The 458,936-nt window shown below is 69.6% G+C and carries 406 protein-coding genes, 2 tRNA genes, 3 rRNA genes, 3 pseudogenes and 1 riboswitch (2 of these 415 running past the window's edge); of the genes and pseudogenes, 160 read left to right on the forward strand and 254 right to left on the reverse strand.

The window, feature by feature from the left end; translation table 11 throughout:
* The 3 genes from OG226_RS22050 to OG226_RS22060 all read left to right on the forward strand — a co-directional run.
* Positions 1–1,075: the 3' portion of a peptide MFS transporter gene (locus tag OG226_RS22050; protein WP_328680203.1), read on the forward strand. Its footprint begins 431 nt before the window's first position; the window shows 1,075 of its 1,506 coding nt (coding positions 432–1,506); its start codon lies off the left edge, out of view; it ends in the stop codon at positions 1,073–1,075.
* 16 nt (positions 1,076–1,091) lie between these two features.
* Positions 1,092–3,116, forward strand: coding sequence for a CocE/NonD family hydrolase (locus tag OG226_RS22055; protein ID WP_329349804.1), 2,025 nt, complete (start codon positions 1,092–1,094; stop codon positions 3,114–3,116).
* Between the two features lie 263 nt (positions 3,117–3,379).
* Positions 3,380–3,551, forward strand: a riboswitch (cyclic di-AMP (ydaO/yuaA leader).
* A gap of 3 nt (positions 3,552–3,554) precedes the next feature.
* Positions 3,555–4,034: a transglycosylase SLT domain-containing protein gene (locus tag OG226_RS22060; RefSeq protein WP_328680205.1), complete on the forward strand. Its 480-nt coding sequence runs from the start codon at positions 3,555–3,557 to the stop codon at positions 4,032–4,034.
* Positions 4,035–4,153: 119 nt separating this feature from the next.
* Here the strand turns inward: OG226_RS22060 and OG226_RS22065 are convergent, their stop codons facing one another.
* The 5 genes from OG226_RS22065 to OG226_RS22085 form a co-directional block, all read right to left on the reverse strand.
* Complete coding sequence (locus OG226_RS22065) at positions 4,154–4,960, reverse strand: HAD family hydrolase (protein WP_328680206.1); 807 nt, start codon at positions 4,958–4,960, stop codon at positions 4,154–4,156.
* Positions 4,961–5,066: 106 nt separating this feature from the next.
* Complete coding sequence (locus tag OG226_RS22070) at positions 5,067–6,095, reverse strand: LacI family DNA-binding transcriptional regulator (protein ID WP_328680207.1); 1,029 nt, start codon at positions 6,093–6,095, stop codon at positions 5,067–5,069.
* A gap of 175 nt (positions 6,096–6,270) precedes the next feature.
* Positions 6,271–7,152 carry a carbohydrate ABC transporter permease gene (locus OG226_RS22075; protein ID WP_328680208.1) on the reverse strand — a complete coding sequence of 294 codons (882 nt, stop codon included), beginning with the start codon at positions 7,150–7,152 and terminating at the stop codon, positions 6,271–6,273.
* On the reverse strand, positions 7,149–8,138 hold the full coding sequence (locus OG226_RS22080; RefSeq protein WP_328680209.1) for a carbohydrate ABC transporter permease: 990 nt from the start codon (positions 8,136–8,138) through the stop codon (positions 7,149–7,151). The genes OG226_RS22075 and OG226_RS22080 overlap by 4 nt, the downstream gene beginning before the upstream one ends.
* Positions 8,135–9,469 carry an ABC transporter substrate-binding protein gene (locus OG226_RS22085; protein WP_328680210.1) on the reverse strand — a complete coding sequence of 445 codons (1,335 nt, stop codon included), beginning with the start codon at positions 9,467–9,469 and terminating at the stop codon, positions 8,135–8,137. The genes OG226_RS22080 and OG226_RS22085 overlap by 4 nt, the downstream gene beginning before the upstream one ends.
* 222 nt (positions 9,470–9,691) lie before the next feature.
* Here OG226_RS22085 and OG226_RS22090 point away from each other — a divergent pair, with 222 nt between their 5' ends.
* The 4 genes from OG226_RS22090 to OG226_RS22105 all read left to right on the forward strand — a co-directional run bounded on the left by OG226_RS22090 (position 9,692) and on the right by OG226_RS22105 (position 14,562).
* Positions 9,692–11,698 (forward strand): beta-galactosidase, encoded by a 2,007-nt coding sequence (locus tag OG226_RS22090; protein WP_329349805.1) that lies wholly within the window; start codon positions 9,692–9,694, stop codon positions 11,696–11,698.
* Positions 11,699–11,771: 73 nt separating this feature from the next.
* Positions 11,772–12,929 carry a glycoside hydrolase family 53 protein gene (locus OG226_RS22095; protein WP_329349806.1) on the forward strand — a complete coding sequence of 386 codons (1,158 nt, stop codon included), beginning with the start codon at positions 11,772–11,774 and terminating at the stop codon, positions 12,927–12,929.
* Between the two features lie 202 nt (positions 12,930–13,131).
* On the forward strand, positions 13,132–13,872 hold the full coding sequence (locus tag OG226_RS22100; protein WP_329349807.1) for a hypothetical protein: 741 nt from the start codon (positions 13,132–13,134) through the stop codon (positions 13,870–13,872).
* Positions 13,873–13,881: 9 nt separating this feature from the next.
* A complete protein-coding gene (locus OG226_RS22105) occupies positions 13,882–14,562 on the forward strand; it encodes a formylglycine-generating enzyme family protein (protein ID WP_329349808.1) in 681 nt (226 codons plus the stop codon).
* A gap of 28 nt (positions 14,563–14,590) precedes the next feature.
* Here the strand turns inward: OG226_RS22105 and OG226_RS22110 are convergent, their stop codons facing one another.
* Positions 14,591–15,811: an NAD(P)-binding domain-containing protein gene (locus OG226_RS22110; protein ID WP_329349809.1), complete on the reverse strand. Its 1,221-nt coding sequence runs from the start codon at positions 15,809–15,811 to the stop codon at positions 14,591–14,593.
* Between the two features lie 92 nt (positions 15,812–15,903).
* A complete protein-coding gene (locus OG226_RS22115; protein ID WP_329349810.1) occupies positions 15,904–17,175 on the reverse strand; it encodes a carboxylate--amine ligase in 1,272 nt (423 codons plus the stop codon).
* Between the two features lie 196 nt (positions 17,176–17,371).
* Between OG226_RS22115 and fahA the strand changes: the two genes are divergently transcribed.
* Both fahA and OG226_RS22125 read left to right on the forward strand, forming a co-directional pair.
* Positions 17,372–18,586 (forward strand): fumarylacetoacetase, encoded by a 1,215-nt coding sequence (gene fahA, locus OG226_RS22120; protein WP_328680217.1) that lies wholly within the window; start codon positions 17,372–17,374, stop codon positions 18,584–18,586.
* A 216-nt stretch (positions 18,587–18,802) separates the two neighbouring features.
* Positions 18,803–19,741, forward strand: coding sequence for a M56 family metallopeptidase (locus tag OG226_RS22125; protein ID WP_329349811.1), 939 nt, complete (start codon positions 18,803–18,805; stop codon positions 19,739–19,741).
* Between the two features lie 443 nt (positions 19,742–20,184).
* Here OG226_RS22125 and recQ read toward each other — a convergent pair whose 3' ends face one another.
* Complete coding sequence (recQ, locus tag OG226_RS22130) at positions 20,185–22,290, reverse strand: DNA helicase RecQ (RefSeq protein ID WP_329349812.1); 2,106 nt, start codon at positions 22,288–22,290, stop codon at positions 20,185–20,187.
* A 255-nt stretch (positions 22,291–22,545) separates the two neighbouring features.
* On the opposite strand from recQ, the gene OG226_RS22135 reads away from it, so the two are divergent.
* Positions 22,546–23,085 (forward strand): hypothetical protein, encoded by a 540-nt coding sequence (locus OG226_RS22135; protein WP_329349813.1) that lies wholly within the window; start codon positions 22,546–22,548, stop codon positions 23,083–23,085.
* Positions 23,086–23,157: 72 nt separating this feature from the next.
* On the opposite strand, the gene nuoN is transcribed toward OG226_RS22135, so the two are convergent.
* Genes nuoN through OG226_RS22205 form a run of 14 tightly spaced genes read right to left on the reverse strand, consistent with a single transcriptional unit; the run spans position 23,158 to position 39,079 of the window.
* Positions 23,158–24,816, reverse strand: coding sequence for an NADH-quinone oxidoreductase subunit NuoN (gene nuoN, locus OG226_RS22140; protein ID WP_328680221.1), 1,659 nt, complete (start codon positions 24,814–24,816; stop codon positions 23,158–23,160).
* Entirely contained in the window at positions 24,813–26,384 is a 1,572-nt protein-coding gene (locus OG226_RS22145) for an NADH-quinone oxidoreductase subunit M (protein ID WP_328680222.1), read from the reverse strand. Before OG226_RS22145 ends, nuoN begins: the two co-directional genes overlap by 4 nt.
* A 5-nt stretch (positions 26,385–26,389) precedes the next feature.
* On the reverse strand, positions 26,390–28,285 hold the full coding sequence (nuoL, locus tag OG226_RS22150; RefSeq protein WP_019061205.1) for an NADH-quinone oxidoreductase subunit L: 1,896 nt from the start codon (positions 28,283–28,285) through the stop codon (positions 26,390–26,392).
* Positions 28,286–28,299: 14 nt separating this feature from the next.
* A complete protein-coding gene (gene nuoK / locus OG226_RS22155; RefSeq protein ID WP_016437642.1) occupies positions 28,300–28,599 on the reverse strand; it encodes an NADH-quinone oxidoreductase subunit NuoK in 300 nt (99 codons plus the stop codon).
* The gene (locus tag OG226_RS22160; protein ID WP_328680229.1) at positions 28,596–29,441 is read right to left on the reverse strand and encodes an NADH-quinone oxidoreductase subunit J; all 846 of its coding nucleotides are present in this window, start codon (positions 29,439–29,441) and stop codon (positions 28,596–28,598) included. Before OG226_RS22160 ends, nuoK begins: the two co-directional genes overlap by 4 nt.
* Positions 29,438–30,040, reverse strand: a complete 603-nt coding sequence (gene nuoI / locus OG226_RS22165; RefSeq protein ID WP_328680231.1) for an NADH-quinone oxidoreductase subunit NuoI — start codon at positions 30,038–30,040, stop codon at positions 29,438–29,440. The genes OG226_RS22160 and nuoI overlap by 4 nt, the downstream gene beginning before the upstream one ends.
* The gene (gene nuoH, locus OG226_RS22170) at positions 30,033–31,403 is read right to left on the reverse strand and encodes an NADH-quinone oxidoreductase subunit NuoH (RefSeq protein ID WP_328680233.1); all 1,371 of its coding nucleotides are present in this window, start codon (positions 31,401–31,403) and stop codon (positions 30,033–30,035) included. The genes nuoI and nuoH overlap by 8 nt, the downstream gene beginning before the upstream one ends.
* Complete coding sequence (locus OG226_RS22175) at positions 31,400–33,904, reverse strand: NADH-quinone oxidoreductase subunit G (RefSeq protein WP_329349814.1); 2,505 nt, start codon at positions 33,902–33,904, stop codon at positions 31,400–31,402. The genes nuoH and OG226_RS22175 overlap by 4 nt, the downstream gene beginning before the upstream one ends.
* The gene (gene nuoF / locus OG226_RS22180; protein WP_443066903.1) at positions 33,901–35,247 is read right to left on the reverse strand and encodes an NADH-quinone oxidoreductase subunit NuoF; all 1,347 of its coding nucleotides are present in this window, start codon (positions 35,245–35,247) and stop codon (positions 33,901–33,903) included. The genes OG226_RS22175 and nuoF overlap by 4 nt, the downstream gene beginning before the upstream one ends.
* Positions 35,247–36,098 (reverse strand): NADH-quinone oxidoreductase subunit NuoE, encoded by an 852-nt coding sequence (gene nuoE, locus OG226_RS22185; protein WP_328680237.1) that lies wholly within the window; start codon positions 36,096–36,098, stop codon positions 35,247–35,249. The genes nuoF and nuoE overlap by 1 nt, the downstream gene beginning before the upstream one ends.
* The gene (locus tag OG226_RS22190; RefSeq protein ID WP_019061212.1) at positions 36,095–37,417 is read right to left on the reverse strand and encodes an NADH-quinone oxidoreductase subunit D; all 1,323 of its coding nucleotides are present in this window, start codon (positions 37,415–37,417) and stop codon (positions 36,095–36,097) included. Before OG226_RS22190 ends, nuoE begins: the two co-directional genes overlap by 4 nt.
* Positions 37,414–38,154 carry an NADH-quinone oxidoreductase subunit C gene (locus OG226_RS22195; protein WP_328680238.1) on the reverse strand — a complete coding sequence of 247 codons (741 nt, stop codon included), beginning with the start codon at positions 38,152–38,154 and terminating at the stop codon, positions 37,414–37,416. The genes OG226_RS22190 and OG226_RS22195 overlap by 4 nt, the downstream gene beginning before the upstream one ends.
* Positions 38,151–38,705: a NuoB/complex I 20 kDa subunit family protein gene (locus OG226_RS22200; RefSeq protein WP_023547484.1), complete on the reverse strand. Its 555-nt coding sequence runs from the start codon at positions 38,703–38,705 to the stop codon at positions 38,151–38,153. The genes OG226_RS22195 and OG226_RS22200 overlap by 4 nt, the downstream gene beginning before the upstream one ends.
* Positions 38,706–38,719: 14 nt before the next feature.
* A complete protein-coding gene (locus OG226_RS22205; RefSeq protein WP_007383963.1) occupies positions 38,720–39,079 on the reverse strand; it encodes an NADH-quinone oxidoreductase subunit A in 360 nt (119 codons plus the stop codon).
* Between the two features lie 744 nt (positions 39,080–39,823).
* Between OG226_RS22205 and OG226_RS22210 the strand changes: the two genes are divergently transcribed.
* Positions 39,824–40,633 carry a C40 family peptidase gene (locus OG226_RS22210; protein ID WP_328680273.1) on the forward strand — a complete coding sequence of 270 codons (810 nt, stop codon included), beginning with the start codon at positions 39,824–39,826 and terminating at the stop codon, positions 40,631–40,633.
* A 196-nt stretch (positions 40,634–40,829) separates the two neighbouring features.
* Positions 40,830–41,456 (forward strand): peptide deformylase, encoded by a 627-nt coding sequence (gene def, locus OG226_RS22215; protein ID WP_329349816.1) that lies wholly within the window; start codon positions 40,830–40,832, stop codon positions 41,454–41,456.
* Positions 41,457–41,468: 12 nt separating this feature from the next.
* On the opposite strand, the gene OG226_RS22220 is transcribed toward def, so the two are convergent.
* Positions 41,469–42,752, reverse strand: coding sequence for a geranylgeranyl reductase family protein (locus tag OG226_RS22220; RefSeq protein ID WP_019061216.1), 1,284 nt, complete (start codon positions 42,750–42,752; stop codon positions 41,469–41,471).
* Positions 42,753–42,849: 97 nt separating this feature from the next.
* Between OG226_RS22220 and OG226_RS22225 the strand changes: the two genes are divergently transcribed.
* Entirely contained in the window at positions 42,850–43,356 is a 507-nt protein-coding gene (locus tag OG226_RS22225; RefSeq protein WP_328680275.1) for a GNAT family N-acetyltransferase, read from the forward strand.
* Positions 43,357–43,476: 120 nt separating this feature from the next.
* Positions 43,477–43,791: a PASTA domain-containing protein gene (locus OG226_RS22230; protein ID WP_328680276.1), complete on the forward strand. Its 315-nt coding sequence runs from the start codon at positions 43,477–43,479 to the stop codon at positions 43,789–43,791.
* Positions 43,792–43,949: 158 nt separating this feature from the next.
* On the opposite strand, the gene OG226_RS22235 is transcribed toward OG226_RS22230, so the two are convergent.
* The 4 genes from OG226_RS22235 to OG226_RS22250 form a co-directional block, all read right to left on the reverse strand.
* A complete protein-coding gene (locus OG226_RS22235) occupies positions 43,950–44,645 on the reverse strand; it encodes a demethylmenaquinone methyltransferase (RefSeq protein WP_328680277.1) in 696 nt (231 codons plus the stop codon).
* A gap of 73 nt (positions 44,646–44,718) precedes the next feature.
* Positions 44,719–46,071: an acyltransferase family protein gene (locus OG226_RS22240; protein WP_329349817.1), complete on the reverse strand. Its 1,353-nt coding sequence runs from the start codon at positions 46,069–46,071 to the stop codon at positions 44,719–44,721.
* The gene (locus tag OG226_RS22245; protein WP_328680282.1) at positions 46,071–48,470 is read right to left on the reverse strand and encodes a bifunctional polysaccharide deacetylase/glycosyltransferase family 2 protein; all 2,400 of its coding nucleotides are present in this window, start codon (positions 48,468–48,470) and stop codon (positions 46,071–46,073) included. The genes OG226_RS22240 and OG226_RS22245 overlap by 1 nt, the downstream gene beginning before the upstream one ends.
* Before the next feature lie 19 nt (positions 48,471–48,489).
* Complete coding sequence (locus OG226_RS22250; RefSeq protein ID WP_328680284.1) at positions 48,490–48,798, reverse strand: hypothetical protein; 309 nt, start codon at positions 48,796–48,798, stop codon at positions 48,490–48,492.
* A gap of 402 nt (positions 48,799–49,200) precedes the next feature.
* Here OG226_RS22250 and OG226_RS22255 point away from each other — a divergent pair, with 402 nt between their 5' ends.
* Positions 49,201–50,250 carry a chitinase gene (locus OG226_RS22255; protein ID WP_329349818.1) on the forward strand — a complete coding sequence of 350 codons (1,050 nt, stop codon included), beginning with the start codon at positions 49,201–49,203 and terminating at the stop codon, positions 50,248–50,250.
* A gap of 149 nt (positions 50,251–50,399) precedes the next feature.
* Here the strand turns inward: OG226_RS22255 and OG226_RS22260 are convergent, their stop codons facing one another.
* From OG226_RS22260 to OG226_RS22280, 5 genes are all read right to left on the reverse strand, one after another.
* A complete protein-coding gene (locus OG226_RS22260) occupies positions 50,400–50,813 on the reverse strand; it encodes an imidazolonepropionase-like domain-containing protein (protein WP_329349819.1) in 414 nt (137 codons plus the stop codon).
* Positions 50,814–50,820: 7 nt separating this feature from the next.
* On the reverse strand, positions 50,821–52,020 hold the full coding sequence (gene mqnC, locus OG226_RS22265; protein ID WP_328680290.1) for a cyclic dehypoxanthinyl futalosine synthase: 1,200 nt from the start codon (positions 52,018–52,020) through the stop codon (positions 50,821–50,823).
* Between the two features lie 111 nt (positions 52,021–52,131).
* On the reverse strand, positions 52,132–52,731 hold the full coding sequence (locus tag OG226_RS22270; protein WP_329349820.1) for a hypothetical protein: 600 nt from the start codon (positions 52,729–52,731) through the stop codon (positions 52,132–52,134).
* 17 nt (positions 52,732–52,748) lie between these two features.
* Entirely contained in the window at positions 52,749–54,437 is a 1,689-nt protein-coding gene (locus OG226_RS22275; protein WP_329349821.1) for a serine/threonine-protein kinase, read from the reverse strand.
* A 111-nt stretch (positions 54,438–54,548) separates the two neighbouring features.
* The gene (locus OG226_RS22280; protein WP_328680297.1) at positions 54,549–55,397 is read right to left on the reverse strand and encodes a menaquinone biosynthetic enzyme MqnA/MqnD family protein; all 849 of its coding nucleotides are present in this window, start codon (positions 55,395–55,397) and stop codon (positions 54,549–54,551) included.
* Between the two features lie 286 nt (positions 55,398–55,683).
* Here OG226_RS22280 and OG226_RS22285 point away from each other — a divergent pair, with 286 nt between their 5' ends.
* Complete coding sequence (locus tag OG226_RS22285) at positions 55,684–55,887, forward strand: cold-shock protein (RefSeq protein WP_003992177.1); 204 nt, start codon at positions 55,684–55,686, stop codon at positions 55,885–55,887.
* Positions 55,888–56,947: 1,060 nt separating this feature from the next.
* Complete coding sequence (locus tag OG226_RS22290) at positions 56,948–57,634, forward strand: methyltransferase domain-containing protein (protein ID WP_443044760.1); 687 nt, start codon at positions 56,948–56,950, stop codon at positions 57,632–57,634.
* Here OG226_RS22290 and OG226_RS22295 read toward each other — a convergent pair.
* The 6 genes from OG226_RS22295 to OG226_RS22320 form a co-directional block, all read right to left on the reverse strand.
* Positions 57,587–58,153, reverse strand: coding sequence for a hypothetical protein (locus OG226_RS22295; protein ID WP_329349822.1), 567 nt, complete (start codon positions 58,151–58,153; stop codon positions 57,587–57,589). The genes OG226_RS22290 and OG226_RS22295 overlap by 48 nt on opposite strands.
* Entirely contained in the window at positions 58,131–59,426 is a 1,296-nt protein-coding gene (locus OG226_RS22300; RefSeq protein WP_328680300.1) for a WXG100 family type VII secretion target, read from the reverse strand. The genes OG226_RS22295 and OG226_RS22300 overlap by 23 nt, the downstream gene beginning before the upstream one ends.
* Positions 59,426–59,728: a DUF6317 family protein gene (locus OG226_RS22305; RefSeq protein WP_328680303.1), complete on the reverse strand. Its 303-nt coding sequence runs from the start codon at positions 59,726–59,728 to the stop codon at positions 59,426–59,428. The genes OG226_RS22300 and OG226_RS22305 overlap by 1 nt, the downstream gene beginning before the upstream one ends.
* Positions 59,728–60,213: an SAV_915 family protein gene (locus tag OG226_RS22310; RefSeq protein WP_329349823.1), complete on the reverse strand. Its 486-nt coding sequence runs from the start codon at positions 60,211–60,213 to the stop codon at positions 59,728–59,730. Before OG226_RS22310 ends, OG226_RS22305 begins: the two co-directional genes overlap by 1 nt.
* 211 nt (positions 60,214–60,424) lie before the next feature.
* Positions 60,425–62,200: a 3-oxosteroid 1-dehydrogenase gene (gene kstD, locus OG226_RS22315; protein ID WP_329349824.1), complete on the reverse strand. Its 1,776-nt coding sequence runs from the start codon at positions 62,198–62,200 to the stop codon at positions 60,425–60,427.
* A 96-nt stretch (positions 62,201–62,296) separates the two neighbouring features.
* Positions 62,297–64,210, reverse strand: coding sequence for an AMP-dependent synthetase/ligase (locus OG226_RS22320; RefSeq protein ID WP_328680309.1), 1,914 nt, complete (start codon positions 64,208–64,210; stop codon positions 62,297–62,299).
* A gap of 352 nt (positions 64,211–64,562) precedes the next feature.
* Between OG226_RS22320 and OG226_RS22325 the strand changes: the two genes are divergently transcribed.
* A complete protein-coding gene (locus OG226_RS22325; RefSeq protein WP_329349825.1) occupies positions 64,563–65,429 on the forward strand; it encodes a MaoC family dehydratase in 867 nt (288 codons plus the stop codon).
* Positions 65,430–65,482: 53 nt separating this feature from the next.
* On the opposite strand, the gene OG226_RS22330 is transcribed toward OG226_RS22325, so the two are convergent.
* The 6 genes from OG226_RS22330 to OG226_RS22355 all read right to left on the reverse strand — a co-directional run bounded on the left by OG226_RS22330 (position 65,483) and on the right by OG226_RS22355 (position 69,516).
* On the reverse strand, positions 65,483–66,118 hold the full coding sequence (locus OG226_RS22330; protein ID WP_328680312.1) for a TetR/AcrR family transcriptional regulator: 636 nt from the start codon (positions 66,116–66,118) through the stop codon (positions 65,483–65,485).
* Positions 66,119–66,145: 27 nt separating this feature from the next.
* Positions 66,146–66,445, reverse strand: a complete 300-nt coding sequence (locus OG226_RS22335) for a DUF4229 domain-containing protein (protein WP_328680313.1) — start codon at positions 66,443–66,445, stop codon at positions 66,146–66,148.
* A 93-nt stretch (positions 66,446–66,538) separates the two neighbouring features.
* Complete coding sequence (locus OG226_RS22340) at positions 66,539–67,063, reverse strand: GNAT family N-acetyltransferase (protein WP_328680314.1); 525 nt, start codon at positions 67,061–67,063, stop codon at positions 66,539–66,541.
* A gap of 45 nt (positions 67,064–67,108) precedes the next feature.
* Positions 67,109–68,272 carry an aminofutalosine synthase MqnE gene (gene mqnE / locus OG226_RS22345; RefSeq protein WP_327407132.1) on the reverse strand — a complete coding sequence of 388 codons (1,164 nt, stop codon included), beginning with the start codon at positions 68,270–68,272 and terminating at the stop codon, positions 67,109–67,111.
* 49 nt (positions 68,273–68,321) lie between these two features.
* On the reverse strand, positions 68,322–68,777 hold the full coding sequence (locus OG226_RS22350; protein WP_019061245.1) for an Lrp/AsnC family transcriptional regulator: 456 nt from the start codon (positions 68,775–68,777) through the stop codon (positions 68,322–68,324).
* Positions 68,778–68,865: 88 nt separating this feature from the next.
* Positions 68,866–69,516 carry a UbiX family flavin prenyltransferase gene (locus OG226_RS22355; protein ID WP_328680318.1) on the reverse strand — a complete coding sequence of 217 codons (651 nt, stop codon included), beginning with the start codon at positions 69,514–69,516 and terminating at the stop codon, positions 68,866–68,868.
* Positions 69,517–69,658: 142 nt separating this feature from the next.
* Here OG226_RS22355 and OG226_RS22360 point away from each other — a divergent pair, with 142 nt between their 5' ends.
* Positions 69,659–70,264: a rhomboid family intramembrane serine protease gene (locus OG226_RS22360; RefSeq protein WP_329349826.1), complete on the forward strand. Its 606-nt coding sequence runs from the start codon at positions 69,659–69,661 to the stop codon at positions 70,262–70,264.
* A 9-nt stretch (positions 70,265–70,273) separates the two neighbouring features.
* Here OG226_RS22360 and mqnP read toward each other — a convergent pair whose 3' ends face one another.
* On the reverse strand, positions 70,274–71,176 hold the full coding sequence (gene mqnP / locus OG226_RS22365) for a menaquinone biosynthesis prenyltransferase MqnP (protein ID WP_328680322.1): 903 nt from the start codon (positions 71,174–71,176) through the stop codon (positions 70,274–70,276).
* Positions 71,173–72,627 (reverse strand): menaquinone biosynthesis decarboxylase, encoded by a 1,455-nt coding sequence (locus tag OG226_RS22370; RefSeq protein WP_329349827.1) that lies wholly within the window; start codon positions 72,625–72,627, stop codon positions 71,173–71,175. Before OG226_RS22370 ends, mqnP begins: the two co-directional genes overlap by 4 nt.
* Positions 72,628–72,703: 76 nt before the next feature.
* Between OG226_RS22370 and OG226_RS22375 the strand changes: the two genes are divergently transcribed.
* Positions 72,704–73,003, forward strand: coding sequence for a PLD nuclease N-terminal domain-containing protein (locus OG226_RS22375; protein ID WP_328680326.1), 300 nt, complete (start codon positions 72,704–72,706; stop codon positions 73,001–73,003).
* A gap of 97 nt (positions 73,004–73,100) precedes the next feature.
* On the forward strand, positions 73,101–74,558 hold the full coding sequence (locus OG226_RS22380) for a purine-cytosine permease family protein (RefSeq protein ID WP_329349828.1): 1,458 nt from the start codon (positions 73,101–73,103) through the stop codon (positions 74,556–74,558).
* Here OG226_RS22380 and OG226_RS22385 read toward each other — a convergent pair.
* The 3 genes from OG226_RS22385 to OG226_RS22395 all read right to left on the reverse strand — a co-directional run bounded on the left by OG226_RS22385 (position 74,543) and on the right by OG226_RS22395 (position 77,430).
* On the reverse strand, positions 74,543–75,034 hold the full coding sequence (locus tag OG226_RS22385; RefSeq protein ID WP_328680330.1) for a DUF2505 family protein: 492 nt from the start codon (positions 75,032–75,034) through the stop codon (positions 74,543–74,545). The genes OG226_RS22380 and OG226_RS22385 overlap by 16 nt on opposite strands.
* Positions 75,035–75,645: 611 nt before the next feature.
* The gene (locus OG226_RS22390) at positions 75,646–76,341 is read right to left on the reverse strand and encodes an SDR family NAD(P)-dependent oxidoreductase (RefSeq protein WP_329349829.1); all 696 of its coding nucleotides are present in this window, start codon (positions 76,339–76,341) and stop codon (positions 75,646–75,648) included.
* Between the two features lie 261 nt (positions 76,342–76,602).
* On the reverse strand, positions 76,603–77,430 hold the full coding sequence (locus tag OG226_RS22395; RefSeq protein WP_329349830.1) for a helix-turn-helix domain-containing protein: 828 nt from the start codon (positions 77,428–77,430) through the stop codon (positions 76,603–76,605).
* Positions 77,431–77,879: 449 nt separating this feature from the next.
* Here OG226_RS22395 and OG226_RS22400 point away from each other — a divergent pair, with 449 nt between their 5' ends.
* The gene (locus OG226_RS22400) at positions 77,880–78,635 is read left to right on the forward strand and encodes a phosphotransferase family protein (protein WP_329349831.1); all 756 of its coding nucleotides are present in this window, start codon (positions 77,880–77,882) and stop codon (positions 78,633–78,635) included.
* 561 nt (positions 78,636–79,196) lie between these two features.
* On the opposite strand, the gene OG226_RS22405 is transcribed toward OG226_RS22400, so the two are convergent.
* Positions 79,197–79,937, reverse strand: coding sequence for a VOC family protein (locus OG226_RS22405; protein ID WP_328686391.1), 741 nt, complete (start codon positions 79,935–79,937; stop codon positions 79,197–79,199).
* Positions 79,938–80,110: 173 nt separating this feature from the next.
* On the opposite strand from OG226_RS22405, the gene OG226_RS22410 reads away from it, so the two are divergent.
* Both OG226_RS22410 and OG226_RS22415 read left to right on the forward strand, forming a co-directional pair.
* Complete coding sequence (locus OG226_RS22410) at positions 80,111–80,719, forward strand: TetR/AcrR family transcriptional regulator (RefSeq protein WP_329349832.1); 609 nt, start codon at positions 80,111–80,113, stop codon at positions 80,717–80,719.
* Positions 80,720–80,788: 69 nt separating this feature from the next.
* Positions 80,789–81,724, forward strand: coding sequence for a transglutaminase-like domain-containing protein (locus OG226_RS22415; protein ID WP_328680340.1), 936 nt, complete (start codon positions 80,789–80,791; stop codon positions 81,722–81,724).
* A gap of 3 nt (positions 81,725–81,727) precedes the next feature.
* Here the strand turns inward: OG226_RS22415 and OG226_RS22420 are convergent, their stop codons facing one another.
* On the reverse strand, positions 81,728–82,987 hold the full coding sequence (locus tag OG226_RS22420; RefSeq protein WP_328680341.1) for a PucR family transcriptional regulator: 1,260 nt from the start codon (positions 82,985–82,987) through the stop codon (positions 81,728–81,730).
* 101 nt (positions 82,988–83,088) lie between these two features.
* Between OG226_RS22420 and OG226_RS22425 the strand changes: the two genes are divergently transcribed.
* The 4 genes from OG226_RS22425 to OG226_RS22440 all read left to right on the forward strand — a co-directional run bounded on the left by OG226_RS22425 (position 83,089) and on the right by OG226_RS22440 (position 88,371).
* Positions 83,089–83,547: a nucleoside deaminase gene (locus tag OG226_RS22425; RefSeq protein ID WP_329349833.1), complete on the forward strand. Its 459-nt coding sequence runs from the start codon at positions 83,089–83,091 to the stop codon at positions 83,545–83,547.
* A complete protein-coding gene (locus OG226_RS22430) occupies positions 83,540–84,535 on the forward strand; it encodes an isopenicillin N synthase family dioxygenase (RefSeq protein WP_329349834.1) in 996 nt (331 codons plus the stop codon). The genes OG226_RS22425 and OG226_RS22430 overlap by 8 nt, the downstream gene beginning before the upstream one ends.
* Positions 84,536–84,688: 153 nt before the next feature.
* Positions 84,689–86,833 carry a hypothetical protein gene (locus tag OG226_RS22435; RefSeq protein WP_328680344.1) on the forward strand — a complete coding sequence of 715 codons (2,145 nt, stop codon included), beginning with the start codon at positions 84,689–84,691 and terminating at the stop codon, positions 86,831–86,833.
* Positions 86,830–88,371, forward strand: coding sequence for a hypothetical protein (locus OG226_RS22440; RefSeq protein WP_329349835.1), 1,542 nt, complete (start codon positions 86,830–86,832; stop codon positions 88,369–88,371). The genes OG226_RS22435 and OG226_RS22440 overlap by 4 nt, the downstream gene beginning before the upstream one ends.
* A gap of 13 nt (positions 88,372–88,384) precedes the next feature.
* Here OG226_RS22440 and OG226_RS22445 read toward each other — a convergent pair whose 3' ends face one another.
* The 9 genes and pseudogenes from OG226_RS22445 to hemL form a co-directional block, all read right to left on the reverse strand.
* Positions 88,385–89,368 carry a CU044_5270 family protein gene (locus OG226_RS22445; RefSeq protein ID WP_329349836.1) on the reverse strand — a complete coding sequence of 328 codons (984 nt, stop codon included), beginning with the start codon at positions 89,366–89,368 and terminating at the stop codon, positions 88,385–88,387.
* Complete coding sequence (locus OG226_RS22450) at positions 89,365–89,967, reverse strand: RNA polymerase sigma factor (protein WP_328686392.1); 603 nt, start codon at positions 89,965–89,967, stop codon at positions 89,365–89,367. The genes OG226_RS22445 and OG226_RS22450 overlap by 4 nt, the downstream gene beginning before the upstream one ends.
* A 103-nt stretch (positions 89,968–90,070) precedes the next feature.
* Positions 90,071–91,189, reverse strand: coding sequence for a c-type cytochrome biogenesis protein CcsB (gene ccsB, locus OG226_RS22455; RefSeq protein WP_328680347.1), 1,119 nt, complete (start codon positions 91,187–91,189; stop codon positions 90,071–90,073).
* Positions 91,190–91,803: 614 nt separating this feature from the next.
* A pseudogene (resB, locus tag OG226_RS22460) lies at positions 91,804–93,648 on the reverse strand (cytochrome c biogenesis protein ResB); the annotation flags it as partial.
* Between the two features lie 3 nt (positions 93,649–93,651).
* Positions 93,652–94,413, reverse strand: a complete 762-nt coding sequence (locus OG226_RS22465; protein WP_329353472.1) for a cytochrome c biogenesis CcdA family protein — start codon at positions 94,411–94,413, stop codon at positions 93,652–93,654.
* A gap of 9 nt (positions 94,414–94,422) precedes the next feature.
* Entirely contained in the window at positions 94,423–95,025 is a 603-nt protein-coding gene (locus tag OG226_RS22470; protein ID WP_328680350.1) for a TlpA family protein disulfide reductase, read from the reverse strand.
* A gap of 126 nt (positions 95,026–95,151) precedes the next feature.
* Positions 95,152–96,450 (reverse strand): hypothetical protein, encoded by a 1,299-nt coding sequence (locus tag OG226_RS22475; protein ID WP_329349837.1) that lies wholly within the window; start codon positions 96,448–96,450, stop codon positions 95,152–95,154.
* Between the two features lie 147 nt (positions 96,451–96,597).
* Positions 96,598–97,284: a histidine phosphatase family protein gene (locus tag OG226_RS22480; protein WP_327402124.1), complete on the reverse strand. Its 687-nt coding sequence runs from the start codon at positions 97,282–97,284 to the stop codon at positions 96,598–96,600.
* On the reverse strand, positions 97,281–98,645 hold the full coding sequence (gene hemL / locus OG226_RS22485; RefSeq protein ID WP_329349838.1) for a glutamate-1-semialdehyde 2,1-aminomutase: 1,365 nt from the start codon (positions 98,643–98,645) through the stop codon (positions 97,281–97,283). The genes OG226_RS22480 and hemL overlap by 4 nt, the downstream gene beginning before the upstream one ends.
* 546 nt (positions 98,646–99,191) lie before the next feature.
* On the opposite strand from hemL, the gene OG226_RS22490 reads away from it, so the two are divergent.
* Positions 99,192–99,629 carry a hypothetical protein gene (locus tag OG226_RS22490; protein WP_019061278.1) on the forward strand — a complete coding sequence of 146 codons (438 nt, stop codon included), beginning with the start codon at positions 99,192–99,194 and terminating at the stop codon, positions 99,627–99,629.
* An 82-nt stretch (positions 99,630–99,711) separates the two neighbouring features.
* Here OG226_RS22490 and OG226_RS22495 read toward each other — a convergent pair whose 3' ends face one another.
* The 4 genes from OG226_RS22495 to OG226_RS22510 all read right to left on the reverse strand — a co-directional run bounded on the left by OG226_RS22495 (position 99,712) and on the right by OG226_RS22510 (position 104,068).
* A complete protein-coding gene (locus OG226_RS22495; RefSeq protein ID WP_329349839.1) occupies positions 99,712–100,779 on the reverse strand; it encodes an aldose 1-epimerase in 1,068 nt (355 codons plus the stop codon).
* A gap of 122 nt (positions 100,780–100,901) precedes the next feature.
* Positions 100,902–101,702 carry an ATP-binding cassette domain-containing protein gene (locus tag OG226_RS22500; RefSeq protein ID WP_329349840.1) on the reverse strand — a complete coding sequence of 267 codons (801 nt, stop codon included), beginning with the start codon at positions 101,700–101,702 and terminating at the stop codon, positions 100,902–100,904.
* Positions 101,699–102,733, reverse strand: a complete 1,035-nt coding sequence (locus OG226_RS22505) for an ABC transporter permease (RefSeq protein ID WP_328680355.1) — start codon at positions 102,731–102,733, stop codon at positions 101,699–101,701. Before OG226_RS22505 ends, OG226_RS22500 begins: the two co-directional genes overlap by 4 nt.
* Before the next feature lie 216 nt (positions 102,734–102,949).
* Positions 102,950–104,068, reverse strand: coding sequence for a substrate-binding domain-containing protein (locus OG226_RS22510; RefSeq protein WP_329349841.1), 1,119 nt, complete (start codon positions 104,066–104,068; stop codon positions 102,950–102,952).
* A gap of 148 nt (positions 104,069–104,216) precedes the next feature.
* On the opposite strand from OG226_RS22510, the gene OG226_RS22515 reads away from it, so the two are divergent.
* On the forward strand, positions 104,217–105,275 hold the full coding sequence (locus tag OG226_RS22515) for a LacI family DNA-binding transcriptional regulator (protein WP_329349842.1): 1,059 nt from the start codon (positions 104,217–104,219) through the stop codon (positions 105,273–105,275).
* Between the two features lie 130 nt (positions 105,276–105,405).
* Here OG226_RS22515 and OG226_RS22520 read toward each other — a convergent pair whose 3' ends face one another.
* Complete coding sequence (locus OG226_RS22520; RefSeq protein ID WP_329349843.1) at positions 105,406–105,666, reverse strand: hypothetical protein; 261 nt, start codon at positions 105,664–105,666, stop codon at positions 105,406–105,408.
* A 14-nt stretch (positions 105,667–105,680) separates the two neighbouring features.
* Here OG226_RS22520 and OG226_RS22525 point away from each other — a divergent pair, with 14 nt between their 5' ends.
* From OG226_RS22525 to OG226_RS22535, 3 genes are all read left to right on the forward strand, one after another.
* Entirely contained in the window at positions 105,681–105,896 is a 216-nt protein-coding gene (locus OG226_RS22525; RefSeq protein ID WP_329349844.1) for a hypothetical protein, read from the forward strand.
* Between the two features lie 812 nt (positions 105,897–106,708).
* Positions 106,709–106,885, forward strand: a complete 177-nt coding sequence (locus tag OG226_RS22530; protein ID WP_329349845.1) for a hypothetical protein — start codon at positions 106,709–106,711, stop codon at positions 106,883–106,885.
* A 132-nt stretch (positions 106,886–107,017) separates the two neighbouring features.
* Complete coding sequence (locus tag OG226_RS22535) at positions 107,018–107,839, forward strand: SAM-dependent methyltransferase (protein WP_328680359.1); 822 nt, start codon at positions 107,018–107,020, stop codon at positions 107,837–107,839.
* Between the two features lie 17 nt (positions 107,840–107,856).
* On the opposite strand, the gene OG226_RS22540 is transcribed toward OG226_RS22535, so the two are convergent.
* Entirely contained in the window at positions 107,857–108,591 is a 735-nt protein-coding gene (locus tag OG226_RS22540; RefSeq protein ID WP_329349846.1) for a GPP34 family phosphoprotein, read from the reverse strand.
* Positions 108,592–108,994: 403 nt separating this feature from the next.
* On the opposite strand from OG226_RS22540, the gene OG226_RS22545 reads away from it, so the two are divergent.
* On the forward strand, positions 108,995–109,147 hold the full coding sequence (locus OG226_RS22545; RefSeq protein ID WP_328680361.1) for a hypothetical protein: 153 nt from the start codon (positions 108,995–108,997) through the stop codon (positions 109,145–109,147).
* A gap of 9 nt (positions 109,148–109,156) precedes the next feature.
* Here OG226_RS22545 and OG226_RS22550 read toward each other — a convergent pair whose 3' ends face one another.
* The gene (locus tag OG226_RS22550) at positions 109,157–109,591 is read right to left on the reverse strand and encodes a hypothetical protein (RefSeq protein WP_329349847.1); all 435 of its coding nucleotides are present in this window, start codon (positions 109,589–109,591) and stop codon (positions 109,157–109,159) included.
* Positions 109,592–109,769: 178 nt separating this feature from the next.
* Here OG226_RS22550 and OG226_RS22555 point away from each other — a divergent pair, with 178 nt between their 5' ends.
* The gene (locus tag OG226_RS22555) at positions 109,770–111,146 is read left to right on the forward strand and encodes a histidine-type phosphatase (protein ID WP_329349848.1); all 1,377 of its coding nucleotides are present in this window, start codon (positions 109,770–109,772) and stop codon (positions 111,144–111,146) included.
* Positions 111,147–111,264: 118 nt separating this feature from the next.
* Here OG226_RS22555 and OG226_RS22560 read toward each other — a convergent pair whose 3' ends face one another.
* From OG226_RS22560 to OG226_RS22575, 4 genes are all read right to left on the reverse strand, one after another.
* Positions 111,265–112,713 (reverse strand): sensor histidine kinase, encoded by a 1,449-nt coding sequence (locus tag OG226_RS22560; RefSeq protein ID WP_328680364.1) that lies wholly within the window; start codon positions 112,711–112,713, stop codon positions 111,265–111,267.
* Positions 112,714–113,484: a response regulator transcription factor gene (locus OG226_RS22565; RefSeq protein WP_328680365.1), complete on the reverse strand. Its 771-nt coding sequence runs from the start codon at positions 113,482–113,484 to the stop codon at positions 112,714–112,716. It abuts the gene before it with no gap.
* A 192-nt stretch (positions 113,485–113,676) separates the two neighbouring features.
* Positions 113,677–114,273, reverse strand: coding sequence for an FMN reductase (locus OG226_RS22570; RefSeq protein ID WP_329349849.1), 597 nt, complete (start codon positions 114,271–114,273; stop codon positions 113,677–113,679).
* On the reverse strand, positions 114,270–115,373 hold the full coding sequence (locus tag OG226_RS22575; RefSeq protein ID WP_328680367.1) for an LLM class flavin-dependent oxidoreductase: 1,104 nt from the start codon (positions 115,371–115,373) through the stop codon (positions 114,270–114,272). Before OG226_RS22575 ends, OG226_RS22570 begins: the two co-directional genes overlap by 4 nt.
* A 127-nt stretch (positions 115,374–115,500) precedes the next feature.
* On the opposite strand from OG226_RS22575, the gene OG226_RS22580 reads away from it, so the two are divergent.
* The 4 genes from OG226_RS22580 (at position 115,501) to OG226_RS22595 (ending at position 119,879) form a co-directional block, all read left to right on the forward strand.
* Positions 115,501–116,322 carry a helix-turn-helix domain-containing protein gene (locus OG226_RS22580; protein WP_329349850.1) on the forward strand — a complete coding sequence of 274 codons (822 nt, stop codon included), beginning with the start codon at positions 115,501–115,503 and terminating at the stop codon, positions 116,320–116,322.
* A 212-nt stretch (positions 116,323–116,534) separates the two neighbouring features.
* Positions 116,535–117,908 (forward strand): MFS transporter, encoded by a 1,374-nt coding sequence (locus tag OG226_RS22585; RefSeq protein ID WP_329349851.1) that lies wholly within the window; start codon positions 116,535–116,537, stop codon positions 117,906–117,908.
* 124 nt (positions 117,909–118,032) lie between these two features.
* The gene (locus OG226_RS22590) at positions 118,033–119,190 is read left to right on the forward strand and encodes a sensor histidine kinase (protein WP_328680370.1); all 1,158 of its coding nucleotides are present in this window, start codon (positions 118,033–118,035) and stop codon (positions 119,188–119,190) included.
* Complete coding sequence (locus OG226_RS22595; protein ID WP_329349852.1) at positions 119,187–119,879, forward strand: response regulator transcription factor; 693 nt, start codon at positions 119,187–119,189, stop codon at positions 119,877–119,879. Before OG226_RS22590 ends, OG226_RS22595 begins: the two co-directional genes overlap by 4 nt.
* Here the strand turns inward: OG226_RS22595 and OG226_RS22600 are convergent.
* The 4 genes from OG226_RS22600 to OG226_RS22615 form a co-directional block, all read right to left on the reverse strand.
* Complete coding sequence (locus OG226_RS22600; RefSeq protein ID WP_328680372.1) at positions 119,848–120,402, reverse strand: hypothetical protein; 555 nt, start codon at positions 120,400–120,402, stop codon at positions 119,848–119,850. The two genes, OG226_RS22595 and OG226_RS22600, sit on opposite strands and share 32 nt — an antisense overlap.
* A 203-nt stretch (positions 120,403–120,605) precedes the next feature.
* Positions 120,606–121,133, reverse strand: a complete 528-nt coding sequence (locus OG226_RS22605; protein ID WP_328680373.1) for a DUF1062 domain-containing protein — start codon at positions 121,131–121,133, stop codon at positions 120,606–120,608.
* Positions 121,134–121,346: 213 nt separating this feature from the next.
* On the reverse strand, positions 121,347–121,820 hold the full coding sequence (locus tag OG226_RS22610; protein WP_033282572.1) for a MarR family winged helix-turn-helix transcriptional regulator: 474 nt from the start codon (positions 121,818–121,820) through the stop codon (positions 121,347–121,349).
* A gap of 110 nt (positions 121,821–121,930) precedes the next feature.
* Positions 121,931–122,416 carry a hypothetical protein gene (locus OG226_RS22615; protein ID WP_328680374.1) on the reverse strand — a complete coding sequence of 162 codons (486 nt, stop codon included), beginning with the start codon at positions 122,414–122,416 and terminating at the stop codon, positions 121,931–121,933.
* A gap of 131 nt (positions 122,417–122,547) precedes the next feature.
* Between OG226_RS22615 and OG226_RS22620 the strand changes: the two genes are divergently transcribed.
* The 4 genes from OG226_RS22620 to OG226_RS22635 all read left to right on the forward strand — a co-directional run bounded on the left by OG226_RS22620 (position 122,548) and on the right by OG226_RS22635 (position 124,243).
* On the forward strand, positions 122,548–122,883 hold the full coding sequence (locus tag OG226_RS22620; protein WP_026151077.1) for a YnfA family protein: 336 nt from the start codon (positions 122,548–122,550) through the stop codon (positions 122,881–122,883).
* A 99-nt stretch (positions 122,884–122,982) separates the two neighbouring features.
* A complete protein-coding gene (locus OG226_RS22625; RefSeq protein ID WP_329349853.1) occupies positions 122,983–123,759 on the forward strand; it encodes an SDR family NAD(P)-dependent oxidoreductase in 777 nt (258 codons plus the stop codon).
* The gene (locus tag OG226_RS22630) at positions 123,759–123,944 is read left to right on the forward strand and encodes a hypothetical protein (protein ID WP_329349854.1); all 186 of its coding nucleotides are present in this window, start codon (positions 123,759–123,761) and stop codon (positions 123,942–123,944) included. Before OG226_RS22625 ends, OG226_RS22630 begins: the two co-directional genes overlap by 1 nt.
* A gap of 158 nt (positions 123,945–124,102) precedes the next feature.
* A complete protein-coding gene (locus OG226_RS22635; protein WP_329349855.1) occupies positions 124,103–124,243 on the forward strand; it encodes a hypothetical protein in 141 nt (46 codons plus the stop codon).
* A 255-nt stretch (positions 124,244–124,498) separates the two neighbouring features.
* On the opposite strand, the gene OG226_RS22640 is transcribed toward OG226_RS22635, so the two are convergent.
* Together OG226_RS22640 and OG226_RS22645 are read right to left on the reverse strand one after the other, a co-directional pair.
* Complete coding sequence (locus tag OG226_RS22640; RefSeq protein ID WP_329349856.1) at positions 124,499–124,732, reverse strand: hypothetical protein; 234 nt, start codon at positions 124,730–124,732, stop codon at positions 124,499–124,501.
* 123 nt (positions 124,733–124,855) lie between these two features.
* Entirely contained in the window at positions 124,856–126,049 is a 1,194-nt protein-coding gene (locus OG226_RS22645) for an RtcB family protein (RefSeq protein ID WP_328680380.1), read from the reverse strand.
* A 269-nt stretch (positions 126,050–126,318) separates the two neighbouring features.
* On the opposite strand from OG226_RS22645, the gene OG226_RS22650 reads away from it, so the two are divergent.
* The 3 genes from OG226_RS22650 (at position 126,319) to OG226_RS22660 (ending at position 129,779) form a co-directional block, all read left to right on the forward strand.
* Entirely contained in the window at positions 126,319–127,158 is an 840-nt protein-coding gene (locus OG226_RS22650; protein WP_329349857.1) for a DUF3558 domain-containing protein, read from the forward strand.
* Between the two features lie 118 nt (positions 127,159–127,276).
* Positions 127,277–128,242 (forward strand): DUF3558 family protein, encoded by a 966-nt coding sequence (locus OG226_RS22655; protein ID WP_329349858.1) that lies wholly within the window; start codon positions 127,277–127,279, stop codon positions 128,240–128,242.
* A gap of 199 nt (positions 128,243–128,441) precedes the next feature.
* Positions 128,442–129,779 (forward strand): DUF2637 domain-containing protein, encoded by a 1,338-nt coding sequence (locus OG226_RS22660; RefSeq protein ID WP_329353474.1) that lies wholly within the window; start codon positions 128,442–128,444, stop codon positions 129,777–129,779.
* Positions 129,780–129,834: 55 nt separating this feature from the next.
* Here the strand turns inward: OG226_RS22660 and lysS are convergent, their stop codons facing one another.
* Positions 129,835–131,583 carry a lysine--tRNA ligase gene (gene lysS / locus OG226_RS22665; protein ID WP_328680383.1) on the reverse strand — a complete coding sequence of 583 codons (1,749 nt, stop codon included), beginning with the start codon at positions 131,581–131,583 and terminating at the stop codon, positions 129,835–129,837.
* A gap of 413 nt (positions 131,584–131,996) precedes the next feature.
* On the opposite strand from lysS, the gene argS reads away from it, so the two are divergent.
* Positions 131,997–133,766 carry an arginine--tRNA ligase gene (argS, locus tag OG226_RS22670; protein WP_329349859.1) on the forward strand — a complete coding sequence of 590 codons (1,770 nt, stop codon included), beginning with the start codon at positions 131,997–131,999 and terminating at the stop codon, positions 133,764–133,766.
* A 218-nt stretch (positions 133,767–133,984) separates the two neighbouring features.
* Here the strand turns inward: argS and OG226_RS22675 are convergent, their stop codons facing one another.
* On the reverse strand, positions 133,985–134,422 hold the full coding sequence (locus OG226_RS22675; RefSeq protein ID WP_327402159.1) for a peptidoglycan-binding domain-containing protein: 438 nt from the start codon (positions 134,420–134,422) through the stop codon (positions 133,985–133,987).
* A gap of 296 nt (positions 134,423–134,718) precedes the next feature.
* Here OG226_RS22675 and OG226_RS22680 point away from each other — a divergent pair, with 296 nt between their 5' ends.
* Both OG226_RS22680 and OG226_RS22685 read left to right on the forward strand, forming a co-directional pair.
* On the forward strand, positions 134,719–135,480 hold the full coding sequence (locus tag OG226_RS22680) for a peptidoglycan-binding protein (protein WP_329349860.1): 762 nt from the start codon (positions 134,719–134,721) through the stop codon (positions 135,478–135,480).
* A complete protein-coding gene (locus tag OG226_RS22685) occupies positions 135,477–136,307 on the forward strand; it encodes a helix-turn-helix domain-containing protein (protein ID WP_328680387.1) in 831 nt (276 codons plus the stop codon). Before OG226_RS22680 ends, OG226_RS22685 begins: the two co-directional genes overlap by 4 nt.
* Before the next feature lie 171 nt (positions 136,308–136,478).
* On the opposite strand, the gene OG226_RS22690 is transcribed toward OG226_RS22685, so the two are convergent.
* Complete coding sequence (locus OG226_RS22690) at positions 136,479–136,898, reverse strand: ATP-binding protein (RefSeq protein WP_328680388.1); 420 nt, start codon at positions 136,896–136,898, stop codon at positions 136,479–136,481.
* A 122-nt stretch (positions 136,899–137,020) separates the two neighbouring features.
* Between OG226_RS22690 and OG226_RS22695 the strand changes: the two genes are divergently transcribed.
* From OG226_RS22695 to OG226_RS22705, 3 genes are all read left to right on the forward strand, one after another.
* Positions 137,021–137,833 carry a helix-turn-helix domain-containing protein gene (locus OG226_RS22695; RefSeq protein ID WP_328680389.1) on the forward strand — a complete coding sequence of 271 codons (813 nt, stop codon included), beginning with the start codon at positions 137,021–137,023 and terminating at the stop codon, positions 137,831–137,833.
* Positions 137,830–138,009 (forward strand): DUF397 domain-containing protein, encoded by a 180-nt coding sequence (locus OG226_RS22700; protein WP_328680390.1) that lies wholly within the window; start codon positions 137,830–137,832, stop codon positions 138,007–138,009. Before OG226_RS22695 ends, OG226_RS22700 begins: the two co-directional genes overlap by 4 nt.
* A 126-nt stretch (positions 138,010–138,135) precedes the next feature.
* Positions 138,136–139,023, forward strand: a complete 888-nt coding sequence (locus tag OG226_RS22705) for a DUF4253 domain-containing protein (protein ID WP_329349861.1) — start codon at positions 138,136–138,138, stop codon at positions 139,021–139,023.
* A gap of 7 nt (positions 139,024–139,030) precedes the next feature.
* Here the strand turns inward: OG226_RS22705 and OG226_RS22710 are convergent, their stop codons facing one another.
* From OG226_RS22710 to OG226_RS22725, 4 genes are all read right to left on the reverse strand, one after another.
* Positions 139,031–139,855, reverse strand: coding sequence for an arylamine N-acetyltransferase family protein (locus OG226_RS22710; RefSeq protein WP_329349862.1), 825 nt, complete (start codon positions 139,853–139,855; stop codon positions 139,031–139,033).
* 36 nt (positions 139,856–139,891) lie between these two features.
* A complete protein-coding gene (locus tag OG226_RS22715) occupies positions 139,892–141,790 on the reverse strand; it encodes an FHA domain-containing protein (RefSeq protein WP_329349863.1) in 1,899 nt (632 codons plus the stop codon).
* A gap of 80 nt (positions 141,791–141,870) precedes the next feature.
* Positions 141,871–143,097 (reverse strand): aminotransferase-like domain-containing protein, encoded by a 1,227-nt coding sequence (locus OG226_RS22720; RefSeq protein WP_329349864.1) that lies wholly within the window; start codon positions 143,095–143,097, stop codon positions 141,871–141,873.
* Positions 143,098–143,178: 81 nt separating this feature from the next.
* A complete protein-coding gene (locus tag OG226_RS22725; protein ID WP_328686394.1) occupies positions 143,179–144,081 on the reverse strand; it encodes an SAM-dependent methyltransferase in 903 nt (300 codons plus the stop codon).
* 321 nt (positions 144,082–144,402) lie between these two features.
* Here OG226_RS22725 and OG226_RS22730 point away from each other — a divergent pair, with 321 nt between their 5' ends.
* Positions 144,403–144,576 (forward strand): hypothetical protein, encoded by a 174-nt coding sequence (locus tag OG226_RS22730; RefSeq protein WP_329349865.1) that lies wholly within the window; start codon positions 144,403–144,405, stop codon positions 144,574–144,576.
* 21 nt (positions 144,577–144,597) lie between these two features.
* On the opposite strand, the gene OG226_RS22735 is transcribed toward OG226_RS22730, so the two are convergent.
* The 7 genes from OG226_RS22735 to OG226_RS22765 form a co-directional block, all read right to left on the reverse strand.
* Complete coding sequence (locus OG226_RS22735; RefSeq protein WP_328680396.1) at positions 144,598–144,963, reverse strand: DUF805 domain-containing protein; 366 nt, start codon at positions 144,961–144,963, stop codon at positions 144,598–144,600.
* A 255-nt stretch (positions 144,964–145,218) separates the two neighbouring features.
* Complete coding sequence (hemB, locus tag OG226_RS22740; RefSeq protein ID WP_328680397.1) at positions 145,219–146,211, reverse strand: porphobilinogen synthase; 993 nt, start codon at positions 146,209–146,211, stop codon at positions 145,219–145,221.
* 328 nt (positions 146,212–146,539) lie between these two features.
* The gene (locus tag OG226_RS22745) at positions 146,540–148,246 is read right to left on the reverse strand and encodes a bifunctional uroporphyrinogen-III C-methyltransferase/uroporphyrinogen-III synthase (RefSeq protein WP_266860516.1); all 1,707 of its coding nucleotides are present in this window, start codon (positions 148,244–148,246) and stop codon (positions 146,540–146,542) included.
* Positions 148,243–149,202, reverse strand: a complete 960-nt coding sequence (gene hemC, locus OG226_RS22750) for a hydroxymethylbilane synthase (RefSeq protein ID WP_328680399.1) — start codon at positions 149,200–149,202, stop codon at positions 148,243–148,245. The genes OG226_RS22745 and hemC overlap by 4 nt, the downstream gene beginning before the upstream one ends.
* Positions 149,199–150,905: a glutamyl-tRNA reductase gene (locus OG226_RS22755; protein WP_329349866.1), complete on the reverse strand. Its 1,707-nt coding sequence runs from the start codon at positions 150,903–150,905 to the stop codon at positions 149,199–149,201. Before OG226_RS22755 ends, hemC begins: the two co-directional genes overlap by 4 nt.
* A complete protein-coding gene (locus OG226_RS22760; protein WP_328680403.1) occupies positions 150,902–151,663 on the reverse strand; it encodes a redox-sensing transcriptional repressor Rex in 762 nt (253 codons plus the stop codon). The genes OG226_RS22755 and OG226_RS22760 overlap by 4 nt, the downstream gene beginning before the upstream one ends.
* Before the next feature lie 247 nt (positions 151,664–151,910).
* Entirely contained in the window at positions 151,911–152,159 is a 249-nt protein-coding gene (locus OG226_RS22765; protein WP_328680405.1) for a glutaredoxin family protein, read from the reverse strand.
* Between the two features lie 105 nt (positions 152,160–152,264).
* Here OG226_RS22765 and OG226_RS22770 point away from each other — a divergent pair, with 105 nt between their 5' ends.
* From OG226_RS22770 to OG226_RS22780, 3 genes are all read left to right on the forward strand, one after another.
* Complete coding sequence (locus tag OG226_RS22770) at positions 152,265–153,209, forward strand: HAD family hydrolase (protein ID WP_328680407.1); 945 nt, start codon at positions 152,265–152,267, stop codon at positions 153,207–153,209.
* 315 nt (positions 153,210–153,524) lie between these two features.
* A complete protein-coding gene (locus tag OG226_RS22775) occupies positions 153,525–154,298 on the forward strand; it encodes an ECF subfamily RNA polymerase sigma factor, BldN family (protein ID WP_026151088.1) in 774 nt (257 codons plus the stop codon).
* 235 nt (positions 154,299–154,533) lie between these two features.
* On the forward strand, positions 154,534–155,748 hold the full coding sequence (locus tag OG226_RS22780; RefSeq protein ID WP_328680411.1) for a DUF5667 domain-containing protein: 1,215 nt from the start codon (positions 154,534–154,536) through the stop codon (positions 155,746–155,748).
* 125 nt (positions 155,749–155,873) lie between these two features.
* Here the strand turns inward: OG226_RS22780 and OG226_RS22785 are convergent, their stop codons facing one another.
* From OG226_RS22785 to OG226_RS22840, 12 genes are all read right to left on the reverse strand, one after another.
* Complete coding sequence (locus tag OG226_RS22785) at positions 155,874–156,944, reverse strand: lysophospholipid acyltransferase family protein (RefSeq protein ID WP_328680412.1); 1,071 nt, start codon at positions 156,942–156,944, stop codon at positions 155,874–155,876.
* 14 nt (positions 156,945–156,958) lie between these two features.
* On the reverse strand, positions 156,959–158,020 hold the full coding sequence (locus OG226_RS22790; RefSeq protein ID WP_328680414.1) for an NAD-dependent epimerase/dehydratase family protein: 1,062 nt from the start codon (positions 158,018–158,020) through the stop codon (positions 156,959–156,961).
* A gap of 168 nt (positions 158,021–158,188) precedes the next feature.
* The gene (locus tag OG226_RS22795) at positions 158,189–158,287 is read right to left on the reverse strand and encodes a 30S ribosomal protein bS22 (protein ID WP_003948845.1); all 99 of its coding nucleotides are present in this window, start codon (positions 158,285–158,287) and stop codon (positions 158,189–158,191) included.
* A gap of 111 nt (positions 158,288–158,398) precedes the next feature.
* Positions 158,399–158,611, reverse strand: a complete 213-nt coding sequence (locus OG226_RS22800) for a helix-turn-helix domain-containing protein (protein WP_004984898.1) — start codon at positions 158,609–158,611, stop codon at positions 158,399–158,401.
* A 129-nt stretch (positions 158,612–158,740) separates the two neighbouring features.
* Positions 158,741–159,556: a phosphatase gene (locus OG226_RS22805; protein WP_329349867.1), complete on the reverse strand. Its 816-nt coding sequence runs from the start codon at positions 159,554–159,556 to the stop codon at positions 158,741–158,743.
* 793 nt (positions 159,557–160,349) lie between these two features.
* On the reverse strand, positions 160,350–161,522 hold the full coding sequence (locus OG226_RS22810; protein WP_329353476.1) for an acetoin utilization protein AcuC: 1,173 nt from the start codon (positions 161,520–161,522) through the stop codon (positions 160,350–160,352).
* Entirely contained in the window at positions 161,473–162,684 is a 1,212-nt protein-coding gene (locus OG226_RS22815; protein ID WP_329349868.1) for an MFS transporter, read from the reverse strand. The genes OG226_RS22810 and OG226_RS22815 overlap by 50 nt, the downstream gene beginning before the upstream one ends.
* A gap of 67 nt (positions 162,685–162,751) precedes the next feature.
* The gene (locus OG226_RS22820; protein WP_329349869.1) at positions 162,752–163,447 is read right to left on the reverse strand and encodes a VC0807 family protein; all 696 of its coding nucleotides are present in this window, start codon (positions 163,445–163,447) and stop codon (positions 162,752–162,754) included.
* A gap of 93 nt (positions 163,448–163,540) precedes the next feature.
* Positions 163,541–164,185: an HAD family hydrolase gene (locus tag OG226_RS22825; RefSeq protein ID WP_328680421.1), complete on the reverse strand. Its 645-nt coding sequence runs from the start codon at positions 164,183–164,185 to the stop codon at positions 163,541–163,543.
* 66 nt (positions 164,186–164,251) lie between these two features.
* Positions 164,252–164,368: ribosomal RNA gene (gene rrf, locus OG226_RS22830) — 5S ribosomal RNA — on the reverse strand.
* 92 nt (positions 164,369–164,460) lie between these two features.
* Positions 164,461–167,583, reverse strand: a 23S ribosomal RNA gene (locus OG226_RS22835).
* Positions 167,584–167,896: 313 nt separating this feature from the next.
* A 16S ribosomal RNA gene (locus tag OG226_RS22840) occupies positions 167,897–169,424 on the reverse strand.
* The 16S, 23S and 5S rRNA genes sit together here, the layout of an rRNA operon.
* An 831-nt stretch (positions 169,425–170,255) precedes the next feature.
* On the opposite strand from OG226_RS22840, the gene trpS reads away from it, so the two are divergent.
* Entirely contained in the window at positions 170,256–171,251 is a 996-nt protein-coding gene (gene trpS / locus OG226_RS22845; RefSeq protein WP_328680422.1) for a tryptophan--tRNA ligase, read from the forward strand.
* A gap of 46 nt (positions 171,252–171,297) precedes the next feature.
* Here trpS and proC read toward each other — a convergent pair whose 3' ends face one another.
* The 6 genes from proC to OG226_RS22875 all read right to left on the reverse strand — a co-directional run bounded on the left by proC (position 171,298) and on the right by OG226_RS22875 (position 177,359).
* Positions 171,298–172,107, reverse strand: a complete 810-nt coding sequence (gene proC, locus OG226_RS22850; RefSeq protein ID WP_033287344.1) for a pyrroline-5-carboxylate reductase — start codon at positions 172,105–172,107, stop codon at positions 171,298–171,300.
* Between the two features lie 80 nt (positions 172,108–172,187).
* Complete coding sequence (locus OG226_RS22855; RefSeq protein WP_329349870.1) at positions 172,188–172,991, reverse strand: ABC transporter permease; 804 nt, start codon at positions 172,989–172,991, stop codon at positions 172,188–172,190.
* The gene (locus OG226_RS22860) at positions 172,988–173,809 is read right to left on the reverse strand and encodes an ABC transporter ATP-binding protein (protein ID WP_443066904.1); all 822 of its coding nucleotides are present in this window, start codon (positions 173,807–173,809) and stop codon (positions 172,988–172,990) included. Before OG226_RS22860 ends, OG226_RS22855 begins: the two co-directional genes overlap by 4 nt.
* A gap of 736 nt (positions 173,810–174,545) precedes the next feature.
* A complete protein-coding gene (locus tag OG226_RS22865; protein ID WP_329349871.1) occupies positions 174,546–175,328 on the reverse strand; it encodes a class I SAM-dependent methyltransferase in 783 nt (260 codons plus the stop codon).
* 983 nt (positions 175,329–176,311) lie between these two features.
* Positions 176,312–176,836 (reverse strand): EamA/RhaT family transporter, encoded by a 525-nt coding sequence (locus OG226_RS22870; protein WP_329349872.1) that lies wholly within the window; start codon positions 176,834–176,836, stop codon positions 176,312–176,314.
* 199 nt (positions 176,837–177,035) lie between these two features.
* Entirely contained in the window at positions 177,036–177,359 is a 324-nt protein-coding gene (locus OG226_RS22875) for an SH3 domain-containing protein (protein ID WP_328680433.1), read from the reverse strand.
* Between the two features lie 182 nt (positions 177,360–177,541).
* Here OG226_RS22875 and OG226_RS22880 point away from each other — a divergent pair, with 182 nt between their 5' ends.
* Complete coding sequence (locus tag OG226_RS22880) at positions 177,542–179,647, forward strand: serine/threonine-protein kinase (protein ID WP_329349873.1); 2,106 nt, start codon at positions 177,542–177,544, stop codon at positions 179,645–179,647.
* 90 nt (positions 179,648–179,737) lie between these two features.
* On the opposite strand, the gene ilvD is transcribed toward OG226_RS22880, so the two are convergent.
* From ilvD to OG226_RS22900, 4 genes are all read right to left on the reverse strand, one after another.
* Complete coding sequence (gene ilvD / locus OG226_RS22885; protein WP_328680438.1) at positions 179,738–181,591, reverse strand: dihydroxy-acid dehydratase; 1,854 nt, start codon at positions 181,589–181,591, stop codon at positions 179,738–179,740.
* A 111-nt stretch (positions 181,592–181,702) separates the two neighbouring features.
* Positions 181,703–182,308, reverse strand: a complete 606-nt coding sequence (locus OG226_RS22890; RefSeq protein ID WP_328680440.1) for a TetR/AcrR family transcriptional regulator — start codon at positions 182,306–182,308, stop codon at positions 181,703–181,705.
* Positions 182,305–183,129 carry a sugar phosphate isomerase/epimerase family protein gene (locus OG226_RS22895; protein WP_328680442.1) on the reverse strand — a complete coding sequence of 275 codons (825 nt, stop codon included), beginning with the start codon at positions 183,127–183,129 and terminating at the stop codon, positions 182,305–182,307. The genes OG226_RS22890 and OG226_RS22895 overlap by 4 nt, the downstream gene beginning before the upstream one ends.
* 581 nt (positions 183,130–183,710) lie before the next feature.
* Positions 183,711–184,643 carry a Ppx/GppA phosphatase family protein gene (locus tag OG226_RS22900; RefSeq protein ID WP_328680444.1) on the reverse strand — a complete coding sequence of 311 codons (933 nt, stop codon included), beginning with the start codon at positions 184,641–184,643 and terminating at the stop codon, positions 183,711–183,713.
* An 83-nt stretch (positions 184,644–184,726) separates the two neighbouring features.
* On the opposite strand from OG226_RS22900, the gene OG226_RS22905 reads away from it, so the two are divergent.
* Complete coding sequence (locus OG226_RS22905; RefSeq protein WP_329349874.1) at positions 184,727–185,584, forward strand: hypothetical protein; 858 nt, start codon at positions 184,727–184,729, stop codon at positions 185,582–185,584.
* A gap of 10 nt (positions 185,585–185,594) precedes the next feature.
* On the opposite strand, the gene OG226_RS22910 is transcribed toward OG226_RS22905, so the two are convergent.
* Entirely contained in the window at positions 185,595–187,304 is a 1,710-nt protein-coding gene (locus OG226_RS22910) for a BACON domain-containing protein (protein WP_329349875.1), read from the reverse strand.
* 198 nt (positions 187,305–187,502) lie between these two features.
* Between OG226_RS22910 and radA the strand changes: the two genes are divergently transcribed.
* Positions 187,503–188,912: a DNA repair protein RadA gene (radA, locus tag OG226_RS22915; RefSeq protein WP_328680450.1), complete on the forward strand. Its 1,410-nt coding sequence runs from the start codon at positions 187,503–187,505 to the stop codon at positions 188,910–188,912.
* A 136-nt stretch (positions 188,913–189,048) separates the two neighbouring features.
* Entirely contained in the window at positions 189,049–190,107 is a 1,059-nt protein-coding gene (gene disA / locus OG226_RS22920; RefSeq protein ID WP_328686396.1) for a DNA integrity scanning diadenylate cyclase DisA, read from the forward strand.
* Positions 190,108–190,132: 25 nt separating this feature from the next.
* On the opposite strand, the gene OG226_RS22925 is transcribed toward disA, so the two are convergent.
* Entirely contained in the window at positions 190,133–190,945 is an 813-nt protein-coding gene (locus OG226_RS22925; protein ID WP_329349876.1) for a hypothetical protein, read from the reverse strand.
* Positions 190,946–191,148: 203 nt separating this feature from the next.
* Between OG226_RS22925 and OG226_RS22930 the strand changes: the two genes are divergently transcribed.
* From OG226_RS22930 to cseC, 5 genes are all read left to right on the forward strand, one after another.
* On the forward strand, positions 191,149–192,093 hold the full coding sequence (locus tag OG226_RS22930) for an A/G-specific adenine glycosylase (RefSeq protein ID WP_329349877.1): 945 nt from the start codon (positions 191,149–191,151) through the stop codon (positions 192,091–192,093).
* A 341-nt stretch (positions 192,094–192,434) separates the two neighbouring features.
* A complete protein-coding gene (locus tag OG226_RS22935; protein WP_019064956.1) occupies positions 192,435–192,974 on the forward strand; it encodes a SigE family RNA polymerase sigma factor in 540 nt (179 codons plus the stop codon).
* The gene (locus OG226_RS22940) at positions 192,962–193,678 is read left to right on the forward strand and encodes a hypothetical protein (protein ID WP_443044774.1); all 717 of its coding nucleotides are present in this window, start codon (positions 192,962–192,964) and stop codon (positions 193,676–193,678) included. Before OG226_RS22935 ends, OG226_RS22940 begins: the two co-directional genes overlap by 13 nt.
* Before the next feature lie 124 nt (positions 193,679–193,802).
* Complete coding sequence (cseB, locus tag OG226_RS22945; RefSeq protein ID WP_328680456.1) at positions 193,803–194,510, forward strand: two-component system response regulator CseB; 708 nt, start codon at positions 193,803–193,805, stop codon at positions 194,508–194,510.
* An 8-nt stretch (positions 194,511–194,518) separates the two neighbouring features.
* Positions 194,519–195,862 carry a two-component system sensor histidine kinase CseC gene (gene cseC / locus OG226_RS22950; protein ID WP_328680458.1) on the forward strand — a complete coding sequence of 448 codons (1,344 nt, stop codon included), beginning with the start codon at positions 194,519–194,521 and terminating at the stop codon, positions 195,860–195,862.
* A 41-nt stretch (positions 195,863–195,903) separates the two neighbouring features.
* Here the strand turns inward: cseC and OG226_RS22955 are convergent, their stop codons facing one another.
* The 4 genes from OG226_RS22955 to OG226_RS22970 form a co-directional block, all read right to left on the reverse strand.
* On the reverse strand, positions 195,904–196,764 hold the full coding sequence (locus OG226_RS22955) for a class I SAM-dependent methyltransferase (protein WP_329349878.1): 861 nt from the start codon (positions 196,762–196,764) through the stop codon (positions 195,904–195,906).
* The gene (locus OG226_RS22960; protein ID WP_329349879.1) at positions 196,761–197,195 is read right to left on the reverse strand and encodes a VOC family protein; all 435 of its coding nucleotides are present in this window, start codon (positions 197,193–197,195) and stop codon (positions 196,761–196,763) included. Before OG226_RS22960 ends, OG226_RS22955 begins: the two co-directional genes overlap by 4 nt.
* A complete protein-coding gene (locus OG226_RS22965; protein ID WP_329353480.1) occupies positions 197,192–197,671 on the reverse strand; it encodes a helix-turn-helix transcriptional regulator in 480 nt (159 codons plus the stop codon). Before OG226_RS22965 ends, OG226_RS22960 begins: the two co-directional genes overlap by 4 nt.
* A gap of 1,084 nt (positions 197,672–198,755) precedes the next feature.
* Entirely contained in the window at positions 198,756–200,366 is a 1,611-nt protein-coding gene (locus OG226_RS22970) for an MDR family MFS transporter (RefSeq protein WP_329349880.1), read from the reverse strand.
* Between the two features lie 128 nt (positions 200,367–200,494).
* Between OG226_RS22970 and OG226_RS22975 the strand changes: the two genes are divergently transcribed.
* Positions 200,495–201,103, forward strand: a complete 609-nt coding sequence (locus tag OG226_RS22975) for a TetR/AcrR family transcriptional regulator (RefSeq protein ID WP_328680466.1) — start codon at positions 200,495–200,497, stop codon at positions 201,101–201,103.
* Here OG226_RS22975 and OG226_RS22980 read toward each other — a convergent pair.
* Positions 201,100–201,681, reverse strand: coding sequence for a M23 family metallopeptidase (locus OG226_RS22980; protein ID WP_328680468.1), 582 nt, complete (start codon positions 201,679–201,681; stop codon positions 201,100–201,102). The two genes, OG226_RS22975 and OG226_RS22980, sit on opposite strands and share 4 nt — an antisense overlap.
* 458 nt (positions 201,682–202,139) lie before the next feature.
* Between OG226_RS22980 and OG226_RS22985 the strand changes: the two genes are divergently transcribed.
* Complete coding sequence (locus OG226_RS22985; RefSeq protein WP_328680470.1) at positions 202,140–202,754, forward strand: HAD family acid phosphatase; 615 nt, start codon at positions 202,140–202,142, stop codon at positions 202,752–202,754.
* Positions 202,755–202,801: 47 nt separating this feature from the next.
* Positions 202,802–205,852 (forward strand): NACHT domain-containing protein, encoded by a 3,051-nt coding sequence (locus OG226_RS22990; protein WP_329349881.1) that lies wholly within the window; start codon positions 202,802–202,804, stop codon positions 205,850–205,852.
* A gap of 71 nt (positions 205,853–205,923) precedes the next feature.
* Here the strand turns inward: OG226_RS22990 and OG226_RS22995 are convergent, their stop codons facing one another.
* On the reverse strand, positions 205,924–208,452 hold the full coding sequence (locus tag OG226_RS22995) for an ATP-dependent Clp protease ATP-binding subunit (protein WP_019064247.1): 2,529 nt from the start codon (positions 208,450–208,452) through the stop codon (positions 205,924–205,926).
* Between the two features lie 442 nt (positions 208,453–208,894).
* Between OG226_RS22995 and OG226_RS23000 the strand changes: the two genes are divergently transcribed.
* The gene (locus tag OG226_RS23000; RefSeq protein ID WP_329349882.1) at positions 208,895–209,542 is read left to right on the forward strand and encodes an SCO3374 family protein; all 648 of its coding nucleotides are present in this window, start codon (positions 208,895–208,897) and stop codon (positions 209,540–209,542) included.
* Here OG226_RS23000 and OG226_RS23005 read toward each other — a convergent pair.
* From OG226_RS23005 to OG226_RS23050, 10 genes are all read right to left on the reverse strand, one after another.
* Positions 209,521–209,856, reverse strand: coding sequence for a histone-like nucleoid-structuring protein Lsr2 (locus OG226_RS23005; RefSeq protein WP_033286117.1), 336 nt, complete (start codon positions 209,854–209,856; stop codon positions 209,521–209,523). The genes OG226_RS23000 and OG226_RS23005 overlap by 22 nt on opposite strands.
* A gap of 224 nt (positions 209,857–210,080) precedes the next feature.
* Positions 210,081–210,614, reverse strand: a complete 534-nt coding sequence (locus OG226_RS23010) for an amino-acid N-acetyltransferase (RefSeq protein WP_019064250.1) — start codon at positions 210,612–210,614, stop codon at positions 210,081–210,083.
* A gap of 9 nt (positions 210,615–210,623) precedes the next feature.
* On the reverse strand, positions 210,624–211,013 hold the full coding sequence (locus OG226_RS23015) for a BlaI/MecI/CopY family transcriptional regulator (protein WP_393751662.1): 390 nt from the start codon (positions 211,011–211,013) through the stop codon (positions 210,624–210,626).
* Between the two features lie 144 nt (positions 211,014–211,157).
* The gene (locus OG226_RS23020; RefSeq protein ID WP_033286119.1) at positions 211,158–211,337 is read right to left on the reverse strand and encodes a hypothetical protein; all 180 of its coding nucleotides are present in this window, start codon (positions 211,335–211,337) and stop codon (positions 211,158–211,160) included.
* Positions 211,338–211,385: 48 nt separating this feature from the next.
* Entirely contained in the window at positions 211,386–212,003 is a 618-nt protein-coding gene (locus OG226_RS23025) for a hypothetical protein (protein WP_329353483.1), read from the reverse strand.
* Between the two features lie 735 nt (positions 212,004–212,738).
* The gene (locus OG226_RS23030; RefSeq protein WP_200680630.1) at positions 212,739–213,536 is read right to left on the reverse strand and encodes a type III pantothenate kinase; all 798 of its coding nucleotides are present in this window, start codon (positions 213,534–213,536) and stop codon (positions 212,739–212,741) included.
* 2 nt (positions 213,537–213,538) lie between these two features.
* Entirely contained in the window at positions 213,539–214,525 is a 987-nt protein-coding gene (gene nadC, locus OG226_RS23035) for a carboxylating nicotinate-nucleotide diphosphorylase (protein ID WP_328680483.1), read from the reverse strand.
* Between the two features lie 5 nt (positions 214,526–214,530).
* Positions 214,531–216,249, reverse strand: coding sequence for an L-aspartate oxidase (locus tag OG226_RS23040; RefSeq protein ID WP_329349883.1), 1,719 nt, complete (start codon positions 216,247–216,249; stop codon positions 214,531–214,533).
* Entirely contained in the window at positions 216,246–217,253 is a 1,008-nt protein-coding gene (gene panC / locus OG226_RS23045) for a pantoate--beta-alanine ligase (RefSeq protein WP_329349884.1), read from the reverse strand. The genes OG226_RS23040 and panC overlap by 4 nt, the downstream gene beginning before the upstream one ends.
* Complete coding sequence (locus OG226_RS23050) at positions 217,250–218,170, reverse strand: Rossmann-like and DUF2520 domain-containing protein (protein ID WP_328680489.1); 921 nt, start codon at positions 218,168–218,170, stop codon at positions 217,250–217,252. The genes panC and OG226_RS23050 overlap by 4 nt, the downstream gene beginning before the upstream one ends.
* Positions 218,171–218,355: 185 nt before the next feature.
* On the opposite strand from OG226_RS23050, the gene OG226_RS23055 reads away from it, so the two are divergent.
* Complete coding sequence (locus OG226_RS23055; protein WP_329349885.1) at positions 218,356–219,573, forward strand: threonine aldolase family protein; 1,218 nt, start codon at positions 218,356–218,358, stop codon at positions 219,571–219,573.
* Here the strand turns inward: OG226_RS23055 and OG226_RS23060 are convergent.
* Both OG226_RS23060 and OG226_RS23065 read right to left on the reverse strand, forming a co-directional pair.
* Positions 219,570–219,695, reverse strand: coding sequence for a hypothetical protein (locus OG226_RS23060; RefSeq protein WP_329349886.1), 126 nt, complete (start codon positions 219,693–219,695; stop codon positions 219,570–219,572). The two genes, OG226_RS23055 and OG226_RS23060, sit on opposite strands and share 4 nt — an antisense overlap.
* 355 nt (positions 219,696–220,050) lie before the next feature.
* A complete protein-coding gene (locus OG226_RS23065; RefSeq protein WP_328680496.1) occupies positions 220,051–220,266 on the reverse strand; it encodes a hypothetical protein in 216 nt (71 codons plus the stop codon).
* A 98-nt stretch (positions 220,267–220,364) separates the two neighbouring features.
* On the opposite strand from OG226_RS23065, the gene OG226_RS23070 reads away from it, so the two are divergent.
* The gene (locus OG226_RS23070; protein WP_329349887.1) at positions 220,365–221,477 is read left to right on the forward strand and encodes a DUF5937 family protein; all 1,113 of its coding nucleotides are present in this window, start codon (positions 220,365–220,367) and stop codon (positions 221,475–221,477) included.
* A 60-nt stretch (positions 221,478–221,537) separates the two neighbouring features.
* On the opposite strand, the gene OG226_RS23075 is transcribed toward OG226_RS23070, so the two are convergent.
* Together OG226_RS23075 and OG226_RS23080 are read right to left on the reverse strand one after the other, a co-directional pair.
* Positions 221,538–222,209: a response regulator transcription factor gene (locus OG226_RS23075; protein ID WP_327402229.1), complete on the reverse strand. Its 672-nt coding sequence runs from the start codon at positions 222,207–222,209 to the stop codon at positions 221,538–221,540.
* Between the two features lie 98 nt (positions 222,210–222,307).
* Positions 222,308–223,513 carry a sensor histidine kinase gene (locus tag OG226_RS23080; protein ID WP_328680501.1) on the reverse strand — a complete coding sequence of 402 codons (1,206 nt, stop codon included), beginning with the start codon at positions 223,511–223,513 and terminating at the stop codon, positions 222,308–222,310.
* 118 nt (positions 223,514–223,631) lie between these two features.
* Between OG226_RS23080 and OG226_RS23085 the strand changes: the two genes are divergently transcribed.
* Complete coding sequence (locus tag OG226_RS23085; protein WP_329349888.1) at positions 223,632–224,663, forward strand: SAM-dependent methyltransferase; 1,032 nt, start codon at positions 223,632–223,634, stop codon at positions 224,661–224,663.
* Between the two features lie 26 nt (positions 224,664–224,689).
* On the opposite strand, the gene OG226_RS23090 is transcribed toward OG226_RS23085, so the two are convergent.
* Positions 224,690–225,841 (reverse strand): NADH-quinone oxidoreductase subunit D, encoded by a 1,152-nt coding sequence (locus OG226_RS23090; protein ID WP_329349889.1) that lies wholly within the window; start codon positions 225,839–225,841, stop codon positions 224,690–224,692.
* 31 nt (positions 225,842–225,872) lie between these two features.
* On the opposite strand from OG226_RS23090, the gene OG226_RS23095 reads away from it, so the two are divergent.
* Complete coding sequence (locus OG226_RS23095) at positions 225,873–226,373, forward strand: PH domain-containing protein (protein ID WP_328680509.1); 501 nt, start codon at positions 225,873–225,875, stop codon at positions 226,371–226,373.
* Positions 226,370–227,725 carry a PH domain-containing protein gene (locus OG226_RS23100; protein ID WP_329349890.1) on the forward strand — a complete coding sequence of 452 codons (1,356 nt, stop codon included), beginning with the start codon at positions 226,370–226,372 and terminating at the stop codon, positions 227,723–227,725. Before OG226_RS23095 ends, OG226_RS23100 begins: the two co-directional genes overlap by 4 nt.
* A gap of 7 nt (positions 227,726–227,732) precedes the next feature.
* Here OG226_RS23100 and OG226_RS23105 read toward each other — a convergent pair whose 3' ends face one another.
* The gene (locus OG226_RS23105; RefSeq protein ID WP_329349891.1) at positions 227,733–229,103 is read right to left on the reverse strand and encodes a hypothetical protein; all 1,371 of its coding nucleotides are present in this window, start codon (positions 229,101–229,103) and stop codon (positions 227,733–227,735) included.
* A gap of 88 nt (positions 229,104–229,191) precedes the next feature.
* The gene (locus tag OG226_RS23110) at positions 229,192–230,328 is read right to left on the reverse strand and encodes an alpha/beta hydrolase (RefSeq protein WP_328680513.1); all 1,137 of its coding nucleotides are present in this window, start codon (positions 230,326–230,328) and stop codon (positions 229,192–229,194) included.
* Positions 230,329–230,551: 223 nt separating this feature from the next.
* Here OG226_RS23110 and OG226_RS23115 point away from each other — a divergent pair, with 223 nt between their 5' ends.
* The 6 genes from OG226_RS23115 (at position 230,552) to OG226_RS23140 (ending at position 236,173) form a co-directional block, all read left to right on the forward strand.
* Positions 230,552–232,363: a phosphatidylglycerol lysyltransferase domain-containing protein gene (locus OG226_RS23115; protein WP_328680515.1), complete on the forward strand. Its 1,812-nt coding sequence runs from the start codon at positions 230,552–230,554 to the stop codon at positions 232,361–232,363.
* A 583-nt stretch (positions 232,364–232,946) separates the two neighbouring features.
* Positions 232,947–233,855 carry a dihydropteroate synthase gene (folP, locus tag OG226_RS23120; protein WP_329349892.1) on the forward strand — a complete coding sequence of 303 codons (909 nt, stop codon included), beginning with the start codon at positions 232,947–232,949 and terminating at the stop codon, positions 233,853–233,855.
* The gene (locus tag OG226_RS23125; protein ID WP_266860398.1) at positions 233,852–234,355 is read left to right on the forward strand and encodes a nuclear transport factor 2 family protein; all 504 of its coding nucleotides are present in this window, start codon (positions 233,852–233,854) and stop codon (positions 234,353–234,355) included. Before folP ends, OG226_RS23125 begins: the two co-directional genes overlap by 4 nt.
* Positions 234,356–234,657: 302 nt before the next feature.
* Positions 234,658–235,017, forward strand: a complete 360-nt coding sequence (gene folB, locus OG226_RS23130) for a dihydroneopterin aldolase (RefSeq protein ID WP_266769819.1) — start codon at positions 234,658–234,660, stop codon at positions 235,015–235,017.
* Positions 235,014–235,625 (forward strand): 2-amino-4-hydroxy-6-hydroxymethyldihydropteridine diphosphokinase, encoded by a 612-nt coding sequence (gene folK / locus OG226_RS23135; RefSeq protein ID WP_329349893.1) that lies wholly within the window; start codon positions 235,014–235,016, stop codon positions 235,623–235,625. The genes folB and folK overlap by 4 nt, the downstream gene beginning before the upstream one ends.
* 59 nt (positions 235,626–235,684) lie before the next feature.
* A complete protein-coding gene (locus OG226_RS23140; RefSeq protein WP_328680526.1) occupies positions 235,685–236,173 on the forward strand; it encodes a DUF3180 domain-containing protein in 489 nt (162 codons plus the stop codon).
* Between the two features lie 95 nt (positions 236,174–236,268).
* Here the strand turns inward: OG226_RS23140 and folE are convergent, their stop codons facing one another.
* The 6 genes from folE to dacB all read right to left on the reverse strand — a co-directional run bounded on the left by folE (position 236,269) and on the right by dacB (position 243,945).
* A complete protein-coding gene (folE, locus tag OG226_RS23145; RefSeq protein ID WP_318017968.1) occupies positions 236,269–236,874 on the reverse strand; it encodes a GTP cyclohydrolase I FolE in 606 nt (201 codons plus the stop codon).
* A gap of 133 nt (positions 236,875–237,007) precedes the next feature.
* On the reverse strand, positions 237,008–239,041 hold the full coding sequence (ftsH, locus tag OG226_RS23150; protein ID WP_329349894.1) for an ATP-dependent zinc metalloprotease FtsH: 2,034 nt from the start codon (positions 239,039–239,041) through the stop codon (positions 237,008–237,010).
* A 186-nt stretch (positions 239,042–239,227) separates the two neighbouring features.
* Entirely contained in the window at positions 239,228–239,788 is a 561-nt protein-coding gene (gene hpt / locus OG226_RS23155; RefSeq protein WP_019064278.1) for a hypoxanthine phosphoribosyltransferase, read from the reverse strand.
* Positions 239,789–239,853: 65 nt separating this feature from the next.
* Entirely contained in the window at positions 239,854–240,894 is a 1,041-nt protein-coding gene (gene tilS / locus OG226_RS23160; protein WP_329349895.1) for a tRNA lysidine(34) synthetase TilS, read from the reverse strand.
* Between the two features lie 193 nt (positions 240,895–241,087).
* The gene (locus tag OG226_RS23165) at positions 241,088–242,212 is read right to left on the reverse strand and encodes a zinc-dependent metalloprotease (protein WP_328680535.1); all 1,125 of its coding nucleotides are present in this window, start codon (positions 242,210–242,212) and stop codon (positions 241,088–241,090) included.
* An 80-nt stretch (positions 242,213–242,292) separates the two neighbouring features.
* Complete coding sequence (gene dacB, locus OG226_RS23170; protein ID WP_329353484.1) at positions 242,293–243,945, reverse strand: D-alanyl-D-alanine carboxypeptidase/D-alanyl-D-alanine endopeptidase; 1,653 nt, start codon at positions 243,943–243,945, stop codon at positions 242,293–242,295.
* Positions 243,946–244,069: 124 nt separating this feature from the next.
* On the opposite strand from dacB, the gene OG226_RS23175 reads away from it, so the two are divergent.
* Positions 244,070–244,561: an inorganic diphosphatase gene (locus OG226_RS23175; protein WP_026151575.1), complete on the forward strand. Its 492-nt coding sequence runs from the start codon at positions 244,070–244,072 to the stop codon at positions 244,559–244,561.
* Between the two features lie 104 nt (positions 244,562–244,665).
* Positions 244,666–246,321 carry a threonine/serine ThrE exporter family protein gene (locus OG226_RS23180; RefSeq protein ID WP_328680541.1) on the forward strand — a complete coding sequence of 552 codons (1,656 nt, stop codon included), beginning with the start codon at positions 244,666–244,668 and terminating at the stop codon, positions 246,319–246,321.
* A gap of 95 nt (positions 246,322–246,416) precedes the next feature.
* On the opposite strand, the gene OG226_RS23185 is transcribed toward OG226_RS23180, so the two are convergent.
* The gene (locus tag OG226_RS23185; RefSeq protein WP_329349896.1) at positions 246,417–247,361 is read right to left on the reverse strand and encodes a DedA family protein; all 945 of its coding nucleotides are present in this window, start codon (positions 247,359–247,361) and stop codon (positions 246,417–246,419) included.
* Between the two features lie 141 nt (positions 247,362–247,502).
* On the opposite strand from OG226_RS23185, the gene OG226_RS23190 reads away from it, so the two are divergent.
* Complete coding sequence (locus OG226_RS23190) at positions 247,503–247,868, forward strand: YbjQ family protein (protein ID WP_033286147.1); 366 nt, start codon at positions 247,503–247,505, stop codon at positions 247,866–247,868.
* A gap of 21 nt (positions 247,869–247,889) precedes the next feature.
* Here the strand turns inward: OG226_RS23190 and OG226_RS23195 are convergent, their stop codons facing one another.
* Positions 247,890–248,654: a MerR family transcriptional regulator gene (locus OG226_RS23195; RefSeq protein ID WP_329349897.1), complete on the reverse strand. Its 765-nt coding sequence runs from the start codon at positions 248,652–248,654 to the stop codon at positions 247,890–247,892.
* Between the two features lie 138 nt (positions 248,655–248,792).
* Between OG226_RS23195 and OG226_RS23200 the strand changes: the two genes are divergently transcribed.
* Both OG226_RS23200 and OG226_RS23205 read left to right on the forward strand, forming a co-directional pair.
* Positions 248,793–250,076 carry an ion channel protein gene (locus OG226_RS23200; RefSeq protein ID WP_329349898.1) on the forward strand — a complete coding sequence of 428 codons (1,284 nt, stop codon included), beginning with the start codon at positions 248,793–248,795 and terminating at the stop codon, positions 250,074–250,076.
* Positions 250,077–250,114: 38 nt separating this feature from the next.
* Positions 250,115–251,521, forward strand: coding sequence for a glutamate decarboxylase (locus OG226_RS23205; RefSeq protein WP_329349899.1), 1,407 nt, complete (start codon positions 250,115–250,117; stop codon positions 251,519–251,521).
* Between the two features lie 298 nt (positions 251,522–251,819).
* Here the strand turns inward: OG226_RS23205 and OG226_RS23210 are convergent, their stop codons facing one another.
* From OG226_RS23210 to OG226_RS23235, 6 genes are all read right to left on the reverse strand, one after another.
* Positions 251,820–252,581 (reverse strand): ABC transporter permease, encoded by a 762-nt coding sequence (locus OG226_RS23210; RefSeq protein ID WP_328680551.1) that lies wholly within the window; start codon positions 252,579–252,581, stop codon positions 251,820–251,822.
* Complete coding sequence (locus OG226_RS23215) at positions 252,578–253,627, reverse strand: ATP-binding cassette domain-containing protein (RefSeq protein ID WP_329349900.1); 1,050 nt, start codon at positions 253,625–253,627, stop codon at positions 252,578–252,580. The genes OG226_RS23210 and OG226_RS23215 overlap by 4 nt, the downstream gene beginning before the upstream one ends.
* A 74-nt stretch (positions 253,628–253,701) precedes the next feature.
* Positions 253,702–254,343, reverse strand: a complete 642-nt coding sequence (locus OG226_RS23220; RefSeq protein WP_328680555.1) for a PadR family transcriptional regulator — start codon at positions 254,341–254,343, stop codon at positions 253,702–253,704.
* A gap of 24 nt (positions 254,344–254,367) precedes the next feature.
* A complete protein-coding gene (locus tag OG226_RS23225; RefSeq protein WP_328680557.1) occupies positions 254,368–254,916 on the reverse strand; it encodes a DinB family protein in 549 nt (182 codons plus the stop codon).
* 114 nt (positions 254,917–255,030) lie between these two features.
* On the reverse strand, positions 255,031–256,491 hold the full coding sequence (locus tag OG226_RS23230) for an aldehyde dehydrogenase family protein (RefSeq protein ID WP_329349901.1): 1,461 nt from the start codon (positions 256,489–256,491) through the stop codon (positions 255,031–255,033).
* Positions 256,492–256,610: 119 nt separating this feature from the next.
* Positions 256,611–257,435 carry a helix-turn-helix domain-containing protein gene (locus OG226_RS23235; RefSeq protein WP_328686402.1) on the reverse strand — a complete coding sequence of 275 codons (825 nt, stop codon included), beginning with the start codon at positions 257,433–257,435 and terminating at the stop codon, positions 256,611–256,613.
* 354 nt (positions 257,436–257,789) lie between these two features.
* On the opposite strand from OG226_RS23235, the gene OG226_RS23240 reads away from it, so the two are divergent.
* Positions 257,790–258,302, forward strand: coding sequence for an ATP-binding protein (locus tag OG226_RS23240; RefSeq protein WP_328680561.1), 513 nt, complete (start codon positions 257,790–257,792; stop codon positions 258,300–258,302).
* A 75-nt stretch (positions 258,303–258,377) separates the two neighbouring features.
* On the opposite strand, the gene OG226_RS23245 is transcribed toward OG226_RS23240, so the two are convergent.
* The 5 genes from OG226_RS23245 to rpmG all read right to left on the reverse strand — a co-directional run bounded on the left by OG226_RS23245 (position 258,378) and on the right by rpmG (position 260,956).
* Complete coding sequence (locus OG226_RS23245) at positions 258,378–258,596, reverse strand: DUF397 domain-containing protein (protein ID WP_051105974.1); 219 nt, start codon at positions 258,594–258,596, stop codon at positions 258,378–258,380.
* A 290-nt stretch (positions 258,597–258,886) separates the two neighbouring features.
* Positions 258,887–259,132 (reverse strand): 30S ribosomal protein S18, encoded by a 246-nt coding sequence (rpsR, locus tag OG226_RS23250; RefSeq protein ID WP_328680562.1) that lies wholly within the window; start codon positions 259,130–259,132, stop codon positions 258,887–258,889.
* Positions 259,133–259,134: 2 nt separating this feature from the next.
* Complete coding sequence (locus OG226_RS23255; RefSeq protein WP_329349902.1) at positions 259,135–260,535, reverse strand: GTP-binding protein; 1,401 nt, start codon at positions 260,533–260,535, stop codon at positions 259,135–259,137.
* Positions 260,536–260,537: 2 nt separating this feature from the next.
* Positions 260,538–260,786 carry a type B 50S ribosomal protein L31 gene (locus OG226_RS23260; protein WP_328680564.1) on the reverse strand — a complete coding sequence of 83 codons (249 nt, stop codon included), beginning with the start codon at positions 260,784–260,786 and terminating at the stop codon, positions 260,538–260,540.
* A gap of 5 nt (positions 260,787–260,791) precedes the next feature.
* Positions 260,792–260,956, reverse strand: coding sequence for a 50S ribosomal protein L33 (gene rpmG / locus OG226_RS23265; protein ID WP_328680566.1), 165 nt, complete (start codon positions 260,954–260,956; stop codon positions 260,792–260,794).
* Between the two features lie 75 nt (positions 260,957–261,031).
* Between rpmG and rpmB the strand changes: the two genes are divergently transcribed.
* The 4 genes from rpmB to OG226_RS23285 all read left to right on the forward strand — a co-directional run bounded on the left by rpmB (position 261,032) and on the right by OG226_RS23285 (position 262,902).
* Entirely contained in the window at positions 261,032–261,268 is a 237-nt protein-coding gene (rpmB, locus tag OG226_RS23270; protein ID WP_328680568.1) for a 50S ribosomal protein L28, read from the forward strand.
* Entirely contained in the window at positions 261,268–261,573 is a 306-nt protein-coding gene (gene rpsN / locus OG226_RS23275) for a 30S ribosomal protein S14 (protein ID WP_329349903.1), read from the forward strand. Before rpmB ends, rpsN begins: the two co-directional genes overlap by 1 nt.
* Positions 261,574–261,693: 120 nt before the next feature.
* The gene (locus tag OG226_RS23280) at positions 261,694–262,230 is read left to right on the forward strand and encodes a hypothetical protein (protein WP_328680572.1); all 537 of its coding nucleotides are present in this window, start codon (positions 261,694–261,696) and stop codon (positions 262,228–262,230) included.
* Positions 262,231–262,380: 150 nt separating this feature from the next.
* A complete protein-coding gene (locus tag OG226_RS23285) occupies positions 262,381–262,902 on the forward strand; it encodes a DUF4232 domain-containing protein (RefSeq protein ID WP_328680574.1) in 522 nt (173 codons plus the stop codon).
* A 6-nt stretch (positions 262,903–262,908) separates the two neighbouring features.
* Here the strand turns inward: OG226_RS23285 and OG226_RS23290 are convergent, their stop codons facing one another.
* Positions 262,909–264,024 (reverse strand): DUF2786 domain-containing protein, encoded by a 1,116-nt coding sequence (locus OG226_RS23290; protein ID WP_329349904.1) that lies wholly within the window; start codon positions 264,022–264,024, stop codon positions 262,909–262,911.
* A gap of 596 nt (positions 264,025–264,620) precedes the next feature.
* On the reverse strand, positions 264,621–265,268 hold the full coding sequence (locus tag OG226_RS23295) for a hypothetical protein (protein ID WP_329349905.1): 648 nt from the start codon (positions 265,266–265,268) through the stop codon (positions 264,621–264,623).
* A gap of 290 nt (positions 265,269–265,558) precedes the next feature.
* On the opposite strand from OG226_RS23295, the gene OG226_RS23300 reads away from it, so the two are divergent.
* Positions 265,559–266,275 carry a Clp protease N-terminal domain-containing protein gene (locus OG226_RS23300; RefSeq protein ID WP_328680580.1) on the forward strand — a complete coding sequence of 239 codons (717 nt, stop codon included), beginning with the start codon at positions 265,559–265,561 and terminating at the stop codon, positions 266,273–266,275.
* Here OG226_RS23300 and OG226_RS23305 read toward each other — a convergent pair.
* Positions 266,256–266,843, reverse strand: coding sequence for a Uma2 family endonuclease (locus tag OG226_RS23305; RefSeq protein ID WP_329349906.1), 588 nt, complete (start codon positions 266,841–266,843; stop codon positions 266,256–266,258). The genes OG226_RS23300 and OG226_RS23305 overlap by 20 nt on opposite strands.
* Positions 266,844–267,113: 270 nt before the next feature.
* On the opposite strand from OG226_RS23305, the gene OG226_RS23310 reads away from it, so the two are divergent.
* Positions 267,114–268,802 carry a bifunctional 3'-5' exonuclease/DNA polymerase gene (locus OG226_RS23310; protein WP_329349907.1) on the forward strand — a complete coding sequence of 563 codons (1,689 nt, stop codon included), beginning with the start codon at positions 267,114–267,116 and terminating at the stop codon, positions 268,800–268,802.
* A 22-nt stretch (positions 268,803–268,824) separates the two neighbouring features.
* Here the strand turns inward: OG226_RS23310 and OG226_RS51580 are convergent, their stop codons facing one another.
* The 3 genes from OG226_RS51580 to OG226_RS23325 form a co-directional block, all read right to left on the reverse strand.
* A complete protein-coding gene (locus tag OG226_RS51580; protein ID WP_443066905.1) occupies positions 268,825–269,184 on the reverse strand; it encodes a hypothetical protein in 360 nt (119 codons plus the stop codon).
* A complete protein-coding gene (locus tag OG226_RS23320) occupies positions 269,145–270,038 on the reverse strand; it encodes a glycosyltransferase family 2 protein (protein WP_328686403.1) in 894 nt (297 codons plus the stop codon). Before OG226_RS23320 ends, OG226_RS51580 begins: the two co-directional genes overlap by 40 nt.
* 280 nt (positions 270,039–270,318) lie before the next feature.
* Complete coding sequence (locus tag OG226_RS23325; protein WP_329349908.1) at positions 270,319–270,777, reverse strand: DUF5707 domain-containing protein; 459 nt, start codon at positions 270,775–270,777, stop codon at positions 270,319–270,321.
* Between the two features lie 213 nt (positions 270,778–270,990).
* Between OG226_RS23325 and OG226_RS23330 the strand changes: the two genes are divergently transcribed.
* The 4 genes from OG226_RS23330 to OG226_RS23345 all read left to right on the forward strand — a co-directional run bounded on the left by OG226_RS23330 (position 270,991) and on the right by OG226_RS23345 (position 274,907).
* Positions 270,991–273,354, forward strand: coding sequence for a sensor histidine kinase (locus tag OG226_RS23330; RefSeq protein WP_329349909.1), 2,364 nt, complete (start codon positions 270,991–270,993; stop codon positions 273,352–273,354).
* Positions 273,351–274,043, forward strand: a complete 693-nt coding sequence (locus OG226_RS23335; RefSeq protein ID WP_329349910.1) for a response regulator transcription factor — start codon at positions 273,351–273,353, stop codon at positions 274,041–274,043. The genes OG226_RS23330 and OG226_RS23335 overlap by 4 nt, the downstream gene beginning before the upstream one ends.
* 63 nt (positions 274,044–274,106) lie before the next feature.
* Entirely contained in the window at positions 274,107–274,439 is a 333-nt protein-coding gene (locus OG226_RS23340) for an SCO4225 family membrane protein (protein WP_328680591.1), read from the forward strand.
* A gap of 81 nt (positions 274,440–274,520) precedes the next feature.
* A complete protein-coding gene (locus tag OG226_RS23345; RefSeq protein ID WP_329349911.1) occupies positions 274,521–274,907 on the forward strand; it encodes an ANTAR domain-containing protein in 387 nt (128 codons plus the stop codon).
* Between the two features lie 151 nt (positions 274,908–275,058).
* On the opposite strand, the gene OG226_RS23350 is transcribed toward OG226_RS23345, so the two are convergent.
* A complete protein-coding gene (locus OG226_RS23350) occupies positions 275,059–275,733 on the reverse strand; it encodes a hypothetical protein (protein WP_328680594.1) in 675 nt (224 codons plus the stop codon).
* Positions 275,734–275,992: 259 nt separating this feature from the next.
* On the opposite strand from OG226_RS23350, the gene OG226_RS23355 reads away from it, so the two are divergent.
* Positions 275,993–276,817, forward strand: coding sequence for a SigB/SigF/SigG family RNA polymerase sigma factor (locus OG226_RS23355; RefSeq protein ID WP_329349912.1), 825 nt, complete (start codon positions 275,993–275,995; stop codon positions 276,815–276,817).
* Positions 276,818–276,833: 16 nt separating this feature from the next.
* On the opposite strand, the pseudogene OG226_RS23360 reads toward OG226_RS23355, so the two are convergent.
* Together OG226_RS23360 and OG226_RS23365 are read right to left on the reverse strand one after the other, a co-directional pair.
* Positions 276,834–277,274 (reverse strand): annotated as a pseudogene (locus OG226_RS23360) (DUF5994 family protein); the annotation flags it as partial.
* Positions 277,275–277,433: 159 nt separating this feature from the next.
* On the reverse strand, positions 277,434–277,826 hold the full coding sequence (locus OG226_RS23365) for a hypothetical protein (RefSeq protein WP_329349913.1): 393 nt from the start codon (positions 277,824–277,826) through the stop codon (positions 277,434–277,436).
* A gap of 219 nt (positions 277,827–278,045) precedes the next feature.
* Between OG226_RS23365 and OG226_RS23370 the strand changes: the two genes are divergently transcribed.
* Positions 278,046–278,384, forward strand: a complete 339-nt coding sequence (locus OG226_RS23370; protein ID WP_329349914.1) for a DUF4333 domain-containing protein — start codon at positions 278,046–278,048, stop codon at positions 278,382–278,384.
* 85 nt (positions 278,385–278,469) lie between these two features.
* Here the strand turns inward: OG226_RS23370 and OG226_RS23375 are convergent, their stop codons facing one another.
* Both OG226_RS23375 and OG226_RS23380 read right to left on the reverse strand, forming a co-directional pair.
* Positions 278,470–279,183 carry a response regulator transcription factor gene (locus OG226_RS23375; protein ID WP_329349915.1) on the reverse strand — a complete coding sequence of 238 codons (714 nt, stop codon included), beginning with the start codon at positions 279,181–279,183 and terminating at the stop codon, positions 278,470–278,472.
* Positions 279,180–280,469 (reverse strand): sensor histidine kinase, encoded by a 1,290-nt coding sequence (locus tag OG226_RS23380; protein ID WP_329349916.1) that lies wholly within the window; start codon positions 280,467–280,469, stop codon positions 279,180–279,182. The genes OG226_RS23375 and OG226_RS23380 overlap by 4 nt, the downstream gene beginning before the upstream one ends.
* A 118-nt stretch (positions 280,470–280,587) precedes the next feature.
* Between OG226_RS23380 and OG226_RS23385 the strand changes: the two genes are divergently transcribed.
* A complete protein-coding gene (locus OG226_RS23385) occupies positions 280,588–281,319 on the forward strand; it encodes an ABC transporter ATP-binding protein (RefSeq protein WP_329349917.1) in 732 nt (243 codons plus the stop codon).
* Complete coding sequence (locus OG226_RS23390) at positions 281,316–283,460, forward strand: FtsX-like permease family protein (protein WP_329349918.1); 2,145 nt, start codon at positions 281,316–281,318, stop codon at positions 283,458–283,460. Before OG226_RS23385 ends, OG226_RS23390 begins: the two co-directional genes overlap by 4 nt.
* Before the next feature lie 368 nt (positions 283,461–283,828).
* Here OG226_RS23390 and OG226_RS23395 read toward each other — a convergent pair whose 3' ends face one another.
* Entirely contained in the window at positions 283,829–285,502 is a 1,674-nt protein-coding gene (locus OG226_RS23395; protein WP_329349919.1) for a hypothetical protein, read from the reverse strand.
* A gap of 183 nt (positions 285,503–285,685) precedes the next feature.
* Positions 285,686–289,594 (reverse strand): LamG domain-containing protein, encoded by a 3,909-nt coding sequence (locus OG226_RS23400; protein WP_329349920.1) that lies wholly within the window; start codon positions 289,592–289,594, stop codon positions 285,686–285,688.
* Between the two features lie 483 nt (positions 289,595–290,077).
* On the opposite strand from OG226_RS23400, the gene OG226_RS23405 reads away from it, so the two are divergent.
* Positions 290,078–298,534 carry a ricin-type beta-trefoil lectin domain protein gene (locus tag OG226_RS23405; RefSeq protein WP_329349921.1) on the forward strand — a complete coding sequence of 2,819 codons (8,457 nt, stop codon included), beginning with the start codon at positions 290,078–290,080 and terminating at the stop codon, positions 298,532–298,534.
* The gene (locus OG226_RS51585; RefSeq protein ID WP_443066906.1) at positions 298,531–299,082 is read left to right on the forward strand and encodes an SMI1/KNR4 family protein; all 552 of its coding nucleotides are present in this window, start codon (positions 298,531–298,533) and stop codon (positions 299,080–299,082) included. The genes OG226_RS23405 and OG226_RS51585 overlap by 4 nt, the downstream gene beginning before the upstream one ends.
* A gap of 796 nt (positions 299,083–299,878) precedes the next feature.
* Here the strand turns inward: OG226_RS51585 and OG226_RS23410 are convergent.
* The 12 genes from OG226_RS23410 to bldG all read right to left on the reverse strand — a co-directional run bounded on the left by OG226_RS23410 (position 299,879) and on the right by bldG (position 319,404).
* Positions 299,879–299,952: transfer RNA gene (locus OG226_RS23410), tRNA-Thr, on the reverse strand.
* 117 nt (positions 299,953–300,069) lie between these two features.
* Positions 300,070–301,731: an alpha/beta hydrolase gene (locus OG226_RS23415; protein ID WP_329349922.1), complete on the reverse strand. Its 1,662-nt coding sequence runs from the start codon at positions 301,729–301,731 to the stop codon at positions 300,070–300,072.
* A gap of 150 nt (positions 301,732–301,881) precedes the next feature.
* Positions 301,882–303,087, reverse strand: a complete 1,206-nt coding sequence (locus tag OG226_RS23420; protein ID WP_329349923.1) for a DNA polymerase III subunit delta' — start codon at positions 303,085–303,087, stop codon at positions 301,882–301,884.
* Positions 303,088–303,208: 121 nt separating this feature from the next.
* Entirely contained in the window at positions 303,209–306,544 is a 3,336-nt protein-coding gene (tmk, locus tag OG226_RS23425) for a dTMP kinase (RefSeq protein ID WP_328680640.1), read from the reverse strand.
* 122 nt (positions 306,545–306,666) lie between these two features.
* The gene (gene topA / locus OG226_RS23430; protein ID WP_328680642.1) at positions 306,667–309,507 is read right to left on the reverse strand and encodes a type I DNA topoisomerase; all 2,841 of its coding nucleotides are present in this window, start codon (positions 309,505–309,507) and stop codon (positions 306,667–306,669) included.
* A gap of 408 nt (positions 309,508–309,915) precedes the next feature.
* Positions 309,916–310,113, reverse strand: coding sequence for a hypothetical protein (locus tag OG226_RS23435; RefSeq protein ID WP_328680644.1), 198 nt, complete (start codon positions 310,111–310,113; stop codon positions 309,916–309,918).
* A 95-nt stretch (positions 310,114–310,208) separates the two neighbouring features.
* On the reverse strand, positions 310,209–312,710 hold the full coding sequence (locus tag OG226_RS23440; protein WP_329349924.1) for a serine/threonine-protein kinase: 2,502 nt from the start codon (positions 312,708–312,710) through the stop codon (positions 310,209–310,211).
* 626 nt (positions 312,711–313,336) lie between these two features.
* A complete protein-coding gene (locus OG226_RS23445) occupies positions 313,337–314,857 on the reverse strand; it encodes a DUF7059 domain-containing protein (RefSeq protein WP_328680648.1) in 1,521 nt (506 codons plus the stop codon).
* 137 nt (positions 314,858–314,994) lie between these two features.
* Entirely contained in the window at positions 314,995–315,591 is a 597-nt protein-coding gene (locus OG226_RS23450) for a small secreted protein (RefSeq protein ID WP_328680649.1), read from the reverse strand.
* Between the two features lie 195 nt (positions 315,592–315,786).
* Positions 315,787–318,195 (reverse strand): sodium-translocating pyrophosphatase, encoded by a 2,409-nt coding sequence (locus tag OG226_RS23455; protein ID WP_328680651.1) that lies wholly within the window; start codon positions 318,193–318,195, stop codon positions 315,787–315,789.
* 311 nt (positions 318,196–318,506) lie between these two features.
* A complete protein-coding gene (locus OG226_RS23460; RefSeq protein ID WP_328680653.1) occupies positions 318,507–318,944 on the reverse strand; it encodes an ATP-binding protein in 438 nt (145 codons plus the stop codon).
* A gap of 118 nt (positions 318,945–319,062) precedes the next feature.
* Positions 319,063–319,404, reverse strand: coding sequence for an anti-sigma factor antagonist BldG (bldG, locus tag OG226_RS23465; protein ID WP_003975386.1), 342 nt, complete (start codon positions 319,402–319,404; stop codon positions 319,063–319,065).
* Positions 319,405–319,484: 80 nt separating this feature from the next.
* Between bldG and OG226_RS23470 the strand changes: the two genes are divergently transcribed.
* Positions 319,485–321,983, forward strand: coding sequence for a DEAD/DEAH box helicase (locus OG226_RS23470; RefSeq protein ID WP_329349925.1), 2,499 nt, complete (start codon positions 319,485–319,487; stop codon positions 321,981–321,983).
* On the opposite strand, the gene OG226_RS23475 is transcribed toward OG226_RS23470, so the two are convergent.
* The 7 genes from OG226_RS23475 to ssd all read right to left on the reverse strand — a co-directional run bounded on the left by OG226_RS23475 (position 321,904) and on the right by ssd (position 328,207).
* The gene (locus OG226_RS23475; protein ID WP_329349926.1) at positions 321,904–322,293 is read right to left on the reverse strand and encodes an Rv3654c family TadE-like protein; all 390 of its coding nucleotides are present in this window, start codon (positions 322,291–322,293) and stop codon (positions 321,904–321,906) included. The two genes, OG226_RS23470 and OG226_RS23475, sit on opposite strands and share 80 nt — an antisense overlap.
* A gap of 50 nt (positions 322,294–322,343) precedes the next feature.
* Positions 322,344–322,721, reverse strand: coding sequence for a TadE family type IV pilus minor pilin (locus tag OG226_RS23480; RefSeq protein WP_329349927.1), 378 nt, complete (start codon positions 322,719–322,721; stop codon positions 322,344–322,346).
* Entirely contained in the window at positions 322,708–322,947 is a 240-nt protein-coding gene (locus OG226_RS23485; protein WP_328680660.1) for a DUF4244 domain-containing protein, read from the reverse strand. The genes OG226_RS23480 and OG226_RS23485 overlap by 14 nt, the downstream gene beginning before the upstream one ends.
* A gap of 83 nt (positions 322,948–323,030) precedes the next feature.
* Positions 323,031–323,843 (reverse strand): type II secretion system F family protein, encoded by an 813-nt coding sequence (locus OG226_RS23490; protein ID WP_329349928.1) that lies wholly within the window; start codon positions 323,841–323,843, stop codon positions 323,031–323,033.
* 363 nt (positions 323,844–324,206) lie between these two features.
* A complete protein-coding gene (locus OG226_RS23495) occupies positions 324,207–325,067 on the reverse strand; it encodes a type II secretion system F family protein (protein ID WP_329349929.1) in 861 nt (286 codons plus the stop codon).
* Between the two features lie 384 nt (positions 325,068–325,451).
* A complete protein-coding gene (locus OG226_RS23500; RefSeq protein WP_329349930.1) occupies positions 325,452–326,639 on the reverse strand; it encodes a TadA family conjugal transfer-associated ATPase in 1,188 nt (395 codons plus the stop codon).
* A 464-nt stretch (positions 326,640–327,103) separates the two neighbouring features.
* Entirely contained in the window at positions 327,104–328,207 is a 1,104-nt protein-coding gene (gene ssd / locus OG226_RS23505; RefSeq protein WP_329349931.1) for a septum site-determining protein Ssd, read from the reverse strand.
* A 584-nt stretch (positions 328,208–328,791) separates the two neighbouring features.
* Here ssd and OG226_RS23510 point away from each other — a divergent pair.
* Together OG226_RS23510 and OG226_RS23515 are read left to right on the forward strand one after the other, a co-directional pair.
* Positions 328,792–329,625: an HAD family hydrolase gene (locus tag OG226_RS23510; protein ID WP_328680671.1), complete on the forward strand. Its 834-nt coding sequence runs from the start codon at positions 328,792–328,794 to the stop codon at positions 329,623–329,625.
* Positions 329,626–329,778: 153 nt separating this feature from the next.
* Complete coding sequence (locus OG226_RS23515; RefSeq protein ID WP_328680673.1) at positions 329,779–329,943, forward strand: hypothetical protein; 165 nt, start codon at positions 329,779–329,781, stop codon at positions 329,941–329,943.
* Between the two features lie 41 nt (positions 329,944–329,984).
* On the opposite strand, the gene OG226_RS23520 is transcribed toward OG226_RS23515, so the two are convergent.
* Positions 329,985–330,809, reverse strand: a complete 825-nt coding sequence (locus OG226_RS23520; protein ID WP_329349932.1) for an oxidoreductase — start codon at positions 330,807–330,809, stop codon at positions 329,985–329,987.
* 101 nt (positions 330,810–330,910) lie between these two features.
* Here OG226_RS23520 and OG226_RS23525 point away from each other — a divergent pair, with 101 nt between their 5' ends.
* On the forward strand, positions 330,911–331,891 hold the full coding sequence (locus OG226_RS23525; protein ID WP_328680677.1) for an ATP-binding protein: 981 nt from the start codon (positions 330,911–330,913) through the stop codon (positions 331,889–331,891).
* A gap of 57 nt (positions 331,892–331,948) precedes the next feature.
* On the opposite strand, the gene OG226_RS23530 is transcribed toward OG226_RS23525, so the two are convergent.
* The gene (locus OG226_RS23530; RefSeq protein WP_329349933.1) at positions 331,949–333,220 is read right to left on the reverse strand and encodes a hypothetical protein; all 1,272 of its coding nucleotides are present in this window, start codon (positions 333,218–333,220) and stop codon (positions 331,949–331,951) included.
* Positions 333,221–333,556: 336 nt separating this feature from the next.
* Here OG226_RS23530 and OG226_RS23535 point away from each other — a divergent pair, with 336 nt between their 5' ends.
* From OG226_RS23535 to OG226_RS23560, 6 genes are all read left to right on the forward strand, one after another.
* Positions 333,557–336,103: a bifunctional SulP family inorganic anion transporter/carbonic anhydrase gene (locus tag OG226_RS23535; RefSeq protein WP_329349934.1), complete on the forward strand. Its 2,547-nt coding sequence runs from the start codon at positions 333,557–333,559 to the stop codon at positions 336,101–336,103.
* A 167-nt stretch (positions 336,104–336,270) separates the two neighbouring features.
* Complete coding sequence (gene acs, locus OG226_RS23540) at positions 336,271–338,232, forward strand: acetate--CoA ligase (protein WP_329349935.1); 1,962 nt, start codon at positions 336,271–336,273, stop codon at positions 338,230–338,232.
* 219 nt (positions 338,233–338,451) lie between these two features.
* Entirely contained in the window at positions 338,452–339,888 is a 1,437-nt protein-coding gene (nhaA, locus tag OG226_RS23545; protein WP_328680685.1) for a Na+/H+ antiporter NhaA, read from the forward strand.
* A gap of 43 nt (positions 339,889–339,931) precedes the next feature.
* On the forward strand, positions 339,932–340,417 hold the full coding sequence (locus tag OG226_RS23550) for a phage holin family protein (protein WP_328680688.1): 486 nt from the start codon (positions 339,932–339,934) through the stop codon (positions 340,415–340,417).
* Positions 340,414–341,364 (forward strand): alpha/beta fold hydrolase, encoded by a 951-nt coding sequence (locus OG226_RS23555; protein WP_328680690.1) that lies wholly within the window; start codon positions 340,414–340,416, stop codon positions 341,362–341,364. The genes OG226_RS23550 and OG226_RS23555 overlap by 4 nt, the downstream gene beginning before the upstream one ends.
* A gap of 182 nt (positions 341,365–341,546) precedes the next feature.
* Positions 341,547–341,726, forward strand: a complete 180-nt coding sequence (locus OG226_RS23560; protein WP_078623198.1) for a hypothetical protein — start codon at positions 341,547–341,549, stop codon at positions 341,724–341,726.
* A gap of 12 nt (positions 341,727–341,738) precedes the next feature.
* Here OG226_RS23560 and OG226_RS23565 read toward each other — a convergent pair whose 3' ends face one another.
* The 3 genes from OG226_RS23565 to nth form a co-directional block, all read right to left on the reverse strand.
* Complete coding sequence (locus OG226_RS23565; protein ID WP_328680697.1) at positions 341,739–342,938, reverse strand: MarP family serine protease; 1,200 nt, start codon at positions 342,936–342,938, stop codon at positions 341,739–341,741.
* A gap of 13 nt (positions 342,939–342,951) precedes the next feature.
* A complete protein-coding gene (locus OG226_RS23570; protein ID WP_328680699.1) occupies positions 342,952–343,641 on the reverse strand; it encodes an NUDIX hydrolase in 690 nt (229 codons plus the stop codon).
* Between the two features lie 84 nt (positions 343,642–343,725).
* Positions 343,726–344,649 carry an endonuclease III gene (gene nth / locus OG226_RS23575; RefSeq protein WP_443044780.1) on the reverse strand — a complete coding sequence of 308 codons (924 nt, stop codon included), beginning with the start codon at positions 344,647–344,649 and terminating at the stop codon, positions 343,726–343,728.
* A gap of 207 nt (positions 344,650–344,856) precedes the next feature.
* Here nth and OG226_RS23580 point away from each other — a divergent pair, with 207 nt between their 5' ends.
* The 3 genes from OG226_RS23580 to OG226_RS23590 all read left to right on the forward strand — a co-directional run bounded on the left by OG226_RS23580 (position 344,857) and on the right by OG226_RS23590 (position 347,532).
* Positions 344,857–345,531: a Crp/Fnr family transcriptional regulator gene (locus OG226_RS23580; protein ID WP_019063754.1), complete on the forward strand. Its 675-nt coding sequence runs from the start codon at positions 344,857–344,859 to the stop codon at positions 345,529–345,531.
* Between the two features lie 73 nt (positions 345,532–345,604).
* Positions 345,605–346,648, forward strand: a complete 1,044-nt coding sequence (locus OG226_RS23585) for an outer membrane protein assembly factor BamB family protein (protein ID WP_329349936.1) — start codon at positions 345,605–345,607, stop codon at positions 346,646–346,648.
* A gap of 59 nt (positions 346,649–346,707) precedes the next feature.
* Entirely contained in the window at positions 346,708–347,532 is an 825-nt protein-coding gene (locus OG226_RS23590) for a nucleotidyltransferase domain-containing protein (protein WP_328680707.1), read from the forward strand.
* Here the strand turns inward: OG226_RS23590 and OG226_RS23595 are convergent.
* The 4 genes from OG226_RS23595 to OG226_RS23610 form a co-directional block, all read right to left on the reverse strand.
* Complete coding sequence (locus tag OG226_RS23595; protein WP_328680709.1) at positions 347,529–348,359, reverse strand: MBL fold metallo-hydrolase; 831 nt, start codon at positions 348,357–348,359, stop codon at positions 347,529–347,531. The two genes, OG226_RS23590 and OG226_RS23595, sit on opposite strands and share 4 nt — an antisense overlap.
* Positions 348,360–348,702: 343 nt before the next feature.
* Positions 348,703–349,578: an NUDIX hydrolase gene (locus tag OG226_RS23600; RefSeq protein ID WP_329349937.1), complete on the reverse strand. Its 876-nt coding sequence runs from the start codon at positions 349,576–349,578 to the stop codon at positions 348,703–348,705.
* A gap of 185 nt (positions 349,579–349,763) precedes the next feature.
* Entirely contained in the window at positions 349,764–350,231 is a 468-nt protein-coding gene (locus OG226_RS23605; protein ID WP_328680713.1) for a RidA family protein, read from the reverse strand.
* Positions 350,228–350,386 carry a DUF4177 domain-containing protein gene (locus tag OG226_RS23610; protein WP_019063748.1) on the reverse strand — a complete coding sequence of 53 codons (159 nt, stop codon included), beginning with the start codon at positions 350,384–350,386 and terminating at the stop codon, positions 350,228–350,230. Before OG226_RS23610 ends, OG226_RS23605 begins: the two co-directional genes overlap by 4 nt.
* 95 nt (positions 350,387–350,481) lie before the next feature.
* Here OG226_RS23610 and OG226_RS23615 point away from each other — a divergent pair, with 95 nt between their 5' ends.
* Positions 350,482–351,459: an ArsA family ATPase gene (locus OG226_RS23615; RefSeq protein WP_329349938.1), complete on the forward strand. Its 978-nt coding sequence runs from the start codon at positions 350,482–350,484 to the stop codon at positions 351,457–351,459.
* On the forward strand, positions 351,456–352,907 hold the full coding sequence (locus OG226_RS23620; protein ID WP_329349939.1) for an ArsA family ATPase: 1,452 nt from the start codon (positions 351,456–351,458) through the stop codon (positions 352,905–352,907). Before OG226_RS23615 ends, OG226_RS23620 begins: the two co-directional genes overlap by 4 nt.
* A 50-nt stretch (positions 352,908–352,957) precedes the next feature.
* On the opposite strand, the gene wblA is transcribed toward OG226_RS23620, so the two are convergent.
* On the reverse strand, positions 352,958–353,296 hold the full coding sequence (wblA, locus tag OG226_RS23625; RefSeq protein WP_019063745.1) for a transcriptional regulator WblA: 339 nt from the start codon (positions 353,294–353,296) through the stop codon (positions 352,958–352,960).
* A 407-nt stretch (positions 353,297–353,703) separates the two neighbouring features.
* Here wblA and OG226_RS23630 point away from each other — a divergent pair, with 407 nt between their 5' ends.
* On the forward strand, positions 353,704–355,980 hold the full coding sequence (locus tag OG226_RS23630) for a transglycosylase domain-containing protein (protein ID WP_328680724.1): 2,277 nt from the start codon (positions 353,704–353,706) through the stop codon (positions 355,978–355,980).
* 127 nt (positions 355,981–356,107) lie between these two features.
* On the opposite strand, the gene OG226_RS23635 is transcribed toward OG226_RS23630, so the two are convergent.
* Positions 356,108–356,575, reverse strand: coding sequence for a GatB/YqeY domain-containing protein (locus OG226_RS23635; protein ID WP_329349940.1), 468 nt, complete (start codon positions 356,573–356,575; stop codon positions 356,108–356,110).
* Positions 356,576–356,717: 142 nt separating this feature from the next.
* On the opposite strand from OG226_RS23635, the gene OG226_RS23640 reads away from it, so the two are divergent.
* From OG226_RS23640 to OG226_RS23665, 6 genes are all read left to right on the forward strand, one after another.
* Entirely contained in the window at positions 356,718–357,644 is a 927-nt protein-coding gene (locus OG226_RS23640) for a metallophosphoesterase (protein WP_329349941.1), read from the forward strand.
* A gap of 110 nt (positions 357,645–357,754) precedes the next feature.
* Positions 357,755–358,540, forward strand: coding sequence for a Pr6Pr family membrane protein (locus tag OG226_RS23645; protein ID WP_329349942.1), 786 nt, complete (start codon positions 357,755–357,757; stop codon positions 358,538–358,540).
* 54 nt (positions 358,541–358,594) lie between these two features.
* A tRNA-Pro gene (locus tag OG226_RS23650) sits at positions 358,595–358,668 on the forward strand.
* Between the two features lie 243 nt (positions 358,669–358,911).
* Positions 358,912–359,601 (forward strand): DUF488 family protein, N3 subclade, encoded by a 690-nt coding sequence (locus OG226_RS23655; RefSeq protein ID WP_329349943.1) that lies wholly within the window; start codon positions 358,912–358,914, stop codon positions 359,599–359,601.
* A gap of 88 nt (positions 359,602–359,689) precedes the next feature.
* Complete coding sequence (locus tag OG226_RS23660; RefSeq protein ID WP_329349944.1) at positions 359,690–360,505, forward strand: hypothetical protein; 816 nt, start codon at positions 359,690–359,692, stop codon at positions 360,503–360,505.
* Between the two features lie 199 nt (positions 360,506–360,704).
* A complete protein-coding gene (locus OG226_RS23665; RefSeq protein WP_329349945.1) occupies positions 360,705–361,475 on the forward strand; it encodes a hypothetical protein in 771 nt (256 codons plus the stop codon).
* A 252-nt stretch (positions 361,476–361,727) separates the two neighbouring features.
* Here the strand turns inward: OG226_RS23665 and OG226_RS23670 are convergent, their stop codons facing one another.
* A complete protein-coding gene (locus OG226_RS23670; RefSeq protein ID WP_329349946.1) occupies positions 361,728–362,870 on the reverse strand; it encodes a hypothetical protein in 1,143 nt (380 codons plus the stop codon).
* A gap of 42 nt (positions 362,871–362,912) precedes the next feature.
* Between OG226_RS23670 and OG226_RS23675 the strand changes: the two are divergent.
* Positions 362,913–363,170 (forward strand): annotated as a pseudogene (locus tag OG226_RS23675) (hypothetical protein); the annotation flags it as partial.
* A gap of 262 nt (positions 363,171–363,432) precedes the next feature.
* On the opposite strand, the gene fxlM reads toward OG226_RS23675, so the two are convergent.
* The 4 genes from fxlM to OG226_RS23695 all read right to left on the reverse strand — a co-directional run bounded on the left by fxlM (position 363,433) and on the right by OG226_RS23695 (position 369,253).
* Positions 363,433–364,656, reverse strand: a complete 1,224-nt coding sequence (gene fxlM / locus OG226_RS23680) for a methyltransferase, FxLD system (RefSeq protein ID WP_329349947.1) — start codon at positions 364,654–364,656, stop codon at positions 363,433–363,435.
* Positions 364,657–364,743: 87 nt separating this feature from the next.
* Positions 364,744–365,919: a lanthionine synthetase C family protein gene (locus OG226_RS23685; protein WP_329349948.1), complete on the reverse strand. Its 1,176-nt coding sequence runs from the start codon at positions 365,917–365,919 to the stop codon at positions 364,744–364,746.
* Positions 365,916–368,969 carry a lantibiotic dehydratase gene (locus tag OG226_RS23690; protein ID WP_329349949.1) on the reverse strand — a complete coding sequence of 1,018 codons (3,054 nt, stop codon included), beginning with the start codon at positions 368,967–368,969 and terminating at the stop codon, positions 365,916–365,918. Before OG226_RS23690 ends, OG226_RS23685 begins: the two co-directional genes overlap by 4 nt.
* Positions 368,970–369,049: 80 nt before the next feature.
* Positions 369,050–369,253, reverse strand: a complete 204-nt coding sequence (locus OG226_RS23695; protein ID WP_329349950.1) for an FxLD family lanthipeptide — start codon at positions 369,251–369,253, stop codon at positions 369,050–369,052.
* 429 nt (positions 369,254–369,682) lie between these two features.
* Between OG226_RS23695 and OG226_RS23700 the strand changes: the two genes are divergently transcribed.
* Positions 369,683–370,243: an ATP-binding protein gene (locus OG226_RS23700; RefSeq protein ID WP_329349951.1), complete on the forward strand. Its 561-nt coding sequence runs from the start codon at positions 369,683–369,685 to the stop codon at positions 370,241–370,243.
* Here the strand turns inward: OG226_RS23700 and OG226_RS23705 are convergent.
* Positions 370,124–370,828, reverse strand: a complete 705-nt coding sequence (locus tag OG226_RS23705) for a 2'-5' RNA ligase family protein (RefSeq protein ID WP_329349952.1) — start codon at positions 370,826–370,828, stop codon at positions 370,124–370,126. The two genes, OG226_RS23700 and OG226_RS23705, sit on opposite strands and share 120 nt — an antisense overlap.
* 55 nt (positions 370,829–370,883) lie before the next feature.
* Positions 370,884–372,224, reverse strand: coding sequence for a tetratricopeptide repeat protein (locus tag OG226_RS23710; protein ID WP_329349953.1), 1,341 nt, complete (start codon positions 372,222–372,224; stop codon positions 370,884–370,886).
* Between the two features lie 224 nt (positions 372,225–372,448).
* Between OG226_RS23710 and OG226_RS23715 the strand changes: the two genes are divergently transcribed.
* From OG226_RS23715 to OG226_RS23725, 3 genes are all read left to right on the forward strand, one after another.
* Positions 372,449–373,330 carry a helix-turn-helix domain-containing protein gene (locus OG226_RS23715; RefSeq protein ID WP_329349954.1) on the forward strand — a complete coding sequence of 294 codons (882 nt, stop codon included), beginning with the start codon at positions 372,449–372,451 and terminating at the stop codon, positions 373,328–373,330.
* On the forward strand, positions 373,327–373,584 hold the full coding sequence (locus OG226_RS23720) for a DUF397 domain-containing protein (protein ID WP_443066907.1): 258 nt from the start codon (positions 373,327–373,329) through the stop codon (positions 373,582–373,584). The genes OG226_RS23715 and OG226_RS23720 overlap by 4 nt, the downstream gene beginning before the upstream one ends.
* 61 nt (positions 373,585–373,645) lie before the next feature.
* Positions 373,646–374,197 carry a hypothetical protein gene (locus OG226_RS23725; protein WP_329349955.1) on the forward strand — a complete coding sequence of 184 codons (552 nt, stop codon included), beginning with the start codon at positions 373,646–373,648 and terminating at the stop codon, positions 374,195–374,197.
* Between the two features lie 38 nt (positions 374,198–374,235).
* Here the strand turns inward: OG226_RS23725 and OG226_RS23730 are convergent, their stop codons facing one another.
* A complete protein-coding gene (locus tag OG226_RS23730; protein WP_329349956.1) occupies positions 374,236–374,907 on the reverse strand; it encodes a hypothetical protein in 672 nt (223 codons plus the stop codon).
* Between the two features lie 446 nt (positions 374,908–375,353).
* On the opposite strand from OG226_RS23730, the gene OG226_RS23735 reads away from it, so the two are divergent.
* Both OG226_RS23735 and OG226_RS23740 read left to right on the forward strand, forming a co-directional pair.
* The gene (locus OG226_RS23735; RefSeq protein ID WP_329349957.1) at positions 375,354–376,826 is read left to right on the forward strand and encodes a hypothetical protein; all 1,473 of its coding nucleotides are present in this window, start codon (positions 375,354–375,356) and stop codon (positions 376,824–376,826) included.
* Positions 376,819–379,491: a hypothetical protein gene (locus tag OG226_RS23740; protein ID WP_329349958.1), complete on the forward strand. Its 2,673-nt coding sequence runs from the start codon at positions 376,819–376,821 to the stop codon at positions 379,489–379,491. Before OG226_RS23735 ends, OG226_RS23740 begins: the two co-directional genes overlap by 8 nt.
* A gap of 150 nt (positions 379,492–379,641) precedes the next feature.
* Here OG226_RS23740 and OG226_RS23745 read toward each other — a convergent pair whose 3' ends face one another.
* Both OG226_RS23745 and OG226_RS23750 read right to left on the reverse strand, forming a co-directional pair.
* On the reverse strand, positions 379,642–383,403 hold the full coding sequence (locus OG226_RS23745) for a CHAT domain-containing protein (protein WP_329349959.1): 3,762 nt from the start codon (positions 383,401–383,403) through the stop codon (positions 379,642–379,644).
* Positions 383,404–383,536: 133 nt separating this feature from the next.
* On the reverse strand, positions 383,537–383,872 hold the full coding sequence (locus OG226_RS23750; RefSeq protein ID WP_329349960.1) for a hypothetical protein: 336 nt from the start codon (positions 383,870–383,872) through the stop codon (positions 383,537–383,539).
* Positions 383,873–384,322: 450 nt separating this feature from the next.
* Here OG226_RS23750 and OG226_RS23755 point away from each other — a divergent pair, with 450 nt between their 5' ends.
* Positions 384,323–384,550 (forward strand): hypothetical protein, encoded by a 228-nt coding sequence (locus OG226_RS23755; RefSeq protein WP_329349961.1) that lies wholly within the window; start codon positions 384,323–384,325, stop codon positions 384,548–384,550.
* 843 nt (positions 384,551–385,393) lie between these two features.
* Here the strand turns inward: OG226_RS23755 and OG226_RS23760 are convergent.
* Positions 385,394–386,203 carry a DUF4232 domain-containing protein gene (locus OG226_RS23760; RefSeq protein ID WP_329349962.1) on the reverse strand — a complete coding sequence of 270 codons (810 nt, stop codon included), beginning with the start codon at positions 386,201–386,203 and terminating at the stop codon, positions 385,394–385,396.
* 200 nt (positions 386,204–386,403) lie between these two features.
* Between OG226_RS23760 and OG226_RS23765 the strand changes: the two genes are divergently transcribed.
* From OG226_RS23765 to OG226_RS23780, 4 genes are all read left to right on the forward strand, one after another.
* Positions 386,404–387,792, forward strand: coding sequence for a helix-turn-helix domain-containing protein (locus OG226_RS23765; protein ID WP_328680776.1), 1,389 nt, complete (start codon positions 386,404–386,406; stop codon positions 387,790–387,792).
* Positions 387,793–388,045: 253 nt separating this feature from the next.
* Complete coding sequence (locus OG226_RS23770) at positions 388,046–388,378, forward strand: STAS domain-containing protein (protein ID WP_328680777.1); 333 nt, start codon at positions 388,046–388,048, stop codon at positions 388,376–388,378.
* A gap of 64 nt (positions 388,379–388,442) precedes the next feature.
* A complete protein-coding gene (locus OG226_RS23775) occupies positions 388,443–389,189 on the forward strand; it encodes an ANTAR domain-containing protein (RefSeq protein WP_328680779.1) in 747 nt (248 codons plus the stop codon).
* Positions 389,186–389,935: a GAF and ANTAR domain-containing protein gene (locus tag OG226_RS23780; protein WP_329349963.1), complete on the forward strand. Its 750-nt coding sequence runs from the start codon at positions 389,186–389,188 to the stop codon at positions 389,933–389,935. Before OG226_RS23775 ends, OG226_RS23780 begins: the two co-directional genes overlap by 4 nt.
* A gap of 11 nt (positions 389,936–389,946) precedes the next feature.
* Here the strand turns inward: OG226_RS23780 and OG226_RS23785 are convergent, their stop codons facing one another.
* Positions 389,947–390,951, reverse strand: coding sequence for an acyl-CoA desaturase (locus OG226_RS23785; RefSeq protein ID WP_328680783.1), 1,005 nt, complete (start codon positions 390,949–390,951; stop codon positions 389,947–389,949).
* Between the two features lie 281 nt (positions 390,952–391,232).
* Here OG226_RS23785 and OG226_RS23790 point away from each other — a divergent pair, with 281 nt between their 5' ends.
* Complete coding sequence (locus OG226_RS23790; RefSeq protein ID WP_328680785.1) at positions 391,233–391,592, forward strand: hypothetical protein; 360 nt, start codon at positions 391,233–391,235, stop codon at positions 391,590–391,592.
* A gap of 31 nt (positions 391,593–391,623) precedes the next feature.
* Here OG226_RS23790 and OG226_RS23795 read toward each other — a convergent pair whose 3' ends face one another.
* The 3 genes from OG226_RS23795 to OG226_RS23805 all read right to left on the reverse strand — a co-directional run bounded on the left by OG226_RS23795 (position 391,624) and on the right by OG226_RS23805 (position 399,604).
* Positions 391,624–396,435 carry a DNA repair ATPase gene (locus OG226_RS23795; protein WP_329349964.1) on the reverse strand — a complete coding sequence of 1,604 codons (4,812 nt, stop codon included), beginning with the start codon at positions 396,433–396,435 and terminating at the stop codon, positions 391,624–391,626.
* Positions 396,436–396,511: 76 nt separating this feature from the next.
* Entirely contained in the window at positions 396,512–398,857 is a 2,346-nt protein-coding gene (locus tag OG226_RS23800) for a flotillin family protein (RefSeq protein ID WP_329349965.1), read from the reverse strand.
* Between the two features lie 105 nt (positions 398,858–398,962).
* On the reverse strand, positions 398,963–399,604 hold the full coding sequence (locus OG226_RS23805) for a hypothetical protein (protein WP_329349966.1): 642 nt from the start codon (positions 399,602–399,604) through the stop codon (positions 398,963–398,965).
* Positions 399,605–399,858: 254 nt separating this feature from the next.
* Here OG226_RS23805 and OG226_RS23810 point away from each other — a divergent pair, with 254 nt between their 5' ends.
* Positions 399,859–400,917 (forward strand): PucR family transcriptional regulator, encoded by a 1,059-nt coding sequence (locus OG226_RS23810; RefSeq protein WP_329349967.1) that lies wholly within the window; start codon positions 399,859–399,861, stop codon positions 400,915–400,917.
* A gap of 88 nt (positions 400,918–401,005) precedes the next feature.
* Here OG226_RS23810 and OG226_RS23815 read toward each other — a convergent pair whose 3' ends face one another.
* From OG226_RS23815 to OG226_RS23830, 4 genes are all read right to left on the reverse strand, one after another.
* Entirely contained in the window at positions 401,006–401,344 is a 339-nt protein-coding gene (locus tag OG226_RS23815; protein WP_328680793.1) for an SCO5918 family protein, read from the reverse strand.
* A 168-nt stretch (positions 401,345–401,512) separates the two neighbouring features.
* The gene (locus OG226_RS23820) at positions 401,513–401,716 is read right to left on the reverse strand and encodes a cold-shock protein (RefSeq protein WP_019063123.1); all 204 of its coding nucleotides are present in this window, start codon (positions 401,714–401,716) and stop codon (positions 401,513–401,515) included.
* Between the two features lie 212 nt (positions 401,717–401,928).
* The gene (locus tag OG226_RS23825) at positions 401,929–402,255 is read right to left on the reverse strand and encodes a MerR family transcriptional regulator (RefSeq protein WP_328680799.1); all 327 of its coding nucleotides are present in this window, start codon (positions 402,253–402,255) and stop codon (positions 401,929–401,931) included.
* 135 nt (positions 402,256–402,390) lie between these two features.
* Positions 402,391–403,176, reverse strand: coding sequence for a hypothetical protein (locus OG226_RS23830; RefSeq protein WP_329349968.1), 786 nt, complete (start codon positions 403,174–403,176; stop codon positions 402,391–402,393).
* A gap of 288 nt (positions 403,177–403,464) precedes the next feature.
* On the opposite strand from OG226_RS23830, the gene OG226_RS23835 reads away from it, so the two are divergent.
* Positions 403,465–403,908: a DUF5994 family protein gene (locus OG226_RS23835; protein ID WP_329349969.1), complete on the forward strand. Its 444-nt coding sequence runs from the start codon at positions 403,465–403,467 to the stop codon at positions 403,906–403,908.
* Between the two features lie 11 nt (positions 403,909–403,919).
* Here the strand turns inward: OG226_RS23835 and OG226_RS23840 are convergent, their stop codons facing one another.
* Both OG226_RS23840 and OG226_RS23845 read right to left on the reverse strand, forming a co-directional pair.
* Complete coding sequence (locus OG226_RS23840; RefSeq protein WP_329349970.1) at positions 403,920–404,702, reverse strand: TIGR03943 family putative permease subunit; 783 nt, start codon at positions 404,700–404,702, stop codon at positions 403,920–403,922.
* Entirely contained in the window at positions 404,699–405,790 is a 1,092-nt protein-coding gene (locus OG226_RS23845; protein ID WP_329349971.1) for a permease, read from the reverse strand. The genes OG226_RS23840 and OG226_RS23845 overlap by 4 nt, the downstream gene beginning before the upstream one ends.
* Positions 405,791–405,970: 180 nt before the next feature.
* On the opposite strand from OG226_RS23845, the gene OG226_RS23850 reads away from it, so the two are divergent.
* Complete coding sequence (locus OG226_RS23850; protein ID WP_328686404.1) at positions 405,971–407,881, forward strand: potassium channel family protein; 1,911 nt, start codon at positions 405,971–405,973, stop codon at positions 407,879–407,881.
* Between the two features lie 69 nt (positions 407,882–407,950).
* Here OG226_RS23850 and OG226_RS23855 read toward each other — a convergent pair whose 3' ends face one another.
* Positions 407,951–409,750 carry a S9 family peptidase gene (locus OG226_RS23855; RefSeq protein WP_329349972.1) on the reverse strand — a complete coding sequence of 600 codons (1,800 nt, stop codon included), beginning with the start codon at positions 409,748–409,750 and terminating at the stop codon, positions 407,951–407,953.
* Between the two features lie 159 nt (positions 409,751–409,909).
* Between OG226_RS23855 and OG226_RS23860 the strand changes: the two genes are divergently transcribed.
* A complete protein-coding gene (locus OG226_RS23860) occupies positions 409,910–410,698 on the forward strand; it encodes an SURF1 family protein (protein WP_329349973.1) in 789 nt (262 codons plus the stop codon).
* A 67-nt stretch (positions 410,699–410,765) separates the two neighbouring features.
* Here OG226_RS23860 and OG226_RS23865 read toward each other — a convergent pair whose 3' ends face one another.
* The 4 genes from OG226_RS23865 to OG226_RS23880 form a co-directional block, all read right to left on the reverse strand.
* Entirely contained in the window at positions 410,766–412,121 is a 1,356-nt protein-coding gene (locus tag OG226_RS23865; RefSeq protein WP_329349974.1) for a hypothetical protein, read from the reverse strand.
* Complete coding sequence (locus OG226_RS23870) at positions 412,118–412,693, reverse strand: SigE family RNA polymerase sigma factor (RefSeq protein WP_328680815.1); 576 nt, start codon at positions 412,691–412,693, stop codon at positions 412,118–412,120. Before OG226_RS23870 ends, OG226_RS23865 begins: the two co-directional genes overlap by 4 nt.
* Positions 412,694–413,217: 524 nt before the next feature.
* Positions 413,218–414,285, reverse strand: coding sequence for an aspartate-semialdehyde dehydrogenase (locus OG226_RS23875; RefSeq protein ID WP_328680816.1), 1,068 nt, complete (start codon positions 414,283–414,285; stop codon positions 413,218–413,220).
* Positions 414,285–415,556, reverse strand: a complete 1,272-nt coding sequence (locus OG226_RS23880) for an aspartate kinase (protein WP_328680818.1) — start codon at positions 415,554–415,556, stop codon at positions 414,285–414,287. The genes OG226_RS23875 and OG226_RS23880 overlap by 1 nt, the downstream gene beginning before the upstream one ends.
* A gap of 195 nt (positions 415,557–415,751) precedes the next feature.
* On the opposite strand from OG226_RS23880, the gene OG226_RS23885 reads away from it, so the two are divergent.
* The gene (locus OG226_RS23885; RefSeq protein WP_328680820.1) at positions 415,752–416,453 is read left to right on the forward strand and encodes a response regulator transcription factor; all 702 of its coding nucleotides are present in this window, start codon (positions 415,752–415,754) and stop codon (positions 416,451–416,453) included.
* Positions 416,450–417,739, forward strand: a complete 1,290-nt coding sequence (locus OG226_RS23890) for a HAMP domain-containing sensor histidine kinase (protein WP_329349975.1) — start codon at positions 416,450–416,452, stop codon at positions 417,737–417,739. Before OG226_RS23885 ends, OG226_RS23890 begins: the two co-directional genes overlap by 4 nt.
* On the opposite strand, the gene OG226_RS23895 is transcribed toward OG226_RS23890, so the two are convergent.
* From OG226_RS23895 to OG226_RS23935, 9 genes are all read right to left on the reverse strand, one after another.
* Positions 417,705–418,205, reverse strand: coding sequence for an SgcJ/EcaC family oxidoreductase (locus OG226_RS23895; RefSeq protein ID WP_328680824.1), 501 nt, complete (start codon positions 418,203–418,205; stop codon positions 417,705–417,707). The two genes, OG226_RS23890 and OG226_RS23895, sit on opposite strands and share 35 nt — an antisense overlap.
* Before the next feature lie 105 nt (positions 418,206–418,310).
* Positions 418,311–418,502, reverse strand: coding sequence for a hypothetical protein (locus OG226_RS23900; protein WP_328680825.1), 192 nt, complete (start codon positions 418,500–418,502; stop codon positions 418,311–418,313).
* 69 nt (positions 418,503–418,571) lie between these two features.
* Entirely contained in the window at positions 418,572–419,096 is a 525-nt protein-coding gene (locus OG226_RS23905; RefSeq protein WP_329349976.1) for a Uma2 family endonuclease, read from the reverse strand.
* A complete protein-coding gene (locus OG226_RS23910; protein ID WP_328680829.1) occupies positions 419,093–420,145 on the reverse strand; it encodes a hypothetical protein in 1,053 nt (350 codons plus the stop codon). The genes OG226_RS23905 and OG226_RS23910 overlap by 4 nt, the downstream gene beginning before the upstream one ends.
* 284 nt (positions 420,146–420,429) lie before the next feature.
* Positions 420,430–420,630 (reverse strand): DUF397 domain-containing protein, encoded by a 201-nt coding sequence (locus OG226_RS23915; RefSeq protein WP_328680831.1) that lies wholly within the window; start codon positions 420,628–420,630, stop codon positions 420,430–420,432.
* Positions 420,627–420,797, reverse strand: coding sequence for a Scr1 family TA system antitoxin-like transcriptional regulator (locus OG226_RS23920; RefSeq protein ID WP_328680834.1), 171 nt, complete (start codon positions 420,795–420,797; stop codon positions 420,627–420,629). The genes OG226_RS23915 and OG226_RS23920 overlap by 4 nt, the downstream gene beginning before the upstream one ends.
* A 55-nt stretch (positions 420,798–420,852) precedes the next feature.
* A complete protein-coding gene (locus tag OG226_RS23925; protein ID WP_328680835.1) occupies positions 420,853–421,512 on the reverse strand; it encodes a DUF5063 domain-containing protein in 660 nt (219 codons plus the stop codon).
* On the reverse strand, positions 421,505–422,104 hold the full coding sequence (recR, locus tag OG226_RS23930) for a recombination mediator RecR (protein ID WP_317772726.1): 600 nt from the start codon (positions 422,102–422,104) through the stop codon (positions 421,505–421,507). Before recR ends, OG226_RS23925 begins: the two co-directional genes overlap by 8 nt.
* A gap of 69 nt (positions 422,105–422,173) precedes the next feature.
* Entirely contained in the window at positions 422,174–422,518 is a 345-nt protein-coding gene (locus OG226_RS23935) for a YbaB/EbfC family nucleoid-associated protein (RefSeq protein ID WP_266860004.1), read from the reverse strand.
* A 284-nt stretch (positions 422,519–422,802) separates the two neighbouring features.
* On the opposite strand from OG226_RS23935, the gene OG226_RS23940 reads away from it, so the two are divergent.
* The gene (locus tag OG226_RS23940) at positions 422,803–423,522 is read left to right on the forward strand and encodes an SLATT domain-containing protein (protein WP_328680844.1); all 720 of its coding nucleotides are present in this window, start codon (positions 422,803–422,805) and stop codon (positions 423,520–423,522) included.
* A gap of 352 nt (positions 423,523–423,874) precedes the next feature.
* Here OG226_RS23940 and OG226_RS23945 read toward each other — a convergent pair whose 3' ends face one another.
* Positions 423,875–425,962: a serine/threonine-protein kinase gene (locus tag OG226_RS23945; protein WP_329353489.1), complete on the reverse strand. Its 2,088-nt coding sequence runs from the start codon at positions 425,960–425,962 to the stop codon at positions 423,875–423,877.
* Between the two features lie 244 nt (positions 425,963–426,206).
* On the opposite strand from OG226_RS23945, the gene OG226_RS23950 reads away from it, so the two are divergent.
* The 4 genes from OG226_RS23950 to OG226_RS23965 all read left to right on the forward strand — a co-directional run bounded on the left by OG226_RS23950 (position 426,207) and on the right by OG226_RS23965 (position 431,610).
* Positions 426,207–427,562: an aspartate aminotransferase family protein gene (locus OG226_RS23950; protein WP_329349977.1), complete on the forward strand. Its 1,356-nt coding sequence runs from the start codon at positions 426,207–426,209 to the stop codon at positions 427,560–427,562.
* Positions 427,563–427,717: 155 nt separating this feature from the next.
* On the forward strand, positions 427,718–428,422 hold the full coding sequence (locus OG226_RS23955) for a GntR family transcriptional regulator (RefSeq protein WP_329353491.1): 705 nt from the start codon (positions 427,718–427,720) through the stop codon (positions 428,420–428,422).
* Between the two features lie 41 nt (positions 428,423–428,463).
* Positions 428,464–430,869 (forward strand): dolichyl-phosphate beta-glucosyltransferase, encoded by a 2,406-nt coding sequence (locus OG226_RS23960; RefSeq protein WP_328680849.1) that lies wholly within the window; start codon positions 428,464–428,466, stop codon positions 430,867–430,869.
* 90 nt (positions 430,870–430,959) lie between these two features.
* Positions 430,960–431,610 carry a hypothetical protein gene (locus tag OG226_RS23965; protein ID WP_328680852.1) on the forward strand — a complete coding sequence of 217 codons (651 nt, stop codon included), beginning with the start codon at positions 430,960–430,962 and terminating at the stop codon, positions 431,608–431,610.
* On the opposite strand, the gene OG226_RS23970 is transcribed toward OG226_RS23965, so the two are convergent.
* A complete protein-coding gene (locus OG226_RS23970; protein WP_328680854.1) occupies positions 431,611–432,345 on the reverse strand; it encodes an SDR family NAD(P)-dependent oxidoreductase in 735 nt (244 codons plus the stop codon).
* 112 nt (positions 432,346–432,457) lie between these two features.
* Here OG226_RS23970 and OG226_RS23975 point away from each other — a divergent pair, with 112 nt between their 5' ends.
* Positions 432,458–433,084, forward strand: coding sequence for a TetR/AcrR family transcriptional regulator (locus OG226_RS23975; protein ID WP_328680856.1), 627 nt, complete (start codon positions 432,458–432,460; stop codon positions 433,082–433,084).
* A 16-nt stretch (positions 433,085–433,100) separates the two neighbouring features.
* Here OG226_RS23975 and OG226_RS23980 read toward each other — a convergent pair whose 3' ends face one another.
* Together OG226_RS23980 and OG226_RS23985 are read right to left on the reverse strand one after the other, a co-directional pair.
* Entirely contained in the window at positions 433,101–433,391 is a 291-nt protein-coding gene (locus OG226_RS23980; RefSeq protein WP_328680859.1) for a hypothetical protein, read from the reverse strand.
* Between the two features lie 70 nt (positions 433,392–433,461).
* Entirely contained in the window at positions 433,462–433,902 is a 441-nt protein-coding gene (locus OG226_RS23985; RefSeq protein ID WP_329349978.1) for a hypothetical protein, read from the reverse strand.
* Positions 433,903–434,027: 125 nt separating this feature from the next.
* On the opposite strand from OG226_RS23985, the gene OG226_RS23990 reads away from it, so the two are divergent.
* The 3 genes from OG226_RS23990 (at position 434,028) to OG226_RS24000 (ending at position 435,791) form a co-directional block, all read left to right on the forward strand.
* Positions 434,028–434,867, forward strand: a complete 840-nt coding sequence (locus OG226_RS23990; protein ID WP_329353493.1) for a helix-turn-helix domain-containing protein — start codon at positions 434,028–434,030, stop codon at positions 434,865–434,867.
* A complete protein-coding gene (locus OG226_RS23995) occupies positions 434,864–435,109 on the forward strand; it encodes a DUF397 domain-containing protein (protein WP_329349979.1) in 246 nt (81 codons plus the stop codon). Before OG226_RS23990 ends, OG226_RS23995 begins: the two co-directional genes overlap by 4 nt.
* 70 nt (positions 435,110–435,179) lie before the next feature.
* A complete protein-coding gene (locus tag OG226_RS24000; RefSeq protein WP_328680866.1) occupies positions 435,180–435,791 on the forward strand; it encodes a hypothetical protein in 612 nt (203 codons plus the stop codon).
* Here the strand turns inward: OG226_RS24000 and OG226_RS24005 are convergent.
* From OG226_RS24005 to OG226_RS24015, 3 genes are all read right to left on the reverse strand, one after another.
* Positions 435,788–436,063, reverse strand: a complete 276-nt coding sequence (locus OG226_RS24005) for a hypothetical protein (RefSeq protein ID WP_328680868.1) — start codon at positions 436,061–436,063, stop codon at positions 435,788–435,790. The two genes, OG226_RS24000 and OG226_RS24005, sit on opposite strands and share 4 nt — an antisense overlap.
* A 73-nt stretch (positions 436,064–436,136) precedes the next feature.
* The gene (locus OG226_RS24010; protein WP_328680870.1) at positions 436,137–437,954 is read right to left on the reverse strand and encodes a bifunctional metallophosphatase/5'-nucleotidase; all 1,818 of its coding nucleotides are present in this window, start codon (positions 437,952–437,954) and stop codon (positions 436,137–436,139) included.
* A 176-nt stretch (positions 437,955–438,130) separates the two neighbouring features.
* Positions 438,131–439,414, reverse strand: a complete 1,284-nt coding sequence (locus OG226_RS24015; protein WP_328680872.1) for an adenylosuccinate synthase — start codon at positions 439,412–439,414, stop codon at positions 438,131–438,133.
* Positions 439,415–439,600: 186 nt separating this feature from the next.
* Here OG226_RS24015 and OG226_RS24020 point away from each other — a divergent pair, with 186 nt between their 5' ends.
* Positions 439,601–440,506, forward strand: a complete 906-nt coding sequence (locus tag OG226_RS24020) for a diacylglycerol kinase (protein ID WP_329349980.1) — start codon at positions 439,601–439,603, stop codon at positions 440,504–440,506.
* Here OG226_RS24020 and OG226_RS24025 read toward each other — a convergent pair.
* From OG226_RS24025 to OG226_RS24035, 3 genes are read right to left on the reverse strand one after another with little or no spacing between them, the layout of a single operon-like run.
* Positions 440,487–441,095, reverse strand: coding sequence for a Uma2 family endonuclease (locus OG226_RS24025; RefSeq protein ID WP_329349981.1), 609 nt, complete (start codon positions 441,093–441,095; stop codon positions 440,487–440,489). The two genes, OG226_RS24020 and OG226_RS24025, sit on opposite strands and share 20 nt — an antisense overlap.
* Positions 441,092–441,898 carry an ethanolamine ammonia-lyase subunit EutC gene (eutC, locus tag OG226_RS24030; RefSeq protein WP_329349982.1) on the reverse strand — a complete coding sequence of 269 codons (807 nt, stop codon included), beginning with the start codon at positions 441,896–441,898 and terminating at the stop codon, positions 441,092–441,094. Before eutC ends, OG226_RS24025 begins: the two co-directional genes overlap by 4 nt.
* On the reverse strand, positions 441,895–443,283 hold the full coding sequence (locus OG226_RS24035) for an ethanolamine ammonia-lyase subunit EutB (protein ID WP_329349983.1): 1,389 nt from the start codon (positions 443,281–443,283) through the stop codon (positions 441,895–441,897). Before OG226_RS24035 ends, eutC begins: the two co-directional genes overlap by 4 nt.
* A gap of 160 nt (positions 443,284–443,443) precedes the next feature.
* Between OG226_RS24035 and OG226_RS24040 the strand changes: the two genes are divergently transcribed.
* Positions 443,444–444,955 (forward strand): APC family permease, encoded by a 1,512-nt coding sequence (locus OG226_RS24040; protein WP_329349984.1) that lies wholly within the window; start codon positions 443,444–443,446, stop codon positions 444,953–444,955.
* 50 nt (positions 444,956–445,005) lie between these two features.
* Here OG226_RS24040 and OG226_RS24045 read toward each other — a convergent pair whose 3' ends face one another.
* The gene (locus OG226_RS24045; protein ID WP_329349985.1) at positions 445,006–445,521 is read right to left on the reverse strand and encodes a GbsR/MarR family transcriptional regulator; all 516 of its coding nucleotides are present in this window, start codon (positions 445,519–445,521) and stop codon (positions 445,006–445,008) included.
* Positions 445,522–445,594: 73 nt separating this feature from the next.
* Here OG226_RS24045 and OG226_RS24050 point away from each other — a divergent pair, with 73 nt between their 5' ends.
* The 4 genes from OG226_RS24050 to OG226_RS24065 all read left to right on the forward strand — a co-directional run bounded on the left by OG226_RS24050 (position 445,595) and on the right by OG226_RS24065 (position 449,528).
* The gene (locus tag OG226_RS24050; protein WP_329349986.1) at positions 445,595–446,482 is read left to right on the forward strand and encodes an ABC transporter ATP-binding protein; all 888 of its coding nucleotides are present in this window, start codon (positions 445,595–445,597) and stop codon (positions 446,480–446,482) included.
* Entirely contained in the window at positions 446,479–448,101 is a 1,623-nt protein-coding gene (locus OG226_RS24055; RefSeq protein WP_329349987.1) for an ABC transporter permease, read from the forward strand. Before OG226_RS24050 ends, OG226_RS24055 begins: the two co-directional genes overlap by 4 nt.
* Before the next feature lie 141 nt (positions 448,102–448,242).
* The gene (locus OG226_RS24060; RefSeq protein WP_329349988.1) at positions 448,243–449,046 is read left to right on the forward strand and encodes a hypothetical protein; all 804 of its coding nucleotides are present in this window, start codon (positions 448,243–448,245) and stop codon (positions 449,044–449,046) included.
* A complete protein-coding gene (locus tag OG226_RS24065) occupies positions 449,043–449,528 on the forward strand; it encodes a hypothetical protein (protein WP_329349989.1) in 486 nt (161 codons plus the stop codon). The genes OG226_RS24060 and OG226_RS24065 overlap by 4 nt, the downstream gene beginning before the upstream one ends.
* A gap of 61 nt (positions 449,529–449,589) precedes the next feature.
* Here OG226_RS24065 and OG226_RS24070 read toward each other — a convergent pair whose 3' ends face one another.
* Both OG226_RS24070 and OG226_RS24075 read right to left on the reverse strand, forming a co-directional pair.
* Positions 449,590–450,018, reverse strand: a complete 429-nt coding sequence (locus OG226_RS24070) for a hypothetical protein (RefSeq protein WP_329349990.1) — start codon at positions 450,016–450,018, stop codon at positions 449,590–449,592.
* A 69-nt stretch (positions 450,019–450,087) separates the two neighbouring features.
* A complete protein-coding gene (locus OG226_RS24075; protein WP_329349991.1) occupies positions 450,088–451,551 on the reverse strand; it encodes an MFS transporter in 1,464 nt (487 codons plus the stop codon).
* Positions 451,552–451,648: 97 nt separating this feature from the next.
* Between OG226_RS24075 and OG226_RS24080 the strand changes: the two genes are divergently transcribed.
* A complete protein-coding gene (locus tag OG226_RS24080; protein WP_329349992.1) occupies positions 451,649–452,251 on the forward strand; it encodes a MarR family winged helix-turn-helix transcriptional regulator in 603 nt (200 codons plus the stop codon).
* 48 nt (positions 452,252–452,299) lie between these two features.
* Here OG226_RS24080 and OG226_RS24085 read toward each other — a convergent pair whose 3' ends face one another.
* From OG226_RS24085 to OG226_RS24110, 6 genes are all read right to left on the reverse strand, one after another.
* Positions 452,300–453,523: a cytochrome P450 gene (locus tag OG226_RS24085; protein WP_329349993.1), complete on the reverse strand. Its 1,224-nt coding sequence runs from the start codon at positions 453,521–453,523 to the stop codon at positions 452,300–452,302.
* Positions 453,524–453,654: 131 nt separating this feature from the next.
* Positions 453,655–454,323 (reverse strand): response regulator transcription factor, encoded by a 669-nt coding sequence (locus OG226_RS24090; RefSeq protein WP_328680899.1) that lies wholly within the window; start codon positions 454,321–454,323, stop codon positions 453,655–453,657.
* Complete coding sequence (locus OG226_RS24095; RefSeq protein WP_329349994.1) at positions 454,320–455,690, reverse strand: sensor histidine kinase; 1,371 nt, start codon at positions 455,688–455,690, stop codon at positions 454,320–454,322. Before OG226_RS24095 ends, OG226_RS24090 begins: the two co-directional genes overlap by 4 nt.
* 146 nt (positions 455,691–455,836) lie before the next feature.
* The gene (locus tag OG226_RS24100) at positions 455,837–456,514 is read right to left on the reverse strand and encodes a response regulator transcription factor (protein WP_328680904.1); all 678 of its coding nucleotides are present in this window, start codon (positions 456,512–456,514) and stop codon (positions 455,837–455,839) included.
* Positions 456,511–457,881: a sensor histidine kinase gene (locus OG226_RS24105; protein WP_329349995.1), complete on the reverse strand. Its 1,371-nt coding sequence runs from the start codon at positions 457,879–457,881 to the stop codon at positions 456,511–456,513. Before OG226_RS24105 ends, OG226_RS24100 begins: the two co-directional genes overlap by 4 nt.
* A 10-nt stretch (positions 457,882–457,891) precedes the next feature.
* Positions 457,892–458,936 carry the 3' portion of an acyltransferase family protein gene (locus tag OG226_RS24110; protein ID WP_329349996.1) on the reverse strand. Its footprint extends 176 nt past the window's final position, so the window shows 1,045 of its 1,221 coding nt (coding positions 177–1,221); its start codon lies beyond the right edge, outside the window; its stop codon occupies positions 457,892–457,894.

Consider the following 458,936-nt stretch of genomic DNA (forward strand, 5'->3'; position numbering starts at 1 on the left):
CACCATGGTCGGCAAGCTGTACCGCACCGACGACGAGCGCCGTGACGCCGGTTTCGCGCTCTACTACATGGCGATCAACATCGGCGCCTTCGCGGGCCCCCTGATCACCGGCTGGCTCGGCGACCACGAGGGCTGGCACTGGGGCTTCTCGGCCGCCGCGGTCGGCATGACGTTCGGGCTCATCCAGTACGTCGCCGGCCGCCGTCACCTGGCCGGTCGCAGGAACACCGCGGAGTTCGCGCTCGCGCCGGACGCGCTGCGCCGCGCGGTGAGGCTGATCGTCCTGGGCATCCTGGTGGCCGCCGTGCTCGCGACCGGGCTGGCCACCGCCGGCTGGCTGACGATGGGCCGCTTCGTCGACCTCCTCACGGTGATATCCGTGATCGCGCCGGTCGTGTACTTCGCGGTGATGTTCATGAGCCCGCGCGTGAGCCCCGAGGAACGCGGTCGGCTGCGCCCGTACATCGTGCTGTTCCTGGCCTCCACGGTCTTCAACTTCATCCTCTTCCAGGCCTATTCGACGATGATGCTGCTGGCCGCGTCGAACGCCGAGACGACCATCCTGGGCTTCGACTTCCCCGCGAGCTGGTACGCAAGCGCGCTCGGCGCCTTCGAGGTGGGTCTCGCGCCCGTGGTCGCCGCGCTCTGGGTCCGCATGGGCCGCCGCCAGCCGCACGCCTCCAACAAGATCGCGATCGGTGTCGTACTCGGCGGACTCTCCTTCCTGCTGATGGTCCTGCCGACCAGCGGGCACAGCGGCGACGCCTACCGGATGTCCGCCTGGTGGATCGTCGGCTCGTACTTCCTGCTCGGGCTCGGCGACATCCTCCTGGAGACCTCCGGCATGTCGGCCACCACGAAGCTCGCCCCGGCCGCCTTCTCCAGCCAGACCATGTCCCTCTGGTTCCTGTCCCTCGCCCTCGCGAACGGCATCCAGGCCCAGACGGTGAAGCTCTACGACGACGTCTCCAAGCCGGCCTACTTCGGCGTCAACGGCGCGATCGCGGTGGCCGCGGGCCTCGCGGTGATGGCCGCCGCGCCGTGGCTGCGCCGGACCATGCATCCGGTCCACTGAACCCAGGGGTCCCCTCATGCGCATCCGTACGTCCTTCCCCCACGAGACGACCCACGAGGACATCCGCATCCCGCTCGCTGGGGGCACCTCCCACGCTTGCGGCAGTGAGGGAGGAACACACCTCTACGCGCGCGTGTGGCGCCCGGTGACGGACGAACCCGTCCCCGCGCTCCTCGAATACCTCCCGTACCGATTGACCGACTGGACCGCGCCCCGGGACGCCCAGCGCCACCCCTGGTACGCGGGCCACGGCTACGCCTCCGTCCGGGTCGACGTGCGCGGGCACGGCAACAGTGAGGGTGCCCCCGGCGACGAGTACGACGCCCAGGAGCTCGCCGACGGCGTGGAAGTGGTCAACTGGCTTGCCGCGCAACCCTGGTGCACCGGCAGGGTCGGCATGTTCGGCATCTCCTGGGGCGGCTTCAACTCCCTCCAGATCGCGGCCCTCGCACCCGAGCCGCTCAAGGCGATCGTCACGGTCTGCTCGACGGACGACCGCTATGACAACGACGTGCACTACATGGGAGGTTCCGCCCTCGCCGTCGACCTGCACGCCTGGGCGGCCACCATGCTCGCCTTCGTCGCCCGCCCGCCGGACCCCGAGTACGCGGGCCTGGTCTGGCGCGACATGTGGCTCAAGCGCCTCGAACGGATCGACCCGTTCATCCACACCTGGCTCGCCCACCAGATCCGCGACGACTACTGGAGGCACGGCAGCGTCTGCGAGGACTACTCCGCGATCGGCGCGGCCGTCCTCGCGGTGGGCGGCTGGCACGACCCGTACCGCGACTCGGTCCTACGGCTCGTCGAACACCTCCCGCCGGACCGCGTGCGCGGCCTCATCGGCCCGTGGTCGCACCAGTACCCGGACCGCGGCCTGCCGCCCGGCCCCGCGATCGGCTTCCTCCAGGAGACCCTCCGCTGGTGGGACCACTGGCTCAAGGACAAGGACACCGGCGTCACGTCCGACCCGCTCCTACGGGCCTACGTCAGCGACTCCCACCCCCCTGCCACGGTCTACGACACCCTCCCGGGCCGTTGGGTCGGCGAGCCCGCGTGGCCCTCACCGCACGTGAAGACGACGACGTACGGCCTCCGGGGTGCGCCCGCGATCGTCCGCTCCCCCATGCACACCGGTGTGGACGCGGGCCGTTTCTTCCCCTTCGGGAACGACGCCGATCTGCCGCCGGACCAGCGGGACGAGGACGCGCGGTCGGCCTGCTTCGAGTTCGAGGTGCCGGCCGAGACATGGGTGCTGGGGCGGCCGAGGGTACGGCTGCGACTGACCTGCGAGGTGCCGCGCGGGCAGGTGATCGCCCGGCTGTGCGACGTGGCCCCCGACGGTGCCTCGACCCTGGTCACCCGGGGTGTGCTGAACCTGTCGGCGCGGCACGGGCGGGACCGGGCGGTGCCGTGGACGCCGGGCACCACCGAGGACGTGACCTTCGAGCTGAACGGCATCGGGCACGCGTTCCCGCCCGGGCACCGCATCCGGCTCGCGGTGTCGTCGGCGTACTGGCCGTGGATCTGGCCGCAGCCGGAGTCGGCGGCGGGGTTCACGCTGGACCCGGAGGGAAGCGCGCTCGAACTTCCCGTGCGGGAGCGGGAGTTGACGGAGGGCATCCGTTTCGAGGAACCCGAGGAGGCCGAGCCGCTCGGGGTCAACCACCCGGCCACGCTGGACGAACCACGCCCCGAGCGGCTGGTGGTACGGGATGTCGCGAAGGGGGAGTGGCGGCTGGAGGTGGATCCCCGGTACGGCGGCACGCGCGTGTACCCGGACGGTCTCGAATTCACCGAGGACGCGTTGGAGACGTACACGATCGACGAGTCCGACCCGCTGTCGGCGCGCACCCGGTCGGACTGGTCGATCCGGCTGCACCGGCCGGAGCTGGGATGGGACACGACCGTACGGACGCGGTCGGAGATTACTTGCGACGAAACGGAATTTATTACCTCGAACGAGGTCATCTGCACCGAGGGCGAAGAAGTGATCTTCCATCGCACATGGGAGAAAAGGATTCCGAGAACTGCCAGTTGAGGATGAATGCCCGATTTGCCGTTCTTAATCCTCCCGTGACTTGGGTCACGCGTTTCTGTGCGTGACCTGTGTCCTGGTCTGCCCGCGTTTTCCCTTACGGCATTTGACAATTGACCCTTGGCTCGCGCAAAGGATCAAGTGCCCCATACGCCTCAGACCAAGGTCAATAGGGGTTAGGTGTGATTCCGCCACTTGTTCCGGACATGTGCTCTCGCATAGTTTCCCGGCCTGTCGAGCGGAACGCCGAATCCTGCCGCCGCCCGGCATCCCAGTCACGAACTTCTCGCACGGCAGGAGCGGGGGAACCAGGTAGGTCGCCGGGCCGGTCGTCACGACCGGAACGGCTTGGGGTTAAGTCACGTCCGCAAGGGCGCGGCCGGGCACCTCCCAGCCCGAACCCGACAGCTCACCTCGCAGGCGACGGAGAGGAACCTCGTCATGCCTGCAACCGCTCAGTCCCGCCGTGCCCGCCTCGTCCGCCGTGTCGTCGTCGCCGGTACCGGTGTCGCGATCCTCGCGCTGCCCGTCGTGGGTGCGACCACCGCGTCCGCGGCCACCACGTCGACCACCACCGCCTCGACCACGCTCGCCGGGTACCCCAACACCCTTGACGGGTGGATCCGGGAGTCGCTCGCGATCATGGCGCAGAAGGGGATTCCGGGTACGTACAACGGGATCTACCGGAACGTGATCCGTGAGTCTTCCGGGAACCAGTACGCGATCAACAACTGGGACTCCAACGCGGTGGCCGGTACGCCGTCGAAGGGGTTGCTTCAGGTGATCGACCCGACGTTCAACGCGTATCACGTTGCCGGGACTTCGTTCGATCCGTATGACCCGGTTGCGAACATCACCGCCGCCTGCAATTACGCCGCGGCCGTGTACGGGTCCATCGACAACGTGTACGGCGCTTACTAGAAAATGTTGGATCAGCCACGACGGGTTGTCTGTTCGGCTCTCGCGCTGTCGTGGCTGGTCGCGCCCGCGCGGCGGAGCCGCACATTGATACAGCCCCGCGCCCCTAAAAACAGGGCGTTCTAGCTGAAGAGTCTTTCCAGGACCAGCGCGATTCCGTCGTCCTCGTTCGACGTCGTCACCTCGTCCGCCACCGCCTTGAGTTCGGGGTGGGCGTTGGCCATGGCCACTCCGTGGGCCGCCCAGTCGAACATCGGGATGTCGTTCGGCATGTCGCCGAAGGCGATGGTGTCGGACGGCGTCAGGCCCAAGTGGCGGGCGGCGAGGGCCAGTCCCGTCGCCTTGGTGATGCCGAGTGGCTGGAGTTCGACGGTGCCGGGGCCCGACATGGTGACCGAGGCCAGGGAACCGACCACCGAGCGGGCCGTGGAGGCCAACTCGTCGTCCTCCAGGGCGGGGTGACGGAGCAGCACCTTGCTGATGGGTTCGCACCAGAGGTCGTCGCGCCTGCCTACCCGCACGGCGGGGAGCGTGGGGTGCGGCATCAAGTAGCCGGGCTCGATCAGCGTCAGGCCGTCCACGCCGTCCTGGTCGACCGCCGCGTACACCTGGCCGACCTCCGCCTCGATCTTGCCGAGCGCGGTCTCCGCCAACTCCCGGTCCAGGGTGACCGACCAGAGCAGACGGTCCGCGCCGGCGTCGTACAACTGCGCGCCCTGTCCGCACACCGCGAGCCCTCTGGAGCCGAGGTCGTCGAGGAGGGGCCGCACCCTCGGGGCGGGCCGACCGGTGACGACGAGGTGCCGGGCACCGGCCTCCGCCACCCGCCGCAGTACGGCGCGGGACCGGTCGGAGAGCGTGTCGTCGCCGCGCAGCAGCGTTCCGTCCAGGTCGGTGGCGATCAGTGCATATGCGAGGGGTGCGGCCATGATCAGAGAATACGGATGGAACGCCCCACCGACTCGACACGAACCGGACGGCTGCTGCCTTCACATGCGTGTACCCGTGTTCCGGTTGGTTTGACAATTACGACCGTTATGCCGACTCCCGTACCACCAGTTCCGTAGGCAGAATCACGCCCGCCGTGTCCTCGCCGGCGATCTGGGCGAGGAGCATCCTCACCATTTCGGCGCTGATGCGGTCGTAGGGCTGGCGCATGGTCGTGAGGGCCGGGGTGATGGAGGTGGCCGCCGCCGAGTCGTCGAAGCCTCCGACAGCGATGTCATCCGGGACCGAACGGCCGGACTGCTGGAGGGTGTTGACGACTCCCAGGGCCATGAGGTCGGAGGCCACGAAGACCGCGTCTATGTCGGGGGCCTGGGCGAGGAGTCTGCGGGCCGCTTCCTCTCCGCCCGTGCGACGGTAGTCGCCCTCGACCACGAGGGTCGGGTCGTGGGGCAAGCCCGCCTCCGTGAGGACGTCCCTGTAGCCCGCCAGGCGGTCGGGGCCTCCCGGTGCGTCGAGTGGGCCGGTGACCATGGCGATGCGGCGACGGCCCGTGGCGATGAGGTGGCGGACCATCTCCTGGGCACCGTCGCGGTCGGCCGCGGCGACGTAGCTGTACTTGGAGGCGGTGCCCAGCGGTTTGCCGCAGGCCACCAACGGGATGCCCGCGTCCCGGAGTTCGGCCGCCACCGGGTCGCCGCTGTGGTTGGAGACGAGGAGGACGCCGTCCACGTGGCCCGAGGTGATGTACCGGGTCAGGCGGCGGCGTTCGTCCTTCGACGAGGCCAGCATCAGCAGGAGCGGGATGTCGTGGCGGGCCAGGTGTTCGGTGCAACCCCGCAGCAGGACATTGAAGTTGGGGTCCTCGAAGAACTTCTCCTGCGGCTCGGTGAGGAGGAACGCCACCGAGTCCGACCGTCCGGTGCTCAGGGAACGGGCGTGCCGGTTGACGACGTACCCCGTCTTCCTGATCGCCGTCTCCACCGCGGTGCGAGCGGCCGGCGAGACGTAGTGACCGCCGTTCAGGAACCGGGAGACCGTGCCCCGCGACACGCCCGCCTCGCGGGCAACGTCGTGGATAGTGGGCGGCTTGCGGCGGCCGTTCGAGCTGGTGGTCATGTTCCTCGTTCGGGGTGGGGGGCGGTCGGCTGTGGGGAGCCGCCCGGTTCCTGGGCAGGTCGTGCGACGTCAGCAGTGGTCAGGCCGCGCCCCAAGGGTCGCGGGGAACGGCGCGACCAGCCACGACGGCGCCGCGGACGAGCAACGGCCCATCACGGCGTTTCCAGCGGAGCGCTCACGCCTTGACCGATCCGCTCAGCAGGTCCAGGGACCAGAACCGCTGGATCACCAGGAACAGCGCGATCAGCGGCAGGATCGCGAGGAAGCAGCCCATGATGACCAGGGTGTAGAGCGCGGGCTGTGAGGCGCCCTGGTTGAGCAGGGTGTAGAGGCCGAGCGTGAGCGGGAACTTGGTGTCGTCCGCGAGCATCACGTACGGCAGCAGGAAGTTGTTCCAGATGCCGACGAACTGGAACAGGAACACCGTGATGAGCCCCGGCATCATCATCGGCACCGCGATCCGCGAGAAGATCCGCCACTCGCTCGCGCCGTCCATGCGGGCGGCTTCGAGGAGTTCGGCGGGCACGGACGCGGCCGCGTAGATCCGGACGAGGTAGACGCCGTAGGGGGAGAGGATCGACGGCAGGAGCATCGACCAGTACGAGTCGGCCAGGCCCAGCTTCGAGAGGAGGAAGTACTGGGGGACGGTCAGCACGATGCTCGGGACGAGGACGCCGGCCAGCATCAGCTTGAAGATGAACTCCCGTCCCCTGAAGGCGAATCGGCCCAGCGCGTAGCCGCCGGCGGCCGAGACCGCGGCGGAGAGCAGGGCGCCGCCGCCCGCGTAGAAGAGGGAGTTGACCATCCACTGCCAGTAGATGCCGTCGCGGTACGCGGTCAGGTCCTTGATGTTGTCGAGGAAGCCGGAGCCGGGGGCGAAGGTGAACGTGGAGAACAGTTCGCCGCGGCCCTTGCTGGCCGCGATGACCACCCAGACCACGGGGATCAGGCAGTACAGCGAGCCGATGACCAGCACCAGGGTGGGCACCCACGCGGTGCGCCTCGGCTTCGCGGGGCCCGGGCGGGCGTCGGTGGCGGTGAGGGTGAGGGGGGTCATGCCCGGTCCTCCCGGGTGTAGCGGTCGGAGACGCGCAGCAGGGTGAAGGAGAGCGCGAAGGTCGCCAGGGCCAGCACCACGGCGGTGGCGGAGGCGCCGTAGATGTCCGACCTGAGGAAGGCGGCGTCGTAGATGGCCATCAGCGGACTCCAGGAACTGGAGAGGCCGTTAGTCAGCGGCTTGAGTGCCATGGGCTCGGTGAAGACCTGGAGCGTGGCGATGACCGAGAAGAAGAACGTGAGCACGAGGGACGGCATCACGATCGGGATCTTGATCCGCAGGGCGATCTTCAGGTCGGAGGCGCCGTCGATGCGGGCGGCCTCGTAGATCTCCTGCGGGATGGAGCGCAGGGCGGTGTAGATGACGATCATGTTGAAGCCCGTGCCGCCCCACACCGCGATGTTCGCGAACGACAGGTACAGGTTGCCGCCGTCGAACAGGTCCGGCTGCGGGAGGTTGAACTCGCGCAGGAGGTAGTAGAACGGGCTGACCGTCGGCAGGTAGAGGAAGCCCCACATCAGGGCGGCGATGATGCCGGGGACGGCGTACGGCAGGAAGATCGCGAGGCGCGCGAACTTGGCGCTGCGGGCCTGCGGGGTGTCCAGCATCAGCGCGAAGACCAGGGCCAGACCGAGCATCGTGGGGATGACGATCAGGCCGTAGCCGAAGGCGCGCAGGACGCTGTGGCCGAACTCGGAGTCGTGCAGGACGTCGGTGTAGTTCCCGATGCCGTTCCAGACCTGCTGGCGGGCGCCCTTGCCGAGGCCGATGCCCTTGACCTGGACCTTGTGGAGACTGAGCCACACCGCGTACCCGATCGGTACGACGGTGAAGGCGGCGAACAGGAGCACGGCCGGTACGAGGAACCAGTACGGCGCGCTGCGGCCACGGCGACGGAGGCGGCGGGGGCGGACGGAGGTGGCGGTGCCGTCCGCCAAGGGCCCGACCGTCGACCGGTCGGCGCCCTTGAGCGGAGTGCTCGTCATGCCTCGGTCACCTTGAAGCCCTGCTTCTTCATGTCGGTGAAGGTCGACGACTGCATGGTGGCGAGCGCGGTGTCGAACTGCGCCGCCTTCTTCGCCTTGGTGGCCTTGCCGAACGCGTCACTGAAGGTGTCGTAGGCGACCTGGACGTTCGGGCCCCAGGCGGACGCGGCCGTGGTGGCGGCGATCTTGGCGGCCGTGTCGTAGAAGTCGGTCTGGTTCGGGAAGAACTCGGGCGTGGTGAGGACCGAGCCGGACTGGCCCTTGGTGGCCGCCGGGTAGATGCCGGCCTCCTTGACCAGGGCGGCGAGCGCCTCCGGGTCGGTGTTCAGCCAGTTCGCGAACTTGGTCGCGGCCTCGGCGTGCTTGGAGTCGGTGGAGACGCCGGTGGAGGAACCGCCCCAGCTGCCGGTGACGTCCTCGCCCGCGCTCCACTGCGGCAGCGGCGCCATGCGCCACTTGCCCTTGGTGTCGGGGGCCGAGCTGACCAGCACACCGGGCGCCCACACGGCGGAGACCCAGCCGAGGTGGGTGCCCTTGTTCAGCGCGTTGTTCCAAGCCGGCGTGTACATCGGCTGGTTGTCGATCGCGCCCTCCTGGACGAGCCCGCCCCAGAAGTCGGTGACCTTCTTCGTGGCCGCGTCGTCGATGCCGACGGTCCACTTGCCGCCGCTCTCCACGGTCCACCACTTGGCACCGGCCTGCTGCGCCAACCCGGCAAACAGACCGGGGTCGTTGGAGGAGAACGTCGTCAAGTAGGCGTCCGGGACAGCCTTCTTGGCGGCGCGGGCGGTCTTGGCGAAGTCGTCCCAGGTCGCCGGGACCGTCAGGTTGTGCTTCTTGAACAGGTCCTCGCGGTAGAAGAACATCAGCGGTCCGGAGTCCTGCGGTATCGCGTACACCGCGTCGGTGCCGAGCGTCACCATGCTCCAAAGACCCTCGGCGAACTCGGACTTGGCGGACTTCGCGTACTTCGAGATGTCCGCGAGCACGTCGTTCGAGACCAGCGTCGGCAGCGACTGGTACTCGACCTGGATCAGGTCGGGGGCGTTGCCCGCCTTCTTCGCGGTGATCAGCTTGGAGACGATGTCCTTGCCGGCCGCCTGCTTGGACACGGTGACCGTGATGTCCGGGTTCTTCTTGTTCCAGATCGCGGCGACCTTGTCCATGTTCGGCGCCCAGGACCAGTAGGTCAGCTTGACGGGCCCGCTGCTCTTGCCGGAGTCGTCGTCGGAACCGCCACAGGCGGCGAGGGTGCCCGTGAGGCCGACAGCTGCTGCCCCGGCAAGGATGCTGCGCCTGCTGAACTGGTGGCGGTGGATCGACATCTTCATCTCCCCTGACTGAGTGCGAGCCGGTCCCCGATGTCCCCATCGGATGTCCCACATGCTCCGCACGGCTCTGTGACCGTGCACAGTAGAGAATTGTTTCGGACCCTTGTCAATGGATGAACCGTGGGGTTACCTACTTGTTGCTGAGGGATGGACGCTGCAACCATCCATGTGCACGATCACAGAAACAGCCGACTTTCTCCTCCGATGCCCGGGAGTGAACCCATGCCGTCCCCCGCCCCGCACGACCGTCTGCCGCTCGCCTTCGGAGGTGACTACAACCCCGAGCAGTGGCCGCAGGAGGTCTGGGAGGAGGACGTACGGCTGATGCGGGAGGCCGGGGTCACGGCGGTCTCGCTCGGGGTCTTCTCGTGGGCCCGGATGGAGCCGCGTGCGGGTGAGTACGACTGGGAGTGGCTGGACACGGTGATGGGCCTGCTGCACGCGGCGGGCATCGCGGTGAACCTCGGCACGCCCACGGTGGTGCCGCCGGCGTGGTTCTATCGAGCGCACCCTTCCGCGCTGCCGGTGACGCGCGAGGGCGTCCGCCTCGCCTTCGGCTCGCGGGGCGCGATCTGCCACTCGAACCCGGCCTACCGTTCGGCGGCGGCCACGATCACGACGGCGCTCGCCGAGCGCTACGGCAGCCACCCGGCCGTGGTCCTGTGGCACGTCCACAACGAATACGGCGCCCCCGTGCTCGCCTGCTACTGCGATGTCTGCGCGGCAGCCTTCCGGGGGTGGCTGCGTGAGCGCTACGACACCCTCGATGCCCTCAACCACGCCTGGGGAACGGCGTTCTGGGGCCAGCAGTACGGCGACTGGGAGGAGATCACTCCGCCCCGGGCGACCCCGTCCGTATGCAATCCCACCCAGCAACTCGACTACCACCGCTTCGCCGACGCCCAGGCCCGCGCCAACTTCGTCGCCGAGCGGGACATCCTGCACCGCCTCTCCCCCGGCGTCCCCGTCACCACCAACTTCATGGTCGCGCCGAGCCAGGGCCGGACCGTCGACTACTGGGCCTGGGCGAAGGAGGTCGACCTCGTCACCAACGACCATTACCTGATGACCGACGGCCGCCGTACGCACGTGAACCTGGCGCTGGCGGCGGACTTGACCCGCTCGGTGGCGGGCGGTGGCCCGTGGCTGCTCCTGGAACACGCCACGTCCGGGGTCAACTGGCAGCCGTACAACCCGGCGAAGCGCCCCGGCGAGATGGCGCGGAACTCGCTCGGGCATGTGGCCCGGGGTTCCGAGGGCGCGATGTTCTTCCAGTGGCGGCAGTCGCAGTCGGGGGCGGAGAAGTTCCACACGGCGATGCTGGCGAACTCCGGTACGGACAACCGGGGTTGGCGCGAGGTGACGGAACTCGGCCGCCGGGTGGGTGAGTTGAGCCGGGCCGGTCTGCGGGGTACACGGACCCGGGGTGACGTGGCGATGGTGTGGTCGTGGGACTCCTGGTGGGCGCAGAGCCTGGAGTGGCGGCCGAGCCAGGACCTGGACGCGCGGGAACGGTTGGATTCGTTCTACGAGGCCCTGTACGACCGGCACTTGACGGTGGACTTCGTGCCGCCGACGGGACTGTCCGACCTGGACCCGGAACGGTATCCGCTGCTGGTGGTACCGCAGTTGTACGCGGCGCCGGTGGGGGTGGGGGCGGATCTGGAGCGGTACGTCTCGCGGGGCGGGACCGTGCTCGTCTCCTTCTTCTCCGGAATCGTCGACGAGAACGACACGCTGCATCCGGGCGCGTATCCGGGCGCGTTGCGGGACGTACTCGGGCTGACGGTCGAGGAGTTCGACCCGTTGCTGCCCGGGGAGACGGTGTCGGTGCGGGGTGCGGACGGTTCGTCGTACGAGGCGGATCTGTGGTCGGAGGTGGTGGTGCCGGGTGCGGGGTGCGAGACGGTCGCCGTGTTTGCCGATGGGCGTACGGCGGGTGGGGCGGCGCTGACTCGGCACGCCGTGGGGTCGGGGGCGGCGTGGTACTTGGCGACGCGGCTGACGGGGGCTGACCTGGCCGCCGTCGTCGACCTCGCCCTCGCGGACGCCGGGATCACGCCGGTCGATCTGCCCCGCGATGTCGAACTCGTCGTACGGGAGGGCGAGTCGGGGACGTTTCGCTTCGCGGTGAACCACACCGGGGGCGAGGTGAAGGTGGTGCTGCCGGACGGGAGCCGGGCGGCGGTACCGGCGGGCGGGGTCGAGGTCTTCCGGGACCCGCGCTGACCTCCAATCGGCTCAACTCGGCTCGGCTCAACTTGCTTGTTTCTCTGGTCACTTACTGAAGGGAAGCTTCGTGATGCGCAGACGCAGTGTTCTTACGGCGGCGGGGGCGGCGGCACTCGCGGTGCCGGTGTTGGCGGCGGCCCCCGCTGTGGCGGGTACGGGGGGCGGGTCGGACCGGCGCCGGTTGGAGATCCGGGGGATGGACATCTCGTCGCTGCCCAAGGACGAGGCGTTCGGTGCCGTGTACCGCCTGGCGGACGGTCGCCGGGACGATCCGATCCGCATCCTCGCGGACGCGGGTGTCACCCACGCCCGCCTCAAGGTCTGGGTGAACCCGGCCGACGGTTACAACAACAAGCGGCACATCCTGCCGTTGGCGAAGCGGTTGCGCCGGGCGGGGATCGGCATCTGGGTCGACTTCCACTACTCCGACACGTGGGCCGACCCGTCCCACCAGACCAAGCCGGCGGCCTGGGCGGACCTGGACGTGGCGGGCCTGACGCGCGCGGTCTACGACCACACGGCGGACGTCCTGGGCGCGTTGCGCCGCCAGGGCACCCCGGCGGACCTGGTCCAGATCGGCAACGAGATCAACGGCGGGCTGCTCTGGCCCACGGGCAAGAACTGGGGTGACGACGGCGGGGGTTGGGGCAACCTGACGACGTTCCTCAAGGCGGGCCTGAACGCGGCGCGCGACACGACCCCGCGCATCCGCACGATGCTCCACATCGCCTCCGGCGGCGACAACGGTACGTCGCGTTGGTGGTACGACAACGTGGTCGCCGACGGCGTCGACTTCGACATCATCGCCCAGTCGTACTACCCGTTCTGGCACGGCACCCCGGACGCCGCGGCGGCCAACTTGGCCGATCTGGCGGCCCGTTACGACAAGCCGGTGCTGATCGCGGAGACGGCGTATCCCTTCACGCTGAAGAGCGAGGACGCGACGAACGACATCATGTACGACCCCTCGCAGCTCACGGCGGGCTACCCGGCAACCCCGGCCGGCCAGTCGGCGTGGCTCCGCACGGTGGCCGACCTGATGGCGAACGTGCCCGGCGACAAGGGCCTGGGCTACTGCTATTGGGAGGGCGTGTGGACGTACCGGGCCGGCGACGGCTGGGACCCGACCGACCCGACGTCCGGCAACGCGTGGGAGAACCTCGCCCTGTTCGACTTCGACGACAAGGCGCTGCCGGGGTTGAGGACGCTGGGCCGCTACCGGTCGTAGAGCCAGCTGCTCGTGGCACGGGCGAGGTCGGGGATCGCCTCGGCATGCCGCCGTGCCCCGCGCCGGCGATGACGACCGTGTGCCCTGTGGTCTGAGCTGCTCGGGCCACAGGGCATCAGAGGGGGAGGTGACCGCTGCCGCCGGCAACCGTTCTCCCTCCTGCCGGTCAGCACTCCAACCCCTCGGAGTGCATCATCGAGACATGTTCACTCCCGAACAACGCGACCGCGTCCGCGCCCGACTCCTCGCCCACGCCGAGGCCGACGACTCGATCACCGGCCTCGCCCACACCGGCTCGCTCGCCATCGGCACCGGCGACCGCTGGTCGGACACGGACGTCGTGATGGGTGTCCGCGGCGAGGCCGGGGTCGCCGACACCGTGAACCGATGGACGGCCTGGATCCACGACGAGTTCGGCACCCGGCACCACTGGGACCTGCCGGTGCCGGGTCCGAGCGTCGTCCGGCTGTTCCTGCTGCCCGGCTGGGTGGAACTGGACATCACCTTCACGCCGGAGGCCGGGTTCGGCCCCCGGGGCCCACAGTGGCGAACCGTGTTCGGCCGGGATCAGCCGGTCGAGGCGTTCACGCCGCCCGGCGCCGACACGCTCGCCGGACTCGTCTGGCACCACGCGCTGCACGCCCGTAACTGCCTGGTACGCGGCCGGACTTGGCAGGCCGAGCACTGGATCAGCGCCCTGCGCGACCATGTGATCACCCTGGCCTGTCTGCGTCTGGGCCTGCCCACGGCCGACACGAAGGGCGCCCATCTGCTGCCCGAGGAGATCACGGCCCCACTGGAATCCACCCTGGTCCGCTCCCTCACGGAACCGGAACTCCGCCGCGCGCTGACCGCGACGATCACGGTCGCGACAACGGAACTCGACCACTCCGACCCCGAACTCGCGGCCCGGCTGCGGCCGATGTTCACGGAACTCACGTAAGGCATGGCCATGGGCGCGACCGCACACATCGACCTCACCCCCGTCCCATCCGGCCAGGTCACCCTCAACGACCGTCGCACGCGACGCAGTTGGACGGTCGACCTCGCCCCCTTCCGCCTCGGCACCCTCCCCGTCACGCAGGAGCAGTACGCCCAGGTCACCGGGGAACGGCCGAGCACCGCACGGGGCAGCGACCACCTCCCCGTGGAGACCGTGTCGTGGCAGGACGCGGTCCTCTTCTGCAACTCCCTCTCCCAGCAAGAGGAGTTGAAGCCCGCGTACGTCTTCGACGCCCACGGCGAGGTGGCCATACCGCCGGACCCCTCCGCCGACGGGTACCGCCTCCCCACCGAAGCCGAGTGGGAGTACGCGTGCCGGGCGGGGACGAGCGGCCCGCGCTACGGCCCCCTCGACGACATCGCCTGGCACCGCGGCAACTCCGCCGAGCGCCCCCACGAACCGGGCGCCCGACTCCCCAACCCGTGGGGCCTGCACGACATGCTGGGCAACGTATGGGAGTGGTGCTGGGACCTCTACGACCCCGAGGTCTACGGCGCGTACCGCGTCCTGCGCGGCGGCGGCTGGTTCGACGAGCACTGGAGCTGCCGCGCTTCCGTACGCCGCCGAAGCCACCCGACGTTCCGCGTGGACGACGTGGGCTTCCGCGTCGCCCGGTCCGTCACGAGCTGAGCCCCCGTCGCGACCACCCGGTCGCCAACTACCCGTGCGCTGACGCCAGATGCTTCGCCAGCCTCGGCGAAGCGAACTCCGTCCCGCACACGAACCGCATCACCGGCCCGTACGACGACGCCGACGGCAGCCCCGTGAAGTACACGCCCGGCACGGACGACACATACCCGGCGCCGAGTTTCGGCGTACCCCGGCTCACCGCAAGCTGGGTGCGCAGCTCGTGCCCCAGGAAGTCCATCGCCGCGATGTCCACCCGGTACCCCGTCGCGGATATGACGTGATCGGCGGTGAGTTGCTGTGTATCCCCGCCGGGCGTCGCGACGGTGAGTACCGGGCCGCCGTTCGCCGCGCCCGCGCCGCCGTCCGCCTCCGCCCGTACGATCCGCTCGACCTCGCTGACCTGTACCTTCCCCTCGAACCGCTCCCGCAGCCACCACGCCCCGAGCGGTCCGAGCACCCGGCGGACCAGGTAGTGCCGGGTCTGCTCGGGGAGGTGGCGGTACGGCTGGGGGTAGTAACTCAGCGCCCACAGCGACCACGCCCGCCCGAACGGCGACTCGGGACGCAGCTTCGGCTGCTTCCACGGAGGCGCGCCGAAGGCGACCCGGCCGTGCCCGCGCGAGACGATCCGCACGTTCGCGCCCGCCTCCGCCGCCAACACCGCTGTCTCCAGGGCGGATTGACCGGCGCCGACGACGATCAGCTCCTTGCCCTTGAACGCGCTCAGGTCGTGGTGCTGGGAACTGTGCGAGACGGGACCGGTGGGCGCGGGCCCGTCGACCGCCGCCTCGGCCAGCTCCGGCGGGAGGTGGGCGAGGCCGTACAGGCCGGTCGCGACCACGACCGCCCTCGCCGTGAACAACTCCCCCGAGTCCAGCTTGAGTTCGAAGCCGCCGCCCGTCTTCCGGTCCACGGAGACGACCCGCACCCGCTCCAGCTCGGGCACCAGCTTCTGCTGGAACCACTCGCCGTAGGAGATGAAGGTCTCCACCGGGATGATGTCCTCGTCGGTGACCAGGCGGGGGATGCCGGCCGCGTCGCAGTAGTCGACGAGGTTGTGGCCGGGCTGCGGGGCGTCGAGGCTGGAGGCGGCGGGGGTCGACTTCAGGAGCATCCCGGCGGGCATGTGGTCACGCCAACTGACCATGGGCTCGCCGAAGACACGGACCGGAATGCCGCGCGCCCGCAGATGCGCGGCGGTGGACAGGCCGAACGGCCCGGCGCCGATGACTGCTACCGGTTGAATCACGAAGTCCCTCCCCAGGACGTCAATTCGTCACTTCGTGCCGGGGCCGCTGCCTGAACTCGCGTGCCCCTTGCGCTATTTGCTCGCTGCTGGAGTTACTGCTTGCCGCTACTGGTGCTGCTGCCGCGCCGGTTGGTGCGCCACAGTTGATACAGATGCTTCGCGCCCGGCCGCACGAAGCGGGCCAGCATCGTGAAGAACGGCCGCAGGTCGTCACCCGCGAGCCAGGCCAGCTCCGTCCCGCTCGCCCGCGCCGGTGCGTGCGGCGTCGTATAGCCGCTGCGGCGGTAGGCGAGGAGGGCGGGCAGGTCGATGTTCTCCACGATGTACCGGTGGCCGGCGCGCTGCTCCCCCTCCGGGACGGGGCGGCCGGTCAGGTCGAGGTGCATGGCGCGGACCACGTCCACCCCCGACTCGTTCTCGAAGAGCCGGAACTGGGCGCCCATGCGGGGGTTGAAGTCGAGCAGTTTGTACTGACCGTCGCGCCGGTCGAAGCGCAGGTCGAGGTCGATGACGCCGGTGAAGTCGATCTGTTTGATGAACCGTGCGGCGAGGTCCGCGAGTTCCGGATTGTCCACGACATACGCATGTGCCGTCATGCCCGCGTGCGGCGGCCAGGAGCGCACCTTCACACCGGTGAACATGGCGAGCGGGGTCGAGTCCTGGTCGAAGTACGCGTGCACGATCCAGTCCTCGGCGTCCTCCCTCGGCAGGTACTCCTGGAGGATCACCCCGGGGTGCGCGCCCCAGTCCCGGGCCAGCGTGAGCAGCCCCTCGCGGGTGGCGATCTTCGTCGTACCGTTCACAGCCGGCTGGGAGCGCCGTACGAACGCCTCCCTGTTCTTGGCCACGATCGGGAAGCACGCCTTCTCGGCGAAGTCGACGATGTCGTCGTACGACTGCGGGAAGGCCGCCGCGGGGCTGGGGATGCCGTGTTCCACACAGAGCTCGTGCAGGCCCTGCTTGCTCGCGAGGTGACGCGGCAACTTCGGTTCCACCCGCGGGAAGAGGAAGCGGGAGCCGAGCACGTCCTGGTGCTCGGCGATCAGGACGGCCGCCTCCTCGTCGGTGGGGATGAGGACCGTGGGCCGGCCGATACGGCGCCCGATGCGCAGCAGGCCCTCCACCAGTCGCCCGGGTTCCTCCGTGCCGGTCGTCGGCCACACGAACGCGCGCTCCAGGTAACGGGACGCGGCCGCCGGCGTGTAACGGTCCTCCGTGATCGCATACATCGGCACGCCGAGGCGGCCCAGACTCCGGATCGCGCCCACCCCACCGTGATGCAGCGGATAGTCGCCGAACTTCACGATCAGGCCCGGCACTTCGCGGTCGGCCTCGAAAGGCACACCGCTGGTGCGCTTGGCCACGGGTCCCCCCACGTGTCCCCCCTACGGACCGGACCCACCCCGTCCATGTCCCCCAAAGGACGCTAAGCCGGAATTGCCTCTTCCGACAAGACCTATTCGGACATTGCGAACTCTTTAGACACTGCCGGTTCCCGCAACTCACCCGTAACGTGTGGCGCGGCCACATGCGAGTACGCACGAGAGTGAGGCAGCACCCATGCCCCCCTTCGATCTTCCCGAGGGCGACCCCTTCGGCCCGCACAACCTTCCCTACGGCGTCTTCTCGCCGGTCGGTTCGGACGAACGGAGGGTCGGTGTCCGGCTCGGCGACCACGTGCTCGACGCGGGCGCGGCAGCGGAGGCCCTCGGCTCGCCGTACGTCTCCCTCCTGGCGCACCCGACCCTCACCCCGCTGCTCGCGGCGGGCCACACGGCCTGGTCCGACGTCCGGCGCGCGCTGACCGCGTGGGTGACGGTCCCGTCCCACCAGGACACGATCGCCCCGTACTTCCACCCGCTCTCGTCGGTGACCCCGCACCTCCCCTTCGAGGTCGCGGACTACGTCGACTTCTACGCCTCGGAGAACCACGCCCGGAACGTCGGCCACATCTTCCGCCCCGACGCCCCCGACTCCCTGACCCCCAACTGGAAGCACCTGCCGATCGGTTACCACGGCCGCGCCGGCACGGTCGTCGTCTCGGGCACGGAGGTCGTACGACCCTCCGGCCAGCGCAAGTCCCCGGCCGACCCCGCGCCGGTCTTCGGCCCGTCGGTCCGCCTGGACATCGAGGCGGAGGTCGGCTTCGTGGTCGGCGCGCCGTCGACGATGGGCAGCCCGGTGCCGCTCGCCGACTTCCGCGAACACGTCTTCGGCCTGTGCCTCCTCAACGACTGGTCGGCCCGCGACATCCAGGCCTGGGAGTACGTCCCCCTCGGCCCGTTCCTCGGCAAGTCCTTCGCCACGTCGGTGTCGGCGTGGATCACCCCGCTGGACGCCCTGGAGGAGTCGCGGGTAGCCCCGCCGGAGCGCACCCACGACCTCCTCCCCTACCTGGACGACGCGGCCGAGGAACCCGGCGGCTACGACCTCCGCATCACCGTCGCGATCAACGGCCACACGGTCTCCGAGCCGCCGTTCTCCACGATGTACTGGACCGCCGCCCAGCAACTCGCCCAGATGACGGCCAACGGCGCCTCCCTCCGCACCGGCGACCTCTACGGCTCCGGCACGGTCAGCGGCCCGACGGAACGCGAGCGGGGTTCCCTGCTGGAACTGACCTGGAACGGCCGCGACCCCCTCGAACTCCCGGACGGCAAGCGGACGTTCCTGGAGGACGGGGATGTGGTCACCCTGTCGGCGTGGGCCCCGGGCGCGGACGGCACGCGGGTGGGCCTGGGCGAGGTCACGGGGCGGATCGTGGCGCGGGACTGAGGCGACGGGGTTGGCGGGCGGGGCTGGGGCGCGAGGGCCGGCGGGTGTGATGAGTCCGGTGGTCTCTGTACACCTGACTCCAGCCGCCCGTGCAGTCATACTGACGGCGGGCGACACAAACGTCATGTGCCGGCCCTCGGGTACAGCCGCACCCGCGCTTTCAGGTCCCCCCAATTGTTCCGTTCGTTCCGCTGACCAGGATCCGGAGCCCATGGCATGACTGTCTGCCTGCTCCTGCTGAGCGTCGTCGCCCTCTCGGCCGCCGTGCCGGCTCCGCGCGCGCTGACCCGGGCGCTGTGGCCCGAACGGGAACCCGTGATCGGCCTGTGGGTGTGGCAGTGTCTGGTCGCCACGGTCCTGCTGTGCTGCCTGGCCGCCCTGGTCCTGGGCGCCGCCGCCGTCTTCCACACCGTTCGCGATCATGTCTTCGCCCCCGCTCCCCCGGCCGTCACCGCGGCCTACGACCTCTCCGCCGCCCCCGTCTGGGCGGTCGCCCTCACGCTGTCCCTGGCCTGCGGCGCCGCCTGGACCACCGCGATGCTGGCCCGCGAACTCGCCGAGGCCCGCCGCCGCAGAGGCCAGGCCCGCGCCCGCCTCCGCGAACGCGCCCCCGACCTACCGGCCGGCCTGCCCCCGGCGCGCGGCCCCCTCCTGGTCCTGGAGGACGAGTACCCGGACGCCTGGTGGATGCCCGGCCACCCAGCCCAACTCGTGGTCACCACAGGCGCGTTGCACCGCCTCACCGGCCACCAGCTGGACGCGGTCCTCACCCACGAACGCGGCCACGCCCGCGCCCACCACGACTGGCTCCTGCACCTCTCGACCGCCCTGGCCTCGGGCTTCCCGCACGTCCCCCTGTTCGCCCACTTCTGCGACCAGACCCACCGCCTGGTCGAACTGGCCGCCGACGACACGGCCTCCCGCCAATGCGGCCACCTGACAACGGCGTTGGCCCTGATCGAGCTCAACAACCACCGAGGCGTCCTCTCCTGCGCCTCCAGCCACCGCCTCCTCGGCGAACGCGTCAACCGCCTCCTGGACCCCCGCCCAAGACTCGGCCGCCGCCACCGGGCCCTGACGACGACGGTGGCGACCCTGGTCCCGCTGCTGCCCCTGCTGATCGTGTTCGCACCGGGGCTCACGGCCTTGGGCTGAGGGCCCTGACTCTCACCCCGGGCCCGAGAACCTGAGCTCACGCTCCTGCGCCGGCGCACCCGGGCCGGCGGCACTGGGTAGGTGGCCCCGGGTCAACGACCGCGTGGCTGACCGCAGTCGGCCGACGGCACCAGCCGGCACCGCTTACCTGACGACAACGGCCCGACCTCAGTGCCTGACGGCAACGGCAGCCAGCCCCGGCCTCACGGCAGCAGGCTGGCGCTCCCGCCCGACGCACTGCCCCAACGGGACGGCCAAACAGCGCCCACCCGAACGCACTTGAGCTACGGCCCCGGCGCTGCGGGGCCTGGCCTGAGGAGCCCGGCCCGAGGAGCCTGGGCTCACGGCCCCGCGCTGACGCCCCCGGCCTGGCCCCTGGGCTGAGGACCGTACCGGGGACTACCCACGCCCCTGTCCGGGCCCCGACACCCCAATCCCGCCCCCTACATCCAGTCCTCGGGCTCCGGCTCCTCATCCATCTCCGGCCAGTAGTCCGCACCGGGGTCAACTTCCTTCGCAGCCCGGCCTGGCGCGGGTGCCGACGCCTGTGCCCGCGCCGGTGCCCGCGCTGGTGCCGGTGCTGGTGCTGGTGCTGGTGCTGGTGCCGGTGCTTCCACCGCAGCCGGAGTCGGAGTGGGAGCCACGGCCGGAGCCTCGCCCAGCCCCGCCAGTACCCCGATCACGCCCTCCCCGTACGTCGCCAGCTTCTTCTCGCCGACGCCGCTGATCTCGCCGAGCTGCGCCACCGAGGTCGGCCAGATCGTCGTGATCTCCCGGAGCGTGGCGTCGTGGAAGATGACGTACGCCGGAACCCCTTGCTCGCGAGCCTGTTCCGCGCGCCAGGCTCGCAGGGCCTCGAAGGCGGGTTGCAGCGATTCGGGCAGCTCCACCGCCGCGGCCTTGGCCTTGCGTTCGCCTCGGCCCGAGGAGGACGACCCGGACCGCGAGGAGCCCGCGGGCTTCTTCGGTTCCTTGCGGAGCGGCACTTCCCGCTCGCGCCGCAGCACCGTGCCGCTCGCCTCGGTGAGTACCAGCGTGCCGTACTCCCCCTCGACCGCGAGCAGCCCCTGTGCCAGCAACTGCCGTACGACGCCCCGCCATTCGCCCTCGGCCAGGTCCTGGCCGATGCCGAACACGGACAGCTGGTCGTGGTCGAACTGGATCACCTTGGCCGACCGGCGCCCCAAGAGGATGTCGACGATCTGCAGGGCGCCGAACTTCTGGCCCCGCTCCCGCTGGAGCCGCACCACCGTCGAGAGGACCTTCTGCGCGGCGACCGTGCCGTCCCAGGTCTCGGGCGGGGTGAGGCAGGTGTCGCAGTTGCCGCAGCCCGCCGCGTCCGGGTCCTGGCCGAAGTAGGCGAGCAGTTGGCCGCGTCGGCATTGCGCGGTCTCGCACAGCGCGAGCATCGCCTCCAGGTGGGAGGCGGCCCGGCGGCGGAACGCCTCGTCGCCCTCGCTGGACTGGATCATCTTGCGCTGTTGTATGACGTCGTTCAGGCCGTACGCCATCCACGCCGTGGAGGGCGATCCGTCACGCCCCGCACGACCCGTCTCCTGGTAGTACCCCTCCACCGACTTGGGCAGGTCGAGGTGGGCGACGAACCGTACGTCCGGCTTGTCGATGCCCATGCCGAAGGCGATGGTCGCCACGACGATCAGCCCGTCCTCGCGCAGGAACCGGGACTGGTGTGCCGCGCGCGTGCCCGAGTCCAGGCCCGCGTGGTACGGCACCGCCTCGATGCCGTTGCGCGACAGGAACTCGGCGGTCGTGTCCACGGACTTGCGCGACAGGCAGTACACGATGCCCGCGTCGCCCGCGTGCTCCTCGCGCAGGAAGCTCAGCAACTGCTTCTTGGGGTCGGCCTTCGGCACGATCCGGTACTGGATGTTGGGCCGGTCGAAGCTCGCCACGAAGTGCCGGGCGGTCGGCATGTTCAGGCGCTGGGTGATCTCCTTGTGCGTCGCGTCCGTGGCCGTCGCCGTGAGCGCGATCCGGGGAACGTCCGGCCAGCGCTCACCGAGCACCGAGAGGGACAGATAGTCCGGGCGGAAGTCGTGACCCCACGACGACACACAGTGCGCCTCGTCGATCGCGAAGACCGAGATCTTGCCGCGCGACAGCAGGTCCAGCGTGTTGTCGAGCCGCAGCCGCTCCGGCGCGAGATAGATCAGGTCCAGCTCGCCCGCCAGGAACTCCGCCTCGACCACGCGCCGCTCGTCGAAGTCCTGCGTCGAGTTCATGAACCCGGCGCGCACCCCGAGCGCCCGCAGCGCGTCCACCTGGTCCTGCATCAGGGCGATCAGCGGCGAGACGACAACTCCCGTACCGGGTCTGACCAGGGACGGGATCTGGTAGCACAACGACTTGCCGCCGCCGGTCGGCATGAGGACGACGGCGTCGCCGCCCGCCACCACATGCTCGATGACCTCTTCCTGCTCGCCGCGGAAGCTGTCGTAGCCGAAGACGCGGTGGAGCGTGGCCAGCGCCTCGCTCTCGCCCTGTGCCGCCGGCGTCCGTACTTCGGTCGTCACAACCGTCCCGCCCATCCCGTGCATCGCTCGTCCCCCGTACGTCGTCCCTCGACCACTGCGTCCACGATAGGCGTCCGCGCTGACAGCGTCGGAGTTATCCACAGGCTGGTGGCGGTGACCGAATGTGGTCATTCGATTGGCTCCCGTCACATGGCGCGACGGATACGGCCGGAACATGCTGCTCGGGCGGGACCGCGGAGGCCCGCCACGCCCCGAACGGACGGCGCGCCGTGCGTGCGGACGCCTCCCGAAAGTCCAAGGAGCCCCACCATGTCCCCTCGGTCCTCGCGGTCCCCTCGGCCCCTGCGGAGCGCCGTCAAGACCACCCTCGCGGCGGCGACGGCCGCGGCCTTCGCGCTGACCGCCGCCCCGGCCCAGGCCGCGCCCGACCCCGACCCGTCCGTGTGGAACCAACTGAGCAGGACGACTCAGGCCACCGCCAAGTACGGGTACGAGGGGTTCGCGGCGGCCGGCGGATACGCGCGCACCGACACCTGCGTCGCCGACCCGGCCGAGGGCGGCATGGGCTACCACTACGTCAACCCGGCGAACGTCGGCTCGGTCGATCCGCAGAAGCCGGCGGCCCTCGTGTACGCGGACGGGTCCGACCTCGCCGACGGACGCAAGCTGGTCGCGGTGGAGTGGGTCGTGAAGGACACGGGCCGGGCGAACGCGCCGGCGCTGTTCGGGCAGACCTTCCAGAAGGACCAGCTCCCCGGCTACTTCACCCTGCACGCCTGGCTCTACAAGCCCAACTCGGCGGGCCTGTTCGCCGCGTGGAACCCCGAGGTCGTCTGCCCGACGGCCTGACCGCGCATGCGCGAAGGCCCCGGCTCGCTCGAAGCGAACCGGGGCCTTGCGCATGGGCTCAGCGGCCTGTGCTCAGCGCACGAACACCCCGGCCTGGTTGGCCAGGTGCAGGAAGTACTGCGGGGCCACGCCGAGGACGAGTGTGGCCGCCACGGCCACCCCGATCGTCGCCATGGTCAGCGGGGACGGGACCGCGACGGTGGGACCGTCGGGCCTCGGCTCGCTGAAGAACATGAGCACGATCACGCGGATGTAGAAGAACGCCGCGATGGCGGAGGAGAGCACACCGACCACGACCAGCGGGGCCGCGCCGCCGGCCGCCGCCGCCTTGAACACGGCGAACTTCCCGGCGAAGCCGGCCGTCAGCGGAATGCCCGCGAAGGACAGCAGGAACACCGCGAACACGGCCGCGACCAACGGCGACCTCCGCCCGAGCCCCGCCCACTTCGACAGGTGCGTCGCCTCGCCGCCGGCGTCCCGTACGAGGGTGACGACCGCGAACGCGCCGATCGTCACGAACGAGTAGGCGCCCAGGTAGAAGAGCACGGACGAGACGCCGTCCCGGGTGGTCGCGATGACACCCGCGAGGATGAATCCCGCGTGCGCGATCGACGAGTACGCCAGCAGCCGCTTGATGTCGGTCTGGGTGATCGCGACGATCGCGCCGCCCAGCATCGTGATGATCGCCACGCCCCACATGACGGGCCGCCAGTCCCAGCGCAGGCCCGGCAGCACGACGTAGAGCAGGCGGAGCAGCGCCCCGAAGGCGGCGACCTTGGTCGCGGCGGCCATGAAGCCGGTGACCGGGGTCGGTGCGCCCTGGTAGACGTCGGGCGTCCACATGTGGAACGGGACCGCGCCCACCTTGAAGAGGAGCCCCATGACGATCATCGCGCCGCCGATGAGCAGCAGCGCGTCGTTGCCCATGGTGTCGGCGAGGGCCGGGTTGATGTTGGTGATGGAGCCGTCGACGACCTGCGCGATCGTGGAGTACGACATCGAGCCCGCGTAGCCGTAGAGCAGCGCGATGCCGAACAGGGTGAACGCGGAGGCGAAGGCGCCGAGGAGGAAGTACTTGACCGCGGCCTCCTGCGACAGGAGCCGCTTGCGGCGGGCCAGGGCGCAGAGGAGGTAGAGCGGCAGCGAGAAGACTTCCAGGGCGACGAACAGGGTCAACAGGTCGTTGGCGGACGGGAAGACGAGCATTCCGGCGACCGCGAAGAGCAGGAGCGGGAACACCTCCGTGGTGGTGAACCCGGCCTTGATCGCCGCCTTCTCGCTGTCGCTGCCGGGCACGGACGCGCCCTGTGCGGCGAACGAGTCGACCCGGTTGCCGTGCGCCTCGGGGTCGAGTCGGCGTTCCGCGAAGGTGAAGAGGCCGACCAGTCCGGACAGCAGGATCACGCCCTGCAGGAACAGGGCCGGTCCGTCGACCGCGATCGCGCCCATCGCCGCGATGTGCGCCTTGGTGGTGCCGTACCCGTCCGCCGCGAGCGCCACGACCGCCGCGAAAGCGGCGCAGAGCGCTACGGCGGACACGAACACCTGGGCGTAGTAACGGGACTTGCGCGGGACGAACGCCTCGACCAGCACCCCGATGAGGGCCGCGCCGAGGATGATCAAGGTGGGCGACAATTGCCCGTACTCGATCTTCGGCGCGTCGATCTTGGAGATCGGGTCGGCCGCGGTTGCCGCCGTTGTCCACAGGCTGTGGACGGCTGTTGCGCTCACTTGGCCGCCTCCACCGAGGGCTTGGGATCCTTCTTGTGCACGTCGGACAAGGTCTGCTTGACCGACGGGTTCACGATGTCCGTGACGGGCTTCGGGTAGACGCCCAGGAAGATCAACAGCACGATCAGCGGGGCGACGACCAGGAGTTCACGCGGGCGCAGGTCCGGCATCGAGGCGACCTCGGGCTTCACCGGGCCGGTCATCGTCCTTTGGTAGAGGACCAGGGTGTACAGCGCGGCGAGGACGATGCCGAAGGTCGCGATGATCCCGATCGCCGGGTAGCGCGAGAACGTGCCGACCAGGACCAGGAACTCGCTCACGAAGGGCGCGAGTCCCGGCAGCGACAGCGTGGCCAGACCGCCGATCAGGAAGGTGCCCGCGAGCACCGGGGCGACTTTCTGCACCCCTCCGTAGTCGGCGATCAGACGCGAGCCGCGCCGCGAGATCAGGAATCCGGCGACGAGCATCAACGCGGCCGTGGAAATGCCGTGGTTGACCATGTAGAGCGTCGCGCCGGACTGGCCCTGGCTGGTCATCGCGAAGATGCCCAGCACGATGAACCCGAAGTGCGAGATCGACGCGTACGCCACCAGCCGTTTGATGTCCCGCTGTCCGACCGCGAGCAGCGCGCCGTAGATGATGCTGATCACGGCGAGGACGAGGATGACGGGCGTCGCCCACTTGCTGGCGTTCGGGAACAGCTGGAGGCAGAAGCGGAGCATCGCGAAGGTGCCGACCTTGTCGACAACTGCCGTGATCAGTACGGCGACCGGCGCGGTGGCCTCGCCCATCGCGTTGGGCAGCCAGGTGTGCAGCGGCCACAGGGGCGCCTTCACCGCGAAGGCGAAGAAGAAGCCCAGGAACAGCCAGCGTTCGGTGTTGGTCGCCATGTGCAGCGTGCCGTTGGCCCGCGCCTGCGCGATCTCCGCGAGCGAGAAGTTCCCGGCGACTACGTAGAGGCCGATCACGGCCGCCAGCATGATGAGCCCGCCGACCAGGTTGTAGAGCAGGAACTTGACGGCCGCGTACGACCGTTGGGTGGCCGCCGCCTCGTCGCCGTGCTCGTGGGCGCTGTCCCCGAAGCCACCGATGAGGAAGTACATCGGGATCAGCATGGCTTCGAAGAAGATGTAGAAGAGGAAGACGTCGGTGGCCTCGAAGGAGATGATCACCATCGCCTCCACCGCAAGGATGAGGGCGAAGAAGCCCTGGGTGGGCCGCCAGCGCTTGTTGCCGGTCTCCAGGGGGTCGGCGTCGTGCCAGCCGGCCAGGATCACGAACGGGATCAGCAGGGCGGTGAGCGCGATGAGCGCGACCGCGATGCCGTCCACACCCAGCTCGTAGCGGACCCCGAAGTCGGCGATCCAGGCGTGGGACTCGGTGAGTTGGTAGCGGTCGCCGCCCGGGTCGAAGCGCACCAGGATGACGATGCCCAGCGCGAGCGTCGCCAGCGAGACGAGCAGCGCCAGCCATTTCGCGGCGGTGCGCCGGGCGGCCGGGACGGCGGCCGTGGCCACCGCCCCGAGGGCCGGGAGCACCGCCGTCGCTGTCAGGAGGGGAAAGGACATCGGTATCAGACCGCCCTCATCAGCAGGGTCGCGGCGACGAGGATGGCCGCACCGCCGAACATCGAGACCGCGTACGACCGCGCGTAGCCGTTCTGCAGCTTGCGCAGCCTTCCGGAGAGGCCGCCCATGGAGGCCGCCGTGCCGTTGACGACGCCGTCGACCAGGGTGTGGTCGACGTAGACCAGGGAGCGGGTGAGGTGCTCGCCGCCGCGCACCAGGACGACGTGGTTGAAGTCGTCCTGGAGGAGGTCGCGGCGGGCGGCCCGGGTGAGCAGTGAGCCGCGCGGGGCGACGGCCGGAACCGGCTTGCGCCCGTACTGCGCCCAGGCGATCCCGACGCCGATGACCAGGACCACCATGGTGGCCAGGGTGACCGTCAGGGCGCTCACCGGGGAGTTGCCCTCCTCGTGGCCGGTGATGGGCTCCAGCCAGTGCAGGAAGCGGTCACCGATGCCGAAGATGCCGCCGGCGAAGACCGATCCGAAGGCCAGCACGATCATCGGGATCGTCATCGTCTTCGGGGACTCGTGCGGGTGCGGCTCGTTGCCGTTCTCGTCGGGCTGCCAGCGCTTCTCGCCGAAGAACGTCATCAGCATCACGCGCGTCATGTAGAACGCCGTGATGGCCGCGCCCAGCAGGGCCGCGCCGCCGAGGATCCAGCCCTCGGTGCCGCCCTTCGCGAAGGCCGCCTCGATGATCTTGTCCTTGGAGAAGAAGCCGGACAGGCCCGGGAAACCGATGATGGCGAGGTAGCCGAGGCCGAAGGTGATGAAGGTGACCGGCATGTACTTCCTGAGGCCGCCGTACTTCCTCATGTCGACCTCGTCGTTCATGCCGTGCATGACCGAACCGGCGCCGAGGAACAGCCCGGCCTTGAAGAAGCCGTGCGTCACCAGGTGCATGATCGCGAAGACGTAGCCGATGGGGCCGAGGCCCGCGGCGAGGACCATGTAGCCGATCTGCGACATGGTCGAGCCGGCGAGGGCCTTCTTGATGTCGTCCTTCGCGCAACCGACGATCGCACCGAACAGGAGCGTGACGGCACCGACGACGGTGACCACCAACTGTGCGTCGGGGGCGGCGTTGAAGATCGCTCCGGAGCGGACGATCAGGTACACGCCCGCGGTCACCATGGTCGCCGCGTGGATGAGGGCCGAGACCGGGGTCGGGCCCTCCATCGCGTCGCCGAGCCAGGACTGCAGCGGCACCTGGGCGGACTTGCCGCAGGCGGCGAGCAGCAGCATCAGGGCGATGCCCGTGAGCTTGCCCTCGGAGGCGTCACCGACGTGGCTGAGGACCGGGCCGAAGGCAAAGGTCCCGAACGTCGTGAACATCAGCATGATGGCGATCGACAGGCCCATGTCGCCGACCCGGTTGACCAGGAAGGCCTTCTTGGCGGCGGTGGCCGCGCTGGGCTTGTGCTGCCAGAAGCCGATCAGCAGGTAGGAGGCGAGACCGACGCCTTCCCAACCGACATACAGGAGCAGGTAGTTGTCGGCGAGGACGAGGATCAGCATCGCCGCGAGGAATAGGTTCAGATAGCCGAAGAAGCGGCGCCGGCGCTCGTCGTGCTCCATGTACCCGACCGAGTACAGGTGGATGAGCGAGCCGACACCGGTGATCAGCAGGACGAAGGTCATCGACAGCTGGTCGAGGCGGAAGGTGACGTCCGCCTGGAAGCCCTCGACGGGGACCCAGGTCCACAGGTGCTGCATGAGCGTCCGGTGCTCGGCGTTCTTCCCCAGCAGGTCGGTGAAGAGGACGACACCGATCACGAAGGAGGCGGACGACAGGATCGTGCCGATCCAGTGGCCGACGGCATCGAGCCGCCGGCCGCCGCACAGCAGGACGACCGCTCCGAGCAGAGGCGCCGCTACCAGCAGCGCAATCAGGTTCTCCACGATTCAGCGACCCCTCAGAGCTTCATCAGGCTGGCGTCGTCGACCGAGGCCGAGTGGCGGGAACGGAACAGCGACACGATGATCGCGAGCCCGACCACGACCTCCGCGGCGGCGACGACCATCGTGAAGAAGGCGATGACCTGACCGTCGAGGTTGCCGTGCATCCGGGAGAAGGTGACGAACGCGAGGTTGCAGGCGTTGAGCATCAGCTCGATGCACATGAACACGACGATCGCGTTCCGTCTGATCAGCACGCCGGTGGCGCCGATCGTGAACAACAGGGCGGAGAGATAGAGGTAGTTGACGGGGTTCACTTCGACGCCTCCTCGGTCCGCTTGAGGTTCGCCGGTGCGATCTCGGTGCGCTCCAGGCGCTCCTCGGATCGCTGCTCCAGGGCCCGCAGGTCGCCCAGCGCCTCGCTGGACACATCGCGGATCTGGCCGCGGTCACGGAGCGTCTTGCTGACCGTGAGCTCGGACGGGGTGCCGTCGGGCAGCAGGCCCTGGACGTCCACCGCGTTGTGCCGGGCGTAGACGCCGGGGGCGGGCAGCGGCGGGAGGTGCTTGCCCTCGCGGACGCGTTGCTCGGACAGCTCGCGCTGGGTCTTGGGCCGCTCGGTGCGCTCGCGGTGCGTGAGCACCATGGCGCCGACGGCGGCCGTGATCAGCAGGGCGCCGGTGATCTCGAAGGCGAACACGTACTTCGTGAAGATGAGGGCGGCCAGGCCCTCCACGTTGCCGTTCGCGTTGGCCGTGCTCAGGCCGTCGAACTGCGTGAGCGAGGCGTTGCCGATGCCCGCGAAGAGCAGGATGCCGAAGCCGAGCCCACAGAGAAGGGCCAGCCAGCGCTGGCCCTTGATGGTCTCCGTCAGGGAGTCCGCGGCCGTGACGCCGACCAGCATCACCACGAAGAGGAACAGCATCATGATCGCGCCCGTGTAGACGACGATCTGCACGATGCCCAGGAAGTAGGCGCCGTTGGCGAGGTAGAACACCGCCAGGATGATCATGGTCCCGGCGAGCGAGAGCGCGCTGTGCACCGCCCTCCTCATGAGGACGGTGGACAGGGCGCCGATCACCGCGACCGTGCCGAGGACCCAGAACTGGAAGGCCTCGCCGGTGGAGGTGGAGTAGGCGGCGGCGAACTGCGCGCTCATGCCTCCACCCCCTCTTCTTCGGGCTTCTCGCCCTTGGAGACGGCGACTTGAGGCACCGTGCCGGGTGCGGCCTCCGTCACCAGGCCCCGGTAGTAGTCCTGTTCGTCCATCCCCGGGTAGATGGCGTGCGGGCTGTCGACCATGGTGTCGTCGAGGCCGGCCAGCAGCTGTTCCTTGGTGTAGATGAGGTTCGCGCGGCTGGTGTCGGCCAGCTCGAACTCGTTGGTCATCGTCAACGCGCGCGTGGGGCACGCCTCGATGCACAGGCCGCACAGGATGCAGCGGGCGTAGTTGATCTGGTAGACGCGGCCGTACCGCTCGCCCGGCGAGTAGCGCTCCTCGTCGGTGTTGTCGGCGCCCTCCACATAGATGGCGTCGGCGGGGCAGGCCCAGGCGCACAGCTCGCAGCCGACGCACTTCTCCAGGCCGTCCGGATGGCGGTTGAGCTGGTGCCGTCCGTGGAACCGGGGGGCTGTGGTCTTCTCCTGCTCCGGGTACTGCTCGGTCAGCCGCTTCTTGAACATGGCCTTGAAGGTCACGCCGAAGCCGGCCACGGGGTTCTGGAAACCGGGTTTGGTCTCCTTGGGCTCCTCAGCCATCGGACGCCTCCTTTCCATCCAGAGATCCGTCACTGCCAGTATCCGAGCCACCACTGACAATCAGCTCCCGCTCGCGTCGCGAGGGGCGCCGAGGCACCGGTGGCAACTCCTGTCCCGGCAGCGGCGGTACGGGGAATCCGCCCGCCATCGCGTCGAACCCGGCGGGTTCCTCGGCCAGTTGCGCGTCGTCCCTGGCCTTCTGGCGGAACATGTCCGCGATGAAGGACAGCAACAGCAGGACGAGCACACCGCCGCCGATGTAGAGGGCGATGTCGGCGAAGTCGTAGTTCTCGTTCTTCAGGGTCCGTACGGTCGCGACGAGCATCAGCCAGACCACGGAGACCGGGATGAGGACCTTCCAGCCGAGCTTCATCAACTGGTCGTAGCGCACGCGCGGGAGCGTCCCGCGGAGCCAGATGAAGAAGAACAGCAGCAGCTGGACCTTGATAACGAACCAGAGCATCGGCCACCAGCCGTGGTTCGCGCCCTCCCAGAAGGAGCTGATCGGCCACGGGGCCCGCCAGCCGCCCAGGAAGAGCGTGGTCGACACCGCGGAGACCGTCACCATGTTCACGTACTCGGCGAGCATGAAGAGCGCGAACTTGATGGACGAGTACTCGGTGTTGAAACCGCCGACCAGGTCGCCCTCGGACTCCGGCATGTCGAAGGGGGCGCGGTTGGTCTCGCCGACCATCGTGATGATGTAGATGATGAAGGAGACCGGCAGCAGGATGATGTACCAGCGGTCGTGCTGTTGTTCAACGATCGTCGAGGTCGACATCGACCCGGAGTAGAGGAACACCGAGGCGAACGCCGCGCCCATCGCGATCTCGTAGGAGATCATCTGGGCGCAGGAGCGCAGGCCGCCGAGCAGCGGGTAGGTGGAGCCGGAGCTCCAGCCGGCGAGGACGATGCCGTAGATGCCGACCGAGGCGACCGCGAGGATGTAGAGCATCGCGATCGGCAGGTCGGTGAGCTGCATCGTGGTGCGATGGCCGAAGATCGAGACCTCGTTGTCGGCGGGCCCGAAGGGGATCACCGCGATCGCCATGAAGGCCGGGATGGCCGCGATGATCGGCGCGAGGACGTAGATCACCTTGTCCGCGCGCTTGACGATCAGGTCTTCCTTGAGCATCAGCTTCACGCCGTCGGCGAGCGACTGGAGCATGCCCCAGGGGCCGTGCCGGTTGGGGCCGATGCGCAGCTGCATCCAGGCGACGACCTTGCGCTCCCAGACGATCGAGAACAGCACGGTGATCATCAGGAACGCGAAGCAGAACACCGCTTTGACGACGACCAGCCACCACGGGTCGCGGCCGAACATCGAGAGGTCTTCGGCAGCGAGGTACGGGTACGGGCTCATGCCTCCACCTCCTTGGGGGCCTCGCCCGCGAGCGTGGCCGGGCCGATGCGGACGAGTGCGCCGGGCAGCGCCCCGGTGTCGGAGGCGACTCCCCCGCCGATGGAGTTCAGCGGGAGCCAGACCACCCGGTCGGGCATCTCCGTGATCCGCAGCGGGAGTTCGACCGTTCCGGAGCCGCCGGTCACGGCGAGCGCGTCGCCGTCCTTGACGCCCGCCTCGGCGGCCGTGGCGGCCGACACGCGCGCGTGGGCGGCGTGCCGGGTGCCGGCGAGTGCTTCGTCGCCCTCCTGGAGCGCGCCCTGGTCGAGCAGCAGCCGGTGCCCGGCGAGCACCGCCTCCCCGGCGGCCGGCCGGGGCAGCACGCCCGCGGTCTCCAGCGGATCGCTGGCCCGCGGCCCGTCCCAGGGCCCGAGCCGGTCCAACTCCGCGCGCGTGGTGCGCAGATCGGGCAGACCCAGGTGTACGTCCATGGCATCGGCCAGCATGTGCAGCACGCGCGCGTCCGTGGGAGCGAGGGTGCGGGTCATCTGGTCGGGCTTGAGCGCGGCGTCGAAGAAGCGGACCCGGCCCTCCCAGTTGAGGAAGGCGCCCGCCTTCTCGGCGACCGCCGCGACCGGGAGAACCACGTCCGCGTGTTCGGTGACCTCGCTGGGCCGCAGTTCGAGCGACACCAGGAAGCCGACTTCGTGCAGTGCCGCACGCGCGCGTGCCGGGTCGGACAGGTCGCCCGGCTCCACACCGGCGACGAGCAGCGCCCGGAGTTCACCACCGGCGGCGGCCTCCACGATCTGGCCGGCGTCGCGGCCGTAGCGGTGCGGGAGTTCGGCGACGCCCCAGGCGACGGCGACCTCGTCACGCGCGCGTGGGTCGGTGGCCGGACGTCCGCCCGGCAGCAGCGACGGCAGCGCGCCCGCCTCGATCGCCCCGCGTTCCCCGGCCCGGCGCGGAATCCACACCAGCCGGGCACCGGTCGCGAACGCGGCCCGTACGGCGGCGGTGAGACCACCGGCGACGGCGGCCAGCCGCTCGCCGACGACGATCACGGCGCCCTCGGTGCGCAGCGCCTCGGAGGCGCGGGCGCCGTCGTCCTCCAGACCGAACCCGCTGGCGAGCGCGTCCAGCCACTCGGTCTCGGTGCCGGGAGCGGCCGGCAGCAGGATGCCGCCCGCCTTGTCCAGTCCGCGCGTGGCATGGGTGGCGAGCGAGAACACCCGCTGCCCGTGCGTGCGCGAGGCCTTGCGCAGCCGCAGGAAGACGCCGGGCGCCTCCTCCTCGGACTCGAACCCGACCAGCAGGACGGCGGGCGCCTTCTCCAGGGAGGTGTACGTGACGCCGTTGCCGTCGAGGTCCCGGCCGCGGCCGGCGACCCGGGCGGCCAGGAAGTCGGCCTCCTCGCTGCTGTGCACGCGCGCGCGGAAGTCGATGTCGTTCGTGTCGAGCGCCACGCGCGCGAACTTGCTGTACGCGTAGGCGTCCTCGATGGTGAGCCGGCCGCCGGTCAGGACACCGGTGCGGCCCCGCGCGGCCGACAGTCCCTGGGCGGCGGCCTCCAGGGCCTCCGGCCAGGACGCGGGCTCCAGGACGCCGTCCGCGTTGCGCACCAGGGGCGTCTGCAGCCGGTCGCGCTGCTGCGCGTACCGGAAGCCGAAGCGCCCCTTGTCGCAGATCCACTCCTCGTTGACCTCGGGGTCCACGGCGGCCAGCCGCCGCATGACCTTGCCGCGCCGGTGGTCGGTGCGGGTCGCGCAGCCCGCGGAGCAGTGCTCGCACACGGAGGGTGTGGAGACCAGGTCGAAGGGGCGGGAGCGGAATCGGTACGCCGCCGAGGTGAGCGCGCCCACCGGGCAGATCTGGATGGTGTTCCCGGAGAAGTACGACTCGAAGGGGTCTCCCTCACCGGTGCCGACCTGCTGGAGCGAGCCGCGCTCCAGGAGCTCGATCATCGGGTCGCCCGCGATCTGGTTGGAGAACCGGGTGCAGCGGGCGCACAGCACGCACCGCTCGCGGTCCAGCAGCACCTGGGTGGAGATCGGGACGGGCTTCTCGTAGGTCCGCTTCCTGCCCTCGAAGCGGGATTCGGCGTTGCCGTGGGACATCGCCTGGTTCTGCAGGGGGCACTCGCCGCCCTTGTCGCAGACCGGGCAGTCCAGCGGGTGGTTGATGAGGAGCAGCTCCATCACACCGTGCTGGGACTTCTCCGCGACGGGCGAGGTGAGCTGGGTCTTGACGACCATGCCGTCCGTGCACGTGATCGTGCAGGACGCCATCGGTTTGCGCTGGCCCTCGACCTCGACGATGCACTGGCGGCAGGCGCCGACCGGGTCGAGGAGGGGATGGTCGCAGAACCTGGGGATCTCGATGCCGAGTTGCTCGGCGGCGCGGATGACCAGAGTGCCCTTGGGCACGCTGATCTCGGCGCCGTCGATCGTCAGCAAGACGAGATCCTCGGGCGGGACCGCCGCTTCGCCCCCTCCTGAGGGGGCGTTCGTGGTCACCGTCATGCGTTCACCTCCGTGCGGTCGGCCCAGGCCGTGGACTTGGCCGGGTCGAAGGGGCAGCCCCGGCCCGTGATGTGCTGCTCGTACTCCTCGCGGAAGTACTTGAGCGAGGAGAAGATCGGCGAGGCGGCGCCGTCGCCGAGGGCGCAGAAGGACTTGCCGTTGATGTTGTCGGCGATGTCGTTCAGCTTGTCGAGGTCGGACATGGCGCCCTTGCCGGCCTCGATGTCGCGCAGCAACTGCACGAGCCAGTACGTCCCTTCACGGCACGGTGTGCACTTGCCGCAGGACTCGTGGGCGTAGAACTCGGTCCAGCGGGTGACGGCACGCACGACGCAGGTCGTCTCGTCGAAACATTGCAGAGCCTTGGTGCCGAGCATGGAACCCGCGGCACCCACTCCTTCGTAATCAAGAGGGACGTCGAGGTGCTCGTCGGTGAACATCGGCGTGGAAGACCCGCCAGGCGTCCAGAACTTGAGGCGATGCCCGGCCCGGATCCCGCCGCTCATGTCGAGCAGTTGGCGAAGTGTGATGCCGAGCGGCGCCTCGTACTGACCGGGACTGGTGACATGGCCGCTGAGCGAGTAGAGCGTGAAGCCCGGAGACTTCTCGCTTCCCATCGACCTGAACCATTCCTTGCCTTTTTGCAGAATGGCGGGAACTGACGCGATCGACTCGACGTTATTCACCACAGTCGGGCACGCATAGAGGCCCGCGACGGCGGGGAAAGGGGGGCGGAGCCGCGGTTGACCACGGCGACCTTCGAGCGAGTCGAGCAGTGCGGTCTCCTCACCGCAGATGTACGCGCCCGCACCCGCGTGCACGGTGAGCTGGAGGTCGAGCCCGCTGCCCAGGATGTTCTCGCCGAGGTAGCCCGCGTCGTACGCCTCGCGTACGGCCTCGTGCAACCGCCGCAATACGGGGACGACTTCACCACGCAGATAAATGAAGGCATGCGACGACCTGATGGCATAACACGCGATGACAATGCCCTCGACGAGGCTATGCGGGTTGGCGAACAGGAGCGGGATGTCCTTACAGGTCCCGGGCTCCGACTCGTCGGCGTTGACAACTAGATAGTGTGGTTTTCCATCCCCTTGGGGAATGAATTGCCATTTCATTCCGGTGGGGAAGCCGGCGCCACCACGACCGCGCAGACCGGAGTCCTTCACATACGCGATGAGGTCGTCCGGAGACATGGCGAGCGCCTTGCGAAGCCCCTCGTATCCCTCGTGCCTCCGGTACGTGTCCAGAGTCCAGGACTCGTCCTCGTCCCAGAAGGCCGACAGCACGGGTGCGAGCAGCTTCTCGGGGCTGTGGTCTTTCAGTTCGGGTGCCAAGGTCATCACTCCCCCTCCTCGGCGACAGGCCCCGCCGGGTGGGCGGGATCCGAGGCCGACGTGTCCTGCGGCGCATCGTGCGAACTGAGGTGCTCGGTCGTCGGCGACTGGTCCTGCGGCGCTGAGGAGCCCCGCGGATGGACCACGCGCGCGGGTGCGGTCTCTCCCCTGGCCAGGCGGAGGCCCACCAGCGACGCGGGTCCCGCACCGCCGCTCGCCTCGACGGCCCCGGGCCGCTCGTCGGGGAAGCCGGCGAGGATCCGCGCGGTCTCCTTGAAGGTGCACATCGGCGCCCCGCGCGTGGGCTCCACCGGAGCCCCCGTGCGCAGGTCGTCGACGAGGCGCCGGGCACTGGCCGGGGTCTGGTTGTCGAAGAACTCCCAGTTGACCATCACCACCGGCGCGAAGTCGCAGGCCGCGTTGCACTCGATGTGCTCCAGGGTGACCTTGCCGTCGTCGGTGGTCTCACCGTTGCCGACGCCCAGGTGCTCCTGGAGGGACTCGAAGATCGCGTCGCCGCCCATCACCGCGCACAGGGTGTTGGTGCAGACCCCGACCTGGTAGTCACCGCTCGGCCGGCGCCGGTACATGGAGTAGAAGGTCGCCACCGCGGCGACCTCGGCCGTCGTCAGGTCCAGCAGGGTCGCGCAGAACTGCTGCCCGGTGCGCGTGACATGCCCCTCCTCCGCCTGCACGAGGTGCAGCAACGGCAGGAGGGCCGAGCGGGAGTCCGGGTAGCGGGCGATGATCTCCCGCCCGTCGGCCTCCAGTCGGGCCCGGACGTCGTCCGGGTAGGCGGGCGCGGGCAGTTGGGGCATGCCCAGACTGACGCCCTGCTCCGAAGAACTGGTGGTCACCGGTCGACGCCTCCCATCACGGGGTCGATGGACGCGACGGCGACGATGACGTCGGCGACCTGGCCGCCCTCGCACATCGCCGCCATGGCCTGAAGGTTGGTGAAGGACGGGTCCCTGAAGTGGACCCGGTAGGGGCGGGTGCCTCCGTCGGACACGGCGTGCACCCCGAGTTCGCCCTTGGGCGACTCGACCGCCGCGTACGCCTGTCCCGGCGGCACGCGGAAGCCTTCGGTCACCAGCTTGAAGTGGTGGATCAGGGCCTCCATGGAGGTGCCCATGATCTGCTTGATGTGGTCGAGCGAGTTGCCCAACCCGTCCGGCCCGAGCGCGAGTTGGGCGGGCCAGGCGATCTTCTTGTCGGCGACCATGACCGGGCCGGGCTGCAGCCGGTCCAGGCACTGCTCGACGATCCTCAGCGACTGGCGCATCTCCTCCAGGCGGATGAGGAAGCGGCCGTAGGAGTCACAGGTGTCGGCGGTCGGGATGTCGAAGTCGTACGTCTCGTAGTCGCAGTACGGCTGCGCCTTGCGCAGGTCGTGCGGGAGGCCGGTGGAGCGCAGGATCGGCCCGGTGGCGCCGAGCGCCATGCAGCCGGCCAGGTCGAGGTAACCGACGTCCTGCATACGGGCCTTGAAGATGGGGTTCCCGGTGGCGAGCTTGTCGTACTCGGGGAGGTTCTTCTTCATCTTCTTCACGAACTCGCGGATGTGGTCCACCGCGCCGGGCGGCAGGTCCTGGGCGAGTCCGCCGGGGCGGATGTACGCGTGGTTCATCCGCAGGCCCGTGATGAGCTCGTAGATGTCGAGAATCATTTCACGATCGCGGAATCCGTAGATCATGATCGTGGTGGCGCCGAGTTCCATGCCGCCGGTGGCGATGCACACCAGGTGGGAGGACAACCGGTTCAGCTCCATCAGGAGCACCCGGATGATCTTCGCCCGCTCGGTGATCTGGTCCTCGACGCCGAGGAGCTTCTCGACGGCGAGACAGTAGGCGGTCTCGTTGAAGAAGGACGTCAGGTAGTCCATGCGCGTCACGAACGTGGTGCCCTGCGTCCACGTGCGGTATTCGAGGTTCTTCTCGATACCGGTGTGGAGGTAGCCGATGCCGCAGCGGGCCTCGGTGACCGTCTCGCCGTCGATCTCCAGGATCAGACGGAGCACACCGTGCGTGGAGGGGTGCTGGGGCCCCATGTTGACGACGATGCGCTCGTCGTCGGCCTTGGCCGCGGACTGGACCACCTCGTCCCAGTCGCCACCGGTGACCGTATATACGGTGCCCTCGGTGGTCTCCCGGGCGGATGCTGACTGCGTGCTCACGAGTACGACCTCCGCTGGTCCGGAGCCGGGATCTGGGCGCCCTTGTACTCGACGGCGATGCCGCCGAGGGGGTAGTCCTTGCGCTGCGGGTGGCCCGGCCAGTCGTCCGGCATCATGATCCGCGTCAGCGCCGGGTGACCGTCGAAGACGATGCCGAAGAAGTCGTAGGTCTCGCGCTCGTGCCAGTCGTTGGTCGGATAGACCGGGACCAGGGACGGGATGTGCGGATCGCTGTCCGGGGCGCTGACTTCGAGGCGGATCAGCCGGTTGTGGGTGATCGAGCGCAGGTGGTAGACGGCGTGCAGCTCGCGGCCCTTGTCGTGCAGGTAGTGGACCGCGCTGACGCCGGTGCAGAGTTCGAAGCGCAGGGCCGGGTCGTCGCGCAGGGTCTGGGCGACGCGGACCAGATGCTCGCGTTCGATGTGGAAGGTGAGTTCACCGCGGTCGACGATCGTCTTCTCGATCGCGTTGCCGGGCAGCAGGCCCTGTTCCTCCAGGGCGCCCTCCAGCTCGTCGGCGACCTCGTCGAACCAGCCGCCGTAGGGCCGGCTCGTCTCGCCCGGCAGGCGGACCGAGCGGACCAGGCCGCCGTAACCGGAGGTGTCGCCGCCGTTGTTGGCGCCGAACATGCCGCGCTGGACGCGGATCTCCTCGCCCTCGCCGCGCTGGCCGGGGAGGTTGGAGTCACCCGGGTCCTGCTCCGGGTCGGCTCCGTTGGTGCCGTTCGCGTCACTCACCGCAGCAGGCCCTTCATCTCGATGGTGGGCAGTGCCTTGAGCGCCGCTTCCTCCGCCTCACGGGCAGCCTCCTCGGCGTTCACACCGAGCTTGGAGGTCTGGATCTTGTGGTGGAGCTTGAGGATCGCGTCCATCAGCATCTCGGGCCGTGGCGGGCAGCCCGGGAGGTAGATGTCGACCGGGACGATGTGGTCGACGCCCTGCACGATCGCGTAGTTGTTGAACATGCCGCCCGACGACGCGCAAACGCCCATGGAGATGACCCACTTGGGGTTCGGCATCTGGTCATAGACCTGCCGCAGCACCGGCGCCATCTTCTGGCTGACCCGGCCCGCGACGATCATCAGGTCCGCCTGGCGGGGAGATCCGCGGAAGACCTCCATGCCGAAGCGCGCCAGGTCGTAGCGTCCGGCGCCGGTCGTCATCATCTCGATGGCGCAGCAGGCGAGTCCGAACGTGGCCGGGAAGACGGACGCCTTGCGCACCCAGCCCGCGGCCTGCTCGACGGTGGTCAGCAGGAAACCGCTCGGCAGCTTTTCTTCGAGTCCCATGAGTTAAAGGCCCCTCAGTCCCATTCCAGGCCGCCGCGCCGCCATACGTACGCGTACGCGACGAAGACGGTGAGCACGAAGAGCAGCATCTCCACGAGCCCGAAAACACCCAGGGCGTCGAAGGTGACGGCCCAGGGGTAGAGGAAGACGATCTCGATGTCGAAGACGATGAAGAGCATCGCCGTCAGGTAGTACTTGATGGGGAAGCGCCCGCCGCCGGCCGGCGTGGGGGTCGGCTCGATGCCGCACTCGTACGCTTCGAGCTTGGCCCGGTTGTACCGCTTCGGACCGATCAGCGTGGCCATGACCACGGAGAAGATCGCAAAGCCTGCCCCGAGGGCTCCCAGTACGAGGATGGGCGCATACGCGTTCACCGCTCCTCGCTCCTCTCAGTCGGCACTGACTGCTGGCGATGGCATCGGGTCCGTGTCCGGCTCACGCGCCGCCCAACCCCCGTTCGTCCAACGAAGATCGAGAACATGTGAAGCAGGTCACAAGCCCAACTGCCTCGCATCTTATGCCCGGCGCTCTGTGATCTGCGACACGGGGTATTACACAAGCTTTGTGATCTCCACCACCTGACGGTGGATCATCAAGTCGGGCGAGCGGTGATCTTCGCACGCGAAGCGTCCGACTGATCACGAGAGGTGACATTTCCGCTCGTCATCGCAGGCCGAGGGCGGCATCTCAATATCAAGAGGCTTCCCTTGCATGCAAATTGGAGTTGGACGTGGCGGCTTGATAGTGGAAGCCCGTTCACACATCAGAGGGAGGCGCGCGGCACGGTGTGGACGCGTGCACACGTTCACGAAGTCACCCGCTCGCGGTACCCACGCAGGACGCACGCATTCCGGTAACCGTTCCGTGACCTCCGCCACACTCATGAGAGGCGCATGAGAACGGGGCTTGGCCACCTGTCCCAACAGGTGGTAGGTGACGGGCAATTCGGGCGTACCGACGAAAGACCGTGATCACGGGCCTGATCGCCCAGGTCCGCAATGTCCGTTACGGCGTCAATAAGGAACGACACACCCGGGGTTGATGGCACCCGTTGAACAATTGTGGCGCAGCACACGTTTCTTGAAGGTATGGAGGAGCCCCTGATACCGGTTGGTCTCATGTCCCACACCGCTCACATACGCAGCCATCGGAAACCCCGCCGCAGCGCGACGACGAACATCGCCGTGCGTGCCGGAGTTGCCGGTGGCGTTCTCAGCATGGCGGCGGCTGGTGCAGCCTCGGCCAACGCTGCCGAGACGACGCAGACCCTGCAACTACCCACCCTGACGGCCGATCTGTCCACGCAGGTCGCCCAGTCCGCCGAGGCCACGCAGCAGGCCGCGGCGAACTACCAGCTGCAGGCCGAGCGCGACACGGCAGCCGCAAACGCCGCGAAGCAGGCCAAGGCGGACCTCGCGGTCGCCAAGAAGAAGGCGGAGGCCAAGAAGAAGGCCCAGGAGGCCGCTCGCAAGGACGCTGCGGCGCAGGCAGCCTCACGCAGCTCGCAGAGGACCACCCTGGCCTCTACGGCGACCACGAGCGCCTCCACGAGCACCAGCTCGTCGACGGCGACCGGTTCGGCCGCGACCATCGTGGCCTTCGTGAAGGCGCAGATCGGCAAGTCCTACGTCCTGGGCGCCACCGGCCCCAGCGCCTACGACTGCTCCGGACTCGTCGGAGCCGCCTTCAAGCAGGTCGGCATCAGCCTGCCGCGTGTCTCCCAGGACCAGTCGACCGCGGGTACTCAGGTGTCCCTGAGCAACCTTCAGGCCGGCGACATCCTGTACTGGGGCAGCGCGGGCAGTGCCTACCACGTGGCCGTGTACGTGGGCGACGGCATGTTCGTCGGCGCGCAGAACCCCTCCACCGGCATCGTGGAGAGGCCGCTGTCGTACGACATGCCGACCGGCGCGGTGCGGGTGCTCTGAACCCGCGCACGACGCCGTGAGCATGGGGCCGCTGCCGCTCGGGGGCAGCGGTCCCCTCGGTGTACCCTCCGCCACCCCCGGACCCACGGGGCGTTCCCACTACCGGAGTTCGCGGCTCTCCTGAAAGGCTCTCTTCTCAAGGTTCTCAAGTTCGGCTAACCAGACGGCCGGACGCCAAACATGAGAAGAGCGAGCCATGCCACGTGTCTTCGTCCAGGGCAGCCCCGTCGACTCCTATCCCCGGCCCGCACCCGAGGCCCGGCGCGGGTCCGTGCGACGCGTCACCGAGGTAGGCGAAGAGGTCCTGCACCGGCCGAGCCGGGACGTCACCGAGTTCGGGCCCGACCTCGCCGCGCTCATCGACGACATGTTCCTCACCATGTACGTCGCCGAGGGAGCCGGCCTCGCGGCCAACCAAGTGGGCGTCGATCTGCGCCTGTTCGTGTACGACTGCCCCGACGACGACGGCGTCCGGCATGTCGGACACATCGTCAATCCGGTCCTCGACCCGCTCACCCCGGCCGGGCGCCGACTGATCGACGAGGGCGAGGGCTGCCTGTCGGTACCGGGCGCCGTGATGGACGTACCGCGTCCGGACCGGGCCGTGGTGCGCGGGCTCGACAAGGACGGCAACGCGCTGGTGATCGAGGGCACGGGGTACTTCGCGCGCTGCCTCGCCCACGAGACCGACCACGTCAACGGTCAGGTGTACCTGGACCGCCTCTCCAAGCGGGACCGCAAGGAGGCGCTGCGGCAGGTGACGGACCGGCGTGACGAGGTGTTCGCCCGCCGGGCCGCCAAGACAGCCGCGCTCAGCGGCTGATCGCACCCACGCTCACGCCTTCGGCGCCACCTTGCTCAGCCCGTTGATGATGCGGTCCATCGCGTCGCCGCCCGTGGGGTCGGTGAGGTTGGCCAGCATCTTCAGGGTGAACTTCATCAGCAGGGGGTGCGTCAGGCCGCGCTGGGCCGCGATCTTCATGACCTTCGGGTTGCCGATGAGCTTCACGAAGGCGCGGCCCAGCGTGTAGTAGCCGCCGTAGGTGTCCTTGAGGACCTGCGGGTAGCGCTGCAGGGCGAGTTCGCGGCTCGCGGGGGTCGGGCGGGCGTGGGCCTGGACGATGACGTCGGCGGCGATCTGGCCGGACTCCATGGCGTAGGCGATGCCCTCGCCGTTGAAGGGGTTCACCAGGCCGCCGGCGTCGCCGACCAACAACAACCCCTTCGTGTAATGGGGTTGCCGGTTGAAGGCCATCGGGAGGGCCGCGCCACGGATCGGGCCGGTCATGTTCTCGGGGGTGTACCCCCAGTCCTCGGGCATGGACGCGCACCAGGCCTTCAGCACCTCGCGCCAGTCCAACTCCTTGAAGGAATCAGAGGTGTTGAGGACACCGAGGCCGACGTTCGAGGTGCCGTCGCCCATGCCGAAGATCCAGCCGTAGCCGGGCAGCAGGCGGTCCTCCGCGCCGCGGCGGTCCCACAGTTCCAGCCAGGACTCCAGGTAGTCGTCCTCGTGGCGGGGCGAGGTGAAGTACGTCCGGACCGCCACGCCCATCGGGCGGTCCTCGCGGCGGTGCAGGCCCATCGCGAGGGAGAGGCGGGTGGAGTTGCCGTCGGCGGCGACCACCAGGGGCGCGTGGAAGGTGACTTCGCGTTTCTCCTCGCCGAGCTTGGCGTTGACGCCGGTGATCCGGCCGGTGCGCTCGTCGACGATCGGGGCGCCGACGTTGCAGCGCTCGTAGAGGCGGGCGCCCGCCTTCTGGGCGTTGTGGGCGAGCTGTTCGTCGAAGTCGTCGCGCTTGCGGACGAGGCCGTAGTCCGGGAAGGAGGCGAGTTCCGGCCAGTCCAGCTGGAGGCGGACCCCGCCGCCGATGATGCGCAGGCCCTTGTTGCGCAGCCAGCCGGCCTCCTCGGAGATGTCGATGCCCATGGCCACGAGCTGCTTGGTGGCGCGCGGGGTGAGTCCGTCGCCGCACACCTTCTCGCGCGGGAACTCGGTCTTCTCCAGCAGGAGTACGTCGAGTCCGGACTTGGCGAGGTGATAAGCGGTGGCGGAGCCGGCTGGCCCCGCGCCGACGACGATCACATCGGCGGTGTTTTCGGAGAGGGGCTCGGTCACGGCGGGATCTCCCCAAGTTCGAAATCTGCGTGCCGACCGGCACTGGACATGGGCAGTCTATTCAGCGCCACTGATCACCAGGCTGAAGGGCTGCCCCGTGAACCGAGCTCTCCCCGCAGTACGACTGCGTGTCCCGACCGACGAGGACGCCGTGGCCTGGCACCGGGCCTTCGCCCACCCGGACGTCATGGAGTTCCACGGCGGGAAGGCCGCCGAGCTGTCCGTCTACGAGGAGCTCACCGCCCGCCAGCGCCGGCACGACGCGGAGCGCGGTTTCTGCCTGTGGACGATGCTCGACGAGTCGGACCGCGTCATCGGCTTCACCGGCGCCCAGCCCTGGCCGCAGGACTGGGGACCGAAGGGTGAGATCGAGATCGGCTGGCGGCTGGGGCGGGAGTTCTGGGGCCAGGGGTACGCCACGGCAGCCGCCGAGACGACCCTGGAGCGGGTGCGGGCGGCCGGGGTGCCGAGCGTGGTGGCGATGGTGCTGGCCCGCAACACCCGGTCCATCGCGGTGACCCAGCGGCTGGGTATGCACCTCGCCGAGGTCTTCACCACGCCCTCGCGCGAGGAGGAGGGCCACTGCTACCGACTCGAACTGTGACGCAGAGTAACTATCCGCTACAGAACGACACTTGACGCTTCCGGTCGGGGCCGGACCGGGGTTACCCTTCCGGTACCGCTGGGGGTGACATCTGTGCGTATAACGCCCAAAACACCTGAAGTGCGCGTGCCACGGCTCGTCGGCCTGATGGCCGTGGACGCGCGCGAGACGGCCCAGTCGCGCGGGCTGTTCATCAACTCGCCGGACCGGCCCGACCTCCATCTCGCCGTCGTCGACTACGTCGTACGGCAGTACCCGCAGCCCGACGCCGAGGTGCCGCGGGACTCCGTGATCTACGTCTGGTTCGACTTCGGCGAGGGGGACGGCGGGGGCGGTATGCGCGAGCCGCGCATCCCCCGGCCGCCGAGCGGCGGGATGCAGCGCGAGCTGGACGAGCCGCCGGGCGGCGACGCGTTCTTCGAGGCGATCAGGTAAGAGGGGCCGGGCAGCGGGCCAAGAGCGGCCGGGCGGGCGCGCTCGGGCACTTCGGCGCCGCCCACCCCCGAAGCACTACTCAGGGCTCCGCACCCGAAGCACTGCTCAGGACCCCGCGCTCGCAGCCCTGCTCGGGACCCCGCTCCCCGCAGCCGCAATCAGACCTGCTTGAAACCCCGGTGCAGGGCCACGATCCCGCCGCTCAGGTTGCGATACGCGACCTTCGACCAGCCGGCCTTACGGAGCCGCTCGGCCAGTGCGGGCTGGTCGGGCCAGGCGCGGATGGACTCGGCGAGGTAGACGTACGCGTCCGGGTTCGAGGAGACGGTCCGGGCGACCGGCGGCAGCGCGCGCATCAGGTACTCGGTGTAGACCGTGCGGAACGGCGCCCACGTGGGGTGCGAGAACTCGCAGATCACCACCCGGCCGCCGGGCTTGGTCACCCGGTACAGCTCGCGCAGCGCGGTGTCCGTGTCCTGCACGTTGCGCAGCCCGAAGGAGATGGTCACGGCGTCGAACGTGTCGTCCTTGAACGGCAACCTGGTCGCGTCGCCGGCCGTGAGCGGCAGCCAGGGGTGGCGCTTCTTGCCGACCTGGAGCATGCCGAGGGAGAAGTCGCAGGGCACGACATAGGCGCCGCTGCGGGCGAAGGGGAGGGACGAGGTCGCCGTACCGGCGGCGAGGTCCAGGATTTTCTGCGCGGGGCGGGCGTCGACCGCCTTCGTGACCTCCTTGCGCCATCGGCGGTCCTGGCCGAGCGACAGCACGTCGTTGGTCAGGTCGTACCGTTCCGCCACGTCGTCGAACATCGAGGCGACTTCGTGCGGCTGCTTGTCCAGGGATGCGCGGGTCACGGGCCCATTGTGGCAGTACGGACCGGGCACACCGAAGGCGCCCGGCCCGTACCGCCCGTACCGAAAAGGAATCTCACGACGGCAGGAGTCTCGGTTTCTTCTTCGCCGCCACGTCCTCCACCCAGCCGCACAGCACGATGAAGACGGCGATGAGAATCCAGCCGATGCCGAACATGAACCACTGACTGCCCAGCGGCAGCCACTTCTCGAAGGCGGGCACCTTCCAGAACTGGTCGGTCAGCGGCACCGCGAGCACCAGCGCGATCTCGTGCCAGAGATAGATCGTCACGGCCCGCGAGTTGAAGATCGTGACGATCCGGTCCAGCTTCTTGAACCGGGTCAGCCAGGCGAAGTCGATGTCGAAGTAGGCCTTGGCCCACATCAGCAGCATGACGTAGCCGGCCGACCAGTACGTCTGGGCGAGCGGGTTCTCGTCCAGGTCGTACGTCCCGGCCTCGGCCTGGTGCGTGAAGGCGTACCAGCCGCCGAAGACGATCGCGGCGACGGACAACGTGACCACCAGGAAGGGCTTCAGCTTCTGGAGCACCCCGTCGCGGTGCGCGAAGCCCAGGATCCAGCAGAAGAGGTACGTCGACAGGTCCCACAGCGCGTTGCCGAAGCGGTTGTCCGGCCCCGCCCACACGTACTTGAGGACGACGATCGGCACAAGTGTCAGCAGCAGCACCGGAATCGGCGCCTTGCGGAAGATCCACAGCAGCACCGGCGACAGCATCACGAACCACAGATACGTCCGCAGGTACCAGAGGATCTCCCAGGCCTGCGTGCCCCAGGCGTTGCCCGGCGGATCCCCGACCGGCACGATCCAGAAGACGATCTGCCAGCCCGGCATCCAGTCGTGGATCATCATCGCCACGAGCACGAAGAAACCCCAGAACCAGAACGGCGGCAGCAGCCTCCGCATCCGGCTCTTGACCACCTTGAACGCGGGCCGCTCCAGCGACTTGGCCATCAGCGTCCCGGCCAGCCCGAACATGATCCCCATCGAGGGGAACACCATCCCGCACCAGGCCCACCCGAAGGTGTGGTAGGTCACGACCCGGACCAGCGCGACGGCCCGCAAGGTGTCGAAGTACCGGTCCCGGCCCACCTTTTGAGGCACGGGCGCCGGCACTTCGGCAACCTCTTCGACCACCGGCTCCGGCTCGGGCGCCGACTCCGGTTCCGGTTCCGGTTCCACGACGGGCAGAGGCGCCGTCGCGTACTGCTGCGGCTGCCCGTGGTCGACGAACTGCTGCTGCTCGTAGGGATGTTGTACGTAGGGCTGCGGCTGGCCGTACGGCTGAGGCCGGCCGTATCCGTCGTATCCGTCGTATCCGTCGTAGCCGTACGGCTGTTGGGGCTGCTGGGGTTGTTGCGGTTGCCCGTAGCCACCCCCGTACCCCTGCTGTTGCTGTTCCCAGCTCATCAGCTCGCCCCCGCCGGTGTGCCGACCTCGCCGGTGCGCTTGAGTTTCTGCCAGCGCAGCCGGCCGCCGGTCAGGGCGGTGATGCTGGAGTGGATGAGGACGAGGTACATCATCTGGCGGTAGGCGAGTTGCTGGAGCGGCATCATCAGCAGATAGCGGTACTTCTCCCGGTCCAGCCTGAACGCGTAGGCCGCGCACAGGAGTTGGATACCGAGCACCGCGAACCACATCGCGAGAGACGCCCAGAAGTCGACGAAGATCATCGAGTAGACGGTGAAGACGTCGATCAGCGGGGCGAAGACCGGCGTGATGATCTGGAAGATCACCACCAGAGGCATGCCGACCCGGCCGAATCGGCCCGAAGGACCCTTGTCCGTAAGGGACTTGCGGTGCTTCCACAGCGCCTGCATGGTGCCGTAGGACCAGCGGTAGCGCTGCGACCAGAGCTGCTTGAGGGAGGCCGGGGCCTCGGTCCAGGCCTTGGCGTGTTCCTGGTAGACGACCCGCCAGCCCTCGCGGTGCAGGGCGATGGTGATGTCGGTGTCCTCGGCGAGGGTGTCCTCGCTCATGCCGCCGACGGCGAGCACGGCCTCCCGGCGGAACGCGCCGATCGCGCCCGGGATGGTGGGCATGCAGCGCAGCAGGTCGTACATGCGGCGGTCGAGGTTGAAGCCCATCACGTACTCGATGTGCTGCCAGGCGCCGATGATCGTGTTGCGGTTGCCGACCTTGGCGTTGCCCGCGACCGCGCCGACCTCGGGGTCGGCGAAGGGCTGCACGAGGTGCCGTACGGTGTCGGGCTCGAAGACGGTGTCACCGTCCATCATCACGACGATGTCGTAACTCGCGCTGCGCACACCGTTGTTGAGGGCGGCGGGCTTGCCCGCGTTCTCCTGGCGGATGACCCGGACGTTCGTCATGCCGAAGGAGCGGGCCGCCTCGCGGGCGATCTCGGAGGTGCCGTCCGAGGAGCCGTCGTCGACGACGATGACCTCGATCGGGTGGGTGCTCTTCGCCAGCGACTCAAGGGTGTTGGCGATGCACTCCTTCTCGTTGTACGCCGGGACGATCACCGTCACCGGGCGGGTGACCGTCGGTCCCCAGCTGAACCTGCGTTTGTTGCGCTGTCTGTAATGGCGCCGGGCGAGGATCAGCATCATCCCGAAGCGGCTCATGACGGCGACGCCGACGACGGTGAGGCCGGCCGCGAGTCCCGGCACCACCCACTCCGCGACGGCGACGGCGTAGATGAGCGCCTTGCCCTCGTAGAGGGTCATGCCGGTGGCCTCGCGGTGGGCGCCCTGAAGGACCGAGGTCTGCCGGGTGCCGTTGCGGTTGTTGCCCGTTCCGGTGCCGCCGACGGCCGAGTCGACCGGGGTCCGGCCGGTGCCGCCGGGTGCGGCGGACGGTGCCGCGGACGGCTGGGCGCCGGCCTCGACCGTGCCGGTGCTCGTCCCGGCGGCCGTGCCCGCGCCCGCTCCGGCACCCGCGCCGGTCCCGCTCGCCCGCTCGGTGGCGGCGTTCTTGGCGATGGCGCCGCTCACCGTGGTGAACGTGTAGCCCTTCGCCTTCATCTTCGCGATGTACGTGGGCAGCGCCTTCATGGTCTGCGAACGCACACCACCGGCGTCGTGGAACAGCACCGAGGAACCCGAAGTCCCGGACGGCGTGGCCCACTTGATGATCTTCGCGACGCCGGGCTGCTTCCAGTCGTCGCTGTCGGTGTCGACGAAGACGCTGGTGTAGCCGGACGCGCCGAGCTTCTTGTAGACGGGGTAGCTGTAGTTGTCGATGGCGTCCGTCTCCGAGGAGTACGGCGCGCGGAAGAGCGTGGTGGTGATGCCGGCCGCGCCGGCGAGCGCGAGCTGGGTCTGCTCCATCTCGCGCTTGATACGGGCGTCGCTCTGGTAGGAGAGGTCGACGTGGGTGAACGTGTGGATGCCCACCTCGTTGCCCTGCGCGACCATCTGCTTCACGATGTCCGGGTAGCGCGAGACCATCGAGCCCACCAGGAAGAACGTGGCGGGGACGTCGTACTTCTTGAGGATCTTCAGGACCGTGGGCGTGTAGGTGGGGTTCGGGCCGTCGTCGAAGGTGAGGACGATGGTCTTCTTCGGGATGGTCTGGGTGACCGGCTTGCCGTTCCGGAAGGTCAGGATCGGGCCGCCGTTGAGCACCTTGTCGGGGACCTTGCTGGCGCTCGCGCCGTCCCGGACGCGTTCGTCGCCGCCGACTTCCGCGCGCAGGTAGCCGTCGAGCAGCATCACGCAGGTGAGGCCGAGGAGAAGCAGCAGGGCGAGAATCACCCGGGGTCGCTGGAGCGCGGAGGCCTTGCCGGCCGCGCGTTCCATCCGGGTCGGGGCGCGTCGGCGCCCGCGCGAGGGAGTCGTCGTAGTCATGGCTGCGGGGGCGCTCCGGTCAGTGTGCGGTGGCTGAGGACGACGGGGCCGCACCCGTGGGGGTGCCCGAGGGGATGTCGGTCGGGGCGCCGGTCGGAACACCGGAGGGCGCTACGCCGCCTCTGCCGCCGTTGGGGCCGTAGCCACCGCCGGGAGCCGAACCGGCCTGGCCGCCGCCGAAGGGCAGCAGCGAGGAGGGGTTGAGCGAGATGCCCCAGCCCATGAACGCCATGCCGAGTACGAACGCGTACCCGAGGCAGACGGTGCCCATGAGGAGGCCGATCCGGCGCAGCACCTTTGACCGGCGGCCGGAGTTGTCAACGAACACGGGACCGTCTACGGACCCGTTGCCGCCTTTGCGGCGGCGACTCCGCGCAGAGGCGCGGTTTTCGATGGCGGACTCGGATTGCATTCCCCAGACATTAGGCCGCCTTTATGTGACCAAAACTCTGATTCTCTTGTGAGCCCGCCCAGAGAAAAGCCGCAACCTGTGCCTTCCCTTAGAGAACCCAGGAAAAGCCTTATGAGCGGCCGGTGTCAGTAGTGTCCCCAATTTTCCGCTTCGCCGCCCGGCTTGACCGTTTCGCGCAACGATACTCGTGGGTTTCCTATGTTTTTTCTGTCTTCGTGAGACACAGCCCCATGTGCTTCATTTAGCCTTCGGAAACCGACTCTGTTTCCATCCTGAGACAGAAATCACCGTCCCGAGACGGAAAGGGTGCATGCTCATATGAGGAGTTTCCTGAAACCGGCGGCCGGGCTCACCTGCTTGTTTGCCCTCGCGGTCACCGGATGCTCCTCCAGCTCCGGTGACTCGTCGGACTCGTCCTCCGGAGGCACGGAGAGCGCTCCGTCCACACCGTCGTCGACGCCGTCGTCGTCCGCCTCGGCGGGCTCGTCGTCGACCACGGCCTACGCCCCGTACGTCAGCGCCACGACGGCCGCGGACATGGACGGCAAGGGGTCGCCGTCGACGTACAACCTGTCCTTCGCCATCGCGAGCGGGAGCACGTGCACACCGACGTGGAACGGTACGACCGCGATCGGCGACTCGGCCGTCAAGTCCAGGATTTCGGCGCTGAAGACCTCCGGGGCCACGGTTCGGGTCTCCTTCGGCGGGGCGTCCGGCAAGGAGCTGGCGGAGACCTGCAGCAGCGCGACCGCCCTCGCGAAGGCGTACGGCGAGGCGCTGGACGCGGCGGGTTCGTCCCAGGCCGACTTCGACATCGAGGGCGACGCGCTGACCGATTCCACGTCGGTCGCCCTGCGCTCCAAGGCGATAGCCCTGCTCCAGAAGGAGCGCACCGGCCTCAAGGTCTCCTTCACCCTGCCCGTGATGCCGTCCGGCCTCGACTCCGACAGCCTGGCGCTGCTGGAGTCCGCCAACGACAACGCGGTCGAGGTCTCCACGGTGAACATCATGACGATGAACTACGGCGAGTCGTACACCGGTGACATGGGCGACTACGCGATCACGTCCGCCACGGCCACGCACACCCAGCTGAAGAAGGTGTTCGGGTTGTCGGACGCGGGGGCCTGGCAGGGGATGGCGCTCACGTCGATGATCGGGGTGAACGATGTCTCCGGGGAGACGTTCTCGCTCTCGGACGCGGCGCAGGTGCGGACGTTCGCCGAGTCGAAGAAGGTCGCGTGGGTGTCGATGTGGTCGACGTTCCGGGATCAGCAGTGTGAGAGCGGTGGTTCGGACGACGACGCGGCTACGGACTGCAGTGGGGTGACGCAGTCTGCGGGGGCGTTCGGGGAAGCGTTCGCCGGGTGACGGTGCGTTGTTGGCTGACGGTGCGTCGTGGCTGGTCGCGCAGTTCCCCGCGCCCCTGAAGGATGGGGGGTCGGGGTGAGCGCCGCTGGTCGCGGCCTCGCGGCGAAGCCGCACGACGGCACAGCCCCGCGCCCCTAAGGGCGTTGCCCCTAGCGGCGTCGGTGAACCAACCGGCCCGCACACACCGTTGCGATGCAGGTGCCGGTCTCGTCGAATACGGCCAGGTCGGCTCGGCCAAGGTCCGAAAGGGCCGTAGGGCGCGGGGCGGCCAGGATCACGACATCGTTCCGCTGCGCCGCCGTCCGGAGTTCGGGTGAGTCGACGTGTTCCGCCAGGACGGCGGTCGCGCCTGTCTTCAGTACGGCGTGGATGCGTTCGCGGGGGCTCGGGGCGTCCGGGAGGGGGCCCTCGTGGACGCGGGCCGGGCCCAGCGCGCCGGGCCAACTGCGCACCCGGGCGCCGGGAAAGCGGTCCCGGATCTCCGCCAGGGTCCCGGCACCCACGATCCGGGCGCCCTCGACGGCGACGGCCCCGCCCTCGTCGGCCGTGTGAATCGTCAGCACAGCAGGCCTAGTTGGCGGACAGCAGCTTCAACTCCGGGTGAGCCGTGCCGCCTTCGATCGCCGTGGACGAGATGTGGGACATCACGCGCTCGTCGACCGGGTCGTTGGCCGGGTCGTCGTGGACGACGATGTGCTCGTACGTCGTGGCCCGCTGGGCGGGGACGCGGCCCGCCTTGCGGATGAGGTCGATGATCTCCATGCGGTTGGAGCGGTGCTTGGCGCCGGCCGAGGAGACGACGTTCTCCTCCAGCATGATCGAGCCGAGGTCGTCCGCGCCGTAGTGCAGGGAGAGTTGGCCGACCTCCTTGCCCGTCGTCAGCCAACTGCCCTGGATGTGGGCGATGTTGTCCATGAAGAGGCGGGCGATGGCGATCATCCGCAGGTACTCGAACAGCGTGGCCTGCGTGCGGCCCTTCAGGTGGTTGTTCTCGGGCTGGTAGGTGTACGGGATGAAGGCCCGGAAGCCACCGGTGCGGTCCTGCACGTCACGGATCATCCGCAGGTGCTCGATGCGCTCGGCGTTGGTCTCGCCGGTGCCCATGAGCATCGTCGACGTGGACTCGACGCCCAGGTTGTGCGCCGCCTCCATGATCTCCAGCCAGCGCTCGCCGGACTCCTTGAGGGGCGCGATGGCCTTGCGGGGGCGGGCGGGGAGCAGTTCGGCACCGGCGCCCGCGAAGGAGTCGAGACCGGCCGCGTGGATGCGGGTGATGGCCTCTTCGACGGTGACCTTCGAGATCCGGGCCATGTGCTCGACCTCGGACGCGCCGAGGGAGTGGATGACCAGCTGGGGGTACGCGCCCTTGATCGCGGCGAAGTGCTCCTCGTAGTACTCGACGCCGAAGTCCGGGTGGTGTCCGCCCTGGAACATGATCTGCGTACCGCCGAGTTCGACGGTCTCCGCACACCGGCGCAGGATGTCGTCGAGGTCCCGCGTCCAGCCCTTCGCGGTGTCCTTGGGGGCCGCGTAGAACGCGCAGAACTTGCACGCCGTGACGCACACGTTCGTGTAGTTGATGTTCCGCTCGATGATGTACGTCGCGATGTGCTCCGTACCCGCGTACCGACGTTTGCGTACGGCGTCGGCGGCGGCGCCGAGCGCGTGCAGCGGGGCGTCGCGGTAGAGGTCGAGCGCCTCTTCGGGGGTGATGCGCCCGCCCTCGGCGGCACGGTCGAGGACGGACTGAAGCTCGGCCTTCTCGGTCACCGGGAGGTCCCTTTCGTCAAGGGTTGCGGACAGGCAACGGTTGCTGACGGACCTGGCCAGCCTACGCCAGCCGTTTCTGTCGCCGGACGTCAGGCGGATACCGCCCGCACCTCAGGCCGTGTACGCGCCGACCAGCAGTCCGAGGAACGCACCGGCGAGCAGAAACGGCCCAAAGGGGACGACGATCCCCCGGCCGTCCCGCCGTCGCCAGGCCGCGAACCCGCCGTAGACCGCCCGCAGCAGGAACCCCGCGAACGCGCCCAGCATCACCGTCGGCCACCCGTACCACCCGAGCACGACCCCCGCCCCGACCGCGAGCCTCACCTCGTCGATGCCCAGACCGCCACCGCTGCCGGAGTCGATACGGCTCAGCGCGAAGTACCCGCCGCCGAGCACGAGGGCGCCGAGCAGCGCGGTCGTCCAGTGCCCGGCGTGCTCGGGCAGGAGGGCGACGAGACCGAGGAGGGCGAGGGCGGCACCGGCGAGGGGAAGCGCCGGGCCGACGGTGCCGGCGGACAGGACGGCGACGGGCGCGAGCAGCAGCCAGACCGCCAGCTCGGGCCTGATCCCGGTGGCGGCGGCGAGGGCGACACACATCAGCACGACGAGGAGAGCGGTACCGGCACCGCGCCGGCCGACCCGCGCCACCACCGCTCCCGCACCCGCGCCCCACACCCCCGCGAGGGCGATCAGCAGCTGGTCGTAGTCCACCCGGCGGCCCCGACGCCCTACTTGACCTTGGACAACCGCGCGCTCGGGGAGCCCTCGGCCGAACTGTCCGACGCGTACTTGAGGTCGTCGCCGACGGGGGTGAGGGTGACCGTGTGGGCGGCCTGGTTGCAGACGTCACGGTTCGACGTCGCGCCCGCGGCCGAGGCGACGAGCCGGGTCTTCGTCACCTGCTTCAGGGTCAGTACGTCGTCACAGACGCCGCCGAGCTGGTCGGTCTGGCGGAGGATGCCCAGCCGCTGCCCCACGCCCACCTTGGCGATCGTGATCCGGAAGGTCCCGTCGGGGAGCGTGCCGTCGAGGGCGGTGCCGTCGCCCTGCCAGGTGCCGAGGTAGGAGTCGGGGATGGACGGGAGCGAGGAGCCGTCGCCCGTGCCCGGCGCCCCGCTCGCCGTGGCGGAAGTCGTGGACGAAGTGGTCGGGATCGCGCCCGCCGAGGAGTCCTTGCCCTTGTCGTCCGGCCGCATCCAGTACAACAACGCCGGCACCAGCGTCACCACCGCCAGCGCCCCGGCGACGGACAGCGCCACCGCGCAACCGACCCTGCGGCCACGCCCGTTGGGCCCGGGGGCCGCCGTCGCCGCGACGGAGACGGACACCTTTCCGGGCCGCTGACCGGAGGCCGGGGGGACGGTGTCGTACGGGGCCGCGTCACGGGGTTCGGGGACGAACCCGGTTGGCCCCGCAGGTGACTTGGGCATCACCGGCGCCGGTCCGAAGGCCCCGGCCCCCGCCCCCACCGACGGACTGCTGAACCCCACCGGCCCCGAGGGCACCCCTTCGGCGACCCCCGCGGCCTCAAGATTCAGCAGCTGTACGGCACTTCGGCTGACCTGTTCCACCAACGCCCCCGGCAGCCACCCCCCGGCCACCAGCCGGGCCGCTCCGTCCGGAGCGAGCCACCGACCCACCTCACCCGGCGTCGGCCGCGCGGCGGGATCCTTCGCCAGACAGGCACTCGCGAGCTGCCTCAAGTCCCCGTCCATCTCGCCGAGTTGGGGCTCTTCGTGGACGACCTTGTAGAGGAGCGCGGCGGAGGAGTCACCGGGAAAGGGGGATGTGCCCGTGGCCGCGTAAGCCAACACAGCCCCCAGCGAGAAGACATCAGACGCACCCGTCGCGCCCTTGCCGAGGATCTGCTCGGGGGCCATGTAACCGGGCGAGCCGATGGAGACACCGGTGGAGGTGAGGGAGGCGGTGCCCTCCGTGGCGCGGGCGATCCCGAAGTCGATCAACAGGGGCCCGTCGAGGGTGAGAAGCACGTTGGACGGCTTCACGTCCCGGTGCACGAGTCCCAACTCGTGCACCGCCGTGAGCGCTTCGGCGAGCCCCGCGCCGAGCGCCCGTACGGTGGCCGTGGGCAGCGGCCCGCCGTCCGCGACGGCGGCGGACAGGGAGGGCCCGGCGGCGTAGGCCGTAGCGACCCACGGCACGGAAGCCTCGGGATCGGCGTCCAGCACAGGGGCAGTCCACGCACCCCCCACCCGCCGCGCGGCGTCGACCTCGCGGCGGAAGCGGGCGCGGAACTCCTCGTCGAGCGCGAAGTGCGGATGCACGATCTTGACCGCGACCGTACGACCGCCCGCGCTGCGCCCGAGATAGACCCGGCCCATCCCACCGGACCCGAGCCGCCCGAGCAGCCGGTAGGGCCCCACGACCGTGGGTTCGTCGTCTCCGAGCGGCTGCATGCCGTCCACCCCTCCCCCGCACGACTTCCAGCAGGGTAGTGCGCCACACCCCACCGGCGATGACGGCTGGAGCGGATCCGCGTTCTACGGCCTCTGCCTTCTATACGGCTATTACGGCTGGAGCAGTTCCACGTTCACGTCGGCCGGGAATCCGGTCGTGGGACCGACGCGGCGGGCGAACTCGGCGACGGCGGCGAGCTGGGGCGCACCGAAACGGAAGTCGAGGGTGGTGAAGTACCGCTCCAGAACCTCCTCGTCGAAGTCCTCCCAGCGGGAGGCCTGTTCGGCGACCTTGCCGACCTCCTCCAGGGAGAGGTTGCGGGAGTCGAGGAAGGCCTCGTGGACCTTGCGGGTGATGACCGGTTCGCGCTCCAGGTAGTCGCGGCGGGCGGCCCACACGGCGAAGACGAACGGCAGCCCGGTCCACTCCTTCCAGAGCGAGCCGAGGTCGTGCACCTCCAGGCCGAAGCGGGGCCCGTCGAGCAGGTTGGCGCGCAGGGCGGCGTCGCCGATGAGGACGGCGGCGTCGGCCTCCTGCATCATCAGGCTCAGGTCGGGCGGGCAGGTGTAGTAGTCGGGCTGGACGCCGTAGCGCTCGGCGAGGAGGAGTTGGGCGAGGCGTACGGAGGTCCGCGAGGTCGAGCCGAGGGCGACCCGGCGGCCGTCCAGCTGGTCCAGCGGGACCTGCGAGACGATCACGCAGGACATCACCGGGCCGTCGCAGCCGACGGCGATGTCGGGGAAGGCGACCAGGTCGTCCGCGTTGCGGAGGAACTCGACGAGCGTGATGGGCCCGATGTCGAGGTCCCCCTGCACCAGCTGCTCGCTGAGCTTCTCCGGGGTGTCCTTGGTCAGCTCGAAGTCGAGAAGCGTGCCTGTTCTCGCGAGCCCCCAGTAAAGGGGCAGGCAGTTCAGGAACTGGATGTGGCCGACGCGCGGCCGGGTGCGAGAATTGTCCACAACGTGAGGCTAGACCTCATGCGGTACGCTCCATACTTCGGCCCCACAGTCAAGCCTTTGGCGATCTTCAAACGTCCGGGTGATGTGATCTTGGCCTCTATTGCTTCCGGCTGCCCGCGTGCTAGGCTCGCCGCAAGTTGCAGTTTGGTTTCCCTTGCAGTACAGAGCCTGCGGAGCATGTAACCGCAGGCTCTAGTCGTTTTCAGACGTATGCAGTAGTGCGGGACTTGTTTTCACACTTGCAGGGTTCTGGAGCAGGGCAACCCTTTGGGCCCAAGGAGGGCTTATGGCTACCGGAACCGTGAAGTGGTTCAACGCCGAAAAGGGCTTTGGCTTCATCGCCCAAGAAGGCGGAGGCCCCGACGTCTTCGTTCACTACTCCGCGATCAACGCGAGCGGCTTCCGCTCGCTGGAGGAGAACCAGCAGGTCTCCTTCGACGTGACCCAGGGCCCGAAGGGCCCGCAGGCGGAGAACGTCACCCCCGTCTGAGTCACCTGATCGCAGTCCTTCGGTCTCGGAGCCTGGTGCTTTGATCCGGAACAGATAGCAATACCCAAGGAGCCCCGCGCCGTCAGGCAGCGGGGCTCCTGCCTTTGCCTCCGGCGGTTGGGCGGGCTTTGTCGTCGCCGGGTGGGTGTTGTCGGGCGCACTCGGCTCGGCGGGTCGTCGTCGGGCGAGAGGGGTTGGTTCGGCGGGTTGTCGTCGAGCCGGTGTCGCGTGCACGGCTCCGTGTCGCCGGTGGGGGTGGTTGGCCCGAGCGGTTGTCGCCAGGCAGGTGTCGTCGGGCGGGTGTTGGAGCCCTGCCGATTGGCCGCTGGGCGGGTGCAGTGGGCCTGGCTCGTTGCCGGCAGGCGGGTGTCCTACGTCCGGCCGAGTGTCGACAGACGGGGGCGGTCGGCGCGGCAGGTTGTCATCGGGCGGGGGCAGGTGTCGGGTGCCCGGGCTCGTTACCGACAGGCGGGTGTCCTACGTCCGGCCGAGTGTCGACAGACGGGGGCGGTCGGCTCGGCGGGCTGTCATCGGGCGGGGGCAGTTGGGCGGGTGTCGGGTGCCCGGGCTCGTTGTCGACGAGCGGGTGTCGTAGGTCCGGCGGGTGTCGTCGGGCGCGTGTTGGAAGCCCGGCTGGTTGCCGGCGGAGGCGGGTGCCCTGGGCCTGGCGGTTTGTCGTCGGGGGAGTTGAGGGTCCGGCGGCTTGTCGTCGGGCGGGTCTCGGAAGCGCGGCCGGTTGCCGGCGGGGCGGCTGCCATGGGCAAGACTCGTTTTCGTCGGGGGAGTTGAGTGTCCGGCCAGTTGTCGTCAGGCAGGCCTCGGAAGCGCGGCCGGTTGCCGGCGGGGCGGCTGCCATGGGCAAGACTCGTTTTCGTCGGGGGAGTTGAGGGTCCGGCCAGTTGTCGTCAGGCAGGTCTCGGAAGCGCGGCCGGTTGCCGGCGGGGCGGGTGCCCTGGGCCTGGCGCGTTGTCGTCGGGGGAGTCGAGGGTCGGCCAGTTGTCGTCGGGCGGGGCTCGGAAGGGCGGGGTGTTGTCAGTGGGGGTCGGTAGGGTCCCCGGCCATGACATCGATGCCCGCCAACTCCACCTCTGCCGAAGCCGACTTCGTGGCCAGTACCCGGATCTTCTACGACGCCGTCGCCGAGGACTACGCGGAGATGTTCGCCGGGGAGCGCACCACGCCGCGGGACGGGGCGGTGCTGGTCGGCTTCGCCGGGTTGGTGAGTCGGGGCGGGGGCGGGCAGGTGGCCGACCTCGGCTGCGGGCCGGGCCGGACGACCGCGCACCTCTCCTCCCTCGGCCTGGACGTGTTCGGGCTCGACCTGTCCGAGTCGATGCTCGCGATCGCGCGCCGAGAGAACCCGGGGTTGCGCTTCCGGCAGGGTTCGATGCTGGAGCTGGACATTCCCGACGGGGCGCTGGCGGCGGCCATCTCCTGGTACTCGTCCATTCACACGCCTGTGGACCAACTCCCCTTCCTCTTCGCCGAGTTCCACCGCGTACTGGTACCGGGCGGGTATCTGCTCCTCGCCTTCCAGGCCGGGGAACAACCCCTCACCCTCGACCAGCCCTTCGGCCACCCGGTGACCCTCGACTTCGAACGCCGGCGACCGGAGTTGATGGCCGAGCTGCTGGAGGCGGCGGGGTTCGAGCTGCGGTCGCGGACCGTGCGGGAGGCGGAAGAGGAACTCGGGGAGTCCTCAGCGCAGGCGTTTCTGATCGCCCGGAAGCCGGCGGAGGCCGACTGAGGCTTCCAGGGCTCGGCGGGCGCCGACCTCGCTCGGGTACTCGCGGACCGTGAGCATGGCGGCGCCCCAGCCCACGGCCCACGCGGCGAGCGCCGGCATGACGGGAGCCGCGATCAGTACGGCCGCGCGGCCGGCGAGCGCCAACCCCGTGGAACGGCGGGCCTCGTCACGTTTGCGGCCGCGGAACTCGTCGGGAGCGGGCGGGTCGAGGAGGTCCTTGTGGTGGCGTCGGCGCTGCACCATCCAGCCCCAGACGGGCGCCCCGCACGAAGCGACCACCTGCGCCCAGTCCCACACCGTGCGTGCGGTCGGCGGCAGCACCGTCCGGAAACCCCGGTAGAGGCTGATCGCGGCGAAGCACACGAAGGCCATGACGATCAGGAGGACCACAGCGGTACGCACCCGCCGCAGCCAGTAGCGCGTCCCGCGCTCGTACCAGGTCGTGCCGAGACCCGGCAGGACCGGAATCCTGGCGGGGGTTGGGGAAGCGGAGGCTTCAGAAGAGGCTCGTGACCCCATGCCACACGTCCTTTCCCAGTCGTTCGAAGTCCTGCCCTGTGTCCGACAGGACGTTTCCCGTCCCGTGCAGCACACCGCCGACCACACCGTGGTCATGGATGTCCTCGCTCCAGTGCTCGTGGAACGAGTGGTCGATCACCCCGGTCGCCCCGATCACCACCAGGCCACCGACCCCGGCCACCACGGCCACCGGGAGCTCCACGGGCAGGGCGGCCACACCCACCGCGGTGAGACCCACGCCGACCGCCAGACCGGCGATATTGGCACCCCCGTCCACCGCCACGGAATGCTGCCAGGACCACCCCTTGTCATGGTCCTCGGAAGCCTCCAGCAACCCGCAGGCACCGGCCGCGGCGACGTCCAGGACAGGGACCTCCTTGAGGAAGTCCGGCAGCTTGTCCAGGCTCTCGCCCACGCGCAACGCGTCCGCGGCGTCGGCCAGTTTGACGTTCAGGGCACGGTCGTAGGGCAGCTTGGTGCTGCCGTAGTCGGCGCGGGCGATGTCCTCTTCCAGCGACTGGACCCTGGCGACGGCATCGGCGTAGGCACCCTTGGCGGGAAAGTCCTTGGGGAGTGAGCGGCCGGCCTTCTGGAACGCCTTGCGTTCGGAGCGGAGTTCCTTCTTGGCCGCCTGCGCCTCGGACTTGGCGTCGTCGATCTTCATGCGGGCCTTGGCACCGTCGACCCGCGCGTCCTCGGCGTCGTAGGCGTACAGACCGCGCAGGTAGTCGACGACGGTGATCTTGTCGCCGGAGGTCACCTCCGCCTTGCCGGTCACCTCCGCGTACAGCGCCTGCAACTGGTCCGCCGCGGCCAGCCGCGCCTTTTGCGCCGTGTGCAGGACCTCCTTGCGCACGGTGTCGTACTCGCTCATCGCGGAGATCGTCTTCTGTTCGTCCGCGCCGGGCGGATTCGAGGTGACCAGCGGGAGCGGGACCCCCTTGTCCCCCGTCGAGACGCCCTTCCTCGTCGCCACGTGCTCGGCGTTCTGCAGGGCCGTCTCGCACGTGGAGAGCGCGTCGGCGAGCGTGTCCAGGATGTCGCCCGCCTCGTGGACGAGGGCGGCGAAGGCACCGGCGGTCACGGCGTCCTCGGTGTACGTGGCACGGAAGGACTCCGCCGACTCGCCCTTCCAGCCCGCGTCGTCGACCAGGGCGTCCACGGCACGCGTGAGCGGAGTGATGACGTCGTCGAGCTTGTCCTTGGCGTTCTTGTACGTCGTGGCCATCGTGCGGAGCCCGCCGATGTCGCCGCCCACCCAGCTGTCGCCCATCAGCCCTCACCCACCATCAGGTCGCCGAACACGCCGTGGACGTCGATGTCGTGCCGGTGGAAGGAGTCGCGGGCGTACGCGACCTTGTCGCCCCGGTCGTCCAGCCGGTCGGCGAAACCGATATGGAGGGCGACGATGAGATCGGCGACCTCCTTGATGGCATGGTCGAGTGCGGAGTCCCCGCCGCTCACCACCGGCGGGGCCACCTGGTCGTGCAGCTTCCGGTAGTCGGTGGCCTGGTCGTGGAACGTCGTGGCCATCGACGTGAGGTCGCTCAGCACCGCCTTGAAGTCGGCCGACATCAGCGCACCTCCCGTGCGTAGGCGGCCAGGTCGGCGGGCCGCCAATTCGGCTGGCCCTGGGCGACGTTCGGGTCGAGGACGACGGTGCCGCCCCGCTCGCCCATCGCCTCGGCGAGCGGCCCGATCGAGGTCCCGACCCACGGCTGGGCCTCCCCGAACGCGGCCACCAGCTTCTCCACCGTGCTGAACGCGTAGGCCGCGGTGCGGTGCGCCGGATGCTCGAACAGCTCGTAGACGACGAACGGCACCCGGACCGCCCGCCCGTCCTCGTCCACCCCGTCGACATACCGCGGATGCGCGGGCACGAACACCGGCGTCTCGTACGGCGGGACACCGGGCCGGGGTCCGGGCCGCCCGTCGGCTGTCGGAGCGGTCCGGGGCGCGGCCTCGGCGTAGTCGAGCAGACTCGACCGGCGCGTCTCGGGCACCCCCGCCGTCGGCCCCTGTGTGTAGTCAAGAAGGCGTGAACGGTTCGGCTCCCCCACCGCCGTCTCCTCTTCCCCGTAAGTGGTCGTCAGTCGTCATGGTCGCTGTGGACGCATTCGCGCCATCACAGTAGCCACCGACCCAGGGCCCAAATCCGGCTATGTCAGCCCTCCGAACCCGTTGCATGCGCAATGCATACGGCCGCTTGGTCCCGGCCTGGTCATCCCTTGACCGACTGATGACCAGGCCGAACCGGCCGCCCTACGACCGCTACAGCGCTCCCGCCAGATCCATCGCCGCCACGTACCCGAACGTCATCGCGGGCCCGATCGTCGAACCCGCGCCCGCGTAGCTGTGCCCCATCACCGCCGCGCTCGCGTTCCCGGCCGCGTACAGGCCGGGGATCACCGAACCGTCCGCCCGCAGCACCCGGGCCCGCGCGTCCGTGCGCATGCCGCCCTTCGTGCCGAGGTCGCCGGGGACGATGCGGAAGGCGTAGTACGGGGGCAGCCAGAGGGGGGCGAGGCAGGAGTTGGGGAGGACGGACGGGTCCGTGTAGTAGTGGTCGTAGGCACTGTTGCCGCGCCCGAAGTCCGTGTCCTTGCCGTTCGCCGCGAGGGAGTTGAAGCGGCTCACCGTGGAGCGGAGGGCTGCCGCCGGGACCCCGATCGACGTGGCCAGGGCGTCCAGGCTCCACGCCTTGTACGCCGCCCCCGAGCTGTACCAGTCGTCCGGGAACGTGAACGTCGGCAGAACGTCCTTGAAGAGGTACCGGTTGCGGTAGTTCTGGTCGACGATCAGCCAGGCCGGGATGTCGGGGGCGGCGGCGTCGCGGTCGTACATGATGTGGACGACGTCGCTGTACGGCGCGGCCTCGTTGACGAAGCGGGAACCGGCCTGGTTGACCAACAGGCCGCCGGGGAGGGTGCGTTCGGCGAGGCAGAAGTACGGGTCGCCGGGGATGGGGATGGTGGGGCCCCACCAGGCGTCGTCCATCAACGCCAGGGACGCGCCCGCCCGTTGGCCCGCCTGGATGCCGTCGCCGGTGTTCTCCTTCGCGCCGACGGTCCAGTCCGTGCCGATGGGTTGGCGCTGGTACTGGGCGCGCATCGCCGCGTTGTGCTCGAAGCCGCCGGAGCCGACCACGACCCCGCGCCGGGCGCGTACCAGCCCGGCGGTTCCGGCCCGCGTGACGACCGCCCCGGTGACGGCACCGCTCTCCAAGTACAGGTCGGTGAGCGGGGTGTTGAGCCACACCGGCACCTGCGCCGACTGGAGTCCGGCGCGCAGTCCGGCGGCGAGGGACTGGCCCATGGTGAGCGGCTTCTGGCCGAGCAGTGCCGCCTTGGTCCCCCGGGCCAGGCACTCGGTCGCGACCGCCGCGCCCTTCACGCTCACCGCCGCCAGGTCGAGCCACTTGTAGTCGGCGCTGAAGACGACCATGCCCGAAGGGACGGCCAGGTAGGGCGGGTTGAGGTGGGCGAGTTCGGTGCCGAGGATGTTGCCGTCGAGCTGATCGGGTTCTATGGAACGGCCGTTGGGGAGCCCACCCGGCAACTCCGGGTAGTAGTCGCTGTATCCCTCCATCCAGCGGAAGCGCAGCGGGCTGTTCGCCATCACGAAGGAGATCATGGCGGGGCCGTGGGCGAGGAACGACTGCCGGCGGTCGGCGGGGACGTCGGTGCCGACGACCGCGGAGAGGTAGGTGGCGGCTTTGGCGGGGGTGTCGGGGACTCCGGCCGCCAGGATCACCGGGTTGTTGGGGATCCAGATCCCCGCCCCGGAACGCGCCGCCGATCCCCCGAACGTCGGCGCCTTCTCCACCACCACACAGCTCAGCCCCTGCTGGGCGGCGGTCAGCGCGGCCGTCATCCCGGCCGCTCCCGCACCGATCACGACGACGTCGTAGGTGCCGAGGAGGGGAAGGTCGGCGGCGCGGGCCGAATGCTGCACCCCGGCGGCCACACCGAGCGCCGCAACCGCACCACCCGCCAACACACGTCTTCTACCGGGGAGTTGTACCTGTCCGTCCGTGCTCGGGGTCATGGCCGCTCCAGCCCGACGGGGAATGGGCTGGGAATGTCGCGCGGGGGTCTTGGGAAGTCAATGACCAGGTCCGCACCAAATTGCCCCGAACGGCGGCTAGTTCGCGTACAGCGCCTCGATGTCCCGCGCGAACTCCTGCATGACGAACTCCCGTCGCAGCTTCATCGACGGCGTCAGATGGCCGGCCGCCTCCGTGAAGTCCACCGGCAGGATGCTGAAGCGGCGGATGGACTCGGGGCGGGAGACCAGCTTGTTGGCGTCGTCGACCGCGCGCTGCAGGACCCCGATCAACTCCTCGTCGTTGATGAGGAGTTCGGCGGGGACCGGGTGTTTGCCGTTCATCTGGCGCCAGTGGGTGATGCCGTCGAGGTCGAGGGTGATGAGGGCGGCGACGTAGGGGCGGCGGTCGCCGACGACCATGCACTGGGCGATCAACGGGTGGGAGCGGAGCCAGTTCTCCAGGGGGGCCGGGGCCACGTTCTTGCCGCCCGCGGTGATCAGGATCTCCTTCTTGCGGCCGGTGATGGTGAGATAGCCCTCGTCGTCGAGGCGGCCGATGTCACCGGTCGCGAACCAGCCGTCCTGGGACGCGGGGATCACCCCGTCGCCGTGCGGGTCCCAGTAGCCGCGGAAGACCTGGCCGCCGGAGAGCAGGATCTCGCCGTCCGACGCGATACGGACCTTGGTGCCCGGCATCGGCCAACCCACCGTCCCCAGCCGGGGTTTGAGCGGCGGGGTGCAGGTGGCCGCCGCCGTCGTCTCGGTCAGGCCGTAGCCCTCGAAGATCTCGATGCCCGCGCCGGCGTAGAACGCGGCGAGCCGGCGGCCCAGCGGGGAGCCGCCGCAGATGACGTAACGGAGCTTGCCGCCGAGGGCGTTGCGGATCTTGCGGTAGACGAGCGGGTCGTAGAAGGCGCGGGCCGTCCTCAACGGGCGGGTCGGACCCGGCCCCTTGCCTGACTGGCGCGCCTCCAACGCCTCGCCGTAGCGGCGGGCGATGTTCGTGGCGCGGTCGAAGACCTTGCCCCGGCCGCCCTTCTCGGCCTTCGCCCGGGCGTTGTTGAAGACCTTCTCCAGCATGTACGGGATGGCCAGCAGGAAGGTCGGCTGGAAACTCGCCAGGTCGGCCAGCAGGTCCTCGGACTTGAGGCTCGCCGCGTGGCCCAGGCGGACCCGGGCGCGGATGCAGGCGATCGCGACCATGCGGCCGAAGACGTGGGAGTAGGGGAGGAAGAGGAGCGTGGAGGGTTCTCCGTCGGCCTTGTTGTTGAAGACGCCGTAGAGGAGTTCGATGGCGTTGTCGATCTCCGCGAGGAAGTTGCCGTGGGTGATCGCGCAGCCCTTGGGGCGACCCGTAGTACCCGAGGTGTAGATGACCGTGGCGAGCGTGTCGGGCAGCAACACCCCACGCCGTACGGAGACTTCCTGGTCCGGGACGGTCCGGCCGAGCTCCGCCAGCCGGTCCAGGTGCCCCTTCTCGAAGACCCACATGTGGCGCAGGTCGGGCAGCCGGGGCGTCTCCGGACCGAGCGCCGCCGCCTGCGCGACCGTCTCGGCGGCCATCGCCACCGCGCCGGAGTCCTGGAGGATCCAGCGGATCTGGAAGAGGGAGGACGTCGGGTACACCGGGACGGTGACCAGACCGGCCGCCCACGCGGCGAAGTCGAGGAGCGTCCACTCGTACGACGTCCGCGCCATGACCGCGATCCGGTCGCCCGGCGCGAGCCCCTCCGCGATCATCCCCTTGGCGACGGCCTTCACCTGCTCGGCGAACTCCGTCGCCGTCACATCACGCCAACTCCCGTCCTCGTCCTGCCTGCTGAGGACCACGTGCTCCGGCGCCGCCGCCGCGTTCTCGAACGGCAGGTCGGCGAGCGAGCCGTGCGTCGCCGGCGGCACCAACGCCGGTACGGACACCTCCCGCACCACGCCGTCCAGCCGCCGGATCTCGGGCTCGACGAGCACGGGCGCGCCGTCGTAGTCGTAGCCGGACGGATAGACGAGGGACATGGCAGCTCCTGTGGCGTGCAGCTTGTACCGCTCTGCTGCATTAGGTACGCATGGTGCGTACCGAGGTGTTCATCCCGGCCCGCGGCAGGGGTGTTACCTCGGGTTAGATCGGAGATCGTACGGCGCCCCCGTGGGGACTTCGTGCTGGTTCGGGGGTGGTACGGAGCCGGGCCTGTGCAACCTCGGCGGGTTCGCACGGCTTTGTCGGCCGTACGTCAACCCTGCGTCGCCTCTGCGCCGGCCATGCGCCGGCCATGGACCGCCCGGCTCGCCCCACTTGGCCTTACCTGCGGTAACCTTACTGCGAAGTAAGCCGAAAAGAACCGCCCAGGAAGCCACCCGGGAGTGGGACATGGCCAACCCCTATCCGCCCCTCACCGACACCCCCGCGCTCACCCCGCTCCTCCTCCGCGGCGCCCTCCTCTCCCCCTTCAAACGGCCCCGCCCCGACGCCGATTTCCCCCGCACCCGCCTGGTCCTGCCCGGCGTCCGCGTCGACCTGGCCAAGCTCGCCGCCTACGAACGCGTCTGCGGCTTCGCCACCGGCGACGACGCCCTCCCGATCACCTATCCCCACGTCCTCGGCTTCCCCCTCGCCATGCGCCTGATGAGCTGCCGGGCCTTCCCGCTCCCCCTCCTCGGCCTGGTCCACACGTCGGTGGAGATCACCCGGCATACGGCGGTACCGGCCACCGGGGGCTACGAACTCACCGTCTACGTCGACGAGTTGACCCCGCATCGACGGGGCACGGAGGCGACGGTCACGACGGAGCTGCGGGCCGGCGGCGAGTCCGGGGGCGCGGGCAAGGTCGTATGGGAGTCGCGGAGCACGTATCTCGCCCGGCACCACCGTGCCGACGCACCCGCACGCGAAGTCCCGCACGCACAGCCGCCGTTGCCCACCCTCGCCGAGTGGCGCCTCGCCGAGGACGTCGGCCGGCGTTACGGTGCCGCGTCCGGTGACCGCAACCCGATCCACCTCTCCCCCCTCACCGCCCGCCTCTTCGGCTTCCCCCGCGCGATCGCCCACGGCATGTGGACGGCGGCCCGGTGCCTCGCGGCGCACGGGACGCCCGAATCGGCTTACGCACGGGCCGAGTTCAGGGCCCCGGTGCTGTTGCCGGGAGTGGTGGAGTACGCGGCGGAAGGCGGCCGTTTCCAGCTGCGGAGCGGCGAGCGGACACACGTGGACGGGTTCGTCCGACCGCTCCCTCTATGAGCCGACGGACGCTCACCAGCTCACCAGCTCACCAGCTCAAGATCCCGTGAGCGCTACGGCGCCCAGGGCCGCCCCTCCATCAACTGACCCAGCCCCGCCCACGCGAAGTTCATCAGCGTCGCCGCCGCCTGCTTGGCGGTGACACCCGGGGTCACGTTCGACCAGGCCGCGAGGGACTCGGCGGCGCCGACCAGCGCCTCGGCCAGACCGGCGACCTCGTGCTCGGGGAGGTCCGGGTCGCGGTGCGCCTCGCGGGCGGCGACCGCGATCAACTCGGTGACGAACGCGACGAGTTCGGCGCGCATCGCGGCCACCTCGGCCGCGAAGGGTTCACCGTGGGTGCGGGCCTGGAGGTGCAACACGGCCCAGCCGTCCGGGTGTTGCGCGGTGTGGGTGAAGAACGCCCGCAGCCCGTCCCAGAGTTGGCGGTCGGCGGGCGACCCCGTGTCCACACCGGCCCGTACCGACTCGGTGAGCGCCTGGCCCTCGCGCCGGATGCACGCGGTGAACAGGTCTTCCTTCGAGTTCAGGTAGAGATACACCAACGGCTTGGACACGCCCGCGAGTTCGGCTATCTCGTCCATCGACGCGGCCATGTAACCGCGCTGCCCGAAGGTCCGCACGGCGGCGTCGAGCATCTGCTGCTCACGGACCGCGCGCGGCATCCGTTTGGTCTTCACGGCACCCATGGGGGCAAGGGTAGTTGGGCCCAGGTGTCAGGAAGTCCGGCCCTGCGGACCGGCGGCGTCCACCGTCTCGTCCTCCTGGCTGCGGTTGGCGTCCAGGTTGGCCTTCATCCGGTCGACCCGCTCGACGATCTGCACCGAGGCCCGGTCCCGCACCCCGCGCAGCACCACGAAGCTGATCGGCGCCGAGATCACCAGCGCCAGCAGCACGATCCACATGCCGTTGGACTCGCCGAAGCCGCGCGGGAAGACGCCGAGGTAGACGAGGCCCCAGACGACGCCGAGGCAGCCCGCGAAGACTCCGAGGCGCCACAGTGTGTAGCGGAACATCCCAATCCACTCTTCCGTAACGAACAGACTCAACCGAACAGTCCTACTCAGTGAAGCACGCGCCCCCACCGATCTTCGGGCGGGGTCGGCGGCTCACAGCAGGGGCAGCAGCATGAAGATGTCGTCCCGGTCGTCCCCGGGGGCGACGCGGATCGCGCCGGGCACCCGCCCGACCTCCTTGTAGCCGCAGGAGCCGTAGAACCGCTCCAGACCATGGCCACCCCGGCAGGTGAGGCGGATCGCCTCGATGCCGTCGATGCCGCGGGCGGCCTCCTCGGCGGCGGCGAGGAGGTCGCGGCCGTAGCCCCTGCCCTGGTGGCGGGGGTGGACCATCACCGTGTAGAGCCACAGCCAGTGCAGCATCAGGCGGTGGGTGTTGAACGCGAGGAACACGGTCGCCGCGACCGTGCCCGTCTCGTCCCGGCCGACCAGCAGCCGGGTGCGGCCCTCCGCCATGGCGACGAAGTGCCGGACCAGTTCGGGCCGTATCTCGTCCACCGCCACCGGTGCGACGAAGCCGACCGAGCCCCCCGCGTTGGAGACGTCCGCCCAGAGGGTGAGGATCTCCTCGCGCAGGGCAGGGGTTATCGCGGGGTCCAGTTCAAAGGTCAGTGACATGGTGCCGTGTTCGTCTCACAAGGTGGTCGTCACAGGAGGTCGTCGTCACACCCGCATCGGCTGCGGGGACTCGCGCCGCGCCGGGTCCGGGCCGTCGTACTCGCGGATGATCTCGTAGCGCGTGTTCCGCTCGACCGGCTGGAAACCGGCGTCGCGGATCAGGTCGAGGAGGTCGTCGCGGGTCAACTTGTTCGGGGTGCCGTAGTTGTCGGCGTCGTGCGTGATCTTGTACTCGACGACCGAGCCGTCCATGTCGTCCGCGCCGTGCTGGAGGGCGAGCTGCGCGGTCTGGACGCCGTGCATGACCCAGAAGACCTTGACGTGCGGAACGTTGTCGAAGAGCAGCCGGGAGACCGCGAAGGTCTTCAACGCCTCGGCGCCGGTGGCCATTTGGGTCCGCGCCTGAAGACGGTTGCGGACCTTCCCGTCCTTCATGTCCACGAAGTCGTGCTGGTAGCGCAGCGGGATGAAGACCTGGAAACCGCCGGTCTCGTCCTGGAGCTCCCGCAGCCGCAGCACGTGGTCCACGCGGTGACGCGGCTCCTCGATGTGGCCGTAGAGCATGGTGCACGGGGTCTTGAGACCCTTCTCGTGCGCCAGGCGGTGGATCCGGGACCAGTCCTCCCAGTGCGTGCGGTGGTCCACGATGTGCTGGCGGACCTCCCAGTCGAAGATCTCCGCGCCGCCGCCGGTGAGGGATTCGAGGCCGGCGTCGATGAGCTCGTCGAGGATCTCGCTCGCGCTCAGCCCCGAGATGGTCTCGAAGTGGTGGATCTCGGTGGCCGTGAAGGCCTTCAGCGAGACCTCCGGGAGGGCCTTCTTCAGCTCGCTCAGCGACCGGGGGTAGTAGCGCCAGGGGAGGTTCGGGTGCAGGCCGTTGACGATGTGCAGCTCGGTGAGGTTCTCGCCCTGCATCGCCTTCGCGAGCCGGACGGCCTCCTCGATGCGCATCGTGTACGCGTCCTTCTCGCCCGGCTTGCGCTGGAACGAGCAGTAGGCGCAGGACGCGGTGCACACGTTGGTCATGTTCAGGTGGCGGTTGACGTTGAAGTGGACGACATCGCCGTTCTTCCGCGTCCGCACCTCGTGCGCGAGTCCGCCCAGCCAGGCCAGGTCGTCCGACTCGTACAGCGCGATGCCGTCCTCACGGGACAGCCGCTCACCGGAGCGGACCTTCTGCTCCAGCTCGCGCTTGAGCCCGACATCCATGCCCATACCTCTTCCTAAGACAGTCTCGACAAACCGTACGCCTACGTCGTCACGCCTCTTCGGGCAGCTCTCCGACCCGGTTCTCCCACTTCGTGGAGAGCACGATCGTCGTACGGGTGCGGGAGACGCCCTTGGTCCCGCTGAGCCGCCGGATGGTCTTCTCCAGGCCGTCCACGTCCGGTGCCCGCACCTTCAGCATGAACGAGTCCTCGCCCGCGATGAACCAGCAGTCCTCGATCTCGCCGAGGTCCTTCATGCGGCGCGCCACGTCCTCGTGGTCGGCGGCGTCGGAGAGCGAGATGCCGATCAGGGCGATGACGCCGAGGCCGAGGGAGGCCGAGTCGACGGTCGCGCGGTAGCCGGTGATGACACCGGCCGCCTCCAGCCGGTTGATGCGGTCGGTGACACTGGGTCCCGACAGGCCGACGAGGCGCCCCAGCTCCGCGTAGGAGGCCCGGCCGTTCTCTCTCAGGGCCTGGATGAGCTGCCTGTCCACCGCGTCCATGCGATCGATTGCCTTCCGGTGATGACGATGAAGGTGATGCCGAGAATGTGCTGCCGATGAAGATGGATGAAGAAGCGGGTGCCGTACGTCAGTTGGTGGTGTCGGCGGTGCGGAAACCGGCGCCGAGGTCGCCCTTCCACCGCCGGTACAGGTCGTGCTCGACGCCCGCCGAGTCCAGGACCCGCCCGGCGACGAAGTCCACCAGGTCCTGGATGTGGGTGGCCCCGGCGTAGAACCCGGGCGAGGCGGGCACCACGGCCGCGCCCAGGTCGTCCAGGGTCACGAGGTGCCGCAGCGTCTGCCCGTTCAACGGCGTCTCGCGTACGGCGACCACCAGCTCGCGCCGCTCCTTGAGGGTGACGCTCGCCGCCCGCTGCAACAGGTCCTTGCTCAGCCCGAGGGCGATCCCGGCGACGCAGGCGGTCGACGCGGGCACGACGATCATCCCCTTCGCGGGGTACGACCCCGAGGACGGCCCCGCGGCGAGGTCGCCCGCGCTCCAGTGCCGTACGGCATCGGTGTCGATGGCGGGCTGGAAGGTGCCGGGCTTGCCGTCGGCGCCGCGGGCCAGCCATTCCCGCAGGTCGTCCTGCCAGTGCGCGTCCCGGAAGGCGATCCCCGTCTCGTCGAGGAGCGTGAGCCGGGACGCGCGGGACACCACGAGGTCGACGCTCTCGCCGGCGTCGAGGAGCGCGCGCAGCACGGCAGCCGCGTATGGGGTGCCGGAAGCGCCGGACACCCCTACGATCCAAGGCGTACGCCGCGTCTCTCCTGGCTTGACTGGGTTCACGACACCGAGCCTAGCTGGCGTCGCGGGACGGGAACCGGCCAAGGGTGCCGGGGCGTTCTTCTGTGGGGACGAGTGGACTCTGGGGGGTGCCATGTCCGGTACGGAGTTGGAGTGGTCGCAGAGCGACCGCGCGAAGGCCGCGGCCAAGCTGATGGTGGGCTGGGTCGCGCTGTTGTGGCTGCTCGAAGTGGTGGACGTGGTGGCCGGCCACGCCCTCGACAGCCTCGGGATCATCCCGCGCGAGCCGTCCGAGCTGATCGACATCGTCCCGGCCGCGTTCGTCCACTTCGGCTTCGCGCATGTCGCCGCGAACAGCGTCCCGCTGCTGGTGTTCGGCTTCCTGGCGGCACTGGGCGGCATCCGCCGTTTCCTTCTGATGTCCGCGCTGATCATCGTCGCGGACGGCCTCGGGGTGTGGCTGATATCCCCGGCCCACACGAACACGGCGGGTGCGTCGGGCCTGATATTCGGCCTCTTCGGCTTCCTGCTGACCAGCGGCTTCACCGAGCGCCGCCCGCTGGGCATCGCCGTCGGCCTGCTCATCGGCGCGGTCTGGGGCACCTCGATCCTGTTCGGCCTGGCACCGACCCAGTCGGGGGTCAGCTGGCAGGCCCACCTGATCGGGCTGGCGGCGGGGGTGGGAGCGGCGTTCGTGTTCCGCCGCAGGCCCACCCCGAGCACCGCGCTGACATCGTGAGCCCGCCGCTCAGACGGTGAGCCCACGCACCAGCAGATCCAGCAGCGCACACACGAACAACGCGATCCCGATGAACCCGTTGACGCTGAAGAACGCCCGGTTCAACCGCGAGAGATCATGCGGCCGGACGATCGAGTGCTCGTACACGAACGCGCCCGCGACGATCAGCAGACCGAACCAGAAGAAGGCGCCGGCGCCGGTCGCCGCGCCGTACCAGGCGAGGAGGGCCGTCGTGATCGCGTGGCAGACGCGGGCGCCCCAGATCGACGCCGGGATGCCGAAGCGGGCCGGGACCGACATGACGCCGATCTCGCGGTCGGTCTCGATGTCCTGGCAGGCGTAGATCAGGTCGAAGCCACCGATCCAGATGCCGACGGCGAGACCGAGGATCACCGCGTCCCAGGACCACTCGCCGGTGATCGCGAGCCAGCCGCCGACCGGGCCCATCGCCTGGGCGAGACCGAGGATGGCCTGCGGGAAGTTCGTGAACCGCTTGCCGTACGGATAGACCACCATCGGGATCACCGCGATGGGGGCCAGCGCCAGACACAGGGGGTTGAGGAGAGCCGCCGAGCCGAGGAACACGACCAGGGCGACGAGCGCGCCCGTCCACGCGTGCTTCACCGACATCGCGCCGGTGACCAGCTCGCGGTGCGCGGTGCGCGGGTTACGGGCGTCGATCTCGCGGTCGATGATCCGGTTCACCGCCATCGCGAACGTCCGCAGCCCCACCATGCAGATGGTGACCAGCAGCAGCCGCGCCCAGTGGATGTTCTTGTCCAGCTCGAACATCGCGGTCAGCGCCGCGATGTAGGCGAAGGGCAGGGCGAAGACGGAGTGCTCGATCATGACGAGGCGTAGGAACGCCTTGGTGCGCCCCGGCTGCGGGATCGCGGCTGATGCGCTGCTCACGAAAGTCCGTACTCCTTCCACCGGCGGTCGACCTTCGCCGCCGTCTCCGGGTCGGACAGCACCATCTCGGGCCAGCCGCCGTCCCGCGTGTACCCCTCTTCGGGCCACTTCCTCGTCGCGTCGATCCCCGCCTTACCGCCCCAGAACTGCTGGTAGGAGGCATGGTCGAGATGATCGACGGGTCCTTCCACGACCGAGAGATCACGCGCGTAGTCCGTGTTGCCGAGGGCCCGCCACGCGACCTCGTGCAGATCGTGGACGTCGCAGTCCGAGTCGACGACCACGATCAGCTTGGTCAGGGACATCATGTGCGCACCCCAGACCGCGTGCATCACCTTCTGCGCGTGCTTCGGGTACTTCTTGTCGATGGAGACGATCGCGCAGTTGTGGAATCCGCCCGCTTCGGGCAGGTGGTAGTCCACGATGTCCGGCACGATGATCTTCAGCAGCGGCAGGAAGAACCGCTCCGTGGCACGCCCCAGCGGTCCGTCCTCCGTCGGAGGCCTTCCTACGACGATCGACTGGAGCAACGGCCGCTTCCGCATCGTCACGCAGTCGATGGTCAGCGCGGGGAAGGGTTCCTGCGGTGTGTAGAACCCCGTGTGGTCCCCGAACGGCCCCTCCGGCAGCATCTCCCCGGGCTCCAGCCACCCCTCGATGACGACCTCGGCCTGCGCCGGCACCTGCAACGGCACGGTCTTGCAGTCGACCATCTCGATCCGCCTGCCCGCGATGAACCCGGCGAAGAGGTACTCGTCGATGTCACCGGGAAGCGGCGCGGTGGAGGCGTACGTCACGGCGGGCGGACACCCGAAGGCGATGGCGACCGGCAGCCGCTCGCCGCGCCGCGCCGCGACCTGGTAGTGGTTCCGGCTGTCCTTGTGGATCTGCCAGTGCATGCCGATGGTGCGCTTGTCGTGCCGCTGGAGCCGGTACAGCCCGAGATTGCGGATCCCGCTCTCCGGGTCCTTCGTGTGCGTGAGCCCGAGGTTGAAGAACGATCCGCCGTCCTGCGGCCAGGTGAAGAGGGCGGGCAGCATGTCCAGATCGACGTCGTCCCCTTCGAGGACGACCTCCTGCACCGGCGCTTCCTTGACCTTCTTCGGCGGTACGTGGGTCATCGCGCCGAGCTTCCCGAAGGCGTCCCGCACCCCCACGAACCCCTGCGGCAGCTCGGGCCGCAGCAGCCCGCCGATCTTCTCGGAGATGTCGCCGTACGACTTCAGCCCGAGCGCCTTCAGCAGCCGCCGGTCGGTTCCGAAGACGTTCATGGCGAGGGGCATCGAGGACCCCTTCACCTTCTCGAAGAGGAGCGCGGGTCCGCCGGCCTTCTGCACCCGGTCGACGATCTCCCCGACCTCCAGATACGGGTCCACCTCGGCCTTGATGCGCTTGAGGTCTCCCTCGCGCTCCAGTGCCCTGAGCAGGGAGCGAAGATCGTCGTAAGCCATGTGTCCAAGTATCGGGCACCCGCTAACCTGACCCCGTCACCGGGGCCGTCCCACCACTCAGGAGAATCTCGCCGCCATGCTCAGGTATCTGCCCTTCCTGCTGGTCCTGGCTCTGTGGATCTACGCCTTCGTGGACTGCCTGAACACGCCCGAGGAGGACGTGCGGGGCATGCCGAAGCTGGCGTGGGTGTTCGTGATCCTGCTCTTCGGCGAGGTGCTGGTCGGTCCGATCGCGTGGCTGATCGCGGGCCGGGCGCGGCGCACGGCGGACGGGGCGGCGGACGCGCCGGGCCGGTGGATCGCGCCGGACGACAACCCCGAGTTCCTGAAGTCCCTGAACAAGGACGACCTGAAGGACGACCCCAAGCCCGAGTGACGTCACGCGATACGTGCAGGTTGTACGCCGGTGAGCGGCCCGGTACGGACAATGCGCCTCTGGGCCCGGACCGGCGGGAACCGGACACTTACCTCGCATGACGACTGCTCCCGCCGACGCGACCGGCACCCTCGCCCCCGAATACGGTGACAAGGTCATCGCCGTGGAGACGGCCGGTGCCGAGCCCATCCCCGACGCCGAACGCCACGGCAGCCCGCTCCAGCTGCTCTGGACCTGGGCCTCCCCGAACATCGAGTTCGCGACCGTCTACATCGGCGTGATCTCGGTCCTCTTCTTCGGCCTGAGCTTCTGGCAGGCGACCGCGGCGATCGTCCTGGGCACGGGCCTCGGCGCGATCACGCAGGGCTTCCTCTCCCTGGACGGCCCGCGCTTCGGCGTCCCGCAGATGGTGATCGGCCGCTTCTCCTTCGGCTTCCGCGGCAACATCATCCCGTCGGCGGCCAACGGCCTTGTGGCGGGCGTCGGTTGGTTCGCGGTGAACAGCGTGAGCGCGGCGTTCGCGCTGAACACGCTCACCGGTCTACGGCCGCTCCCGTCCCTGCTGCTGGTGGTCGTGGCGGAGATCCTGATCGGCTTCATCGGCCACAACTTCGTGCACACCTTCGAGAAGTACGCGTTCCCCGCGCTCGCGGTGATCTTCGTGCTGGCCGGTGTCTGGACGTTCAAGGACGCGCACCTCGGCGGGGGCGGCACGGGCGGCGGCGTCGGCGGCTTCCTGCTCGCCCTCAGCGCGGCCTGGGGTTACGCGGCGGGCTGGAACCCGTACGCCACGGACTACGCGCGCTATCTCCCGCGTACGGCGAACAAGTTCAGGACGGTCCTGTACCCGGCGCTGGGTCTGTTCGTGTCGGTGACGTTCGTGGCGGTGATGGGAGCGGCCTCGGCAACACTGCTGGCCCCCAAGGACGCCACCCCGACGGCGGCCTTCACGGGCCATCTCCCGTCCTGGCTCGGCAACTTGGTCCTCCTCGCGATCATCCTCGGCGCGATCTCGGCGAACGCCCTGAACGTCTACTCCGGCGCGATCTCCCTCACGGCGCTGGGCCTGAAGCTCCCCGCGTGGCTGAACCGCAGCGTCCTGGTCGTGGTGTCCGGGGTGGCCGGTACGGCGGCGGCGTGGGCGTCGCTGTCCGACGCGGGTTCGGCGTACGAGGCGTTCCTGTTGGTGATCGCGTACTGGGTGGCGCCGTGGCTGGGCGTGGTGCTGGTGGAACGCTGGTTCCAGTCCCGGGCCACGATCACGACCGAGGAGCTGGCCCCCCGGCTGACCGACCCCACCTTCACCAACTGGCCCGGTCTGGCAGCCCTGTTGATCGGCATCGGGGTGTCGGTCCCGCTCTTCTCCAACCAGGAGGACTACGTCGGCTACGTCCCGAAGCACTGGCCGTCCTTCGGCGACAGCACGCCGATCGTGGGCTTCGTGCTGAGCGCTGTGCTGTACGTGGTGTTCAACCGCGTAGCGGGACGCACCTCGACGACCGCGTCGGCATCGGCGTCCGCGTCCACGTCCACGTCCGCTCAGGCCGAGGCCTGACGGTTGTAGAACGGGACGGTCCGGTCCCACTCCTCGCGCAGGGTCTTCTCCATGAAGCTCTCCAGCAGGCCGCCGACGCCGAAGATCTTCGCCTCGTAGGTGAAGTCCAGGCGGAGGCGGCTGCGGACGGCGTCGACGTCCTCGACCCTCAGATGACCTTCGTGGCGGATCTTGTCCGCCTGACTGCTCGGCGTGACCTTCCAGGTCCACAGACGGTCGGCCTTCTCGAAGGTCCCGTCCTCGACCTCGCTGAAGTCCGCGCCGAGCAACTTGGCGACCGGAGCGGGCAGTTGCATCCCCCGCTGGAACACGGTCCGCCGGACAACCCGCTCGTCGCTCTCGCGCCGCCCCGACATCGCGTAACTCCTGTACTTCAACTCGCCCTTGTACAGGTCCTCTTCACGCGCCGAATCAAGAAACCAGACGAAGAACCCGTCGGGAGCACCGGCCACGTCATAGGTAAGGGTGAACTTCATACACGCAAAGTATCAGCCTGAGCACTCGCTGTAATCACCCTTCAACGTACGCCAGAGCGCGCGAAGTTGACGACGTCGAGGTCCTCCCTTGTTGGTAGGTGGACGTTGGGCCACTCGCTTCTTGGTCAGTGTCGGGCTTCCGCGGCCCGAGTAAAGGGCGCTCCCTGCGGTCGCGTCGGCTACGCCGATTCCGCTGCGCTCCACCCTTGACTAGGGCCACTCCAGCCCGTTCCAGAAGCGAGCGAGCGGCCCGGAAGGACGGGTGGCCAAGGTGGGCGGGCCCCTGTCTGTACTACGTCGCGGGCCGGTGTAGAGGGGACGCGTCCGCGCCTCGCCAGCACGCCGGGTCGGCTCAGCGGCCAACCCTGCGTGGGTGGGTGCTGGAAGCTGGGGGTGAAACTAACCACCGTCGCGGTCTTTGACCGGTTAGATGAAGGCCCCGGTTTCCGGAGAAGGCGGGGGCGCGGGGGCGCACCGCCCTCTCGCCAGCACGCCGGGCCGGCTCAGCGGCCAACCCCCGGTGGGTGGGTGCTGGAAGCTGGGGGTAAATCTAACCACCGTCTCGACCTTTGACCGGTTAGAAATGAACCCAGCTTCTAGGGAGGGCAGGGTCACCACGGGAGGTTTCCGGAGTGGTCGATGAACTGGCCCGTCGGGCCGTTGGGGTCGATCGTCGCGAGGGTGACGATGGGGGCTGCGCCTTCGGTGACGCTGTGGCCGAGGCCGCCGGTGAAGTCGGTTGCGGTCTGGCCGGGGTCTGCGGCGTTGACCTTTATGCCCTTCAGTTCCTTGGCGTACTGAGTCGTGAGCATCGTGACCGCGGCCTTCGAGGCGGAGTAGAGGGGCAGGGCGTACTGCGACTCGATCCGCGCCGGGTCCTGGGTCATGCCGAAGGAGCCCATCCCGCTGGACACGTTGACGATGACGGGGTTCGGCGACGTGCGCAGCAGCGGGAGGAAGGCATGCGTGACGCGCACGATCCCGACGACGTTCACATCGAGTACGGCGGTCATGTCGGCCGCGGTGTAGTCCTCGACGGGGCCGACCTTGCCGAGGACGCCTGCGTTGTTGACCAGGACGTCGATCGTTCCCTCGTGCGCGGCGACATCCTCGGCCGCGGCCCGGACCGAGTCGTCGTCGGTCACGTCGATCTGGACGAACCGGGCGCCGAGCGAGTCCGCCGCTGCCTGACCGCGCTCCCGGTCCCGGGCACCGAGGAGGACGGTGTGCCCCGCCTCGACGAGCCGACGGGCGGTTTCGAGACCGAGGGACTTGTTGGCCCCGGTGATGAAGGTGGTGGTGGTCATGCCTGCTCCTCATGGCTCCGAACAACACGGTCGTGCGCTGTTCACGCACTTCATGCTGGGTCCCCAGAAGGGGTGGCGGGAGCTACGGGACTTCCTGGTACAGCGCGTACCACCCGGCGGCCTGGTCGGCCCATCGGAGGAGGCTGCCGGGTACGCGGGCACTCATTCCTTGTGGAGCCATTCCCTGGACCCTTGTGGAGCCATTCTCTGGAGCCCTGTGGAGCCATTTCCTGGAGCCCTGTGGAGCCATTCTCTGGAGCCCTACGGCCGCAGGCTCTGGACCCCGATGGCCGCGAGGAGTTCGAGTTTGCTGCGGGCGTCGGTGTCCGGCTGCGGCGTGTACACCACGAGGCGGAGGTTCGTGTCCTGGGTGGTGAGGATGTCGGAGTTCAGGACGACGTCTCCGACCTCCGGGTGCCGGACGAGTTTGTGCGCGCTCTGGTGACCGCCCACCGCCCGGCGGCTCCACAACTCGCGGAACCGTGGGCTGGGGTTCAGCCTCGACACCAGCGCCGCGAGGTCGGGATCGTCGGGGTACCGGCTCGTCGTCGCGCGCAGGTCGGCGACGAGGGACTCCTCGAACGCCGCCCGCTCGGCCGCCGTCTGCCGGACCCGGGGGAGTTCACCCAGGAACTGCCAGACCAGGACGTTGCGGTCTCCGACACCGTGGACCGTGGGATCGCCGAACGTGGCCGCGAACAGCGGATTCCAGTGCAGCAACTGCCAGGTGGCGTCGTAGATCGCCAACGGGTTGCCGGCGAGCTGGTCCACGATCCGGTACAAGCTCCCCGGGATCAGGCGCGGGACACGGGCCGGATCCGCCGCGTGACCGGCCATCCGCAAAAGATGAGCGTGCTCGTCGTCGGACAGGTGCAGGGCACGAGCCAGGGCCGAGCAGACCTGCGCCGAGGGCGTCGCCACCCGTCCCTGCTCCAACCGGACCACGTACTCGACCGAGATACCGGCCAGCGTCGCCAACTCAGCGCGCCGCAGACCGGGGACCCGCCGGGGCGAGCCGTACGCGAAACCCACCGTCCCGGGATCCAGCCGGTCCCGCCACGCCCGCAACGCGGCACCGAGTTGATCCATGCCCACCATCCTCCCGCACACCCCGCCCCACCGGGTGATACGCGCTGTACCAGGAAGTCCCGCAACTCCCGCCACCGCTCCCCCGAACCCAGTGCCGAGTCGTGAACGGCCGACGCCCGACCACACAACCGCGCCGCGGGAACCCCGGGCCAAACCAGACTCCAAACTCCAGACTCCAGGGTCAACCAGCCACGTTCGTCATCGTCCAACGCTGGGAGACCCGCGAGGCCCTCGAAAACCACCTGCCCGCACCCCGGCTCATCGAGGTGGGCTTGAGACCTGATCGCGGTCGATGTCGTACACGAGGCGGCCGAGCAGCGAGACACGAACGACAGCGCACGCAACCACACCCGACCACACTCGACCACACCCGGCCGCAGGCAGCCGCACGCAGCCGCACGCGAAAAACCCGGCGACGCAGACGACCACCCCCGGGATACTGGGCGCCCATGGATGAGGTCGAAGTCGTCGTCGCCCATTCCGAGCGCGCGACCCTGCGCGTCGGCGACATGTTCTTGAAGGTGGACGGCGATCAGGCGCGCATCGACGCCGAGGTCGAGGCGATGGCCCTGGCGCCGGTCCCGACCCCGAAGATCCTGTGGCACAAGCCGCACGTGCTCGCGATCGCCGCACTCCCGGGAGCGACACTCGGCCGCCTCGGCGGACCGTCGACCGGATCACCGACGGCATGGGCCGCAGCCGGGGCCGCCATCCGAAAGCTGCACGACGCACCCCTCCCTCCCCGCCCCGGCCAGGCCGGCCGGAACATCGTCGCGCTGACGGCAGAACTCGACGCCGAGTGCGAGCAGTTGGTGACGAGCAACGTCCTGCCCGCCAACCTGGTCACCCGCAACCGCCAGGTCGCCGAGGCCGCACTCCGTCCATGGCCCCCGGCATTCACCCACGGCGACCTACAGATCGCCCACATCTTCGTCGACGACAACGACGAGGTCACCGGCATCATCGACTGGTCCGAGGCAGGCCAGGGCGACGCCCTGCACGACCTAGCCACCTTCACCCTCGGACACGAGCAACATCTCACCGACGTCATCACCGGCTACGGCACCGACGTCGACGTCGACCTCGACGTAATCCACGCCTGGTGGTCACTACGAAGCCTGCTGGTAATCCGCTGGCTAAGCGAGCACGGCTTCGACCCCTTCGCCCCGGGCTGCGAGGTCGACGTACTGAAATCCCGCATGTGAGCCCGCTCTCCGACCTTGCCACCTCTGAAGGCTGGGACCTTTTCTAACCGGTCAAAGGACACAAAGATGGTTAGATTCACCCCCAGCTTTCGGCAACTACCCACCGGGGGTTGGCCGCTGAGCCGACCCGGCGTGCTGGCGAGAGGGCAGCGCGCCCCCTCACTCCCCGCCTTCTCCGGAAACCGGAGTCTTCATCTAACCGGTCAAAGACCGCGACGGTGGTTAGTTTCACCCCCAGCTTCCAGCACCCACCCACGCAGGGTTGGCCGCTGAGCCGACCCGGCGTGCTGGCGAGGCGCGGACGCGTCCCCTCCACACCGGCCCGGAACGCAGTACAGACAGGGGCCCGCCCACCTTGGCCACCCGTCCTTCCGGGCCGCTCGCTCGCTTCTGAAACGGGCTGGAGCGGCCCTAGTCAAGGGTGGAGCGCAGCGGAATCGGCGCAGCCGACGCGACCGCAGGGAGCGCCCTTTACTCGGGCCGCGGAAGCCCGACACTGACCAAGAAGCGAGTGGCCCAACGCCCACCTACCAACTCGCCAGGCATCAGCAGACCCCCGCCTCAGGACACACCAAGAACGCAGAACTCGTGCCCCTCCGGATCCATCAGACACGTCCACGAGACATCACCCTGACCGAGATCGAGATCACTCGCCCCAAGCCCCTTCAACCGCCCCACCTCCGCCGCCTCGTCGTCACCGGGATACGGCATCAGATCAAGATGGATGCGGTCCGGCACGGCCTTAGCACCAGCCGTGCGGAGGAACTCCAGATACGGCCCGACACCCCCGGCGGAGCGCAACGACGCCTGATCGTCGGAGACTTCAAGCACAGCCCAGTCCATAGCCTCGCCCCAGAACCCCGCCATGGCACGCGGATCCACACAGTCGACAACCACCGCGGCGATCGGCCCGGTGTCCCGATAGATCTCCCGAGGCTCCAGCACACAGAACTCGTTGCCCTCCGGATCGGCGAGAACGGTCCACGGAACGTCGCCCTGGCCCACGTCGACGGGCGTCGCGCCGAGAGACCGTAGACGCGCGACCAACTCCGCCTGGTGGGCCGTAGAGGTGGTCGCGAGATCGAGGTGCAGACGGTTCTTCGTCGGCGTCTTGGATTCCGGGACGGGGATGATGTCGATGCCGAGCCCGACCGGTTCGGGCCAGACGAGGCCGCCGCCCGGGCCGACGTACGTGGTCACGCCGGGGCTGAAGACACTCCAGCCGAGCGCCTCCGCCCAGAACCGGCCGACCGCCAAACCGTCAACGGCCTTGATGTTCACCTGAACAGGTCGCAGCGCCATGCCCGTGATCCTATGCACCACCGGACCCACGGCCATCCGTATCCCCCGAAACGGACGGACGCGGGCCCGGCCACCACCAAGTCTGGACCGCCGGATAGCCAGACCGGAAGGGTATTCCAGAAATATGCTCTAGAAATTCACTCTAGAAATGAGTTCCCCATACGCTGTCCCGCATGAGCCCCAAGCAACACCGCGGCGAGGTCACCGCAGACCTGCTCCTGGACGCCGCGCTGCACCTGTTCGCGGAGCAGGGCGAACAGGGCCTCACCGTCAACGCCGTGACCAAGGCCAGCGGCGTCAGCCTCGGCAGCCTGTACCACCACTTCGGCAGCCTGGACGGCCTGTTCGACGCGCTGACGGAGCGCTGGCTGAGCCGACTGCTGGGTGAGTTGATCACCGCGCTCCAGGCGACCCGCACCGCCCGCACGGGCATCCGCGCGATCGTCCGGACGCATCTCGCCTTCGTCCGCGAACACCGGGACGCCGCCCTGCTGTTGCACTCCGCCAGAACCGACCAGCGGAACATGATCCAGGCCAGAGAACTCCGCGACTCCCAGGAGGCCAGACTCTCGGTGTTCGCCACCTGGGTCCAATCCCACGTGGATTCGGGCGAGTTGGCCCCGCTGCCGCTCCCCCTGCTCGAATCCCTCGTCCTGGGCCCACTGGTCGGCGTCGTCCGCCGCTGGCTCTCCGGCGTCGACGACATCGAACTCGACCTCGACCAGGCCGCCCGCGTCCTCCCGGACCGCATCTGGCGCTCGGTCGCCGCGGACCCGAAGTGACGTAACCAGTCGAGCAGTTGGTGAAGTGACCCTGGACAATCCGGGGCGAATTTTGACACGGTCGGCGTCATGCCCCTCAGCGCAGACCTCGACTTCTACGCCGCCCAGAGCGCGTACTCCGACCCCGGCGCCCTCGCCCACCTCTACGCCGGACTCCCCCGCGACCCGGCCCAACTCGCCCGCATCACCCGCGACTTGCTCATCCACCGCCTCGAAGGCGGCTTCTACGACCACACCCACCCCACCGACCGCCTCCACAACGACGCCGAGACCCGCTACATCGACGACATCCTGCGGATCCTCGTCGACCGCGACCCCGCCCCACTCACCGTGCGGCGCGAACCCGGCGACCGGTTCGTCGGAGTGTGCCGGGACTTCTCGCTCCTGCACTGCTCGTTCCTGCGGCAGCTGGGCGTCCCGGCCCGCATCCGTTCCGGTTTCGCCGACTACTTCACCTCGCCCGACACCGACGTCTCCAGGCCCTTCCACGGCGACCACGTCGTCACCGAGTACTGGCACGACGACCGCGGCTGGCTCCTCGCCGACTCCCAGCTCACCGACCCGACCGTCACCCCCCACTGGAACGTCGACTTCGACCCGATGGACGTACCCCGCGACCGTTTCCTCGTCGCGGGCGAGGCCTGGCAGGCCATCCGCACGGGCGGCGCCGACCCGACGACCTTCGGCCTGCACCCACCGGAGGAGGGCCCGTTCTGGGGCGAACGGTTCGTCGCCGGCAACATCCGCCTCGACCTCGCCGCCCTGAACAAGGTGGAGACCCTGTTGTGGGATGTGTGGAGCGAGGACGAGGGCAAGCCCGGGGAGCCGCTGCCGGAGTCCTCGCGCGAGTTCTACGACCGTGTCGCCCCCGCCGTCAGCGGCGAGGTCTCCTTCGACGCCGTACGGAAACTCTTCACCGAGGACGACACCCTGCGCACCCCACCGACCGTGACCTGCTACGCCCCCTTCAACGGCCCCAGCGAAGTCACCCTCCGCCGAAGCTGAATCTCACGCCACCGTCCGCAGCCCCCGCACCTGAGCCGCCCCCATCCCCCGCACCACCCGATGCGCGCACACCGCCGCCAGCAACTCGCCCAGCAGATCCGGGTCGTCGATCTCCAGGCCGAGCAACGACTCGATGCGTTCGAGGCGTTGGTAGAGGGACTGGCGGCCGATGTGCAGGAGGGCCGCCGTGCGGGTCGGGGAGCAGCCGTGGCGCAGGTGCACCTCCAACGTTCGTACCAGGTCGCTCGGGTGGGCCGCCTCCCACGCCAGGAGCGGGCCCAGGGCGTGTTGGACCAGCCGCGCCAGGCGGTCCCGGTTCGCGTCGACGCCGCCGCGTGTCAGCTCGCGCTCCAGGGCCAGGGCTCGCGCCGAGGTCACCAACGGGCCCTCGGGGAGGGCGGGTTCGGCCGCCGGGACCGTCAGGGCCAACTCCAGGGTCGTACGGGCCGCCCGCAACGTGTCGCTCCAGCGCAGCCAGCCGCTACCGGCCTCCACCGCGTGCCCTACCGCGACCGTCAGCCCGGGGTCCGCAGCCGTACGGAAGGCCTCCTGGACCGCCCGGATGGGGTCGCCCATGACAGACCCCGGAAGCGCTAGCAGGGCCAGGACGTCGCCCGGGAACGCCGCCCGGAGCACGCTCGCGCCACCCAGGAGTCGTACCGCCCGGTCCACCGCCGTCACCTCGCGTGCGCCGTGGACGGAGACCCCGATCAGACGGGCGCCCGGGCCGGGGTGGAAGCCGGCCAGGGCGGACCTCGCCTCGACCTCGGGCTGGTTCAGCGCGGCGCGATCCGCCAGGTCGGCCAGGAGGGCGGCCGTGTGGTCGTCGCCCCACGGTCGTACGACGGAACGGCCGGACAGGCCGCGGGCGACGATCGCCCGGTTGGCGGCCTCGGTGATCCGCACGAAGGGGACGACCCGGTGGAGGGCGAGCAGGGGAAGGCCCAGGCGGCGGGCCTCGTCCGTGACCTCCTCCGGCATCGTGGGGAGGGAGCGGCCGATCTCGACCGCCAGGCCGGCGGCACCCCGGGCCGCGAGTTCGCGGACGTAGCGGCGGCGGATCTCGGCGTCCGTGTCGGTGAGGCCGAAGCCGTTGGTGAGCAGGAGTTCGCCGCCGTCGAGGAAGTTCGCGCCCTCGTAGACCTCGCTGGAGTGCACCCAGCGCACGGGGCGGTCGAGCGCGGCCTCGCCGGCCAGGAGTTCGGGCTCGGTGGCACGCACCGGGTCGAGAGCCAGGACCTCACGGAGGGTGAGTGCGGGCACGGGCACCTCCAGGGGCGCTGACAGTTCGTCCGGGTACGGGTTGCGGGGAGAGTACTTTCCGCACGTTGCCCTCGTGTTTCGGCCACAGGAGAGTGGGAGCCATGAACCGCATCGATCAGGCACAGGCACGGACCTGGCTCGGCACCGCCGTCGCGGAGGCCCGCACCGGGCTCGCCGAGGGCGGCATCCCGATCGGCGCCGCGCTCTACGGCGCCGACGGCACCCTGCTGGGTCGCGGCCACAACCGGCGCGTCCAGGACGACGACCCCTCGATGCACGCGGAGACGGCCGCGTTCCGGGCGGCGGGACGGCAGCGGACGTACCGGGGGACGACCATGGTCACGACCCTCTCGCCCTGCTGGTACTGCTCCGGGCTGGTGCGGCAGTTCGGGATCTCGCGGGTCGTCGTCGGCGAGGCGGCGACCTTCCACGGCGGGCACGACTGGCTCGCCGAGCACGGTGTGGAGATCGTCCTCCTCGACGATCCCGAGTGCACCTCGCTGATGCGCGACTTCGTCAAGAACAACCCGGAACTCTGGAACGAGGACATCGGTGACTGAGCCCCAGACCCAGCCCCAGCCCGAGACCGAGCCCCGCATCCCCACCATCGACCTGGAGCCCTGGATCTCGGGGGACGAGCGGACGCGGAAAGACATCGCCCGTACCGTCGACGACGCCCTCCAGACCGCCGGTTTCCTGCTCGTCACCGGGCATGGGGTCGACCCGGGTCTCCGGTCCCGGATCCGGGAGGCCTCCCGTGCCTTCTTCGCCCTCCCTGTCGATGTGAAGGAGGCCTACTCCGCCAAGGTCGGCGGGCGCGGCTGGCTCGGGCCCGGGGCCGAGGCCAACGGGTACTCGGAGGGGACCGAGACCCCGCCCGATCTGAAGGAGTCGCTGACCTTCGCCACGCACCGGCCCTTCGAGGACCCGGTGATCAACGCCGAGTGGTACGCGCCCAATGTGTGGCCGGCCGAGGTGCCCGAGCTGCAGGCGCTCTGCGAGGAGTACCTCGACCGGATGGGCGAGTTGGAGAAGCGGTTGCTGTCGCTGCTCGGGGTCGCGCTCGGGCTCGAACCCGACTTCTTCTCCCGGCACATGGACCATCCGACGTACGGGTTCAACATCAACTGGTACCCGGGGGTGGAGGTCGTCGGGGAGCCGGAGCCGGGGCAGTTCCGGATCGGGCCGCACACCGACTTCGGGACGGTGACGATCCTCGACCGGCAGGCCGGGAAGGGGGGACTCCAGGTCTTCACCGATGAGGGCGGGTGGGAGGACGCCCCGTTCGATCCGGAGGCGTTCACCATCAACATCGGTGATCTGATGGCCCGTTGGACCGGCGACCGGTGGCGGTCCGGGCGGCATCGCGTGCTGCCGCCGCCCGCCGACGCGCCCGCCGAGGAGCTGATGTCGCTCGTGTACTTCGGCGAGTGCACCCCGGGCACGCTCGTGGAGTCCGTGCCCGCGCCGGTCGGGCGGGTGGCGTACGAGGCCGTCGACTCTCACGTCTATCTGCGGGAGAAGCTGGACTCGATCACCGTCGACTGAGACCGCCGCCTTCTCCTGTCGGTCATGTCCACTGTTCCGACATTTTCGTAACACAACGGACACCATGCGATCTGGTCCGAAACAACTCCCCCTATTTACCCTGGTGTTGATAGACAGGTTCCGGTGCCGGGCGACCGCTCAGGGGGAGATGCGGTGGGAAGAGGGCTGCACGGACGCGGAGCGCTGTTCGAGGCACAGCCGCCCGGTCTCGCCTCACGCCTGATCGGCCTGCGGCCGTACGAGCTGCTCACCTCGCCGTACGAACATCCGGAACCGCCCTTCGTGGTGTTCGCGGGCGCGCGCGGGCTCGGCAAGAGCATGGCGCTGGCCGAGTTGCGGAGCGCGTACCGCGGGCACACGCCGGTCGCGCTGATCGACTGCGAGGCCGACCGGCTGACCCGGCTGCCGGACGGGCGGCCCGCCGCGACCTGGTCGCCGGTGTGGCAGGCGCTGGCGACCGTCGCGGAGCAACTGCGGGAGCCTGTGGTGCACGGGGCCGGGAGCATCGACTTCCCGCGCCTGGAGGCCGGGTTGCTCGCCGTGTGCGCGACCGGGTGGGGCTCGCGGGACGAGGACAGTGCCCGCGAGGAGGCCCGGCGCATCCTGCTGCTGAGCGATCCGGCGCGGCGCTGGGCGGTGATCGCGCAGGGCTGGGCCGGCAAGGTCGCCTCCCGGCTGATCGCCAATCTGTCGGGGACGGGGCCGGTCGGCCAGGCCGTCATCGAGGCGACCCTGGACACCCTCTTCGACCTGGTGTGGACGCCGAACGGGCTGCTCAAGGCGGGCGCGGACTGGTACAGCGCCTACCCGGGCGCGAGCGGAGACGCCAAGCGCGGGCTGATCGAGATCGCCCGCGACTTCCGCGCCGACGGCACCTCCCGCGCGGACGCCGAACGCTGGTTGCTGCGCGCCTTGTTGGCCGATCTGGGCGACACGTACCGGCGCCGGTGGGAGCGGATGCGGCGGGTGGGGCGGCCCGTTGTGCTCGTCGACAACGTGCAGTCGGGGCCGGGTCCGGGGCTGATGAAGGCCGTGCTGAAGGAGCGTGCCGACGGTGTCGGGGACCAGGTGGTCTTCTTCGCCGGGCTGCGCGGCCGGCGTCACCCCGAACTGCCGGACGCCGTACGGCATCCGCTGCCGGAGGTGGCGCGTGCGAGCGGGTGGGTGCCGGGGGCCTCGCCCTCCTCGCGTGCTCTGTTGGTGACCTTGCCCGCGCTGACTCCCGAGGAGGCGCGGCGCGTCATCGCCGACATGTGCGCCACCGAGGCCGACGCCGACGGCGCTACGCGTGTCGAGGTGCCGCCCCAACTGCCGTACGCCATCCACCGGTTGACGGCCGGAAGTCCGCTGGGGGCCGCGGTGCTCGGACAGGCCGTACGGCAGAACCGGCCCGCGGGGGCCGTCAGTCCGGGCGAGTTGCTGACCGCCGGGCTGAAGCCGGACGGGGACGCGGAGGGTGAACGGCGGCCCGTGTACCGGGAGTTGCTCGACCGGCTGGTGCCGCCGGGACTCGCGGAGGAACTCGCCGTGCTCGCCACCGCGCACGACGGGGACTCGGCGCGAGCCCTGGCCGAAGCCCGGCTCGGGGACAGTTTCGGGGCGGCCGGGGTGAACCGGCTGCGCACCCAGCTCACCGCCGAGGGACTGCCCCCGGCCGAGGGCTACTTCGTCGGCGACCCCTTCCTGCGCACCCTGCTCCTGCTCCGCCTGCACCTCGACGACGCCGACCACGGCCGCTGGCGTGCCGTGCACCGCTCCCTGCTCTCGCACTACGACGGCCTGCCCGGCAACCCGGACACCCCGGCCCGCGCCCGCTACCGCCTGCACCACGAACTCGCCCTGGGCGACACGGCGGACGCGGTCGCGTACCTGCGGACCACCTTCCGCACCGTCACGCCGTACGCCTGGCTGGAGACGCTGCTGTTCGTCACCTCCGCGCCCTACTACCACGCGCACGATCCGCACGGCCGGGACATCGGCGCGCCCGGCGACCACCGCAAGGCGGTCGCGCTCGCCCGCACCGACGCCGAGGAGGACCCCCCGGCCGGCGTGGACCCGGCCCTGCATCTGACGGTACGGCGGCTGTTGCACGCGGTGTGGCAGGTGACGGATCCGCTCGTGCTGCCGGACGAGGAGGTCGCGGGGCGGATGCACTTCGATCTGGAGCAGTTGTCGAACATCTGGCCCGCGGGCAGCGAACCGCTGTGGCGGGCCGCCCAGCAGTGGCCCGAACAGGCCCTGGCCGGGCGCCCGTTGAGGGTGCCGGGCGGCGACGACCGAGACGGGGGCGGGCGATGAGAGCGTGGCCGCACGAACTGGTCCAGCGGATCCGGACGATCCCGATCTACCGCTACACGGCCCTGGTCGTCGCCGCCGCGCTCGTCTTCGGGCTGGTCCAGCTGACCCGCACCCTCCTGCACGACGACCGCGCCTGCGCGGCCGGGGTGGCCCGGCCCGAGGACAGCTCCGAGTGCGTGGGGGTGTCGACCTCCGCGTTCGACTTCGGGCAACGTCAGTTCGCCGACACCATCAGGGCGATGGACCGCGAGAACCGCTCGCTGAAGGCGGGCACGTACGTCACCGTCGCGCTCTTCGAACCGTTCACCGCGACCGACGCCGACACCATGAACGACGTACGGCACGAGCTGCAGGGCGCCTATCTCGCCCAGTACCAGGCCAACCACGACGACAACGGCGAGACCCCGTACATCCGGCTGGTGCTCGCCAACCCCGGTTCCACAGGCGCCTATTGGGAGCGGACGGTCGACCGGATAGTGACGATGACGACGTCGTCCGACCGGCTGCGCGCGGTCACCGGCATAGGGACCAGCACCGACAACAACAAGAAGGCCGTGGCCGAACTGACCCGGCTCCACGTCCCGGTCATCGGCACCTCCATCACCGCCGACGACCTCGCCAACGGCCAGCAGGGCAAGGACCCTTACCCCGGCCTGGCCCGCGTCTCCCCCACCAACACCGACGAGGCCCGCGCCCTCACCGCCTACGCCAAGGTGACCGCCGACCGCGCCCTGCTGGTCTACGACAAGCCCGGCGACCCGTACACGAAGACGCTCCAACAGGCCTTCGCCACGCTCCTCAAGGGCTCGCCGTACGGCTCCTGGCCGTTCACCCCGCCCGCCGACCGCAGCCAGGAAGGCAGCACGCCCAACACCTTCCGGCAGATCACCGACCTCGTCTGCGACACGGACGCCAAGCTGAACACCGTGTTCTTCGCCGGACGGCACACCCAACTCCGCCAGTTCATCAACGCGTTGGGCCGGCGCGGCTGCCAGTCCCGCACGTTCACCGTGCTCACCGGCGACGAGGGCTCGTACCTCACCGGCGACAAGAAGCTCGACCGCACCGCCCTCCAACACGGCGTCGCCGTCCGCTACACCGCCCTCGCCCACCCCGACGCCTGGGTCGACAAGGCCCCGGCGACCGGCGGTTCGGCCCAGGACACCCAGGACCTCGACAAACTCCTGACCACCGCCAAGACCTCCCCCGTCGGCCCGATCGGCCCGGTCTCCCTCGACGACGGCCAGGCGATCATCGCCTACGACGCGATGCGCCTCGCCGTCCACGGCGTCCGCGAGGCCACCCCCGACCAGCAGAAGATCCCGCCGCTGGCCGATGTCGGCCTCCAATGGCCGCAGGTGAAGGGCTCGTTGCGGGTGAACGGGGCGAGCGGCTGGATCTGCCTGGACGTCCACGGCAACCCGTACGACAAGGCCGTACCGATAGTGGAACTCACCCCGAAGGGCGGCTCCCGCTTCGTGAGGATCGCCTGGCCGGAGAACAGGCCTCCCGGGAAGGAATGCCTGCCTCCGGCCTGAACACCCCTGCTGCCTATGGTCGTTCGCCCGTCCTGTCGACGATCGCTCGGCGCAGAACGGCGGTGTTCGCCGTGACCGTGCCCTTCTTCACGCCCGCGTTGTCCTTGGTGGCCACCTCGCGCTCACCGAGGAACTCGTACGTCTTCGCGTCGAAGATCCACTCGTCCCGGGTGGGGTTGTCGGGATCGTCGCGACCGATGGCGACACCGGTCCGCCCTGCGGCGTCCTTCACCCCCTGGACCGCCGTCACCCCGGGAATCCTGGCCACGGCCCGGAAGAGGGCCGCGCTCTGCTCCGGCGGCACGATCGAGTCGTGGAGCAGATCGCCGACCAGTACGAACATCGCCTGGTACTTCTCCTGACCGCTGTACTTCGGGGCGGTCCTGGCGAGGTACTCGTACATCGCGTCGGCGTCGGTCGGCAGCGTCTTGACGTGGTTGTAGTAGGACGAGACCTCCCAGCCACCCTTGCCCGGCTTCAGCCAGTCCGACTTCACGTCGACCGGGATGACGAAGGGCCTCTCGCCCGCCTCCAGCTTCAGCCCCTTGTGTCGACCGTCCACCGTCATCCACACCTCCTGCCGGTGCGGCGGCGCGATCTTCGCCTTCTCGCCCTCCTCGTACGCGGCGTAGGACACCTTGCTGTCCACGTACACGAACTGGTCGTCGCGGACCGTGCCGTAGGACTTCTCGTGCTCGGCCGCCAGCGCGATGTGCTCCAGGAGCGCGACCGTCGACCTGCTCGGCGGCTGCGCGGTGGCCGAGGAGGAGCCGGAGGACGGCAGGACGACGAAGGTGACGGCGGCGGCGGCGACGACGGCGGTCGCGGCGAGCGCGGGCCGCAGCCACTTGTTCCGCCGGGGAGCGGGCGCGCTCTCCTGGACGGCTGCGGTGACAGCCGCGGTCTCGTGCCGGATCTCGGTCATCAGATGCTCCTTGAGGAGTCGGTGACGGCCCGGCGGAAGGTCCCTCTCGGGAAGTTCCGGGAGTTGATTCATCGTTGTCCCTCCCTCAGGGGCCCGACCGCACTGCCGCGGTCACCTTTCAGCTGTCCGTCCCGCAAGGGGAGTTCCACACTTTTCAGATGTTTCGCGAGCTTTGCGCGCGCCCGCGAGAGCCGCGACCGTACGGTCCCCACGGGCACCCCGAGCGCCTCGGCCGCGGCCCGGTAGTCGAGGCCGGACCACACGCACAGGGCGAGCACCTCGCGCTCGGGTCGGCGCAGGGTGGCCAACGCGGCGCGTACGAGGGCGAGTTCGGCGGTGTCGTCGAGGCGGGCGGCGACCTCGTCGGCGAAGTCGCGCTCGACCTCGTCACGGGGCAGCCGGGAGACGGCCGCCGCGTGTCTTCGGGCGGCGCGGCGGGAGTTGCGCGTGACGTTGGTCGCGATGCCGAGCAGCCAGGGCCGTAGCGAACCGCCCTCCTCGTCTACCTTGCCGCGCAGGCGCCAGGCGTCCAGGAAGGCCAGCGACACGATGTCCTCGGCCTGCGCCCAGTCGCCCGTGAGCCGGAAGGCGTGGTTGTAGACGGAGCGTGCGTACGCGTCGAAGAGCTCGCCGAAGGCGTCGTGGTCCCCCGCGCGGATGCGTTTCCTCAACCGCAGATTCGTATCCACACCCCTCTACCTGTCCGTACGGCGAAGGCCGGTTCCGGTGACCCATGTCACACGGAACCGGCCTTCGCCGTACGGGAGTTGCGGCTTACACGCCGGCGTAGGAGTGCTTGCCGCCGACGAAGATGTTGACGCCGTAGTAGTTGAAGATCCAGCAGCCGAAGGCGATCAGGGCCAGGTAGGCGGCCTTGCGGCCCTTCCAGCCGGCCGTGGCGCGGGCGTGCAGGTAGCAGGCGTAGGCGACCCAGGTGATGAACGCCCAGGTCTCCTTCGGGTCCCAGCCCCAGTAGCGGCCCCAGGCCGACTCGGCCCAGATCGAGCCCGCGATGATCGTGAACGTCCACAGCGGGAAGACGGCCGCGTTGACGCGGTAGGAGAACTTGTCGAGGTTCGCCGAGGCGGGCAGCCGCTCCATCACGGAGGTGGCGAAGGCGCCGGGCTTGCCGCCGTTCGCGAGCTTGCTCTCGTACGAGTCCTTGAAGAGGTAGAGCAGCGTGCCGACGGCGCCCACGTAGAAGACCGCGCCGCAGATGATCGCCGTCGAGACGTGGATGTACAGCCAGTACGAGTGGAGGGCGGGAACCAATTGATCGCTGGCGGTGTACAAGACAGTGACGGCGATGCCGAGATCGAGGAGGACCGTCGTGACCAGGAACAGGCCGAGCCAGCGCACGTTCTTCTTGAGCAGCAGCAGCGTGAGGTACACGCCGACGGCGACCGTGGAGAAGGTGATGTTGAACTCGTACATGTTGCCCCAGGGCGCCCGCTCCACCGAGGCCGCGCGGGCGAGGACGCCGCTCAGCTCCACGAGGAACGCGAGAACGGTGAGGGACACGGCGATACGGCCGTAGAGGTCGCCCTGTTCGTCCCCGCCGTGCGCGCCGGGACCGTCCGGTACATCGCGCGAGCCGGACGCGGCCCGGACGACGACCTTCGGCCGCTCCAGCACGGTGGTGGTGCCGGCATTCTGCACGGTGACGGCGGGCGCTGCCGCCTTCTTCGCGTCGGCACCGGTCAGCGCGGCGGCCGTGCGGCCGATCTTGCTGCGGCTGCCGAAGGTCCATTCGGCGATGTACGCGAAGAAGGCCAGGGTGTAGACGGCCATCGACGAGTAGATCAGCGTGTTGCTGAGGTTAGCCAGATGCTCGTTGGTCGCGGCGGCCAGATTGGTCACGGAGGCGATGTCGTGTGCGGCGGCGAGAGTCACTTCTCAGCCCCTTCGGCGGGTACGGGCGGTTCGACGCCGGAGTCGGAGTCGTGGGTGTCGGCGTCGGAGGTGGGGGTCTTCGGGTCGTCGTCGGTCTTCGTCGGACCGGCGCCGGGCGCGGGTGAACCGGTGTCGGACGTGGTCGAGCCCTCGCCGGTCCTCGTCGGACCGGTGCCGGACGTGGGCGAGCCGGTCTCGGACGTGGTCGAGCCCTCGCCGGTCCTCGTCGAGCCGGTGCCGGACGTGGGCAAGCCTGTCCCGGACGCGGTCGAGCCCTCGCCCGTCTTTGTAGGGGCCTCGTCGGTCTTCGCCGGGCTCTGGTCGGACTTCGTCGAGCCGACGTCGGACTTGGTCGAGCCCTCATCGGTCTTCACCGAGCCCTGGCCGGACTCAGTCGAGCCCCCGTCGGACTTCGTCTGGCCAGTGCCGGACGTGGGCAAGACGGTCCCGGACACGGTCGAGACCCCGGCCGTCTTCGTCGGGGCCCCGTCGGACTTCGCCGAGCCCTGGTCGGACTTCGTCGAGCCGACGTCGGACTTGGTCGAGCCCTCATCGGTCTTCGCCGAGCCCTGGCCGGACTCGGTCGAGCCCTCGCCGGTCCTCGTCGAGCCGGTGCCGGACGTGGGCGAGCCGGTCCCGGACACGGTCGAGACCCCGGCCGTCTTCGTCGGGACCCCGTCGGACTTCGCCGAGCCCCCGGCCGTCTTCGTCGGGGCCTCGTCGGACTTGGTCGAGACCTCGGCCGTCTTTGTCGGGGCCCGGTCGTGTACCAGGGCGGACAGGTCGCCGAGTTCTTCGGGGAGTTTCGCGGACTCGCTGCGGCCGAGGCCGGCCATTTCGACGACCGTCACCCCGTCGGCGCCGCGCGTGGCCCGTACCCAGACGCGGCGGCGCTGGATGAACAGGGAGCCGGCCAGACCGACGATCGCGGTGAGCGCGCCGGCCAGGGCCCAGGTGGTGCCGGGCTGCTGGACGACCTGGAAGCCCGCCCACTCCTTGATCTGTTTGTCGAAGGTGATCGACCCGGCGCCGTTCGGCAGCTTCATGGTCTCGCCGGGGAGCAGCTGGGCCTTGAGGATGTTGCCCTTGGCGTCCTTGAACTGCTTCAGGTTCTTCGTGTCCAGCTGGTACACGTTCTGCGGGACGCCCGAGTTGACGCCCAGGTCGCCGTGGTAGCCGGTCACGTTGAGCACCGGGTAGTCGAGCCCGGGGTACTGGGAGAACATCGTGCCGCTGCCCTTGGCGTAGGTCGGCACGAACAGGGCGGCGAAACCGAGCTGTTCGGCGACGCCCTGGGTGTTCTTGTAGCCGTCGAGGACCTTGATCGCGCCCTGCGAGGTGACGTTGGAGTCGATCGGCAGCATCGGCACGGCCTGGTGGAGGACCACGTTGCCCTTGCCGTCCCGGACGGTGACGACCGGCGCGTACCCGTGGCTGACGAGGTAGACCTTCGAGTCGCCGATCTCCAGCGGCTCGTTGACCTTGATCGTGTGCTTCTCCGCCTTGCCGTAGGCACCGAGGCTGTAGGTGATGTCGGCCTGGAAGGTGCTCGGGGTGCCGCGGTTGGGGCCGGTGCGCTCGTAGGTGCCGACGAAGTTCTTCAGGTTGAAGCTGAACGGCACGAGGTCGTCGTCGCTGAAGAGGTTGCCGGACTTGAAGTCGTCGTACTGGGTGAGGGTGTTGGAGAAGCCGTCGCCCTCGACGATCAGCTTGTCGCCCTCGGACTTGAAGAGCTGGCCCCAGGCGAAGGCGATCAGCATCACGATCAGGGCGAGGTGGAAGAGGAGGTTGCCGGTCTCGCGCAGGTAGCCCTTCTCGGCGGCTACGGCGTCACCGTCGACGTGGGCCCGGAAACGCCGCTTCCGCAGCGTCGCGAGGGCGACCTCGCGGACCTCCTCGGGCTCGGCCTCGGTGCGCCAAGTGGCGTACGCGGGAAGGCGGTCGAGGCGCTTGGGCGCGCCCGGCGGGCGGCCTCGGAGCTGGCCGACGAACTGCCAGGTGCGCGGGATGATGCAGCCGATGAGGGAGATGAACAGCAGGACGTAGATCGCGCCGAACCAGGCCGAGCCGTAGACGTGGAAGAGACCCAGCTTCTGGTAGATCGGCCCGAGCGTCTTGTGCGCGTCCTGGAACTCGGAGACCTTCAGCGCGTCGGTGCCGGACTGCGGGATCAGCGAGCCGGGGACCGCGCCGAGCGACAGCAGGAACAGCAGCATCAGCGCGACCCGCATCGAGGTCAGCTGCCGCCAGAACCAGCGCGCCCAGCCGAGCACTTCACGACCGGTCCAGGCGAGCCAGCCGGTCGGGCCGGGGGCACGGTTGCCGCCGAAGGAACCGGGCATGGCGGTCTCGACGGGGGCCGTGGAGAGCTGGGAGCCGGCGGCGCCGAGGTCCTGGTCGTCGCCGGAGGGGTCGGCCCGGGGCGTCTCGGCGGGCGAGTCGGCGGTCGTCTTGCTCATCGATCAGATCCCTACAGTGAAGCCGTCGGACCAGCTCTGCATGTCCTGCACCAGCGCGTCCCAGGCGCCTGTGAGCAGCAGCACGCCGGTCACGATCATCATGGTGCCGCCGACGCGCATCACCCAGACGTAGTGGCGCTTGACCCAGCCGAAGGCACCGAGGGCCTTGCGGAACGCGACCGCGGTGAGGACGAAGGGGACACCCAGGCCGAGACAGTACGCGACGGTCAGTATGGCGCCGCGCCCGGCACTCGACTGCTGCGAGGAGAGCGCGATCACCGAGGCGAGCGTGGGGCCGATACAGGGCGTCCAGCCGATCCCGAACAGCGCGCCGAGAACGGGTGCTCCGATCAGCCCGGCGGCCGGCCGCTTGTGGAAGCGGAACTCACGCTGGGTCAGCCAGGGCATCATCCCCATGAAGAAGACGCCCATGAGGATCATGACCACGCCGAGCACCTTGGTCAGGACGTCCTTGTTCTCCTGGAGCGTGTACCCGAAGTAGCCGAACAGGGCCCCGCCGGAGACGAACACGGCGGTGAAACCCAGGACGAAGAGGGAAGCACCCATAACCATGCGGCCCTTGCGGGCGTCGCCCAGGTCGGTGCCGGTGACTCCCGTGACGTAGGAGAGGTAGCCGGGGACCAGCGGCAAGACGCACGGGGAGAAGAAGGAGACGAGCCCGCCGAGCACGGCAATGGGCAGCGCCAGCAGCAGAGCCCCGTCGCGGACCGTGCTGTTGGGTTCGGTGATGGCGGCGGCGAGCAGCACGTCAGCTCACTTCTCCGCGATGACCGGGTCGAGCATCTCGCGGAGCTTGTCCTCGCTGAGTGCCTGGAGTGCGCGGGCCGCGATCTTCCCGTCCCGGTCGATGACGATCGTGGAGGGGATGGCCTGCGGGTTGAGCGTGCCCTTCTTGAAGCGAAGCATCAGCCGGCCCGTCGGGTCGTAGAGACTCGGGTACGGGACCTCGTACTTCTTCTCGAAGGCGACGGCCGGTTCGGTGCTGGTGTCACGGGTGTTGAGGCCGACGAACTGGACGCCCTTGTCGGCCGTGGCCTTGGCGACCTGGACCAGGTTGTCCGCCTCGGCGCGGCACGGGGAGCACCAGGAGCCCCACACGTTGACGACGAGGACCTTGCCCTTGTAGTCGGCGGTGTTGAGGGTCTTGCCGTCGATGGTCTTGCCGGACAGGTCGGGGGCGGCCTGGCGGTCGCCCTTCTTGACGGTCGCGATGCCGTCGGAGCCGGTGATGAAGTTGGTGTTGCCCGAACCTCCGGAGGTCCCTCCGGAACTGCACGCGGACAGCACCAACGCGGCGACGGCTACACCGGCGGTCGACAGGACGGCGCGGCTACGGGCGCGACTGGCGGCACTCATGTGAAAAGTTTCGCATGCCCGTTCTGGGGATCTTGCGCGCCCCCCTCACGGGCGGAAAACCGCATTTCAGGCGACGTTTCAGACAGCGTTTCAGGCAGCGCTTCCGGTGGCCGACGAGGAACTGCTTCAGGCAGCGCTTCCGGTGGCCGACGAGGAACTGCTCGGGCTCGCGGCCAGGAACGACTTCCAGCCGCCGGACGGGGCCTGGCCGACATCGAGGGTGCGCAGCTGGGCCAGCACCTCGGGCTTCTGCACGTCGATCCAGTCGGTGAACTGCTTGAAGGAGACGAGCCGTACGTCCTCACCCTTCTCCTTCAGCTGGGCTATGTGCTTGAAGGCCTTCTCGACGGCGTCCATGTAGATGCCGCCGTTCCAGTGCTCGAAGTGGTTGCCGATGAAGAAGGGGGCACGGTTCGACTCGTACGCGCGCTGGAAGCCGGATATGTAGGCCTGCGCGGCCTGGGTACGCCAGCCCGGGTAGTTGTAGGCGGGCGCGTTGGTGGAGTTGACCGACTGGTTGGCCAGCATGTTGTAGTCCATCGAGAGGACCTCGAAGCTGTGCCCGGGGAAGGGGACGGCCTGGAGCGGGTAGTCCCACACGCCGTTGCGCTTCACGGGCCAGACCTGGCGGCCGCCGGGCGAGGAGGCGTCGTAGCGCCAGCCGAGGGAGCGGGCGGTGGGCAGCAGGTTGTCCTGGCCGAGCAGGCAGGGCGTGCGACCGCCGACGAGTTCCTTCTCGTAGTCGAAGGGCAGGGACGGCAGGTCGTGCCAACCGGTGTTGGTGCGCCACTCCTTGACGAAGGACTTGGCCTGGTCGATCTCGCTGCGCCACTGCTGGGGCGTCCAGTTGCCGACCGTGCCGTAGCCGGAGCAGAAGTGGCCGTTGAAGTGGGTGCCTATCTCGTGGCCCTCAAGCCACGCGCGGCGGACGTTGGTCAGGGTCGCCTTGACGTGTTCGTCGGTGAGGTAGCCGATGTCGGACGCGCCGCGCGGGTTGTTCGGCGGGTTGTACAGGCGCTTCTTCGACTCGGGCAGCAGATAGATGCCGGAGAGGAAGAAGGTCATGCTCGCGCCGTGCTGCTTGGCGAGGTCGAGGAAGCGGGGGAACAGGCCGTTGCCCACCTCGCCCGCGCCGTCCCAGGAGAAGATCACGAACTGCGGCGGGGTCTGCCCCGGCTCCAACGGCACGGGCTTCGCGGGCTGCTTGGGCTGCGCGCCGGTGAAGGACGTGGAGCCGTCACCGATGGGCTTGGCCCGGGGTTCCATGGACTTGGTGGGGCCACCGGAGGAGCCCTTCCCGGAACCGCTGGAGGAGCCGGAGGAGTTCGACCCGTGGGAGCCGAGCGTCCCGCACCCCGCGAGTCCTGCGGCCGCCGCGGCGCCCGCACCGACTCCGAGCGCTCCCCGTCGAGTGAGACTCCGCATTGCTTCCCCATCCGTCGCGTCCTCTGTGGTCTACCTGTGAGAGGACGCGACGGGCAAGAAAGTTCGCCTTGAACGGTGTGGGTTGCGAAACAAATGTCACAGAGCTGTCCCGACGACCGGCTCCGAGGAGTGAACGGACCGCGATTGTCAGGCGCCGAACGCTTTGTCCTTGCCCTTGACGGGCTTCGCGCCGGCGAGGAGGTGGGCCGGGACGAGATCGCGGGCCGGCTCGGTGTAGCCGACGGACACGATCTTGTCGCCGCGGTAGGTGAAGGTAGTCAGGGACGCGAGCGTGCACTGCCGCTTGCGCGGGTCGTGCCACAGCCGACGCCGCTCGACGTACGACCGCACGATCCAGATCGGCAGCTGATGGCTCACCAGCACCGCCTCGTGACCGCGCGCGGCGTCCTTGGCGGCGTCCAGCGCGGCCATCATGCGGACGACCTGGTCGACGTAGGGCTCGCCCCAGGACGGCTTGAACGGGTTGACGAGGTACTTCCAGTTGTCCGGCTTCTTCAGTGCCCCGTCGCCGACGCCGAAGGTCTTGCCCTGGAAGACGTTGTCGGCCTCGATGAGCCGCCCGTCGGTCGCGAGGTCGAGCCCGTGCGCCTTGGCGATCGGCGTGGCCGTCTCCTGCGCGCGCTCCAGCGGGGAGGCGACGACGTGCGTGACGTCGCGGGAGGAGAGGTGCTCGGCGACCCGGTCGGCCATCTGCCGCCCCAGCTCGGAGAGGTGGTAGCCGGGGAGACGGCCGTACAACACCCCTTCGGGGTTGGCGACTTCGCCGTGCCGCATCACGTGGACGACGGTGATGTCGGTGTCACTGCTGGTCATCGGGTGGCCTCCGCCGCCGCTTTGGCCGCCGCCGGGAGGGCGTCGGCGATCCGCTGGATGGCCCGTTCGTCGTGGGCCGTGGAAACGAACCAGGACTCGAAGGACGAGGGGGGCAGATAGACCCCGCTCGCCAGCATCGAGTGGAAGAACGCGGCGAAGCGGTACGACTCCTGCGCCTTGGCGTCCTCGTAGTTGCGCACCCTCCGGTCGGTGAAGAACACGGAGAACATGTTGGAGGCGTTCTGGATCCGGTGCGCGACACCTTCCCTGGTGAGCGCCTCGGTGACGAGCGACTGGACCTGCGCGGACACGGCGTCGATCGTGTCGTAGGCCGCGTCGTCGAGAAGGCGCAGCTGGGCGAGGCCGGCGGCGGTGGCGACGGGGTTTCCGGAGAGGGTGCCGGCCTGGTAGACGGGCCCGGCGGGGGCGAGGTGCGCCATGATGTCGGCGCGCCCGCCGAACGCGGCGGCGGGGAAGCCGCCGCCCATCACCTTGCCGAAGGTCATGAGGTCGGGCGTGACCCCGTCGATCCCGAACCAGCCGGCCCTGCTGGTGCGGAAGCCGGTCATGACCTCGTCGGAGATGAAGAGGGCACCGTTCTTCCGGCAGGCGTCCTTGAGCCCCTGGTTGAAGCCGGCCGTCGGCGGCACGACGCCCATGTTCCCGGGCGAGGCCTCCGTGATGACGCAGGCGATCTCACCGGGATGCCGGTGGAAGGCCTCGTTGACGGCTTCGAGGTCGTTGTACGGCAGGACGATCGTGTCGCCGGCCTGGGCCCCGGTGACGCCGGGGGTGTCGGGCAGCGCGAAGGTGGCGACCCCGGAACCGGCGGCGGCCAGGAGCGCGTCGACGTGACCGTGGTAACACCCGGCGAACTTGATGACCTTGGGCCGTCCGGTGAAGCCGCGGGCGAGCCGGATGGCGGACATGGTCGCCTCGGTGCCGCTGCTGACGAGCCGCACCTGCTGCACGGGCTCGACGCGGGCGACGATCTCCTCGGCGAGCGCGACCTCGCCCTCGCCGGGGGTGCCGAAGGAGGTGCCGCGGGAGACGGCGTCGTGGACGGCGGCGATCACGTCGGGCTGGGAGTGCCCGAGGATCATCGGACCCCAGGAGCAGACGAGGTCGACGTACTCGCGCCCGTCCGCGTCCGTCAGATAGGGGCCGTTGCCGGAGACCATGAACCGGGGCGTGCCGCCGACGGCGCGGAAGGCGCGCACCGGGGAGTTCACGCCGCCCGGTGTGACGACCGACGCACGGTCGAAGAGAGCCTGCGAGACGGGCGCATCGTATGGATAGGGCAGGGCGTGCGGCGCTCCGCTCGCCCCTCCGCTGGGCGTTTCGCTTGGCGTTTCGGTCATGACCTGCGACTTCTCCGGCTTCTCGGGCTTCTCGGGATGAGCTGGGGCTCCGGTGACTCAGTGATCTCATCAGGGTAGGCGGCGGGAGACCGGGCAGGGGCCCCCACCCGTCTGCGAGACTGGGACCTGATACACACAGACACACACAGCTCATGCGGGCGACGGTGTTCAGGGCTTGCGCAGATCCTGCGGACAGGTGTTTCAGCGCACGTTTCGGCGGGCGGCCGTGGGGGAGGTCACTGACACGATGATCGGGTTGCGCGGCGAGGGTCACGCGTCCTGGAAAAGCAGTCGGGTGGAGATATGCATCGCGGTGGCGGACTGGGCGAGGGGACTGACGACCTGGGTCCTCGGCGTGCCCGGCGGGGGAAGCACCGGCGCGACGAGGAGGAAGCCGCCGAAGCACGGCGGGGCGGGCCCGGATCGGGCCTGGGTCCGGGTGCGGGTTCGGGATCCGGCTTGGGTTCGGGTGAGTCGGATCGGGATGAGCGACGTATCGAACGTCGGATCGATCAGTTGCGGGCGGGGAGCAGGAATGGTGGTCGGGTGGGGGTGACCTACAAATACTTCGGCGCGCCCGACGGCGCGACCGCGGCCCGCGTCCCGATCTCGATGCGCCCCGAGGAACTCGGCGGCGACGAGCTCGGGATGAACGGCATGTTCACCAAGATCAAGCCGGAGACGATGGCCGCGATGGTCCTCACCGGCATCGAGGGCGTCCCGCTCAACAAGGTGCCCCCGCTGGAACTGGTGGTCCTGCACCCGGACTACGCGGTCGTCAAACTCCCGATGACGGTCGTCGACCCGCTCCGCGGAATCGGCGAGGAGGCGGTCGGCGCGGCGGCGTTCATCTGGTCGACGGTGCCGGACCGGGGTGGTCCTCGGGACGCGTTCAACGTGTACCAACTGCTGCACGAGTGGCAGGACTTCAGCCATCGGCTGCATGAGGCGGGGCATCAGCCCTATTGCCTGGTGTGGCCGTGAGGTGAGAGTTCGTGGTGTGGGTGGGGCGGGGTTCTCGGACCCCGCCTTCTTCATGTCCCGGGAGGGACCGTCGGGCGACCGATCAGTGTGTCGAGGGCCGGTACGTGACCCCGAAGCGGAACTCCCGCTGCCGGCCGGGTTCCAGGGACAGGGCGTCGGCGTGTTCGGGGCGGTTGTAGGCGTCGGTGGGGGCCTCGACGGGTTCCAGGGCGATGGAGGCTCGCCGGTCGCGGGCCAGGGTGTCGCCGGTGAAGACGTGCATGTAGCCGCCGTGCTGCCACACCCGTAGTCCGGCTCCGGTCGCGGGGTCGCCCAGTACCGTCTCGCTGCGGCCGTCGGGTCCGGGGGCCAGGTCTGCGAAGCAGGCGTCGATGACCGCGTCGCCGAGCCTCCTGGGCGTACGGAAGTCCAGGTCGGGGCAGCGGCTCAGGGGCAGCAGGGCCTCCTTTCCGCGCAGGGGGACGAGGGACGCGTCGGTGCGGATCAGGGTGTGGGCGGGGATCTGCAGGACGAGTTCGTCGACGGGGCGGGACAGGGTGAAGTACGGGTGCCAGCCCGACGCGTAGGGGGCGGTGGTCTCCCCCACGTTCGTCGCCCGGATCTCGATGCCCAGCTCGCGGCGGCCGATCGTGTACTCCACGTCGAGGTCCAGCGCGAACGGGTAACCGGGGTACCTGTCCGGTCTGATGCTCGTGCTGCGCAGCAGCAGCCGTGCGGAGTCGAGCGTCGTGGTGGCCCCGACGAGCCGGAACGGCGCTTCGCGTGCGAAGCCGTGGTAGATCGTGCGGTCACCGAGACGGCCGGGCAGCAGGTCGTGGTCGTGGCCGCCGTAGTGGTAGCGGCCGTCGGCTACGCGGTTGGAGAACGGGGCGAGGAGGCCCGCCCGTACGCCGTCCTGCGACCGCAGTTCCGCCTCGTCGCGGTAGCCGTCCGTCAGCTCAGCCAGTTCAGTCGGTTCAGTGAGCTGCCCGGGTGCTTCGCGTGCGACCTGCCAGCTCAGCAGCGTCGCTCCGCGCAGGGCGAGGACGGCGCGTGCGGCACCGTCGGGCGCGGAGACGGTCACGGTGGGTTCGTCGCCGAGGCGGCCTTCGGCGATCCGGTACTCGTCGGGCATCCGGTACTCGTAAGGCATCCGATGCTCGTAGGGCATCCGATGCTCGTCGGGCGTCCCGCCCCCGCCTGTCACCGGGCCTCCGGAACGAGCCTCTTCACCACCGTCACGACCCGTCACCCGGCCTCCGGTACGAACCTCTTCACCCCCGTCACGACCCGTCACCCCGCTTCCGGAACGAGCTTCTTCGCCCCCGTCATGATGGCCACCGCGTCCTCCATCGAGTGCGACCGCGGGGTGATGACCCCGGCGCAGCCGCCGAGGCGCTGGATGTGGATGCGGTCGGCGACGTCGAAGACATTGGGCATGTTGTGGCTGATCAGGATGACGCCGAGGCCCTGGTCGCGCAGGTCGCGGACGAGTTTGAGGACCTGGCCGGTCTCGCGGACGCCCAGCGCGGCGGTGGGTTCGTCGAGGATGACGACCCGGCCGCCGAAGGCACCCGCGCGGGCGACGGCCACCGACTGGCGCTGGCCGCCGGAGAGTGTCTCCACGGCCTGGTTGATGTTCTGCAGGGTGCTGATGCCCAACCGCTTGATGTGGTCGGCCGCCTGACGCTTCATCTCACCGGTGTCGAGCATGCGGAACACCGAGCCGAGCACACCCTTGCGGCGGATCTCGCGGGCGAGGAACAGGTTGCTGGCGATGTCCAGCGCCGGGGCCACGGCGAGGGTCTGGTACACCGTCTCGATGCCGGCCTCGCGGGCGTCCTGCGGGCGTTTGAAGTTCACCTCGGAGCCGTCGACCAGGATGCTGCCCCGATCGGGGACGAGCGCCCCGGAGAGGCACTTGATCAGGGTGGACTTGCCGGCGCCGTTGTCGCCGATGACGGCGAGGACCTCGCCGGGGTAGAGGGTGAGGTCGACGTCGCTCAGACCGACGACCCGGCCGAAGACCTTGACCAGGCCCTTGGCCTCAAGAACGGGGGCAGAGACAGGAACAGGGGCAGGGACAGTCGTCATGACTTCACACTCCTTATCCACTGGTCGACGGAGACAGCCGCGATCACCAGCACGCCGACCGTCAGGACTTGGTAGTTGGGGTCGATCCCGGCCAGCGCCAGCCCGTTGACGAAGACCTGGACGATGAGCGCGCCGATCAGCGAGCCGAGCACCACACCGCGTCCGCCGAACAGACTGGTGCCGCCGATGACGACGGCGGTGATGGACTGCAGGTTGGCGTTGAGGCCGCTGTTCGGGTCGCCGCCGCCGACCCGGCCGACCAGGATCCAGGCGCCCACCGCGATGGCGAACCCGCCGACCACGTACGCGCTCAGCAGCACCCGGTTGACGGAGATGCCGGCCAGGCGGGCGGCCTCGATGTCGTCGCCCACGGCGTACAGGTGGCGGCCCCAGGCGGTGTAGCGCAGCGCGTAGCCGATCACCGCGTACAGGGCGATCATGAGCAGGACGCCGGTGGTCAGGTTCAGTTGCCCGATGGAGACCGTGTCCGCGCTCCACATGAGGATGTTGCCGGGTTGCAGGGAAACGGTCTGGCCCTTGGCGTAGATGAGTGTGATCGCGGTGAAGATGCTGAGGGTGCCGAGCGTGACGATGAACGGTGGCAGCTTGATCTTCGTCACCAGCAGCCCGTTGACGGCCTGCGCGGCGATCGCGACGGCGGCTCCCGCGAGCAGGGCCAGGACGCCCGGCAGGTGGTTGTCCGCGACGAGCTTCGACATCAGCAGCGAGGCCAGCACCATGACCGCGCCGATGGACAGGTCGATGCCGGCCGTGAGGATGATGACGGTCTGGCCGACGGCCAACGAGCCGATGACGGCCACCTGTTGGGCGACGAGCGACAGGTTCTGCAAGGCGTAGAAGCGGTCGTTGACCAGGGAGAACACGATGGCGGCGAGCACCAGGACGATCGCCGGGCTGAGGGCCGGCTGACGGTGCAGCACCGACTGGATGCGCTGGGCCGGCGTGGCGGGCCGGTTGAGGAAGTCCTCCGCCGGCGCCGGTGTCGCTTCACTGTCCACGTGGGTGGTCACAGGGGGTCCTTCCGCTTCTGTCCCTCGTGCGGGCCTTCGTAGGAACGAACTGATGAGGTACGGGCCATGAGAGGTACCGGCTCATGCGATACGAGCCATGCGGTACGAGCCGTGCGGTACGAGCCATGCCGTACGGGCTCGTCGGCTCGTGCGGTGCGGGTGCGCCGCCGGTGCCAGGACGGCTGTCGGCACCGGCGGCGCACCCGGCCGGCCGGGTCAGCTGCCCCAGCAGGCGGAAGCGGCCTGCGACGGGGACTGGACCGTCAGACCCCCGAGGGGCTTGGCGGCGGCCAGCGCGGTGCCGGTGTCGTAGAACGACTTGCCGTTGGTGACGCTGGGCTTGCTGCCGCCGCGGGCCAGCTTCGCGATGGAGCTGACGCCGAGGGCCGCCATCTTGCCGGGGTACTGCACGGCGTCGGCGGCGAACTTGCCGCTGGTGACGTTCTTCAGGCCCGAGCAGCTGCCGTCGATCGCGTAGATCGCGACGCTCTTCTCCTTGTTCGCCGCCTTCAGCGCGTTGTACGCGCCCTCGCCCGCCGGCTCGTTGATCGCGTAGACCACGTTGATGTCCGGGTTGGCCGACAGGCAGTTCTCCATCGCGGTGCGTCCGCCGTCGATGGCGCCCTGGGTCGGCTGGTGGCAGGCGATCTTGTACGTGCCGCCCGTACCGCCGGTGTACTTCCCGGACTTGGCCTCCTTGCCGTTCTCCGTCTTGCTGCCCGGGTCGATGCCCATGCCCTCCAGGAAGCCGTGGTCACGGTCGATGTCCACCGAGACGACCTGGTTGTTGAACAGGTCGAGCATGGCGATGACCGCGGGCTTGCCGTTCAGGGCCGCCGCCGCGTACTGGCCGTCGAGCTTGCCCGCCTGCTCGTTGTCGGTCGCGTAGGTGATGTCCGCGACGTTCGCCGGGTTGGGCGCGGTGTCCAGGGCGATCACGAAGAGGCCGGCCTGCTTGGCACGCTTCAGCGCGGTGTTCACCGCGTCGCCGTTGGTGGTGATCAGGATGCCCTTGTCGCCGCGCGAGACGGCGTTGTCGATGGCGGTGATCTGGGTCTGGGTGTCGCCGTCCGAGGTTCCCGCCGCCACCGTGAGGCTCACCTTGTCCTTGGTGGCCTGCGTCTTGGCGTCCTTCTCCATGCTCACGAAGTACGGGTTGCTCAGCGTCTTCAGGATCAGTGACACACCCACCTTCCCGCTGCCGGACGACGAGGAGCCCGAGTCGGAGGAACCGCAGGCCGCGAGGGTGGCGCCGAGGCAGAAGGTGACGCCGACGGCTGCCGCCCGGGTGCGCCGACTGCGGAGGCCCGACGCCTGGCTGGAGGAGAGGTTCATGACGTGATCCCTTTCGAGCCGTCGCTTGGTCGACGCTGAGACAACGTTGACTCGACGGGATAGTGGTCCCGTATGGACGAGCGCGTCAAGGCACTGGTAAACATGCGTCGGCAACGAGTCGGTAACGCAGAATCGGTTGGAGACAACGATGACCCTGGGCGAGCCGCCGTCGCGGTCCCCGCGCAGCCGCCCCACCATGCGCGAGGTGGCGGCACTGGCAGGCGTCGCCATCAAGACGGTCTCCCGCGTGGTCAACGAGGTGCCCACCGTCGATCCGGTCATCGCCGCCCGGGTGCGTGACGCGGCCGACAAACTGGGCTACCGGCCGAACCTGACCGCCAGCAGCCTGCGGCGCGGGGACGGCCGTACGGCCACGATCGGGATGCTCGTCGAGGACTCCGCGAACCCCTTCTCGGCGGCCCTGACCCGCACCGTCGAGAACGTGGCACGGGGGCGCGGAGTGCTCGTACTCGTCGGAAGCCTGGACGAGGACCCGGCCCGGGAACGGGAGTTGGCCCGCGCTCTCATCGACCGGCGGGTCGACGGCCTGGTGATCGTGCCGGCCGGGCGCGACCACAGCTATCTGATCAGCGAGCAGCGGTCGGGCACCCGTATGGTCTTCGTCGACCGCGAGCCCAGCCTGCTCGACGCGGACACCGTCGTCTCCGACAACCGGCAGGGCGCCCTCATCGCCGTCGACCACCTGCTGAAGGCGGGCCACCGCCGCATCGCCTACCTCGGCGACCGCGCGACCATCTCCACCGCCGGCCAGCGTTTCGACGGCTACCGGCACGCCCTGGAAATCGGGCACATCGCGTACGACGACGAGATCGTCCGGCACACCGGGGCCAGCGAGGAGTCCGCGATCGCCGCGACCCGGCGGCTCCTGGCGCTGCCGAACCCGCCCACCGCGCTGTTCACCAGCCAGAACCTCGTCACCATAGGAGCCGTACGAGCCCTGCGCGCCCTCGGCCTGCAGGACACCGTCGCCCACGTGGGCTTCGACGACTTCCCCCTGGCCGACATCCTCAGCCCGGGGATCTCCGTCATCGCCCAGGACGTCGAGCAACTGGGCAGGACAGCCGCCGAGATGCTCTTCCGCAGACTGGACGGCGACCAGTCACCCACCCGCACCGTCACCATTCCGACCCGACTGATCGAGCGGGGCTCCGGCGAGATCCCGGCGGGAGAACCCCACCAGGACTGACCCGCTACGGCTGCCCCGCCGCCGGCCGGCGACCGGTGAAGCCCTCATGAAAGGCTGCGCCGTCCAGACTAACTACTGTCCGGCCTGCGATTGGTTAGAAGTGACCCCACCCCGGCAACAAGAACCTTCGTCAGGCCGTGGTCACCGTCAGGCCCTCCGGCGCCGTCACCTGTGCTGTTCCGTCTGCCGGGACCGTGATGGCCAGTCGGTCCCCGTCGACCTGGAGGCCGTTCACGGTCAGTGGGCCGTAGACGCGGGCGAGGGTGGGGGGCGCTGCGATCGTGCCGGCCGGGACGTCCGCGGTCAGGCCGAGGGCGGACTGGAGTACCAGGACCGAGGACGCCGCCGCCCAGGCCCGGGGGCGGCAGGACGCGGGGTAGGGGGGCTGCAACGGGGCCCACCTCGGTGCCGTGGCCGGCGAAGAGTTCGGGGAAGACGGGCGTCGAAGACCGGGGCGGCCGGGCGGCGTTGGGGCATGAACTCGTCGACTGCCTGTGGTCGGTGGTGATTCTCGCGCACCGCTACGAAGTCGATCTGGCAGCCGCGTTCCGCCGCACCATGAGGGAACTCCACGTGTCCGTCAGCGCTCAGCTCGACCGGCAGCGACTGACGGAGGCCTGAGGGCCCGAGCCGGCGGCGGATTCGGCGCCGGTCCGGCCAGCGTGCCTGAACTCCGGCCAGGGCAACTGTCGCGACATCACCCGGCATCCGGACACCCGGGCGGCCGGAGCCCGCCCCGAGCCGCGATGCGTGCACGGATACCCCGTTCTCCGCCATCAGCGCGTGGAACTGCTGCCGCTCGTAGGGCACACCCGGCGGCAGACCGGCGATGTGCCAGTGCAGATGCGCGTTGCCCTGCCGGCTCCCCAGCGAGTACAGGTACGTCCGCTCGGCTCCCACGCAGTCCTCCACCGCGAGGGCGATCTCGCGGACGACGGGCATGGGCCACCGGTCGAGGAACGCGATGTGGTCCGCGTCCTCGAAGACCGTGTGATGCCCGTATCCGGGGTGCCCCGACACGAAGGCGCACACGAAGCACGGCCCCCGACGGGCCCTGTCCTCATAGGCGTCCAACTCGGCTCGCCACCCTTCCCGTTCCGCGGAGTTCGTACGGGGCATGGTCGTCCACCGAGGATCACGCCCCCGGAGTGACCGTCCGGCGCCCTACGGCCGGAAGCAGTCGATCGCGAGTTCCATCAGGCGGTCGGCCTGGGCCACACCCTCGGGGTTGTCGGGCGTGTGCCACAGGCAGCTCAGGAGCATGATCACGGTCGACGCCGTTCACGCAGGAGGACTGGACGAACGTCGACGCCGACATCGCGTCGTACCAGAGGTCGAAGGGGTCCCGCCCTCGGGCCGGACGATCTGCGGTCGCTGCGGATCGTCCGGGGCGTGCTCGACGGTGAGATGGCCATCTGCCCGCCGTCCGGGACGTGGCGGACCTCCATCTGCGCGCCATGACCGACCCCGCGGCGGCCGGTGAGCGCCGGCTCGGCGCCCGCACCGCCAAGGCACCCACACGTGAACTGCCCCTGCCGCGTTTCCTCGGCCGGTTCAACCCCCAAACTCCGGAGAGCCTCCTCGCACGCGGCCCGGCAACGGGGACGTGAGACCACTCCCGACGGGCGGCGGAAACACTTCGGAACTTGGGGAACCGTATTGCCCGGTGTGGCCCTGACCCCGACGGCAGGCGTGTCAGGATGATGATCTGACAGCGACTCTTCAAGACGGAGCCTGGCCTCATGACCTCTCCCAGCGGGGACGGCAGTGGCACGCAGCCACTGATCATCGACACCAGCAAGCCCCACCCGGCCCGGATGTACGACTACTTCCTCGGCGGCAAGGACAACTACGAGGTCGACCGGGAGGCCGCCGAGCAGTTCATCAAGGCGGCGCCGGAGGTGCGGGAGGGCGTGCGGGCCAACCGGCGCTTCATGCACCGGGCCGTCCGGCACGTCGTCGAGGAGGGCGGGGTACGGCAGATCCTCGACATCGGCACCGGCCTGCCCACCGAGCCGAACGTGCACCAGATCGCGCACGCCATCGCCCCGGACACGCGGATCGTCTACGTCGACAACGACCCGATCGTCAGCACGCACTCGATGGCCCTCATGGAGGACACCGACACCTCCGTCATCCTGGCCGACCTGCGCGACCCCCGCTCGATCCTCGACCACCCCGAGGTCCGCAAGGCCATCGACTTCGACCAGCCGGTCGCGGTCCTGCTCGTCGCCGTCGTGCACTTCCTGTCCGACGAGGGTGACGACCCCTACGGCATCGTCGCCACCCTGCGCGACGCGCTGCCCGCCGGTTCCTACCTCGTCCTGTCGCACGCCACGGGCGATGTCCACGAGGACGGCCGGCACGACGCGGCGTCCGTCTACAACCGGGCCACCGCCACCCTCAACCTCCGCGCCCACGCCCAAGTCCTGGACTTCTTCGGCGACTTCACCCTCGTTGACCCGGGCCTGGTCCGCGTCACCCACTGGCGGCCCGAGGAGATCCCGGCCCCCGGCGCCGCGCCGATCGGCATCTACGGCGGGGTGGCCCGCAAGGACAACTGACCACCGGCGCCCCGCAGTCAGTCACCTATCGTGATCGTCCTGCCCTCCCGACCCGGCAAGGAGAAGCCCAGCACGGTACTCGTGTCGCGCAGGGTTTCCGGGAGGGCGCCCGCCGCGCCGATGCCTCGGGCTCGTTCGAGGCGCTGGGGTCGGGTCAGGGTGAGGCCGAAGTCCTTCGTGAGGCCGGCGCCGTCCAGCAAGTCGCAGAGGAACAGCATGTGTTCGTCGAGCGGCACCTGTTCGGCGCGGACGGCACGAACGCCGTTGAGCAGGGCGGTACGGAGGACCGGGTCCGGGTGATGGCGGGTTCTGGTGAGGAGGGCGCCGGGAGTGTGGCGCAGCACCCCTCGTTCGGTGAGGGCGGCCGTGTGCAGTGCGAGTGCCTGCCGGCCGCGTTCTCTGAGCCAACGGGTCACCGTCAGGGGGCGGGGGGCGAGGGTGGCGGTACGGGCGCGTAACGCGGACAGCAGGTCGTCTGCCCAAGTCAGCCCCGTACCAGGCGTGTTGGACAGGTCGGGCGTGCTGGACCTCAGCTCGATCTCGCCCCGCAGCCGGTAGATCTCCAGGCCCATTTTTCTCGTCTTGCTCGGTCTGACCAACAGCCTCCTCCGCAGGGCCAGTTCGCCGAGTTCCGCCGCCGCGCAACCTGCCGCCGTCTGGGCCGAGTTGGGCACCCTGCCGTTCTCCCCGTACGACAGCAGGGTGAACTCCTCGGGCAGGGACAGGCGTTGGAGCGAGGCGGGTCCGAACATGCGGTGCATTCTGCATGCTGCGGCGGCCGTCCGGGGTCAGCTCGCGGTACCGGACAGATCCTGCCGCCGGTGAGCGCGTTCACCAGGTACAGACCCCGGCTGCCGGTGTCCCAGCGTTCCGGCGTCAACTCCGTCGGCGGGCCCGTCCCCCAGTTGGACACCGTGCAGACCGACACTGGGCACGGTGCCGCATTCCTGGACTCCAGGGCCCAACTGCACCGCCACGGGGGCCTTTTGGAACGCGTCACCGGCCCCCCATCGCCCTCCACGCCCACCGGCGTGATGGTGGGGCCAGCTGCACCCCCAACTGGGCAGCTCACCCCCTCGTGGCGGAAGCCCGGCGACGGCATCGTTGATCTCGCAAGGTCAAGGTCAACGACTCGCCGGAAGGACACCGACCGCCATGCCTCACACCGCCGTCTCCCTCACCAAGGACGCCCGCACCGCCCAGCCGTCCCCCGCCCGGCACACCCCGCACACCACCCCTCGCGTGATGCCCCTCTGGCAGGCGATGGCGCACCTGTTCGCCCCGGCCGACGGCACGGTGCGGCCGTGAATCCCCGCGTCACCCGCCCCTACTGAGACGCGCCCGCCGCACCTCCCACTCCCGTTCGGCCACGGCGAGGCTCCGCTCCAGCGTCTCGACGAACCCCGCCCGGGTCACCGTCGCCACCGACTCGGTACCCGCGGCCGTATCCCCGTCGCCGTGCGGCCGGCAGGCGAGGTGGATCCAGTCGCCGTCGGGGAAGGCGTACGCCCACACGTCGTTGGTGTACTCCCCCCACTCCAGGAAGTCGCAGGCGAAACCCGCCGGTCGCGCGCCCGGTGTGCGGAAGCGCCGCAACTCGTCGGTGAGCTCCTTGACCAGCAGGGGCGGGTAGAAGGCGTTGTCCCACGTGGTCACGTGCAGCCCGCCGACGAAGACATCGACGCACAGCAGATAGGCGTCCCCTTCGAGGTGGAACTCCAACCCGAATCCGGCCCGCGTCCCGAACAGCATGCCTGCCTCCCCCTATCCGACCCGGCAGCCACACATACCCCCCCCCGCCTCGACCCGACCCTACTGATCCACTCGCGGCGCACAGCCGACAAGCGCCGACAAAGCGCCGCGAAAGCCAGGCCCCCGTAGTCACCCCCAGTGCACCCGGCGTTCACGTCCCCCGCGAAACATGCGCCACATGAGACGTGTCACTCCCGCCCTGGTCCTCGGCATGACCGCGCTGCTGGCCACTCCCTTCGCCGCCCAGGCCGCCCCCGGCAACAACGGCGGTGCCCACACCGACAGTTACGGCACGAAGGCCGTGTACGCGCCGGAGCAGAACTCCCGCTCGTACCAGAAGGTCCCGGCCGGCTTCACCCCCGTGTTCACCGAGAACGTGTCGCGGCACGGGTCCCGTTCCGCGACCGACAGTTCGGACGGGGACCTGATCCTCGCGCTCCTGGACAAGGCCCAGGTCGAGGGCCAACTCACTGCGAAGGGGCGGGAGTTCGGGCCGAAGGCGCAGGCCCTCGAAGCCGCCATGAGTGCCGTCGGGTACGGCGACCTCAGCGCGCGCGGCAAGGAGGAGCTCCACGACACCGCCGTACGGATGGCGAAGCGGCTGCCGACCCTCTTCGCGTCGATCGCGAAGAACAAGGAGCCCATAGATGTGGTCAGTTCGGGGCAGGGGCGTGCCGTCGACAGCGCCAACCTCTACGGCGCCGCCCTCGCGCAGACCGACCCCGACCTGGCCTCCCTCATCGGCGCCACCCGTACCGACAAGGACCTCCTCTACTTCCACAAGGCCGACGGCGGGGCCGCGTACCGCGACTACATCGCCAACGACAAGCGCCTCGCGGCCACTCTCAAGGCCGTCACCGACCAGCCCGCCACCCACCGCGCGGCCCGCGACGTACTGAAGAAGCTCTTCAAGCCTGCGTTCGTGGACCGCATCACGGCGGGCGAGTTCGCGTCGATCGGGACCGACGTCGAGGCCGCCACCGCCGTCTACAACCTGCACGCCATCGCCCCCGCGATGAGCGAGGAGAGCCCGGGCGGCAAGGGCTGGGGCATGGACCGGTACATCTCGGCACGCGACGCCGACTGGTTCGGGTACATCTCCGACGCCGAGGACTTCTACGAGAAGGGACCGGGCTTCGCGGACAGCGACATCACCTACAAGATGGCGGACGTCCTGCTCGACGACTTCTTCAAGAAGGCCGAGGCCAAGCGCGACGGCACGAGCGACCTGGGCGCCGAACTCCGCTTCACCCACGCCGAGGAGATCATCCCGCTGGCCGCGCTGATGGGCCTGCCCGGCAGCACGAAGGGCGTCACCACGGCCAGGCCGTACACCTACGGCAGCAACCCGTGGCGGGGCGCGGCCGTCGCGCCCCTCGGCTCCAACATCCAGTGGGACGTGTTCCGCAAGGGCAACACCTACCTCGTCCGCATGCTCTACAACGAGAAGGAGACCGCCTTCAAGGCCGGCTGCCGCCCCGTCTCGAAGGGCAGCAAGTTCTACGACCTGAACGAGTTGGAGCGTTGCTTCGGGCGCACGGGGTCGACCGGCTGACCGGCCGTACGCGGCACGGGGGATGCCCCTCCCGCCCCCACCACCCCCTGCGTAGAAATGTGACACTCACCCACCCGAGTGTCACATTTCTCCAGAACACCCTCCCGCCCCGAACCCGTCAGACCCGGCCGCGTGGCCCGGTTCCCGGGCCGGTCACACCGCCCACCGTGAACCCGATCACCGACCCGCCGCCCTCCCGCCGTAGCGCGAACGGTGCTCCCCCGTGAGCCAGGGCCACCTCGCGGACGATCGAGAGGCCGAGCCCTGAGCCGGGGAGCGAACGGGCGTCGGCCGCGCGGTAGAAGCGGTCGAAGATGCGGAAGAGGTCGGTCTCGGAGACTCCGGGGCCCCGGTCGAGGACCTCGACGCGGACCGTTCCGGGGCGGGCCGGGCCCGAGATCGAGATCTCGATCGGGGTCTGGCCCGCGCGGTCGAACTTGGCCGCGTTCTCCACGAGGTTGGAGATCGCGCGCTGGAGCATGCCGGGGCGGCCGTCGGTCGTCGTGTCGCCGCTCGCGCGGACGGTGATGTCACGGCCGGTACGGCGACGGGCGACGCCCGCCACGTCCTCCGCGATGTCCGCGAGGTCCACCTGCTGGGGCGGTTCGGTGTCGGACTGGCCCGCCGCCAGGTCCACCAACTCGTTGACCAGGTCCGTGAGTTCGCGGGCCTCCTGCGAGAGATCGGCGACCAGTTCCTCGCGGGTGGCGGGCGGCAACTCGTCAATCCGTCGCAGCAGGGAGATGTTGGTACGGAGCGAGGTCAGCGGGGTGCGGAGTTCGTGGCCCGCGTCCTGGATCAGGCGGCGCTGGTCCTCCTCCGACTGCGCGAGGCGGCCGAGCATCCGGTCGAAGGCCCGGCCCAGGCGGCCCACCTCGTCGTAGCCGGTGACCGGGACCTGGACGCCGAGCCGACGGGTGCGGGCCACGTCCTCGGCGGCGGCAGTGAGGATGATGAGACGGCGGGTGATGCGCCGCGCCAGCCACCAGCCGCACAGCCCCGCGAGCACGACCACCGCCGCCATCAGCACGAACGTCCGCTGCTGCAACGCCCGCAGCAGATCCTCCGTGTCGCTGAACTCCTGCGCGACCTGCACCGCGCCCCGCCCGGAGCCGAGCGAGACCGTCGCGATGCGGTACACGTCCTCGGCGACGGCGACGTCCTTGTGCTCCACCGTCTTCCCGGCCACCCGCTCGCCCGCGATCGCCCGGTCGTCGCCGGTGACGGGCAGCGCGGGGCTGCCGCTGTCGAGGACCCCGCCGTCCCGCCCGAGCACCTGCACATCCGTACGGGCCGGCCGCACGATGTCGTGGCCGGGCGCGGACGAGGAGAAGTCCTCGGTGGTCATCCGGTGCGTCCGCACCTCGTCCTGCAGATCCTGGACGACCTGGTCGAACACGGACTCCTGGTCGACCCGGACCAGCCGGGCCGCCGCGCCGTACGACAGCACGCCGACGAGCAGAGTGACGGCAGCCGTCACCGCCGCGAAGGACAGCACGAACGTGGTGCGGAGCGAGGCCAGCCTGGGCCGCCGGCTCACCACCAGCCGCCGCAGGCGTGCGCCCACTCAGTCCTCCCGCAGCACGTAACCCACGCCGCGCACCGTGTGGATCAGCTGCGGCGCGCCGGGCTCGTCGAGCTTGCGGCGCAGGTAGCCGACGTAGACGGCGAGGTTCTTGGAGCCGGGGCCGAAGTCGTAGCCCCAGATGCGGTCGTAGATCGTGGAGTGGTCCAGGACGATGCCCGCGTTGCGCACGAGCAGTTCGAGGAGCTCGAACTCGGTCCGGGTCAGCTCCAGTTCACGCTCGTCGCGCCAGACGCGGCGCGCCTGGAGGTCCATACGGAGACCGGCCGCGGTGATCTGCTTGTCGGCGGGCGTGGTCGTGTACGTCGTCTGCGGGCCATCCCGTAGTACGTCCGTGGCGGCGCCGGAGGTGATGGACGGGCCGGGGACGCCGTTCGCCGGGACCGGGCTGGTGCGGCGGAGCAGGGCGCGCAGCCTCGCGAAGACCTCCTCCACGTCGAAGGGCTTCACCACGTAGTCGTCGGCGCCCGCGTCCAGGCCCGCGATGCGGTCGGCGGTCTCCACGAGTGCCGTCAGCATGAGGATCGGGGTGCGGTCGCCCTCGGCGCGCAGCACCCGGCAGACCTGGAGGCCGTCGATGCCGGGCATCATCACGTCGAGGAGCAGGACGTCCGGTGGAGTGCGGTGCGCCTGCGCGAGCGCCTCGACACCGTCGGCGACCGCGGTCACCTGGTAGCCCTCCAGGGTCAGGGCCCGCTCCAGGGCATGACGGATGGCACGGTCGTCTTCGGCGAGCAGCACAGTCTGGGGCACGTCACCCAGTGTGCCAAGGCCTCCGGCGGTTGACCGGTGGGGGCAGGTCTACGATCACCCTTTTTACCTGGCTCTCACCGAGGTGGGCGCAACCCGGGCCTTGCTCCTACCGTCTTCTCACGGTCGGGTGCGGCCGGTGCCCCTGGGGGCTGCGCCCCCAGACCCCGCTTCGGCCCTGAAGGGGCCTCGCCCTCAAACGCCGGACGGGCTGATGTTCAGCGCCGCCAGTTGGTCCGTGAACGGGACGACCGTCGGCCTGCTCGCTGGGCGGGCTGTCGACAAGCCCCTCATCAGCGCCCCCAGCTCCCGCGCCGCCCGTTCGATCCGCTCCGGCAATCCCTCCGCGCCCCAGTCCTCGGACGCGGCGTAGACACCGGTCGGGACGACAACGGCGCGCAGGTAGGCGAAGAGCGGACGGAGGGCGTGTTCCAGTACCAGGGAGTGGCGGGCGCTGCCGCCCGTCGCCGCGATGAGCACCGGCTTTCCGACCAGCGCGTCCTTCTCCAGCACATCGAAGAAGGACTTGAAGAGTCCGCTGTACGACGCCGAGAACACCGGCGTGACGGCGATCAGACCATCCGCCTCCGCGACCGCGTCCAGGGCGGCCGCCAGCTTCTTGCCGGGGAAGCCGTTGGTGAGGTTGTGGGCGATCTCGACCGCGAGGTCGCGCAGTTCCACGACCTCGATCTCCGTCGGCGCAACGCCCGCCGTGGCGGTCGCCAGCCGGTCGGCCAGCAATCTCGTGGACGACGGGACACTCAACCCCGCCGAGACGACTACGAGCTTCATGCGACGGTCACCTCCTGGACGGACTCGGCTGCCTTGGCGGCCTTGAGAGACTCGTGCGTCGGCGCCTCCGGCACGTCGGCCGGACGGTTCCCCGCGAACTCCTTGCGCAGGACCGGTACGACCTCCTCGCCGAGCAGGTCGAGCTGCTCCAGGACCGTCTTGAGCGGCAGGCCGGCGTGGTCCAGCAGGAACAGCTGGCGCTGGTAGTCACCGGCGTAGTCCCGGAACGCGAGGGTCTTCTCGATGACCTCCTGCGGGGAGCCGACGGTCAGCGGGGTCTGGTCGGTGAAGTCCTCCAGGGAGGGCCCGTGGCCGTAGACCGGCGCGTTGTCGAAGTACGGGCGGAATTCGCGCACCGCGTCCTGGGAGTTGCGCCGCATGAAGATCTGGCCGCCGAGTCCGACGATCGCCTGCTCCGGCGTGCCGTGCCCGTAGTGCGCGTACCGCTCCCGGTACAGCTCGACCATCCGCTTGGTGTGGTCGGCCGGCCAGAAGATGTTGTTGTGGAAGAAGCCGTCGCCGTAGAAGGCGGCCTGCTCGGCGATCTCGGGCGAGCGGATCGAGCCGTGCCAGACGAACGGCGGTACGTCGTCCAGCGGACGCGGCGTCGACGTGAAGCCCTGGAGCGGGGAGCGGAACTTGCCCTCCCAGTTGACGACGTCCTCGCGCCACAGGCGGCGCAGCAGGGCGTAGTTCTCGATGGCGAGGTTGATGCCCTGCCGGATGTCCTGCCCGAACCACGGGTAGACCGGGCCGGTGTTGCCACGGCCCATCATCAGGTCGACCCGACCGTCGGCCAGGTGCTGGAGCATCGCGAAGTCCTCCGCGATCTTCACCGGGTCGTTGGTGGTGATGAGGGTGGTGGAGGTGGAGAGGATCAGCTTCTCCGTCCGCGCCGCGATGAAGCCGAGCATCGTGGTGGGCGACGAGGGCACGAACGGCGGGTTGTGGTGCTCACCGGTCGCGAAGACGTCGAGCCCGACCTCCTCGGCCTTCAGCGCGATGGCGACCATGGCCTTGATGCGCTCACGCTCGGTCGGCGTCCGTCCGGTGGTCGGGTCCGGTGTGACGTCGCCGACGCTGAAGATCCCGAACTGCATGGTCGTTCACCCTCCAGGTTGTTGATTATTCAACTATACCCTCCAACGGCCACCCCACCGCACATATTCCGACCGGCAGCGCCGCCGCCCTCCGGCCGTTGTCAGTGGCACGTCCTACGATCCCCTCATGGCCGCCCCGGACCGTGACACCCGAGGAATCGTCGACCCCGCCGAACTCCTCGCCCGCGTGCACTTCCGCCGCCCCGAACCCGCCGAGGCCCTCCGCCCGCACATCGAGCACTACTGGCTGATCGACTGGGACCTGACCGAGCCCTACGTCTCCCACGTCGTCCCGCACCCGGCCGTGCACATCGTCTTCCAGCACCTCGCCGGCGAGGACGCCTTCGTCGAGGTCGCGGGCATCCCGAACGGCCTCTTCGCCCAGAAGCTGGAGGGGCGGGGACGCGTCTGCGGCATCAAGTTCCGGCCGGGCGCCTTCCGTACCGTCACGCCGGACCGGCCCGTCTCGGAGTGGACCGGGCAGCGGGTCCGGCAACCCGACGTGTTCCCGGACATCGACCCCGCCAGCGTCCTCGACCTGCCCGACGAGGCCGCCCGCATCGCCGCCCTCGACACCTTCCTGCTCACCCTCGACCCCCAACCCGACCCACAGGCCGAACTCGCGGCCACCCTGGTCGACCGCATCCGCACCGATCGCACGATCCGCCGCGTCACCGACTTCGCCCACGCCGAAGGCCTGTCCGTACGGCTGCTGCAACGCCTCTTCGCCGGGTACGTCGGCGTCGGCCCCAAGTGGGTCATCCTGCGCTACCGCATCCACGAGGCCCTGGAGCGGGCCGGCGCCGAGGAACCCGTGGACTGGGCGGGGCTCGCCGCCGACCTCGGCTACGCCGACCAGGCCCACCTGGTCCGGGACTTCACGGCGACGGTCGGGGTGACACCGACGACGTACGCACAGGGCGTGCAAGGCGCTCAGGGCGTGCGCTGACCAACGCATCGCGTCAATTCGGTTGACCGGCGAAGGGCTCCTCCCGCACATTTATCTGCGTGACACAGACAATGCACGACGCAAGCAATGACGCCGAAGAACCCGAAGGCCACGGAGAACCCGGGAAACCCGGGAAACCCGATGGCTCCGAACGTCCCGAACATCCAGAAAAACCTCCCCTCCCCGCCCGCACCCGCTGGGCGATCCTCGCCGTGATCCTCGCCGCCGACGTCCTCGACCTCCTCGACTCGACGATCACCAACATCGCCGCCCCGACCATCGCCGGAGACCTCGGCGGCGGCCCCGCCCTCGTCCAGTGGCTCGGCGCCTCCTACGCGCTCGCGCTCGGCGTCCTCCTCGTCCCCGGCGGACGGCTCGGTGACCGGTACGGGCGGCGGCGGGTGTTCCTCGTCGGGCTCGCCGGGTTCGTCGTCGCCTCCCTGGCCTGCGGTCTCGCGCCCGGCCCCGTCCTCCTGGTCGTCGCCCGGCTCGTGCAGGGCGCCTTCGGGGCGCTGCTCATCCCGCAGGGCTTCGGCATCCTCGGGGCGAGCTGGCCGCGCGACCAACTCGTCAAGGCGTTCAGCCTGTTCGGACCAGTGATGGGGCTGTCGGCGGTCGGCGGGCCGATCCTCGCCGGGTTCCTCGTCGACGCCGATCTCGGCGGCCTCGGCTGGCGCCCCATGTTCCTCATCAACCTCCTCCTCGGCGGCGCCGCCCTCCTCGCCGCCCTGCGCCTCCTCCCCCACGACACCGGCGACGGCACCGCCCGCGTCGACGGCCCCGGCTCCGCCCTGATCGCGGGCGCCATGCTCTGCCTCCTCGGCGGCATCATCTACGGCTCCGATGGGGGCACCCCCTCCGGGGGAGGCTGGACCGGACCCGCGCTCGCCCTCCCGCTCCTCGGCGTCGCCCTGTTCGCCGGGTTCTGCCACCGCCAGCGGACCGCGCCCGAACCGCTCATCCGCCCCTCCCTCCTCCGCAACCGCGGCTTCACCGCGGGCCTCCTCCTCGGCGTCGTCGCCTTCGCCGCCGTCGCCGGACTCCTCTACGTCATCTCCCTCTACTTCCAGCAGGGCCTCGGCCGCTCTCCCGCGGGCACCGCCCTCGGTCTCGTCCCGCTCTCGGCCGGCATCGTCGTCGCCTCGATCGCCTGCTACCGGCTCATCCACCGCCACGGCCGCCGCCTCGCCGCCACCGGCCTGCTGATCATCCTGACCGGCTGCGGCTACCTCACCGCGCTGGTCGCCAACTCCGGCACGGGAACCGGTGGTTGGGCTCTCGTCCCGCCCCTCCTCCTCATCGGCCTCGGCATGGGCACCTGCTTCGGCACGATCTACGACGTCACCATCGGCGACATCGAACCGTCCGAGGCGGGCAGCGCCGGCGGCTCGCTCAACGCGGTGCAGCAACTGGCCAACGCGATCGGCGCGGCGGCCGTAACCACCGTGTATTTCGCGGCAGTTGGCGACGGTGGCACGACCCACGCGCTCCTCGTGAGCCTGGGTGTGGTCGGCGCGGCCGTCGTCCTGTGTCTGTGTCTCGTACGGCTGCTGCCGCGCGCGGCGCCGGCCGACCATGGTCACTGAGCGCCGACGGCCACACCCGCACGCTGGTAGCTTTCGCAGCGGTCGGACGACGACGGCAGTCACCGTCCCCGGAACAGCGACAGTCACAGAGACAGCAACAGCAACAGCGGGAAGAGAGCCCCCGGTGAACCGAACTCAGGGCGTCGTTCGGTGGTTCACGGCGGACAACAACCCCATCCAGGTCTTCGGCACCGTCGCCGCCATCGCCGTCGGCGCGATCGCGGTGCGGCCGATCGGGTTCTCCGGGACCGGGCTCGCGGTGCTGTGTCTGCTCGTCCTGGTCTCGCTGATGACGTGCACGCGGCTGATCCCGGAGGGGCGGCTGGCGCCGGGGCCGCAGTTCGCGGTGCTGTGCGTCTGGGCGGCCGGGGCTGCCGCGCTGATGGGACTGGACCGCTCCGGGGCCTCGGCCCTGTTCGCGTACTTCGTCACCGGGCATGCCGGATACCGCTTCGACAGCCGCCGCTCGCTGCCCTTCGCCGCGTGCACCAGCGCCCTGTGCGCGGGGGTGCTGCTCCTGCCGTGGGGCAGCCACGGCACCTCGTGGCTCGTGGGCGCCTTCACCGGTGTCAGCGTGCTGGTCGGGCTCTCCAACCGTGCCCACACGGCCGCTCTGCGCTCCGCGCGGGCCGCCGCCGAGCAGGCGGAGCTGGCCTCGCGGGCGGAGGCGCGGGCCGAGGCGCTCGCCGAGCGGGCCCGGATCGCCCGGGACGTGCACGACGTGCTGGCCCACTCGCTGGCCGGCGTGAACATGCAACTGGAGGTCACCGACGCCCTGTTGGAGTCCGGTGACGTCGAACGGGCCCGGCAGGCGGCCCAGCGGGCGCAGAGCCTGGTGCGGTCGGGGCTGACCGAGGTGCAGCGCACGGTCGGGGACCTGCGCGAGGACGCGCTGCCGCTGGTGGAGACCCTGCGGTCCATGCTCGGCTCCGTGTCCGACGCCGGTACGCTGACCGTCGACGGGCCCCCGCGTGAACTGCCCGTCCGCCTCGCCCAGGTGATCGTGCGCTGCGCCCAGGAGGCGCTGACCAACGCGCACAAGTACGCGCCCGGCGCCCCGGTCCGCATGCGCCTGGAGCACCTCCCGGACGAGACGGTCTTCGAGGTGGTGAACTCCGCGCCGCCGCCGGGTTCGCGGCCGTTGGCCGGTGCGGGGAGCGGGATGGGGCTGGTCGGGATGCGCGAGCGCCTCGATCTGGTGGGCGGCACGGTCACGGCCGGGCCGATCGTGGACGGCGACGACGCAGGAGGTTGGCGAGTGCGCGTGGTGATCCCGGGATGAGCGACGAGCAGCGGGGCGAGCAGCAGCCCCTGGTGCGGGTGGTCGTCGCCGACGACCAGACCGCCGTCCGAGAGGCGCTGGCGACCGTACTGGATCTGCAGCCCGGCGTGGAGGTCGTGGCGACGGCGCGGGACGGCGGGGAGGCCGTGCGGGCCGCCGAGGAGCATTCCCCGGACGTGATCCTGATGGATCTCAACATGCCGCGGATGGACGGGGTCGAGGCCACCCGGCTGCTCGCCGAGCGCTTCCCGCGGATCGCCGTCGTCGTGCTGACCACCTTCGCCGACGAGGAGTACATCCTCGCCGCGCTCGGTGCCGGTGCCCGCGGCTACCTCACCAAGGAGTCCGGCCGGCAGGACATCACCCGCGCGGTGCGGGCCGCGGCGGCCGGGCAGTCCGTGCTCGACCCCGCCGTACGGGACCGGCTCGTGGCGGCCGCCGCGCGGGGCGGCGCCCCCGTCGAACGGCCGGGAGCAGGACTCGCCCCGGACCTCACCCCCCGGGAGGTCGAGGTGCTCACGCTGATCGGCGAGGGGCTCACCAACCGGGGCATCGCCGAGCGGCTGGTGGTGAGCGAGGCCACGGTGAAGACTCATATCAACAACCTCTTCTCCAAGGCGCATCTGCGGGACCGGGCGCATGCCGTGAAGTACGCGTTCATCCACGGACTGGTGAAGACCCCTGGGTGAGCGGCGCCCCCTGGCCCCCGGCCGGCAGCAGCCGCACGCGGGCCAGCAGCAGGAACACCCGGGTGAGGACCATGGCCAGCGCCATGATGACGAAGAACGGGGCGATGGCGTCCTGGACTATCTGGTGATCGGCCATGAACGTGCCGAGGTGGTCGCGGAACCAGGTGTTGTGTTCGGCGAGGTAGATGAACGCGACGCGCAGCCCGACCACCGCCGTCCAGATCGCCACGAACCCCGCGCCGCACCGGGTGTGCACACGGCCCGAGGCCGGGTCGCGCTCCACGCCGGTCGTGAACGTGGCGACGGCACCGCAGGCCAGCCCGATCGCCGCGCCCACCAGATAGACGACCACGTCGACGTGCTGGGTGGGCATCCCCCGCAGATAGAAGTACCCGACCGCCGACACCGTGCCGATCGGCAGCAGCACCTTGTGCAGGTCGTACTTCCGGCGCCCGTACTGCGTCAGCATCATCACCGCGAAGATGCCCCCGCTGATCGTCAGCGCCTGCTCCATGTCCGTCATGACGTCCCACTCCTCGGTCCCCGGCGGTGTCCCCGCCTCGCGTTTTCCTGAGTCCGACTCTCCCGCCGAAGCCGGGAAAGCTCCCGGACCCAGGGGTGGATTTCCGGGTGGAGACGCGAGGTGGAGGCTCCCCCTAGGGGGACCTCGGGGCCGGTCCGGCGGGATCGGATCCCGCCGGACCGGCCCCGAGGCCGGGGAGGGGCTCAGCGCTTCAGCGTGAAGGTGAAGTCGCCGGTGAGTCCGGCGCCCAGCCGGACGGCCGACACGAGACTCCCCTCCTCGATCAGCCTCCCGACCTCGGCCCGCGACAGACCGCACCCCTCGGCGATCAGCCGCACCGGCCGGACCGGTATCCGCGCCGCGAAGCGCACCCACACCTCGATCACCTCGCGGTCCGGGAAGTCCGTTCCGCCGGTGTCGAGACGCCAGGCGCCGTCCCAGTCGAGGGCGATGCGGTTACGCCGTCGCAGCACCGGATCCTGGAGCAACTCGGCTGCCAGGACAGGGTCGTTGGCGTGCAGGCGGTCCAGCAGACCGGGGCGTACGGAGCGCACGTTCGCCCGCTCCAGGACCGTGAGTCTCGTGGTGTTCCCGCAGCCTGTGCAGAGCGCGAGGAGCCACGCGTCGATGAGCTTGTGATGGGCGTTGACGCGGAACTTGCCGTTCGCCCGGAAGCGTTCGGACGCGCACGCGTGGCAACGTCGGAGGACGAGCGGAAGGCGGGTGGGCATGACAAACCAGGTGGCGAGCACAGAAGTACACCGGTTCCAGTGAGAAGTCCGCAGCGGAAAGGGGCGCGGCGCACAGGCGCGACGCGCGACAGATCAGCACTCGGGGGGTCTCACACGGTGTACAACGGCACGTCCTTGCCCAGACGACTGGATTCGGCAGGACGATAACGGCGCACGACAGCGCCGCTCAACGGGTTTTCGGCGCCTCCGGCGCTACACGTCCCCCGCGCGCAGTCGCGCGATCTGCTGCCCGCTGAACTCCACCGTCCGCCTCATGTGGCCGACGATCACGGCGAGTTCGGCGTCGCCCAGCTCGTCGAAGAGGGTGAACCAGCCGCCGCCGAGCCGGTTCCACATGCGCCCGAACTCGGTGATCTTCTCCGGCACGGTCGCCACCAGCACCCGCCGCCGGTCCTCCGCGTCCCGCTCCCGGACGACGTACCCCGCCCGCTCCAGCCGGTCCACGAGCCGCGTCGCCGACCCCGTCGTCAGCCCGGTCAGCTCGGCGACCCGGCCCGTGGTGACGGGCCCGGCCTCCAGCGTGAGCAGGTTCAGACACTGCAGATCGGTGGGGTGCAGTCCCAGCCGGTCGGCGACGGCCTGGTTGAACAGGGCGTACGACGCCATGTACCGGCGCGATACGGAGGACAACTCGTCCAGCAGCCGCGCCCGCGCGTTCCCGGACATGTCGTACCCCTCGTCGCCTGTGCCGTTCCGCACGTGCCGTACGTGCCGTGCGGAGATCGAGATCGTACGACGCGCCCGCGGGCGTGGCTCCTCGGTACTACGGGTGTGGCTCAGAAGTAGTAGGTGTCACCGGTGTCCAGGACGAGCACCCGCTGCTGGTCGTTGGCCCGGTTCCCGTCCACCGCGCCCCCGCCCCACACCGTGTCCAGCTCCAGCAGCACCTCGGAGGGCGCGTCGCGCAGCCGTACCCGCACCTCGATCCGCTCGCCCACCGCGTCCGCGGCCAGCGCCCCCGTCCGGCACACCACCACCCGCTCCCCCGACCGCGCACACCCCTGCGGCAGCGTCTGCGCGTCCGCGAGCGGCTTCGACCAGCGCAGCCGTACGGTCGCGTCGGGCACCGCGGACGGACCGTGGTTGCGCGGGGTGAACCGCACGTCGACCCGGCCGCCGGTCATGGTGGCGGAGCCGTGGTAGGCGAGATCCGCCTCCGGGCCCGGGATGTCCGGGTGAGCGGGCAGACCCGGGGCCGCGCCCGTCACCGCCAGCGCGGCAGCCCCTACGGCAAGAGTCCGTAGTACCCCTAGTACCCGCATGTCATCCGCTCCTCAGTACGCCACGCCTCCACGGCTGCACCCCGCCGCGGTGGTCGTACGGATGTATCCCACGCGGAGCGTGCGACAGGCGCCGTCCATCAGGTGACAGCCCGCGTGATGTGATGGCGGGCATGCTCGTGCTCCGCTCCGCGGCCCTCTTCGTCGTCGCCGCCGTCTTCGAGATCGGCGGCGCCTGGCTGGTCTGGCAGGGGGTGCGCGAACACCGCGGCTGGCTCTGGATCGGCGGCGGGATCATGGCCCTCGGCGTCTACGGCTTCGTCGCCACCTTCCAGCCCGACGCCCACTTCGGCCGCATCCTCGCGGCCTACGGCGGGATCTTCGTCGCCGGTTCGCTGGCCTGGGGCGCGGTCGCGGACGGCTACCGGCCCGACCGCTGGGACATCACCGGCGCCCTGATCTGCCTGGCCGGGATGGCCGTGATCATGTGGGCGCCCAGGGGGAACTGACCCGGAACCACGCCCCCCTATCCTGGACGGAGTCGTACATACGAACTCGTTGATCCGTCTCATTGACGTGTCTTGTTGATCCGTACCGAGGAGCAGCCCATGGCCACCGCCGCACCTTCCGCCGCCTCCCGCATCGCGGTCGTCACCGGGGCGAGCGGTGGAATCGGCGCCGCCACGGCCCGGCAGCTCGCCTCGGCCGGCTACCGCGTCGTCCTCACCGCCCGCCGCAAGGACCGTATCGAGGCGCTCGCGGAGGAGATCAGCGGGAACGGCGGCCAGGCCACGGCGTACGCCCTGGACGTCACCGACCGCGCTGCCGTCGACGAGTTCGCGACCGCCTTCAAGACCATCGGCGTCCTGATCAACAACGCGGGCGGCGCGCTCGGCGCCGACCCGGTCGCGACCGGCGACCCCGCCGACTGGCGCACGATGTACGAGACGAACGTCCTCGGCACCCTGAACATCACCCAGGCCCTGCTCCCCGCCCTCACCGCGAGCGGCGACGGCACGGTCGTGGTCGTCTCCTCCACGGCCGGACACGGCACGTACGAGGGCGGCGCGGGCTATGTCGCCGCCAAGCACGGCACGCACGTCCTCGCCGAGACGCTGCGCCTGGAGATCGTCGGCACCCCGGTGCGGGTCATCGAGGTCGCGCCCGGCATGGTCAAGACGGACGAGTTCGCGCTGACCCGCTTCGGCGGCGACGCGGAGAAGGCGGAGAAGGTCTACGCGGGCGTCGCCGAGCCCCTCACGGCGGACGACGTGGCCGACACCATCACCTGGGCGGTCACCCGCCCCAGCCACGTCAACATCGACCTCCTCGTCGTCCGCCCCCGCGCCCAGGCCTCGAACACCAAGGTCCACCGGGAGCTGTGATGCCCGACGCCGAGGGCGACCCGGCCGGCCCGGACAACTCCCAACAGGCCCTGGACCGGCGCCGGTTGGCCGAGGAGACCAGGAACGAACGCAAGGTCTGGTACTTCCTCGGCTACTTCCTCTTCGGCATCCACCTCGTCGCGTTCGTGATGATCTACGCGGTGATGCACGCCCCGAACAAGTAGGCGCGGCCGACCAGTCGGTCTTCCGCCGCGCGAAGATCCACGCCCGGATGTCCTCGATGGCGTAGGCGATCGGCCAAGTCGATTTGTGTTCAGGGGCGTTGGGGTTCTGCTTGGCCTGGGCCTCGGTGAGGGTCGTGCCCCTGAGGAGGGCCGAGTCGTTGACCGTGGTCGACTTGGCCTCCAACTCCTTGACGTCCGTGGCGAATTGGGCAGCGGTGGACCTGCCGTTCCAGACCGCACGGCCGACCTTCGTACCGGCCTGCTCGATGACCTTGGTGATGGCGTTCTCGCCGGGGTAGGCCTTGGTGTCGCCCTGGGAGACGGTGATCCAGAGGTTCTTCTTCGCGAGGGAAGCGGCCTGGTCGGCCGGCCACTGACCGGCGACCACGAACGAGGCCGCGAGGAGATCCGGGTACGTGATGTTCAGGCCGAGGGTCATCATCGCGCCCATGGACTGGCCGGTGGAGTACAGCCGGTCCCGGTCGATCCGGTACTTCGACGTCAACTCCTCGACCAGATGGGCCGTCGCGTCGAAACAGGCGGTCGGCTTGTAGTCAGCACACCGCGCCGAGCCCCTGCACGAGGGTCGCCTTCACGGTGGTGCTGACCACGCTCGCGTCGTGCGTGAAGAGAACGAGCGGGTACGACTCGGCGGTGTCGTTCTTGTCGTGGCCCTTGGGGATGTAGAGGTTGTACGGCAGGGACCTGCCGGTCTTCGGGCCCTTGAACGTGAACTGCTCGAAGTCGTCCACGATCGGGTTGACGGCCCGAATGAGGAAAGCGCGCAAGCAATGCTTTCGCTGATGGAGCGTGTGAATGGAGCACGCATTTGACGTGCGACGGCGACGGAAATCCACAGCGACAGGCCGCGAATTCACAGCGCTCTCAGAGGAGTCGCGGAGCCGCGGGGCTCAGCCCTTCACACAGACAACCTGCTTCAGTTTCGCCACCACCTCGACGAGGTCCCGCTGCTGATCGATGACCTGCTCGATCGGCTTGTACGCGCCCGGGATCTCGTCCACGACGCCGGAGTCCTTGCGGCACTCCACACCCCGTGTCTGCTCCTCCAGGTCCTTCGTCGAGAAGCGACGCTTGGCCGCGGTACGGCTCATGCGCCGACCGGCGCCGTGCGACGCGGAGTTGAAGGACTTCTCGTTGCCGAGGCCCTTCACGATGTACGAACCGGTACCCATCGAGCCCGGGATGATCCCGTACTCGCCGGAGCCGGCGCGGATCGCTCCCTTACGGGTGACCAGCAGGTCGACGCCCTCGTACCGCTCCTCGCTCACGTAGTTGTGATGGCACGAGATCTCCTGCTCGAAGGTCGGCTTCGCCTTCTTGAACTCCTTGCGGACCACGTCCTTCAGGAGCGCCATCATGATCGTGCGGTTGTACTTCGCGTACTCCTGCGCCCAGAACAGGTCGTTGCGGTAGGCCGCCATCTGCGGGGTGTCCGAGATGAAGACGGCGAGGTCGCGGTCGACCAGGCCCTGGTTGTGCGGGAGCTTCTGGGCCGTGCCGATGTGGTGCTCGGCCAGTTCCTTGCCGATGTTCCGGGATCCGGAGTGGAGCATGAGCCACACCGAACCGTCCGAATCAACGCACACTTCGCAGAAGTGGTTCCCTCCCCCAAGTGTGCCCATCTGCTTCGTGGCCCGGTCCTCCCGGAACTTCACCGCGTCCGCGACCCCCTCGAACCGCCCCCAGAAGTCGTCCCACCCGCCGGTGGCGAACCCGTGCAGCCGCCCCGGCTCGACGGGGCTGTCATGCATCCCCCGCCCCACCGGAATCGCCTGCTCGATCTTCGACCGCAGCCGCGACAGATCGCCGGGAAGATCGTTCGCGGTGAGTGACGTCTTCACCGCGGACATTCCGCAGCCGATGTCGACCCCCACCGCCGCCGGACACACCGCGCCCCGCATCGCGATGACCGAACCGACCGTCGCGCCCTTGCCGTAGTGCACGTCCGGCATGACCGCGAGGCCCTTGATCCACGGCAGGGTCGCGACGTTGCGCAACTGCTGGAGCGCGCCCTCCTCGACCGCCGCCGGGTCGGCCCACATGCGGATCGGTACCTTCGCGCCCGGCATCTCCACGTACGACATAGCGTCCTCATTCCCCCGGAAGCAATCAAAAAAGTCAAAAGTCATACATCGCAAAACTGGCGCCAAGGTCAACGAAAGGGACAGCGGACCGGCGTCCACGGCTGTGCGTGCGATAGACATTGTCTCCAGGGGGTCCCCCGGTGCGGCAAGCGATTAACCAGCGGGGACACTGGCAGACCTTGGATCGTTCAAGGGGTCGAGGGGCACGGAACACCGCCGGCACCCGACACCCGACACCTACCCGACAGACCGTCGAGAGGAGCCCGACCGTGCAGCGGAAGGCGTACGTACCCGGCACCGCCGCGCTTCTCGTGGCGTTGCTGGCCGGCTGCACGAGCGGCTCGGCCGACAGCGGTACGACGGACGACGCGAACCCGGGCGAGGCCGGCACGGCGACGGCGGTGGCCCAGCCGGGCAAGTACCGCACGCTCCCGGAGCCTTGCGGCGCGGTCGGCCACGGCACCCTCGACTCCCTGCTCCCCGGCCTCCAGCAGATCACCGACCCGGAGCAGCGCGAGGCGGCGTACGCGGGCGACGCGACGCTGACGTACGACACGGACCGCAAGGTGGGCTGCCGTTGGAAGGTCGAGTCCACGGACGCGACCGACCATCTCCTGGTCGACTTCGAGCGGGTGGTGTCCTACGACAACGCCGTGAGCGACGACAGCCAGGCGCGGACGATCTTCGCGACGAAGGAGACGGCGGCGGATCTCCCGGAGCCGACGGCGAGCGCCACGGCGTCGGAATCGGCCTCCTCGGATTCCACGGCATCGGATTCCGCGACGCCCTCCGGCACCCCCTCTGCCCCCTCGTCCTCCGCGTCCACCTCCGACTCCGGCTCACCTTCCGCCACCGCCTCCCCCACCGGTCTCGAACCCCGCGCCCTCTCCGGTCTCGGCGACGAGGCCTTCCTGGACGACGCGTTGAGCAGTTCCGGTTCGACGGCTCAGCAGCGCACGGTGACTGTGGTGTTTCGCACGTCCAACGTCATTGTGACCATCGAGTACGAGGAGCAGCCGGCGACGGTCGGTGTCGTGCCGGACAGCCAGAAGATGCAGGACAGGGCGCGGAAACTGGCCGCGCAGCTGGCCGATTCGCTCAACGGTTAGGGCGTTCGGGAGGACCGTTCACGGGGTCGCGCAAAGCCCGTGAACGGAGACCGCACAGGTGACTCACCGCGTACCGTGGCCCCTCGGACCCGATCCGACGGCAGGAACCACGAGCGTCATGAGTGAAGGAACCATGCATCAACCAGCACAGCGAGAGCACAGTGACCAGCAGCGGGCGAAGCGTCTGGGTCGCCTCCTTGTCTGCGCGGCCGCCGTCCCGGTGATGCTGATCGCGGCCGGCTGCTCCTCGGACTCCGGCTCCGACGACGGCGCGGGCAAGGACACGACCGGCCCCGGTGCGACGACGTCCGCCGACGCGACCGCCGCTCCGACGGTGCAGGCGGCGGCGTACAAGAAGCTGCCCGAGCCGTGTGCGGTGCTGTCGAAGAAGACGTTGACCGATCTGGTGCCGAAGGGCGCCAAGTCGGGCAAGGAGGGCGCGTCCAGCGACACGGCGTCGCGCGGCAGTTGCTCCTGGACGAGCCTCGACAACAACGGGGTCAAGGGTTCGCAGTTCCGCTGGCTGAACGTGTCGTTGCTGCGGTTCGACTCCTCGCAGACGCAGGGCGAGGGCGACAAGCTGGCCGCCGCGTACTACGCGAAGCAGGTGCGGGAGGCGCAGTCCGTCGCCGGCGCGAAGAACGCCAAGTCGGAGCCGGTCGCGGGCGCCGGCGACGAGGCGACGGCGGTGCGCTACGACCTGAAGAAGAAGGAAGGCGCCTTCAGGCAGCAGACGGTGGTGGCGCGCGTGGAGAACGTGGTCGTCACGATCGACTACAACGGCGCGGGCCTCGCGGGCGACAAGGCGCCGAGCGCGGACACGCTGACGAAGGCGGCCGAGAAGGCCGCGAAGGAGGCCGTGGCGGCGGTCACGTCGGCCAACGGCACGGGTGCGGGCGCGGGTTCGGGCTCCGGCTCGGGGTCGGGCGGCGCGGGCGGCACGCCGTCGAAGTCCCCCTCCAAGTCGCCCTCCAAGACCGCTTCCCCGTCCGCCTCCGCCTCCAAGTCCGCGGCGAAGTCGGACGCGAAGGCCCCGGCCGCCACCGCCTCCTCCTCCGCCTCTTCCGCCGCCGACAAGAGCTGACGGCAGATTTCACATCCGGTCCGTTCACGGACCTCAACTCGCAGGTCAGCACAGGCCGTTGACGGAGCCCGGCCCCTTCGCGGACCGGGCTCCCGACGGACCGGCACCCAGGACGCCGCACACATGTGCCACCCTGTTGCGCGCAACAACATGTAAGGGGAGGGGAGTCCGGGTGTCCGCACCCATTCAGCTCACACGTATGCACCGGGTGCTCATCGGTGTGGTCGTCTCCGGTGCGGTCGTCATCGCCGGTATCGGCTTCGCCGGTTCGTACGCCGCAGTGCGCGAGCTCGCCCTGAAGAAGGGCTTCGGGAACTTCGCGTACGTCTTCCCGATCGGCATCGACGCGGGCATCTGTGTCCTGCTCGCCCTCGACCTGCTCCTGACCTGGATCAGGATCCCCTTCCCGCTGCTGCGCCAGACGGCATGGCTGCTGACGGTCGCGACGATCGCCTTCAACGGCGCCGCGGCCTGGCCCGACCCGCTCGGTGTCGGCATGCACGCGGTGATCCCGATCCTGTTCGTGGTCTCGGTGGAGGCGGCCCGGCACGCGATCGGCCGCATCGCCGACATCACGGCCGACAAGCACATGGAGGGCGTCCGGCTCACCCGCTGGCTGCTCTCCCCCATCCCGACGTTCCTGCTCTGGCGCCGCATGAAGCTCTGGGAGCTGCGCTCCTACGAGCAGGTCATCAAGCTGGAGCAGGACCGCCTCGTCTACCAGGCCCGCCTCCACTCCCGCTTCGGCCGCGCCTGGCGCCGCAAGGCTCCGGTGGAGTCGATGATGCCGCTGCGCCTGGCCCGCTACGGCGTCCCCCTCGCGGAGACGGCCCCCTCGGGCCTCGCGGCGGCGGGCATCGAACCCGTACTGCTGCCCCCCACCCCGCAGTTGGAGCCGGCCCGCGAGCAGGAGCAGCTGCCGGCACCGGCCGTCCAGAACGCCCCGGCACCGGCCCGCGAGCAACTCCCCGCCGCCGAGGGCAACGAACGGCACGAGCAGTCGCAGGACCAGGCCGAGCCGCAGAACCCGTGGCTGCACTCACGGGACCCGCAGACGGTGGCGTACCAGGGCGGCTACGACCCGACGTACGACCCGGACACGGCCTACCGCCAGTGGTACGCGGAGCAGCAGCAGGCCGAGCAGTTCGAGCAGTACGAGGAGGAACAGCAGCGGTTCGAACAGCAACGGCGGTTCGAGCAGCAGCAGCAGTTCCCGCAGCAACAGGCGTTCCAGCAGGAGGAGCAGCCCGCCCCGGCTCCTGAGCCCTCCATGGAGGACACCGGTACCTTCCCGATCCCGTCGGGCCCCGGCCGTACCCGTGAGATGGGTGCCGGCGGTGGCACGGAGCTGACCGAGGACGAGTACTACCAGGTCTTCAAGAAGTCGATAGACGGCAGCTACCCGACCTCGGGCCAGTTCCGGGGCGACGTGGAGGCCACGTACGGCATCACGCTCCCGCAGCGCGAGGCCGAGCGGATGGTCACCCGCTTCACCAACCGTCACACGACGCAGCTTGAGGAAGAGCACATCGCCTGAGACGGGAGAACGACGAAGGGCCCTCGGAAGAGGGCCCTTCGTCGTTGCGGTGTGTCTACTCCCCCAGCAGCCTCCGCACCCGCTCCTGTCCCACGGCCAGCAGCAACGTGGGCAGACGCGGCCCGGTGTCACGACCGACCAGCAGGTGGTAGAGGAGGGCGAAGAACGTGCGCTGGGCGGTCTTGATCTCCGGCGGGAGTTCCTTGGCGGTCGCGTCGGCGGAGAAGCCGGCCTGGACCTTGGGAACGCCGTAGACGAGGTGGCTCAGGCCGTCCAGGGACCAGTGGTCGGCGAGGCCGTCGCGCAGGAGTCGTAGGGACTGCTGTGAGGGCTCGTCGAGGGACGTGAGGAGTTCGGTGTCGGGTTCGTCGCGCACGATGGTCCGCTGGTCGGCGGGGACGTGCGTGTTGATCCAGGCCTCGGCCCTGTCGAGCCGGGGGCGGACCTCGTCGAGGGTGGACAGGGGGTCGGCCGGGTCGAGTTCGCTGAGGATGCGCAGCGTCTGGTCCTCGGCTCCGGCGGTGATGTCGGCGACGGACGCGAGGGTCCGGTACGGCATCGGCCGGGGCGTGCGGGGCAGTTCACCGGTGGCGGTGCGGACGGCACGGGCGTGCGCGGCGAGGTCGGCGGGAAGCGCTGACCCCTCCGCGACCTTCCCGTCCAGCTTGTCCCACTCGTCGTAGAGCCGCTGGATCTCCTGGTCGAAGGCGATCTTGAAGGACTGGTTGGGGCGGCGGCGGGCGTAGAGCCAGCGCAGGAGCTGCGGTTCCATGATCTGGAGCGCGTCGGCCGGGGTGGGGACCCCGCCCTTGCTGCTGGACATCTTGGCCATGCCGCTGATGCCGACGAAGGCGTACATGGGCCCGATGGGCCGCTCGCCGCCGAAGATCCCGACGATCTGCCCACCGACCTGGAACGAGGATCCCGGGGACGAGTGGTCGACACCACTCGGCTCGAAGATCACGCCCTCGTAGGCCCAGCGCATCGGCCAGTCGACCTTCCAGACCAGCTTGCCGCGGTTGAACTCGCTGAGGTGGACGGTCTCGGTGAAGCCGTCCTCGGTGCAGACGTAGGTCAGCTCGGTGGTGTCGTCGTCGTACGCCGTGACGGTGGTGAGGTCCTTGCCGCAGCTGCCGCAGAAGGGCTTGTACGGGAAGTACCCGGCGGAACCGGAGCTGCCGTCGTCCTCCTCGGCCGCGCCGGAACCCGCCTCGGCCTCCAACTCGGCGTCGTCGACAGGCTTCTGCGACTGCTGCTGCTTCTTCGCGGGGGCCTTCTTGGTGCGGTACTGGTCGAGGATCGCGTCGATGTCACCGCGGTGCTTCATGGCGTGCAGGATCTGCTCGCGGTACACGCCGGAGGTGTACTGCGCGGTCTGGCTGATCCCGTCGAACTCCACGCCCAGCTCGGCGAGGGAGGCGACCATCGCGGCCTTGAAGTGCTCGGCCCAGTTCGGATACGGCGAGCCGACCGGGGCCGGTACGGAGGTCAGCGGCTTCCCGATGTGCTCGGCCCAGCCGGCGTCGGTCCCCTCCACCCCGTTGGGCACCTTGCGGTAGCGGTCGTAGTCGTCCCAGGAGATGAGGTGCCGGACCTCGTGGCCCCGGCGGCGGATCTCGTCGGCGACGAGGTGCGGGGTCATGACCTCGCGGAGGTTCCCGAGGTGGATGGGCCCGGAGGGGGACAGCCCGGACGCGACGACGACAGGTTTGCCGGGGGCCCGACGCTCCGACTCCTCGATGACCTCATCCGCGAAACGGGAGACCCAGTCGGTGGTCTCGGTGCTCTGAGCCACGATCGGCACGTCCTTCTTTCTGACACGGGGCAGCCGGTACGGTCGCACGACTGACCGCTCTATTGTCCCAGGCGACCTCACTTCCACGAAAACGCCTTTTCCAAGCCCGTGACTGTGGGGGACACGGGGACCCAGGCCTGGCGCGAGGGGACGCGGGGGCTGAGGCCTGGCGCGAGGGGACGCGGGGGCTGAGGCCTGGCGCGAGGGGACGCGGGGGCTGAGGCCTGGCGCGAGGGGACGCGGGGGCTGAGGCCTGGACGGTGGCGCAGTCGCCTTCAAGGGGCGCGGGGCTGCATCGGGTATGCGGCTTCGCCGCGGGGCGCGACCAGCCCCCACCGGGCCCGCACCCGAGAAACTCGCTTTACCCCCCGTGGGATACTGACCGTGTCTACCAAACCCACGAGGAGAACGGCTCCCACCCCATGACCTCGGTCACGTCGCTCACCGACCTAGTCCACCAGCGCCTCGCGAACGCCCTCACGGCAACCCTGCCGGAGGCCGACGCGGACCCCCTGCTGCGACGTAGCGACCGCGCCGACTTCCAGGCGAACGGCATCCTCGCCCTCGCGAAGAAGGCCAAGGCCAACCCCCGGGAGCTGGCGACCCAGGTCGTGGCGAACGTGACCACCGGCGACGTGATCAAGGACATCGAGGTCTCCGGCCCCGGCTTCCTGAACGTGACGATCACCGACCGCGCGATCACCGAAACCCTCGCCGCCCGCTACGCCGACGACACGGCCCGCCTCGGCGTCCCCCTCGCCCCCCACCCCGGCACGACGGTCATCGACTACGCCCAGCCGAACGTGGCGAAGGAGATGCACGTCGGCCACCTCCGCTCCGCGGTGATCGGCGACGCGGTCGTCCAACTCCTGGAGTTCACCGGCGAGTCGGTGGTCCGCCGGCACCACATCGGCGACTGGGGAACCCAGTTCGGCATGCTGATCCAGTATCTGGACGAGCACCCGGGCGAGTTGGACCACGCCGACGCGGACGTCACCGGCGAGGAGGCGATGTCCAACCTCGACCGCCTCTACAAGGCCGCGCGCAAACTCTTCGACTCCGACGAGGAGTTCAAGACGCGGGCCCGCCGCAGGGTCGTGGACCTCCAGGCGGGCGACCCCCAAACCCTCGCCGCGTGGCAGAAGTTCGTGGACGAGTCGAAGATCTACTTCTTCTCCGTCTTCGAGAAGCTGGACATGGAGATCCGGGACGCGGACATCGTCGGCGAGTCGGGCTACAACGACATGCTGGACGAGACGTGCCGCCTCCTGGAGGAGTCCGGCGTCGCGGAGATCTCGGACGGCGCGCTGTGCGTGTTCTTCGACGACATCAAGGGCCCGGACGGCAACCGCGTCCCCCTGATCGTCCGCAAGTCCGACGGCGGCTACGGCTACGCGGCGACGGACCTCTCCGCGATCAGGGACAGGGTCTTCAACCTGAAGGCGAACTCACTCCTCTACGTCGTCGACGTCCGCCAGTCCCTGCACTTCAAGATGGTCTTCGAGACCGCACGGCGGGCCGGCTGGCTCAACGACGACGTCACGGCGTACCAGCTGGCCTTCGGCACGATCCTCGGCAAGGACGGCAAGCCGTTCAAGACGCGTGAGGGCGTGTCGGTGAAGCTGGAGGACCTCCTCGACGAGGCGGTCCAGCGCGCCACGGCGGTCGTCCGCGACAAGGCCGAGAAGGTCGGCCTGACCGAGCAGGAGATCATCGACAACGGTCGCTACGTAGGCATCGGCGCGGTGAAGTACGCCGACCTGTCGACGTCCGCGGTCCGGGACTACAAGTTCGACCTGGACCAGATGGTCTCCCTGAACGGCGACACGGCGGTGTACCTCCAGTACGCCTACGCCCGCGTCCAGTCCATCCTCCGCAAGGCCGGCGAGTCCCGCCCCCAGGCCCACCCGGAACTCGAACTGGCCCCGGCGGAACGTGCGTTGGGCCTCCACCTGGACCAGTTCAGCGAGGTGGTCGCGGAGGCAGCCAAGGAGTACGCCCCCCACAAACTGACGGCGTACCTCTACCAACTGGCCTCCACCCTCACGACGTTCTACGACCAGTGCCACGTCCTCTCCCCGGACAACGCCCCGGAGGTCGTCGAAAACCGCCTGTTCCTGGTGGACTTGACGGCACGGACGCTGCAGCGGGGCATGGCCCTGCTGGGCATCAGGACACCCGAGAAGCTCTGACCCGTAGGCCGGTTCGGCGGGCAGCCCGGCCTGCCCGCCGTCGGCCCTGGTCGCCCTTGAGCCGCATGCAGATGGCGCTCCTGCACGTCCCCCACGGTAACGAGAACGCAGAACCGCGGGCTGTCCCTCCCCCGTGGGGGACAGCCCGCGGTAGTCAACAACGGTGATCACGCCTGCCGTTGAGAACCTGATACGGCGTTGGCTCAGCCGCCGTCGGCTCAGATGCCGTTGGCGAAGTTCTTGAACGCGGCCCGGGTGCCGGAGCCCGCGTCGCCGTCGATCGCGCCGGTGTAGCCCCAGTTCTGCAGCAGCCGCTGGAGCGCCTTGATGGTGTTGACGCCGGGGTCGCCGTCGATGGCGCCGGTGTAACCCCAGTAGGTCTGGAGGTTGCGCTGGAACGCCTTCCAGCTGTTCGTGCCGAGCTGCCCGTCGATGGTGTCGGTGTAACCCCAGTACGTGTGCAGCCAGTTCTGCACCTTCTTGGCCTCGGCGGTGGAGAGGCCGAAGTTCTGCGTCGCCTGGATCGAGACGTCGGAGGCCTGTACGGAGGCGGCCGGCGCGGCGAAGCTGGGAGCGGCGAACGCGACGCCCCCCACCGCGATGCCGGCGACGGCGGTGAGGCTGACGAGGGTCCTGGCCACGACATTCGGTCGCATGCGTTCCTCTTTCAGGTAGTCGGTCGTCGTGCTGGAACGAGACTGCGGCCCGCCCGGGCCGCCCGGCCACCATCGGCGCCGAACTGACGTCCCGACGGGACGCCACCACCTCTGACCTGCGGGGACACCGACAGCGGGGACGGCAGAACGGGACGACTGCCGCCCCCTCGCGGACCATGGCTGATTCCGTTCATGCGCGGGAACCGAATAGCCGTGCGAAGCGGTGTCAGTGATGCAGAATGCGACGCGACAGGGACCCGCTGACCCGGGCCCTGAACGCGAAGTGGGGGGTACACATGTCGCGTTGGAAAGTGCTGCCCGCGGAACTGGATCCGCGCGTGCGGCAGTTGGTGGTACGCCTGCGTCGGCTCAAGGACCACAGCGGCCTGAGCATCCGGCAGTTGGCGGCGCGGACGGGGTACAGCGCGAAGTCCTGGGAACGGTATCTGGGCGCCCGCTCCCTGCCGCCCGCGGAGGCGCTGAAGGCCCTGGCCCTGGTCTGCGGCGAGGACCCGACCCGCCTGCTGGCCCTCCGGGAGGTCGCGGCGGAGGGCTGGACGGCCACGCCCGAACAGCCCCCGGCGGCAGGCCGGTTGCCGTCACCGGAGACCCCCCGGTCCCCCGAGCGCCGCGCCCTGCGCATCGCGCTCGTGGCGGGCTCGGTGACCCTCGTCCTGGCCGTCTCGTCGGCGGTCCTGGTGACGGTCCGCATCATGAACGCCGACAACACCGGCAGCCCTACGACTACGGCCCGATCGGCGACGCCACTCCCCGCGCCGACGGCCGCGCCGCCGTACTCCTGCCGTATCCAGCAGTCCGACGGGCGCTGGTACGCGGGCAACAGCCGTACCCAGCAAGAGAATCTGGCCGTAGGCAACACCGGACCGGATGTCGCCGAGGCGCAGTGTCTGCTGCGTCGGGCGGGCATCTCACCGGGCGGCATCGACGGGATCTTCGGCCCGCTGACGGAACACGCGGTCAAGGCGTTCCAGAAGCAGTCCGGCCTCGTCGTGGACGGCATGGTCGGCCCACACACCTGGAAGGCCCTCAGGGGATGAACCAACTGGCTGCCGCGATGCGGGAGTTGAGGTCGGCGACCGGCCTGAGCCTGGCGGGCCTGGCCGCGAAGACGCCGTACAGCAAGTCGTCCTGGGAGCGGTACCTCAACGGCAAGACCCTGCCGCCGAGGGAGGCGGTGGAGGAGCTCTGCCGTCTCGCGGGCGAACCGGTCGGTCGGTGTGTGGCGCTGTGGGAGCTCGCGGAGGCGGCGGGAAGCGGCCGAGCGGCGACAGCTGAGGCGGCGACACCGGCGGCACCATCCCCTACGGTGACGCCCCCACCGCCGCCCGTCCCCCCGCCCCCGCCCCCGGTCCCGGAGCAACGCGGCGTCGTAGCCCTCGCGGTCCTCGCCTCCATCTGCGCGGTGGCCGTGACCGCCGTGGTCCTCGCCCTGCTCCTGCTCCCCGACTCCCGCGCCTCCGAACCCCTCTCCCCCACCGCAGCCACCACCGCCACCCCCGTCGGCCCGGGCTGCCACGGCGCGGCCTGCGAGGGCCGCAGCCCGATGGCCATGCGCTGCGCCGCCCAACCGGACACCGTCGCCCGCCACCGGACGGCCACCGGAGCGTGGATGGAACTGCGCCACAGCAGGGAGTGCGGCACGACCTGGGCCCGCACCTGGGGCGGCCGCATCGGCGACCGGATCGAGCTGAGCGTGCCGGGACGGGCGGGGGCGGTGCACGGCGCGGAGGTGGGCAACGCCGTGGACGCGGAGTCGTACGTCTACACGCTGATGGCGGTGACGGGGCCGGGGACTGTGGTGCGGGCGTGCTTCCAGCCGGCGGCGGGCGGCAAGCGGGAATGCTTTGACGGGGCTGTGAGGTAGCTGTGCAGGGTTCATGAATGCCCAGAGTCAAAGTCAGCGTGATCGTTCCCGTCCACAACACCGGGAAATACGTGGACGAGTGCGCGCCGTCCCTGCTGGGGCAGAGCCTGCCCGCCGACGAGGAGACCCACGGGCTGCTGATGTCTATGATCTCCGATCGAGTACAGCCGGTCAGCGGTTCCGAGGGAGTGCGGTCCGGCCGATGTCCGTGACGAACTCGGCCCACACCACCTTCCCGAAGTCCCGTTCCCCCACGCCCCACTTGTCGGCCAGCGCGGCGACCAGCAGCAGCCCGCGCCCACCCTCGTCCGTATCGCGAGGGCGGGTGTCGACGCGCGGGACACCACCTCCGCTGTCATGCACCTCGACCCGTAACGAACAGCCGTCGCACCGCAGCAACAACCGGAACTGGCGCCCCGGCGGCACCCCGTGCACCAGTGCGTTGGTCGCCAACTCGCTTACGCACAGCAGCACATCGGCGCCGCGCTCGGTCCCCGCGAGTCCCCACTCGGCCAAGTACGCGTGGGTGAAATCCCTGGCGGCGGGAACGGACCGGCGTTCGCGCCGGAAGAACTTCTCACTCAGGTTCACGGGACAAGAGTTGCGTAACGTCACTACCGTTGACAGTGCGTGAGACCTGGATCCGTTTTTGTACGGGCGGAGTACGGGTTCGTGCGGGGTCCGACACGGGTGGATATGGGGAGCACCACAGCATGAACTCCAAGAAGAACCGCTCGACGATGCGACTACTGGGCGCACAGGTGAAAGCGGCCCGCACGGCCGCCGGGTTGACGCAACGCCAACTCGCCGAGCGGTCGTTGGTCGACGAGGAGACCATCGCGTCGGTCGAGCAGGGCAGGCGCCGGCTGATGCCCCCGCTGGCGAAGTCGCTGGACAGGATCCTCGACACGAAGGGGACGTTCGAGGCGGGCGTCGACAACCTCCCGGAGATCGACCAATTCCCGCTCTACGCCGAGGAGTACATGCTGCACGAGCGCGAGGCCATATCCCTGTCCTGGTACGACAACGCCGTCATCCCCGGTCTGCTCCAGACCACCGAGTACGCCCGCACGGTACTGGCGGAACGCATTCCGGCCTACGACGAGGACGAGATCGCGGCGAAGCTCGCGGGCCGTATCGAGCGGCAGGAAATCCTTCAGCGCAAGTGTCCGCCGACGATGAGCTTCGTCATCTGGGAACCCGTGCTGCATCTCGGCATCGGGACGCCGGAGGCCCGCCGCGAGCAGCTCCGGTTTCTGCGCACATGTGCCGAACTCCCGGGCCTCGCGCTCCAGTTCCTGCCGATGAACACAGCTGCGCACGCTGGTCTCGACGGCCCCTTCACGCTCCTGGAGACACCGGACCACCAGCCACTGGCTTACACAGAGGGACAGCGTGGCAGCCAGTGGGTCGCGGACCTCGATGAGGTATCCAGGCTGGCGCGCAAATATGCGATGCTGCGGTCACAGGCCCTGACGCCCCAGGAGTCCAGGTGCCTGCTCGATCGTCTGCTAGGAGATCAATGAGCACCGCACTTGAGTGGTTCAAGTCGAGCTACAGCGGCAGCGAAGGCGGCCAGTGCGTCGAGGTCGCCACCTGCCCCCACACCATCCACATCCGCGACTCCAAGAACGCGGAAGCCGACGGGGCCACCCTCCAACTCGGCCCCGCTGCCTGGGCTGCGTTCACCGCCACCCGGTAGTCGACGCTCCCCCCTCCCGCACAGCGAGCCCCAGAAATGTGACACTCCGCGCCAAAGTGTCACACTTCCACCAACAGGGTCCGGTCCGCAGACCGTCTGTCAGTGCCCGCCTCTACAGTTTTCGACATGGCGACCCTTCCCAACCCGCTGCCGACGCTGGCGGCCGACCCGAGCGGCGGCTCGCTCGGGCTTGAACTCCCCGCCGGGAGTCTGATCGACGTGACCGCCGAAGGCCCGGCGGACGAACCGTTGTTGTGGTGTGCGGACAAGCCGGCGAGGCCCGGGGACTACGACGCCCTCCAGCCCGCGCGCCGGGCGGCAGGGCTGCTCCCCGTGCTGCTGGACCTGGGCGGCGACCAAGGCGCCCTGGACGAATGGCAGTTGCTGCCCGACGAGGCGTCGTACCCCGGGGACCACGACGCCGAAGAGGTCCTGGAGGAGTTCTGGGAGGAGTACGCGGCGGACGAACTCGCCCCGGACACGGACTACCCCGCCAAGGAAGCCGTCACCGAGAACTTCGGTGAGCGGGCGACGTACGACGGGACGATCGCGCCGTACGGTCCCGAGTGGCCGGGGCTCGCGCCCGCCACCGAACCGGAGTCGGCGGTCGACCCCGACGTCCGCGCCGCCGAGATCGTCGACTCCCTTACGGAGAGCGGCTCTTGGCTCAAGGAACCGCGCCTCGCGCTGGTACCGGCCCGGCGCAGCGCGGACATTCCGGCGGCGATCGGCTGGTCGGGGCAGATCAACTACGAGGGGGACGTGGCCCGGCTGTGCGCCGTGCTGCGCTCCTGGGAGGACCGCTTCGGCGTAAGGGTCGTGGCCCTCACCTTCGACCAGTTGGTGCTGTCGGTGGCGGCCCCGCCCACGACCCAGGAGGAGGCCGAGGCGGTGGCGGCCGAGCACTTCGCCTTCTGCCCCGACAACGTCACCCAGGGCCATCACGAGACCCTGCGCGCGTACGCCCAGCAGGCGGTGCTCAACCAGCAGACGTGGTCCTTCTGGTGGGACTGACCTGAGCTCAGCTGAGCAGCTTCATCCCCTCCGGCGCCTCGATCCCGAACTCCTCGTCCAGCAACCGCCGCACCTCCCCCTCGTCCGTCAACTCCCGCTCGCCCACCGCTCCGTCCGCCCGCGTCTCCGTCAACACGCGGCCGTGGAGCAGGAGATGACGGTCAGGGGTGACACGCTGGACGAACAGGCCCTTGGTGAACGGGGAGCGCGGGTTCGTGGCGATGTGCCAGTTGATGACCTCGAAGTCCACGTGCTCGAAGGGCTCCAGCGTGAAGGCGTACTGCGACTGCCAGGCACCGTCGCCGTATGCCTGAAGGACAAGGAGCTCCAACGGCCCCCCGTGCGGCACCCGGACGAACCGGTGCCTGCGCCCCGCGCCCTCGGACTCCCCGCCCACCACCACGGGCACCGGCTCCAACAGCCCCCCGACCGCCCCGAACCCGACATCGGCCAGGTACCGCTGCGGGTCGCCCGGTACCTCCACCAGCAGCGCCATGTGGGTGCGCGGGCGGCTCTCGATCCGGTTCGCGCCGACGATCACCCGGGCCGCCAGCAAGGTCACCCCGAAGCCCAGTGCCCGCAGCGCGGTGGCGAGCAGCGTGTTGTGCTCGTAGCAGTAGCCACCGCGCCGGCTGTGCACCAACTTGGCCATCAGGTCCGGCAGTTCGAGCGAGGGAGCCGTACGCCGGAGCGCGTCCAGGTTCTCGAACGGGATGCCCCGCAGGTGCGCGAGGTGCACGCCCCGCAGCGTCGCCAGGCCGGCCCGCCGCTCACCCTCCCAACCGATGTGCGCGAGGTATTCGTCCAGGTCGAAGGCGCCGCTGTCAGACATACCTCCACCCTACGAAATCACCCGCCCCGCTCCACCTCACTGCTGCGTCGCCGGCTCCAACGCCTCCACCGCCGCGGCCGCAGCCGTCGAGTCCTCGCCGTAGAAGATGTCGATGTCGACCTCCTCGCCGCCCATCGTCAGGGTGTCCCACGCCCCGCTGAGGACGAGCATGCGCAGGGTGCGCGACTCCAGCGTCTGGAGGCGTTCCAGGATCGCCTCGTCGTCCGGCATGCCGGGCAGGCGGGGGGCAAGCCGGTCACGGATGGCCCCCATGCGCGCCAACAACGTTGCCGTGTCCGCCTCGCGGTCCGGCTCCTCCGCGATGCCGTCGATGCCGTGGTCGATGATGTCCTTGATGGCCCAGGTGACGCCCTGGTCGTCGGTGGTGACCATGGCCTTCCAGGCGCGGCTCTTGTGCCGGTACTGGAGCATCGACATGGCGGCTTCGTGCCGTAGGAAGTCCGCGTCCCGGAAGGGGCGGCCGTTCCAGGCGCTGTTGAGGGAGCGGGCCAGCGAGATCGCCGACGCCAGGCCGCTGTTGAGGCCCCGTCCCGGCCAGAAGTGGATGGCGTTGGCCGCGTCGCCGAGCAGGAAGCCGTACGTACCCGGCGAGTTGACGGTCGGCGGCAGCAACTCGGCCGAGAAGCGCGGGCGTTGCACCATGTCCAGGCGGAAACTGGTGACCGCGCTCAGATCCTGGTCCGAGACGTCGAAGAGCCGCAGGCCCTCGTGCACGCGCTTCCACAGGGGCGATCCCTTGATGAGCGCCGGCAGGAACAGCGTGCCGTGGGTGGCGCACTGGAAGTCGCCGTGCTCGTCGCGGTTCATCAGACACGGGCGGGAGGCGATGCACTCCTCGAAGACCCGGCGGACCGGGTCGATGCCGATGACCTCGCCCAACTCGGCATCGGTCAGCCGCATGTTGAGGAAGCCCTCGCCGCGCAACGAGTTCAGCAGGAACCGGTTCTGAGCGACCGTCAGCACGATCGCCATGGGGTCGGGCAGCTCCGACTTCACCCTCAGCCCGAGGACCACGTCCCGCAGATGGACGCCGTCGAGGGAGTAGATCGACTCGTCGGCCTTGCCGAACCGGGCCCCGAAGTGCTCCCGGGTGCGCGACCGGCCGCCGTCACAGATCGCGAGCACATGCTGCGAGGCGAGTTCGTCGCGCTGTTCCGCCGGGTCGAACTTGGCCGGTATGAGCCGTATTCGGTCCCGCTTCTCGTTCGCCAGCTCCAGCAGCTTGTCCTCGATGTAGGCGATCCGCATGTTGCGCGGGTGATGGTCACCGATCGAGTCCGGGCCCGACGGCCACATCTCGGTGTAGTGCTCGGGGTCGAAGAGCCGCGCCTGGACGTACTGCGGCCAGGCGAGGTACTGCCGGCTCTGCACGGTCACCACCTGCTGGCGCCGCACGTTGCCCTCGGCCTCGCTCTTCCAGACGACGCGGCGGCCGTCCTTGCGCCACCGGCCCTCGTAGACCGTGATCTTCACCTGGGCGCCGAGGAAGTGCTCAAGGAGCAACGCCATGGACAGCCCGACGGGCCCCCCGCCCACGACGGTGACCCGCAACAGCGAGCCCTCTTCCTCCGGGTGGGTCACGGAGCGGGGCAGGTTGAGCGCCATGAGGGTCTGCATGGCGTCGGCGACCTCGAAGCGGAACTCCTGGTCCCCGATGGTGATTTCGTCACCGGGCTGGAGCAGGCGGGCCTCCACCTCCTCCCCGTTGACCTGCGTGCCGTTGCTGCTGTCGCAGTCGCGCAGGACGTAGCCCTCGTCCTGGTCGAAGACGATCTCCGCGTGGAAACGCGAGACGCTCGGGCTGGCGATGACGACCGTGTTCCCCGCGTTGCGTCCGAAGGTGACGCGGGTGTCGACGATCGGTATGCGCTCTCCCGCCAGCAGACCCTCACGTCCGACGAGCACCGGTGCCATGGCATTTCCTCCCAGGGTTCAACTCGGCGCTTTTCCAAGGGGATTCACCGATTCAATGGCCTTCGGCCACCATAAGCGCACTACCCCGAGATGGAATCCCCCAGCCCTTCCCTCAGTCCCTCCCCCAGCCTCCTGAGCCCCTCCCGGATCTCCTCCGGCGTCTGCGTCACGAAGCACAGCCGCATCGTCGACCGCTCGGGCTCCCCGGCGTAGAAGGGCGCCCCCGGCACGTAGGCCACGTCCTGGCGCACCACCCGCGCCAACAGCTCCGTCGTGTCGTACGACTCCGGAAGCCGCGCCCACAGGAACATGCCGCCCGCGGGACGCTCCCAACTGGACTCCTCGGGAAGGGCGTTGGCAAGGTCGGCGAGCATGGCGTCCCGCCGTTCCCGGTACACCCCGGCCACCCGCGCCACGTGCGCGTCGAGGTCGTTGTCCGCCAAGTACCGTGCGGCGGCGAGCTGGTTGACGGTCGGGGTGTGCAGGTCGGCGGCCTGTTTCGCGACAACACAGGCCCGTAGCAGGGCGGCCGGTGCGCGCAGCCAGCCGAGCCGCAGCCCCGGCGCCATCACCTTGGAGAAGGAACCGAGCAGCACCGTACGGTCCGCCGCCCCCTCCTGCGCCGCGATCCACGGCAACCGCTCGCCCTCGAAGCGGAGTTCGCCGTAGGGATCGTCCTCCACGATCCACAGCCCGCGCCGTGCGGCGACCGCGGCGACGGCGGCCCGGCGGTCGGCGGGCAGGGTGCGGCCGGTGGGGTTCTGGAAGGTCGGGACGGTGTAGAGCAGCTTGGGCCGCTCCCGCGCGACGAGTTCGTCCAGCGCCTCGGGGTCGACCCCGTCCCCGTCCCCCGGCACGGCGACGACCCGCGCACCGGCGAACGCGAAGACCTGAAGTGCCGCCAGATAACAGGGACTTTCGACGAGGACGACGTCCCCGGGCTCCAGCAGCGCGGTCGCGAGCAGCGAGAGCGCCTGCTGCGAACCGGTGGTGACGAGGAGGTCGTCGGGTCCGGTGGGCAGCCCGCGCACCGAGGTCCGCGCGGCGAGCGCGGCACGCAGCACCGGTTCGCCCTCGGTCGTCGCGTACTGGAGCGCCCGCGCGGGCGTCTCGGCGAGCACCGCCTGGTACGCCGCCGCGATACCGGTCGCGTCGAAGAGTTCGGGGGCCGGGAGCCCGCCCGCGAAGTTGATCACCTCGGGGCGGGCGGTGACGGCGAGGATGTCCCGCACCGGCGAACCCCCGATCGCACGGGCGCGCGCGGCGAGCGGAGGCAGGGGGACAGCGGGTGTCTCGGTGAGGGTCATGGCGCGCAGCTTAGAAACGTACGTGCCGCCTACAAGCACCTTTCCACGATCCGGACGCCCGCCATCTCCTCCTGGCTGGGCTCAGGCCTTCTTACCGGTCGCCCCATAGACGTTGATGTCGTCGTCCGTCACATCATTGATGTCGCGATAGGTGATCTTCTCGATGTCGTCGAGGCTCTCGAAGTACGCCTGCTCCACCACCGGCGGCGCGGGCGCCGGACCGGGGTGCCACTTGTGCGCCGGGACCACACCGGGCTCGTCCAGGGTGACGCCCGGGGTCTCGGTGAAGAGCCGCTCGACCTCGTCCTTGGATCGGAACACGAAGGTGAAACCCCGCTCCGTGTATGTCCGTTGGACCGCACGCGCCGGAACGGGATGCATCTCGTCGGTGAGATGGCTGAGCACCAGATGACTGCCGGACGGCAGCACATCCACCAGCTCACGCACCAACGGATACGCCTCCTCGTCCTCCACGAAGTGCAGGATCGCCACCAGCAGCAGGGCGATCGGCTCGTTGAAGTCGAGGGTCTTGGCGGCCTGTTCGAGGATGTCGTCCGGGCGGCGCAGGTCGGCGTCGATGTAGTCGGTACGGCCCTCGGGGCTGCTGGTGAGCAGCGCGCGGGCGTGCGCGAGGACCACCGGGTCGTTGTCGACGTAGACGATCCGCGACTCGGGCTCGATGCCCTGGGCGATCTGGTGCACGTTCTCCGCGGTGGGCAGCCCGGTGCCGATGTCGAGGAACTGGCGCACCCCGTGCTCCTGCGACAGCCGGGTGACCGCGCGGCGCATGAAGTCCCGGTTGTGCCGTACGTCGAGGTACCCGCGCGGGTTGGCGGCGAGCGCGGCGGCGGCGGCCTCGCGGTCGACGGGGTAGTTGTCCTTGCCGCCGAGGAAGACGTCGTAGACGCGGGCCGGGTGGGCCTTGCTGGTGTCGATCCTCCTTCGCAGCTCGGCGGGGTCTTGGCTGAGGGCGTCACCGGGCATGCGCGTCTCCCAGAAGAGGTCGGTCATCCGAAGGACGACCGGAGCAGTGCTCAAGAGCGGTGGCCAAGAGCAGTGGTCAACAACCTAACTCCCGCCGGGACTTGATGGTGCCCAGTCCGAGGGACGGGCGGCGCCGGCGTGGCCACGGGGTGCTCGGCCCCCTCCCCGCGTCCCACGACGTGCCCGAATCCGCCGACATCCCCGCAGGTCAGCGCGGGCGGGACGGTCCCGGCGTCCCGAATCCGGCGACAGCCGTAGACCCCGCCCCGCGCGACCGCCCAAGCTGCACCCGATGACGCTTCGCTTCCACGGGAGGAACCCATGCCGGGCCGCACCACCCGCACCCGCATCCGTGTCCGTGTCCTGGCCGTCGCCACGGCCGTGCTCGCCGCGGCGCTGCTGCTCTCGGGGTGCAAGGACGGCATGGGCGTACGCGACGAAGGCCCGTCCGGCGTGAGCCCCTCGTCGTCGATGTCGACGGGGTCCACGCCCTGACGGGCCTCGTGGTGTGTGCGATCAGGCGTGCGCCGGGATCCCGCCGACTTCCTTCGGGTTCGGGCCGTACTGGTTGGCGCCGGGCTTGCCGTCCGTGCAGGTGAAGACCAGCAGGATGATGCCGCCGACGAGCGGGACGAGCCCGATGAAGATCCAGCCGCCCGAGCGGCCCGTGTCGTGCAGTCGGCGGATGGTGACACCCAGGCCGGGCAGCAGGATCGCGAGGTAGAAGACGATCACGAGGTACGGGAACTTGATCACGACACCGATGACGCCGAGGACGATCGCGATGATCCCCGCAAACAGGGCGAACATCCAGTACTCCGTGCGACGCGCGCGCCCGCTGAATACCGCGTACTTCTTCAGTGCCTCGATGAACCAGCTCATGGTGTCCCCCAGGGATCGACGTCCAGACCATCCGGAACGGATCAGGCCAGGCGCAGAAGGTAAGGACACTGATGCGGACGCGTCAAATCCACATAAGTGCCGGACACCGAAGCTTATTTGGGGTCACATCCATCCACACCGACCGTCGATTTCGCGCCAGAACCCGTAACCGCCCCGGACCGAGATCCCCCCGACGCCGGAACGATCTCGAAGCGTTGTCTATTGACGGGATGTCAGCGGGCATTGGGCGGGCGGTCAGCGCAGCTTCTGCGCCACCTCCACCGCCCAGTACGTGAGGATGTTCTGCGCCCCGGCCCGCTTGATCCCGGTGAGCGCCTCGAAGATCGCCTTGTCCCGGTCGATCCAGCCCTTCTCGGCGGCGGCCTCGATCATCGAGTACTCGCCGGAGATCTGATAGGCGGCGACGGGCACGTCCGAGACCTCGGCGACCTTGGCCAGGATGTCGAGGTAGGGCCCGGCCGGCTTGACCATCACCATGTCGGCACCCTCCTCCAGGTCGAGCGCCAACTCCCGCATGGACTCCCGTGCGTTGGCCGGGTCCTGCTGGTACGTCTTGCGGTCCCCCTTGAGCGAGGAACCCACGGCCTCACGGAACGGCCCGAAGAACGCGGACGCGTACTTGACGGTGTAGGCGAGGATGGCGACATCCTCCCGCCCGATCTGATCGAGCGCGTCCCGGACGACCCCGATCTGCCCGTCCATCATCCCGCTGGGCCCGACGACATGGGCCCCGGCATCGGCCTGCACCTGAGCCATCTCGGCATACCGCTCAAGGGTGGCGTCGTTGTCAACGCGCCCCTGATCATCGAGCACCCCGCAATGCCCATGATCGGTGGTCTCATCAAGACACAGATCAGACATGACGAGCAGCTCGTCCCCGACCTCGGCCCGCACATCCCGCAGCGCGACCTGAAGAATCCCGTCGGGGTCGGTCCCAGGCGTCCCGAGAGCGTCCTTCTTGCTCTCCTCCGGCACCCCAAACAGCATGATCCCGGAGATCCCGGCGGCAACAGCCTCAGCGGCAGCCTTCTTCAGACTGTCCCGGGTGTGCTGCACAACCCCAGGCATGGCCCCGATCGGCACCGGCTCACTGACCCCCTCCCGCACAAACGCGGGAAGGATGAAGTCAGCAGGGTGCAACCGGGTCTCGGCAACCATCCGCCGCATGACGGGGCTGGTCCGCAACCGCCGGGGCCGCGAGCCGGGAAAGGATCCGTACGTCGTCATGCCATCTACGCTACGCCCGCCTCAGGGGCACCTTTGCCGACGGTGAGTCGGCGCACATTTCGGCATACATCGCGAGCACGTCAGCACGCTTTACGCGTTCTCGGGCACACCGACACCTTTCCAGCACAGACCGCGATCCCTCAGCCCGCCCGGCACCTTTCCAGCACAGACCGCCATCCCCCTGCCCGCCCGGCACCTTTCAAACACAGGCCGCGTTTTCTCAGCCCGTCCGGCGTTTGAGGACGAGGCCCTTTCGGGCCGAAGCGGGGTGTGGGGGCGCCGCCCCCACGGACGCCCGCCCCCACTCACCGCAACCTAGATCTCAACCTCAGGTCGTACGCCGCCGCCGAGCCCCCGGCCGACGCTCACTCGGCCGGGTAACCGGATCCCCCGCCTCCTGCGCGGCAGCCCTCCGCCGAAGCCCGAAGTTCGCCAACGCCTCGGCCAACTTGTGCACAGACGGCTCCGGAGCCATCACATCCACCCGCAGCCCATGCTCCTCGGCGGTCTTCGCCGTAGCCGGACCGATACACGCGATCACGGTCACGTTGTGCGGCTTACCGGCGATCCCCACCAGGTTCCGCACGGTGGACGACGACGTGAAGAGAACGGCATCGAAGCCACCCCCCTTGATCGCCTCCCGCGTATCCGCCGGCGGCGGCGACGCCCGCACCGTCCGGTAGGCGGTCACGTCATCGACCTCCCACCCGAGCTCGATCAGCCCGGCGACCAGGGTCTCCGTGGCGATGTCCGCACGCGGCAGGAACACCCGGTCGATCGGGTCGAAAACGGGGTCGTACGGAGGCCAGTCCTCCAGCAACCCGGCCGCGGACTGCTCCCCGCTCGGCACCAGGTCCGGCTTCACGCCGAAGGCGATCAGCGCCTTCGCGGTCGACTCCCCGACCGCCGCGACCTTGATCCCGGCGAACGCCCGCGCATCGAGCCCGTACTCCTCGAACTTCTCCCGCACGGCCTTGACCGCGTTCACGGAGGTGAAAGCGATCCACTCGTAGCGCCCGGTGACGAGCCCCTTGACCGCCCGCTCCATCTGCTGAGGCGTCCGCGGCGGCTCGACGGCGATCGTCGGCACCTCGTGCGGAACGGCGCCGTAGGACCGGAGTTGGTCGGAGAGCGAAGCCGCCTGCTCCTTCGTCCGCGGCACGAGCACCTTCCAGCCGAACAGCGGCTTGGACTCGAACCACGACAACTGGTCGCGCTGCGCGGCGGCGGACCGCTCACCGACCACGGCTATCACCGGCCGGCCACCTTCCGGGGACGGCAGCACCTTCGCCTGCTTCAGCGTCTGCGCGATCGTCCCGAGCGTCGCGGACCAGGTCCGCTGACGAGTGGTCGTACCAGCCACTGTGACCGTCATCGGGGTGTCCGGCTTACGGCCCGCGGCCACCAGCTCACCGGCGGCCGAGGCCACGGAGTCCAGCGACGTGGAAACCACCACCGTGCCGTCCGACGCCCCCACCTCCGTCCAGCACCGGTCCGACGCGGTACGGGCGTCCACGAACCGGACGTCCGCCCCCTGCGCGTCCCGCAGCGGGACACCGGCGTACGCGGGCACGCCGACGGCCGCCGCGACACCCGGGACGACCTCGAAAGGCACACCCGCGGCGACGCAGGCGAGCATTTCCTCGGCAGCGTACGTATCTAGTCCGGGGTCCCCGGACACCGCACGTACGACCCGCCTGCCGCCCCGCGCGGCCTCCATGACAAGATGTGCCGCATCCCGCACAGCGGGTAGGCCAACGGTTGTTGACGCACCGTCAACAACCGTTAGTTGAGGCGTGCCTGTGCCCGGGAGCGAGCCCGAAGAAGGACTCGGATCCGGATGCACGACGGCTACGCCGGGTCGGGCGTGCGCACGTACGACGTCGAGCACCTCGTGCTCGGCGACGAGAACGTCCGCGTTCGCCAGCGCCTCTACGGCGCGCAGTGTGAGCAGTCCCGGATCTCCGGGTCCGGCACCCAGGAAGGTGACGTGCCCGTGTTCAGGACCGGCGGCGGGAAGAGTGGTGGGGCTCACTTGGCTTGCTCCCCCATCAGACCGGCCGCGCCCTGGGCAAGCATCTCGGCGGCGAGTTCGCGACCGAGCGCCAGTGCTTGGTCATGCGTCTCGGGCACGGGACCGGTGGTGGACAGCTGCACCGTACGCGAACCGTCGGTCGTGCCGACTATTCCGCGCAGGCGCATTTCCTTGACAATCTGCCCGTCGGCCAGCAGGTCGGCCAGCGCGCCCACAGGGGCGGAGCAGCCGGCCTCCAGGGCGGCGAGCAGGGACCTTTCGGCGGTCACGGCGATCCGCGTGAACGGGTCGTCGAGTTCGCCGAGCGCCGCGATGAGGTTCGCGTTGTCCGCGACACACTCGATCGCCAGGGCCCCCTGGCCGGGGGCGGGCAAAATCGTGTCGACCGACAGGAAGTCGGTCACGTCGTCGAGCCGGCCGATCCGGCTCAGTCCGGCGGCGGCCAGGACCACGGCGTCCAGCTCACCGTCCCGCACGAAGCCGACCCGGGTGTCGATGTTCCCGCGGATCGGGACCGTCTCGATGTCGAGGCCGTGGCTGCGCGCGTACGCGTTCAGCTGGGCCGTGCGCCGCGGGGAGCCCGTACCGATGCGCGCCCCGCGGGGCAGGTCGGTGAACTTCAGGGCGTCCCGGGCGACGATCACGTCCCGCGGGTCCTCGCGCTCGGGTACGGCGGCGAGCACCAGTTCCGCGGGCTGCGTCGTCGGCAGGTCCTTCAGCGAATGAACCGCGAAGTCGACCTCACCGCCGAGCAGCGCGTCCCGCAGCGCGGTCACGAAGACCCCGGTGCCGCCGATCTGGGCGAGGTGCTCGCGGGAGGTGTCGCCGTAGGTGGTGATCTCGACGAGCTCGACGGGCCGTCCGGTCACCTGGCTCACGGCGTCCGCCACCAACCCGGACTGGGCCAGGGCGAGTCTGCTCCGCCTGGTCCCGAGCCTCAAAGCCTTGCTACTCATGCTGGCCCTCGGTTCTTGCTGATCTCAGAGTCTTCTACGGCCCGGGAGACGGAGGCCACCGTCTCCTGGTCGAGGTCGAACAGGGTGCGCAGCGCGTCCGCGTACCCGGCGCCGCCGGGCTCGGCCGCGAGCTGCTTGACCCGTACGGTCGGCGCGTGCAGCAGCTTGTCGACGACGCGTCGCACGGTCTGGGTGATCTCCGCGCGGTGCTTGTCGTCGAGGCCGGGCAGCCGTCCGTCGAGCCGGGCGATCTCGCCGGCCACGACCTCGGCGGCCATGGCGCGCAGGGCGACCACGGTCGGCGTGATGTGCGCGGCCTGCTGGGCTGCCCCGAAGGCCGCCACCTCGTCGGAGACGATACGCCGGACCGCGTCCACGTCCGCCGCCATCGGGGCGTCCGCCGAAGCCTCGGCGAGCGATTCGATGTCCACCAGCCGCACCCCGGCCACCCGGTGCACGGCCGCGTCGACGTCCCGCGGCATCGCGAGGTCGAGGAGCGACAACACCGGCGCGGGGCGCGGGACGTGGGCGACGGGCTCGGGCCTGCGACGCTCGGGGATCCGCCCGACCGTGGCGGCCAGGGCGGCGAGTTCGGTGATGAGTTCGGCCTCGGCCTCGGGCGTACGCCGGGCCGCCTCGCGGCGGTCGACGGCGCTGCCGCCGACCCAGGCCGCGTGCTGCTCCAGCGTCGCCGCGTCCATCCCGGCCACGGCGGCCTCCCCCATCACGGAGAAGCCACTCGCCCCCTGCACCGCGGACAGGTCCAGCGGACACCCGTCCTCGCTCCCGACGGACGTCGGCGGAAGCTCGTCCCGCACGACATCCGCTACGGCCGTACGACCGATCGCGGCATCCTGCGACACCCGGCCCTCGACCGCGTCCGCGACCGTGTCGGCCGTCAGGACCAGCCCCGTCGCGCCCGTGCAGGACACGGCCACATCGGCACGTGTCAGCTCGAACGGCACCGAACCCATCGGTACCGCGCGGGCGGACACGTCCGTTTCGGGGCTCTCGGTGATGATCTGGGCGAGCCGCTCGGCGCGGTCGGAGGTGCGGTTGGCGACGACGATCTCGGCGACCCCGGCCCGCGCGAGGGTCGCGGCGGCCAGCGACGACATGGAGCCGGCGCCGATGACCAGGGCCCGTTTCCCCTTGGCCCAGGCCTCAACCGCCGTGCCGGAGGAGAGCTGTTGAAGGCCGAAGGTGACCAGGGACTGGCCCGCGCGGTCGATGCCGGTCTCGGAGTGGGCGCGCTTGCCGACCCGGAGGGCCTGCTGGAACAGCTCGTTCAACAGCCGCCCGGCGGAGTGCAGTTCCTGCGCCGTGGCGAGGGAGTCCTTGATCTGGCCGAGGATCTGGCCCTCGCCGACGACCATCGAGTCGAGGCCGCAGGCCACCGAGAAGAGGTGGTGGACGGCCCGGTCCTCGTAGTGCACGTAGAGATAAGGAGTGAGCTCGTCCAGGCCGACGCCGCTGTGCTGGGCGAGCAGCGTGGACAACTCCGCGACGCCCGCGTGGAACTTGTCCACGTCGGCGTAGAGCTCGATGCGGTTGCAGGTGGCCAACACCGCGGCCTCGGCGGCCGGTTCGGCGGCGACCGTGTCCTGGAGGAGCTTGACCTGGGCGTCCGCGTTCAGCGTGGCCCGCTCCAGGAGGCTGACCGGCGCGCTGCGGTGGCTCAGCCCGACGACGAGGAGACTCATGCCGGCATCACGGCGGGGACGTCCCCGTCAGGGCCCTGCTCGGCGGAGTCGCCGCGGCGCGCGGCGGTCGGGTGCGCCGCCTGGTTGGCGGCCTCCTCGCCGGCCTTGCGCTGCTCGTGGAAGGCGAGGATCTGCAGCTCGATCGAGAGGTCGACCTTGCGGACGTCGACGCCGTCCGGGACGGTCAGCACGGTCGGCGCAAAGTTCAGGATGGACGTCACACCGGCGGCCACGAGGCGGTCGCAGACCGGCTGGGCGGCACCGGCGGGGGTCGCGATGACGCCGATGGAGACGCCGTTGTCGCTGATGATCTTTTCCAGCTCGTCCGCGTGCTGCACCGGGATGCCCGCGACGGGCTTGCCGGCCATCGCCGGGTCGGCGTCGATGAGGGCGGCGACGCGGAAGCCGCGGGAGGCGAACCCGCCGTAGTTGGCGAGTGCGGCGCCGAGGTTTCCGATACCGACGATCACGACCGGCCAGTCCTGGGTGAGGCCCAGCTCGCGGGAGATCTGGTAGACGAGGTACTCGACGTCGTAGCCCACACCACGGGTGCCGTAGGAACCCAGGTAGGAGAAGTCCTTGCGCAGCTTCGCGGAGTTGACCCCCGCGGCGGCGGCGAGCTCCTCGGAGGAGACCGTGGGCACCGAGCGCTCCGAGAGTCCGGTCAGCGCGCGGAGGTACAGCGGGAGACGGGCGACGGTGGCCTCGGGAATCCCTCGGCTACGGCTCGCCGGTCGGTGAGTTCGGCCAGTTGCCACGGTGCTCCTGCGGGTAGAGCGGGGCTGTGGGCGGTCACACGTACCCAGACCGCCCCGTCGAAAGCAGGCTATGTCTTTGTGAACGCGTGCACAAAGATGGTGTCCGATTTGCCCGGCCAACGTGACCGGGGTCACGCACACGCGTCCCAGGCGTATTCCAGGGGGCAAAACCGCCACACTCCTCGTAATTCCCGCCCCCGAGACCAAACCGCCGTCGATCCTAAGCGACGTTCGGGTGCGCGTTGAACTACTTGGTCAGTTCCCGGCGCAGCCGGGCCTCGTCCACCCGCCAGAAGGTGTGCTGTTTCCCATCGATGAGGACGACCGGAATCTGCTCCCAGTACTCGTCGTGCAACCGCTGGTCCTCGGTGATGTCCTTCTCCTCCCAGGGGACCCCGAGATCGGCGCAGACCTTCTCCACGACGAGCTGCGCGTCCTCGCACAGATGACAGCCGGGCTTGCGGACGAGAGTGACGAGATGACTCATGCACACCATTCTCGCGCCACCGGTGCGCTTCTTTAACGGCCCGGTCGCGGAGAGTTCACAGCCTCCGAACCTCTCGGCTCCGGAACCACCGAACAAACTGGCTATGCTCACGACATGGCCGCTCTCGGATGGCTCACTCCCCGTAGGCGCTCCGCCACGGCGCGGAGCGTGTTGGCAGGCGAGGCCTCTGCGGAGGCAGCGCGCAAGTCGTCGCAGGACGCGCAGGACATACAGGATGCCCTCGCGGACGAAGAAGCGGCGGAGGAACCGGAGTTCCCGGTCCTCGGCGACGACAGAGCCGCGGCCTTCTTCGACCTGGACAACACCGTCATGCAGGGCGCGTCGATCTTCCACTTCGGCCGCGGCCTGCACAAACGGAAGTTCTTCGAGACCCGCGACCTCCTCAAGTTCGCCTGGCAGCAGGCCTGGTTCAGGCTCGCCGGCTCCGAGGACCCCGAGCACATGCAGGAGGCGCGCGACTCCGCGCTGTCCATCGTCAAGGGCCACCGCGTCGCCGAACTCCAGTCGATCGGCGAGGAGATCTACGACGAGTACATGGCCGAGCGCATCTGGCCCGGCACCCGTGCCCTCGCCGAGGCACACCTCGCCGCGGGCCAGAAGGTGTGGCTCGTCACGGCGGCCCCGGTGGAGATCGCCAACGTGATCGCCCGCCGCCTCGGCCTCACCGGCGCGCTCGGCACGGTCGCCGAGTCCGTCGACGGCGTCTACACCGGCAAGCTGGTCGGTGAACCCCTGCACGGCCCCGCGAAGGCGGAGGCGGTAAGGGCGTTGGCGGCGGCGGAGGGCCTGGACCTCTCGCGCTGCGCCGCGTACAGCGACTCGCACAACGACATCCCGATGCTCTCGCTGGTCGGGCACCCCTACGCCATCAACCCGGACTCCAAGCTGCGCAAGCACGCGCGCGAGCTGGACTGGCGGCTGCGCGACTACCGGACGGCCCGCAAAGCGGCCAAGGTCGGCATCCCGGCGGCGGCCGGCGTGGGCGCGGTGGCGGGCGGCACGGCCGCGGCGATCGCTTTGCACCGCCGACGCCGGTGACGCGGTAAACACAGCCAATCCACGGGTCGTACCCGCGTAACCCCCTGTCCAGTCACGTTGGCTGCACACGGCCACAACACGCCCCGGTCCCTGACTGAATTCGGACCGTTCTGATCAACAACCGGTCACTCTGCGGTACTTGATCGGGCGTCAACCGGTTACGGAAGCGACGTAATCGATGATTTGAGCAACTGGGTGTAGCAGCGCCTGCACGAAGCGTTATTCTCCTCAGACGCAATCCGGTACCCCTCCGTCGCTACGACGGGTGAATGTTCCGGTACTGCACGTGATGGAAGCTCTGCCTCTGGGAGTCCCGTGTACCCACACGTCGGGGTTGACGCCTCGGGCCTGGCTACGCTGCGCGCAACGGTCCAAGACCTGTTGCGCGGCTTCGTCCCCACCGCGTACGCCGTCCCCGCCGCCTTCGCCACCACCGCACCCGTAGGCCCGTGCTACGCACTGGCCGACGGCGGCGCGGCTGTTGGCAGACGAGGGCGCTCGGCCGGCGCCGCCACCGCACGCCGTCCGGCCGCTGACAGCGACAGCGCCCGGATGATGGACCTCGTGGAGCGTGCCCAGGCCGGCGAAGCCGACGCCTTCGGCCGCCTCTACGACCAGTACAGCGACACTGTGTACCGGTACATCTACTACCGAGTGGGAGGCAAAGCCACCGCCGAGGACCTCACCAGCGAGACCTTTCTGCGCGCCCTGCGCCGCATCGGCACGTTCACCTATCAGGGTCGTGACTTCGGCGCCTGGCTCGTGACGATCGCCCGCAACCTGGTGGCCGACCACTTCAAGTCGAGCCGCTTCCGGCTGGAAGTGACCACCGGCGAGATGCTCGACGCCAACGAGGTCGAGCGCTCCCCCGAGGACTCCGTCCTGGAGTCCCTCTCGAACGCCGCACTGCTCGACGCCGTACGGCGGCTCAACCCGCAGCAGCAGGAGTGCGTCACGCTCCGCTTCCTGCAGGGCCTCTCCGTCGCGGAGACCGCCCGGGTGATGGGCAAGAACGAGGGTGCGATCAAGACCCTCCAGTACCGGGCCGTGCGCACCCTCGCCCGGCTCCTCCCGGACGACGCCCGCTGACGGCACACGCTCGGTAACGCCCAACTCGCGCTCAGTGAAAGTCCGTTGAGTTCGCGGTCGGATCATCCGTCGTCCGTAACCCAAGTGCCGCGCCACTCGTTGTGCGGGATACAGGCTCCCTGTGGTCACGACCTGGCCCTCTCCGATCACTCGATCGTGTGGATGCGGTCAGGCTGTGCAACCCTCAGGACCCCCTGGGGAGTCGACCGTCATGACGCGAGAGGAGGTGCCGCCAGTGATCGCGAACGTATCGGCGCACCGGCGGGCGAACGCCTTCGCCCAGGCCCTGGAAGAGGAGCTGTCCGACCAGGGCACGGCGGCCGAGCAGTCCGAAGGACCGGCCCCGGCCCCGGCTGCTGCGGAACAGACCGAGCAGGGCCGCATGCTGGCCTTCGCCACCGGTCTCGGCGAGCTGCCCAAACCCGTGCTGGACCCCGAGGTCAAGGTGGTCCAGCGGGCTCAGCTGGTCGCCGCGTTCGAGGCCATGCTGCAAGGCGAGGCACCCGGACCCTCGGTACCGGAGCAGCGCTCCCCCCGGTCCCGGGGTGCGCACCGGGCCACCGGTCTGGGCAAGCTGCGACCGCGCACCCGGCTCACCAAGGGCCTCGCGGCCGGCGGACTGAGCGTCGGGGTCGCGGCGGGTGCCTTCGGCGGAGTGGCCGCGGCGAGCTCGGGCGCCCTGCCCGGTGACTCGCTCTACGGCCTGAAGCGCGGCATCGAGGACTTCAAGCTCAACTACCTGTCCGACGGCGACGACCAGCGCGGTGTGGCCTACCTCGACCAGGCGTCCAACCGCCTGAGCGAGGCACGCCGGCTGATCGAGCGGGACCGCAGCGGCCACCTCGACCACGAGCAGCTCGGCGAGATCCGCCGCACGCTCGCCGGGATGACCCACGACGCGTCCGAGGGCCACCGCCTGCTGCACGAGGCGTACGAGCAGGACCCGAACTCGCTGGGCCCCATCCAGGCCCTCTCCGCGTTCTCCCGCTCGCACCGCGAGGCCTGGGGCGCCCTGCGCGACCGCCTCCCCGTCCAGCTCGGCGACGTCAGCGACCAGGTCTCCTCGGTCTTCGACGCCATAGACGAAGAGGTCGCCCCGCTCCAGTCGCTGCTCCCCCAGCCCCCGGCGACGACCCCCGGCACCGGCAAGCACCGCGCTCCGGGTACGACGTCCACGGGCGGCTCCGCCGACACCCACCGCTCGACGACACCGAGCACCACCGACGGCTCCGCGGAGACCAGCCACTCCAGCACCCCCACCGAGTCCGCCACCACCGGCGACGGCCTCCTCGGCGGCAACACGGGAGGCCTCCTGGACCCCCCGAAGACCTCCGGCACGGAGTCGCCGTCCGCGAGCAAGCCGTCGATCACCGAGCCCGATGTCACGCTGCCACCGCTGCTCCCGGGCTTGCTGCCGGGCCTGGGCATCGACAGCGAGGACGCGAACTAGCTCCGCCGGTTCTGCGGTTCTTTGGCTGCGGGTCGGTGGGGGCTGGTCGCGCAGTTCCTCGCGCCCCTAAAGACGATGGGGCACCCCTCCTGCGAGGGGTGCCCCATCGTCGTACAGCCGAAAAACTAGAAGAACACCGACCTCCGCTGCACCAGCAACTTGTACAGCGTGTGCTGGATCTGCTCCCTCACCTGGTCCGTGAGGTTGAACATCAGCATCGGGTCCTCGGCCGCCTCCGGCGGATAGCCGTCCGTCGGGATCGGCTCGCCGAACTGGATGGTCCACTTCGTGGGGAGCGGGATCGCACCCAGCGGGCCCAGCCACGGGAACGTGGGCGTGATCGGGAAGTACGGGAAACCCAGGACGCGGGCCAGCGTCTTGGAGTTGCCGATCATCGGGTAGATCTCCTCGGCCCCCACGATCGAGCACGGGATGATCGGGGTGCCCTTGCGCAGGGCGGTCGAGACGAAGCCGCCGCGGCCGAAGCGCTGGAGTTTGTAGCGCTCGCTGAACGGCTTGCCGATGCCCTTGAAGCCCTCCGGCATCACGCCGACCAACTCGCCCCGGCCCAGCAGCCGTTCGGCGTCCTCGGCGCAGGCGAGGGTGTGGCCGGCCTTGCGGGCGAGTTCGTTGACCACCGGGAGCATGAAGACGAGGTCCGCCGCGAGGAGGCGGAGGTGGCGGCCCGCCGGGTGGTTGTCGTGGACGGCGATCTGCATCATCACGCCGTCCAGCGGCAGCGTCCCGGAGTGGTTGGCGACGATCAGCGCGCCGCCCTCCGCCGGGATGTTCTCGATGCCCTTGACCTCGACCCGGAAGTACTTCTCGTACAGCGGGCGCAGCGCCGGCATCAGGACCTCGTCGGTGAGCTCCTCGTCGTAGCCGAAGTCGTCGACGTCGTAGTCCCCGGTCAGCCGGCGGCGCAGGAACGACAGGCCGTGGGCGACCCGGCGTTCCAGGGCGCTCTGGAGGCTCTGGATCTCCTCGTCCTGCGGCTTCTCCGGCTCTTGTTCCTCACGCGTCACAGGAACATCATCCTGCGCGAAGTCCCGGCCCGGCAGGGGCTGGACCTCACGGACCAGCGCGGGTTCGCCGTTCTTGCGCCGGTTCCCCGTGCTCCGGCGCCGCTGCGGCCGCTGCACGCCGTTCGCGCGGGACCGGTCGTCGTCGAACGGAATGACCTTGGCATCCGCCATCGTTGATGCGCTCCTCAGTTGGCGCTCGGCGTCGGGGGGTGGCCACCGTCCGACTTGGACAGCGCGGCGATCCGGTCGACGGCCCCCGCGAGGACCTCCGGCGGCAGCAGCCCCGGGCCCTGGCTGCGCGCGAAGTCCGCGAAGGTCTCGGCGGTCGTGTACTTCGGCCTGTACCCCAGCGTCTCGCGCATCTGGACCGTCGACACGACCCGACCGTGGGTGAGCAACCGGATCTGCTCCGGGGAGAAGTCCGTCATCCCCAGCGTACGCACCAGGGAACCGGCCCAGGTGACCGCGGGCAGCAGCAGCGGCACCGTCGGGCGGCCCAGGCGCCGCGAGCACTGGGAGAGCAGCAGGACGCCGTCCCCGGCGATGTTGAAGGTGCCGCTGTTGAGCGTGCCCCGCTCCGGATCGTGCGAGGCGATCCGCAGTACGTCGATCACGTCGTCCTCGTGCACGAACTGCAGCCGCGGGTCGTAGCCGAACACGGTCGGCAGGACCGGCAGCGAGAAGTACGACGCGAGCGGTGAATCCGCCGTAGGACCAAGGATGTTGGCGAAGCGCAGCACGCACACGGCGACGTCGGGGCGGCGGCGGGCGAAGCCGCGGACATAGCCCTCGACCTCGACGGTGTCCTTCGCGAAGCCGCCGCTCGGCAGGGACTTCGGCGGGGTGCCCTCGGTGAAGACGGCCGGGTCGCGCGGGGCGGAGCCGTAGACGTTCGTACTGGACTTCACCACCAGGCGCTTGACGACCGGTGACTTCTGGCAGGCGCCGAGCAGTTGCATGGTGCCGATGACGTTGGTCTCCTTGACCGTGGTCCGGCTGCCGCTGCCCAGGGCGGTGCCCGTCACGTCCATGTGGACGACCGTGTCGGCGCCCGACTCGGCGAGCACCCGCGCGATGGTGGGCTGCCGGATGTCGGCCTGGATGAACTCCGCGCCGCCGAGATGGTGTCCGGGCGCGACCGCGTCCACGGCGATCACCCGGTCGACCTGTGGGTCACGCTGGATCCGCCGTACGAACCGGCCCCCCAGCTGACGGGCCACTCCGGTCACGAGCACGACCTTCCCCAAGATCAGCGCCTTCCTTCCGAGTTACCCGTGTGCGGCCAACCTAGCGGTTGGGTGTTGCGCTGTGATGACCGCATGACCGCCTGACCGACGGAAGTCCTGAACAAAACTGTGGCCCCCCACCGAATTCGGTGGGGGGCCACAGGAGACGCTCTCGCGGCGCCGCGTCGCCTACTTCTTGTTACGACGCTGCACGCGCGTGCGCTTCAGCAGCTTGCGGTGCTTCTTCTTAGCCATCCGCTTGCGCCGCTTCTTGATAACAGAGCCCACGACTACCCTCGCTCACTTCTCATCACTCGGTGCTGGGCATCATGGGCCCATACGACCTACAAGGGGCCAGCCTACCCGTCCGAGAGCTGAGGTCGTAATCGAGGTATCGCCTCAGGCTGTCTCCACCCCCACATAACTCTCGCGAAGGTACTCGTGTACCGCTTGCTCGGGGACGCGGAAGGACCGCCCCACCCGGATAGCGGGCAGATGACCGCTGTGCACCAACCGGTACACGGTCATCTTCGACACTCGCATCACCGAGGCGACCTCCGCCACGGTAAGGAACTGAACCTCGTTCAGAGGCCTCTCGCCAGCTGCAGCCATGACACACCTGAACCTTCCGCACTCGACGGTCACCGGCTTCCCCTTCCGGTGACTCTTCGTCGTTGCGTGCTCACTCCCCAATGTAGGGGCGTGTGATGCGAGTGGGGAAGAGGTGCACCCATCGGCGGCCTACTGTGACAGACACGCTCGATTGAGTACGTAGCGGGTAAGCGGGCGGTAGTAAGCGGACCGCACGGCGTCATCAAGTGGAACGACGACGGACACCGACCCCTCGGCCTCACCCACGAACAGCGCGGGGTCGTCGGTATCCGCCAGACCAATGGCCTCGAACCCCAGCTGACCTGCTCCGCAGACCCATCCGTGGTCCCCGATCACCAGCTCCGGAAGCACCCCGCCGGCCTCCGCCGCCGCACCCAGCACGGTACGAACCGGGAGCGGTGAGTGCGTGTGTGCGCCGGGCTCACAACCGGTGCGTTCGGGGCCCGGTTCACGGACCAGCCCGACCCCCTGGACGTAGTCAAGGTTGTACGTGCGTAGACCGAACCGGGTCGTTATGTCGACAGAGAGACCCTGCGCTGGGGTGAGAACAGCACATCCCGCCGCCGACAAGGCGTCCGCCAACGCGGCGTAGAACCCGAGCAGCCGATGCGGATGCCCGGTCCCGAGAAGCACGGCCCCACTCCGCTCCGCTACCTCCCCCAACCGATCGGCGAAGGCGTCCAACGCGGCCAAAGTCCGTTCCGGGTCGATCACATCATGCCCGGAAGTGTGCGTCGGGTCGGCCGAAACCCCGCACTTGTCCGCCATCAGCCGGATCAAGTCCCCCTGTTCCCAAGTCCATTCGGGATCAAGACCGATCAACACCCGGGGATCCCGCGCGGCGAAGGCCCGATAACTCCGCAGACTCTCCTCCCGCGAGGTGGCCACGGGTCCGGCCAGCCGGGCGGCCAGCAGATGCGCACGGAGGGCGCCGGTGCTCAACACGGGAGCGATGCTGACGGACCCGGCACCCGGGCACGACGAAAACCCCGGAAACACCGCGCGGTTGGCGTAACACCGGTGACAGGAGAGTGGCAAAAGCACCCACAACTACCGTACGGATTCCCGGGTCTCACCTTGCGTGGACGGAACGACCAACCGTCCCAGGCAAGTTGACCGACACCTCACCAACTGGGGGAACACCGTCATGCTCAAACTGTCCCGCCGCACGCACGATCCTGCCCCTCGGCCAACTCCGGCAAGAACCGCGCCGTGACCGTCCGCTCGGACGACCCTGCTGTCGACTCCGGTACGTAGACGAGCTACGCCGGCCCGGTCTACGTCGACGGCCGCGACTCCTCCATCGCGTGGGGCGGCACGATCGGCAACGCGTCGGCGGAGGACTCGGGACACTGCGGCTGACGTGTGAAGAGTGAGCGCCGGGGCCGCCTTCGACACCGGCCGGCGTCAACCAGCGCGCACCAGATCCAGCCCGTCCGGCGTTTGTCGACGGCCGCGACTCCTCCATCGCGTGGGGCGGCACGATCGGCAGCGCGTCGGCGGAGGACTCGGGGCACTGCGGCTGACGTGTGAAGGGTGAGCGCCGGGGCCGCCTTCGACACCGGTCGGCGTCAACCAGCGCGCACCAGATCCAGCCCGTCCGGCGTTTGCGGACAAGGCCGTTCAGGCCGAAGCGGGGGTCCGGGGGCGCAGCCCCCAGTGATGGGACGGGTAGGGGCGGCGGGGGCGAAAAATCCCCGCGCCACCACCCCCACCGACCCGCACGTCCATCGCAGGTCTACGCCAACAGCCCCCGCAACGGAAACACCGCCCGCCGAGTAGCCACCACCGCCTGATCAAGACGATCCCCGGGGTCATACCCCGACTCCCAGTCGGCGTAGGCCACCGGCCACCGCCCGTCGGTCATCCGCTGTGGCCCCAACTGCCGCGTCCGAGCGAACACTTCCTGCCGCCACCCCTCAGGAATCACCGCCTCCGGCGCGATCTCCCGCCCCGCGGCGATAGCCACAAGATGCGTCCACGACCGCGGCACCACCTCCACCACGGCATAACCGCCCCCACCGAGCGCGACCCACTTCCCGTCCGCGTACTCGTGCGCGAGCTCATGACACGCGACCTGCACGGCCCGCTGCGCATCCAGCGACACAGCGAGATGAGCAAGCGGATCCTCGAAGTGCGTATCGGCCCCGTGCTGAGTCACCAGCACCTGCGGCCGGAAATCCGCGATCAACTCCGGTACGACAGCGTGAAACGCCCGCAACCACCCCGCGTCCCCGGTCCCGGCCGGCAACGCCACGTTGACCGCCGAGCCCTCCCCCTTCCCGGCCCCGGTCTCCTCCGGCCACCCGGTCTGCGGGAACAACGTCCGAGGATGCTCATGCAGGGAGATCGTCAACACCCGGGGGTCCTCCCAGAACGCCGCCTGGACCCCGTCCCCGTGATGCACGTCCACATCGACATACGCGACCCGCTCGGCCCCCAGCTCCAACAGCCGGGCGATGGCCAACGAGGCATCGTTGTAGATACAGAACCCGGAAGCGGCACCGGGCATCGCGTGATGCAGCCCACCCGAGAAGTTCACGGCGTGCAGCGCATCCCCGGCCCACACAGCTTCCGCCGCCCCCACCGACTGCCCCGCGATCAGCGCCGACACCTCATGCATCCCGGCAAAGGCGGGATCATCCATGGTCCCGAGCCCGTACGCCCCGTCCGCCGAGTCCGGATCGGCCGAGGCCTCCTTCACCGCCTCGACGTAGTCCTCCCGGTGAACCAGCCGCAACGTCGAATCGCCGGCGGCCTTGGCCGCCACCACGTCCACGTCCTTGTCGAGCCCGAAGGCGTCGACGAGTCTCCGGGTCAGGGCGAGCCGGACCGGGTCCATCGGATGGTCCCGGCCGAAGTCATAGCCCGTTACTGCCTCGTCCCACATCAGCTGTGCGCGCCCGCTCATGCCCGTCACGGTACCGGCCCTCCTCCGGCGCGAACGAGCGGGCGTACACCAACGTCACCAGCACCAACACCATCGGCACGAGCATCGCCCCGCGATAACTCCAGGCGTCACCCAGCGCCCCCACCAACGGCGAACCGATCAGAAACCCCACGTAATTGAACACATTGAGCCGCGCGATGGCCGTATCCGAAGCCCCCGGGAACAACCGCCCGGCCGCCGCGAAGGTCTGCGGCACCAGCACACACAACCCGAGCCCCACCAACGTGAACCCGAGCATCCCGACCCCGGCCCCCGGCGCCACGGCCACCACGGCGAACCCCACCGCGGCCACCACCGCCCCCAGCCGCACCACGGCCGCCGCCCCGAACCGCCGCACCCCGAGATCCCCGATCCCCCGCCCGACCAGGCACATCACCATGTAGACGTTGTACGGAACGGTCGCCACCTGCTCCGAACTCCCCAGCACGTCCTTCAGATACTTCGCGCTCCAGTTGGAGACGGTCGAGTCCCCGATATAGGCGAAGGTCATCACCAGACACAACGGCAGCAGCAGCTTGAAAACCAGCGGCCCGGCCTCCGCGCCCTCCGCCTCGCTCCCCGGCGCACCCCCGTCGACGTACCACCGACTCCCCACAAAGGCAGCCGGCAACAACACAGCCACCACCGGCAGATACGACACCCACAACGCCAGATGCCAGTGCGCCCCCGCCCAGGCCAGCGAGGCCCCCACGATCCCGCCCAGGCTGTACGCGGCGTGGAAGCTGAGCATGATGCTTCGTCCGTACGTCCGCTGCAGACTCACCCCGAGCATGTTCATCGAGGCGTCCAGCGCACCCACCCCGAGCCCGAACGCCCCGAGCGCGACGGCCAGTTCGGCCATGCTGTCGCCCGCCCCGACCCCGAGCAGCGCCAGGAGGACGACGGGCTGGGACCAGCGCAGCAGCACGCTGGGCCGTATTCGCTTCACCAGGTGCTCGGTGGTCACACTCCCGACCCCGGCGAGGATCGGCACGGCGGCCAGGAAGACGGGCAGCAGCCCGTCCGAGACCCCGTACCGGTCCTGGATCGCCGGGATACGCGTCACGAGCAGCGCGAAGGTGGCGCCCTGAGCGAAGAAGCTGAACGCCAAAGAGGCCCTACCGCGCCGCAGCACATCTGTCATGGCGGCGAGCGTAAGGGCCCCGGCGTACTCGTGGGTAGATCCAGCCAAAGATGAATTCCGCTCAGCTTTACCGAGCGACGGCCAGCGACGGCACAACCGCAGGTGAGGGGGCATCCCCGGCCTTCAGCTCCGCGTCGATCATCTCCGCCATCGGCCCCACGGCGACACCGCCACTGACCACGGACGTCACGGCGATCGTGCCGATCATCACGACCGTACCGAGCCACACCATGGTGTCGACGGGCAGTGTGTACACCCCGACGATCCGCGCGACACACTCCGCGAGCAGCATCACACCCCACACGAGCGAGAACCGCCGCTCGGCCCGCTGGAACGCCACAGACCCGCTCAACAGCCGCTCGAACACGGCCTCCCGCTCCGGGCTGCCCTTCACCAGGAAGGGCTTCATCCCGGCGGTCATCATCGGCTTCCCCATCACCACGGACACGAGGATCCCGATCCCGACGGCACTGCTGATCCCACTGTCCTTCGCGAGCATCAACCGCGGATCACCGGCCACGAAGCTGAGCACCAGCCCGACAACATTCACGAAGAGAATCAGCGCGGCGAAGGCATTGATCGTCCGCTCGGCGACAACCCCCCACACGGTCCGCACCGCCGGCACGACACTGCTCCACCCCAGCGCCGCCACCGTGCCCATCCCGAACCCGCTCTTCAGCAGGTAGTACGACCCGATCGGTACCGCCACGTCCGCGAGGAGCGGCCCGAAGTTCTTCTTCATGGAGCCCGTGTTCGTCGTCATGCCCTCAGCCTGCCGCGAGGCCCCGGCCCGCCAGTAGAACCGATCGTCCGGACCTCGGCATGACAAATGTCAGCGCCCCCACCCTGCCCGAGGTCATTCCAGCAGATCAGCCAACTGCCCCATGTCACCAAAGAGTCGAGTAGCCCCCACAAGCCGCTCAGCAGGAGTCATCCCGATGAACCCATACACATCCATACCGGCCGCAACACCAGCCCGCACCCCCAACGGACTGTCCTCTACGACGACACACCGCTCCGGCGCCACACCCATCCGCTCGGCCGCGTACAGGAACAGATCCGGCGCGGGCTTCCCCCGCCCCACGTCCTCGGAGCTGAACACCCACTCGTCCTCGAACCACTCGTCCAGCCCCGTCGTCCGATGCCCCACCCGAATCCGCTCATGGCTCCCGGACGACGCCACGCAGTACGGCACCCCGTCCGCGACCAGCCTCTCCAGCACGTCGACGGCCCCGGCGACCGGCTTCAACTCCCGCTCGAACGCGGCGAACACGCGGGCATGGAAGACATCGTCGAAGTCGTCCGGCAACCGCTGCCCGGTCCGCTCCTCGACGAGATCGTGGACACGGTGCATCGCGGCGCCCATGTAGTCACGGAGGGACTCCTCGTACGAGGTCGGGTGCCCGAGCTCGGTGAGATAGCCGGCCAGGAGCCTGTTGGAGATCGGCTCGCTGTCGACGAGAACACCGTCGTTGTCGAAGATCACGAGGTCATAGCGCATACCACTGAGCCTAAACGCAGAAAACCCCCGTACCGAATAAACGGTACGGGGGTTTTCGCAATATTTGTTCGGCGGCGTCCTACTCTCCCACAGGGTCCCCCCTGCAGTACCATCGGCGCTGTGAGGCTTAGCTTCCGGGTTCGGAATGTAACCGGGCGTTTCCCTCACGCTATGACCACCGAAACACTATGAAACAGACAACCGCACCACACCCGGTGGCCCCGGACATGGGGTTGTTCGTGGTTTCAGAACCAACACAGTGGACGCGAGCAACTGAGGACAAGCCCTCGGCCTATTAGTACCGGTCACCTCCACCCATTACTGGGCTTCCAGATCCGGCCTATCAACCCAGTCGTCTACTGGGAGCCTTAACCCCTCAAGGGGGTGGGAACACTCATCTCGAAGCAGGCTTCCCGCTTAGATGCTTTCAGCGGTTATCCCTCCCGAACGTAGCCAACCAGCCATGCCCTTGGCAGAACAACTGGCACACCAGAGGTTCGTCCGTCCCGGTCCTCTCGTACTAGGGACAGCCCTTCTCAATGTTCCTGCGCGCGCAGCGGATAGGGACCGAACTGTCTCACGACGTTCTAAACCCAGCTCGCGTACCGCTTTAATGGGCGAACAGCCCAACCCTTGGGACCGACTCCAGCCCCAGGATGCGACGAGCCGACATCGAGGTGCCAAACCATCCCGTCGATATGGACTCTTGGGGAAGATCAGCCTGTTATCCCCGGGGTACCTTTTATCCGTTGAGCGACGGCGCTTCCACAAGCCACCGCCGGATCACTAGTCCCGACTTTCGTCCCTGCTCGACCCGTCGGTCTCACAGTCAAGCTCCCTTGTGCACTTACACTCAACACCTGATTGCCAACCAGGCTGAGGGAACCTTTGGGCGCCTCCGTTACTCTTTAGGAGGCAACCGCCCCAGTTAAACTACCCATCAGACACTGTCCCTGATCCGGATCACGGACCCAGGTTAGACATCCAGCACGACCAGACTGGTATTTCAACGACGACTCCACCCACACTGGCGTGTGAGCTTCAAAGTCTCCCAGCTATCCTACACAAGCCGAACCGAACACCAATATCAAACTGTAGTAAAGGTCCCGGGGTCTTTCCGTCCTGCTGCGCGAAACGAGCATCTTTACTCGTAGTGCAATTTCACCGGGCCTATGGTTGAGACAGTCGAGAAGTCGTTACGCCATTCGTGCAGGTCGGAACTTACCCGACAAGGAATTTCGCTACCTTAGGATGGTTATAGTTACCACCGCCGTTTACTGGCGCTTAAGTTCTCAGCTTCGCCACCCCGAAGAGTGACTAACCGGTCCCCTTAACGTTCCAGCACCGGGCAGGCGTCAGTCCGTATACATCGCCTTACGGCTTCGCACGGACCTGTGTTTTTAGTAAACAGTCGCTTCTCGCTGGTCTCTGCGGCCACCCCCAGCTCAAGGAGTAAATCCTCTCACCGGTGATGGCCCCCCTTCTCCCGAAGTTACGGGGGCATTTTGCCGAGTTCCTTAACCATAGTTCACCCGAACGCCTCGGTATTCTCTACCTGACCACCTGAGTCGGTTTAGGGTACGGGCCGCCATGAAACTCGCTAGAGGCTTTTCTCGACAGCATAGGATCATCCACTTCACCACAATCGGCTCGGCATCAGGTCTCAGACTTAATGAGCGGCGGATTTGCCTACCACTCGTCCTACACCCTTACCCCGGGACAACCACCGCCCGGGATGGACTACCTTCCTGCGTCACCCCATCACTCACCTACTACCATCTTGGGCCGGCGGCTCCACCACTTTCCATTCCCCGAAGGGTCCGGAACGGCTTCACGGCCTTAGCATTAATGGGCTCGATGTTTGACGCTTCACAGCGGGTACCGGAATATCAACCGGTTATCCATCGACTACGCCTGTCGGCCTCGCCTTAGGTCCCGACTTACCCTGGGCAGATCAGCTTGACCCAGGAACCCTTAGTCAATCGGCGCACACGTTTCTCACGTGTGTATCGCTACTCATGCCTGCATTCTCACTCGTGAACCGTCCACCACTAGCTTCCGCTGCGGCTTCACCCGGCACACGACGCTCCCCTACCCATCCATACAGGCGTTGGCCCTATTGTATGAATGACACGACTTCGGCGGTACGCTTGAGCCCCGCTACATTGTCGGCGCGGAATCACTAGACCAGTGAGCTATTACGCACTCTTTCAAGGGTGGCTGCTTCTAAGCCAACCTCCTGGTTGTCTGTGCGACTCCACATCCTTTCCCACTTAGCGTACGCTTAGGGGCCTTAGTCGATGCTCTGGGCTGTTTCCCTCTCGACCATGGAGCTTATCCCCCACAGTCTCACTGCCGTGCTCTCACTTACCGGCATTCGGAGTTTGGCTAAGGTCAGTAACCCGGTAGGGCCCATCGCCTATCCAGTGCTCTACCTCCGGCAAGAAACACACGACGCTGCACCTAAATGCATTTCGGGGAGAACCAGCTATCACGGAGTTTGATTGGCCTTTCACCCCTAACCACAGGTCATCCCCCAGGTTTTCAACCCTGGTGGGTTCGGTCCTCCACGAAGTCTTACCTCCGCTTCAACCTGCCCATGGCTAGATCACTCCGCTTCGGGTCTTGAGCGCGCTACTAAATCGCCCTATTCGGACTCGCTTTCGCTACGGCTTCCCCACACGGGTTAACCTCGCAACACACCGCAAACTCGCAGGCTCATTCTTCAAAAGGCACGCAGTCACGACTGTATGTGCAAGCACATACAGCGACGCTCCCACGGCTTGTAGGCACACGGTTTCAGGTACTATTTCACTCCGCTCCCGCGGTACTTTTCACCATTCCCTCACGGTACTATCCGCTATCGGTCACCAGGGAATATTTAGGCTTAGCGGGTGGTCCCGCCAGATTCACACGGGATTTCTCGGGCCCCGTGCTACTTGGGTGTCTCTCAAACGAGCCGTTGATGTTTCGACTACGGGGGTCTTACCCTCTACGCCGGACCTTTCGCATGTCCTTCGCCTACATCAACGGTTTCTGACTCGCCTCACAGCCGGCAGACTGTGAAAGAGAGATCCCACAACCCCGCATACGCAACCCCTGCCGGGTCTCACACGTATACGGTTTGGCCTCATCCGGTTTCGCTCGCCACTACTCCCGGAATCACGGTTGTTTTCTCTTCCTGCGGGTACTGAGATGTTTCACTTCCCCGCGTTCCCTCCACTTGCCCTATGTGTTCAGGCAAGGGTGACAGCCCATGACGACTGCCGGGTTTCCCCATTCGGAAACCCCCGGATCAAAGCCTGGTTGACGACTCCCCGGGGACTATCGTGGCCTCCCACGTCCTTCATCGGTTCCTGGTGCCAAGGCATCCACCGTGCGCCCTTAAAAACTTGGCCACAGATGCTCGCGTCCACTGTGCAGTTCTCAAACAACGACCAACCACCCATCACCCTGCCTCTTACGGCAAGTTCACTGGGGCCGGCACTGAAGGCAGCCTCACGGCCGTGCCCTCAGACACCCAACAGCGTGCCCAATATCCCCGTCACTCGTGGTCAGCTTTCCACGCCCCGAAGAGCAGTACTTGCAGCCCGAGATGAGCGGCGACACCGAATAATCAACGTTCCACCCTTGAGCAACCAGCACCGGACGTTCGCCGATGAACTGGCCTCTGACCTCACCCCGGAGGGATCGGTGAGAAGTGCTCCTTAGAAAGGAGGTGATCCAGCCGCACCTTCCGGTACGGCTACCTTGTTACGACTTCGTCCCAATCGCCAGTCCCACCTTCGACAGCTCCCTCCCCACAAGGGGGTTGGGCCACCGGCTTCGGGTGTTACCGACTTTCGTGACGTGACGGGCGGTGTGTACAAGGCCCGGGAACGTATTCACCGCAGCAATGCTGATCTGCGATTACTAGCAACTCCGACTTCATGGGGTCGAGTTGCAGACCCCAATCCGAACTGAGACCGGCTTTTTGAGATTCGCTCCACCTCACGGTATCGCAGCTCATTGTACCGGCCATTGTAGCACGTGTGCAGCCCAAGACATAAGGGGCATGATGACTTGACGTCGTCCCCACCTTCCTCCGAGTTGACCCCGGCGGTCTCCTGTGAGTCCCCGTCACCCCGAAGGGCACGCTGGCAACACAGGACAAGGGTTGCGCTCGTTGCGGGACTTAACCCAACATCTCACGACACGAGCTGACGACAGCCATGCACCACCTGTACACCGACCACAAGGGGGGCACTATCTCTAATGCTTTCCGGTGTATGTCAAGCCTTGGTAAGGTTCTTCGCGTTGCGTCGAATTAAGCCACATGCTCCGCTGCTTGTGCGGGCCCCCGTCAATTCCTTTGAGTTTTAGCCTTGCGGCCGTACTCCCCAGGCGGGGAACTTAATGCGTTAGCTGCGGCACCGACGACGTGGAATGTCGCCAACACCTAGTTCCCACCGTTTACGGCGTGGACTACCAGGGTATCTAATCCTGTTCGCTCCCCACGCTTTCGCTCCTCAGCGTCAGTAATGGCCCAGAGATCCGCCTTCGCCACCGGTGTTCCTCCTGATATCTGCGCATTTCACCGCTACACCAGGAATTCCGATCTCCCCTACCACACTCTAGCTAGCCCGTATCGAATGCAGACCCGGGGTTAAGCCCCGGGCTTTCACACCCGACGTGACAAGCCGCCTACGAGCTCTTTACGCCCAATAATTCCGGACAACGCTTGCGCCCTACGTATTACCGCGGCTGCTGGCACGTAGTTAGCCGGCGCTTCTTCTGCAGGTACCGTCACTTTCGCTTCTTCCCTGCTGAAAGAGGTTTACAACCCGAAGGCCGTCATCCCTCACGCGGCGTCGCTGCATCAGGCTTTCGCCCATTGTGCAATATTCCCCACTGCTGCCTCCCGTAGGAGTCTGGGCCGTGTCTCAGTCCCAGTGTGGCCGGTCGCCCTCTCAGGCCGGCTACCCGTCGTCGCCTTGGTGAGCCATTACCTCACCAACAAGCTGATAGGCCGCGGGCTCATCCTGCACCGCCGGAGCTTTTAACCCCCACACATGAGTGCGGGAGTATTATCCGGTATTAGACCCCGTTTCCAGGGCTTGTCCCAGAGTGCAGGGCAGATTGCCCACGTGTTACTCACCCGTTCGCCACTAATCCCCACCGAAGTGGTTCATCGTTCGACTTGCATGTGTTAAGCACGCCGCCAGCGTTCGTCCTGAGCCAGGATCAAACTCTCCGTGAATGTTTTCCCGTAATCGGGATCGCATACACGAGAGCGGAACAGTCAGGCGGAATAAGCCCGACCGTTCACAGCGTCCTCGCTGTATGTTTTCTTCAAAGGAACCTCGCCCCAGACATCGTGATGATGCTTGGAGACGGGGTATCAACATATCTGGCGTTGATTTTTGGCACGCTGTTGAGTTCTCAAGGAACGGACGCTTCCTTTGTACTCACCCTCTCGGGCTTTCCTCCGGGCTTTTCCCTTCGGTCTTGCGTTTCCGACTCTATCAGACCGTTTCCGGTCCCGATTTCCTCGGTGCTTTCCAGGTTTCCGCTTCCGCGTTTCCCTTTCCGGCGGTTCCGACTCTACCAGATCCTTTCGGGCCTGATTCCCAGTCAGAGTGGGTTGCCTTCCCGGCCGTTGGGCCGTTCCGACGAGTGAGACTTTAGCGGACTCCTGAGCCCCGAGCGAATCGGGGGGTGCGTCCTTTCGAACGTGGATTCCTCATTTCGCAAATACGCATGGCAATACAACGCGACGACGGATCGTCGATTGTTTGTAGGTACTTGCGGAATGGCTGTCCGGGGACCGACCGGGGTCGGCGCTCACGTCGGACAACTCGGAGAACACTACGTACGCGGTAGGGGCGTGTCAACTCCGCTCCGGAGAGCACTGCGGAGGCGTACGCTGTGTGACGTGACTACGCATACGTGCACCCAGCAGTGGTGGGCCGCCTGACGGCGGCCGTACACACGTATGTACTCAACGGCCGCCGCATCGGCGGCCGTTCGCGTTTCTCCCTCCAGAGAATCGGCCGGCCGGGTGCGGCGGTCCCGACCAGGAGGTAGAGAGATGACGCGGGTCTTCAGTGGGGTCAAGCCGACCGGGCATCTGACGCTGGGGAACTACCTGGGCGCCATCCGGCGGTGGGTGGATGTCGATCAGCGGCAGAGCGACGCCCTCTTCTGTGTGGTCGATCTGCACGCGCTGACCGTGGACCACGATCCCGCGCGGGTGCGCAGGCTCAGTCGGCAGGCGGCGACGCTGTTGCTGGCGGCGGGGCTGGATCCCGAGCTGTGCACCGTGTTCGTACAGAGTCATGTGGACGAGCACGCGCGGCTGTCGTACGTCATGGAGTGTGTGGCCACCGACGGTGAGATGCGGCGGATGGTCCAGTACAAGGAGAAGGCCGCGCGTGAGCGGGAGCGGGGCGGGAGTGTGCGGCTGTCGTTGCTGACGTATCCCGTGCTGATGGCGGCGGACATCCTGGCGTACGGGACGGACGAGGTGCCGGTCGGGGACGACCAGACGCAGCATGTGGAACTGACCCGGGATCTGGCGGTGCGGTTCAACCAGCGCTACGGGCACACGTTCGTCGTCCCTCGGGCGACTCGGCCGGGGGTGGCGGCCCGGGTGATGAACCTGCAGGAGCCGACTTCGAAGATGGGGAAGTCGGACGACTCCGGGCCGGGCATCGTCTATCTGCTGGACGAGCCGGAGGCCGTACGGAAGAAGGTCATGCGGGCCGTGACCGACAGTGCGGCGGAGGTCGTCTACGACCGGGAGGCGCGGCCGGGGGTGGCCAATCTGCTGGAGATCCTGGCCGCTTGCGGTGGTGGGAACCCCGAGGACCTGAGCGGTGTATATGAGTCGTACGGAACTTTGAAGAAGGACACGGCGGAGGCCGTGGTCGAGCTGCTCAGGCCCGTGCAGGAGAGGCACAAGGAGTTGTGCGCGGATCCCGCTTATGTGGAAGGGGTGTTGCGGGATGGGGCGGAGAAGGCGAGAGAGATGGCGAAGCCGATGGTCGACAGCGCCTATCGGGCCATCGGGCTTCTGCCTGCGTAGCGGACCGGCGCCGGCTGACCGGACAGCCAGCCATCTGTCCAGCTAACTAGCTGTTTCCGGAGGCCAGTTCGCGGCTGCGGTCGCGGGCGGCTTCCAGGGCGGCGATGAGTGCGGCGCGTACGCCGTGGTTCTCCAGTTCGCGGATGGCGTTGATCGTCGTGCCGGCCGGCGAGGTGACGTTCTCGCGGAGCTTCACCGGGTGCTCACCGCTGTCGCGGAGCATGACGGCGGCACCGATCGCGGACTGGACGATGAGGTCGTGGGCCTTGTCGCGCGGCAGGCCGAGCAGGATGCCGGCGTCCGTCATGGCTTCGACCAGGTAGAAGAAGTACGCCGGGCCGGAGCCGGAGAGGGCGGTGCAGGCGTCCTGCTGGGACTCGGGGACGCGGAGCGTCTTGCCCACGGCGCCGAAGATCTCGTCGGCGTACGCGAGATGGGCCTCGGTGGCGTGGCTGCCGGCGGAGATGACGGACATGGCCTCGTCGACGAGGGCGGGGGTGTTCGTCATGACACGGACGACGGGGGTGCCTGCGGCCAGGCGCTCCTCGAAGAAGGAGGTGGGGATGCCGGCCGCGCCGCTGATGATCAGGCGGTCGGCGGGGAGGTGCGGGGCGAGTTCGTCGAGGAGGGTGCCCATGTCCTGCGGCTTGACCGTGAGGATCAGGGTGTCGGCGGTCTTCGCGGCCTCCGGGTTGGTGACCGGGGTGACTCCGTGGCGGGTGCGGAGTTCTTCGGCACGCTCGGGGCGGCGGGCGGTGACCAGGAGGTCGGCCGGGGCCCAGCCCGCTCGGATCATTCCGCTGAGCAGGGCCTCACCGATCTTGCCGGTGCCGAGGACTGCGACTTTCTGGCTCATGGGCCCATCCTCGCACCGGCCGTGGGAAGGGGTGGTGGCTGTCCGGCTGGCGGAACGAGACCTCCGTACTCCTCACTCCTCTAGGCCGTACGCCTTCTCAGGGTGGCCGCGCCCAGGCACAGCACCAGTAGCGCGCAGCCGGCCACGATCAGGGCGTCGCGGACGAAGGTGGCGGTCATGTCGGTGTGCCTGAGGACCTCGTTCATGCCGTCGACGGCGTACGACATGGGCAGGACGTCGGAGATTGCCTCCAGGGCGGGGTGCATGTCGGAGCGGGGAGTGAAGAGGCCGCAGAGGAGGAGTTGGGGGAAGATCACCGCCGGCATGAACTGGACGGCCTGGAACTCGGACGCCGCGAAGGCCGAGACGAAGAGGCCGAGGGCGGTGCCGAGCAGGGCGTCGAGGAGGGCGACCAGGAGGAGGAGCCAGGGACTGCCGGTGACGTCGAGGCCCAGGAACCAGACGGCGAGGCCCGTCGCCAGGGCGGACTGGATGATCGCGAGGATGCCGAAGGCGAGGGCGTAGCCGGCGATCAGGTCGCCCTTGCCCAGGGGCATGGCGAGAAGGCGTTCGAGGGTGCCGGAGGTGCGTTCGCGCAGGGTGGCGATGGACGTGACCAGGAACATCGTGATGAGGGGGAAGATGCCGAGGAGTGAGGCGCCGATGCTGTCGAAGGTGCGCGGGCTGCCGTCGAAGACGTAGCGCAGCAGGACGAGCATCACGCACGGGATGAGGATCAGCAGGGCGATCGTGCGGGGGTCGTGGCGGAGCTGGCGGAGGACCCGGGCGGCGGTGGCGGTCGTGCGGGAGGCGCTGAGGGCGCTGGTCGGTGCGGGGGTGCCGGTCGTCGTGGCGGCCGTGTTCGTGGCCGTGTTGGCGCTCATCGGGTCGTCTCCTTCTGGCGGGCGGTGGCTACGGCCTCGTCGACCAGGTGCAGGAAGGCCGCTTCGACCGTGTCGGAGCCGGTGCTGGTGCGGAGGGCGTCCGGGGTGTCGTCGGCGAGGATCTCGCCCTCGCGCATCAGGAGGAGCCGGTGGCAGCGCTCGGCCTCGTCCATGACGTGGGAGGAGATGAGGAGGGTCGCGCCGCGGGATGCGGCGATGTCGTGGAAGAGGGCCCAGAGGTCGCGGCGGAGTACGGGGTCCAGGCCGACGGTGGGTTCGTCGAGGACGAGGAGTTCCGGGGTGCCGAGGAGCGCGACCGCGAGGGAGACGCGGCTGCGTTGGCCGCCGGAGAGATTGCCCGCGAGGGAGTCGGCGTGGGTGGTGAGGTCGACGTCGGTGATGGCGCGGGTGACGTCGTCGTGACGGCGGGTGGCTGCGGTGCGGCCGGGGTCGAGGATCGCGGCGAAGTAGTCCAGATTCTGACGGACCGTCAAGTCGTCGTAGACGGAGGGGGCTTGGGTGACGTAACCGATGCGGGTGCGGAGGGTGGGGTGCCCCGCGGGGCGGCCGAGGACGTTCAGGGTGCCGGTGACCTTGGCCTGGGTGCCGACGATCGAGCGCATGAGCGTCGACTTGCCACAGCCGGAAGGGCCGAGCAGTCCGGTGATCTGGCCGCGCGGGACGGTGAAGTCGAGGGCGCGGAGGACGGTGCGGGGGCCGCGGGCGACGGTGAGGGCTTCGGCTTGGACGGCGGGCTCGGGGTCCGTGCCCGGTGGGGTGTCCGGTGATGCGGACGGGCCGGGGAAGTAATTCATCATGTGATGAATAATGCTCCGGTACGGCATGGCCGTCAAGCGGGTGCGGTGGTGTCGTGCAGCGAGTTCGGTGGTGCCGTCGCACCGGGCGCGGTGATGCCCCGCGGTGGGCGTATGGGGCGGCGCAGGCGCGTGGTGGGGTGATCGGAGTGGGGTGCTGGGTGGGTTGCGGCATGTGGATCATGCGTGTGCGGCGGCGTTGGACGGGTGGGTTGTTGGGCGGGAGAGGGGACGGGGGCCGGGACCGGGTAAGGGGGTAACGGCTCTGAGGGGGGCGTGAGTTGGGGAGTCGGCGGCTGTTGGGGTGTGGGGTGGGGAGTTGGTGGCCGTCGAGGGTGAGATGTGGTCGCCGTCGGGTGACTGCCAGGGCGTGACGCGGTGAACGGTGGTTGCCGAGGGGTGAGGTGGGCTGAGCGGGGGTGGGGCCCGGGGCGAGATGTGGTGAGTTGGTGACTGCCGGAGGCGTGCCGGGGTCAGCGGGGGACCGCCAGGGGCGGGTCGCGGCGAACAGTGGCTGCCCCAGGGGCGAGATGCATTGAGTCGGGGACTGCCGAAGGCGTGACGGGGTGAGGGGTGGCTGCCAGGGGCGGGTCGCGGTGAACGGTCACGGCGGGGCAGGGGGCGGTGGCTGCCGGGGGCGACGGACGGGGTCGGGGTCGGCGGGGCAGGGGGCGGTGGCTGCCGAGGGCGACGTGACGGGGTCGGGGTCGGGGTCGGGGTCGGGGTCGAGGTCGGGGGGTCAGGGCGTGAGGGCTACGACGAGTTCCACGACGTAGGTCTCCTCCACGACCTCGTCCGGGAAGACGGTGCGTAGGTGGTCCCGTTCCTCGGTCAGGAAGGCGTCGGTGCTCGCCTTGTCGTGGACCAGGAAGGCCGAGTGGCTGCCGATGTTGGCCAGGTGGGTGTCGATCGGGACGTGGCGGCTCCAGCGGACCTTGCGGTGGGCGAAGTCAAGTCGGCCGGTGGGGTCGGCGAGGGCGGAACGTACGCCGCTGCCGTTCTGCTCCACGACGCGGTTGATGCCGAAGTGGATCCTGATGCGTTCCGACTGCTCGGAGATCCACGGAATGTCGAGGGCGTGGGTGTTCCACCACAGCGTCAGCGCGCCGCCCGGGCGCAGTACGCGGAGCGCTTCCGGGACCGAGCGGGTGGGGTCGGTCCAGTGCCAGGCCTGGGCGTAGGTGAGGAAGTCGACGGAGTGGTCGGCGAGGGGGAGGGCGTTGCCGTTGCCCCGGACGATCGGGACGTCGGGGAGGGTCCGGCGGAACTGGGCCGCCATGCCGTCACCGGGTTCGACCGCGACGACCTCGGCGCCGCGGGCATGCAGCAGGGCTGTCGCGATGCCGGTGCCCGCGCCGACGTCTGCGACGCGGGCGCCGGTGAGGGGGCGGCCGGCGAGTTCCTCGATCGCGTCGAAGAGGGCGGGCGGGTACGAGGGGCGGTTCTCGGCGTACTGGGCTGCGGCGGCGTTGAAGGAGTGGGCGCGGGTGGTGGGTGAGGGGGGATTGGGAGACGTCGTCATACGGCCATGGTTGCTGGGGTCGGTGCGTGGTGCAGGTGAATTTTGATGAGAAATGGGGGTGGGGGTGGGGGTGAAGGTGGGAGGGGAGCAGGCGGGTGGTGGGGTGGGGGTGGTTCGGCGGTGCGGTTCGGCGGTCCGGTTGAGCGGTCCGGTTGAGCGGCTCGGTCTGGTGGAGCAGTTCGGTTCGGTGGAACGGCTTGGTTCGGTGGAACGGCTTGGTTCGGTGGAACGGCTTGGTTCGGGGGGGTGGGGTCGCCCGCAGGTGTGTGGGTGGGGTCGGGGTCGCGGCGGTACGGCGAGCCCGCCGCTTGCGGGGCCCCACTGGTGTTGTCAGAGTTGGACGGGTTGGTGCCGGGTACGCGGCGGGCTGCGCCGTACCGCCACGACCCGCTCCCGGTTCGTCGGCGACTGCGGGCGCGTGGGGCGAGCGCTCCGAGCACGCGGCGTCCCTCGAAGCGTTGTGCCCGGGGGCGTGACTGTTCCGGCCGAAGTCACGCGGGCCCGGGGTGTCGGTGTCCAGGGTGCCGGGGACCGTGGGCAACCGGCTCGCGCTAGCCGTGCGTATCCGGAGGACGTAGGCCCCCGGGGCGTCGGAGACCGTGCGCGCCCGGCGCGCCGCGAGCCATGCGCGCTCAGGAAGACGCACAGCACAGGAAATCGCGCAGCGCAGAAAGCCGCCGTTACAGCAGCAGAGCCGGGAGTTGCCGTGAGCCATGCGCGCCCAGGGAATCGCCGCTACCCGCAGAGCCGCGAGCTGCCGTACGGCCGACTCCCACGCACCCCAAGTTCCGCGTCCCCGGAGAGTTCCGCGTCCCCGGAGAGTTCAGCGTCCCCGGAGAGTTGCCGTACCTGAAGAGCTGCCCGTGTCCGGAGAGCAGCCCGTGCCTGGTGAGTCGCCCGTGCCTGGGGAGTCGCCCGCATCCGAAGACCTGCCCGTACCCAGAGCCTCGCCTCGCCGCTCCTCCGGCACCCGTGGCCCCGTCTCAGGCCCCCCGCCGCTTCTTCGACGGGTTGCGGGTGCGGCGGGATGCGCGCTTCTCGTACTGGGTCAGGGCCGTGTCGTACTCCTGGCGGCGGAGTTTCTCGCCGGGAGCCTCCACCAGGGAGCGGGCGAAGTAGGCGAGGAGGGAGCCTACGAAGCCGATGGCCAGGAGGCCTCGGAGGGAGGCCTGGCGGTCGGGGTCGGGGCGTTTTTTGAAGGATTCCCAGGTGTGGCCGAAGGCGAGGGCGCTGCAGATCGCGAACATCACGATGACGAGGAGGGTGACGAAGCCGCCCACGTTGGCGATCTGGATGCCCTGGTAGGCGAAGCGAAGGATCAGGCAGGCGGCGGCTGCGGCGGCGAGGGAGCCGACGGCCGTGGCGACGCGGCGTGCGGTGTAGCCGTCGTCGTGGTTCACCCAGGTGGTGCCGAAGAAGCGGAGGGGCTCGGGGCGAGGGCCTGTGGCCGTGCCTTCGCCTGGGGAGCCCGCGGGGGTGTCCTGGGTACCGGTCGTCTCGTCGTTCACGGGACGATTATGGCTCCGAGGGTGTCCGCGGGCTCCCGTTGGGGCTCAGGCGCGACGGGACGCTACGTAACCGTCGCTACCGGTGTTCACGTAGGCGTCCGCGATGACCTCGCCGTTGCGGATGGTGACGGTGACCGCCGATGGTGACGGTGACGTCGGCCACGGCCGCGCGGCGCCGGCCCGGGTGGTGGCGGTGCGGTCAGGAGCAGTGCGGGCGGACGTAGCCGTCGCTGCCCGTGTTCACGTACGCGTCGGAGATGTACTCGCCGTCGTCGATGTTGTCCCAGATGTTCGTCGTGCCGTAGTAGCCCGTCACCGTGGTGCCCGGCGTCTGACAGTAGATCGGGACCTGGGAGCCCTCGGCCAGGACGCGGACGATGGTGTAGCCGGTGCCGGGGCCGCTGCGGACGTTGACGCGGGTGCCGGGTGCGATCGAGTAGTAGTGCAGCGCGGTCGCCGCCGTGGTGGTGACGGCCTCCGGCGTGCCCTCGCCCCCGACCTCTTCAATACGGTCAACAGACATGAAAAACCTCCCCCGTTGGACCCCATGACTGCCATGGGGTCCCGTTCATTCCCCTAAAACACGCCATGAAACATATGTGCTCACCTCGCACCCGAAGGCTGGCGAGCCACCTCTGTCCCGTAAGGGTCATCGACTAGGCTCCGTGCGTCGCGCGCGCGGACGATCAGCACGGGGGTGGTTCCATGGCGCCACAGCGCAACACCGGAGCGGGCGCGGAAGCGGAACTTCCCGAGTACGCCGGTCACTACCGCCTGGAGTCCTGCCTGGGCTCCGGCGGCATGGGCGTGGTGCATCTGGCGCAGAGCACCTCCGGGATGAAGGTCGCCGTGAAGGTCGTCCACGCGGAGTTCGCCCAGGACCCCGAGTTCAGGGGGCGGTTCCGGCAGGAGGTGGCGGCGGCCCGGCGGGTGAGCGGGGCCTTCACCGCGCCGGTGGTGGATGCCGACCCGGAGGCCGAACGGCCGTGGATGGCAACGTCGTTCATCCCCGGGCCGACCCTGTCCGAGCACGTGAAGCGGAACGGGCCCATGGCGCCCGGCGAGCTGCGCCGGCTGATGGCGGGACTGGCCGAGGCGCTGCGCGACATCCATCGGGTCGGCGTCGTCCACAGAGACCTCAAGCCGAGCAACGTGCTGCTCGCCGAGGACGGGCCGAAGGTCATCGACTTCGGCATCTCTCGGCCAAAGGACAGCGAACTGCGCACCGAGACGGGCAAGTTGATCGGCACACCGCCGTTCATGGCACCCGAGCAGTTCCGCCGGCCGCGCGAGGTCGGTCCGGCCGCCGACATCTTCGCGCTCGGGTCCGTACTGGTGCACGCGGCGACGGGGCGCGGGCCGTTCGACTCCGACAGCCCGTACGTCGTCGCCTATCAAGTCGTGCACGACGAGCCGGACTTGACCGGGTTGCCGGAGAACATCGCGCCGCTGGTGCTGCGTTGCCTCGCGAAGGAGCCCGAGGACCGGCCCACGCCCGACGAGCTGATGCGTGAACTCCGGTCCGTGTCGGCCTCGTACGACACGCAGGCGTACATACCGGCACAGCGGGCAAGTGTCGGGCCGCTGCCGGAGCACCGTACGGACGAGCCCGAACAGTCCGAACGGCCGCGCGGGCGGAGGCTGTTGGGCAAACGGTTCGCCCTCGGCGCGGGAGCTATCGGCCTGGCCGCGATCGGCACGCTCGCCGCGCTCCAGCCGGCCGACGAGGGCGAGGCGACGGCGAAGAGCGCCACCCCGCACACCACGCCCAGCACCGGGTTCGGCGAGTGGAAGGCGACGCCGGTCTCCAGGAAGAGCACGCCCCAATGCTCGTACGGGGCAGGGAAGTTGCTCTGCGCGCAGCCCGGGGTGGTGTTCGCGCTGGACCCGTCCGACGGCCGTGAGCTGTGGCGGCACTCCGTCGCGACGACGCACCGCGGCGGGCCGCCGGTCCTCTCGGGCGGCCTGGTGCAGCCCTCGTTGGACACCGGCCGGCGTCTGGAGGCGCTCGATCCCGCCTCGGGCAAGGTGCGTTGGCAGAGGACCGTCCCCGCGTACACCGGGCTCGCGGACGCCGGCGGCATGCTCCTGCTCACCCACGCGGACGGCACGGTCACCGGCGTGGACGGCGCCTCGGGCGTCACGAGGTGGAGCCACCGGATCACGGGCCAACAGGCGCCGTACTTCACCTCGTTCGCCGGGGACACGACGGCGTACGCGACGAACACCTCGGACGACGGGACGAGGACCCGGGTGACGGCGGTCGATCCGGAGACGGGTGCGGTGCGCTGGGACGCGCGGCTGAAGGGGTCGTTGAAGCCCGTCGGCGCGGCGGGCGGGTCCGTGTATCTGCTCTCGGTCGACGCCGTCTACGGGGCCACGGAGGCCGTGGTCCGCTACACCCCGGACACCGGGGCCACGCGGCGCGTGACGCTGCCCGTGAGAGTCGACCAGGCCCACGGGACCGTCCACGGGAACGTCGTCTACCTCATGGGGGCCGGCGGATCGCTGAGGGCCGTGGACATGGCCGCGCGGAAGCAGTTGTGGAGCCTGGAGACGGCCGTGGCACGGAGTTCCGCACCGGTCGCGGACGGACGGCAGGTGTACGTCACCTCGGGCGACGGGCGGCTCCTCGCCGTGGACGCCCGCGCGGGACGACTCGTCGGGCAGACTCCCGCCCGCCTCGACTCCAACTCCGACCGGGTCAGCGCGGCGCTGCCCGAACCCGTCGTAGCGAACGACCACGTCTACGCCGCCGCCCCCGACGGCACGGTCTTCGCCGTCAACTCCCTTGCTCCGGGCGCCTGGTAGCGACCGTAGGCCCAGCAAGCCGAAGGGCCGTCCCGCGAAGTGGGGACGGCCCGAGGCCCAACGAGCTGCGGTACTGCAGGAGTTACGAACTCAGCCCAGCTTGCTGACGTCCCGCACGGCTCCCCGGTCCGCGCTGGTCGCCATCGCCGCGTACGCGCGCAGCGCCGCCGACACCTTCCGCTCGCGCTGCTTCGGGGCGTACTGCCCGTCCAGCGCGGCCTCGCGGCGGGCCAACTCGGCGTCGTCGACGAGGAGTTCGATGCTGCGGTTCGGGATGTCGATGCGGATGCGGTCGCCGTTCTCGACGAGGGCGATCGTGCCGCCGGACGCCGCCTCGGGGGACGCGTGGCCGATGGACAGGCCCGAAGTGCCGCCGGAGAAGCGGCCGTCGGTGATCAGGGCGCAGGTCTTGCCGAGGCCGCGGCCCTTGAGGAAGGACGTCGGGTAGAGCATCTCCTGCATGCCGGGGCCGCCCTTGGGGCCCTCGTAGCGGATGACGACGACATCGCCGTGCGTCACCTGTTTGTTGAGGATCTTCTCGACGGCCTCTTCCTGCGACTCGCAGACGACCGCCGGGCCCTCGAAGGTCCAGATGGACTCGTCCACGCCCGCCGTCTTCACGACGCAGCCGTCGACGGCGAGGTTGCCCTTGAGGACCGCGAGGCCGCCGTCCTTGGAGTAGGCGTGCTCGGCGGAGCGGATGCAGCCCTCGGCCGCGTCCTCGTCGAGGGCCTCCCAGCGCTCGGACTGGGAGAAGGCCTCGGAGGAGCGGACGCAGCCGGGCGCCGCGTGCCACAGTTCCACGGCCTCCGGGGAGGGCGAACCGCCGCGCACGTCCCACGTCTTGAGCCAGTCGGCGAGGGACGGGCTGTGGACGGAGTGGACGTCCTCGTTCAGCAGGCCCGCGCGGTGCAACTCGCCCAGCAGGGCCGGGATTCCGCCCGCGCGGTGGACGTCCTCCATGTAGTACGTGCGGCTCTTCGCGACGTTCGGGGCGACCTTCGCGAGACACGGCACCCGGCGCGAGACGGCGTTGATCTCGTCCAGGCCGAACTGGATGCCACCCTCCTGCGCCGCGGCCAGCAGGTGCAGGATCGTGTTGGTGGAGCCGCCCATCGCGATGTCGAGGGCCATGGCGTTCTCGAAGGCCGCGAAGGTGGCGACGTTGCGCGGCAGGACGGTCTCGTCGTCCTGCTCGTAGTAGCGGCGGGTGATGTCCATCACCGTGCGGGCCGCGTCCTGGTACAGGCCCTTGCGGGCCGTGTGGGTCGCGAGGACCGAGCCGTTGCCCGGCAGCGACAGGCCGATGGCCTCCGTCAGGCAGTTCATCGAGTTGGCGGTGAACATGCCGGAACAGGAGCCGCAGGTCGGACAGGCGTTCTCCTCGATGTTGAGGACGTCCGCGTCGGAGACGCTGTCGTTGGCGGCCTCGACCATCGCGTCGATCAGGTCCAGCGTGCGGACCGTGCCGTCCTGCAGCGTGGCGCGCCCGGCCTCCATGGGACCGCCGGAGACGAAGACCGTCGGGATGTTCAGGCGGAGTGCCGCCATGAGCATGCCGGGCGTGATCTTGTCGCAGTTGGAGATGCAGATCAGGGCGTCGGCGCAGTGCGCCTCGACCATGTACTCGACCGAGTCCGCGATCAGGTCGCGCGAGGGCAGGCTGTAGAGCATGCCGCCGTGGCCCATCGCGATGCCGTCGTCCACCGCGATCGTGTTGAACTCGCGCGGGATGCCGCCGGCCGCGGTGATCGCCTCGCTGACGATCCGGCCGACGGGCTGCAGGTGGGTGTGGCCGGGCACGAACTCCGTGAAGCTGTTCGCCACCGCGATGATCGGCTTCCGGCCGATGTCCGCACCGGGTACACCGGAGGCGCGCATAAGGGCGCGTGCGCCCGCCATGTTGCGGCCGTGGGTGACTGTACGGGACCTCAGCTCGGGCATCGTCGATCGCTCCTTCAGACAGATAGGGCTGCTGACGAGCGTACGCCGGTCATCCAGGGGTCGGACACGGTGTCCGCATCGCGGGACGAACATCTCACCACGACGACAGGGCTACGGCCCCGTCAGATGCCCCTGCACCACCGGCGCCACCCGCGCGATGATCTGCTCCACGTCCGCCGAGGCCAGCGGCTCCACCTTGATCACGTACCGCAGCATCGCCGTACCCACCAGCTGCGCCGCCGCCAGCTCGGCGCGCAGTTCGGCGTCCGGGAGGTCGAGCTGGGCGGCGACCCGGCCCAGCACCTGGGCGACCACGAGCCGCCGGAAGACGGCCGCGGCGGCTTCGTTGTTGACGGCGGAACGGACGACCGCCAGCAGGGGCTTACGGGTGGCGGGGTTCTCCCAGACGCCGAAGATGAAGCGGGTCAGCCGCTCGCCGACCCCGTCCAGCGGCCCGTCGGCCACCGCCGCCGGCGCGTTCGTCGCCGGGGCGAAGGCGACCTCGATCGCCGCCTCGAAAACGTGCTCCTTGGTACCGAAGTAGTGGTGCACGAGCGCCGAGTCGACCCCGGCGGCCTTCGCGATCCCCCGCACGGACGTCTTCTCGTACCCCCGCTCGGAGAACTCCTCGCGAGCCGCGGTCAGGATGCGGTCGCGGGTGTCGGCGGACTCCGTACGAGGGGGCCGGCCCCGGCGCTTGGCGGTGGCGTCGGTCACCGCCGGGGCACCTTCACGGCCGAGGCCAGATGCAGCCGCGTGAAGGCGAGCGCCTCCGCCAGGTCGGCCTCGCGTTCGGCGCTGGACATCGCGCGCCGGGTGTTGACCTCGATGACGACATGGCCGTCGAAGCCGGTCGTCGCGAGCCGTTCCAGCAGCTCGGCGCAGGGCTGGGTGCCGCGGCCGGGGACGAGGTGCTCGTCCTTGTTGGAGCCGTTGCCGTCCGCGAGGTGGACATGTCCGAGACGGTCCCCCATGCGCTCGATCATCTCGGTCGCGTCGGTGCGGGCGGTCGCGGTGTGGCTGAGGTCGATCGTGAAGTGCCGGTAGTCCTCGCGCGTGACGTCCCAGTCGGGGGCGTAGGCGAGCATCTCGCGGTCGCGGTAGCGCCACGGGTACATGTTCTCTACGGCGAACCGCACATCCGTCTCGTTCGCCATCCGCCAGATCCCGCTGACGAAGTCCCGCGCGTACTGGCGCTGCCAGCGGAACGGCGGATGCACCACGACCGTGCTCGCGCCGAGCTTCTCGGCGGCCGTCTGGGCGCGCTGGAGCTTGATCCACGGGTCGGTGGACCACACCCGCTGCGTGATGAGCAGGCAGGGCGCGTGCACGGCGAGGATCGGGACCTGGTGGTGGTCGCTGAGCCGGCGCAGCGCGTCGATGTCCTGGCTGACCGGGTCGGTCCACACCATGACCTCGACGCCGTCGTAGCCGAGGCGCGCGGCGATCTCGAAGGCCGTCGCCGTCGACTCCGGATACACGGACGCCGTGGACAGCGCGACCTTCGCATCCGGGATGCGCACGACTGGTTCTGCCACGGAGGACAGACTACGGGTCGGCGCTTTGCGCGAGGGAGCCGGTTGCTGTGGCCGAGCTGTGCGGGAGACGGCAACCGGCCATCTCCGGCGCGGGGCCGCGTTGTGGCGATACTTCATGCGGATTCGATACGTCCCGTACCGTGCGGGCGTTCAGTACAGATGGGCTGTGCCGGGTGCCGGGCCGACGTCCGGTGCGGGCACGCGCGTGTGCGGCACGGGGGCGGTACCCGCGCGTGCGTCGCGGCCGAGCGGGCGGCGAGCGGCGCCGACGCGGAAGGCCACGCGCGCGTGCGCCGCGACTACATGCCCACACCTCCGCCACGGCCACACACGCAGGCCCCGACGGACAACTACGCGCGCCCGCACCTCCGGCAACGGCCACGCACGCGTACGTTCACGAACGGCCACGCGCGCGTGCACCGCGACTACATGCCCACACCTCCGCTACGGCCCCACACACAGGCCCCGACAGACAACTACGCGCGCCCGCGCCTCCGGCAACGGCCACGCGCGTACGTTCACGAACGGCCACGCGCGCGTGCACCGCGCCCGCCCTTCCCCGTACGTACCCGCACGCGCGCCTACGCCGACGGCATCTGATCCAGCCGTCGCAAAATGACGCCCTCGCGCAGCGCCCAGGGGCAGACCTCCAGCGTCTCGACGCCGAAGAGGTCCATCGCGCCCTCGGCGACCATCGCGCCCGCCAGGAGCTGTTCGGCGCGGCCCTCGGAGACGCCGGGGAGGACGGCGCGCTGGGCGGTGGTCATACCGGCGAGGCGAGGGACCCACGCCTCCAGGGACTCGCGCTTCAGCTCGCGTTGGACATAGAGGCCGTCGGCGGAGCGGGCGGCGCCGGCCAGGCGGGCGAGCTGCTTGAAGGTCTTCGACGTGGCGACGACGTGGTCGGGGGCGCCGAAACGGCTGAACTCCCCCACCGTGCGGGCGATCTGGGCGCGCACATGGCGGCGCAGGGCCCTTATCGCGTCCGGTTCCGGCGGGTCCCCGGGGAGCCAGCCGGCGGTGAGGCGGCCCGCGCCGAGGGGCAGCGAGACGGCCGCGTCGGGCTCCTCGTCGATGCCGTAGGCGATCTCCAGGGAGCCGCCGCCGATGTCGAGGACGAGCAGCTTGCCCGCGGACCAGCCGAACCAGCGGCGGACGGCGAGGAAGGTGAGCCGGGCCTCCTCGGCGCCGGTGAGGACCTGGAGTTCGACGCCGGTCTCGGTCTGCACGCGCGCCAGGACGTCGTCCGCGTTGCTGGCCTCGCGGACGGCGGAGGTGGCGAACGGGAGGAGTTCCTCGACGCCCTTGTCCTCGGCGGCCTGCAGCGCCTCCTGGACGACGCCGACGAGTTTGTCGATCCCCTCGGGGCCGATCGCCCCGTCCTCGTCGAGGAGTTGGGCAAGGCGGAGCTCCACCTTGTGCGAGTGCGCGGGCAGCGGGCGTGCGCCCGGGTGTGCGTCCACCACCAGCAGATGCACCGTGTTCGATCCCACGTCGAGGACACCGAGTCTCATGTACGGAACGCTACTGCCACCTGCGGCTACCTCGGTCCCCGGAGCGGTGTCTCGGGCCGCCCCGGGCGACTTACCCTGGACGCGTGCCAAAGACGAAAAAGGCGAAGACCGACAAGGCGGCCAAATCACCCGGCGATTCTTCGCCGGTGACGTCGGCCAAGCCCCCGAAGCCGTCGAAGAAGGCCCTGAAAGCCGACGAGAAGGGGCTCGACTTCGCGCGCGCGTGGGTGGAGTTCCCGGACCCGGCGGACGAGGAGCAGCTGTTCCGCTGCGATCTGACATGGCTGACCTCTCGCTGGAACTGCATCTTCGGAAGCGGCTGCCAGGGCATCCAGGCGGGCCGCGCGGACGACGGATGCTGCACCCTGGGCGCGCACTTCTCGGACAAGGACGACGAGAAACGGGTCGCCGGGCATGTGGCGAGGCTCACGCCCGACATCTGGCAGCACCACGACGAGGGCGTGGCGAACGGCTGGATCTCCAAGGACGAGGACGGCGACCGCCAGACCCGCCCCTACCAGGGCTCGTGCATCTTCCAGAACCGCCCCGGTTTCGCCGGCGGCGCGGGCTGCTCGCTGCACATCCTGGCCGTCAAGGAGGGCCGCGAGCCCCTGGAGACCAAGCCGGACGTCTGCTGGCAGCTGCCGGTGCGGCGGACGTACGAGTGGATCGACCGCCCGGACGACACGCGCGTGCTCCAGGTGTCGATCGGCGAGTACGACCGCAGGGGCTGGGGTTCCGGCGGCCACGACCTGCACTGGTGGTGCACGTCGGCGACCTCGGCGCACGGCGCGGGCGACCCCGTCTACGTGTCCTACGGCCCGGAGCTGACCGAGCTGATGGGCAAGGCCGGCTACGACCGTCTGGTCGAGCTGTGCGAGCAGCGCCTGGCCTCGCAACTCCCGCTGCTGGCACCGCATCCCGCGGACCCGGTCGCCTGAGGGACCGCGCCTAGGACGAGCTCGGGTCGCCGCCGTCATTGGGAGGCGGCGTCGAGCCCCCCGGGTCGGCGGAGGACGAGTCCGTCGCGGTCGGTGTCGGGGTCGGGTCGGCGGACGAGGGCGGCGGGTCGCTCGGCGGCGGGTCGGTCGGTGCCGTGCTCGTGGGCGTCGGGTCCGGGCTCGACGGGGGCGGATCACCGGGGTCGGTGGGGTGCGTGGGGTTGCCCGGGTCGGTCGGCGTGGGCGCGGTGCCGTAGCCCTCGATCGAGACGATGGCTCCGGCCGGTGAGACGGCCACGCGCGCGGTCCAGTGGCCGGAGGGCTCGCGCAGATGGTCGACGTACACCTTGATCGTCAACGCTTCGCCCGGGGTGAGGGTTCCCGAGGACTGGCTGAGGTAGAGCCAGGGTGCCGCGGTGGTCGCGGACCAGCGGACCGGGGCCGAGCCGGACGCGGTGAGGGTGATGAGCGTGGTGTCACTGCTGTTGGCGGCCGAGACGGCGAGGTGGCCGGCGCCCTTCTGGCCGGCGCCGGTGACGCTGATGACCTCTACGGAGACATCGTTCTTGCCGTTCTTGCCGTTCTTGCCGGGCCGTGGGCCGGCGCCGGCGTTGCCGGTGTTCTCGTAGCCGCCGCTCGCGACCTCGCCCTCCAGGCTGCCGGGTCCGTGCTGCTCGCTCGCGGTGACGGCCCGGCCCTCGGCACCCTCGCCGGTCGGTGTGCCCCGGTAGGCGGCCCACAGGGCGAGGACGGGCGCGGCGATGACGGTGGCGACGACGGTCGTCGTGACGGCACGCGCGCGTAGGCGGTCCCTTCGGGCGGCACGGTCCTTCGGGTCCATCGGGAAACCGCGCCGGTCGAAACGCGGTGCGGCGGCGCCACGCGCGCGTGGGAGATGCGCCATCGCGACATGCAGGTCCGCGCGGGGTGCCTCCAGGACGGGCAGCTCGGCGGGCGTGACACTCGCCCCGGGCCAACTGCCGGGCGCCGCGCGCTCGGCGGTACGGCGGCAGTGCGGGCAGTCGTCGACGTGCCGGACGAGTTCACGGCGCAGGGCGCTGCTGAGCACCAGTTGATGGTCACCGGTGAGGCGGGCGACGCTCGGGCAGCTCCCGGTCTCGACGACGGCGAGGGCGGCACGCGTGCGTTCCACCTCGCAGGCCGCGGCCGCCAGCAACTCCCGCGCACCGGCGAGGTCCATGCCGAGTACGGCGGCGACCTCGTGGGCGGCGAGCCGGTGGCGCACGGCGAGTTCGAGCGCCTCGCGCTGCTCCGGGGTGGTCCCGGCGGCCTCGGGCCAGGCGAGCAGGGCGAGTTCACGCCCCCGCCGCTCCCTCGACTCCTCGGAAACAGCGGGCTCCTCCACCTCGCCACGCCCCGCCGCGTGCGTGCCCTGACGTTTCTGCTTGGCCTCGGCGAGCTTGCGCAGGCAGGCCCAGCGGGCCAGCGCGTACAGCCAGGCCCGACGGTCACCGGCCGTCTCCGGCACCCGCGCGCCCCGGCGTTCGGCCAGCGCGAGCACGTCCCCCAGGGTGGCGGTCGCCGCGTCGTGGTCGCAGAGCACGGACAGGCAGTACGTGAACAGGCCGTCCAGATAGGGCTCGTAGCGCGCGGGCGGGCGCTGCGCCAGCGTGCGCGCCGCAGCGCGGTCACGCGCCTCCCGATGCGCCCGGTGTGCGCCGGTGGTGCGGGTCGAGGTCTCCGGACTGCTGCTCATCACCCGTGCGACCGTAGGCGGCGGGCGATGCCCCCTTCCGCCCCCTTGAGTACATTTAATCCGTACGGGTGAAACGATCCCTCAAAAGGGGACAGGCGTCCTTACCTGCATGGCTCGTTCCTGACGGCCGGTGGCCGGATACGCAAGAGGCGCGACCCGACCGCCGCCCGCGTTGTCAGTGCAGGCGGTTACGGTTCACGCATGGCTGCCCGTACGAAGACCACCAAGGACCGACCGTCCTACCGCTGCACCGAGTGCGGTTGGCAGACGGCCAAGTGGCTCGGCCGCTGTTCCGAGTGCCAGGCCTGGGGCACGGTCGAGGAGTACGGCGCGCCCGCGGTCCGGACGACCTCCCCCGGCCGCGTCACCACCTCCGCGGTACCGATCGGCCAGGTCGACGGCCGCACGGCCACCGCCCGCTCGACCGGCGTCCCCGAGCTGGACCGGGTCCTCGGCGGCGGCCTGGTCCCCGGAGCCGTGGTCCTCGTAGCGGGCGAACCGGGCGTGGGCAAGTCGACTCTCCTCCTCGACGTGGCGGCCAAGTCGGCGAGCGAGGAGCACCGCACGCTCTACGTCACCGGCGAGGAGTCGGCGAGCCAGGTCCGCCTCCGCGCCGACCGCATCAAGGCGATCGACGACAACCTCTACCTCGCCGCCGAGACCGATCTGGCCACGATCCTGGGCCACTTGGACGCGGTGAAGCCCTCCCTCCTGATCCTGGACTCCGTCCAGACGGTGGCCTCCCCGGAGATCGACGGCGCACCCGGCGGCATGGCCCAGGTCCGCGAGGTGGCCGGCGCCCTGATCCGCGCCTCCAAGGAGCGCGGCATGTCCACCCTCCTCGTGGGCCACGTCACCAAGGACGGCGCGATCGCGGGCCCCCGCCTCCTGGAGCACCTGGTCGACGTGGTGCTCTCCTTCGAGGGCGACCGCCACGCCCGCCTCCGTCTCGTACGGGGCGTCAAGAACCGCTACGGCACGACGGACGAGGTCGGCTGCTTCGAGCTGCACGACGAGGGCATCACGGGCCTGGCCGACCCGAGCGGCCTGTTCCTGACCCGCCGCGCGGAGCCGGTCCCGGGCACCTGCCTGACCGTCACCCTGGAGGGCCGCCGCCCCTTGGTGGCCGAGGTCCAGGCCCTCACGGTCGACTCCCAGATCCCCTCCCCCCGCCGTACCACTTCGGGCCTGGAGACATCCCGGGTCTCGATGATGCTCGCGGTCCTGGAACAGCGCGGAAAGATCAGCGCCCTGGGCAAAAGGGACATCTACTCGGCGACGGTGGGCGGAGTGAAACTCTCCGAACCAGCGGCAGATCTGGCCATCGCGCTCGCCCTGGCCTCCGCCGCAAGCGACACCCCCCTCCCCAAGAACCTGGTGGCGATCGGCGAAGTAGGCCTCGCGGGCGAGGTCAGAAGGGTCACGGGCGTCCAGCGCAGACTCTCCGAAGCACACCGTCTGGGCTTCACCCACGCCCTCGTTCCGAGCGACCCGGGCAAGATCCCGGCAGGCATGAAGGTCCTCGAAGTAGCCGACATAGGAGACGCTCTCCAGGTCCTTCCAAGGTCCCGTAAGCGAGAGGCCCCACGGGACGCCGAGGACCGCCGGTAGACTTTGCCCTGGTCTCGCCTGTCCGTACGAACCAGGTACGCGAAACGGGAGCACCGGAAAAACCTGCGACCGGAGGAGTGCAGTGGCAGCCAACGACCGGGCGTCAGCTCCCGGAAAGTCCGGCGGCGATGGCCTGATGCGCGCCTCACTGAGCGCCGCGGCCCCTGGCACGGCCCTGCGCGACGGCCTGGAGAGAATCCTCCGCGGCAACACGGGCGGCCTCATCGTGCTCGGTTCCGACAAGACCGTAGAAGCGATGTGCACAGGCGGTTTCATCCTGGACGTGGAGTTCACGGCCACGCGCCTACGAGAACTTTGCAAGCTGGACGGCGGCATCGTCGTCTCCTCGGACCTCTCCAAGATCCTCCGAGCGGGCGTCCAACTGGTCCCCGACCCCAACATCCCCACCGAGGAGACGGGCACCCGTCACCGCACGGCGGACCGAGTGAGCAAACAGGTCTCCTTCCCGGTGGTCTCCGTCTCCCAGTCCATGCGCCTGATCGCTCTCTACGTAGACGGCCAACGCCGCGTGCTGGAGGACTCGGCGGCGATCCTGTCCCGCGCCAACCAGGCTCTCGCCACCCTGGAGCGCTACAAGCTCCGCCTGGACGAGGTGGCGGGCACGCTGTCGGCCCTGGAGATCGAGGACCTGGTGACGGTCCGAGACGTGTCAACGGTGGTCCAACGTCTGGAAATGGTCCGTCTGATCGCGACCGAGATCGCCGGATACGTCGTGGAGCTCGGCACGGACGGCCGCCTGCTCGCCCTCCAGCTGGAGGAGTTGATCGCGGGCGTGGAACCGGAACGTGAGCTAGTAGTACGCGACTACGTCCCCGAGCCCACGGCCAAACGCTCCCGCACGGTGAACGAAGCCCTGGCCGAACTGGACGCGCTCTCCCACGCGGAGCTCCTCGAACTCCCCACCGTGGCCCGCGCGTTGGGCTACACCGGCTCCCCCGAGGCCCTCGACTCGGCGGTGTCCCCCCGAGGCTTCCGTCTCCTGGCGAAGGTCCCGCGCCTCCCCGGCGCGATCATCGACCGCCTGGTGGAGCACTTCGGAGGCCTGCAGAAACTCCTGGCGGCAAGCGTCGACGACCTGCAGACGGTGGACGGCGTGGGCGAGGCAAGGGCACGCAGCGTCCGAGAGGGCCTCTCCCGCCTGGCGGAATCGTCGATCCTGGAACGCTACGTATAACCCGACCGCGTAGACCCAACTGCCCCTAGTCGCTGGCCAGTACGAACGAGGTCTGCGCCTTGGCGAACCCGGAGGCCTGTGCCTCCACCAGATAGGTCCCGGCCCCGGCCGAACCAGCGGCCGGAGTGGCGCACTCGGGCGCACTCGGCTTGCGGTCCCACTTCAGGGTGTACATGACGTCGCTGCCGGCGGACACCCGGTAGTAGACACTCCCGGCGCTCTTCGGGCAGTCGGCCGAGGACCAGAAGTCAGCGCTGCCCCCCGCCTCCGTAATGGTCAACACAGCGCTCTTGGGCCCGAGATCGACCTTGCAGTCACTGCCGGAGGAGTTCTTGGCGGTGAGCACGAACGTCGGCGTCTGATCCGGCGAGTACGAGTTGTGCAGACTCCGCAGACTCAACTGCACAGCGCCGGCGGTGCAGTTGGGAAGCGTCGAGTCGGCAGGAACCGTGGTCCCCGTACTACTACCGCCGTTGGACCCACCGGACCCACTGCCACCACCGTCACCACCACCGGACCCGGCACTCGACCCACCGGAGGCGGACCCATCCCCACTACCACTCCCGGAGCTTCCACCGCTTCCGCCGCCCGAGTCATCGCGGCCACCCGGGTGTTGACTGATGGCGGGACCGGATCCCGACGGCCCGGCAGTGATCGTAGGAGCGGGAGTCTTTCCGTTCTTCGCCCCATCGGCACCGTTCTTGCCGCCCCCGCCACCGGAGTTGACGATCCAGGTGATCAGCAGCGCCAACAAGGCGACCACGGACACCATGAGGACCCTCCGTCGCCAATAGATGGAGGAGGGAAGCGGCCCGACCGGATTGCGCAGTGATCCCACGGCGCAAACTGTACGAGAGATCGGCGAGTTACCTCGCCCCACCCGCCGCCCCCGCCCCAACTTTTCCGGATCATCATTCCGGCAACCCCGCCTGGAATGGCCCGGGATGGATTACGAGCCCGCAGCCGCTACGAACCGGGAGCGGGTCGTGGCGGTACGGCGCAGCCCCGACCCCCCACCGGCCGTGGCAGGATCGGAACGCCATGACTGCGCCCACGAAACCCCCGCACGCCACATCCGCCACCACACCGGACGGAGGAGAGAACGGAGGTGTCCACCTCCACACCCCCGTCATCGACTGGTTCGAGGACAACGCCCGCGACCTCCCCTGGCGCCACCCCGACGCCGGCCCCTGGGGCGTGATGGTCAGCGAGTTCATGCTCCAGCAGACCCCGGTCAACCGCGTCCTCCCGGTCTACGAACAGTGGCTCGCCCGCTGGCCCCGCCCCGCCGACCTCGCCCAGGACGCCCCCGGCGAAGCCGTCCGCGCCTGGGGCCGCCTCGGCTACCCCCGCCGCGCGCTGCGCCTGCACGGCGCCGCCACCGCCATAACGGAACGCCACGGCGGCGACGTCCCCACCGATCACGCCCAGCTCCTCGCGCTCCCCGGCATCGGCGAGTACACGGCGGCCGCGGTCGCGTCCTTCGCCTACGGCCAGCGCCACGCAGTCCTGGACACGAACGTCCGCCGGGTCTTCGCGCGCGCGGTCACCGGCACCCAGTACCCCCCGAACGCCACGACCGCAGCCGAACGCAAGCTGGCCCGCGCGCTGCTCCCCCAGGACGACGACACCGCGGCCCGCTGGGCCGCCGCGTCCATGGAACTCGGCGCACTCGTCTGCACCGCGAAGAACGAGACGTGCCACCGCTGCCCCATCTCCGCCCAGTGCGCCTGGAACCTCGCCGGCAAGCCGGAACACGAGGGCCCGGCCCGCAAGGGCCAGACGTACGCGGGCACGGACCGCCAGGTCCGCGGCAAGCTCCTGGCCGTACTGCGCGAAGCGCACACCCCCGTCCCCCAGTCCGCGCTCGACCGCGTGTGGCACGAGCCGGTGCAGCGAGCGAGGGCCCTGGACGGCCTGGTGTCCGACGGCCTCGTCGAACCCCTCCCGGACGGCCTGTACCAACTCCCCGCGACCCGAGCCTGAAACAACCGGACACAGCCCGTCACGACCTGACGCACGGTCACTTCACAGACTGAGCCCCCGCCCCGACCCGCCCCACAGCCCACACCAAGCTCTTGCAACACTCCCGCACACCCACCCCGCCAGGCAAAACACCCCATAACTACACCAACAACCCACCCCCCTTACCCCGGACCTACTTCCGTTACACAACCGACGGACAGCCGAGCGCTCTCCGCAGGCTGCTCCGCACAGTGCCGTGACAACCCCTCCGTAACTTCATTTGTGTACCGCAGACCGGCGGGACAGCAGCAGAGGACAACCGGCAGCAGGCGGGTCGGAAACGGGGATGGAGGCGGTTGATCATGGCGCAGGGCGAGGTGCTCGAATTCGAGGAGTACGTCCGCACCCGACAGGACGCGCTGCTGCGCAGCGCCCGCCGGCTGGTGCCGGACCCGGTCGACGCCCAGGACCTGCTCCAGACGGCGCTGGTACGGACGTACGGCCGCTGGGAGACCATCGAGGACAAGCGCCTCGCGGACGCGTACCTGCGCCGCGTCATGATCAACACCCGGACCGAGTGGTGGCGGGCCCGCAAGCTGGAAGAGGTCCCCACCGAGCAGCTGCCGGACGCGAGCGTCGACGACGCGACCGAGCAGCACGCGGACCGGGCGCTTCTTATGGACATCATGAAAGTTCTCGCTCCGAAGCAGCGCAGTGTGGTCGTCCTGCGACACTGGGAGCAGATGTCCACCGAAGAGACGGCCGCCGCCCTGGGCATGTCGGCCGGTACGGTCAAGAGCACGCTGCACCGGGCGCTCGCCCGGCTCCGGGAGGAGCTGGAGGCCCGCGACCTGGACGCACGCGCGCTGGAGCGTGAGGAGCGGGAGCGTTGCGCGGCCTGAGCGGCGACACCCCTGGGCCCGGCCCGAGCCACGACCCCCCGGGGTCGGGCCCGAGGGCGACCGCCGGGCCCGGGCGGGTGCGCGGGAGCTTGGAGGCGGCGTTCACGGCGATGGCCGTGCTCGCCGCCCTCGCCCTGTTGGTGTCCGGCTGCGCCACGGGCGGCACCGGCGCCCGTGACGAGGGCCCGGCGCACTCCGACTCGGTGGCGGGTGTCGCGGAGGCGTCCGCTCCCACCCCCTCCGCGACCGCCGACGACCACGTGAACGCGGTCAAGCTCGTCATGGACGACCCGAAGGTCTCGGCGGCGGTCAAGCACGAGCTGAAGCCGTGCGTCGCCGACGAGTACGCGGTCGACGTGTCGTACGGCGTGCTGACCGGCGGCACCGCGAACGATGTCGTCGTCAACGTGATGACCTGCGGCGATGCGGTGGGGATCGGCTCGTATGTGTATCGCGACACGGGCGGGACGTACGAGAATGTGTTCAAGGCCGAGGAACCCCCGGTCTACGCGGAGATAGACCGCGGCGATCTGGTCGTCACCAAGCAGGTGTACGAGAAGGGCGACCCGGTGTCGAGTCCCTCCGGGGAGAACGTGATCACGTACCGCTGGACGTCGGGCCGTTTCGCCCAGGAGTACAGCACCCACAACGAGTACAGCAACGCGGTCGGGGGCGACGCCTCGCCCGCTCCGAGCAAGAACTGAACGGAACCGAACCGGTCGGGACAGAACCGATCGGCCGCCCCGATCCGATGCTTCAGTGAACGCGGACGCCGTCCCAGGCGTCCCATGCTTGAGAACGACCCACACGAGGACTGAGAGCACCGGGATGGCAGACCAGACCCACGTCCTGTTCGTCGAGGACGACGACGTCATCCGCGAGGCCACCCAACTCGCCCTGGAGCGGGACGGCTTCGTGGTCACCGCCATGCCCGACGGGCTGTCGGGCCTGGAGGCGTTCCGGGCCGACCGCCCCGACATCGCGCTGCTGGACGTGATGGTCCCGGGCCTGGACGGGGTGAGCCTGTGCCGCCGTATCCGGGACGATTCGACGGTCCCGGTGATCATGCTGTCGGCGCGCGCGGACTCGATCGACGTGGTGTTGGGCCTGGAAGCCGGGGCCGACGACTACGTCACCAAACCCTTCGACGGCGCCGTCCTGGTAGCCCGCATCCGCGCGGTGCTCCGCCGTTTCGGACACGCGAGCGGCAGCGACCGTACGACGGACGCGGAGGCGGCCCCGGAAGGCGGCGGGGTGCTGACCTTCGGCGATCTGGAGATCGACACCGAGGGCATGGAGGTGCGCCGGGCCGGGCAGCCGGTGGCGCTGACGCCGACCGAGATGCGGCTGCTGCTGGAGTTCTCGTCGGCGCCGGGCACGGTGCTGTCCCGCGACAAGCTGCTGGAGCGGGTGTGGGACTACGGCTGGGGCGGTGACACCCGGGTCGTGGACGTCCATGTGCAGCGGCTGCGGACGAAGATCGGCCAGGACCGGATCGAGACGGTCCGCGGCTTCGGCTACAAGTTGAAGGCCTGAGCAGGGGTATGCGGGGGAATTCACGGCGCAGGGTCCCGTCGTTCATGGACAGAGCGGGCATCCGTACCGGACTGAGATGGAAGCTCAGCGCGGCCATCGCGCTGGTCGGCACGCTGGTCGCGATCGCGCTCAGCCTGGTCGTGCACAACGCTGCCCGGGTCTCGATGCTGGACAACGCGCGCGACCTCGCGGACGAGCGCGTCCAGATCGCGCAGCGCAACTACGAACTGTCCGGGCGGCCGAACTTCCCCAGCATCAAGATCGACGACCCGCGTCTGCCGCCGGCGCTGCGCGAGAAGGTCGGGGAGGGCCGCCGGGCGACGTACGTCACCGACCGGCCGCACGGGGTGCCGGACATCTGGGCGGCCGTACCGCTCAAGGACGGTCACGTCATGTCCCTGCACACCGGGTTCACCGACCGCAGCACGGACATCCTCAAGGATCTCGACCAGGCCCTGGTGATCGGCTCGATCGCGGCCGTGCTCGGCGGCAGCGCGCTCGGTGTCCTGATCGGCGGCCAGCTCTCGCGCCGGCTGCGCAAGGCGGCGGCCGCGGCGAACCAGGTCGCCAAGGGCGAGACGGACGTACGGGTGCGGGACGCGATCGGCGGTGTCGTACGGGACGAGACCGACGACCTCGCGCGCGCGGTGGACGCGATGACGGACGCGCTGCAACAACGACTTGAGGCCGAACGCCGGGTCACCGCGGACATCGCACACGAACTGCGCACCCCGGTGACGGGCCTGCTGACCGCGGCCGAGCTGCTCCCCCCGGGCCGCCCGACGGAACTGGTCCTGGACCGGGCGAAGGCGATGCGCACGCTGGTCGAGGACGTGCTGGAGGTCGCCCGGCTCGACGGGGCGTCCGAGCGGGCCGAGTTGCAGGACCTCATGCTGGGCGACTTCGTGAGCCGCCGGGTGCTCGCGAAGGACCCGGACGCGGTGGTGCACGTCGTGCACGAGTCGGAGGTGACGACGGACCCGCGCCGCCTGGAACGCGTCCTGTTCAACCTGCTCGCCAACGCGGCCCGCCACGGCAAACCGCCGATCGAGGTCTCGGTGGAGGGCCGGGTCATCCGCGTCCGCGACCACGGCCCCGGCTTTCCCGAGGAACTCCTCGCGGAGGGCCCGAGCCGCTTCCGCACCGGCAGCAAGGACCGCGCGGGCCACGGCCACGGCCTGGGCCTGACCATCGCCGCCGGCCAGGCCCGCGTCCTCGGCGCCCGCCTGACCTTCCGCAACGTCCGCCCCGCGGGTGCACCGGACCACATCCCGGCGGAGGGGGCGGTGGCGGTGTTGTGGCTGCCGGAGCACGCGCCTACCAGTACGGGAAGCTATCCGATGTTGCCGTAGGACTTTCAGGGGGCTGCTCGGGACCTCTGACACCAGCCCCCTCACGTACTCCCCACCATCACCTCCTCCCCCCGAGACGGCGCGGCCCCCTCCACCCGGCCCCCGAAATACCGCTCCGCAAGCTCGACGGCGGGCACATGCCGCACGTCCCGGAACCCGCACTCGCGCCCCAGCGCCAGCATCTGTTCCGGGGTGAAGAAGCTCAGGAACGGGGTGCCCGCGGCCCGGGCCCCCCGCATCGCGACCTCCAACTGCGCGCGCTGTTCCGGCTCCACGTCGTCCACGGGTCGTAGGAACGTGGTGACCAGGGTGGAGCCCGGGGCGAGGCTCGCGACCCGGCGGAACATGGTGGTGATCGCGTCCAGGGTGAGGTACATGGTCACGCCGGTCGCGGCCACCACGGCGGGGCGCCCGGTGTCGAGACCGGCGGCGGCCAGCTGCCCCCACCAGTCGCCCTCGAAGTCGACCGGTACGAAGCGCAGCCAGTCCGGGATGTCGTACCCCAGTTCCGTCAGCCGCCGCCGCTTCCAGGCCTGCGTGCCGGGCTGCTCGACCTCGAACACCCGGAGTTTCGCGCCGAGTTCGGGCCGCCGCTGGGCGAAGGTGTCGAGACCGGCGCCGAGGATGACGTACTGCCCCACACCCCTCCCGGCCTGCTCCTCCACCACGTCCTCGACGAAGCGCGCCCGCGCCACGATCGACGCACGGACCCGGCGCGTGGCCTCGACGTCCATGTCGGGACGCTCCCGCCAGTCGTCCCCGGGGTCCGCGAGCCGCAGTCCGACCTCGTCCTCGATGACATGCGGCGGCGGATCGGCCTGGACGTGCAGGGCCCGCCACAGCGCGACCCGCACCGCCGTGTGGTCCGGCTCGACCTCGGCCACCGGCTGCTCCCGGGTCATCCGAAGTCCTTCGAGAAGTCCAGTTCCGCGCTGCGCTCGGTCAGCGAGTACCAGTTGCCGCTGTCGTCGCGGAAGATCGCCTCGATGCCGTACGGCCGCTCGGTCGGCTCCTGGAGGAACTCGACCCCGCGCGCCTTGAAGGTCGCGTGATCACCGCGGCAGTCATCGGTGGTGAACGCCCCGGCACCCAGCACCCCCTTGCTGATCAGCTTCTTCAGCGCCTCGGCGGACTCGGGGTCGAGGCCCGGCCCGTCCAGGCTCATCAGCGTGAGCGCGACCTCGGGCTGGTTCTTGGCGCCCACGGTGACCCACCGCATGTCGCCCATCGAGATGTCGTCGCGGATCTCGAAGTCGAGTTTCTCGGTGAAGAAGGCCTTCGTGCGCTGCTGGTCGAAGGTCCACACGGTGGCGATGCCCAAGCCTTGGATCATGACTCCGCACTCCTGTCGAACGAGGTTGATGTCGAACCGGCTTCCTGCTCATCACCGTAGGCAGGACGGACATCACGACGCTTCTTCAAAGTTGCGCTGGGGAAACCGCCGGCCCAGAGCATCGCGTAACACCCTGGGATGAGCGCGGCCCCACGCCCCACATGCTTGGCCCGGTACTCACTCGGCGTCAGCCCGGTCCGCGCCTTGAACCGCGCCGAGAACGTACCGAGGCTGCTGAACCCGACCAGATTGCAGATCTCCGTCACCGACAGATCGGCGCTACGAAGCATCTCCTCGGCCCGCTCGATCCGCCGATGCGTCAGATACTGCCCGGGCGTCTCCCCGTACGCCTCCTTGAAGGCCCGGATGAAGTGGTACCGCGAATACCCGGCATGCGCAGCCACCGCTCCCAGGTCGAGCTCCGACTCGGCCCAGTCACGATCCATGGCGTCCTTGGCAAGACGCAACTGCCGCATTTTGTCCATGCCCCCGATGGTGGCACGCGGCACTGACATCGACACCGGGCCGATGAATCCGACGGCTCTGGGGGGGGTGGTTACAGGTCCGAGAGACTTCACCGCTCCGGGGCGTTGCGACGGGTCCGACAGACCGATAGACCTGGCGCTCCGGGGTGTGGTGACACGTCCTACAGACCGAGAGACCTGGCGCTCCGAGGCGTGGTGACGGGGGTCCGACCAACCCGGGGTGTGGTGACACGTCCGACTGACCCGACCGTTCCGGGGTGTTGCCACAGGGTCCGACTGACCCGACCGCTCTGAGGGGTGACCGATCCGACCAACCCGGCCGCTCCGGCGGTGGTGCCAGATCCGACTGCCCCGGTCGCTCCGAGGCGTGGTGACGGGAGTCCGACCCACCCGGGGTGTGGTGACACGTCCGACTGACCCGACCAACCCGAGGCTCAGCGACGCCGATCCACCCAACCCAACCCAGCCCGACCAGACCCGACCCGGGGTGCGGTGACTGGAGTCCGACCGGCCCGACCGACCCGAAGCTCAGCGACGCCGATCCACCCAACCCAGCCCGACCCGACCCGGGGTGCGGTGACAGGAGTCCGACCGACCCGACCGACCCGAAGCTCAGCGACGCCGATCCACCCAACCCAGGCCAGCCCAACCCAGCCCGACCCAGGGTCTGTCGACACCGACCGGCCACACCGGCCGCCCGGCACTCGCCGGTACCGGCCCGCAAAACCCAACCGCTCCGGCACTCCCCGACACCGGCCGCAAAACCCAACCGCTCCGGCACCACCCAACACGGCCCCGCAAAATCAGCCCGCCCAGCACCCCTCCAACACAGCCCCTCCAGCACAGGCCGACAAAATCAGCCCGTCCGGCGTTTGAGGACGAGGCCCCTTCAGGGCCGAACGGGGGCCCGGGGGCAGAGCCCCCGGCAACGGCCCGGCAGCCGAACGCACAACCCAACGCCCGCCCCACACCGGCACCCACACCCGCACCCGCAGCGGCACCCCCACCCCCACACAAAAAGAAGGCCCCCCAGGGCGGACACCAACCGGGGGACCTCCAGCTCACTGGCGGCGCATCACACAGCCTCGACGATCGACGCCGGCGCCACCGCTCCCGCATCCTCGTCGCGCGCACCGTCAGACTTCGGCCCCGCGCCCTTCAGCGGAACCTCCTTCACGAACACCGCGGCCACCAGCGCGACGACAGCGACGATCGCCCCCAGCAGGAACGCGGAGTGGACCCCCGAGGACACCGCGTGCTGATACGCCTCCCGAGCCACCGCCGGCAGCTTCGCCAGACTCGCCGCGTTGAGCGTCGCGGACTGCTCGGTCACCTTGGACCCCAGCGCACCCGCCCGCTCGGTCATGACGTCCTGCACCCGGTTGTTGAACAGCGCCCCCATGATGGCGACACCGAACGACGACCCGAGCGTCCGGGACAGGGTGCTGGTGGAGGACGCGACACCCATGTCCTTCATCTGCACACTGTTCTGCGCGACCAGCATGGTGATCTGCATCAGGCAGCCCATGCCGAGCCCGACGACGGCCATGAACACACCGGACATGAACCGGGTCGTGTCGGTGTCCATGGTCGACAGCAGATACAGCCCGACCACCATCAGCACACTGCCGACCACCGGAAACACCTTGTACTTACCGGTGTTGGTGGTCACCCGCCCCGCGACCATCGAGGTCACGAGCATCGCGCCGAGCATCGGCAGAAGCAGCAGCCCGGAGTTCGTGGCGGACGCGCCCTGCACGGACTGCTGGTACAGCGGCAGGAACAGCGTCGCACCGAACATCACGAACCCGGTGATGAACCCGATGATCGCCATCAGCGTGAAGTTCCGGCTGCGGAAGATGTGCAGCGGTACGACCGGCTCGGCCGCCTTGGTCTGCCAGAACACGAACCCGACGAGCGCGGCCACACCGAGCCCGATGAGTTCCATGATCCGCGCGGACGTCCAGTCGTACTGCGAACCGCCCCACGTGGTGACGAGCACGATCGAGGTGATGCCGACGGTCAGCAACCCGGCACCCAGGTAGTCGATCCGCGCCTCCGACCGCTTCTTCGGCAGGTGCAGCACCGCACTGATCGCGGCCAGCGCGACGACACCGAGCGGCAGGTTGATGTAGAAGGACCAGCGCCAGCCCCAGTTGTCGGTGATGGTGCCGCCGACCAGCGGGCCGCCGATCATCGCGAGCGCCATGACGCCGGCCATCATGCCCTGGTACTTGCCCCGCTCACGCGGCGGGATGAGGTCGCCGATGATCGCCATGACGCCGACCATCAGACCACCGGCGCCGAGCCCCTGAATGGCCCGGAAACCGATCAACTGCCCCATGTCCTGCGCCATACCGCTCAGCGCGGAACCGGCCAGGAAGATCACGATCGACGTCATGAAGGCGCCCTTGCGCCCGTACATGTCACCGAGCTTGCCCCACAGGGGCGTCGAGCTGGCCGTGGCGAGCGTGTACGCGGTCACGACCCACGACAGGTGCTCCAGCCCGCCCAGCTCACCGACGATCGTCGGCATGGCCGTACCCACGATCATGTTGTCGAGCATCGCGAGCATCATCGTGATCATCAGCGCGAGCAGGACGACCCGCACGCTCTTCGGCTGTTTGCCGTCCACCTCTGACCCGGGCGCCCCTGGCCCGGCCTCGACCGTCTGTGTGTCCGCCATCTTTCCCACTCCCCTTGATACCGCTACCGTCCGGCTACTTACTTGCCGCCCGGCTAGTTGACTACACTCAGGGAAAGTAGACCCGTAACTAGCCGGGCGTCAAGTAAGTTTGCTGGAGCATGAAACGAATGGGCGGCACCATGGACGGCACCAAGCGGCAGCGTCGCGGAGACACCCGCCAGCGCATCCAGGACGTCGCGCTCGAACTCTTCGCCGAGCAGGGCTACGAGAAGACCTCGCTGCGCGAGATCGCCGAGCACCTGGACGTCACGAAGGCGGCGCTCTACTACCACTTCAAGACCAAGGAAGAGATCCTCGTCGGCATCTTCGAGGATCTGACGAAGCCGATCGAAGACCTGATCGAGTGGGGCCGCGGCCAGCCCCACACCCTGGAGACCAAGCAGGAGATCGTACGGCGCTACGCCGTCGCGCTCGACGGCGCGACCCCGCTGTTCCGCTTCATGCAGGAGAACCAGGCGACGGTACGGGACCTGCGCATCGGCGAGCGCTTCAAGGAGCGCATGAGCGGTCTGCGGGAGATCGTCATCGACCCGGAGTCGAGCCTGGTCGACCAGGTGCGTTCGCTCAGCGCGATCTTCACGCTGCACGCCGGCATGTTCGCCGTGCAGGACCTCGAAGGCGACCCCGAGGACAAGCGCAAGGCCGTCCTGGAGGTCGCCACCGACATGATCACGCAGGCCCACGCGGGCACGGCGCCCGCTCAGGACGGGTCCTAGACGGACACACCCTTGCCGCGCAGGAACGCGACCGGGTCTATGGCCGAGCCGTAGTTGGCGGTCGTACGGATCTCGAAGTGCAGGTGGGGACCGCTGGAGTTGCCGGTGCTGCCGGACCGCGCGATGTGCTGACCGGTGCTGACGACCTGGCCGACCCGCACGTCGATGCGCGAGAGGTGGGCGTACTGGGAGTACGTGCCGTTGCCGTGCTTGATGACGATGGCGTTGCCGTACGCGGCACCGTCACCCGCGCCGTTGCCGCCGGCCTTGACGACGGTCCCGCCGTGCGCGGCGACCACGTTGGTACCGCTGGCCACGGCGAAGTCCTGCCCGCTGTGGGTGGACTGCCACATGCTGCCGGCCTGGGCGAAGCTCGCGGACAGCGTGTACTTCTTCACCGGGTCGACCCAGGAGGCGGCGACCTTCGCACTGACGGCCTTCGGCGCGACGGTCGAGGAGGCGGCGCTGGCGACCCCGGTCCCCAGCACGGCGGTGGCCCCCAGTCCGACGGCCATGACGGCCACACGGGTACGGAGCGAAGACGTACGGGAAGAACGGGACGTGGCGCGCTGGAACATCGAAACCTCACGGGGGACGGGGACAGAAAAACCACCCGGCACGCATACGGCCGCCGGACGGCACGTTCATTGGTAACCCCGGACCTCGCGGACCCCCAAACCCCTCTTCTACGACGGAACCTAGTACTTCACCACAAAACTTCAGACTTCTTGACAGAGCACCCATCCATCCCGATTCAGCCCCCTGGAGGGCGAAATCGGTCATTCGGTTCCATGAATCCGAAGAAAAAAGTCCTTTTTGCCCCGATCGAGGCGTACGACTACCTCCCCTAGTAGGGGCCGAATCGCCTGTGCGGCTTGTCACCGGCGGGGATGATCGCCGGGCGCGGAAATGTGGCGCAGACCTCTATACACCTACCGTTCAGTAACCTTACGGTTCCCCTCACGCCACCCTCGCCCGCGACCATGCCTTCTGCACCGACCGGCAGCGCACCGACGTGAGAGGAACCCCCACCCCCATGACGAGACGACGCCCCTGGGCCCGCCGTACTGCCACAGTCACCGTGACCGCGGCCGCCCTCGCGACGCTGACCGTCCCCGCAGAAGCCGCGACGACGACCGGCACCACGGCCGCCGAGACCGTCGACTACGCCACCTGGCAGGCCGACTGCCAGACGGTGATGAACCAGGCCCTGCCCTATCTGAAGCAGCGCATCGCGGCCACGAAACCGGGCGAGAAGCAGGCGATCGTCTTCGACATCGACAACACCACCCTGGAGACCGACTTCGGCTTCAGCTGGCCGCAGCCCGCCAACAAGCCGGTCCTCGCGGTCGCCGAGTACGCCCAGGAGCACGGCGTCTCACTGTTCTTCGTCACCGCCCGCCCCGGCATCATCTACCTGCCGACCGAGTACAACCTCGAACACGACGGCTACGACGTCGACGGCCTCTACGCACGCGGCCTCTTCGACCTCTTCAAGGACGTCGCCGACTACAAGACGGCCCAGCGCACCGCGATCGAGAACAAGGGCTACACGATCATCGCGAACATCGGCAACAGCGCCACCGACCTGTCGGGCGGCCACGCCGAGCAGACCTTCAAACTGCCGGACTACGACGGCCAGTTGTCGTAAGACGTTAGGCTCCGTCCGTTCGCGCGACGACGGGGGTGGGGCGGCGGATGGAGCCCGCGGTACTCGGTGGCAAGTTGGCGTCAGGCCTGATCACACCGCTGCTGAAGAAGCTGTTCGTGCCCGCCGCCCCCGGTGCGGGCCTGGTCGACAGACCGGTCCGCCTCTCCTCCCTCGTCTCCTTCAAGGGCGAGAAACGCACCCTGACGGAGAAGGACGTCCACAAGCTCGCCGCCCACCTGGTCGCGCGGGCGGTGGACTCCCCCGGCGAGGCCCCCTTCCCACCCGACGAACAGACCGCCGTGGCCGACGCGTTGGCCCGCCGCCTGCTCGCCCTCGGCGACCTGGACATGGACGACGTCCAGGCCGTACGACTCGGACACCGGGAACTGGCACGGAAGTTGGAGTACGGCACCCCCGCCCCCGCCGGACTCTCCACCGACGCCCGCTACTTCCTCGGCAACGCCACCGAGTGGGCCTGCCTCCAGATCCTGGAGTTCTTCACCCGCCGCTCCACCTTCGTAGCCCGCACCCTGGTGGAACAGACCCGCACCCAGGCCGAACTGATCGCCCGCATCGACGAGTTGATGGCGCGCAGCCCCCGTCCCGGCTCCCAGGACCGCACCTTCGAACGCCGCTACCTCCCGTACGTCGCCGAGCGCCACAACCACATCACCATCTACGGCATCGACCTCCACGACTCCCCGGACCGCTGGCCCCTGGAGGTCGCGTACCTGAGCCTGGAGGCAACGGCGACAGAGGAACGCCACCTCCCCGACGAACACCCCGGCGCCTCCTTCACCGTCCAACTCCCCGCCGAGGAAGCCCTGTCGACCCACGACCGGGTCCTGCTGCGCGGCGACGCGGGTTCCGGCAAGACGACGCTGGTGCAGTGGCTGGCGGTGACGGCGGCACGGGACGGCGACCGCATCCCGTACGTCCTCCCCCTGCGCACCCTCATCCGAGCCGGCCAACTCCCGTCCCCCGCAGCCTTCCTGTCCTCCACCGACTGCCCCCACACCCCACCCGAGGGCTGGACGGAACGCGTCCTGACCGCCGGCCGAGCCCTGGTCCTGGTCGACGGCCTGGACGAAATCCCCTCGGCCGACCGCCACCGCACCCGCGACTGGCTCCTGTCCCTGATCCGAGCCTTCCCGGGCAACCGCTGGCTCCTCACCTCCCGGCCCACGGCAGTCCGCCCCGACTGGCTGGCAGGGGAGGGCTTCCGCGAACTGACTCTCGCTCCGATGCGCCGCCCGGAGGTGAAGACCTTCGTCGAGCGCTGGCACACGGCGGCACAGGCCCCGGAGTACGAGGGCCCACTCCTGGACTCCCTGCGCACGAAACGGGACTTGGCGCGGCTAGCCACCAACCCCCTCATGTGCGGGCTGATTTGCGCCCTGCACAGGGAACGGAGGGGCTATCTCCCCACGGGTCGCAAGGAGTTGTACGACGCGGCTCTGACGATGCTGCTGGCTCGGCGGGACCTGGAGCGGGGGATGAGGTCGCCGGGGGAGGTAGAACTGGGCGAGGAGGCGCAGCGGGAGTTACTACAACGGCTCGCGTACGCGCTGGTGTTGAGCGGTCGCACGGAGATGGGACTCGGCTCGGCGGAGGACATCGTGGACCGCTGTCTGCCGACGGTGGCCTCGGCTGCGGGGCAGGGCGACGCAGAGACGGTGCTGCGACGCCTGCTGCTGCGGAGCGGCCTGCTGCGCCAACCCGCCGAGGGCGTCATGGACTTCGTACACCGGACTTTCCAGGACTATCTGGGGGCCCGGTACGCGGTGGAAGAGGGGCATCTCGACGTCCTCACCAGTCATGCGGACGACACTCAGTGGGAGGACATGATCCGGCTGGCAGTGGCACATGCACGGCCCCGGGAACGGGCCCGTCTGCTGAGGCGGTTGCTGTCCCGAAACACCCCCAGGCTGACCCTGCTGGCGCTGGCCTGCCTGGAACATGCCACGACCCTGGATCCAGGAACTCGGGCGGCAGTCGAGTCGCAGGCTGCCGCGCTGATCCCGCCCCGTACGGCGGAAGAGGCGAAGACCCTGGTGGAGGCGGGGCCGCTGGTGCTGGAGCTGTTGCCCGGCCCGGAGGGACTCACGGACGAGGAGGCCAAGAACGTCACGGTCACTGCCTCGCGCCTGGGTGCGGAGGAACCAGAGGGCTCACTCACGGTGCTACGGCGCTTCCGAGGACACCCGCATATCGACGTACGACGTCAACTGGCGGGTACCTGGGACCGGTTCGACACCGCGGAGTACGCGGCCGAGGTTCTGGACCATCTGGAAAGGACGGAGCTCTTCCTCACGTGCAAGTCGGCCGAGCATCGTTCGGCCATCGCCCGGATGCGGCCCTGGTACTGCCTGTCCTTCCTCGGCCCGCACCAGGCCGAGGAGATTCTGGCCGCTGTGCCAACGCCGGGGACCGTGACGAAGCTGGAGCTCAGGGACAACCCACTTCTCACCGATGTCGGCGCCCTGCTCGGGTTCGACTCGCTCCGTGAGCTGTGGCTGTCGTACTGCCCGGCGGAAGGGCTGAACCAGCTCTCATCACTGTCCCTCACCCACCTCAGCTGCAACGGCGTCGGCGACGTGACCGGACTGCGTGTGCTGCCGTCGATCCGCCGCCTCACCCTCACCCAGGAGCTGCCGGGCACCGAACTCACCGACGTGCTGCCGGTCCTCTCGCCGCTGGAAACCCTATTCCTCGGCCGAAACAGCACCGACAACACAGGCCTGCGCGGGCTACGACACTGGTCCGGACTGCGCTCACTCAGCCTCGGTCCACTCGCCACCGAGCTGACGAACGCCGACTGGCAGGAGGTCGCTGCACTGCCGGAACTGACCCACCTTCACCTGAACGCGGGGATCATCCGGAACTTCCCCCACTCGATCCACACCATGCCTGAGCTACCCGGCATCGAAGCGCTGTCGGTGAACTCGATGCGCACCGCCGAGGACCTTTCAGCCCTGGTGCCACGACTGCCCGGGCTGCGTTCGCTGACCCTCGCGGATGACAACGGCCAACCGATTCCGGTGGACCGCTATACAGGGCTCTTCCCGGACGTCGAGATCACCGTGCATGAGTCCTGACAACGGCAAAGGGGCCGGTGCCCAAAAGGCACCGACCCCTTTCCCAGCCGTAAAACCCAAACCGCTGAGCCTTACGCCTCCTTGCTCAAATTCGGACCCGCGCCACCGGCGGCGGCATCCTCGATCGGCGGCACATCGGGAAGCGCCGACTTCTCCTCACCCCGGAAGGTGAAGGTCTTCGCGTCACCCTCGCCCTCGACGTCCACGACCACGATGTGACCGGGACGCAGCTCGCCGAAGAGGATCTTCTCCGAGAGCGTGTCCTCGATCTCGCGCTGGATCGTGCGCCGCAGCGGACGCGCGCCCAGCACCGGGTCGTACCCCTTCTTGGAGAGGAGCTCCTTCGCGGCCGAGGAGAGCTCGATGCCCATGTCCCGGTCCTTGAGGCGCTCGTCCACCTTGCCGACCATCAGGTCGACGATCTTGAGGATGTCCTCCTGCGTGAGCTGCGGGAAGACGACGACGTCGTCGACACGGTTGAGGAACTCGGGGCGGAAGTGCTGCTTGAGCTCGTCCGAGACCTTGTTCTTCATGCGCTCGTAGTTGGACTTCGTGTCACCCGTGGCCGCGAAGCCCAGGTTGAAGCCCTTCGAGATGTCACGGGTTCCAAGGTTGGTCGTCATGATGATGACCGTGTTCTTGAAGTCCACGACCCGGCCCTGGGAGTCGGTCAGACGACCGTCCTCCAGGATCTGGAGAAGGCTGTTGAAGATGTCCGGGTGGGCCTTCTCGACCTCGTCGAAGAGGACGACCGAGAACGGCTTGCGACGGACCTTCTCCGTGAGCTGGCCGCCCTCTTCGTAGCCCACGTATCCGGGGGGCGAACCGAAGAGCCGCGACACTGTGTGCTTCTCGCTGAACTCCGACATATCGAGGGAGATCAGCGCGTCCTCGTCACCGAAGAGGAACTCGGCGAGCGCCTTGGACAGCTCGGTCTTACCGACACCGGACGGGCCGGCGAAGATGAACGAACCACCGGGACGCTTCGGGTCCTTGAGGCCCGCACGCGTACGACGGATCGCCTTCGAGAGCGCCTTGACGGCGTCCTTCTGGCCGATGACCCGCTTGTGGAGCTCGTCCTCCATGCGGAGGAGCCGGGAGGACTCCTCTTCGGTGAGCTTGAAGACCGGAATGCCGGTGGCGGTCGCGAGGACCTCGGCGATCAGCTCGCCGTCGACCTCGGCGACGACGTCCATGTCGCCGGCCTTCCACTCCTTCTCCCGCTTGGCCTTGGCGGCCAGGAGTTGCTTCTCCTTGTCGCGGAGGGAGGCGGCCTTCTCGAAGTCCTGCGAGTCGATCGCGGACTCCTTGTCGCGGCGGACGCCGGCGATCTTCTCGTCGAACTCGCGCAGGTCCGGCGGCGCGGTCATCCGGCGGATGCGCATCCGGGAGCCGGCCTCGTCGATCAGGTCGATCGCCTTGTCCGGCAGGAAGCGGTCCGAGATGTACCGGTCGGCCAGCGTGGCGGCCTGGACGAGGGCCTCGTCCGTGATGGAGACACGGTGGTGCGCCTCGTAGCGGTCGCGCAGGCCCTTGAGGATCTCGATGGTGTGCGGCAGGGACGGCTCCGCGACCTGGATGGGCTGGAAGCGGCGCTCAAGGGCCGCGTCCTTCTCCAGGTGCTTGCGGTACTCGTCCAGGGTCGTCGCACCGATGGTCTGGAGCTCACCGCGGGCCAGCATCGGCTTCAGGATCGAAGCGGCGTCGATGGCGCCCTCGGCGGCACCCGCACCGACCAGCGTGTGCAGCTCGTCGATGAACAGGATGATGTCGCCGCGGGTGCGGATCTCCTTGAGGACCTTCTTCAGGCGCTCCTCGAAGTCACCGCGGTAGCGGGAGCCGGCGACCAGCGCGCCGAGGTCCAGGGTGTAGAGGTGCTTGTCCTTGAGGGTCTCGGGCACCTCGCCCTTGACGATGGCCTGGGCGAGGCCCTCGACGACGGCGGTCTTGCCGACGCCGGGCTCACCGATCAGGACCGGGTTGTTCTTCGTACGGCGGGACAGGACCTGCATGACCCGCTCGATCTCCTTCTCGCGCCCGATGACCGGGTCGAGCTTGGACTCACGAGCGGCCTGGGTGAGGTTCCGGCCGAACTGGTCGAGGACCAGGGACGTCGAGGGGGTGCCCTCCGCAGGGCCGCCGGCGGTGGCGGTCTCCTTGCCCTGGTAACCGGAGAGCAGCTGGATCACCTGCTGCCGCACACGGTTGAGATCAGCGCCCAGCTTGACCAGGACCTGGGCGGCGACGCCCTCGCCCTCACGGATCAGGCCGAGCAGGATGTGCTCCGTGCCGATGTAGTTGTGGCCCAGCTGAAGGGCCTCGCGGAGCGAGAGCTCCAGGACCTTCTTGGCTCGGGGAGTGAAGGGGATGTGACCGGACGGAGCCTGCTGGCCCTGTCCGATGATCTCCTCAACCTGCTGGCGGACCGCCTCAAGCGAAATGCCGAGGCTCTCCAGGGCCTTTGCGGCGACACCCTCACCCTCGTGGATCAGGCCCAGGAGGATGTGCTCGGTGCCGATGTAGTTGTGGTTGAGCATCCGGGCTTCTTCCTGAGCCAGGACGACAACCCGCCGCGCGCGGTCGGTGAACCTCTCGAACATCGTTAATCGCTCCTCAGAGCGGTCAGGCAGTAAGGGGACGCTCCCCTCCCTGTCCTTCCGCAGCTTAGTCCCGCAAGCGGGGACCGCTCATTCCAACTGCCGACACCGGACCGAGAACCAACACTGCCTCCTGAACCCGAACGCCGACATCTGCTCCAACCTGATGGTGCGAGACGATGTTCCCGCAGGCCAGGCAGTTACCCTCACCATGAGTACGCCGATGGCGAACGTGAGACGCCCTTTTCTGCGTGTCGCCCCCTCCCACTAGGGATTGTCTTACCCGTACGGACTGACACTCCATGCCGTTCGCACCGGTTCCCTCCGCTACGGGCGAACAACCTTGCGCCGCGCCGCACCCCCGAACGCCCCCGTTTCCAGTACCCAGCGCATTCGTTGGACCACCCAGCGTAACTCCCGGCCCGCTTCGGCGGTTGCTCTTGGCATGGTTCGCACAGTCCCCCCTCCCGGCACGGTCCCGCTCCCCCGCCGCCCGCTGGATCCGGACGACCGGCAGCGGCACTGGTACGAGAACGAACTGGGGTGGCGCACGGTGCCCGGAGAGCCGCTACGGCTCGTCACGGGCCTGCGTTTCGACGTCCTGGACGTGCCGGTCGAGGCCGGTGTCGCGGCGCTGTGGCGGCTGGGGCCCAGCTCTCCGGTGGCCGTACGGGGCGACCGGATGCGGCTGCTGGTGGCCGCGGGCAGCGCGGAGGAACTTCCGGGGCTGCTGGACTGGCTGGAGTGGGGCGCTCTGGCGCCGGCGCTGGATCTGGTGGCGCTCGGCGAGGGCGGGCACATGGAGGCGCCGCCGTTCCCCGGGGCGAGGCCCGCGGGGGCGCCGCTGCCGGGCTCGGGGATCGCAAAGGCGCAACCGCTCCCCGCGGGCGGTCCGCGTCCCTTGCAGGGGGCCGCCGTATGGCTGCGACCCCCCGAGCCGGGGTGCGAGGTCGAGGCCTCGCTGCCGACAATGCCGGCCGTGGGGGGCGTTGGGCGCGCCCCTGATCTCGTACGACTTGTGGACACGGTGGCCACACAGTGCCACCGGGTACGGCTGCGGCGCTCGTGCGCTCAGCCGTTGGCCTTCTCGTAGGCCTCGCGAATGGCCGCCGGAACACGGCCGCGGTCGTTCACGTCGTGGCCGTTCTCCTTGGCCCACGCGCGAATCTGCGCGGTGTCCTGGCTGCCACCGGTTGCGGCGCGTGCCTTTCCACGACCACCCGAAGCGCGGCCACCGGTACGGCGCCCACCCTTCACGTAAGCGTCGAGAAGTCCACGGAGCTTGTCCGCATTCGCGGTGGTGAGATCGATCTCGTACGTCTTGCCGTCCAGCGCGAACGTCACCGTCTCGTCCGCCTCGCCGCCGTCGAGGTCATCGACAAGAAGGACCTGAACCTTCTGTGCCACCGGATTTCCTTTCATCGATTACTTGCGGGTCTGGGGTCTGCGGCGTCCGCCGTTTCGCCGTCCCCTGTTATATGCAGTACTGCAGTACGTCGGAAAGCAAACCGCTTTTGCTGGAAAAACACAAACCCCTGGGAGAGACCGAGCGACCTCCATCGCCCAGAAAGATGCGCGTTTCGGACATAGGGAACCTGGGCAGGGCGACCCGGCAGAATTGGGGGCCGCGATCACAGATGCAGAAGCATCCGGCTGTTGCCCAAGGTGTTCGGTTTCACTCGTTCGAGACCGAGGAACTCCGCCACGCCCTCGTCATAGGAACGCAACAGCTCCGCGTAGACATCGGTGTCGACAGGTGTCTCACCGATCTCCACGAAGCCGTGCTTCGAGAAGAAGTCCACTTCGAAGGTGAGACAGAAAACGCGACGAACGCCCAGCCAGCGAGCCGTGTGCAGCAACTTCTCCAGCAACTGATGGCCCACACCGGCACCCTTCAAGCCGGGCTTCACCGCGAGAGTGCGGACTTCCGCGAGGTCTTCCCACATGACATGCAGTGCCCCGCAGCCGACGACCTCGGCGTTGTCGTCCCGCTCGGCGACCCAGAACTCCTGGATGTCCTCGTAAAGAGTCACCGTCGCTTTGTCGAGCAGGATGCGACCGCGGACGTAGGCGTCAAGGAGTCGGCGCACCGCCTCGACATCGCCGGTCCGGGCCCGCCGGACGGTGATGGCTTTCGCGGTGACTTCGGGGTGCTCTGCTGACATGAGCGGACGCTATCGCCCGCCGCCCGAGGGTGCGGAGCCGGGGTTCTGGACGCCATCCGCGGGTTCGGGTGTTTCCGGTCCCTGGACGATGCGTACGGCGCTGCGGAGGGCCTCACGCTGTTCGTCGCTCATCATCCCGAAGAAGGCGACGAGAGCGGCCGCGGGGTTGTCGCTCTGGGACCAGGCGTCGTTCATCAGGGCGGCGGAGTAGGCGGCCCGTGTGGAGACCGCCTCATATCGATAGGCCCGGCCTTCCGCCTCACGACGCACCCAGCCCTTCTGATGGAGATTGTCCAAAACGGTCATCACCGTGGTGTACGCGATGGACCGTTCCCGCTGAAGGTCTTCCAGGACTTCTCGAACGGTCACCGGGCGGTTCCACTTCCACACCCGCGTCATGACCGAGTCTTCGAGTTCTCCCAATGGGCGAGGCACAGCTCAGAACCATAGTGGAAAAGGAACAAAAAGGGCGTACGACTCGGAAAGCACGCGTGCGCGTGCGGGAGTCGTACGCCCTGGAAGGCGCCGCGGAAAACGGAAGGTTCAGGCGTCGGCGGCCGAAGAGGCCTGGCGGGCGCTCTCCGCGCGCGCGATGGCGGCGTCGACGGCCGCGTCCTCCTTGGCCTTCATGGCCCCGCCCTGGGTCTTCACGATGACCCGGATCAGTCCGATGAAGAACACGGCCATGACGACCGGGGGCACGAGCGCGGAGACATAGTCCATGCCCTCCAGAGTAGCCACGGGCCCCCGGGAGGACGGGGCGGGGTCGGTTCAGCCGGCGGCGAGTTGCTCCGACGGGTTCGCGGGAGGCGGTGCCGGTTTGCGCCGGGGGAAGACCTCGCCGGGGGTGGGGATGGGCCGGGACGGCTTCGGCTCCGAGGGCGAGGGTGCCGGCGCGGGCCGCTCAACGGGCTTGCGCACGGGCTCGTTGGCGGCCTCTCCGGAGAGGCCTCCGGGGAGCGCCAGGAGACGGGTGCGCGAGGCGGGGACGGTCGGGGCGACGGCCCTGGCGGTCGTACGGCGGGCCAGGCGCGCGCGTACGTCCTGTTCGGCGAGAGTGAGACAGCGGTCCAGGAGAAGGGCGGCGGAGGGGTTCCCACGCAGCGCTCTCAACGCGGACAGGTCGTCGACGTCCGGGCGGTAGCCGGCGCCGAGCGCCTCCTCCAGGAGCGTGAGGTAACCGGCGGTGGTGCCGGGCAGGGCGGCGCGGTACCGGGCGAGGTCGGCTACCAGAAAGGCACGCAGCCGAACCCCCTCGCGTACCGCCTCGTCGAGCGATTCGGCGAGCCGAAGACAGTCCTGGACGTCCTCGGCCGAGGCGGTTCTGGGCTGAAGGGCAAGGGCGAGAGCGCGACGGAGCACACGCAGCTCCTCCGCACCGAACGCCATGCCGCCGCGGGATCCGTATGGCGTGGGCATGCGCCGACGATACGCGCTAATCAGACAAATTCGACATAGGGGGTGGGTGTGGCGCGGGGATTTCGCTCGGGGGCTGGCGGCGGGGGCTCCGCCGCGCGCGGGGCAGGGCGAGCGCACTGGGGCCCGGCACTAAGGCTCCGTCGGGCCCGACGGTGTCCTGCTGGGGGTGGAGGCGGCGGGGCTCCTTACAGGGGCGTGTCTGAGTGACGCCCAGGGGCGGGGTGTGGGCCCGGCGGTATCACGGCCCTCGCCAACGCGGCAGAGCTGTCAACGGCGACACCCTGTGGGCGGAAGCGGCGGGCGCTGCCCGTTGGCGCGTGCCGGGGCGATGCCCACGGGGCGGCGGCCCCCTCGGCGGACGGAAACTGCGGCGACACCCTCGGGCGCACGTGAGCCAGGCCAGCGCGGTGGGAAGCTGCCCGCCCTGAGCGACGGCTTCATCTCGCCCCAGCAGCCGCCGTCGGACACGAGGACACCCCATGGGAGCAAGCAACACCCACCCTGCGTAAGCGCGCGCTTGAGCGACGCCGACAGGGCGCTCACCCGCCAGTCATACGGCTCCGTCGAGCCCGGCGGCCGTCGTCAAGCGCGACGGCACCCGGTGGGCACAAACGGCGCCGGTACCTCGTGGGCGCCTGGAGGACACCGGCGGGAGCGGGGCGCCGCCCGCCACCAGGCAGCCTCGTCCGGCGCCCCGGTGCCGCGTCACATCCGCGAGACGTTCCTCTCGTAGACCAGTCGCAGGCCGATCAGTGTCAGCCAGGGCTCGTGTTCGTCGATGACCGAGGCTTCGCCGAGGACCATCGGGGCCAGGCCGCCGGTCGCGATGACGGTGACGTCCTCGGGGTCGTCGGCCAGTTCCTTGGCCATGCGGGTGACGACGCCGTCGACCTGGCCGGCGAAGCCGTAGACGATGCCCGACTGCATCGCCTCGACGGTGTTCTTGCCGATCACGCTGCGCGGCCGGGCGACCTCGATCTTGCGGAGTTGGGCGCCCTTGACGCCGAGTGCCTCGACCGAGATCTCGATACCGGGGGCGATGACACCGCCGATGTACTCCCCGCGCGCGGAGACCGCGTCGAACGTGGTCGCCGTACCGAAGTCGACGACGATCGCGGGGCCGCCGTAGAGCTCGACCGCGGCGACCGCGTTGATGATGCGGTCCGCGCCGACCTCCTTGGGGTTGTCGGTGAGGATCGGGACGCCCGTCTTGACGCCCGGTTCGACGAGGACGGCGGGCACGTCGCCGTAGTAGCGGCGGGTGACCTCGCGCAGTTCGTGCAGGACGGACGGGACGGTGGCGCAGATCGCGATGCCATCGATGCCGTCGCCCAGCTCCTCTCCGAGGAGCGGGTGCATGCCCATCAGACCCTGGAGGAGGACGGCGAGTTCGTCGGCGGTGCGGCGCGCGTCCGTGGAGATGCGCCAGTGCTCGATGATCTCCTCGCCGTCGAACAGGCCGAGGACGGTGTGCGTGTTGCCCACGTCGATCGTGAGGAGCATGACTACTGCGCCTCACGGAGGTCGAGGCCGATGTCCAGGATCGGCGCGGAGTGGGTCAGGGCTCCAACGGCGAGGTAGTCCACCCCGGTGTCGGCGTACACCTTGGCGTTGTCCAGGGTGAGCCGGCCCGAGGCCTCCAGGGCGGCGCGGCCGTCCACGATGCCGACGGCCTCCGCGCACTCCCCGGGCGTGAAGTTGTCCAGCAGGATCAGGTCGGCGCCGGCGTCCAGGACGTCGCGGAGCTGGTGCAGGGTGTCGACCTCGACCTCGATCGGCACGTCCGGGAAGGCCTCCCGTACGGCCTTGAAGGCCTGGGCCACGCCGCCCGCGGCGACCACGTGGTTGTCCTTGACGAGGGCCGCGTCCGAGAGCGACATGCGGTGGTTGACGCCACCGCCGCAGCGGACCGCGTACTTCTCCAGGGAGCGCAGTCCGGGCGTCGTCTTGCGGGTGTCGCGGACCTTCGTCTTCGTGCCCTCCAGCGCGTCGGCCCACGCGCGCGTGGCGGTCGCGATGCCGGAGAGGCGGCACAGGATGTTGAGCGCGCTGCGCTCGGCGGTCAGCAGGTCACGCGTGCGCGTGGTGACCGACAGAAGCTTCTGTCCGGCCTCCACGTGATCGCCGTCCTCCACGTGCCGCTCGACCTCGAACTCGTCGGTGCAGACCACGGAGACCACCGCTTCGGCGACCCTGAGGCCCGCCACGACACCGGCCTCGCGCGCGGTGAAGTCGGCGGTGGCGACGGCCTCTTCGGGGATGGTCGCCACGGTCGTGACGTCGACGCCGCCCGCCAGGTCCTCCTGGATGGCGACATTGGCGATGTCCTCGACCTCCAGGGGGTCGAGTCCGGCGTCGGCCAGAAGCTCGGCGAGCGCGGGGTCGAGACCGCACACGGCGTACTCTGCGGCCTCGGCATCGTCGCCCGCGCCACAGGCACAGCCGTCGCCGCAACCACCGCTGTCGACGAGGGGAAGGTCGTGGGTGCTCACTTCTGTCACTGCTCCTGGGGACGGTGCTGCCGGGTCGGGGGGAAGTCTGCGGTGTCCGTGGTGTGTACGGCCAGCGTGCGGTCGGGATTCAGCCGTACGACGATGTGGCGGCGCCAGGCGGTGTCGTCGCGCTCGGCGTGGTCCTCGCGCCAGTGACAGCCCCGGGTCTCCTCGCGCCGCTCGGCGGCGGTGACCAGGACGCGGGCCACGCACAGGAGGTTGGTGGCCTCCCAGGTGTCGACGCCGGGCTCGGCGGTCTTGCCGTTCTCGTCGAGGGCGTCACGGGCGTCGCTGTGCAGCCGCTGGAGCTGTCCGGCGGCCCTGGCGAGGGAGTCGGCGGAGCGCAGGACGCCCGCGCCCTCGGTCATGATCCGCTGGATCGCGAAGCGGGCCTCGGGGGCGAGCAGCGGGTGCGCGGGCTTCTGGGGGTGCGGGACCGGCTCGGGCACGCGCGCGTGGAGGGTGTTCTCGGCCTGGCTCCCGGTGATGTCCGCGACGATCCGCTCGGCGTAGACGAGGCCTTCGAGAAGGGAGTTGGAGGCGAGCCGGTTCGCGCCGTGCACGCCGGTGCAGGCGACCTCTCCGCACGCGTACAGGCCGGGGACGGTCGTACGGCCCCGGGAGTCGGTGCGGACGCCGCCGGAGGCGTAGTGGGCGGCCGGGGCGACCGGCACGGGCTCGGTGACCGGGTCGATGCCGTGGCTGCGGCAGGCGGCGAGGATCGTCGGGAAGCGGTGCTCCCACATGTCGGCGCCGAAGTGCCGGGCGTCCAGGAACATGTGCTCGGCGTCCTGCTCCTGCATGCGCCGCATGATGCCCTTGGCGACGATGTCCCGGGGCGCCAGCTCGGCCAGTTCGTGCTGGCCCAGCATGAAGCGCACGCCGTCGGCGTCGACCAGGTGGGCACCCTCGCCGCGCACCGCCTCGGAGACCAGGGGCTGCTGGCCCTCCGCGTCGGCGCCGAGGAACAGCACGGTGGGGTGGAACTGCACGAACTCCAGGTCGGAGACCTCGGCGCCCGCGCGGAGGGCGAGGGCGACCCCGTCGCCGGTCGACACGGACGGGTTGGTGGTCGCCGAGAAGACCTGCCCCATGCCACCCGTCGCGAGGACCACGGCGGGCGCGTGCACGGCGCCCACACCGTCGTGCTGGCCCTCGCCCATGACGTGCAGGGTGACGCCCGCGGTACAGCCCTCGGCGTCCGTCAGAAGGTCCAGCACGAGCGCGTTCTCGATCGTGCGCAGCCCACGCGCGTGTACGGCCTCGACGAGTGCCCTGGAGACCTCCGCGCCGGTCGCGTCGCCGCCGGCGTGCGCGATACGGCGGCGGTGGTGGCCGCCCTCGCGGGCCAGCTCCAGTCCTCCTTCGGAGGACTCGTCGAAGTGGGCACCGGTCTCGATGAGTCGTCGCACGGCGTCGGGGCCCTCGGTGACGAGGATCCGTACGGCCTCCTCGTCGCACAGGCCCGCGCCGGCCACCAGGGTGTCGTCCAGGTGCTGTTCGGGGGTGTCGCCCTCCCCGAGGGCCGCGGCGATGCCGCCCTGGGCCCAGCGGGTGGAGCCGTCGTCGAGGCGGGCCTTGGTGACGACGACCGTGCGCAGCCCGGCCGCCTCGCAGCGCAGGGCGGCGGTCAGGCCGGCCACTCCGGAGCCGACGACCACCACGTCCGCGTCGATGGACCACCCGGGGGCGGGCGCGTGCAGTCGTATGCCTGTGCTGGTCACGAGGCGGCTCCGAGGGTTCCGAAAGCGAGTGGGATGTTGTCGATCAGCCGGGTCGTCCCGACCCGGGCGGCGACGGCGAGGACGGCCTCCCCGGTGAAGTCCTCGTCGACGTCCGTGAAGTCGGAGGGGTCGACCAGGGCGAGGTAGTCCAGGACGAGCGGCGGGTCCAGGCGGGCGGCGTCGTCCAGGACCAGGCGGGCGGCGGCGCGGACGGACGCCGGGTTGCCCGGACCGGGGGCGGCCTTGGCGACGGCGTGTGCGTCGGCCGCCGCGCGGGACTCCCCCAGGGCGCTGAGCGCCTCGGCACGCGCGTGCGTGGCGGGCACCTCACGGGCCCGCGCGCGGAGCGCCTCCTGGGCGGCGTGCCGGTCGCGGCCCGCGAACAGGGCCTGGGAGAGGGCGAGCGCGGTGCGCCGCTCCCGGGGGGACAGATAGCGGTTGCGGCTGGACAGGGCCAGGCCGTCGGTCTCGCGCACGGTCGGCACGCCGACGATCTCCATGCCGAAGTTCAGGTCGCGCACCATGCGGCGGATCAGGGCGAGCTGCTGGGCGTCCTTCTGGCCGAACAGGGCGGCGTCGGGACGGGTGAGGTGCAGCAGCTTGGCGACGACGGTGAGCATGCCGTCGAAGTGGCCGGGGCGGACCGCGCCCTCCAGGCGTTCGCCCATGGGGCCCGCCGAGATGCGGACCCGGGGTTCGCCGCCGGGGTAGACCTCGTCCGCGGAGGGCGCGAACACGACGTCCGCGCCCGCCTGTTCGGCGATCTTGAGGTCGGCGTCCAAGGTGCGCGGGTAGCGGTCGAGGTCCTCGCCCTTGCCGAACTGCAGCGGGTTCACGAACACGGTGACCACGACTTCGCCGTCCGGTCCGGCGATCTCGCGGGCCGTGCGGACGAGCGTGGCGTGGCCCTCGTGCAGGGCGCCCATCGTCATCACGACGGCGCGACGGCCCGTGCGCGTGCGTGCGTGGAGTTCGTCGGCGGTGCGCAGCAAGGTGGTGGTCATCCGGCATCTCCCTCGGTGCCGTTGGCGAGCACCCCGAGGAGGTCCTCGGCGAGCTCCGGCTTCAGCAGCCCGTGGGCCAGGGCGCGGTCGGCGGTCGCGCGGGCCATCGCCAGATAGCCGGCGACGGTCTGCGGGGCGTGCTTGCGCAACTCGGTGACGTGCGCGGCGACGGTGCCCGCGTCCCCGCGCGCGACGGGGCCGGTGAGGGCCGCGTCGCCGGAGCGCAGGGCGTTGTCCAGGGCGGCGCCCAGCAGCGGGCCGAGCATCCGGTCGGGGGCCTCGACACCGGCCGTGCGCAGGAGCTCCATGGACTCGGCGACCAGGGTGACCAGGTGGTTGGCGCCCAGGGCGAGGGCCGCGTGATAGAGCGGGCGGCTCTCCTCGGCGATCCACTCGGGCTCGCCGCCCATCTCGATCACCAGGGCCTCGGCGGCCAGCCGCAGTTCCTCGGGCGCGGTGACCCCGAAGGAGCATCCGGCGAGCCGCTGGACGTCCACAGGAGTGCCCGTGAACGTCATCGCGGGGTGCAGGGCCAGCGGCAGCGCGCCGACCCGCAGAGCGGGGTCCAGGACCTTCGCGCCGTACCGCCCGGAGGTGTGCACGAGCAGTTGCCCGGGGCGTACGGCCCCGGTGTCGGCGAGGCCCTCGACGAGCCCGGGCAGGGCGTCGTCCGGGACGGTCAGCAGCACCAGGTCCGAGCGCTCCAGCACCTGCGCGGGCGTGACCACTGGCACGTCCGGGAGCATCAGCGCGGCCCGCCGCCTGGACGCGTCCGACACCCCGGAGACGGCCACCGGGCGGTGCCCGGCCAGCTGGAGCGAGGCGGCCAGCGCGGGGCCCACCCGGCCGGCGCCGACGACACCGACGGCGAGCCGCGCGGGGCGGTCCTTGGGCTCTGGCTGTTGGAATGTACTCACGCGACGGCGGCCTTCCCGTTCCAGTCCGCTCCGGGTACCGGACGATTTCTCGTCATGTTAACGCGATCGGTTCGAGAGGCGTCCGGTTGTCCACAGGCTGTGGGTTGTCGCACAGCCGCGCCGTACCGGAAAGCCTGTGGAAATCCAGGTGCTCCGTCGGACCCGCGCCGGGCATCATCCGGAGCATGAGCGATACGGCGGAACAGGGCGAAGAGCAGGCGGAGCAGGGCGACCAGGGAGCGGAGCCGACAGCCGACGAGGAACGCGTCCTGGCGCTCCGCAAACGGCGCCTCAGCGCGAACCGGAACGCGGAGCGTGCCCTCGCGCGCCTCGGCTTCCTGGGCACGCTCCGGGAACGGCTCGACTTCGTACAGGAGGCGGCCGAGCTGTACGACCTCGACGAGACGTCGGACATGTACGGCGGCGGCATCGTCGAGACCCTGGAGAAGCGGGTCGCCGAACTGCTTGGCAAGGAGGCCGCGGCCTTCTTCCCCACGGGCACGATGGCGCAGCAGGTCGCCCTGCGCTGCTGGGCCGGCCGCACCGGCAACCCGACCGTCGCCCTGCACCCGCTCGCCCATCCCGAAGTGCACGAACGGGACGCGATCAGCCAGGTCAGCGGGCTCCGCCCGGTCCATGTGACGAGCGAGCCCCGACAGCCGACCGCCGACGAGATACGCGACTTCCCGGAGCCCTTCGGAACGCTGATGCTCGAACTGCCCCTCCGGGACGCCGGTTTGGTCCTGCCCTCCTGGGAGGAACTCTCCGCCGTCGTCGAGGCCGCCCGCGAACGCGACGCGGTGGTCCACTTCGACGGCGCCCGCCTCTGGGAGTCCACCCCGCACTTCGGCCGGCCGCTGGACGAGATCGCCGACCTCGCCGACAGCGTCTACGTGTCGTTCTACAAGTCCCTCGAAGGCCTCGGCGGCGCCGCGCTCGTCGGCCCGAAGACCCTGATCGACGAGGCGAAGACCTGGCGGCACCGCTACGGAGGCATGGTCTTCCAGCAGTTCCCCACCGCGCTGACGGCCCTCGCGGGCCTGGACCGGGAACTCCCCCGGCTCCCCCAGTACGTGGCCCACGCGCGCGTGGTCGCCGAGGCGCTGCGCGAGGGGTTCGCGGCGGCCGGGGTGCCCTGGACACGCGTCCACCCCGAGCAGCCGCACACGAACGAGTTCCAGGTCTGGCTGCCGTACGACCTCGGCACCGTCACGGAGGCCGCGATCCGCCAGGCAGAGGAGACGAAGACCGCCCTCTTCTCCAATCCCTGGGACGCGAAGGGCCCGGGCCTGGCGGTCACCGAGGTCTACGTCCGCGCCGCCGCCCTGGAGTGGACGGCCGACGACGTGAAGGCGGCGGTCGCGGACTTCGTGGTCCGGCTGAAGGAGGAGACGGCCGGCTAGGAGGCGGCGGGGCGGATCAGCGGCGGATTGCCGGAACGGCCGCCCACGAGGGTGTGGGCATTGCGGTCGAGGGCTGTCAGCCGACGGGACGCGAGCGCGGGCGGGTCATCTGCGGGCGGCACGCGCGCGTTGTCACCCACCGGCACGCAGGGGCCGACGGCCATGAAGGCGTGCGGAGCACGAGAAAGCCGTCGGCAGGCGGGCCGCGGAACCGGCCGACAGCAGGGCTGCACGCAGACTCCGGTGCCGGTGGCCGAACTACGCGCGCGGGCCGACGGCAGCCGGGACGCCGACGCTGATGTCAGCCGGGCCGAACGCAAGCGAGGGGGCCCATGGTCGGCACGTGCGCGGGTCGTCACGCGTTGCACGTGGACGTCTCGTGGACCCGGCGCCATGGTCTCCACCCGTGCGTGCCGTCAGGCGTAGCACCTGAACGTCTCGTGGACCTGGCGCCGTGGACTGCACGCGCGCGTGGCCTCACCAAGCGGAACGCGCCCGCGGGCGCAGCCACCGGCCCAGAGCCCGCCGTAGCCGACCGTGAGCCGGGCGTTCCGCGACGACCGCGCGGAACCGCCGGTAGCCGCGCAGCTCGCGGGCCGTCCGCCAGTCGTGGGTGCCGGGCGGGGGCGGCGGGGTCTCGCCGAGGCGTTGGGCGCGGTGGGTGTCGAGGAAGTACTGCTGGGTGATGCTCACGACTCCACGCTGCGCCGCTCCCCCGTGGCTGTCGCGTCGATTGACGGGCGCTGTCAAACGACGGGGCGTTGTCAGTGGCGGGGTGCACGATTGGGGACATGAGCGTGCACATCGACATCACCGGGCTGCGGCCGGAGCGGATCACCTTCGCGCCCTCGCCGCTGGGCGAGCTGTGCATGGCGCTGCACGCGATGTCCGAGCCGGGGCACCACCCCGGCCTCCAGGCCTGGGTCACCGGCGTCACCGCCCGGCTCGATCCGCATCTGGCCGACCGGATGTGCGAGGCGGACTTCCTGTGGAGGTCGACGTTCTCCGACCTGTTCCTGCCGTACGCGGGCATCCCGGGCCGGAGCACGCTCCCCGGGGCCACGCTCGCCGAGGAGCTGGACCTGCTGGACAAGCTGACGGACGAGCAGTTCGTCGACGCGGCGATGGAGTTCACCACCTGCGCGATCTCCTACAGCACGGGCGGACCCGGCCCGCTCACCGACGCCGGGATCCGGCGGCGCGCCCTGGAGCAGGCGGCAGCGCGCGGGCCGCATCAACTGGCGTTCACCGAGCGGCTGTTGGCCGACCCGCCGCGGACCAGGGCGTGGCTGCGGCAGTTCCTGGAGGACTGCGACGAGGCGTTCTTCGCGGAGACCTGGTCCCGGACGCACCACCAACTCGCGGCCGACGCCCGCCACAAGACGGACCTCCTGCACCACAAGGGCCTGGCGGAGGCGCTGACCTCGATGTCCACCGCGGTGACCCTCGACGAGAGCGCCACCCGTATCACGATCGACAAGCTCGGCACCGGCCGTACGGCGACCAAGGACGGCGGCCTCCTCCTGGTGCCCACGGCCCTGGGCTGGCCGCACCTGACGGTCCTGTACCGGTACGGCTGGCAGCCCGTCGTGCACTACCCCGTGCACAACACCCCCAAGATCACCGCACCGACCTCCCTGGAGCAGCTGACCCTGCGGATGACCGCCCTGTCCCACCCGGTCCGCATGCGCCTGTGCCGCAGCCTGGCCCGCAGCGCGTTCACCACCAGCGAGCTGACCCAGGTGCACGGCATGACCGCCCCCGAGATATCCCGCCACCTCGGCGTCCTGAAGAAGGCCGGCCTGATCACCACCCGCCGCCGCGGCCGCTACGTCCTGCACCAGCTGGACGTCACGATGGTGGCCCGCCTGGGCAGCGACTTCCTGGAGGGCATCCTCAGATAGGCGGCACCGGACGGACAGCGGCCCCGTGTCGCCGTAGACCGTCGGCGGTCTCCTCGGCCGTCAGCCGTGGCCGCCCGCCCGTACCAGCCCCGTCTCGTACGCCAGGACGACGACCTGCACCCGGTCCCGCAGGCCGAGCTTGGTCAGGATGCGGCCGACGTGGGTCTTCACGGTCGCCTCGGACAGCACCAGGCGGGCCGCGATCTCGCCGTTGGACAGGCCCTGGGCGACGAGGATCATGACCTCGCGCTCGCGCTCGGTGAGGCGCTCCAGCTCCTTGTGCCGGGGCTCCTTCCCGGTGGCGGGCAGCATCGGGGCGAAGCGGTCCAGGAGGCGGCGGGTCGTCGAGGGCGCCACCACGGCGTCCCCGCTGTGCACCGAGCGGATCGCGGTGAGGAGTTCGCCGGGCGGCACGTCCTTGAGCATGAAGCCGGAGGCGCCGGCCTTCAGCCCGGAGAAGGCGTACTCGTCGAGGTCGAAGGTGGTCAGGATCAGCACCTTCGGCGGGTTCTCGCCCTGGCAGATGCGGCGGGTGGTCTCCACCCCGTCCAGCTTCGGCATACGGACGTCCATCAGGACCACGTCGACCGCGGTCGCGGCGAGCACCTGAAGGGCCTCGACGCCGTCGCCCGCCTCGGCGACGACCTCCATGTCCGGCTGGGCGGCGAGCACCATCCGGAACCCGGTGCGCAGCAGCACCTGGTCGTCGACGAGCATCACGCGGATCGCCATCGGGTCCTCTTCCGTTCCGTCAACAGGATCGTTCAACAAGTGGTTCAACAGGTCGTTCAACAATTCGTTACAGGTGTCACTGCCCGGCGTACGACAGGTCAGTGCGCGGGTTTCAGCGGCAGCAGCGCGCTGATACGGAAGCCGCCACCGGGCCGCGGTCCCGCGTCGAGCGTGCCCCCGACCATGCCCACCCGCTCACGCATACCGATCAGACCATGCCCCTGGCCGTCGGCGCCGCCCTCCTCGTACAGCTCGTGCGGGGCGCCCTTGCCGTCGTCCTCGACGAGCAGCCCGAGTCCGTCGTCGAAGTAGACCAGCCGCACACTGGCACCCGTGTTCGGGCCGCCGTGCTTGCGGGTGTTGGTGAGCGCCTCCTGGACGATGCGATACGCCGTCAGCTCGACGCCGCTGGGCAGCGGGCGCGGGGTGCCCTCGACCTTGAAGTCGACGGGCAGTCCGGACGTACGGCACTGCTCGACCAGGTCGTCGATCTGCTCGACGTCCGGCTGCGGCACGTACTCGCCGGCCTCCTTGTGCTCGCCGGTGCGCAGCACGCCCAGCAGGCGGCGCATCTCGGCGAGGGCCTGGCGGCCGGTGGAGGAGATCGTCTCCAGGGCCTTCTTCGCCTGGTCCGGCGCGGAGTCGAGGACATAGGCGGCGCCGTCGGCCTGGACGACCATCACCGACACGTTGTGCGCGACCACGTCGTGCAGCTCGCGTGCGATCCGGGCGCGCTCGGCGGCGACGGCGACCTTCGCCTGCGCCTCGCGCTCCTTCTCCAGCCGGGCGGCACGCTCCTCCAACTGCGCGAAGTACGCGCGCCGGGTGCGCATCGAGTCGCCGAGCACCCAGGCCAGCGCGAACGGCACCGTCTGGAAGATCGCCAGCGCGACCAGCCCGGCGGAACTGGTGTGCTCCTGCGGCCAGCGGATCTGCGCCAGGGTCGCCGCGGACAGACCGGCGGCCAGGGCGAAGCGGGAGGCCCAGCGGGCACCGATCGCGGCGACCGTGTAGACGATCACCAGCATGGCGAAGTCGGCCACCACGGGCTCGACGTCGAGGACCAGTTGCGCGAGGCCCGTCGCACTGGCCAGGACGAGCATCTTCTCCGGCCAGCGGCGGCGCAGCGCGATCGCCACACACATGACGGCGGACGCCGCGATCGCCCCGGCGGTCGTCCCGTGCCGGCCCGACTCGTAGCTGGTACTCGCGATGCTCACGCCGCTCAGCCCCAGCAGGAAGACAGCCCAGAAGGTGTCGACCCATGTCGGGTGTCTGCGGAGGAAGTCGTAGAGGCGCTGCACGTAACCCAGCGTAGGGATGCGTGCAGTGTGCCGGGGTCAACCGGAGGATCGATCCGTATACGTCCGGCGTACTCCCCAAGGTGGAGGCCCCGTTGTCCTGTGCACTTAGTCTGACCACGTGACGGAAGACACCACGGGCCGGTGGCGCGGCTGGCGGACGGCGGCCGAGGAGGCCCTGTACGGGCCCGAGGGCTTCTACCGCCGGCCCGAGGGACCCGCCGGACACTTCCGTACGTCCGTGCACGCGTCGGCGCTCTTCGCGGGCGCCGTGGCACGGCTGCTGTGCCGCGTGGACGAGGCCCTCGACAAGCCCGCCGCGCTGGACTTCGTGGACCTGGCCGCGGGCCGCGGTGAACTGGTGACCGGCGTGCTCGCCGCGCTGCCGCCCGAAGTGGCCGCACGCGTGCGTGCCTACGCCGTCGAGATCGCCGACCGCCCCGTAGGACTCGATCCCCGCGTCGAGTGGCTGACCGAGCTCCCGAAGGGGATCACCGGGCTGCTGTTCGCCAACGAGTGGCTGGACAACGTCCCCGTGGAGGTGGCCGAGGTCGACCCCACCGGCGTACCGCGTCTCGTGCTCGTGCGGGAGGACGGGACCGAGCGGCTCGGGGACCCCCTCTCCGGTGCGGAGGCCGAGTGGCTCGCCCGGTGGTGGCCGCAGGCGCCCGAGGAAGGGCTGCGCGCCGAGATCGGCCTCCCCAGGGACACGGCCTGGGCGTCCGCCGTCGCCACCGTCGACCGGGGGCTCGCGATCGCCGTCGACTACGCGCACACCCGGGACACCCGCCCCCCGTTCGGCACCCTCACCGGCTTCCGCGAGGGCCGCGAGACGGCGCCCGTACCGGACGGCTCGTGCGACATCACGGCGCACGTCGCCCTGGACGCCTGTGCGGAAGCGGGCGCGACGGCGGCCAATGTGGCAAGCACGCTCCCCGGTGCACGCCTGCTCACCCAACGCGCCGCCCTGCGCGCCCTCGGCGTCACAGGCACGCGCCCCCCGCTCACGCTGGCCTCCACCGACCCCGCGGCCTACGTCCGAGCGCTCGCGGGCGCCGGTGAAGCCGCCGAACTCACCGCGTCGGGCGGCCTCGGCGACTTCGGCTGGCTCGTGCAGTCGGTTGGAGTTCCGGACCCGCTCCAGGAGCCGTAACGCGCCCCAATGGCCGCCGATTTCGCCTACTTGTCGATGTCTCCGACCACGAAGAACAACGACCCCAGGATCGCCACCATGTCCGCCACCAGCGTCCCCGGCAGCAGCACCGCGAGCGCCTGGATGTTGTTGTAGGACGCCGAGCGCAGCTTCAGCCGGTACGGGGTCTTCTCGCCCTTGCTGACCAGGTAGTAGCCGTTGATCCCGAGCGGGTTCTCGGTCCACGCGTACGTGTGCCCCTCGGGCGCCTTCAGGACCTTCGGGAGCCGCTGGTTGATCGGGCCCGGCTCCAGCTCGGCGAGCCGGTCGAGGCAGGCGTCCGCGAGGTCGAGCGCGTTGTGGGTCTGCTCCAGGAGCACCTCGAAGCGGGCGAGACAGTCGCCCTCCTGCCGTGTGACGACCTTCAGGGTGTCCTGGAGTTCGCCGTACGCGAGGTACGGCTCGTCGCGCCGCAGGTCGAAGTCGACGCCCGTGGCGCGCGCGATGGGCCCGCTCACTCCGTAGGCGTGCACGGCCTCCGCCGACAGTTCACCGACCCCGCGCGTGCGGCCCCGGAAGATCTCGTTGCCGAGCACCAGGTCGTCGAAGCGGTCCATCCGGGAGCGCACGGCGGCGACGGCCTCACGCGCGCGTACCGTCCAGCCCGCGGGGACGTCCTCCTTGAGGCCGCCGACACGGTTGAACATGTAGTGCATGCGCCCGCCGGAGACCTCCTCCATGACGTTCTGGAGCACCTCGCGTTCCCGGAACGCGTAGAACACCGGGGTGATACCGCCGAGTTCGAGGGGGTACGACCCCAGGAACATCAGGTGGTTGAGCACCCGGTTCAGCTCGGCGAGCAGGGTGCGCGTCCACACCGCGCGCGGGGGGACCTCCATGCCGAGCATGCGCTCCACGGCGAGGACGACGCCGAGTTCGTTCGAGAAGGCCGACAGCCAGTCGTGGCGGTTGGCGAGCATGATGATCTGGCGGTAGTCGCGCGCTTCGAAGAGCTTCTCGGCGCCGCGGTGCATATAGCCGATCACCGGCTCCGCGTGCTGGATGCGCTCGCCGTCCAGGACGAGCCGCAGCCGCAGCACACCGTGCGTGGAGGGGTGCTGGGGGCCGATGTTGAGCACCATGTCGGTGCTCTCCGCGGCGCCGCCGATCCCGACCATGGTCTCCGTCGTGGGAGTCATGGGCACAGTCTCTCGTACGTACGCTTGCGCCATGGAAACGGGGACTGCCGCGCAGGACGGCGCGGCGCGCGAGCCGGTGTGGACCGGGCTGCCGCCGGGGCTGCTGAAGATGCGACGGCTGTTGCTGGTGGTGTGGCTGGGGCTGCTGGCCGTGGCCCTCGGGGTGCCACTGGGGCTGTTCGCCGGCTCCGGGTGGGCGGCGTTCGCGCTGCTGCCGCTCGCCCTGATGGCGTGGGGCTGGGTACTCCTGGGCCGCAACTGGCGCTCCTGGAAGTACGCCGAGCGCGCCGACGACCTGCTGATCAGCAGGGGCGTGCTGTGGCACCACGAGACGATCGTGCCCTACGGACGGATGCAGCTCGTGGAGGTGACCTCGGGGCCCGTGGAGCGGCACTTCGGGCTGGCCAGCGTGCAGTTGCACACGGCGGCCGCGGCGACCGACGCGACCATCCCGGGGCTGGTACCGGCCGAGGCCGAGCGGCTGCGCGACCGGCTCACCGAGCTGGGCGAGGCCCGATCGGCGGGGCTGTGACGACGCCGGGCGCCGACAAGGACGCACCCGGGGCCACCGAGGCCGTACGGGAGCAAGTGCCGGTCGTGGAGCGGCGGTTGCATCCGGTGACGCCGTTGCGCCGGGCGTGGGCGCCGGTCGCCGTCATCATCGGGTGGGCGGTGCACGACCCCAACCAGGCGCAGGAACAGCTGACGAGGCTGACCACCATCACCCTCCTGATCGGGCTGGCCGTGATCGTGCCGGCCGCCGGTCTGTACGGCTTCCTGACCTGGTGGTTCACGCACTTCGCGGTGACCGACACCGAACTGCGCATCCGTACCGGGCTGTTGTTCCGGCGCACCGCGCACATCCGGCTGGAGCGCATCCAGGCCGTCGACGTGACACAGCCCCTCCTCGCGCGCGTGGCGGGCGTCGCCAAGCTGAAGCTGGACGTCGTAGGGACCGACAAGAAGGACGAACTCGCCTTCCTGGGCGAGGGCGAGGCGCGGGCGCTGCGGGCCGAACTCCTCGCGCGGGCGGCCGGGTTCGCGCCCGAGACCGCGCACGAGGTCGGCGAGGCGCCCGCGCGGCAGCTGCTGCACGTGCCGGCCGGGGTCCTCGCGGTGTCCCTGGTGCTGACCGGCGCCACCTGGGGATCGCTGGCCGCCGCACTCGTCGTACCGCCGCTCCTGTGGTTCGCCACGCACAGCGTGTGGACGGTCCTCGCGACCGCGCTGCCGCTGCTGGGCGCGGCGGGCGCGAGCAGTGTGGGGCGGTTCGTCGGCGAGTACGACTGGACGGTGGGCGAGTCCCCGGACGGGCTGCGCATCGACCACGGGCTGCTGGACCGCACGCACGAGACGGTGCCTCCGGGCCGGGTGCAGACCGTGCGGATCGTGGAGCCGCTGCTGTGGCGGCGGCGCGGCTGGGTGCGGGTCGAGCTGGACGTGGCCGGGTCGTCCAACTCCGTGCTGGTGCCGGTCGCCCCGCGCGAGATCGCCGAGGCGGTCGTCGCGCGCGTGCTGCCCGGCGTGACCGTGCCGCCCCGCGAGGCGCTGTCCCGACCGCCGCGACAGGCGGGCCGGTGCATGCCGTTGTGGTGGCGCGGCTACGGCATCGCGGTCACCGACACGGTCTTCGCGTCCCGGCACGGCCTGCTCCGCCGGAGCCTGGCGCTGGTACCGCACGCGAAGGTGCAGAGCGTACGGCTGGGCCAGGGGCCCTGGGAGCGCCTCTGGGGGCTCGCCGAGGTGCACGTGGACACGGGGGCCAACAAGACCGTCACCGCGCGTCTGCGGGGCGCGGAGGAGGCCGCGGAGCTGCTCCGCGGCCAGGCCGAGCGGTCACGGACGGGCCGCAGGGACGCGCGCCCGGACCGCTGGATGGCCTGAGGGTCGGTCAGGAGGCGGCGCTGCGCAGCCCGTGGAGGTTGATCTGCTCGGTCTCGTCGTGGGCCGTCAGGTCGATGACCTGGCCGGCGCCGACATCGCGCGACCGCTCGTCGGCCGGCTTGAACTGCGCCTCCGCCTCCGCCTTGTGCACGGCGAGGGCCTCCTCGCCCACCACGTCGGCGAGATCCTGGTTCTGCACGGCGTCCATCGCGGCGGACGTCGTGCCCTTCTGCATGCCGAAGAAGTCGAAGCCCCCCTCGATCATCGGGCGCCGTACGGGAGACGCCGGTACGACCGCCACCGCGGTCGGCACGGTGAAGTGCCCGGACGGCTTTGCGGAGGGGGCGGGCGGTGCGGGCTTCGCGGCCGGGGGAACGGCGGCCGCGTGCTCATGCCCGTCGACCGCCTCGGGCTTCCCCTCCGCCTCGTCCTCCTGCGCGGCCTCCGACCCGGTACCGCCGCTGTCGGCCCGCACCGGGGCGGGCTCGGGCCGCGCGGAGTCGTCGTCCTTCGGAGCGAGGTCCTTCGGCGCGGGGTCGCTCGGCGCGGAGCCCTTCGGCGCGGGCGCCGGCGTCTCTTTGTCGTCGTCGAGCCGGACCAGCGCCGCCTTGGCGCGCAGGAACAGCTTGGACCCCTCCGGGGAGAACACCGTGGACTCCGCGGGCTTCTCCGCTACGGCCTCGGAGTCCGCGACGACGTCGGCCGCCTCCGACTCGTCGTCCTCGGTGTCACCCTCGGCGTCGGTGTCGGTCTCGTCGTCGGAGTCCGTCTCGTCCTCGGAGTCGACCGAAGCAGCCACAGCCTCGGTGTCGTCCGTCTCGACATCGTCGTCCTGGAGCTCCAGGTCCGCGTTCGCGTCCACGTCCGCCGAGGCGTCCTCGTCGCCGTCCGCCGGAACCGGTGGCAACGCGCGCGCGGGTTCCGCGGCCTCTATCTCCAGCAGGCGGCGGCCCTCCAGGGCGCTCGCTCGCTCGGTCTCGGCCGTGGCGTACCGGCGCAGCAGGGCCGCGTGTTCGTTGCGCAGGCCCGCCAGCTCCGTGCGCTTGGCGCGCAGCTTGTGCTCCAGCTTGACGCGGAGTTCGCGCGACTCGTCGAGGTCGGACTCAAGCTCGGCGAGCCGCTCCTCGTAGCGCCACTCGTCGCTCGTACGCGCGCGTATCAGGTCGGCCACCTGCTTGCCCGCCTGTGTGTCCCAGCGGCGCATGAACGCCGCCCCGACGAGCGCGGTCGCGGCGGCGATCGCCGCGACTATGCGGAGCGCCGCCGGCTGCGAGAAGACCCAGGGCCCGAAGGCACAGACGAGCGACACGCCTGCGATCGCCGAGGGGGGCAACAGCCGGTGCAACGGCGGGGAATGGCGGTGACGTCCACGTGGCATGGCCAGAAACTTACCGCGCGTAGGCGAATCATGGTGCCCCGCCCGGTAAAAACACAGCCACCCCTATTCCCTCACACGGATTCAGAGGTCACTTCCACCAGTCGGTGAGCCGCCCGCTGATCCACTGGAGGGCCGGCGGGATCTCCCGTCGCCAGGTGTTGAAGTTGTGCCCGCCGCTGTCCAGGATGATCGACGCGATACGGGTGGAGTTCTTGGCCTTCACCTGGTCGATGAATTTCAGGGTGTCTTTGTAGTTGTGTTCCCCGATCCTGCTGCTGGTGACGAGCAGTGAGGTGTCGGGCGCCGGCCGGTGCTTGAGGTACCACGACAGGTTCGCCTCGTTCCGCAGCCTGCCGTTGCCCTGGAAGAGGTCACCCGTGGTGGGGTCGCTCGGCGCCTTGTAGTACGGCGACAGGCCGACCCCTGCGGCGTACACCCCGGGGTGGTGCATGGCGAGCTTCAGGGCGCAGTAACCGCCCGTGGAATCGCCGATGATGCCCCAGCTCCCGGGCTTTTTGCCCACCCTGTAGTGGGCCGCCACGGCGTCGGGAAGGTCCTTGGCGAAGAACGACTCGGTCTGCGGCCCGCCCGGAACGTCCACGCACTCCGTGTCGCGCGGCGGCGCCACCGTGGGCCGCATCATCACCAGGATCATCGGCTGCATCCGGCCCGCCCTGGCCAACTGCAGGGCCGTGCGCGGGTAGTTCAGCTTGTCGACGAGCGCCTGGGCGGTGCCCGGGTACCCCGTGAGGACGACCGTCGCCGGGAACGAGCGCGTGCGGTACTGCGGCTGGAAGTACTCCGGCGGGAGGTACACGTACGCGGGGGTGGCGATGTGGGTCGTACGACCGACTATGTCGACCCGCTGCACCTGGCCCACGCTCTGCGGCCGCGAGGAGCCGCCCGGTGCGTCCACCCGCCGGGTCTCGACCACTTGGACCGGTCCGCCCGCGCCCTGGAGCGCCGAGTTGTCGACGACCACTCCCTGGTCGGTCTCCTTGCCGAACAGGTCGGCCCAGCTGGCGTAGAAACCGAAGGCCTGGTTGGCGCCGAGGCCGACCGAGACGAAGACCACCAACTGCGTTGCCAGCAGCAGGCCCACGCGTCCGCTGACGGCCCGCCAGTTGCGTCTGGCCAGGCGGGGCCACAGCCATACTGTGCCGATGAACAGCAGCACGGCGCAGACGACCGCCAGTACCAGCACTTTCCTGCTCGTGAGTCCCATCAGCTGCCCCGCCTGCGCTTTCCGCCCATGGCGCACGCAAGTTTCGCGAACGCTTGCCCCGGGCTTTCCTCTGCCTTTGAACCGGCTTTTCGGTGAGGAAGGAACCTCCTTCCCCTAGACACCGTCCTAGAGGGCGCAATGTCGCCGGATGCCCGAATCGGGCCCGGATCCAAGGTCTCTCGCAGAACTACGGGATGCGATGTCTGTCAGGATAGATGGGGAAATGTCGGGTGGGGTTCCGAGCCGAACAGGTCGGGTCCGGCGCATAGTCCGAGGTCCGCGCCCCGAGGTCGTTCCCACGCTCGTCGCCAGGGCCTGCGCCCTCGTCGGCCTGCTGGACATCGCCGCGGGGGTGTTCCCGCGCTTCCGGCACAGCCGTATGCACACCATGGCGGAGGTGCTGCCGGGTGCGCTCGGCCCCTTCGCGGCGGCGCTCTCGCTCAGTGCCGGCGTGCTGCTGCTGCTCCTCGCGCACGGGCTCAGGCGGCGCAAGCGCCGGGCCTGGCGGGCCGCCGTCGCGCTGCTTCCGGCGGGCGCGGTGGCGCAGTTCGCGTACCGGCACTCCCTCATAGGAGTCGTCATCTCGGCGGCGCTGCTCGCGCCGCTGCTGCTGCACCGGGACGAGTTCCGGGCGCTGCCCGACCCGCGCAGCAGGTGGCGCGCGCTCGCCAACTTCGTACTCATGGGCGCCGGTTCCCTCGTCCTCGGACTGGTCATCGTCAGCGTCCACTCCAAGCGCATGGTCGGCGACCCGAGCCTGGCCGATCGGATTACGCACGTCCTGTACGGCCTGTTCGGCTTCGAGGGCCCGGTCGACTACGAGGGCAGCACCTCCTGGACGGTCGCCTTCTCACTGGGCGCCCTGGGGCTGCTCACCGCCGTGACGACGATCTACCTCGCGTTCCGGCCCGAGCACCCGGCCGCGCAGCTCACCCCGGAGGACGAGACGCATCTGCGCGCCCTCCTGGAGAAGCACGGCCGGCGCGACTCGCTCGGTCACTTCGCGCTCCGCCGCGACAAGGCCGTCGTCTTCTCGCCCAGCGGCAAGGCGGCGGTGACGTACCGCGTCGTCTCCGGAGTGATGCTCGCCAGTGGTGACCCCATCGGCGACGTGGAGGCCTGGCCGGGCGCCATCGAGCGCTTCATGGACGAGGCGAAGGCCCACTCCTGGACGCCCGCCGTGATGGGCTGCTCGGAGACGGGCGGCGAGGTGTGGACCCGTGAGACCGGTCTCGACGCCCTCGAACTGGGCGACGAGGCGGTGGTCGACGTGGCGGATTTCTCGCTCGCCGGGCGCGCGATGCGCAACGTACGCCAAATGGTGAAGCGCATCGAGCGGGCCGGCTACGAAACCCGGGTACGGCGTGTACGTGACCTCGGAGAGGGCGAGTTGGAGCGCATCCGGCTCGCCGCGGAGGCCTGGCGGGGCACCGACACCGAGCGCGGCTTCTCCATGGCGCTCGGCCGTATCGGCGACCCCGAGGACGGCGACTGCTTCATCGCCACCGCCCACAAGACGGACGAACAGCCGGGCGAGTACGGCGACTTGAAGGCGATCCTGCACTTCGTGCCCTGGGGCACGGACGGCATGTCGCTGGACCTGATGCGCCGCGACCGCGCGGCGGACCCGGGGATGAACGAACTGCTGATCGTGGCCTCACTCCAGGCGGCACCGAAGCTCGGCATCACGCGCGTGTCGCTCAACTTCGCGATGTTCCGCGCGGCGCTCGCGCGGGGCGAGAAGATCGGCGCGGGCCCGGTGCTGCGCGCCTGGCGCGGACTGCTCGTCTTCCTGTCCCGCTGGTTCCAGATCGAGTCCCTGTACAAGTTCAACGCGAAGTTCCAGCCCCGCTGGGAACCCCGCTTCGTCGTCTACCGCGCCTCCGGCGACCTCCCCCGCATCGGCTTCGCCGCGATGCAGGCGGAAGGCTTCGTCAACCTGGCGCTCCCCCTCCCGCGCTTCCTCCGCCGCCGCACGGTCGCGGCCCCGGCCTGCACCCACGGGCTGGCGGAACGGGATGTACGCGCGGCCTGACCCACAGGCGCGGCCCGAGCGGGCCCCTCAGCTCCGGCTGGGGGCACCGCTCGGACCGCGCCGAAGGTTTCCGCCCGACCGCCCCGAAGTCCTCTGCAGGGACCACGGGGCCCTACGGCGACGGGCACGCTCCGGTCCGCCGAGCGTAACGGGCGACGACGGCAAGGGCCGGCAGCCACCGTCAGGCACTCCAAGGCCGCAGGCCGGTACCGCCAGGACGGGCCACCACAGGACACCGTTCCACGGCCCAGGACCCCACTCACCGGCTCTCGTACCCCTCCCCCCGAGGAGCAGGCCGACCGCCGGAACGCTGTTCACTCCGCCGAAGGTCGCGGGGGACCACAGCAACGGCCGACACCCGCCGACACCCGCTCCAAGGCCGCAAGCCGGCACGACGCACCCGCACACCACCACCGCGAAACCGGCCCACGGGCGGGGACCCCACCGACAACCCCCCGCGCGCCCCTCAACCGCACCGACCCACACCCCGCCCCACCCCGAAGTCCCCCTCCCCCACCGGACCAGCCCGCCTCCACCCCGCCCGCAGGGCCGTGCCCCCTCCTCCTGGGCCTACGCTGAACGTATGAGCAAGCAGAGCGGGCGCGGGCGCGTCACGGGCCTTCCGGAGTGGGACCGGTGCGCGGTCATGGGGGTTGTGAACGTCACCCCTGACTCCTTCTCCGACGGCGGCCGCTTCTTCGACACCACCGCGGCCGTGAAGCGCGGCCTCGACCTGGTCACCGAGGGCGCCGACCTGGTGGACGTCGGCGGTGAGTCCACCCGCCCCGGCGCCTCCCGCGTGGACGAGGCCGAGGAACTCAAGCGTGTCATCCCCGTAGTGCGCGGCCTCGCCTCCGAGGGCGTCACCGTCTCCGTCGACACCATGCGCGCCTCCGTCGCCGAGCGCGCCCTCGCCTCCGGAGCCGCCCTCGTCAACGACGTCAGCGGCGGCCTCGCGGACCCCGCGATGATCCCGGTCGTCGCCGCCTCGGGCGCCCCCTTCGTCGTCATGCACTGGCGCGGCTTCCTGGAGGGCGGCAACGTCAAGGGGGTCTACGACGACGTCGTCACCGAGGTCGTCGACGAACTGCACGCACGCGTGGAGGCCGTTCTGGCCGGCGGTGTCGCCCCCGACCGGGTCGTCGTCGACCCGGGCCTCGGTTTCTCCAAGGACGCCGAGCACGACCTCGTCCTCCTCGCCCACCTCGACCGCCTGCTCGCCCTCGGCCACCCCCTCCTGGTCGCCGCCTCCCGCAAACGGTTCCTCGGCCGCGTCCTCGCAGGCCCCGAGGGCGCGCCCCCGCCCGCGCGCGAGCGCGACGCCGCCACGGCCGCCGTCTCCGCGCTCGCGGCGCACGCCGGCGCGTGGGCGGTGCGCGTCCACGAGGTCCGCGCCACAGCAGACGCCGTACGCGTCGCCCGCGCCGTCGAGGGGGCGCGCGCCCCCGGCGCCCGAGCTGCTTCGCACACCAGCTCCGAGGGAGCCCTGTGACCGCCCCGCACACCGACGTCGAGCAGGTGGAACTCGCCAACACCGCGTTCTACGAGACGCTGGAGCGCGGTGACTTCGACGAGTTGTCCGCGCTCTGGCTCACCCCGGCCGACCTCGGCGTCGACGAGGAGTACCACGACCCGGCGGACAGCGGCGTGATCTCCTGCGTGCACCCGGGCTGGCCGGTGCTGACCGGCCGCGGCGAGGTCCTGCGGTCGTACGCGCTGATCATGGCGAACACCGAGTACATCCAGTTCTTCCTCACCGACGTGCACGTCTCGGTGACCGGCGACACCGCGCTGGTCACCTGTACGGAGAACATCCTCAGCGGCGGGCCCTCCCCCGACGACAGCGACGAACTGGGCCCGCTGGTCGGCCAGCTCGTGGTCGCCACGAACGTGTTCCGGCGCACCCCCGAGGGCTGGAAGCTCTGGTCGCACCACGCGTCCCCCGTTCTGGCCGAAAACGACGAGGACGACAGCGAGGACACCCCCACCTGAGTGGGTAGGCGCCCCCCGAGGAGAACCCGCCCGACCCCCTTCCGCCCCCGTTCGGGTCCCGTCGCAACCCGTCGAGACCAAGAAGTGGTTGGAATCACGAACCCCGGGGTAGGGGCGGCTACCGACCCATGAGCCACCGGGTTCCCCAGGGGAAACGCTCGTTGAACCCCCTGGCCCCGGACAGTGCCCGCGCCCCCGTGGCCCGGCATTGTCAGTGCCCGCAGGTAGATTCGTTCGAGGCCGGGGTACCGCCCGCACACGGTACGAACCGGCCACCACCGACGATTGCAGGAGTGATTCGCGTGGATCGTGTCGCGCTGAGCGGCCTGAAGGCCCGCGGGCACCACGGCGTGTTCCCCAAGGAGCGCGAAGAGGGCCAGACCTTCATCGTGGACATCGTCCTGGGCCTGGACACCCGGCCGGCCGCCGCCGACGACGACCTGACGAAGACCGTGCACTACGGCATCGTGGCCGAGGAGGTCGTGGCCGTCGTCCAGGGCGAGCCCGTCAACCTCATCGAGACCCTCGCCGAGCGCATCGCGCAGACCTGCCTGAAGCACGAAGGGGTCGAGGAGGTCGAGGTCCGTGTCCACAAGCCGGACGCCCCGATCACCGTCCCCTTCGACGACGTGACCGTCACCATCACCCGGAGCCGAGTATGACCTTCTCGTTCACCGAGGGTCACAGCGACCCGACCGTCCAGCCGGTGCCCGCCTCCGTGGTGCAGCAGGTGGACGCCGCCGACACCACCCTCAGCAACCCGAAGCGCGCCGTGATCTCCATCGGCGCGAACCTGGGCAACCGCCTGGAGACCCTCCAGGGCGCCATCGACGCCCTGGAGGACACCCCCGGCGTCCGCATCAAGGCCGTCTCGCCGGTCTACGAGACGGAGCCGTGGGGCGTCGAGCCCGGCAGCCAGCCGTCGTACTTCAACGCGGTCGTCGTCCTCAAGACAACCCTGCCCCCGTCCTCCCTGCTGGAGCGGGCGCACGCGGTCGAGGAGGCCTTCCACCGGGTCCGCGAGGAGCGCTGGGGCGCGCGCACGATCGACGTCGACATCGTCGCGTACGCCGACGTCGTCTCGGACGATCCGGTCCTGACGCTCCCCCACCCGCGCGCCCACGAGCGGGCCTTCGTGCTCGCGCCGTGGCACGACGTGGAGCCCGAGGCGCAGTTGCCCGGCCGCGGCCCGGTGGCCGTTCTCCTCGACACCGTCACGCGAGACGGTGTCGCGCCCCGCAAGGATCTGGAACTCCGGCTGCCCGAGTAGTCGTTAAGGTCGAGACGACCACTACGCCCGGACAGGGCACGGGGAGCTGAAGGGACACCGTGAGAGAGCTGCGGATCAGGGTGCTGGCCGGCGTGTTCGTGATCGCCGGAGTGCTGTCCTGGGCGGGGGCCCGGCTGTGGAGCGCGGTGGGGACCCTGCCGAGCGTCCCGCTGGCCGCGCCCATCGTCCTCGCCGTGATCGCCGTGGTCCTGCTGGCCACGGCGCTCTCCCTGCGCGCCCGCCTCAAGGCCCAGCGGGAGCGCCGCGCCGGCGCCAAGGGCGTCGACCCCCTGATGGCCGCCCGCTCGGTCGTCTTCGGCCAGGCCAGCGCCCTGGTGGCCGCCCTCGTCGCCGGCATGTACGGCGGCACGGGCGCCTACCTCCTGGAGTCCCTGGACATCCCCGCCCGCCGCGACCAGGCCATCTACGCCGGCTTCTCGGTCCTGGCGGGTATCGCGGTCATAGTGGCCGCCCTCTTCCTGGAGCGCGTCTGCAAGCTCCCGGAGGACGACGACAACAACGCGGCAGGGGCAACCCCGGTCACCTGAGGCGCCCCAAAGGGGCGCGGGGAACTGCGCGACCAGCCACGACGAACCCGCACCCGACCGACAACCCGCCACGGTCCTTCCAGCGAGGCGAACCGTCAGCGAGCCATGATCAGGCTCATCGCCTCGTTACGCGTGGCCGGATCCCGCAACTGCCCCCGCACCGCGGACGTGATGGTCTTGGCGCCGGGCTTCCGCACCCCCCGCATCGACATGCACATGTGCTCGCACTCGACGACGACGATGACCCCCCGCGGCTCCAGGATCTCCATCAGCGAGTCCGCGACCTGCGTCGTGAGCCGCTCCTGCACCTGCGGCCGCCGCGCGTAGACGTCCACCAGTCGCGCCAGCTTCGACAACCCGGTGATCTTCCCGTCGGCGGACGGGATGTAGCCGACATGGGCGACACCCACGAACGGCACCAGATGGTGCTCACAGTTGCTGAGGACCTCGATGTCCTTCACCAGGACCATCTCGTCGTGCCCCAGGTCGAACGTCGTCGTCAGCACATCCTCCGGCTTCTGCCACAACCCCGCGAATATCTCCTTGTACGCCCGCGCCACCCGCGCCGGCGTCTCCCTCAGCCCCTCACGGTCCGGGTCCTCGCCGACCGCGATCAGCAGTTCGCGTACGGCGTTCTCGGCGCGCTTCTCGTCGAAGACGCCGATCGCTCCCTCGCCGTCGAGCGTCACGGGGTCGGTCATGTCGGTGCCTCGTTCCTGTGCGGGTCGCGCGTGTGCGGACACACGCCTCAGTTGCGGGCATATGGAAAAGCCGCGCCCCCCAGGCTAAATCCAGGGGGGCGCGGCTTCCATTTCGGACCGTGTGAGACTCGCGTCAGTTGTCGGTGCGGTCCTCCGGGGCCTTCTCCAGCGTGGGAGAGGACTCGGTGGTCGCACCGGCGGTGATCGCGGGACCCGCGCCGTTCGTCCCGTTCGTCAGTGACAGCTCCTTGGGGGAGAGCACCGGCGGGCGGGTGGACGGCGTACGGCGGGAGGAGCCGGTCCAGGAGGGACGGGCCGGACGCCGGATGATCGGAGTGAAGACCTCGGCGATCTGCTCCTTGTTCAGCGTCTCCTTCTCCAGCAGCTGGAGCACGAGCGCGTCGAGCACGTCACGGTTCTCGACCAGGATCTCCCAGGCCTCGTTGTGCGCGTTCTCGATGAGCTTCTTGACCTCTTCGTCGACGAGCGCGGCGACCTCTTCCGAGTAGTCACGCGGGTGCGACATCTCCCGGCCCAGGAAGGGCTCGGTGTTGTCGCCGCCGAACTTGATCGCGCCGAGGCGCTCGGTCATGCCGTACTGCGTGACCATCGCGCGGGCCGTCGCGGTGGCCTTCTCGATGTCGTTCGCGGCGCCCGTGGTCGGGTCGTGGAAGACCAGTTCCTCGGCCGCGCGACCGCCCAGCATGTAGGCCAGCTGGTCGAGCATCTCGTTGCGCGTGGTCGAGTACTTGTCCTCTTCCGGCAGGACCATCGTGTAGCCCAGAGCACGGCCTCGGGAGAGGATCGTGATCTTGTGCACCGGGTCGGAGTTCGGGGAAGCCGCCGCGACCAGGGCGTGTCCGCCCTCGTGGTACGCGGTGATCTTCTTCTCCTTCTCCGACATGATCCGGGTCCGCTTCTGCGGGCCCGCGACCACACGGTCGATCGCCTCGTCCAGCATGGAGTTGTCGATCAGCTTGCGGTTGCCTCGGGCGGTGAGCAGGGCGGCCTCGTTGAGGACGTTACTCAGGTCCGCGCCGGTGAAGCCCGGCGTACGACGCGCGACGGCCGACAGATCGACGTCCGGTGCGACCGGCTTGCCCTTCTGGTGGACCTTGAGGATCTCCAGACGGCCCTGCATGTCCGGGCGGTCGACCGCGATCTGGCGGTCGAAGCGGCCGGGGCGCAGGAGGGCCGGGTCGAGGATGTCGGGCCGGTTCGTCGCGGCGATGAGGATCACGCCGCCCTTGACGTCGAAGCCGTCCATCTCGACGAGCAGCTGGTTCAACGTCTGCTCGCGCTCGTCGTGACCACCGCCGAGGCCGGCGCCGCGATGGCGGCCGACCGCGTCGATCTCGTCGACGAAGACGATCGCCGGAGCGTTCGCCTTGGCCTGCTCGAACAGGTCACGGACTCGGGAGGCACCGACACCGACGAACATCTCGACGAAGTCGGAACCGGAGATCGAGTAGAAGGGCACCCCGGCCTCGCCCGCGACGGCGCGCGCCAGCAGGGTCTTGCCGGTGCCGGGGGGGCCGTACAGGAGTACGCCCTTGGGGATCTTGGCGCCGACGGCCTGGAACTTCGCCGGCTCCTGGAGGAACTCCTTGATCTCGTGCAGTTCCTCGACGGCCTCGTCGGAGCCCGCGACGTCCGCGAACGTCGTCTTCGGGGTGTCCTTGGTGATGAGCTTGGCCTTGGACTTCCCGAAGTTCATGACTCGGGAGCCGCCGCCCTGCATCTGGTTCATCAGGAACAGGAAGACGACCACGATGAGGACGAAGGGGAGCAGCGACAACAGGATCCCGACGAAAGCGTTCTGCTTCGTCGGCGACACCGTGTAGCCGTCCGGAATCTGCTTGTCCTGGTACTTGGTCTGCAGCGTGGCCGCGAGGTCCACGCCTTGGTCGCCGATGTAGCTCGCCTGGATCTTGGAGCTGCCCTCGACCTTTACGCCGTCCTTGAGCGTGGCCTTGATGGTCTGCTCGTCACCGGTGGTGATCTTGGCCGACTCGACCTTGTTGTCATTGATCGCCTGGACGATCTGGCCGGTGTCCACCGTCTTGTAGCCGCCGGACGAGCCGACGACCTGCATCAACACGACCACGGCAAGGACGGCCAGCACGATCCACATGACCGGCCCACGGAAGTATCGCTTCACGTCCATCCATACGGAGCGAGAACGCTCCGTCCCTCCTGCCATAGTGAGTTTGATAAAGACAGTTCTTCTGACCGTACCCCAGCCATGTTGCCCGAAGTCGCACGGGACGGCTGGGAGACGCGTCTGCATGCTCCAACGGCGCGAGGCCCGCTGGGGTTCCCGATCGTCTTACGGGGCTTGGGCCGAGTGGCTCTAGCCGCCGTAGACGTGCGGCGCGAGCGTACCGACGAACGGCAGGTTGCGGTACTTCTCGGCGTAGTCGAGGCCGTAGCCGACGACGAACTCGTTCGGGATGTCGAAGCCGACCCACTCCACGTCGATGGCGACCTTGGCCGCCTCCGGCTTGCGGAGCAGGGTGCAGATCTTCAACGAGTCGGGCTCGCGCGAGCCGAGGTTGGAGATCAGCCAGGACAGGGTCAGACCCGAGTCGATGATGTCCTCGACGATGAGGACGTGCTTCCCCTTGATGTCGGTGTCGAGGTCCTTGAGGATCCGCACGACACCGGAGGACTGGGTGCCCGCGCCGTACGACGACACGGCCATCCAGTCCATGGTGACGGGGGTGGACAGCGCCCGGGCGAGGTCCGCCATGACCATCACCGCGCCCTTGAGGACGCCGACGATCAGCAGATCCTTGCCCGCGTACTCCGCGTCGATCTTCGCGGCGAGCTCCACGAGCTTCGCGTCGATCTCTTCCTTGGTGATGAGCACCGACTGGAGGTCGTCACCCATGTCTTTCGCGTCCACCCGCATCACTTTCGGTCGTCCAACCGGCTACTACCTGGCCCCTCCCCCGGAGGCCCGGAGGGGGTGTCGATTCAGCCTTGCCGAATCACCAGTCTGCCACCCTGGCGACGGGCGACGACCTTGCCCGGGAGATTGATGGCTCCCTGGCCGCGCCAGCCGGTGATCAGGCGGTCGACTTCCTCGATGTGACGGGCGAACAGCGAACCGGCCGGGGCGCCGGCCTGGATGGCGGCCCGGCGCAGGATGCGACGGCGTACGGCGGGCGGCAGGGCGTAGAGCTTGGCGCACTCCAGGAGGCCGGTGGCGTCCCGTACGGACGCCTCGGCCTGGCTGGCCCAGGTGTCGAGGGCGTCGGCGTCGTCCCGGGAGAGCTGCGCCGTACGGGCGAGCGCTTCCACGACCCCTTTGCCGAGCGCCTTCTCCAGGGCCGGCAGGCCTTCGTGGCGCAGACGGGAACGCGTGTACGCGGGGTCGGCGTTGTGCGGGTCGTCCCAGACGGGCAGCGACTGGACCATGCAGGCCTTGCGGGCTGTCTGCCGGTCGAGCTGCAGGAAGGGGCGGCGGTAACGGCCGTCGGCCCCCGAGACCGCGGCCATCCCCGACAGGGAGCGGATGCCGGAGCCGCGGGCGAGGCCCAGCAGGACGGTTTCCGCCTGGTCGTCGCGCGTGTGGCCGAGCAGGACGGCGACGGCGCCGTGTCGTGCGGCGCAGTCGTCGAGGGCTGCGTAGCGGGCGTCCCGGGCGGCTGCCTCGGGGCCGCCCTCGCGGCCCACGGTCACTGAAGTGGCTTCCACGGGGTCCAGGCCCAGTTCGCGCAGGCGCAGGACGACCTCGTCGGCGCGCAGGTCGGAGCCGGCCTGGAGGCCGTGGTCGACGGTGATGCCGCCGGCCCTGATGCCCAGCTTGGGGGCTTCGAAGGCGAGGGCGGAGGCGAGGGCCATGGAATCGGCGCCGCCGGAGCATGCGACGAGCACGAGCGGCGAGGGCGGGCGCTCGTGCGAGGTGTGCCGGGAGGCGCCGACGGTCTGCAGGGCCTCGTGGTCGGTGAGGATGTCGTGGAGGACGCGGCGGACCGCCAGGCGTATCGCCGCGACCGCAGGATGGGGACCCATGTCCGGTTCCCTTCATGAAGTTTTCGGGGGGTTGGCCCGAGGTTCGGTCACTCAGAGTGTGTAGATGGTGACAGAACCGGGGCGTTCCCCGAGCATCGCACGCCTACCCATCGCTCACGGTCCCTCGGACGGGTGATTGCGGGGGCGTTCGCCTGCCGTCGGCCGAATCCCTTTCACCACATCCGCGACCGGTTCACGACTCGGCCTTGCGGTGCACCCGCGCGACCCAGTCCGCCGGTTTGGCGATCTCCGTCTTCGTGGGCAACGTGTTCGGCGAGGTCCACACCCGGTTGAAGCCGTCCATGCCCACCTGTTCGACGACCGCGCGTACGAACCGCTCGCCGTCCCGGTACTGCCGCAGCTTGGCGTCGAGGCCGAGCAGCTTGCGCAGCGCCGAGTCCAGCCGGGAGGCGCCCTTGGCGCGGCGCTGCTGGAACTTCTCGCGGATCTCCGCGACGCTCGGCACCACGTCCGGACCGACGCCGTCCATCACGAAGTCGGCGTGCCCCTCCAGGAGGGACATCACGGCGGTGAGCCGGCTGAGGATCTCCCGCTGCGCGGGCGTCTGCACGATCTCCACGAGGGACCGGCCCTCGTCGTCGTCCTCCTCGCCCTCGGGCCGCCCGCCCGCCAACGACTGGGCGGCCTCCCGGATGCGCTCCAGGACCGTCATGGGGTCGACCTCGGTCTCCCCCAAGAACGACTGGATCTCGCCCTCCAGGTGGTCACGCAGCCAGGGCACGGCCGTGAACTGCGTGCGGTGCGTCTCCTCGTGCAGGCACACCCACAGGCGGAAGTCGTGGGGCTGTACGTCGAGTTCGCGCTCCACGTGCACGATGTTCGGCGCGACCAGCAGCAGCCGCCCGCCCTTCGCTCCCGCCGGCAGCTCGCGGGACGCCGGGGCGAACGTCTCGTACTGGCCGAGCACCCGCGAGGACAGGAACGACAGCAGCATGCCCAGCTCGACGCCGGTCACCTTGCCGCCGACCGCGCCGAAAACGGCGCCCCCGGGGGTGTTGCCGCGCCGCTCCTGCATCTTGTCGAGCAGCGGCTTGAGGACCTCCCGGAACCCGGCGACGTTCGCCCGCACCCAGCCGGGGCGGTCGACCACCAGGATCGGGGTGTCGTGGATGTCGTCCGTGCCCATCCGGGTGAACCCCCGGACGTGTTGCTCCGAGGCCTTCGCATGTCGGCGCAGCTCCGCGACGACGGCCCGGGCCTCGTCACGGCTCACCTCGGGGCCCGGCCGCACAAGTCGGGTCGCGGTCGCCACCGCGAGATTCCAGTCGACCATCTCGGCACCACCGATGCTCGTCATGCGTCAACCGTACGTGAGCGCTGCCGCTTGGGGCAGGCTGCGAGGTCGGTCAGGTGAGCGTCTGCCTGAACGGCACCCGGTTACGAGCTACAGCCGCAGGCCGCCAGTGCCGTCGCCGTGTGGTCCAGGGCCGCCTGGGCCTCCAGGGTGTTCGTCGTGTTGGAGGCCATGAAGGCGAAGGCGAGGAGTTGGCCGTCCTTGTCCACGACCGTGCCCGCGAGGGTGTTGACGCCCGTCAGGGTGCCCGTCTTGGCGCGGACCACCCCCGCCGCTCCCGTCGCGTCCGTGTAGCGGGTCGTCAGGGTGCCGGTGAAGGCGGCGACGGGGAGGCCGGTGAGGACCGGGCGGAGTTCGGGGTGGGCCGGGGAACCGGCCTTGACCAGGAGGGCGGTCAGGAGGTCGGCGGTGAGGCGGTCGTCACGGTTCAGGCCGCTGCCGTCGTTGAACACGGCGCCCTTGACCGGGAGTTGGAGCTTTGTCAGCTGGGCCCGGATCGCGGCGGCGCCGCCGTCGAAGTCGGCCCGCTCGCCCGTCGCCACGGCGGTCTGGCGGGCCAGGGCCTCCGCGATGTCGTTGTCGCTGTTGGTCAGCATCCGCTCGACGATGTCGGAGAGCGGGGGCGAGGAGACCGTGGCGAGGGTGGCGGCGCGTCCGGTCGCCTTGGAGGGGCCCGGGGACGACGTCGTAATGCCGTGCTTCTTTAGGAAGCCCGCGAATTTCTCGGCCGCGTCCGCCGCCGGGTCCGTCACGCGCCGCACCTGGCCGCTGGACGAGTCGTCCATACGGCCCTCGTCGGCCATCAGGGCGCTGACCGGGGCGAGGTTCTCGTTGGCCCCGATCGGGTGGAGTTCGGCACCGGAGTACAGGGTCTTGTCGTACGACAGCGTCACCTCGCTCAGGCCGCGCTTCTTCAGGGCCACCGCCGTCCTGTCGGCCAGGGTGCGCAGGCTGGCCCAGCCCTCGGCGTCCTTGTGGGCGGTCAGCGTCGGGTCGCCGCCGCCGACCAGGACGAGTTCCTTGGTGTCGGGCTCCAGGGCGGCGCGGGTGGTGAGTCGGTGGTCGGCGCCCATCGCGGAGAGGGCGGCCGTCGCGGTGGCGATCTTCGTCGTCGAGGCCGGCGTCAACGCGTCGTCGGCGCCGACTCCGTAGAGGCGCTTTCCGGTCGAGACGTCCACCACGGCGGCCGTGTGGCGGGTGCCGAGCGCCGAGTCGCCCAGGAGCGGCGTGAGGGCGTCCGCGAGGGCCGTGCCGGTCGGGGCCGACTTCACGGTGCTGGCGGCGCCGCCGAGGCCGACGAGGACGGATGCGGCGCTGGGGGCGGGTCGGGGCGCCTTGGCGGACGTATCGGAATTACGTCCGTGATCTACGCCACCTGACTGTTCCTGTGCGGCTGCGTAGTCCCGCTCGGCCGTACGCTGACCCGAGGAGTCCCAGGGACCGGCGGCGGTCACCACACCCGCGGCCAGCGCCATTCCGGCGGTGGCGGCGACGGCGGTGAACTGCCAGGTCCTGTTCGGCCGCGGCAACTTCGCGACCTGAGGTGACACGGATCCGACGAGCCGGGCGACCTTCGGTTTCACGGCTTCGGTGAGCCGCGTGGCCTGTGGTCTCGCGGCTTCGGTGAGCCGCGAGACCTGCGGCTTCACGGCCTGCGTGACCCGCGTGACCTGCGGTTTCACGGATTGCGCGGCCCGCTTGAGACGGGGCCGAACGGCTCGCGCGACCCGCGCCATCTGCGGTCTCGCGGCCTGCCAAGGCCTCAGCTCCGGCACGACCACCAGCCCCTTTCGCGATCACACACCTGCGTGAGGGACACTTAACCACCAGAAACATGTGCTGATCATGGAGGAGCCACCGGTGGAGTTCGACGTCACGATCGAGATCCCGAAGGGTTCGCGGAACAAGTACGAGGTGGACCACGAGACCGGTCGGATCCGCCTGGACCGTCGACTCTTCACCTCGACCAGTTACCCGGCCGACTACGGCTTCGTCGAGAACACTCTCGGCGAGGACGGCGACCCGCTCGACGCGCTGGTCATCCTGGAGGAGCCGACTTTCCCCGGCTGCCTCATCAAGTGCCGTGCGATCGGCATGTTCCGGATGACCGACGAGGCCGGCGGCGACGACAAGCTGCTGTGCGTCCCGGCGTCCGACCCGCGTGTGGAGCACCTGCGTGACATCCACCACGTGTCGGAGTTCGACCGCCTGGAGATCCAGCACTTCTTCGAGGTCTACAAGGACCTGGAGCCCGGCAAGTCGGTCGAGGGTGCCAACTGGGTGGGCCGCGTGGACGCCGAGGCGGAGATCGAGCGCTCGTACAAGCGACTCAAGGAGCAGGGCGGCCACTGAGCCCCCGGCGCACTGACGGGCCGCACGCACACGCGTGCGGCCCGTTTCCATGTCTGTGCGCATACTGAGGATCACTGGAGGTGTCGTACAGGGAGTGCTACGGAGTGACGGAAGCCGAGGACCGCAAGCCGCAGTCGGACGAGGCCAGGAGTGCCTTCACGGCTCCGGTGGGCGTCGAGGCGGCGGTCGTGGCGGCAGCTGACGGGGAGTCGTCCACGACATCGGAGTTCGCCGTTCCGAGCGGGCTCGACATGACGCCCGCGCCGGCCGTCGAGGACTCCGAGGGGTCGGCGTTCAGTCCGCCCAGCCTCTACAGCGCGCGCAAGGCACCGCCCGCCTTCACCCCGCCGACCGGGATCCCCGTCGTCAGTCTCACCAAGGACGTGCCCTGGCAGGACCGCATGCGCACGATGCTGCGGATGCCGGTGGCCGAGCGGCCCGCCCCGGAGCCGGTGCAGAAGCCCGACGACAGCGGCCCCGCCGCACCGCGCGTGCTCGATCTGACGCTCCGCATCGGCGAGTTGCTGCTCGCGGGCGGCGAGGGCGCCGAGGACGTCGAGGCGGCGATGTTCGCGGTCTGCCGTTCCTACGGCCTCGACCGCTGCGAGCCGACCGTCACCTTCACCCTGCTCTCGATCTCTTATCAGCCCTCCCTGGTGGACGATCCGGTGACCGCGTCCCGGACCGTACGGCGCCGGGGCACCGACTACACGCGGCTCGCGGCCGTGTTCCGGCTGGTCCAGGACCTCAGCGACCCGGAGACCGCGCTCTCCTTGGAGGACGCCTACCGGCGGCTCGCGGAGATGCGGCGCAACCGGCACCCGTACCCCGGCTGGGTGCTGACCTCCGCCAGCGGGCTGCTCGCCGGCGCCGCCTCCGTGCTCGTCGGCGGTGACATCATCGTGTTCTTCGCCGCCGCGCTCGGCGCGATGCTCGGCGACCGGCTGGCGTGGCTGTGCGCGGGGCGCGGGCTGCCGGAGTTCTACCAGTTCACGGTCGCCGCGATGCCGCCCGCCGCGATAGGGGTCGCCCTCACGGTCGCCAACGTCGATGTGAAGGCCTCCGCGGTCATCACCGGCGGGTTGTTCGCCCTGCTGCCCGGGCGGGCGCTGGTGGCGGGCGTACAGGACGGACTGACCGGCTTCTACATCACTGCGGCGGCCCGGCTCCTGGAGGTCATGTACTTCTTCGTCGGCATCGTGGCCGGCGTCCTGATCGTCCTGTACTTCGGCGTGAAGCTCGGCGCCCAGCTCAATCCCGACGTCGCCCTCGGCAACTCCGACCGGCCGCTGTGGCAGATCGGCGCGTCCGTCCTGCTGTCGCTGACCTTCGCCGTACTGCTCCAGCAGGAACGATCCACCGTGCTCCTGGTGTCCCTCAACGGGGGTGTCGCCTGGTCCGTCTACGGGGCGATGCACTTCGTCGCGGGGATCTCGCCGGTTGCCTCTACGGCCGTTGCGGCGGGGTTGGTCGGGCTGTTCGGGCAGCTGCTGTCGCGGTACCGGTTCGCGTCGGCGTTGCCCTACACGACCGCGGCGATCGGGCCCCTGTTGCCGGGGTCCGCCACGTACTTCGGGCTGTTGGCCATCGCGCAGAACGAGGTCGACAAGGGGCTGGTGTCGTTGGCCACGGCGGCGTCTCTCGCCATGGCCATCGCCATCGGGGTCAATCTGGGGTCGGAGATCTCGCGGTTGTTCCTGCGGATTCCGGGGGCGTCCGCGGGGGCGCGGCGGGCGGCCAAGCGGACTCGGGGTTTCTGAACGCCTCATAGCTCGCGATGAGTTGTCCGTTGGCGGGTGCGGGTCCGTTGTGGCTGGTCGCGCAGTTCCCCGCGCCCCCATGGGGCGCGCTGTCGCTAGCCCTGTGGGTAGCCGTTCTGGGAGTAACCCTGACCCTGGCCCTGGTTGTCGTACGGGGGGTACTGCTGGTTGCCGTACTGCTCATTGCCGTACGGCTGTTGCTGCTGGGGCTGGTACGTCTGCTGGGGGTACGGCTGCTGCTGTTGGGGCTGCGCGTAGTACTGGTCGTAGCCGTTGTTCTGGTCGTATCCGGTGTTCTGCTGGGGCTCTTCCACTCGCCGGAGTTGAGTCGTCGAGTCGTCCATGATCACCGGGAACGGCTGGGTCGCGGCCGGGTCGCCGGGCTGTTCCTGGGGGTCACGGGGGCCCTGGGGGTTCTTCTTGGCCTTGGAGCGGGCGCGCAGGAACTCGATGATGATCGGGACCACGGAGATCAGGACGATCAGGATGAGGATCGCTTCGATGTTCTTGTGGACGAAGTCGATGTTGCCGAGCCAGGAGCCGAGCAGGGTCACGCCCGCGCCCCACAGGACACCGCCGATCACGTTGAACGTGATGAAGGAGCGGTACTTCATGCCGCTGACGCCGGCGATGATCGGCGTGAAGGTGCGCACGATCGGCACGAAGCGGGCCAGGACAAGCGACTTGGGGCCGTACTTCTCGAAGAACTCGTGCGCCTTGACCACGTTCTCCTGCTTGAAGAGGCGTGAGTCCGGGCGGTTGAAGAGCGAGGGGCCGACCTTCTTGCCGAAGACGTAGCCCGCCTGGTCGCCGAGGATCGCGGCGACGCAGATCAGCGCGACGGCCGCCCACAGTGGGAAGTCGAGGGTGCCCGCGGTGATCAGCAGGCCGCAGGTGAAGAGCAGGGAGTCACCCGGCAGGAAGAACCCGATGAGCAGGCCGGACTCCGCGAAGACCACGAGCAGGAGGCCCCAGATCCCGAACCGGTCGAGCATGGTGTTCGGATCGAGCCAGCTCGGGCCGAGGGCGAGCGTCATCACGGTTCCGGGCTCCTGAGGGGTGGAGGGAGGTGCCAGCGTCCAGGTACAGCCGCACAAAGCTATCAACGCGATGTGTCCGTCCCAGGTTCCACCGGTGGCTCCAGGATGCACTGTGCACCCCATAGGACAAAGCTGTGAGCCATGGGTATCGAAGAGTACGGCGGTGGCCAGGGGCCGCAGGCCGATGTGTTGGTCGTGACGACGAACGACGTCCCGGGCTACCGGGTCGAGCAGGTGATCGGCGAGGTCTTCGGGCTGACCGTGCGCTCACGGCATCTCGGCAGCCAGATCGGCGCCGGTCTGAAGTCGATGGTCGGCGGTGAGCTGAAGGGGCTCACCAAGACCCTCGTGCAGACCCGCAACCAGGCCATGGAGCGGCTCATCGAGCAGGCACGCGCGCGTGGGGCCAACGGCGTCCTGGCGTTCCGCTTCGACGTGACCGAGGCGGCGGACGTGGGCACCGAGGTGTGCGCCTACGGGACGGCGGTGGTGCTGGCCCGGGAGTAGCGGCACCCCCGGGCCGGGCTCCTAGGAGGAGGTGTGCCGGGACGCGTTCGCCAGGATCGCGTCCCTCAGGTGCTCTGCTACCCCCGGGGCCATCGCGTCGTAGAACGCCTTGAAGCGCTCGTCGGAGACGTACATCCCGGCGAGGCAGATGTGCATCTCGTAGGAGCACGCGTAGAACCAGCGGTCGATGTGCAGGCGGTGTTCCTCGGCGAGGTCCATCGCCTGCTCGGCGGTGGGGGGTTCGCCCGCGGTCACCAGGGTGGCGTAGCGCTCGCTCCAGGCGTCGACCTCGGCCTGGAGGCGTTTCCAGTCGTCCTTGGTGTAGCGGGCGGCCCTGCGCTGCGACTCGGCGTAGGCCTCGGTGCCGCCCCAGCGTTGTTCGGCCTCTTCGGCGTACCGCTCGGGGTCCTTGTCGCCGAAGACCTCGAAGCGTTCCTCGGGGGTGAGGTTGATGCCCATCGTGCGTGCCTCCATGGCGTGTTCCACGGCCTCGGCCATCTTCTGGAGCTTCTCGATCCGGGCGGTCAGCAGCTCGTGCTGGCGGCGCAGATGCGCGCGCGGGTCCGTCTCCGGGTCGTCGAGCAGGGCCGCGACCTGGTCGAGCGGGAAGCCGAGTTCCCGGTAGAACAGGATCTGTTGCAGCCGGTCGAGGTCGGCGTCGCCGTAGCGCCGGTGACCCGCGTGGCTGCGCTCGCTGGGGACGAGCAGACCGATGTCGTCGTAGTGGTGCAGCGTGCGCACGGTGACCCCGGCGAACCCGGCGACCTGCCCTACGGAGTAGCTCACTTTCCGCTCCCTTCTTGTGTCCGCGCTCCACGCTGAGGCCTCACGCCACGTGAGGTGCAAGCCCTACAAGCCTCACGGCCCCCGCAGTGCTCGCCTTCTCAAGATGTTCGGTCCGTTTTGCCCGCTTATGGTGAGCCCGTGGCCCAGGACAGCGCGCAACAGGCACCCGTTGCCCCTACGACCCCGGCGCGCACCCTGCTGCCGTTGATCGTCCCCGCTCTCCTCGTGGGCGTGCTCGCGAGCCTGCTGTTCATCGGGGTCAGCGAGGCGGCCGAACAGCTTCAGCACCTGCTCTGGAAGAACCTGCCCGACGCCCTGGGCATCGGCCGGTACTCGGTGCTGTGGATGCTCGTCATGCTGACGGCCACCGGAATCGTCGTCGGACTGGTGGTGTGGAAGGTCCCCGGGCATGCCGGCCCCGATCCGGCGACCACCGGCCTGGAGGCCGTACCGCTGCCACCCATGGTGCTGCCGGGGCTCGTCCTGGCGACCGCGCTGATGCTCGCCGGCGGGCCGAGCCTGGGTCCCGAGAACCCGATCATCGCCGTGAACGTGGGGCTCGCCCTGTGGGCGGGGCGCAAGTTGGCGCCGCGGGTGCCGGGCGGGGCGTGGGGGGCGCTGGCCGAGTCGGCGACGATCGGGGCGCTGTTCGGGACGCCGGTAGCGGCGGCGCTGCTCATCTCGGAGGCGCTGGCCGGGCGGAACACCAAAGGGGCCCTCTGGGACAACGTGTTCGCGCCGCTCGCCGCGGCCGGTGCGGGCGCGATGACGACCACCCTGGTGGCCCATCCGACCTTCGACCTGCATCTGCCCGCGTTCGGCAGGCCCGGCTGGGGCGACCTGCTGACCGTCCTGGTCCTGGCACCCCTGGCAGCCGCACTCGGCATGGTGGCCGTCTACCTCTTCCCGTACGCCCATGGCGCCTTCTCCCGCCTCAGGCACCCCATGCTGGCGTTGCCGGCCGGTGGACTGGTCCTGGGCCTTCTGGCGGCCGTGGGCGGCCATCTGACGCTCTTCAAGGGGCTGGACGAGGTCGGGGAGCTCGCGGCCGACCCCGAGGGCTGGTCGGCGGGCCAGTTCGCGACGATGACGGTCGTGAAACTCGCGGCGCTGCTGGTGGCCGCGTCCTGCGGCTTCCGGGGCGGCCGCATCTTCCCTTCCGTCTTCATCGGCGTCGCGTTCGGCCTGTTCGCCCACGCGGTCGTACCGGCCGTGGACCCGGCACTCGCGGTGGCCGCGGGCGTCCTGGGCATGCTCCTCGCGATCACCCGACAAGGCTGGGTGAGCCTCTTCACGGCGGCGATCCTCGTGTCCTCCCCGGCGATCCTCGCCCTCCTGTGCATCGGTTCGTTGCCGGCCTGGCTGCTGGTGACCGGGAGACCGCAGATGCAGTTGCGCGCGGACGGAACTCCGGTTCGCTAGTACCCGTTGGTTCTTTTGATCCTTATCGGAGGCACGCCATGCCGTTGCACCAAGGTCCCGACCAGCCCGCCGAACGCCCCATGTCCGTGAACCCCTTCTACGGGGAGGCCAATCCGGTCGGCGGCATGACCGAGGCCCCGCCCAAGCACCGGCTCCCGGACACGCCGCTGCCCCCGATGACGGCGGCCCAGCTCGTGCACGACGAGCTGATGCTGGACGGCAACTCCCGCCTGAACCTGGCGACTTTCGTCACCACCTGGATGGAGCCGGAAGCCGGCGTCCTGATGGCGGAGTGCCGGGACAAGAACATGATCGACAAGGACGAGTACCCCCGCACCGCCGAGTTGGAGAAGCGCTGTGTGGCGATGCTCGCCGATCTCTGGCACGCACCGGATCCGTCCGCCGCCGTCGGCTGTTCGACAACCGGCTCCAGCGAGGCCTGCATGCTCGCCGGCATGGCCCTCAAGCGCCGCTGGACACAGCGCAACAAGGACCGCTACCCGGCGGCCCGCCCGAACCTGGTGATGGGCGTCAACGTCCAGGTCTGCTGGGAGAAGTTCTGCAACTTCTGGGAGGTCGAAGCCCGCCAAGTCCCCATGGAGGGCGACCGCTTCCACCTCGACCCCCAAGCGGCGGCCGAACTCTGCGACGAGAACACGATCGGCGTCGTCGGCATCCTCGGCTCCACCTTCGACGGCTCCTACGAGCCGATCGCCGACCTGTGCGCCGCCCTCGACGCACTCCAGGAGCGCACGGGCCTCGACATCCCGGTCCACGTGGACGGCGCGTCCGGCGCCATGGTCGCGCCCTTCCTGGACCCGGACCTGATCTGGGACTTCCGCCTCCCGCGCGTGGCCTCGATCAACACCTCGGGCCACAAGTACGGCCTGGTCTACCCGGGCGTCGGCTGGGCCCTGTGGCGCGACAAGGAGGCCCTCCCGGAGGAACTCGTCTTCCGCGTCAACTACTTGGGCGGCGACATGCCCACCTTCGCCCTCAACTTCTCCCGCCCCGGCGCCCAAGTAGTGGCCCAGTACTACACATTCCTACGCCTGGGCCGCGAGGGCTACCGCGCGGTCCAACAGTCCACCCGAGACGTGGCCCGAGGCCTCGCCGACCGCATCGAGGCCCTGGGCGACTTCCAACTCCTCACCCGGGGCGACGAGTTGCCGGTCTTCGCCTTCACCACCGCCCCGGAGGTCACGACGTACGACGTGTTCGACGTCTCCCGCCGCCTCCGCGAACACGGCTGGCTGGTCCCGGCGTACACCTTCCCGGCCAACCGCGAGGACCTCTCGGTCCTCCGGATCGTAAGCCGCAACGGATTCTCGGCAGACCTGGCCGAACTGTTCCTCGACGACCTGACCCGTCTCCTCCCCGAACTACGCCGCCAGCCCCACCCCTTCACCCGCGACAAGGGAGCGGCAACAGGCTTCCACCACTGATCCGGGCGGCACGGCCGGCCCCCCGCGTACGGCGAGAAGGCGACGAGTCGGGGGGTGTCCGCCCGCAGCGGTTGGCGCGTCAAACACGGGCGAGCCGGTAAACAACAGCCCCCGCGCCAGTCCGAGGACGGACACCCCCCGGCGCGGCGCCACCCCCCAACGCACCACGGGCGAACCACAACGCACCCGCACAGAGCCACAAGTCGGCACCCCCACCCACCCAGGGGCGCGAGGCTGTGTCAATGTGCGGCTCCGCCGCGTGGGCGCGGCCAGCCCCCACCGGCCCGCACCCGACAACTCACCCTCCAAGCCCCCGAAACCGCCGCACAGCCAGCGGAAAGAAAACAGCCAGCAAGCCCATCGGCCAGACCACAGCGGCCCAGACATGCCCCGCCTCTCCCCCGGGCCCACCAAAAAGCTCCCGCACGGCAGTCGCGGTCTGAGACATCGGATTCCACTGAACAACCACGCCCAGCCACCCAGGCATGGCAGCCGGCGTAGCCAACGCATTGGACAGAAACCCAACCGGCCACACCAGAATCTGCACGGCCTGCACCATCTCGGGCCGCCCCGCCACCAACGCCAGACAGATGCCGACCCACAACATGGCGAACCGAAAAAAGAGCAACAGCCCCACGGCGCCCAGGAATTGCCCCGCCCCGGCATGCGGCCGCCACCCAAGCCCGAGCCCTACGCCGATCAGCACGACAAGACCAATCGCCGACTGCAACATGTCCGCAGCCGAACGCCCCACCAACACCGCCCCGTCGGCCATCGGCATCGACCGAAACCGATCGATCACTCCCTTGTTGAGATCCTGCGTGACGGCGACCATCGTCCCCTCAAGACCGAAGGCCATGGTCAACGCAAGCATCCCCGGCACCAGGTAGTCGACGTACGCACCCTCGACGGCCCGCCCACCCCCGATCAGATACCCGAACATCAACAACAACATCACCGGGAAGACCAGACTCACCACGACCTGCACGGGCTGCCGCGCCCAGTGGGCGAGTTCACGCCGGGTCATGGTCCACGAATCGGTCAGAGCGTAGGCACTCACACGGCCTCCTTCACGTTCGCACGATCGTCCGCACCCGCACCCGCCCCGTCACCGTGCCCCGTCAGATGCAGGAACACCTCGTCCAGAGTCGGCCGCCGCAACGCCACATCCTCCGCATCGATCCCACCCTCCTCCAGCGCCCGCACAACCCCCGACAGCGCCGCCATCCGGTCGGAGACCGCCGCACTGAGCAGCCGCCGATCGGCATCGACCCGGATGTCACCGGCAGACAACGGCAACAGGGCGACAGCCGCCCCCAGTTGACCCGCGTCACGCAGAACGACGTCGATACGGTCACCACCGGTACGGGACTTCAACTCGTCCGGGGTCCCGTCGGCGATGACACGGCCCCGGTCAACCACCGAGACCCGATCGGCGAGTTGATCGGCCTCCTCCAGGTACTGCGTGGTGAGCAGAACCGTCGTACCGCCCCCGACCAGGGAGCGAACCGCCGTCCACACCTCGGCCCGGCCGCGCGGATCGAGGCCGGTCGTCGGCTCGTCCAGGAAGAGGATCTCCGGTGCGGTGACGAGCGAGGCGGCGAGATCCAGCCGCCGCCGCATGCCACCGCTGTAGTCGCGAACCGGCTTACGACCGGTGTCGCCGAGATCGAAGCGCTCCAGAAGTTCATCGGCACGCACACGCGCGGGACGGGCACCGAGGTGATGGAGACGGCCGAACATCTCCAGGTTCTGCCGACCGCCCAACTCCTCATCCAGCGCCGCGTGTTGACCGAGCAGCCCGATCCGGAAGCGAACCGCGCGGGCCTCGCTCAGCACGTCGTACCCCGCGACCTCGACCCGACCGGAGTCGGGCCGCAGCAGGGTGGACAGGACACGGACCAGGGTGGTCTTGCCCGCGCCATTGGGCCCCAGCACCCCGTGCACGGTGCCGCGCGCGACCCGCAGATCGAGCCCGTCCAACGCCTTCTTGACCCCCTTGGAGCCGTCACCCCCCTCACCCCCCTCAGCCCCCTGAGCCTTCCGGCTCTTCTTGCCCCCGTACGTCTTGTGCGCGTCCTCGACGATGATCGCCGCGTCGGCCACTGGACACCCCTTCGCTAGTCAAACTTGACTACATCCTCGAAAGTAACGCCGAGGGCCTCGTTAGTCAAACTTGATTAGCGAGCATCCCCCGGGTGCCGCTCCCCCGTCGCGTACGGGTTCTCCTCGTCGTCCCGCAGGACGCCGACGAACGGCTCGCCCTCCCCCGCGAAGGTGTACGCCCCACCCTCGATGCGCTCGATCAGCCCCTGGGTCCACGCGGCCTCGGCGTCGGCCGTGTGGATCCAGAGGTTCATGATCTCGCCGATGTGGCCCAGCTGTTCGGGCCCGTCCTCGGGGATGTAGTGCTCGGTGACCGAGGCCCGCCACTGGTCGATGCCCCGGGTGCGCTCCTTGAGCAGCGCCACCGCCTCGGCCCTCGGCAGGTCCACGAGGAAGCCGATCGCGGCGGACTTGACGTCCATCTGCTGGTCGTAGGACGTCAGCGCCTCGCGCAGCAGCCGGAAGTACTCCTCGGTGCCCCCGTCGGTGATCTCGTACTCGGTGCGGGGCGGGCCCCCGACGGTGGACGGCGCGACCTCGTGGGCGTGCAACAGGCCCTGCTTGGCCAGCTGCTTGAGGGCGTGGTAGATCGAGCCGGGCTTGGCGTTGGACCACTCGTGCGCGCCCCAGTACTCCAGGTCGTTGCGCACTTGGTAACCGTGGGCCCGCCCGTGCTGGCGCACCGCGCCCAGCACGAGAAGACGGATCGCTGACATGGGGCCAGCGTAGAACCCGCGAGGTCAGCCCCCGGTCGTGCCCCGTTCCTTCACGAACAGCTCGTAGGCGGTGGCCCCGTCCAGGGACTCGCGGATGATGTCGGCATGGCCGGCGTGCCGGGCGGTCTCGCGGATCAGGTGCAGGCAGAGCCAGCGCACGGAGACGCGGCCCTCGGGCGGGAACCAGGGCTCGCTCGGGACCGGGAAGGTGTCGTCCAGGCTGGGCACCGAGCGGATGTACGCCTCGGTCTCGGCGGCGACCTTCTCCCAGTACGCGAGCTGCGACTCGACGGTCTCGCCGTCGACCAGTCGGAACGCCTCGTGCCAGTTGGACTGGTCGCGCTGGACGGCCGGCGGTTCCTGCTTCGCCCGGGCGATCCAGCCCTGCTCGACGTCGGCGACATGCTTGAGCAGCCCGGAGAGGGAGAGCTCGCTCGCGCTCGGCCTGCTCGCGGCCTGTTCCTCGGTCAGCCCGAGCAACGACCTGCGGATACCGCCCCGTTGGTCCTCGATGAACGTGAGCAGCGACCCTCGCTCGTCGCCCTGTGCGTCCGCGGACACGTGCGTGACCATGGCCTTCGCCTTTCGTCGGTGCCGGCCGGGAGCCTGTCCCCCTGCCCGACGTCGATGAAGCTACGGGCCATTGAGGTCAGTTTCTGTCCTCAATGGCCCGCCGGAAGCACATGTCTAGAAGGGGAACCCGCTCCGCCCGTGCTGCACGGAAATCCACTTGAGGCTGGTGAACGCGTCCAGCATCGACTCGCCGTTGAGGCGGCCCACGCCGGAGGCCTTCTCGCCGCCGAAGGGGACGATCGGCTCGTCGTGGACGGTGCCGTCGTTGACGTGGAACATGCCCGTGTCGATCTGCTTGGCGAAGTTCACACCGCGTTCGATGTCACCGGTGTGGACGGCGCCGCTGAGGCCGTACGGCGTGTCGTTGACGATGCTCACCGCCTCCTCCTCGCCGTCGAACGGGATGAGGAAGGCGACCGGGCCGAAGACCTCCTGGCGGAGCAGGTCGGAGCCGGCGGGGACGTCGGTGAGGATCGAGGGGGCGACGAGGTTGTCGGTGGTCGTGCCGTGCAGCAGAGCCGTCGCACCCTCGGCGATCGCCTGCTCGACGACACCCGAAAGGGCGTCCGCCTGCGAGGAGTTGATGACCGGGCCGATGACCGTCTGCGGGTCGCGCGGGTCGCCGACCTTGAGGGACTTGACCTTGGCGACGAACTTCTCGGTGAACTCGTCCCGGATCGACCGGTCGACGAGGACACGGTTCGCGGCCATGCAGACCTGGCCCTGGTGGACGTAGCGGCTGAAGACCGCCGCGTCGACGGCGTAGTCGATGTCGGCGTCGTCGAGGACCACGATCGCGCTGTTGCCGCCGAGTTCGAGCACCGTGCGCTTGAACTGCGCGGCGCAGACGGTCGCGACGTGGCGGCCGACCTTGTCGGAGCCGGTGAAGGAGATGACCTTCGGGATCGGGTGCTCGATGAACGCGTCGCCGATCTCGGCGATGTCCGTGATGACGACGTTCAGGAGACCGCCCGGCAGGCCCGCGTCCTCGAAGATCTTCGCGACCAGGGAACCGCCGACGATCGGGGTGTTCTGGTGCGGCTTGAGGACCACGCCGTTGCCCAACGCCAGTGCGGGGGCTACCGACTTGAGGGAGAGGAGGAACGGGAAGTTGAAGGGGCTGATCACGCCTACGACGCCGACCGGGACGCTGTAGACGCGGTTCTCCTTGCCGTCGACCGGCGAGGGGATGATCCGGCCCTGGGGGCGCAGCGCGAGGTGGATCGCCTCGCGCAGGAACTCCTTGGCGAGGTGCAGTTCGAAGCCGGCCTTCAGGTGCGTGCCGCCGAGTTCGGCGATGATCACCTCGGCGATCTCCTGCTCGCGGTCCTCGATGAGCCGCAGGGCCTTCTCGAACACGGCACGGCGGGCGTAGGGGTTGGTCGCGGCCCACGCCTTCTGCGCGCGGGCGGCCGCCTGGTAGGCCTCGTCGACCTCGTCGACCGTGGCTATGGTGATCGACGCGAGCTTCTCGCCGTCGTACGGGTTGAAGTCGATGATGTCCCAGGAGCCGGTGCCCGGGCGCCACTCACCGTCGATGTACTGCTGAGCCAGGTCGGTGAAGTAGGACGACATGTGATCCCTCAATCGCTCAAATCGTCAGCAGACACGATCAGTTGCAGACACGATCAACAGCAGACCGGGCGATCCCTCACGATCATCACGGTCTGATCACACGTCATCGTACTTGTGTTTCAAGAGAGTTGGAGCAGTCCCCGGAGAAGATCCCGGCTCTCGTCCGGGCCCGGACTGTCCTGCTGAAGCTCCTTCAGCGCCTTCTCGTACTGGGCCACGTCCTCGGCCTTGTCCAAGTAGAGCGCGCTGGTGAGCTGTTCGAGATAGACGACGTCCGAGAGGTCGGACTCGGGGAACGACAGGACCGTGAAGGCACCGGACTCGCCGGCGTGCCCGCCGAAGCCGAACGGCATCACCTGGAGGCGGACGTTGGGGTGCTCGGAGACCTCGATCAGATGCTGCAACTGACCGCGCATCACCTCGCGGTCGCCGTACGGGCGGCGCAGGGCGGCCTCGTCCAGGACGATGTGGAAGTCCGGCGCGTTCTCGTTCACCAGGTACTTCTGCCGCTCAAGTCGCAGCGCCACCCGCCGTTCCACGTCGGCCTCGCTCGCGCCCTTCATGCCGCGCCGGACGACCGCGCGGGCGTAGGCCTCGGTCTGCAGCAGGCCGTGGACGAACTGCACCTCGTAGACGCGGATGAGGGAGGCGGCACCCTCCAGGCCCACATAGGTGGGGAACCAACTGGGCAGGACGTCCGAGTAACTGTGCCACCAGCCCGCTACGTTGGCTTCCTTCGCGAGGGAGAGAAGTGAGATGCGCTCCGCCTCGTCCGTGATGCCGTACAGCGTCAACAGGTCCTCTACGTCCCGGGTCTTGAAGCTCACTCGCCCCAGCTCCATGCGACTGATCTTGGATTCGGAAGCGCGGATCGAGTACCCCGCGGCCTCCCGGGTGATCCCGCGTGCTTCCCGCAGTCGCCTGAGTTGCGAGCCGAGCAGCATCCGCCGCACCACCGATCCGGGCTCTCCCGCGCTCACGTTCGCCTGCCTCCCCAACCGTCTTCAGGGGCCGCAGTCTGCCACTAAAACACTTCGAGCAGTACTCGTTCGATTACAGAAATGGAAAGAAGAGGCACCGGTTCACAGGAAGTTGTCAGGAAGACGTCAGGAAGAAGCAAGGCCGGAGCGCGAGAACGGCGTGAAGTTGGCGGAAAAAATGGCCAACAAGCGGTACGGGAGGGTCCAATTCGGTCAACTGCACGTGCATCTGCCCTTGCATCTGCTGTACGCATCCGAAACCATGGTCTCGCGCCACCGCTGCATCGCAACGACCGCGAATTCCCGGGAGTGCCTCGCATGGGGACGAATGGATCGACCATGCTCAAGCCGTTACGGCAGGGCCTTCCGCCACTGGACCCCTCGGCCGTGTCCAGCGCCGCGTCGTGTGCCCTGGCCGCCCGCTACGAAGCGGTGCGCGAGGCACGGCAGTTCACCCGCCGCACGCTCGACCAGTGGGACATAGGCGACCGCTTCGACGACGTCTGTCTGGTCGTCTCCGAACTGGTCACCAACGCGCTGCGGCACGCCCTGCCGGCCAACACCCCACGCGTCCCGGAGCAGAACCCGCCCGTGCGGCTGCACCTGATGCGCTGGACCGAGCGGCTGGTGTGCGCCGTGCGCGACCCCAGTCACGACAGTCCCGTCGCCTGCGAGTCGGAGGACTTCTCGGCGGAGTCGGGCCGCGGCCTGTTCCTCGTCGAGTCGTTCGCCGACGGCTGGGGCTGGCACCCGCTGGCGGGCACGCTCAGCGGCAAGGTGGTCTGGGCACTGTTCCGGCTGCCGGGCGAGGCCGCGCAGCAGAACGCGTGAGAAACCGCGGCTCTTTTTTGAGGCCGCGGTTCTACGCGCGTTGCCGCCGTTTGCGCAGGTCGGCCCGGTGTCCGGCTATCCCGCTATCAGGTGGTCGAACTCGCCGTCCTTGATGCCCAGGAGCATCGCCTCGATCTCGGCGCGGGTGTAGACGAGCGCCGGGCCGTCGGGGAAGCGCGAGTTGCGCACCGCGACGTCGCCGCCGGGGAGCCGCGCGAACTCCACGCAGGATCCTTGCGAGTTGCTGTGCCGGCTCTTCTGCCAGGCCACTCCGTCCAGCTGCGTGGCAGCCATGCCGTTGTACACGTCGAACCCCAAGTACACGCTGTCAACGCGGTGGTCCACAGGTCGCTCCCGGTTGTGCACTGGCTGGTGTGGCCATTGATGCAGTGGTCAACTGTTCCGGATCATAGCCCTGTTCATGTGCAGATGCATGGGCAGATGCACGTGCACGGGGGGTGGTCCTCCGGTTACAGCTTTGACGACTGCTTTACCGATGCCGTTCCAGCGTCTGCCCAGGACCGGGCAGGACATGTACTAAGGAAGACGTGTGCGGGGCCCCGCATGTTCCATGTGACGGGCAACTATCGGGTCGAGTACGGCAACAATGCCATCTCCCGGGCGTTCTTGATCGCAGCCGCCAACTGCCGCTGCTGCCGCGCCGATACGCCGGTGACCCGACGGCTGCGGATCTTGCCGCGATCGGAGACGAAGCTCCGCAGCAGCGCGGTGTCCTTGTAGTCGACGTACGTGACTCCGGCCGCGTCCAACGGATTACGACGGGACTTGGCAGGCCGGCGCGCGGACTTGAGGTCGGGCTTGCGGGGCACGGTCAGATCTCCAGAAGGGTGTCGAAGGCGGACGGGATGCGCTTCCAGGCGCTACGGCCCGCCGCGTACTCGGTGTCGGTCAACAGGCAGGACTCCAGAAGCAGTTCGAGCCCGTCCCGGTCGAGACCGGGAGACGTGAAGACAAGGTGCTGGCAGCAGTCCCCGTGCTCCGGATGCCAGTCGAGCGCGGCGGCGGCGCGACGCACCGCCGGCACCAACTCCCAAGCGGCATCCGGCAACGAGGCCAGCCACGGCCCCGCACTCTCCACACACAGCGCACCCCCGGCCGCGTCCCAGTGCAGCAACGAGTCCGGCTTGTCCGCCAGCCAGAACCGCCCCCGACTCCGGGCCGCGGCACAGGTGATGTCCTCAAGTGCCGCGTACAGCCGCTCCGGATGGAAGGGCCGACACCGGTGCCAGACGAGCGTGGTCACGCCGTGGGCATCGGCCTCGACGGGGAGGAGGGCGCAGGCGGGGTGTTGGGCTGCGGCTGCGGCTTCTACGTCGAAGCCGGCGAGGGCCGCGCGGGCGAGAACGCTGCGTGGGGGTGGGGCGGGGTGCCGGGTCGGGGGTGGGTGGTTCGGGTTGTGTGCGGAGTGCGGGTGGGTCGGGGCCGGTCGCGCAGTTCCCCGCGCCCCTGGGGGGTTGGGGGTGGGCGGGGTGGGAGCGTCTGCCGGAGTGGGGGCTGGGTTGGCGGGGTCGTCGCTCGGAGGCGGGGCGGGAATCACCCAGTCGCCGCGCGGGGGCGGGGCGGGATGCGCCGGGGCGTCGTGGCCGCTCTGGGTGCTTCTGCTCCTCGGCAAGTCACCTCCCCCGAGCGGTACTTGGCGGGCTGTCGGGTGCAACTGGCCCAGTAGCTCCCGGTCTTCGTCGTCGGCATCGGGCGAGTCGAGGACGGCGAGGATCGGGGCGTACTCCAGTTGGCGGGCGAAGGTGTCCGCGACGGTTCGCTGGTCCGTGGCTGCCGCCGCGAGGCCGGTTTCGGCGAGGTCGTCGCCGTTGCCGAGGTACGGGAGGAGCAGGGACGGGTCCACGGCGGTGATGACGGCGGTGACCGTGAGGCCGCCGGCGGTGATCACCTCGGCCATCGCCTTGGGTTCGACGGAGTCCCACAACTCGACCACGGCGAGCCGGACTTGACCGGCCGCGGCGAGTCGGCGGAGTTCCGGGACCAGGTCCTCGCGGAGGGCGCAGCACGCGCAGTCGTTGACCAGCGGGGTCTCGCCGGCGTCGAGGATGCCCGTGGCGTCCCTGACCGTGCGGACGACCGTGCCGGCGGCGGCCGTAGCGAGGTCGTGGTGGAGTACGACGCTGCCGGGGACGTCGTGGAGGAGTCGGGCGACGGTCGCTCTGCGGGCGTCGGCGTGCAGGCCGGCGACGATCGCGACGGAGAGGTCGGACACCGTCAGGCCTGCTTCCCGTACCGGCGCTCGAAGCGCTCCACGCGGCCGGCCGTGTCCAGGACGCGGGCCGTGCCGGTGTAGAAGGGGTGGCTGACGTTCGAGATCTCGACGTCGACGACGGGGTAGGTGTTCCCGTCCTCCCACGCGATCGTCTTCGCACTCGTCATCGTCGAGCGGGTGAGGAAGGCGTGGCCGGCGGCCCGGTCCCGGAAGACGACGGGGCCGTAGGGCGGGTGGGTGTTCTCGCGCATCTCGGTCAGCGCTCCTCTCGGAAGTCGACGTGGCGGCCGGCCGCCGGGTCGTACTTGCGCAGGGTCAGGCGGTCGGGGTCGTTACGGCGGTTCTTGCGGGTCACGTAGGTGTAGCCGGTACCGGCTGTGGACCTGAGTCCGATGACCGGGCGGAGTTCGTTGCGAGCCATGCCTGATACCTTACTGAAAATGACTTCCATTAGCAGTACCGGCTACGGCCCCGATCGAGGAGAGGTACGTCACTCGTGTCCGCCCACTGCATGCTGACCGGCGCACAGCCCGGTTTCGGCAACCGCATCTCCCACTCCCACCGGCGCACCTCGCGCCGTTTCGACCCGAACATCCAGTCCAAGCGCTACTGGCTGCCCGGCGAGGGCCGGTACGTACGGCTGCGGCTGAGCACGAAGGGGATCAAGACCGTGGACGTGATCGGCGTCGAGGCGGCCGTGGCCAGGATCCGCGAGCGCGGGGTGCGGATCTGATGGCGAAGAAGAGCAAGATCGCGGCGAACGAACGGCGGCGGGAGATCGTCGCGCGGTACGCGGCGCGGCGGGCCGAGCTGAAGGAGATCGTCCGGCGACCCGGTTCGACGGAGGCCGAACGGGCCGCCGCGCAGCGGGAGTTGCGCAGCCAGCCGCGCGACGCGAGCGCCACGCGGGTCCGCAACCGCGACCAGGTCGACGGGCGGCCCCGGGGCTACTTCCGTGCCTTCGGGCTGTCCCGGGTGAATCTGCGCGGGCAGGCTCACAGCGGATACCTACCCGGTGTCCGCAAGTCCTCCTGGTAACCACTGGTAGCTTGCTGCGGTCGTTCCGGCCGAGGCCGAGTCCAGGGGCCCGAGGCCAAAGCCCCAGGCCACGGCCGACCGGGCGACCGTCCGCGTCCGGCTACAGCTTGGGAGCTACGAGTGACTACGGCGAATTCGACGGTGTCGGCGGCGTCCAGGGTTTCGGCGGTACGGATCGTGGCCGTCGCTGCCGGTCTGGCGGGGACGCTCGTGTTGACCGCGTGCAGTGGCGGGGACTCCAAGGACGACTCCTCGTCCACGCCGAACGCGTCCGCGACGTCCACGGCGTCAGCGGGCTCCGGAAGTTCCGGGGGTTCCAGCAGCGGCCCGTCGGCCGCGTCCGACGGGTTGCAGGGCAGTTGGCTGGCCACGACGGACGGCAAGGCGGTGGCGCTGGTGGTCACCGGCAAGCAGGCCGCGATGTTCTCCACCGGCGGGAGCGTGTGCAGCGGGACCGCCGGTAAGGAGGCGGGCATGCAGATGATCCACCTCAAGTGCACCGACGGCAGCAAGACCCGGGCCACCGGAATGGTCGACTCCGTCAGCAAGTCGGCACTCGCCGTCACCTGGTCGGGAAGCCTCGGCAAGGAGACGTACACGCGCTCGGAGAGCGGACAGTGGCCGTCGGGGTTGCCTACGGCGAGCTTGGGGTCGTAGGGGTGAACCCCTGAGGGTGCGACTGGGGTGATCCCGGGGTCGTAGACCCGTCATGGCCCTGAGGTTGTAGGCCTTGGGGTGGGGGCCGTACGTGGCTCCCGGGGTGTAGGCCGGTCGGCGGAGGGGGGTTCGGTGCGGGATGATCCCCTCATGCGCACTGTTCCCCTCGCCGTCGCCGCACTCGCGTCGGCTCTGCTTCTGACCGCCTGCGACAGTGGCGGCGGCGGTGGTTCCTCCGACAGCAAGAACGGGTCGGCCTGCTCGTTCGACGGGGTCGCCGTCCAGGTCGGGCCGGCCAGTACCGCTCCGGCCGCCGGTGACACCGGTGAAGTGCCCGTCTCGCTCACCAATCAGAGCAAGCCGTGCGACCTGAACGGGTTCCCGGGTGCCACGCTGGAGGGCGGCGGCACCAAGGTCGTCCTCTCCACCCAGAAGGGCGCCAAGGCGCAGAAACTGAAGCTCGCCAAGGGCGACGCCGCGTCCTTCACCATCACCTACGTGCGCGGCAAGGCGGGCGACAAGCTGAGCCTGGCCGCGACGAAGGTCGTCATCACGCTGCCCGGCAGCAGCGACACCGCGAGCTACAAGTGGTCGTACGGCCCCGTCCAGGGCAAGGCCTCCGTGAGCGACTCGGACGCCTCGGTCAGCGCGTTCACACAGGCCGGCGACTGACGTCCGTCAGTCCAGGGGCGGCCGGGCCCTGACCTGGGCCCGGTCCGCCGCCTCGGCGCCCTGTGTCCAGCCCGCCTCGTCGGTGACGCCGCGCAGGCGGGTCGTGGTGGTCTCCGGGAACATCGCGTCGACGCGGTCGGTGACGGCGACCTCGCGGGTGGCGAGCACCGGGAGCAGGTCGTCGGTCACCTGCGTCCCGGCGGCCCGCGCCAGCCGGTCCCCGATGCGGTGGGCGTAGGCCGCGAGGAAGGACTGCCGGAAGGTCTTGGTCCGCCGGCGGCCACCCGCCCGCTGGGCCGCCTCCGCCCGCGTCATCGCGGTCGTGGCCTGCACGAGGAGCGAGGTGTAGAGGAGTTCGACCACCTCCAGATCGCCCTCGAAACCGACGACGGTCGAGAAACCGAAGGCCTCGTTCCAGACCGCCCGACAGTGGTTCGCCCCGGCGACCGCGTCCAGCAGCACCGCCTTCGCCTGCTCGTACGGCGCCTCGACGCCGATCCGGCACGCGCCGGGCGCGTCCTTCGCCGGCGCCTGCGCGTCGAGCAGCGCCTCGTCGATACTGTGCCGCGCCATCAACTCCTGCGCCTTGGCGCTCAACGCCTCCGCCTCCTCCGGAAACCCGGTCGCCTCCGCCTTCGCGAGCAGCGCGCGGATGCGGGTGAGCATGCGGGAGGCCGGCCGACGGTTCTCGTGCCGTTTCGGCTCGTGCTCGTCGAGGGGTTCGAGGCTCGGCAGCCGCAGCAGCAGGCGGTACAGCTCCAGCACGGTGGTGGCGTGCGTGAACCGGTCCGTGCGGGCCGGCTCCTCGGCGCTCAGTTCGTCGACCTGTGCCGCCCAACGGGGGCCGCGCGCCCGGTCGTCCGGAGCCTGCGCACGGATCAGCGCCGCGACGAGCCGTACGTGCACGTCGTCCAACTCCCGCCGAACCAGCCGTACGACGTCCGCGGGCTGCCAGCCGCGCCGCCATGCCGCCGCCACGAACTCCCTTCCTCGGCCGGCCAGTTCGGGGTCCGCGGCGGGGTCGGCGGCGAGGATCGAGGCGCCTGCGTCGAGCGCGTCATGGGTGTCGGTGTAGAGGGCGGCCTCGAAGGCTCGCTCGACGGTGGTGGTCTTGCTGGTCACGGTTTGATCGTGTCATGGGGTGGGAGGGTTCCGTCCCTTGCGGTCGTCGGGCGGACGGCAGTAGCGGTGGCGCTCACTCGGGCGTTGATCACGCGCCGGGCGGTCCTGTTCGAGGGCGGGTCGGCGGAGGTGCTGAACTCAATCAGTGGCGACCAAATACTTCTGTAGCCAAGGGAGTTGGCAGTCGACTTGCTCGTCGGCGAGCGGTGAGCGGCGAGCGGTGAGTTGCGCGCGCCGTTCGCGGCGGAGGCGGCGGCGCGCCTGGCGGGTCTGGCGGGAGTGCCGTGCTGGTCTGCCGTACTGAAGCCCACCCGTCCACACCCTGTGGACAACTAACTCCTAGTGGAAATCGGAGCGTTGGGCGGGGTACGGATGGACGGTGGTGGGTGAGCAATCGCAACCGGGATCGACGACGAGGGCGACCTCTTCGGGCTGATGCACGACGCCGCCGTAGAGGAGACCCTCGTAGGGGACGTCTCCTACGACCGACGGGAGGCATTGCGGGAGTTGGATACAGGCGGTGCCGTTCCGCGGGCGCTCATTCTCGGTAGCGGCTCACACAGCGGGGTTCCGCGACCACTCACCACTACACGCCTCTAGAAGGCGCTCGCGGCCACCGCTTCCGCCTCCGGCAGCAGGTCCTTGCTCTGCTGGATCATTCTCTCGTACGTGCGGTCGTGGTCCGCATTGTCGAGAGCGAATCGCAGGAGGGAGCCGGACCAGTCGTCGAAAAGGGCGAACGTTCGGTCCACCATGCGTTTGGATTCCTCGCGTTGGGCGTCGTCGAGGGAGGGCAGGCTCATTTCTGCGATTTCCGGTGATTTGATGCTGTGCGACGCTTCCGCCATGTAGTGCTTCGTACCGAAGAATTCGCATTCACCGCCGTCCCGCAGAGCGATTCCGCGGCAGTGGGTGAAGATCGTGATGGAGACGGCCTCGATGGACTCGACCATGGCGAAGACGGCGTACGTGGGCGCGTCGGCCGCGAGTGCGGCCAGTTCCAGGACGAGGCGTCGGGAGTGCTGGAAGTCCGCGCTCCACAGGACACGGGTGGCGTCCGACAGGGGCATCGCCCGGTCGGCACCCAGCTTCTCCAGGTCGGCCAGCATCCACTGCCAGTGGAAGTCCTCCTCGTACGTGTGGGCGTTCAGCAGGGCCTGCAACCGGTCGAGTTCGGCCTCTTCCTCGCCTTTGCGGAAAACGTACTTGTTCAGGTCGGAGTAGCCCATGATGAACGGAATCACACTGGGGCCCCACGCCAGGCGCTTTTCGCCGGGGAGCGATTCGTCGGCCAATAAGTCGGTGAAGAATTCATGCCCTTCGTACGATTTCCGGCATTCCTCTATGTAATCGATGACCTTTTGCACGAGAACTCCGTTGGGGAGGCGGGATGTCGGGGGTGACGACCCGCCATATCTATCATTGTCGAAATCGCCGCAGGTCGGCTTTTACTTGATCACACCCTCACCTTCACCCCACGGACAGGTGTCAACCCAGGGTTGACACCTGCATCCTGTCAACCTAAGGTTGACACATGACGACGAACCCGAACATCACCTCATCCGTACGTCTCGACGACCTCATCGCGGCCATCAAACTGGTCCACCCCGCACCGCTCGACCAACTCCAGGACGCGGTCATCGCCGCCGACCACCTGGGCGACGTGGCCGACCACCTGATCGGGCACTTCGTCGACCAGGCCCGGCGTTCCGGCGCGTCCTGGTCGGACATCGGCAAGAGCATGGGGGTCACCCGGCAGGCCGCCCAGAAGCGCTTCGTGGCGAAGGAGTCCGCCGACCTCGACCCCAGTCAGGGGTTCGGCCGGTACACGCCGCGCGCCCGCAACGTGGTGATGGCCGCCCACAACGAAGCCATCGCCGCCCGCAACCCCGAGGGCCGCCCCGAGCACCTGGTCCTCGGCCTCCTCGCCGAACCGGACGGCCTCGCGGCCAAGGCGATCGTCGCGCAGGACGTCCTCCTGGACGCCGTACGCCAGGCGGCCACCGCCGCCCTCCCCCCGGCCGCCGCCGAGGTCCCGGAACTCGTCCCCTACGGCCCCGACGCCAAGAAGGTCCTGGAACTCACCTTCCGCGAGGCCCTGCGCCTGGGCCACAACTACATCGGCACCGAACACATCCTGCTGGCCCTCCTGGAGCACGAGAACGGCGAGGGCGTCCTCAACGGCCTCGGCATCGACAAGCCGACGACCGAACAGCGCATCGCGGAGATGCTCAGCGGGTTTCAGGGCTGAGACGGGCAGCCCGCCGCTCGGGTCGGAACTGGCTCGTGTCGAGGTCGAACCCGAGCGGCTCGGGCAGCGCCACGGTCTTGGAGATCTCGATCTCGGCGGCACGCGTGTAGCGGTCGCCGGTGGGCTCGCTGTAGACGATGACCGTCCCGGCCTCGCGGTCGATCAGCAGGTAACAGGGGATGCCGGCACGGGCGTAGCCACGGAGTTTGGGACCTCGGTCGTTGTGGGCGGTGGACTCGGAGGTCACCTCGCCGACGAGCACGATGGGCGCGGGGTCGTGATAGCGCTGATCGTCGGCGAAACTGCCCTTCGGGGCGATCACCAGATCGGGGACGACCTTGCCGGTGAGGGACGCGTCCGGGACGTCCAGGCCGATACCGGTGTACGTACGCAGATCGCCGTCGTGACGGTTCAGCGTGACCTGCTCCGCCGTCTCGGACACGATCTCCTCATGCTCCCCATTGGCCGAAGGCACCACGTGGATCTTCTCTTCGATCAACTCCACGCGCCAACCCTCCGGGGCAGCGGCGTCGAACATGTCGAAGGCGGCCTCGACCGAAGCGTCCATGCGCCTCTCCTCAGTCGGACTCGGATGAGGACTCATCGGACTCGGATGCGGATGAGGACTCGGTCGGCGTTCCGGGGCGGTCAGTGCCACGGCGGACCTCCTTCGTACGGAGCGACCCTGTCAGCGTAGGCGAGAGGGCCGTCCGTGATCTCGTGACGCGTCAGCCGTACGAGTGTGCGCGTGACGTTTCTTCGCTCGGAGACGCTGTGCGGGCGACGCGATTCGCGCAGGTCGGGGGCGTTGTCAGACCCGCGTGCCACACTCGCCAGCATGACCGATCGCTGGGCGCTCGCGCCGGCCGAGGGTGGTGGTGTGGAGGTCGCCGCCCTCGGTCCTGACGGGCTGCCCACGGGGGTGGTGGGGCGGGAGGCGGATCTTGTCGAGGCCGTGCGGGGGCGGCCCGACGTGGGGCGGTGGGTGTGGCGGTCCACGGCCGAGGTGTATCCGGCGCTGCTCGCCGCGGGGGTGCGGGTGGAGCGGTGCTACGACGTCGAGGACGCCGAGACGCTGCTGCTCGGGCACGAGGGGCGGCACGGTGAGCCGCGGTCGGCGGCGGCCTCGCTGGCCCGGTTGCGGGGCGTGGCCGTACCGCCGGATCCGCCGCAGCGGGCCGCCGAACCGGGCGCGCAGCCCTCGCTCTTCGAACCGCAGAGTGTCCATCTCCCCCTGGCCGACCTGCTCGCCGTGTACGCCGAGCAGCAGCGGCGGCACGACGCCACCACGCACCCCGACCGGATGCGGCTGCTCACCGCCTCCGAGTCGGCGGGGATGCTGGTCGCCGCTGAAATGAACCGGGCGGGGCTGCCGTGGAGCGCCGACGTGCATCGGGAGATGCTGCACGAGTTGCTGGGCGAACGGTACGCGGGCGGGGGTGAGCCGCGGCGGCTCGCCGAGCTGGCGGACGAGGTGTCCGTCGCCTTCGGGAGACGGGTGCGGCCCGATCTGCCGGCTGACGTCGTCAAGGCGTTTGCCGAAGCCGGGATCAAGGTCAAGTCCACTCGGCGCTGGGAGATCCAGTCCCTCGACCATCCGGCCGTGAAACCGCTGCTGGAGTACAAGAAGCTGTACCGGATCTGGGTGGCGCACGGGTGGTCCTGGCTGCAGGACTGGGTGCGGGACGGTCGGTTCCGGCCGGAGTTCCTCGCGGGCGGGACGGTCACCGGGCGCTGGGTCACCAACGGCGGGGGCGGGCTGCAGATCCCCAAGATCATCCGGCGGGCCGTGGTCGCCGACCCGGGCTGGCGGCTCGTCGTCGCCGACGCCGACCAGATGGAACCGCGGGTGCTCGCCGCGATCTCCCGCGACCCCGGGCTGATGGAGGTGGCCGGCCGCGCCACCGACCTCTACCAGTCCGTGTCCGACCGCGCCTTCTCCGGCGACCGCGACCAGGCCAAGATCGCCGTGCTCGGCGCGGTCTACGGCCAGACCTCCGGCGACGGCCTCAAGAACCTCGCCGCGCTCAGACGCCGGTTCCCCAAGGCGGTGGCGTACGTCGACGACGCCGCGAAGGCGGGCGAGGAGGGGCGGCTCGTCCGGACCTGGCTGGGGCGGACCTGCCCGCCGGTGGCCGGGGGCGAGGACGCGGCGGAGGAGGCGGGCATTCCCCAGGACGACCCCGTCACGGCCCCCGCCGACCAGGGCTGGGTACCCGGTTACGCCTCCACCAACTCCCGCGCCCGGGGCCGTTTCGCCCGCAACTTCGTCGTCCAGGGCAGCGCGGCGGACTGGGCCCTGCTGATGCTGGCCGCGCTCCGGCGGTCCTGCGCCGACCTTGCGGCCGAGCTGGTCTTCTTCCAGCACGACGAGGTGATCGTGCACTGCCCGGAGGCGGAGGCTCAGACCGTCGCCGCCGCGATACAGGAGGCGGCCGACCTCGCCGGGCGGCTGACGTTCGGGGAGACGCCGGTGCGGTTTCCCTTCACGGTGGCGGTGGTTGAGTGTTACGCCGATGCCAAGTAGCGCGAGGCAGGGATTCGAGTCGTCAACGCGCGTCACGCTGCGACAACAGCTCGCCGAGTTCCTGCACGACGGCCTTCTCGTCCGTCCCGTCGAGCGCGTCGAGGGCCGCCCGCCATTCGTCGTACGCCTCCTCCGCACGGCCCTGTTCCCGTAGCAGCAGGCCGAGTTGGTGCCGGGCCAGGCCGCCCATGCAGCGGTCGGCGCGGGCGTCCGCGCGGCGGAGCAGTTCGGCGCGTTCGGTGCCGGCGCGTCCGGTGCCGGCGCGTTCGGTGCGGGCCTGTGCGGTGCGGGCCTCTGCGGTGCTCCGAGGTGCTCCGAGGTGCTCCGGGGCCCACGGACCCGTCAGATGACCGGCGGGCGCCCCAGCCGCGTCAGCCGCCACACCGTCCGCCACCGCATCGCCCGCCGCTCCCCCGCCGGTTCCCGCACACCCTCCACGAACCCGCCGAACCACGCCCGCAAGCCGGCGACCGACCGCGTCCGTACGAGCGTGAGCAGCGTCCAGATGCCCAGGTGGACCGGGATCAGCGCGAGCGGGAGCCTGCGGCGGACCAGCCAGACGCGGTTGCGGGCGGTGACCCGGTAGTAGATGGCGTGCCGGGCGGGCGAGGTCTTGGGGTGCTGGAGGAGCAGCTCGGGGGCGTACAGGATGCTCCAGTCGGCGTCGGCGGCCCGCCAGGCGAGGTCGGTCTCCTCGTGCGCGAAGAAGAACTCGGCCGGCCAGTCCCCCGTCTCGGCGAGCATGGCCATGCTCAGCGCGTGCCCGCCGCCGAGGAACCCGGTGACGTACCCGCCCTCCATGGGATCCCCCGCGCCGACCCGCGGCACATGGCGCCGCTGGGTCTCCCCGTGCTCGTCCGCGATCCTGAACCCCACGATGCCCAGGCGGGGTTCGGCCGCGTACAGATCGCGCACGCGACGCAGCACGTCCGCGTCGACGAGCAGTCCGTCGTCGTCGAGTTCCACCACGACGTCCACGTCACCGAACGCGCGGAGCCGGGCCAGACCCACGTTGCGGCCGCCGGGGCAGCCGAGGTTCTCGTCGAGGTCGATGGTGGTGACCTCGCCGGGGAGGGAGAGCCGGTCGGTGAACTCCGGGAGCCGGCAGCCGTTTCCGACGATCACGATCCGGGTCGGCGGGAGGTCCTGCTTGGCCACGGATTCGAGCAGCGCGTCGACCTCGGCGGGCCGGTTTCCCATGGTCACCACGGCGACGGCGATCCTCGGTCCGACCACGTCGCTCACTCCATCCGGCACGTCTCTCGCTCCATCCGGCCATCCGGCGATGCCCGCGCCCTGACCGCGCAGCACTCGCCGTTCACCAAGATGTTGCCTCAGATCGGCCGGTTGCTCCGACCCAAGTTCATTTTGCGGGACCTTTGTTGTGGCTTTGCCGGTTTTCCATCGGGCGCCACACAGACGCAGACCGGCGACATCCTTCTACCTTCTACGGCAACGACGGCGCCCCGTCTCGATCGAGACGGGGCGCCGCATCTCAAGTGACCGCGTGCCGGGGTCAGCCGGCGATGTCGAAGGTGGCCGCCTTGGACACGAACGTCGTGTCGCCGTCCTTGGCGGTGGCGAGCGCCGAGACGTACCAGGTGCCCTGGGCCGCCTCGGCCGCCTCCTTCTTGGTGACCTTGAACGTGTAGACGCAGCGGGAGGTGTCGTCCGAGGTGCTCTTGCACGTCGCGGACTCCGCGTCACGCAGGTCCGCCTCGGTCGGCTTCAGCTTCGAACTCGCGGGCCAGGCAACGACCTTGAGGCCCTTGATGCCCGAGTCGTCGCTGACGTCCACGGTGTAGGTGAAGGAACCGGCGCCGCTCGCGGACGGGGCGGTGTAGTGCGCCGAGCCGTTCTGCAGGGCCGGCTTGTCGGGGGCCGCCGAGGCGGCGGACGCGGCGAGACCGCCGGCGACGACTCCGCCGACAGCGGCGACACCGGCGAGCGAGAAGAGGAGAGTGCGCTTGGTCATGGACATGGGAGATCCCCCTGTGTGGTGTGGATGGTGTGGGAGGCGGTGGTCGATCGCTTCCCTCGATGTGATCGAGCCTAGGAGCGGGCCGGGGTCCGGTCCTCGGGCTGAAGAACGGTTGCCGCCTTGAACCAGAGATAGAGAAGGGCGGGGCCGGAATCCCCCCTCGGCCTGAGCCGGGCCGTTCACCTGCGCCCATAGCCTTTGAGGGTCATGAAACGAACCGACGACCGGCTGCTCCCGGTCCTGCTGATCTGCGCCCAGGCCCTGGTGTGGCCGGTGGCTCCGCTGCTGCGCGGCACCGTGCCGACCGCGGCCGACCTGCTCGTGGCCGCACTGGTCGCGGGAACCGTGACGGCCGCGCTCGCCCTGCGCCGGACCCGCCCGGTGATCACGCTCATCGTGGTCGCCGCGGCCTGCGCGGTGGGCGCCGGCCCGCTGCCCACCGGGGCGATGGCGGTCTTCGGCACCGCGGGCGTCGCGCTCGCCCTGTTCACGGTGGCGGCCGAGCGCGACACCTTCACCACGGTCCTGTGCGTGGTCACGCTCGCGCTCTGGCAGTTCCTGCAGAACATCACCCTGCACGGACTCAGCGACAACAACGGCCTCGACCTGGTCCTGATCACCCTGCTCTACGCCACCGCGTGCGGCGCGGGCTTCTCCGTACGACGCACCCGTCGCGCCCGGCAAGCGGCCGAACTCCAACTGAACCGCGCCGAGACCGAGCGCCACCGACTCCCGGCGGCCGAACGGCGCCGTATGGAACGGGAGTTGCACGACGTCAGCGCCCACCATCTGACCGCCGTGGTCGTCACCGCCGGCGCCGCGCTCGGCCTGCGCGAACGCCGTCCCGAACTCGCCGCCGAGGCACTGGAGTTCGCGACGGAGACCGGCCGCGAGGTCACCCGGGCACTCGGCGCGGTCCGCGCCCCGGCCCCCTCCCGCGAGGAACTCCCCTCCCTCCAGGAGCGGTTGCACTCCCTGATCGCCGGCTTCCGCCGCCTCAACCAACCCGTCGAGTACGAGATCGACCCCCTCCCCGACGGCACCGTGGCCGACGCGGCCTACGGCATCGTCCGCGAGGCCCTCACCAACGTGGCCCGCCACGCCCCCGGCGCCCACACAACGGTGACCGTCCGCTACGGCGACACCCGCACCGACGTCGTCATCACCAGCGCGGCCCCGCCGTCCGGCACCCCGGCCCACGGCGCGGGCCTGGGCGGCGGCAGAGGCCAGGGCTTCCTCCGCTCCCGGGCCCGGGAAACAGGCGGCAGCCTGACCACCGGCCCGACGCCGGAGGGCGGTTGGGAGGTACGCGCCATCCTCCCCGGCCGCACGGCGGCCCCGCTGGAACACTCCCTCCCCCGCAGCTACCGCGCGGCCCAGGTCGTCGCCGCGATCGGCCTGTGCTTCCAGCCCCTGCTACCGGCCCTGATCATCCACGCGGACTCGACACCGACCGGCGCGCAGGTGTCGGCGGGAGTCCTGTTCACCTTGCTGGCAGCGGCCCAGGCGGTGGCACTGCTGTGGCTGCGCAGAGCCCCGAGGACTGTCCAACTGACCTTGCTGGCATTGGCGTTGCTGTGGCCGATGGCAATGTCGGTGGGCCACTACACCGGCCCGGTGCTGCTACCACCAGCACTGAGCGCCTTGGCGACATGCGCGGCAGTGATCTCCCTTAAGGGGCGCGGGGCCGTATCGATTTACGGCTCCGCCGCTGGGCGCGACCAGCCCCCACCGGCTCGCACCTACCGGCTACCTCAGGCCCCTCTCTCCGTCTTCCCCGTCGCAGCCACAGCCGCACACACCACCGCCCTGACGATCGCCATCCTGCACCGAGGCACGACCACCCCCGCCTGGGCGGTGCCCACGGCAGCAACTACCGCTGTAGCACTGGCAATTGGCGCGTCCTACTACGCCGGATCCCTGATCGCCCAACGCAACCGGGCAACCCAGGGCGCCCAATCGGAACAACTGGCCACGTGGACCGAGGAAGCCGTAAGAGACGCCTGGGCAGAACGGCGTCGCATCGCAGCGGGACTGGAGACCACCGTCCTGGCCCGCACCGCGGACATGATCACCGAGGCAGAGGCAGGCCACCTGGACGAAACAGCCACCCGCGCCCGAGAGGCCCTCGCGGCGATGCGCGCCCTCCTGGACGCGGTCCGGGACGGCGACGAAACGACAACCCCCGCCCTACGCCCCCAACCCACCGTCCAGGCCCTCGACTTGCTGGCCCACCAGTGCCGAGCCACCGGCCGGGACGTACGGATACGCGTGACGGACCGGGTACCGGAAAGGCTCCCCACCGAAGTGGACCTCGCCGCCTACCACGTCACCGAGACCCTCCTCGCGACCGGCGACAACGACCCCGCCGTACTCGAACTCGACGCGGACGGCAGTACGTTGACGATCACGGCCACCGGCGCACCCCGCGCCACCGATCCCGCCGTACAGGCCCGCCTGACGGCAAGGATCGCGCCGCTCGGCGGCACCCTGACGGCCGGCCGCCCACCGGGCACGGTCCACCTCCGGCTGCCGCTCACGGCGCCGGACGACGAGGAGAGAGAACGATGAGCCTCAGGGTGCTGGTCGTCGACGACCAGGGCATCGTCCGGGCGGGCTTCGCCGCCGTGATCGACGCCGAGGACGACATGACGGTCGTGGGCGAGGCCGCCGACGGCGCCACCGCGGTGGTGCTGGCCGCCGAACTCGCCCCGGACGTGGTCGTGATGGACGTACGGATGCCCGAACTCGACGGCATCGCCGCCACCCGGATCATCACCGGCAAGGAGAACGCGCCGCGCGTCCTGGTGCTGACCACCTTCGACCTCGACGCGTACGTCTTCGACGCCCTGCGCGCGGGCGCCTCCGGCTTCCTCCTCAAGGACGTGCACGCCTCCGAACTCCTGGCAGGAATCAGGGTGGTGGCGAGCGGCGAGAGCGTGCTCGCCCCGTCCGCGACCCGCAGGCTGATCGGCCACTACGCGTCCGGCGCGGGCACGGGTTTCCGTTCCGACGCCGAGAACGGTCCGCGGGAGCTGGAGAGCCTCACCGGCAGCCAGCGCAATGTCCTCGCCCTGCTCGCCTCGGGCCTCAACAACGCGGAGATCGCGGCGGAGTTGGGCATCACCGTCGGCACGGTCAAGTCCCACGTCAACGCCCTGCTCCGCAAACTCGGCCTGCGCGACCGCGTCCAGGCCACGATCCTCGCCTACGACCTCGGCATCACCCGCCCGAACCCGCCGGGCACCGACCACCTCTGACGCTCCGTCACCATCCGCGCCCGTCCAACAACCTTTTGCTCACCGCCACTCAGGAGTACAGCCATGCCCAGTACCGACGCCAATGCCGCCCGTTCCCCGCTCCACCGGCTCGGCCGGAACCTCCGCGACCCCTTCGCCCTCGGCTACCTCGGGATCTGCGTGGCCACCGTCATCTGGATGGTCGTCGTGACCGTCATGGACGACGAGGGCGGGTCGATGGCGGCCGTCGTCCCCCTCCTGGCCACCGCCCCGGCCAGCCTCGTGGTCCTCGCACTGCCGGGCGGCAAGGCGACGTTGATCGTCGCCGTCGTCATCGGCGCTCTGGTGAACGCCTCGATCATCGGCTGGTGCGCCCGCGCACTGAAGCGCGGCAACCAACCGGACACGACCCGCTGAGCCCCGGGCAGGACTAGGCTGGGGGCGCGGTGTTCGCCCTGCTTCGCATCGGGCACAACCACCGCGTCGAAGGACTGCGGCATGAGGCACGCGCCCCGCACCACGTACCAGCCGACCACCCATGAAGAACGGCCCCTACGCCCCCTGTTGACGGCCGTTCCCCCTCCCCCCGACTCGGACCTGCTGACCGAACTGGTCCAACTACGCGCCCAGAACACCCAGTTGGCGCTGGCCCTGGAGACCCGGGCGGTGATCGACCAGGCGCGCGGCATGGTGATGGCCCTCGCACCGTGCACCGGCGACAGAGCCTGGGACCTGCTGGTGGGCGTCTCCCAGCACTGCAACATCAAGCTCCGGATGGTGGCGGCGGCACTGGTCGCCACGACGGAGGATCAGACGCTCCCGGCCGACATCCAGCGGGAGTTGCGCCGCGCACTGCGCCGCCTCCACGCGGCCGAACGGCCGTAACAAGTACGGAGCTGGGTCGGCACCGGGAGCTGTGGTTCCAACTCTCCGGTGCCTTCGTCCAGAACGGCCGACGGACGCCCCTGCTGGGTAGCCCGGCCCGGCGAACCTAAACAGTTCGAGAACTACGTGAACTGTGGGACCCGCCCGGGACCTATTCCGGACGTTGCGTCCGGTCGTTGTGCGCCAGCCCGTCCGGATGGTCCTCCGTACGCTCGCCGAGCGGAAGTACCAGTACCCGTACGGGAGTTGCGTCGTCCTCGCGCTGTATCCGACCGACTTCCCGCCATCCCCAGCCCTTGAGGGCGGCCAGGGTCCACCGGGCGGACTCGTCCACCAACGTGACGCCCAGCGAGGCCTGGTGGTCGGTGAGCAGCCGCTCCTGCATCAGCCGGGCGAGGCCGCGCGCGTGCTGGTGCGGATGGACGAGGGTCTCCAGGATCGCGAACACATGCCCGGACGCGGTGAGTTGCTCCAGGTTCTGCGGCAACGGTCCCTCGAACCCCTGCCACCACGATCCGTCGCGCGCCACGGAGAAGCCGCAGACACACCCCGCCAGTGCCTCCGCCTCGGCGACGAGCATGTCGAAGCCGGGCAGTTTCACGTCGTCGGCGAGCCGGAGCAGGAACTTCTGCCGGTCGTTGAACTCCTCACCGGCCTCGGCGTCGGAGGACTCCACGTACAGGTCCGCGAGATCCTCCCGCAGGCCCTCGGCCTGCCAACGGTTCAACCGGCGGAGCCGCACCGTGTCCATGGCGTCCGCCACGCCCATGACGGTCGGCTCCGGCTTCTGGCCTTCGGGTTCGTGCGCTTGCAGCGGGCTGCTCATGAGACGCCTCGGTTCGGAAAGACCGGGAGGGATACGGGCGATGCGGCGCCGGGGTCCGGGACGTCTGTACACCAGCATAGCCACGGGTATCACGAAAACCCGTTCGAACGAGCCTGTTTGAAAGCTGTCCCCCCGGGCACTCGTCCGGTGTGCTTCGGACCGGAGGCACCCCCGTGGGAGCGGTGTTCGCTGCTCCCCAGTGTGCTGCGGTCTGCCGACCCCACGGTGAGTGACACCACCGAAGAGGGAGCACGTCCCCATGCAGGCCGACCGCACCCGTAAGACCCGTACCACCAAGCGTTCCTACGACGACTCCCCCGACACCTCCGAGTCGTTCCAACGTATCGCCACCCTGCCGAACGGTCCGGAGCGGGCCGCGCTGTGCCAGGAGGTGGTGTGCGCCTGGATGCCGATGGCCGTACGGCTGGCCCGGCGCTTCCGGCACCGCGGCGAGTCCGCCGAGGATCTCGCGCAGGTCGCCCAACTCGGCCTGGTCAAAGCGGTGTCGAGGTTCGACCCGAGTCTCGGTACGGCCTTCCCCAGCTTCGCGATACCGACGATCCTCGGCGAGGTGAAGCGGCACTTCCGTGACGATCTCTGGGTCGTGCACGTCCCGCGCCGGGTGCAGGAGCTGCGGGGTCAAGTCCGTTCCGCCGACCACGAGTTGAGCGCCACGCGGGGCGGGACGATCTCCGGCGTACAGGAGATCGCCGCGCACACCGGGCTGACGGAGGCCGAAGTACGGCTGGGCCAGGGGGCGTTGGAGGCGTACACCGCCTGGTCCCTGGACGCCGTACCCGGCCATCCCACGGACGGCCACCCGCTGACCGACACCCTCGGCGACGTCGAGCCCGACTTCGACCTCATCGTCGACCGCGAGGCCCTGCGCCCCCTGTTGCGCGCGCTGCCCGAGCGGGAGCGCGAGATCCTCTACATGCGGTTCTACTGCGAGATGACCCAGGCCCGCATCGGCGCGCGGCTCGGCGTCTCCCAGATGCACGTCTCCCGCCTGATCACCCGCACCTGCGCCCGCCTGCACGACCAGGTGATGGCCGAGCCACGCGCGTTCAGGAAGGCGTCGTAACGACACTCGGCATGTCCGCCGCTTCGGCGACCAGCTCACTCCCGGTCGACGTACGCAGCGGATCGCTCGCGGCGGTCATCAGCCAGGCCGCCGTGGTCGGGTCCGTCTCAGGAGGTACGACCAGCAGGTCCCAGCGGCTCGTCCGGTACGACAGGAGCAGCAGCTGATGCGGATCCTGCTCGCCCAGGAACCAGCCCACCTTCACGATGTGCCCGTCGACCGGCACCTTGCGCGGGAAGTCGGACGGCCAGTGGGTGGGATTCACGGTGACCCGAGTGATCCGCCCCCACAACGAGTCGAGCACGGCGACCAGTGAGGGAAGCTCCGCGGCGAGATCCCGGGACCGCGGCCACCAGGCCCCGTCGAGCACAGCCGGCGCGGAATCAAGGGGGGCGAGCGACATACGGAGTGCGGGGGCGGACGAAACGGGGGCAACAGGCACAACGGGCGCAGTCATGACGCGAACCCTGCTCTGGGCCGATCGCAACCGGCCCGGCGTAATCAATCGCCGAAAACGACACGGGCATGGAGGCCGGTGCGCGAAATACCCTCGGTGACTTCGAGCGTACTCCTCAGGTACTCACCGACCGCCGTCCGTTCCCGGCACTCCGCCTGCTCAGACACCTCCCCAGCCGGTCGAGTGGTCGTCCGGGTCCCCGGTCGCGTACAGGGCGGGACCGAGGCGCGCGGCCAGGGTGTCGCCCGCGATGTGCGTCCGGGTCACCGTCCCGTCGTCGTTCGACGTCAGCTCGGCGTAGTACCCGAGGGCTACCCAGTCCGTCGGACGGTGGAAGAAGAAGTCGACCGTGTCGTCCTGGTACTCGCCGCGAAGCAGCGGAAGCACGGTCTCCAGGTCGTGCTCCGCACGCTGCCCGCTGATCACCACGGCCACCCGCCCCGGCTCCGTCCGCCACACCCGCACATGCGCCTGGCCGGACCACCCCGGGCGGGACGACAACGCGTCCTCGTCACGGATCTGGCCTGCCGGATGAACACCCTCAACTGCCATACAGGGCAACCGCTTTCGACCATGTCGTCGTCTCCCGTACGACTACGGTACGGATGCCCCGACAAACAGCGACAGCCCGCCGAACGGCCCTCGTACTTCCGGCCGATGCCCGGCCCCGCAACCGGCCGCCCGGCCGAGGCGGCGGGCACCCGCGCGGGAGGAGGCTCTGAGAACAGCAGCCGGTGAGGACCGGCCGCACCGCGAATCGAGGAGCTCCGCATGAAGCGCATCGTCATCGCCCTGGCCGCGGCCGCCGTCCTGGCCGGCGGCGTCGTTGTGGCATGGAACGTGTTCGACAACTCGTCGGTCGCCACCGCGAGCGGCCCGGACCACACGGTGCCGCGCGCCGAGGTCGAGAAGCAGGCCAAGGAGAACTACGCCATCCCCTTCGTCCAGGACGGCCCGCAGTCCGTGAGCTGCCCCGGCGGGCTGCGCGCGAAGATGGACTACACCGTGGAGTGCACCGCCGTCTTCAAGGGCGAGACCAAGAAGATGCTGATCTCCGTCACCGGAGTGCACGGCGACCGCGTTAGCTTCGACTACGGCCTGGCGAAGTAGGCAGCGTGGCAGGGAGGGTGGTGTGGCGAGGCAGGTTCGTGTGACGGCGGGTTGTTGTGACGCGGGGCCACCGCGACCGACCGGCTCAGCGGTCGCCGACCACGCCGCACCGCCACGCCCAGGCGGCGATCTCCACCCGGTTCCGCAGCTTCAACTTGCCCTGGACGCTGGCCATATGCGTCTTGACGGTGGAGAGCGACACGAACAGCTCGGCGCAGATCTCCTGATTGGTCCGCCCTTCGGCGACCAGCCGCACCACATCAAGTTCCCGTCCTGTCAGGGGACTTGAGGACGCCTCGGCCCGCCGGGCGGCCTCCGCCGCGGGCCGTTGCTCACCGATCCGCTCCAACAGCCTTACGGTCACGGCGGGCGACACCAGCGCGTCACCGCGCGAAGCCGCGCGTACGGCCTCCACCAGCAGCCCGGGACCCGCGTCCTTCAGCAGGAACCCACAGGCGCCCCCGTGCAACGCCCCATAGACGTAGTCGTCTTGGTCGAAGGTCGTCACGACCACCACCCGCAACGGATCGACGGCCTTCGGCCCCGCGAGCAACCGGGTCACCTCCAGCCCGTCGAGCTTCGGCATCCGGATGTCGACGAGACACACGTCGGGCCGCAGTTGCCTGGCCAGCTCCACGCACTCCGCGCCGTCCGCCGCCTCGCCCACCACCTCGATGTCGGGCTGGAGTTGGAGGATGAGCCGGAACCCGGTGCGCACCATCTCCTGGTCGTCGGCGATCAGAACCCGGATCCGCCGCCCTGAACCACCCGCGCCGGCACCGCCATTGGCATCGGTCATGCAGGCGATCCTGTCACAGCCCCGCGCAACGGAAACTCCGCCGTCAGCCGCCACCCCCCGTCCTCCGCCCGGCTCGCGTGCAGCGTGCCCCCGACGGCCTCGGTCCGCTCGGCCAGCCCGACGAGCCCCAACCCGCCCCGCCCACCGAGCGGTTCGGCGTTCGGCGCGGCCCGCCGCGAGGACGGCGCGTTGTGCACCTCGACCCGAAGCCGCCGCGCGTCCCCGTCCCCCTCACCCGCCAAGGCGACCCGCACGGACACGGACGGTGATCCCGAGGCGTGCCGTCGTACGTTGGTCAGTCCCTCCCGCACCACGTTCCGCACGGATGTCTCCACCTCGGGATCGGGCCGCGCCTGCCGCGCCTCGGCAGCGATCTGGAGGGTGGCGGGGGCATCGCGTTCGGCGAACGCGGCGACCAGTTCACCGAGTTCGGCGAAGAGATCCCCCGGCCGCACCGCCCGCCCGTCGTCCTCGCGCAGCACCCGCACCAACTTCCGCATGGACTGAAGGGTTTCGGACCCGGCCCGCTCGATATGCCCCAACAACACGTCCACTTGCTCGGGCGCACTCTCCCGAATGACCCGCGCGGCCTGCGCCTGCACGACGATCCCGGTGACGTGATGAGCGACGAAGTCATGCAGTTCCCGGGCGAGTTCAAGCCGCTCGCTCTGCCGCACATCGGCGACCGCACGCCTTCTACGGTCGTCGAGGCTCCGCAGATGGCAACCGAGCCCGACGGCGGCACCCGTGGGGAAGGTCAGCAGGAAGGAGAAGACGACCCCGTTCACGTCCAACCGCATCGGCGCCGCGATCACGGCAACTCCAAGCGCACCGCTCAGAGTTGCCGCAGCCCAGGGCGACGACACGTCCTTCGCCGTACGGACCAACAGGAGCAGCAGACACAGCGTCTCCAACAACCCCCAGCCACCGAACGTCGACGTCACGGACCCGAACATCCCCACCGTGACCGCCCAGGAGACGAAAACGGCGACCTCCGCACCCCAGGTCCACGCGCGCACCTTGGCACCGGGCAACAACAGCGCCACGGCGGCGACAAGACCGGGCACCACCCGCCACCACACCCCGTTCCCTTCGAGCCCGGCGGTGGTGACGACGGAGGTCACATCGAGCACCCACAACAACGCCATGACCAGGGCCAACGCGGTGAGCGCGGTACGGCGGGACAGCCGGGAGAGGGGCGTCTGGTCTTCGGCCAGGTTCTGATTGCTCGGGTTGTGTCCGCGTGGGTTGTGTCCGCGCAGGTTGCGTTCGTCCAGTTCTCGCACAACTCGCAGCGTAGGGGCGTTCGTTGCCACCCGGCCTCGGCCGAAAGGACGACGCGAGGGACGCGAACCGGTCGCCCGGCCGAGGCGAACTGCCGTAGCGGAGAAGCATGTTGGACACATGAACCCCACCCCACCCCCTGTTCCTCCGCCGGTGTTGCAGGGCATCGCACTCTCCAAGTCCTTCGGGTCGACGCACGCGCTCGACGCGGTGGACATCGCGGTGCGCGCCGGCGAATCCGTGGCCGTGATGGGCCCTTCGGGTTCGGGCAAGTCGACGTTGCTGCACTGCCTGGCGAACATCGAACGCCCCGACAGCGGACGGGTGTTGCTGGACGGCGAGCGCATCGACCAGCTGCGCGAGCCGCACCACAGCGAGTTGCGCCGCGTCCGCTTCGGATTCGTCTTCCAGTTCGGCCAGTTGCTGCCCGAACTCCCGGCGGTGGAGAACGTGGCCCTCCCCCTGATGCTCGGCGGCACCCCTCGCCGCGAGGCGGAACGCCAGGCGCGGAAATGGTTCGCACCCCTCGGCCTGGACGGCAAGGAGAACAGCCGCCCCGGTGAACTCTCCGGCGGCCAGGCCCAACGGGTCGCCCTGGCAAGGGCGTTGATCACCGGCGCCGGGGTCGTCTTCGCCGACGAACCGACCGGCGCCCTCGACCAGACGACGGGCCAGGAGGTGATCAGCCTGCTGGTGAAGGTCACCAAGGCCCAGAACACCGCGCTGGTGGTGGTCACCCACGACGAGTCGGTAGCCCGCTGGTGCGACCGCACGGTACGTGTACGGGACGGCCGGATCGTAGGCGATCCGGCCGCGCGGGTAGCCGTAGCGCACACAGGAGCCCGCCCATGAGGACCCTCAACAGCACGACATGGACGCTGACTTGGCGCCTGCTTCGAGGCGGCGGGCGCCACGGCAACCTCGGCGTGGCCCTCTCCGTAGCCGCCTCGGCCCTCTGCACCACGCTCCTCTTCCTCTGCGTAGCCGCCAACTTGGGCTTCGGCGCACGCGCCACCCACACCGCCTGGCGCACCCCCGCGAAGTCCGACCTCTCCCACTCGGTCGCGATCCAGGCCGTAGCGACCACGTTCGTCGACGGCGCCCCGGTGACGGTCGTGGACGTAGCCGCGGTGCCGGGCGGGCGGACCAGTCCCCCCGCACCACCGGGCATGCCCCGCTTCCCCAAACCGGGCGAGGTGTGGACCTCACCCGCGCTGGCCGAACTACCGGGTTGGCAAGGCGTGTTGGGTCTATCGGGGCTGCCAGGGCCGTCGTCCAAACCCACCACTGGCACCTTGGGCCGAGCCGCACTGGCAAGACCGGGCGAGCTGGTGGCGGTGGTCGGTTACGCGGCCGACTCACCGACGATGACGACGAATCGCGGCACAGATCCCCGCCGCCCCGGGGACATGGTGACGCCCACCCCCATAGCAAACTTCAAGGGAGCACACCCAACGGACGGCATCACGGCCCAGTACCAGGACCTGACAAAACTCACGACAGCCCTGCTGATCATCCCCCTCCTGCTCCTCGGCGCCTCCTCCGCCCGCCTGTCCGTCTCCCGCCGAGACAGCAGGCTGGCCCTCCTGCGCCTGCTGGGCGCGGCACCGAGCCGAATAGCGGGAATGGCGGCGGCGGAGGCGGCACTGACGGCCACGGCAGGAGCGGTAACGGGCGCGCTGGGCTACGCGGCGTTGCTGCCCGTGGCCTCCAACATCCCGGTGGCAGGCGGCAGTTGGTACGTCTCCGACCTCTGGGTAGGCGCGCCGATCCTGCTCGCGATCCTCACGGGCGTGGTCCTGATGGTGACGATCAGCGCGCTGGCGGGCCTACGCCAGGTGGTCGTAGGCCCGTTGGGAGTCGTACGGCGTTCCCGCACCCCCCGTCTGAAGGCCGTACGCGCCCTGCTGTTCGTCGCCGTCCTCCTCGGCTACTGGCAACTCTCCAAGGGCCGACCGTTGGACATCAACGCGGTGGTGTACTGCTGCGCGGCGGTCTTCGCCGCGCTGTCGGTGATCGGCCCGTGGGTGGTAGGCACGTTGGGCTCGCTAGTGACAGACCTGGCCCGCCGCCCGACGACCCTCCTGGCCGGCCGCCGCCTACTGGACGACCCCAAGTCGGTCTGGCGCGCGGTCTCGGGCCTGACCCTGGCCGGCTTCGTAGCCGGCTTCTTCGCCCTGTTCAGCATCGCGGCGGGCTCCCCGTGGGCCACCCCCGGCCAACTCTCGCTCGCCGTACCGAGCGAGCGGGTCGCGGCGGTGCGTGAGCTGGCGGAGACGCGCTTGAGGCGGGCGGGGATCGGGGCGACGGTCGGTGTGACGACGACGTGGGTGGCGACGGGCACGGGGGCAAGTGGCGGGGGCGGCAGCGGAGTTGGAGGCGCTGATAGGGCTGAGGGCGACGGCGCGGATAGCGGCCCAGGCGGTGGCGGTGGCGGTGGCGGTGGCGGTGGCGGTGGCGGTGGCGAACGCCAGCTCACGGCAACCGTCACGGACCCGAGCCGCCTGGACGCGGCCCGCGTCGCCCTGACCGGCCTCACCCCCGGGCAGTACCCCCTCACTGGCACGGACATCGACTGGCAGTCACGCGAGTTCGACCACGACTTCCACCTCGCAACCCTGACCGTCCTGGCCGCCAGCTTCACGATCGCCATCGCCTCAACCGGCATCACAGCAGCGTCCTCAGTCCTGGACCGCCGCCGCACCTACGGCCTGCTCCACCTCGCCGGCACCCCCCTCCGCGTCCTGGACACAGCGAGGCGCACGGAGTCGGTACTGCCGGGCGCGGTACTGACGACCGGCGCGGTACTGACGGGGCTGTTCTGCGCGGCCCCTCTGACCTTCGCCGGCGGCACCCCACATCTGGACGCCCGCGGACTGGCCCTCCTCGCCGGTTGCCTGGCGCTGGGCTTCGCGGGGTTGGCGGGCGCGAGCGCGGCTAGTCGGCCGTTGCTGCGGGAGGTGGTGCGGGGCGCGGGGCCACGCCCGGACTGACCCCGGCCAAAGCAAAAGCCCCAGGTCACGGCGAGTGAGTCCTGAGGCTTCCACAGAGCCGCCTTCGGGATTCGAACCCGAGACCTACGCATTACGAGACCACGAGCGTTCGTGTTGTGCGATGCCTCGCCGTGCTGCCGAATGACGTTCTGCCTGATCAGACGATGCACCGCAGGTTGGCCTGTACCACCCCGTGACGCACCGTCCAAAGGCGTCCGGCCACCGGGCGGCCACCACAAGCACTATGGCCACGCGCACTGCCGCCTCCGCTGCCCGCCACACCAGTTGTGACAGACCTACAAGTCCCGGAGAATTCACGCTCCAGCGCTCGGCCTACGAATCTTGCAGCGAGCGGCATCGGCGGGAGTTCACCGGACGTCGACGTAGTCGGTGACCCGGGCGCTTCTGAGGTAGTGGTCTCCGGTCTGGCGGTCGAAGGCAACGGCCCAGGTGCCGTCCTGTTTCGCGGTCTCCGTGTCGTTGAGGTGGCCGTGTTTGTCGGTACCCAGGTCGGCGACGAAGCGGTAGGTAGTGGAGCCGCGGGGCTTGAAGTAGAGGGCGGGTGATTCGCCGAGCGGCTTCCAGGTGGTGCCGTTCTTGTACTGGAGGGTGCCGGTGAACCGGATGGGCCGGTTCTTGTGGACCGGGTCCGGGGTGGCGTGGAAGCCGGTGATGCGGGTGGCGTAGCGGTAGAGGCGGACGGGTTTGGTGGTGTTGGTCGCCAGGTCGGGGTTGCCGTCGAAGCGGGCGCGCCAGTAGGCGTTGGTGTTCGTGGTGGTGAGGGTGCGGGCGAAGTCCTCAACGGACAGGGGCTTGTTGTAGCGGAGTTTGATGGGGACGGTGGCGGCGTTCTTCCAGCCGCTTTTGCCGTCCTTGGAGTACTGCAGGGTGATGGTGGGCTTGGCGGGCCAGTGGGCACGTGCGTCTTCGTAGTAGACGTAGCCGGAGACCTTGAGGGACGAGGTGTCGGTGAGGTCCGCGCTCATGTCGAGGTGGGTGGCGTAGGCGACATGGAGGCTGAAGGGTTCGGTGGCGAGCTGCTGGAAGGGCCTGTCGCCGTTGCCCGCCATGAGTTCGGCTGCCGGGGCGGCGTTGTAGGAGGAGACGTGCAGCGTGTAGGAGCCGTGGCTGTCGGTGGTGGTCTCGCCGACCTCGAAGGAGGGAAGGTTGCGGGCGTCGAGCCCGGCAAGGCTGATCGTCGTGTTCGGCAGCGGCTGCCAGCCGGCGGTGGTCTGGATCTCGGCGCGGCCGGTGACCGTGCCGGTGGCTCCCTGCTTCAGGTTCAGGGCGTGCGTGCTCGCGGTGAAGCGGACCGGTGCCTGGGTGGTGTGCAGGTACTGCTTGGGGCTCAACAGGTCGATCGCGCCCGGGTAGTTGACGGAGGCCCCGGGTGCGGCCGTCAGGTCGACGGACGTCTGGACGGGGACGAAGGCGGCGGTGAAACGGCCGTCGGCCGCGGTGGTCGCGTCCACCCGCCCCCGCCCGGTCTCGATGTCGACGGGCACGCCGACGGCAGGGGTGGGGGTGTCCGGGTGGCGGGGGTCCGTGGCGACGGCGGTGCCGCTGACGGAGACCTGCTGATGGAGGTAGTCCGGCACAGCGGGCGTGGCGGTCAGCTCGGGGATCCTGACCAGGGTCTGGTACCGCAGGGTGTGCGGGGAGAGGGCGCCGGTGACGGTGGCGCCGGAAGCGTCCTCAAGGTCGACGGTCACCCGGTAGTCGCCGAGATCGGCCAGGTGGACCGGCGCCCGCCAGACACCTGACGTCGCGTCCTGCCCGGTGTACTGGGTGAAGTCCTCGGTCGATCCGGCCTCCGGGTCCCCCTCCGGTGCGTCCAGCGGATAGAAGTGCGCCGTGATGTGCGTGAGGGGACTGTCGGAGTGGGCGGTCACGAAAATCAGCCCCGGCTCGTCCCAGCCGTCCGCGTCGGACAGGACAGGTCCGCCGGTGGCGGTGTCCGCCCGGGCCGGGGAGAGGCCCGCGATGAGGGTGGCGGACAGGGCGGTTGCGGTGGCTGCCGCCAAGAAGGTGCTGCGTCTCAAGATGGTTCCCCCTGGGAATCGGACGACTTCGAGCGTGGGCATGAGGATCGAGAACTTTAGTGACGTGCTCTGACGGGGCAGTGCTTGGGGCGCTGTCGGGACGGTCGATCAATCTGACAGCCCATCAGTGCGAGGCGCTCGCCCAGGAACTGCTTGGGCGAGCGCCTGAACGCCCTTTGTGGATCAGCCGAGTTGGCTGACAACAGGGTTGTCGCCCTTCGCGGCGGCGTCGGCGGGCGGCAGGGCGGTGTCGTAGATGTGGATGTCACTGACCTTGCCGTTGGCGTACTCGCCGTAGATGCCCTGGTAGAGGCGGCGACCGATCTGGACGGGACCGGCGGCGTTCCAGGAGGTGCCGCTGTAGGTCTTGGTACCGGACTGGCGGCCGTTGACGTAGAGGGTGAGCTGGCTGGTGGAGGCGTTGTAGACGCCGACCAGGTGGGTCCATTGGCCGATGGTCGGGGTGCCGCCGTAGACGGCCGTGAAGGACGTACTGGTGGTGTCGTCGTTGTGGCGGCTGAAGGCCCAGGCCTGTTTGGCGGAGGAGTAGTACAGCTGGAGTCCGTTGGCGTTGCCCGCGCTGTCGGACTGCGAGAGGAAGGTCGAATTGGCCGTGAGAGACGCGGGGTTGACCCACACCGAGGCGGTGAAACTCTTGGAGGTGTCGACGGCCGGTCCGCTTGTGGCGGCGTATCCGGTGGTGGCCGTGAGGTTGAGGACCTTGCCGCGGGTGGTGTCGGTGGCCCAGGAAGAGGCGCCGCTCAGGGTGGCGCCGAGGGTACCGACGCTGTCCTTCGCGGTAGTGTCGGTGCCGTCGTCGAGAGTCCATCCATGGGTGGCGGTGTTGGTGACCGTGCCCAGAGAGACGGGGTCACCGAAGATGTACTGGGGCGGGGAGACGAGGACCCTGCTCCGGATGTACGGGTATTCCGTGAGCTCGCCGTGGGTGTCCACGGCGTACAGGTCGGGGTTGCCGTCGGGTCCGCCGGTCGGGCTGTTCAGGTCGCCCGGTGAGGCGACGACGGGGTAGGTGCTCGGTGACAGGGTCAGCGGCAGGTTGGCGTGTGTGGAGGCGTGCAGGAGCGCGGGCAATCCGTTGGCGTCGACGGTGAGCGGGTAGCTGTAGAGCGCCCCGGTGGAGTTGTCCCGTGCCCACAGGGTGGGCGTGCCCTGGAACTTGCCGGGCGCGATCAGCGTAAGGCCTGACCAGTCGCCGTCACCGAGAAGGATCGGGTCGGCGAAGTGCTTGCCGTTGTCGGTCTGGTATATCCACAGCTTGCCGTTCTCCACCGTGATGACGGCCGGGTGGCCCTGCTGGTTTCCGTAGACGTCGCCGGGTGCGATGAGTTGGGTGATGTTCCAGGGCGTGGTCGGGTCGTATCCGGCGCCCGCGCAGCGGCTGTCGGAAACCGTCGGCTGGCAAGGGTCCTTGGTCACGGGGTCGCCGGCACGCTTGCCGATGTAGCCGGGGAAACTGGACCAGGGGACGAGCTGGGCGGCGCTGTCGTCCTTGGGATCGAGGTCATTCGGGACGACGTACAACTGGGATGTCTTGCGGTTGTAGGCGAAGAGGTCGTCGACGTCCGCGCCGTGCAGATTGCCCCGGTGGGCGATCAGGTAGTTGTTCCAGCTGGTTCCGTCGGGCGAGTCGGCCGGGGTGGAGACGAGTGCCGGGCCGTTGATCGCGGGAGCAGTGCTGACCTGCCCGGTCTGGGCAGGGGTGGCGCTCTGGGCGGGGTCGGTGTCGCCCGGTATCAGTTCGAGGTCGCCGCTCTTGGTGGTGGCGAGCAGGTCGGGTACGCCGTCACCGCTGATGTCACCCGGTGTGATCTTGGTATCCGGATTCCAGGGGATGGTGAAGGTATAGCTGGCGGGGGCTTGAGAGAGGTTCCCGGCCGCGTCGACGGCGGCGACATAGAGAGTGTGGACCCCCCAGTTGGTAACCGGAACGGTAACTGTGCCGGTCGCGGTGCCTGAGTTGTCGCTGCTGGTGACGGAGGCTGGGGTGCCGGTGGTGGCACTGGGTTGGCTGTCCACCTGCCACAGGAAGTGGTCGACGCCGCTGGACAAGCAGGCGTTCGGGGTACAGCTGGTGTCGGAGGGCGCGCCGTCGGCTGCTGTCGCGGTGAAGCTCGTGGTCTTGTCGGGCTCGGCGTGGACCACCGGGTCGGCAGGGCCAGTACCTACGGGTGGGAAGGAGCTGTTCGTGGCGATGTTGGGAGTGTCCGGAGGGGTGAAGTCGGTCTTGAACCAGCAGTGGTCGCTGATGTCGGAGGTCAAGCTCAGGGTGGAGTTGTTGTCCTGGGCGTAGACGTCCCAGCCGTATTCGTGGCCGTCCTTGAGCGTGAACCCGACCGGCATGTCGGCGTCCGAGCCCGAGGCAACGTAACCGCTGTCCGGGGTGGAATCGCTGTAGGCGTTACCGCTGGAGTCGAGGACGGTGCGGTCCCAGACGTGGTAGTGGGCCTTCACGAGTTCGCCGGAGACGTTCGCTTTCACGGTGGAGTGCAGTTGGACCTTGCTTCCGGCATCGGAGGAGGTGACCGCACCGATCCAGCCGTCGCCGCTCGTGACGCAGGAGCCGTCGGCGCCGGTGGCGGGCGGCGTGGTCGTCAGGCTCGTCGGGACGTCTGGGGGGATGTCGAATTTCACGGTCATCGTGAGTTTGTTGGACATCCGCAGGTAGTCGTCATTGCTGGACGAGATGCTCTCGTTGCCGTAGAGGGCGACCGTCCAGTAATCGCCACTGGAGCTGTGGTAGGTCGCTATTCGCTGCGCCTGATCGAGAACCTTGAAGGACGCGGTGTGGTCGCTGCAACTGCTGCCGGAGTTGGCCGCGCTGGGGATCGTGGTCTTGACGGGGTCGTAGCTGTTGTCGACGGGGAGGGGCTTGTTGTTCCAGTCGGTGCTGGAGTCGATCGATCCGGTGGTGTGCAGGGTGATCGGCTGGTCTTGTGAGCAGTCCCAACTGGCCGCGTAGGTCGAGCTCACCGTGATGAGAGCGTCGTAGACCTGCATGGAGGGATCGAGGCTACTGGTGGGGATGGCGTAGTACGAGCGCTCCAGACCTGTGCCGCAGACTCCGCCCCAGCGCTGGTAGCCCACGCCTTCGCCGTCGGTCTGCGGCTTGTCGTACTGCGGACTGTCGGAGCAGGTGGAGCTGGAGTAGACCTCGTCGTAGTGGCCGGAGGTCTTGGTGTCCGGGTTGTCGAACGGGTCGATGTACACGGGGTACGTCGTGCCCGGGTCATTGAGCACGGTCGGGTCCGGTGCCAGCGTGACGCTGCTGGAGGTCGTACTCATCGGGACCCTGTCGACATTGGCTCCCTCTCCGGGGCCGTCGACGGACGACGTGGCGGGGGCTCCACCGGTCGCGCCGGGGTTCACTGTAGGCGCGATTCCCGTCAGCGCCTCGGGAAGGGTGCTGGAGTCCCACATCAGCGGGCGGGGACTGGTGTAGGCGACGGTGCCGTCGGCGGCAGTGGCGTTCATGCCCCCCGAATCCGTGCCGGAGAGGGTCAGGCCCTCGGTGGAGGCGGCCTCGGTAAGCTGCTTGATGTGCGGGTCGGCGGCGGCCGTTGCGTCGTGGACGACCAGCACATCGCTGAAGCCGCCCTGGTCGGTGACCGACACGGACAGATCCACGCCGGGCAGCACCGACTTGTACACGGCCGTGTCGTCGCTGACGGTGGGCGCGGGCAGGGCGAAGGGCATGGTCAGAGCCATGCTGTGCCCGTCCTGGTTGGTGAGGGTGACCAAGGGCCCGCTGCCGCCGCTGGACAGGGTGACACCGTTCGGCGTGGCCTTGGGCGACAGCGTTCCGTCCGGATTCGCGCCGAGGGTGGCGTCGACCGGTGTCCAGACACCGCCCTTGAGGACCCGTACCGGCATGACGTTGGTGGTGGAGGTGAACATGCCGTCGGGGTTGGCGGTGACGGTGGAGGTTTCCGTCGTCAGCGACTCGACGGGCACGTCGTGGCCGCCGGCGACGGCGTCGCTCTGGGCGGCCAGCAGCGGATCGGTCGGCGCCGGATCGTCGGCACGCGCCGAAACGGCAGGAACGGTGAGCAACAGGCCTGTCAGCACGGGCATCAGCGCCAGCCGGCGTATCAGCTCTCTTCGCTTACCCGGCTTTCGGGCGTATCCGGACAACACGAAACAGCTCCCCCTCTATTTGCCAACACTTTGCATTCGTGATCTTCATCACGTTTAAGGATGTTGAGGATGTGACGTGCAATGCACGTGGTGTCTGGTTTGTCGCTAGGTGATGATGTTCGCCCTTCATGGAAAGGGCACACCAGCCACTCAGTTGGCATACGTGATCGCCACATGGTCGGCACAGGGTATTGAGTTGCCCCCTTCCCATCAATAGCCTCCCGTCGATCACGCTTCCCGCGTGATCGGGGTGGGACGGTCTGTCAGGGCCGCTGGTCATGGGGGAAATGAGTGAGCGGCAAGCGGCGTTGGTTTGCGAGCGTCCAGTACCGGATCTGGGGCAGAGCATTGACTCTTGCCACGGCGTCCGTCGCGCTGTTGGCGCTGCTGGTACCCATAGCGGTGGCCCAAGGTGCGGTAGTGGGGCCCTACCGTTTCAAGGGCACGGTGTGGAACCCGAAGGCCCTGCCGAAGACTCCGGCGGTGGGCAGCCATGCCTTGCACAAGCCAACTACCGCTCATCCCAAGGGCTACAAGGCCGTTAGCAAGTACCGGTCCGTCAAGCCGGTGTGGCCGACGGCCGGCACGAAGACGGTGCCCCTGACGCACACCACCCAGTCCGCCGACGCCGCGTCCACCACCGCTGCGTCGCCGGGTTCGTCATCCAGCCCCGCCGACGCTTCCGGCGCGGCCACCAAGTCGGTATCCACTCCTTCGCCGAGCACTCGTGTCGTCCCGGTGACGAAGCCCGTCAAGGCAGGCGCCCTGCCGGTATGGGTGGCTCCCGTGCCGGCATCCGGCCAGAAGTCCGGCTCCGGCACGGCAGTTGGCCCGGCTTCGGTACAGGTGAAGGTGGCATCACACACCCAGGCGCTGAAAGCTGGCGCCGACGGAATGCTGCTCGCCTTCACCCGCGCCGACGCTAAGTCCGGCAATGGCCGGGTGCGGGTGGTCATCGACTACGCGTCGCTGGCCAAGGCGTATGGCGGCGGCTTCGGTTCACGGCTGCGGTTGTACCAGGTCCCGGCCTGCGCGATGACCACACCTCAGCTGAAGCAGTGCGGGACGCGGACCCCCATCACCTTCACCAACCGGGCGACCGCGGACCAGTTGACCGCCACGCTCACGCTCGGCTCATCCGTCGAGTCGGCATCGCGTGCCGCGAGTAGCACGACCGAGGCGACGACGATGTCCGCGGCCACCACGGCAGTGGAGGTCACCTCGGGCAGCTCCGGCTCGCAGGGCAGCTACGCCGCGACTTCACTGAATCCGTCGGGAACTTGGCAAGCCTCCGGGACCGGCGCCTTCACCTACTCCTACCCGATCGACGTACCGTCCACGATCGGCGGCAACGCCCCGTCGGTGGCCTTCTCCTACGACTCGCAGTCCGAGGACGGGGAGACCTCGGCCCGTAACTCCCAGGCGTCCTCGATCGGCGACGGCTGGAGCTACCAGCCGGGCTTCGTCGAGCGGACGTATCGTTCCTGCGGCGGCCTCCTGAACAGCAGCGGGAACAAGATCCTCAAAGGGTCGGGGGACGAGTGCTGGGCCGGTGACAACGCCACGATCTCCTTCGGCTCGCACTCCGGACAACTGGTGCCCGACGGCACCGACTCCACCGTGCCGGGCGAGATCAAGCAGTGGCGGCTGACGGGCGACGACGGAACGCTGGTCCAGGAGCTGTCCGGCGCCGCCAACGGCCTGCAGGACGGCGTCTACTTCCGGGTCCTGACCACGGACGGCACCGCCGCGTACTTCGGTGCCGACCACTCCCCGACCGGCGCCGGCCCGTCCGGCGCGATGCAGTCCGGCACACCCGGCGACTCCTCGACCGATGCCGCCTGGGGCGTGCCCGTGCTGCATCCGGAGTCGGGTGACCCGTGCTACGACTCGGCCAAGGGCAAGGCCTCGCAGTGCGACAAGCACGAGGGCTGGCGCTGGAATCTGGACTTCGTCGTCGCGCCGAGCGGGTTCGTGCAGCGCTACGACTACACGACCGAGAGCAACTACTACGACCTGGGCGGCGGACAGGCCGCGACCGGTGACTCGGGCACCCTGACCTCGTACGTCCGTGGCGGAAAGCTCGACAGCGTCTCCTACGGCTACAAGCTCGCCGACGAGCAGACGGGGCGCACCCCCGCCGGTCAGGTCGCCTTCGCGTCCAAGCAGCGCTGCCAGACCACGGCCACCTTCACCGACTGCTCGGCCGGAAACCTCGACGACAACACGGCCCCGCACTGGCCCGATGTGCCGTGGGACCTGCACTGCGACTCCACCGACAGCACCACCCTGCCGTCCGGGTCGACCTCGGTACCGACCAACGTCTGCATCACAGCGGGACCGACATTCTGGTCCACCACCCGCCTGGACAGCATCGCCACGAAAATCCACGTCAAGGACTCGTCGACGGACGCTCTCGTCGACGTCGACGGCTATCAACTCGGGCAGGTGTACTCGGATTCCGGCGGCACAGTCGACCCGGTCACGGGCACGACCGTCGACCCGAAGGACGCGGGTTCCCTGCAAGCCGTGATGTGGCTGCAGTCGATCCAGCACACCGGCAAGGACACGTACGGCAACGGCAACAGCGACATCAAGCTGAACCAGGTCTCCTTCACCGGTACGGAGATCGACAACCGGGTCAACGACACCTCCCCTTCCGCGCCGCCGCTGTACCGGCCGAGGATCTCGTCGATCCAGACCGAGACCGGCGAGTCCATCGCCGTCGACTACAACGCCAACCCGTGCACGAACAAGACGCTGTCGATCTCGGCCGCGGACGCGAACACCAACTCCTGCTATCCGGTCTACTGGACGGTGCCAGGCGCGTCGAAGCCAATCGCGGACTGGTTCAACAAGACCACCGTGCACACGGTCACCGCGTCCGACCTGACGATCGCGTCCCAGTACAAGCCGAACTCCCAGAACATACCGGCGGGTTCGGAGATACAGGTCTCCACCTACAGCTACGCCGGCCCCGCCTGGCACCGGGACGACTCGGCACAGACGGACGACCAGTACCGCACCTGGGACCAGTTCCGCGGCTTCCGCACCGTCACGGTGCAGACCGGGCAGGCTCCCGAGCCGGTCACCCAGCAGACCACCACCTATCTGCAGGGCATGGACGGCGACTACAAGTCCCACGGCACCCGCCGCTCGGTCAGTGTGGACGCCAAGGTCGGCGGCTCCACGGTCCAGAGCGTCACCGACGCCGACCAACTCGCCGGCACGGCCCTTCAGAGCGACACCTACACGGCGGCCGGCGGGACCATCGACGCCGTAACCGTCAACGGCCCCTTCGCCTACACCACCACCGCGCACACCAACCAGACCCCATGGACGGACTGGACCCAGGAGGACAACCCCGGCGACACGAAGCCAACCCTGTCGACGCTGCCCGACCTGACCGCCTACCGCGTCAAGACCGCCCAGTCGCACGGCTACACGCTGCTCGCGAACGGGACATGGCGCCACACCCGGACCGACACCACGTACGACAGCCAGGGCCGGGTCTCCACCGTCGACGCACACGGCGACGTCAGCGTGGCCGCGCAGGAGAAGTGCGCCACCACCACCTACGCGACACCGTCGTCCAGCAACACCATGACCCTGTCCTACCCGGACCAGGTCACCTCCGTCAGCGGACCGTGCGGCACCGCGGCCTCCGCCGGCACACTGCTGGCGGACAAGAAGATCTACTACGACGGCGACGGCACCCTCACCAACCTGGGTACCTTCGGACAGCTCGACCAGACCGCCAGCACCGCCATCGGCCAGGCCAGCGCCGTACGCACCGCCACCGGCTACACCGACACCACCGAGAACTGGCAGACCAGTTCGGCCATGACGTACGACGGCGCCGGCCGCATCACCGACGCCCTCGACGCCACGGGCCAGAACACCCACACCGCGTTCACCCCCGCGTGGTCCCTCCTGGGCGGAAACACCAACCCAACCAGCATCACGACCACCAACTCCCAGAGCTGGAAGGTCACTTCCACCGTCGACGCACTGCGCGGCCTGCCCACCGAGAACGTCGACGCCAACAACCGCAAGACCGACATTACCTACGACGCACTCGGGCGGCGCACGGCGGTCTGGCTCCCAGGCCGCGACAAGGCCTCGGGCCAGAGCGCGGACGAGACCTTCGCCTACTCCATCAACCCCGGCGCGGTCGCTGCCCCCGGCGGCACCGTCACCTCACCCGGTGCCCCCTCCGCGGTGACCACGAAGACGCTGCGCGAGGACGGCACGTACGCCTCGTCGATCACGATCTACGACGGGATGCTGCAACCGCGCCAGACGCAGGCCACGGCCGACGGCGACACCAACTCCGGCCGGATCATCTCGGACACCTTCTACGACTCGCACGGCTGGCAGACCGCCTCGTTCGCGCCGTACTCCGAGCCGAACAACAACCCGTCCACCACCCTGTACGCGGCGAACGAGAACCAGATCCCGTCGGAGACCACGACCGCCTACGACGGCCAGGGCCGCCCGGCCACCGGCACGCTGTGGCACCAGGCGGTCCAGCAGTGGCACACCACCACCAGTTACCCCGGCGCCGACGAGACCGACAGCACCGCTCCGGCAGGGGGCCGTTCCACCGCGAGCTACACGAACGCGCTGGGGCAGGCCACCAAGAGCGTGGTCAAGAACACCGGCAGCACGGTCAAACTCACCCAGGGCCAGGTCATCCCGTCGGGCACGTCACTGACCTCGGACAGCGTGCGGCTGGCCATGCAGGCCGACGGCAACCTGGTGCTGTCCTCCCTCGCGACCGGTAAAACCCTGTGGTCCACCGGCACTTCGGGCAATCCGGGGGCCTTCGCCACCTTGCGGAGCGACGGCAACTTCGTCGTCTACAACGCCGGTGCCACCACAGCCCTCTGGTCGACCGGAACCACCACCGGCACGACGCTGCAGATCCAGAACGACGCCAACACGGTGCTCTACGACAGCACCGGCGCCACCATCTGGAAGACCGACACGCTGAACCAGGCCGGCGAGGCCGACGCCACCACCGCGTACACCTACACCCCGGCCGGCCAGGTCGACACCATCAAGGACAGCGCCGGCAACACCTGGTCCTACCACTACAACCTGCTGGGCCAGAAGACCTCCCAGACCGACCCGAACACCGGCACCACCAGCTACGACAAGTACGACACCGTCGGCAACCTGCTCCAGACCACCGACGCGCGCGGCCAGGTCCTCTCCTACGCCTACGACTGGGACAACCGCCCCACCGCCGAGTACAACAGTGCGTGGTCGGCCACGCCCGACCCCTCCAAAGAGCTCTCCTCCTGGGCGTACGACACCCTGGCCAAGGGCTACCCGACCTCGTCCACCCGCTACGTCGGCGGGACGACCGGATCGGCGTACACCCAGGCGGTCACCGGCTACAACACGGCCTACCAGCCGACCGGCACCACCCTGACCGTCCCGGCCACCGACGGCTTCGCCGCGGCCGGCCAGTCCACCGCACCCGCCAGCGGCACGGTCACCTACACGGCGTCCGCCTTCTACACCCCGACGGTCGGACTGCTGTCCACCCTCCGCTACCAGGCGGACGGCAACCTGCCCGCCGAGGACATCGACTACGGCTACACCCAGCAGGGCAACCTCGACGGCATCGGCGGTTTCATCACCGCGGCCAACACCCCTGACTACCTGGACACCGCCGTCCACGACCCCTTCGGCCGGGTCCTGCAGACCAACTACGGGACCACAGGCAAGGAACTGGCCACCTTCGCCCAGTACGACGCCACCACCGGCCGGGTCACCCAGACGTCCAGCATGCTGCAGACGTCCACCGCCGCCCTGGACGTGGCCAACTACCGCTACAACCAGGCCGGCGAGATCACCGCGATCGACGACCTGCAGAACAACACCACCCACGACACCCAGTGCTACGCCTACGACTCCTTCCAGCGCCTGACCGCCGCCTGGACGGACACCGCAGGCATCACCAACTCCTCCAGCGCCCCGGTCGGGAGCGTCGGCGGCTGCAACACCAGCTCCGTACAGACCACCACCACGGCCCCCGTCACGACCAGCACAGTCGGCGGCCCGGCGCCGTACTGGCAGACGTACACCTACGACCTGCTCGGTGACCGCACCGGCATGGTCAACCACGACACCGCTGGCACCGCGGCCAACAACACCACGCAGTCCACCGCCTACACCGGCACCGACGGCACCACCAGCGCGACCCTGCCCGACCAGTCAGGCGCCACGACCAGCAGCAACCCGACCACCGGCACCGCCACGTGGACCCCGACCTATACCGACCCGGCGTACAGCAACAAGAACGCCGGCGACACCATGACCCGCAAGGTGTCCACCACCGGACCCGTCAACACCGGCTTCGCCCTCTCCGGCGGCGGCAAACTCTGCATCGACGACGCAAGCGCCTCCACTACCCCCGGCGCGGTGGTCCGCACATACACCTGCAACGCCTCCGCCGCCCAGAACTGGACGATCGGCACCGACGGCACCATCAAGGTGCTGGGCACCATGTGCCTGGACACCACCGGCAACGCCACCACCGCCGGCACCCTCCTGGTGCTCGACACCTGCAACAGCGACGCCACCCAGAAGTGGAAGGCCACCAGCACCGGCACCCTGGTCAGCAACGCCAACAGCGCGATGTGCGTGACCGACCCCGGCGCCAGCGCCACCATCCGCACCCAGCTCACCCTCGCCACCTGCGGCAGCGCCGGCCAGACCTGGACCACCGCCGGCACCGGAGCCCTCCCGTCCGGCCAGACCCAGACCCTCACCTACAACGCCGAGGGCCGCACCGCCACCGTCGCCACCGGCTCGGGCACACACACCAACACCAGCAAGTACCTCTACGACGCCGACGGCAACCTGCTGGAACAGAGCAGCGCCGTCGACGGCACCGACAAGACCCGCATCCTGTACCTCTTCGGCGGCACCGAACAGATCACCCTGAACGTCTCCGCCAAGACCTGGACCGGCCTGCGCAACATCACCGGCCCCGACGGCACCACCATCACCCGCTCCAGCAGCGGCACCGTCACCTACCAGGTCGCCAACGCCCAGGGCACCGCCACCACCGCCATCGACGCCGGCACCATGGCAGTCACCCGCCGCTACTACGACCCCTACGGCAACTCCCGCGGCACCAAGCCCACTTCATGGGTATCCGCAGACGAGAACCACGGCTACCTGGGCCAGCCCACCGACGCAACCACCGGCCTCGACCTTCTCGGCGCCCGCAATTACGACCCGGCCCAGGGCCGGTTCCTCACCCCCGACCCCCTCTTCGAGGCGGGCGACCCCAACCAGATGGGCGGCTACACGTACGCCGGAGACAACCCGGCTTCGGGAAGTGACCCGACAGGGACGATCCTGGTCAACTCTGACGGCACGCAGTGCAGCGGCGGTTGGGGGAAATGCGGGGGCCAGGGCGGGGGCGAAACCTCGGGCGGCGGAGGCTCGGGCAACACAGGGAATTCCAATGGCAACACGACTGCCGCGCCGTCCACCACCCCCGCGCCTCCCACAGGTTCGGTCCCCTCATCTACACAGACCCCAACACCGACTCTCGGCGAGACTCCGTGCCAACCGGCTGACTTCGGCACGAACCGGTGCGAGAGCTACGCCGGCGGCAAAGTCTTTCTAGGCACTGCAGCCGCGTTTGGAGCTGCGGGTTTGGCCGCCGGTGTCTTCATGTGTGTGGACTCCGGTGTCGGCGAGTGTCTATCCGGTCTGGTCCTGGGAGCCGGGGACGCCGAGGCGGGCGGGAGTCTGCTCCTCGGTAGCCGCATCATCGTGGGCCTGGGCGGCGCTGCGGCCGAGGCAACCGAAGAATACGCCGACGAGTTGGCGGCCGAGAGCGGAGCAGCCAAGCAAGCCAACAAAGATGCCTCAGCCGCCAAGGCTGCCGCAGCCAAGAAGGCCGACCCACAGGCCGAAGCCGGACACGCCAACGCCGCTGCGACCAAACCGGACACCCCCGCCAAGGGTGCGAGTGGCTCCCCCAAGGGTTGCAGTTTCTCGCCCGACACCCCCATCCTGCTGAGCGGCGGCAAGACCAAACCGATCGGCAAAATCAAGACCGGCGACAAGGTCGAAGCCGCCAACCCCAAGACCGGCAAGCACCAAGGCGCCCGCACCGTCCAACACGTGTGGATCAACCACGACCACGACCTGCTCGACCTCACCATCGTCACCGAGGACGGCCACACGGCCACGCTCCACACGACCGCCAACCACCCGTTCTGGAACGACACCACCCACACCTGGGCCCCCGCCGGCAAACTCCACAAGGGTGACGCCCTCAACACTGTTGCCAACGGTCACGCCTTCGTGGTCACGACACAGTCCACACCTGGTGCGGCAAACCGCTGGAACCTGACTGTCCAGCAACTCCACACGTACTATGTGATGGCTGGCACCACGCCGGTGCTCGTCCACAACACCAATTGTGGTCCTGTTGACTACGGGTCCATTCAGGGACCTGCACAGCAACGCACAGGGATCCAAGCAACCATAACTCAGAATTCGCTTGACAACCCTGGATTGAAGGTTCCTCGCTCGGTTAAGCCTCCGGGATTTGAAGGGGAGGCGGCGGGGCACACGCGTGGACACCTGCTTGGGCGGCAATTCGGTGGGGATAATCGCCTTCCTCAGAATTTTGTGACCATGTTTGATGGGGCCAACAATGAGGCTATGAGTGACGTGGAGGATGAAATCGCCAAAGTCGTTAGGGGTGGGCAAACGGTGAACTACTCTGTCATTCCAAATTATGATAACGAGTTCTCCGAGATTCCATCCACGATATCAATTTCAGCTCGAGGCGATGGCGGATACAGCATCGATGTCACGATTCTAAATCGCCAATGATAGATTCATGCGATCCCATCAGCGTGCTCCTGTCACTGTGCCCGCCTCCCCAGGACGGAGAGGCGAGTGAGCCCCTGGCACGCACCGAGGAGGCCCTGGGGCGCCGACTCCCGGATTCCTATCATCGACTCGTTGAAGCCTATGGAACCGGATGCTTCGATGAGTTCATATGGATCTACGGAAATTCACCCGAGAATAACAATCTGGACATATGGCACAGGAGTCAAAAGGCGCGAAGGGTTTTCCTGCGTTCGGCTAGTGTGAATTTGAACCTTGCCCTTAGCGGGCTGGGTGCCAGTCGAGACGATATCATTTCCTGGGGAGGGACAGATAACGGCGATCTGTGTATCTGGGTGGCAGTGGGCCCGTCGGACCAGTGGCCAATCCTCGTCATTGACGCACGGGAAGACATCTGCATCAAATTTGACGGAAATGTCACCGAGTTCCTTTTGGCATTTTTGCAGAAATATGTGACGAGCGATATATTCCCCGATGACTTCCCGAGTGCAAATCCAGAATTTTCCCGGAATCCATATAGTGGCGCTTAGTTAGCGGCATTGGGCCTTGACCCAATGCCGCGCTCGAGTTCCCGGTAATCGCGCTCGACGCGCCAGCGGATCTTGGCCAAACGTATCGCCCTGACTCCCCACAAGCCCGCCCCGTGTGGCCGCGATCCGGGCCAAGCGGCGCGGGCCCGGATTCCAGTCGGCCGCAGTGCCAGGAAGTGCGAATATGTCAGTCCGCAGGAGCATTCCCGTCAAGTCGCCTCGGTGAACACCTGCCGCCCACGGCCAGCCGCCAGCACAGCCACCAAGAACGGCTTCCTCCGTGAGCGGAACCGCGGCCGGTTCCAGACCACGCCAGCTCGGTGGGCTGCGTGTGAACCATCGCGTCCGTCCCAGCGTCGGTTCTGCACTGCAGCACCGCCGTCGAACCCCGAGCTGAGGCTGTTGAGCGCAAGCTGTCGAAGGCACAGGCACCGCTCAACGAACGGGTCATCGATCGTGTCCCAACGGAGCGCGTTGATCATGGGATTGTCCGGATGACACAATTATGCGGCCCCGAGCAGGCCTGTGACCGCACGGCGGATCGGGACCTGTTTGCACGATCGCTGCACACTTGGCCACCACATGGCCACCGCACCGAACCCGGCAGGCCGAAGCCGACCGGCGGTACGGAGCAAAAGGCCAGCTCACAGCCCTGCGAGGCGAAACACCCACTGACGGTCAACCTCAGACCTACGCATTGTGATGCGTAACCCGCCAGTGCCCGATTAGCCCGGATTCCAAGGTCACCCGGAAAAAGAAACCCCAGGTCAGAGGCCTGACCTGGGGTTCACCACAGAGCCGCCTTCGGGATTCGAACCCGAGACCTACGCATTACGAGTGCGTTGCTCTGGCCATCTGAGCTAAGGCGGCGCGCTGTCCACACCATGGTGCGATCAGCAACGTCGGAAAGTCTACACAGTTTCTGAGGGTGCTCCGTACACCCCCTGGACGCACCCCCGAAGCACCCCGACCGCAGCCGCGCGGAGTCTACGAACAGCGCTTCCCCTCCCCCGGCGCCGCCCCCCGGAGCAGATACCTGTCGATCGCGGAGTCGATGCACGCACTACCCCGCCCGTACGCGGTGTGGCCGTCCCCCACATACGTCAGCAGCCGCCCCGACGAAAGCTGACGGGCCAGACCCTGGGCCCACCGATACGGCGTAGCCGGGTCCCGGGTCGTGCCGACGACCACGATCGGGGCGGCGCCCTTCGCCTCGATGCGGTGAGGCTCGCCCGTGGCCTTGACCGGCCAGTACGCGCAGTTCAGGGAGGCCCAGGCGAGGCCGTCGCCGAAGACCGGGGACGCCTTCTCGAAGGCGGGGAGGGCCTGCTCGACCTGGTCGGGGGTCGAGAACGCGGCCGGGAGATCGAGGCAGTTCACGGCGGCGTTGGCGAACATCAGGTTCGAGTAGCGGCCGTCGGCGTCACGCTCGTAGTAGCTGTCGGAGAGGACGAGCAGGCCCGCGCCGTCGTTCTCCTTCATCGCCGAGGTGAGCGCCTCGCGCAGCTGCGGCCAGGCCGCCTCGTCGTACATCGCCGCGATCACGCCGGTCGTGGCGAGCGCCTCGCCGAGCTTGCGGCCGTCCGCGTCGCCGGTGGGGACGGGGTGCGCGTCGAGCTTCTTGAAGAACGCCTTCAGGTTGTCGCCCACCCGATCGGGCTTCGTACCCTTGCCGCCGAGCGGGCAGTCGGTCTGCCGTACGCAGTCCTTCGCGAAGGACTGGAACGCCGTCTCGAAGCCCGCCGTCTGGTCGAGGTTCATGCGGCGCGCGGGCAGGGACGGGTCCATCGCACCGTCCAAGACCACTCGGCCGACCTTGTCCGGGAACAGCCCTGCGTACGTCGCGCCGAGGAACGTCCCGTACGACGCCCCGACGTACGTCAGCTTCTTGTCCCCCAGCACCGCCCGGAGGATGTCCATGTCCCGCGCCGCCTCGATCGTCGAGACATGGCGCAGGACATCGGGCGAGTGGGCGCCGCAGCCCTCCGCGAACTTCTTGTACTCGCCCACGAGTTCAGTGGTCTCGCGCTGGTCGTCGGGGGTTGTGTCGGTCTGCGTGAACGTGTCCATGGCCCGTCCGCCGAGGCACTCGACGGGCTCGCTGCGGGCGACGCCTCGGGGGTCCATCGCGACCATGTCGTAGCGGGCGCGGACCTCGGCCGGGTAGCCGATCCCGGCGTACTGCTGGAGATAGCCGACCGCCGAACCGCCCGGCCCGCCCGGGTTCACCATCAGCGAACCGAGCGCTTTGCCCTTGCCTGTGGCCTTCTTCCGGGCGACCGCGAGCCGGATGTCCCCCGCGGTGGGCTTGGCGTAGTCCAGCGGCGCCTTCATCGTGGCGCACTCGAAACCGGGGACACCGCAGGTGTGCCAACTGAGCTTCTGCCCGTAGTACGACGTCAGGGTGGACGGCGTCGACCGCGGCAGCGCGGCCAGCGCCACGTCCGCGGCCGGACTCGTCGCCGTCGTCGAACTCCCCGGGGAACACGCGGACACGAGCAGCGCGGCTACGGCGAGCAGGGTGCCGCCGGTCCGACGGGTGCGGTGGCCGCGGTGACTTTCGAGGCTTCCGCGGCTTCGACGGTCCTGGCTGGGCTGACTCGGCTGGCTGGGCTCGCCGGGCCGGCGGAGAGGGCGCCTGATGTGCATCGACCGAGCGTAACCCTGCGCGATCACGCGAATGCATTGCGCGCACTATCCGCCCCGGACGAGTTACACCGTCAACCTCACACCCAGAAGATCAGCCCCCGTGCGACCCACTGTGCGGCCCGTTGCTCGGTCCGCTGATCAGCCCACCGCTCAACCCGCTCTGAGCGCCAACGTCATCGCCTCCACCGCGAGCAGCGGCGCCACATTCCGGTCGAGCGCCACGCGGCACGCCCCGATCGCCTCGATACGGCGCAACGTGGACTCCGGAGATCCGGCCCGCGCGAGCCGCTCCAGCGCGTCCTCGGCATCCGCGTTGGCGATCGCCACCCGGGAGCCGAACTGGAGGGCGAGCACATCCCGGTAGAACGCGGTGAGGTCGGTCAGCGCGAGGTCGAGGCTGTCGCGCTGCGTACGCGTTCTCCGGCGCTTCTGCTTGTCCTCCAGGTCCTTCATCACACCGGCCGTGCCGCGCGGCATCCGGCTGCCCTGGCCGCCGCCCATCGCGGTCTTCATCTCCTCGGTCTCCTTGTCGTCCACCTCCTCCGCCAACTGCTTCGCGTCCTCGGCCGCCGCGTCCACCAGCTCCTGGGCGGCCTTGAGGCACCCGCCGACGTCCTCGACGCGCAACGGCAGCTTCAGCACGGCGGCCCGGCGCGCGCGTGCGTCCGGGTCGGTGGCCAGCCGGCGGGCCCGGTCGACATGGCCCTGTGTGGCGCGCGCCGCCCCCATCGCCACGGCGGGCTCGACGCCCTCCCGCCGTACGAGCAGGTCGGCGATGGCCTCGACCGACGGCGTGCTCAGGTTCAGGTGGCGGCAGCGGGAGCGGATCGTGGGGAGGACGTCCTCGATCGAGGGGGCGCAGAGCAGCCACACCGTGCGGGGGGCGGGTTCCTCCACGGCCTTGAGGACGGCGTTCGCCGACTTCTCGTTCAGCCGCTCGGCGTCCTCGACGAGGATGATCTGCCAGCGGCCGGTCGCCGGCGAGGTGAAGGACTTGCGAACCGTGTCCCGCATGTCGTCGGCGAGGATCTGCGTGCCCACCGCGGCGACGGTGGTGACGTCGGCGTGGGTGCCGATCAGCGCCGTATGACAGCCGTCGCAGAAGCCGCAGCCGGGGCTGCCGCCGAGCGCGCGGTCGGGGCTCACGCACTGCAGCGCGGCGGCGAAGGCCCGTGCGGCCTGGTTGCGTCCCGCGCCGGGCGGCCCCGTGAACAGCCAGGCGTGCGTCATCTTCGACGCCTCCGGCGGGGCCGTACCGGTGGTCGCCGCGGTGACGAAGGCGTCGGCGTCCCGAGCGGCGGCGTCGAGCTGCTCGCTCACCTTCTCCTGGCCCACCAGGTCATCCCACACGGTCATGGGTCACCGGCCCTTTCGTCACGTTTCGAGTTACGCGATCCATTGTGCGGGCCACCACTGACAACGAGGGTCGGGGAGCGGCTCGGGAGGGGCGAAGCGCGGGTCACCGACCCCGCTGCCGTCAGCCCCTGCGCCCCCGACCGCGTCCCGGGCCACGACCGGTGCCGTCGTCGTCCCGGTCGAAGTCGCCGTCCTCGCGCGGACCGAGCAGTTCGTCGGCCAGCGAGGGCAGGTCGTCCAGGGGAGTCTCCTCGGCCCAGTCGGGGCGCGGCCGGCGCCGGGGCGCACCCTGCTCGTCGACCTGGGGCAGCTCGCGTGTGCGGTCCTCGCCGCCCTCGGTCCGGTCGGCCGAAGGCTCGTCCCGGAAGAAGCCCGCGGGCACCCGGTCCGACGGCCCCTGCCCACGCACCGGCGGCAGCACAGCGGTCTCGTCGGCGGCACCGGACGGTACGGGTGGCAGTACGGCCGTCTCCTCGGCAGCCGACACCGGGGGCAGTACGGCGGTCTCGTCCGCGGCCCCCGCAGGAGCGGGCGGTTGCGGCAGCTCGGCCGTCCGCTCGGAGTCGCGCACCTCGGAGTCGCGCGCCTCGGAACCGGACGCCCCGGAAGCCCCGGACACCGACCGCAGTACGGCCGTCTCGTCGCCGGAACCGGAACCGGAACCGGAATCGGAACTCACCGGCCGCAGCACAGCCGTATCCTCCGCCGACCGCCCACGCCCGCCGGAACCCGCACCGGCACCCGGCTTGACCACCGGCGTCGGCACGGTCGACGCCTCAGGCCTGCCCGCCGGAGCCGAAGGAGCGGCCGGCACCGGAGGAGCCGTCGGCTGTCGAGCCGCCAGTTCCGCTGCCGCAGCCGCCTCCGCCGCCAAGCGGCGGGCCTCCTCCGCTGCGAGCAGGGCCGCCTCGGCCTTGCGCTGCTTCTCCAGCCGCCGTCCCTCCGCCTCGGCGCGCAGCCGGGCCTCGTCCTCGGCCTGCTTGCGGAGCCGGTCGGCTTCCGCCCTGCGGCGGGTCTCCTCGGCGGCGCGGGCCTCTTCCTCGGCGAGGAGGCGGGCCTTCTCCTCCTCGGCACGCCTGCGTGCGTCCTCGGCGCGCTGCCGGGCCTCTTCGGCCTGGCGCTCCGCCTCGCGGCGCTGGGCCTCCTCCAGCTCGCGCCGCTTGCGCTCCTCCTCCTCGGCGCGCAGCTGGGCGAGCTGCTCCTGACGCTCGCGCTCCAGGCGCTCCTCCTCGGCCTTGCGGGCGGCCTCTTCCTCCGCCTTGCGGCGGGCCTCCTCCTCGGCGGCCTTGCGCGCCTCCTCCTGGGCCTTGATCTCGGCCTCGGAGAGCGGCAGGACGGTGTCGAGGCGGTGCCGGATCACCGTGGTGACGGCCTCGGGCTCCTGGCCCGCGTCGACGACCAGGTAGCGGCTCGGGTCGGCGGCGGCCAACGTGAGGAAACCGGACCGTACGCGCGCGTGGAACTCGGCGGGCTCCGACTCCAGTCGGTCCGGCGCCTCCGTGAACCGCTCGCGGGCGGTCTCCGGGTCCACGTCCAGGAGGACGGTCATGTGCGGGACGAGTCCGTCGGTCGCCCACCTGTTGATGCGGGCGATCTCGGTCGGGGAGAGGTCACGGCCGGCGCCCTGGTAGGCCACGGAGGAGTCGATGTAGCGGTCGGAGACGACGATCGCGCCCCGCTCCAGAGCGGGTCGTACGACGGTGTCGACGTGCTCCGCGCGGTCGGCGGCGTAGAGCAGCGCCTCCGCGCGGTGGGACAGTCCCGCCGACGACACGTCGAGCAGGATCGACCGCAGCCGCTTGCCGACCGGTGTCGCACCGGGCTCGCGGGTGAGCACGACCTCGTGTCCCTTGCCCCTTATCCACTCGGCGAGGGCCTCGGCCTGGGTGGACTTCCCGGCGCCGTCGCCGCCCTCCAGGGCGATGAAGAAGCCGGTGTTCGCGGGCACGGTGTCGGGGTCGTCGCCGCCGAGCAGCGCGTCGCGCAGATCGTGCCGCAGCGGCACTCCCGCGCGGTCGTCGACCTTGGCCAGGACCAGCGCGGCGACCGGCAGCAGCAGGGCGCCGACCAGCATCAGCGTGAACGCGGCACCGCCGTGCGCGAACACGAACTTGCCGTTCTCCAGGCGGTGCGGGCCGATCAGCGCCGCCACCAGGGGGGCGATCAGCGCGCCGAGCGCCACCGCGACCCGGACGACCGCGTGCAGGTGCTCGGTGGTGCGGGCCCGCCGGTAGTCCTCGGCCTCCTGGTCGAGCAGGGTGTGCCCGGTGTTGGCGGCCACGCCCGCGCCGATGCCGGCGAGCGCGACGATCAGCAGCACGGTGGTGACGTCCGGGACCAGGCCCGCGGCGAGCAGCGCGATGCCGGTGAAGGCGATGGCGAGGGTCAGCAGGCGGCGCCGCGACAGCGTCGGCAGCAGGGCGGGCGCCGTACGGATGCCGACCACGACCCCGCCGGTCAGTCCGAGGACCAGCAGCCCGAAGGTCACCGGGCCGCCGTGCAGGTCCTGAGCCTGGAGCACGGACACGGCGACGGCGGCGGAGATCGCCGCGGCGACGGCCGCGCAGGCGACCACGAGCAGCGCGATCGCGCCCGTACGCCCCTTGTCGACGCCGGTGCCCGTCCGGGGGCGGCGCAGCCCTTCGAGCGGCGACCGCGCGCGCGGGGTGCGGATTCCGGGCAGTTCCAGGGCGGTCAGGACGGAGAGGGACGCGGCGAACAGCCCGGCCGCGACGTACGAGCCGAGTGCGGCGTGGTGCTGGTCGAACCAGGCGACGCCCGTGCCCAGCAGGTTGTTGAGCAGGGCCGCCACGACGAGTGCGGCGGCCGCGAGGGGGATCGCCACGAAGCTGGTGCGCAGCGAGAGCCGGCGCAGCGCGTCCATGTGGTCGGGCAGCGGCCGGACCGTGGCGCCCTCCAGGGGCGGGGCGGGCAGCAGGGCGGGCCCGGCGCTCTCGCGGCACACCGTCCAGAAGCGCTCGGCGACCCCGGTCACGAAGGCGGTCACCAGGAGCACGGCCAACGCGTTGTCCGGAGTCCAGTCGATCCACAGCGGGGCGACGATGAGCAGCGCGGCCCGCAGACCGTCGGCGCCGACCATGGTCCAGCGCCGGTCGAGCGGACCCTCCTGGGAGGTGAGCGAGGTGAGCGGGCCGAGCAGCACCGCCCCGAAGAGCAGCGTCGCCAGGATGCGCGCCCCGAAGACGGTCGCCACCGCGAACGCCACACCCCGATAACCACCACCGAACGAGCCCTGGGCGATGGCCGCCTGGAAGGCGAGCACGACCAGGACCAGCAGGGCGAGGGTGTCACCGACACCCGTCACGAGCTGTGCGCTCCACAACCGCTTGAGCTGCGGCTGGCGCAGCAGGGCGCGGACGGCACGCTCGCGGGAGTCCGCGACAAGGGCGTCGTCGGGGGCCGGCTGGTGGGCCGTTGGCTGCTCGGCTGGCGTCATGCTTTCAGCCTATCGGCAGCCACCGACAACAAGCCGCGCCCGCCCGGACCTGCGCACGCCCCGACACCAAAGTGATGCCGGGGCGTTCGTTTCGCGACCCTGTGGTGCAGGAAGCGTGCGGGTCAGTCCTCGGACGTCACCTTGGAGGTGGCCGTCTTCTTGGCCGTCGCGGTCTTGGCGGCGGTGGTCGTCTTCTTGGCGGCCGTCGTCGTCTTCTTCGCCACGGCCTTCTTCGCCGTCGTCGTCTTCTTGGCGGGCGCCTTCTTGGCCGCCGTCTTCTTCGCCGGGGCCTTCTTCGCCGTCTTCTTGGCGGGCGACTTGGCCCGCTTCTCGGCGAGCAGCTCGTAGCCGCGCTCCGGGGTGATCTCCTCGACGCTGTCGCCGGAGCGCAGGGTCGAGTTGGTCTCGCCATCGGTCACGTACGGGCCGAAGCGGCCGTCCTTGACGACGACGGGCTTTCCGCTGACCGGGTCCTCACCCAACTCCTTCAGCGGCGGCTTGCCGGCTCCCCGCCCGCGCTGCTTGGGCTGGGAGTAGATCTCCAGCGCCTCTTCGAGCGTGATCGTGAAGAGCTGGTCCTCGGCCGTCAGCGAACGGGAGTCCGTGCCCTTCTTCAGGTACGGCCCGTAGCGCCCGTTCTGCGCGGTGATCTCCACGCCCTCGGCGTCCTTGCCGACGACGCGCGGCAGCGACATCAGCTTGAGGGCGTCGGCGAGCGTCACCGTGTCGAGGGTCATCGACTTGAACAGCGAGGCCGTCCGCGGCTTGACGGCGTTCTTCCCGGTCTTCGGGGTGCCCTCGGGGAGCACCTCGGTGACGTACGGGCCGTAGCGGCCGTCGCGGGCGATGATCTGGTTGCCCGACTCCGGGTCGGCACCGAGCTCGAAGTCACCGCTCGGCTTGGCGAGCAGCTCCTCCGCGAGGTCGACCGTCAGCTCGTCGGGGGCCAGGTCCTCCTGCACGTCGGCGCGCTGGTGGTTCTCGGAGTCCTTCTCGCCACGCTCCACGTAGGGGCCGTAGCGGCCGACGCGCAGCATGATGTCGTTGCCGACCGGGAAGGACGACACCTCGCGGGCGTCGATCGCGCCCAGGTCGGTGACGAGTTCCTTGAGGCCGCCGAGGTGGTCGCCGTCGCCGTTGCCGGCCTCGGCGGCGCCCGTCGCCTCGCCCTCGCCGAAGTAGAAGCGCCGCAGCCACGGCACGGCCTGCGCCTCGCCGCTGGCGATGCGGTCGAGGTCGTCCTCCATCTTGGCGGTGAAGCTGTAGTCGACGAGCCGCCCGAAGTGCTTCTCCAGGAGGTTGACGACGGCGAAGGACAGGAAGGACGGCACCAGGGCCGTGCCCTTCTTGAAGACGTAGCCGCGGTCGAGGATCGTGCCGATGATCGACGCGTACGTCGACGGGCGGCCGATCTCGCGCTCTTCGAGCTCCTTGACGAGGCTGGCCTCGGTGTAGCGGGCCGGGGGCTTGGTGGCGTGCCCGTCGACCGTGATCTCCTCGGCGCTGAGCGCGTCGCCCTCGGCGACCTGGGGCAGCCTGCGCTCGCGGTCGTCCAGCTCGGCGTTCGGGTCGTCGGCGCCCTCTACGTAGGCCTTCAAAAAGCCGTGGAAGGTGATCGTCTTGCCGGACGCGCTGAACTCGACGTCCCGGCCGTCGGACGAGGTGCCCGCGATCTTCACGGTGACGGAGTTGCCGACCGCGTCCTTCATCTGGGAGGCGACGGTCCGCTTCCAGATCAGCTCGTAGAGCCTGAACTGGTCGCCGGCCAGGCCGGTCTCGGCCGGGGTGCGGAAACGATCACCCGAGGGGCGGATCGCCTCGTGCGCCTCCTGGGCGTTCTTGACCTTCCCGGCGTACACGCGCGGCTGGGCCGGCAGGTAGTCGGCGCCGTACAGCTGCGTCACCTGGGCGCGGGCGGCGGTGATCGCCGTCTCGCTCAGGGTCGTGGAGTCCGTACGCATGTAGGTGATGTAGCCGTTCTCGTACAGCTTCTGCGCGACCTGCATCGTGGCCTTCGCCCCGAAGCCGAGCTTGCGGCTGGCCTCCTGCTGGAGCGTCGTCGTACGGAACGGGGCGTACGGCGAACGTCGATACGGCTTCGACTCGACGGACCGGACGGCGAACCGCGTGTCCTCCAGGGCGGCGGCCAGCGCGCGGGCGTTGGCCTCGTCGAGGTGGAGGGTGTTCGCGCCCTTGATCTGGCCCAGGGAGTCGAAGTCGCGACCCTGGGCGACGCGCTTGCCGTCGACGGCCTGGAGGCGTGCGACGAAGGTCGACGGGTCGCTCGCGTCGCCCGCCCGGCCGGTCCCGAAGGTGCCGGTCAGGTCCCAGTACTCGGCGGAACGGAACGCGATGCGCTCGCGCTCCCGCTCGACGACGAGCCGGGTGGCGACGGACTGGACACGGCCGGCCGACAGGCGCGGCATGACCTTCTTCCAGAGGACCGGCGAGACCTCGTAGCCGTAGAGGCGGTCGAGGATGCGGCGGGTCTCCTGGGCGTCGACCAGGGGCTGGTTGAGGTCGCGCGGGTTGGCGACGGCGGCGCGGATCGCGTCCTTGGTGATCTCGTGGAACACCATGCGCTTGACCGGGACCTTGGGCTTGAGGACCTCAAGCAGGTGCCACGCGATGGCCTCGCCCTCGCGGTCCTCATCGGTGGCCAGGAAGAGTTCGTCGGAGTCCTTGAGGAGATCCTTGAGCTTCTTGACCTGGGCCCGCTTGTCGGCGTTGACCACATAGATCGGCGCGAAGTCGTGGTCGACGTCCACACCGAGGCGGCGGACCTCGCCGGTGTACTTCTCGGGCACCTCCGCGGCACCGTTGGGAAGGTCGCGGATGTGCCCGACGCTCGCCTCGACGACATATCCGGGGCCGAGGTAGCCCTTGATCGTCTTCGCCTTGGCGGGCGACTCGACGATGACGAGTCGGCGGCCGCCGTGTGCGGTCTCGCTGGTCGGGGACAACTTCGCTCTTCTCTCCGGTCGACGCTGGGGCCTCCCCCGGGGCAAGCGGCTCCGGGAGGAGCAGGTGCGTTTCCGCGTCGTTCGGTACGTGCTCTCGGTGATCCGGTGGGAGGTCCTCGTAGCGGGGCTACCAGGGCCTTCGACCGGTGCGGCGAGACTGCGTGCCGGGCGGCGTGGGGACGTGCCTGCATCTCCCCGGGGGTGCTTGGTCCCGAGGTCGGGTCATGGTGACGCTGCGGAGTGTGACGGTACATCCCGCCCCCGTGTCAAACGGGAAAAGCCCGCAACGGCCACTCGAACGGTAACCCGACTACCGCCATTCCTGCCGCCCGGAGTCCCCACCGGCCTTTTCGGAGCCATCCGGAGGGTGATCTCTTACCTGCCCGCGCCGCAGCTCCGCCGCGCTGCTCAGACGTGCAGGAAGCACCAGGTACCGAGGAGCAGGGCGGCGACCGCGGCGAGGCTCGCGAGGGTCGCCGATGCGACCGGGTTCACACCCTGGGCGACGGGTTCGCGGTGCCGGACCCTGACCGCCGTCCACACCAGCAGCGCGGCTCCGAACAGGGCGAACACCGACCCCGCGAAGATCGCCGGCCCGCTCTCCATACGTGTCCCCTCCCGACCGGATGCCCCGGTCCGGGAGGCTGGCAGCCGGAGGCGACGGGCAGACCAACCCCGGGTGAACTCGCGGCGGACAGCCCTCAGGCGGTCGTGCCGGAGGACGATATCGCCCCGGTCGTCCGGGACCGATCGGTCTCCCCGACGGTGCACACGACCGAGTCGAAACCGGCCTTCCAGTTGGTCTCGTCGGACAGATACCCGAAGACGGAACGGTCGGATCCGGGCGCCCAAGTCGACTCGAACTTGTTGCCGCACAGCTTGTTCCCCTGCCGCAGCGCCTCCTGGAACGTCATCGTCCGCGGGGCCGTCACGAAACCGATCACCTGGTCGGTGTGCTGATCGGCACAGTCGGTCAGGGTCGCGGTGAAGTACGTCTTGTGGTCGACGTACAGCCAGCAGTCGCCGACGCTCATCTCGGTGGTCCACACGTTCGAGCCGGTGCTACGGAAGCGCCCTATCTCCCCGCCGATCGGTACATGCCGGCCGAGCACGAGGCAGGCCGTACCGCCCCCGGCCGCGCCGAAGCCCGCCTCGGTCGGCGTGAGGGCGTAGACCCCCGCGTCGGCCAGGGCCCCTGCCGTCTCCCCCACCTTCCCCGCGCACCGCTCGCCCCCGTGGTCCCGAGCGTCGGCGAAGTCGCGCGCCGCGTCGACCGCCATCACCTGCCCGTCCGGAACGTCGTGCGCACAGCTCACGACCCCCAGATTGGGCCGCGACGCGAACGCCGCCCCGGTCCACACCGCGTGCACGCAATCGCCGGTCTGCAACGCCTTCTTGAGCCCGACGTCCTCGCCGTACGGATACGCGGAACCGGCCGACGCGGACTCCGATTCCGCGGACGGGGAAGCCTTCTTGGTCGCCGCCGCACCCTTGCCGTCGTTCATCGAGGTCACGGCCCATACCCCACCGGCGACCACCATCAGGACGGCGACGACAAGGGCGACAACCGCCCCGACCGGCCTCCGATGCCGGCCCCCGCGGGGCGACCCGCCGCCGATCGCCCCCGGGCCACCGGGATACGTCGGCCCCTGACCGCCCGCATAGGGGGGCGTCGGCGCGCCGCCTTGGTAGGACATCGTGGGGCTGTTCGCGTACGGATTCCACTGCCCGTACGGCCCACCGCCGGGCGAACCGGCCTGTCCCTGTGGGGAGTACGGCGACTCGGCGCCCGCCGGGGTATTCGGCGTGTCGGGGGTCGGCGGGGTGCCGGGGTTGTTCGGGGCGCCCGGAGTCTCCGCCGTCCCGAAGGCCTCCGGTGTCCCCGAAGTGGACCGGCCTCCGGGCGTGGAGCCCCCGAGGACGGCCGGGAGCCGGTCACCGTACGGCGCCGGGCCCTGATGGGTGGCCCCGGACCCTCCCGGGGTCTGCGGGGCGTAGGGACCGCCCACATAGGGGCCGCCCCTGGCGTATCCGGGCTGTTCGCCCGGGACTTGACCCCGAGGTCCGCTCGCCACACGACCGGGTGGATCGCCCTCGGCATAACCGGGCCGACCGCTCCCGACGTGGCCGGGCGGACTGCTCCCGACACTGCCGGGCGGACCGTCGGCGACACCCCCCGGCGACTGATCTGCCGTGGGCCGACCGCCCTGGGCCGGTCCGAAGCCGCGCGGTGCCGGTCCGAAGCCCTCCGGCGGCGGCCCGAAGCCGCTGGGCATCAGATCCGAGTCACCCCGCCCCCGCTCGCCCCCGTCCGGCGCCGCACCGACCCGCCGCCCCACCCGCTCCAACCCCCGCGCCGCGGTCTCCGGCGCCGACCTCAACACCGGGTCCTTGACCAGCAACCCCTGGAGTACCGGCGCCAGTTCACCCGCGCGGACGGCCGGCGTCGGCTCCTCGCCGAGCAAGGCCGTGAGCGTCGCGAAGTCGCCGTGGCGGTCGAAGGGGCCCCGGCCCTCGACGGCGGCGTACAGCGTGGCGCCCAGGGAGAACAGATCCGCGGCCGGGGTGGGCGGCTCACCGCGAGCCCGCTCCGGGGCCAGGTAACCAGGCGTGCCCAAGATCCCGGCGGTAGCCGTGAGGCGGGGTTCGTGGGACTCGGGCTGGAGGGCGATGCCGTAGTCGGTGAGCAGCACGCGCGCGTACGGATCGCCCGAAGCGTCCGGCGCCAGAAGGATGTTGGCCGGTTTCACATCCCGGTGCAGGATGCCGATGCGGTGTCCGGCGGTGAGCGCGTGGAGGACGGCGAGCCCGATGCGGGCCACCCGGGCGGGCGGCAGCGGGCCCGAACGCCGCAGGACCGCCTGGAGGTCGACGCCGTCGGGGACGTACTCCATGACGATCCAGGGCAGGCCCTCGTGGATCACCACGTCGTGCACGGTCGCCACATGCGGATGCCCGCGCAGCCGGGCCGCGTGCCGCGCCTCGCTCCGGGCCCGCGCGATGCGCTGCGCGCGCTCGCCCGCATCCCCCGAAGCGTCCAGGACGTCCGGCAGCGAGATCTCCTTGACGGCGACCTCGCAGGCCAACTCCTCGTCGTACGCGAGCCATACGCGCCCCATGCCGCCCGCGCCGAGCATCCGCAGCAGCCGGTAGCGGCCGTTGACGACCCTGCCCTCGCCCTGTTCCGGCGTATCCCCGGCCATCACGCCTCCCCCGAGACGGCGCGCCTCCCCCGAGGACGCGTGGAACCTGTCTCTGAAAGTAGCCTCGCACCCGCCACTGACAAGAGGGCTTTTCCGCCCCGATCCGAACAATCTCGCCGGATGCGGGCACACGCGGCTCAGCGGTACGGGCAGGCCTCAGGCGTGACAGGCGCGGTGAGGGGCTGGGGCGCGGTACGGCAGAGCGATCGGCGGATACGGCGGGCGGGCGGTCTACGGCGCGGAGGATGGGCCGGCCGTAGGCACCGTGGACGGCGCGACAGCCCGGTCCGCCGTAGACACGGTCGACGGCCCGAGAGCCCGGTGGCCGAATCGCGGTCGACCGCCTCAAGCAGCCGGTCGGCAGACGCGGGGTGCCGACCGAGAGCAACCACCCGACCGGGACCAACTCCCCTCCAGGAGCGGCCAGTCGACCCGAGCGCGACAGACCCGCGCCACCCTCGGAGAAAGGCCGGACGCCGACAACCGCTCACCGCCCGACGCCAGCCAGCCGTCCCCAACTGACCGTCGCTCCAAACCCAGTCAGCCGTCCGCACCCGATCGTCGCCCGCACCAGCCGGCCGCCGGCACCAACCACCCCGCCACGCCGGTCAGCCGCCGGACACCAGTCACCCCACCGGCTCCAGAAACCCCTGCTCCACCAGCAACCGAATCTGCGCCGGCGTCCGGTCACGCAGCAGAACCGGGTCCTCGCCCACGAGTTGGGCGATGGCGTCCAGGATGCGCCCCGCGCTCAACGTGCCGTCGCAGACGCCCGCGAAACCCGCGCCGACCGTGTCGACCTTGGTCGCCCTGCGCATACCGCGGTGCTGGCGCAGGACGACGTGCTCGGGGTCCTCGGCACCGGGCAGACCGACCTGTTCCTGGATGACCTCGTCGGCCAGCCTGAAGTGGGCGGCGAGCAGGGCCGCGTCGTCCCGGGCGCGCAGATAGTCGACGCGGTCGAAATGCTCCCGAACGGTGTCGCCGAGCGGCTGCTCGACCGGGTGCGGCCACTCCTCGACGGTGATCGAGGGTGCGTCGGAGTCCGTCCTGCGCAGGGTGATCCAGCCGAACCCCACGGCCTTGACCTTGCGCGCCTCGAACTCGTCGAGCCACGCGTCGTAGAGCGCCTCGTACGCGGCCGTGTCGCCCTGATGGTCGCCCGCGTCCCTGAGCCACAACTCGGCGTACTGCGTGACGTCCTGGACCTCGCGCTGCACGATCCAGGCGTCGCACCCGCGCGGCACCCAGGAGCGCAGCCGGTCCTGCCAGTCCTCCCCCTCCACGTGCTGCCAGTTGGCGAGGAACTGCGCGAATCCGCCCTCGCGCAGGCGATCGCCCGCCTGCTGAACGAGCGACCGGCACAGATCGTCCCCGCCCATCCCGCCGTCGCGGTAGGTCAGCCGGGCGCCCGGCGAGATCACGAACGGCGGGTTGGACACGACGAGTTCGTACGTCTCGTCGTCCCGGACCGGCTCGAAGAGCGAGCCCTCGCGGAGGTCGGCGGCCGGGGCTCCGGACAGCGCGAGGGTGAGCGCGGTGATGTGCAGGGCGCGGGGGTTGAGGTCGGTGGCCGTCACGCGCGTGGCGTGCCGGGCCGCGTGCAGCGCCTGGATGCCGGACCCGGTGCCGAGGTCGAGCGCGGCGGAGACCGGCGTCCGTACGGTGATGCCCGCGAGCGTGGTGGACGCGCCGCCCACCCCCAGGACGACGCCTTCCTCCCGGCTGCCGATCCCGCCGGCCCCGCCGACCGCGCACCCCAGGTCGGACACGATGAACCAGTCCTCGCCGTCGGGCCCGCCGTACGGCCGTACGTCCACGGTCGCGGCGACCTCGTCGGTGCCTACGGAGACCAGCCACCCGCTCTCCAGGCACTCGGCGACGGGCAGGACGTCGGCCACGCGTGCGTGCGGCACGGGCTGCTGGAGGAGGAACAGCCGGACCAGCGTCTCCAGGGGGGTGTCGCCTCTGGTCGCCCGGAGGGCCGGCACGGTCTCGCTGCGGGCCAGCGCCGCGTACGCGGGGGCACCGAGCAGGTCGAGCAGTCCGTCGGCGGTGAAGGCGGCGCCGAGCAGGGCGTCCCGGAGCCGGGCGGCGACCTCCAGGCGGTCGGATGCGGGCAGGGTGGGCAGGGTGGAGTTACTCACACCCCCATTGTGGCCGCTCCCACCGACAACACGCGTGGCACCGACCGACAAGGCCCCCGCACACGCGAAGGCCCCGGCACGCACGCGTACCGGGGCATCTTTCAGCAACTGAAAGATCGCTGCCTACAGGGAACGCGTCAGGCCGCCGACGACGAAGCCACCGGAGTGGCCGTCTTGCAGGCCTCCTGCTTGGTCATCGCCTTGCCGACATCGCCCTCTTCGAGGGTCTTCAGGGCGTCGTTCCCGCTCGTGCTGAGCTTGTCCAGCGAGGTCGCGATGCCCTTGAGGCCGTCCGCGAACTTCGCCTGGTCCTTGGTGTTCAGCGCGTCCACCTGCCCCTTCAGGGTGGCGTACGACGTGGAGATGCCGTTGAGCTCCTTCACCGCGTCCTGCTGCTTCTTCGCGCCGTTGTCGACGTCCGGTGCCCCGGCGGTGTTCACGGCGGCCCCGATCGCCTTGTAGGCGTCGGACATGTCCTGGAAGGCCTGCGAGTCGGTCTTCTGGACCTCTTCCGGGGTGCTGTTGTCCGAGGTCTCCTTCTGGATCGCCGTGTTGGCTGCCTGGATCTTCTTCGCCTGCGGCTGCACCGCGACGCAGACCTGCTTGGCCCAGGCGTCCAGCTTGGCGTCGCTGTCGTCGCCACCGCCGCCGCATCCCGACAGCGCCAGTACCAGTACCGCACCGCCGGACAGTGCGGCCGCGAGCTTCTTGTTCACCGGGTTGGTCCCTTCCATGGCTCTCGGCCCCGGAACATACACGGCGGACGGGCCGCACCTCCGGGCCTAAGGTCCGATAGGAGACCTTTTGAAGCCATTTGCACCAAGCGAGAGAAGGCTCACGACCAAGGCCTGAACACAGACAGAACGGGCGGGCGGCGCCCACAACTCGCGCCACCCGCCCGTCCGTTGAGCAGGACTTCGTAGAACCGCCTACGAAACGACCGCCGGATCCGCCGACTTGGCCGTCCGGTCGGTGTCGTCGCCGTCGTCCCCCACGGCGATCCCGCGCCGCTTGGAGATGTACACCGAGACGGCGATCACGAGGAACGCGAGGACCGCGATCGCGATCCGCACCCCGGTGTTCTTGTCGTCGCCGTAGCTGAACTTGATGACCGCGGGCGCGATGAGCAGCGCGACGAGGTTCATCACCTTCAGCAGCGGGTTGATGGCCGGGCCCGCGGTGTCCTTGAACGGGTCGCCGACCGTGTCGCCGATCACCGTGGCGGCATGGGCCTCGCTCCCCTTGCCACCGTGGGTGCCGTCCTCGACGAGTTTCTTCGCGTTGTCCCAGGCACCGCCCGAGTTCGCGAGGAAGACCGCCATCAGCGTGCCGGTGCCGATCGCGCCCGCCAGGAACGAGCCGAGCGCGCCGACGCCTAGCGTGAACCCGACCGCGATCGGCGTGAGCACGGCGAGCAGACCGGGCGTGGCCAGCTCGCGCAGCGCGTCCTTGGTGCAGATGTCGACGACGCGCCCGTACTCCGGTGTCTCGGTGTAGTCCATGATCCCGGGATGCTCGCGGAACTGCCGCCGCACCTCGTAGACCACGGCCCCCGCGGACCGCGAGACCGCGTTGATCGCCAGCCCCGAGAAGAGGAAGACGACCGCGGCGCCGACGATGAGGCCCACCAGGTTGTTGGGCTGGGAGATGTCCATCATCAGGTTGAGTGGCGCGCCGGGTCCCGAGACCTTCTCGCCGACGTCGTTGGCGGCGGTGAGGATGGCGTCCCGGTACGACCCGAAGAGCGCCGACGCCGCCAGGACGGCGGTGGCGATGGCGATGCCCTTCGTGATGGCCTTGGTGGTGTTGCCCACCGCGTCCAGGTTGGTGAGCACCTGCGCGCCCGCGCCCTCGACGTCGCCGGACATCTCGGCGATGCCCTGCGCGTTGTCGGAGACCGGCCCGAAGGTGTCCATGGCGACGATCACACCGACCGTGGTGAGCAGACCGGTACCGGCCAGCGCCACCGCGAACAGCGCCAGCATGATCGAGGCGCCGCCGAGCAGGAACGCCCCGTAGACCGCGAGACCGATCAACAGGGCGGTGTAGACGGCCGATTCGAGGCCCAGCGAGATCCCGGCGAGGATGACGGTGGCGGGACCGGTGAGCGAGGTCTTGCCGATGTCCATCACGGGACGACGGTTGGTCTCCGTGAAGTAGCCGGTCAGCTGCTGGATCAGCGCGGCGAGCACGATGCCGATGGCCACGGCGACGAGGGCGAGGATCCGCGGATCGCCGTCCTTGGCCTTGATCGCCGCGTCGGTGACCCCGTCGAGGTCGGCGTACGACGACGGCAGATAGACGAACACCGCGACCGCCACCAGCACGAGCGAGATCACCGCGGAGATGAAGAACCCCCGGTTGATCGCGGACATGCCGCTGCGGTCGGTACGGCGTGGCGCCACCGCGAAGATGCCGATCATGGCGGTGATCACCCCGATCGCCGGCACGAGCAGCGGGAAGGCGAGCCCGGAGTCGCCGAAGGCCGCCTTGCCGAGGATCAGCGCGGCGACCAGCGTCACGGCGTACGACTCGAAGAGGTCGGCCGCCATGCCCGCGCAGTCGCCGACGTTGTCGCCCACGTTGTCGGCGATGGTCGCGGCGTTGCGCGGGTCGTCCTCCGGGATGCCCTTCTCGACCTTGCCGACCAGGTCGGCGCCGACGTCGGCGGCCTTGGTGAAGATGCCGCCGCCGACCCTCATGAACATGGCGATGAGGGCGGCACCGAGGCCGAATCCCTCCAGCACCTTGGGCGCGTCGGCCGCGTACACCAGCACCACGCACGAGGCGCCCAGCAGACCGAGCCCCACCGTGAACATGCCGACGACGCCGCCCGTGCGGAAAGCGATCTTCATTGCTTTGTGCGAGACGGCGGTGAGATCCTTTTCGGGCTCACCCTCCGCCGGGGTCGCTTCCCGGGCCGCCGCGGCGACACGGACATTACTGCGTACGGCGAGCCACATGCCGATATAGCCGGTGGTCGCCGAGAACACCGCACCGATCAGGAAGAAGATCGATCGTCCGGCGCGCTGATTCCAGTCGTCCGCGGGAAGCAGCAGAAGCAGGAAGAAAACGATCACGGCGAATACGCCGACCGTGCGCAACTGCCGTCCCAGATAGGCGTTGGCGCCCTCCTGGATCGCCGTCGCGATCTTCTTCATGCTGTCGGTGCCCTCGTCGGCCGCGAGGACCTCGCGGACCAGGATGCCCGCGACCACGAGCGCTGCCAGCGCCACGAGGCCGATCACCATCACGAGGATGCGGTTGTCGTCGGTCAGGACCGCGGCTGCGAAGGTTGTGGGGTGGTCAAACTGCTGAGGGGTAGAAAGCCCCGCCATTCGTCCTCCTTGACGCCTGTGCTGAGCTCAAGATGTGGACGGATTGTAGGTACCGGAACCTGATCAAAACAGTGCGCGGCAAACGGAATTGGCCTTCGCATAGTAATGCCTTAAAAGCATTGATGCTTGATCAAATTATCGGGGCGCTGATCAAGGCGATGATCGGGACGTCGATCCGCATTGATCGTGAATTGATTCACGAATTCTTTCGCACCGGAGAAGCCCGGTCGTCGCACTGTCGCGGAACTCACCCGGAAATGCCGAAGGGCCCTGCTCAGCAGGGCCCTTCGGCTGTGGTGTGCGGCGATTTCTCAGGAAAGCGGGGTGGCCGGCGGGGTCGTCGGCCAGGTCATACGGATCGATCCGCCGTGCTCTCCCGCGGTGACCTCGACGTCGTCGACGAGCCCGCTGATGACAGCGAGACCCATCTCGTCCTCCTCGGTCTCCGCGTCCGGATCGTCGCCCAGGGACCCGGGCGCCTTGTCGCCGGGAGCCGAACGTGGTGCCTCGTCGCCGACCTCGATGGAGAACTGCTTCTCCTCCTCGATCAGCAGCACCTTCACCGGGGCGGTGATCCCACTGCTCTGGTGCAGCCCGACGGCACGGGTGCAGGCCTCACCTACGGCGAGTCTGACCTCGTCGAGTACGGCCTCGTCCACTCCGGCCCTGCGCGCCACCGCTGCCGCCACCAGTCGGGCGGTCCTGACGTGCTCGGGCAGCGCGCTGAAGCGGAGTTCAACGGTGGCCATGCATCCCCCTCGGGACTACGGGCGTGCTGTCGGAGGGCCGGGCCGCCGAAAGCCCGGTCCACCGGTCGTCTATACGGCCGATCGGGGAGCGGTCACACGCCGCTCCCGAAACGGTCGGTCAGTCGGTGGCCGCCACCGCTTCCTCGACCGAGGTGTGAATCGGGAACACCTTGGTGAGGCCGGTGATACGGAAGATCTTCAGAATGCGCTCCTGGTTGCAGACCAGGCGCAGCGAGCCCTCGTGGGCACGCACCCGCTTCAGGCCGCCGACCAGCACACCGAGCCCGGTGGAGTCGAGGAAGTCGACTCCCTCCATGTCCACGACGAGGTGGAAACTCCCGTCGTTCACCAGCTCGACCAGCTGTTCGCGCAACTTGGGCGCGGTATATACGTCGATTTCGCCACCGACCTCGACGACCGTACGATCGCCGACGGTACGGGTCGACAGGGACAGGTCCACGGATCCTCCAGCACCTTGCTATCGAGCGGTCATCCCATGGGACACCTCGGCAGAGCCCCCAGGACGGTTCGCCAGCCGCGATGGCATTCAATCACTTACCGCAGGGCGTGCACGACGCCTTGGCTCCATTGTCCGTCACGCCAGTGACACACTCGGTGCCGATGGCCAAGAATCAGCGAACCGATCGACCCTCGGCGGACCCCGTGTCCGGCCTCTCGCCGAGCACGGTTCTGGACCGGCTGGCGTCGGGACCGAGCCGGGCTTCGCGCATCACTCATACGGAGCACTTGCCCCCGCGCGAGGGCCGCCATGCCGTCTGGCCTGACCGGATTCGCGCGGAGGTGATCGCCACCGTCCAGGAAGCCGGTATCGAACACCCCTGGGCCCACCAGGCACAGGCCGCCGAGCACGCCCTCGACGGCGAGTCAGTGATCGTTGCCACAGGCACCGCCTCGGGCAAGTCGCTGGCTTATCTGGTACCGGTCCTCTCCGCGCTCCTCGACGGCTCCGAGGCGCCGAACGGCCGTGGCACCACCGCGCTCTACCTCGCGCCCACAAAAGCCCTGGCAGCGGACCAGCTCCGCTCCGTGAAGGAACTTTCACAACCTCTGGGCAATGCCGTTCGCCCGGCCGTGTACGACGGCGACACTCCGTTCGAGGAGCGCGAGTGGGTACGCCAGTACGCCAACTACGTCCTGACCAACCCCGACATGCTCCACCGCGGCATATTGCCCTCGCACCCGCGCTGGTCCTCCTTCCTGAAGTCCCTGAAGTACGTCGTCATCGACGAGTGCCACACCTACCGGGGCGTCTTCGGCTCCCACGTCGCCCAGGTGCTGCGCCGTCTGCGCCGCCTCTGCGCCCGCTACGGCTCCTCCCCCGTCTTCCTCCTCGCCTCCGCCACCGCCGCCGAGCCCTCGGTCGCCGCCCGCCGCCTCACCGGCCTCCCGGTCGTCGAGGTCGCCGACGACGCCTCGCCCCGCGGTGAACTGGTGTTCGCCCTCTGGGAGCCCCCGCTCACCGAACTCCACGGCGAGAAGGGCGCACCCGTCCGCCGTACGGCCACCGCCGAGACGGCAGACCTCCTCACCGACCTCGCCGTCCAGGGCGTCCGCTCGGTGGCCTTCGTACGGTCCCGGCGCGGCGCCGAGCTGATCGCGCTGATCGCCCAGGAACGCCTCGCCGAGGTCGACCGCTCGCTGGCCCGCCGGGTCGCCGCCTACCGCGGCGGCTACCTCCCCGAGGAACGCCGCGCCCTCGAACGCGCCCTCCACTCCGGCGAGTTGCTCGGCCTAGCCGCCACCACCGCCCTCGAACTCGGCATCGACGTCTCCGGGTTGGACGCGGTCCTGATCGCCGGCTACCCCGGCACCCGCGCCTCCCTCTGGCAACAGGCGGGCCGCGCCGGACGCTCCGGCCGGGGAGCGCTGGCCATCCTGGTGGCCCGCGACGACCCCCTGGACACGTTCCTCGTCCACCACCCGGAAGCCCTCTTCGACCAGCCGGTGGAGTCCACGGTCCTGGACCCCGACAACCCGTACGTCCTGGCCCCGCACCTGTGCGCGGCAGCGGCGGAACTCCCCCTGACCGAAGGGGACCTGGACCTCTTCGGCCCGGCGACGGCGGACCTGCTCCCACAGCTGGAGACCGCGAAGCTGCTCCGCCGCCGGGCGAAGGCCTGGCACTGGACGCGCCGCGAACGGGCCGCCGACCTCACCGACATCCGCGGCGGGGGCGGAAACCCGGTCCAGATCGTCGAGAACGGCACGGGCCGCCTCCTGGGCACGGTCGACGAGGCCGCCTCCCACACGACCGTCCACGAGGGCGCGGTCCACCTCCACCAGGGCCGCACGTACCTGGTGCGTTCCCTTGACCTGGAGGACTCGGTGGCCCTGGTCGAGGAGGCCAACCCGCCCTACTCGACGGTCGCCCGCGACACCACGGCGATCTCCGTCCTGGAGACGGACATCGAAGTCCCGTGGGGCCAGGGCCGGTTGCGCTACGGCTCCGTCGAAGTCACCAACCAGGTCGTCTCCTTCCTCCGCCGACGTGTCATCACCGGCGAAGTCCTCGGCGAATCGAAACTCGACCTCCCCCCTCGCACCCTCCGCACCCGCGCCGTCTGGTGGACGGTCACGGAGGACCAACTGGACGCCGCCCGCATCAACCCCGAGATCCTCGGCGGCGCCCTCCACGCCGCCGAACACGCCTCGATCGGCATGCTCCCCCTCTTCGCCACCTGCGACCGCTGGGACATCGGCGGCGTCTCGGTCCCGCTCCACCCCGACACGCTGCTCCCCACGGTCTTCGTCTACGACGGCCACCCGGGCGGCGCGGGCTTCGCGGAACGCGCCTTCCACACGGCCCGCAGCTGGCTCACCGCCACCCTCCAGGCCATCGCCTCCTGCGAATGCGACGCCGGCTGCCCGTCCTGCATCCAGTCCCCCAAGTGCGGCAACGGCAACGACCCGTTGCACAAGCGGGGGGCTGTGCGGCTGCTCAGGGAGCTCTTGCGGGAGGCACCGGAGGTACCGGCGCCGGTAGCGGTACCGGCCCCGCAGGGCCCGCCCGTGACCTGACCTCCGTCGCGAACGGTCCCCGGCCCGCCGACGCCGTCACGTCCGACGTCTCGCCGACGACCGCGCACCGCACGAGCCGCGTCCCCTGCGCACGCGCCACCCGCTCCGCCCGGGCGCAGGCCCCCGTACCGCCCTCCGCCCAGTGGTCGGCCGCCGCGAGGGCCGCGAGATCCGCACCGCCGGCCGCACGGTGCCGGGCCACGACGGCCTGCCCCAGGGCCAGTACGACCCCGAACACCACACACATCACGGCCATCGCCCCGAGGCTCCACACGGTGGCGGACCCACGGTCCGAGTGACGGGATCGCATGTGCTCCAGAGCCGGGACACGGCGTCTCGCAGCGGCCCGAACACGACACCTCATGGTCCCGCCCTCCCCTCGCCCACCGTCTCCTCCGCCAACGCCACGGCCTCCTCCCGCACTTCGAAGGGCAGCCCGCTGAGCACCGGCGGTTTCGCGACCACGACGACGTGGACCTGGTCGCCCTCTCGGCCAACGGTGACCTTCGCACCACGCGGGGCCGTGTCCCGGACCACCCGGACGACCGCGTCGGCCGGGTCCTGCCGAGCCGCGGCCCGGGCGCCGGAGCGGGCCGCGTCCACGCACTGGATCTGCGCGGCCATCACCAACAGCCCCCACACCAGCGCCATCGCGAACATCACCAGCACGGGCAGCACCACGGCCGCCTCCGCCGTCACGAACCCCGCGTCCCCGCCCCGCCGTTCACACCTTCGCATCGAGGGCCCGCTTCACGATGTCCTGCAACTCCGCGCTGACCGCCCCGCTGGTCACCACCTTGTAGAGCACCACCGCGAACGCCACGGCCGCGACCAGCCCCATCGCGTACTCGGCCGTGGCCATCCCGGCATCCCCGCGCACCGAGCCACCCATCCGCACCCGTACCCGCACCGCTCGCACGGCCCGGACCGCTACTGCCTGCATTGCCTGCACTGCCTTGTACATCTCAACCCCCGTGTGGTTCCTGTCAGTTCACTTGCTCGATAGGCCGTTCTTCGTCATACGTCGGTCACCGCTCGCTCCTCCCGTCAGCCGCCACCCCCTCCCACCGCCCCGCCCGCGAGCCCGATCACCACGGGCAGCACTCCGACCGCGATGAACGCGGGCAGGAAGCACAGCCCCACCGGTGCGGTGATCAGGACGGCCGCCCGGCGGGCCCGTGCCGTCGTGGTGCGGATCCAGTCGGCACGGGCCTCCGCCGCGAGCCGTGCGACCGGTCCGGCGGCGGGGAGCCCCGACTCGTCGGCCCGTTCGAGCAGCCGGGCCAGCGGGCCGGCACCCGGAAGCGAGGCCAACCTCCGCCAGGCATCGGCCGGTTCACCACCGAGCCGCACCTCCGCCGCCGCACGCGCCAGCCGGTCCCCCAAGGGCCCTGAGAGGGCCTCTCCCACTGCCTGGGAGGCGATCACCGGCGAGGCTCCGGCGGCGATGCACGCGGCCAGCAGATCGGCAGCGAGCGGGAGTTGGCGGGCGGCGGTGGCGGCATCGCGCTCGGCGACGGCATCGCCGGCCACCTGCCGACGCCGCCACTGCCACAGCCCGACGGCGACGACAGCACCCACCACAACCCCGACGGACCCACCGACCAACACCCACCCGGCCCCCACCACACCCACCGCGGGCAACCACCTCCGCGCAACGTCCCGAGCCTCGAACCGCCGCCCGGCAGAAGCCACTTCCCGAGCCTCCCGAACTTCCCGAACTTCCCGGAGCAGCAGCCCGGCCAGCCGCCGCCGCGCCCTCCGCTCACACCGCACCCCGTCCAGCCACCGCACCAACCACCCCATGACCGACACCGCCCCCAAAACGACCCCCAGCCTGTGGACAACTTCCGCACTCACGCCGCCTCCTCTCTCCGACTCCGGCCAACATCCGCTTCCACGCCGACTTCGCTCCGGTCCCTCACCGAGCACCGGATCCCCTCAGCCCCCGCGACGACCAGGCGATCCCCCGACACCCCGCCCACCCCGATGTCTCTGGGGGCGCGGGAGGGGCGTGCGGCTGTATCGGGGGCATGCGGGCTCCACCGCGAGGGCCCGCCCACCCACACCCCTCACCCCGCGAACCCCGATGCCGTTAGGGGCGCGGTGCTGTATCGATATGCGGCTCCGCCGCGCGGGCGCGACCAGCCCCCACCCACCCGCACCCCGCACACAATCGAAACCACCCACCCCCAACCCGGCAACGGCAACCCCCACCCCCGCTCACGCCGCCTCCACCCCCCGCACAATCCGCAGCGCCCACCACAACCCCAAGCCCTCCAACAACCCCCCGACCACCAGGCACCCCAACCCCGCCCCGCTGTGCAGCAACACCCGCAACGGATCCGCACCCATCGCCGCGCCCAGCAACAACCCGAGCACCGGCAACCCGGCGAGCATCACCGCGGTGGCCCGCGCTCCCGCCAACTGGGCTCGGAGATCGGCCCGTTGGTCCCGGTCGGCACGCAACGCCCCTTCGAGCCGGTCCAGTCCCGCCGCGAGCCCGGCCCCCTGATCCACGGCGACCCGCCAGCACGCGGCCAGCCCCAACAGCCCCTCCGCGCCCGGCTGTCGCGCCGCCGAGGTGAGCGCAGCCGGCACATCCCCGCCGAACCGCGCCGCCGCCAACACCCCGGCCTGCGCCTCGCCGAGCCCACCGGAGTCACTCGCCGCCCGCAGCAACGCCTCCCCCGGCTGCCGCCCAGCCCGCACCTCCCCGGCCAGCGCCGAGCACAGCGCGATCACCGCGTCTCCGCACAACTCCGCCGCCCGCCGCGCCTCCCCGGCCAACCGCACCCGCCGCAGCAACGGCACCCCGGCCGCCCCCGCGACAACCGGAATGACCGAGGCCCCCAACACCGCCAGCACGAGCCCGACACCCAGCGCCCACCACTCGCCCCGCAACCGCCTCCGGACCCGCCGAAGTTCACCCACGACCCGCTCCCACGAGGGCGGCGCAACGCCCACGCCCCCACCGCCCGCAAACAGCAACTCGGCCCGTCGAGCCCCGGATCGCCGCCCACCCGTCAACCAGACCAGTCCCCCGACGCACACCGCGACCGCCCCGACCGACACGTCACCCATCACCACACCCACCACCGCTCCCGCTCACCGTCACCGCGACCCGTCCCGCACCCACGCCCATCACCACTCCGACCCACTTGCCGCTCGTCCCACGCGGAGCTCATGACCACTCCGGCCCACCTACCGCCCGTCCCACGCGGAGCTCATGACCACTCCGGCCCACCTACCGCCCGTCCCACGCGGAGCTCATGACCACTCCCACCGCCCAGCGCCCGCCCCTCGCACGCCTCCAACTCACCGCTCAGGCCCACCCACCGGCCGACCGGCACGACACCCGTGACGGTTGCGTCACGCCGACGGCCCGCCCCACCCGCACACCCGTCACCGCCCCGACTCCCGCCCGGCCGCCCGCCGGCAATCCGCCCCACCGATACCCACGACCACTCACTCCCGTCGGCCCTTCCGCACCTCGCCCCAACCCCCGTCACCCCCACCCCGAATCAACTCCCGCAACCGCTCCCACCCCCGCTCGTACGCGAACGCCTCCACCCCCCATCGCAACGCCGGCACCGTCCGCACCAACCCCGATGGATCCCGCTCCAGGACATGGACCTCGGCGATCCGTCGCCGCCCCGCCCGGTCCCGCACGAGATGCAGGACCACCGACAAGGCCGCCGCCAACTGGCTGTGCAGCGCCGCCCGGTCGAGGCCGGCGGCCGTACCCAGGGCCTCCAGGCGGGCCGGCACATCGGCCGCCGCGTTCGCGTGGACGGTCCCGCAGCCGCCCTCGTGGCCCGTATTGAGGGCCGCGAGCAAATGAACGACCTCAGGCCCTCGCACCTCACCGACAACCAGCCGGTCCGGCCGCATCCGGAGTGCCTGACGGACCAGGTCCTGGAGCGTGACGAGCCCGGCGCCCTCCTGGTTGGCGGGTCGGCTCTCCAGCCGTACGACGTGCGGATGGTCCGGCTTCAACTCCGCCGAGTCCTCCGCCAGCACGATCCGCTCACCCGGTCCGACGAGCCCGAGCAGAGCGCTCAGCAACGTCGTCTTGCCGCTGCCGGTCCCGCCGCTGATCAGGAACGAAAGCCGCGCCTCGATCAACGCCCGCAGGATGCGGTCCCCGCCCGGCGGCACCGTGCCCGCCGTGACCAACTCGTCCAGCGTGAAAGCGCGCGGTCGTACAACCCGCAGCGACAGGCAGGTGCAACCGACGGCGACCGGGGGCAGTACGGCGTGCAGGCGCGTCCCGTCGGGCAGCCGGGCGTCGGCCCAGGGGCGGGCGTCGTCCAGTCGCCGTCCGGCCACCGCGGCGAGGCGCTGCGCGAGGCGTCGTACGGCTGCCGCGTCCGGGAAGGAGACGGCGGTCAGCTCCAGGCCGCCGCCCCGGTCGACCCAGACCCGGTCCGGGGCCGACACCAGGACGTCGGTCACGGAGGGGTCGGCCAGCAGGGACTCCAGCGGACCGCTGCCCACCAGCTCGGACCGCAACTGCTCGGCGGCGCCCAGCACTTCGGCATCCCCCAGCACCCGGCCCTGCTCCCGCAACGCCTGCGCCACCCGCGCGGGCGTCGGCTCACCCCCGCTCTCGGCCAGCCACCGCCGCACACCGTCGAGCAGTCCGACGGGCATCCCCGCCCCGCCACTCGGCCCGCCGTCACGCGAAGCCCAGCGCCCCGAAGCACCCACCGAGCCCCGCACCCGATCGACCCCGACGGCCCCACTCGCCCCGACCTCATTCGAAGCCCACCGCCCCGAAGCCCCCACCGAATCCCGCACCCGCTCACGCCCGATCGCCCCACTCACCTCGACCTCACCCGAATCCCCCGCCGAGCCCCGTGCCCGACCGACCCCGGCGGATCCGTCCACCCCGCCCCCACCCGAAGCCCACCGCCCCGAAGCACCCACCGAGCCCCGCACCCGTTCAACCCCGACCGCCCCGCTCCCCGGGACACCCGCCGAACCTCCGTCTCCCGAAGCCGCGCCCCTCGACGCATCCACCGAACGGCCCATCCCCGCCGACCGACGCACCTCGCTCCCCCGAACCCCCGCCGCACCACCCCTCTCGGAGTTCCCCGCACTCCGCACCAGCTGCCTCATACGCCACCCACCTCGACCAACGCCCGCTCCAGGAACTCCCGGCAGAACCGCGCCAACGGCCCCCTCCCCGCCGTCCCCGGCGGCGACTTGCTCTCGTGCGGCCGCAACAGCCCTGATTCGACCGGCACTTCGCCGGCCAGCGGCAGGCCGAGGAGTCGGGCCACCTCACGGTCGTCGAGGCCGGGGGCGTAGGGCCCGCGTACCGCCACGCGGAGGTCGCGCAGGACCATGCCGACGGCGGACGCGACCCGTCCGGCCGCCGCGACGGCGCGGAGTTCGGCGGGGACCACGAGGAGGCCGACGTCGAGTTGGGCGAGGGCTTCGGCGACCCCGTCGTCGATGCGGCGGGGCAGGTCGACCACGACCGTGCCGCCGCGCCGTCGGGCCGCGGCGAGCACCGCCCGCACCGCCTGGGGCGGGATCGCGACGCAGTCGCCGCGGTCCCAACTGAGCACTCGGAGCGAGTGGAGTTCGGGGAGGGACTCCTCCAGGGCACCGCCGCCGACCCTGCCGCGCGAGGCGGCGAACGCGGGCCAGCGCAGGCCCTCCGCCGTCTCACCGCCGAGGAGTACGTCGAGTCCGCCGCCCAGCGGATCCGCGTCCACCAGGAGCGTGCGCAGACCCTCACGCGCGGAGGTGACGGCGAGGGCGCACGCGAGCGTGGACGCTCCGGCCCCACCGCGGCCGCCGATGACGCCCACGGTGAGCGCGGGGCGGCCGACTCCCTCGGCCACGTCCGCGATGCGGTCGACCAGCCACTGTTCGCCGTCGGGCAACATCAGGACGTGGTCGGCGCCGATCTCGACGGCACGCCGCCAGACCCCGGAGTCGTCCTGGTCCCGGCCGACCAGCACCACCCCGCGCCGTCGGGCGGCCCCGCGAACCCGGCGGGCCGCGTCGTCGCCGACCAGGACGAGCGGCGCCGTCTCCCAGCCGCCCTGGCGCTCCGGCACCCCGTGGTGGACCTCGGGTGTCGCACCGGCCGCCGCGCACAGGCGCAGCAGGTCGTCGAGGAGTTCGGCGTCCTCGGTGACGATTAGCGGTCCGCCCTGTCGCCCGCCGGCGGCGTGCGGCGGATCGTGTGTGACGGTTCCGGCCATGTTTTCCATCCCCCATCGCTGTGTCTCTCGCGTCACCCCTGCGGCCCCGCGATTTCCAAAGGTGTGGAGAACCGGCGACCGGCCCTCCATATGCATGGCCGACAGAAACCGGCCAAACGCGTCCGACAAACGGAACGGGCCATGAACTCGCCGCGAGCGAGGACGCGTTGGAATCACGGTGCGGGCATCGCGGAAATCGTGTGGATCTTGGTCGAAAACTGTGGACAACTCAGGGCCTGTGAATATCGCCTTCACCCATACCGGTGACCCCTGTACTCACCTCTGTACGAGTTCCACAGCGCAGTCCGGCAGCTACGCACGGTGACGAGTTCTGGGCATGAAAAAGAGGCGGCCTCAGCCGCCTCGGGTTGGCCTCACGACCACGTACAGGGAGGAAAACGCGTCCGGACATGCGACGACCCCCACCGGGGGGGAGAGTGGGGGTCGCCTTCACGGCCGACTCGGGGGGGGAGGAGCCGGACCGCGTTAGCACGGTCGCGAACGATCCGTGACTTCCATGGTGTACCCGAGAGGCCTCTCAGGCAAACCCACGCGCCTCACCTTACGCCGAATGGGCTGCGCCTATGCTCTGGGTTGTGGAAAACCACTCCTTGCCCCGCACAGCAGCCTTCTTTGACCTGGACAAGACGGTCATTGCGAAGTCGAGCACGCTCACCTTCGGCAAGTCCTTCTACCAAGGCGGACTGATCAACCGTAGGGCCGCGCTGCGAACCGCCTATGCGCAGTTCGTCTTCCTCGCCGGCGGCGCCGACCACGACCAGATGGAGCGGATGCGGAAGTACCTGTCCGCACTCTGTCGCGGCTGGAACGTCCAACAGGTCAAGGAGATCGTCGCGGAGACGCTGCACGACCTGATCGACCCGATCATCTACGACGAGGCGGCCTCCCTCATCGAGGAGCACCACACCGCCGGCCGGGACGTGGTGATCGTGTCCACGTCGGGCGCCGAGGTGGTCGAGCCGATCGGTGAACTCCTGGGCGCGGACCGGGTGGTGGCGACCCGCATGGTCGTGGGCGACGACGGCTGCTTCACGGGCGAGGTGGAGTACTACGCGTACGGTCCGACGAAGGCCGAGGCGATCAGGGAGCTGGCGCAGTCCGAGGGGTACGACCTCGACCGCTGCTACGCCTACAGCGACTCGGCGACCGATGTGCCGATGCTGGAGTCCGTGGGCCACCCCCACGCCGTGAACCCGGACCGCGCGCTGCGCCGCGAGGCACTCGCGCGCGGGTGGCCGATTCTGGACTTCAACCGCCCGGTCCGGCTCAAGCAGCGACTGCCCGTGCTCTCCGTGCCGCCCCGCCCGGCGCTGGTCGTGGCGGCGGCCGTGGGTGCCGCGGCGGCGACGGCGGGGCTCGTCTGGTACGCGAACCGACGCAAAGCGGTGACCGTTTAAGCCGGTTGGTAACCCTTTGAACGTAAAAGTAAAGAACCGCGACCAGGGGTTCCGCTTCCCCCAGGGCTGGAGTACAAAGGATTCAACGGCCCGCGAGACCAAGGACATCCGAAAGGATCACCTTATTACCGCATTTGGCCCCACGGACCGCGCATGACCATCGAGCACCCACGCGACGTCGACCCGTCGATTACGGGCCAGCCGCACCAGGTGACGGGCAACGTTCCCGACCTGATGGGCAATATTTCGAGGACGCTTGGTAACCCGGTGGAACATGCCAGCGGCGGTACGAATCCTCGTACCGCCGCACCTCTGTAACGGCCCCCCAGTAGGGGCCTTTTTCATATTGGCGCTCGCTACTAAGCGGCCCCGCGCTGAAGCGCCTCGCACACCGCCGTCGACTCGCGTGCCCCCAGCTCGACCGCCCTGCCGCAGTGCGCGATCCAGGCGGCCATGCCCTCCGGGGTGCCCGACACGTAACCGTCCAGCGCCGCCAGATAGGCCGCGCGCCCCAGTTCGGCGTGGCCGACCTCCGCCGGGCACACGGACTTCGGATCGAGGCCGCTGCCGATGAGGACGATCCGCTCGGCCGTGCGCGCGACCAGGCCGTTGCGGGAGGTGAAGGGGCGCAGGGCGAGCAGTTCGCCGTGCACGACGGCCGCGGTCACCAGCGCCGGTGCCGAGCCGCCCGCGATGACCAGGTCCGCGAGTCCGTCCAGGCGCCCGGACACCTCGGCCGCGCCCGGCAACGGCAGTTCGACGAGCGGCTCGTCGACCGGCTCGCCCTGCTGTCGTGGCCGGCCGATCGCGTCCTCGTTGCTCGCGGCCGCCACCAGGTGCAGCCGGGCGAGCACCCGGAGGGGCGACTGCCGCCAGATGGACAGCAGTTGGCCCGCCTCGGAGGACAGCCGGAGGGCCGCGCCCATCGTGCGGGCCTCCGCGTCACCACTGAAGTCGGTACGCCGGCGCACCTCTTCGAGTGCCCAGTCGGCCCCGGACAGCGCCGCCGAGCCCCGCGCGCCGCGCAGTGCCGCCTCGGCGGTGAGCTCGTTGCTGCGGCGCCGCATGACGCGGTGCCCGTAGACGCGGTCCACGGCCTTGCGCATGGACTCGACGGACTCGGCCACTCCGGGCAGCGTGCCCAGGGCCGCGAGCGGATCGGCGGTCGCACCTGTCGTACTCATGAGTACGACAGTAGCCATCCCAGGGGCGCGCCCCACGATTGAGTGGTCTTCTTCACGCACACCTGCCACACACAGCTACACCGCGACTACGCTTCGTGAACATGAAAATTGCTTTCGTCGGGAAGGGCGGCAGCGGGAAGACCACCCTGTCCTCCCTGTTCGTCCGCCACCTCGCGGCCACCGCCCAACCGGTCGTCGCCGTCGACGCGGACATCAACCAGCACCTGGGCCCCGCCCTCGGCCTGGACGAGTCCGAGGCCGCCGCACTGCCCGCACTCGGCGAGCACCTCCCCCTGATCAAGGACTACTTGCGCGGCACCAACCCGCGCATCGCCTCCGCCGACACGATGATCAAGACCACTCCTCCCGGCGAGGGTTCACGACTGCTGCGGGTGCGCGAGAACAATCCCGTCTACGACGCCTGCGCGCGACCGGTGGAACTCGACGGCGGCGCCGTCCGTTTGATGGTCACGGGCCCCTTCACCGACGCCGACCTGGGGGTCTCCTGCTACCACTCCAAGACGGGAGCGGTGGAGCTGTGCCTGAATCACCTGGTGGACGGGCGCGACGAGTTCGTCGTGGTGGACATGACGGCGGGCTCGGACTCCTTCGCCTCCGGCATGTTCACCCGCTTCGACATCACGTTCCTGGTGGCCGAGCCGACCCGGAAGGGGGTCTCCGTCTATCGCCAGTACAAGGAGTACGCCCGTGACTTCGGGGTCGTCCTGAAGGTCGTCGGCAACAAGGTGCGGGACCAGGACGACCTCGACTTCCTCCGCGCCGAGGTCGGGGACGACCTGCTCGTGACGGTGGGGCACTCGGACTGGGTGCGCGCCATGGAGAAGGGCCGGCCGCCCCGGTTCGAGCTCCTGGAGGACGCCAACCGCCGCGCCCTGCGCCTGCTGGAGATCGCCGCCGACGCGACGTACGAACTGCGGGACTGGGAGCGCTACACACGGCAGACGGTGCACTTCCACCTGAAGAACGCGCAGAGCTGGGGCAACGAGCGCACCGGGGCCGACCTGGCTGCGCAGGTCGACCCCGGGTTCGTGCTCGACGAGAGCGTCACCGCCACCGCGTGAAGCGCTGCGTGAAGCGCGCTCTCCCCGAACTACCGCTCACCGCTTGACCGGTAGCGCCTACTGCTTGACCGCCGGCGCCCCGGGGACGCCCTTCGGGGCCGGGGCGGGGCGGCCGGTCAGGAAGGACGTCCAGCCCGGCTTCGGTGCCTCGCCGACGTTCAGGGTGCGCAGCTTGGCCAGAGTCTGCGGGTCCTGGGCGTCCAGCCAGTCGGACAGCTGCCGGAAGGAGACGCAGCGCACCTCGGACTTGTTGCAGACCTTCTCGATGACCTCGTCGAGGGCACGCATGTAGGTGCCGCCGTTCCAGGACTCGAAGTGGTTGCCGATGACCAGGGGCGCGCGGTTTCCGTCGTAGGCGCGGTCGAAGCCCTTGAGGAGGCCGTCACGCATCTCGTCGCCCCACTGGTCGAACTTGTCGGGGTCGCCCTGGGTCTGCGTGCCGGACTGGTTGACCATGAAGTTGTAGTCCATGGTCAGCTGCTCGTAGGTGTGGCCGGGGAAGGGGACGAGCTGCATGGACAGGTCCCACAGCCCCTCCTTCTTCTTGGGCCAGATCTGGTCGTTGACCCCGCTGGTGTCGTATCGGAAGCCCAACTGGCCGGCTGCCTTCATGAAGTTGGCCTGGCCCTCCAGGCAGGGCGTGCGGGCGCCGACGAGTTCCTTGTCGTAGTCGAAGGGCAGTGAAGACGCCTTCTTCATCCCGGAGTTGGTCTTCCAGGTCTTCACGAACTGCTTCGCCTGGGCGATCTCGCTCTTCCACTCGGCGACCGACCACTCGCCGACCCCGCCGTTCTTGCCGCAGAAGTGACCGTTGAAGTGGGTGCCGATCTCGTTGCCCTCCAGCCACGCCAGGCGCAGCTGCTTCACGGTGTCGGCGATGCCCTGCTCGTCGTTGAAGCCGATGTCCGAGCTGCCCGGCGAGTGCTCCGGGGGCTTGTAGAGGTCGCGCTTGTCCTCCGGCAGCATGTACACGCCGCTGAGGAAGTACGTCATGTTCGCGTGGTTGGCCTTGGAGACCTTGCGGAAGTGGGAGAAGAGCTTCTGGCTGTCCTCGCCGGCGCCGTCGAAGGAGAAGACCACGAACTGCGGGGGCTTCTGGCCGGGCTTGAGCCGCTCGGGTCTGGGCAGATGCGGCTGCGCCCCGGTGTACGACGTGGAGCCGTCCCCGATCAGCCGGACTCCGCTCTTGGGTGCCGGGGCGGGCGCCGCCTTGTGCGGACCGTGCGCTCCCTGCGGGGAACCGTTGTCACCGATCGCGCAACCGGCGAGCGACGCGGCACAGGCCGCGGCGATCACGGCGCCCGCGGTGATCCTCTGGGTGGCGGCCATGTCCGCCCACCTTCTTCCTTCGTTCGGACCGACGCCGGTCAGGGCGTTTTCTGGTGATGTGCCGGGAATCCCGGCAGCGCCGCCAAGGTCGCATGGGGCCGAAGGTGGGATTAGTACGACAAGCCGATGAAATTCTCAATTCACTCTCTATAGTGACTTATTAGCCCATTTGCTCGTAAACCCTATGCTTGACCTTTACTCTGCATTACGATCCATTTACCGAGCGTTGAGATATCCCGCCGCTGCACGCCGTGACCCCACGGCCGCGACCGACCCCCGCCATCGACGGGGACCACCAGTTCCGCGACCGCGCTGCCCCGGAGGAGACGGGAAGACATGTCAGCCTGCGTACCCACCCGCGCCACCGACTCGAACGCGAACGCGCATCGGACGAAGCGCGTCCACCCACCGCACAGCCCGCCACCGCCCCCGCGCCGCCGGTTCCGTGTCGCCGGCGCCGATGTGTCGGCCTCCATCGCGGTCTTCCTGATCGCCCTCCCCCTGTCCCTCGGCATCGCCCTCGCCACCGGCGCACCCCTGCAGGCCGGCCTGGTCGCCGCCGCCGCGGGCGGACTCGTCGCCGGTCTGCTCGGCGGCTGCCCCCTCCAGGTCAGCGGCCCGGCCGCCGGACTCACCGTGGTCACCGCCGACCTGATCCACCGTTACGGATGGCGTACGACCTGCGCGGTCACCGTCCTCGCGGGCCTGGCCCAACTCGCCCTGGGCTGCGTGCGCGTGGCCCGCACCGCGCTCGCCGTCAGCCCCGCGATCGTGCACGGCATGCTCGCCGGCATCGGTGTCACCATCGCCGTCGCCCAGCTGCACATCGTCCTCGGCGGCACCCCGCAGAGCTCGGTCCTCGCCAACCTCCGCGCCCTGCCCGCCCAGTTGGCCGACCTGCACCCCGCCGACGTGGCGATGAGCGTGCTGACGCTGGCCCTCCTGCTGCTGTGGCCGCGTGTCCCCGGCCGGCTCGGGCACCTGATGCGCAAGATCCCGGTCGCGCTCGTCGCCGTCGCCGGGGCCACCCTCACCGCCTCCCTCGCCGGGCTGAGCCTGGCCAAGGTCGACCTGCCGTCCTGGAGCAGTCACGCGCTGGCCGGACTCCCCGAGGGGCCGGTGCTCGGGATCGCCGCCGCCGTGCTCACCACCACCCTGGTGTGCAGCGTGCAGTCGCTGCTCGGCGCCGTCGCCGTGGACAAGCTGATCGCCGGGCAGCCCGGGCTCTCCGCCCGCGTCGGCCGCTCCGACCTGAACCGCGAACTGCTGGGCCAGGGCGCCGCGAACATCGTCTCCGGCGCACTCGGCGGACTGCCGGTCGCGGGTGTGGCCGTACGGAGTTCGGCAAATGTGCAAGCCGGTGCTGTGAGCCGGAACTCCACGATGCTGCACGGCGTTCTCGTAGTGGTAGCCGCGCTGCTGATGGTCCCGGTGCTGGAGCTGATTCCCCTCGCTTCGCTCGCCGCACTCGTGATGGCCGTCGGCATCCAGATGGTGTCCCTGCACCACATCCGCACGGTGACCCGCCACCGCGAAGTCCTGGTCTACGCCGTCACCACCCTCGGCGTGGTCTTCCTCGGCGTCCTGGAGGGCGTGCTCCTCGGGGTCACCGTGGCTGTCGCCGTCGCCCTCAACCGCCTTGCCCACACCCGCATCACGCACGACGAGAAGGAAGGGGTCCATCACGTACACGTCCGGGGGCAGTTGACGTTCCTCGCGGTGCCGCGGCTCAGCCGCATCCTGCATCTCGTACCCCAAGGCACCCACGCCGTCGTGGAGTTGGACGGTTCGTTCATGGACCACGCGGCGTACGAGTCACTGCAGGACTGGCAGAACGCGCACACCGCGCGCGGAGGCTCCGCCGAACTGACCGGGCGGCGTACGGCAGTTCGCGCCACCGAGCCGGGCCGCACCGGGGACGAAGCGACACCGGCCGACACCCCGGCCGGCACGACGACCGGGGCTCCCGTCCTCACCACGCCTCCGGCCCGCACCACGGCCGACGCTCCGGCCGGTGCGCCGACGACGTCGACCGCCTGCCGCTGCCACCCCTGGACGCCCTGGCGCAACCACCAGTGCGACCACCCGCGGTCCGCCCCGCCGGGCGGACACCCGGGCGAGCCCACGGACCGTCCCGCACCCGGTGCCGCCACACCGGGCGACGCAGGCACCGGCACGGACACCCACCCCGGCACCGGCAAGGACACCGGCCCCGGCGGTCACCAACTGGCCCGTGGCATCAGCGCGTTCCAGCGCAACACCGCCCCGCTCGTGCGAGGCGAGCTGGCCCGGCTGGCCAGGGAAGGGCAGCGGCCCTCGCAGCTCTTCCTGACCTGTGCCGACTCGCGGCTGGTGACGTCGATGATCACCTCAAGTGGTCCCGGCGACCTGTTCGTCGTGCGGAACGTGGGCAACCTCGTGCCGCCGCCGGGCGAGGAGAGCGGGGACGACTCGGTGGCCGCCGCGATCGAGTACGCGGTGGACGTGCTGCGCGTGAGATCGATCACGGTGTGCGGGCACTCCGGGTGCGGGGCCATGCAGGCGCTGCTCAACTCCGAGCCCGGGGGCGCGCAGACGCCGCTCAAGCGGTGGTTGCGGCACGGGCTGCCGAGCCTGGAGCGGATGGCCGACGACGGCCGGCCCTGGGCGCGGTTGACCGGGAGGGCACCGGCAGACGCCGTAGAGCAGTTGTGTCTGACCAATGTGGTGCAGCAGTTGGAGCATCTGCGGGGGCACGAGTCGGTGGCTCGGGCGTTGCGGGAGGGGGCGTTGGAGCTGCACGGGATGTACTTCCATGTCGGTGAGGCGCAGGCGTACTTGCTGACCGGGGAGGAGGGGGACGACGTGTTCGACGGGGTGGGGGTGGCGGATCTGTCGGCCTGAACCTTGTTCACCCGGCGTCCGTGGGTACGAACGAACCCCGTCACGCGCATCGCCCAGCGGGTCCGATGACAGGTCTAAACCAATATTTCGGCGACCCTTGTCATCGGACCCCCGGGTCTGATGAGCTGGCCCGGGACACAACGGACACCCCGGGAAAGGCAGATGCCGTGAGCAACGAAAGCCTGGCCAACCTGTTGCGCGAGGAGCGCAGGTTCGCACCCCCCGCCGACCTGGCGGCGAACGCCAATGTCACGGCGGAGGCGTATGAGCAGGCCAAGGCTGACCGGCTCGGCTTCTGGGCCGCGCAGGCCCGCCGCCTGAGCTGGGCGAAGGAGCCGAGCGAGACGCTGGACTGGTCGAACCCGCCGTTCGCCAAGTGGTTCAAGGACGGCACGCTCAACGTGGCGTACAACTGCGTGGACCGGCACGTCGAGGCGGGCAACGGCGATCGCGTCGCCATCCACTTCGAGGGCGAGCCCGGCGACAGCCGCGCGATCACCTACGCGGAGCTGAAGGACGAGGTCTCCAAGGCCGCGAACGCCCTGCTGGAGCTGGGAGTTCAGAAGGGCGACCGGGTCGCCGTCTACATGCCGATGATCCCGGAGACCGCGGTCGCGATGCTGGCCTGCGCGCGCATCGGCGCCGCGCACTCGGTGGTGTTCGGCGGTTTCTCGGCGGACGCGCTCGCGACCCGCATCCAGGACGCGGACGCCAAGGTCGTCATCACCACGGACGGCGGCTGGCGGCGCGGCAAGCCCTCCGCCCTGAAGCCGGCCGTGGACGACGCCGTCGACCGCGCGGACAGCGGCGTCGAGCACGTGCTCGTGGTCCGCCGTACGGGCCAGGACGTCGCGTGGAACGACGAGCGGGACGTGTGGTGGCACGAGATCGTCGAGCGGCAGTCGGCGGAGCACACGCCCGAGGCGTTCGAGGCGGAGCAGCCGCTGTTCATCCTCTACACCTCCGGTACTACGGGTAAGCCCAAGGGCATCCTGCACACCTCCGGCGGCTACCTCACCCAGGCCGCGTACACCCACCACGCGGTCTTCGACCTCAAGCCGGAGACCGACGTCTACTGGTGCACGGCCGACGTCGGCTGGGTCACCGGGCACTCGTACATCGTCTACGGCCCGCTGGCGAACGGCGCGACCCAGGTCATGTACGAGGGCACCCCCGACACCCCGCACCAGGGCCGCTTCTGGGAGATCGTCCAGAAGTACGGGGTGACGATCCTGTACACGGCGCCGACCGCGATCCGTACGTTCATGAAGTGGGGCGACGACATCCCCGCGAAGTTCGACCTCAGCAGCCTGCGCATCCTGGGGTCCGTCGGCGAGCCGATCAACCCCGAGGCGTGGATCTGGTACCGCAAGCACATCGGCGCCGACAGGACGCCGATCGTGGACACCTGGTGGCAGACCGAGACCGGCGCGATGATGATCTCGCCGCTGCCGGGCGTGACCGCGACCAAGCCCGGTTCCGCGCAGACCCCGCTGCCCGGCATCTCCGCGACGGTCGTCGACGACGAGGCCAACGAGGTCCCGAACGGCGGCGGCGGTTACCTGGTCCTGACCGAGCCGTGGCCGTCGATGCTGCGCACCATCTGGGGCGACGACCAGCGGTTCCTCGACACGTACTGGTCGCGGTTCCCTGGCAGGTACTTCGCCGGTGACGGCGCGAAGAAGGACGACGACGGCGACATCTGGCTGCTCGGCCGCGTGGACGACGTGATGCTCGTGTCCGGGCACAACATCTCCACCACCGAGGTCGAGTCGGCGCTCGTCTCCCACCCCGCGGTCGCCGAGGCGGCCGTGGTCGGCGCGGCGGACGAGACGACCGGGCAGGCGATCGTCGCCTTCGTGATCCTGCGCGGCACGGCGAACGCCGAGGACGAGAACCTCGTCGCCGACCTGCGCAACCACGTCGGCACCGTCCTCGGCCCGATCGCCAAGCCCAAGCGGGTCCTCCCGGTGGCCGAGCTGCCGAAGACCCGCTCCGGCAAGATCATGCGCCGCCTGCTGCGGGACGTGGCGGAGAACCGGCAGCTGGGAGACGTCACCACCCTGACCGACTCCACCGTCATGACCCTGATCCAGGACAAGCTCCCGGCCGCGTCGAGCGAGGACTGACCAGGACAGCGGACTGACCTGCGCATACGACGACGAAGGGCGCCCGGCGGCGAACATGCCGGGCGCCCTTTTTGCGCCTACCGTGAAACGCGCCGGACGCATCCCGCCGCACCCTGGGTAAGGTATGCGGAGCGTCAAGAACGCGCCAAGATCGTCTAGGTGTGCCGGGAAGTCTGGTCGGCAAGTGCTCCGCGCTGCCCACCGACCGGAGGTCTCCCCGTGACCGCGCCCCGCCCCACCACCGCCCGCAAAGTGCTCGGACGGCTGTCCCTGCCCGAGCGGAACTTCGTCGCGGACGCGCTGCGCACCGAGACCGTCGGCGGTGTCCTCCTCCTGATCGCCGCGGTCACCGCGCTGATCTGGGCCAACGTCCCGGCGCTGCACGACAGCTACGAGAGCGTCAGCCACTACCACTTCGGCCCCGGCGCCCTCGGCCTGCACCTCTCGGTCGCCCACTGGGCCGCCGACGGCCTCCTCGCCGTCTTCTTCTTCGTCGCCGGCATCGAGCTCAAGCGCGAACTCGTCGCCGGCGACCTGCGCGACCCCAAGGCCGCCGCTCTGCCCGTCGTGGCGGCCCTGTGCGGGATGGCCGTACCGGCACTCGTGTACACCCTCACGAGCCTCACCGGCGGCGGCTCCCTCCAGGGCTGGGCGGTACCCACGGCCACCGACATCGCCTTCGCGCTCGCCGTCCTCGCGGTCATCGGCACCTCCCTGCCGAGCGCCCTGCGCGCCTTCCTGCTCACCCTCGCCGTCGTCGACGACCTCTTCGCGATCCTGATCATCGCGGTCTTCTTCACCGCCCGGATCGACTTCGTGGCGCTCGGCGGGGCCGCCATCGGCCTGGCCGTCTTCTGGCTGCTGCTGCGCAGGGGCGTGCGCGGCTGGTACGTCTACGTCCCGCTCGCGCTCGTGATCTGGGCGCTGATGTACAACAGCGGCGTCCACGCGACGATCGCCGGTGTGGCGATGGGCCTGATGCTGCGTTGCACCACCCGCGAGGACGAGAAGCACTCCCCCGGCGAGCACGTCGAACATCTCGTACGACCCCTGTCGGCGGGCCTCGCGGTGCCGCTGTTCGCGCTGTTCAGCGCCGGGGTCGCCATCTCGGGCGGCGCGCTGGGGGACGTGTTCACGAAGCCCGAGACGCTCGGCGTGGTCCTCGGACTGGTCGTCGGCAAGGCGGTCGGGATCTTCGGCGGGACCTGGCTGACGGCCCGTTTCACCCGGGCCTCGCTCAGCGACGACCTCGCCTGGCCGGACGTGTTCGCGGTCGCCTCGCTGGCCGGCATCGGCTTCACCGTGTCGCTGCTCATCGGGGAACTCGCGTTCGACGGCGACCAGGTACTCACCGACGAGGTCAAGGCTGCCGTCCTCGTCGGCTCCGTCGTCGCGGCCCTCGGCGCGACCGTGTTGCTCAAGCTGCGCAACGCCAGGTACCGCAGGATCTACGAGGACGAGGAGCGCGACGAGGACCTCGACGGCATCCCCGACATCTACGAGCAGGACGAGCCGTCGTACCACCTGCGCATGGCGGAGATCCACGAGCGCAAGGCCGCCGAGCACCGCAGGCTCGCCGAGGTGAAGGCCGCCGAGCGACGCGGGCTTGCCGAAGTGGCGGGCGGGGCAGGCGAGGACGACGACGGTCCGGCATGATCTGACCAGACGGTACAAACACATGCAGATGAGGGAGTACGCGATGAGCGCACCCGACGGCAGCCCGGTCGGCGCCGAACGCAGCATCGGCCAGTTGTTCGCCTCGGCGACGACCGAGATGTCCGCGCTGGTGCACGACGAGATCGCGCTGGCGAAGGCGCAGCTCAAGCAGGACGTCAAGCGCGGGGTCGCGGGCGGCGGCGCGTTCACGGTCGCCGCGGTGGTCCTGCTGTTCTCCCTGCCGATGCTCAACTTCGCGCTGGCGTACGGCATTCGCACCTGGAGCGGCTGGAACATGGCCCTCTGCTTCCTGCTCTCCTTCGCGGCGAACGTGCTGATCGCGGTCGTCCTCGTGCTGGTGGGCGTGCTCTTCTTCAAGAAGGCCGCGAAGAGCAAGGGCCCGCAGAAGGTGGCCGCTTCGGTGAAGGAGACCGCGGGCGTCCTGGGCAACGCCAAGCCGCATCCCCGCGCGGCGATCGAGGACCGTGTCCCCGAAGCCATCGAGGCTGTGGCACGCTCGTCCTCATGACGGACCCCGCCAATCCCTGGGCGCAACCTGCTTCGGTCGTACGGCTCGACATTCCCGGCGGGCGCGAGGTGACCCACCGGGATGTCGCGGCCAACGGCGCCCGCTTCCACATCGCGGAGGTGGGCGACGGACCGCTGGTGCTGCTGCTGCACGGCTTCCCCCAGTTCTGGTGGACCTGGCGGCACCAGCTCGGCGCGCTGGCCGACGCCGGGTTCCGGGCCGTCGCCATGGACCTGCGGGGCGTCGGCGGCAGCGACCGCACCCCGCGCGGCTACGACCCCGCCAACCTCGCCCTCGACGTCACCGGCGTGATCCGCTCGCTCGGCGAGCCGGACGCCGCGCTGGTCGGCCACGACCTGGGCGGCTATCTGGCGTGGACGGCGGCCGCGATGCGCCCCAAGCTGGTGCGCCGGCTCGCCGTCTCCTCGATGCCGCACCCCCGGCGCTGGCGCTCCGCGATGCTCTCCGACGTCAGGCAGTCGACCGCGAGTTCCTACATCTGGGGCTTCCAGCGTCCCTGGCTCCCCGAGCGGCAACTCCTCGCCGAGGACGCCGAGTTGGTGGGCACCCTGATCCGCGACTGGTCCGGCGCGAGCCTGCCCGACGACGAGGCGGTCGAGGCGTACCGGCGGGCGATGCTGATCCCGTCGACCGCGCACTGCTCGATCGAGCCGTACCGCTGGATGGTGCGGTCGATGGCCCGCCCGGACGGCATCCAGTTCAACCGGCGCATGAAGCGGCCGGTGCGGGTGCCGACGCTGCATCTGCACGGCTCCCTCGACCCGGTGCTGCGCACCCGCAGCGCGGCGGGGTCCGGGGAGTACGTCGAAGCGCCGTACCGCTGGCGGCTGTTCGACGGTCTCGGGCACTTCCCGCACGAGGAGGACCCGGTGGCCTTCTCGACCGAACTGGTCAACTGGCTGCAGGATCCCGAACCCGACCGCTGACCGGCCGCCGACCGACTGATGACCCGTCGATCACCCATCGATGACCGGCCCGTGGCCGATCCACCGCACCCGGTGTCCGGACCTGAACACCTGTACTACGAACGGCTACTTGCCTCGCGCATAGGCCAATTGGGGCCCCAAGGGGTGGTTATCGACCTTGGGGCAGGGGCAGACGTCGGGGTATGGGCTGGACGCACGACTACAGTGACGCAGCACGCAATCGCCGCTCGGACCACGGTCTGAGCTCCCACCAACGGGGCGCCCCGCAACTCCAGGGCACAGACCTCAGGGTGGGGATCCCGCGCATTCTGCGCCGCCGGGCCCGCTGGGTCTCGGTACGGCTGCGTCATCCCCGAGGCTGACGCACCCACCTCCTACAGCGCGCAACTGTCGCTGTCCACCTGCTCGTTCGCGGTACGCCCCTTGACGATGTCCGGCTGGATCTCGTCCGCGGTGAGCGCGTACCCGGTGTCGGGGTCGTCGAGGGACTTCGCGAAGACCACGCCGTACACCTTGCCCTCGGGCGTGAGCAGCGGACCGCCCGAGTTGCCCTGGCGGACGGTCGCGTAGAGCGAGTACACGTCGCGGCGGACCGTGCCGCGGTGGTAGATGTCCGGGCCGTTGGCCGTGATGCGGCCACGCACGCGTGCAGCACGGACGTCGTACGACCCGTTCTCCGGGAAGCCGGCGACGATCGCGCTGTTGCCGCTGGTGGCGTCCTTGGTCGCGAACTGCAGGGAGTGCGCCTTCAGGTCCGGTACGTCGAGTACGGCGATGTCGCGGTGCCAGTCGTAGAGGACGACCTTGGCGTCGTACTTGCGGCCCTGGCCGCCTATCTGGACGGTGGGTTCGTCGACGCCGCCGACGACGTGCGCGTTGGTCATGACGCGGCGGTCGCCGAAGACGAAGCCGCTGCCCTCCAGGACCTTGCCGCAACTCTGGGCGGTACCCATGACCTTGACGATGGACTGCTGGGCGCGGGTGGCGACCGCGCTGGAGGCGAGGGCCGGGTCGGGCGGCTGGACGTCGTTGATCGGCTCGTTCGCGAAGGGGCTGAAGACCTGCGGGAAACCGTTCTGCGCGAGGACCGAGGAGAAGTCCGCGAACCAGGTGTCGGCCTGCGAGGGCAGCGCCCGGGAGACCCCCAGGAGCACCTTGGAGCTGCGGACCTCCTTGCCGAGCGTCGGCAGGGTGGTGCCGGCCAGCGCGGAGCCGATCAGCCAGGCGACCAGGAGCATCGCGAGGACGTTCACGAGGGCGCCGCCGGTCGCGTCCAGGGCGCGGGCCGGGGACCAGGTGATGTACCGGCGCAGCTTGTTGCCCAGGTGGGTGGTCAGGGCCTGGCCGACGGAGGCGCAGACGATGACGATGATGACCGCGACGACGGCCGCGGTGGTGCTGACCTCCGACTTCTCGGTCAGCGCGTCCCAGATCACGGGCAGCGTGTAGACGGCGACGAGACCGCCGCCCAGGAACCCGATCACCGACAGGATGCCGACGACGAACCCCTGGCGATAGCCCACGATCGCGAACCACACGGCGGCGACCAACAGCAGGATGTCCAGCACATTCACGACGGACACCTTGTCATGACCGCCAGTCGAGGGGGACCTGCTTCTCACGGTCCCACGGCCGCTCCCAACCGGAGTAGTGCAGGAGGCGGTCGATGACTCCGGCGGTGAAGCCCCAGACGAGGGCCGATTCGACCAGAAATGCCGGACCCAGGAAGCCGCTGGGGTGCGTGACGGTGACCCTGTTGGCCGGATCCGTGAGATCCGCCACGGGGACCGTGAACACGCGTGCCGTCTCGTTCGGGTCGACCACGCCCACCGGTGTCGGCTCGCGCCACCAGCCCAGCACCGGCGTCACCACGAAGCCGCTCACCGGGATGTACAGCTTGGGCAGCACCCCGAAGAGCTGCACCCCGGCAGGGTCGAGCCCGGTCTCCTCCTCGGCCTCGCGGAGAGCGGCCCGCAAGGGCCCGTCGCCCGTCGGATCACCGTCCTCGGGGTCGAGGGCGCCACCGGGGAACGACGGCTGCCCCGCATGCGACCGGAGCGAACTCGACCGCTCCATGAGCAGCAGCTCGGGCCCCTGATCGCCCTCCCCGAAGAGGATCAGCACCGCCGACTGCCGCCCCGCCCCGTCCTCCGGCGGCAGGAACCGGCTCAACTGGAGCGGCTCGACCGTCTCCACGGCGTGCACCACCGGATCGAGCCAGCCCGGCAGCCCGTCCTTGCTGAGCACCGCACCCTGGGTATTGCTCGCGCGTGTCATCCCCCACCCCCGTTCCCACTGATCAACGCCCGATACCTCCGAGATCGTTCCGTCATCCGGCCCCCGATGCCACACCGATTCCCGTCACGCCGAGCCCAGCGGCGGCGCCGGTTCGCCGCCCGCGTCCAGATAGGCCTGCGGCGGGTTGAGGCGCTGGCCCGGATAGCCGCCCTTCTCGTACTTGAGCAGCTTCTTCGCCTTCTCCGGGTCGGTCTCGCCCTCGCCGTACGCCGGGCAGAGCGGGGCGATGGAGCAGGCGCCGCAGGCGGGCTTGCGGGCGTGGCAGATCCGGCGGCCGTGGAAGATCACGTGGTGCGAGAGCATCGTCCAGTCGCTCTTCGGGAAGAGCGCTCCCACGGCGGCCTCGATCTTGTCGGGCTCGGTCGCCTCGGTCCACTTCCAGCGCCGTACGAGCCGCTGGAAGTGCGTGTCCACGGTGATGCCGGGCCGCCCGAAGGCGTTGCCGAGCACCACGAAGGCGGTCTTGCGGCCCACACCGGGCAGCTTCACGAGATCTTCGAGCCGTCCGGGCACCTCGCCGCCGAAGTCCGCCACCAGGGCCTTGGAGAGCCCTATCACCGACTTGGTCTTGGCCCGGAAGAACCCGGTCGGACGGAGGATCTCCTCGACCGCCTCCGGGTCGGCGACGGCCAGGTCCTCGGGGGTCGGGTACTTGGCGAACAGGGCCGGCGTCGTCTGATTGACCCTCAGGTCGGTGGTCTGCGCCGACAGGACCGTGGCGACCACGAGCTGGAAGGGGTTCTCGAAGTCGAGTTCCGGGTGGGCGTACGGATAGATCTCGGCCAGTTCGCGATTGATCCGGCGGGCACGACGGACGAGGGCGGTGTGCGATTCGCTCTTCACGCCGGCCATCACTTTTGCCCCCTTTGTCGCTTTCCTGCCGCCACCCTTGCCGCCGTCAGGGCCCTGTTCGCCCACAGCGGAATCACGAGGTACAACCATCCGCCCAGCCCCCTTGGCCTGTGCTCTCACCGGCGATTTGGACACCCGGCCAGCCTAGAGCCCACCACTGACATCCGCCCCGGACCCCGAAGATCAGCCCCCAATTGGACCCCTGCCGCTTACCTCGGGACACCAGTGCGGCATCCTTGTGACAGATCACACTGTTTGGACGGTCCAGCAAAATGGGGAGCACGGTCCCCTGGTACCAAGGGGGAGCACCATCCCCTGAGCAGGTCGACAAGGAGAGAACTCGTGGACGACGTTCTGCGGCGCGCCCCGCTCTTCGCGGCGCTCGATGACGATCAGGCCGCGGAGCTGCGCGCCTCCATGAGTGAGGTGACCCTCGCGCGCGGGGACTCCCTCTTTCACGAGGGCGACCCCGGCGACCGGCTCTACGTGGTCACCGAGGGCAAGGTGAAGCTGCACCGCACCTCCCCGGACGGCCGCGAGAACATGCTGGCCGTCCTCGGCCCCGGCGAGCTGATCGGCGAGCTGTCGCTGTTCGACCCGGGCCCGCGTACGGCGACCGCCAGCGCGCTGACCGAGGTCAAGCTGCTCGGCCTCGGCCACGGCGACCTCCAGCCCTGGCTGAGCGCCCGCCCCGAGGTGGCCTCCGCGCTGCTGCGCGCGGTCGCCCGCCGACTGCGCAAGACCAACGACGCGATGTCCGACCTGGTCTTCTCGGACGTCCCCGGCCGCGTGGCCCGCGCCCTGCTGGACCTCTCCCGCCGCTTCGGTGTGCAGTCGGAGGAGGGCATCCACGTGGTGCACGACCTCACGCAGGAGGAGCTGGCCCAGCTGGTCGGCGCGTCCCGCGAGACGGTCAACAAGGCACTGGCGGACTTCGCGGGGCGCGGCTGGCTGCGCCTGGAGGCCCGTGCGGTGATCCTGCTGGACGTGGAGCGGCTGGCGAAGCGCTCGCGCTAGTCACAGCGTTTCGTACGACTTCGAAGGGCCCTGCTCGTACGGCGGGGCCCTTCGCGTATCGCCAGGGGTGGGGATGTACGAGGACAAGGCGTCGGATTCGGCCTGGAAACACTCCTGGTGGCGAAGATCGGCGCGCCGGCTGTGGAGAACGCCCGACGAGAAGGGCGACCTCGGCGGAAAGCCGCTGGGCCTGTGGCTGACGGACGACACCGTCGTCATCGCCCGCGTCGACGGCGTTCAGGCGTTCCGGGCCACCACGGGCGATCCCCTGTGGACCTGGCGACCGCCCGGCGACCAGGTCGTCGGGCTGGTGTCCGCCGACGCCGAGGACGGCGTGGGGGTGGTCATGCACTACGAAGTCGCCCGCCGGGACGTGAAACGCGTCGGCCTCACCTCGCTGGCGATCGGCACGGGCGAGGTCGTACGACGCCGGAAGCAGGACGCGGCCCAGCTGGGGCACATACCGTCCAAGGTCGCCCTCGGCGGGGGTCTTCTCGCGACGGCCGGGGAGTCCTGGAAGGACTGGGAGACGCGGCCGGTGATGCGCGCCCTCGACGTGGACACGGGCGAGGTCCGTTGGAAACACGAACTCACCGACCCGCGCGTGGAGAGCGCGTCCGTCATCAGCGCCCGCCCCTTCGTGGCCTCCCTGAGGACGCGCGGTGTGCGCGGCGGGCACAGCCTCCTGGTCCTGGGCGACGACGGGACGGGCGCCGTGACACTGGTCCTCCCGGAGGGGTACGAGAGGTTCGGCGAACAGGTCGCCGTGGCCGGTGACGTCCTGGTGGTCGGTCTGGTCCCCAAGGACAGGGCCGAGCTCGACCGGGGCAACCGGCTCGGGGCGTACTCCGTCTCCTCCGGCGAGTTCCTGTGGGAGTGGCACGGCAAGGAGACGTACCAGGACGGCGTCTTCGCCCACCGGGGCCGGCTGCTGGTCGTGCACGAGTACGGCGGCCGCCTGAGCGTGCTCGACCCCGCCGACGGCAGGGTGGTGGCCCGGCGCAGGCTGCCGGGCACGGCGTTCGACTCGCTCGTAGCGGCGTCCGGCGACCTGGTCGCGGTGGGCTGCGAGGCCGGCGACTACAGCCACGGGTTACGGGTGTTCCGCTGGAGATGACCCCGCCCGACGGCCGGAAAAGCCCTCCCTGGGGACCCGTCTCCCGGCACAGTGATCCCATGGCCGGAACCGTTCCCCACAGAGGGCTCGACGCCCAGGGATACATCGAGCGCGAGGGCTCCTTGGTGCTTGTCCCGCCCGCCTTCCGCCCGGTCGTCGCCGCCGCGCGTGACCGGCTGATCGACCTCTACGGGGGACGCCTCAACAGCGCGTACCTCTACGGGTCGATCCCGCGCGGCACCGCGCGCGTGGGGCGCAGCGATCTGGACCTGCTCGTGGTGACCCGGCGGGAGCCGACCGAGGAGGACCGCTCCGGGGTCCGGAACCTCGGCGAGGCGCTCGACAAGGAGTTCCCGGAGATCGACGGCGTCGGCACGCTGCTCTACGGCCGGGCACGGCTGCTGAGCGAGCCGGAGACGTACGACCTGGGGTGGTTCGTGGCGTGCCTGTGCACCCCGCTGCTCGGCGAGGACCTGGCCGAGGACCTGCCCCGCTACCGCCCCGACGCGCGGCTGGCCCGGGAGACGAACGGCGACCTGGGGCTGCTGCTGCCCCGCTGGCGCGAACGCATCGCCACGGCCGAGGACACGGACGAGGCCCGCCGGCCCCTGGTCCGCTTCATGTCCCGCCACCTGGTCCGCACCGGCTTCACCCTGGTCATGCCCCGCTGGAACGGCTGGACCAGCGACCTGCGGGAGATGGCAGAGGCGTTCGCCGCGTACTACCCGGAGCGGGCGGAGGCCCTGCGCGAGGCGGCGGAGTCCGGATACGACCCGCCGGGCGACGCGAGCGTCCTACGGTCGTACGTCGACGACCTGGGCCCGTGGCTGGCCGGGGAGTACGCGCGCGTGCACGGCGTGAAGGCGTCACGCCCCGCTGACTAGATGAGGCCGTGTTCCGTGAGGTAGTCCAACTGGGCCCGTACGGACAGTTCCGCCGCCGGCCACAGGGAACGGTCGACGTCCGCGTACACGTGGGCGACGACCTCGGACGGGCTCCGGTAGCCGTTCTCGACGGCCGTCTCGATCTGGGCGAGCCGGTGGGCGCGGTGGGCGAGATAGAACTCGACGGCACCCTGGGCGTCCTCCAGGACGGGCCCGTGACCCGGCAGGACGGTGTGGACGCCGTCGTCGACGGTCAGGGACCGCAGCCGCCGCAGCGAGTCCAGGTAGTCCCCCAGGCGGCCGTCAGGATGCGCCACGACGGTCGTACCGCGCCCGAGGATGGTGTCTCCGGTCAGGACGGCCTGATCGGCCGGGAGATGGAAGCACAGGCTGTCCCCGGTGTGCCCGGGCGTCGACACGACGACCAACTCCAGCCCGCCGACCCGGATCACGTTCCCGGCGGCGAGCCCCTCGTCCCCGAGCCGCAACGCCGGATCCAGCGCGCGCACCTTGGTGTCCGTCAGCTCGGCGAACCGCACGGCACCTTCGGCGTGATCGGGGTGCCCGTGCGTCAACAGGGTCAGCGCGACCCGCTTCCCCGCCTTCTCCGCCGTGTCGACGACATTCCGCAGATGCCCCTCGTCCAACGGCCCGGGATCGATCACCACGGCCAACTCCGAGTCCGGCTCCGCGACGATCCACGTATTCGTCCCGTCCAGCGTCATCGCAGACGCGTTGGGCGCGAGCACGTTGACGGCCCGAGCGGTGGCGGGCCCGGTGAACACCCCGCCACGTGGCTGACCGGGGAGGGCGACTGCGTCGGTCATACGGGGGCGCCTTCCGTGGGGCGGGGGGTTGGCTGGGCGGTCATGTAGGGGTGGGTTTCGGCGGGGCGGGTGGGCGGAGGGTGGCCCTTGCCGGGCTGGTCGCATGGGCCGGCCACGCGGAACGTGGCCTTCCCCGGGGCAGCCGCAGCCGCACAGAGGGCGTTCCCCTTCGAACCCGTCACACGGAGGACACCTTCCCTCGGGACGGCCATGCGCGAAGCGCCCCTCGCCGGGCCGGTCCTACGGAGGGCATCTTCCGCTGAAGCTGCCCCACAGGGCCCGCCCTCCAGCGAACCGATCACCCGGCGACCGCCAACACGGCAACCCCTCTCCACCGAACGGGTCATGCGGGCGCCCCGCCCAAAGGAATGTGCTTCGTGAACTCCCCGTGGCCCGGCCAGGTCAGGACGACCTCGTCGGCCTCCAGGCTGGCCTGAGCGAGGACCGGAGTCAGGTCGCGTTCCGAGGCCGCCGACAGCGCCTGCGCCGCGCTGTCGTAGGGGATCAGGCCGCGCAGGGTCGCGATGGTGGGCGGCATCATCGTCAGGTCGCCCTTGTCGTACGACGTTGCCGCCTCGCCGGGGGTGATCCACACCGTGCGGTCGGCCTCGGTGGAGGCGTTGCGGGTGCGCTGGCCCTCGGGGAGGACGGCGACGAAGAACCAGGTGTCGTAGCGGCGGGTCTCGAATTCCGGGGTGATCCAGCGGGCCCACGCGCCCAGCAGGTCGGAGCGCAGCACCAGGCCGCGGCGGTCGAGGAACTCCGCGAAGGAGAAGTCACGGGCGACCAGGGCGGCGCGGTCCGTCTCCCAGTCGGGGCCCGTGGTGTCGCCGACGACCGAGTCGGGGGTGGGGCCGGCCAGGAGGACGCCCGCCTCCTCGTACGTCTCCCGTACGGCCGCGCACACGATCGCCTGGGCCGCCGTCTCGTCGACGCCCAGCCGGTTCGCCCACCACGCGCGCGTGGGGCCCGCCCAGCGGACGTGATGGTCGTCGTCGCGCGGGTCGACACCGCCGCCCGGGTACGCGTACGCGCCCCCGGCGAAGGCCATGGAGGCGCGTCTGCGCAGCATGTGGACGGCCGGACCGGTGTCGGGGCCGGTGTCCCTGAGGAGCATCACCGTGGCCGCGCGACGGGGCTCCACCGGCGTGAGCCGGCCCTCCGCGAGCGCTCTGATGCGCTCGGGCCACTCCGCCGGGTACCACTGACCGTTCGCCATGGGCGGAGGCTATCCCGTAGCGCGCGGATGTTCGAGAGGCAACAACACGTACCCCTGGTCAGCGATTACGCCCGATCCCGCACCCGGGACAGCGACCGCACCCGCCTGTCGGCGGCCACGCCGATCACCCGCCCCGGGACGGCGACAGCGATCACGCCGGCTCGTCGTCCACCCCGGGACAGCGGCTACGCCTGCGTCAGCTCCACCTGGATCTCGACCTCGACCGGTGAGTCCAGCGGCAGGACCGCCACGCCGACCGCGCTCCGCGCGTGCACGCCCTTGTCGCCGAGGACCTCGGCGAGCAGTTCGCTGGCGCCGTTGATGACACCGGGCTGGCCGGTGAAGTCGGAGGCCGAGGCGACGAAGCCGACGACCTTCACCACGCGCGCGATGCGGTCGAGGTCACCGGTGACGGACTTGACGGCTGCGAGGGCGTTCAGCGCGCAGGTGCGGGCCAGCTCCTTCGCCTCCTCCGCGGTGACCTCGGCGCCCACCTTGCCGGTGACGGGGAGCTTGCCGTCCACCATGGGCAGTTGGCCGGAGGTGTAGACGTACACCCCGGACTGCACGGCGGGCTGGTACGCGGCGAGCGGCGGGACGACCGCCGGCAGGGTCAGACCGAGCTCGGCCAGCCGGGCGTCGACGGCGCTCATGCCTTCTCCCGCTTGAGGTAGGCCACCAGTTGCTCGGGGTTGTTCGGCCCAGGCACGACCTGGACGAGCTCCCAGCCGTCCTCGCCCCAGGTGTCCAGAATCTGCTTCGTGGCGTGTACGAGAAGCGGCACTGTCGAGTATTCCCACTTGGTCATGCGGCCGACTTTAGCCGCTGCCGACCACCCCTCCGCCGCCGCGTTATCCACAGCCTCTGGCTTGGTTCGGGCGCGGACTGGTTAGGCTCGAAGACGTGAGCAGGCTCCAGGTCGTCAGTGGCAAGGGCGGTACCGGCAAGACCACGGTGGCCGCGGCCCTCGCGCTGGCCCTGGCCACCGAGGGGAAGCGGACGCTTCTCGTCGAGGTCGAGGGTCGCCAGGGCATCGCGCAGCTCTTCGAGACGGAGACGCTGCCCTATGAGGAGCGGAAGATCGCCGTCGCTCCCGGGGGCGGGGAGGTGTACGCCCTGGCCATCGACCCCGAACTGGCCCTTCTGGACTACCTCCAGATGTTCTACAAACTCGGCAGCGCGGGCCGCGCCCTGAAGAAACTCGGCGCGATCGACTTCGCCACCACGGTCGCGCCCGGACTCCGGGACGTCCTCCTGACCGGCAAGGCCTGCGAGGCCGTACGCCGCAAGGAGAAGAGCGGCCGGTTCGTCTACGACTACGTCGTGATGGACGCGCCGCCGACCGGCCGCATCACCCGCTTCCTGAACGTCAACGACGAGGTCGCCGGGCTCGCGAAGATCGGCCCGATACACAATCAGGCGCAGGCGGTGATGCGGGTGCTGAAGTCGCCGGAGACGGCCGTGCACCTGGTGACGCTCCTGGAGGAGATGCCCGTCCAGGAGACCGCGGACGGCATCGCCGAACTCCGGACCGCCCGGCTGCCGGTGGGCCGGATCATCGTGAACATGGTCCGCCCCGAGGTGCTGGACGCGGCCGACCTCGATCTCGTACGGGCCGTCCCGCGCACCGCCGTAGCGCAGGCGTTGTCGTCCGCGGGCCTCGGCGGGGCCCGGCGCGGCGGCAACGCCGAGAAGCTGGTGGATCCGCTGCTCGCGCAGGCCGAGGAGTACGCCGCGCGGTACGCGCTGGAACACGACCAGCGGTCCGTGCTCGGCGAGCAGGACCTGCCGTTGCACGAACTGCCGTTGCTCGCCGAGGGCATGGACCTCGCGGGCCTGTACGAACTCGCCACCGAGCTGCGGAAGCAGGGGATGTCATGAGTCCGGACCCGGCCCGCGATCAGGACCCCGCCCACGACTCCCGTTCACAGGGCACCGACCGTTCACAGGAAACCTCCCGCTCCCACCACATCTCCCACGCGCGCGTGCTCGACGTGGATCCGCTGATCGACGCCCCGGAGACACGCATCGTCGTGTGCTGCGGCTCGGGCGGGGTCGGCAAGACGACCACCGCGGCGGCGCTCGGGCTGCGGGCCGCCGAGCGGGGGCGCCGGGTCGTCGTCCTGACCATCGACCCGGCACGCAGGCTCGCCCAGTCCATGGGGATCGACTCGCTGGACAACACCCCGAGGCGCGTGAAGGGCGTCGACGGGGACGGCGAGCTGCACGCGATGATGCTCGACATGAAGCGCACCTTCGACGAGATCGTCGAGGCGCACGCGGACCGCGAGCGGGCGGCCGTGATCCTCAACAACCCCTTCTACCAGTCGCTTTCGGCGGGCTTCGCGGGCACGCAGGAGTACATGGCGATGGAGAAGCTGGGCCAGTTGCGCGCCCAGCACGACTGGGACCTGATCGTCGTGGACACCCCGCCGTCCCGTTCGGCGCTCGACTTCCTGGACGCGCCGAAACGTCTCGGCTCGTTCCTGGACGGCAAGTTGATCCGGCTGCTGACCGCGCCGGCGAAGCTGGGCGGCCGGGCCGGGATGAAGTTCCTCAACGTCGGCATGTCGATGATGACCGGCACGCTCGGCAAGCTGCTCGGCGGTCAACTGCTCAAGGACATCCAGACGTTCATCGCCGCGATGGACACCACCTTCGGCGGCTTCCGCACCCGCGCGGACGCGACGTACAAGCTGCTCCAGGCGCCCGGCACGGCGTTCCTGGTGGTCGCGGCCCCGGAGCGGGACGCGCTGCGCGAGGCGGCGTACTTCGTGGAGCGGCTGGCGGCCGAGGAGATGCCGCTGGCCGGTCTGGTGCTCAACAGGGTGCACGGCAGCGGAGCCGCCCGGCTGTCGGCCGAGCGGGCACTCGCCGCCGCGGAAAATCTTGAAGAGCCCCGCATTGTCGATCAGGTGGGCGGGAAAGCTGGACTTCGTAACTCTCCCGACACGTACGGCAGTTCAGAATCTCCCGCTTCACCGCCCGCCACCGAGGCAGCAGTTCGCGCCACAACTCCTGACGAAGGCTCCCCCGCCGACACGGACCAGGAGCGGTCCGCCGCCACGGACGACACCGACGATCAGCCGACCGACGACGAGCGATCCGTCGACCAACTCACCGCGGGCCTGCTCAAGTTGCATGCCGAGCGGATGCGCCTGCTCGCACGTGAGCAGCGCACACGCGACCGCTTCACCGCGCGCCACCCGGAGGTGGCCGTCGCCGAAGTGGCCGCGCTGCCCGGCGATGTACACGACCTCGCGGGGCTGCGGGACATCGGGAACCGGCTCGCGGCCGGTCGGCCGGAGCTGCCCGAGACGAAGGTCTGACGCGTACCCCGGGGATCGCCCGGGGTAGATCGGCCCCTACGGGACCGGCGTCAGCCCACCGCCGCGTAGTTCTCGTAGATCTCGTCGTCGTCGAGGGGGATGATGCCGACCCCTCGTTCGTACTCGATACGCGCGGTCTCCAGTAGCCGGCGCCATGAAGTGACAGTGGGCCGCCTGCGCAGCAGTGCGCGGCGCTCCCGCTCCGTCATTCCTCCCCACACGCCGAATTCGACGCGGTTGTCGAGCGCATCCGCGAGGCACTCCGTGCGAACCGGACATCCGGTGCACACTGCCTTCGCCCTGTTCTGCGCTGCTCCTTGAACGAACAGTTCATCCGGATCGGTAGTGCGGCAGGCCGCCTGCGCACTCCAGTCGGTAACCCAGCCCATACCGGCGCCGTCCTCTCCCGAATCGAGGCTCCCCCACGGCGGCAGCGGCATATTCACCGCCGCCAGTTGAGGACGTTACGGAAGGTGGGCACAGCGCAACACCCCCTTCGGGCCCAATCTTGAATGGCCCGAACGGACTATGGGTAAGCGGCAGATCACCCGGGGGAGTGAGCTGACGACATGCGTGACTTTCCCGGCAAAGCGGGACAGTTGACATGCGCCACAAGGGGCACCAGGTGACACAGGAGGCGGATTCGGACACGCCTCCGACAAAAAATCCGGGAACGACCGGAACGATTCGGGGTCGCCGGACGTATTGATACGTGACCGCGCTGCTGTGACAGTTGAGAGCAGCTTAGGCCAACGCCTATACACGTGTCCGGCGAATGAGAACGTAGGCTGCCCCCATGCCAAAAAAGCGCTCGGGTGGTGGTCTGTCCCCCCTGCAACAGACCGCCAAGTTCCTCGGTGTCAGTGTGCTCGCCGGTGCCGTCATGGCCGGAATCGCGATGCCCGCGGCCGGCGCGCTGGGACTAGCGGCCAAGGGGTCGGTCCAGGGGTTCGACGACATCCCGGACAGTCTGAAGAGCCCTCAGCTCAGCCAGCGCACCACGATCCTGGACAGCAAGGGCAACCAGATCGCCTCGGTCTACTCCCGTGACCGCACGGTGGTGGAGCTCAAGGACATCTCGCCGTACATGCAGAAGGCGATCGTCGCGATCGAGGACTCGCGCTTCTACCAGCACGGCGCGATCGACCTGAAGGGCGTCCTGCGCGCCCTCAACAAGAACGCGCAGAGCGGCGGGGTGTCCCAGGGCGCCTCGACCCTCACCCAGCAGCTGGTGAAGAACTACTTCGTCGAGGAGGCCGGTGACGACCCGACGAAGGTCGCCGAGGCCACTCAGCAGACGCTCGGCCGCAAGGTCAAGGAGCTGAAGTACGCGATCCAGATCGAAGAGAAGCTCGGCAAGAAGAAGATCCTTGAGAACTACCTGAACATCACCTTCTTCGGAGAGCAGGCCTACGGCGTCGAGGCCGCGTCCGAGCGCTACTTCTCCAAGCACTCCAAGGACCTGAACCTCCAGCAGTCGGCACTGCTTGCGGGCATCGTCCAGTCGCCCACGCGCTACGACCCGATCAACGACGAGGCCGAGGCCAAGAAGCGGCGCAACACCGTGCTGGCCCGCATGGCGGAGGTCGGCGACATCTCCAAGGCGGAGGCCCTGGCGGCCGAGAAGACCGACCTCGGCCTGAAGGTCAGCCAGCCGAAGAACGGCTGCATCACCGCGGTCAAGGGCGCCAGCTTCTTCTGCAAGTACGTCGAGAACGTCTTCCTGAGCGACCCGGTCTTCGGCAAGACCAAGGAGGCCCGGGCGAAGATCTGGAACCAGGGCGGCCTGACGATCCGTACGACGCTGGATCCGCAGGCGCAGGACTCGGTGCAGGCCTCGCTCAAGGACCACATCTACAAGTCGGACTCGGTCGCCGCGGCGGCCACGCTGGTCGAACCCGGCACCGGCAAGATCCTCGGCATGGGCCAGTCGAGGCCGTACGGCTACGGCAAGAACGAGACCGAGTACAACTACTCGGTCAACGCCGACATGGGCGGCTCGAACTTCGGCTTCCCGACCGGTTCGACGTTCAAGCCGTTCGTCGCGGCGGCCGCGCTGGAGCAGGGCCTGCCGGCCACCCAGCAGTACCCGGCGCCGTACTCGATGGACTACCCGAGCCCCGTCTCGACCTGCAGCGGCAAGAACTGGGTCAACACGGGCGGCGCGACGGTGGAGAACGAGAGCGAGTCGGAGCACGGTCCGTACGCGCTGAAGGAGGCGATGGCCAAGTCGGTCAACACCTACTTCGTGCAGATGATCTCCGACATCGGTCTGTGCCCCGTGGTGAGCATGACCAACAAGCTCGGGGTCGTGCAGGGCAACGGCGACAAGATCCCCGAGGTCCCGGCCATCGCGCTCGGCTCGAAGGGCCTCTCGCCGCTGACGATGGCCACCGCGTACGCGTCCTTCGCCAACGAGGGCACCTACTGCACCCCGATCGCCATCGAGTCCATCACCCAGAAGGTGGGCAACGAGCAGAAGTCGCTCGCCGTCCCCAAGTCGACCTGCACGCGCGCGATGAGCAAGAAGACCGCCGACACGATCAACACCGTGCTGCGCGGCGTGGTCGACTCGGGCACCGGCCAGGAGGCCGGCCTGACCGACCGCGAGAGCGCCGGTAAGACCGGTACGACGGACGCGCGCAAGAACGCCTGGTTCGTCGGCTACACCCCGAACCTGGCCGGCGCGGTCTGGGTCGGCAGCCCCAAGCAGAACGTCGAGATGACCAACATCCGCATCGGCGGCGTCTGGCACGACGAGGTCTACGGCGCCGACACCCCCGGCCCGATCTGGAAGGACGCCATGTCCGGCGCCCTGGAGGGCAAGCAGGCCCAGTCCTTCCAGCTCGTCAACATCCCCGACCCCGTCAAGAAGGACAAGGGCAACGACGGCGGCAAGAACCACGACAACGGCGGCAACGACAACGGCGGCCTGACCACCGACGGCGGCACCACCGGCACGACCGACGGCGGCACCGACCCGACCCCGACGTTCTCCTTCCCCGACGGCTTCATCCAGGGCACGTCGAACGGCGGGAACAACGGCAACGGGAACGGCGGCAACAGGGGCTGACTCCCCGTCGGTCACCCGCTGTTCAGGCTTTTCGTCTACGACGACGGGGGCGCCCCTTTTCACAAGGGGCGCCCCCGTCGTCGTAGAGAAATGCGATTCTCCGGACGGATTTCTCCAGAGTGGCGGCTCAGCCGGCGAGGAGCTTCTTCACCACGGCGGCGACGCGGCCGCCGTCGGCCAGGCCGGCGACCTTCGGGTTCACGATCTTCATGACGGCACCCATCGCGCGCGGGCCCTCGGCGCCGGACGCCTTGGCCTCCTCGACGGCCTGGGTGACGATCGCGGTCAGCTCCTCGTCGCCGAGCTGCTTGGGCAGGTACTCGGCGAGGATCTCGCCCTCCGCCGTCTCCTGCGCGGCCGACTCGGGGCGTCCGCCCTGCGCGAAGGCGTCCGCGGCCTCGCGGCGCTTCTTCGCCTCCTTGGTGATCACCTTGAGGACCTCGTCGTCGGAGAGCTCGCGCTTCTCCTTGCCCGCGACCTCCTGATTGGTGATCGCGGAGAGCGTCAGCCGGAGCGTGGAGGAGCGCAGCTTGTCCTGCGCTTTGATCGCGGCGTTGAGGTCTTCCTGCAGCTTCGACTTGAGCGTGGTGGTCATGGGTCCGATTCTCGCAGGTGCGTGAGTCCGCCCGCCCGCGGATTTAGGGGCCTGCCTGAGGAGCCGCTCAAGGAGTCTCCCAAGGAACCTCTTAGGTGGCCGCGGCCGACGGGGTGTCAGTGCGGTCTGACACGATGGCGGTATGCGCGCACGATACGGAGTACCTCTGGGAATTGCGGCGGCCGGTGCCGCCGGTGTGGTCTATGCGGCGGCCTTCGAGGTCCGCTCCTTCCGTCTGCGCCGGGTGACGGTCCCGGTGCTGCCGGCCGGCATGCGCCCGCTCAGAGTCCTCCAGGTCTCCGACATCCACATGGTCGGCGGCCAGCGCAAGAAACAGCGCTGGCTGCGCTCGCTGGCGGGCCTGCGCCCCGACTTCGTGATCAACACCGGCGACAACCTCTCCGACCCGGAGGCCGTCCCCGAGGTCCTCGACGCGCTCGGCCCGCTGATGGACTTCCCGGGGGCGTACGTCTTCGGCTCGAACGACTACTACGGCCCCACGGCCCGCAACCCCGTCCGGTACTTGTTCGAGAAGACCGCGGGCCGCCACGGGCTGAACGGCAACCCGCCCGTCGTAGGAGCCGTCCACAACCCGTGGGAGGACCTGCGGGACGGTTTCGACGCGGCGGGCTGGCTGAACCTGACGAACACGCGGGGGACGCTGAAACTCGAAGGCGCGTCGGTGGAGTTGACCGGCCTGGACGATCCCCACATCAAGCGCGACCGCTACGCACGCGTGGCCGGTGGCCCGTCCGACGACGCCGACTTCTCGATGGCCGTGGTCCACGCGCCGTATCTCCGAGCGCTGGACGCCTTCACCGCGGACGGCTATCCCCTGATCCTCGGCGGCCACACGCATGGGGGCCAGCTGTGCATTCCGTTCTACGGCGCGTTGGTCACGAACTGCGACCTGGACACGGACCGGGTCAAGGGGCTGTCCCGGCACTCGGTGGAGGGGCGGACGTCGTATCTCCATGTGTCGGCAGGGTGCGGGACCAATCGGTATACGCCGGTGCGGTTTGCCTGTCCGCCGGAGGCGACTTTGTTGACGTTGGTGGGGCGGGAGTAGGAGGCAGGTACCGGGGCTGCTGCGGGAGTCCTCGTGGGGCGCGGTCGCTGAGGTAGCCCGTCCAGCCCACCCGTATCGCCCGATTCGTCCAAGTTCCCTAGCGTGAGGGCATGACCGCCCCGATACCCAGGGACATCCCGGACCTCCCCGCGGTACCCGGCATGCCCGCGCTGCTCGCCTCACCCGTTCCCGCCACCGCGGTGGTGGCCCCGTACCGTCGCCCGCTGACGGCGACGTACCGACTGCTGGTCGCGCTCGTGGCGGCAGCGGCGGTGACCGTCGACCTGTTCCTCGGCAGCCCGATCCGGGTGCTGACATACTTCACGATCCAGAGCAACATCCTGCTGGCCCTGGTCATGATCGCCACGGCCCGCCGCGCCTGGACGGCCCGTCGCCCCCTCTCCCCCCTGGTCACGGGCGCGGCACTGCTCTACATCACGATCACCGGCCTGATGTACCACCTGATCCTGGCGCACGCGTCGAGCCCGTTCGCGATGACGGGCGGAACGACGGCTCCCACGGGCTGGCAGGCGGTGACCAACCAGGTGCTGCACACGGTGACGCCGATCGCGGCGGTGATCGACTGGCTGTTCCTGACCGCCCCCGGCCGGCTGCACCTGCGGATGGCGGCGACGTGGCTGCTGTACCCGATGACGTACCTGTCGGTCTATCTGGCCCGGGGCGAACTGATTCTCCCCGGCACACCGGGCCGCTACCTCTACGCCTTCCTGGACGTCGAACAGCACGGCTACAAGAGCGTCCTGGGCAACGCCCTCCTCCTCGGCCTCGCCTTCTACGCCCTCTCCGTCCTCCTCGTGGCCCTCGACCACGCCCGCCCCAACCCGATCCGCCACCGCGCCAAAACCGGATTTCGTCTCCGGCCACCGGTGGGCTAAAGTAAACGACGTCGCCACGGTGAGCAGCAGCTCAGGCAAGACAAGTGGCGACATCGGGGTGTAGCGCAGCTTGGCAGCGCGCTTCGTTCGGGACGAAGAGGTCGTGGGTTCAAATCCCGCCACCCCGACAGTGAAGTACCAGGTCAGGGGCCTGATCCGCAGAGCGGGTCAGGCCCCTGAGTGGTTCCTGGAGATCGCTTGGGAGAAATCTGGGAGAAGATCTTGGTCGGCTTCTCTCAGGAGCAGTCTCCAGTGCCGCAGGAAGAGCGGTGCTCGCGCGCCCTCGGACCTGCGCGTTCGCGAATCCAGGGCTCGTAGCTGACCAGGTACACCCGTGCGGGCCACGTCAACGGTCGTTAGGAACACCGCACATGGCAGGTCCTCGCTCAGCACCATCCCAAGACCATGCTCGCGTGCTCGCTCAGCGGGTTCGTGCGTTACGGGAGGACCGCGGGTGGACGCGGGAACGGCTGGCGAAAGAGGCAGGCGTCACCGTCGGGACGCTAAGGCGCCTGGAGAGCGAGGGAGCGATCCAGCCAGGTTTCTTCACCGTCGGCGCTGTGGCCGAGGCTCTTGCGGTCTCCCTTGACGACCTGTTCCGGGCGGCCCGAGTCCCGCCCGTCACACCTGGTCTATGGTCCGCCGGATACGAAGGTCGCGACATCGATTCGTTCGTCGCCTCGCTCCTCGACAGTCGCATCAGCGTCGTGGCGGACGTACGACTCACCCCGATCAGCCGCAAGAAGGGCTTCAGCAAGACCCGCCTCGGGGAGGCCCTGGCCGAGGCCGACATCGAGTACGTCCACCTGCGTGGCCTGGGGAATCCCAAAGACAACCGGGCGCCGTTCTGGGAGGGACGCCTCGCCGAAGGCAAGGCGAAGTTCCGCGGTGTGATGCGTTCCGACGAGGCCCAGTCGGACCTCGACCGTCTCGCTGCGCACGCCAGGCAGTCGCGTGTCGCGGTGCTGTGCTTCGAGAAGGACGAGGAGCGCTGTCACCGCCAAGTGGTTCTTGAGGCAGTCCGCAAGCAAACGTCGCTGCCCGTAACGGCGTTGGCCTGACTTCAACCATCACGCCCATAGGCGCTCTTGCCGGAGGCGAATGCCTCGCCTCCAATCGACCGGGGGGCGAACCGGCAAAGGGGGCGCAATGGGCGGAGCGTGGCAACGGGCGCGAATAATGATCACAGTCAAGACGTATCCGGAGCTGTCGGCCAAGTACCGCGAGACCAGTTGCGTGGCTGGCGTACGGCTCGACCAGGGGCCGCCAAGGCACGTGCGCCTCTTCCCTGTCCCTTTTCGACTCCTCGATGAGGGCAGCCAGTTCGCGAAGTACTCGGTCATCGAGGTCGACGTACAACAGCACAGCGGGGACAGGCGGCCTGAGAGCCTTCGCCCCAACCTCGACACACTGCGGGTCGTGGACCACGTCCCGCCCACCGACGGGTGGAAGCAGCGGTACTCGTACATAGAACCGCTCGTCGTGACGTCTCTGTGCGCCATCAAGAGAGACCAGGAAGCGCACGGGACCTCCTTGGGTATCTTCCGTCCCGCCGCGGTCACCGGCTTCCGGCTTGCTTCGGCCGAGCCGTGGCCGGCGTCCAAGGCCGCCTTGGCCGACCAGTTGGATCTGTTCGAGCAGGATCTCAACAGACTTGAGTGGGTGCCACTGGAGTTCCGTTACAGCTTCCGCTGCGTCGACGACGATTGCCCGGGGCACGACATGGGGTTGAAGGACTGGGAAGCCGGCGAGTCGTATCGCAAGTTCCTGCACAAGTACGGCGAGAGCGCTGTCCGCGACAAGCTGCGCGAGCGCTGGTTCGACCGCATGTTCACCGCAGACAAGGCCGTTCACTGCTTCGTCGGCAACATCGGCGCGCACCCAAAGACCTTCATGTTGCTGGGCCTCTTTTACCCGAAGACGAAAGTCGTCCAGTACGTCCAGGACAGCCTTTTCGGCAACTGACGCTGTTGAGTGGCGGTGCCTCGCCACTCCTTCAGCTTGTTGATCAGTCGCTAGACGGTGTTCCGCTCCTTTTCCTATAAGGGTCGGTGTCGTAGGCCACGGGCCAACCACCCTTGCTGCCCTCCTTCTTGCGGTTGGCAGCCTGATCCGTCTGACACAAGGTCCGCTCAACTGGTTGAGTGGGAGGTTCAGTTGGGCCATGACGACCGATGGAGTTCAAGGCATGGCAACAGGTACCCCCGACGGACCGGATCCGGCAGCAGCCGTACCTGGGCAACGCGTCCTCGACCTCCTGGACAAGGCACTCGCCATCCAGAGCCCACTGGTGCGCAAGAACATCGCCCGGGCCCGCCAGCGGAACCCAGAGGCGACACCAGCACAAGTGATCCGCAATCTGGAACGGATGTACGTCAGTGCCCTGACCGGGACGGGCGCCGCAGTGGGAGGAGCCGCAGCCGCGCCCGGCGTCGGCACGGGAGTCGCACTGGCGCTGTCGGCTGGCGAGGCCCTCTCGTCTCTTGAGCTGAGCACCCTCTTCGCGCTCTCGATCGCCGAAGTCCACGGGATCCCCATCGACGAGATCGAGCGCCGCCGAACCATCGTGATGGGCATCCTGCTCGGCGGGAAGGGCTCCGAGACCATTACCAAGGTCGCCCAGCGTACGGGGCAGCACTGGGGACGTCAGGTCGTAGCCAAGGTGCCTGTCGAGACGCTGCGTCAGATCAACAAGATCTTGGGGAAGAACTTCGTCACGAAATACGGGACCAAGCAGGGAATCATCGTTCTCGGACGGGTGGCACCGTTCGGTATCGGCGCCGTGATCGGTGGTGGCGCCAACGCCGCCCTCGGCACTCTGGCCGTGAGAGCCGGTCGTCGCGCCTTCGGCACGCCCCCTACATCGTGGCCGGGGCTGACAGACGGCGCACCGCCGACGTCCGAGAACTCGCATAACTGGCCCTCGGTGCACTGAAGGGCGTCGAACGCAGGCAGGCACTGCCATTGGCGCGGCCGTTTTCCGGCTCGGTGGTCGGCCACCAGTCTCGCCGCCGCTACTGCCCCGTCTGGGCGCCTGGGGCTGAAGACTGCGGGGAGCGGCGCGTGCCCCAGGCGGTGATTGGCCTCAATACCCACCGCTGCCGTCAACCCGTCGTAGGCCGTGAAGCCTGTCTCCGCAACGGCCGTGAGCCGCTACGGGGAAGCCTGCGAAACCACGGAACACACCTCACTGCGCCGCCCCCTCGGGTTCGTCCGCCGCAGACGGGTGGACGTACCTGCCCTCGTTGAAGGGAGTGAACCACGCCTTGAACGCCATCGGTGCGACGCGGAGAGCCGCTCCGACGGCGCTCTCGTCGATGCCGTCCATGGAGTCGTCGTAGAGCCACTCGTGGTCCATGTCCTCGTAGACATTGTCGGCGAACGAGTCGAGCGCGGCCGAGACGCCGTCGTCGAGCAGCCCGAAAGTCTCCAGGGTCACGTTCGTCTCAGTCAGTAGCAGCTTCAGCGCGAGTTCCTCTGCGACGCAGCTCAGCTGCTGGAAACTGCCGTCCGTGAAGCGGGTGGTCATGGCGATCACCGTCACCAGGAAGCGGCGAGCGAAACGGGCGTCGTACTGGAGGGCATATCGCTCGGGAAGATCCTCGAAGTGCCACAGGGGACCATCGCATTCCGCAACGGTGGTGTCCTCCTCCGTCAGGGTCTGCACATCTTGGAACAGCTCGTCCACCAAGATGTCCGTCGCATATACCAAGGCACCGGCAGCGAGTTTGGCGTCCTCCGGCGAGACGGCGAACTCGGTGTCGCCGTCTTCGTCCTCGTCGTCTTCGTCGTCCAGGACACCGAACATCACGGGCGGGAAGGAGCGCAGATCGTCTGCCAGTGCCAGCATCTGACCGCGTACCGCCTCAGCTTTCGCCTCGGCGTCGTAGCCCTCGCTGTCGTCCTCGGCTGTGGAACGCTCGATGTGCCGAGCCTTACGGTCAGCCGGATCATCGGGCGGGGCATCGGGACCGTCGGCGGCGGCGAGACTCTCCTGAGCGAGCTCCGGGTGCAGTTCGACCTCACAACGCTCGATCTGCCAGTCAGCCAACAGCTCGGACCGTTCCAGCAGTTCACCCACGACTGACCGCACGGACTCCTCGGCGAACTCCAGAGCCGGAGCATCCACAAACACTTTCAGGAGCGCTCCGCCCGGGTAAACGGCCACGATGGTGTCGAGGAGATCGACTTCCATGCCGTCGGGTCCCTCGATGGCCTCGACGGAGTCGAAGCCATCCTCGATGAGCGCCACGGCGCCGGCGCGTTGAAGTGGGTCCATCTCCGGAGTGCTCTCCGAGATGTGGGCATCCACAGTCACTACGTATGTCACGCTTCCGATCCTGGCAGGGGTATGCCAGGCGATGGGTAGGAATTCGACTGGGAGGACTGGGGTAACGCGCCGCTGGGGCTGGATGCGGCCTCGCTGTGGGCGAGTTCCCTTGCTGTCCCGGCTCTGGCCGGTCGTGTACGGCACGAGCGTCAAGCTGACTTCGAGAGCCGGGACGGCAAGCTGATGACGTTGTTCGCCTGCTCGAAGATCTTCGGTCCGTACGCGCATCCGGAGGATCCTCGGCTGGAACCCGCCCGGTGCATGGTCGAGCAGGTTATCCAGGAGCTTCAGGCTGGCTGACCGCCCAAGCGGTCTTGCAGGAGACTCCAATACCCCCGGATCAACCGCTCCGCGGCTTCGAGTTCGTCGAGATGGGTGGGTTCATCGGTCTCGCGGTGCCGAAGCCGACCCGCGGGAGGTAATAGACGGCGCTGAACGCCGCCTATGTACGGGAGAGTTGGCTACCGCCCCAGAGGATGACGGCAGCGCTCCTGGTCGCAGGGCCCCTGCACCACCCGTCTTCGATGGGCGCGGCCAGCCTGGGCGACCGCGTCCGCCCGCGTCAGTAGGTGATGGCGAGCCGCACCGAAGGCCGGTCGATCACGGCCGCGTCGGCGAGTTCGCTGTCCGGTGTGTCCGCGGGGTAGGCGGTGATTGTAGGTTCAACGGTCCTGGCCAGGCTCCAAGCACCGATCTGCGTGCAGATCCGCTCGGCGAGATCAGCGCCGGCCGGGCCGTAGCCGACGGCACCGAGTCGGAACCGGGGTTCGGCACCCGAGTCTTCGGCGGTGCGCTCCAGGGTGAGGTACGCGATCGAGTCGCCCTCGACGAGGGCGGGGCTCAAGGCGGGTGAGGCGGGGCGGTGAAGGCCGGCCTCCATCGCCGCGGGCTTCGCGGTGATACGACAGGTCGCTCGCTCAGTGGCGCTCAGGCGCAGCCATACACCGTCGAAGGACTCGACGGGGCCGACCATCGCGTCGGTCCAGACGACCGACTTCGGTCGGGTGAGGGCGTCGCGCAGGAGTTCCGGGACGATGGGTTGGTCCTCGTCCCAGTAGAGCCTGACGAGCCGGTCATCGTCGATGTAGTCGTTCCGCTCTCCGTCCTGGCCGATCACTGGGAGGAAGCCGCACATCTTCACGGAGTCGGACGTCATCCGGTCCTTCTCGCGTCGGAACGCCACGGACCGCGACAGCCCGCGCCATCGCAGCGGGACCACGAGGCGTCCGCCGACGGCGAGTTGGTCCCACCAAGTTCCGGGGAGGTCCCACATGCCGACGGCGGCGATCATGCGGTCGTAGGGGCTGAACTCCTCGGCGCCGAGGGCGCCGTCCCCCGTGACCACGCGAACGTCACCGTATCCGTTCGCATCCAGCATCCGACGGGTGTAGGCGGTCACATCGGGGGCGATGTCACACGTAGTGACCTGCCCCGACGGTCCGGCGAGGTGTTTGAGCAGGGCGGCGTTGTAGCCGGTGCCGGCCCCGATCTCGAAGACGTTGCCCCCTTCGCGGACCGCGAGTTGGACCAGCATGAAGTGCACGACGTCGGGCTGGGAGGCGCAACTCAGCGGGAGTGCGTCCTCGTCGGGGTTCTCCTTGATCGTGACGCTCTTGTTGGCGTACGCCTCCTGGAGGGACGCGTCGGGGAGGAAGGCGTGGCGGGGTACGGTCCGCATGGCGGTTTCGACGCGTGCGTCGCGGAGGCCGGAAGGGTCCTGTTGCAGGATGGCGTCAACCAGGCGGTTGCGCAGGTCCTCGGGGGAGGCGCCCGTGTCCGTGTTCATCGCGTCCTTTCGGAAGGTGCCCGGCCGTGCGTACGGCGCGGGCAGAGCGTACTCATTTGCTCTGGTGTGCGGGTGTCGATCGCGACGTCATCCAGCGAGAAGCAGGCAGTGGTCCCAGGGGACCGAGACCGCCGTGTTGACGGCGGTGGTGAGACGGACCAGGTGGATGCCTGCCGTGCCGTCCATGAGACCGGCTCCATGTGGTAGTCCGTTGTGGTCCAGGTGCTCCTCAAGCCGGATATTCAGGTGGGGCAGACGCGCCGCGAGTTCGTCGTCGATGGCGTCGGCGGCGGCACGGGAGACGGTCTGTACGAGCCCCGCCCAGCCGTGGCAGACGGATGCATCCGTCAGCTGGGCGAGCTGCCGATCGTCGGCCAGGCATCCCGAGAGGGCCTGTTCGGCCTGACGTTGCCGGTCGCGGTCGCCGAGGGCGAGGCCGGCGAGTTGTTGGGCGCGGGCGATGCCGGGGGTGCCGTAGCACCAGGACGGGCGTGTCGGTCCTGGGCTCTGGAGCTTGCCGCGCCGGTGTTCGTCGCGGGTGATCAGGCCCGGCCACCAGGCACGCGAGCCGGTGCCTGTGCGCCAGCGATCCAGCCAGTCGCAGATCCGAATGATGGCTCGCGTTTGTCCGGGCACCGTGTGACCGCGGCGCAGAGCCGTGGCCAGCAGCGCAAGTGGTCCGGTGATGCCGTGGGCGACGCCGAGGTTGCCGTGCCCGCCAGGCCATCGTGGCGAAGGTTTCAGATCGGGGCTGTCGCTGGTCCACCAGCCTGGCAGCGGCTGGGCGTCGACGGTGATCGGTTCGGTGAGTCGCACCAGGTAGGCAAGGGTGTCTCCTAGTTCCGCCTGGTTGCTGCGGTGCAGGTGGTACGCGCCCAGCCCGGTCAGTCCGCTGATGAGGTCGTACTCGCCCAGGGTAGGCAGGGCACCGCCGTCTATGCGGGTGTGTGCCTGCCCGAGGCGGTCGCGCGTGACATCGGCGAGGTACCTGTCCAGGGTCGCCAGGGAGCGCTCAGCGGTGTTCGTGTGCGAGAAGCTGAGGACGTAGGCAACAGCTGGTGCACCCTCGTAGAGTCCGCACGCTTCGGGGACTGCCTGGATCGGGCCCTTGAGCATGGCGGCGGCCCACGGCCGGAGCGCGTCCGGATCCTCTTCACCGGTGTGCGCCCTGACTGCGTGCAGCAGGGCGACTCCCGCCGCGCCTGAGTACAGCGATTGGCCCCAGCCCGACCGGGTAGGCGTCGGCAACGCGTCGATGTTCATCGACTGCTCTCCCCCGGCCAAGCGGCCCATGCGACGGCGGACTGCCGTGCGAGGCGCCGGCAGATCCTTTCGTCCTCCCGATCCACGCCGCGCAGACGGTTGTGGTGCATGTGGAGGAGAGACTCCAGGACGGAGTCGAGGTCCATGCTCTCGGCAAGGCGTTTGCGGTATAGGGCCAAGGCAACGGTGCGCCGGTGCCACGCCTGGGCGAGCGCGTCACCCCAGCCGCGGGCACGTGGCGTGCTGCGGCGAACGAGGTCGATGGCCTGGTCGCTGGCGTCTCGTTCGACGTGGGCGGGAGAAGCAGGGCGGTTCGTCAGCCACCGCATGCCCTCGCCGGGGCCGAGCAGGGCGCAAGCGATATCCACCATGCCGGCCGCGGCCAGCGCGCGACCGTCCACGCCGTCGGTTCCCAGGCTCTGTAGGGCGGCGAGGACGTAGGCCGAGTCAGCCGCGAACACGATCTCGGCACTGCGCAGGGCGGCGCCTGGGCCGTAACGGCCGATCTCCGGGGTGTACGTGTCGAACACGAGCCTGCTGCTGAGTCCCTCGCGGCGCAGCCCGGCGGCCCATCGGGCGACCAGCTCGGTGCAGGTGGTGTACTGCCCGGGGCTACGGGTGCGGATGCGCAGTCGCAGGTGGTCGAGGTCGTGCGGAGCGCGGTAGCGGACGAACCACCACTCCGGTGCGTCGGGGAGCTGGGCCACGAGCCCCGCGAGGTGAGTGCCGATCAACTCCTCGAACTGGTCGGGGTGGGTGTAGATCTTGGCGTTCAGCCAGGGTGCCTGCCCCGACCCCGGTACGGGTCCGAGGGTGCTGTTGGTAAGCACGGACAGAAAGCCGGCGAGCGGGTCGGGGGCCGGTGGGTGAGTGCTGGTCAGCGGCAGGGCGATCTCGTGGACGTGGCCACCGATCCAGCCGTAGCTCTCCTCGGGCGGCGCCTCTGTGAGCACGGCCTCGCCTTCGCGGTCCAGGTGGGCTCGCAGGACGGCGGCGTGGGCCGGCACGTCGAGCTGAAGCCGCCGTGTCCGGTCGTCCTCCCTCAGCTCGACGGCACCGTGGCAGTGCCACCGCTTCCTCCACCGGCCGAGGGCGTCCGCCCACTCCCCCGTGTCCGCGCCACGGCCCGGCAGCGCGTCGGCGGTCAGGTTCCAGCGGCTGGGAGAGAGGATCACCCGCCTATAGCGGACGCGCGGCAGGAACAGCAGCCGTGCGCCGTGCGGCCCCCAGTCGAAGCCGGTCCAGGCAGGGCCGAAGGCGCGGGTCAGGTGGGCAAGGAAGCGGGCAAGGGGCGGGGGTTGCTTGTCCAGGGCCATGGCGTGGAAGACCTGCGGCTCCACCACACGGCGGCGGGAGATGCTGACCAGGTAGAGGCGGGTGTGCGTGGCCGTGACTGCGAGGTCGTCGACGTCGATGAGTGTCGGCGCAGTCTCGTCGAGGCCGCGGTGCTCGCCCAACGGGATCACGTGCGGGAGATACGCGGGGACGCGGGCGACGTTCTCGGTATGCGGGTACAACGGCGGGAAGGACAGCTGCGCGGTCAGCGCGTTCTCGACGCCGACGGGGACTCGGCGGTACAACTCGTCCAGTCCCGTGCCGGTGGCTACCGGAGTGAACCGGGAGGTGAGCGTTCCCGCGGAGCGTGCCGGTGTCACCGTGAGCATGAAGTTCCCGCGCTCCAGGGCGGACAGGCTGTCGGCGTGGAGGCGCGCACACATCTCCACGTGGGGCGGTGCGTCCTGCCAGGTCGGCCCATCGTCGGCAATGCGGTCGATCAGTTCGTCGGTGAGGACGATCTCCCTGCTGCCGTCGGCCAGTGCCTGCCAAGCCAGTGCCAGCAGCCTCTCGTCTCGCCCGGAGAGCTCCGGTGGCGGCGCGGTCATACGGCTGCCGGGGTACTCGGCCGGGTATCCGAGCCCAGCCGCCGGGTCGACGACCTCCTTCACCGGCACGAGGGTGCCGGTGCCGTACCGCTCCCAGAATGCGACCTGGTACTCCTTCCATACGCCCTGGCCCGTCGGCCGACGCGTCAACCGCAGCAGCACGTCGGCCGCCCTCTCCATCTCTTGCGCGACGCTCTCGGGGATCCGCGCCTCCGCGTCCAGCACCAGATCGACGGCCAGAGGGCTTCGACCCGCGTCGGAGAGCCGGCGCAACTGCGCTGCCAGCGCCTGCCGTTGGGGCTCCTGGCGGTTCGCAGGCAGTTGGTTGTGCTCGTGTACGGCGCGTTGCACCGCTTCGAGCTCGTGCAGAACCTGTGCGGCTTCGGGAACCGTGTCCGCGTCGGCGCCGTGTAGCCGCGCGATCAGGTAGGCGAGCGGATCGGTGTCCGTCATCGGCGCGCGCAGGTTGGTAATGAGGAACTTCTCGCGTACCAGCGCGCCGAGCAGGGTGCCAATGGTCTTCGGCTCAGTTCGGGGGAAGGAGGCGGCCAACTGCTCGGCGAGAGCGGCGGAGCGGACCGGCCCGCATGCAACGTCCTCGATCACACGGACCGCGCTGGTGCGTCGGACGGTGGCCCCCATCGGTCCGCCGTGCGGAACGTGCAGGCGTCCGCCGCGACGCACCACCAGGTTGTTCAGGACCACGTCCAGACGCTCCAGCAGGGCGGGGCACGCCTCCAGGCGGACGATGACGTCGTCCAGCCACTCCGTGTCCACCCGCGCCACAGCCCGGTGCGTGTCTCCCCATCCCACGTACGGTCTGGAGCCCACGCTGACCGGGGCCACCCCCGCGAAGAGGCCGAACGGAGTCGGCCGCCCCGCGGCGCGCAGCACGTAGCGGACGGTGGCCATGGCGGCGCGCCGGACCTGCTTGGGGCGTGCCAGCTGTCCGGCGCAGATTGCGTCGACGCGCGTGGCGAGATCACCGCTCGCCTGCCGGACTGCGTCGGCGAACCGCGCATCGGCCCACACCTGCATCAGCCACCTGACGCACGCGTCCGTATCGGACGGATCGGGCCACCATCCCGGTAGATCCGTCAACGGCATCGCGGCGGCCCGGAGCAGGGCGGTGCCCGTGTGCTGGTAGAGCTTTCCGTCGCGTCCCATTTCCAGTTCCTCCGCCATCAGTGCTGTGAACTTGCGGGGTCGGGAGCGGCAGCGCTCCCGACCCCGTACCCAAGCCGCCGTTAGACGGCGCTCGCGCAGGACGAGGCACAGGACGGCTTACATCCGTCACCGGTGCCACATGCCTTGGGGAGCAGGTCGGAGTCGATCTCCGTGACGATGGTCAGGTCGATGTCGAATGGGTCGGCGGGCAGCTCGAGAACGGCCGTCACAACAGACGCCTCGGTGGTGGCGGTCGTGATCGGGCTGAGCGTGGTTGCAGTCATTGCAGTTCCTCTTCTGTCGGGATGATCCGAACGGTTCGTTGTGCTGCCCGGCCGACGTGCGTCATCGACCGTCTCCCAGCCGGCATCGGCGACATACCGCTGTGTGCTGGCCACGCTGTGGTCGGCGGCCTTACCGAGCGACGCGGGCAGGCATAGAGCACCAGGCGCGCGCCCGAGGGCACCTCGTGTGGTGCGGTCTGCTTCGCACTGCTGCTCATCCCGCGTTACCTCCAGCCAGGTGGTGCACAGACGCCAAGGGTCGGCGCCTCGGAGAAGAGCCTCGCCGGGGGCAGTCGGCGGCGGTACGCCGTCAGCACGCCGTTCGTCCGCCGTCCGGCGACGCGCGAAGGGCGGAGCCGCGGCGTACCGCCGCGGCTCACGCGTGACGAAGCTGATCGGTCCAGTGCCTACCGGAAACGAGAAGCGGCGATGGACGCGGTAGATGAAGAGCGCCTCTGCAGGCGGACACCACTACGACGCCATTGGGTGAAACTCGCCGACTGCGCCGAGCCTTCGGGCCTCGCGCGCAGGCACGTACGCGAGATCCTTGAGGGATGCGCTTTGCCGGAGCGAGTCGACGACGCCGTTCTGGTCGCCTCGGAGCTGGTGGGCAACGCGGTCAGACACACAGTCGGTGGGCCGGACTGCATGTGCGTGGAGGTCTACCGAAACGTGGCGGTGCTGCGGGTCCACGACGCAGGACGGGATGTCTCCAGGGTTCGGGCACGGTCGGCGGAGGAGGCACTGGATGACCTGACGGACAGTGGCCTCGGACTGCTGCTCGTCGAGGAGTTGGCAGCCGGGTGGTCGGTCCGGCCGACCGCGATCGGCAAGGAAGTGGTCGTGTTCCTCCCTCTGGATGCCTGTGGACTACCTGAGCAAGACGCTCTTCCGCACGTCCCACCGGTACGTCCGCCCCTCGCGGCGAAGCTCCACCAACTGGACGGCAGCCACGGAGAGTTCGACGGCCGGGAGAACACGGAGTCCTGAAACCGCATCCACGACAGGGGCGGCGGGACGCCGACGGTTGTTGTAGGCAAGGCTCAGATGCGGGCGGAAGGCGGACGTCGGCTTCTTCGGCACGAGACCGGCGCTGTTTCCGGCATTGGCCAGCGCGTGGTGCAGCCAAAGCAGGGGTTCCCACGGGCCGAGGGACAAGCGGACGGCACCGCGGGAGCCGGCCAGCGGCATGGCGCGTACGGAGAACGCGGAGGGCAACAGCGCCTCGGCGTCCCGCGCCAGGTTGTCCAGCTGATCGGGGGCGACTGCGCCCGGCCTGCCCACTCGGGCGAGGGTGATGTGCAATCCGTCCGTCGGTACCGGGTCGAGGCCGAGGGGCGCCAACTCCTCCTGGCAGTGCCGGGCGAGGGCAGCGAGCGGCTGGTCGTCCGGGAAGGTCAGCATCCAGTAATACGCCCGGCTGCCGTCCGACCAACCAGGGCGTGCCCAGTGGTCGGTCATCTCGTCGAGTGCGCGGAACGCCGCCCAGTCGTGGGCCGCCGTGACCGCCGGATCGTGCGTGTCGGCGGGGGGCTCTGCGGGGAACGCGGCGGGGTCGGTGCTGAGCAGGGGCACCCGACGTACTCCTTCGGCTTCACACTGCCCCGGAGTACGACGACACCGACGGCGCCTACGACGCAGATGACGCCATGGCCAGGGCCGCTGGCTGCGAGCTCCAGGTCCGGAACTCGTCGCCATAATCGCGTACCGCCGGGTGATCACGCCATGGCCCGGCCTGTTCGTGCAGGTCGCGGGAGCGTTGGTAGACGGAGCTGATCGGCGTATCTCCGCACAGCCGCAGGGCCTCACGGCCCAGCGCCATCGAGTGATTGATGTCGGGCGGGCGCTGCTGCAGCAACGCAGTGGCGACGTCGAGGCGTACGAGCGAACGGCTCCAGGAGGAGGCCGAGTGCTCCACCAGATCATCGATGTGCTCGGCGTCGCGCAGTACCTGGGCCGTGTTGCGTAGCGCCACATGTGACGTGACGGCATTGGCCAGCGTTCGGGCCCGTCCGTAGGGCTCGAAGGAGATGCAGGAGGTCAGCCCAACGGGTACCTCGTGGAGGTCGGAGAGGCGGAGTGCCTGTCCGATGGCTTGCTCGACGGCCCGGCGGTCACCGGTCTTGGCAAGGGCCCGGGCCCGTCCGTTGGCCAGCAGGCGAATGGACTGGGCATGGCCTGGGGCGCGTTCGACGGCCGTGGCGGCGCAGGTGTCCGCCTCGTCGTACCGGCCGGCGTAGTAGAGGCCGAAGGAAAGGGTGCCGGACGCCCACAACTCGGTGTCCAGGTCGCCGATCTCGCGGCTGAGATCCCGGGCTTCGGTGCAGTACGCCTCCGAGAGCACGAAGTCGCCCGTGTTCACCGCCATGTAGCCGAGCAGGCCGGAGGCCCGGGCGGCGAGGCGGAAGAGTTCCCGGCGCGTGCGTGGGGGCTGGCGGCCGTCGAGCAGAGTGTGGGCGAGCTGCCGCACCTGGCGGGCTTGGGGGCGAAGGACGTACGGCCCGTCCTGTTCGTACCGGCTGGTGATGCCTTCCAGGGAGGAACCGAGGAACGAGAGCGTCGCGTCGTCGGCGTTGCTGGCAGTGAGCTGCCGGGTCCGGGCGACGATATCCAGTGGGTTCTCGTCGTCCTCGCGTGGCGAAGGAAGACTGGGCGCCGGCCCACGCCCGTGCGACTCCAGGGAGAGGTCGGACCCCGAGTCGTCGGCGTACGCCGTGGAGAACAGCTCTGACACGGGTCTGCCCAGCATGTGTTCCAGCACCCGGCAGGCGTCAGGGCGGGGCAGAGTCAATAACTCCCCGCCGTACCACCGGTCGAACTGCCGTGGAGAGACCTGGAGGGACGCCAGGCGGGGGTCGCGGTCGAGCTCCGCGAGTCGGACGGCGGATCGCTCGTACTGGGCGGCGAAAGCCTCGTGCGTAGTCAGGTGCCGCTGCTGGAGCAGCTGCCGAAGCAGCGTTGTCCGTGGCATGGCCCACCCTCCTGGTGCGGCGTGCGGGACCGACGCGGAGGCGCGTGCCGGTAGTGGAATCGTGGCGATGCCTCGCCCGTCGGTCGGCTGCGGCGGATGCATGTACGAACCGCGCGCCGCGACTCCTGACAGCATGCCGACGCAACCACCAACTAGGCAATATGTCTTGCGAAGTTGACCCGTATGGGTTGTAGAGGCGTCCTCGGTACGGAGAGACTTCCGGCATGGCCTTGAAGAGAAGCCTGGTCCCGCGGTCGGTGTACCGGCGACAGCTCGCGGCACGGCTGAAAGAGCTGCGTGACGCGACCGGGCTCACCCTCACCGAGGTCGCCGATCAGCTGGAGATCAATCAGGGTTCACTGAGCCGGATCGAGAACGGCGAACGCGGTACTACACCGGTCCTCGTCCGGGCCCTGCTGGACCTGTACGGCGTCGTCGAAGACGACCGGCGTGCCGACGTGCTCGACCTCGTGCGGGCGGACAAAGAACAGCAGAAGCCCTGGTGGCGGAAGTACTCCACGGTGCTCACCCCGACCCGCTACGACGGGTACCTCGCGCTGGAGGCCGACGCGACGCAACTCGCCAGCTACCAGCCGATGCTGGTGCCGGGGCTGCTCCAGACCGAGGACTACGCGCGTGCCGTGATCTCCCAAATGAGGAAGGACCTCTCCCCACCACAGGTCGAGTCCCTGGTCAGGGTCCGCATGGAGCGGCAGAGCAGCCGCCTGGGCGGAGAGACCCCCGCCAGACTCTGGGCAATCCTCGACGAAGCCGTGCTGCGAAGGACGGTCGGTTCCGACGAAGTGATGCGCAACCAGATGCGGACGCTCGTGGAGGCGAGCGGGCAGCCGAACGTCACCGTGCAGCTGCTGCCGTTCTCACTCGGAGCGCATCCCGGCCTGTACGGCCCGTTCGTCATCCTGACCTTCCCGCACCCCACGCCAGACCTGGTGTGGCTGGAGAATCCCAAGAACTCCGTGTACCTGGAGTCCCCAGAGGACGTGGACAACTACACGGACATTTTCGACCAGTTGAGGAGCACCGCTCTCGACCCGTCGGACACCAGCACCCGCATCGCACGCATCAGCAAGGAGCTCGAAGAGTGAGCACGCCCAACATGGCCGCCCGACACGACGTCACGACAGCCCCACACGGCGTCGATCTCGCGCACGCGCGGTGGCGGAAAAGCTCGTACAGCGGGGGTGCCAACGACTGCGTGGAAGTCGCGGAATTGGGCAAACACGCCGCAGTGCGCGACTCCAAGGACATCGGCCGTCGTCCGTTGCTGTTCTCGAAGGCGGCGATGTACGCGCTGGTCGGCGGGATCGCCTGCGGGTCTATGAGTGAGCATTGGGGCTGAGAAGAAGGCCGAGGTCCACAGGGCAGCGGTACTGTCGCACAGCTCAGTAGCATCTCCTCTCATGATCGCAGTGGTCGTCACGATCGGGCTGGCGTTCGTTGGCTACATCGCCACCTATGTAAACGGCCTTCGCCTGGCACAGCGCCAAGAACGCCTCGCCCGCGTGAACCGGCAACTCAGCAACTTCTACGGCCCACTGTTCGCCCTAACAGAAGCCAACAGCCGCACCTTCGCGGCGTTCGCCGCGCGCAACGTCCGGCCCGACGGCCGATCACCTTTCGTCCACGAGACGCCGCCCGCGGAGGAAGAACTCGCCGAATGGCGGCTCTGGGTCACGACCGTCTTTCTGCCGAACATCCAAGCCATGCGTGACCTCGTCATCCGGCACGCCGACCTTCTGAGCGAACCCGAGATGCCGCCGCTTCTGCTGCAACTCTGCGCGCATGTGTCGGGTTACGAGATCACCGTCGCCAGGTGGGCGCAGGGCAGCTACGACCAGCACCAGTCGGAGGTGTCGTTCCCCAGCGAGGAGATCGGTGTGTATGCGCGGGAGGGGTTCGCCCGGCTGAAGAGGGAACAGGCCCGCCTGCTTGGACGGCGAGACGACGGCTGACCACACAAGCGCCAAGTGGGACGGCATCTCTCCAGGCTTTACTCAACGTCGTCGTACGCCGCTACGGTGAGCGGCGCGTCGGCGGCGAGGGAGTCCAGTCCGAGCCGGGAGCGGGCGGCGAGCAGCCACTCGTACGCGCCGCGCTCGTCGTAGGCGGATTCGACCAGGTCCTCGGCGAGGCGGGCGAGTGGGGCCGCCGTGGCGTCGATCGCGCGAAGCTCGCGGAGTACGAAATCGTCTTCGGCGTCGACCCGTTCGGCTCGGCGCAGCAGCGCGGACCAGAGGGCCTCGTCAGCTTCGGCGTCGGGAGGGGAGGCCGGGGAGACGTTCGCATCGTCGGCCAGAGGCCGGCCGTCGAGCCGGCGCAGGCACAACAAGCTGCCCAGCGTCTCGACCAGCTGCCACGGCGGGAAACGGTCCCGCAGCGCGATGATGCCGAAAAGGGCCAGCTCGGATCGGAGTTCTTGCGGGGCAGCGTTGCCAAGGCCGGAGGCGATTAGCCAGTCGGTCACCTGTGCGCCGTCGAACAGCGGCCGTCCCGAGTTCTCGGACATGGCGGCGGGGAAGTCCGGGTGGCGTCGGCGCCAGGTGGACACGACAGGGCGCTTCACCCGGGCGAACGTCGCGATGTCGGACATCGACACCAGGAGGGGCAGCGGCCCTGGGAAGCGGAGTACCGGGTCCGGCAGACCAGTGACCACGGTGCGCATCCCTCCCCCGCTCATCTATCGTCACATCAGCCGCTTCGGCCATCAGGCCGAGCCTTGTCTTGCGTAACGGCTCCGCTTGCAGTGGATTTTCGCCCGACGCCACAAGACGATACGCCGACCCCGGCTACGCGAGTGCACCTCCATTTGATAATGACGGTTATCAGACATGGATGCAGATTCACCCATCGGGCTGTCCCATCCGGCTGGGTGATTCACATCCGAAGTGCCTCTGCCTCCCGAGAGATGCGCCAGAATGACGGATCAGTTTCCCGACTGAACAGCACTGAGGGGGTGGCAGCGGGAAATGGTCGAGCACAGCCGCGGACTGTCTTGCCGCAAAGGGCTCACTGCGCAGCGCACCCACCGGCCAGCGGCGTTCAGCTGCTCTCGGTCCGATGGTTGAGCGCATGGTTGCTGTCGGTGGGAAGAGGCAAACATCGGAGCTCGTGGACGGACCGGGCTGGAGCCGCCCCGGACTGGACGTCGCCGCGGGCCGTTATCCGCTCTCGGTGGAGCGGCATGTGGGGCGCATGGTCGATCACCTGGTGCCAGGGGTGACCACGTTGACTCCGCATGCGCGTTACTACGCTCTGCACGGGCTGGTCGCAGCGCAAGCCGATGCGGAAGACCTGACGGTCCCAGCCGCCCAGACTCTTCTGCGCCGCGCGGAAGTGGCGTTAGCCGCCGTGTCGTTCGCGCATCATCCGCAGGCTCTGGAGTGGCTGCCGCGTGCTCATGGGGTCGATGCCCTGGCCCGGCGGCTGCACGCCGGCACGGTCGCCATGTTCGAGGCTGAGGTCCCGGGCAAGGACGGGTATGTGGGCAACTCGTGGGGGTTCTGGGCGCCGTACGCCGGATCCGAGGTCGCGCTCGGCATCCTCGGTGCGGGCCCCATGCCGGTTCCCGGACCGCGGTTGGAGACCACGGCACTACGAGCTGGGCTGGGTGGGCTGCTCGAACTGGCCGCCGAGGACTCGCTGAACGTGGATGATCTCGTCTCTTTCGGGGACCGGCTGTGCGTGTGCGTGGGCGGTGAGCATCCTGACGGGGCGTGGCTGGCGAACCTCATGTGCGAGCCCAGTGCACCGGCCGAAGCAGGCTCCCGCTCGGCAACGCGACGACAGACGATTCAGCTTCTGGCTCGTGTGGTCGCCACACATCCCGTCCGATATTTCACCCGCGACATCGGCCATGTGCTCGCTTTCGGCGACTTCCTGACCACCGATCCCGTGACCAGCGGCATCGACGCGGCCGGCGCCTGGCGCGGAGTGGTGCTACGCAACTACTCCGTCGGAGCCTGGCGCCGCCTGTGGTCCTGGCTCGTGGAACAGGTCGACGGACTGCTACCGATCGAGGAAGTGGCGGACCGCTTCGCCGCAGAGCTTCCCGACATGACGGTGGACGCGTTCCTGTCCTCTCTTCCCGCGACGCAGAGCACGACCGGAGCGCCGTTGCCCGCCGAGCACGACCTGAGGTGGGCGGGTGATTCCTTGCCCCTTTCCGAACTGCGAGTGCTCGCCGCCGGTGCCCGTCGGGTGGACGAACTTACCGATCGGGTCCGGGACGCGTTTCTAGGCCAGCGCGGTGTCGAGCTCGGCCCGGAATGGGTCCAGCGGCGGCTTGACGAGGCGCGGCCCATGAAACTGCGCGATGTCGCCCGCCGACTCACCTACGACCTGGTGGCGCGGTCGCAGCGGATCGCGCTGGCCAAGGCCCGCCGACGTGCTGACGGCACACTGTGGTTACCGACCCGGCTGCACGAGCGGGGCGGGCTGCTGTACCGGACAAGCCAGGAGGGGCGCGGTGACGTCGGGCTACGGCTGGACCAGCTCGGGACCGTCCTGGCCACCTGCGGCGTACTGCACTACGACGACCAGCACTGGTCGGTGACCAGTAGCGGGAGGGCTCTCGTTGACTGAGACCGCACCGGCACCGGTCGTGGTGGAGCCACCAACCGCGTTCGCCTCTCCGTTGACCCTCATCCTCGACGAGGAACGCACGGGCGGACGGAACCTGGAAGAAGCACTCTTCCTCAGCTTCACCGCCGATCTCGGCTTCTTCGAGGAGGTCGCCCTCGGCGTCACCCAGGCCACCGGCGCACGCGTCACGGTGGCGGGAGACGTCTCCATGGCCCGGAACGATCCCCGCTCCGTCCGGCGGGCCGGCCGGAGCTACCTCGCCGGTCTGGCATACGCCCACGGTGCCGCGTTCCATCCCAAGCTGATCGTCCTCGCCGGACCGGAACACGCCATCATCGCCCTCGGCTCCGGCAACACCACGCTGGCCGGCTGGCAGGCCAACGCCGAACTGTGGACGGTTCTGCGGGTGGACGGTGAGCAGAGTCCCACCGCGACCCCGGAGATGTCGGCCTGGCTGCGTGACCTCCCGGAAAAGGTGAGATTCTCCGCCGGCGTGCCACAGGCGCTGCACCGGGTCGCAGCGCTGCTGGACCGACTCCACCGCGACAGGACACCCACAGCGCCGCAGGTCCGCGTCGTCAGCAGTCTGCGTTCGCCGATCATCGATCAGCTGCCGCAGGGACCCGTCGATGAACTGGCCGTGTTCGCGCCCTTCTACGACCGACGCTCGATGGCACTGCGGCGGCTGCTCGAACGTTTCCGTCCGAGTCGGTTCACCCTCGCCTACCAGCCCGGGCTCAGCGATCTCGACGGTCCGTCGGTCGCCGCCCTGGTGAAGGAGTACGACGGACGCGTCATCAGCGACAACGGCCAGCGGTACCGCCACGGGAAACTCGTCGAGTGGGTCTCCGCAGGGCAGCGTTGGGCCCTGACCGGCAGCCCGAACCTCTCCGCGGCGGCCCTGCTGCTTTCCCAGGGCGATGGCGGCAACTGCGAACTCGGCGTCATCACCCCCATCACCGCCACCCTCCTTCCGGACGGCACCGACGAGCCCGCCGCCCGGCTGCACACGGCCCCGCCTCTTCCCCGCCCTATCGCTGGCAGTGGGCCGCTGCTGCTTGGTGCTCTACGCGTATCGGACGGCCTGGAGATCAGCATGGCCCGGCCTCTCCCCGACAGCGCTCACCTGGAGTTGTCTCAGGCGGCAGCACCACCGGAGTCATGGGAGCGCGTCGCCGAAATCCCGCCCGAACAAGCCACGCTGACGGTGACGGCTCCGGCTGATGCGGGCAGCCGTGTGCGCCTGGTCGTAGTCGACAGCGACGGCGTACCGAGCTTCGGCAACATCGTGTTCGTCGTCGACCCTGACCGCGCCCTGCGCCGAATGACCCCGACCCAGTCCCAGGCCCCCACGACACGGCCACCCGACCTGTTCACGGATCCCCGGCTCGCCGAACGATTCCTGGGCGACCTGGAGACCCTTCGTACGGGACTGCCCCCCACCCCAGCGGGCGTATCCGCGAGCAGCAGCACCGGCGGTGCCGCCGCGACGGCCCCGCTGGACGGCGACGAGGACGGCTGGGAGCGCTATCTGGACGAATGCGCCGGACGCGTCGGACACCCGCTCACGCGCTTCGCGCTGGGGCTCGCCCTGCCCACCGACATCAGCACGCCCTTTCAGGACCTGCTGCCCGTCTCCTGGGACGAGCGGTTCACCGACGACACCGAAGCCGCCCTCGACGATGACGACACCGAGACCATGGCGGCAGAGCACGATCCCGAGGCAGCCGATGCCGAAGCGAGCAGCACCGCCACCCTGCCCGACCTCCGGCAGGCCGACCAGGAAGTCCGCCGTAGATACCGGCGCTGGGTGGAGCGCCTCGTCGCCCTCGCTCCCCACCTGGGCCCTCCCGAGCGCATGCTCGTCGTCCGGCTGACCCTGTGGACCGTCGCGGCCGGCGCCTGGTCTCCAGCACAAACCGACTGGCTGCCGCTGCTTTCCCAAGCCGTCCGCGCACTGAACCGAAACGATCTCCCCGAGCGGATCGAGCCCCAGGTCGGCAGCCTCGCCGCAGTCGCCCTCGCCGTGCTCCGAAGCCATGCCCCGCGCTACGAGATCACCCCTGAGACACTCGCCTTCAACGAAGCCTCCCAGGCAGTCGGCCACCTGCTTCCCGCAGTGGACTCCGCGTACATCGCGGAATACACGGCGCTGCTCGACACAGCCTTCGGCCCGGCCGTCGACCAAGCCGCCGTGCTCGATGTCGCGTCGGACGTCGTCCAGGACGATCCCCTCGCTGACGCCGTATGGTCCCTCACCGAGAAGGGGCGCGACGTACACCGCCACGGACGACTCCTGCTCCATGTCACCGGCCGCTTCAGCAACCCCGCGCTGGTGGCACTCGAAGCAGTCGGCTCCGCCGAGGATGCGCCCCTGGTCGGGGCCTGGGCCGACTCGGGCTCGGAGTCCGGCGGGGGAGGTTGGGCGCTGGTTGTCTGGCGTCGACCCGACCTCATCGTGGTCGATGCTCGCCGGCCGATTCCCCTCTGGCGGCATTACCGGCTCACCGGACTTGTAGGCCCCCGAGCTCTCGCCGCACAGCGCAGCTTCGAATCCGCTGCCTCCGTACCCCACGGCCCCCGGAACCAGCCATTCGAACTGGCTCACCAAGTCCTGTCGGATTTCGGCCTGGTCGGACCCCAACCACCGCAATGTGAGCCATAGCCTGGGGAGTTTCTACATGTCCATCGCGGAAGATCCGCGTCACGGACACTCAATCACCGCGCACTCACGGTCAGTCGAGACCAAGGTGCAAGCGGCATCGACAACAGTATGTATGTCGATGCTGCGTCTCAGCAGCGACACCGCCCGCGTTCAGATCCCGGCGTGCAAGTGGGCCGCCCAGAGGTAGGGGGACTTGGGATAGCGATCACGGACCTTGCACACAGTGTGGTGCAGAGCAAGGGCCGCTGCATCCGTGTCGAGGCCACCATGCTGGTCGGTGACTCCGCCGAGCTCAGCATAGAAGTCAGCTGCCATATGCGAGGCCACCTCGTCGTTTATCTCCCAGAGGGTGCCGATGACGTGGGGAAAACCCGCGAGCTGAAAGGCCGATGTGAGATGGATGGCCTCGTCGATCAGCTCCACAGATTCCATGAACGCTGTTCGGCACGCTGACAGGTACGCCAGTTGGGCCGAGTCCATCTTCATTCTTGCAAGGCTCGCCACCGTGAGCGGATCACGTTCGTGGTCGTGCAGAAGCAACAGGCTCTGGGACGGGTCGTCGGGGTCGTGGGCACCGTGGCACGCGAAATGAACGATCCCGCAATCGAAGAGGATCTTCAGGACCTGGGCCTTGGTCGGCCCGGTCTCCGGCCCGGGGACTGTCATGCCGTCAGCTTCTGCACCCGGCGCCATGAGGAGCGTCGGCTCGGGCAGCAGGCCGCACAACAGTGCGGCTTCTTCCGAGACGTGGTCCAGGCGACCTGGAACGCCCGGAGTTGTGGGCATGGCCACGATCAGTGACCGGCTCACGGACGGCGCGGAGGTGTGACGACGGCGCGCGTGGTGCAGTGCGCGGATCGTGGTGGTGTACGAGGAGACGACACGGTCCATGACTGTCGGCGGTTCCCCGTCTCTCAAGTCCGCCCGGAGCGACTCGGAGTGATGGCCGGCAGCGTGCAGAGGTAGCAGCGAGAGGAGCCCGCCAGGCGCCCACCAGACGCGGGGCCACGACTGTCCGGGAGAGGGCTCACCAGTGAAACCAAGGCTGCGCAAGACCGGTTCGGCCGCCGCGTCCCACAGCCACTCCAAGACAGCGTGAAGCGTCGCTTGCGCCTCCTTTCGCGTGAGAGGCGACATGCGCGGATCCGCAACGGTTTCCAGTGCCCTATGGAAAGTCTGTATCTGGTCGATGACGAGGTCGTACGTAAGGTCGGGCAGGTTCAGGGACTCGATTCCATCGGACGTCAACAGCAGTGCGTCGCTGCGGTAGCGGCTGACGTTGAAGCTCACCACCGGGCCGGAGGTGGCTTGTGCCAGGAGCTCACTGACGGCGGGGGGACGAGCGAAGCTGGCGAATCCGTCCTGCGCTCGGATATTGCCCAGCGTGGCCTGAAGTTGGTCGGCGCGGCCGCGTCGTTGCTCCTCGGCATCGACCGCACGTACCGCGGCGCTGACTTGTCCGTCGGGCTCCGTGAGGGAAGCCAATTCCATCGGCCGGTCCAGCTCGTCCCGAAGTACCTCGAAGCGATGGGCCAGGTCTGGATGGCGCTCGCGAAGCTCTGCGAGATCGCTCCGCAAGTCCAACGCCTGGCTGTGGAGGACACCGCGACCCACCTCGATCAACTGCAGTGCTCGCGCTGCCCGTTCAGCGGGTGTGCCTTCGCGAGAAGCAAGAGCTAGTGCCGCCGCATCTCCGGCCAGCCCGGACCACTTGCCCATGGCGTGCTGCTGGTCACCACGGCTCAGTCGGCGGTCTGCCACTTCGGGCAGCAGGTGTACGGCACCGGCCAAGAGATCGGCTGCGAGATCAGGATCCAGCCGTCCGGTCATTGAGGCCGCTGCCTGAGCGGCCCGAATCCGAATCGAGGGCCTGGCACCGTCGGCTCGCGCGCCTTCCGTGTGGGCGGCCAGTGCTCGGTCAAAGTCGCGTCGCGAGTGAGTCTGCTGATACCGACGATGCAGCGCCGCCCCAAGCTGGAACAGGTAGTCAGCCCGCTCCGGATGTTCCGCGGACGAGATGTCGAGCGCGGCCTGGCACGCAACCACCGCGTCATCCAGATCCGCTATGGACCTGGTCCTCGCGAACCTGACGGTCAGCACACCCCCCAGCAAGGACAAGTACCTGGGGCGCTCAGGGTGGTGGGACGGAACGGTGGCGGTCGCGTCATGTCCCGCTGCGACCGCGCCGTCCAGGTCCTCAAAGCCTCCAGTGCGCTGGAAACGGGTGTGCAGGGCGGTGCACAGATTCGCGAGAAAGCGAGGGCGGTCAGGACTACTTGCATCCGTAATGCCGAGGACCTCGCGGTTTCTTCGGACTACCTCGTCGAGGTCTTGAGGGTCCCCGTTCCGCTCGTAACGTTGCAACAACACTGTGCCGAGATTGGACAGCATCGCCGCCAAGGCGGAGTGTTCACGGGGTGCCGATTTCACGGCTCCGTGCGCGAACTCGATCGCGGCGTTCAGGTCCGACAACGCCCCGGTGTGCTTGAACCGAGTCCACAGCATCAGACCGACGTTGGACAGACGGGTCGGCCGGTCGACGTGACCGTCTGCGGTGGCCCGAGCGGAAGCACGACTGGCGCTGATCGCCTCGTCCAGGTCGTCCATGGCACCAGTGCATTCGAAACGCTGCCCGAGGGAGATGGCCAGGTTGTTGAGAACTGCGTTGAACTCGGTCTGATGCGGGGTAATTTCCCGGGAAGCAGCGCGGTTCATCTCGATCGCCGTATCGAGGTCGGATCTGTCGCCGCCGATGCGGTATCGCACCAGGAGAGCTTGACCCAGGCCAGAGAGACGAAGACCACGAGCCCGGTGCCCCGGCGGGAGCATCTCCAGAGCTTCCCGGAACGCAATAACAGATCGGCCCAAATACGCTGTTTCACCAGTGCGCTGGAATCGAGTCAGCGTGACGGTGCCGAGCCCAGACAGGAACATGGAGCGCGCAGGATGTTCCTCGGGAGCCGCCTCGACTGCGGCCTGGCAGCACTCGATCGCGTTGTCGAGATCCGCCAGCGCGCCGGTGCTTTCATATCGGCCGTGCCAGGCGGTCCCCAGATTGTGAAGAACTCCCGCCTTCTCGTGGTCCTCGGTACAGAGGGCTGAGGCTTCCTGGAAGGCTTCGATCGCCGCGTCCACGTCCGACAGGATGCCGCTCTCGGTGAACCTGGTCTTCAGCGCGGTACCCAGGTTGTTGAGCCCGCCAGCTTTGCCGACAGCGGAGCCCACAGAAGCTTGGACTGCTAATCGGCCGGTCTCGATCGCACCGTCCAGGTCCGCCGCGGCACCTGTAAGAGTGAAGCGCGACATCAGCACACCTGACAAGTTGGACAGCATGCCCGGCTTTTTCGGATGCCCTGTTGCCGTGCTTTCCACTGCGCCCAGGGCCGCGTCGATCGCCGCGTCCAGATCCGCCAGTTCGCCACCCGCGTCGAAGTGGGAACTCAGGATGACGGAAAGATTGGACAGCGTTTCCGCGTACTCGCTTTTCCCACGGGGGATAGCGGCCGCGATACGGCGCAGGAGATCGGTCACTCTTGCGCGCAAAGCCGGGCTCGGCGAAGCACTCATCCCTTGCTGGATCCTCCAGACGAAGCCGAGCGCGCGCTGGGCCACATCTGGAAGGAGTTCGTCCGGCAGATCCTCCTCATCTGCGCCGAACACGAAGCAAGGCGTGAACTTCGCGACGGCTTCCTCTCTGTCCCGATGCCCAGCCCCTTCGGGAAGTGCCTTGTACCTGGAGACATGCAACCAACCGAGGAGGTAGTAACCTTCCAGGTCGGACTCGTCATCGTGGAGTATCGAGGCAAGCTGACGGGCTTCGACCAGTGCTTCCGGCTCCAGCACCACCCGAGGATCTTGTTCGCGGGCGAGCCGGTCCAGCCGTAACTCCACTACGGTAATGCGCTTCTCCACTTCGCTTTTCCTTGCGAAATCCTGCTCACGCCCCTGCATAAACCGTCCTGTCACTTCCCGATCTCCGTCTCCGGTAGATCTGATTGCCGCACCGCCCAGGAATGCCGAGGCGAGCCTCTGAATTCGACGGAGCTCACGAAGCCGGTTCCGCCGCAGGCGCCGGGCTGCTCAGCCGTCGCATGACCGCGCCACCGAGCAGAGGACCCATCGGCTGTTCCTCGATGCGCAGCTTGTCGGCCAGGTCCGCCAGGTGAAGGCGCACAGATGCCTCCAGCAACGTGCCGTAGGTGTCCGACGCAGCACGGAGGCGACGTGCCGAGACGACCACCATCGTGGCGGCCAGCGGCGCTGCAGGCCACCACCACCAGGCCAGAGGCAGATAGAGCAGGGCCCATCCACCGAGGACGGCAGTTCGCGCCAACGCGGCGCGGGACCTGCTGATCTCGCCACGTATCTCTTCCGGCAGCACTAGCCAAAGGTGTGGCCAGAGGATGAGGAGATTGATATGTGCATCTCGGTCCAGCCGAACCGCCGTGGCGTGGATCCGGTCACCACTCCAAGTCGGCCGTTCAGGCCGCTCCACGGAGATACGTTCATACCTGTGGGCAGCGCGGTGACGCTCCCGGGGCCTGGGACGGTCAGCCGGTCGCGGAGCGCGTTCCAGAAGCCGTAGAGCTTCGTACTCCGCCCGTGCCGCGTCCCAGCGACGCTGCCGGCGTGCCACGTACCGCTCAGCCAACTCACCGAACAACCACGGCCATGCACCCCAGCCGGCAGCCAGGGTCACACGCTCGACAACGGAGCCGAGGGACTGGGCAGCAAGACCAGCGGCGGCCGCACCGGCCAAGATGGCAGCAAGCAGCACGACCTGGCCGCCTACCGCAGTCGCCACGGGAGCCCGGGCAGCGTCCGAGATCGCGTGAGTAAGCCGCCCCACGTCCAGCGCAGCGCTCTGCCCGAGAGTGTGTCCGGCTGCGGCGACCGCCAAATAGAGCGCGCCTGGGAGTACGAGGAGAGTCAGCCACCGCTCGGCGAGCTTCTTGCTGAGTTCACCGAGCAGCCCTCCCACTACGGGAGCCTCTCCCGGATCAGCGCCGTCGCGCCGGGGGCGAACTGGCAGCGTGGCACGTCGCCGTCCACTTCCTGACCGGATCGACCGATACACAGCTGCAAGGGACACCGGTACACGACGTCCAAACCAGCAACACCGGCCGACATCACGCTGCGGCCCATTCCCCCATACACCCCCGATGGATCGCCTGCGCATCGAACTGCTGCGTGCAAGGCGTCCAGAAGGGTAGTGAGCGAGACGTCTGCGGGCGGCCTGCCGACTGCTGCTTCGACAGCACGCAAGGCGGCGTCGTCCTCATCAAGCAGCGCGGCGAGTTCGTCCCGATGCCCACACACGTACGACAGCGCCTTGGCGATCCTCAGGCCGCCTACTTCCACCTGGCTCGTCATACAGAACTTCGCCCCCTGCGCCTTGTTGATCTACCAGGCCGCCATTCTTGCTCCAAACGTGCAGATACACCCGCGGGTTCGGCCAACTCCCTCAGCCAGAGCAGAGAGACGTCGAGGTACTTGAAAGGACGGTTCCAACCGATCCTCTGCGCAAGCAATGCATAGACGGTGGTACGCCATGCGCCGTGCTGCCGCTGACGGCGTACCGCAGCATGCAAATTCGCCTTCGTAACGCGACATCCTGAAGCAACTGTCACGCTGTCACCCCACCGCTTGGGAGAAATCTGGGAGAAGATCTTCTCCCAGAGCCCTCGCGGCACCACCCGAGACCAACGGCCACCAACAGCCTGACCTGGGCATACATCCTTCGCAGCTGGTGGGCAACATGATCGGACCTAATTCGGGACGAAGAGGTCGTGGGTTCAAATCCCGCCACCCCGACAGCCAGATAGCAGTTCAGTGGGCCGGTACTCATCCCAGTACCGGCCCTCCGGCGTTCTCGGCGCCCCCGTCCCCGGTACTCAGTCCGTCAGTAAGTCAGCGCGTCCTGCGCATCCGACACCCAGTAAGTCACCTTCAGCGAGTCGTCCACGTACACGCCCTTCGCCGGGAGGGCCGGGGTCGCCGCCGGGCTGATGCTGTTGTTGTCGCGGTCGAAGAAGTAGACGGAGAGGGACTTGGCGGTGCGGCCGTTGGTGCCCGTGCCGTTGTCTCCGCCGGCGAGGGCTATGCCGGCGTAGCCCGACTGGCCCGGGGACAACGTGGTCACCGCCTGGGGCTGGGAGTCCTTCATGCCCGGCGGTACGGACTGGGCGTCGTCGAAGTTGACGGCCGGGTAGTAGTAGAGGTCGCAGGTCTTGGAACCCGTGTTGGTGACGGTGAGCAGCATGTGGTTGATGGGGCGCGAGACCGTCTGGGCCGTCACCTTGGTGTTGGCGCCGTTGCACGGGACGCTGCTGCTCGCCGAGGTGCCCGAGCCGGAGCCCGATCCCGCAGGAGAACCCGAGGCGGAACCCGAGGCGGAACCTGAGCCGGAGCCCGTACCCGATCCCGAGCCCCCGCTCGTCCTGCCGCCGCCCGAACCCGTGTTGCCGCCCGAACCCGTGTTGCCGCCCGTCGAGGAGTTGCCCGACGACGAACCGCCCGACGTCGAGCCCGTGGAACCTCCCGGCTTCGTCCCGGACGGTGCCGGCGTCCCCACCGTGGAGGAGGTCGGGTCGGCCGCGCCCTCGTCCTGTACTCCCAGCTTGTCGTTGCACGCCGTGAGGGAGAGCGCGGCGAGGGCGACGGTGGCGGCGGCGAGGAGGCGGGTGCGGGGACGGGCGGTGAACGCGGACATGGCTGTTGTGCCTTTCGGGAGGAGGGATCAGGTGCCGCCCAACCTGTCGGCGGGCTGCGTGCTTTGATGACCGCAGCTTGTGCCGCCTTCCGTCCCAGGCGCCACGACGGCCAGGATGTACGGGAACCTGGAACGTTCGCACCGGCTCTTACCTGGGGGAACATCGACTCCCTGGAACGCTCGACCGGAATGGGGGCAGGGTGGCAGGGCCTGAGGAGACCGCTGATTTCGCGGCGCTGATACGGGAGTTCAAGGACCGGTCGGGGCTGAGTTACGGCGTGCTCGCGAAGCGGCTGCACATGAGTACGTCGACGTTGCACCGGTACTGCAACGGCGATGCCGTGCCCACCGAGTACGCCCCCGTCGAGCGGTTCGCCCGGCTCTGCAAGGCCACCCCGGACGAGCTCGTCGAGGCCCACCGCCGGTGGATCCTGGCCGACGGTGCACGCCAGCGGGAACGGAAGGCTGCCGCCGGTACAGCGGCAAACACAGGGACAGAGACGGGGGCAGGGGCAGGGGCAGGGACACCGGCGGCTTCGGGGCCGAGCGCGACCCCCACCCCCACGCCCACCCCCGACGCACCCCACCCCGAGCCAGGCGAGCCCCCCAGCCGCACCCCCGAACCCAACGCCACCCCCGACCCAACCCCCCGCAACACCAATCGCCCCCGCCCCCGCACCACCCTCCTAGCCGCCACCGCCGTAGCCGTAGTCCTCGCCGCCACCGCCCTCGTCCCCCGTCTCGTCTCCGGCGGCGACGGAGGCAATGGAGGCAATGACCGCAAGCAGGACGCCGGAGCCGTGACCTCCACCGGACACGGTGCCTCCTCCCCCTCCGACCCGGCGAAGTCAAAGGCGAAGGCGACCTCCTCCCCCTCCACCTCGCCATCCGACAGCGCGGACCCCTCCAAGTCCGCCGCGGCGAGGACCGGCACGTCCGTCACCCCGGGCGACAAGGCCGGCGGCGGCGCGGCGACCGCGGCCGTTCCGCTCACGGTGACCTCGCGGCCGTACGCCTGGGAGAGTCCGTGCAGTCAGACCTATCTGGTCGACGAGGACGCGGCGAAGGTGCCGCCGCCGCCCACCGAGCAGGACGCCCCGAGCTGGGTGAGTGCGCTGGGGGCCGTGTCCGCGGACAGTCAGTATCTTGAGCTGACGGTTCAGGGCACCGGGCAGGAGACCGTCGTACTCCAGTCGCTGAATGTGCGGGTGGTGCAGAGCGGGGCGCCGCTGGCCTGGAGCGCGTACACCATGGGGTATGTCGGGGTCGGCTGCGGTGGTGGGGTGCCCACGCACTCCTTCGACGTCGGGCTGGACGCGACGCGGCCGGTGGCGACGGCGAAGGCGGGGCAGACGGGGCTGCCGTACAAGGTGAGTGAGAGTGATCCCGAGGTCCTGTACGTCACCGCCGCCGCGGCCTCTCACGACGTGCGCTGGTATCTGGAGCTGAACTGGACCAGCGGGACCCGCCACGGGGTACTGCGCATCGACGACCAGGGGAAACCGTTCCACACCAGCGGGATGAACGGGCGTCCGCGCTACGGGTATTCGCTGGACGACAGCGAGTGGGTACCGCATCAGGGCGACTGAGGCAGGCAGAAGGCCGAAATCGGTATCCATTAGCTGGAAACGGCTCCCGGCACATGCCTTTCCGGCAGTAGGGTCGTCGTACGGCAGCCCCGGACCCCGGCCCTCTCCGTGCAGTCTCGTTCCGCGCAACAGAGGCCCTGCGCAAGAAGGCGAAAGCCACTCTCTTACAGGGGAGATGGGGCACATGGGCCCGCATCCTGATCTGTTCGACGGACCAGGCGGACGACCCGACGGACGACCCGACGGACTACGCGTGGTGCGGGCGAGAGGTGAGCTCGATCTGACGACCGTTCCGGCCTTCGCGCGGGAGCTCAAGGAGGCCCTGCAGGGGACGGGGCGGCTCTTCGTCGTCGTCGATCTGCTAGACGTGACCTTCATGGACGGCAGCGTTCTGGACCCGTTGGGCGCGGCCTGGAAGGAGTGTCGTGGGCGGCTCGGGTGGCTGCGCGTCGTGCACTCCCGGCCGGGGCCGTTGCTGGTGTTCCGGGCCGCCGGTCTGGTCGAGCGGTTCCCCCGGTATGCGAGCGTGCGGGACGCCTGGAAGGGCGTGCTCGCCGATCGCGCGTTGGAACGCCGGGCCACGTAGGGTACGGCAGACGTCGGTCGCCGCATCGACTCGAAGCGCCCCGGCGGTCGCGGAACGGAGCTCGGTGATCAGCGACGGCATGGCCGAAGTCCTGCGGTCGCTGCGCCTCGGTGAGGGCGGCGATCCCGCGCAGGCCTGCGCCCGGGCGCTGGGTGCCGAGGGCGTCGCCCTGTCGCTGCTGGTCGGCGCCGCCCGCACGGCCGAGCCGCTGTGGTGCCATCCCGGGCTGAGCGCCCGTTTCGAGGAGCTCCAGTTCACGCTGGGCGAGGGCCCCGGCCCGGAGGCCGTCCGCACCGGCACGCCCGTGCTGGAGCCGGACCTGGACCGGGTCCGCCCCGAGCGGTGGCCGGTGCTGCTGCCGGCCGCGCGCGACATGGGCGTCCAGGGCGTGTGCGGGTTCCCGCTGGGCATCGGCGCCATCCGGGTCGGTGTGCTGACCGTGCTGTGCGCCGGGGACAGACGGATGAGCGAGCGGCAGTACGCCGACGCCACCGCCCTGACGGCCGCCCTGACCGGCGCGTTCCTGAACGGCAACGGACACGCGAACGGCACCGCACCCGGACCGGACGCGATGCCGGACTGGCCGACCGGGCTGAACCGCCCCGTCGTGCACCAGGCGACCGGCATGATCAGTGTCCAGCTGGGCGTGCCCATACAGGAGGCCCTCTTGCGGCTGCGGGCCCACGCCTACGGCAGTGAACGCCCCCTCGGAGAGGTCGCGGCGGACGTGGTCGCCCGCCGACTGCGCTTCGGCGACGAATTGGACGACGATATGAGCGGGCCGTATTCGCCCGACAGTGGAAAGGGATGATCGCCATGGCCCGCGAACAACGTCTGGCCGAGATCTTCGTGGAGGTCGCGGACTCCCTGGTCGAGGACTTCGACGTCATCGACCTGCTGCACCGGCTGTCCGCGCGCTGCGTCGAGCTGCTCGACGTGTCGGCGGCCGGCATCCTGCTCGTCGACGCGCACGGCGAACTGCAGATCATCGCCGCCTCGGACGAGCACACCCGCCTGCTGGAACTCCTCGCGCTCCAGCACGACCAGGGCCCCTGCGTCGAGTGCTACCGCACCGGCGCCGCCCGCACCAACATCGACCTGACGCGGGCCGAGGTGACCGCGGCCTGGCCGCGCTTCGCGACACAGGCCCGCGAGACCGGGTACGTGACCACGCACGCCATTCCGCTCCGGCTGCGCAACCGGGTCGTCGGCGCGCTCAACCTCTTCCAGACCACCCCGCACCACCTCGGCGACGACGACATCGCCCTCGCCCGGGCCCTCGCCGACGTGGCCACCATCGCGGTGCTCCAGCAGCGCACGCTGGAGCAGTCGCACGTCGAGAACAGCCAGCTGCAGAACGCGCTCACCAGCCGCATCCTCATCGAGCAGGTCAAGGGTGTGCTGGCGGAGCGCTGGAACACGTCCGTGGACGACGCCTTCACCGCCTTCCGCTCCTACGCCCGCGCCCGCCATCTGCGCCTGTCGGATCTCGCGGCGCAGATCATCGGCGGCGACTTCGACACCAGGACCATCCCGGCACCACCGCGCGCGTCGTAGCCGAGGCCGGGTCAGGCGCGGCGGGCGGCGACCCGGTCCGCGGACGGCCAGTGCACGTCGTAGGCCCAACCGGCGCGCTCCATCAGGCGGATGACGGCGGCGGACGGGTCGATCTGGCCGCGGTCGACGCCGTGCCGGGCGCTGGTGGGGTCGGCGTGGTGGAGGTTGTGCCAGCTCTCGCCGAAGGAGAGCAGGGCCAGCGGCCACAGGTTGGTGGCGCGGTCGTGGCGCCGGGTGCGGAAGGGGCGCTCACCGATCATGTGGCACAGCGAGTTGACACTCCAGGTGACGTGGTGGAGCAGCGCGATGCGCACAAGTCCCGCCCACAGCAGGCCTGTTACGCCGTACAGCCAGCTGCCGCCGATCGCCCAGCCGAGGCCGAACGGCAGCGCGAGCGTGACGAAGCACAGCAGCGGGAAGGCGCGGGAGACGGCCCGGATGTCGGGGTCGGCGACGAGGTCGGGGGCGTAACGCTCGGGCGGTGTCTGCTCGTTGCGGAACAGCCAGCCGACATGGGCGTCGAACAGTCCGTGCAACTGGCCGCGCAGATGGGTGCCGTAGCGGTACGGCGAGTGCGGGTCGCCGGGCCGGTCGGTGAAGGCGTGGTGGCGGCGGTGGGTGGCGACCCAGCCGATGACGTCGCCCTGGAAGCTCATCGACCCGGCCACCGCGAGCGCGATGCGCACGGGCCGGATCGCGCGGTACGAGCCGTGGGTGAGCCCGCGGTGGAAGCCGACCGTGACGCCGAGACCGCTGATCGTGTAGAGGACGGCCGCGAGCACGATGTCGACGGGGTGGATCAGCCGCCCCCACAGCAGCCAGCCGGCCAGGCCGAGCCCGACGAACGGCAGGACGACGATCGCCGCCGTGACGCCGACGTATATCCGGTCCCCGCTGTCCCGGACGGGCGCGGGGCCCTGGTCCGGCGGGAAGGGGGAGGTGCCGTCGTAGGGCGGGGGCGGCGGGCCGGTGCCCGCCGGGATTCCCGTCGTGGACGGGGTGGAGAGGGTGGACATGACGGACTCCTCGGCCTCGCTGCGGATGGCGCGGCCGGGGTCACGGGCTGCCCCTGTGAAGGGAAACGCGAGGACACGGCGCCGGAGCGGGACATCGGCACGCGAAGGCCTCGGTCCTTCCACGGTACTCCGGCACGCACCGGAACGCGGTGGCCGGGAGCGCGTGACCGCCGCGTTGACACGAACCGTCGCCGCACGTTGACTGGCAGCACGGCGCAGGGCAGTGGCCGGTGCACGGACGATCCCAATAACGCCTTCGGGCGGGACGGAAGCGACTCCCGATGATGTACGACCAGACACGCGCCCAACAACCCGCGGGCCAGAACCGCACCCCCTCCGAACGTCGCACCCCGGGCCCCGAGCCGCTGCTCCCGTCGAGCGAGCGGGACAAGGTCCTCCAGCGGCTGCGGCACGCCCTCAACACCTTCGCGGACACCCCGCGCGACGCCCTGGAAGAGGCGGAGAGCGCCTACGACGAGGCCACCGCCCAGCTCGTGACCGCGCTCGCCGCCCGCCGCGACCTCCTCCGCGCCGCCTGGGCGGACCAGGACCCCGAGTCCCCGTCCGAGGCCGAGTCCGAGGAGTTCCGCAACGCGCTGCGGCAGTACCGCGAGATCACCCAACGGCTGCTCCAGCTCTAGCAGTTGGGCGGGGATCGAGGATCGGTGGGCATCATCCCGGGCCGCTCGCCCGGGTGATCGCCGACTCCACCGCCCCGATGCGCTCGGCCAGCACCCCGAGGGCGGCCACCGCGCGGCGCAGCGGTTCGTCCTCCGCCGCACCCCGCTCCCGCACGTACGCCGCCTTCAACTCACTCCAGCGCACGGCCTGTTCACCGGTCAGCGTGCCGCGCAGCTCCCCCAGCTTCAGCAGGTTCGCCTCGGCGCCCGCCCCCAGGGTCTGCGCCTCGGCGGTGTAGTGGTCGTCCAACACCGCCGACAGCTCACGGGAGTTCATCACCGGCTCGACGCGCTGGGCGATGCGGTTCATGGTGCGGTACGACCCCTGCAGCCGGAACGGCGGTTCCGTGCGGGCCGTTTCCGTCGTCGCGGCCGACGCCATGTACGCGGAGTTGACCGCCAGGACGATGTTCCGGGCGGCGATGAGGTGCCTCAACACGCCTACGATCCGGGCGAGTTCGGCGGGGTCGCAGGCGTAGGACAGCCGGTCCGCGCGGGCCGTCGCGTCGCCCTCCGCCAGCCGGATCAGCAGGTCCAGGTCGGCGCGGTCGCGGCCGGCCAGCGGGGCGAGGACCGGGTTGGAGGTCAGCGCGTTCTCCAGGAAACTCAGCGCGAACACCGCCTCCTTGCCGGTCAGGACATCGCCGAGGTTCCAGACGTCGGCACGGTTGGCGAGCATGTCGGGGACCCGGAAACGCCCGCCCGACTCGGTGTAGGGGTTGCCGGTCATGCAGACGGCGAACCGTTTCCCCCGTAGGTCGTATGTACGCGGTACGCCCTCCCACACGCCCTCCACCCGCCGCGTCGCATCGCACAACGGAATGAATTTCTGCAGGAGTTCGGGCGAGGTGTGCTGGATGTCGTCGAGGTGGAGCAGCACGTTGTTGCCCGCCGCGAGCGCGAAGTCGATCTTCTCCACCTCCTGCCGGGCGGTCGCGTTCGGCGCCTCGGCCGGGTCGAGGGAGGTGACACCCTGCCCGAGGGCGGGCCCGCTGACCTTGACCAGCACCAGCCCGAGCCGGTCGGCGACGTACTCCATGAGGGTCGTCTTGCCGTACCCCGGCGGCGAGACGAGCAGCAGCAGGCCGCCCGTGTCGGTGCGCCGCCCCTCCCCCGTCGTACCGATCTGCCGGGCCAGGCTGTCGCCGACCAACGGGAGATACACCTCGTCGACCAGACGCCCCCGCACGAAGGACGACAGCACACGCGGCCGGTACTCGTCGAGGCGCAGCCGGGCCCGTTCCGCTGCCACGAGTGCCGTACGGCGGCGCTGGTACGCGCGATGGCCGGGGACGTCCGACGCCCTGAACTCCCCGGTCCGGGCGAGGAGTTCATCGACCCGAAGCGCCAACGACCCCGCCTCGACGCGCGGGTGCGTGCCCAGCAGTCCCCCGACCGTCTCCGTCAGCCGCGCGTCCGACTCGTAGCGCCGTGCATCCGGGCAGAGTTCGGCGGCCACCGCCTCCGCGAGGTCACCCGGATCGGCCTCGGTGCCGGACGCCGTCGTGTACGCCGTCAGCCACGCCTCCACCAGCTGGCGGCGGGCGGCCGGGTCGTCGACGGCGAGCACATCATCGTCGTAGGCAGAACTCCCCACCGTGCGGCGGAACTTGTCGAGGAGGGTGCGTGCGGCGGCGCTGATCACGAAGCCCTCGGGGCCGGTGGTCAGTTCGTCGAAGAGGTACGCGGCGGCGGGCTCACCCGTCCGTCCCGCGAGTTCCGTCAGGAAGTCGGCGACGGCCGGGGTCGGTCCGAAGGTGTCGCGGGCCCGCGCGAGCGAGCGCGCCCGGCGCGTCCAACTCGCGCGCTCCTCCGGGCTCGTGCCGTGCGTCCAGAACAGCAACGCCCCTGCCCGGGCCGCCGGTTCGTGCCGCAGCAGGCCCGCGCCCTCGTACCGGCGGAGCAGCGCGGCCAGGATCGCGGTCGCGTCGTGGTCGTGCACACCCCGTTCGTAGCCTTCGTCGTACGACTCCTGCGCGGCCCGGCGGACCAGGGTGGCGAGGTCGGGCTCCTGGGCGAGGGCCTGGGCGCCGTGTTCGTCGAGGAGGCGGGCGGCGAGGTGTTCGGCGCGGTAGACCCGCGGCGACTCGGAGGGCAGCGGGCGGTCCCAGAAGCGACGGGTTTCCGCGAACTCCGGGTCGGTGACGGGGGTTCGGTAGTCCGTGCCGGTGAGGGCGAAGGCGAGGCCGTCACCGGCGGGGACCAGGGTGAGGTCGAGGGGCTCGGTGTTCACGGCGAAACGGTGGCGCCCCAGGCGCAGGGTCCGGCCGCCGTCCGTGGAGAGGTCGGTGCGGTCGCGCAGGGAACGGACCGCTTCCTCGCGCGCCGCCGCGAGCCGTCCGGTCAGCTCCTCCGCCCGCATCCGGTCGCCCAGGTCCCGGAGTTGGCCGGCGGTGCGGCGGATCTTCGTCACCATCGGGTCGGAGGCGAAGTACGTACTGACCGCGTCGGCGTCGGCGAGCGTGGCCGCCCGGCGCGCCACCGTCTCCAGGACCCGGGTGGCCGAGACCGCCAGCTGCTCGGCCCTACGGGCACGTTCGTCGGCCAGCGTCTGCTTGCGGGCGGAGAAGGTCTCGTAGATCTCGGTGCGTCTGCCGGTCAGTTCGGCGAGGAAGTCGTCGAAGTCCGCGAAGCGCGCTTCCAGGTTCTCCAACTGGACCAGCAGGCGAGCGAGTTGATCGTCGCAGGCCTCCGGTGTCGCCGCGTCAGCGAGCGCGCCGGTCACCGCCTGGCCCAGCAGCGCGAACTCGGCCGCGAACTCCGCCCGGCCCTCCCGGTCCTGAAGCTCCCTGCGTCGGGCGTCCAGCGTGGCACGGGCCCGGTTGCCCCCGCCCAGCACCTCGGCGATCCGCTCCAGGATCGACGTGCGAACCATGGCGTCACCGATGTCCAGCCCGGCGATCACCTCGGTCACCGTCCGCAGCCCGTCGGTGAGTTCGTCGAGCCGGGCGGCCACCGGTGCCGACTCGGCGACCGTGGCCAGCTCCCTCGCCTCCGCGATCAGCTCGCCGATCAGCTCATGGTGTCCGGCGAACGCGCCCTCGCCCGCCAGGAACGCGACCGCCCGCTGTCCGAACGCCCGGAGCTCCGTCTCCGCCCCGGCCGCCGACTCGTCGATCCGCGCCGTGTCCGCGTACCGCATCTCCTTCAACGTCAACAAGTGCCCCTGCGCACGCCGGAGTTCGGTCAGTCCGGCGACCCACCCGGCCGCGTCCCGGGGCGCCTCGCCCCGCAACCTTCGTACGAGCCCGGTGAGCCGGCCGGTGGCATCGTCAAGGGCATCGGCCGCACGGGCGGTGAGCGTCCGGACGGTCTCGAACTCGGCCAGGACCTGTTCCGCCGTGACCCGGACGTCCGCCAACGGACCGCCCAGGTCACCGAGTTCGGGGTCCCCGAGCCAGTGGTACGAGTCCGCCGCCCGGACACAGGCACCGACCAGCGCCTCGTACACCTCCGCCGTGGGCTCCATCCCGGCCACCGCACCCGCGAGGGACAGACAGTCGGAGATGCCGCGCACGAGATCGGCGTTCCCGACACGGAACAGCGGCCCTGAGCCGACGAGTCGATCGGCGGCATACGTGTCCGAGACGTACGGAGTACGCCACACCCGCACCGGATGAACGCGCGCCGCCTCCCCCTCCCCGACCGCGCGCAGCACCGTCAACACACCGTCGTCGAAGAGCGCCCAGCCCTGACAGGACAGCGGGTTGGCGACCTCCTTGCGGATCATGTTGTACGGCAGCAGCAGGCTCCGCCCGGGCACCCGCGCCCGGTACGCGAACAGCACGTCCTCGCCGTTGGGCGAGCGCACCACGCGCTCCAACTCCAGCCCGCTGGTGTCCACTTCGAAGGTCTTCCACACCCCCGTGGCCAGGCAGTACCCGCCCGGGAACACGATCCCCCGCTCCTCGGGCAGCCGCTGACACGACAGCCCGATCCCGTCGAGCCGGACGACGGACTTCGTGAGCGTGTTGAAGACCAGGTAGCGGTGGGCCTCCTCCTTGTAGGGACACACACGCAGCAGCACCAGCGCACCCACCCGCGCATAGGCGATCTCCGCGTCGGCCGCCGACTGCAACGGCTCGTCCACCGGCTCGGAGTAGATCCCCTCCCCCGTCTCGGTGTTGTCCTCCACCTTGACGGTGAGCGTGCCGCCCACCGTGTCGACGTACAGCCCGTCCTGGATCCGGACGTGCGGATGCCGGCCGGGGACGAGGTCCTCGCGGGTCGTCGCCGTCCAGTCGACGTCGTACGGCGGCGGGAAGACGTGGTCGCGTTCGCCGTGCGCGTCCAGGAAGGTCGCCGAGCGGCCGTCGTCCGTGAGGGCCCAGCGCAGCACCCGGATGTCGTCGGCCTTCTCGCCGGTACGGAAGACGGCCAGCAACTTGCCGTCGAGGCAACGGAGTTGGAGCAGGCGGGCTTGGCGGTAGTACCGGTGCAGGGCCGTGAACTCCCGCATGAAATCCGGGTCGTCGAGGAGTCCGGGGACCGCGTTCTCGGGCAGTCGGCGCAGGTCGTGTCGGTCGTGCAGGGCGAGGACGTCGGCGACCGTCGTCTCCCGGGTGACTCCGAGGGAGACCTGGCGGCCGAAGAGGAGGGTGTCTCCTACGGCGACGAGGTCGCGCGGCGCCGCCGGGTGCTCGGTGTCGAGGCGTTCGGTGCCGGTGAGTTCGAGGCGGGTGGAGCCGAACTCCTCGGTGCGGCGGGTGTTGAGCTTCTCCGCGCGGCGGGCGAGTTCGGCGGCCTGTGCGGCGAGGCGGTCGCGCAGGACCTCGTAGGTGCCGGTGTCCAGGCCGGTGGTCATGGTCCCTCTCAGATTCTCAGGGGGGTGAGTCCGGAACTGCCGTCCCCTGTGCGGCAGTTCCGGACCGTGGGTGGGGTCAGGCCTTCGCCGGGTGGCCGTTGAGCGCGGCCAGCGGGGTATCCGCCAGGCCCAACTCACCTGCCTTGTCCAGCAGTTGCCGTACCTGACCGGCGTTCGCCGGGTCCGAGGTCATCAGCTTCATCAGCAGCGCGGAGACGGTGAGGTTCCGTACGTCGGCCGTGGAGACCGGGCCGAGGACGCGGGCGAGGTCGTCGGCGATGTTCGACGTGCCGTCCAGCCAGGGACGCGCCAAGGCCTGCGCCGTCTGGGAGTTGGCGACGAAGCCGTCGACGCTCTTGCCGAAGGAGATCGACGACATCAGCCGGTCGAGGAAGACCGAGTCGCCGCCGACGATGTCGATGTCGGCGTGCTCCAGACCGGTTGCAAGGACCGTGGCCTGCGCCTCGGCGACCTGCCGCTGAACGTCGAGACCCGCGAGCCGGATCTCCTTCTCGGCCTGCAACCGCAGCCGGTACTCCTCGTGGCCGCGCGAGGAGTCGTCGAGGGCGGCCATCGCGGCGGCCTTCTCGGTGAGCCCTTCTGCCTCGGCCTTGAGCTTCTCGCCGATGCCGGTGGCCTCCGCGAGCGCGTTCGCCCTTAGGCCCTCGGCCTGCGCGAGGACCTTGGCCTGCGCACCTTCGGCCTCCGCGAGCGCGTTCGCCCGCACACCCTCCGCCTCCGCAAGCACCTTCGCCTGCACACCTTCGGCCTCCGCGAGCGCGTTCGCCCGCACACCCTCCGCCTCCGCGAGCATCTTGGCCCGGGTGCCCTCCGCCTCCGCGAGCACCTTCGCCTGCGCACCTTCGGCCTCCGCGAGCGCGTTCGCCCGCACACCCTCCGCCTCCGCGAGCACCTTGGCCCGGGTGCCCTCGGCCTCGGCGCGCAGCCGGGCCTCGGTGCCTTCCGCCTCCGCGCGCAGCCGCGCCCCCGTGGCCTCGGCCTCGGCGCGGCCGGCCTTCACGGTGACCTCGGCCTCCTTGTCGCGGACCTGGACCTCGGCGAGTCCGGCAGCCGCCGCCTCCGCCTGGATGCCCTCGGCGAGCCGGAGCTTGGCACGGGCGTCGAGGTCGGCGGACTTCAACCGGGCCTCGGCGAGGGTGAGTTGCTCACCGGCACGGTGCTTGGCGGCGGCCTCCGCGGCCTCGGCCCCCTTGATGTCCTTGACCAGTTTCTCCTGCGCCTCCGCCTCGGCGGCGATGATCACGGCCTGGCGGGTGCGCTCGGCCTCCTCGACCACCCGCAGCTTCTTGATCGCCTCCTCCTGCTCGGCGACCGTACGGTCCACGGCGATCCGTTCCCGGACCACGTCCGCGACCTCGCGGCGCTCGGCCTCGACCTCCTTGTCCTTGGCGATCCCGGACAGCGAGGTCTCCCGTTCCCTGGCGATGACTTCGAGGAGCCGGTCCTTCTCGATGCGCTCGTTCTCGACGGCGATGACCCGCTCGCGGTTCTTCTGCGCGACGGCGATCTCGCGGGCCTGGTTCTCGCGCTGGACGCCGAGTTGCTCCTCGGTGCGGAGGAACGCGGCCTGGGCGCCCAGCCGTTCCTCCTCCTGCACCTTCGCGGTGGCGGCCTCCTCGCGTGCCCGCAGGACCTCCACCTCACGGCGCTGCTTGATCTCCGCCTCGGCCTGCCGGCGCTCCAGCTCCAGGATGGTCTCCCGGGCGTCGACGTTCTGCCGGGTGATCTCCTTCTGTTCGGTGCGCTGGAACTCGTTGGTGCGGACGTGCTCGATGGTCGTCAGCTCGGTGATCTTGCGGATGCCCTGCGCGTCCAGGATGTTCTGGTTGTCGAGCTGGGTCATCGGTGTCTGTTCGAGGAAGTCGATGGCCGCGTCGTCGAGGTGGTAGCCGTTGAGATCGGTGCCGATGACCTGGATGATCCGGTCCCGGAACTCCTCGCGCTTGGTGTAGAGATCGACGAAGTCCAGCTGCTTGCCGACGGTCTTGAGCGCCTCGGAGAACTTCGCGGCGAAGAAGTCCTGGATCGCCACCGGGTCGCTCGCGGTCTGGGTGCCGATGGCCTGCGCGACCTTGATGACGTCCTCGACGGTCTTGTTGACCCGCACGAAGAAGCTGATGTGGATGTCGGCACGGATGTTGTCCTGGCAGATCAGACCCTCGCGCCCGGTGCGCCGGATCTCGATGGTCTTCACCGAGATGTCCATGAACTCGGCCTTGTGCAGCACCGGCAGCACGACCGCCCCGGTGAAGGTGACGTCGACCTTCTTCGTCTTGGACACGATCAGCGCCCGCCCCTGCTCCACCTTCCGGAAGAGCCGGCCGACCACCAGGAGCAGGGTGAGCGCGATGAGCAGGACAACGGCGACGAACACACCGATGCCGACGGTGATGGCGTTCATGACATGGGTCCCCAAGGAATGAGAAGGGTGAGGAAACGGGCGTGGGCCAACAGGAGTTGACCAACAGGCGTGGGCAACGGCCGTAGGCCAACAGGAGTTGGCGGCCTATCCCGTCGTGCCGGGGCCGGTCCTCGGGTCGAGCGCGCTGTCGTAGGGCGCGACCCAGAAGAACTCGCCGGTCTCGTCGTAGGCGTAGAGCAGTCCGGTGCTTCCACTGGCGAGGACGCCCTCGCCGGAGCCGCCGCCCGTCTGCCGGACCTGGACCACCGCGGCCGAGCCGTCCGCGGACCTGACCTCGGCCTGGCCGAACCCCGCGTCGACCCACCCGGTGCGGATCGTGCAGGTCAGCCCGACGAAGTCCAGCCGGGACGGCCCGTGTTCGTCGGGGAACAGCCGGTGCAGGGGTCGTACGAACAGCTTGGTCGCCCGCCAGGAGACGTACACCGTGCCGATCAGCACGGCCGCCCCGACCAGGACTCCGACCGGGCCGGACGGGACGAGCAGCACGCTCGCGCAGTAGCTGATCAGCCAGCCGACGGCGGTGAACAGCGAGAAGGCGAGGGTCACCGGAACTCCGCCGAGCCCCCAACCGTCGCCGTGCGCACGGGAGTTGAGGTGGGCATGGGCGTGTCCGTGGGCGTCCGCCGCGCCCAGCGCGACCAGCAGCCAGAACAGGACGACCACGGTGAGCGCGGCGGTGAAGACGACGGTGGGAAAACCGGTCGCGGCAGCGAAGAACGCCCCCATGATCCCGGCCCTCCGTCCCCTGTCCGCTGTGTCCACGACGCGTTAAGACTTCGGGGATCCGCGGATCGTGGTTCCGGTGCCGACCACCTGCCGGTGTCCGGCACCGGAACCTTCCGCGGTGCTCCCCTGCCGCCATGGTGCACGCGGGGTGCACGCCCGCGCATTGCCGGAACCCGGCAGTGTTCATTAGGGTCTTGATGCCGATGACGCGCTAAGAAAGCGTCACCGGGGCGTCAAGAAAACAGGGGGCGGAGTTGTCGGAGCGCGAAATACCTGAGCAGTATCTGGCGGGGTATGCGCGGCTCCTGGCGGACGTCGCCGGCACCGGACGCCGCCTGACCCGGGCCGAGTTGGAGGCCCGCCGCACCCTGGGCGAGCAGGCGGCCGAGGCCGGTCACGGACTGCGCGCCCTGGTGAACGCCCATCTCACCGCGACCCGCGCCGCCTGGCCGCAGACCCCCGGTTCCGCCGACTGCGCCCTTGCCGCGGTGCAGCAGGTGGTCGACGCCTTCGCCGAGGGGTACGAACGCGCGCAGCGGCTCGCGGTACGCCAAGAGGAGGCGGCGCGGCGGGAGTTCATCGACGACCTGCTCTACGGCCGCAGCGATCTGGGCCGGCTCGCGGAACGCGCCGAGCGCTTCGGCCTGCGCCTCTCCCACTCGCACGCGGTCGCCGTGGTCCAGGGTCCGACGCCGTACGACGAGAGCGCGCCGGTGCCGCGTCAGGTGGAGCGCGCGATGATCAGCCGTTTCGGTGACCGCAACATCCTGCTCACCACGAAGGCCGGCCGGATGCTCTGTGTCGCGCCCGGCGACCAGGACGACATCCTCGCCCACTTCGCCAAGCAGTCGTACGCCGCCGCGGAGGGCACCCGCGCGGCGATCGGTCGGCCGCAGCCGGGCGCGGGCGGGATCGTCCAGTCGTACGAGGAAGCTCTCAACACACTCGAACTGGCCGAGCGGCTCGACCTGGAGGGCCCCCTCCTGCGCGCCGCCGACCTGCTGGTCTACCCGGTGCTCACGCGCGACCGGCAGGCGATGGCGGATCTGGTGCTCGACGCGCTGGGCCCGCTGACCAGGGCGCGCGGCGGTGCGCGCCCGCTGCTGGACACCCTGTCGACGTACTTCGACTCCGGTTGTGTGGCGGCGGAGTCCGCGCGCCGGCTCTCGCTGAGCGTGCGCGCGCTGACGTACCGGCTGGAACGCATCCATCAGTTGACCGGCGCGGATCCGGCGGACCCCGGCCAGCGGTACACGCTGCAGACGGCGGTCATCGGGGCCCGCCTGCTGGACTGGCCCGACAAGGAACTGTGAGGCGTCGGTACGCAAAGAGCGACCTCGCGCCCGTGGATCTATGGCGGCGTGGTCGCTCGGGGTGTGCGGGGACGTGCGGGCGGAGGCGTCAGCCCAGGGTGGTGCCGATGTACGAGGTCGAGTCCGGGCCGGAGTCCGTGGGGGTCTCCGCGGCGGGGGCCGGTGCGGGCGCCGGGGTGGCGGGCGCGGGCGGCGTCTCGTGGCAGGTGAAGCCGAGCCGGGAGAGGGCCCTGGTCACCTCGAAGGCGGTGAAGTCACGGCGGTCCTGCTTGGTGATGACCTCGCCGACCTGCTTGACCGGGTACAGCTTGCGGCTGATGACGGCGCACTGGCCGGTGACGGGCTGCTCCGGGCGGATGCCCTTGAGCATCTCCTCCACCTCGCTCTTCGTCAGATCGAAGGGGTAACGGGCGATCACGCAGCGCATGGTGCCTCACCAAGGGGTTTCGAGCGGGAGGAGAGGGGAGGATTTCTCCTCGGGGAAAGCCGGGGATGCCGGGAAGCCGAGAACGGCCGGGGAACAGCAGGTAAATGAGCAGATACGAAAAGGGACCCGCACCCAAGGTGCGGGCCCCTGTTTCGCAGCTTCGCGTGCTTAGGCGGGAACGATGTTCTCCGCCTGCGGGCCCTTCTGGCCCTGCGTGATGTCGAAGGTCACCTTCTGACCTTCCTGCAGCTCGCGGAAGCCCTGGGTGGCGATGTTCGAGTAGTGGGCGAAGACGTCAGCGCCGCCGCCGTCCTGCTCGATGAAGCCGAAGCCCTTTTCCGCGTTGAACCACTTCACGGTACCGGTGGCCATGTCTTAACTCCTAGGCAGTGCACGAGATCCGCACTTTACGAATCTCCTCCATCGCCGTGATGATCACCTGCACCGGAGGTCCGGTTCAAAATTGGCAACCACAACTGCAACTGAAGTCAGCCTAGCACGGAACCCATTTTCGCGATGAGGGAATTGGGCGAGAAAAGGGCCGCCCGAAACGGTGAATTTCTGTTTCGGGGACATCAGATTTTCTACCGATGGGATGAGCGGCGCAGCTCCTCATTGACGCGCAGAGCCTCGTCCAGCCGGTCCTCCAGGCTGATGATGCGGCACGCGGCCTCGATGGGCGTCCCCTGGTCGACCAGCTCGCGCGCGCGGGAGGCCGTGCGGAGCTGACGGCGCGAGTAGCGGCGGTGACCGCCGTCCGACCGCGTCGGGGTGATCAGCCCGGCCTCACCCAATGACCGGAGGAAACCGGGGGTGGAGGAGATCAGCTCGGCGGCCCGGCCCATGGTGTAGGCGGGGTAGTCGTCGTCGTCGAGCCGGTCGGCCGTGGGCTGCTGGCTTTCTGCGGGCATGTACACCTTTCCTGCGGGCCGCCCGGGGCGGGATCGGCCTGCCGCGGGAGCTGGTTCCCCCGTACGAGAACTCTAGTCGCACCCGGGGAATCTCTGTCGCGGCGAGCACAGATGTCCTGACGCCGGTTGACGCTCTCAGGGGCCCAGAACCAGCACCCGGCAGGTGCCCGGAAGCCGTGGATCAAGACCGCCGGGGCCCCGCAGGGAGCCCCGTTCGGGTGCTCGCCCGGGGTCCGACGGTGCTCCCGCGACGTCCTGCCAGCCCCATGCCCGGTAGGCCGACAGGGTCTCGCTGTCGGTGCGGGGCACCAGGGTGACGCCGAGGGTCGGCGCGTGATCGGCGAGCAGCCGGCGTTGCAGGCGCCGGGCGAGGTTCCACTCCCGGTCCTGGTAATGGGTGCGCACGCGGGGCGGGACGACGATCCCGGAGACCGCGAAGAGCCCGCCCGTGACCGCGAGGCCGTGCAGCGGCCGGGGCAGCCGGGTGTCGTGGCCCTGCCACCAGGGATCGGCGGCGCGGACGGGGAAGCCGTAGGCGCAGGCCGTCAGGGTCGTGTTCTCGGCGATCAGCAGGGTGAAGCCGGGGCGCCGGACGTCACCGGCCAGGCGTCGCAGGAAGGCGGTGCGGGAACGGTTGCCCCTGCGGTTCCCGCCGCAGGTCTCCTCGTACAGCACGCCGAGATCCTGGAAGCGGTCCTCGATCTGGCGGCGGCTGAGGGGGCGGACACGGTCGCCTTCCCAGGGCGACGGGCCGCGCTCACGGTTGGACGTGCCTCGCTCATGGCCGGACGTGCCGGGCTCGTGGCCGGATGCGGGCCACGTCCTCTCCCAGCTCGCCGTACCGGCACCGCCGTGTCCGGCGGGGGCCGCGGGCGCGTCCGCGGTCACCGTCACCGGCCGACCGGGCACATTCACGGTCATGGGCTGAGCCCTGCCCCGGGCGCGGACACATCCGCCCCGGCGTCGTGGTTCGCCGAGAACGGCACCGGTGCGATCCGGTGCACGAGAGATCCTCGGTCCTTTCACGGTACGCCCGCGGACCGCGGAGGGCCTCGGAGTGCCTCCGGCGCAGGCCGGTCCGCCCGGGCCGGGAGTACGGTGAGCGGTACCGGGAGTTCTCCGCACCTCGGCTCTGGAGCCGTCGTCGTTCCCAGTGCACCACAGCACCGGACCGCCGCACGACGGACGGCCGGGGACAGGGACCGCGACATGAACGCGCCCACGGACACCCACAGTTCGCCCGCCTCGGACACCAACGCCTCTTCGCCGGACGTGGAGCAGAGCGCCCCACCCGCCCTCCGGCTGCGCCTCGCCGCGCACACCGCCGTACCCCGCCGCCTCGACGGAGCCTGGTGGCCGCACTCCTACGACGTCCTCACCGAGGTACCGCGCCTGCTCGCCGGGCTGCCCCGGACCTGGGGGCACATCGTCAGCGTGATGGTGAACGGACGGGTCTGGTCGACCGCCCCGGGCCGGATGCTCGTGGCCAACCAGGTCGTACGGCTGCACCGGACCACCGCCGTGCACGCCCCGAACACCGTCGTCCTGCTCGCGCCGGGCCGCGGCCGCTGGGACCTGCTGGTCGTACCGCCGGAGCTGACCGAGGTGGCGGCCGAGCCGATCATGGCCGCCGCGGTCGCCAACCTCCTCTGAAACCGGGCCAGTTACTGGTTCCAGCTCTCGTCGTACGGGTCCTTCGGCGTCGGGACCGGCTTGGCCTGGGCGACCTGGAAGTAGGGGATCGGGCGGTTGTTGATGGGGTCCTTGGTCTGCTGGGGGGTGTAGGTGCCGGTGATCTCCAGCCAGGTGTCGGGCTGAAGTACCGGCGGGATCTTGCCGGTCAGGGCGATCTTCACCGGCTGGGCGTCCGCGGCACAGCAGTTGAGAGCCATGCGGACGAGGAACGGGGAGCCCGACTTGTCCAGCGCGACGAAGCCGGTGACCTTCAACTGCCGGGTGCCCAGGGACCGTCCGTGGTCGTAGACCGCACGGCTCGCGTAGTCGACCAGGCCGAGGGTGAGCGGATTGCTGTCGGGGAGCTTGAGAAGGCCGTACGGCTGCTGGAGGGCGGTGCCGGTGCGGACCGCGCTGTAGGAGCCGAGGGCCGGCGGGGCGACCAGGATCAGGGCGAACAGGGGGAGGATCAGGAGCCAGGAGATACGGGGTTCGCGGTGGACGTGTCCCTCGTGAGCCTCTTCCTCGGTGTGGTCCTCCAGGTGGGCCTCCGCGTGCGCCGCGTGCGCTTCCGCCTGGGCCTTCTCCAGCCGCGTCCGGCGCCACTCGTACCAGGCCGTGGCCAGTGCGGTCACGATGAGGACCGCGCCGGAGAGCAGGAGGAGCGGTTGGAGGCCTGCCTTGACGTAGCGCAGATAGAGGTTGGTGAAGCCCGCGTGCAGGAGGGCCGCGCCGACGAGGAACAGGACGGCCGCCTGTGCCTGCCGGTTCACAGGAGCACCGCCCCGGTGACGACCGCGCCCGCGATGGCGAGGACGAAGGTGGCCGGTGCGAAGCGCATCGCGAAGCCGCGGCCGAAGGTGCCCGCCTGCATGGCGAACAGTTTCAGGTCGATCATCGGGCCCACCACCAGGAACGCGAGTTTGGCCGTGAGCGAGAACTGGGTGAGCGACGCGGCGACGAACGCGTCCGCCTCCGAGCAGATCGACAGCAGCACGGCGAGGATCGAGAGGGCGAGGATCGCGACCACCGGGTTGTCGGCGGCCGTGCGCAGCCAGCTTGCGGGTGCCACCGCCTTGAGCGTGGCCGCCGACATCGCGCCGAGGACGAGGAACCCGCCGGCCTGCATCACGTCGTGACGTACCGAGCCCCAGAACGCGGCCCCCTTGGTCTCCCCCTCGTGCGGTTCGTGGGCGGGCAGGCGCAGCCAGTCGGTGCGGCCGATCCGCGTCCACAGCCAGCCCATCACGCAGGCCACGAGCAGGCTGCCGACGAACCGGGCGAGCACCATCTCGGGGTTGCGCGGGAACGCCACGGCGGTCGCCGTCAGCACGATCGGGTTGATCGCCGGGGCGGAGAGCAGGAACGCGATCGCCGCCGCCGGGGTGACGCCCCGCCGCACCAGCGCCCCGGCCACCGGCACCGACGCGCACTCGCAGCCGGGGAGGATCGCGCCCGCCATGCCGGCGATCGGCACGGCCAGCACCGGGTTCTTCGGCAGCGCACGGGTGAAGAACGTCGCCGGTACGAACACCGCGATCCCGGCCGACAGCAGCACGCCCAGCACCAGGAAGGGCAGCGCCTGCACGACCACGGCCACGAAGACCGTCATCCAGCTCTGCATCACCGGCGCGGACAGCGCCTGGCGGATCGGGCCCTGCGCCAGGACGACCACGAGCAGCACCATGGTCAGCACGAGCGGCGAGTTGAACTGCCAGCCGTCCTTCGCCGCTTCGGCGGGCGCGACCGGTGACTCCTGCGCGGGCACGTCCGGCTTCGCGTCCGGCTTCGCTTGCTGATTCAGGCGCGGTTCCGGCGGCGTCTCCGTGGTCGGCGCGGCTGGTTCGGTGGTGATGGCCACGGGTGAGGTACCTCCGGCAGACGCCTGGTTTCGCGAGTTTTGCTCCCTGTCTCTGCATACGGCAGTCGGGGCACGGGTGTTCAGCGGAATACTGGAACCACTCGCCTCCTTGGGGCAGTCTTTCCCCTCGTGGCGAGCACCGTTCCGAATCAGACCCCTCCGGGCAGCGCCCGGGCACACATGGTGGTGTGCGGCGACGACGCGCTCGTACACCGGCTCGCCGTCGAACTCCGCAGTGTCTACGGTGAGCAGATCACCCTCGTCGTCCCGCTCTCCGACGCCTCCGCCCGCCCACCGGTCGTCGGCCGCGCGCGTGCCGCCTCGGCCGCGCTGCTCGACCGGGTCAACGCGGCGGTGGGCCGGACCAACGGCAACGGTGGCAGCGGCAGCGGCGCACCGGTCGCCCCCGAACCCCCGCGCGGGGAGCGGGTGTTGGAGGTCGCCGAGCTGACCGAGGCCGTGTTCGCCGAGGCGGGCGTGGACCGGGCGACCGCGCTGGCCCTCGTCCATGACGACGACGAGACGAACATCCGCGCCGCCCTCACCGCCCGCCGCCTCAACCCCCGTATCCGGCTGGTGATCCGCCTCTACAACCGGCGGCTCGGCCAGCACATCGAGGAACTCCTCGACCAGGCCGCCGCGTTGGCGACCGGTGACGGAGCGGGCGGCGGGCCCGGCTCCGGGTTCGACGCCTCGACCACCGTCCTCTCCGACGCCGACACCGCCGCGCCCGCGCTGGCCGCGACCGCGCTCGCCGGGACCAGCAAGGTCGTCCAGACCGACGGGCTGCTGCTGCGCGCGGTGGAACGGCCGCCGCCGGGACCCGGGGAGGTCGCCGATCCTGGCCTTGCCACGCTCGCCCTGCTGTCGGCGACGAGCAGTGACCCGGCCGGCGCGGACGGCTCCGAGGGCATGGGCGAACAGGGCCCGCGCCTGCTCCCCGACGCGGCGGCCGTCGCCTCCGCCACCGGGCGCGGGACCGTCGTCCTGGAGCAGGTGTCGTACGCCGGGCCGCAGTTGCCGGTCGGGCGCAGGGGCGGTGTCGTCCCGGCGTGGTCCTCGCTCTTCTCGCGGCGGCTGCGGTGGTCGCTGGCGGGCATGGTGGCGTGTGTGATCGCGCTCGCCGTCTCGCTGTGGCTGGTGACCCACATCCATCCGCTGACCGCCTTCTATCTGACGCTGCTCGATCTCTTCGCGATCGACGACCCCGCGATCGGGGCGCCGCTGGGGCGGCAGATCCTTCAACTCCTGTCCGGGCTCGTCGGGTTGCTGATGCTGCCGGTGCTGCTGGCCGCCGTGCTGGAGGCGCTGGGCACCTTCCGTACGGCGTCCGCGTTGCGCAAGCCGCCGCGGGGACTCGGCGGGCATGTCGTGCTGCTCGGGCTCGGCAAGATCGGCACCCGGGTGCTGACCCGGCTGCGCGAACTCAACATCCCCGTGGTGTGCGTCGAGGCCGACCCCGAGGCCCGCGGGCTCGCGGTCGCGCGCCGGCTGCGGGTGCCGGTGATCCTGGGTGACGTCACCCAGGAGGGCGTCCTGGAATCCGCCAAGGTCAACCGCGCCCACGCCCTCCTCGCGGTCACCAGCTCCGACACGACGAACCTCGAAGCGGTGCTGTACGCCCGGTCCGTGCGGCCGGATCTACGGGTCGTACTCCGGCTGTACGACGACGACTTCGCGACCGCCGTGTACCGCACCCTGCGGGCCGCGCACCCCGGTGCCCTGACCCGGAGCCGGAGCGTGTCCCATCTGGCCGCGCCCGCCTTCGCCGGGGCGATGATGGGCCGGCAGATCCTGGGCGCGATCCCTGTCGAGCGGCGGGTGTTGCTGTTCGCGGCGATGACCGTGGGCGGGCACCCCCAGCTGGAAGGGAAGACGATCGCCGAGGCGTTCCGGGCGGGGTCGTGGCGGGTGCTCGCGCTGGACACGGCGACGCGGGACGCCTCCGAGGACGTACGGCGGTCGGGGTTGGTCTGGGACCTCCCCGACACGTACGTCCTGCGGGACGCGGACCGGGTTGTGCTGGCGGCGACTCGGCGGGGGCTGGCGGAGTTGCTGGGGCGGCGGCCCCGGGACCGGGCGGGGACGTAGGGAGCGGGGAGTTCGGATCCCCGCTCCTCACGCGACTCCCGAGAAGATCAACCCTTCGGGAAACCCTGCCTACTTCCCCAAATGCCGCTCCGCGAAGTCCAGTTCCAGCTTCACCTGCTTGATCCGCTCGTCCACCACCAACGACCCGTGCCCCGCGTCGTACCGGTACACCTCGTGCACGGCACCCCGCGACTCCAGCCGCTTCACGTAGTTGTCGATCTGGCGGATCGGGCAGCGGGGGTCGTTGACGCCGGCGGAGATGTAGACCGGGGCGGTGACCTTGTCGACGTAGGTCAGCGGGGAGGATGCCTCGAAGCGGGCCGGGACCTCTTCGGGGGTGCCGCCCAGGAGGGTGCGGTCCATGGCCTTCAGGGCTTCCATCTCGTCGTGGTAGGCCGTCACGTAGTCGGCGACCGGGACCGCCGCGATGCCCAGGGTCCACGCGTCGGGCTGGGTGCCGATGCCGAGGAGGGTGAGGTAGCCGCCCCAGGAGCCGCCGGTGAGGATCAGGCGGGCGGGGTCGGCGAGGCCGGAGGTGATCGCCCACTCCCGGACCGCGGCGATGTCCTCCAGCTCGATCAGGCCGACGCTGTACTTCAGGGCGTCGGTCCACGCGCGGCCGTAGCCGGTCGAGCCGCGGTAGTTGACCCGGACGACCGCGTACCCGTGGTCGACCCAGGCCGCCGGGCCCGCAGAGAAGGAGTCGCTGTCGTGCCAGGTCGGGCCGCCGTGGATGTCGAAGACCGTGGGGAGGGGGCCGGTGGCGCCCGCCGGCTTCTGGACCAGGGCGTGGATGCGGCCGCCGGGGCCCTCCACCCACACGTCCTCCACCGGGACCGAGCCGGGTGACTTCAGACCGGGCGGGTCCAGGACCACCTCGCCCGTCGTCGAGCGCACGGCGGAGGGTTCCGCGGCCGACGACCACAGGTACTCCACGCTGCCGTCCGGCCTGGCCGTCGCGCCCGAGACCGAACCGGGCGGTGTCGGCACCTTCTCCAGTCCGCCCGAGGCGAGGTCGTAGCGGAAGACCTCGCTGCGGGCCTCGAAGCTGTGCGCGATGAGCAGGGCCGAGCCGTCCGGGTACCACTCGGCGCTGACGTCGCCGGGCAGGTCCAGGGACAGGTCCGTCTCGCCGCCCTTGACCACGTCCCACACCAAGGGCTCCCAACGGCCGCGCCGCTGATGGCCGATGAGGAGACGGGTGTCGCCGTCGACGGGTGCGAAGCCGAGGACCTCCAGGCCCAGCTCCTCGGTGCCGCCCTTGGTGTCGTCCAGGTCGGCGACCGCCGTGCCGTCCGGGCGCAGGACGCGCAGCGCGGAGTGCATCGCGTCGCCGTGCTCCGTGTGCTCGACGGCGATCAGCGAACCGTCGTGCGAGAGGTCGCCGACGCCCGCCGACTCGCGGTGCCGGTAGATCAGCGTGGTCTCGTCACCGGTGCGGGCGAGGTGGATCGTCGTGCCGTCCTCGTCCGTCGAGCGGCCGACCACGGCGGTCCTGCCGTCGCGCGCGAGGGCGACCCCGGCCGGGTAGGACGGTTCGAGGCCGGGGACGGCGGGTTCGTCCGGTCCTCCCTTGAAGGGCTGGCGGCGCCAGACGCCGAACTCGTCGCCGTCCTTGTCGTCGAACCACCAGATCCACTCCCCGTCCGGGGAGAGCACACCGTCCGTCGTGCCGTTCGGCCGGTCGGTGACCTGGCGTTGCTCGCCCGTCGCCCGGTCCCAGGCGTACAGCTCATACGTCCCCGTCGCGTTCGACACGAACAGGGAACGGTCGGGTGCGTCCTCCGCCCAGTCGGGCAGGGACACGCGGGGCGCCCGGAAGCGCTTCTCCCAGTCCGGTGTGTTCTCGGACCCGTTGCTCTCAGTCATGGCCCCATACTGCCCGCCCACAACGACATTGCGCCGACCGGATCCTCAGCCTGTGGATAACTTCGACCAAGTCCCGGTCGGAGCATTGCCGACGCCCGGTGAACCTTCGGGCCGACCCCCGGGCCGAGGGCCTCACGACAGCCCCGTACCGTGGACGGCGTGTACCGGTTTCTGCTGACATCGCGCTGGTGGGGCATCAACGTCTTCGTACTGCTCGCCATCCCCTTCTGCATCTTCATGGGGTCGTGGCAGCTGAGCCGGTTCCAGGCGCGCGTGGACAGCAGCCACCAGGCCACCCGCCAGGTCGAGACCGACCGCACGGAAGCGGCCCGCCCGCTCGCCTCACTGCTCCCGGTCGACCAGAGCACCTCGGGCCGCCGGGCCACCACGACCGGCCACTACGGCAAGCAACTCCTCGTCCCCGACCGCCAGTTGGACGGGAAGAACGGCTTCTACGTCCTGACCCTGCTGCGCACCGACGACGGCAAGGCCCTTCCCGTCGTCCGCGGCTGGATCCCCGGCAAGCCCGACGCCACGAAGGCACCGGCCGCGCCGACCGGCGAGGTCACCGTCACCGGCTCGCTGCAAGCATCCGAGACGCCCGGCGACAACGGAGTCAGCGCCCAGGGCGGCCTGCCGTCCGGCCAGACCGGCGCGATCAGCGCGGCCTCGCTGGTGAACCTGGTGCCGTACCCCGTGTACGACGCGTGGATCACGCTCGACAAGGGCGACTCGGGGATGAGGGCCGTACCGGCGACCGCGCCCGCGAACACCGGCCTCGACCTGAAGGCGTTCCAGAACCTCGGCTACACCGGCGAGTGGTTCGTCTTCGCGGGCTTCGTCGTCTTCATGTGGTTCCGGCTGCTGCGCCGCGAGGTGGAGTTCGCGCGCGATGCGGAGCTGGGCCTCGTCCCTGAGGACGAGGAAGCGGCCCACGCCACCGTCTGACGTGGCCGGACACAGACACGGCCGGGTCCCCCGACCCGGCTGACCACCTGTGGACCCGCGGTCCGGTCTACGACCCCGCCAGCAGACCCGTCCGGTAGACGGTGCCCGCGCACGCGTTCGGCACCGTGGCCGTGACCGTCGGGGAGCCCGCCTCCGCCGTGTGCGTGACCTGGACGCTGCCGTCGAGAGTGCCGTCCTCCAGGAGCTGGGCGGACGTCCCGGCGTCGCCGCTCGTGGACCCGCTGCTGGTGCTGGCGTCCTCGCTGGGTGACGGACTGGCCGTCGAACCGCCGGTGGTGGTGCCGCCGGTGCTGGTGCCGGTGGTGGGGCAGGTCTCGGAGGGCACCCAGGCGAACTTGACCACGTAGGAGGCGCCCGCCTGGAGCACCAGTTGGGAGACCGCCGTCGACGGGTCGGGCAGGCCGGCCGCCGCGTCCCCCGAGCTGTGCTGCACCACGGTGATCTTGCTGGAGTCGGCGGCACCCACCGCGTAGGTGCCCACGGTGCCGGGGCCGCCGACGGTGCAGCTGGTGCCGGAGGTGTTGGTGACGCTGAAGGTGCCGTAGACGATGCCCGCCGAATCGGCGGCGTCCACCGTCGAGTTCGAGGCGCCGAGCTGTTCGGCCGTACAGACGAGCGTGGCCGTCCCGGTGCTGGCCGAGGGGTTCGCGCTCACGGTGCCGTGGCCGGGGGTCTTGCCCGTGCCGTCGTTCTTGTGGCCGCCCGGGTTCTGCGAGGCCTGCCCCGAGGTGCCGCCCGAAGTGCTGGAGCCGCCGTCCGGGCCCTTGCCCTGGCTGGTGCCGCCCTGCGCCTGTGAGCTGTTGCCCATGATGGACGGATCGGCGTCCGAGCCGGTGGAGTTCGAGACGTGCACGAGGGCCGGGATCGCGGTGCCGAAGAAGAGCACGGTGGCCGCCATGCCGACCAGTGCCTGGCGCTTGCGGGCCCGGCGGGCCGGTACCGCCTTGCGCAGGAGGTCCAGCGTGCCGTCGCGCGGCTCGACCTCCTGGACCGCCTGGTGCAGCAGCCGCCGTAGCGCCAGCTCGTCGGGGTCGAAGCCTTCGGAGCCGAATACGGCGGTGCCGAACACGTCGTCGCCGTGCGGGTCGATGCCGTGCGGGTCGTCGCTCTGCTCGTCGGGACCCTGTCCTCCGGAGCCCGGAGGTTCTACGGGTCCTACGGGGTGCCGTTCCTCGATGCCCTCGGAGTCCCCGGAGTTGTCGCGGTTCTCGGGGTTCCCGTCGAGGCTCGGCCCGGTGGGGCTCTGTTCGTCGGGGCCGTGGTTCACAGTTCCGTTCCCAGCATGTGTTTCGTTCGGCGGTTCCTCGCGCGCCCAGGTCGGGCCGCGCCGGATGTCCGGCTCGCGCCGTTCACGCGAGCCGTTTCCCTCGGCCGTGCCGTTTCCGTCGGCCTTGTCGCTCATGCCGTGGCCTCCATGGCGATCCGGAGGGCGGCGATCCCGCGCGAGCCGTAGGCCTTCACCGAGCCCAGCGATATGCCGAGCGACTCGGCGACCTGCGCCTCGGTCATGTCCGCGAAGTAGCGCAGGACCAGGACCTCGCGCTGGCGGCGCTGCAGTCCCTTCATGGCGTTGATGAGGGAGTCGCGCTCCAGCAGGTCGTACGCGCCCTCTTCCGCGCTGGCCATGTCCGGCATCGGCTTCGAGAGGAGCTTGAGGCCGAGGATGCGGCGGCGCAGGGCCGAGCGGGAGAGGTTGACGACCGTCTGGCGCAGATAGGCCAGGGTCTTCTCGGGGTCACGGACACGTTTGCGCGCCGAGTGGACCCGGATGAACGCCTCCTGGACGACGTCCTCGCAGGAGGCGGTGTCGTCGAGGAGGAGTGCGGCCAGGCCGAGCAGCGAGCGGTAGTGCGCCCGGTAGGTCTCGGTGAGATGGTCGACCGTCGTTCCGGCCGCGACGGCGTCGTCGACACCGTCGCGCTGGTTCGGGATGCGGGCGGGCCGCGCTGCGGGCATCGGCGCGATCACCGGCATGCCGCCGGGCGCACGGGATCCACGCGGAGGCCGGAGGGCCGTTCCGCGTGCCGCAGTGAAGTCGAGTACCTGAGCCACGCCAGTTGGACACGCTTCCCCCCTTGGGGGTTGTACGCGTCGGCCGTCACATTTACGTCAGACGAAACAAACAGTCCACACACCTGTCTGCTGTCAGCGCCCACCTGCCCGGCGTCATCACCCACCCGTCTGGTGTCAGGCAGCACAACCGGCAGTGCGTCGAACACCCTCATGCCTACCCGCTCTTCCCCTGTGTCATGAAATGTCCGGGACGTCCCCACGTCCCTTACCGCATCACCACGCGCCCACCTGAAGGGCGTTCGCAAAGACGCTCCCCGCTCACCGCGCGGTTGCGGGAAGCGGGGAGTGAAATCTTCGGATGCGGAGGTGGCTGGATTCAAGGGTTCCCAACCATTAATCCGGCCACATCGCGCACACTGATCCTACAAACTCGTGCGCCACTGGCCAGCGGATTTACGGTGGGGCAGGGGGAGTTGGGCCCGTGCTCAGGCCAGTTCGCGCGCCACCAGCTCGGCGATCTGCGCGGTATTGAGGGCCGCTCCCTTGCGCAAATTGTCCCCGCAGACGAAGAGTTCGAGCGCGGTCGGGTCGTCCAGCGCCCGCCGCAGCCGCCCCACCCAGGTCGGGTCGGTGCCCACCACGTCGGCGGGTGTGGGGAACTCCCCGGCCGCCGGATTGTCGAAGAGGACGACGCCCGGGGCCGTGGCGAGGATCTCGCGCGCCCCGTCGACGGTGACCTCGCCCTGGAAACGGGCGTGCACGGTGAGGGAGTGCGTGGTGACCACCGGGACGCGCACGCAGGTCACCGCGACCGGCAGCGCGGGCTGACCGAGGATCTTGCGGGTCTCGTCCCGCAGCTTCATCTCCTCCGAGGACCAGCCGTCCTCCCGCAGGGACCCGGCCCACGGTACGACGTTCAGCGCGACCGGCTCCGGGAACGGCCCGGTGTTGTCGCCCACGGCCCGCCGTACGTCACCGGGCTTGGTCCCCAGGTCCGTACCGGCCACGAGGGACAGCTGCTGGCGCAGGGTCTCCACCCCGGCCCGGCCGGCCCCGCTGACCGCCTGGTACGACGACACCACCAGCTCGCGCAGCCCGAACTCGGCGTGCAGCGCGCCCACGGCGACGATCATCGACAGCGTCGTGCAGTTCGGGTTGGCGATGATCCCGCGCGGACGCCGGCGCACCTTGTGCGGGTTGACCTCGGGGACCACCAGGGGCACCTCTGGGTCCATCCGGAAGGCGCCCGAGTTGTCGACGACGACCACGCCCTTGGCGGCGGCGATCGGCGCCCACTGGGCGGAGACCTCGTCGGGGACGTCGAACATCGCGACGTCGACCCCGTCGAAGGCCTCCTCCGTCAGGGCCACCACCTCGACCTGCTCCCCGCGCACGGCCAGCTTGCGGCCGGCCGAGCGCGGAGAGGCGATCAGGCGGATCTCGCCCCAGATGTCCGCATGCTGGGACAGGATCTGGAGCATGACCGTGCCGACGGCCCCGGTCGCGCCGACCACGGCGAGCGTCGGACGCACGGTCGCTCCGGTGCTGGCCATCAGCGGCCGGTGCCTCCGTAGACGACGGCTTCGTCGCTGTCGGAGTCGAGGCCGAACGCCGTGTGCACGGCGCGGACGGCCTCGTTGACGTCGTCGGCGCGGGTGACCACCGAGATGCGGATCTCGGAGGTCGAGATCAGCTCGATGTTGACGCCCGCGTCGGACAGGGCGGTGAAGAAGTCGGCGGTGACGCCGGGGTTCGTCTTCATGCCCGCGCCGACCAGCGAGATCTTGCCGATCTGGTCGTCGTAGCGCAGCGACTCGAAGCCGATGCCGCCCTTGTTCTTCTCCAGGGCGTCGATGGCCTTGCGGCCCTCCGCCTTGGGGAGGGTGAAGGAGATGTCCGTGAGGCCGGTCGAGGCGGCCGACACGTTCTGCACGATCATGTCGATGTTGACCTGGGCGTCGGAGATCGTCCGGAAGATCACCGCGGCCTCGCCCGGCTTGTCGGGCACGCCGACGACCGTGATCTTGGCCTCGGAGGTGTCGTGCGCGACACCGGAGATGATGGCCTGCTCCACCTGCTGGTCCCCAATCGGCTCACTGCTGACCCAGGTGCCCTGAAGTCCACTGAAGCTGGACCGCACATGGATCGGGATGTTGTATCGGCGGGCGTACTCCACACAGCGGTGGAGCAGCACCTTGGAGCCGGAGGCGGCGAGCTCCAGCATGTCCTCGAAGACGATCCAGTCGATCTTCTTCGCCTTCGGCACCACGCGCGGGTCGGCGGTGAACACACCGTCGACGTCGGTGTAGATCTCGCACACCTCGGCGTCGAGCGCGGCGGCCAGCGCGACGGCGGTCGTGTCCGAGCCGCCCCGCCCCAGCGTGGTGATGTCCTTCTTGTCCTGGCTCACACCCTGGAACCCGGCGACGATGGCGATGTTGCCCTCGTCCAACGCCGTACGGATCCGACCGGGCGTGACGTCGATGATCCGCGCTTTGTTGTGGACCGAGTCGGTGATGACGCCTGCCTGGCTGCCCGTGAACGACTGGGCCTCGTGGCCCAGGTTTTTGATCGCCATGGCCAGCAGCGCCATGGAGATCCGCTCCCCCGCGGTCAGCAGCATGTCGAACTCACGCCCGGCGGGCATCGGAGATACCTGCTCGGCGAGATCGATCAGCTCGTCCGTCGTGTCGCCCATCGCGGAAACGACGACGACCACTTGGTGGCCGTTCTTCTTCGCTTCGACGATTCGCTTGGCGACGCGCTTGATGCCCTCGGCATCGGCTACGGAGGAGCCTCCGTACTTCTGCACGACAAGGCCCACGTGCGCTCCTCGCTCAGTCCTGTGTGTCGGCTCAGTTTAACGAGCACCCGAAATCCGCTTCCGCGGTATCGCATGGTGAGATTCGGAAGCTTCGGACGCCCAGGTCAGCGCATGCCCACTTACGAGGTGCGGGAAAAGTGCCAAGGGTCACAGGGCACGCCTGTGAATTAAGTTTCAAGCATTAAGGTGCGCCGTGTGCGCGTACTTCTGGTGGAAGACGATGAGCCGGTCGCCGAGTCCCTGCGACGCGGACTGATCCGCTACGGCTTCGAGGTCGACTGGGTCACCACGGGCGCCGCCGCCCTGGCCCACTCCGCCCCCTACGACGTCGTCCTGCTCGATCTCGGCCTGCCCGACACCGACGGCCTCGACGTCTGCAAGGCGCTGCGCGCCCGCGGCGACATCCCGATCATCGTGATCAGCGCGCGCAGCGACGAGACGGACCGGGTGGTCGGCCTGGAACTGGGCGCGGACGACTACGTGTCGAAACCGTTCGGGGTCCGCGAGGTCATCGCCCGCATAAGGGCGGTGATGCGCCGCGCCCAGCCCCGCGCCGTCGCGGAGGCCGCCGGCCCCGACGCCTACGGCACCCGCCTCACCATCGACCGCAAGGCCGCACGGGTACGCCTGGACGGCGAGGAGATCCCGCTCGCCCCCAAGGAGTACGACCTGCTGTCGTTCCTCACCGAGGAGCCCGGCGCGCTGATGTCACGCGAACAGATCATGGAAGCGGTCTGGGACGCGAACTGGTTCGGCCCGACGAAGACACTCGACGTCCATGTGGCGGCGCTACGGCGGAAGTTGGCGGGCGCGATCACGATCGAGGCGGTGCGGGGAGTCGGTTTCCGCCTGGAGATCGCGGAAGCTACGACCGTCGAGGGAACGTCGCCGTCATGATCCGGCAGCTCATCGTCAGCTACGTCCTGCTCGTGGCCGTCGCGCTGACCGCGTTCACCGTGCCCGTCGCGTTCACGCTGACCGCCCAACTCCGCGGTGACACCGAGCAGTCGGTGGAGCGCGAGGCGAAGACGATGGCCCTCCTGTTGAGCGGCGACGCCGCCTCACGTGGCGCCCTGGACCGCATGGTGGTGGCGTACGCGCAGGAGACCCCCGGTACGGCCGAGGTCCTGCCCGCCTCCCGGGCGAAGACCGCGACGCACTGGGGCGACGGGCAGTTGGAGGTGACGGCACCGGCGAAGCGCGACGGCCGGACGGTCGGTGCCGTACGCATCACGTACCCGACCTCCGACCTCACCCGGCGCCTGGTGCAGATCTGGGGTTTCCGCGCGATCCTCGCTCTCGCCGTCCTGGCGGTGGCGGCCGGACTGGGCGCGATCGTGGCCCGCCGCCTCACCCGCCCCCTGCGCCAACTCAACGACATGGCGAGCAAGTTCAGCGACGGCGACCTGACGGCCCGCTCCCCCGTGACGGGCCCGCACGAGACCCAGACACTCGCCCGCACCCTCAACCAGGGCGCCGAACGCCTCGACACCCTCATCGCCTCGCAGAGCATCTTCGTCGCCGACGCCTCCCACCAACTCCGCACCCCGCTCACGGCGTTGAGGCTGTCTCTGGACAACATCGCGGACGGCGTGGACGACGAGTCCGTACGGGAGGACGTGGAACAGGCGACGGCGGAGGTGGTCCGGATGAGCCGCCTGGTCAACGGCCTGCTGGTACTGGCACGGGCGGAGGCGAAGGTGACGGCGGCGGAACCACTCCCCCTGCGGGAGATCGTCGCCGAACGCCTCTCGGTGTGGAGACCGGCCGCCGACGAGCGCGGAGTACACATCGCGCTCGGGGGGAGTGTCGTCGACGGCCGGCCGCTGGTGCTGGCCAGTCCTGGTCATCTGGAACAGGTCCTGGACAACGTGCTGTCGAACGCCCTGGAGGTGTCACCGGACGGCGCGACGATCACCGTGCGGTCCGAACTCCGGGGCGACGAGGTCGAGTTGACGGTCGCGGACGAGGGCCCCGGCATGTCCGACCCGGACAAGTCCCGCGCCTTCGACCGCTTCTGGCGCGGTCAGGGCCTCACCGGGCGCTCCGGTTCGGGCCTGGGCCTCGCCGTCGTACGCCAGTTGGTGACGGACGACGGCGGAACGGTGACCCTGCGGGACGCACCCGGGAACGGGCTGTCGGTGGTCATCACCCTTCGGGCATCACCGAGGAGTGGTGGTTGACGATGAGCCACGTGCCGCCGCGCTTCTCGTACTCGTAGGTGTAACGGGCCTCCACCACACGCTTCTTGCCGGTCTTCGGGTCGGTGAGCGTGATGTCGTAGGCGCCCGCGTCGATGGCGGAGTCGCTGTCGAGGACGTTGATGTACGTCTCGACCTTCTTCGCGACCGGCTTGTTCGGCAGGAAGTGCTCGAAGTAGTCGACGATCTCGGCGCGGTCGGTGCGGATCTCGTTGGAGACGGTGGGCAGGAGCACGGCGTCCGGCGCGTACCGGTTCGCGACCTTCTTCGGGTCGCCGGTCTGCAGGGCGGCGTTCCAGCCGTCGAAGAGGGCGGCTATCTGCTTCTTGCTGGGCTTGGTGTCGTGCTGGGGCCCGGCGGTCGCGGCGACGGTGCCGAGGGTACCGAGGGCGAGGGCGGTGGTGACGGTGACGACTGCTGCACGCTTGCTCATGGACCGGCGGGTCATCTCAACTCCAGTGGTACTGGTGCCTTTTGGGATGACTCCAGACTCGCTTTCCGCTGGTTAGGGCCCGTGCAGCGGACGTACAGGGGTGAGGAAGGGCTGGGCCAATTAACGCGCTGCGACCGCCTGACCACGGTCCCGGACGAGGCTGACACCGGCTCCCAGCGACACGACACCCATGCCGACGGCGGTCATCACGCCCTGCGTTCCGTCGACCACGAAGGGTGCGATCGCGGCGACGGCCAGGTTGAACAGGAAGAGGAACCAGAGGACGGGCTTGGAGGAGAGGAAGTTCTTCATGCGTCCAACGATCCCGTTTCCGAGGTGCCGCAACGAGGGAGCCCAGTCCCGAAGTAAAGGTGTAGCGGGCTACACCTTGCCCCGGAATGATGTTGCTCCACGACGGGGGACATACTGCTGGCCGCCCTCGGGATGAGTGAACACGGTGACTGTGCGGTCGTCCCGGTCGATGAGTACGTAGACCGGGATTCCGGCCGCCGCATAGCCATCAGGCTTGTCGAACCGGTCCCGTTGAGCGGCGTCGACGTCCCACGACGTCACCTCTACGGCCATCAGGGCTGTCCCCGTGTCCGACCATTGGCCGTGTCCCTTGAGGCCGCCCCGGGAAACGAGGACGCCATCAGCACGAGCGCGCCCCTTCCCACAGCTCTCCGTCTTGAGCCCGCGCTCCGCGTCCAGCGACAGGTCTGGGAGGTGTTGCATGCACACCCTCTGCAGCCCGGCGACGATCTCACTGTGGTTGCCGTCCGGCGCGCGCTTGACCTGTACCTTCCCCTTGATGAACTCCAGCCGCACGGTTTCGGGGGCATGGCGTTCCAGCTGCTCGAATCCCTCGACGGACATCTGGGGCTGCTGCCGCTTCCCTGCCGTCACGGATTCCACCGCCTCGGCGGGAGGCCGTTCGCGATGCGGTCGCGGTTGTCGCGGTAGTGGTAGTGGACGCGGTCCTCGATCGGCACGGGGCGGAACGTGTCGGGCACGGGCCCGCCCGTACGGCGTTCCAGCTTCTGCTTCAGGAAGCGGGCCGTCGTGGTTCCCAGGTAGGCGATCTCCTCGAACCCCTTCTTGATCTCCTCCTCGCTCAGATCCGGCTCCGCGCGGCATTCCTCGCAGATGCCGTTGATGATCTTCGCCGTCCGCTCGTCGGCGTCGCAGGTGGCGCAGGCCATGAGCACGCGGGTCACACGGGCACGGAGGGGGCGGGTCTCGGCGGTGTCGTTCTTCTTCGGGGGCATCTTCGTCTCCAATCGGGTGCGGGCGAGTCCGCCCGGGTTCGTGACGGTGGGTGGCAGTCCGTCGGTCAGCGCGCGGGCCATGTCGGCCGGGGTGGCGCCTCGTGTCAGCCACTCGGCGGCGAGGGGTTCGAGGGCTCGGCACTCGGCTTCGGAGAGCGACATGCGGGGTGCTGTGGCGCGGAGTTGGGCGAGTGCGCGGTACGCGGCGCTGGGCTCGGGGGTCGGGTCCGTCTCCGGGGCCGGGGCTGTCTCCCGCGTCCCGTCGCTCTTGCTCTCCGGCACCGGGGCCGGGTCTTCCGTCCTCGCCAGGCCCGGCTGGTAGTCGCGCGTGACGTCCCTGCCGTGGCGCTCACGCGCGAACTCGGCCCACCACCGCGCCGACCTGGGCGTACGCGACCAGTACGTCCGCGTCACCCACCGCATCGAGTTGTCCTCGACGGTGATGTGTTCCTTGATCCAGCGCAGGTGGCCGGCCTCGGTGAGGCTCTTGAGAGACGTACGGCAGGCCTGCTGGCCGTAACGGGGATGCTCGGCCGCGATCACCTTGTGGCCCATGGCGTGGCCGTTGTCGAGGTGGTCGATGAAGACGGCGATCTCGGCGTCTCGCGGGAGCAGATGTGCGAAGTCCGGGTCGGCGTACGGTTCTTCGTCACCCGTGGCGCGTTTTCCGTAGCCCGTATTGGCCATGGGGTGCGACGGGGACGGCAGGGCAGGGCTAGGCTGGGCGTAAGCCACGATCGAGCTTCTTTCGATCTGTAGGTCTAGGCCCCGGAGCCGGTGTTGGTAGCACCGACCGGGGCCGATCTATTTGCTGTTTGCCGTGAACCTAGAGTGACTTTACGTTGCGGCGCAAGCTGATCACGGGATGTCACCCGTTCGGGTTAAACTCCCCTCAACTCACGTACAGGCTTGGTTGGTTGGGTTGTTTTCAACCAGCCCAGAACCCAAGAAAAGAGCTCGAAGCCCGGGGCTCAAGCTCCGGGGTGAGCTGCGGAGACTCCGGAGAGGAACGCCGTCCAGGCGGGGGCGGGGAGGGCAAGTTCGGGTCCCGTGGCGTTCTTCGAGTCGCGTATGTGGACGGTCAACTGCGGTGTGGGGAGGGCGACCTCGACGCAGTTGCCGCCCTCGTCGTCGCTGTAGCCCGACTTGAACCACTTCCGCTGGTCACTCATGGCTGATCCACCATCCGTTCGATGAAACGGTCCGACTCAACGGGACTGAGAGCCTGCGCGCGGATCATGCTAAGCCGCTCGGTCACCCGGCTGACAACCTCCGGATCGGCCGACAGTTCGCTGGCGAACGGGCCCTCCGCATAGGCGAACCGCAGGGGTGGGATCACAGCCACAGGAAAGGGGGCGTGAGGGTTGTGACCCCCAACGCCCCCGCACCGAGGACTACTTCACCGGCCGAATCCCCAACGGCCCCGCGATCTCCTCCACCATCACCGCGCCCGCCTCGAACTCAAGCGTCTCGTCGCCCATGCTCACGTCCGTGTCCAGGCCGTCCAGTTCGGGGAGGGGCTGGTTGAGGCGGACGTGGGCGACCAGGGACTGGAGGGCGCGGAGGGTGGCCGAGGCAGTGGAGCCCCAGTTGGAGAAGTAGGAGAACTGCCACCACCACATGGCCTCCGTGGTGCGGCCGGCGCGGTAGTGGGCCATGCCGTGGCGGAGGTCGGTGATGACGTCGGCGAGGTCGTCGGAGATACGGGCCGGTACCGGGGCCTTGCGCGGCTCGTAGGGGTCGAAGACCTCCGAGTACACGTCGATCGGCTCCAGCATCACCGCGAAGCGCTCGCGGATCTCGTCCACGTCCGGCTCCGGGCCCAGGTCGGGCTCGTAGCGCTCGTCCGGGAGGATGTCCTCGTGCGCACCCAAACGGCCGCCCGCCAGGAGGAGTTGGGACACCTCCAGGAGGAGGAAGGGGACCGCCGAGTCCGGGTCCTCGCCCTTCGCGACCTCGAACACGGCCACCAGGAAGCTCTCGACCTGGTCCGCGATCTGGACCGCGAAGTCGTCCGGGTCCGGTGCGGTGGCATGCAGCGTGGCGTCAGACATCTAGGAGTCGTCTCCCCTCGAAGGCGCGGCCGAGGGTCACCTCGTCCGCGTATTCCAGGTCGCCGCCCACCGGGAGGCCGCTGGCCAGGCGGGTGACCTTGAGGCCCATGGGCTTGAGCATGCGGGCGAGGTACGTGGCCGTGGCCTCGCCTTCCAGATTCGGGTCCGTGGCAATGATCAGTTCCGTGACCGTACCGTCGGCCAACCGCGCGAGAAGTTCTCGTATACGCAGGTCGTCGGGTCCGACACCTTCGATCGGGCTGATCGCGCCGCCCAGGACGTGGTACTTGCCCCGGAACTCGCGGGTGCGTTCGACCGCCACGACGTCCTTCGGCTCCTCGACCACGCAGATCACCGAGAGGTCGCGGCGCGGGTCGCGGCAGATGCCGCACAGCTCTTCCTGCGCGACGTTTCCGCAGGTCGCGCAGAAGCGGACCTTCGCCTTGACCTCCATCAGGCACTGCGCGAGCCGACGGACGTCCGTCGGCTCCGCCTGCAGGATGTGGAAGGCGATCCGCTGCGCGCTCTTGGGACCGACGCCGGGGAGTCGCCCCAACTCGTCGATGAGGTCCTGGACCACGCCTTCGTACAACGGACTGCCTGCCCTTCCTGGAGTCGTGCGGGTACGTGCCGTACGTACCGTAGTTGGCCGCGGGCCGTCTTAGAAAGGCAGACCGGGGATACCGCTGCCGCCGCCGAGACCCTGCGCGAGCGGGCCGAGCTTCTGCTGCTGGAGGGTCTGCGCGTTCTCGTTGGCCGCCTGGACCGCCGCGACGATGAGGTCCGCGAGGGTCTCGGTGTCCTCCGGGTCGACCGCCTTCGGGTCGATCTTCAGCGCGCGCAGCTCGCCGGAGCCGGTGACGGTGGCCTTGACCAGCCCGCCTCCCGCCTGTCCGTCGACCTCGGTCCGCGCCAGTTCCTCCTGCGCGGCCGCCAGGTCCTGCTGCATCTTCTGGGCCTGCTGCAGCAGCTGCTGCATGTTGGGCTGGCCACCACCGGGAATCACGATCAGCTCCTGGTTTCGTACGGCTGTCGGTCATGGATACGGCCGTGGAACGGCCATGGATACGGCTGTATGGGCGAGGTTTCCCGCGCTCGGCACGAGCCTACGTGGTCCGGGCAGTCATCGCTTCAGCACTCTTTCGAGTGAGTCTTCACCGTGTCCTATACCTGATCAAGACCCACTTCCGGGCGGAAAAGAGGTGAAACCAGATCCTTCGCCACCCATTGGGCGGTAGGAAGGGTCCGGCACATCAGCATCAGGTGTCACGCGACGTAAGGGAGTGCCGGGTGGGTCAGCCGGAGATTCAGCCCGAAGGCGGCGATCTGGCCGGGCGGATGTTTCCGCTCGGGGACTGGGGCGAGCCGACGGCCCGGCTGGACGAGCTGTACCGGTGGGTCGAGCGCGGGGCGCTGGAGACGGCGGCCCGGTATCTCACCGAGCGGGTGTGGAAGCGGCGCGGGGCGCGGGTGCTGCGCGCGGGCGCGGCGCTGGGCGCGCTGGCGGGGGCCGCGCTGCCCCTGCTGGACCTCACCGGGGTGGTGGACGGGCTGGCCGCCTGGGGCTATCCGGCGCTGCTGCTGGGGGCGGCGTGCGTGGCCGGGGACCGGTTCTTCGGCATGACGTCCGGCTGGATGCGGGACGTCGCCACGGCACAGGCCGTGCAGCGGCGTCTCCAGGTGCTCCAGTTCGACTGGGCGTCGGAGGGTGTGCGGGAGTTCCTGGGGCCCGCGGAGGGCACGGCGAGCGAGGCCGCGGACCGGTGCCTGGGGGTGCTGCGGCGCTTCTCGGAGGACGTGACGGAACTGGTCCGGGTGGAGACCGCCGACTGGATGGTGGAGTTCCGGACCGGGGCGGGGCCGCTGGGCATCCAGTCGGCGGTGGTGCCCGGGAGCCGTCAGGAGGGGACCGTCGTGCAGGGCAGGTTCCCGATGCCGCCGGGGCCGGGTGGGCCGGGAGGCGGCAACCGGCCGAACATGCCACGGCAGCGGCCGCCGGAGCCACGGTGAGACGGACCGGGCGCGGGCCGACCGACTGAGCAGCGCCGGACGCGAGCCGGCCGAGTGAGCCACGCCGGGACGCGGACGACCGCATGAGCCACACCGGAACACGGACGACCGCATGAGCCACACCGGAACACGGACGACCGCATGAGCCACACCGGGACTCGCGACGATGCCGAGCACCGCCGTGCCCACGGCGACGACGTTCTCCGCGCTCAGCCAGTCCACTGCGGGCCCCCGCTCCCCAGCCGGATCGTGGGGTCACGGTACGAGCGGCACCGGACAACACGCAGGGGGCCTGAACGAAGTTCGCGTGACCTTCGACTGTCCCTGGTGTGAAGGGAGTTGTGGAGAGAGGTCAGCCCGCCTTCGTGTACGTCAGCTTCTCCCCGTTGCTGGTGCTCACCCGCTCCAGCGTGGTGGCCGACAGCAGGGTGATCTCGGTGGCGGAACCCGGGTTGCACGACGACAGCGGCTTCCCGGAGGTGACGGTGGACGCCCCGATCGCCAACGGGCTCTCGCCGCCCGGCTCTTGGGTCAGGTCGGCGGTGAACTCGCAGTGGTAGCCGGGTCCGTCCGCGACGAGGGTGAGCACCGGGGACCCCACCTTCCCCTGGCGGATGGTGAGTTGGCGGGTGTTGTGGCCCGTGGCGTTGTCGATGGACGCGTTCCAGGTGCCGAGGTAGCCGCTGGGTACGGCACCGTCGCTGGTCGATGTGGCGGACGGCGACGGTTTCCCGGTGGTCGAGGTCGGCCCCGGGGTCGTGGGCGCGGCGCTGGTGGCCCGACCGCCCGAACCGGCCTTCGTACGGCCGCCGTTGCCCCCGTCCTTCATCAACGCGTACACCGAACCGCCGGCCCCCAGCGCGACGACCAGCGCGACCACGACGAGCAGCGCGGTGGACCGCCCGTTCCTGCGCGGCGGCTGGGGTTCCCCGTACGCCGGGGCCATTCCGACCGGCCCCGGGCCGTAGGGCGGGGTGACGCCGACGCCGCTGTTGTGCGGATAGGGGTTGTACGGCACCTGCCCGCCCCAGCCGAGGAGTTGGCGGGCGGGGGGTTGGGGATAGTCGGGGGCGGCGGACGGCTGGGGGTGCTGCTGCGGGTAGCCGTAGGCCGGGTGCGGGGGTTGTGGGGGCGGCGGCGTCCTGGTGGCCCCGGCCGAGTTCGCGACCACTGTCGGGAGGTGGGTGTCCGGCGCCGGTGCGGGCGGTGTCGGAGAGGAGTCGTCTGAGGCGGGGGCGTGCTCGGGCGAGGCTCCGGAAGCGGCGGCGGGCGCTTTGCGGAAGAGGTCCGGCTTCTCCACGGCGACGGGGGCGGAATCGGGAGCGGGAGCGGGAGTGCGAGTGGACGCGGGAGGAGAAGCGGGCGCAGGAGGGGAAGCGGGGACGGGAGGGGAAGCAGGGACGGGAGGAGCCGCGGCGGAAACAGGCGCGGCGCCCTGAACCGCCTCCGGGGCATCGCTGTCCCCCCTCTCCGGGGCCGGATCCGCCCGCTCCACGTCCACCCGTTCCAGCTCCGTCGTCTCCGGGTCCTCCGTGTCCAGCAACTGCACCGCGTGGCGGCCGAGTTGGGCCACCAGCGGGCCCGGCAGCCACGGGTCCCGGGACCGCCCGCCGGAGACGGTGTCCTCGGCGCCCGTGCGGTCGAGGATGCGGTTCAGGGTGGGGCGGGTGGCCGGGTCCTTGCGGAGGCAGTCGCGGACCAGGTCGGCGATGCCCTCGGGGACGCCCGACAGGTCGGGTTCCTCCTGGGCGATGCGGAACATCAGGGCGTGGACACCGCTGTTGGCGGCGCCGAAGGGGAGCGTGCCGGTCGCCGCGTAGGCGAGGACGGAGCCGAGGCAGAAGACGTCGCACGCCGGGGTGATGCGGTCGCCCCGCACCTGTTCCGGCGCCATGAAACCGGGCGAGCCGACCAGCGAACCGGTGCGGGTGAGCCCGTCCCCGGCCAGCGTCTCCAGGGCCCGCGCTATGCCGAAGTCGATGACGCGGGGGCCGTCGATGGTCACCAGCACGTTGGACGGCTTGAGGTCGCGGTGGACGATGCCGGCGGCGTGGATGTCCTGGAGCGCGTGCGCGAGCCCGGCCGCGAGGATCCGTACCGAACGCTCGGGCAGTGCCCCGTGATCGCGCCCGACGACCTGTTGCAGGCTCGGCCCGGCGACGTACCCGGTGGCCACCCACGGCACCTCGGCCTCGGTGTCCGCGTCCAGCACGGGTGCCGTCCAGTGGCCGCCGACCCGCCGCGCGGCCCGCACCTCCTGCCGGAACCGCGCCCGGAACTCCTCCTGCGCGGCGAGGTCCTCCCGCACCAGCTTCACGGCGACCGTGCGCCCCCGGTCCGAGCGAGCCAGATACACGTGCCCCATGCCACCGGCCCCGAGCCGCGCCAACAGCCGGTACGCCCCGATCCGCTGCGGATCGCCCGCCCCCAGTTTCTCCACGACCGCGCCGCCTCCCCTGAATTCCCCGGTCACGCCCCGGTCGCGCCCCTGTGCCCAGTGCTCCGCGACAGACCGAGAATAGTGCGGGGAAACGACGGGACGGACGGAGCGGTGTCTACGGTTCCGTAACGGCGGCGCCGTGCCCGTGGGGCCGTCCACCCCCGACAATCTGTCGCGGAAACCCCCCGACCACAGACAGGACGCCGATTCCGTTTCCGCATCGCGGACATTTACGCTCAGCCGCATGACCCCTCAGCCCAACCCCCAGGCCGGCGCCGCCGTGAAGGCCGCGGACCGTGCGCACGTGTTCCACTCCTGGTCCGCGCAGGAGCTCATCGACCCGCTCGCCGTGGCCGGCGCGGAGGGGTCGTACTTCTGGGACTACGACGGGAAGCGCTACCTGGACTTCACCAGCGGGCTCGTCTACACGAACATCGGGTACCAGCACCCGAAGGTCGTCGCCGCGATCCAGGAGCAGGCCGCGACGATGACCACCTTCGCGCCCGCGTTCGCGATCGAGGCCCGCTCGGAGGCGGCCCGGCTGATCGCCGAGCGCACCCCCGGGGACCTGGACAAGATCTTCTTCACCAACGGTGGCGCGGACGCCGTCGAGCACGCGACGCGCATGGCCCGGCTGCACACCGGCCGCCCCAAGGTGCTCTCCGCCTACCGCTCGTACCACGGCGGTACGCAGCAGGCGATCAACCTCACCGGGGATCCCCGCCGTTGGGCCAGCGACAGCGCCTCGGCCGGGGTCGTGCACTTCTGGGCGCCCTTCCTGTACCGGTCCCGTTTCTACGCCGAGACCGAGGCGCAGGAGTGCGAGCGCGCGCTGGAGCACCTGGAGACGACGATCGCCTTCGAGGGTCCGGCGACCGTCGCCGCGATCGTCCTGGAGACCGTTCCGGGCACCGCCGGGATCATGGTGCCGCCGCCCGGTTATCTCGCCGGGGTCCGGGAGATCTGCGACAAGTACGGGATCGTCTTCATCCTGGACGAGGTGATGGCCGGGTTCGGGCGGACCGGTGAGTGGTTCGCGGCCGATCTGTTCGACGTCGTACCGGACCTGATGACCTTCGCGAAGGGCGTCAACTCCGGCTATGTGCCGCTCGGCGGTGTCGCCATCTCCGGCGCGATCGCGGACACCTTCGGCAAGCGGCCCTACCCGGGCGGACTGACGTACTCCGGGCACCCGTTGGCCTGTGCCGCGGCCGTCGCGACGATCACCGTCATGGCCGAGGAGGGCGTCGTGGCGAACGCGAAGCACCTCGGTACGACCGTGGTCGAGCCCGCGCTGCGGGCGCTGGCCGAGCGGCACCCGAGCATCGGCGAGGTGCGGGGCGTCGGGATGTTCTGGGCGCTGGAGCTGGTGAAGGACCGGGAGACGCGCGAGCCGCTGGTGCCGTACAACGCGGCCGGGGAGGCGAACGCGGCGATGGCCGCGTTCGGGGGCGCCGCCAAGCAGCAGGGGCTGTGGCCGTTCGTCAACATGAACCGCACCCACGTCGTACCGCCGCTCAACGTGAGCGAGGCCGAGCTGAAGGAGGGCCTCGCGGCGCTGGACGCGGCGCTCTCCGTCGCGGACGAATTCACCGCCTAAAACGTCGGGGAATACACCTCTTAACGCCCGGAATGGGCGGGTCCGTTCATCTGGTGCCCGCATTCGGGCAGGGCGGGAACCCGAACGCGTAAGGTGGCGTGCTCGTAGACATATACGAGTACGCCATCGAACGCGACGAGGGAGACGCTCCGACGATGCCCGGAGGAAGCAGCGGCAGCGGCGCCGTGACCCGCAGCACCCTGCGGCAGCAGATCGCCGACGCGCTGCGCGACGAGGTCCTGGCGGGCCGGCTCCAACCCGGTCAGGAGTTCACGGTGAAGGAGATCGCCGAGCAGTACGGCGTCTCCGCGACTCCGGTCCGGGAAGCGCTCGTCGATCTCTCAGCGCAGGGACTCCTGGAAGCCGACCAGCACCGCGGCTTCCGCGTCCACGAGTACTCGGTGGCCGACCACCGCGGGATGATCGAGGCCCGCGCCCTGGTCACCGAGGGCATGTTCCTGGCCCTGACCGGGGGCCACCCCGTCTTCGACCGCACCGACGACCCCCGTACGGTCGCCGCGCTCGCCGGTGTCCGGCGCCGCGGCGAGGAGGCGCAGCGCGCCGCCGACGCCGGTGACCTCACCGTGCTGATCGGCTACGACCTGCGCTACTGGCGCGAGTTGAGCGCCATGTTCGGCAACCCCTACCTCGGCGACTTCCTGCACCGGCTGCGCGTCCAGTCCTGGGTCTGCACGGTGCAGCACCTGCGCCGGCTGAGCGATCTGCGTGGCCGCCTGTGGTCCGAACACACCGAACTGGTCGATGCCCTGGCGCGCCGCGACACCCCGGCCGCGCGCGCGATCGTCCTGGCGTACAACACGCACTCCCTCGACCTCATCGAGCGGCTGGCCGCCCGGTGACCGGACCGGAAAGGGCCGCTCCGGCCGTGGACAGTGCCTCCGTGGACCTCAGTGTCGTCGTGCCCGCCTACAACGAGGAGCGGCGGCTCGGGCCGACGCTCGACGCGATCACCACGTATCTGGGCGACAACGAGGGCCGCTTCGGCCACTGGGAGATCATCGTCGCCGACGACGGCTCCGACGACGGGACCCGCGAGGTCGTCACCTCCCGCGCCGACCCGCGGGTGGAGTTGGTCACCAGCCCCCGCAACCGCGGCAAGGGCAACGCCCTGCGCCTCGGCGTCGCCGCCACGCGCGGGCACCGGGTGCTGGTCACCGACGCCGATCTGGCCGCGCCCATCGAGGAGTTGGAGAAACTCGACAAGGAGCTGAGCGAGGGGCACGCGGCGGCGATCGGCTCCCGTGCGGCGCCGGGCGCGACGATAGAGAGCCACCAGCACCCGATACGCGAACTCCTGGGCCGCGCGGGCAACTTCCTCATACGCCAGGCCGCGGTGCCCGGCATACGCGACACCCAGTGCGGCTTCAAGCTCTTCGAGGGCGACCGCGCCCGCGAGGCCTTCGCCGCCTCCCGGATCAACGGCTGGGGCATCGACGTGGAGGTCCTCCAGCACTTCCGCCGCGCCGACTGGGAGGTCGCCGAGGTGCCGGTGCGCTGGGCCCACCAGTCCGGCTCGAAGGTACGGCCCCTCGACTACGCCAAGGTCCTCGCCGAACTCGGCCGCCTCCGCGCCCGCTCCCTGCGCCCGGTGGACATCCTTGTCACCGTCCTCTTCCTCCTCATGGCGGTCGGCCTCTACTCGGGCCGCCTCTTCGACCCGGACCACCGCTACCTGGTCGACTCGCTCCAGGACCAGAACCAGTGGGAGTGGTTCTTCGCGGTCACGGCCGACAACGTGGCCCACCTCCACAACCCGTTCTTCTCGAACCTCCAGGGCTTCCCCGACGGCGTGAACCTCATGGCCAACACGGTCATGCTGGGCCTGTCGGTGCCCTTCGCGCCGCTCACCCTGCTGGCCGGCCCCGCGGTCTCGCTCAGCGTCTGCATGACGCTCGGCCTCGCGGCCACGGCCGCCGCCTGGTACTGGCTGATCGTGAAGCGTGTCGTACGGCAACGGGCCGCGGCCTTCGTCGGCGCCTCCCTGGCGGCCTTCGCCCCGCCGATGGTCAGCCACGCCAACGCGCACCCGAACTTCGTCATCCTCTTCATGATCCCGCTGATCATCGACCGCGCCCTGCGCCTGTGCACGGGCACGCGAGTGGTCCGCGACGGCGTCGTCCTCGGCCTGATGGCGGCCTACCAGATCTTCCTCGGCGAGGAGCCCCTCCTCCTCGCGTCGATCGGCATGGTCCTGTTCGCCGCGTCCTACGGAGTCCTCGACAGGGATGTCGTCCGGGCGTCCTGGCGCCCCCTGCTGAAGGGCCTGGGCATCGCGGCCGGGATCTGCGCGCCGATCATCCTGATCCCGCTCTACTACCAGTTCATGGGCCCGCAGAGCTACAAGAGCGTCCTGCACGGCGACAACGCCGGCAACAGCCCGCTCGCCCTGCTCTCCTTCGCCGAACGCTCCCTGATCGCGGGCAACGAGGTCCGGGCCAACGCCCTCTCCCTCAACCCCACCGAGCAGAACGCCTTCTACGGCTGGCCGCTCGTCGCCCTCGCCTTCGCCATCGTCGTACGCCTGTGGGAGCACGCCCTCGTCAAGGCGCTGGCGTTCACGGCGATCGCGGCGGCGATCCTCTCCATGGGCCCCAAGATCCGCATCCCGCTCACGGACACGATCTACCCGGGCCCCTGGGCCCTGCTCGCCCACAAGCCGCTGTTCGAGTCGGTGATCGAGGGCCGGGTGGCGATGGTCTGCGCACCGGCGCTGGGCATGCTGCTGGCGATCGCGGTGGACAAGCTGGCGGCCACACGCCAGATAGGCACGCAGTACATCGGTCTCCTGGCCGTCTGCATGGCCGTGATCCCGATCATCCCGGCACCGCTCAAGGCGGTCGACCGGGCGACGGTGCCGGCCTTCTTCACGGACGGCACCTACAAGTCGTACGTCCGCGCCGGCGAATCCATCGTCCCGGTCCCGCTGGCCGACCCGGGTTCGGCGGAACCCCTGCACTGGCAGACGGCGTCCGGGCTCGGCTTCAAGATGCCGGGCGGCTACTTCAACGGCCCCTACGGCGACGACCGCATCGGCATCTACGGCGCCTCGCCCCGCTACACCTCCAACATGCTGCGGGACGTGCGCTACACCGGCGTCGTCCCCACCATCGGCAGGAACTGGCGGGCGCAGGCCAAGGTCGACTTCGCGTACTGGCACGCGGGCGCGCTGGTGATCGCGCCGCAGCCCAACGACGACAAGCTCCGCACCGCTGTGGAAAAGCTGGTCGGCAAACCCGGTAAGTGGGTGGACGGCGTGTGGGTATGGGACCTGCACGAGGGGAGCTGACCCGGGCCGCACCGACTACTCTTCCCCCTACTCTTGCCTGACCACCATGCGAGATCCACGATGCGCAGCGAGTAACCGAGGAGCCCCCTTTTGGCCTGTGACCTGTGGCTGGTCCCGCTCGTCGACGTGTTGTGCCACACCCCCGACAATCCGTTCGCCGAGGAACTCGCGCTCTACAACTCCCTGTTGGCCGAGGCCGGGCTCCCTCCGGTGCCGGTGTACCAGTACATGCCGGGCCTGTCCGGCGAGGTCGCCCCGGTCGCGGGCTTCGACTACGACGCGCTGCACTTCCTGCGCCGGGCCTACCTCCTCCAGGTCTGCGGTCTCCCGGTGACGCCGGTGGACGACCTGGGCGGCGACTACGAACAGCTCCTGGAGATGTTCGAGACGACGGCCCAGCAGTCCCACCTGGTCTGGCACTACGACCACGCGGGCGCCTACGTCCCCGTCGACTTCCCGCATCCGCTCTCGAACGACGAACTCCTCGCGGGCGGCGGCCCGTTGGGCTCGTCCCAAACCCTGCTCCGCGAGTTGGAGTTCGTCGCCCCGACGATCGGCATCGACCCGGCGAACCCACCGGCGACCCCGGAACCCCCTTCCGCTCCCACGGAGTTGGAGGAACCGGCCGTCGCCGCACCGTACGATCCCAGCCCGTTCGCCCGGGAGCGGCACGTGTGGCTGGGCCTGCACGCGGCGGCGACCCGGAGCCTGGCCCAGGGCTCGATGATCGTGTTCAGCTAGCTAGACGGCGGTGCGTCCGGCGTCGGCCGCGAGGGTGGCGCCGGTGAGGTAGCTCGCACGGTCCGAGGCGAGGAAGAGGATCACCTCGGCGATCTCCCGCGGGGTCGCGAGCCGGCCGAGCAGGGTGCTCTTCGCGAACTGCACGGCATTCTCCTCACCCATGGTGGCCAGGACCATGTCGGTCCGCGTGGGACCCGGCGCGACGGTGTTCACGCGCACCCCGGCCGGGCTGAACTCAGCCGCCCAGGTACGCGTCAGCGACTCCAGCGCGGCCTTGGTGGCGCTGTAGACGGACAGCCCGGGCAGGCCGATCCGGGCGGCCATGGTGCTGACGTTGACGATGGCCCCGGAGCCCTTGGCGATCATCGCGGGCACCAGGGCCGCGGTGAGGAGGTACGGCGCGCGGACGTTGGCCGCGAGGGTCTCGTCGAGCGTGCCCGGGTCCTGGTCCACGGTCGGCGCTCCGGGGAAGATCGCCGCGTTGTTGACCAGGATGTCGACCGGGCCGGCCGCCTCGACGAGACGACGCAGCGCGGCCGGGTCGGTCAGGTCGGCGGCGACGAAGCGCGCCCTGCCGCCGGCGTCCGTGATCGACCGCACGGTCGCGGCCCCGCGCTCGGCGTTACGGCCGGACACGACGACCTCGGCACCGGCCGCGGCCAGCAGCCGGGCCGTCTCGGCACCGATGCCACCCGTCGAGCCGGTGACGAGGGCGACCTTGTCGGAGAGTTCCATGGTGGGTCCTTCCGGGAATCCGGCCGCACAAGGCGCCCGGAATGGGTTGGGTGACCCACACTGGTCTCAAAAAAATGGGTTGTCCAATCCATAATCTGCTAGGCTTGCGGGCATGAGTACCGAGGTACGGCGACCCCCCGAGAAGAAACTGACCCGCAAGGGCCAGGAGACCCGGCGCCGGATCGTGGCCGCGGCGGCACAGCTCATGTACGAGCGGGGCGTGACCGAGGCGACCCTGGAGGACGTGCGGGCCGCCGCCGGGGTGAGCGGCTCGCAGATCTACCACTACTTCGCCGACAAGCAGGAACTGCTGCTGGCGGTGATCGAGTTCCAGACCGAGGCGGTCCTGGACATGCAGAAACCCCTCTTCGCCGGGCTCGACACCATGAAGGGCCTACGGCAGTGGCGGGACGCGCTGGTCGAGTACCAGCTCCGGATGCAGTGCCGCGGCGGCTGCCCGATCGGCTCCCTCGGCAGCGAGATCGCCGAGACCAACCCCGAGGCACGGCTCGCCGCGGCCAGCGGTTTCCTGCGCTGGGAGTCGGCGATCCGCGGCGGCCTCCAGGCGATGCACGACCGCGGCGAACTCGACACCGACCCCGACGACCTCGCCCTCGCGACACTCGCCGCGCTCCAGGGCGGCCTGCTGCTCACCCAACTCCAGCGCCAGGTAAGGCCGTTGGAAGTGGCGCTGGACGCGATGCTCGACCACATCGAGTCCCTCACCAGGCCCGCATGAGGCGAGCACGACGGGCCTAGCGAACCTTGCCGAGACCCGCCTCGACCTCCTCCGGGTTCATCACAGGCGTGTAGGTCAGCTCGGCGCCCAGGTTGAGGAAGAGCGGCTCACTGATCGACGGGATGTCGGAGGGGTCCTTCAGATCGAAGAACACGAACGCGGTCCGCTTGCCGCCCTCGGCCGTGAAGTACGCCGCCTCGGGCTTGATCTGCTCCATGGACTCCCCGATCAACTTCCCGAGAGTCCCACTCCGAACGGCCTCGTTGGCCTTCTCGGTGTCCAAAGACGCCTTCAGCATCATGCGCATCGCAGTCACCTTCTCCGGTTGGCGTGCGCGGGTGGACAACGTCAGCATATGCCTGATATGCGGGTTATGTTCAGTGCGGGTGGGTGTCCCGGTCGGGACGCCCGACCTCTCCCAGCCCTTCCAGCCCTTCCAGCGCGGAGCGCAGTAGCAGGGTGTGCACGAAGCGGTCCGGAACCGTCGGGCGGTAGCGCCAAGTCAGCGGCCAGGTCTGGCCGTTGAGGGCCGGGACCGGGATGTACGACATGTGGTTCGGGCCGGCGGTGAGACGGGTTACTCCGGGTGGCCAGGGCCGGTGGGACGTACTGCCGACCGGGACCAGGAAGTAGACCGGCCTGTTGCCCGTCGCCTCCTCCACGACCGGGCCCGGCGCCCCTCCTGTCAGGCGCGCGAGCCTGTCCGCGAGGTCTCTGCCCTCGTCGCCGTCCACCCGTACCGCGTCGAACTGGACCCCCGCCTTGCGGAGTTGGATGCCGGTTGCGGGGATCCATTTCAGGTCACTTTGCGTATCCATGAGGAAAGTCTCGGCCGTCACAGCTACCGTCTTCCATAACTCTGCGTCGACCGTCCGCAACGGTTGGATACGAGCGCGGGGTGTTGGTGACCGGTTGAGTTCGGTTGAGTCCGGGGGTGATCGCGATGGCGCGGGCGGAGAACAAGGCGGAGGCGAGTGGTGTGGCGCGTCTCGTCGCCCTCCTCGCAAAGGCACTGCGTGAGCAACAGGGGCTCACGCAAGTGGAGTTGGGCAAGATGACCGGCTACACCGGGTCAGCGATCAGCGCGATGGAGACATGCGCGCAGCCCGCGAGCGACGAGATGCTCGTCAAGCTGGAGGAGACGATCGGGGGCGGGATGCAGGTCTTCGAGGAGGCCCGCACGTACGTCCTGCTCGACAAGTACCCGCCCCAGTTCAAGAACTTCGCGCTGATGGAGGCGGAGGCGGTGACGCTGTCGTCGTATCAGACGTACGTGGTCGGCGGCCTCTTTCAGACCGAGGAGTATGCCCGGGCCCTGATCAGTGGCGGTTTCCCCAAACTCCCCGATGCCAAGGTGGACGAGCTGGTCGAGGCTCGCGTGACCCGCCGGAAGCTCTTCGACCGTGATCCGACGGCCATGATCGAACTGATCCTCGACGAGTCGGTGTTGAGGCGGCCGTTGGCGAGTTGGGAAGTCCATCGCGGGCAATTGTGCTCGCTCGCGGAGGATGCGGAGCGGGACAACGTCAGTGTCCAAGTAGTCCCACTGGAAAGGGCGTTGCGCGGCGGGCACGCGGGAACGCGCGGCGACATGGTCCTGGTGGAGACGAAGGAGCACCGCCGTGTTGTCTACCTGGAGATCGAGGACGAGAGCATCCTGATCAGCGATCCCGCCAAGGTGGCCCAACTCTCGCACCGGTATGCGAAGATCCGTACGCAGGCTCTGAGCCCGGACGACTCCCTGAGCCTCATCCGGAAGTTGGCGGGAGAAGAGCGCGCATGACCAGCAACCTGCGGTGGTTCAAGTCGAGTTACAGCAACGACAGCGGCGGCGAATGCCTCGAAGTCGCCTTTGATTGGCGCTCATCCTCGTACAGCGACAGCGGTGGCGGCAATTGCGTCGAGATAGCCACCTGCCCCCACACCATCCACATCCGCGACTCCAAGAATCCCGACGGCCCGACGCTCACCGTCACCGCCGCCTCCTGGACCGCCTTCCTCCCTACCCTCCCCGAAGAAATGTGACACTCCCACCCCCATCTGTCACATTCAAAAAACACACCACCCCCCGGGGGGCCGTCGAGAGGCTGTCCTTGTGAGCACGCACGCCCCGCCCGGCATGGGCACCATGTATCGAGCCGTGCTGGACACCATGGCCGAGCACGGGCCACGTCAGCCTCCGATCGCGCAGATCGCGCGGCTGGCCTTCACCAACCGCCAGTTCATCTACCGGAACTGGCCCGACCTCACGGTCCTGTTCCGGGACGCGTGCGCGGCGGAACTCGACCGCCTCCTGCACCGGGCGGCCGAGGTGCCGGGCACGTGGGACGATCCGCTGCCGCCGACCTGCCACGTCATCGCGCAGATCGTGCGGGCCGCCAGGATGCTCCGCGAACACCCCGTGACCCTCGCGACCGCCCGCACCAGCCCCGACCTCTGCCTCACCGCGCTCGCCGGGCCGGTCACGCCGTTCCACACGAGCGCACTGCGGTGGGTGCGGTCCTGCCTCTACACGCCGCACTCGGGCAGCGAGCTGGAAGCCCGCGCCGAGGCCCTGTTCACCGTCGCGGCGCCCTTCGCACTCGTCCCGCCCACTTCCTCGGAACCCGCCGAACGGGCCCGACTCGACGGGCAGTTGCGCCGAGCCCTGCACCTCTGCCTGACCAGCAGCCCGGCCTGCGCCGACTGTGCCGAGAGGGCCCTCTAGAGGTCCTGAAGAATCCACAGGCAAACCGTGAGCACCGCTACCCCGCGCACGACGATCAACGCCAGGTTCGCGCTGTTCAGACGCCGCCCCCGTACCCACAGCGCCCATGTCACGGCCAGGGAAACCGCCACCGCGAGGTCCATCGCGAAGTCCGGCCGCGCGTAGGGGACGTTCCACCAGGGCCACAGCAGATACGTCCACCACACCACGGCCGCCGTACTCAGCACGGACTCCACCACCAGGGCGGTACGTGCCTCACGGGATTCGATCATCCGGCTCCTCATGCCTGCCTGAGACACCGCTGCCCGGGAGTGTCCCCGGGCAGCGGCCGAAAGTGTCCGGAGTCTAGAAGACCGCCGTCCCCGCCTGCGTCAGCTTCCAGTTGACCGAGGCGAAGTCCGCCGGGTCCAGCGCGCCCTTCGCCGTGACGTAGGCGATCATCAGGTCACGGATCTGGTCGGTGGCGCTGTAGACGGTCTCCGCGGCGGCGATGTGCGGGTAGCCGGAGCCGCCGTTCGCGCGGTAGTTGTTCACCGCGACCACGAAGACCTGGTCGTCCGTGACCGAAGTGCCTTTGTACGTGAGGTTCTTGATGCGCGAACCCTCGGCCTGCGCGATGTCGATGTCGTAGGAGACGCCCGCGGCGACGTCGTACATGTAGTCCCAGAAGCTGTTGGCGTTCGTCAGGGTCGCCGTGTCCACCTTCGTGCCCGCCGGCACCTGGTGGTAGTACTTCGCCGCGTACTCCAGGTAGTCCTTGAGCTGGGCGCCCGTGAGCTTCTTGCCGTAGAGGGTGTTGTCGTAGATGTAGAGGCCGGCGATGTCCTTGATGGTGACCGAGCCCTTGGGGATGTCGGCCGTGCGGCTGAAGGGGGCCGCGACCGAGATCAGCGGGAGCGCCGCGTCGGCCGTCGACAGGCCCGCCTTGACCGAGTCCATCTGTACCTGCTGGATGAAGTCCATGATCGGGACGTCCTTCCAGCAGGACTCCGCCGCCGAGAGGTCCTCGGTGCAGGTGCCGACCGCCGTGTTGACGTACTTCACGACCAACTCGTGGTCGGCTTCCAGGAGTTTCCTGATCTCCGGGTCCTCGTCCACCGTGTTGGGGTTGAGGGTCTGGGCCGTCTTGCTGGTGATCTTCCACTGGCCGCGGACGAGTTCGAGCTCGAAGTCGAAGACGCTCAGGCGGTAGCCCCAGCAGTACGGCTCGGAGAGGAGGACGTCCTCGCCGCTCTCCTCGTTCTTCACCGTGTACGACGGGACCTCGACGTGGGTGTGGCCCACGAGGATCGCGTCGATGCCGGGGACCTGCTCGGCGACGAGGTTGGAGGCGTTCTCGACGTACGGGAGCTCGTCGCCGTAGGACGAACTGCCGTCCAGGCCCGAGTGGTCGGTGAGGAAGACGACGTCGCAGCCCAGCGCGCGCAGCCGCGGGACGTACTTCTTGGCCTGCTCGACGAGGCCCGGGAAGACCATCTTGCCGCTGACGTTGTCCTTGTCCCACAGGGCGATGCCCGGGTTGGTGAGGCCGAGGATGCCGACCTTGATGTCCGGGGCGCCGGGGACGCGGATCTTCTTCACGGTGTACGGGGCGAAGGCGGGGCGCAGGGTCTTCGCGTCCAGCGCGTTGGCGCCGAGCAGCGGGAAGTGACACTGCTGCTCGAACTTGCGCAGGGTGTCGATGCCGTAGTTGAACTCATGGTTGCCGAGGGCGGCGGCGTCGTAGCGCATGTGGTTCATGGCCGTGGCCATCGGGTGCTTGGAGCCGCTCGTGATGGGGTCCACGCGCGCGAAGTAGTAGCCCAGCGAGGTGCCTTGGATGATGTCACCGGCGTCGACGAGGAGGACGTGCCCCTCGCCCTTCGCCTTGCGCTGCTGCTTGATGAGGGTGGCGACGCGGGCGACACCGACGGAGTTGCCCTTGGAGTCGGAGTAGGCCTTGTCGAGGTAGTAGTCCCAGTCGAAGACGTGGCTGTGCAGGTCGGTCGTGCCCAGGATGGAGAACGACCAGGTCTTGTTCGGCTTCGGGTGGGGGTGCGGCTTGGGGTGCCGGTCGGCGGCCTCGGCCGGGGTCGCCGCTGCCGTGCCCGCGACGGCGACGGCAGCGCCGGTGACGGCTGACTTCTGCACGAACTCACGGCGGTTCATGGGATTGACGGGCATTCAGGACTCCTGGAAGGGCAAAGAGAGCGGGTGTGGCGTGCGGGGCGCGGCGGGCTACCCGCGTAGATGCTGGCCTTCACCTGTTACCGGCGTAACCACGGACAGCCCAAGGGCCGGTCAAGGATTCCCAAGACCGGCCCAAGGGGGACCACTCAGCCGCGGCTCCGACAGCCGCTCTAGATGAACGAGTTGATCTCGATCGTCTCCGTGCGGCCAGGGCCGACGCCGATCGCGGAGATCGGTGCGCCCGACATCTCCTCCAGTGCCTTCACGTACGCCTGCGCGTTCTTCGGGAGGTCCGCGAAGGTCTTGGCCTTCGTGATGTCCTCGCTCCAGCCGGGCAGGGTCTCGTAGATCGGCTTCGCGTGGTGGAAGTCGCTCTGCGAGTACGGGAGTTCCTCGACGCGCTTGCCGTCGATCTCGTACGCCACGCAGACCGGGATCTCCTCCCAGCCGGTGAGGACGTCCAGCTTGGTGAGGAAGAAGTCGGTCAGGCCGTTCACGCGGGTCGCGTAGCGGGCGATGACCGCGTCGAACCAGCCGCAGCGCCGGTCGCGGCCGGTGGTGACGCCCCGCTCGCCGCCGATGCGGCGCAGCGCCTCGCCGTCCGCGTCGAAGAGTTCCGTCGGGAACGGGCCCGAGCCGACACGGGTCGTGTACGCCTTCAGGATGCCGATGACCCGACTGATCTTCGTCGGGCCGACACCGGAGCCGGTGCAGGCGCCGCCCGCGGTCGGGTTCGACGACGTCACGAAGGGATACGTGCCGTGGTCGATGTCCAGGAGGGTGCCCTGGCCGCCCTCGAAGAGGACCACCTTGTCGTCGTCCAGCGCCTTGTTGAGGAGCAGGACCGTGTCGGCGACGTAGGGCTTGAGGCGGTCCGCGTAGGACAGCAGCTCCTCGACGACCTGCTCGATCGCGATCGCGCGGCGGTTGTAGAGCTTCGTGAGCATCTGGTTCTTGACGTCGAGGGCCGCCTCGACCTTCTGGGTCAGGATCGACTCGTCGTAGAGGTCCTGGACCCGGATGCCGACGCGGTTGATCTTGTCCGCGTAGGTCGGGCCGATGCCGCGGCCGGTGGTGCCGATCTTCCGCGTTCCGAGGAAGCGCTCGGTCACCTTGTCCACCGTCACGTTGTAGGGCGTGATGATGTGAGCGTTACCGCTGATCAGGAGCTTGGACGTGTCGACGCCGCGCTCGTTCAGCCCGTTCAGCTCGGAGAACAGGACCGACGGGTCGACGACGACACCGTTGCCGATGACCGGAGTGCACTCCGGTGTGAGGATCCCGGAAGGGAGCAGGTGAAGGGCGTACTTCTGATCGCCCACGACTACCGTGTGGCCGGCGTTGTTGCCGCCCTGGTAGCGCACCACATAGTCGACGGACCCACCTAGCAGGTCCGTCGCCTTTCCCTTGCCTTCGTCACCCCACTGAGCACCGAGCAGCACAAGTGCGGGCACGCGCGTACACCCCTTCCGGGCGGGGCATGTCCAAGGTCAGGGGCGTACGCGGCACGTGTGTGCCTCGCACGCCGGCGACCCTCGTCGGTCGCGACCCGTCGGACCGGATGCCCCGGAATAGACGAAGCCCCTGGCGCAATAGCGCAAGGGGCTCTTGCACAAAGATGCTACCCGAGGAAGCGAGGCATGGCCGAGGTGGCGACTTCCGCGACTTCCGATCACCTGCTGGTCGTCATCGATCCGGTCGCCCGGCGCGCCGACCCGGAGTCCGTCCGTATCGCGAAAGACGTGCTCAGCGCGGGTGCGGCGACGAAGGTGTGCCTGCCGGAGGGGCCCGAGGAATTCGCCCGGGTCCTGGCGCGGCGGGGTTCGCGCCGGCCGGTGGTGGTCGGCGACGACCGGGCGCTGATGCGGGCGGTGTCCCTGCTGCACCGGCAGCGGGAACTGGCCGGATGTGCGCTGTCGATGGTGCCGGTGGGGGGCGCGCTGTCCCTGGCGGGGGCGCTGGGCGTCCCCACGGGGGCGGTGGCGGCGGCGCGCGCCGTGCTCGACGGGGTCGTACGGCGGATGGATCTCCTGGTCGACGACAGCGACGGGGTGGTGCTCGGCGCCTTGCGGATTCCGTCACTCCCCTTGCGGGAGGCTCCGCCGGCGGATCAGGACGATGCGGTAACGGGGGCGTCCTCGTTCGGCTCCGGCTCCGGTTCCGCGCACGCGTCGTGGCTGCGGACGTGTCAGTCGCTGGTACGGACGCTGGTGCCGGTGCGGCCGTCGCGTGAGCCGCTCGCCGGTGTGACCCGGCTCGGGCCGGCGCGGCTGCGGGTCGAGGTGGACGGGGTGACGCTCGTCGATCTGGACCAGCCCGTGGAGGGGGTGTCCGTGACGCCGGGGGCCTCGGGACTGGCCGAGGTGGTCGTACGGCCGGTCTCGGTGGGGGCGGAGGCCTCTCCGCTGTGCGCGCGGGGGCGGTCGGTCACCGTGTCCGGGGCGGATTTCCGGTACCGGGCGGATGCGCTGGTGGCGGGGCCGGTACGGACGCGGACGTGGGTGGTTCGGGAGGGGGCTTGGGGGCTTACCTTGCCGGCGGCGTAGGGGGCTCGAAGCCGGTGGTGTCGAGGGTGCAGTCGAAGGGGGCGGGGATGGGGAGTTCTTCGCCGAACGGCACCGTGCAGTGCGAGTCGTATCCCTTGTCGGAGGGCGTCCAGAAGACGGTCGCCTGCTCCTCCTGCATGTCGAGCACCAGGTAGACGGGGACGCCCGCCTTGCCGTAGACGCGAACCTTGTCGGTCAGGTCGTCGCCACGCGTGGACGAAGAGGTCAGCTCGGCGACGAAGGCGAGTGCCTCGCCTTCCAGGTGATTGCTCAGCGACTCGAACGTCCGCTGGTGTGCGACATAGATGTCGGGCCCGTAAGCCCGCTCATCACCCGGGAAGACGTATAGAAGCGGGCTGGAACCGATGCGGTGCTCCTGCGGTGCATGCGGCCTCAGCCGATCACACACCAGATCCATGACACGGAAGTAATACGCCCTCGACCACGGCGACGCGACGATGCTCCCCCTGATGATCTCGGCCTTGTAGCCGTCCGGCACATGCAGCTCGTCGAGGACGTCCAAAAGTTCCTCGAAGTCGCTGTGGGGCTCAGTGCCGTCAATCACCGGTCGCTCTGCCATGAGTGTCATGATGCGCCCTCCCCTTGATGCGGACCAGCCGCAACTTGGAGTAGTCGCTCACCTACTTCCATGTGATCGGATTCATCCTTCAACCCCACCCCCGTGATCTCCAACTCCCGCGCCCGCCCCATCAGCCCCGCCAACTTCCCCGCCGCCACCTCATACGTCAGCCCCAACGGCGGCCGGATGTTGCTCAGGCAGTTCCGGTCCGCGTCCGTAGTCACCCCCGGCTTCGGCCGGTAGGTCAGGTACGCGCCCAGCGAATCCGCCGCCGACATCCCGGGCCGTTCGCCGACGAAGACCACAACCATCGCGGCACCCATCGCCGAGGCCACGTCGTCGCCGAGGGCAACCCGTGCCTGCTCCGCCAACACCACCGGAGCCACCTGCCACGGCGTGGGCAACAGGGCCGTCGTCGCTCGGACCATCGCCGCGCCGTGTTCGTGGACCGCTCGGCTGGAGAGGCCGTCGGCGACCACGAAGACGACGTCCCAGTCGCCCACCGGGAGGTGTGCGCGGTCGGCGGGGTCCAACCGGCGGCCCAGGTCCGGGCGTTGGAGGTAGGTGAGGCGGTCGGGGGCCGCGCTGCGGACGCGGACCGTCGGTTCGCCCCGCAACGCCGCCGCCACGATGTCCGGTTCGAACGGTGAGTGGACCGCGTCCCTCGCCGCCGCGTGCGCCGCCTGCAACTCCAGGCGGTGGTAGGTGGGAAGGCCCGTACCCGCACGGCCCAGGCCGATCCTCGCCTGCGTGTGGCGACGCAGCGTCGGCCACAACTCGCCGCCCACCGACTCCACTTGACTGATCGTCATGCCGCCAATTCCCTTCCGATCGCCGTCAACGGGTGGGCCGTACCGGACACGTCCCTGATCTCGCCGCCCTCGCCCAGCAGGCCGATCGAAGCGAGCCAGGTCTCGAACTCCGGTGCCGGGCGCAGCCCGAGGACCTCACGGAGGTACAACGCGTCGTGGTACGAGGCGGATTGGTAGTTGAGCATGATGTCGTCGCCGCCCGGGGTGCAGATCACGAAGGACGCGCCGGCCACGCCGAGCATGGTGAGCATCGTGGCGATGTCGTCGTCGTCCGCGTCGGCGTGGTTGGTGTAGCAGATGTCCAGGCCCATGGGCAGGCCCAGCACCTTTCCGCAGAAGTGGTCCTCCAGGGCCGCTCGGAGGATCTGGCGGCCGTCGTACAGGTACTCCGGGCCGATGAAGCCCACCACCGTGTTCACGAGGAGCGGGTCGTAGCGGCGGGCGACCGCGTACGCCCGTGCCTCCACCGTCTGCTGGTCGACGCCGTGGTGCGCGTCCGCCGACAGCGCGCTGCCCTGGCCCGTCTCGAAGTACATGGCGTTCGAGCCCACCGTCCCCCGGCCGAGCCCCCGTGCCGCCTCGTACGCCTCGTCCAGCAGCCCCAGCGTCACGCCGAAGGACGCGTTCGCCGCCTGCGTGCCCGCGATGGACTGGAAGACCAGGTCCACTGGAGCGCCGGCCGCCATCAGGTCCATGCTCGTCGTGACGTGGGACAGCACGCAGGACTGGGTGGGGATGGCGTAGCGCTGGATCACTCCGTCCAACAGTTCCAGCAGGTCCCGTACCGCCTTCGGGCTGTCCGTCGCCGGGTTGATGCCGATCACCGCGTCGCCGGAACCGAGGAGCAGCCCGTCGAGCAGGGCCGCGGCGACACCCGCCGGGTCGTCGGTCGGGTGGTTGGGCTGGAGGCGGGTGGCCAAGCGCCCCGGGAGACCGATCGTGGAGCGGAAGGCGGTCACCACGCGCACCTTCCGCGCGACCGCGACGAGGTCCGCGTTGCCCATGAGCTTCGACACCGCCGCGACCATCTCCGGCGTCAACCCGGTTGCCACGGCGGCCAGTTCAGCCGTGTCCGCCGCCAGCAGCCACTCCCGGAACGCACCCACCGTCATACCGGCCACCGCCGCGAACGCGCCCGCGTCGTGCGTGTCGAGAATCAGCCGGGTCACGTCGTCGATGTCGTACGGGATCACCGGTTCGGCGAGGAACGCGGTCAGCGGTACGTCCGCCAGCGCCCAGCGCGCCGCGACCCGCTCCCGCGCGGACTCCGCGGCCAGCCCCGCAAGCCGGTCGCCCGAGCGCTCCGGGCTCGCGGCGGCGAGCAGGCGCGCGAGGGAGCCGAAGCGGTAGCTGTGGCCGCCGAGCGTGGAGGTGTACGTACTCATGTCGGCGACCGTACGAGGGGCGTGTTGCGGCCAGATTTCCTCAGATTTCTAAAGGTCTGGTTGACAAGCATTTAACGTCCCGCAACCCTTTCCCGACTCATTGGACATACAGAGTTCCGGTCCAGCGCACCACCCGAGCGGCACGAGAGGAACCACCCCGATGGCAGTGGACGAGTCAGTCGCCCCGGCGGCGAAAGCAAGCGAGGACGGCGCCGTTCACCGGCTCAAGCCCAACGCCATCGGCCTGCTGGGCGTGGTCTTCATGGCCGTCGCGACCGCCGCCCCGATCACCGCGATGACCGGCAACGTGCCCTTCATGGTCTCGTCCGGCAACGGCATAGGCGCCCCGGCGAGCTACCTCGTCGCAATGGTCGTCCTGGCAATCTTTTCCGTCGGCTTCACCTCGATGGCGAAGCACATAACGTCCACGGGCGCCTTCTACGGCTTCATCTCCTACGGCCTCGGCCGCACCGTCGGACTGGCCTCCGGACTCCTCGCCACGTTCGCGTACGCCGTGTTCGAGCCGGCCCTCATCGGCATCTTCTCCACCTTCGCCACCGGAACCTTCAAGGACCAGACGGGACTTGACATCCCGTGGTGGGCCTTCGCGCTGGTGATGCTCGCCGTCAACTCGATGGGCACCTGGTTCGGCGTCTCGGTCGCCGAGAAGCTCCTCGTGGTCCTGCTCGGCACCGAGGTGACCGTCCTCGCGGCGATGGCGATCTCGGTCGCCCTGCACGGCGGCGGCCCGCACGGCTTCACCTTCGGCCCGGTGAACCCGATCAACGCGTTCAAGGGGACGTCCGCCGGTCTCGGTCTCTTCTTCGCCTTCTGGTCGTGGGTCGGCTTCGAGTCGACGGCGATGTACGGCGAGGAATCCCGCGACCCCAAGAAGATCATCCCCAAGGCGACGATGATCTCCGTCCTGGGCGTCGGCGTCTTCTACGTCTTCGTCTCCTGGATGGCCATCATCGGCAACGGCGAGTCCGAGGCCGTGAAGGCCGCGTCCTCCGCGAACCCGCTCGCGCTCTTCTTCAACCCCACCGAGCACTACGTCGGCCACTGGGCGGTCGACGTCATGCAGTGGCTGATGATCACCGGCTCGCTCGCCTGCGGCATGGCCTTCCACAACTGCGCGTCCCGCTACATGTACGCCCTGGGCCGTGAGGGCGTCCTCCCCTCACTCAGGAACACCATCGGCCGCACCCACGCCCGGCATGGTTCCCCGCACATCGCGGGGCTCGTCCAGACGGTGGTGAGCGCGGTGCTGATCCTCGGCTTCTGGGCCACGAGCAAGGACCCGGCCAACGCGCTGTACGTCCTGCTGGCCATCCTCGGCACGATGGCGATCCTCGTCGTGCAGGCGGTCTGCTCGTTCGCGGTGCTCGCCTACTTCCGCAAGAACCACCCCGAGAGCCGGCACTGGTTCCGCACGTTCACCGCTCCGCTGGTCGGGGGTGTGGCGATGCTGGCGGTCGTCGTACTGCTGGTGTCCAACATGAGCGTCGCGGCGGGGTCGGAGTCCGGCTCCCCGGTCCTGAAGGCGACCCCGTGGCTGGTACTCCTGGTCGCGGCGACGGGCATCGGCTACGCCCAGTACCTGAAGCGCCGGGCCCCTGAGCGCTATGCCTTGCTCGGACGAACGGTCCTCGAAGAAACCAAGGAGCGCTGAGGTTCTTTTTCAGGGGCGCGGGGCTGTGTCGATTTGCGGCCCCGCGCCCCTTAGGTGGGTCCACCGAACCGTGTTTCCCGGTACGCCCGCCACCGCTCCATCATCGCCACGATCTCCCCGTCGACGAACTCGAAGAAGGCCAGGGTCTCAGCCATACGCCGCCCCGCCGGCGTCTCCGCACCGAGGCTGACGACCCCCTCGCTCAGCGCGGCCTCCCACCGCTTGAGAACGGCCTCGCGATTGGTCAGCGCCTCGTACCACTGGTTGCCCTGCACCCGATACCGCTCGCGCCGCGACCCGGGTTCCCGCTCGCGAGACACCATGTGCTGCTGCGCCAGATACCGCACCCCACCGGACACCGCCGCCGGACTGATCCGCAGCTGCTCCCCCAGCTCGACGGAGGTCATCGCCCCCTCGTCGGAGGACAGCAGCGCCGCGAAGATCCGCGCGGGCATCCGCTGCATCCCCGCCTCGACAAGCTGCGCCGCGAAGGACTCGACGAACTTCGACACGGACTCCGCGTCCCGCCCACCAGATGTGTCCGCCGCACCAGATGTATCCGTCATGGGCTCACCCTACCCGCGCTTCACACACTTCCTTAACTTCACAAATTTCTGAAAGAAGCGTACGTTCGGCTCCATGACGAAGGCAATCGCCGTCTCCGGACTGCACAAGGCGTTCGGCAGGACGCAAGCCCTCGCGGGTCTCGACCTGGACGTCGAAACCGGCGAGGTGCACGGCTTCCTCGGCCCCAACGGCTCCGGCAAGTCCACGACGATCCGCGTCCTGCTCGGCCTCCTCCACGCGGACTCCGGCGCGGCCCGACTCCTGGGCCGCGACCCCTGGACCGACGCCGTCGAACTCCACCGCCGGGTCGCCTACGTCCCCGGCGACGTCACGCTGTGGCGCAACCTCTCCGGCGGCGAAGTCATCGATCTCTACGGCAAGTTGCGCGGCGGCCTCGACAGGACGCGCCGCGCCGACCTGATCGACCGCTACGAGCTGGACCCCACCAAAAAGGGCCGCACCTACTCCAAGGGAAACCGCCAGAAGGTGGCCCTCGTCGCCGCGTTCGCCTCCGACGTCGACCTGCTGATCCTCGACGAACCGACCTCCGGCCTCGACCCCTTGATGGAGGAGGTCTTCCAGCGCTGCGTGGAGGAGGAACGCGACCGGGGCCGTACGATCCTGCTCTCCTCCCACATCCTCAGCGAGGTCGAGGAGTTGTGCGACCGGGTGAGCATCATCCGCAAGGGCCGCACGGTGGAGAGCGGTTCGCTGTCCGACCTGCGCCACCTCACCCGCACCAGCGTGACGGCCGAACTCACCGGCGCGCCCGACGGGTTGGCGTCCCTGCCGGGGGTCCATGACCTGGACGTACAGGGTCATCGCGTCCACCTCCAGGTCGAGGCCGACCACCTCAACGCCGTACTGCGGTCGTTGAGCGAGTCCGGCGTGCGCTCGCTGACCTCGAAGCCGCCGACGCTGGAGGAGTTGTTCCTCCGCCACTACCAGGAGACGGCATGACGGCCGCGACGCTCCCCGCACGTACCGGCACCGGAGAAGGAACCGTAAGCTCGCGCCAACTGGCCGGCACCGGCGCCCTGTTGAGGTTCAACCTGCGCCGCGACCGCGTGGTGATCCCGGCCTGGGTGTCGGTGACGGGCCTGCTGGTGCTCTCCCTCCCCGGCTCCCTGAAGACCGTGTACTCCACCCCGGCCGAACGCGCCGACATCGCCCGCCAGATGCTCACCAACAGCTCGCTGCGCGCGACTTACGGCCCCGTGTTCAGCGACTCCCTCGGCGGTCTCACCGCGTGGCGCATCGGCGGCTACGCCGCGATCCTCGCCGGGATCATGAGCCTGATCGTCGTCGTACGGCACACGCGGGACGAGGAGGAGAGCGGCCGCCAGGAACTCGTCTCCTCGGCGATGGTCGGCCGCCGGGCCCCGCTGACGGCGGCCCTGTTGACGGCGTTCGTCGCCAACTCCGCGCTGGCGCTGCTGATCGCGGCCGGTATGGCGGGCCAGGGATCGGCGGGAGCGCTGGCCCTCGGGCTGGGCATCGGCGGCGTGGGCATGGTGTTCGCGACGCTGGCGGCGATCGTCGCGCAGTTCACGGACAGCGGCCGTCTGGCGAAGGGCCTGACCGGCGGACTGGTGGGCGCGGCCTTCGTCCTCCGCGCCGTAGGGGACTCGACCGCCAACGACGGCTCCTCCCCGGCGACTTGGATCTCCCCGATCGGCTGGCTGGAGAACCTGCGCCCGTTCGCGTCCGAACGGTGGTGGGTGCTGGCCCTGTTCGTGGCCGCACCCCTCCTCCAGGGCTTGGTGGCCTACGAGTTGGCAGGCCGCCGAGACGTGGGAATGAGCTTCTTCCCGGCCCGCCCGGGCCCGGCCCACGGCCGCCTCGGCACGGCGGGCGCACTGGCCTGGCGCCTCCAGCGGGGCAGTGTCCTGGGCTGGAGTCTCGGCTTCCTCGCGGCCGGGGTCGCCTTCGGCGGCATCACGAAGGGCGCGGCGGACCTCGTCGGGGACAACGCCAAGACCCGCGAGATCATCGAGCGGATGGGCGGCCGGTCCGGCATCGAGAACGCGTTCCTGGCCACGATGGTCGGCATGTTCGGCATGCTCGCCGCGCTGTACGCGGTCTCCTCGGTCCTCCGCCTGCACAGCGAGGAGACCGGCCAACGCGCCGAACCGATCCTCGCGAACGCGGTGGGCCGCCTGCGCTGGGCAGCGGGCCACCTGGTCATCGCCTTCGGCGGCGCGGTACTGATCATGCTCCTGAGCGGCCTCGGCCTGACCCTCGGCTACGGCGCCGACCCGGGCCCCATCCTGGCCGCCACCCTGGTCCAACTCCCGGCGATCTGGACCCTGGGCGCCCTCGCGGTCCTGCTCCACGGCCTCTCCCCCCGCCTGTCCCCCCTGTCCTGGGCAGCGGCCGGCCTCGCCCTCCTCCTCGGCTGGATCGGCCCCGCGCTCGACCTCCCCCAGGCAGTCCTGGACATCTCCCCCTTCGGCCACCTCCCGAAGCTCCCGGGCGGAGACATGGCGTGGAGCCCGGTGATCGCCCTCACGGCGATCGCCGCCGCCCTGGTCGCCGCAGGGCTGATGGGTCTACGGCGCCGCGACCTCACGACCTGACCCGGGCACTGCCGGACGACTGGAGTGTCCTGTACGCCGAGTTGCCGCCGACGGTGTTGGGTGGAGTCGTGCTGTCACTCGGCGTCCGGACTCCGGTGGAGCGCGCCAGGCAGCACTCGACTGAGCCGAGAGGAACCGGCGTTGGGCACAAGCCCGCTGGAGGAAGCGGACGACGACGAAGACGCCGTCGACCTCCCGATGACCGCCGAGATCTACGGCGTGCTGCGCGAACACGCCTGGATCGGGCAGGTCAGCGCGGACCACGACCTGGACGAAGACCTCTTCAGCCTGGCGGTCAAACGGGCCGCCGCCTACGGCTGGAGTTCCACCCGTCTCAGCGCAGGTGCCGAACTCGGCGGGCAGCGCTGGGGGCATGCGGACGCGGGCGGGGACTGGTCGCAGGACGGCCGGGTGCGGCAACTCGCCTGGATCACCGTGTATCCCGCGACCGGCCTGCGCGAACAGCACCTGCCGATACTGCCGTTGACCCGGGTCATGGTCGAATCCCTCGGCCGTGTGGGCGAGTTGGACTTCACGGGGCTGACGGTGCGGGTGCCGGTACGGCTCGCGCCGGACACCCGGTTCGACCTGGTGGGCGACGCCGCCTGGTTCGCCCTGGCGGCACCGGACGCGCGGGCGCAGGCGGTCGTCTCCGTCGTGGGCCCGGTCGACACCGTGGCGGAGCGGGTGCGCGAACTGGTCGTACAGCGCGGCCACGGACTGCTCCGCGCGGAACACGTGGAACATGTCGAACACCTGGCCCGCGCCCACGACCGTACGACCTTCACGTGCGATCTGCCCGAGTGGACCCCGGACTCCGCGGCCTGGCTCGCGGAGGTCTTCGTCGACGCGTTGCGCGCGGTCGGCGTACGCGACACGGTGGAGATCGCGATCGACCGGAGCACCCGAACTCCCCCTCACAGCGCAGGAGTCGGCCGCCCATGAGAATCGGGATCACCGGACACCGCGGCCTGTCCGGCGAGGTCGAGCGGAAGGTGCGCGCGCTCATCGAGGCGGCGGTCGCGTCCTACACGCGCAGCGGCAACACGGGCCTGGTGGGCGTCAGTTGTCTCGCCGACGGCCCCGACGCCTGGTTCGCCGAGGCCGTCCTCGACCACGCCGGACAGCTCGAAGCCGTCCTGCCCGCCGAGCGGTACCGCGCCGACCTGCCCGCCTGGTACCACCCCGCCTACGACGGCCTCCTCCGCCGAGCCACCGAGATCCACCGCACAGGACTCGACGCCTCCGGCCCCGCTGCCCACATGGCGGGCAGCGAACTCCTCGTGGACCAGGTCGACGTACTCCTCGCCGTCTGGGACGGCCGCCCTGCCCGGGGCTACGGCGGCACCGCCGACGTCGTCGCCTACGCGCGGGAGCACGACGTACCCGTGAAGGTCCTCTGGCCCGAGGGCGCCACCCGCGACTGACGTGCGGGGCGAGGCGGGGCGGGGCAAGGCAGGGCGGAGCGGGGCCGGGCGGGGCCGGTGATCAGGCGGCGTCGAGAGCCGCGGTGATCTTCCGGATCATGGCCGTCTCGGCGGGCCCGGCGCCGCCCTTGTGAGCGCGGGAGGCGGCTTCCATGATCGTGGTGATGGTGGCGTGGAAGTTCTCGGCCTCGGCGGGTGCCTCGGTCTTGAGGAGGGTCATCGAGGCGGTCAGGGCGGTGAAGGTGTGGTCGGCCAGGTCGGCGATGGAACTACCGTCCAGATCAAGGCCCTTGAGCTTCTCGGCGAGGACGTGACCGACAAGACCGGTCGCTGACGACAGCGCCTTGCCGCCGGCCATACCGGAACGGGTGGAGGAGATCAGGCCGGGGTCGGCCGCCGCCATCAGGGAGACGACGCCGTGGGCCGCGGTCTGGAGGGTGAGCTTCTCGGTGGGGGTGAGGATCTCGGCGGAGGTGGTCCTCTCGGACATGGGGGTCTCTTTCGTGAGGGTGGGGTGTGGCGCAACTGCTCTATGGCAGTGGTCTGTTGGGGTGGAAGGTCAGGCGGCGGCTTCGGCCTGGTTGCCCACTGCCCTGCGGGGCAGGGCGAAGCACAGGGCCGCGCACAGGACGTAGGCGCCGATCGCCCAGGGGCCCGCGTGGGTGATGGCGTCGGTGAGGCCCTTGTCGGCGTGGGAGAAGAAGGCGTTGCCGATGACGGCGACGCCGAGCGCTCCGCCGAACTGCTGGGCGGTGGAGAGGATTCCGGAGGCGCCGCCCGCCAGGCCGCTCGGCACGGTGCTCAGGATCGTGTTGACCAGCGGGATGATCAGGAGGATCAGACCGACGCCCGCCAGGAACAGGCCCGGGACCAACGGCCAGGCCCCGGTGTGGAGTTGGGCTGCATTCTGCGCCGCGTGCCGGACCCAGAACAGGCCGCCCGCCATGACCAGCGCGCCGAGGATCAGTACCGTACGGCCGAACTTGGCGACCAGCGGGTCGACGGCGGGGGCGGACAGGATCGAGCCCGCGCTGAAGGCGACCATCAACAGGCCGGCCTGTGTGGGGGTGTAGCCCTGGCCGGACTGGAGCCAGATGGTGAAGACCAGGAAGAAGCCGGACATGCCGCCGTAGAAGAGGAGTTGGACGAGCAGACCGGCACTGAAGGCGGGCTTCCTGAACAAGTCGGTCGGGAGGAGGGGGTGTTCGATGCCTCGGCGCTTCTCCGAGAGCGTCAGTGCTGCGATCGCGGCCACGCCCGCGGCCAGGCAGAGCCAGCCCCACAGCGGCCAGCCGTTGGAGCGGCCCTGGACCAGCGGGAGCACGATCGCGACCAGGCCCGCGGCGAGGACCAGGTTGCCGGGCAGGTCTATCCGGCCCGTGAAGGCGTGGTCCTTGGAGGCGGGGATCCACTGGGCGCCGAGGACGAGGACCACGGCCGCCAGCGGGAGGTTGATGACGAAGATCGTGCGCCAGCCCCAGCCGAACAGGTCCCAGTCGGTCAGTACGCCGCCGAGCAGCACGCCCACGGCGGTGGAGATGCCGGCGATCGCGCCGTACAGGGCGAACGCCTTGCCGCGTTCCTCGCCGTCGAACATCGTGCGGAACGAGGCGAGGATCTGCGGCATGATCACGGCCGCGGCCACGCCCTGGAGGCCGCGCGAGGCGACGAGCACCCCGGCCGAGGTCGCCAGCGCGCTGGCCAGACTCGTCAGCGCGAACGCGGTGACGCCGAGCAGGAACAGCTTCTTGCGGCCGTAGCGGTCGCCGAGGTGCCCGGCGATGATCAGCGTGGCGGCGAAGCCGAGCATGTACGCGGACACGGTCCACTGCAGGTCGGCGGGGGTGGCCCGGAGGCCCTTGCCCATGGAGGGCAGCGCGGTGTTCACGATCGATCCGTCGATCATGTCCAGCAGCGCCGCGAGGATCATCACGAACGCCGCCGCCCACCGCTTGGGATAGGGCACCGGCCCGTCGCCGCCGTCAGCGGCTACGTTCATGGTGTTGGTCGTGCTGGACGACATGGCGTGGACTCCTCGGGTCGGTCAGTTCTGCTTGACTTTCATACATCTTGGCTTTCAAGTTAATAACCGATAGTTACGATGCAGGGAGATATCTCGAATGTCAAGCGGAACGGAGCCGGAGGCGGGCTCGGACACCGGCTCGGGGTCGGGGTCGGGGTCGGGGCCGGGGTCGGGCTCGGGGTCGGGGTCGGTCGAAGCGCGGCTGGGCGCGGCCGTGCAGGCCTACCAGAGCGCCGTCGACGACTTCGACCGCGAGCTGGCCCGGCTCATGGGGGTCAACGAGACCGATCTGCGCTGCCTGGAGATCCTTTTCGCGGTCGCGGAGATCACCCCGCGTGAGCTGAGCCGGCAGCTGGGCCTGACCACCGGGAGCGTCACCACGATGCTCGACCGGCTGGAGAAACTCACCTATCTCACCCGCACGCCGCACCCCGACGACCGGCGCAAGACCCTGATCCGGGTCACCCCGGAGGCGGCTCAGCGCGCCTTCGGGCTGATCGGGCCGTTCCTCGACGACGCCGGGCGGAAGGTGTTCGGCCGTTACACCCCCGAGCAGCTGGAAGTGGTCATCGACTACCTGACCTTCTCCCGCGACGTCCAGCGGCAGCACGTCGAGCGATTGCGGGAAACGCCCGCCACCGGCCCCACCCGGACGGGCGGCCGGCAGGTCCGGGGACCCCGGGGCGGGGCGGCGACGTAGGTACGACTCGGGCTGTACGGGGGTCGACTCGGGCTGCACGAGGGGCTGTCACCCCACCTCGACGCTCAGCCCCTCCAGTCCCCGGATCACGAAGTTCGGCTTGCGTTCCGGCTCCGCCGCCAGTCGCAGGGTCGGGGCCTTCTCCAGCAACGCCCCCATGGAGGCGGCGAGTTCGATGCGGGCCAGGGGTGCGCCGATGCAGTAGTGGATGCCCGCGCTGAAGCTGATGTGCGGGTTGTCCGCGCGGGTGAGGTCCAGCCGGTCGGGGTCGGTGAAGACCGCCGGGTCGTGGTTGGCCGCGCCGAACAGCATCGCGAGCTCCGCGCCGCGCGGAATCGTCGTACCGTCGATCTCGATCTCGTCCAGCACCCACCGCTCGAAGAGCTGGAGCGGGGTGTCGTAGCGCATCAACTCCTCGACCGCGGACGGGATCAGGGAGTGGTCCGCGCGGAGGGTCGCCAGCTGGTCCGGGTTGCGGAACAGCGCCCACCAGCCGTTCACCGTGGAGTTCACCGTCGCCTCGTGGCCCGCGTTCAGCAGGAGGACGGCGGTGGAGATCAGCTCCTGCTCGGTGAGGCGGTCGTCGTCCTCGTCGTGGGCCGCGATCATGCCGGAGATGAGGTCGTCGCCCGGGTTCTTGCGGCGGGCCGCGATCAACTCGCGTAGATACGACGAGAACTCGTTCGACGCCCGGACCGCCTTCGCCGCCGTGTCCTCGGACGGGCTCAGTTCGTACATTCCGCAGATGTCCGCCGACCAGGGGCGCAGCGGGGCGCGGTCCGACTCCGGGATGCCCAGCATCTCGGCGATCACCGCGACGGGGAGCGGCTCCGCCACGTCCGTGAGGAGGTCGCCGCCGCCCTTCGCCACCAGGGCGTCCACCAGTTCGCCCGCCAACCGGCTGACGTACGGCCTCAGCTGCTCGACCGTGCGCGGGGTGAACGCCTTCGAGACCAGGCGCCGGATGCGGGTGTGGTCCGGGGGCTCCAGGTCGAGCATGCCGTGGTCGTTGAGGGTGTGGAAGGGCTCGTGCTCGGGCGGGGGTGCCGTACGGCCGAAGTCCTCGTGGGTGAAGCGGTGTTGGTAGGTGCGGCCGAGGCGGCGGTCGCGGAGGAGTGCCGAGACGTCCGCGTGGCGGGGGACCAGCCACTGGTCCGTCGGCTCGTAGTAGGTGACCCGGCCCCGGTCGCGCAGTTCGGCGTAGGCGGGGTACGGGTCGGACACGAACGCCGGGTCCCAGGGGTCGAAGGCGAGGTCGTCAGCAGCTGCCATGAACGGACGCTAACCCTTGGGCGACCTTCTGACCAGGGGTGTCTTGAGTGTCGTCCACCGCCCTGTGGACTTGTGGTGAACATCGCAGGAGGGTGCACCCGCCCCCCGCCCGGACCGACGGGAGTCTGTCCCTAACCCGGTCTCACCAGCCTCGCCTCGTACGCGAACACCGCCGCCTGTGTACGGTCCCGCAGCCCCAGCTTCACCAGGACCCGGCTGACATGGGTCTTGATCGTCGACTCGGCGACCACCAGCCGCTCGGCGATCTCCCCGTTCGACAGCCCCTGCGCGATGAGGACCAGCACCTCCGTCTCCCGCTCGGTCAGATCCCCGTACGCCCCGTGCTGCGCGGCCGACATCAGACGGGGTGTCTCGGACAGCTTCGAGAACTCCGTGATCAGCCGCTTGGTGACGGAGGGCGCGAGCAGCGCCTCGCCGGCCGCCACCACCCGTACCCCGTCGGCGAGTTGACGTGCCGAGGCGTCCTTGAGGAGGAACCCGGAGGCTCCCGCCCGCAGCGCCTGGTAGACGTACTCGTCGAGGTCGAACGTGGTGAGCACGAGCACCTTCGCCGCACCGTCCGCCGCGACGATCTCCCTGGTCGCCTCGATGCCGTTCATCTCCGGCATCCGGATGTCCATCAGCACGACGTCCGGGGCCAGTTCACGCACCCGCTCGACCGCGTCGCGCCCGTTCACCGCCTCGCCGACGACCTCGATGTCCGGCATCGCGCCCAACAGGACGGAGAAGCCCTCGCGCACCATCATCTGGTCGTCCGCGATCAGTACGCGGATCGTCATGCGTCCCCTTCCCCTTCCCTCGCACCCGGCACCGGTTCGCTCGCACTCGGTACCGGCAGGAACACGGTCACCTCGTAGCCGCCGTCGTCCGCCGGGGCCGCCGTCATCTCGCCGTTCAGCATGGACACCCGCTCCCGCATCCCCGTGATGCCGTGCCCCGCACCCGGTGAGGGCTTCACCAGGCTCGGCTCGGGCATCGGGCCGTTGACTATCCGCAGGCCCAGCCCGCCCAGCACGTAACCGATCTCGACCCGGGCACTCGCACCGGGCGCGTGCCGCAGGGTGTTGCTCAACGCCTCCTGCACTATCCGGTACGCCGACAGCTCGACGCCCTGCGGGAGTTCACGCACCGCCCCCGTCACGCCCTTGTCGACGCTCAGGCCGGCGTCGCGCACGTTGGCGAGCAACGCGTCCATGTCGGCGAGGGTGGGCTGCGGGGCGTCGGGTGCCTCGTAGTCCTCCGCGCGGACCACGCCCAGGACCCGGCGCAGCTCGGTCAGGGCCGCCACCGCGTTCTCCCGGATCGTGACGAACGCGCGCTCCAGCTCCGGCGGCGGGTTCTCCACGCGGTAGGGCGCGGCCTCCGCCTGGATGGCGACCACCGACATGTGGTGGGCGACCACGTCGTGCAGCTCGCGGGCGATCGTCGTGCGCTCCTCCAGCAGCGTGCGCCGGGACCGCTCGTGGGCCGTGACCGTCAGCTGCGCGGTCACCTCCTGCCGGGCCTCCCGGCGTATCTGCCAGACCGCGACGCCGAGCAGGACCAGCGCGGAGCTGAACAGCACCTCCGCCGTGTCGGAGCGGAAATCGCGGCCGTCGGAGATGTTGCCGGCGATGAAGCCGTAGACCGCCGTCAGTGCCCACATCCAGGCGGCGGTGCGCGGCCGGGTGCGTAGGGCCACGATCGTCAGCACGAACAGATGACAGGCAAAACTGCCGGCCAGCCACGGCCACGAGTCGTCCCACTCGTTCGCCAGTATTGTGGCGACCGGGGTGGCGACCATGGACAGCCAGAACGCGCCGACCGGCCGCACCATGGTCAGCAGCACCGGCAGCAGGGCGAGCAGCGCAAGGATCGTGTTGGTGCTCGCGCCGCGGATCGCGTTGTCCGAGGCGATGAACATCGCGAGCAGGCCGGCCGCGATGATCAGGGCGTGCGGGCTCCAGGTCGCGTACTCCCGCTGCCGCCCCTTGAGGCGCCGGGTGAGCGGGCCGTCGGCGGTGGAGCGGGGCAGCGGGTGGTAGGCGAAGGCGTCGTGGAGCAGGTCGTGCCGCAGCCCGCGCAGGGCGTCCGCGGCCAGCCTGAACTCCGGGCTGCGCGGCTTGGGGGCGGCGCCTGGCGGCAACTGCTGGGTCGTCTCGGTCACGTTCAAAACGGTAGGCGGCGGGGCGGGTAGCCGTCGTCACCTGTGAGAAGGGTCCTGGGCCGTCCGTCTCAAGTACTACGGGTATGCCTGACGGGCCGGCTTCAGCGGCTTGGGTGGCTGCCGTGGTCGCCGTCGACGCCGTGGCTTCAGCGGCCACCGCCCGGCCGGACCAGCCCCGACTCGTAGGCGAACACCGCCGCCTGTGTACGGTCCCGCAGCCCCAACTTCACCAGGATGCGGCCGACATGGGTCTTCACGGTCTGTTCGGCGACGACGAGGTGCTCGGCGATCTCCGCGTTCGACAGGCCCTGCGCGATGAGTGCGAGGACCTCCGTCTCGCGCTCGGTGAGGTCGCCGACGCGTGACTTCAGCGGGGTGCGCGGGGTGCCGTTCAGCCGGGAGAACTCGGCGATCAGCCGGCGGGTGACACCGGGCGCGAGCAGCGCGTCACCGGCCGCCACCACCCGTACCGCCTCGGCCAGTTGGTCGGCGGACGCGTCCTTCAGGAGGAAGCCGGAGGCACCGGCGCGCAGTGCCTCGTACACGTACTCGTCGAGGTCGAAGGTGGTGAGCACCAGCACCTTGATCTGCGGGGTCGCGACGGTGATGAGACGGGTCGCCTCGATGCCGCCGAGTTCGGGCATGCGGATGTCCATGAGGACGACGTCCGGGGTGAGTTCGGCGACCTTGGTCACCGCGTCCAGGCCGTCGACCGCCTGGCCGACCACCTCTATGCCGGGCTGGGCGTTGAGCAGCACGGTGAAGCCCTGCCGGACCATCTGCTGGTCGTCGGCGATCAGTACGCGGATGGTGCCGCTCGTCATGGGTTCTCGTCTCCTGTCGGGAAGATGATCTCGGGGACGGGGAGTTGGTCGGGGTCGACGGGTTCGTCGGGGAGTGCGACGCCGTCCCGGGGCAGGAACGCGACGATCGCGAAGCCGCCGTGGAGTGTTCTCGTCGCGGTCAGGTGTCCGCCGAGCATCGACGCGCGTTCCCGCATGCCGAGCAGGCCGTGACCGGCGCCCGGGGAGGGCTGGACGGCTTGCCGCGGGCGGGAGTTGGTGACCGTCAGCTGCAACCCCTCGGGAAGATGGGTGACCTCGACGGCGACCGTGGAACCGGGCGCGTGACGCAGCGCGTTGCTGAGCGCCTCCTGGATGATCCGGTACGCCGACAGTTCCACGCCGGGCGCCAGCGGGCGCGCCTCGCCCCTGATGTCGCTGTGTACGTCGAGGCCGGCGGCCCTGGTGTTCGCCATCAGGGCGTCGAGCCGGTCCAATGTCGGCTGCGGGGAGTGGGGGGCGGCTCCGGTGCCGGGGGCGGCGATGGCGTACGGGTCCTCCGGGTAGTCCGGGTTCTCCGCGCGGAGCACGCCCAGGACCCGGCGCAGTTCGGCGAGGGCTTGGAGGGCGTTCTGCCGGATGCCGTCGAGGTTCTCCCTGAGCTCGTCCGACGGGTTCTCGACCAGGTGGGGCGCCACTTGGGCCTGGATGGAGATCACCGACATGTGGTGCGCGACCACGTCGTGCAGTTCGCGGGCGATACGGCTGCGCTCCTCCAGGAGGGTGCGGTGGTGCCGCTCCTCCTCCGTGATCGTCACCTGCTCGACGAGCTGGGTACGGGCCTCGCTGCGACCGCGCAGGGCGGTGCCGACGAGGACGGCCACGGCGCAGACGGCCATCGCGACCGTGCCCGTCGAGGAGTAGCTCTGGGCGCCGAGCACCCCCTGGATGACGAACGTCGTCAGCCCGGTCGCGGCCAGCGCGGCGAGGGCTCTGCGGGCGGGTACGCGCAGCGCCAGCAGCAGGAGTACGACGGCCTGGACGGTGACTTCGGTGGTGGTCCAGGGCCAGTCGGGGCCGGGGTACGGGCCGTGGTGCAGGGCGGGACGGGGGTCCAGGGCGGAACGCGCGGCCAGTGCCGTGACGGCCGCGGTGGTCAGGGACAGCGTCCAGGCAGGGAACGGGCGACGCAGGGCGAGGACCAGGGCGACGCCCTGCCCGAAGCCCGCCAACAAGCCCAGGGGTACGCCCAGTTCGTACTCGCGCATCATCTCGTCCGTGCCGGACAGGGAGAGACCCAGAGCGGTGAGGGAGACGAGGGCGTACGTGACGTGACGCAGTCGGCGGTGTCCGGGGAACAGCGTGGGCACGGTGGGCGGGGTCTCGGCACCGTCGGCGACTGCGGTCATCCGGTCAACCCTAGGCACGGTGAGGGGACTTCGCTCGGAGGCGGGTACGGAAACCGGTGCCGACCGGGTTCGGGCGCACGTCCTGCTCGTACGTACGGAACGCCGTCCAGCAGGTCGTCAGGGCCAGGGCGAACACCGGGAGCCAGGCGACTCGGGCCGCGACCCAGGTCAGGTCGTCGGGGCGGGTGTGCAGGCCGGGAAGGTGGCCCGCGGGGAGGAGCGAGGCCGTGGTGGCCATCAGGGCGGTCTGGTGCCAGAGGAAGACCGTCATCGCGGAGAGGTTGACCAGGGCCACCGCCGACCAGGCGAGCGGACGGCGCATCGTGCGGCGTAGCCGGTCGCGGAGGAGCAGGGCGAGGCCGCACTGGGCCAGGCCGAAGGTGACGGCGGCCAGGGTCGGCGGGTCCAGGTTGGAGATCGTGGTGCCGGGGACGCCGACCATCGACGCCGGGTAGCCCGCCCGGAGGACGAGCACCGCGGTCGCCGCCGTACCGCCCGCCAGCAGGACCCAGCCCGCCCTCGCGCGGTCCAACTCGCCCCGGGTCCAGGCCGCGCCCAGGGTGTAGGGCACGAGCCAGCCGGCCGCCACATTCACCCAGCCGAGCCAGGACGGGCCGCCGAGTCCGAAACGGATCAGGTCCACATGCAGTACGACGGCCAGCGGCCACAGCGGGTTCAGCCGGGTCACCAGGGGCGTGGCCGCCGTCAGGCCCGCGAACACGAGCAGGAACCACATCGGCGACAGCGCCAGCTTGACCAGGGTGCGCACCGTCTCGAAGTCCGCGCCGGACACGAGCAACGCGATCGCCGTCACCGTCCACAGGGCGAGGAGCGCGGCAGCCGGCCTGAACAGCCGGGCCAGCCGGGCGGTCAGCCATTGCCCGTACGTGGTGCCCCGGGCCCGGGCGGAGGCGTAACCCCGGGTCGCCACATGGCCGCCCACCAGGAAGAACACCGCCAGCGTCTGGAACACCCAGGAGATGGGCGCCAGCCACGGCATGTGCTGCAACGGGCTCGCCGTGTGCAAGGTGCCGCCGTCCGCGACCAGGGCCGTC

The organism is Streptomyces sp. NBC_01261 (assembly GCF_036226385.1).
Lineage (GTDB): Bacteria > Actinomycetota > Actinomycetes > Streptomycetales > Streptomycetaceae > Streptomyces.

Coding starts and splice junctions, on each gene's coding strand:
- OG226_RS22065 (WP_328680206.1), bottom strand. CDS start 4,960: ATGGCCGCACCCCTCGCATATGCACTGATCGCCACCGACCTGGACGGA.
- OG226_RS22660 (WP_329353474.1), top strand. CDS start 128,442: ATGCACCGGGTGCTCATCGGTGTGGTCGTCTCCGGTGCGGTCGTCATC.
- OG226_RS22985 (WP_328680470.1), top strand. CDS start 202,140: ATGACGAGACGACGCCCCTGGGCCCGCCGTACTGCCACAGTCACCGTG.
- OG226_RS22175 (WP_329349814.1), bottom strand. CDS start 33,904: ATGACGGTGACCACGAACGCCCCCTCAGGAGGGGGCGAAGCGGCGGTC.
- OG226_RS22325 (WP_329349825.1), top strand. CDS start 64,563: ATGGCCAACCCCTATCCGCCCCTCACCGACACCCCCGCGCTCACCCCG.
- OG226_RS23725 (WP_329349955.1), top strand. CDS start 373,646: ATGATCGCAGTGGTCGTCACGATCGGGCTGGCGTTCGTTGGCTACATC.
- OG226_RS23785 (WP_328680783.1), bottom strand. CDS start 390,951: ATGTCCACCCTCTCCACCCCGTCCACGACGGGAATCCCGGCGGGCACC.
- OG226_RS22240 (WP_329349817.1), bottom strand. CDS start 46,071: ATGAGCTGGGAACAGCAACAGCAGGGGTACGGGGGTGGCTACGGGCAA.
- OG226_RS22575 (WP_328680367.1), bottom strand. CDS start 115,373: ATGCAGTTCGGGATCTTCAGCGTCGGCGACGTCACACCGGACCCGACC.
- OG226_RS23335 (WP_329349910.1), top strand. CDS start 273,351: ATGAGCCTCAGGGTGCTGGTCGTCGACGACCAGGGCATCGTCCGGGCG.
- OG226_RS23645 (WP_329349942.1), top strand. CDS start 357,755: ATGACCGCCCCGATACCCAGGGACATCCCGGACCTCCCCGCGGTACCC.
- OG226_RS22550 (WP_329349847.1), bottom strand. CDS start 109,591: ATGCTGTTCGGGACGCGGGCCGGATTCGGGTTGGAGTTCCACCTCGAA.
- OG226_RS23820 (WP_019063123.1), bottom strand. CDS start 401,716: ATGGCCACCGGTACCGTGAAGTGGTTCAACGCGGAAAAGGGCTTCGGC.
- OG226_RS22390 (WP_329349829.1), bottom strand. CDS start 76,341: ATGACCACCACCACCTTCATCACCGGGGCCAACAAGTCCCTCGGTCTC.
- OG226_RS23190 (WP_033286147.1), top strand. CDS start 247,503: ATGGGTATCGAAGAGTACGGCGGTGGCCAGGGGCCGCAGGCCGATGTG.
- OG226_RS22570 (WP_329349849.1), bottom strand. CDS start 114,273: ATGAAGCTCGTAGTCGTCTCGGCGGGGTTGAGTGTCCCGTCGTCCACG.
- OG226_RS23585 (WP_329349936.1), top strand. CDS start 345,605: ATGTACGAGGACAAGGCGTCGGATTCGGCCTGGAAACACTCCTGGTGG.
- OG226_RS23325 (WP_329349908.1), bottom strand. CDS start 270,777: ATGACCAAGCGCACTCTCCTCTTCTCGCTCGCCGGTGTCGCCGCTGTC.
- OG226_RS23375 (WP_329349915.1), bottom strand. CDS start 279,183: ATGACCGATGCCAATGGCGGTGCCGGCGCGGGTGGTTCAGGGCGGCGG.
- OG226_RS22090 (WP_329349805.1), top strand. CDS start 9,692: ATGCCGTCCCCCGCCCCGCACGACCGTCTGCCGCTCGCCTTCGGAGGT.
- OG226_RS23970 (WP_328680854.1), bottom strand. CDS start 432,345: ATGGAACTCTCCGACAAGGTCGCCCTCGTCACCGGCTCGACGGGTGGC.
- OG226_RS23500 (WP_329349930.1), bottom strand. CDS start 326,639: ATGCCCGTCGGACTGCTCGACGGTGTGCGGCGGTGGCTGGCCGAGAGC.
- OG226_RS23595 (WP_328680709.1), bottom strand. CDS start 348,359: ATGACCGACGCAGTCGCCCTCCCCGGTCAGCCACGTGGCGGGGTGTTC.
- OG226_RS23955 (WP_329353491.1), top strand. CDS start 427,718: ATGCCCGGAGGAAGCAGCGGCAGCGGCGCCGTGACCCGCAGCACCCTG.
- OG226_RS22335 (WP_328680313.1), bottom strand. CDS start 66,445: ATGTTCCGCTACACACTGTGGCGCCTCGGAGTCTTCGCGGGCTGCCTC.
- OG226_RS24080 (WP_329349992.1), top strand. CDS start 451,649: ATGTCAAGCGGAACGGAGCCGGAGGCGGGCTCGGACACCGGCTCGGGG.
- OG226_RS23655 (WP_329349943.1), top strand. CDS start 358,912: ATGGCAGGTCCTCGCTCAGCACCATCCCAAGACCATGCTCGCGTGCTC.
- OG226_RS22245 (WP_328680282.1), bottom strand. CDS start 48,470: ATGACTACGACGACTCCCTCGCGCGGGCGCCGACGCGCCCCGACCCGG.
- OG226_RS22330 (WP_328680312.1), bottom strand. CDS start 66,118: ATGGGTGCCGTGAAGACCAAACGGATGCCGCGCGCGGTCCGTGAGCAG.
- OG226_RS22500 (WP_329349840.1), bottom strand. CDS start 101,702: ATGACGACTGTCCCTGCCCCTGTTCCTGTCTCTGCCCCCGTTCTTGAG.
- disA (WP_328686396.1), top strand. CDS start 189,049: ATGCGCGCCTCACTGAGCGCCGCGGCCCCTGGCACGGCCCTGCGCGAC.
- hemC (WP_328680399.1), bottom strand. CDS start 149,202: ATGAGTAGCAAGGCTTTGAGGCTCGGGACCAGGCGGAGCAGACTCGCC.
- hpt (WP_019064278.1), bottom strand. CDS start 239,788: ATGCGGGTGGACGCGAAAGACATGGGTGACGACCTCCAGTCGGTGCTC.
- OG226_RS23815 (WP_328680793.1), bottom strand. CDS start 401,344: ATGCGCTGCGTGATCGCCCGTTACCCCTTCGATCTGACGAAGAGCGAG.
- OG226_RS22860 (WP_443066904.1), bottom strand. CDS start 173,809: ATGATGAATTACTTCCCCGGCCCGTCCGCATCACCGGACACCCCACCG.
- OG226_RS22965 (WP_329353480.1), bottom strand. CDS start 197,671: ATGCGGCAGTTGCGTCTTGCCAAGGACGCCATGGATCGTGACTGGGCC.
- OG226_RS23800 (WP_329349965.1), bottom strand. CDS start 398,857: ATGAACGCCATCACCGTCGGCATCGGTGTGTTCGTCGCCGTTGTCCTG.
- OG226_RS24070 (WP_329349990.1), bottom strand. CDS start 450,018: ATGTCCGAGAGGACCACCTCCGCCGAGATCCTCACCCCCACCGAGAAG.
- OG226_RS24050 (WP_329349986.1), top strand. CDS start 445,595: ATGACGAAGGCAATCGCCGTCTCCGGACTGCACAAGGCGTTCGGCAGG.
- OG226_RS22820 (WP_329349869.1), bottom strand. CDS start 163,447: ATGACGACGAACACGGGCTCCATGAAGAAGAACTTCGGGCCGCTCCTC.
- OG226_RS22410 (WP_329349832.1), top strand. CDS start 80,111: ATGAGCCCCAAGCAACACCGCGGCGAGGTCACCGCAGACCTGCTCCTG.
- OG226_RS24105 (WP_329349995.1), bottom strand. CDS start 457,881: ATGACCGCAGTCGCCGACGGTGCCGAGACCCCGCCCACCGTGCCCACG.
- OG226_RS22675 (WP_327402159.1), bottom strand. CDS start 134,422: ATGCGACCGAATGTCGTGGCCAGGACCCTCGTCAGCCTCACCGCCGTC.
- OG226_RS22540 (WP_329349846.1), bottom strand. CDS start 108,591: ATGTTCGGACCCGCCTCGCTCCAACGCCTGTCCCTGCCCGAGGAGTTC.
- OG226_RS22440 (WP_329349835.1), top strand. CDS start 86,830: ATGAGAGCGTGGCCGCACGAACTGGTCCAGCGGATCCGGACGATCCCG.
- OG226_RS23485 (WP_328680660.1), bottom strand. CDS start 322,947: ATGTACAAGGCAGTGCAGGCAATGCAGGCAGTAGCGGTCCGGGCCGTG.
- OG226_RS22375 (WP_328680326.1), top strand. CDS start 72,704: ATGCTCAGGTATCTGCCCTTCCTGCTGGTCCTGGCTCTGTGGATCTAC.
- proC (WP_033287344.1), bottom strand. CDS start 172,107: ATGAGCCAGAAAGTCGCAGTCCTCGGCACCGGCAAGATCGGTGAGGCC.
- OG226_RS23835 (WP_329349969.1), top strand. CDS start 403,465: ATGAACGCGCCCACGGACACCCACAGTTCGCCCGCCTCGGACACCAAC.
- rpmG (WP_328680566.1), bottom strand. CDS start 260,956: ATGGCTCGCAACGAACTCCGCCCGGTCATCGGACTCAGGTCCACAGCC.
- OG226_RS23510 (WP_328680671.1), top strand. CDS start 328,792: ATGCTCTGGGTTGTGGAAAACCACTCCTTGCCCCGCACAGCAGCCTTC.
- OG226_RS23635 (WP_329349940.1), bottom strand. CDS start 356,575: ATGACCACCACGCTCAAGTCGAAGCTGCAGGAAGACCTCAACGCCGCG.
- OG226_RS22320 (WP_328680309.1), bottom strand. CDS start 64,210: ATGTCCCTCGTCTATCCGTCCGGCTACGACTACGACGGCGCGCCCGTG.
- OG226_RS23390 (WP_329349918.1), top strand. CDS start 281,316: ATGAGGACCCTCAACAGCACGACATGGACGCTGACTTGGCGCCTGCTT.
- OG226_RS23640 (WP_329349941.1), top strand. CDS start 356,718: ATGCGCGCACGATACGGAGTACCTCTGGGAATTGCGGCGGCCGGTGCC.
- OG226_RS23345 (WP_329349911.1), top strand. CDS start 274,521: ATGAGGCACGCGCCCCGCACCACGTACCAGCCGACCACCCATGAAGAA.
- kstD (WP_329349824.1), bottom strand. CDS start 62,200: ATGACCCCGAGCACGGACGGACAGGTACAACTCCCCGGTAGAAGACGT.
- OG226_RS22990 (WP_329349881.1), top strand. CDS start 202,802: ATGGAGCCCGCGGTACTCGGTGGCAAGTTGGCGTCAGGCCTGATCACA.
- OG226_RS22930 (WP_329349877.1), top strand. CDS start 191,149: ATGACTGCGCCCACGAAACCCCCGCACGCCACATCCGCCACCACACCG.
- OG226_RS24040 (WP_329349984.1), top strand. CDS start 443,444: ATGGCAGTGGACGAGTCAGTCGCCCCGGCGGCGAAAGCAAGCGAGGAC.
- OG226_RS22350 (WP_019061245.1), bottom strand. CDS start 68,777: ATGGACGCGGTGGACAGGCAGCTCATCCAGGCCCTGAGAGAGAACGGC.
- OG226_RS23620 (WP_329349939.1), top strand. CDS start 351,456: ATGAGTCCGGACCCGGCCCGCGATCAGGACCCCGCCCACGACTCCCGT.
- OG226_RS23695 (WP_329349950.1), bottom strand. CDS start 369,253: ATGACTGCAACCACGCTCAGCCCGATCACGACCGCCACCACCGAGGCG.
- recQ (WP_329349812.1), bottom strand. CDS start 22,290: ATGGGCGGGACGGTTGTGACGACCGAAGTACGGACGCCGGCGGCACAG.
- hemL (WP_329349838.1), bottom strand. CDS start 98,645: ATGACCGAAACGCCAAGCGAAACGCCCAGCGGAGGGGCGAGCGGAGCG.
- OG226_RS24055 (WP_329349987.1), top strand. CDS start 446,479: ATGACGGCCGCGACGCTCCCCGCACGTACCGGCACCGGAGAAGGAACC.
- OG226_RS22960 (WP_329349879.1), bottom strand. CDS start 197,195: ATGATCCAAGGCTTGGGCATCGCCACCGTGTGGACCTTCGACCAGCAG.
- OG226_RS22875 (WP_328680433.1), bottom strand. CDS start 177,359: ATGTCTGTTGACCGTATTGAAGAGGTCGGGGGCGAGGGCACGCCGGAG.
- OG226_RS24045 (WP_329349985.1), bottom strand. CDS start 445,521: ATGACGGATACATCTGGTGCGGCGGACACATCTGGTGGGCGGGACGCG.
- OG226_RS22360 (WP_329349826.1), top strand. CDS start 69,659: ATGTCCGGTACGGAGTTGGAGTGGTCGCAGAGCGACCGCGCGAAGGCC.
- OG226_RS22680 (WP_329349860.1), top strand. CDS start 134,719: ATGTCGCGTTGGAAAGTGCTGCCCGCGGAACTGGATCCGCGCGTGCGG.
- OG226_RS23470 (WP_329349925.1), top strand. CDS start 319,485: ATGGCATTCAATCACTTACCGCAGGGCGTGCACGACGCCTTGGCTCCA.
- OG226_RS23910 (WP_328680829.1), bottom strand. CDS start 420,145: ATGGCCAATACGGGCTACGGAAAACGCGCCACGGGTGACGAAGAACCG.
- OG226_RS22600 (WP_328680372.1), bottom strand. CDS start 120,402: ATGACGGACATGGAGCAGGCGCTGACGATCAGCGGGGGCATCTTCGCG.
- OG226_RS23245 (WP_051105974.1), bottom strand. CDS start 258,596: ATGGCTGCCACGCAGCTGGACGGAGTGGCCTGGCAGAAGAGCCGGCAC.
- OG226_RS23015 (WP_393751662.1), bottom strand. CDS start 211,013: ATGACGCGGGTGTGGAAGTGGAACCGCCCGGTGACCGTTCGAGAAGTC.
- OG226_RS23530 (WP_329349933.1), bottom strand. CDS start 333,220: ATGGCCGCCACCCAGAGGATCACCGCGGGCGCCGTGATCGCCGCGGCC.
- OG226_RS22900 (WP_328680444.1), bottom strand. CDS start 184,643: ATGAGACTCGGTGTCCTCGACGTGGGATCGAACACGGTGCATCTGCTG.
- OG226_RS22070 (WP_328680207.1), bottom strand. CDS start 6,095: ATGACCACCAGCTCGAACGGCCGCCGCAAGCCGCCCACTATCCACGAC.
- radA (WP_328680450.1), top strand. CDS start 187,503: ATGGCTGCCCGTACGAAGACCACCAAGGACCGACCGTCCTACCGCTGC.
- cseC (WP_328680458.1), top strand. CDS start 194,519: ATGCGGGGGAATTCACGGCGCAGGGTCCCGTCGTTCATGGACAGAGCG.
- argS (WP_329349859.1), top strand. CDS start 131,997: ATGACCTCGGTCACGTCGCTCACCGACCTAGTCCACCAGCGCCTCGCG.
- OG226_RS24085 (WP_329349993.1), bottom strand. CDS start 453,523: ATGGCAGCTGCTGACGACCTCGCCTTCGACCCCTGGGACCCGGCGTTC.
- OG226_RS23825 (WP_328680799.1), bottom strand. CDS start 402,255: ATGCCCGCAGAAAGCCAGCAGCCCACGGCCGACCGGCTCGACGACGAC.
- OG226_RS24025 (WP_329349981.1), bottom strand. CDS start 441,095: ATGACACTCATGGCAGAGCGACCGGTGATTGACGGCACTGAGCCCCAC.
- OG226_RS22655 (WP_329349858.1), top strand. CDS start 127,277: ATGAGTGAAGGAACCATGCATCAACCAGCACAGCGAGAGCACAGTGAC.
- OG226_RS22095 (WP_329349806.1), top strand. CDS start 11,772: ATGCGCAGACGCAGTGTTCTTACGGCGGCGGGGGCGGCGGCACTCGCG.
- OG226_RS22125 (WP_329349811.1), top strand. CDS start 18,803: ATGACTGTCTGCCTGCTCCTGCTGAGCGTCGTCGCCCTCTCGGCCGCC.
- OG226_RS22415 (WP_328680340.1), top strand. CDS start 80,789: ATGCCCCTCAGCGCAGACCTCGACTTCTACGCCGCCCAGAGCGCGTAC.
- OG226_RS22810 (WP_329353476.1), bottom strand. CDS start 161,522: ATGAGCGGGCGCGCACAGCTGATGTGGGACGAGGCAGTAACGGGCTAT.
- OG226_RS22295 (WP_329349822.1), bottom strand. CDS start 58,153: ATGGGGTCACGAGCCTCTTCTGAAGCCTCCGCTTCCCCAACCCCCGCC.
- OG226_RS23400 (WP_329349920.1), bottom strand. CDS start 289,594: ATGCCCGTGCTGACAGGCCTGTTGCTCACCGTTCCTGCCGTTTCGGCG.
- OG226_RS24010 (WP_328680870.1), bottom strand. CDS start 437,954: ATGCCCGTCAATCCCATGAACCGCCGTGAGTTCGTGCAGAAGTCAGCC.
- OG226_RS22630 (WP_329349854.1), top strand. CDS start 123,759: ATGCCCGACGCCGAGGGCGACCCGGCCGGCCCGGACAACTCCCAACAG.
- hemB (WP_328680397.1), bottom strand. CDS start 146,211: ATGACGACGTACGGATCCTTTCCCGGCTCGCGGCCCCGGCGGTTGCGG.
- OG226_RS22710 (WP_329349862.1), bottom strand. CDS start 139,855: ATGTCTGACAGCGGCGCCTTCGACCTGGACGAATACCTCGCGCACATC.
- OG226_RS23895 (WP_328680824.1), bottom strand. CDS start 418,205: ATGACCCGCCGGTCCATGAGCAAGCGTGCAGCAGTCGTCACCGTCACC.
- OG226_RS22080 (WP_328680209.1), bottom strand. CDS start 8,138: ATGACGAGCACTCCGCTCAAGGGCGCCGACCGGTCGACGGTCGGGCCC.
- OG226_RS24100 (WP_328680904.1), bottom strand. CDS start 456,514: ATGACGAGCGGCACCATCCGCGTACTGATCGCCGACGACCAGCAGATG.
- OG226_RS23385 (WP_329349917.1), top strand. CDS start 280,588: ATGAACCCCACCCCACCCCCTGTTCCTCCGCCGGTGTTGCAGGGCATC.
- OG226_RS23475 (WP_329349926.1), bottom strand. CDS start 322,293: ATGCGATCCCGTCACTCGGACCGTGGGTCCGCCACCGTGTGGAGCCTC.
- rpsN (WP_329349903.1), top strand. CDS start 261,268: ATGGCGAAGAAGAGCAAGATCGCGGCGAACGAACGGCGGCGGGAGATC.
- OG226_RS22955 (WP_329349878.1), bottom strand. CDS start 196,764: ATGACCCGGGAGCAGCCGGTGGCCGAGGTCGAGCCGGACCACACGGCG.
- OG226_RS22340 (WP_328680314.1), bottom strand. CDS start 67,063: ATGTCACTGACCTTTGAACTGGACCCCGCGATAACCCCTGCCCTGCGC.
- OG226_RS24075 (WP_329349991.1), bottom strand. CDS start 451,551: ATGTCGTCCAGCACGACCAACACCATGAACGTAGCCGCTGACGGCGGC.
- OG226_RS23795 (WP_329349964.1), bottom strand. CDS start 396,435: ATGACCACCGGCCTGGACACCGGCACCTACGAGGTCCTGCGCGACCGC.
- OG226_RS23230 (WP_329349901.1), bottom strand. CDS start 256,491: ATGTCGTCCTACTTCACCGACCTGGCTCAGCAGTACATCGACGGTGAG.
- OG226_RS23095 (WP_328680509.1), top strand. CDS start 225,873: ATGGAAACGGGGACTGCCGCGCAGGACGGCGCGGCGCGCGAGCCGGTG.
- OG226_RS22075 (WP_328680208.1), bottom strand. CDS start 7,152: ATGACCCCCCTCACCCTCACCGCCACCGACGCCCGCCCGGGCCCCGCG.
- OG226_RS23240 (WP_328680561.1), top strand. CDS start 257,790: ATGGGGACGAATGGATCGACCATGCTCAAGCCGTTACGGCAGGGCCTT.
- OG226_RS22625 (WP_329349853.1), top strand. CDS start 122,983: ATGGCCACCGCCGCACCTTCCGCCGCCTCCCGCATCGCGGTCGTCACC.
- OG226_RS22720 (WP_329349864.1), bottom strand. CDS start 143,097: ATGACCCTCACCGAGACACCCGCTGTCCCCCTGCCTCCGCTCGCCGCG.
- OG226_RS22980 (WP_328680468.1), bottom strand. CDS start 201,681: ATGTTCCAGCGCGCCACGTCCCGTTCTTCCCGTACGTCTTCGCTCCGT.
- OG226_RS23850 (WP_328686404.1), top strand. CDS start 405,971: ATGGTGGTGTGCGGCGACGACGCGCTCGTACACCGGCTCGCCGTCGAA.
- OG226_RS22405 (WP_328686391.1), bottom strand. CDS start 79,937: ATGGCGCTGCGACCTGTTCAGGTGAACATCAAGGCCGTTGACGGTTTG.
- OG226_RS22495 (WP_329349839.1), bottom strand. CDS start 100,779: ATGCCCTACGAGCATCGGATGCCTTACGAGTACCGGATGCCCGACGAG.
- OG226_RS23900 (WP_328680825.1), bottom strand. CDS start 418,502: ATGAAGAACTTCCTCTCCTCCAAGCCCGTCCTCTGGTTCCTCTTCCTG.
- OG226_RS22620 (WP_026151077.1), top strand. CDS start 122,548: ATGCTCGTGCTCCGCTCCGCGGCCCTCTTCGTCGTCGCCGCCGTCTTC.
- OG226_RS23875 (WP_328680816.1), bottom strand. CDS start 414,285: ATGGCCAGCACCGGAGCGACCGTGCGTCCGACGCTCGCCGTGGTCGGC.
- OG226_RS23000 (WP_329349882.1), top strand. CDS start 208,895: ATGGTTCGCACAGTCCCCCCTCCCGGCACGGTCCCGCTCCCCCGCCGC.
- OG226_RS23590 (WP_328680707.1), top strand. CDS start 346,708: ATGGCCGGAACCGTTCCCCACAGAGGGCTCGACGCCCAGGGATACATC.
- OG226_RS23570 (WP_328680699.1), bottom strand. CDS start 343,641: ATGACACGCGCGAGCAATACCCAGGGTGCGGTGCTCAGCAAGGACGGG.
- mqnE (WP_327407132.1), bottom strand. CDS start 68,272: ATGGATGTCGGGCTCAAGCGCGAGCTGGAGCAGAAGGTCCGCTCCGGT.
- OG226_RS23495 (WP_329349929.1), bottom strand. CDS start 325,067: ATGGGTGACGTGTCGGTCGGGGCGGTCGCGGTGTGCGTCGGGGGACTG.
- OG226_RS22380 (WP_329349828.1), top strand. CDS start 73,101: ATGACGACTGCTCCCGCCGACGCGACCGGCACCCTCGCCCCCGAATAC.
- OG226_RS23055 (WP_329349885.1), top strand. CDS start 218,356: ATGAGCGATACGGCGGAACAGGGCGAAGAGCAGGCGGAGCAGGGCGAC.
- OG226_RS22735 (WP_328680396.1), bottom strand. CDS start 144,963: ATGAGCTGGTTCATCGAGGCACTGAAGAAGTACGCGGTATTCAGCGGG.
- OG226_RS22445 (WP_329349836.1), bottom strand. CDS start 89,368: ATGAATCAACTCCCGGAACTTCCCGAGAGGGACCTTCCGCCGGGCCGT.
- OG226_RS23985 (WP_329349978.1), bottom strand. CDS start 433,902: ATGGATACGCAAAGTGACCTGAAATGGATCCCCGCAACCGGCATCCAA.
- OG226_RS51585 (WP_443066906.1), top strand. CDS start 298,531: ATGATAGATTCATGCGATCCCATCAGCGTGCTCCTGTCACTGTGCCCG.
- OG226_RS23235 (WP_328686402.1), bottom strand. CDS start 257,435: ATGCTGCTCGGCTCGCAACTCAGGCGACTGCGGGAAGCACGCGGGATC.
- OG226_RS22815 (WP_329349868.1), bottom strand. CDS start 162,684: ATGACAGATGTGCTGCGGCGCGGTAGGGCCTCTTTGGCGTTCAGCTTC.
- OG226_RS23300 (WP_328680580.1), top strand. CDS start 265,559: ATGACGACGAACCCGAACATCACCTCATCCGTACGTCTCGACGACCTC.
- OG226_RS22605 (WP_328680373.1), bottom strand. CDS start 121,133: ATGCCCACCCGCCTTCCGCTCGTCCTCCGACGTTGCCACGCGTGCGCG.
- OG226_RS23455 (WP_328680651.1), bottom strand. CDS start 318,195: ATGGCGGGGCTTTCTACCCCTCAGCAGTTTGACCACCCCACAACCTTC.
- nuoH (WP_328680233.1), bottom strand. CDS start 31,403: ATGAGCCCGTACCCGTACCTCGCTGCCGAAGACCTCTCGATGTTCGGC.
- OG226_RS22765 (WP_328680405.1), bottom strand. CDS start 152,159: ATGGTGTGCATGAGTCATCTCGTCACTCTCGTCCGCAAGCCCGGCTGT.
- OG226_RS22300 (WP_328680300.1), bottom strand. CDS start 59,426: ATGGGCGACAGCTGGGTGGGCGGCGACATCGGCGGGCTCCGCACGATG.
- OG226_RS22200 (WP_023547484.1), bottom strand. CDS start 38,705: ATGGGACTCGAAGAAAAGCTGCCGAGCGGTTTCCTGCTGACCACCGTC.
- OG226_RS23605 (WP_328680713.1), bottom strand. CDS start 350,231: ATGAGCGCCGTCGACGCCCGGCTGGCCGAGCTCGGTCTGACCCTGCCG.
- OG226_RS23685 (WP_329349948.1), bottom strand. CDS start 365,919: ATGAACATCGACGCGTTGCCGACGCCTACCCGGTCGGGCTGGGGCCAA.
- OG226_RS22135 (WP_329349813.1), top strand. CDS start 22,546: ATGTCCCCTCGGTCCTCGCGGTCCCCTCGGCCCCTGCGGAGCGCCGTC.
- OG226_RS23790 (WP_328680785.1), top strand. CDS start 391,233: ATGATGTACGACCAGACACGCGCCCAACAACCCGCGGGCCAGAACCGC.
- OG226_RS22425 (WP_329349833.1), top strand. CDS start 83,089: ATGAACCGCATCGATCAGGCACAGGCACGGACCTGGCTCGGCACCGCC.
- OG226_RS23870 (WP_328680815.1), bottom strand. CDS start 412,693: ATGCCGGTGATCGCGCCGATGCCCGCAGCGCGGCCCGCCCGCATCCCG.
- OG226_RS23075 (WP_327402229.1), bottom strand. CDS start 222,209: ATGGCGATCCGCGTGATGCTCGTCGACGACCAGGTGCTGCTGCGCACC.
- OG226_RS23070 (WP_329349887.1), top strand. CDS start 220,365: ATGAGCGTGCACATCGACATCACCGGGCTGCGGCCGGAGCGGATCACC.
- OG226_RS23355 (WP_329349912.1), top strand. CDS start 275,993: ATGCAGGCCGACCGCACCCGTAAGACCCGTACCACCAAGCGTTCCTAC.
- OG226_RS23225 (WP_328680557.1), bottom strand. CDS start 254,916: ATGGTCACGCACGTGTCCGCGGACGCACAGGGCGACGAGCGAGGGTCG.
- def (WP_329349816.1), top strand. CDS start 40,830: ATGCCACGTGTCTTCGTCCAGGGCAGCCCCGTCGACTCCTATCCCCGG.
- OG226_RS22865 (WP_329349871.1), bottom strand. CDS start 175,328: ATGACGACGTCTCCCAATCCCCCCTCACCCACCACCCGCGCCCACTCC.
- OG226_RS23855 (WP_329349972.1), bottom strand. CDS start 409,750: ATGACTGAGAGCAACGGGTCCGAGAACACACCGGACTGGGAGAAGCGC.
- OG226_RS22695 (WP_328680389.1), top strand. CDS start 137,021: ATGAACTCCAAGAAGAACCGCTCGACGATGCGACTACTGGGCGCACAG.
- OG226_RS23435 (WP_328680644.1), bottom strand. CDS start 310,113: ATGGAGAGCGGGCCGGCGATCTTCGCGGGGTCGGTGTTCGCCCTGTTC.
- ilvD (WP_328680438.1), bottom strand. CDS start 181,591: ATGCCCGAGCTGAGGTCCCGTACAGTCACCCACGGCCGCAACATGGCG.
- OG226_RS22880 (WP_329349873.1), top strand. CDS start 177,542: ATGGCGCCACAGCGCAACACCGGAGCGGGCGCGGAAGCGGAACTTCCC.
- OG226_RS22060 (WP_328680205.1), top strand. CDS start 3,555: ATGCCTGCAACCGCTCAGTCCCGCCGTGCCCGCCTCGTCCGCCGTGTC.
- OG226_RS23560 (WP_078623198.1), top strand. CDS start 341,547: ATGGGCTGGACGCACGACTACAGTGACGCAGCACGCAATCGCCGCTCG.
- OG226_RS23980 (WP_328680859.1), bottom strand. CDS start 433,391: ATGCGCATGATGCTGAAGGCGTCTTTGGACACCGAGAAGGCCAACGAG.
- OG226_RS23610 (WP_019063748.1), bottom strand. CDS start 350,386: ATGACCAAGTGGGAATACTCGACAGTGCCGCTTCTCGTACACGCCACG.
- OG226_RS22995 (WP_019064247.1), bottom strand. CDS start 208,452: ATGTTCGAGAGGTTCACCGACCGCGCGCGGCGGGTTGTCGTCCTGGCT.
- fahA (WP_328680217.1), top strand. CDS start 17,372: ATGCCCCCCTTCGATCTTCCCGAGGGCGACCCCTTCGGCCCGCACAAC.
- OG226_RS23260 (WP_328680564.1), bottom strand. CDS start 260,786: ATGCGCGAGAACACCCACCCGCCCTACGGCCCCGTCGTCTTCCGGGAC.
- OG226_RS23555 (WP_328680690.1), top strand. CDS start 340,414: ATGACGGACCCCGCCAATCCCTGGGCGCAACCTGCTTCGGTCGTACGG.
- OG226_RS24005 (WP_328680868.1), bottom strand. CDS start 436,063: ATGATCGAATCCCGTGAGGCACGTACCGCCCTGGTGGTGGAGTCCGTG.
- OG226_RS22160 (WP_328680229.1), bottom strand. CDS start 29,441: ATGAGCGCGCAGTTCGCCGCCGCCTACTCCACCTCCACCGGCGAGGCC.
- OG226_RS24065 (WP_329349989.1), top strand. CDS start 449,043: ATGAGAATCGGGATCACCGGACACCGCGGCCTGTCCGGCGAGGTCGAG.
- OG226_RS22725 (WP_328686394.1), bottom strand. CDS start 144,081: ATGCCCGGTGACGCCCTCAGCCAAGACCCCGCCGAGCTGCGAAGGAGG.
- OG226_RS22855 (WP_329349870.1), bottom strand. CDS start 172,991: ATGAGCGCCAACACGGCCACGAACACGGCCGCCACGACGACCGGCACC.
- OG226_RS23105 (WP_329349891.1), bottom strand. CDS start 229,103: ATGCCACGTGGACGTCACCGCCATTCCCCGCCGTTGCACCGGCTGTTG.
- wblA (WP_019063745.1), bottom strand. CDS start 353,296: ATGGGCTGGGTTACCGACTGGAGTGCGCAGGCGGCCTGCCGCACTACC.
- OG226_RS23915 (WP_328680831.1), bottom strand. CDS start 420,630: ATGAGTGACCAGCGGAAGTGGTTCAAGTCGGGCTACAGCGACGACGAG.
- OG226_RS22055 (WP_329349804.1), top strand. CDS start 1,092: ATGCGCATCCGTACGTCCTTCCCCCACGAGACGACCCACGAGGACATC.
- OG226_RS23450 (WP_328680649.1), bottom strand. CDS start 315,591: ATGGAAGGGACCAACCCGGTGAACAAGAAGCTCGCGGCCGCACTGTCC.
- nuoF (WP_443066903.1), bottom strand. CDS start 35,247: ATGACCTTGGCACCCGAACTGAAAGACCACAGCCCCGAGAAGCTGCTC.
- OG226_RS22975 (WP_328680466.1), top strand. CDS start 200,495: ATGGGCGGCACCATGGACGGCACCAAGCGGCAGCGTCGCGGAGACACC.
- OG226_RS22085 (WP_328680210.1), bottom strand. CDS start 9,469: ATGAAGATGTCGATCCACCGCCACCAGTTCAGCAGGCGCAGCATCCTT.
- OG226_RS23090 (WP_329349889.1), bottom strand. CDS start 225,841: ATGACTCCCACGACGGAGACCATGGTCGGGATCGGCGGCGCCGCGGAG.
- OG226_RS23535 (WP_329349934.1), top strand. CDS start 333,557: ATGTCAGCCTGCGTACCCACCCGCGCCACCGACTCGAACGCGAACGCG.
- OG226_RS23480 (WP_329349927.1), bottom strand. CDS start 322,721: ATGCGAAGGTGTGAACGGCGGGGCGGGGACGCGGGGTTCGTGACGGCG.
- OG226_RS23305 (WP_329349906.1), bottom strand. CDS start 266,843: ATGGACGCTTCGGTCGAGGCCGCCTTCGACATGTTCGACGCCGCTGCC.
- OG226_RS22480 (WP_327402124.1), bottom strand. CDS start 97,284: ATGACCAGCAGTGACACCGACATCACCGTCGTCCACGTGATGCGGCAC.
- OG226_RS22535 (WP_328680359.1), top strand. CDS start 107,018: ATGACCTCTCCCAGCGGGGACGGCAGTGGCACGCAGCCACTGATCATC.
- OG226_RS23025 (WP_329353483.1), bottom strand. CDS start 212,003: ATGGCGTTCGGTGCGGAGGAGCTGCGTGTGCTCCGTCGCGCTCTCGCC.
- folK (WP_329349893.1), top strand. CDS start 235,014: ATGACCTTCTCGTTCACCGAGGGTCACAGCGACCCGACCGTCCAGCCG.
- OG226_RS23525 (WP_328680677.1), top strand. CDS start 330,911: ATGAAAATTGCTTTCGTCGGGAAGGGCGGCAGCGGGAAGACCACCCTG.
- eutC (WP_329349982.1), bottom strand. CDS start 441,898: ATGACGATCAGTCAAGTGGAGTCGGTGGGCGGCGAGTTGTGGCCGACG.
- folP (WP_329349892.1), top strand. CDS start 232,947: ATGAGCAAGCAGAGCGGGCGCGGGCGCGTCACGGGCCTTCCGGAGTGG.
- OG226_RS22800 (WP_004984898.1), bottom strand. CDS start 158,611: ATGGCTGCAGCTGGCGAGAGGCCTCTGAACGAGGTTCAGTTCCTTACC.
- OG226_RS22935 (WP_019064956.1), top strand. CDS start 192,435: ATGGCGCAGGGCGAGGTGCTCGAATTCGAGGAGTACGTCCGCACCCGA.
- OG226_RS24020 (WP_329349980.1), top strand. CDS start 439,601: ATGGCCGAGGTGGCGACTTCCGCGACTTCCGATCACCTGCTGGTCGTC.
- OG226_RS22370 (WP_329349827.1), bottom strand. CDS start 72,627: ATGGCTTACGACGATCTTCGCTCCCTGCTCAGGGCACTGGAGCGCGAG.
- OG226_RS23030 (WP_200680630.1), bottom strand. CDS start 213,536: ATGCTCCTCACGATCGACGTGGGCAACACGCACACCGTCCTCGGCCTG.
- OG226_RS23925 (WP_328680835.1), bottom strand. CDS start 421,512: ATGTCTGACGCCACGCTGCATGCCACCGCACCGGACCCGGACGACTTC.
- OG226_RS23975 (WP_328680856.1), top strand. CDS start 432,458: ATGAGTACCGAGGTACGGCGACCCCCCGAGAAGAAACTGACCCGCAAG.
- OG226_RS23340 (WP_328680591.1), top strand. CDS start 274,107: ATGCCCAGTACCGACGCCAATGCCGCCCGTTCCCCGCTCCACCGGCTC.
- OG226_RS22510 (WP_329349841.1), bottom strand. CDS start 104,068: ATGAACCTCTCCTCCAGCCAGGCGTCGGGCCTCCGCAGTCGGCGCACC.
- OG226_RS22715 (WP_329349863.1), bottom strand. CDS start 141,790: ATGGCACCGGTGCTCGTCGGACGTGAGGGTCTGCTGGCGGGAGAGCGC.
- OG226_RS23700 (WP_329349951.1), top strand. CDS start 369,683: ATGGACGCGGTAGATGAAGAGCGCCTCTGCAGGCGGACACCACTACGA.
- OG226_RS23660 (WP_329349944.1), top strand. CDS start 359,690: ATGGGCGGAGCGTGGCAACGGGCGCGAATAATGATCACAGTCAAGACG.
- OG226_RS23115 (WP_328680515.1), top strand. CDS start 230,552: ATGTCGGGTGGGGTTCCGAGCCGAACAGGTCGGGTCCGGCGCATAGTC.
- ftsH (WP_329349894.1), bottom strand. CDS start 239,041: ATGGACGTGAAGCGATACTTCCGTGGGCCGGTCATGTGGATCGTGCTG.
- OG226_RS22105 (WP_329349808.1), top strand. CDS start 13,882: ATGGGCGCGACCGCACACATCGACCTCACCCCCGTCCCATCCGGCCAG.
- ssd (WP_329349931.1), bottom strand. CDS start 328,207: ATGGCCGGAACCGTCACACACGATCCGCCGCACGCCGCCGGCGGGCGA.
- OG226_RS23220 (WP_328680555.1), bottom strand. CDS start 254,343: ATGTCAGCGATCCGTCTTCTCGTGCTGGGCGCGGTGCGCCAGCACGGG.
- OG226_RS23520 (WP_329349932.1), bottom strand. CDS start 330,809: ATGAGTACGACAGGTGCGACCGCCGATCCGCTCGCGGCCCTGGGCACG.
- OG226_RS23010 (WP_019064250.1), bottom strand. CDS start 210,614: ATGTCAGCAGAGCACCCCGAAGTCACCGCGAAAGCCATCACCGTCCGG.
- OG226_RS23420 (WP_329349923.1), bottom strand. CDS start 303,087: ATGACCGTGTGGGATGACCTGGTGGGCCAGGAGAAGGTGAGCGAGCAG.
- OG226_RS23285 (WP_328680574.1), top strand. CDS start 262,381: ATGCGCACTGTTCCCCTCGCCGTCGCCGCACTCGCGTCGGCTCTGCTT.
- OG226_RS23730 (WP_329349956.1), bottom strand. CDS start 374,907: ATGCGCACCGTGGTCACTGGTCTGCCGGACCCGGTACTCCGCTTCCCA.
- OG226_RS22545 (WP_328680361.1), top strand. CDS start 108,995: ATGCCTCACACCGCCGTCTCCCTCACCAAGGACGCCCGCACCGCCCAG.
- OG226_RS23715 (WP_329349954.1), top strand. CDS start 372,449: ATGGCCTTGAAGAGAAGCCTGGTCCCGCGGTCGGTGTACCGGCGACAG.
- OG226_RS23440 (WP_329349924.1), bottom strand. CDS start 312,710: ATGGCCGGGGATACGCCGGAACAGGGCGAGGGCAGGGTCGTCAACGGC.
- OG226_RS23600 (WP_329349937.1), bottom strand. CDS start 349,578: ATGGCGAACGGTCAGTGGTACCCGGCGGAGTGGCCCGAGCGCATCAGA.
- fxlM (WP_329349947.1), bottom strand. CDS start 364,656: ATGAACACGGACACGGGCGCCTCCCCCGAGGACCTGCGCAACCGCCTG.
- OG226_RS23515 (WP_328680673.1), top strand. CDS start 329,779: ATGACCATCGAGCACCCACGCGACGTCGACCCGTCGATTACGGGCCAG.
- OG226_RS23950 (WP_329349977.1), top strand. CDS start 426,207: ATGACCCCTCAGCCCAACCCCCAGGCCGGCGCCGCCGTGAAGGCCGCG.
- OG226_RS23460 (WP_328680653.1), bottom strand. CDS start 318,944: ATGGCCACCGTTGAACTCCGCTTCAGCGCGCTGCCCGAGCACGTCAGG.
- OG226_RS22275 (WP_329349821.1), bottom strand. CDS start 54,437: ATGCAGCCGCTCGGAGACGACGAACCCACGGTCGTGGGGCCCTACCGG.
- nuoI (WP_328680231.1), bottom strand. CDS start 30,040: ATGGCTGAGGAGCCCAAGGAGACCAAACCCGGTTTCCAGAACCCCGTG.
- OG226_RS22515 (WP_329349842.1), top strand. CDS start 104,217: ATGACCCTGGGCGAGCCGCCGTCGCGGTCCCCGCGCAGCCGCCCCACC.
- OG226_RS23550 (WP_328680688.1), top strand. CDS start 339,932: ATGAGCGCACCCGACGGCAGCCCGGTCGGCGCCGAACGCAGCATCGGC.
- OG226_RS22475 (WP_329349837.1), bottom strand. CDS start 96,450: ATGCGGAGTCTCACTCGACGGGGAGCGCTCGGAGTCGGTGCGGGCGCC.
- OG226_RS23350 (WP_328680594.1), bottom strand. CDS start 275,733: ATGAGCAGCCCGCTGCAAGCGCACGAACCCGAAGGCCAGAAGCCGGAG.
- OG226_RS24090 (WP_328680899.1), bottom strand. CDS start 454,323: ATGACGATCCGCGTACTGATCGCGGACGACCAGATGATGGTGCGCGAG.
- OG226_RS23365 (WP_329349913.1), bottom strand. CDS start 277,826: ATGGCAGTTGAGGGTGTTCATCCGGCAGGCCAGATCCGTGACGAGGAC.
- OG226_RS23990 (WP_329353493.1), top strand. CDS start 434,028: ATGGCGCGGGCGGAGAACAAGGCGGAGGCGAGTGGTGTGGCGCGTCTC.
- OG226_RS22145 (WP_328680222.1), bottom strand. CDS start 26,384: ATGTCCTTTCCCCTCCTGACAGCGACGGCGGTGCTCCCGGCCCTCGGG.
- OG226_RS22770 (WP_328680407.1), top strand. CDS start 152,265: ATGGCCGCTCTCGGATGGCTCACTCCCCGTAGGCGCTCCGCCACGGCG.
- OG226_RS23865 (WP_329349974.1), bottom strand. CDS start 412,121: ATGAGCGACAAGGCCGACGGAAACGGCACGGCCGAGGGAAACGGCTCG.
- OG226_RS23205 (WP_329349899.1), top strand. CDS start 250,115: ATGCCGTTGCACCAAGGTCCCGACCAGCCCGCCGAACGCCCCATGTCC.
- OG226_RS23630 (WP_328680724.1), top strand. CDS start 353,704: ATGCCAAAAAAGCGCTCGGGTGGTGGTCTGTCCCCCCTGCAACAGACC.
- OG226_RS22970 (WP_329349880.1), bottom strand. CDS start 200,366: ATGGCGGACACACAGACGGTCGAGGCCGGGCCAGGGGCGCCCGGGTCA.
- OG226_RS23890 (WP_329349975.1), top strand. CDS start 416,450: ATGATCCGGCAGCTCATCGTCAGCTACGTCCTGCTCGTGGCCGTCGCG.
- OG226_RS23310 (WP_329349907.1), top strand. CDS start 267,114: ATGACCGATCGCTGGGCGCTCGCGCCGGCCGAGGGTGGTGGTGTGGAG.
- OG226_RS22210 (WP_328680273.1), top strand. CDS start 39,824: ATGTCCCACACCGCTCACATACGCAGCCATCGGAAACCCCGCCGCAGC.
- OG226_RS23330 (WP_329349909.1), top strand. CDS start 270,991: ATGAAACGAACCGACGACCGGCTGCTCCCGGTCCTGCTGATCTGCGCC.
- OG226_RS22470 (WP_328680350.1), bottom strand. CDS start 95,025: ATGAGTGCCGCCAGTCGCGCCCGTAGCCGCGCCGTCCTGTCGACCGCC.
- OG226_RS22305 (WP_328680303.1), bottom strand. CDS start 59,728: ATGTCGGCCGACTTCAAGGCGGTGCTGAGCGACCTCACGTCGATGGCC.
- OG226_RS23665 (WP_329349945.1), top strand. CDS start 360,705: ATGACGACCGATGGAGTTCAAGGCATGGCAACAGGTACCCCCGACGGA.
- OG226_RS22645 (WP_328680380.1), bottom strand. CDS start 126,049: ATGTCGTACGTGGAGATGCCGGGCGCGAAGGTACCGATCCGCATGTGG.
- folE (WP_318017968.1), bottom strand. CDS start 236,874: ATGACCGACCCCGTGACGCTCGACGGCGAGGGAGCGATCGGCGTCTTC.
- OG226_RS22685 (WP_328680387.1), top strand. CDS start 135,477: ATGAACCAACTGGCTGCCGCGATGCGGGAGTTGAGGTCGGCGACCGGC.
- OG226_RS22595 (WP_329349852.1), top strand. CDS start 119,187: ATGAGCGACGAGCAGCGGGGCGAGCAGCAGCCCCTGGTGCGGGTGGTC.
- OG226_RS23415 (WP_329349922.1), bottom strand. CDS start 301,731: ATGCACATCAGGCGCCCTCTCCGCCGGCCCGGCGAGCCCAGCCAGCCG.
- OG226_RS22400 (WP_329349831.1), top strand. CDS start 77,880: ATGGATGAGGTCGAAGTCGTCGTCGCCCATTCCGAGCGCGCGACCCTG.
- OG226_RS22285 (WP_003992177.1), top strand. CDS start 55,684: ATGGCTACCGGAACCGTGAAGTGGTTCAACGCCGAAAAGGGCTTTGGC.
- tilS (WP_329349895.1), bottom strand. CDS start 240,894: ATGGGTCCCCATCCTGCGGTCGCGGCGATACGCCTGGCGGTCCGCCGC.
- OG226_RS22290 (WP_443044760.1), top strand. CDS start 56,948: ATGACATCGATGCCCGCCAACTCCACCTCTGCCGAAGCCGACTTCGTG.
- OG226_RS22395 (WP_329349830.1), bottom strand. CDS start 77,430: ATGGATCAACTCGGTGCCGCGTTGCGGGCGTGGCGGGACCGGCTGGAT.
- OG226_RS23165 (WP_328680535.1), bottom strand. CDS start 242,212: ATGACGAGCATCGGTGGTGCCGAGATGGTCGACTGGAATCTCGCGGTG.
- tmk (WP_328680640.1), bottom strand. CDS start 306,544: ATGACGCCAGCCGAGCAGCCAACGGCCCACCAGCCGGCCCCCGACGAC.
- OG226_RS22555 (WP_329349848.1), top strand. CDS start 109,770: ATGAGACGTGTCACTCCCGCCCTGGTCCTCGGCATGACCGCGCTGCTG.
- OG226_RS22610 (WP_033282572.1), bottom strand. CDS start 121,820: ATGTCCGGGAACGCGCGGGCGCGGCTGCTGGACGAGTTGTCCTCCGTA.
- OG226_RS22100 (WP_329349807.1), top strand. CDS start 13,132: ATGTTCACTCCCGAACAACGCGACCGCGTCCGCGCCCGACTCCTCGCC.
- OG226_RS23110 (WP_328680513.1), bottom strand. CDS start 230,328: ATGGGACTCACGAGCAGGAAAGTGCTGGTACTGGCGGTCGTCTGCGCC.
- OG226_RS23690 (WP_329349949.1), bottom strand. CDS start 368,969: ATGGGACGCGACGGAAAGCTCTACCAGCACACGGGCACCGCCCTGCTC.
- OG226_RS22615 (WP_328680374.1), bottom strand. CDS start 122,416: ATGCGGGTACTAGGGGTACTACGGACTCTTGCCGTAGGGGCTGCCGCG.
- OG226_RS24035 (WP_329349983.1), bottom strand. CDS start 443,283: ATGAGTACGTACACCTCCACGCTCGGCGGCCACAGCTACCGCTTCGGC.
- OG226_RS22705 (WP_329349861.1), top strand. CDS start 138,136: ATGGCGACCCTTCCCAACCCGCTGCCGACGCTGGCGGCCGACCCGAGC.
- OG226_RS22580 (WP_329349850.1), top strand. CDS start 115,501: ATGGCCGCCCCGGACCGTGACACCCGAGGAATCGTCGACCCCGCCGAA.
- OG226_RS23805 (WP_329349966.1), bottom strand. CDS start 399,604: ATGGGGGCGTTCTTCGCTGCCGCGACCGGTTTTCCCACCGTCGTCTTC.
- OG226_RS22755 (WP_329349866.1), bottom strand. CDS start 150,905: ATGAGTCTCCTCGTCGTCGGGCTGAGCCACCGCAGCGCGCCGGTCAGC.
- OG226_RS23370 (WP_329349914.1), top strand. CDS start 278,046: ATGAAGCGCATCGTCATCGCCCTGGCCGCGGCCGCCGTCCTGGCCGGC.
- OG226_RS22730 (WP_329349865.1), top strand. CDS start 144,403: ATGCCGGGCCGCACCACCCGCACCCGCATCCGTGTCCGTGTCCTGGCC.
- OG226_RS23760 (WP_329349962.1), bottom strand. CDS start 386,203: ATGTCCGCGTTCACCGCCCGTCCCCGCACCCGCCTCCTCGCCGCCGCC.
- OG226_RS22825 (WP_328680421.1), bottom strand. CDS start 164,185: ATGCGCTATGACCTCGTGATCTTCGACAACGACGGTGTTCTCGTCGAC.
- dacB (WP_329353484.1), bottom strand. CDS start 243,945: ATGGCGCGGGTCGCGCGAGCCGTTCGGCCCCGTCTCAAGCGGGCCGCG.
- OG226_RS22255 (WP_329349818.1), top strand. CDS start 49,201: ATGAGGAGTTTCCTGAAACCGGCGGCCGGGCTCACCTGCTTGTTTGCC.
- OG226_RS22700 (WP_328680390.1), top strand. CDS start 137,830: ATGAGCACCGCACTTGAGTGGTTCAAGTCGAGCTACAGCGGCAGCGAA.
- OG226_RS23780 (WP_329349963.1), top strand. CDS start 389,186: ATGATCGCCATGGCCCGCGAACAACGTCTGGCCGAGATCTTCGTGGAG.
- OG226_RS23830 (WP_329349968.1), bottom strand. CDS start 403,176: ATGACCGTGAATGTGCCCGGTCGGCCGGTGACGGTGACCGCGGACGCG.
- cseB (WP_328680456.1), top strand. CDS start 193,803: ATGGCAGACCAGACCCACGTCCTGTTCGTCGAGGACGACGACGTCATC.
- panC (WP_329349884.1), bottom strand. CDS start 217,253: ATGACCACCACCTTGCTGCGCACCGCCGACGAACTCCACGCACGCACG.
- OG226_RS23710 (WP_329349953.1), bottom strand. CDS start 372,224: ATGCCACGGACAACGCTGCTTCGGCAGCTGCTCCAGCAGCGGCACCTG.
- OG226_RS22385 (WP_328680330.1), bottom strand. CDS start 75,034: ATGAAGTTCACCCTTACCTATGACGTGGCCGGTGCTCCCGACGGGTTC.
- OG226_RS23020 (WP_033286119.1), bottom strand. CDS start 211,337: ATGGACTATGTCTCCGCGCTCGTGCCCCCGGTCGTCATGGCCGTGTTC.
- trpS (WP_328680422.1), top strand. CDS start 170,256: ATGACGCGGGTCTTCAGTGGGGTCAAGCCGACCGGGCATCTGACGCTG.
- OG226_RS22785 (WP_328680412.1), bottom strand. CDS start 156,944: ATGGCGGATGCCAAGGTCATTCCGTTCGACGACGACCGGTCCCGCGCG.
- OG226_RS23995 (WP_329349979.1), top strand. CDS start 434,864: ATGACCAGCAACCTGCGGTGGTTCAAGTCGAGTTACAGCAACGACAGC.